Here is a 456,612-nt window from a genome sequence, read left to right as displayed (position 1 = left end):
GTCATGTCGGTGGTCGGCAAGCTCTCCGGCGGCAACCAACAGAAGGTCGTCCTGTCGAAGTGGCTCTTCACCGACCCGGACGTCCTCATCCTCGACGAGCCCACCCGCGGCATCGACGTCGGGGCGAAGTTCGAGATCTACACCATCATCAACCGGCTGGTCGCCGACGGCCGGGCCGTCATCCTCATCTCCAGCGAACTGCCCGAACTGCTCGGGATGTGCGACCGGATCTACACCCTCGCGGCCGGCCGGATCACCGGTGAGGTGCCGGTCGGCGAGGCCACCCAGGAGAACTTGATGGAGCTCATGACGAAGGACAGGGAAGTCGCCCGATGACCACCACCAAACCGTCGGCGACCCCGCAGCGCCCCTCGTCCGACGACACCCCCGCCGCCGCGCTGCACACCGGCACCAGCGATCCGCGGACGCTGATCCTGGGCAACCTGCGCCAGAGCGGCATCTACGTCGCCCTCGTCGTGATCGTCGCCCTCTTCGCGGTCCTCACCGACGGCGTCTCGCTGAGCCCCGGCAACATCACCAACATCGTGCTGCAGTACTCGTACATCCTGGTGCTCGCGATCGGCATGGTCATCGTGATCATCGGCGGTCACATCGACCTGTCGGTGGGGTCGGTGGTCGCGCTCACCGGCGCGGTCTCCGCCGTACTCGTCATCCGGCAGGGACAGCCGTGGTGGATCGGCGTCCTGGCCGCGCTGGCCGTCGGTATCGCGGTCGGCGCCTGGCACGGGTTCTGGGTGGCCTACGCGGGGATCCCGGCGTTCATCGTGACCCTGGCCGGCATGCTCCTGTTCCGGGGGCTCACCCTGCGGGTGCTCGACAACATCTCGCTCTCGCCGTTCCCGGCCGAGTACCAGCGCGTCGCGGCCGGCTTCCTCAACGGACTCATCGGCGGGCAGGGCTACGACGCCTTCACCCTGCTCATCGGCGCGGTGGCGGTGGCCGGCTACGCGGTCAGCGTCTTCCGGACCCGGCTCGCGCGCATCCGCTACCAGCAGCCCGTCGAGTCGTTCCCGCTCTTCGTGGCCCGCGTGCTGCTGGTCGGCGCGGTCATCATGTACTTCGCCTGGCAGTTGGCCCACGCCCGAGGACTCCCGATCGTGCTGATCATCCTCGCCGTGCTCGTGCTCGTCTACGGGCTGGTCACCCGACGTACCGTCTTCGGTCGGCGGGTCTACGCGATCGGTGGCAACCTCTCGGCCGCGACGTTGTCGGGGGTGAAGGTCCGCACCGTCAACTTCTGGATGTTCGTCAACATGGGCTTCCTCGCGGCGGTGGCGGGGGTCATCTACTCCTCCCGCTCCAACGGCGCCCAGCCGGCGGCCGGGAACATGTTCGAACTCGACGCGATCGCGGCCGCGTTCATCGGCGGCGCGGCGGTCACGGGCGGCGTGGGCACCGTCGTCGGCGCGATGGTCGGCGGCCTGATCATGGCCGTGATGAGCAACGGAATGCAGCTGATGGGCGTCGACCAGTCGACGCAGTCGGTGGTGAAGGGGCTCGTCCTGCTCGTCGCCGTCGCCTTCGACGTGTACAACAAGCGCCGGGCCGGACAGGCCCGCTGACCGACGATCCACGCCGGGCGACCCGGTGGTCGACCCGACGTCTCGCGCAGGCGATCCGTCGCGGAAAGCGGCCCGCGCCGACGTCAGGGAATCCGAGAGTCGATCACCGAGGTCGGCCGGTGTGGATCTCGTAAGTCCACTCCGGAGGGAGCGATGTTAGCGATAACATCGCTCCCTCCGCGTTAGCCGGACGCCTTCCCGGCACCCGCGACCGGCGGCCCCGCGGCCCGTCCGCGCCGCCGCGATCGACATTGCGCAGGCCGCCGCGTCGCAGCCGCCCGGTGGCACGGCGACGAGCGTACGGCGAACCGCCCTCCGGCGCTGCCGGCACCGCCGGGTCATCCCGGCGACTCGCGCCCCCGTGCCGCGGAAGCCCCCTCGCACCCGGTCGATCCCGGGTCCTCGCCGGCGCGCACACCGTGCGTTAACCCGTAGGCCCGGAACCGGAAACTGCTGGTAGGAGCACGGTTCACGCGATCCTCGAAGTCGACCGGACGGTGGAGCGTCACATCGTCGACAGAGCCGATTCGGTTGCGGTGCCAAGAGATCATCATGGCTGCGTCCGCTGTGGTGTCCCGCGGAGCACGTCGATCGAGGAGTGGGTGTCGTGAGTTCGAGCCTGGTGCTGGTCGTCATCGTGGCGTTGGTGGTGCTGCTGGTGGTCGTCGTGCTGGTCGCGACGGTGCGCGGTTACAACCGCCTGGTCCGCCTGCGAACGCAGGTGCAGGCCTCCTGGGCGCAGGTCGACGTGCAGCTCAAACGTCGGCACTCCCTGATCCCCAACCTGGTGGAGACGGTGCGGGGCTACGCGGCCCACGAACGGGAGACCCTCGACTCGGTGACCGCCGCCCGCGCCGCGGCCGCCGGCGCCCCCGGCGGCGCACCGGACCGGCTGGCCGCCGAGGCCGCCCTGACCCAGGCGCTGGGTCGACTGATCGCGATCACCGAGGCGTACCCGCAGCTGCGAGCCAGCGAGAACTTCACCGACCTGCAGCGGGAACTCGCCGGCACCGAAGACAAGATCGCCTACGCGCGGCAGTTCTACAACAGCGCCGTCCAGTCGCTGAACACCGCGGTGCAGACCGTGCCCACCAGCATCATCGCCGGGGTCGGCGGTTTCCGCGCCGAGCCGTACCTCGATGCCGTCGGCGAGGAGCGCGCCGACGTCTCCGTGCGCCTCTGAGCCCGCCCGATGACCGCCTACGACCTCGCCGTCGAACTCGGCCTGCCGGCGGCCTGCCTCGCCGCCTGGGCCGCCGCCTACTGCCTCGCCCGGCTGTCGAACCGCCCGGCCGGCGTCCCGGCGGCCGCCGCCGCGATGGAGCTACCCGGGCAGGAGCCGCCCGCGGTGGTCAGCCTCCTGACCAACCAGTGGCAGGTCACCGTCGACGCCGCCGAGTCCACTCTGCTCGACCTCGCCGCGCGCGGATACGTCGAGCTGCGGCCGGCCGACGCCGACCCGCAGCACACGACGGTCCACCTGACCGGCCGGTCGCCCGAGCACCTCACCCGGTATGAGCGCCTGGTCCACGACCGGGTCACCGAGCGCGCGGTCGACGGCGTGGTCCCGCTTACCGCGTTGAGCTTCGCCGACGCGGGGCGCGCCGCCTCCTGGTCGAAGCGGATGCGCCGGTACGTGATCGCCGACGCCCGACGACTCGGGCTCTCCCGCCGACGGTTCTCGAAGGTTCTGGTCACCGTGCTCAGCGTGCTCGGCGTGGTGGCCGCCGCGGGGGTCGCCGCCGGCGTCTGGCACCTCGTCCGTCGCACCGGCGACGACCAGTTCGGCAGCGTCGCCGCGTTCGTCGTCACGGCGGCGGTGCTCGTCGGCGTCGCCGGCCGGGACCTCGGCGAACGGGACACCCCGGCCGGGCGAGAGGCCGCCACCCGCTGGCTCGGGTTGCGCGCCTGGCTCGCCGACCACGAGTCGTTCGCCGAGCTGCCTCCCGCCGCGGTGGCGGTCTGGGACCGGTACCTCTCCTACGGCGCAGCCCTCGGCGTCACCCGGGTCGCCTCGCGGGTGATCCATCTCGGCGTGGCCGACCGCACTCGGCTCTGGTCGTCGTACGGCGGCGGCTGGCGCCAGGTGCCGGTCACCTACCCGGCGGGCATGCCCCGCTACGGTCAGGCCCTGGGCTGGATCGTCTTCCGGGCGGTCCTCGCCGGCATGATCGGCTGGACCCTCACGAGGATCGTCGGCGTGGCACTGCTCGACTCGGCCTCCGGCTCCGCCGCGTCGGCGGGCCCCGGGGCGCGGTGGACGTCGATCGACCCCGTCACGCTCGGCGTCATCACGCTCGGCCTGCTGCTGCTCGGCTACGCCGCCTACCTCGTCGTCCGGGTGGTGATCGATCTGGTCGCACCCGCCGACGTCACCGGTGAGGTGCTCTGGCACCAGGTCTGGCAGGTGCACTCCTCCGACAGTGACAGCAGCTCCACCCCGGTCAACCACTACCTCGTCGTCGACGACGGCCACGCCGACCAGCTGCGCGCCTGGGTCCTGCCGCAGGAGATCGCGGGCGAATGCCGGCTCGGCGACGTCGTCACCGTACGCGTCCGCCCCTGGACCCGCCGCGTCATCCGGGTCGCCGTGCAGCGGCCGGCACCCGAGATCGCCGAGCCGTACGACGACGCGGACGGCGAGGAGACCGGGTCCGCCGGGGCGGCCCCGGGTGGTCTCCATCCGGAGCGCCTGCTCAGCGCGGCGGAGGTCGGCGCCGCGCTCGGGATGCGGGTGTCGCTCGTCCGTCCCGAATCCGCCGCCGAGGCGCGGTGGGGCGCCCGGTTCGTCGACGGCCGGGGCTCGACCGTGCTCGTCGTCAACGTCGTGGCGGGCGGCAGGATGGCGCGGGCCGCGCTGCTGCTGAGCCGCAGCGTCGGCCAGGCGCTGCCCGGCGTCGGCGACGAGGCCTACGCCGCACGGGATCGGGTCGTTGGTCGGCGCGGCGACGTGGTCCTGCTCGTCCTGCACCCGCAGGAGGCGCCGGGCGGCGGCGCGGCGCTCGCCGGCCTGCTGGCGACCGCGCTGTCGCGTCTCCCGGCGGACGTGGCCGCTCCTCGGCCTTGAGCGGCTGACCCGGTGACCGCCGGCTGTGGACCGACGTTACCGCGACGCGGCCGGCCCCGCTCGGGCCGGCCGCGTCCCTCGTCCGCGATCAGTCGACGACCGGCGGAGCGGTCTTCGCCACCTTCGCCAACTCGGCCGCCGCGCCGGCGTACGGGTTGTAGGTGTACGTCCGGGACAGCCCGGCCGGGATGGTGAAGTACTCGACGGACAACTTCGCCGGGTCGCTGGCCAGCTCACCGCGGGCGGGCAGGTCGTTGCCGTCGTCCCAGCCCCACGGCGCGTTCGCCGAGTTCGCCGAGCAGCTCCAGGTGCCGGAGCCGCAGTCACCGGAGGTGTCACCGGCGAACGTGCCGAGCCCGGCGAAGAGGGTCGAGTCGGCCCGCTGCGCCCAGAGCCCGTCGGCGGCGAAGATGTCGATCAGCTTGTACCGCACGTCACGGTCGTTGCCGTCGCTCGGCGTCTCGGCGACGGTGGACGGGTAGTAGACCAGGCCGTCGCCGTTGATCGTGTACTGCGGGTACGCCTTCAGGCCGTGGCCCTGCGCCTCCTGCGCCGTCACCGGGTGCTGGAAGGAGTCGTGCGGCGACGCCTGGAACTGGAGCGTGCCGTCGACGGTCTCCCGGCCGCCGCTCCACGTGCTGCCCGTCGGCGTGTACGAGTAGAAGTCGCTGTGCGCGACGGTGACCGCGCCACGCAGGGCGCCGTAGGTGGAGCCGTCCCGCTCGACCGCGAGCAGTACACCCTCGCCGTCGTTCTCGTGCTCGGTCTCGAAGAACGGGTGGTCCGTCCAGTCCCGAGGGTGGAAGAAGAGGTACGTGAGGTACCAGTGGGTGCTGGTCTCCACCACCGAGTAGTACGCGTGCGCGGCGAGCGAGGTGCCGGCCTGGCCCGTCCGGTCCCAGTTGTTGCGACCGTTCAGGTCGCCGTCGAAGTCGACCTTGGCGATGTAGTCGGACTGACCGCCCAGCGCGTGGGCCCCGGTGGCGTCGACGTCCTGGTAGTGGATGGGGGCCCAGCGTAGGGCGAGCTCGGCCCGGCTGACGGCGGCGCTCGCCGGTGCGGGCGCTGCGAGCTGCGCCGCCGCCAGTGTCGCGGCGGCGCCCGCCGCCGTCAACGCCCGTACCATCCTGGACCGTCGACCTCTGCTGATCCTGTCGCGCATGTTCCGCTCCCGCGTCCGAACGAATAGATCATCGTGGATTATTCTGGGATCGGAGGCTGGACGGGTGTCCGCCGAGCGAAGATCAGATAGAGGAATCTCGACGGCTGAACGTTCCGCTACTCGCAAACCGTGCCGTCGCCGTCGCGGTCCTGGTACCAGTGGTACTCCGGATCCACCCCACGACGGTAGGGACCATAACCGGCCGCCTTCGCCTTGGCGCAGGTGGAGAAGCGCGGGTCGGTGTCGTCCCCGTCGCCGTTGTCACCGCCACCCGGGTCACCTCCGGCCGGCTCCCCGTCGTCGCCTCGGGCGCCCTCCGACTCGCAGGCAACGCCGTCGCCGTCGCGGTCGAGACCGGCGCGATAGCCCGGCTCTCCCGCCAGCAGCGGATCCCTGCCCGCGGCGCGCACGGCGTCGCAGTTGCGGTAGTGGACGGCGGTCGGCGCGGCCTTGCTCGGCGCCACCTTCGACGGCGACGGCTTCGCCGACGTGGCGGCCGTGGCGGGCGAGGTCGACGGCTCGGAGGGTGTCGGTGCGGCTGCGGCTGCGGCCCGGGCCGGTTCCGTGCCGGAGCTGGCGGTAGCGCTCGAGTCGGGTTCGGGTGAGTCTCCGGCGATGAACCCGCCCAGCGCACCGCCGCAGCAGAGCAGCAAGATGACCATCACGCTGATCAGAAAGGACTGCACGGCGGTCGACTGCCGCTTCCACCACGAGGGCGTGGCAGCGGCGGAGTGGTTCGCGGTGGGGTCGGACGGTGGTGGGTATGGTGCCTCGCCGCGCCGAGGGTCAGGAGGAGGATGATCAGTCACGACGGGCAGCATGGGTGATCCTGGCCAGGACACGTGTCCGGTACGAGACAGGCGCCCGAGAGGCTGACCGCTCGGACGAAGCGCCTGATCCGGACGACGACGCGAGCCGTCCTGTCGGATCCCTTCGGTAGCCTCACGGAGCAGTCCGATGGTCAGCGAACGGGGGTACGCGGTGCTCGACGTCTCCGACAGACTCGTCGACGAACTCCTGCCACCGGTCGCCGCCGCGATGCGGGCGCTCGGGGGCCTGATCCCGTCGGGCCCCGCGGCGCGGCTCGGGCGGTTGGGCACACCTGACGAGGCGCGACAGGAGAGGCGATCCACCCTCGGGCGCGCCGGCCACGGCCGGGTGGCGGTCCGATCGTTGCAAGCTCCCGTCGCCGCGCAGCGCAAATCGGCCGCGCCGGTCGGGCTGCGCCGCCTGGGCACGTTGAACCCTCAGGAGCTGCCCCGAGTGGCCCAGCGCCCCGACCCGACGCCGGCGGAACCAGCGACGACGGCCGCGCTACGCGGCCTGGGGCCGCTGCTCCCCGAACGACTGCTCGGCGCGTTGGAGCTGACCGTGGCCGGCGCGGAAGCAGCCGACGTGCCGGGCCTCGCGACGTACCTGCCGCCGCCACCCGCCGGCGGTCGCTTCGGGTTCGCCTCGACCGGCCAGGAGAGTGAGCCACTGACCGCGGCGCTGCTGGTGGAGGGGCTGCGACCCGGCCTCGCCGACCTGGTGCTCGCGCTGACCCGGCGGCTCGCGGCGCACCCGTCCGTCGCCCCGCTCCTGGCGGAGATGTCGGACGCCGGTGACGAGCCCGCCATCGCGGCGCAGCACGGCAAGACGCACCTGGCTCTCGCCGTGGCGGTGGCGCACACCGTCGTCGGCCCGGCGCAGGTGCCGCCCGTCGTCGACCGGGCCGCGGCCGTCGTGGGCATCGGGATCGGTGCGGCGGCCGTCGTGCTGCGGGAGACGCCGACGCCGCCCACGTACGCCCCGGCGCTGCTGGAGAAGGTCCGAGCCGAGTACCTGCTGCCCCGGCAGTCGTACGGCTCGGTGCCGGTGTCGGGCCACCGGTTCGGGTTGGTCGAGGGCGCGTTCCCCGACGCCGCCGACCTCCCCGACAACGCGCTGGTCACCGTGGTCGACGGCGGCGCGGTGATCCGGACCGGCCGGGCTGACGGCGCGGTGCGGGTCCACCTCACGGTGCTGGCCGAGGCGCCGCCCGAGGTGGCGGCCGGTTGGGAGGAGGTCGTCGAGGTCAGCTGGCGCGCGGCCGAAGGGCTCGCGTCGGTGCTCGGCCCCGACGGCACGAGCGAGCCGCAGCTACGCGCCCAGACCCCGCCCTGGCCCGGCGACTACCGCCTACGGGTGCACGCGCGCGGCCGCGCCGAGACCGAGGACCCGGACGCGGAGACGTACGAGCTGATGGTCTGGGCGGCCCCCGCCGCCGCGGAGGTCGTCCATCGGCGCGCCGACCGGCCGGGAGACCGCGTGCCGGGCGAGACCGCGCCGGTGCGCGCGCCCCGGCCGGAGCAGGCGTACCGGTGGATCCGCCGCAGCTCCCTGTCGGAGGCGGCGACCGTCACCGTGACGACCGGCGCCACCGTCGAGGAGGTGCTGAACGCCTTCGGCGCCGACCCGAAGCGGCCGGAGCCGATCCCTTCGATCGAGGAGGACCTGTTCGCCGGGGACGCGAACTTCCCCTGGGTCACGGTGCTCGACGCCGGGCCGGCGATCCTGGCCGTCGAGTTCAACGGCTTCCGCGGTTCGCGGGGACCGGTCCTGCGGCGCGCCTCCGCTGGTGGTCGGGCGGCCAGCATGTTCTGGAACGCCCACGCGCTCACCCGGCTCTCCTTCGCGGAGCACGGGCGACTGCTCGCCGCGTTCGAGCCCGGGACGGTCGGTGACCTCGACCCGAAGGTCGCCGCCGAGCCGGCGATCGCGGCGGCGCTCGCCGGGCTCGACCTCGACGACCACGTCGACCGCAGACAGAAGGGTCTGGTCGCGGTGGAGCGGTTCACCGGACACGGCATCACGGCGGCCGACCTCGACCGCATCACGGCGGCCGGGATCGGCTACCGGATCGTCCCCTAGCTCTGAGGCTGCCCGAGGTCGCCGACACCTCGGCGGATTGCAGACGGAGGAGGCCATGGCCCTGCGGTTCGAGCATCGGGGCACCGAGATCGACGTGAACCTCGTCGACCGCGTGTGGCGCACCCGCTCCGACGCGGAGGAGACGATGACGTCCACAGCACGCACCTGCTGGCATCTGATCCTCTCGCGGGCGCAGGGACGCTTCCTCGCCGGCCTACGCGGACCGGAGACGAGGGCGAGCACGGCACCGGTCCCGCCGGGCACCGAGTTCCTCGGGATCCGGTTCGCGTTCGGCGCGGTTCTTCGGCCGCATCCCGCCGCCGCGATCGTCGACGGGTACGTGCCGTTCCCGGTGACCGAATCAGGCAGGATCGTCATCGGCGGCGAGAGCTGGGAAGCGCCGACGTTCGACAACGTCGAGCACTTCGTCCGGCGGCTGCAGGACGCGGCTCTGCTGGTGCGATCGCCGCTCGGGAATGAGGGGCAGGTCGCCGCGCAGCCCGAAGCCAACCCGACCGAGCGCACCCTGCAACGCCGCTACCGAGCGGTCACCGGGCTGTCGCAGACCGCCGTTCGGCAGATCGACCGCGCGAACGCCGCAGCCACGATGCTGCGCGACGGCCTCGACTGGCGTGGAGTCGTCGAGACGTTGGGGTACTTCGACCAGGCCCACCTCGGGCACGCGCTGCGTCGCTACGTCGGGCGCACCGCACGCGAGCTGCGGGCGGGCCACCTCGCCCCGATGTCGTTCCTGTACAAGACGCACCCCGGGCCCGGCAGCTAACGTCCGTCTGCCGGCCGACCCCGGCCGGCTCTCCGCGACCCGAGTTCAGAGGACACCATGCTGCTCAGCGTCAACATCTTCGTGAGTCTCGACGGCGTCGTGCAAGGACCGGGCGCGCCCGACGAGGACCGCTCCGGCGGCTTCGACCGCGGCGGGTGGCTCGTTCCGTACGCCTCGACGCACACCAACGAGGTCGTCGAGAGCTGGTTCCGCGCGGCCGACGCGTTCCTCTTCGGCCGAACCAGCTACGGCCTGCTCGGCGGGTACTGGCCGAAGGTCACCGAACCCGACAACCTGATCTCCACCAAGCTCAACACGCTGCCGAAGTATGTCGTCAGCTCCACGCTGACCGACGACGAAGCCGACTGGAGCCCGACGACGGTCCTGCGCGGTGACCCGGCCGACGAGGTACGCCGCCTCAAGGAGCTTCCCGGCAGGGAACTCCAGGTGCACGGGAGCTGGAAGCTCGTGCAGACGCTGCATCAGGCGGGGCTCGTCGACGTCTACCGGCTGCTCCAGTACCCGGTCGTCGTCGGCACGGGCAAGCGCCTCTTCCCGGACGGATCGACGCCCACGACGTTCGCGACCGTCGAGGAGAGCACACGGGTACTGCCCGGCGGCGTCGTCTCGCTGACCCTCGACCCCAGGAGCTTCGGCGCGATCTCCGCGGGCGCGTACACGGTGGACGAGGGGCGCTCGACGACGGTCCTCGACTGACGTCGGCCTCCGCCCGGTTTCGAGACCTGAACTCCGGCCCGGGCCTGTGTCGACGTCGGCCACGGCCACTCGCCGACGTCGACACCCGCCCTGACTCGTGGTCAGAAGTCGTCGACGTTCACCGTCACGCGGTGCTCGCTCGACCTCCAGTTCGGCACGGTGATCAGGTCGAGCCCGCCGCCGCGCGGGTCGACGGCGATCGAGACGAGGCCGAGGTGCGCCGGCGCGGCCGGGATGAAGACGTCCATGCCGGTCATGAAGGTCTGGCTGAAGAACTCCGGCAGGGGAGCGGTCAGGTCGGTGACCCGGTCACTGCCGTCGTCGAAGGCGAAGATGCCGATCGTCCGCTTGGCGCGCGGCGAGTTCGCGGCGTTCAGCACCTCACGGCCGTTGATCCACAGCTTGTCGCCGGCGTCGCCCTGGTCGCCCCACCACTCCTTCTGCCGCTGGATGGTCAGCGCCGTGTGCCGGTCGCTGGTGTCGATCAGCGCGCTGAGCCCCTCGCCGGGCCGGCTGGTGAGCAGCCGCACGAACGCGTCGGAGCGCAGGAACGGCTGGAAGTAGAAGTGGTGCGTCGCCGCGCCCGTACGCACGATCGCGAACTCGTACCGCGCGGTGGCGAGCACCGGGATCGGACCGAACGAGCCGTCGCCGGTCAGCGGCAGCCGGTGTGCGGGGCGGTTGGTGAGCCGACGACCGGTCAGGGCGCTGACCGGGTAGATCTCCAGGGTCGCGCCGGTGACGCCGACGTTGCTCGGAAAGAGCACGGCGCGGCCGGAGACCCGAGCGGTGCCGAGCAGCTGCGGAACGATCCGGGTGGTACGCGGCTCCCGACCTCGGAAGAACCGGAAGATCTCGCGGAACGACTCCGCCGAGGAGACCGTCTGGGTGTGGGACTGGTCCGGGAGGTACACGTTGGTCGCACCGGCGATCGTTCTGGCCGGGTCGCCCTCACCCCAGATCGCGAGGGTGGGCACTCCGCCCGGCGGAGACGTCGCGGTGCGCCCGTCCAGGTTGACGTAGTGCGCGACCCGGTCGGCGCGCGCCGGCGAGCTGCTGAGGTACCCCTGCAGAACGAAGGTGCCGAGGGAGTGCGCGAGCAGGTCCACCTTGTCCGCGCCGCTGGCGGCGAGCAGGCGGCTGATCCGCGCGTCCAGCTCCGCGTAGATCTGCGGCAGGATCGCGGCGACGTTCGGTGAGTCGTACTCCTGCGCCTCGATCAGGTCGATCGGGTAGCCGTTGCTGGCCAGCCGCTTGGCCTGGGTCTGGAACTGCGACGCCGATCCGGCGCTGCCGTGCACGAAGACCACGGGACGGTACGAAGCCCCGGCGGCTGCCCCGGCGGCGGGTGGGCTGGTGGTGACGGTGAGCCCGGCCGCGACCGCGATCCCGGTGAGCAGGGCGAGCATCCGTCGGCGGAGAGTGTGCATCGATCCTCCATCGAGGGACGAGGTTTTTGCACTGCAAGCGCAAGTATCGTGCCAGACGGCGGCGGACCCGCCAACCCTTTCGTCGGGCGCGGCCGATGGCGGAGGATGACGGAGCAGGCGAGGCCGCGACGCCGTCCCGACCCGTGACGGCAGCCGGCCGCGATCCCTCCGGAGAGGACCAGCGCACGTGACCAGCCTCAACCCGCCCATCCCGCGCTTCCACCTGGCCATGCCCGTCGACGACCTCGACGCCGCCCGTCACTTCTACGGAAAGATCATCGGATGTGAGCAGGGGCGCAGCTCCGAAAGCTGGATCGACTGGAACCTGCGCGGCCACCAGTTCGTCACCCACCTCGCCCCCCGGCGCACGACGGCGGCGCACAACGAGGTCGACGGCCACGACGTGCCCATCCCGCACTTCGGCCTGCTGCTGAGCATCCCCGAATTCCACGACCTCGCCGAGCGGCTGCGCGCCGCCGGCACGACCTTCGTCATCGAGCCCTACCTGCGCTTCGCCGGACGCCCCGGCGAGCAGTGGACGATGTTCCTCCACGACCCCGCCGGCAACGCCCTGGAGTTCAAGGCGTTCGCCGACGACTCCCAGGTGTTCGCCTCCTGAACCGCCGCCCACCCGAACGCCACGGCCCGGACCGGCCGGTGCCGCGGTCCGTCTCAGCGGGGAGTCAGGACCAGGCTGACCGTCCGGTTGCGGGCCTCCCGCTCGAAGGGCCGCTCCGACTGCTCCGCGGACCTCATCGCGAACGCCGTCAACGGCAGCCCGCTCGCCGCGGCGAGTTCCCGTGCGGCGTCCTCGGCCCGGCTCAACGCCGTTCCGGAACCGCCGCTCGTCCGCCCACCCGGAACCGGCACGCTGTGTCCGACGACGGTGATCGACGCGTCGAGCCCGTCCAGCCGACGGCCGACCCTCTCGAGCAGCGCGGCCCCGTCGGCGGTCAGCCGAGTGTCCTCGATGAACAGGCCCTCCCGGAAGTAGACCTCGACGGCGCCCGGCCCGCGCTTCACGATGACCCCGGGCACGGTGAGCCGCCGGCTGATCACGTCGAGCCGAGCGGTCAGCCGCTCGGCGGCGGTGGAGCGCTCGGCCTCCACCTGCGCCAACCGGCGGGCCAGCTCCTCCGCGCGTCGCCGCTCCTCGTCGGCCGCGTCGGACGGCGACGCAGTGGCGGCAGCGGGTGCGGTCGCCACCGGCCGGGGCGGGTCGTCGCCGGCCACGGCGACGGCCGCGCCGGCCACGGCGGCCACGGCCAGCACCCCGCCCGCCACCGCCACCCGCGTGGGTTGGGCGACCGGCCGGGGCCGGAGCTGCCCGGCCGTGATCCCGGCGAGGACCCGCCGCCCCTCGGCGGCGCCGGCATGCTCCGGGTCGCCGGCCTGCACCCGCGCCCAGTACTCGTCGGCGTCGCGCCAGCGGCCCTGCTGCGCGCGGATCCGGGCGAGCAGGTCGAAGACCGCCACGTCCTCGGTCTCCAACCCGGCGAGCACCTCGGCGGCGGCGTCCAGTTCGCCACGGCGGGCCGCCGCCGCGGCCCGGCTCACCGCCAGGTCGGTGTCGATGGCCGGCCCGCTCATCGGAGAGTCAATCCGATGATCTTGTTCTGCTCGCCGTCCGGGAGCAGCCGGACCAGTCGGCTGTTGACCGCGTCGAGGGCCCGCTCGTCGTTGGCGGCCAGCGCCTCCCGACCCTCCTGCACCAGCCTCGCCGCCTCGCCGGCCGGCTGCATCCGGTGCTGCTGCTCGCCGAGCCAGTAGAAGACCTGTACCGACCAGCCGGGCTGGCGGCGCTGCAGGTCGATGAGGTAGCCGGTCACCCGGTCGATCTCCGCCCGGATCCGCGCCGAGCTGCCGCTGGCGATGGCGTCCTCCGCGCGCCGCTCCAACTCGGCGTGCTCCTGACGGTCGGCCTGCTGCCCCGCCCGGGCGGCCAGGTCGGCCGCCTCGGCGAGCAGCTCACGCAGCTCCTGGACCATCGCGGGCCGGTCGGCGGCCTCCTCGATGTCGTCCAGCTGCGCCTGCACCTCACGCAACCGGTCCTCAGCGGTCGCCGCGGCGCCGGTGTCCACGGCGGCGGCACGCACCTGTTCCCGCGCGGTGGTCAGAGTGCCCTCCGCCGAGAGCTGGTCCAGTCGGTCGCGCACCTCCGGGGTCTGCGCGGCGTGCGACTGGCGCAGGGTGTCCACCCGGCCCTCGACCTCGCCGAGGGTCTTCACGAGGTCGTCCGCCTTCGGCGCGCGTACGTCGTCGAGGTTGATCTCCGCGTCGAACTGGGTCTGGATGAGCGGCACGTCCGCCACGACGGTGATGAGGTTGGAGGCGTCCACCTCGAAGGTGACCTCGACCTCGGTGCCGGCCGGCAGGTCGATCCGCAGGTCCACCGGGCGGATCTCCAGCATGCCGACCTGCCGGTTGCGGTCGGCGCGGTTGCGCTCGCCCTGCACGACGGGGATGCGGACCAGGGCCTCGCCGTCCGACCGCCGCAGCGCGGCCGCGGTGCGGAACACCTCCCGCGCCCGCGCCGGCAGGGTCGCCCCCTTGCGCAGCAGCGGCGCGAAGGCCCGGTCGGCCAGCTGGATGCCGAGCGAGTGGGTGAGGCGGGCGCCGCCGAACTCCACCTCCCGGTGGGTGATCGTCAACGAGTCGGGGACCACCTTCCGCGGCACACCGGCCCGGTCGGTGAGCTCGATGCGGAAATGGGACACCTTGTGCTCGTCGATGTCGACCTCGGCCATGAACGCGCCCGCGGCGTTCACCGCGATCCGGCCGCTGCGGAACGGGGGCTGGCCGCCCGGATTGCTGAGAACGACACCGAAGCCCGTGAAGTCCACCTCCGAGGAGGCGTGCAACCGCCCGGCGACCGTCGGGGTCGTCGTGGTCACGCTCGGCTCGTAGGCGAGTTCGAGCCCGAACTCGTCCGCCGCCGGCTGGAACGACGGCGGGTCGGGGTGCCGGACCGTACTGGCGAAGATCGCGGCTCCGCGGGCGACCACGGTCGTCGGGTCGAGGCTGGTGTCCAGCGTGATGCCGAGGCCGTCCCGAGGATCTGCCAGCCGCTCACGGAGGCCGGGGGAGAGGGTCACGCCACCCACGAGTAGCAGCTTGTCGATGTCGTCCGGGCGCAGCCCGCCGTCGGCCAGCGCCTGCCGGCAGAGGTTGACGGCCCGCGCGTAGAACGGCTCGGCGATGCGGTCGAGCTCGCCGCGCCGCAGCGTGTACTCGAACGTCTCGGTCTCGCCGTCGCCCACCGTCAGCTCGACCATCAGCTCGACCGCGTCCCGGCGCGAGAGCTGGATCTTGCCGTCCTCGGCGGCGCCCTTCAGCTTGGCGAAGTTACCCCGCCACGCCGGGTTGTCCCGGCGGAAGTCGGTCAGCCCGAGGGCCTCCGCGGCCGCCGGTGCGAGGACCCGCTCGACAACCGCCCAGTCGATCAGCTTGCCGCCCAGGTAGGGGTCGCCGGCATGGTTGAGCACCCGCAGGTCGCCGTCGCGCTTGCTCACCACCGCGGCGTCGAAGGTCCCGCCGCCGAAGTCGAAGACCATCCAGTAGGCCCGATCGTCGGCGTCGTGGAAGCCGTACGCGAACGCGGCAGCGGTGGGCTCCTGCACCAGCGGGCACGCGGCGCTGAACCCCGCCAGGGTGGCCGCCTCCAGGGTCGCCTTGTTCTGGTTCAGCGAGAAGGCCGCCGGCACGGTGATCACCGCGGCGTCCGGCGGGCTGCCGGCGTGGTGCGCCGCGTCGGCCCGCAGCGACTTCAGCACCTCCGCGGAGAGCTGCGGCGGAGTGAGCCGCGACCCGCCCTTGACGAAGTCCTTGCCGGCGTCGGCCAGCCCCATCTCGAGCTTGAACTCCGAGGTCGCGTTGTCGGGGTCGCTCTCCACCCGCTCGCGCGCCTTCCGGCCGACGTGCACCGTGCCGGGCTTCGGAATCCACACCGCCGACGGCGTGATGTCCCAGCCGTCGTTGTTCTTGATGACCGCGACGGCGCCATCCTCTTCGACCATCGCGATCGCGCTGTTGGTGGTGCCGAGGTCTATGCCGAAGTCGATGGTGTCACGCATTGTCGTTCCCTCCGTCGGGGGATTGGCTGGGGGTACCGACGATCACCTGTCCCATCTGGACCAGGCGGCCGTGCAGGTAGACCGAGGGCCGCACCGTCTCGAGGACGGTCTCGGCGGTGAGGGCCGGGTTCTCCTGATAGACGAGCACCTCGAGCGCCCGGCCGGGGTTGAAGGCGTCACCGTCGTGATCCTGAAGGACCAGTCCCGCGTCGGCCAGCGCCTCCGAGCAGGTGCGCAGGTATCGCGCGGCCTGACGGTCGCGGGGGCTGGGGCGTTCACCCGGCGGGGTCAGCTTGCGCTCCGCCCGCCACAGGTTCGTCGCGGCCGTCGCGAGCGCCGTCTCGTCGGGCTGCGCGGGCGTGACCGCCACCGGCTCGTCGGGCGCGGCCTGCGCCACCGGATCCGGTGGCGGCGTCGGCGTGGCCGCCTGCGCCTGGGCCAGCAGCGCCTCGATCTGGCGGCACTGCTGCTCCGTCCAGACCGGCGCGGAGATCCGGAACGCCGGATGGTGCCGACGCTGACGCAGCTCCTCGCGCAGCCGAACCAGCCGGGTCACAACGTCACCCCCCGGCGCCACAGGGTAAGCATGGGCAGGTAACGCGCCCGGAGATCCGGTGACAAGTTCACCGCCTCCTCCATCAGGTCAGCGGCGCGATCGAGTTGCCCCGCGCGCCGGGACAGTTCCAGGGCCTCCTCGGCCAGTAGCCGGGCCCGTGCGCTCGGCGGAGGCGGCTCCACGACGCCGCCGTCCGGCTTCCCGGCCCGGTCGACGCGCTGCCGCCGCTTGCGCAGCTCGTCGGCGAGAACGCCCGCCGACGCGAGCCGATCACCCGTCGTCACCTCCAGCGTCGCCAGCACGATCCGGTCGAGCTCGGCGTCCACCCCCGGGTTGTAGCGGCTCGGCGGCAGCGGCCCGCGCGCGAACCGGCTCGGCGAGTACGAGGAGAGCGGGCCACCGTCGTCGTACGGCAGGCGGTTGGTGAGCAACAGGTAGGCGATCGTGCCGACGGACCAGACGTCGCTGGCCCGGGAGTACCCCTCCCGGCGCAGCACCTCCGGCGCCATGAAGGCGAACGTCCCCTGGGCGCTGGCGAGCATCGTGAACGGGTCGGCCCGCTTGGCGAGGCCGAAGTCGCTGACGCGCAGCCGCATGCCGCTGCCGTCGTACCCCACGAGGATGTTCGCCGGGGTGAGATCCCGGTGCAGGATCGGCGGGTCCTGCTCGTGCGCGGCGGTCAGGCCCGCGGCGATCTGCTCGACGACCTCGACGACGAGCTCGACGGGGGCGGTGGGGGAGTGCGCGCGGGCCAGCCGCTCCAAGCTGCCCCCGGCGACGTACTCCATCGTGAAGAAGCCACGGACGCCCCGTGCCGTGCGCACCGTCCCGGCGTCGAAGACGCGGACGATGTTCGGGTGGCCGAGCGTGGAGAGCAGCCGCGCCTCCTCCAGCAACGTGCGGGTCTCCTCCAGCGACGCGACCCGCTTGAAGACCTTCATCGCCTGCCAGCCCAGGTACTCGTGCCGTACCCGGTGCACCTCGGCGAACGCTCCCTCGCCGAGCATCCGGTCCACGACCAGCGTCTCCGTCACCCGGTCACCGTTGTCGAGCAGCGTCATCGGCCGTCTCCCGCCTCGTCGGCCGGGTGGACGTTGAGCCGGTAGCCGATGCCCGTGATGGTCTCCAGGAGGCGCGGCGCGGACGGGTCCGCCTCGATGCTGCGGCGCACCGCGCGCACCACGCCGGCCAGGTCGGCGCGGGTGTAGGAGCGGCTCGGCGGCCACTCCTCGGCCGAACCCCAGAGCGCGGTGATCAGCTCCTCGTGCCCGCACGCGACGGCGGCGCCGTTGCTGCTGCGCCCGACCATGTACCGCAGTAACTGGTGGCCCTGCGGACGCAGCCCACTCACCGCGGTCTCGCCGTCCGAGTCGCAGCGGTACGCCCGCGCCTCCACCCAGTCGTAGCGCAGGCTGGGGCCGCGTACGGGCACCGCCGGCGGTGGCTCGAACGGTGCGGGCTGGGTGGTGTGCGGGTCGAGCAGGGTCAGCTCCCAGTACAGCGGCTCACCCTCGGGTGACATGTCGCCGAGGACCAGCAGCGTGTCGCCGTGCCGTAGGCGGCGGCGCCCGACCAGACGTTCGGTGCGTCCGCCGAGCGTACGCAGCAGGGTGCCGTTGACGCTCGCGTTGTCGGTCACCGACCACCCGCCGTCGACCACGTCCAACGTGCAGTGCAGCCGCCCCACCCAGCGCTGCGGATCCGGTTCGAGATTCACGTCGGGGGTGTGGTCCGGCGCGGTACGGCCGACCGTGATCGGGCCGTCCGCCAGCTGCAGGCCCGTGACCCTGCCCTCGAGTGAGCGCACTCGCAACGTCACCCCACGGGTCGTCGGCGCGGCGCTCACTGCCAGATCCCACCGCTGAAGGGCTGGTAGTCCACCCGGTGGCCCAGGCAGGCCACGTAGTTCGGCGGAATCGGCTCGTCCCACCACGGCGGCCAGGCGGCGGTCACCATGTACCCGTCAGGCATCTGCGACGAGTTCGCCACACTGCTGCACGCGGCCTTCGCGCTCACCGCCACCGCGGCCTCGTCCGGCCACGGCCCGGTCACCGGCGGATAGCCGAGGATCTGCGCCCAGTGCGGCCGGTCGCAGGTCACGATCGGCATTTTCACATCCCACTGGCCGGACGGCTGTGCGAGCTCGATGCAGGCGCCGAGCGGAGGGTTCCCGAGACGGCCGTCCCGCGACGTCAGCGGCATCAGCGCGGCCAGTTGGGCGTCCGTCGAGCTCGCCGCGGCGACCTGGCCGTCCCACCGGGTGTCGTTGCTGCGGCGTGCCGCGCAGGTCGCGTAGTTCGCCTCCGGGTTCTGGGCCTCCCAGTCGGTCTGCTCGGGATAGATCACCTCGGGGTCGTAGGTGTGCGCGGGCAGGCTGAACTGCGCCAGCTTCTTCGCGCACAGGTACGTGGCCAGCTGGGACAGCGCCTCGACGCCCGGGTACTCCTCAGCCTCCACCGCCAGCGGCACATAGGCCACCACCTCGGCCCAGTGCTCCTGCGAGCAGTCCACGAGACCCACGGCGGAGTCGCCGTCGCGCCAGTCGTCCGCGTCGGCGACGCAGGCGACCGCCGTCGGGTTGTCGCTGATGCTCCGGCCGTGGACGTCGACCCGCCGGCCGTCGTCAGGGTTGTTGAGGAAGTGGTACAGCACGTAGATGACGAGCAGCAGCGCGCAGACGGCCACCGCGCGGAGGATCTTGCGACGCCGGCCCTGGCGCTCGTACGCGGGCCGCTGGGCGGGCCGGTAGCTGAACTCGCCGGCGTTGAGCTCCGCCAGCATCCCCCGGACCACGGTGGTCATGGCCTCGTCGTCCGACTGGCTGAGGATGTTGCGCAGGAACTGCAGGGCGGCGTACCGCCCGTGAGTCCGCTGCAGCAGGTAGACCCGGGCCCGGAACTCCTGGATCGCCCGCTCCTCGCCGAGGAAACCCTCGCGGTTCTCGTCGATCCTGCGGACCGTCTCCGGGTCGGTCGCGAGCGACTCCGCCTCGTCCAGCCACGTCTGCACGTCGCCCTCGTACCGCCCGACCTTGCCCTGCTTGGCGACCGCGCAGTTGTTCAGGGCAACCGCGATCCGGTTGCGCGCGGTGGAGGTACGGCGATGCCGATCGACCGGGGCGAGCCCTTCGAGGCGGGCGAGGGCGGGAAGGGCCTCCGCGTGCAGCCTCGCCACCGTGCCCTCGATGTCACCGGACTCGAGGAGCCGGTGCAGCTCACCCATGATCGTCTCGAGCTTCTCGTACTGCGGACCGGCGGCCTCCTCGATGAGCCGATCCCGGTCACGCTCCGGAACGGGCCAGTCCGCGAGGCTCTTTCGCAGCGGAGCGGGGTAGTCCGCGGTGGCGGCCAGCTGCAGCAGCGGCGCAACCAGCACACCCGGCAGCTCGGCACGCAGCGACTCCACCACCGAGGCGTCGAGCTGCCGGTCGTCGAGCCGCTCGACGCGGTGGTGCAGGTGGCGCCAGAACGTCGCCGACCGCAGGGTCTTCGTCCAGGCCGACGCCGCCGCGGCCCACCGGTCGTCCACCCGACCATCCATGGCCAGAGCCAGGACGTCAGCCGCAGCCATGTCGAGCACCTCGGCGTGGGCCTGCACCGCGCGATCGTGTTCGGCGTGTGTCGTGGACGGGCACTCGCAGCCGTTCGGCGCGCCCCAGGTGCCGAAGACCTCGTGCACCAGGCGACGTCGAGGGTCACCGAGCAGGACGTCGAACGCTCCCCGCAGCTGCTCCGGGCTGACCGACGAACCCAACCCGTCGACGTCCGCGCCGACCTTGAGCGCCGCCGCCAGCCGCTGCTGCCGGCGGCGGGCTGTGGGTCGGTCCACGTCGACCGGCAGGCCTGTCACCCGGAAGGCGTTACGCCGGTAGAGCTCCGGCCCGGCGACCTCACGCAGACCCGTCAGCACCGCCTCATCCACGTCGGCTCCCCAGGACGACATCACGCATGGCAAAGATCGGTTTACCCGATCCGAACGTAGCCCTCTCAGTGGACCTTGACGATGCTCGGCACGCCGACGGCGCCATGAACATTAGCCACAATGGACGGCTTCGGGAGCCCCGTCCGGGCGTGTCGTGCTCCGCCATCGCCCCGCTCGGTCCAGCGCCGGGGCGATGTACCGAGTCTGCCGGGAAGGGGTCGCTCCGAGCCACGGAAAACAGTTGGAATTCAGATGGGCGTCGCCGCGTCCGCCGGCCCGCCGCCGACCGGGGAGCCGGTCGACGGCGGGCCGGCGGGGGAGCGCCGGGAGGACCGGCTACGGCGTCGCCAGCCCGAGGCCGATGGTCCTGGTCAACGTGGCCTCGTCGTCGTCGCCGTCCAACGACCAGATCATCGCTCCGGCGAGACCGGAGCGGCGGATGTAGAGCATCTTCTGCAGGACGACCGCCGGATCGTCGTACGTCCAGAACGTCGTGCCGTCGAAGAGCCAGGCGTGCCCACCGCGAAGATCACGGTGCAGGGTGTAGCCGCTGCCCGGCAGGGTCTTGAGCCGCCGGTAATCCTCGAACCCCGCCTCGAAGGTCGCCGGCGCGGGCCCCGCCGCGGGCTGGAACAGACCGTCCCCGCCCCCGGTGACACCGGTCCAGCCCCGACCGAAGTACGGCACGCCCAGGACCAGCTTCCCGCGCGGCGCGCCCCGGGCGATCCAACCGTCGATCGCGACCTCCGCGGAGAAGTCCGGGTCGTCCGGCGCGCCTGTCGGCACGCGCAGCGCCGAGTGCTGGTTCGTCACCGGGTCCCATCCGCCGTGGAAGTCGTACCCCTGCACGGTGGCGAAGTCCAGGTAGCGGAAGATCTTGCGTCCCTCGTAACCGGCGTCCATCGTGGCGGGGTTGGCCGGCAGGAAGGCCGTCAGCTCGTGGTGCTTGCGGGTCGTCCGGCCGTAGGCGTCCAACTGCCGGCGGAACTCGGCGAGCAGCTTGGTGAAGTTCTCCCGGTCCTCCGGGCGGATGACGTTGCCCGGCTCGCCCGGCCAGTTCGGCCACTCCCAGTCCAGGTCGATTCCATCGAAGACGCCTGCGGCCGCACCCGGTCCGCCGCTGCCCCCGTCGAGGATCGGCAGGTTGCCCTTGAGGTAGAGGTCTATGCAGGAGGCCACGAACGCCTTGCGGGAGGCGTCGGTGCGAGCGGCGTTCGAGAAGTACGTCGACCAACTCCAGCCACCCAGCGAGATCAGCACCTTCAGGCCGGGGTGGCGGGCCTTCAGCTTCGCCAACTGGCCGAAGTTGCCGTTGAGCGGTTCACCCCAGGCGTCCGCCACGCCGTCGACGCTCTCCTCGGCCGGGACGGGGCGCTGGTAGTCGGCCCACGCGTCGCCCTCACCCGGCCCGCCGTCGACGTAGCAGCGGCCGTCCTCGCTCACGTTCCCGAAGGCGTAGTTGATGTGGGTCAGGCGGCTCGCGGCCCCCGAGGATTCGAGCTTGCCGACCGTGTAGCCCCGGTCGTAGATCCCCCACTGGGTGAAGTAACCCACCCGGAGGTAACCGGAACGGTCGTGGTTCTTTCCGCCCGCGCTCGCGGCGGTCGGTGGGCCGGCGGTGATCACCATGGTCGCCAGGGCGACGAGGGCGGTGAGACGGAATGTTCGCATGGCACTCCCAAAGGATTGCGCGAAATTAGTAAAGAGCCCTTCCTGATCGATGAAGTTAAACGGATCACACTCTGCGGTCAAGCATTGACACCGAGCACTCGCCGGCGATGCCGATCAGTGGCGGCGCCAGCGGATCGGCAGCCGCTTCACCCCACGCTGGAAGTTCGACCGCAGGTAGGCGGGCTCGCCCGCGTACGAGACGCCGGCCGTACGCGCCAGTAACGCCTCCAGCAGTGCGCGGAGCTGGCACCGGGCGAGCCGCGCGCCGAGACAGAAGTGCGGTCCGTGGCCGAACGCGAGATGCGGATTCGGGTGCCGCGTCACGTCGAGCCGGTCCGGCTCGGCGAACACCCGCTCGTCGCGGTTGGCGGAGGTGAACGAGACGACCACCTTCTCGCCGGCCCGCACCGGCGTGCCGGCGATGGTGGTGTCCACGGTGGCGGTACGCCGGAACACCATCACCGGCGTCCACCAGCGCAGCAGCTCGTCGACGGCGGTGTCGAAGAGCGCCGGCTCCCGACGCAGCCGCGCCAGCTGCGCGGGATGCTCCAGCAGGGCGATCATCGCCCCCGGCAGGCCGTTGCGGACCGTCTCGTTCCCGGCCACGGCGAAGAGCCAGAACATGTTCTCGAACTCCTCCGTCGAGAGCCGCTCCTCGCCCCGCTGCGCCAGCAGGACGGACATCACGTCCCGCCCCGGAGTGCGGCGCTTCGACTCGGCCAGCAGATGCGCGTACGCGTAGAGGTCGGCCATTCCGGCTCGGCTGCGCGGATCCGGCATCAGGCCGTCGGGGCCCGGCGCCGGCCGCTGCCGTAACGCCTCGCGCGCCGCCTCGGTGCCGGTCCGCGCGTCGAACGCGGCCGACACCGCGTAGTCCGGATCCTGGAACCCGATCACCCGGTTGGACCAGTCGTAGAGCAACCAGCGGTCGGCCTCGGGCACCCCGAGCACGTCCGCGAGCGTGAGCAGCGGCAGGTCGGCGGCGAGGTCACGGGCGAAGTCGAATACCCCCTCGTCCGCGTCGCCGAGCACGCGGTCGACGAGCATCGCCGCGTTCGCGCGGATCGACGCCTCCAGCGCGGCGACCGCGCGCGGAGTGAACGAACGGGCCACCGGCCGACGCAGCCGCCCGTGCTCCGGCGGGTCCAGGTTGAGCATCATCCGCCGGACGTAACCGAGGTCCTCCGCACTGGACGGATCACGGACCTGGGTGGCGCCGAGCCAGGACGAGAAGAGCTCCGGCTGCCGGAGCACGTCGGTCACGTCGGCGTGCCGGAGCACCAGCCAGAAGCCCGGTCCACCGGGCAGCCCGAGCAGTGGCGGCTCCTCGACCCACACCACCGGGCTGGTCGCGCGCAGCGCGGCGAGCAGTTCGTGCGGAACGCCGTCGACGTAGGTGCGGGGATCGACCAGCGGAGTCGGGTCGAGCCTCACCGTCCGAGGAAGTCCTCGACCACGGTGGCCAACCGCACCGGCGCCTCGTACATCGCGTAGTGCCCGGCGTCGGGGAGCACCTCGAGCCGGGCGTTGGGGTAGTGGCGCATCCAGGTCTCGCGCATGGTGTCGGCGCCGAGCGCCGGATCCTGCGCGCCGACGACGGCGAGCGCCGGCACCGGATTGCCCTTCACCTCGTCGGTGAAGTCGGTACGCGCCCAGGCGGTGAGGTAGGCGCCGAACGCCTCGCGGTCGGAGTTCTCGACGGAGAAGCGGACCATCTCGTCGAGCCACCGGCCGGAGAGCCGGTTGCCGGTGGTGAGGTCGATGATGGCGCGCCGGTTGTCCGGGTTGGCGGCCGCCCCGTCGAAGAGCGTCCAGCTCTGCAGGTCGAACGGCACCCCGCCGGCGGGGACCGGGCTGATGCCGACGAGGCGCTCCACCCGCCCCGGCGCGTCGGCGAGCACCCGCTGGGCCGCGCTGCCGCCCATGGAGTGCCCGACCACGGAGAAGCTGCTCCAGCCCAGTGAGTCGGCCAGGTCGATCGCGTCGCGGGAGATCTCGGCGATGCTGTGGTCACCGGCTACGTCGGTGCGGTCGCCGTACCCGCGGTAGTCCAGGAACGCCCAGGTGAAGCGGTCGCCGTCGATCAGCTCCGGCAGCCGGCCCCAGCCGCGGGCGGAGCCGAACCAGCCGTGCAGGGCGAGCACCCGCCGCGGCCCATGCCCGACGCTCATGTGGTTGATCGTCATGACGACCCCTTCCGCTGCTGCGGCGCTCCGACGGGACCCGGCGCACGTGGAAGCGACCGTAGTGCCCGCGGCAACCGAGCGGAAGGGAGCGGTCGCCGGCTGTACAGATTTCCGCTGTCGAGACGCCGGTGTGGACCCGGGCGGGCGGTCGCCGAGGTCCACACCGGTCCGGCCGGGATTGACCCGCCCGGGTGGCGGCTCATCCGTCGCGCGGCGGGCGCCGCGCGACGGCGAGGGTTACGCCTGGTTGGCGGCCGGGATCCGGACGGGGCCGAAGCTCTCCTGGATCCAGTTCGGGTACGCCGGCTGCGGACGGCTCACCGCGTCGAGCTCGGCGAGGTCCTGCTCGGTCAGCGTCAGGTCGGCGGCGGCCAGGTTGTCGGTGAGCTGGTCCAACCGGCGGGCGCCGATGATGACGCTGGTGATCGCCCGCTGGGCGAGCACCCACGCGACCGCGGCCCGGGCCGGGCTCACCTCGTGCCGGGCCGCGACGGCGCGCAGCACGTCGACGATCTGGTGGCCCTTCTCCTCGTCGAACTGGACGAAGTCACCACCGACCTGGCTGCGCCGGGAGATCTCCGCGCTGTCGGTGCTGCCCGGCTTGAACTTGCCGGAGAGGAAGCCACCGGCGAGCGGGCTCCACACCGTGAGGCTCACTCCCTCGTCCTCGGCCATCGGTACCAGGTCGCGTTCGGCGTCGCGGGAGACGAGCGAGTAGTGGATCTGGTTGGCGACGAACCGGGCCCGGTCCTGCCGCGCGGAGATGCCCAGGGCCTTGCTCACCTGCCAGGCCGCGAGGTTGGAGCTGGCGATGTAGCGGACCTTGCCCTGGCGTACCGCGTCGTCGAGGGCGGCGAGCGTCTCCTCCATCGGCGTCAGGTGGTCGTAGTTGTGGATGTGGTAGACGTCGATGTAGTCGGTCTGCAGCCGGCGCAGGCTGTCCTCCAGCGCCCGCATCACGTGCAGGCGGGTGAGGCCCTGGTCGTTGGGGCCGGGGCCGACCGGGGCGAGGAGCTTGGTGGCGAGCACGACGTCACGCCGGCGCTGCTTGATCGCCCGGCCGACCATCTCCTCGCTCTCGCCGTCGGCATAGACGTCGGCCGTGTCGATGAAGTTCACCCCGGCGTCGAGGGCCACGCCGAGCATCTTGTCGAGATCTTCCTGCCCGAGCGCGCCGATCTTGCCGAACACCGGGTGTCCGGCGCCGCCGAACGTCATCGTCCCGAGCGAGATCTCGGAGACCCAGACGCCCGTCCGCCCCAAAAGCCGATACTTCACCTATAGCTCCAATTGGTCGTATTCTGCCGCGCGGAGATGCCAGCATGCCGTGCGCCGGGCTGCGCGGACACAGTGTCGGACACCTTGTCCGGCAGAAATGCTACACGCGGTCGAAGCCGGCTTCCGAAACGGAAAAAAAGTCCGACACCATGGAAACTACCCGGATCTGGCCAAACCGGAGGGGCTGCCAGCAAGGCTTACGTTTCGAGCGACCGAGATGCCACCACCGCGTCACCTGCCGTTGGGTAGTTCTGTGCCGGGCAGTCGAGAGCGAGGCTCGGCCGGCAGATCCCCCACCGGGTCCACGCTGCGGCCCCCACACCCGGTCGGGGCCGCAGAGCGGCCCGCGGGGTTCCGGAGCCCGATCACAGGAGCCGCAGCGCGAGTACGGTCACCCAGGCCCAGTCGACGAGGATCATCGCCCGTTGGATCAGTCCCGTCGACCGATGGTCCACCTCCCACGCGGTGCCGAAGGCGACCAGCAGGCCCAGCCCGGCAACCCCGCTGAGCAGGTCGTACGCCGCCCAGCCCCGCCCGCCGGGCCGGCCGAGCGACCGCCGGGCGAGAACGACGCAGGCGAGCGGCACCGACAGGAACACCACCAGGCCGAGATTGTCGTGCAGGACGTGGTGCCGACTTTGATCGGTGCCGCCGCCGCGCGAGGTGCCGGGCGGATAGCCCCGCATCGGGTCCATCACGAACGTGCCCGACAACAGCAGGCCGAGTCCGAACACGGCGACGGCGACCGGACCCCACGTTCCGGCGGGGCCCGGATGCAACGCACGGCGCATACCGACGGCGAAGGCGAGCAACAGCAGTCCGGTCAGCACGAAGTTGACGATCTGGAGCCACCCGCGCTCGCCCAGGCTCAGTGCGCTCACCGGGTGGTACGTCGGGTCGTACCCGGCCCGGGTCGCACCGTCGAGCAGGAACACCAGGATGAACAGCGCGGGAGCGGCAGCCCCGCAGGCCAGCAGAGCCCGGGTCAGGCGGCGTGCTCGCACGATTCCACCAGGATCGGGGTCAGCAGGCCCGGCGCGGCCGACTCCGCGAAGGCGACCGCGGTGGCCGCGGGAACGTCGACCGCGGCGTACCAGCCGTGCCCGGCCGCGGTGGTCGCCGCCAGGGTGGCCAGCCCGAGGCGACGTTGCAGCACCGACTGACGCACCCGCCAGCCGATGACGGCGGGGCGGGCGACGGCCGTGGTGGTGCGGCTGAGCAGGCCCGAGCGAACCACCAGGTAGTCGCCGACGATGCCGTGCCCGAGCGATCGGTACGCGATCACGGCGGCGAGCACGGCCGGCGGGAGCAGGCCGAGGCCGGCCAGCCAGATCCAGTCGGACAGCGCCGGCAGCACCGCGCCCAGCCAGAGCAGGACGACCACGCAGGCCGTGGTCGTCAGGACCGCCCAGCCGATCCGGCGGCGCAGCGCGGCGGGCGGGTGCGGGCGCAGCGGCACCCGGAACGGGTTCTGCGCCTCGTCCAGCTCCAGCACCTCGGCGGCGACCGTACGGGCCACCCGGACCGGGCCGCGCGGCAGGATGGTGGTGGCCGGGTGCATGCTCCAGATCCGCAGGCCGGTGGAGACGACGTTCGTGTCCGCCGTTCCCATCCACCGCCAGAACAGCGGTTCGGAGATCTCGATGCCCCGCACCCGGTGCTCGTCCCGGTTCACCTCCCGGGTGTTCAACAGGCCCTGGGTGGTGCGCAGGACGCTGCCGCTCGCCGTCCGCACCCGGGCGAGACGGAACTCCCAGTTCTCCGCGACGAACGCGACGGCCATGCCGAGCACGCCGAGCGTGCCGACCAGCAGCCCGACGATCACGGCCGACCACCACGGGCCGAGAGCCCGCCAGTCGAGCAGCCCGCCGACGAACCCGGCCGCGTCGACCCCGAACGCGCCGGCCGTCGCGTAACCGCCCCAGAGCAGGCCGGCCGCGGTGACCAGCGACCAGAACCCGAGGACGTTGTGCGGCAGCCAGGACCAGCGGATCCGGGCCAGGATCCGGTCGCCGGCCGGCTCGTCCGCGGCGTCCGACGTGGGATCCGGATCGCGCGGCTCGTCCCCCACCGGGGCCAGCTCCGCGCCGCCGCCGATCGCCGCCGACGTACCGGCCAGCAACCTCCGGCGCAGCTCCTCGGCGGTCGCTCGCGACACCGCGTCGAGGTGCAGCGCCTCGGAGCCGGCCGCCCCCGGCTGGCCGGTGCCGACGTTGACGACCCGGACCCCGGCGAGCCGATGCCGCAACCGGGCGGTCGTGCTCACGCTGCGGATCCGGTCGATCGGCAGCGACCGCTCCTTCCGGACCAGCAGACCCGTGCGGATCTCCACCCGCTCGTCCGTCAGCCGATAGCGGGTCTTCCACCACCGCAGGCCGTCCCGGGCCGCGTCGAACACGCCCACCGCCGCCGCCACGAGCACCGGCAGCAGAACCGCCGCGCCGGGTTCGTCGAGAAGGAGCAGCGTCAGCCCGGTCGGTGCCAGGGACAGCGCGGCGTAGAGCCCGTCGATCCAGATGACGCGGGGGTCGAGGCGACGCCACTGCGAGTCGGTGGTCATGTCGCGTCCCCCCGGGTCCGCTGGACGATCTCTGTGAGCCGCCGGGCGGTCTCGTCAGCCACCTCCAGGTCGAGCCCGACGAGTACCACCGGACCGTGCGCGGAGGCGGTGGTCACCGTCACCGTGGCGAGCCCGAGCAGCCGCTGCACCGGCCCGCGCACCGTGTCGACGGTCTGAATCCGCGAGACCGGCGCGGCCCGCCACTCGCGGACGAACCAACCCGAGACCGCGTAGACCGCCTCCGGCGTCGTCTCCCAGCGGTGCACGGCGTAACGCAGGGGCGGCACGACGGCGACGTACGCGATCGCGATCGCCACCACGGCGACCAGCAGCGGCGTCGACCACGGCCGGGCCGCATCGAGCACGGCGCGCCCGGTCGCCACTGCGGCCACCAGCGGCGCCATCGCGAGGACGGCCCGGATCGTCCACCACCAGACGGCCCGCCGGTCGACCCGGTGTCGCAGCGACCGCAACCCGATCGATCGTGCTCCTTCCGCCGGGGCCGGCGCCACCGACCGTGCCTCCACCTGCTCCGGCCGGGCCGGCGGTGGCTGCACCGGTGCCGGCTCGACCCCAGGGCTCAGGCGATTCATGGCATCTCCTCGCCGCGCTCGTCAGTGACACGAACGGAGCGAACAAGCTTCACCCGCTCCCTTATGGGTAGACGGTGCGGCGTCGGACGACGTCGCCGCATCTGCCAGCCGACCAGCCCGGCCTGGCCGCCTGGCCAGGTCCCTCAGCCTTTGGACCAGGGCCCGGCGGCCGGCTCCGTTTGTACGCTGGCGGCATGGATCGGGCTCTGCGAATCGATCCGGCCGGTCGCCGGCTGTGGTCCCCGCGTACGCCGACCGGCCCGCGTCCCGAACTCCGGCGGCGGACCGCCCGGGACTGGTTCGTCGACGCCGTCCTGTTCGGCATCGCGGTCGCCCACTGGGCCTGGACCTGGCACACCACCCCGCTGCACCACGTCGACGGCATCCCCGGATGGATGCACACCATCGACCCCTGGGTCGGTGCGGTCGCCTGCCTGAGCCTGTGGTGGCGTCGCCGGTACCCGGTGGCTCTCGGCATCGCGATGTTCGTCGTGCTGATGCTGGCCGCGACGGGTCTCGGCGCCGCGCTGGTCGTCGTGCTCACCGTCGCCGTGCACCGCAACTGGTTGCCCGCGACCCTGATCACCGGCATCCAACTGCTGCCGTCCCTGGCGTTCGGCTACGAGAACCCGCCGCCGGGCGTCACCCGGTGGGCGTACGTGACGCTGATCTGCCTGATGTACCTCGTACCGCTCGGCTGGGGGATCGCGGTGCGGGCCCGCCGGCAGCTCATCGCGAACCTGCGCCGCGAGGTCGACCGGGAACGCCGCGACCAGCAGCAACGGCTGGACGGCGCCCGCCGCGCCGAACGCGAGCGCATCGCCCGGGAGATGCACGACGTCCTCGCCCACCGCATCTCGCTGATCTCGGTGCACGCCGGAGCGTTGGCGTACCGCACGGCGCAGGCCGACGCGGGCGCGGGCGCGGCGCTGAACGCCGCCGAGGTGGGCGGCGCGATCGAGGTCATCCGGGACAACGCCCGGCAGGCACTGACCGAGCTGGGGGACGTGCTGGCCGTGCTGCGGACCGGCGCCGAGGACGACACCGAGCCGGAGAGCAGCGATCTCCACCAGGACGGTCGCCGGCCCCAGCCCGACGAGGGCCGGGCCCAGCCGACCGGCCGCAACGCGCCGCAGCCCCGACTCGCCGACCTCGGCCGGCTGGTGAGCGAGGCGCAGGCGGCGGGGCAGCGGGTGCGGTTCGAGTTCGTCTGCGCACCCGGCGCCGCCGAGTCCTTGCAGCCCGCCTTGCAGCGCACCGTGTACCGCACCGTGCAGGAGGGACTCACCAACGCCCGCAAACACGCCGGTCAGGCCGAGGTGGCGGTGCGGGTGGAGGTCACCCCGGCCACCGGGATCGTCGCCACCGTCAGCAACCCGCTCCCACCCGAGAGCACCGCCGCCACGATCCCGGGCGCCGGCGCCGGTCTCACCGGACTCGCCGAACGGCTCGCCATCGACGGGGGCGTCATCGAACACGGGGTGACCGACGGAACATTTCGGCTGACGACTCGGCTACCGTGGCCGCTATGACCGGCGGCGTGACGATCCGGGTGCTGCTCGTTGACGACGACGCCCTGGTCCGGACCGGTCTGCGACTGATGTTCGGCGGAGCACCCGACATCCAGGTCGTCGGGGAGGCGGCCGACGGCGCGGACGTCGCCGACGCCGTCACCCGGCTGCGCCCGGACGTGGTCCTGATGGACGTACGCATGCCGGTGCTCGACGGCATCGCGGCGACCCGGGCGATCGCCGCCCGGACCGGACACCGCCCCGAAGTCATCGTGCTGACCACCTTCGACGCCGACGAGACGATCCTCGACGCGCTGCGCAACGGCGCGGCGGGCTTCCTGGTCAAGCACACCCCGCCCGAGCGGATCGTCGACGCGGTCCGCCGCGCCGCCGCCGGCGAGCCGGTCCTGTCACCGACCGCCGCCCGCACCCTGCTGCAGCACGTGGCCGGCGACGTCCGGCACCCGCCGGACGGCCGCCGCCAGCAGGCCCGGGAGCGGTTCGGTCGACTCTCCGAACGGGAGCGGGAGGTCGCCGCCGCCGTGGCGGAGGGGCTGACCAACGCCGAGATCGCCGACCGGTTGTTCATGTCGGTCGGCACCGTCAAGGCACACGTCTCCAGCGCCCTGACGAAACTGGACCTGGCCAACCGGATCCAGCTCGCGCTGCTCGCCCACGACGCGAGCGACGACGGGGGCCCGCAGTGGTGACCCGACGGCGACCCTGAGCGCGCCGCTGGCAGGATGCAGTGAGCAGCGCTTTCGCATCCCTGGAGGAACACGATGGCATCCTCGCCGGCCCGGATCTTCGCCGAGCTGAACGCGGTACGGCCACCGGATCAGGCACGTCCGGTCATGGGTACGGCCGTCGTGGTCGGTGGCAGCGTCGCCGGTCTGTTGGCCGCGCGGGTGTTGTCGGACTTCGCGGAGAGCGTCGTCATCATCGACCGCGACGACCTGCACGCGACGGGCGCGCGACCCGGCGTGCCGCAGGGGACCCAGCTGCACGCGCTGCTGCCCGGCGGATTCCTCCAGCTCGAACAGCTGTTCCCGGGTTTCCGCGACGAGGCCGTGCAGCGGGGCGCGATCGAGGCGCCGCCGGCGAGCAGGCGCAACTACCTCGACGGCCGCATGAAGGTCGTCGTACCCGACGACGCGGACAGCCTGGCCGGCACCCGACCGTTCCTGGAGGGGCTGATCCGCCGGCGGGTACTCCGGCTACCCAACGTCAAGACGGTGGCCGCCCGGGCCACGGGCCTCGTCTTCGACGCCGCCGCGGCCACCGGAGTCCAGGTGGACGTCGACGGCGTGCCCGGCATCGAGAACGCCGACCTCGTCGTGGACGCAATGGGACGTGCGAGCCGGCTCTCCGACTGGCTGGCGCAGGCGGGCTGGGAGCGGCCCGCCACCCGACGGATGACGGTCAACCTGAACTACGCGACGGCGATGTTCCGGCGACGCGAGGCGAACCCGGAGCCCGCTCTCGTCCTGGCCCTGCACAGCCCCCGCGTCTCCTCGGACGTGGCGGGCGCCGCGTACTTCGCCGTGGAGGGCGACCGGTGGATGGCCATGATGGCCGGCTACGGGGACAACCGCCCGGGACGCACCGCCGAGGACTTCGTCCGCCGGATGCGTGAACAGTTCCCGCCGGAGTTCGGCGCGGTCGCCGGGAACGAGCTGCTCGGCGACGTCCAGACGTACCACCACGCCGACAGCCGGCGGCGTGACTTCCGCGCGTTGACGCGCTTCCCCGCCCGGCTCGTCAGCGTCGGCGACGCCGTGGCGTCGTTCAACCCGGTGTACGGGCAGGGCATCACCGCCGCCACCCTGCACGCCGCCTGCCTGTCGACGTACCTGCGGTCGAAGCCCGACCTCAGCGAACCCGCGCGGGAGTTCTTCGCCCTGCAGGAGGTGGTGGTCGACGCCGCCTGGTCGACGTCGACCTCCGCCGATCTCGCGCTGCCGCACGTCCACGGCCCCTATCCGCGCGCCTACCGGCTCCGTAGCTGGGTCAGCGGGCAGATCGTCGCGGCAACCGTCACGGATGTGGCGGTCGCCCGGCGATTCAACAAGGTCGTCTCCATGCGGGAGCACCCGAACTCGCTGGTCACCCCGGGCGTGATCCTGGGTGCCCTGCGGGCCAACCGACGGGCTCGCTGAGCAGGTCAGCGCGGCGAGACGTACGCCAACGGCAGCGCCGTGGACTGTCCCTCCCACGATCCGGTCAGCCGGCTGCCGGGCAGGTCGAGGTGCTCCCCGACGCGCCGGAGCACCGCCAGCTCGACCGCTTCACCGACGATCCGGCTCGGGTCGCCCTCCTCCACCCGCAGGACCGGGTTGACCTCGGGTACGACGGCCGTCCGGGGACCCGCCACGGCGATCGTCATGCTCGGTGCCCGTACCTCGCGCACACCGTCCACCTCGAAGTACTCCTGCACCTGACCCGCTCCGGTCAGCACGGCCGTGGCGAGGGCCGCGGCGTAGACCGGGTCGCCGCAGGCGTCGTAGACCCAGCGTCGCCCGAGGACCGAGTGCTCACAGGTGCCGACGAGCCACTGCTGAGCCCCGTCCAGCGGTGCGCCGCGGTAGGTCAGCGGCACCTGGTGGACCGGCCCGGCTCCGGCGCGTACCAGCAGGGTCTCGATCCCGACCTCGCCCGCCGGATCGTCGAAGCGGTACGCGGCGACCCGCTCCACCTCGGCGCCCGGCTCCCCCTCGAACCAGGGGCGGTCGGGCAGCCAGGCGGCCAGGAGTTCGAGCTTCGTGGGGCGTACTTCCGCCCGGTGCAGCAATGCCATGTGCCGGATCATAGGGAGGCCCGCGCGGAGGGTGCCGCCCCGGGCAGGGCGGCGCGTGCCGCGCTCACCACTCCCGGGCGGCCTGCCGGATCGCGTCGCGGACCCGGGTCACCTCCGGGCGGAGTGTGGTGTTCGCCCGCTGGGCGATGAATCCGGTGTTGATGGGCGGGTCCTCCGGTTCGAGCAGGGCGACCAGGGCGCCCGTTGCCAGCTCGTCGGCGCAGAGGTAGCGCGGCAGCACCGTGACGCCCGCGCCCGCCACCGCCGCGGCCAGCACGGCGCGCAGGTCGGGCACCACGAGCGCGGGTTGCGTGGTCAGCCGCTGGCGGAACACGTGACGCCAGTAGCGGCGCAGGATCGGCACGTCCTCCGCGTAGCTGATCAGTGGTACGCCGTCGAGGGCGGCGGCGTCGTCCGGGCCGAGGGAGCCGACGCGTGCCCGCCACGCCGGCGCGCCGACCAGCACGAACTCCTCGTCCATCAGCGCGGCCGCCAGCACGGAGCGCCCGCGCGGCCGGATCGCGGAGAGCACGAGGTCGAAACGCCCGGCGCGCAGGCCGTCGAGCAGGTCGTCGGCGAGTCCCGGGGTGACCCGCAGTCGTACGCCGTCGGCGACGAGCGGCGCGAGGACCGGCAGGATCCGGATGGCCAGCATCTCGGCGGGGCCACCCAGGTGCACCGGCTCGGTGGGTGCCGCCGCGTCCCGGTCGGCCACCATGGCCAGTTCGTCCAGCGGGGCCGAGATCCGGGCGGCCAGGTCGGCGGCGACGGCGGTCGGGACGACCCCGCGGGGTAGCCGTTCGAACAGCTGGCGGTCCAGTTGCTGTTCGAGCGCACGGATCTGGCCCGTCACGGTGGGCTGCGCGAGCCCGAGACGGCGGGCGGCCTCGGTGAGGGAACCGGCCCGGTAGACGGTCAGGAAGGTGCGCAGCTGGGTGAGGTCCAGCTGCCTCGAACCATCGGAATTCTTGGGTACCACACCGGTAATCCTATTGGTTGGCTGAGCGCACACCGGCCTACCGTCGGGCCCGTGAACAGGCGCGATCACCCGCGCGCGCCGACAAGGTCTCCGGGTTCTGGACCCGGAACGAGCAGACGGAGCGAGTTGAAGTGGCAAAGATCTTGTTCGTCATGACGGGCGCCGACCACTGGACGCTGGCCGACGGTGAAGAGCATCCCACCGGCTTCTGGGCCGAGGAGTTCGCCGCCCCGTACCGCGCGCTCACCGAGGCCGGGCACGAGGTGACCGTCGCCACGCCCGGCGGGGTGGTCCCGACCGTCGACCGGGTCAGTCTGGCGCCCGAGTTCAACGGCGGCCAGCAGGGCGCCGAGGCGGTCGCCGGGGTGCTCGATGGCGCGGAGGCCCTGCGCCGACCGGTGGCGCTGGCCGACGTCGACCCCGCCGACTACGCGGCGGTCTTCTACCCCGGCGGACACGGCCCGATGGAGGACCTCTCCGGCGATCCCCGGTCCGCCCGGGTGATCACCGAGACGCTGGACTCCGGCCGGCCCCTGGCCCTGGTCTGCCACGGCGTGGCGGCCCTGCTGGCGACCGAGGGTCCGGACGGTGTCTCGCCGCTGCGTGGCTACCGGCTCACCGGGTTCACCAGGACCGAGGAGACCCAGACCGGGTTCGCCGACCGCGCCGAGTGGCTGCTCCAGGACCGGCTGGTCGCGCTCGGCGCGCACTTCACCGAGGCCCCGGCGTGGTCGTCGCACGTCGTGACCGACCGCAACCTCCTGACCGGCCAGAACCCCGGCTCCTCCGCCGAGCTGGCCACCGCTCTGCTCGGCCGGCTCGGCCCGGCCTGACCGTCGCACCCCGAAGGATTCGGAACACATGTCACTGATTTTGATCACCGGCGCCTCCGACGGGCTGGGTCGTGCCCTGGCCGAAGAGCTCGCGGCCGACGGTCGGCACCAGCTGCTGCTGCACGGGCGCGACGCCGACCGGCTCGCCGAGGTCGCGCGGACCACCGGCGGCGTTGCACTGCGGGCCGACTTCGCCGCGCTCGACGAGGTGAAGCGCCTCGCCGCGGAGGTCACGCGGGAGCACGGCCGGCTGGACGTCCTCGTCAACAACGCCGGTGTCGGCTTCCACGTGGACGGCACGACCCGTCACCTCTCCCGCGACGGGTACGAACTACGCCTCGCCGTCAACTACCTCGCACCCGTGCTGCTCACCCGGGAACTGCTCCCACTGCTGCACGGGAGCGCGGCGGGGCGGGTGGTGAACGTGGCCTCGATCGGCCAGCAGCCGATCGACTTCGACGATCCGCAGTTCGCCCGCGACTTCCACGAGCCGGCTGCCTACAGCCGCTCCAAGCTCGCGTTGATCTGCCACACCCTGGATCTCGCTGACGGGCTCGCCGGCAGTGGTGTCACCGCGAACAGCGTCCACCCGGCGGCGTACATGCCGACGAGCATGTCGAGGCGCTCCGGAATGGGGTTCGTCGACACCTTGGAGAAGGGGGTCTCCGCCGTGCGCCGCCTGGTCGACGGAGTTGAGCTGGCGGGGGTGACCGGCCGCTACTTCGACAGCGGGGAGGAGGCGCGCGCTGCGGCGGAGGCCTATGACCCGGCCTACCGGCGGCGGCTGCGGGCGTTGACCCACGACCTGCTGGTCAACTTCTGACCCGGCCGCCGCCGGTCGCACCGGTGGGCGGGATCTTGGACGTATCAGGCCCTTCCGGGGGCCCGATACGTCCAAGCTCCAGGGCCGGTTTGCTAATCCCGCAACTCGGTTTGCGATCGCCGCCGCGCTGACGCACCGTGGGGCGCATGAACGAGATCTCTTGGGATGTGGCGGTGATCGGCGGCGCGAGCGCGGGGCTGAGCGCCGCGCTGATGCTGGGCCGAGCCCGTCGCCGCGTAATCGTCATCGACGCCGCCGCGCCACGAAACAGATTCGCCGCGCACATGCACGGCCTCCTCGGCCACGACGGCCGGCCCCCGGCGGACCTGCTGGCCGACGGACGGCGCGAGGTCGAGTCCTACGGCGGCAGGATCATCACCGCGACGGCGACGCGGACGCGTCGAGACGGCGACGGGTTCGCCGTCGAGACCGCCGACGGTGAGGTGGTACGCGCCCGCAAACTCCTGGTGACGACCGGAGCCCGCGACGAGCTTCCCGACCTCGACGGCCTGGCCGAACGCTGGGGCCGAGGCGTCGCGGTCTGCCCCTACTGCGACGGATACGAGGTTCGGGACCAGCGGATCGGCATCCTCGCCACCGGTCCGGGCAGCGAGTTCCAGGCGCAGCTGCTGCGACAGTGGTCACCATCGATCAGCTACCTGGCGGACGCCGTCGGCGGACCCGGCGGCGAGACCCGAGACGCGTTCGACGCCCGAGGCATCCACGTCGAGGAGGGCCCGGTACGGCGCGTCGTCTCCCGGAACGACCGGATCGCCGGCGTGGAGATGGCCGACGGCCGCCTCATCGAACTGGACGCGATCTTCACCATTCCGCGCCTGGTGCCCCGGGACGAGCCATTGCGACAGCTCGGGGCGGAGCGGACGGAGCACCCGTGGGGTTCGTTCGTGACCGTCGACGAGAACGGACAGACCAGCGTCGACGGCGTCTGGGCGGCCGGAAACGTGGTGAACGCGATGGCGAACGTTGCCGTCTCGATCGGCGCGGGCGCGGTCGCCGCCGGAGCGATCAACCACGCGCTGGTCCTCGACGACGTCCGCCGCGCCGTCTCCGCCGTCGCGCCGGCCCCGGCCGAATCCGAGTAGCCGCGTCGCCCCGCAGCTTGTCGCCCCGAGGCGCGCCGCCACCGGAAACCCGGTGCCCACGGCCTGGAAGAGATCGCACCCAGGCTGCGTTCGCCCGGTGACCGGTCGGCGGATCCACCGCAGGGGCATCTCTGACCGAAAGGCAACGACCATGGACCTGTTCACACCAACCACCCTGGGCGTCCTGAACCTGAGGAATCGCCTGATCATGGCGCCGATGACCCGGCTTCGCGCCGACGCGGCGGGAGTGCCGACCGACCTCCAGGCCACGTACTACGCCCAGCGGGCCGGGTTCGGACTCGTCGTCACCGAGGGCACCTATCCCAGCCCCGAGTCACGCGCCTATCCACACCAGCCGGGCATCGTCACCGCACAGCAGCGCGACGGCTGGAGACACGTCGCCGACGCGGTCCACGCCAACGACGGCCGGATCGTCCTGCAACTCATGCACGCCGGACGCGTCTCCCACCCCGACGTCACCGGAACGGACCGGATCGTCGCACCCAGCGCCGTACCGCTCGGCGGGGACGGGCACACCGCTCACGGCAAACGGGCCTACCCCACGCCACACGCGCTCTCGCCGGCCGAGCTGGCGGTCGTACGCGACGAGTTCGTGGCCGCGGCCCAGCGAGCGATCGACGCCGGACTCGACGGTGTCGAGCTGCACGCCGGGAACGGGTACCTGCTGCACCAGTTCCTCGCACCCAGCGCGAACCACCGCACCGACGAGTACGGCGGCAGCCCGCGAGCGCGGGCACGCTTCGTGGTCGAGGTCGCCGCGGCCGTGGCCCAGCAGATCGGCGGATCGCGGGTCGGCATCCGGCTTACCCCCGCGGTCAACATCCAGGGAGCCCTGGAGACCGATCCCGCGGACCTACGCGCGACGTACGACGCGCTGGCCGACGGGCTCGCGCCGCTCGGCCTCGCCTACCTCAGCGTCGTGCACCCCGAGCCGGCGTCGGCACTCGTCCAGCGGCTGCGGGCCCGCGTCGGCGCGCCGCTCGTCGTGAACACCGGCTTCTCCACCACCAGCACCCAGGAACGGGCGGCGGCGACGGTCGCCGCCGACGTCGCCGAGGCGGTGGCCGTCGGCCGCCCGGCGATCGCGAACCCCGATCTCGTCGAGCGCTGGCGCAACGACCTGCCCGAGACCGAGCCGGACCCGGCGACGTTCTACGGCGGAGACGCCACCGGCTACACCGACTACCCGCCCTGCCGGACGGTGGTGCCGAGCTGAGGTCGGGGGCGGCCCCGGGTCCGGTGGCCGTATCCAGTCAGGGCCCGCCCGGTCTTGCGGCGGGCACCGGGATCACGGGCGGATCGGGCGGGTCGACCACTCGGCGGCGAGTTCCCGTGGATCGCCGGTCCGGAACTCGGGTGGCTCGTGCAGCAGGAAGTCCCGGTGGCTGATGTTCCAGGCGTACGCGCCGGCCATGCCGAAGACCAGCACGTCGCCGACGCCGATCAGGCCCGCCGAGGTGGACCGGGACAGCACGTCCTTCGGCGTGCAGAGCTGCCCGACGACGGTGACCGGACCACCGTCGGTGCGAGGGCCGGTCGCACCGCGCCGGCGGTGCACGGTGAACGGTTGCGGGTGTCCCTTCGCCGCCGGGGTACGCAGGTGGTGTGTTCCGCCCGCCACGACCACGAACCAAACGCCTTCCGACCGCTTCACGTCGATCACCTCGGTCAGGTACGCCCCGCAGTAGGCGGTCAACGACCGGCCCGGCTCGATCCGCAGCCGCACCCGCGGATGGGCGTCGAGGAGACCGGCCAGCGTCCGCCCGTACCCGGCCCAGTCGAACCGGCTGCTCGGGCGCAGATAGTCCACCGCCATGCCGCCGCCGACGTCGACCTCCGTCGCGCCGAGCTCGGTCACCGACCAGCGGAGCACGTCGGCGGCGACCGCGCCGGCGAGTGGGGCGTCGAGCCCGCTGGCGAGGTGGGCGTGCACCCCGAGCACCTCGACGCCGGCGGGCGGCCGGCGGGCGCACTCGACCGCGTCGGCCGGATCCATGCCGAACGGGCTGGGTCGCCCGCCCATCACCAGGCTCGCGCCGGGCGCCGCGACGGGCAGGTTGACCCGCAGCAGCACCCGCGCCGGTCGTCGCGCGGCCACGGCCAGCGCGCCGAGCCGTCGCAGCTCGGCCGGCGACTCGACGTGGATGCGGTGCACCCCGGCCGCGAGAGCGGCGGTGAGGTCCTCGTCCGTCTTGCCCGGCCCCGCGTACGCCGCCGCCCGCCGCTCGGGCAGCACCTCGGCCAGCCTGCGCAGCTCACCACGGCTGGCGGTCTCGAACCCGTCCACGAGCGGCGCCAGGGTACGCAGCACGTCCGGCTCCGGGTTCGCCTTGACCGCGTAGAGCAGCTCGACCCGGTGCGGCAACGCGTCCCGCAGCGACCGGACGTGCGCCGCCAGCGCGTCGAGGTCGTGGACGTAGACCGGCCGGGTCATCGTGCCCCGCCGAACGGGTTCGGCACCGGAACGAACGGGGCGGCCCGGTCGGCGTCGCGCCGCCACCGGACGAGCAGGTTCGCCTTCGCGGTCAACGGTTCTCCCCGCAGCAACCCGCGTAGCTCCGGTGGATCGCCGAGGTCGGCGGCGACGGCGGTGACGACGGCCCGCACCTCCCGCCACAGCTGGGGCTCGATCCCGGCCAGCCCGTCGGCGAGCGCGCCGCAGATCCCCGCCAGGTGGTTGACGAAGAGGCAGTAGACGACCCGTCGGCGGGCGGCCTGCGGGCCGTAGCCGGCCTGCGGCGGAACGCCGTCCGGCCAGACCGTCCACCGTTCGGTGTCCAGCTTCACGCCCTCCAGGTCCCGCAGCAGCATCCGCACCGGCCTGCGGTCCTGGTCGAGCAGCACTACGACGTTCTGCAGGTGCGCCTCGTGCACCACGCCGTGCGCGAGCCACGAGCGCAGCACCGCCGGGACGAGCAGCCGGACGTACGCCCGCCACCAGGCCACCGGCTCGGGCGGGGTCAGCGGTGCGGCGGCGAGCGCGGCCGCCAGCACGGGGGTCTCCCCGGACCGCAGGTGCGGGCGCAGCCCGGTGCGCAGGATCGATCCGTAGGCCTCGTCCGCGCCCGGCGCGTCGACGGTGCGGTAGGCGGGTTCGGTGAGCAGGGCGACGCCGGGCGGCAACGGTATCCGGGACAACAGGCCGGTCAGGGCGACCGCGCCGCTGAGCTCGTACCGCGCGTTCTTGCGCAGGCAGTTGGTGATGCGCACGTGCAGGCTGGTCTTGACGAACAGGTCGGCGGCGGGGGAATAGAGGGTGCGTACGCTCGCCGTGGGTCGCACCGGAACGCCGGCCGCGCCGAGCCGGCGCAGCGGGGCGGGCGGGGGGACCAGGCTCAGCTGCCACGGGTGTACGGGCAGCACCCGGTGCCCGGCCGGCGGTCGGGGCGGATCGAGGGCCGCCAGGAGCGGGTCGACGGGGCCGGCGTCGGCGACCAGCTCGTCCGGGACCGCGAGCCAGTGCAGCTGGAACGCGGTGCGTAGCTCCGGGGCGTAGCACCGCCAGGTCTCCGGGTCGCCGCTGCGCCACTTCGGGGCGGGATGGTGCGGGTGGCCGAAGACCAGCGACTGTTCGGAGTCCACGTAGCTGTCGACGGCGGCTTCACCGGTCGGGGTCGGGTCCTGCGCCGGCCGCTCGGCCAGCAGCCGTGCCACCGCGTCCCGGCTGGCCCGCACCTGATCGAGGAACTCCTCGTTGACCTGGCCGGTGCGCGCGGTCAGTTCCGCCGCGACGAGATCGGCCAACTGGATCGGGTCCAGCTTCTCCCACCGCTGCTCACCGACCTGCCGCTGCACCGGACCCGCGTACCGGTGCGCGCCGAGCGGCGAGCGGCGCGTGACGGCGCAGCGCAGCGTCACGTCGAGGTGCCGTAGCCGCAGCCGCGCCTCGCGGTCGGTCGCGGTCGCGTCGCCGTCGGGCAGCGCGAGCTCGCGCAGGACGCAGCCGAAGACGGCGTGCGCGGCGGAGAGGTCGGCCCGCCGGTCGGTGTCGAGGTGCCGCCGGGTGCGCAGTCGGGTGCCCGTCATCGCGTCTCCCGCAGGTAGTTCGGGCCGGTCCGCCGGTAGTACTTGTTGACGTCGGCACAGCCGAGGCGCTGCTTGGGCAGGAGGGTGCCGGCGGTGACCATCGCCTTGACCGGGAGCCGGGCGGCCCGCAACACCCGCTCGGTGAACATCCGCGACGTGGCCGCGGCCCCCCACCGGTCCCGGGCCGCGGCCAGCCGGGACGTCAACGCCTGCGCCGGCGTCGGGACCCGTACCCCCCGGGCGGCGAGCGCGATCAGCGGCGCGGCCGCGGCCAGGTGGAGTGTGATGGTGATGAACACGTCGGCGAGCTCCTGTGGATCACGTGCCCACATCCGTTCGTCGCGCAGCGTCAGCCGGTCGGGACCGCGGTGGCGGGGGTCCAGCCGCGCCCCGTCGTTGTCCTTGTAGAGCAGACCGACCGTCCCGTCGCCGTGCAGCAGGAGGTGGATGTTCTGCGGGTGCGCCTCGAGGGCCACCCCGTACCGTAGCCACAGGCAGACGTGCCAGTCGAGCAGCAGGTCCAGATAGGACGCGAGCAGCGCCTCGGGGTCACCCGGGCTGACCCGTTCGAGCACCGTGCCCGCGACGGGGTCCGGGGCGGCGAGCGCCGCGACCGGGACCACCCGCACGTCGGCCAGGTCGCGGGGGAAGCGGCGCAGCAGGAAGCTGCGCCGGTCGTCGTCGCCGACCCGCCCGTAGGTCCCCTCGTCGGCGTGCCGGATCCGGCCGGCGAAGGCCGGTTCGGCGGCGGCGGTCCGGTCGAGCAGACCAGCGATCGCGGCGCCGTCGGCGAGGGTGTCCGGGTGCAGCATCCGGCGGTTGCGCGCGCCGAGGGTCGCCGTCGGCAGCGGCAGCTTCAGATGCGTGTACGGATCGTCCGCGAGCGCCACGGTCCGCATGGAGAGGGTGGGCCGCACGTGCACGGGCGGCGGGTCGACCAGGGGCAGTGCGTTGCGGGCGGCGGTGAGCGGATGGACCGGCACCAGGATCGTCTCCGGGTGCGGGGAGCGCGGCCACCAGGCGGGAAGCTCACCGGTGAGCCGCAGCGCCGCCGCCGGAGTGGGACTCCAGCGCAGCGCGAAGCGGGGCGCGTGTTCGGGCGCGTAGCGGCGCAGCTCGTCGTCGCCGAGCCCGTGCCGGCAGCGGTCGGTGGGGTAGATCGGATGCCCGGCGTACGCGGCGAGCACCTCGTCGAGCATCGCGGCCGGCATCCCCGTGGGCGCGGCGGCCAGCTCGGCGGCGATCGAGGCGAACACCCGGGGCCGGGCGCGGGCGGCGAGCCGGCGTGCCCGCAGGTCCGCCCGGCACTCGTCGGTGAAGACCGCCCAGCCCGCCTCGGCCTCCGCGTCGTCCTGCGGCGCCAACAAGGTGAGCAGCCCGTCCACGGTGTCCACGCGGTACCCGTCGCCGCTGGCGGGCTCGACGTGCAGCACGGGAGCGGCGCTGCGGAGAAGCTGTTGGAAGCCGTCCGCGCGGACCGGGATCCGGAGCAGCCCGTCGCGGTGCGGAGCCTCCCACCACTGCCCGCCCCGCGGCCTGCCGTTGCTGGTCAGGCCGAGATGGTCCTCGCGTAGCAGCGCGTCGAGCACCCGGGAGAAGACCTCCCGCTCGCTGTCGTCGGTCATCCGTCGATCGTCCACCGCAGATCGCGTCGGAAGGCGGTCAGCGCGGCCCGGACCGCGTCCCGGTCGGGGCCGATGCCGTGCAGCACCGCGAGGTAGTCGCGGTTGGTGCCGGTGCGTTCGGCGACACCGCCGACCTCGCGCAGCGGCCGGCAGCCGAGCCGGACACCGTCGTGGACGGTGTCGATGCGGCCGGGGGCGGCGGCGAGCCGTCCCGACCGGTCGGCGCAGACGTACTCGACGCGGGCGTACCTGTCGACGGCGGCCGGGTCCGGCAGGGTGAGGGCGCTCAGGGGCTCACCGAGGTGCAGCCGGATGACGTGTTCGAACAAGGGCACGCCGAGCAGCTCGGCGAGGATCAGGTCCATCCGGTCGCCGATCAGACGGTAGTTCACCTCGATCAGCCGTACCCGGCCGTCCTGCACGACGTACTCGGTGTGGCAGGCGCCGAAGCCGACGCCGAGCGCGTCGAGCCGGGTGCGGAGCTGGGCGTGGTCGGTGTCCGGCGGGGGCGACCAGTCGAGGCTCAGCTCGGTGAAGGTCGGCGGCGGGCCGAGGCCGGTACGCCATCCGCCGAGGAGCGCCCGCCCGTTCGCGTCGCCGAGGGTGTCGTAGGTGCGCAGCTCCCCGTCGAGGTACTCCTCGACGACCAACGCGACCTCCGGCCGCCGGCTGCGGATCTCCGCGATCCGGGCGGTCAGCTCGTCGCGCTCCGCCACCAGGTAGACGTCCTCGCTGGCGACCCCGTCGCGGGGCTTCACCACGGCCGGGAACAGGTCGTCGGGTGTCGCGGGCAGCGCGCCCGGGTCGACGGGCACGGTGCGTACCACGTCGAGCCCCCGGTCGGCGATCACCTGGCGGGCGGCGGCCTTGTCCTTGCAGGTCCGGGCGGATCGGGGATCCTTGCCGGGCAGTCCGAGCGTGCCCGCGGCAATCGCGGTCGCCTCCTGGAGGTGGTCGCTGTTGGAGAGCAGGGCTAGCGCTCGGGTGGCTGCGGCGGCCACGGCCGCCGGGTCGCGGACCGCGCACCGCGCGACCGGCACCCCGGCGGGCCACTGGTCGGGACGGTCGGTCAGCACGGTGACCGGCAGCCCGAGCCGGGCGGCGGCGGGCAGGAACCCGTCCAGGACCGCGTCGGTGGGGTTCAACGCGGTGAGGTACAGCGGCATCCGGCCTCCGTCGATGCAACGAGTCGAGAACGTCTTCGCCTAGCGCGCCGGCCCGGCGGTGCGGGGCCGCGCGTCGAGGGCCGCACCGGTCTCGCGCTCCGGCCGGTGCTCTCGGCTGTCCGGCGGGGAGTGCCGGCGTTCGGCGCGGTGCAGCAGCCCCGCGGCGACCAGGCCGCCCACCAGGACGGCGACGGCCCCCACGCTCTGGCCGGTCTTCAGCGCGGCGCCGAAGGCGGCGACGACGGTCTCCCGGTGCGGCCCGTCGGCGGCGGCGAGGGCGGCCGGGAACGAGCCGGCGCCGGCCAGCGCGGCCGGCAGCAAGGCGGTGAACCGTGCGTTGAGCACGGCGCCGAGCACGGCGATGCCGAGGCTGCTGCCGACTTCCGTCATGGTGCCGTCGACGCCGGCGCCGGCGCCGGCCTTCTCCGCCGGGATGGCGCTCATCACCGCCTCTACGATCGCCGGGTTCGCCACGGCGCAACCCGTGCCCATCACGAGCAGACCGCAGAGCAGCGTCCCGTAGCCGTCGGGCGGGCCGTGGGTGACGAGGGCGAGGCCGCCCGCGAGCAGCGCCATGCCGAGCGCGATGGCCGCCGGACGGCCGAGCCGGCGGATCCACGCCGTGGCGACACCACTGACGTTGAGCACCACGATGGAGAGTGCGAACGGCGCCATCCGCAGACCCGCCTCCCAGGCGGGGTAGCCGCGGACGAACTGCAGGTGCTGGGTGAGCAGGAAGAGCGCGCCGGTCGCGCCGAAGGTGATGAGCACGACGCCGCAGACCGCGCCGACGAAGCGCTGGTCCCGGAAGAAGTGCATGTCCAGCATGGGTGCGCTGACCCGGCGTTCCCAGCCGACGAAGACCCCGAGCAGGAGCACTCCGCCGACGGCCGCACCGACCACCTCGGTCGAGGCCCAGCCCCGCTCGGGTCCGGCGATGATCGACCAGACGACCGCGGTGAGCCCGGCGATCGAGAGCGACGCCCCGACCAGGTCGGGGCGTCCGCCGGCCCGGTCGCGGGACGCGGGTACGAGGGCCCGCGCGGCGACCAGGCAGACCAGCACGACCGGCAGGTTCATCAGGAAGATGGCGTTCCACGGCAGGTGGGCCAGGACGGCCCCGCCGATCGGCGGTCCGGCGGCGAAGCCCAATGCGCTGGTGGCCGCCCAGATGCCGATCGCGCGGGGCCGTTCGGCCGCGTCGAAGACCTGCATCGCCACGGCGAGGGTGGCGGTGACCAGCAGGGCGCCGCCGACACCCATCCCGGCCCGGGCCGCGATCAGCTGCTCGCTGCTGCGGGCGAGCCCGGCGGCGAGTGAGCCGAGCCCGAACAGGAGGAGCCCGGCGAGCAGCATTCGCCGGCGTCCGTACCGGTCGGCGGCGCTGCCGGCGGTGAGCAGCAGCCCGGAGAGGACCAGGGCGTACGCGTTGATGATCCACTGAATGTCGGCGGTGCTCGCCCGCAGTTCGGCGGTGAGGACCGGCACCGCCACGGTCAGCACGGTGTTGTCCAGCACCACGACGAGTTGGGCGAGACAGAGCACGGCGAGGACCAGCCAGCGGCCGGCTGCCGGCCGCGTGACCGGTTCCGGGCCGGCGGTTCGGGCAACGCTCACGCGGCGGCCGTCGCGGCACCGGCCGGGCCGTGCACGTGTCGCGCTCGTCCGGGCCGGTGGTGGGCGCGGCGGGCGTCGGGGGCGTCCGTCACGTGGCTCTCCAGTAGCCGAGCGAGGTGAGTTGCCGTCGGTCGACGCCGAGGGCGCGCCGGATGTGCCGGCTGATGCTGCGGGTGCTGGCCGCCTCGCAGGCCACCCAGTAGTGGGCGGTGTCGCTGCCGGAGAGCGCGGCGCAGACGGTCTCCACCAGGTGCTGACCGCCGTCGCGGCGCGGCACCCAGGTCACGTCGTGGTGCAGACGGGCCCGAGGCGTGAGCGCCTGCTCGCCCTCGTGGGCGTACTCCAGCCAGATCGTCGCCGGGATGTCGGCGGCCGTGTCGAGCAGGCTGTTCACCGCCGGCAGGGAGGCGGCATCCCCGACCAGGTAGAGATGCTCCGGCGCGGGGTCCGGGAGTTCGAAGGCGCTGCCCTGCACGGTCGCGTCGATGGTGTCGCCGATCTTCGCGGTGGTCGCCCACCGGGCGGCGCAGCCGTCGTGCAGCGCGAACTCGAGACCGAACCGGCCGGTCGTGGGGTCCGGGTCGACCAGTGTGTACGCGCGCTGGTGCGCGCGGCCGCCGTCGTCGAACCAGAGGCGGATCCACATGGTGGGGTGCACGCCGCAGGTCTCCAGCAGCCCACCGTCGTCGACGATCAGTCGCTGGTAGTGCCCGTGGACGGACTCGGTGGCGCGCACGGTAAGCCGAAAGTCCCGGCCGCCCATGGCCCGGAGCACCACAGCTTCCCAGTTACGTTTCACGCGCCCTCCAGTTAAGGTCAGCCTTAGTTAGGTCAGGCTAACCTAATGCCGCGCCGGACGGAACGCCGGCCCACACCTCGGCGCCCGCGCGACGACGACCCGGGTCTCGCCCTCACGGACCACCCGAGCCGGCGTCGACCGCCGCTCAGCCGATCCACCTCACCTCACCCAAGGACAGGGCACCATGACCTACCAGGAGAAGATCCACGACCTCGGCGAGCTGTCACTCGTGACCGTGAACCCGGACGCGCACGCGGACCTGCTGCACGCCTGGGTCAGCCGACCCCGCAACTCGTTCTGGGGAATGGGCACGCACAGCGTCGAGCAGGTACGCGAGATCTACGAGTTCATCGACGGCCTGCCGACCCATCACGCGTACCTGATCACGATCGACGATGAGCCGGTCGGGCTGTTCCAGACCTACCAGCCCGACGCGGACCCGGTCGGCGAGCGGTACGACGTCCAGCCCGGCGACATCGGAATCCACCTGCTGCTCAGCCCCACCCGCCGCTACCTGCGGGGCCTCACCACCGCGATCGGTCCCGCCCTCGCCCGGTTCCTGTTCGCGGATCCGACCGCCCGGCGGATCGTCGTCGAACCCGACGTACGCAACCACCGGGCCCTGCACCGGCTGGAGATCGAAGGGTTCGTCCTCGGCCCCGAGATCGACCTGCCGGAGAAGCGCGCCCAGCTCGCCTTCCTCGACCGCGCCCGCTTCGAGGCGACGCAACGCGCGCACGCCGGATGACGTACGGGGACGTGGTGCACACCCCGCCGGTCGTGCACCACGTCCGCACGGTCAGCGCCGCGCCGCCCTTTGGGCGGCGTTGCTTTCTGAGTCATCAGCCGATCGGATGGCCGAAGGTGATGATCGGCTATTTCCATGTGCGACGGACACCCCGCGATCCTTAGAAAGGAGGCATGACCAACGAGGTGACCGTTCCCCTGCTGCCGTGCGCATCCATCGACGACATCGAAACCTTCTACGGAGTTCTCGGTTTCCGCACCACGTACAAGCAACGCAAGCCCAACGCGTGTGTGGCGGTGCAGCGGGAAGACCTGCATCTGCAATTCTTCGAGATCGCCGGATTCGACCCGGAGCAGTCCTATGGCTCCTGTCTCGTAATCACCGCGGACATCGAGGGACTACATCGGGCCTTCGCAGCCGGCATGCGCGCCGCGTACGGCAAGGTGCTGGTGTCCGGAACGCCGCGGATGACCCGGCCCAGGGCGCGGAAGAACGCTGACGGGTTGGGCGGATTCAGCGTCATCGACCCGGGCGGCAACTGGATCCGCGTCTTCCGGGACGCCGCGACCGCGCCCATGCCGGCCGCCACGCCTGCCGGGCGGCTGGCCAAGGCCCTGGCGAACGCGGTCGTGCAGGCCGATTCCAGGGGAAGCGTCGGACAGGCCGTTCGGATCCTCGACAGCGCGTTGGCCCGCCCACAAGCCGACGACGACCCGGTCGAGCAGGTAGAGATCCTGGTCTACCGCGCCGAACTGGCGATGGTGCTGCACGATCCGAAGACGGCGGCCGAGATGCTGGCCCGCGCCCACTCCGTCACGCTCACGGAAGACGAATCCGAAAGGGCGGCATCCGCGTTCGACAACGCCGCCGAACTCGCCGCAGCACTAAGGTGACTCACCGTACGAACGCCTCCCTCAGCTCGGCAGATCCGCGCACTGCCGTGCGGCAGCGCCCGGAGGACCGGACCGGCCAGCCCCGGCATGGGGACTGGGAGGTGCGGCGTGCCTTCCGGGCCGGGGGCGTCCGCCCCCGACTCGGCGAGGTGAGCTGACCGCTCAGGAGGGCCGGCCGCCGCTGCTGGCCCGGACCACGAGGGTCGGCTCCACGGGGGACGGGCGTGCGTCCCCCACCGAGCCGTTCAGCAGGTCCAGCAGCGCGGCCACGCACCTGCGCCCCACCTCGTCGAAGTCCTGACGCACGGTGGTCAGGGGTGGGGTGAAGTACTCGGCCTCGGGGATGTCGTCGAAGCCGACCACGCTGACGTCCTCCGGCACCCGTACCCTGCGCTGGTGCAGGGCGCGGAGCAGGCCGAGCGCCTGGTGGTCGTTGGCGCAGAAGACCGCGCTGACGTCCCGTCGCTCGGCGAGCGACTGGCCGATCTCATAGCCCGCCCGCGGGCTCCAGTCGCCGGTGATGACCGGGGGAACCCGTCGTCCGGCGGTCTCCAGGGCCAACCGCCACCCCTCCAGGCGGTCGCGGGCCTCCAGCCAGTCCCGGGGACCGGCGATGTGCACGACCGTCTCGTGCCCGAGGGCGAGGAGGTGCTCGACGGCCAGGCGGGCGCCGGCCACCTGATCGACCGAGACGCTCGGCAGTTCGCCGTCGACGCCCGGCTCGACCAGCACGGCCGGTACGCCGGTGGGCAGGCCGTGCACGGCCACGGCGGCGCTGACCATCGGAGCGATGAGTACCACCCCGGCCACCGACTGCTCGCTGAGGGCGTCGATCGCGGCGGCCACGCCGGAGCGGTCCAACCGTTCCAGGGTGACGATGTTGATCCCGTAGCCGGCAGCGCGGGCGGCGCGCTCGATGCCGAGCAGGGTGGCGGCAGGACCGTAGAGGATGGTGTCGAAGCTGATCACGCCGATGACCTTCGACCGCCGGGCCGCCAGCCCCCGGGCGAGCGCGTTGGGCCGGTAGTTGAGCTGGTGCACGGCGCGCAGCACCCGCTCGCGGGTCTCCTGACGGACGCTCGGGTGGTTGTTCAGGACCCGGGACACGGTCTGGTGCGAGACGCCGGCGAGCCGTGCGACATCGCTCATGACCGCGGCACGAGCGGCCGGCTGGTGTTGCATCGTCATGTCCCCCTCATGGTCATCGTAGCCCCGCCCCCGGCGACGGAATCGGCCTCCTGCCAGGGGCGGAACCGCCGGTGCGCCCCCGTGACGGGGGCGCACCGACTGTCGATCGACGGCAGCGGATCCGCTCAGAAACCCTTGGCCAGCCGGTAGTAGGCCTGGTTCCAGCGGATCTCGTTCGCCAGCTGTCGAGGGGTCGTCCCCGCGTCGATGACGAGCAGTTCGGTGCCGGTCATCTCAGCGAGGTCGTGCAGCTCCTCGGTACCGACGGCCTGGGAGAGGACCGTGTGGTGCGGCGCGCCGGCGGTGAGCCACGCCTCCGCCGAGGTGGCGAGATCCGGACGGGGCCGCCACACCGCACGGGCGACCGGCAGCTTCGGCAGCGGCTGCGTGGGGGCCACGACGTCGATCTCGTTGGCGACCAGTCGGAACCGGTCGCCCATGTCGGCCAGCCCCAGCACGACACCCGGACCCGGCTGGGCGTCGAAGACCAGCCGCACCGGGTCCTCGCGTCCGCCGATGCCCAGCGGGTGGATCTCCACGTTCGGCGTGCCGGCGGCGATGCTCGGGCAGACCTCGAGCATGTGCGCGCCGAGCACGACCTCCTGCCCGGGGGTGAGGTCGTAGGTGTAGTCCTCCATGAACGAGGTGCCGGCTGCCGCGCCCGCGGACATGGCCTTGAGCGTGTGCACGAGCACCGAGGTCTTCCAGTCACCCTCGCCGCCGAACCCGTAGCCGTCGGCCATCAGCCGCTGCACCGCGATGCCGGGCAACTGACGCAGCCCGCCGAGGTCCTCGAAGTTCGTGGTGAAGGCCCCGAAGCCGCCGTCGGTGAGGAACTGCCGCATTCCGGCCTCGATGCGGGCCGCGTAGCGGAGCGAGTCGTGCCGGTCGCCGCCGGGCCGCAGTACGGCGTCGAGACGGTAGCTGTCCTCGTACTCCTTCACCAGCTCGTCGATCCGGGCGTCGGCGACCGCGTCGACGGCGGCGACCAGGTCGTTCACCCCGTACGTGTTGACCGAGACCCCGAAGCGCAGCTCCGCCTCGACCTTGTCGCCCTCCGTGACCGCCACGTCGCGCATGTTGTCGCCGAAGCGGGCCAGCCGCAGCGACCGCATGGCGGTGTACCCGACGGCGGCCCGGGTCCACGCCGCGATCCGCGAGACGACCTGCGGGTTGCTGACGTGCCCGGCGACCGTCTTGCGGGCGACCCCGAGCCGGGTCTGCACGAACCCGAACTCACGGTCGCCGTGGGCGGCCTGGTTCAGGTTCATGAAGTCCATGTCGATCTCGGACCAGGGCAGCGCCACGTTCGCCTGGGTGTGCAGGTGCAGCAGGGGCGTGCGCAGGGCGTCCAGACCGGAGATCCACATCTTCGCCGGCGAGAAGGTGTGCATCCAGGCGATCACCCCGACGGCGCCCTGGACGGCCGCGTCGCGGCAGACGGCCAGGATCTCCGCGCTGGAGGTCAGTACGGGCTTCCAGACCACCCGGGCCGGGATGGCCGGGTCGGCGTCGAGCTGCGCGGCGATCTGCTGGGACTGGGCGGCCACCTGCTGCAGCGTCTCCGGGCCGTAGAGCCCCTGGCTGCCGGTGAGGAACCAGACCTCGGGGGCCGGTGATGGGCGAGTCATGCGGTTTGCCTTCCGATCAGCGAGTGGAGAACGACTTCTTGCGGAAGCCGAGGAGCCGTTGGAGCACGATGAACGCGAACAGCAACCCGCCGATCACGATCTTGGTCCACCAGGAGTTCAGGGTGCCGTCGAAGGTGATCAGCGTCTGGATCACGCCGAGTACCAGCACACCGAGCATGGTGCCCAGGACGTAGCCGGCGCCGCCGGTGAGCAGGGTGCCGCCGATGACCACGGCGGCGATCGCGTCCAGCTCCATGCCGACGGCGATCAGCGGAGCGCCGGAGAGGGTGTAGAACGACAGCAGGATGCCGCCGATGGCCGAGCAGAGGCCGCTGATGGTGTAGACGGCGATCCGGGTACGGCCCACCGGCAGGCCCATCAGCAGCGCCGACTGCGGGTTGCCGCCGATCGCGTACACGTTGCGGCCCAACCGGGTGTACGCCAGCGTGTACGCGGCCACCGCGACCACCACGACCGTGATCAGAACGCCGACGGTCAGGAAGTTGTCGCCGATCCGAATGCGTTCCTGGGCCGCGCTGGTCCAGAAGCCGTCGGTGATCGGGATCGACGACGAGCTGATCCAGGTGCAGAGGCCGCGGGCGAAGAACATCCCGGCCAGCGTGACGATGAAGGGCTGGATCTCGAAGAAGTGGATGATGCAGCCCATCACGAAGCCGAGCGTCGGCCCGATCAGCAGCGCGATCAGCAGGACGAGCGCGGGCGGCAGGCCGTCGCGCAGCAGCGCGGCCGACACCATCGCGGTCATCGCCACCACCGAGCCGACCGACAGGTCGATGCCGCCGGTCAGGATCACGAAGGTCATGCCGACCGCGACGACGAGCAGGAACCCGTTGTCGATGAAGACGTTGAAGACGACCTGGATGTTGGAGAAGGCCTGGTACTGCGAGACGCCGATGCCGTACATGACCAGCAGCAGGGCGAGGCTGACCAGTACCGGCAGCTGCCGGCGTGGCAGCCGCCACCGGGTCGTCCGGTTCAGTCGTTCGGCCAGTTGGCTGGTGCTCATGCCGCCACCTGCTCCTTCCGCTGCTCGCCGGTCGGGGCCGCCGGCCCCGCTGTCATGGCCCGCCGGCGCCGGAACTTGGCGCGGAAGGCGGGTGCCTGGACGAGGCAGACCGCGATCACCACCATCGCCTTGAACAGCAGGGCGGTCTGCGGGTCGATGTTCATGGCGTAGACGGAGGTGGTGAGGGTCTGGATGAGCAGCGCGCCGACGACCGTGCCGCCGAGGTAGAACCGGCCGCCGGCCAGCGAGGTGCCGCCGATGACGACGGCGAGGATCGCGTCGAGCTCGACCCAGAGGCCAGCCGCGTTGCCGTCGGCGCTGGACACGTTCGCGGTCATCATGAAACCCGCCACCGCGGCGCACGCGGCACTCACCACGTAGGCGAGGAGCTTGATCCGCCGTGCGCGGATCCCCGCCAGCCGGCTGGCCTCCGCGTTCCCGCCGACCGCCTCGACGATCATCCCGAGGGCGGTGCGGCGGGTCAGCACGGCCACGAGCAACGTCACCGCCAGGGCGAGGACGATCGCGAACGGCAGGGTCAGCACGTGCCCGACCCCGATCATCCGGTACGGGTCGCTGTTGATGGTGATGATCTGCCCCGAGGTGATCAGCTGCGCCAGGCCCCGCCCCGCCACCATCAGGATCAGCGTGGCGATGATCGGTTGGATGCCGATCACGGCGACGAGTGTGCCGTTCCAGAGGCCGAGGAGCAGGGATACGCCGAAGGCCATGGCCAGCGCGACCAGCACACTGCCGAGGCTGTTCTGGTCCGGCTGCTGGCTGATGTGCAGGCAGGCCACCGCGCCGCTGACGGCGACGACGGAGCCGACGGAGAGGTCGATCCCGCCGGTGGCGATCACGAGTGTCATGCCCAGCGCGACCAGGATGAGCGGCGCGCTGAGCCGCACGATGTCGACGAGGCTGCCGTAGAGGTGTCCGTTCTTCATCTCGACGGCCAGGAAGCTCGGCCGGTAGATCGCGTTCGCCGCCAGCAGCAGGATGAGAACCACGACCGGCCAGAAGAGCCGGTGGCCGGTGACGGCGGGCAGGCGCGTTCGCCAGCTGCTCATGCTCGTACCTCCTTGCGCGCCATGCCGTCCGGCGGTGTCGACGCGGCCGGCGCCACCGCGCGTGCGCTGCGTTCACTCATGCCTCGTCCCGTCCTTCTGCTCCGCTCCGCCGGCGATGACGCGCATGACGCGATCGGCGTCGAGGTCGTCGTCGTTGGCGAGCTCGGTGACCAGCTGTCGGTCCCGCATCACGGCGACCTTGTGACTGAGCCGCAGCACCTCGTCTAGCTCGGCGGAGATGAACAGCACCGCCATCCCGCCGTCGGAGAGCTGCACCACCAGGCGTTGGATCTCCGCCTTCGCGCCGACGTCGATGCCCCGCGTCGGCTCGTCGAGGATCAGCAGGCGCGGCTCCGTGATCAGCCATCGGGCGAGCACGACCTTCTGCTGGTTGCCCCCGGAGAGGTTGCGTACCGGCATCTCCGGATCGTTCGGGCGGATGCTGAGCGCGTCGATGTAGCGCCGGACCAGCTCGTCCTGCCGCCGGCGAGGCACCGGCCGCAGCCAGCCGCGAGCGGCCTGCAGCGCCAGGATGATGTTCTCCCGCACCGACAGCTCACCGACCAGGCCCTCGGTACGTCGGTTCTCCGAGCAGAACGCGATGTCGTGCTCGATGGCCGCGACCGGACCCCGGATGGTGACGGGGCGTCCGTCCACCGCCAGCTGACCGCGGTCGGCGCGGTCGGCGCCGAAGAAGAGGCGGGCGGCCTCGGTACGTCCCGAGCCGAGCAGCCCGGCCATCCCGACCACCTCGCCGCGGTGGATGGTCAGGCTGAACGGCTCGACCGACCCGGACTTGCCGAGGTCGGTCGCCTCGACCACGGGGGTGCCCGCCTCGACGGCGGCCAGGTCCCGCCCGGCCGCCTCGTCGAGGCGCTCCAACGCGTCGAGCTCCTTGCCGATCATCTTCTCGACGAGGGCGAGCTGGGGCAGCTCCGCGGTCGGGTACTCGCCGACGAGACGCCCGTTGCGCAGCACCGTGATCCGGTCGGCGATCTCGTAGACCTGGTCGAGGAAGTGCGTGACGAAGACGATGGCGATGCCCTCGTCTCGCAGCTGGCGCATGATGCGCATCAGCTGCTTGACCTCGTCGGCGTCCAGGCTGGAGGTGGGCTCGTCGAGGATCAGCACGCGGGCCTGCACGTCGACGGCCCGGGCGATCGCCACCATCTGCTGCACGGCGAGCGACTGACTTCCGAGCAGTTCGCCGACGTCGAGGTCCAGGTTGAGGCGGGCGAGCACCGCCGACGCGCGGCGGCGCATGTCGCGCCAGCGCACCGCGCCGAGCCGCCGTGGCTGACGCCCGATGAAGATGTTCTCCGCCACCGACAGGTTCGGGCAGAGGTTCACCTCCTGGTAGACGGTGCTCACGCCGGCCTCGGTGGCCTGCATCGGGCCGGAGAAGGCGACCGGCTCGCCGTCGAGGGTGATGCTGCCGGCATCGTGGCCGTACACACCGGTCAGCACCTTGATCAGGGTGGACTTGCCGGCGCCGTTCTCGCCCATCAGGGCGTGCACCTCGCCGGGGAAGAGGCGCAGGTCGACGCCGTCGAGAGCCCGCACCCCGGGGAAGAACTTGCTGATCGCGGTCATCGTCAGGACCGGATTCGGATCCGACATCCCACCAGACCTTTCGTGATTGTCGTCGGGTGCGCGGCCGTCGGGGCCGCGCGGCGCTCCCGCAGCGGGGGTGCGGGGGAGGAGGAGTGGCCGGGCCGGCGGTGCTGTCGACACCGCCGGCCCGCTCCCTCGCGTCGGGCGACCGCTCGCCGCGAGGCACGACACTGCCCGAGGGCTCCGGCCCGTCAGTACTTACGGGTGGGCAGGGCCTCCTTGGCCGTCTGCTGGGTGAAGGTGGTCTCCTCGGTCTCGATGCGCGCGGGGACCTCCTCGCCGGCGTGCACCTTCTTGGCGAGCTCCATCAGCTGCGGGCCGAGCAGCGGGCTGCACTCCGCGATGAAGTTGAACTTGCCGTCGGCCAGCGCCTGCATGCCGTCCTTGACCGCGTCGATCGTGATGATCTTGATGTCCTTGCCGGGCACCTTGCCGGCGGCGGTGATCGCTTCGAGCGCGCCCAGGCCCATGTCGTCGTTGTGCGCGAAGAGCACGTCGATCTTCGGGTTGGCCTTGAGGAACTGCTCCATGACGGCCTTGCCGCCGGCCCGGGTGAAGTCGCCGCTCTGCGAGGCGATGATCTTCAGGTTGGGGTTGGCGGCGATCGCCTCCGCGAAGCCCTTCTTCCGGTCGTTGGCCGGCGCCGAGCCGGTGGTGCCCTGCAGCTCCACGATGTTCACCGGACCGGTCGCGGACTTCGTCTCCTCGATCAGCCACTCCGCGGAGAGCCGACCTTCCTTAACGAAGTCCGAGCCGAGGAAGGTCTTGTAGAGCGTCTTGTCGGCCGAGTCGACGGCCCGGTCGGTCAGGATGACCGGGATCTGCGCGTCCTTGGCCTCCTTGAGCACGGTGTCCCAGCCCGACTCCACCACCGGCGAGAAGGCGATCACGTCGACCTTCTGCTGGATGAAGTTGCGGATCGCCCGGATCTGGTTCTCCTGCTTCTGCTGGGCGTCGTCGAACTTCAGCTCGATCCCAGCCTCGGTCGCGGCCTCCTTGACGGAGGTGGTGTTCGCGGTACGCCAGCCGCTCTCCGCGCCGACCTGCGAGAACCCGAGGACGATCTTGTCGTCGCCGGCCGTGCCACCGGCGTTGTCACCGGTGTCGCTGTTGGCGCACGCGGTCAGCCCGGTCGCGAGCAGCCCGGCGGCCAGGATGGCGCCGAAGCCGCGGCGGGTGAGGGTGTTGCCCGTGATTCGCATGTGCGGACTCCTTGTTGGGGGTGAGATGGGCCTTCCTTGCGGTGCCTGCCCGGCGGCGCGCCGCCGGGCAGGCGATCGTGGTACGGCACAGAGGTGCGTTCGACCAGCCGACGCCTGGGGGAGCGAGCCGGCCGGGGTACCGGTGGCGCTACCGGCGGGGCGACGGGACGGTGGGCTGCCCGTAGACGTTCTGGTAGCGCGCGTACAGCGAGTCGACGGCCTCGGCGGCGATCGGCAGCGGCTCGCCGAGCGTCCGCGCCAGGTGGGCGGTGCGGGCGACGTCCTCGCACATCACCGCCGCCTTCACCGCGGCCTTCGCGTTCGGGCCGATGGTGAAGACGCCGTGGTTGCGCATCAGCACCGCCGGCGAGCGGTGCCCGGAGAGGGTCGCCACGATGCCCTTGCCGATGTCGTCGCCGCCGATGAGGGCGAACGGTCCGACCGGGATCTCACCGCCGAACTCGTCGGCCTGCGCGGTGAGATAGCAGGGGATCGACTCGCCGCAGGCGGCCCAGGCCGTCGCGTAGCCGCTGTGGGTGTGCACGACCCCGCCGACGTCGGGCATCGCCCGGTAGACGTAGGCGTGCGCGTCGGTGTCGCTCGACGGCGACAGGTCGCCCTCCACCACCGTCCCGTCGAGGTCGCAGACGACCATGTTGTCGGGCCGGAGGTCGTCGTACGACACCCCACTCGGTTTGATCACCATCAGGTCGTGACCCGGTACCCGCGCCGACACGTTGCCGGAGGTCCAGGCGACGAGGTTGTTTCGGACCAGCTCGGCGTGCAGGGCGGCGACCGTCTCGCGCAGCCGCGCCACCGCATCGTCCCGGCTGAGCTGCTCGCTCATGCCATCACCTCCAGGGGGAGCGCCACTTCGCCGGCCGGCGCGGGTACGGCCGCCGACCGGGCGGCGTTACGGATGGAGCGCAGGCGCAGCAGCACGTCGTCGCCGCCCCTGCCGAAGTGGTCGTGCAGCCGCCGGTACTCGGCGTACAGCGCGTCGTAGGCGCGCACCCGCTCCGGATCCGGCAGGTACGCGTCGCGGGTGACCCGACCCATCGCGGCGGCGGCCGTCGGCACGTCGGCGTGGACTCCGGCGGCGACCGCGGCGTGGATCGCCGAACCCAACGCCGGCCCCTGCGCCGAGCCGATGATGCTCAGCGGCCGGTTGGTGACGTCGGCGTAGATCTGCATCAGCAGCCGGTTGCCGGTCAGTCCGCCCGCGACGACCAGCTCGTCCACCGGCACACCCGCCTCGGCGAACGCCTCGATGATCATGCGGGTGCCGTACGCGGTGGACTCCAGCAGCGCCCGATAGACGTCCGGTGGGCGGGTGGCCAGGGTGAGTCCCACGATCACCCCGCTCAGGTCGTGGTTGACCAGCAGCGACCGGTTGCCGTTCCACCAGTCCAGCGCCACCAGCCCGTGTGCGCCCACGGGTTGCTCGGCGGCCTGCTCGGTCAGCGTCTCGTGGGAGGCGTAGCCGTCGGGGGCGGCCTGCTCGACGTACCAGCCGAAGATGTCGCCCACCCCGCTCTGGCCGGCCTCGTAGCCCCAGTGGCCCGCGCTGATGCCGCCGTCGACCACACCGCACATGCCGGCCACCTCGGCCAGTTCGGTGCCGTTGACCACGTGACAGGTGGAGGTGCCCATGATGGCGACCAGCCGGCCGGGCTCGAGCGCCTGCGCGGCCGCGGCGGTGACGTGGGCGTCCACATTGCCGACCGCCACGGCGATGCCGGCCGGCAACCCGGTCCACGCCGCGGCCTCCGCGGTCAGCCCGCCGGCCCGCTCGCCGAGCGCGACCAGCGGACCGTCGATCTTCTCGACGAAGCCGGCGAAGTCCGGGTTCAGCGCGGCGAGGTAGTCCCGGGACGGATACTGCCCGTCCTGACGGATGCCCTTGTAGCCGGCCGTGCACACGTTGCGGGTCTCGGCGCCGCACAGCTGCCAGACGATCCAGTCGGCGGCCTCGATCCACCGCTCCGCGCGGGTGTAGATCTCGGGATCCTCCTCGAGCAGCTGCAGGGCCTTCGCGTACTGCCACTCGGCGGAGATCTTGCCGCCGTAGCGACCGATCCACGGTTCGCCCCGTTCGTGCGCGAGGGCGTTGATCCGGTCGGCCTGCTGCTGGGCGGCGTGGTGCTTCCAGAGCTTGACGTAGGCGTGCGGGCGGGTGCGCAGGTCGGGCAGCTCGCACAGCGGGGTGCCGTCGGCCCGGGTGGGCAGCACGGTGCAGGCGGTGAAGTCGATCCCGATGCCGACGACCTGCTCGGCGTCGACGCCGCTGGCCGCGAGCGCCGCGGGCACGGCCTGCCGCAGCACCTCGCGGTAGTCGTCCGGGTCCTGCAGTGCCCAGTCGGCCGGCAGCGGTTGCCCGTCGGCGGCCAGCGCCGAGTCCATCACCCCGCTGCGGTAGGCGTGCACCGCAGTGCCCAACTCGGCGCCGTCACGGACGCGTACCACCAGGGCCCGCCCGGACAACGTTCCGAAGTCGACGCCGATGACGAACCGGTCGTCCGGCTCCGCCGAAACGTTCATGACATCCTCCGCTCGCATCCTGGCCATAGTGTTAGCGCTCACATAAACATCCGTCAAGGCCTCGCCGGAAACATGCGGGTAACGGTCTGGCCCACACCCGTGACCGACCACGATGACCTGTCGCATGGGCACGCTCGCGGTGCGGACGGCCCCGCGCCCGCGGCCGAGTCGGCCCAGCTCCGGTCGCCGCACTCCCGGGGGTAACTCCTGTTAGCGCTCACAGCCGCGCCGCCCCGAGCCGGGGCGGCGCGACAGTGGCCACGGGGCGCGCGACGGCGGCCCGGTCGTCGACCGGACCGCCGCCCGCGCGTGGAGCCGTCGTGCCGTCAGCTACACCTGCTCCGGCCTACGGTTCGAGCTCCCGGTTCGCCCGGGCCGCGCCCGAGACCACCCGAGCCAGCTCCACCGGAGTGAAGACGCCCGCCCGGCGGAACGACTCGGCGAGGAGCGTCACGGTCGTCACGAAGTGACCGTGGTTGGCGAAGGGCGCCCGGTCCCACACCAGGTCGAGGAAGGTCGGGCCGTCGGTGCCGGGCGAGGTGATCCCCTCCACGGGCACGTTGTAGTTGGGCAGGCCCTCGTTGCGCTTGCGGTTCGGCACCTCCGTGTCGACGTCCCCGAAGACGATCGTCGGCTCGACCCGACGGAAGTACGACGAGACCGGTTGGGTGTCGCTGATGTAGTACGGACGCAGGGTGAGATCGTGCGTGGTGAAGAGCGGGTCTCCCGCCGCCGTGGTGCTCGCGTGCGTGATGGCCGAGCGCGCGTAGTCGCCGTCCCGCTTGAGCTGGCTGTAGAGGGAGAGCTCGCGGTAGGCCCCGTTCCCGGGGTTGCCGAGGATCTGGAGCAGGACCGGCCCCCAGAAGATCGACTGGGTGTCGGGACGGTCGATCGCCCGCTCGATCCGGATGCTGAACGGCATCCGGATGTCGATCGTGTCGCCGCGCCGCCAGGTACGGCTCAACGTCAGGTAACGTCCGGGTTTGGCGTCGACCTTCTGCGCCTTGCCGTTGATCGAGACGAAGAAGCCCTTCTCCACCCAGCCCGGTACCCGCAGCTTGATGTCGAGCCGACCGCTGCCGTTCACGGTCAGGCGGGTGCGATCCTCCCGCGGGTAGTTCGTCTCCTGGACGACGGTGAAGCCCTTCTCCGCCCAGGTCAGCGTCGAGGCCGCGTAGAGGTTGACCCAGAGCGTCTTACCGTCGTCGGACTTGAAGTAGATCGTCTCCTGGTACTTGGTGTGGTTCTCCAGGCCGGTGCCGCCGCAGCAGGTTCCGGTGTTGCCGTAGCTGCGGTTCGCGCCCGGCGTCAGCGGCTGGAAGTAGGTGACCTGCGGGTTGCTGACGCTCGTGCTGTCGGCGCGGGAGCCGGTGATCATGTTGAGCAGACCACGCTCGTAGTAGTCCATGTACGCGGGGTCGTGCTCGTGCAGGAACAGGTTCCGGGCGAGCTTGATGAGGTTGTACGTGGTGCAGGTCTCCGCGCCGCCCTGCGCCATCGCGTTCGCGATGTTGCCCCGGTTCTGGAACATCTCGATGTTGTTGTTCGAACCGGGGTAGTTGCCGCCCGTGCCGCCGTGGGCGAACATGCGGTGCGGCACGACCATCCCGAAGAAGTTCTTCGCCGCCTGGAAGTACTCCCGGTCACCGGTGTGCTCGAAGACCCGCATGTACCCGATGAACTGCGGGACGTGGGTGTTGGCGTGCAGCCGGTCCGGACGACGCCGGCCGGGCCGGGTCTCCGGCGTCACCACGAGGATGTCGCGGTTCTGCACGCAGGCGTCGAAGAGCGACTCGCGATTGTCGAAGCACTTGGCGGTCTCCAGGTGCTTCGCCTCCCCGGTGAGCGCGTAGACCTCGGGGAAGATCTCGTTCGCACCGCCGGACTCGCCGGCGATGTAGAGGTCCCACATGTAGTTCAGGTTGTCCCTGGTGATGGGGCCGGTGTAGTCGGGGTGGTTCTTGTCCCCGACGGTCAGCGCGAGATGGGCCCAGTTGGCCATCTTCACCACCACGTCGAGCGCCTTCTGGTTGTCCGTGTGGTAGTAGGCGTCGAGCAGGCCACGCATGATCTTGTGCTGCGTGTACCAGGGGGCCCAGGTGTTGGTGTCCTTGTTGCCGCCGTAGACCGCCCACCTGGGCGGGCCGAGGCGGAGCACCGCGTCCTCCGGGATGGCGCCCACGTAGCCGGGGTGGGTCGGGATCCACAGCTCGGTCTCGCTCTGGTTCGCCACGACACCCGCGTCCCGGCCGTTGGGGGAGGCGTCCTTGAGGGTGGAGCCGCCCTCCTCGTCGAAGCGGTACCAGGCGATCGTGCCGCCGCCGGTGCTGCCCGCCGCCGAGTCCAGCAGGGACTGCACCTCCGGCTGGCTCAGCGCCCGGTCGAAGATGTGGAACTCGTCGATGGTCGCGTCCAGGAACGCGTCGCCGTACTGGGACCGACCGATCCACCTGTTGCCGGGGTTGCCGAGGTGGGACGGGTTGAGGGTCATGTTCGAGTTTGTGCCGGCCGCCCGGCCGTTCACGTAGAGCGTGCCGGTGTTCTGCGTCAGCGTGACGGCCAGGTGCACCCACTCGTTGGTCGGCAACGCCACGTCGCCGTTGATCTGCTGCTCTCCGCCGGAGCCGCTCGTCGTGATGGCGAACCGCGGCACGTTGCCGGTGACGCCCGCGCGGGCGGTCAGGAACATGTTGACCGTGGTGTTCTGGCCGAAGTCCCAGACCCGGCTCCAGTTCTGGGCGGACGCGAGGTTCACCCAGGTGGCGATCGTGAAGTCGCTGAGCTGGCTGATCGCCTCCTGGGGGAGGGTCACGTGCTGCGCCGCGCTGGGTCCGTTCAGCCGGAGCCCGCTGCCGAACTTGCCCGGCGTACGGCCGATCTGCGGCTCCTCGGGATCGCCGCCGCCCGGGCCGCCGCCGCTGCCCATCCGGGCCGTGATGGCGTCCTGGCAGGCGGCGATCTCGTCGACCATCCAGTCGAGCTTGGTCTTGAAGATCGGCTCGCCCTGGTCGGCGTACGCCTGCGCCAGGCCGGTCATGAAGTGCCCGGCCCAGTGGCCGCTGAGCAGCCCGCCGTCCTCCCAGCCGCCGGGCACCGCGACGCCCGCGGGGTTCGGGCGGCCGGCCTGGTTGTTGAAGAGCACCAGGAAGCGCCGCTCGTCGTACTGCCGGAGGTAGTTCTTCGTGCGGTCGCGCTTCTCCTGGAGCAGGCCGTTGCCCAGCTTCACGTCGCGCAGCTGGAAGGGCCGGACCGGGGCGGTGCCGCCGGGGCCGGGGTCGGGCGCGGCCGGGCGGAGTACCTCCGCGCCGGCCGCCGGTGCGGTCTCCGGTGCCGCGGCGGCTGCCGTCGGGACCGCGCTGACGCCGGCCACCGCGGCCGCGCCGACCGCCGATGCCTGGAGTAGCTGACGTCGATTGACGGAGAGCTTGTCGGGTTGGGCCACTGAGGATCGTCCTTCCGCGTTCGGTGGCTGGGCAGACCGTCTGGGCAGCGATCTGCGCGGTGTCTGGATCTGCGGAACCGGTTGGTCTCTGCGCGCGTTCGGGCCGGCGGCCGCCGGCCGGGGAACGAATCGGTTTCGGTCAGCGCCATGGCGATCGCCCGCAGTGACACCGGCGCGAGCGGCGGGATCGGCACGAGGTCCGTGGCCGGTAGCGGACACCCCGCTGCGCGTCTGTTGCGGGCGACCAGCGGCCGCCCGTCGGTTGAGTTCTCTGGTGCACCGTCAGCCCATCGGGGCTCCTCCATCCGGGGCGTTGGCGAGATCCGTGGAAGCCGGCGTCGCGGGTGGCCTCGTCCGCGGCGGCGCGCTGCCGCGGACGAGACCACCGTTGCCAGGGAGTGTGAACGTTCACTTACGCGACCGTCAATCCCTGACCGCAAGTAAGTTCGATGTTTGACACGGTCCAGAAACGTATCTATGTTAACGCTCAACTGGCCGGATGCGGGCGGCCCGAAGGTGGTGTCCACACTGCTCCGGCCGACCGGCAGGCCGCGACGCCCGCGCGGGCGTCGCGGCCGCGAACACCGGATGGATGCTCGGATCGAGGAGGCAGCGTGGCCGCCGGTTTCGACGTGTCGCAGCTGTGGGATCCGGAGGTCCGCCGAGACCCGCACCGCTTCTACGACCGGGTACGCGACGCCGGACGCCCGATCCTCCAGATCGACCCGGCCGGCAACCGCCTCTGGGTCGTGGCCGGACACGCGGACGTGCTGGCGGGCCTGCGCCACCCGGCGATCGGGCACGAGGTGCACCGGCACTGCCCCGTCGCGCACCAACCCGACCGGCACCAGGCCGACGAGGTGGCCAGGATCGAGGCCCGACAGCTGATCAGCCTGGACCCGCCGGACCACACCCGGCTACGAGGGCTGGTCAGCGCCGGCTTCACGGCACGCGCGGTGGCGCGGCTGGAGCCCTGGATCAACACCCTGGCCGATCGGCTCGTCGAGGACGCGCTGCGGCGCGGCCGGATCGACGGGGTGGCGGACCTCGCGGACCCGGTGCCGGTGAACGTCATCGCCGAGCTGGTCGGCGTCCCGGAGCCGGACCGGTGGCAGTTCCGCGCCTGGTCCGCCGCGATCGTCTCGGCCAGCCCCGACGGTCCGAGGGCCACCGTCGAGTTCGCCGCCTACCTCGACGAACTCGCGGCGCGGCGACGCGCCGACCCGACCGACGACCTGATCTCCGAGCTGGTGGCGATCGAGGAGCAGGCGGACCGCCTCGACCGGGACGAGCTCGTGGCCCTCGTCCAGCTCCTGCTCATCGCCGGGCAGGAGACGACCGTCGACCTGATCGTGAACGGCATCCGGCTCCTGCTCACCCACCCGCCACAGTGGCAGGCCCTGCGAGACGACCCGGCGCGGGCGGAGCTGGTGGTCGAGGAGACCCTCAGGTTCCGGGGGCCGGTCGAGATCGTGCCGCCCCGCTTCGCCTTCCGCGACGTCGAACTGGGCGGGGGAGTGATACCGGCCTTCGACCGGGTGGGACTCTCGCTGTGGGGCGCCAACCGCGACCCGGCGGTCTTCGAACGCCCGCACGAGTTCGACATCCACCGGCCGGACGTCCGCAAACACGTCGCGTTCGGGTACGGCATCCACTTCTGCCTCGGCGCCCACCTGGCGCGGCTGGAGAGCCGGATCATGTTCGAGCGGATCGCCCAGCGGCTGCCCGACCTGCGACTCGCCGTGGATCCCCGCGACGTCGACGCGTTCCGCCTGCACCGCAACGAACTGCCGCTGCTGGTCTGAGCCGTACGGGCGGGCGCGGCCCGGTCAGCCTCGGGGCCGTCCGGAGCTGTCCCGCCGGACCAACTCGGGTGCGAGCAGCATGTGCTCCGGCAGCTGACCGGTCGAGTCGATCTTGCGCAGCAGCATGTCGATGCTCCGGCGGCCCAGCTCGGCGAAGTCCTGACGGACGGTGGTCAGCGGCGGCAGGAAGTACTCCGAGTCGGGCATGCCGTCGAAGCCGACCACGCTGACGTCCTCGGGCACCCGCCGCCCCGCCTCGTGCAGCGCCCGCAGCACACCCAACGCGATCTGGTCGTTGGCGCAGAAGATCGCGGTCACGCTCGGATCGGCGGCGAGCTGCCGGCCCTGTTCGTACCCCGATCGGGCGCTCCACTCCTGCGGCCGCACCGGTGGCACGACCGCGCCTGCGGCGTAGAGGGTGTCGCGCCAACCGTCGAGCCGCTCCACCGCCTCCGGCCAGTCGACCGGACCGGCGACGTGATGCACCGTGGCGTGGCCGAGGTCCAGCAGGTGGCGGGTGGCCAACGCCGCGCCGACCCGATTGTCGACCCGGACCGTGGGCACGCCGTCGTCGTCCGCGCCACCGCCCACACCGACGCACGCCAGCACCGGCGACACCTGCACGAGCGCGTGGGTGACGGCCTGCTTCGGCGCGATCGCGATGATGCCCTCCACCGACTGCTGGGCCAGTCGGTCGACGGCGTCGAGCACCGACTGCCGGTCCAGGCTGCGCACCGTGGCCACGCTGACGAAGTATCCGGCGGCGCGGGCGGCGTCCTCGATCGCGTAGAGCATCGACGCCGGACCGAACAGGGTGCTCTCGAAGCCGACGATGCCGAGCGCCCCGGAGCGTCGGGTGACCAACGTGCGCGCGGCCAGGTTACGCCGGTAGTTGAGCGCCTCCATGGCCTGGACGACGCGGTCCCTGGTCTCCTGCCGGACGTTCGGATGGTTGTTCAGCACCCGGGAGACGGTCTGGTGCGACACCCCGGCGAGCCGCGCGACGTCCCGCATGACAGTGGCGCGGGGCCGACCCACACTGCTGGTCCCCGCCTGACTCGGTGAGCCTCCCCGTGGCACCTGGTCCCACCTTCTGCTCGATGACACCGATCACTCTAACGCTGCGTGGTGGGCGCCTCGTCGGCGTGCCGCCCAGTAGCGACGGCGAGTCGGGCCGGGGCCGTGACGCGCCGCGACGCCGCCGACCGTCTCACGACTGCGCCCCGGGTGAGTCCCCCGCCGGCGGGCGTCGTTGGACCGGCGGCGTCTTGGCTGGGCCCGGTGTGCGTCCGTCTTCGGCGGGCGTCGTTGCGGCGGCGGTTTCACAGCTCCGTCCGGGGTGCGTCGGCTGACGGGGGCCGTCGTTGGACCGGTGGCGTCTTGGCTGGGCCCGGTGTGCGTCCGTCTTCGGCGGGCGTCGTTGCGGCGGCGGCTTCACGGCTCCGCCCGCTGTGCGTCGGCCGGCGGGGGCCGTCGTTGGACCGGCGGTGCCGCGGGGCCGGTGGACTCGCGGACGACCAGGCGACAGGCCTGCCGGAGGACGCCACGCGACGGCGTGCCGTCGAGCGCGGAGAAGAGGTGCATGACCGCGCTCGCCCCGAGCTGCTCCAGGTTGACGTCGACGGTGGTCAGCGGCGGCCGGGAGTCGGTGGCGAAGTCCTCCCAGTTGTCGTAGCCGACGATGGCGACGTCCTCGGGAATGCGACGGCCGAGATCGAGCAGGGTCTGCGCGACACCTGTCGCGATCTGGTCGTTGCCGCAGAAGACGGCGTCGATGTCGGGGTCGGCGGTGAGCAGCAGGTGGGCGGCGTGTCGGCCCCATCGTTGTGACCACTCGCCGTACAACGGCTCCCGTCCGGCCAGCGGCAGCCCGTGCTCGGCCAGGACGGCGCGCAGTCCGGTCACCCGGTCGCGGGCGGCCCGGTAGCTGTGCGGCCCGGTGACGTGCGCGATCCGGCGTCTACCCAGCGCGACGAGGTGCTCGGCGGCGAGTCGGGCGCCACCCTCGTCGTCGGCCAGCAGGGAGACGTCGTCCGGGTCGGTGGACTCGCCGTAGACGTAGACGACGGGAACCGGGATGTCGCGGGTCAGCGACGGCCGGACGTCGTTGCTGTCGCCCACCAGGATGAACCCGTCCACCCGGCGGGCGAGCAGCGTACGGATGTAGTGCTGGCGGCGGATGGCGTCGCCGCGAGCGTCGCAGAGCAGCACCGACATCTGCTCGTTGCCGAGGGCGTTCTCCGCGCCCAGCAGGATCGGCATGGAGAAGCGCCCCCCGAGCTCGTCGGTGAGCAGGCCGATGGTGCGGGTGCGGCCGGAGATCAGCCCTCGGGCGAGGGCGTTCGGCTGGAAGGACAGCTCGCTCGCCGCCCTGAGCACGCGTTCCCGCGTCGCCGGCGCGACCTCACCGCGGTCGTTGAGCGCCTTCGAGGCGGTGGCGACGGAGACGCCGGCTCGACGCGCGACGTCGCTCAACGTCACCGCCTGCGTGCGATGCCTTGCCATCGAAACCCTTTCGACGTGCTGTTTCGGAACTAACCCAGAGCTTAACGATCCACAGTACGCCTTCCAGGTGGCTTGGTTGCTACCCGACAGGCCACTTGTCGAAAAGGTTTTCGTGCCGCAGGGTAGGTGGTCTTCCCGCCCGCCCCACGGGCTGAGGGTGTGTGGTTCGACGCCCCGATCCGGTGACAGGGTGCAATGGCCCGATGCGACGCCGACCGAACGCAGGAGCCGATCGAGGGCAGGATCAGCGCGGCGGACGGTCCGGGCGCCGGGCCGGTCGGCGAGGATGATCCGAGGTCACCACAGGGCCGGCATCGTCCGGATGGTCGCGAGCACCGAGTTCTCCGCGAGGTCGAGGTGCTCGAGCAGGTGGCTCCCCAGGCCGTCGAGCGCCGCGACGAGTTCGGCCCGGACGGCGGCATCGTCGTCGACGCCGCCCCCGCCGAGCTCGCCGGCCAGCGACTCGACCCGGCCGAGCAGCTCGGCGACCCTGCGATGGTCGGACTCCAACCGGTCCACGGCGGGGCCCAGCTCCGGATCGGCGCGCCGGAGCGCGGGGAAGAGCATCGCGCTCTCCAGCGAGTGGTGGTGATGAACGAACTCGCAGAAGTGCAGGCAGTTGACCTTCAACTGGAAGAGCGGCCCGCGAGTCCGCAGGTCGGCGATGGCGGCGCGGACCCGCTCGCCGCTCACCCCCTCCGCGACCTCCCGGCTCAGGCCCTGCACCGTCTCGAGGTCGCGGCGGATCAGGTCGTGGACCCACAGCAGGTCGCGAGCCAACTGGAGTCCCTGCGGGGTGGGGCGGGTCACGCGGGGAAAGCTAGCAAACAATTGGCGCACCACGAACGACTCGGACGGTGCTCCGCGTCACCCGGCCGATTCGTCCTCGGCCCGCATCCCGTGCAGGTCGTAGCTGTGCGCGCCGGCCGCCAGCCGGGCCCGCAGCCCGGACTCCCGTTCGATCCGGGCGGTCGCCGCAGCGGCCACGTCGGCCACCCGGTCCCGCGCCACGACCACCGGCGAGACCGACCTCGGCGCACCGGTACGCCAGGTCGAGGTCGTCGATCCGGCGCGCCATCACGTCGGGGGCCACGTGCACGTGCGTGTCGTACGCGCCAGCGACCAGGGCGCGGGCGCGTGCCGACGGGGTGGGGTGATCAGACATCCGGTTCCTTCGAGGGTTCGCCACCGGCGCCGGCGGGGGAGGGGCGGATGGCGCCGGGCGGACCGAACCGGTCAGGCCGGGTGGTCGGGATCGATTCCGCGGGGCCGAGGAGCTGACGCACTGCAGCAAGGATTCCCGCCCCGATATCCATTGTCCACGATGCCCGGGTCGACGGAAATCGTTGCGCCATAAGGGATCTGAGCCGCCCTGCGGATCGACTCGGTGGCAGCCGCGCTCCGCATCATCTACGATCCTCAATCAATCAGAGCGCCGTGAAGCGGCTCCCTCCGGCACCAGCCGGCGCGGAGAGCCCGCGTCCCGTCGACGCGTCGAAGCTGGAGGCTCCACATGACCATGCGCATTCGCGCGCTGGCGGCGGCCCTGCTGGCCACGGCGCTCGTCGCGACCGGCTGCAGCGACTCCGACGGCGGCAGCGGCGACCCGGCGGGCGGAGAGAGCGACAAGGTCTCCTACATCACCGCCTTCGGCGCCGTGGGCCGGGACGCCTTCGCCTGGGTGGCGAAGGAGAAGGGCTACTTCGCCGAGGTCGGCGTCGAGGTCGATATCAAGGAGGGCGCCGGCAACCAGCAGAATCTCACCGCGCTCAAGGCCGGTCAGGTCCAGTTCGCGGCGCTCGACTTCACCGGCGCGGTGATCCAGGCCGGCAGGGGCGAGTTCACCGATTGGCGGGCGGTCGCCGCCGTGCACCAGCAGACCCTGATCTCGGTGATGACCACCACGGACACCGGCATCACCACCCCGAAGGACCTGCGGGGCAAGACGATGGCCACCGGCGCCGGCTCGGTGACCGAGCTGCTTTTTCCGGCGTACGCCCAACTGGCCGGAGTCGACCCGAAGACGGTGAAGATCGAGGGGGTGCAGGCCACCGCGCTCAACGGGCTGATGGCGAGCCGGAAGGTCGACGCGCTCGGCACCTTTCTGCTCAGTCGCGGCGCACTCGAGACGGCCTCCCGGAAGGAGGTCGTCGTCCTGCCGTACAGCGATTACCTGAAGGACCTCTTCGGCAACGCCGTCATCACCACCCCGTCGCTCATCGCGAAGGACCCCGACCTGGTGCGGCGGTTCACCACCGCGTTGCTCAAGGGGCTCGCGTACAGCATCGAGCACCCGGACGAGGCGGCGACGATCCTCAACAAGGTGAAGCCGACCTACACGGTGGCGGCGGGCCGGAGCGAGATCGAGGCGATGACTCCGCACGTCCGACCCGCCGACGGCGCCCCGATCGGATTCCTGGACGAGACCCGGGTGAGCCGCACCATCGAGGTTCTCCAGAACGCCGGTCTGATCCGGCCGGGGCTCACCCCGTCGCACGTGGTCGACTCCAGCTTCGTGACGAAGCCCTGACGATTCGGCGGAGTCGACGTGACCGACAACCTGCCGCCACCGCGGCGATGGCGAAGCGTCGGCCTGCCCGCCCTGGGCGCCGTCCTGGCGATAGCCCTCTGGTGGCTGGTGACCTGGGCCTTCGACATCGATCCCTTCTTCCTGCCCGCGCCCCCGGACGTGGTCGACGCGTTCATCCGGCTCCCCGGTTACCTCGCCGAGCAGGCCTGGGTGACCCTGCTGGAGACGCTCATCGGCTTCGGCATCGCCGCGGCCGGTGGATTGCTCCTCGCCGTCCTGCTCGCCGCCTCGCGGACGGTCGAGCGGATGGCTCTCCCCTTCATCGCCGGGATCAACGCCGTGCCGAAGGTGGCCCTCGCACCCCTGCTGCTGGTCTGGATCGGCTTCGGGTACGAGACCAAGGTCGTGATGGTCGTCCTGCTCTGCTTCTTCCCGATCCTGGTCTCGACCATGGCCGGGCTGACCTCGACCCCCAGCGACCTCGGCGAACTCGCCCGCTCCCTCTCCGCCTCCTGGTGGCAGACCTTCCTGAAGGTTCGCCTTCCATGGGCCCTGCCGCAGCTCTTCGTCGGGCTGAAGGTGGCGAGCTCACTGGCGATCATCGGCGCGATCATCGGCGAGGTGATCAACCCTGAGGCCGGGCTCGGCTCGGTGATCGCCAGCTCCGGGCAGTCCGCCGACACCCCCCTCGCCTTCGCCGCGCTGACCCTGCTCGCCATCATGGGCACCACCCTCTTCTACCTGATGGTCGGCCTTGAGCGGCTTCTCGCGCCCTGGGCGAAGGCCATCTCGTCCTGATCCGCCCCCCTCCGACAGTCCCGTCCCTGTGGCGGCGCCGGCCCGGACCGCCGAGCGACGACCCCGGGATCGGGTGGGCGGGCCCCGGCACCGGGCGGGCCACGCGGCAGGACAAAGATGGGAGCATGACCGACTCCGCTTCCGCACTTCCCCGGCGCGTCGTCGTCACCGGCGCCACCGGCAAGCTCGGGCGTGCCGTGGTGGCGCGGCTGCGCGACGTGGGCCTCGACGTGCTCGCCGTCGACCGCGCCGCCGGCCGGGACCCGCGCGACGTCGACGGCGAGTTCCTCCTCGCCGACCTGACCGACTACGGGCAGGTGCTGGAGGCTCTGCTCGGCGGTGTCGACGAACACGCCGGCCGCGTCGACGCGGTCGTGCACCTCGCCGCGATCCCGGCCCCCGGGCTGCTGCCCAACGCGACGACCTTCGCGAACAACTCGGCCGCCACGTACAACGTCTTCGCCGCCGCCCGCGCGGCGGGCATCAAGCGAGTGGTGTACGCCTCCAGCGAGACGGTGCTCGGCCTGCCGTTCGACACCCCGCCGCCGTACGCGCCCGTCGACGAGGAGTACGCGCCGCGCCCCGAGTCCACGTACTCGCTGAACAAGGCGCTCGAGGAGGAGATGGCGCGGCACTTCTGCCGCTGGGACCCCGAGCTGACCCTGCTGGGCCTGCGTTTCTCCAACGTCATGGACGTCGAGGACTACGCCCGGTTCCCGTCCTTCGACGCCGACCCTCGGCTGCGCCGGTGGAACCTCTGGGGCTACATCGACGCGCGCGACGGCGCCCAGGCCGTCGAACGGGCACTGGCGTACGACCGGCCCGGGGCCGAGGTGTTCGTCATCGCCAACGCCGACACCGTCATGAGCAGGTCCAGCGCCGACCTCATGAGCGAGGTGTACCCGCAGGTCGAGATCCGCAAGGAACTCGGCGAGCACGAGACGCTGCTCAGCATCGACAAGGCGCGCCGGATGCTCGGCTACGAGCCCCGGCACACGTGGCGCGACCACGTGAGCTGACGGCTGCGCGGGCGGGAGTCGCACGCGGCCGGTGAGAGGACGCCGGACTCGGGATGAGGGCCGGCGTCCTCCACCCGGGTGTCACACCCCGGGTACCGGGTGGGTCAGAGGTTGGTCTGGTTCGGGCACCACACGCCGGAGCCGTAGTCGTTCAGCAGGTCGTCGCGGATCCAGCCGCCGGCCTTCGTCTGAACGTTGACGACGTAGGTCCAGGTGTCGACGCCGTTGATGTCGAGGGCGTAGCAGTGGTAGTCGAGCGACTGGCTGGCGTACGAGATGCCGCTGATCGCGCAACGGGTGCTGGATCCCACCCGCATGTTGGCGGCCTCGAGGGTGTGGTGGCCACCGCTGGTGTCGAGGTCGGGCGGGGCTGCCCTTCCGCAGCTCCAGTGGGCCGAGGCGGGTGAGGGGGCGGCGATCGCGCCGGCGGCGACGAGTGCGATCGATGCCGCGGCGACGGTCAGGGGACGGCGGATTCTGCCCACTGCCTCTCCTTCGAGATAGCTCGGGTGACTCGGTTCCTTCCAGCCAAGTACACATCGATGAACCGATAGTTATCGATGCATTACGATGCGGCAGCAAGTCACTGTCAGGAAGCGGACCGTGACGACTGGTGGACCGGGCGCCGACCCGAGTTCACACCTCGGGCAACCCCACGTAGTTCTCCGCCAGGCTCGTGGCGTAGGCAGGGGAAGAGACGGCGTAGCGCAGCGTCGCCGCCTGCAGCTTCGTCTCGTACGGGTCGTCCTTCTCCAGCCGGTGCAGCATCGAGGTCATCCACCAGGAGAAGTGCTGCGCCCGCCAGACCCGGCGCAGCGCGGTGGTCGAATAGTTCTCCAGCAGGTCGGCCCGCTGCTGGCCGTACCACGCGGCGAAGGCGTCGCCGAGCAGCGCCACGTCGGCGAGCGCGAGGTTCATGCCCTTCGCCCCGGTCGGCGGGACGATGTGGACGGCGTCCCCGGCCAGGAAGAGCCGCTGCCACTGCATCGGCTCGACCACGAAGCTGCGCATCGGGGTGATCGACTTTTCGAGGACGGGTCCCTCGTTGAGCGACCAGCCGGGCACGGTCTCCAGCCGCGTACGCAGCTCCGCCCAGATCCGTTCGTCCGGCCACGCGGCGATCTCCTCGTCCGGGTCGACCTGGAGATAGAGACGGGAGATCTCGGGCGACCGGAGGCTGTAGAGGGCGAAACCCCGCTCGTGGTTGGCGTAGACGAGTTCGTCCACCGCCGGGGGAGCGGCGGCGAGCACGCCCAGCCAGGCGAACGGGTACGTCCGCTCGTAGGTCCGGAGCACGCCGTCCGGGACGGCGCCGCGGCTGACGCCGTGGAATCCGTCGCAGCCGGCCACGAAGTCGCAGTGCAGCTCCTCGTCCCGTCCGTCGCGGCGGAAGTGGATGACCGGTGAATCCGAGTCGAGGCCGTCGAGGCGTACGGCGTCGGCCTCGAAGAGGACCGATCCGCCGGCGGCGAGCCGGGCGGCGATCAGGTCCTTCACCACCTCCTGCTGCCCGTAGACGGTGATCGCCCGCCCGGTCAGCTCGGTCATCGGCACCCGGTGCGACTCCCCGTCGAAGCGCAGCTCGATGCCCTCGTGCCGCATCCCCTCGCGCAGGAGCCGGTCGGCGAGGCCGGTGCGGTGGAGCAGGTCGACTGAGCCCTGCTCCAGCACTCCGGCGCGGACCCGCTGCTCGACGTACTCCCGGCTGCGGCACTCCAGCACCACCGACTCGATGCCGTGCAGGTGCAGCAGGTGCGACAGCATGAGTCCCGCCGGTCCCGCTCCCACGATGCCGACCTGGGTACGCATCCTCGCCTCCTCCTCGTTCGTTCCGTTCCTGGTCATGTCACCCGTCGGGCTCACACCTGGCGGTCGCGTCCCGCGCCGAGGACGGCCACCGCCATTGCCGCCACCGCGACGCAGAGGGCGGTGAGCGGAAACGTCCACCCGCCGGAGCCGTCGTGCAGCACGCCGACGAGCACCGGCCCGGTGGCCCCCAGCAGATAACCGACGGACTGAACCGTGCCCGACAGGTCGCGTGCCGACTCCGGAGTACGGGCCCGCAGCACGAGCAGCGTCAGCGCCAGGCCGATCCCGGCGCCCTGGGCGAGCCCGCCGATCGTGGCCCAGACCAGGTACCACGAGGGCGCCGCGAGCAGCCCGAGCAGGCAGGCAGCCCAGGTGAGGCAGACCAGCAGACCGAGCCCGCGCTGGTCGCCGCGCCGGGCCGCGAGCGTCGGCGTGAGCACCGCCGTCGCGATGCCGAGCAGGTTGAACAGGGCGAGCGCCCACCCGGCGTCGGCAGCGGAGACACCTCCGTCGCGTAACAGCGTGGGCAACCAGGCGAGCATCGCGTAGTAGGTCAGCGACTGCATCCCCATGAACGCCGCGAGCGCCCAGGTGACCGGAGAGCGCAGCACCGCCGCGCCACCCAACCGAACGGGCGGCGCGACGTGCCTGCGGTGCAGCTGCGGCAGCCAGACGACCGCCGCGACCGCCGCCGGCGCGCCGACCACGAGCAGGGCGCCCCGCCAACCCAGGCCGGTGTGCGCCAGCGGGGCGGTGACGGCGGCCGCGAGGGCCGCGCCTCCGGTCAGCGCGGCGGTGGTCAGCGCGGTCACCGCACCCTGCCGCTGCGGGAAGTCCTGCTTGACGGCGCTGGGGACCAGCACGTTCCCGACCGTGATGCCGGCCCCGATGAGCACGGTGCCGGCGAGCAGCCACCAGATTCCGGGTGCCGCCCGAACCAGACTCCCGGCGAGGATGACGAGCATCGCCATCAGCAGCGACCGCTGCACGCCGATCCGGCGTCCGAGTAGCGCGGCGAACGGGGAGATCAGCCCGAAGCAGAGCACCGGCAGCGTCGTGAGCAGCCCGGCCGTGCCGCTGCCGAGGCCGAGCTCGAGCCGGACGTCCGGCAGCAGCGGAGCGAGCCCGGCGATCGCGGCCCGCAGGTTGAGCGCCAGCAGCACGACGCCGAGCAGGGTGAGCGGCCCGGCCGGCGGACCCGCTGGGCGGGCCCCGGCCGGGTGTTCGCCCACACTCGACTGGCTGCGCGTCATCGTCGGGCGCTCGCCCCGGCCAACACGATCATGCTCCGTCCTCCGACGTCAGAACGGGTAGCGGGTGATCTCGCCCTGCACAGTCAGCCACTGCGTCTCGGTGAACGCTTCGATGTTCGCCGCCGCCCCGCCGAACCGGGAGCCGGTGCCGGACGCCCTGACGCCGCCGAACGGCGCCACCGCCTCGTCGCTCACCGTCTGGTCGTTGATGTGCACGATGCCGCTGGGGATCCGTTCGGCCAGCGCCATCGCCTTCATCACGTCGCGGCTGAGGATGCCGAGCGACAGCCCGTACTCGGTCTGCCCGGCCAGCGCCGCGACCTCGTCCAGGTCGGAGAAGGCGATCACCGGCGCGACCGGGCCGAAGACCTCCTGGGCGTACGCCGGTGAGTCGGGGGCGACGTCGGCGAGCACGGTGGGGCGGTAGAAGAGTCCCTCGTACGTGCCGCCCGCAGCGAGGCGCGCGCCCCCGTCCACGCTCGCCCGGACCAGCGAGTGGATCTTGTCGCGTTGCCGTTCGTCGATGACCGGCCCGAGCGCCACCTGTTCCTTGGCCGGGTCACCGACCGGCAGGTGATCCGCCTTCTCGGCCAACTGCTCGACGTACTTCTCGGCCAGGCTCTCGTGCACCAGGTGCCGCCCGGTGGTCATGCAGATCTGTCCCTGATGCAGGAACGACCCCCAGGCCCCCGCCGAGACGGCCAGGCCCAGGTCGGCGTCGTCGAGCACGATCAGCGCCGAGTTGCCGCCCAGCTCCAGGTGTGCCCGCTTCAGGTGACGGGCGGCCACCGCACCGACCCGGCGCCCGGCGGCGGTCGAACCGGTGAAACTCACCACCCGCACGTGCGGGTCCGCCACCAGCGCCTCACCCGCGTCGACCTCGCCGGGCAGGACGTGCAGTAACCCCTCGGGCAGGCCCGCCTCCTCGAAGATCCGGCCGATCGAGACGCCTCCGGAGACGGCGGTGCGGGCATCCGGCTTGAGCACCACGGCATTGCCCAGGGCCAGCGCCGGGGCGACGGAACGGATCGCCAGGACGAGGGGGAAGTTGAACGGCGCGATGACGCCGACCACGCCGACCGGCAACCGGCGCGCCAGGCTCAGCCGCGGCTGCGCGCTCGGGATGATCTCGCCCAGTGGTTGCGACGCGAGCGCGGCCGCCTCGTAGCACTCCTGCGCGGCGGTGTCGGTCTCGACGCCGGCCTTCGGCGGAATGGATCCCGCCTCGCGCACGAGCCAGTCGCCGATCGCGGCGGCGTGCTGCGTGAACAACTGCCCGGCCCGGCGCAGCACGGCGGCGCGCTCCAGGTAGCTGGTCGCGGCCCAGCCGCGCTGCGCCTCGGCGGCCCGCGCGCAAGCGCGCGCCACGTCGTCGGCGTTCGCCACGCCGATCTGGCCGATCTCCTCCCGACTGGCGGGGGAGCAGACGGCCCTGCTGCCGCCGGTCGCCGCCACCCAGCCGTCGCTGTAGAGCATGCCCTGCCACGTCGCCGTGTCCAGCAGTGTCATGGCGGTCCTTTCGGAGTTGGCGCGGGGCCGCGCCGAAGGGGTCAGGGTTCGAAGCCTTGTTCGGTACGGACCGGCACGTCGAGCAGGAGCGGCTCGGTCCGGTCGGCGAGGGTGGGGACGACCTCGTCGAGGATCGCGACGAGATCCGGATGGTCGGTCACCCTTCGGGCGGGGCAGCCCAGGGCGCTTGCCAGGCCGTGCACCGACACGTCCTCGAAGGCGGGCCAGGGGGCCTTGCCGCCGACCCGGTCGGCGAGCCGGTCCATCACCGCGTACCGGCCGTTGGAGAGCACCACGAAGAGCGCGCCGCAGCCGTACCGCGCGGCGCTCCACAGCCCCTGGATGCCGTAGAGCGACGACCCGTCGCCGAGCACGGCGACGACGGGCCGGGTCGGGTCACCCAGGCGCAGGCCCGCCGCGGCCGGCAGCCCGAAACCCAGGCCGCCCATGGCCGCGCTCACGAACCCGCGCGGCTGCCGGGCGGGCAGCAGCCGGTGCAGCTCCGGCCGGGTCGACGGGGTCTCCTCGACCAGCACGACGTTCCGGGGGAGCCGCTCGGCGAGCGCGGCGAACACGTGTCGGGCGCGCATCCGCTCGCCGGGAGCGGGCGGGTCGACCCGCTCGGGGCGTACCGCCGCCACCGCCTCGCCCGCCGGCCGGGGGGTGATCCGGTCGGCGACAGCGGCGCAGAGGGTCGCCGGATCGGCGAGTACGGCGAGGTCCGCCCGGCTGTGGTGCAGCTCGTCCGGGTCGGCGGAGACCACCGCGACGGTGAGGGCGTCCGGCGTCAGTGGGCCCGGCTCGTACGGGTACTGCCGGAACGCGCCGGTGCCGACGACGAGCGCCACGTCGTGCCCGGCGAGCACGGAGCGCAGCCGTGACCGGCCGGCGGGCAGGTGCCCCGCGAAGTGCGGATGGTCCTGGGGGAAGCCGGCCCGAGCGCCGAACGCCTCCTGCCAGACCGGCGCGCCGAGCCGCTCCACCAGCGACACCAGCGCGTCCCACGTACGGTCCTCGTCGGCTCCGGCGCCGACCACCACCACCGGATTCGCGGCGTCGTCGAGCAGGCTCGTCACCTCGTCGACGGCCGGTCCGGGCGCCCACCCGGCGCGCCGGACGGTCCTCGGCGCGGCGAGCCCGAGCGCCGGGTCGATCAGCGCCGACCAGTCGTCCATCGGCACCACGACGATCGCCGGGCCACGATGCTGGACCGCCTCGTGCCAGGCCCGCCGCACCGCCGCGGGCACGTCCTGCGCCAGGACCGGCTGGTTCACCCAGACCGGGTACGGCCCGGCGAGCCCGTCGAGGTGGCCGGCGAGGAACGGTTCCAGCGCCAGGTGGCGACGGTCCTGCTGACCCACCACGACGACCAGCGGCGCCCGGTTGACCCGGGCGGTGGCGAGGGCGCCGACGGCGTTGCCGAGCCCGGCGGTGGTGTGCAGGTTGACGAAGGCCGGCCGGCCGGTCGCGATCGCGTGGCCGGTGGCCATGCCGACCACCGAGCCCTCGTGCAGGGCGAGGACGAACTCCAGGTCGTCCGGCAGGTCGGCGAGGAAGGCCACCTCGGTGGAGCCCGGGTTGGCGAAGATGCGGTGCATCCCGCACTGTCGCAGGACGTCGAGGGTGGCCTCGCGGACGCTGGTCATTCGACCACCGACGCCCCGCTGTGCTTCTTCGCCCGCTGGATCTGCGCGAAGACGTGCCCGCGCAGCTCGGTGAAGCGGGCCGACGAGCGCGTGGTGAGCTGGTCCCGCTGCGCCGGCAGGTCGACGGCGACGTCGTCGAGCACCACCGTCGGCGACGAGGAGAGCACCAGCACCCGCTGGCCCAGGTAGACCGCCTCGTCGATGTCGTGCGTGACGAAGAGCGTGGTGACGCCGAGTCGCTGCCAGAGCGACCGGACGAGGTCCTCCAGATCCGCCCGGGTCTGCGCGTCGACGGCGGCGAACGGCTCGTCCATCAACAGGATGTGCGGCTCGTAGGCGATGGCCCGCGCGATGGCGACCCGCTGCTGCATGCCGCCGGAGAGCTGCCACGGGTACGCGCCGTGCACGTCGCCGAGGCCGACGGCGTCCAGCGCCTGACCGACCAGCTCCGCCCGCCGCGCCTTCGGCAGCTTCTTCTGCTTGAGCGGCAGCTCCACGTTCTTCCGGACCGTCATCCAGGGGAAGAGGCTGCGACCGTACTCCTGGAACACCACCGCCATGCCCGGCGGCGGACCGTCGACCGACTCACCTTCGAGGACCACCTCGCCGGAGGTCGGCGCCAGCAGACCGGCGATGCACTTGAGCAGTGTGGTCTTGCCGGCGCCGGAGGGGCCGACCACGCAGACGAGGTCGCCCCGGGCGACGGCGAAGGTCAGGTCGCGTACGGCCTCCACCGAGCGGCCGCGTCCCTCGTACACCTTGCGCACGGCGCGAACGTCGAGCAGCACCTCGGTCCGCGGGCCGGCCTCGGTCTGGGTCTGGCTCATGGCACTCATCGACTCCCACCTCGCTGCGCCTGGCGCAGACCGAAATACCAGTTGAGGACGCGCCGCTCGAACAGCCGCATGAGCGTGGCGAGCAGGAATCCGAGCAGGCCGAGCAGCAGGATGCCGGTCCACATCTCGGTGACCGCGAAGGTGCGCTGGAACTGGATGATGCTGAACCCGAGCCCGTTGCTCGCGGCGAACATCTCACTGATGACCATGAGGATGATCCCGATGGAGAGGCCCTGCCGCATGCCGGTGACGATCTGCGGGCTCGCCGACCGGACGACCAGGTGCCACAGCCGGGCCGGACCACGTACGCCGTAGCACCGCGCGGTCTCCACGAGCACCTCGTCGACGGCGCGTACGCCCTCGACGGTGTTCAGCAGGATCGGCCAGAGGCAACCGGAGAGGATCACCAGCACCTTCATGGTGTCGCCGATCCCGGCGAAGAGCATCAGCACCGGCACCAGCACCGGCGGTGGGATCGCCCGCAGGAACTCCAGCACCGGCTCGCAGAACGCCCGCAGCCGCCGGGACGACCCGATGGCCACGCCGAGGGAGACGCCGAGCAGCACGGCCAGCAGGAAGCCGCCGGAGAGGCGCAAAAGGCTCGGCAGGACGTCGGCGCTCAGCCGGTCGGAGCGCAGCCAGACGTCGTCGAGGCCGGCGAGGATCTCCGACAGCGGTGGCAGGTAGTAGCTCTCGCTGTCGGCGGTGAGGATCCACCAGAGAGCGAGCAGCGCGACGGGCAGCGCGAGGGCCGCCACGACCGTACGAGTGACGCGGACGGCGAGTCTCATGCCGCCACCTCCCGCCGCAGCGATGGGTGCCAGGAGAGCAGCCACTTCTCCAGCCGTCGGGCCAGCACGTTGACCGCGACGCCGAGCAGCCCGGTCACGACGACGAGCGCGTACATCCGGGCGACGGCGCCGCCGGACTGCGCCACGCCGATCTCGTTGCCCAGACCGGGCGCGCCGATGACGAGTTCGGCGGTGATGGCGAGGATCAGGGCGACGGCGGCGGCGAGACGGACTCCGGTGAGGAGGTACGGCAGGGCGGTCGGCCAGGTGACGTGCCGGATTCGGGCCCAGCGCCCCAGCCCGAAGGTGCGGGCGGTCTCCGCGGCGACGGGGTCGACGTCCTGCACGCCGTAGAGCACCTGGACCAGGACCTGCCAGAACGACGCGTACACCACCAGCAGCAGCACGGAGCGCAGGTCGGTGCCGAAGACCAGGACCGCGAGCGGGATGAGCGCGACCGACGGGATGGGCCGGAGGAACTCGATGGTCGAGGCGGTGACCTCGCGCAGCACGGGGACCGTGCCGACGACGAACCCGACGGCGATCCCGAGGACGACCGCGATGAGCAGACCGGTGGACCAACCGCGGACGGTGTCGCCGAGAGCCGTCCAGAATCCGGCCTCGCCGACGAGCTCCACGAGGGCCGCGCCGATGCGGCTGGCCGGCGGCAGGTAGTCGGGGGAGACGAGACCGAGGCGCGGCACCGCTTCCAGCGACGCGAGGAAGGCGGCGAAGCCGAGGACGCCCAGCAGGGCGTTCGCCCCGGTCAGCCGACCGGCCCCGCCGGCCCGGGAACTGCGGACCGGCGCGGCGCGGGTGGGCGCCGACGTCACGGAAGCAGCTCCGCCACGTCGACCTTCTCGGTGACCAGGCCGTCGGTGAGCATCAGGTCGGCGAGCGTCTGGACGGACTCCCGGTTGATCTGTCCCGACCAGGCAGGGAGGGTCATCTTCTCGGCGACCGCGGGGTCGATCTTCGTGTACGTCAGCAGCACCTTGCGCGCCTCGTCCGGGTGCTCCTGGGCGTACGTCAGGGACTTCTCGATCGCGGCGGTGAAGCGCTCGGTGAGGTCCGCCTTCTGCTGGATGGTCCGCTCGGTGGTGAAGTAGGCGGCGATCGTCAGGTTCGGCGCGGCGTCGACGAAGTTGGACGCGACGACCCGGGCGCCCTGGTCCTGGGCCACGGTGAAGAACGGCTCGACGATCCAGGCGGCGTCGACGCGCTTCGCGGAGACGGCGGCCGGCATGTCCGGGAACGGCAGCTCGACGAACTTGACCGACGACGGGTCACCGCCGGCCTTGCGGATCGAGGCGCGGACGGTCGTGTCGCCGATGTTCTTGAGGTTGTTGACGGCGACGGTCTTGCCGGCGAGTTGAGCCGCGGTCGTGATGGGGCTCTCCTTCGGCACCACGATCCCGCCGAAGTCCTTGCCCTGCTGGCCCGTCGAGGAGTTGCCCTCCGCGATCGCCTTGAGCGGCAGCTTCTGCGAGCGGGCGACGATGAGTGACACCACGTTGCCGAAGGCGAAGTCGAACTCCCCGCTGACGACGCCCGGCACCGCGGCGGCCCCGCCGGTGGTGTTGACCACCTCGACCTCGATCCGCTGCTCGGCGAAGAAACCCTTCTCGATGCCGAGGTGCAGGGGTGCCACGTCCACGATCGGGATGGCCCCGACCTTGACCTTGGTGGTGCCCCCGGCCTGTCCGCCGGCTTCGCCGGCGTCGTCGGAGGAGCCGCAGCCGGCGGTGGTCGCGAGCAGTGCCGCGACGGTGATGGCGCTGATGACAAGACGGCGCATGCAGGTACTCCCGCGTCCGGCGGTCCACCGGGGACCGAGGGGTGGTGGGCCTCCGTTTTCGGGGAGACCCCCGAGGGGATGTTCGCTAGCCGAACGGCTGTTCTCATTTAGAACGTTGGCACGTGACCTGGCTCACGTCAACGGGTCGCGGAAACATTTCTACGTACGAGCCGGACGGCCCCGGTCGCACGAGGACGGTCGTCGTTGACGGAAGACGTCGGCGGGCATTACGTTCGATATAAGTACGGCAGTCCGCATAGCGAACAGCCGACGGTTTCCGGACCTGCGGGAGGCGGTGAGGCCAATGGCGAAGCTCGTTGCGCTCTCCGACGGCGTGGCGGACCTGGTCCACGACGGCGACGTGGTGGCCCTGGAAGGATTCACACACCTCATCCCGTTCGCCGCCGGACACGAGATCATCCGTCAGGGACGGCGCGACCTGACCCTGGTACGGATGACCCCGGACGTCATCTACGACCAACTCATCGGCGCCGGCTGCGCCCGTCGCCTGATCTTCTCCTGGGGCGGAAATCCCGGCGTCGGATCGCTGCACCGCTTCCGGGACGCGGTGCAGAACTCCTGGCCCGGACCGCTCGAACTGGAGGAGCACAGCCACGCCGGCATGGCGAACCGCTACGTGGCCGGAGCGTCCGGACTGCCGTTCGCCGTCCTGCGTGGCTACACCGGCACCGATCTGCCCCGGCACACCGCCAACATCCGGACCATCACCTGCCCGTTCACCGCGGAGACCCTCACCGCGGTTCCCGCACTTCGCCCCGACGTGACAGTCGTGCACGCGCAGCGCGCCGACCGCGCCGGCAACGTGCAGATGTGGGGCATCACCGGAGTCCAGAAGGAAGCCGTGCTCGCCGCGCGCCGGTCACTGGTGACCGTCGAGGAGATCGTCGACGAGCTCGACCCCGTACCCGGGCAGGTCGTCCTGCCCGGCTGGGCGGTCACCGCGGTGGCCGAGGCGCCCGGCGGCTCCCACCCCTCCTACGCCCAGGGCTACTCCGTCCGCGACAACGCCTTCTACGTCGGCTGGGACGCGATCAGCCGGGACCGCGACGCCTTCCGCGACTGGATCGAGCGGCACGTGCTGAAGGTCGAGGTGCAGGCGTGAACGCGGATTACACCGCCGACGAGATGATGACCGTCGCGGCCGCCCGGCAGCTGCGCGACGGCACGGCCTGCTTCGTCGGGATCGGACTGCCCAGCACCGCCGCGAACCTCGCCCGCGCCACCCACGCCCCGAACCTCGTCCTCATCTACGAATCCGGCTGCCTCGGCGCGAAACCGGACCGGTTGCCGCTCTCCATCGGCGACGGCATCCTCGCCGACACCGCCGACGCCGTGGTCTCCGTGCCCGAGGTGTTCAACTACTGGTTGCAACCCGGACGGATCGACGTCGGGTTCCTCGGCGCCGCGCAGCTCGACCGGTACGGCAACATCAACACCACGGTCATCGGCGGCGACTACGACGACCCGTCGGTCCGGCTGCCCGGCGCCGGCGGCGCCCCGGAGATCGCCGCCTCCTGCGGTGAGGTCGTCGTGATCGTCCGGCAGAACCTGCGGACCTTCGTCGAGCGCGTCGACTTCGTCACCTCCGTCGGGTACGGCGCGGGCCCCGGCGACCGCGAGCGGCTCGGGCTGCGCGGCGGGGGCCCGCGCGTCGTCATCACCGACCTCGGCGTACTCGAACCCGATCCGGTCAGCTGCGAGCTGACCCTGACCCGGCTGCACCCCGGCGTGACCACGGACCAGGCGCGGGCGGCCACCGATTGGGACCTCGCCGTCGCCGAGCGGTTGACCACCGGCGACCCGCCGACCCGGCACGAACTCACCAGGATGCGGGCCCTGACGGCGACCACGCGGGAAAACGGAAGAGGAGGAACATGACCCAGGAGACCGTCGACCAGACCGGCAGCGGCCTGGTCCTGCCGCAGTACCGGCGCGACGACGCCGACGCGCACCCGCCCCTGCTCAGCCCCGGCTACAAGTCGACGGTCCAACGCGCGCCGCAACGCCCGCTGACCTACCTGCCCCAGCGGCTGACCGAGGTCACCGGCCCGCTGCTCGGCGAGGGGCGCCTCGGCGAGCTCGACCACGACCTCACCCGCCAGCACGACGGCGAGCCGCAGGGCCAGCGGATCATCGTGCACGGCCGGATCCTCGACGGCGACGGTCGTCCGGTGCCGCACACGCTCGTCGAGATCTGGCAGACGAACGCCGCCGGGCGCTACCGCCACGCGGTGGACAACTGGTCGGCGCCGCTCGACCCCCACTTCGAAGGGGTGGGGCGGGCCCTCACCGACGACCGGGGCCGCTACCGCTTCGTCACCGTGCAACCCGGCGCGTACCCGTGGCGCAACCACGACAACGCCTGGCGGCCGGCCCACATCCACTTCTCCCTCTTCGGCCGGGCGTTCACCCAACGACTGGTGACCCAGATGTACTTCCCGGGCGACCCGCTCTTCTTCCAGGACCCGATCTTCAACTCGGTCCGTGATCCGTCGGCCCGGGACCGGATGATCGCCCGGTACGACCACGCCACCACGGTGCCCGAGTGGGCGCTGGCGTACGAGTTCGACATCGTGCTGCGCGGCCGGGAGAGCATCCCCTTCGAGGACGAGGACGACGATGAGTGAACGGCTGGGTGTCACGCCCGCGCAGACCGTCGGACCGTTCCTGCACCTCGGACTGCGCTGGCCGGACGGCCCGTACGTCGTGCCCGAGGGCACGTCGGGCGCGTTCTGGATCCGCGGTCGCGTCCTCGACGGCACCGGAGCGCCGGTGGTCGACGCGCTGGTGGAGACCTGGCAGGCCGATCCGGACGGCCGCTTCGACCACCCCGACGACCCCCGTGGCGCCCGGCAGCCGGCGATTCCCGGCTTCCGCGGCTTCGGACGCAGCGAGACCGACGCGCAGGGAGGGTACGCGCTGCTGACGGTCAAGCCGGGTCCGCTGCCCGACCCGGACGGCGGCACCGAGGCGCCGCACCTGACCCTCTCCCTCTTCGCCCGCGGACTTCTGCACCGCCTCGTGACCCGGCTCTACTTCCCGCACGAGCCGGCGAACGCCGCCGACCCGGTGCTGTCCGGTGTCGACGCCGAACGCCGCGCCACGCTCGTCGCGGCCGCCGCGCCGGACGGATTCCGGTTCGACATCCACCTGCAGGGCGAGCATGAGACCGTCTTCTTCGCCGTCTGACGGGCTGCTCGGCGGGCTCTCCGGGGTCCCGGACGTGGACGCGGAGCTCACCGACCGGTCCCTGCTGCAGGCGATGCTCGACGCGGAGGCCGCGCTCGCCCGAGCCGCCGCCGAGTACGGCGTGCTGCCCGCGTCAGCCGCCGAGGCGATCGCCGCCCACTGCCGCGCCGAGCGGTACGACCCGGTGTCACTGGGCCGGGCCGCCGACGCTACGGGCAACCCGGTGGTGCCGCTCGTACGCGAGCTGACCGCCGCCGTGCCGGAGCACGCCCGGGCGTGGGTGCACGTCGGGGCGACCAGTCAGGACATCCTGGACACCGCGCTGGTCCTGGTGACGGTGCGGGCGACCGAGCCGCTGCTGCGCCACCTCGACATCGCCGCCGACGCCGCGGCCCGACTCGCCGACACCCACCGCGGGACCGTGCTGGTCGCCCGGACACTCGGGCAGCAGGCGGCGCCCACCACGTTCGGCCTCAAGGCCGCCGGCTGGCTGGTCGGTCTGGTCGAGGCGCGGGCCAGGTTGGTCTCCGCGCGGGCGCTCCTGCCCGCGCAGCTCGGTGGCGCGGTCGGCACGTTGGCCGCGCTCGGGCCGGCCGGCCTGGCGGTGAGCGACCGGTACGCGGAGCGCCTCGGTCTCGCCACGAGCCCGTTGCCCTGGCACACCCGCCGCCAGCCCCTGATCGACCTGGCCGCCGCCCTCGGTGGCCTGCTCGCGGCGACCGGCAAGGCCGCGGTGGACGTCGGCCTGCTCGCCCAGACCGAGGTCGGCGAGGTGACCGAGGGCGGTGCCGGACGGGGTGGCTCGTCGGCGCTGCCGCAGAAGCGCAACCCGGTCGACTCGGTCCTCGTCACCGCCGCGGCGCGGCGCGGCACGGGCCTGGTGGCGACCCTCTTCGCCACCGCCGTCCAGGAGCACGAGCGGGCGGCCGGCGCCTGGCACGCCGAGTGGGAGCCGCTGCTCGACCTGCTGCACGTCGCCGGCGGCGCCGCCGCGCGGTCCGCCCGCATGCTGAGCGGGCTCCAGGTGCGTCCGGAGCGGATGCGAGCCAACCTCGACGAGACCGGCGGGCTGGTGCTGGCCGAGGCCGTCGCCGCGCGCCTGGCGCCACTGCTCGGTCGGGGCGCGGCGCACGACCTCGTCAGCCGGGCCGCGTCCCGCCCGCCGTTGCGGGCCGCGCTGCTCGCCGACCCCGAGATCCGCGCCCACCTCTCCGAGCAGGAGATCGACGAGGCCCTCGACCCGCACGGCTGGCTCGGATCGGCAGACCGGTTCGTCGAGCGGGCCCTGGCCGCCCATCGGGGGACGCGGTCGTGAGAAGCCGCCTGCACGTCACGGTGGACGGCGCGGCCGACGCACCCGTGCTGCTGCTCGGCGGCTCCCTCGGCACCACCGGCGCCATGTGGGCCCCGCAGGTGCCCGCCCTCGCCGAACGCTTCCGGGTCCTCCGGTACGACCACCTCGGCCACGGTCGCTCGGCGCTGCCGGCCGGGCCGTACACGGTGGACCTGCTCGGCCGGGAGGTGCTGCGACTCCTCGACGACCTCGACGTGCCGGTCGTCCACTACGCGGGCCTCTCCCTCGGCGGCATGGTCGGCATGTGGCTCGCCGCGCACGCGCCCGAGCGGGTGCGGCGGTTGGCGCTGCTCTGCACCTCCGCTTCGCTCGGCCCGGCGCAGGGCTGGCGGGACCGGGCCGCGAAGGTACGCGCCGGCGGTGTCGGGACGGTCGCCGACGTGGTGGTCGCCCGCTGGTTCACCCCGGCCTTCGCCGCGACCCAGCCGTCCGTGGTGGCCCGGTACCGGGTCGCGCTGAACGCGACACCCGCCGCCGGTTACGCCGCCTGCTGCGAGGCGATCGCCAGGATGGACCTCCGCGGCGACCTGCACACGATCGCCGCGCCGACGTTGGTGCTTGCGGGGGCGGACGATCCGGCCACCCCGGTGGAGCACGCCCACGCGATCGTCGAGCGGATCCCGCGGGCGCGGCTGACCGTGGTGGATCGGGCGGCACACCTGGCCAACGTCGAACAACCCGAGCAGGTGACCCGGCTGCTGCTGGAGCACTTCGACGAGGAACAGGGTGAAGCGTGAACGACCGCGAACGGCACGAGGCAGGCATGACGGTACGCCGGCAGGTGCTCGGCGACGCGCACGTCGACCGCGCGATCGCCGGCACCGACGAGTTCACCGCCGACTTCCAGGACTTCATCACCCGCTACGCGTGGGGGGAGATCTGGACCCGGCCCGGTCTCGACCGCCGCACCCGCAGCTGCGTCACCCTCGCCGTGCTCGCGACCCTGCACCACGACGAGGAGCTCGCCATGCACGTGCGGGCCGCGCTGCGTAACGGCCTCACCCCGCAGGAGGTCAGTGAGATTCTGCTCCAGGTCGGCGTCTACGCTGGCGTACCGGCGGCCAACCGGGCGTTCAAGGTGGCTCGGGAGACCCTGCGGCAGGAGGAGCAGTGACCGAGGAGACGACACGATCTCCGGAGTTCGTCCAGTCGCTGGAACGAGGGCTCGCCGTCATCCGGGCCTTCGACGCCGAACACCCGCAGCTCACCCTCAGCGACGTGGCGCGGATGACCGGGCTGACCCGGGCCGCCGCGCGCCGGTTCCTGCTCACCCTCGTCGAGCTGGGGTACGTGCACACCGACGGCCGGCTCTTCTCGTTGCGGCCCCGGATCCTCCAACTCGGCTACGCCTACCTGTCCAGCCTGAGCCTTCCCGAGGTCGCGCAGCCGCACATGGAGGCACTGGTCGCGCAGGTCCACGAATCCTGCTCGGTCTCCGTGCTCGACGGCCCCGAGGTGGTCTACGTCGCCCGCGTCCCCACGAAGCGGATCATGACGGTGGGGATCAGCGTCGGTACGAGGTTCCCCGCCTACGCCACGTCGATGGGGCGCGTGCTGCTCGCCGCACAGCCGGCCGAGTGGCTGGACGACTACCTCGCCAGGGCGGACCTGCGGCCGCTGACCCGCCGCACGGTCACCGACCCGGGGAAGCTGCGCTCCGCCCTGAAGAAGATCGCCACGCAGGGGTACGCGATCGTCGACCAGGAGCTCGAGGAGGGCCTTCGGTCCCTCGCCGCGCCGATCCGCGGTGACAACGGCTCGGTGATCGCCGCGGTGAACGTCTCGGCGCACGCCAGCCGCGGCTCCTCGGAGACGATCCGCAAGGAACTGCTGCCGCCGCTGCTCGCCACCGCCGGGCGCATCGAGGAGGACCTGCGCGCCGGCCTCAACCGGTAGCGGCCGGAATTCTTCACGCCGGCGGCTGCTACGTGGTCAGGTACGCGGTCAGGGCCGTCCGGTCGTCCGGCAGCCCGTACTCCTCGACGAGCATGGCCACGTTGCCGAACTCCTGCCCGTCGATGAGCCAGGGCTCGGGGGAGCGGCTCAGCACCTCGGCGAGTCGCCGTTGCCGGGGCGTCAACCCCGCTCCCGGTGTACCCGACGGCAGGGGCCCGTCGGGGAACGCCATCCGGAGCGCCTCGCCCAGCACGGTCAGCGACTGGTCTCCACTGACCGTGGGCAGCCGGCCGGTCAGCGCGTCGAAGGCGCGGTCCGCGTGCCGGGGACCGAGCTGCCGCAGGGCGAGACCCGCGTACCCGCTCAGGTCACCACCGAGGAACGGCACCCAGCCGCCGTCCGTCGGGTCGTCCGCGCCGGTGGGCGGGGCGGCGGCCCAGGCCAGCAGCTCCTCGACCGCCTCGGGGTCGGTCTCCGGGCCCCGCACCCGGGCACGTCCGATCGCGGCGCCGCAGCGGACCACCGGGTGTGGGGCGGCGAGCGACCGGTGGTCCGGTGCGGCGCCGAGCAGCCCGGAGGCGATGAGCAGGGTGGCGACCTCGACCGCCCCCGCGCCGGTCACCGGTGCGGTCTGAGTCGCGCGGGCCAGCGCGGGCAGGCTGCCGGCAGCCTCCTCGGGAAACCAGGCGAGCGCGTACGCCGACCCGACGCGCACCCACGGATCGGAGTCGTCCAGCAGGTCGCGCAAGAGCGGGACTCCGGCGAGCGCGGCGTCGTAGACCGCCACGTCGATGTACGCCCACAGCCGATCCCGCTCGGCCGCGTCGAGGGACTCGACGTACGCGTACTCGACGTACTCCTTGGCGGTTTCGTCCACACCGGTCCACGGTGCGGGTTTGGCGGCGAGCAGCTCCCGCCCGCCCTCGGCGGTTCGGCGGTATGCCCCGATCGGGAACCCGTCGGGCAGGACGGCCTCGTCGGGGCCGATCGCCAGCGAGGTGACCAGGGCGAGGAGCGCGGGCCGGTCCGGGGTGGCCGGGTCGGCGAGGAGTTCGAGCAGGAACGGCACCGCGTACGCGCTGGCCTGGTACCGGCTGCCCTGGTGGTACACCGTGGTGTAGAGGGTGCCGAGGGCGTCGTCGCGGGTCGCCGGGTCGGGCGAGCGCAGGGCGCGGATCAGGTCGGGCACGTCGTCGGCCGCCCCGTAGGCGTGGCCGAGTCGCCGCCACTCGATGTCGTCGAGTCCGTCGAGCATGATCCATGTTCTCCCACCGCCGCCGGTCGGGCGGCAGCGGGACGGGCCGAGCCGGGACCGATCTTCTGGACTTGCCGGTCCAATTTTGCCGAGCCACAGTGTGCTCCGGCGGACCGTTGCGGCCGCCGACGAATCTGGCGGACAAGGCGACTGGAGTACCAGACGATGCACTACTACCTGCTCGGCCGCTCCGGGCTGCGGGTCAGCCGGCTCGCGCTCGGCACGATGAACTTCGGCACCGCGGGCTTCCACGCCGCGTACGGCAAGACCGAGGCGGAGGCCGAACCGATCTTCCGGCGTTACCTGGAGGCGGGCGGCAACTTCATCGACACGGCCGACTTCTACACCGCCGGGGAGAGCGAGCGGATCCTCGGCCGGTTGATCACTTCCGCCGGTGTCCGGGACCGGCTGGTGCTGACCAGTAAGTTCACCAACAGCACCGACCCCGGGGACCCCAACGCCAGCGGCAACGGCCGCAAACACCTGATCCGCGCGCTGGAGGCGTCGCTGAGCAGGCTCGGCACCGACTACCTCGACCTCTACCTGCTGCACACCTGGGACCGGATCACCCCGGTCGAGGAGGTCGTGCGCACCTTCGACGACCTGGTACGCGCCGGCAAGATCCGCTACGCCGGGCTCTCCGACGTACCGGCCTGGTACGCCGCCCGGGCCCAGAGTTACGCCGAGGCGCACGGCCTGACCCCGATGATCAACCTGCAACTGCCGTACTCCCTGATCGCGCGCGGGATCGAGCCGGAATACCTGCCGATGGCGCAGTCCCTGGGCATGGGCCTCACGGCGTGGAGTCCGATCGCCGGCGGGCTGCTCAGCGGCAAGTACCGCCGGACGGCGGACGGCCTGGCGGGTACGGGACGACTCGACGGCGGCGACAGTGCGAACGGGCGTCCGGTCAGCGACCGTGACTGGCGGGTGATCGACGCGCTCGACGGCGTCGCCACCGAGCTGGGTCGGAGCATGGCCCAGGTGGCGATCAACTGGGTGGCCACCCAGCCCGCCGTCGGCTCCGTGATCATCGGCGCGAGCAGCCCGGAGCAGGTCGACGGCAACCTGGCCGCGCTCGACTTCGAGATCCCGGGCGAGCTGCGGGCCCGGCTCGAGGAGGCCAGCGCCGAGCCGCTGCCCGGCCACTACTCGATGTTCACGCCGCAGTACCAGTCCTGGATCGTCAACCCAGGGCTGGAGATCGGCGACAAGCCGGCCGGGTACGCGCCGCCGGTCTTCAACGGCGCCGCCCGGCCGGCCGCCTGACGGCTGTTGCGCGGCGGGGCGACCGGACGTTTCGGCCGCCCCGCCGCCGGCGCCCGTTGTGACCTACCGTTGACCTGCACATCCCCGAGGAGGCCGCATGGCGCGTTCGCTGACCAGCAAGGGCGAGGCGACCCGCGCCCGGATCGTCGCCGGCGCGGCCGCCGAGGTACGCGAGCGCGGCGTCGACGAGGTCCGCCTCGAGGACGTGATGGCCCGCACCGCCGTCAGCAAGAGCCAGCTCTTCCACTACTTCCCGGATGGCAAGGAGGAGCTGCTCTTCGCGGTGGCCGAGCACGAGGCCGACCAGGTGCTCTGCGACCAGCAACCGATGCTCGGCAACCTCACCTCCTGGGCCGCGTGGCAGGCGTGGCGGGACCGGTTGATCTCGCGCTACCAGGAGCAGGGCGACACCTGCCCGCTCAACGGCCTGCTCGGCCAGACGGGCCGCCGGGCACCGGGCGCCCGGGCCGTGATCGTGGGGCTGATGCGGCGCTGGGAGGACGCGATCGTCGTCGGCATCCGGCACATGCAGTCGACAGGTGAGATGACCGCCGAGGTGGACGCCGAACGGGCGGCGGCGGCCCTGCTGGCCGGTATCCAGGGTGGCGTGCTCCTGCTGCTCTCGACCGGGCGGATCGACCACCTCCAGGCCGCCCTCGACCTCACCATCGACGGGCTGCGGCCGCCGCGCCCTGGCTCCTGACGGGCTCGGGCGCCGCTCGGGGTCGATGCGGCCCCGCCCCGTTCCGGGGGCGCGGCGTGACGGGCCCGGGCTCAGCCGACCGGCGGTCGCGCCGAGGCGATGGCCGGCCACAGCACCGCCACCACGCGTTCAGGGAGTCGTTCCTTCGGCTCTCCGGCGTAGAAGGCGGCGAAGTAGCTGCCGAAGCACATCATGGCGATGACGCGGGTGTCGAGGTCGGCCCTGATTGCGGCACGCTCCCGTAGCTGCTTCAGCACCTCCTCGACGAGGGCGACGCGGGGTTCGACTGCATGCCGTCGCAGGATCTCGAGCAGTTCGGGCGTGCGGCGCGCCTCGCCGGCGAAGTTGCCCATCAGCACCATGGCGTCCGGGTTGAAGTAGGCCGGGTCGAGCCGGCGGACCGCCTCGACGAGCGCATTACGCGGCGTTAGCTCCGAGAGGTCGACCACGTACATCTCGCGCTGTCGGCGGAATCCGTAGTCCAGCGCGTCGACCACCAGGTCGAACTTGTTCCTCCAGCGACGGTAGAGCGTGGGTCTGGTGACCTTGGCGTCGGCGACGATGTCACCGATCGTCATCTTCGCGTAGCCGTCGCGCACCAGACGCTCGCGGGTGGCCAGGATGATCGCCTCGTCGATGGCGGCGTCCCGGGGTCGGCCGCCGGGGTGCGCGGCTTCGCCGCCGCCGGGTCCACCGTCCCGGACCGGTTCGCCCGGTGGTCGTCTTCGAGCCATGGTTCACCTCGGGACAGCGACGGTCAGCGCGGGGCGCGGGATTCGTTACAGCCAGTGACTGTAACACGGAACACCGGTCCGGCAGGCCGGCCGGACTGGGCGACCGAGGCCCGACTAGTTACAGTCATTTGCTGTAACGAAACAACCGCGAGCCCTCGACCCGCCGGCCGACCGACTCGCGAAGGCAAGGGAGCCGACGTGGAACCGAGCGTTTCCGTCCTGCATTGGTTCGACTTCATCTGCCCGTTCTGCTACGTCGGGCAGCAGCGCGACGACATCCTCGAACGGCGCGGCCTGGACGTCGTGCACCTGCCGTTCCAGATCCACCCCGAGATCCCCGACGGCGGCGTCGAAGCCGGGCCGCGGAACGGACCGATGTACGCGGCCCTCGAGCGCGAAGCGGCCGCAGCCGGCCTCGCCCTGAACTGGCCCGAGCGACTGCCCAACACACGCCGGGCGCTGGCCGCCGCGGAATGGATCCGTCTCCACCAGCCGGCCGTCTCCGGCGACTTCAACAAGGCGCTGTTCGCCGCGCGCTTCGTGCACGGCGAGGAGATCGGCGACCGGGCGGTCGTCGAGCAGCACGCCGGCCGGGTCGGCGTCGACCTCGAGGCCCTCCGCGCCGCGTTGGACGACGGCACCGCGCTGGCCGCCCTCGCCGAGTCCGAGTCGCTCGGCGTCCGCCTCGGCGTACGGGCGACGCCGACCTGGCTCATCGGGGGTGAAGTGGTGTCGGGTCTCCTGCCACAAGCGGAGTTCGAACGGCTCGCCGAGAAGGCGATCAGCCGTGCGTGACGCCGGCCGGTCACCTCGACGGGTGCAGGTGCCCGCTACGGGAGAGGAGATGTCGATGGAGGTGAGCAACGCCCCCGAAGTGCGGGTGGTGCCCCCCGGCGGCGGCGAGTCCGTCGACATTCCGGGGTTCGGCGCCGTCTTCAAGCTCCACAGCCGCGACAACGGCGGTCAGGTGGCGATCGTCGAGCATCCGTTCGCCGTCGGCACGATCACCATGCCGCACCGCCACAGCCGCGAGGACGAGCACTCCATCGTGTTGGCCGGCGAGATCGGGTTCCGGTCCGACGCCGACGAGGTCGTCCTCGGCCCTGGTGGATACATCACCAAACCACGCGGTCAGATGCACGCGATGTGGAACGCGGGCACAGTGCCCGGCCGCATCATCGAGGTGATCACGCCCGGTGGTTTCGAGAACTACTTCCGGGAGCTCAGCGAGCTCTTCACCGCCGTCGAGCCGCCGGCCGGTGTGAGCATGCGCGACACCACCGAGTTCGGCGAACTCGCCGCGAGGTACGGCCTGACCTACGGCACGCCCGACTGGCTCGACGACGTCGTGGCGCGGCACGGACTGCGCCATCCGCGGGCGACGGCGGACTGACCCGCCTCACTGCGGTCCGGCGTCCACCGTGGCCCAGACGGTCTTGCCGTCGGCGAAGGTGAGGAAGCCCCAGCTCGCGGTGAGTGCCTGAATGATCGGCAGGCCCCGGCCGCGCTCGCCGAGAACCCCCTCGGCAGTTGCCGCCGCCGCGAGCGGAGGATGCGCCGTCCGGTCCCGGACGCTCAGCCGCAGCACACCGTCGACGTGGGCGACGGTGAGATCGAGGTCGCTGCCCGCGTGCTGGACCGCGTTGCTGACCAGCTCGGAGACGACCACCGACGCCTGGTCGGCGATCGCGTCGAGCCCCCAGGAGCGGCAGCAGTCGGTGACGAGGCGGCGGCCTGCAGCCGGTGAGCGCCGGTCGTTGGTCAGGTAGCGGTGCGCCCGGCCCGAGGTGGCAAGAGCCCGGGTCGCCGTGGCCGGCTGCGCGGAGAGGATGGCCTGCCGGCCCAGCAGAGCCGACAGGAGCCGCCCGGCGGGAGTGTCCGGGCCGACCGCCAGCAGCAGCTCCGGTCCGGCCCGGCGCGCCGCGGCCCAGCCGGCCAGCAGCGAGGAGACCGTCTCGAGGGCACTCTCCGGTACCTCCGCGAAGTCGACGATCAGGCTCAGCGGGGCGTCGAGGTCGGCGTCGTCCAGCAGCGCGATCAGTCCCTGATCAGGCCGGCCCGCTCCGGGGCGGACGGTGGTCGAACCGGCGGTGAAGTCCCGCCGCACCGACCAGGCGAGCGCGACCTCGGTCATGTGCGCGACTGCGTTCGGTGCTCACTGGCCCCTGGCGAGGACGCCGTGGCGATGGAGCCGGACACCGTGCCTCCCGATCGAATTCGCGACATGCTGCGAGCGAACGATGCCCGTACGATACCTGTACCCGTGCAGGTAACCGGGGAGCGAGGGTGCGGCTCAACAGCCGCCCGCGCCAACCGCTTCCTCCGTGCAGCGTTCCCACTGCTGCCACCACTGCCGCTCGGTCGGCTCCCCGGCCGCGACGACCAACGCCTCGACCAGCTCGGCGAGGTTGGCGGCCGCGGTGGTCTGCGGGCTGTTCACCAGCTCGCGGATCTGCTCGGTGCGCCGCCGCATCACCTCACCCACGAGCTCCTTTCCGCTCGCGGTCAGACCCAGCCAGGAGACCCGCCGGTCGGCCTCGCTGTGGTGTCGGGCCACGAGGCCACGGCGTACCAGCCGGTCGCAGGTGCGGGTCGCGGTCGACGGGTGCACGTGCAGGGCCGCGGCGAGATCGACGGTCCGTAACGGCCCTTGCGACGCGAGCACCACGATCGCCCGGTACTGGGAGAGCGTGAGGTCCACGTCCAGCGAGGCGAGGCTGCGGGTGGTGATGCCGACGAGCGCCCGACTCAACGCGGCCAGGCTCTCAACCAGCCCGGTCTCGGGGCCCGTGGACGTACTCGCGGGGAGCACGGTCGACGCCATGGTCGCAATGATTGCACGGCAGCAAGAAACGGGATGACGGGGATTCGCCGGTCGGTAACACCCCGCCGGCCGACACCGTCGGGCGTTGCCGACGGGCTGCCCGGTGTGCCGCGGAGGAACCGGGGTACGAAGCCGCGTCGGCAGCGAGCAGCGGGGAGGACACCATGGCAGGCGCGGCTTCCGAGCAACCCGGCCGCGGCGACCGGACGGGCAACCCCGCCGGGCGCTTCGCGGAGGAGATCACCGAGGTCGTCCGCGAGGAGATGAACGCGGTCCGCCACCAGCTCACCCAGGCCGCGCGACCGGCCGGCGCCGGCATCGTCCTGCTCGCGGCGGCCGGCGGTTGCCTCATGCTGGGTGTCGGCGCGGCGTCGACCACCGTGCTGCGCGCGCTGGAGACCTTCCTGCCCCGTCGGCTCGCCGTGGCCGGCCTGGCCTCCGGCTACCTCACCGCGGCCGTGGTCCTGGGCCGGCTCGGACTGCAGCAGCTGAGCGCGGCCGGCGACAGCTCGGGGCGGGTGGCCGACGAGATGCGCGAGGCCGTGTCGGCGACGGCCGGTGCGGTGGTGCCCGCCGGCTCGGCGGCCGCCCGCCAGGCCCTGGGCGGCGCTCGCGGCGCCGGGGCCGACGGACGGAACGAGGCCTGAACATGGCGGACAAGCACGAACAGGCAGAGGAGATGCGCGACGACGTGCCGTCGACGATCGCCCGTTCGGACGACAAGGCGGTGCGCACCTACAAGAAGACGCTGGAGTCGGCCGAGGAGACCTACGGCGACGGCGAGCGGGCGCACCGGACGGCGTACGCGTCGCTGAAGCACACCCACGAGAAGGTGGGCGACCACTGGGAGCCCAAGGAGCGGCCCGGCCCCTCCGATCCGCAGGCCGAGCAGGGCACGCCGGCGTCGCGCGACCGCACCCGCCCCACCGCCCAGGGGGTGGACGCCAACGCGAGCCGGGACCACCTCGAGGACGTGGCCCGCCGGGTGGGCGTCGAGGATCCGCAGCGCTTGGGGAAGGGCGACCTGGTCCGGGCGATCGAGAAGGCCAACGCTCGGGCCACCGCACGCGCCCGCCGGCGCTGAACACGGCCGTCCCGGCCTGCGCAGCGCCGGTCGGCACCGTGCCTCGACCGCGGGGCGGTCGGCCCCTGCGGCGGCAGCGGAGGCGGTGATCCGGAGGCCGCCGGGCCAGCGCTCCGACGTTCGTCAGTAGCCGGTCACCCGGCGTACCCTTGGCCCCCACGAATACGTGCATCCTTGCATGTTTCGGTCTCGGGGGAGGGGTGGGGAGCCGTGACGGCAAGCGCTGCCCGCTGGGCGCGGCGAGGACTGGTGGCCCTCGCCATGATCATCGTGACTCTCGTCGGCGTGACCGGCGGCACCATGCTCGGCGGCCGGGTCACCGGGGACGTCGGTCCGCTCCGAGTGGAGTTCCGGCTCAGTCCGTCGACCGACGGCGGCAGCGAGATCGCCGTCCCACCGCTGGGCTCGCTCTTCCTGGACAGCCACTCCGGACCGGCCCGGCTCACCGCCCGCCTCGACTCCCTCGACCAGAAGCGCGCCGAGGCGCTGATCCACGAACCGGGCGGGCTGGCCGCGGCCGGAGCCTCCGCGCCGAGCGACATCCGCGACGCCCTGCTCCGGCTGGGCCTGCGCACCGTCGCCGCGTCCGTGCTGGGCACCATGCTGCTCGCCGCGCTGACCTTCCGCTCCACCCGCCGGACGGCCTGGGCGGGAACCCTCGCCCTCGCCGTCACCGGCGGCGCCCTGGGCGCCGCGGCGCTCACCGTACGACCCGCCGCGGTCGCCGAGCCACGCTACGAAGGGCTCCTGGTCAACGCGCCGGCACTGGTCGGCGACGCTCGCCGGATCGCCGACGACTACACCCGGTACGCCGACCAGCTGCAACGGCTCGTCGGCAACGTCAGCAAGCTCTACGGCACCATGTCGAGCCTGCCCGTCTACGAGGCGTCCGCCGACACCACCCGGATCCTGCACGTCTCCGACCTGCACCTCAACCCGGCCGTCTGGCCGGTGATCAAGACCGTGGTCGAGCAGTTCGACATCGACCTCGTCATCGACACCGGCGACATCACCGACTGGGGCAGCGAACCGGAGACCTCCTACGTGTCGATGATCGGCCAGCTCAAGGTGCCCTACGTCTACATCCGCGGCAACCACGACTCGCCCCGTACCGCCCAGGCCGTCGCCGGGCAGCCGAACGCCGTCGTGCTGGACAACTCGATCACCAGCGTGTCGAGCGTGCGCATCGCCGGGATCGGCGACCCGCGGTTCACCCCGGACAAGCAGGAGCAGGAGGGTGGCCCGTGGGACGAGGGGCCGACGAGTCTCCCGGGCTCCGGCCAGCGGCTCGCCGACACCATCCGCGCCGCCGGCGCCCCGGTCGACATCGCCCTCGTGCACGACCCGGCCTCCGCCGACCCGCTCGCCGGGACCGCGCCGCTGATCCTCGCCGGACACACCCACCAGCGGGAGGTCCGGATGCTGCCCGGGCCCGAGGGCGAGCCCGGTAGTCGGCTCGCCGTGCAGGGCTCCACCGGCGGGGCGGGCCTGCGCGGGCTGCAGGGGGAGGAGCCCACCCCGTTGGCCATGTCCGTCCTCTACCTCGGTCCGAACCACCGCCTCGAGGCGTACGACGACATCCGGGTGGGCGGCACCGGCCTGGCTCAGGTGAGTCTGGACCGGCAGGTGATCGATCCGGAGGTTCCGGCGGACGTCGCCGGGGCCGGGGCCGGCGGTGCGGCACCCGAGACGCCCGTGCCGGCTGCGACGACGCCCCAGCCCGCCGGCGCCCGATCGGACTGACCGCCCGCCTCCGGACAGCCGATCCGTGCCGGCGCCCGGCGCGCCTCGTGGACGTCCATCAGCGCCGGAAAAACGGGTGGTCCGCAGCTGTGGCCTCACCGATGATGCGGGCATGGCCACCACTCGACGCGCCGACATGTTCACCGCCGACGGCAAGCCCTCCGACGACGACCCACGGGAGAACGGACCGACGTTGGGCGACGAGCGCACCACGCTGGTCGAGACCCTCCGCTTCGCGCGGCTCACGTTGGAGATGAAGTGCGAGGGTCTCGACGCGGAGGCGATGGCCCGGCGATCCGTGCCGCCGTCGACGATGTCGTTGCTGGGGTTGGTGCGGCACCTCGCCGAGGTGGAGCGGGCGACGTTCCGGGTGCTGATGGCGGGTCAGGACGTGCCGAAGTTGTACTGCTCCGACACCGACCGGGACGGTGACTTCGACGGCGCCGTCGCCGATCCGCGGGTGGTCGCCGAGGCGTGGGACGCGTGGCGGGCGGAGGTGGACTTCGCGAACCGGTTCGTGGCCGAGGCGCCCAGTCTCGACATCACCGCCGAGGACCCCCTGAACCAGCACGGCAGCGGTGGCGGGGCGACGTCGCTGCGCGAGATGCTCGTCGGAATGGTCTGGGAGTACGGTCGCCACATGGGCCACGTCGACCTGCTGCGCGAGCGGATCGACGGACGTATCGGCCAGTAGCCGAGCGGCCCTGCGCGGGGCCCGCCCGGTGGCCGGACGGGCCCCGGCGTCCGCACGTCCCGATTCACCTGCCGTCAGGCCGGTGCGGAGTGGAGGGTGTCCGCGACCGGACGCCGGGCGGTGAGCACGGCGGGGATCGCGGTGAGCACGGCGACGGCGAGCAGGACCGCGAGCGCCACGCCGAGCATCCAGGAGGCGGGCGCGTACCGGATCTCCCCCGCGGAGACGGTCAGGAACAGCCCGATGCCGGCCGGGATCCCGAGGGCGACGCCGGGTGTCGCGGGAAGGAGCTGCGCCACCGCCATGCCCACGGTGACCTCCCCGGGGGTGGCGCCGAGCGCGCGGGCGACGGCCAGGGGGTGGCGGGCGTCGAGGACCGCGGTCCAGGTGCTCACGATCGCGTTGATGAGCGCGAGGAGGCAGAGCACGCCGACGACGAGGAGCATCGCCTGGAGGGTGCGGGTGTCCTGGGGGTCGGCCAGCTCCGATTCGCCGAGCTTGACCTGCCGGTCCTGTGCCAGGCCCATGAGCAGGGCGGCGAGCGCGGTCGTGGTGATCAGGGTGTTCACCATGACGAGCCGGGCGCGGCGGGGGCGGCGGGCGTTGACGCGTACCCCGAGAAGCAGAGCGGTGGGCATCCGGCGGGACAGCCAGACGCGCCACCCGCGGCGACGCGGTGGGGTGGCGGCGTCGGCCAGCGCGTCGACGGTGTCGGTGGTCGCGGCGCGCAGTACGGGCGTCAGCGTCGCCGCGGCGGCGATGGCGAGCGCGAGGGCGGTGACCGTGACCACCGTACGCAGTGCGGGTGGGTGAACGCCGGTGGAGCCGAGGAGTCCGGCGCCAGGGTTGGTCAGCGCGGGGGCGGCGAGCCAACCGGCGGCCAAACCGACGCCGGCGGCGGCGAGCCCGATCATCAGGTACTCGGCGAGATGGACGGCCGCGATCATCGCTGGTCCGGCGCCGACGGCTTTGAGTAGCCCCACCCGGCGACGTTGCTCGACGATGCGGCCGGCGACGATGCTGGCGACGCTGGCCACCGCGAGCATGGTGAGCAGCCAGCTGCCGAGGAGCAAGGCCGTGTGCGCCTTGCGGACGAGCTTGCCGTCCGCCTCGGCGATCGCCTTCCAGCTGCGGTATTCGACCCCGCCTCTGATCTTGTTGCGGAAGGAGGTGCTGGCGTGCGGGTCGGCCAGTTTGAGATTCATGGTGTAGGACAGTCGCTGGCCACCGGCGAGCGCGCCGATCTGGCTACTGTCGACCCAGACGAGACCGGAGCTCTGGATCAGGATGCTGCCCGGGAAGCGCCAGTCGGCGCGCGGGTAGACGGCTCGGGCGGCGGTGACCGCGGTCCCCACCACCTTCAGCGGGTGACCGTTGACCTCGACGGTGTCGCCGGTGTGCAGGCCGAGGGCGTTGGCGAAGGTGGGTTCGACGACCACGCCACCGGGGCGTACCCAGGTTCCGCTGGTCACGGCCGGCCGGTCGAGCGCCGCCGGGGAGGTGTCCCGCCCCTGGACGACCGTCTGCACGGTTCTGCCGTGGGCGGTCATCATCAGATAGGCCATCGGGTACGGCCCGCTCCGTGCGGTGACGCCGGGGGCGGTGGCCAGCGGCGTGAGAGCGGCCAGCGCCCCCGGGCCCGTCGTGACCGGCGTCGCCACCACGTCGGGGCCCGCGGTCGCGGCCCGGGTCCGCTCGTACGGCTCGGCGAGCGCGTTGTCCAGGGCGAGACCGAGGGTGAGCGTCGCGGTCGCGGCGCTGATCGCGAGCAGCAGCAGCACGGTCTCGGCGCGGCGCCGACGCAGGTCCCGTACCAGCAGCCGGCACACGAGCAGCAGACGTCCGCCCACCTCAGCGCCCTCCGCCGTAGATCGTGCCGGTGCCGGCGAGCCAGCTGTCGTCGGCGAACGATCCGTCCCGCATGGAGATCACCCGGTCGGCGACGGCGGCGATGCGCGCGTCGTGGGTGACCACCACCAACGTCTGCCCCGCGACCCGCAGCTCCTCGAACAACCGCAACACCTCGACGGTGGCCGCGCTGTCGAGGTTCCCGGTGGGCTCGTCGGCGAGTACGACCAGCGGCTCGTTGCTCAGCGCCCGGGCGATGGCGACCCGTTGGCGCTGCCCGCCGGACAACGCCGAGGGCAGGTGCGTCGCCCGGTCGGCGAGCCCGACGCGGTCCAGCAGCTCCAGGGCCCGCCGACGGGCCCGGCGGGGTGACTGACCGGCCAGCAACGCGGCCAACTCGACGTTCTCCACCGCGGTGAGCTCGTCCATGAGGTGGAAGGACTGGAAGACGAAGCCGACGCTGTCGCGCCGCAGCCGGGCCAGCGCGCCTTCGCTCAGGGTGTCGATCCGGCGGCCCGCCAGCCACACCTCGCCGTCGCTCGGGCGTTGCAGCCCGCCGAGCAGATGCAGCAGGCTCGACTTGCCGCAACCGCTGGGCCCCATGATCGCGACGGCCTGCCCAGCCGGCACGTCCAGGTCGACCTCGTCGACCGCGCGCACCAGCCCGCTGTCCCGTCCGTACCATTTGTTCAGTCCGCGTGCTGCCAGCACCGTCGATCCGGTCACGCCCCCGCCTTCCGTTCGGTCCGATCACGCCCGGTCCACATGCGCTCGCACGCCTCCAGCCACTCCAGGTCGGCGCGGAGCCGGAGCACGACCCCCTCCAGCAACAGCCCGGCGACCGGGTCCACCGAACGCGCCAGCGCGGCCCGCTGGGCGTCCCGCAACCGGCGCAGCACCTCGCGCCGCTGCGCGTCGACCAGCGCCACCGGATCGGCCAGCCGTGCGGCAGCGGCAGCCACCAGCTTCAGGTGGAACTCGGTGAGGTCCGGCTTCGGCCAGCTCACCTCGGTCAGCCAGGCGGTGACCCGCTGCTGCCCGGCCGGTGTCAGCGCGTAGACGCGGCGGGCCGGACGATCCGGCAGGCCGTCGGCGAGCTGCGAGGTCACCAGGCCCGCCTTCGTCAGCCGGGTCAGCGTCACGTAGATCTGCCCGTCGTTCATCGCCTCGCCGAGCGGCCCGAGCGCGCCCCGCATCCGGCTGCGCAGCTCGTACCCGTACGCCGGCTCCTTCGCCAGCATGGCCAGTACCACGTCCTGCACGCGGGCACCCCTCTGTAGATCAACAATAGATAACCGCTAGCCATGGCGCTGTCAACCTCCGGCGGCGGGGCGCGCGGGATGGCGATGGCGATCGGCGGAGGAGTTCGGCACACCGGACGTGCGGCGGAGACGGACGAATCCGCACGACACCCGCCCTGCCGGCGCTCCTTGCCGGCAGGGCGGGTGTCGAAGGTCAGGCCGTCGGGCCGGGTTACCTCAGCGGACGAAAGTGGTGCCGCACCGCGTAGCGGAAGACGGCTTCACCGAGCGCCGCGCCGTCGACGTCGGCGCTGCGGAAGTGGACGCCGCCCCAGACGCGGGCGCCGATGAGTTCGTCGAGCGCCTCGGAGAAGCTCCCGAAGTGCCGCGTCGTGCCGGAGTCCGCGCTGGAGCCGCTGAACGCCACGTCGTCCCGGCCGAAGAAGTGCCGGTACAGCGACATCCGCGCGCCGGTGCCGCAGGCGTGGCCGGACGGGTACTCGGGGAAGGGCGGCGTGACGAGCAGCGGCGTCCAGCCCGGATCCGCCGCCGTCGCGGGGTTGCCGTCGGCGTCGGCCTGCTGGATGGCGGTGACCGGCCGCCAGTAGCTCCAGTGCTCCTTCTGGCTGAAGCAGGCCACCCCTGAGTCGGCCACGACGAGGTCGGTCATCGCGAAGAAGCGGGCGGTCTGTAGGGCGTTCAGCCGCTGGGTGGTGGCGAGTTGACGCTTGATCTCCCAGTTGGCCGACCGTCGGTCGTGCCACCAGAGCGCCGCCTCGGTCTGGTCCTGGGTGCGTACCGTGCTCGACGCTGAGCCGACCTCGGCGACCTCGGCGACGTCGCGGGCGTACGCCCAGCTGGTCAGCGGCGGCGGGCCCGGCGTGCGGAACAGCGACGCGCGGGGGAGCAGGAACGGGCGCATGTGCCCAGTCCAGGCGCCCTGGGACAGGAAGAGCGGCGGCGTGGGACGCCACTGGCCCGGCTCGGTCCCGTTCGTCCACTGCTGGTCGCCGAACGCGCCGTCGTCCTGCCGCGCGGCGACCATCGCGTCCGCTGCCCGGGCCCCGACCCGGACGCCGCCGCGCTTCGACGGCCCGTCGGGGATCGCGGCGAGCGCCTCGTCGTACTGCGTCCGGAGCCGCTCCTGCTGGGCGGGGAAGAGGGCGCTGAGCACGCCGTGCGCGGCGGTGGCGACGGCGGCCTGTATCGACTCGGTGCCCCGGGCCGCGGGCGCGAGCAGGTACGGCTGGTAGGGCGTGCCCGCGATCGCGTTGACCGCGTCGTAGACGGCGCCGTTCACCATCGCGAAGCTGCGTACCTGCTCGTTCGGCTGCTGCGCCGCGACGTCCCAGATCGCCGTCTGGGCGTTGGCGTCCCAGACGACGACCGGGTTGGTCGTGCCGGTGCCGGCGGCTCCGGTCGAGGCGGTGGCCGCCGGTCCGGACGCGGTGGACGCGATCAGCGTGCCGAGCGCGACGGAGGCGGGGAGGAGGCGGGACCAGAGGCTCCGGCGCGTCGGGCGGCTCGACATGGGGCGCTCCCAGGGTCGGTGCTGCGGTCGGGGTGGCCGTCGACGGCAAGGCATCGACGGATGTCGACTTTATCACCAGGATCTACTGTGGTCAGCCGGCCGTGGCCTGCTCCTTGACCGGGCCGCGGCTGATGACCGCCTGCTGGACCGAGGTGTTCCGCAGCAGCCCGGCGTAGAAGACGACCGCCAGGCCGAAGTTCACCACCACCGCGTACGCCGTCTCGCCGACGTGGAAGGCACCCTCCGCCTCGACGGCGACCAGCCACGCCTCGAGGAAGGTCTTCACCGCCGACACGAGCAGCAGGACGAGTCCTTTGCGGAAGGCCGACCAGGAGGTGCGCATGAAGAGAGCGGCGACCAGCGGTAGCAGGAAGGTGACCGCCAACGACAGGACGCCGGCGAGGTTGGGAGCGAAGAGGTAGGTGGGCAGCTCGGGCAGGATGACGGAGTCCATCTTTCCTCCCTGGGGTGGAGAGGCCGTGTAACCGATGGTCCTCGGCCGCCGTCTCTGTGGCGTCACCACGCCGTCGCACCGTGGCGGGACGGCCCGCCGCGATCAGCGCGGCGATCGTGGCCGAAGAGGCCGGGACCGTCGGACGGGCGCTGAGTCGCGCGGCGGCGGCTCCGGCCGTTCGACCCGGGTGGGGTTGCCGCGCACCAGCTCGTCGTGGATCCGCCACCGGTCGGTGGCGACGTCGCGTCGGGCCGCCTCGTCGCCGTCCTCGAGGCGCTGCCGTAGCCGCTGCATGGCGATCCGGCGGTTCAGGCTGAACTGCCGCTCGGTGTCGACCACGACCACGGTGCCCGTCGGGCGGTGGGTGGCCCGCACGGCCGTGCTGGCCTTGTTCCGATGCTGGCCACCCGGCCCACCGGTACGACAGGCGACGACGTCGACGTCGTCCTCGGAGAAGCCCGTGGTCGGCCCGTCGAGCCGACAGGGACGGGCCACGACGTACCAGTTCTTGCGCCCGGTTCCCGCCCGGTACGGGCTGGGGGCCTGCCAGCAGAGCGTGCCGGTCCACGAGGCGGCGAAGACCTCGGTGTCGACTCCGTCGATCCGGATCAACGCGGAGCGGAGGGTGTCGGGCCGCTCACCGGGCACGGTCCGGACCCGCCGGATCGTCAGGCCCTGCCGGGTGGCGTCGGCCTCGAGGCGGCTCAGCAGGTGGGTGAGCGCCCAGGCGCACTCCTGCGGGCCGCGGCCGGCGGAGAGGAGCAGGTGCACGGTCATGCGCGCCTGCGTCCACGACGGCCGTCCCGGCGGTCGGCGGTACCGGCCTCGGGCGTCTTGTAGGTGACCAGGGGAATGGTGGTGGCCACGGGAGTGGCCAGCTCGTGGTCGACGAGGTCGGCGACGACCCGCTCGATGCGCTTGTAGGCCGAGGGCGCCTCCTCGAAGAGCAGTTGCCGCTCACCGCAGACCACCACCGAACCGACCGGGGTGCGGCGCAGCTCCTCGACCGTGTGCTTGGCCCGGCCGCGACGCAGGGCGTCGGCGCGGGACATCTTGCGACCTGCGCCGTGGGCCACCGAGAAGTTGGCGGCCGGACCGGCGTGCGCGGCCACCAGGTAGGACGGGGTGCCGCGGGTCCCGGCGATCAGCACGTCGCGGCCGTCACCCGGCGCTGCTCCCTTGCGGTGCAGGTAGCGCCCGTCGCGGACCTCGACCAGGTTGTGGCACTGGTCGACGACCGGCTCGGTGGGCTCCGCGCCGAGGGCGAGGGCGACCCGCGCGGCGAGCAGCCGCCGGTTGAGCGATCCCCACCGTACGGCCTCGTCGTGCGCGGTCAGGTAGGCGGCGACGTCGGGCGCGGGGCCGGCGCCGTGGACCTCGGTGTGCGTACGCAGGATCTGCTCGCCGAGCCCACGGGAGCCGCTGTGCACGACGAGCACCAGGTCTGCGGTCTCCAGCCCGAGGCGGGCGGCGTGGCCCGGCTCGAAGACCGTGCCGATGCGGGCCAGCTCCACGAAGTGGTTGCCCCGGCCGACCGTCCCGAGCCCGTCGACGTGGCCGGCGGGAAGGTCGCCCTCGACGACGGCCCAGGCGGGGTCGTCGGCGTCCCGCTCGGGGTCCAGCGGCCGGTCGAGGTCGGGGAACCGGGCGGCGAGCTTCTCGGGCACGGCGCGCTTGAGCCGGATCGGGAACACGGCGATGCCGCAACCGATGTCGGAGCCGACCAGGAACGGATACAGCACGGTGGCGGACATGGCGGCGCCGATCGGCGCGCCTTTGCCCGGATGCAGGTCCGGCATGGCGGCGACGTGGACCATCCCGTCGAGGGCGGCCACCTGCTGGCACTGCCGGAGGGCGTCCGACTCGATCCAGCTCTCGGCCGAGGCGAAGACGGTGACGGTGGCGGGGGTGGCGTGCGGGTGGAACTCCGAAGGGGAGGCGTGCAGAGACAAGGAGGCTCACTTTTCGCGGAGGAAAGAGGGCGGACGACAGCGCGGCGCCGGTCGATGTCACGACGCCTCGGGAAACGTGGGTGGTGTCCGTCAGAACCTCATGCGCACCACCCTCGTGGAACCCGTGGCGTCCGGCAACCGAATTTCAGCCGGCGCGGTGGACGACGCCGGGGCCGTACACCGAATCGCCGTGCACCGGACGGCGTGGTGTCACTCCGGATTCCGGGTCGCAAAGCCCGCCGTTCATCGACGTTCTCGAAAGTGCTCGCCATGACAAGGCTGAGCCGTCGCATATTCGTCCTCGGTGGACTGACCGCCGCGGGCGCCGCGCTGACGCCCCTGCAGGGTGCCCGAGCCGCAGCGCCGTACCCCTTCAAACTCGGTGTCGCCTCCGGCGACCCGGCGCCCGACAGTGTCGTGCTCTGGACCCGGCTGGCGCCGTCGCCGCTGAACGCCGACGGGCAGGGTGGCATGGCCAACGCGGACGTGACCGTCGAGTGGCAGGTGTCGACGAACGCGAGCTTCTCCTCGCTGGTCGCCTCCGGCTCCGTCGCCGCCCGCTACGCCGACGCGCACTCCGTGCACGTCATCGCCGGTGGCCTCGCGGCCGACTCCGACTACTACTACCGTTTCCGCGCGCAGGGCCACATCTCCCCGGTCGGCCGGACGCGGACCGCCCCGGCGCCGGGCACCTTCGGCCGCGACCTGGTGATGGCGTTCGCCTCCTGCGCCCACTACGAGTCGGGTTACTACACGGCCTACCGGCGGATGGCCGAGGACAATCCGGGCCTCGTCCTGCACCTCGGCGACTACATCTACGAAGGTGGCACCAACACCTCGGCGGTACGGCAGCACGTCGGCGCCGAGATCGTGTCGCTGGCGGACTACCGCCGCCGGTACGCCCTGTACAAGTCCGACCCGGACCTGCAGGCGGCGCACGCGGCGGCGCCCTGGCTGGTGGTGCCGGACGACCACGAGGTGGAGAACAACTACGCCAACATGGTTCGCGCGGACAGCAGCCCGGCGCTGACGACCGCGCAGTGGACCGCCCGGCGCACCGCGGCGTACCGGGCCTACTACGAGAACATGCCGCTGCGGCCGACCTCGGCGCCGGCCGGCAACAGCATCCCGCTGTACCGGCGCGTCCGGTGGGGGCAGCTCGCCACCTTCCACATGCTCGACACCCGGCAGTTCCGGGACGACCAGGCGTGCGGCGACGGGTGGAAGGTCTGCTCCGACGCCGACCTGGCCACCCGGTCGCTCACCGGCGCGGCGCAGGAGACGTGGCTGCTCGACGGGCTGGCTCAGCACTACGGCACCTGGGACATCCTCGGGCAGCAGGTCTTCTTCGCCCGCCAGCTCGACGCGAACGGGGCCGCGAACATGGACGCCTGGGACGGCTACCGGGCCTCTCGCGCCCGGATCCAGACCGGCTGGCAGCAGCGTGGGGTCCGCAACCCGATCGTCCTCACCGGCGACGTGCACAACTCCTGGGCCAACGAGCTCAAGGCCGACTACGCGAACCCCGCCTCGGCGACGATCGGCACCGAGCTGGTCTGCACCTCGATCACCTCGGGCGGTAACGGCAGCGCCACCACCACCATCCCGAACGCGGCGACCAATCCGCACCTGAAGTTCTACTCGAACCGGCGCGGCTACGTCCGCACCACGATCAGCCGCAGCCAGATCCGGGCGGACTTCCGCTCGGTGAACACGGTGACCGAGCACGGCGCGGCCGTCTCCACGGCCCGCTCGTTCGTCATCCTCGACGGCCGGCCCGGGCTGCAGGCCGGTTAGGAGAGAGAAGATGTCGATGTCACTACTGACCGCACTGCTCGTCGCGCCCGTCCTGGCGGTACCGGGCGCCGTCCCCGCCGCCGCGCCGACCGCGATGACCGCCGAGGCCGTCACCTGGACCACGGCGAACAGCGCCTCCGCCGGCGACCAGGACCTGTCGGCCGTCGCCATGAACCGCAACGGCCAGGTGGCGGTCGTCTGGGAGGACGACCGGGACAGCACCAACCCGGCGGACGACACGCACAGCGAGATCTTCCTGCGGCTGTTCCGCGACGGCGTGCCGGCGTACGAGGTGAAGCTCTCCGGCAGCGGAACCAGCGGGGCCGCCTGGCGGCACATCAGCCCGGACGTCGGGCTCGACGACCGGGGCAACGCGGTGGTGGTCTGGGCCGCCGACGGCGACGGCAACGGCGTCTACAACATCCAGTACCGGGTGGTGTCGCCGGCCGGGGCGGTGCTCGGCTCCGGCCAGGTCAACGCGAGCGACGCCGGGCAGCAGATCTGGCCGAAGGTCGCAGTGGACCCGGACGGCGCGCCCAACAACGCCGCCGCGGTCGGGTTCGCCGTGGTCTGGGAGGACATCCAGGGAACCGCCCCCGCCACCGTCCGGGCCGCCGGTTACACCGCCGCCACCAGCAAGGCGTACGAGGTGACCGCCTCCCAGACCACGGGCGCGCACCACCGCCCCGACGTGGCGGTCTCCGCCTCAGGCGAGGCCCTCGTGGTCTGGGACGAGGACGCCAACGCGAACGGCTTCTACAACATCGGCCTCGCCCGGCTGGCGCGATCCAACGGATCGGTGGTGCTGTCGCGGCGGACGGCCAACGCGCAGAGCGACGGGCAGCAGCAGCGCGCCTCGGTCGCGGCGAACTTCGCCGGTGACTTCACCGTGGCGTGGGAATCCGATCACACGGGCACCCGCGGTGTCTGGGAGCGCTCGTTCGGTGCCGCCGGCGCCGCCCGGCACGCCGAGGTCCAGGTCTCCGGCGGCGCCGGCGCCACCGCGCCCGGCGTCGGCATCGACGACCAGGGCAACGTCGTCGTGGGGTGGACGGTCGTCGGCGCCGACTCGGACGTCTGGGCGCGGGGCCTCAACCCGGACGGTACGGCCGGCGGCCGGCTGCCGGCCCAGGCGTTGAGCCAGACCACGACCGGTCGTCAGGACCAGATGGCCGTGGCAGCCTCGCCATGGGGTGAGGTGACCGTCTGCTACACCGACGACAACGACGGGAACACGTTCGACCAGGTGCTCCTCGGCCTGGGTACGACCAACTCCACCTGGCAGGTCTCGGCGCAGGAGCTGCGCCGGATGAAGGCCCGAGCCGCGAACCGGGCAGGCTGACCGGTACGGATATCCCAGTGGGAGGGGCTCGGTTGACCTCGGTGCCGTGACGAGGTCACCGAGCCCGCCACGGACCGCGCGGGGCTCTTGCGGGCCGATCGGCCGCTGCCCCGGGCGGGGGAGATCCTGGTGCGGTAGCTCCGCCCGTACGAGCAGCGGCGCCGGCGGGCGTTAGAGTCTGAGCCGCGTGTGGCGTCACCCGGGCCGCTCCGGCCGGCAGGGTCGCCTGAGCGCGGGCCGGAACTCCGGCTTCCCGGCGTCGATCCTGCCCGGAAGAGAGAACCTCATGGCGTCCTTCGATGCGTCGGAACTGCGCGAAGGCTCGCGTCGGCGAGCCGCCGCACGTCCCCGGGGGCCCGCGCTGGCCCGCGTGGCGGACGTCGAGGGGCCGAACGGCCTGCGGCTGCGCCACTACCGCCCGTCCGAGCAGGCGCGGCCGCGGGTGGTGTTCGCACACGGAGGCGGCTTCGTCCTGGGTGACCTGGACACCCACGACCGGATCTGCCGGCGGCTCGCCGACGCCTGCGACGTCGAGGTGCTCGCCGTCGACTACCGGCGCGCGCCCGAACACCCGTACCCGGCGGCCGTCGACGACGTGGTGGCGGTCCTGCGCTGGGCTCGGCCGGTGGCGGTGGCCGGGGACAGCGCCGGCGGCTACCTGGCCACCATGGCCTGCCTGCGCCTGCGCGACGCGGGCGAGGAGCTTCCCGCCGGGCAGGTCCTGATGTTCCCCAACACGGACCTGACGCTCTCGCAGCCGAGCATCGTGGACGAGGGGTCCGGTCACGCGTTGGACACCGACTTCCTCGTCTGGGCGGTCGAGCAGTGGACGCCGCGGGCGGCCGACCGGGCTCCCGCCAGCCCGCTGCTGACGACGGACCTGCGTGGCATGCCGGCCACCGTCCTCGTGACCGCCGAGCACGATGCGCTGCGCGACGAGGGCAACGCCTACGCCCGCCGGCTGGCCGAGGCCGGGGTGCGGGTGCTGCACCGTCAGGAGCCCGGCCTGGAGCACAACTTCATCCAGCAGGAGGCGACCTCCCCGGCGGCCGCCGCGGCCGACGACCGGCTGTTCGCGGACGTCCGGACCCTGCTGAACGGCTGAGCGGGCGGTCCCGGCCGGACCGGTTCCCCGGCGGCTCGCCGCAGGGGAAGCACGCCCGCGCCGCGGAGCGCGCCTCCGGCGACGGCTGCTCTCTGCGTGACCCGCCGCCGGAGGCGGCGTTGTGCCGGTAATGTGCCGATATGCCGACGTCGGGCATCCGGTGCCCTGGGCGTTCAGCCGGTGCCGTCGCCGGCTACAGGGGGGATGGCCGTGACCGAGCGCCAGCAGCCGGGCGCGCCCGAGGCCGGACCGGCGTCGCGTCCGCTGGGGGCCAGCAGTTCGATCGCCCGTGACAGCGCCCGACTCGCGCTGGTCATCGGCGCGTTGGGCGTCGTCTTCGGCGACATCGGCACCAGCCCGATCTACGCGATGCAGACCGTGTTCAATCCGAGCGACCCGCATCCCGTGCCGGTCAGCACGGAGAACGTCTTCGGCGTGGTGTCACTGGTGTTCTGGACGGTGATGATCATCGTGACCGTCACCTACGTGCTGCTGGCGCTGCGCGCCGACAACGACGGTGAGGGCGGCATCATGGCCCTCATCACCCTGCTGCGGCGCAACGTACGCCGCGGCGGGCGAGCCGTGCCGGTGCTCGTGTTGTTCGGCATCTTCGGTGCGGCGCTCTTCTTCGGCGACAGCATGATCACCCCGGCGATCTCGGTGCTCTCCGCCGTCGAGGGGCTCAAGGTCGTCGAACCCTCACTCGGAAATCTCGTCGTCCCCATCACCGTCGTGATCATCGCGTTGCTCTTCGTCGCCCAGCGCCGGGGGAGCGCCGCGGTCGGCCGCCTCTTCGGGCCCATCATGATCGTCTGGTTCCTCATCGTCGCGGTCTGCGGGGTGCGGGGCATTACCGCGCATCCGGACATCCTCAAGGCGTTGTCGCCGACCTATGCGCTGGGGTTCCTGGCCGGCCGCTTCGAGGTCGCGTTCTTCGCCCTCGCCGCCGTCGTGCTCGCCGTCACCGGGGCCGAGGCGCTCTACGCCGACCTGGGGCACTTCGGTCGCCGATCGATCACCCGCGCCTGGCTCGTACTGGTGTTTCCCGCGTTGACGTTGAGCTACTTCGGCCAGGGCGCGTTGATCCTCAAGGATCCGAGCAACATCAGCAGCCCGTTCTTCCTGCTCGCGCCGGACTGGGGTCGACTGCCGCTGACCCTGCTCGCCACCGCCGCGACGGTCATCGCCTCCCAATCCGTGATCACCGGCGCCTTCTCGGTGGCCTCACAGGCGGCGGAGCTCGGCTACCTGCCTCGGCTGCGGATCCTGCACACCTCGGAGTCCACCATCGGCCAGGTCTACGTTCCGTGGGTCAACTGGCTGCTGATGGTCGCGGTGCTCACCCTCGTCCTCGCGTACGGCAGCTCGACCGGGCTGGCCTTCGCGTACGGCATGGCGGTCACCGCGACGATCACGATCAGCACCTTCCTGCTGTTCTACCTCGGCCGGTGGAAGTGGAAGGTGCCGCTCTGGCTGCTCGCCCTGGGCGCGATACCGCTGCTGGTGTGGGACCTGCTGCTGCTGGGCGCCAACGCGACCAAGCTGCTGCACGGCGCGTGGGTGCCGTTGCTGATCGGCCTCGCCGCCTTCACGATCATGACGACGTGGAAACGCGGACGCGAGATCGTCACCAGCGAGCGACAGCAGCACGAGGGCTCGCTGCGTGACTTCGTCGAGGAGCTGCGCGCGGACGGCAAGCTCGCCCGCCGGGTGCCCGGCACGGCCATCTTCCTCAACCGGGGAAAGCAGACCGTGCCGCTCGCGATGCGCGCCAACGTGGAGCACAACCACGTACGCCACGAGCACGTGGTGATCCTCTCGATCGAGACCAAGCCGGTGCCCCGGATCGCCGCGGACCAGCGGATCGCCGTCGACGACCTCGGCTACTCCGACGACGGCATCACCCACGTGAGCGCCTACTTCGGGTACATGGAGAGCCCGGACGTGCCCGAGACGCTCCGCAGGCTCAACGCGGGTGACGTCGAGGGGCGGGTGCAGGCCGAGGAGGCCTCCTACTTCCTCTCGAAGATCGAGCTGCGCGCCGGGAGCCGGCCGACCATGCCGCGCTGGCGCAAGCGGCTCTTCATCACGACCTCGTTCATCACCGCCGACGCCGCCGAGCACTTCTGCCTGCCGCGCGATCGCACGGTCATCATGGGCTCGTACATCGAGGTGTGAACGCCGGGTCCGGCAGCGGACTTCCGCTCATCGGGAAAGCTGGTTAGGGTAGCCTAACCTTCAACCGGCGCCGCCCGACCCAGAGAGGCACCATGACCGAGACCCTGCCTATCGCGCCCTGGCGCGTCTTCACCGTCGAGGTCCGGGCCATCCACCGGCTGAGCCCCTCGTTCCTGCGGGCCACCTTCACCGGCCCCGACCTCGACCGGTTCGCCGACAACGGCTGGGACCAGCGCATCAAGCTCGCGCTGCCGCTCCCCGGCCAGCAGGGGGTACGGCTGCCGGACGGCCCCGACTGGTACGCGCAGTGGCGGGCCCTGCCCGAGGAGCAGCGCAACCCCATCCGCACCTACACCGTGCGGGCCGTCCGTCCGCACCTCGCCGAGGTCGACATCGACCTGGTCCTGCACGGCGACGGCGGCCCGGCCACCCGATGGGCGCGGCGGGCCCGGATCGGTGACGAGATCGCCCTCGTCGGCCCGGACGCCGGCTACCCCGGTGACCACGGCGGCATCGAGTTCCGGTTGCCGTCGACGGGGCAGCTGCTGCTCGCCGGGGACGAGACCGCCGCGCCGGCGATCGCCGCCATCCTGGAGCGTCTGCCGCTGGACGCGTCCGGCCGGGCGCTGATCGAGGTCCCGGAGGCCGGCGACGCGCTCCCGCTGGTGACGCCACCCGGGGTCGAGCTGACCTGGCTCCCCCGGGGCGCCGGCGAGTACGGAAGCCTCCTCGTCCCGGCCGTCGCCGCGGCGGCCGGGGACCTGATCGCCGCCCGCACCGAGCCCGCCACCGGTCCGGTCACCGACAACGACGTGGACGTGGACACCGAGATCCTCTGGGAGGTGCCCGCCGAGACCGAGACCGCCGCGTCACCGCTGCACGCGTGGCTGGCGGGGGAGGCGGGCGTCATCCGCGCGCTGCGCCGGCACCTGGTGGGGGAGCGGGGCCTCGACCGGCACGCCGTCGCGTTCATGGGTTACTGGCGGCTCGGGCGCGCCGACGTCGCCTGACACCCCGGGTGTCCCGCCGTCGCCGGCACGGGCGGGACACCCGAGGTGCCGTACTCCCCGGTCCGCGCGGACGTTCAGGCCCGTACCGCGGGCGTGTCGACGAGATGCTCGGCGACGAACCAGGCCTGTAGCTCGTTGGTGCGGATCAGATCCGACACCAGCACGTCGTTGCTGCCGTCGTCACCGCCCTCGGCGACCCGGGCCGCCGCGTCGTGCGCGTCGATCAGGATCGTCTCGTGCGCCTCCAGTAGGCGCGACAGCATCCCGGGAACCTCCTCGACACCGTTCGGCGGGCGGGGGATCCGGGTCAGCTCGGCGACGTGGCGCGGATCGCCGACCGCGACCCCACCGAGGGTCTGCACCCGCTCGGCGAGCGTGTCGACCAACGCCAACTGCTCGTCGGCGTGCTTGTCGAGCAGGAGATGCAACTGGTAGAACGTGTGCCCTCGCATGAGCCAGTGGTATTTCTTGTACAGCGAGTGCAGGATGCGGGTGTCGGCGAGGATCCGGTTCAACCGCTCGCACGAGTACAACCGAGCCTCGTACGCCAGAGCGACCGGCAACTGGCGGACACTGCCGAAGGCCTGAATCTCCCGGCCGTGCTGATGAAGGCGGGGTTGGCTGTCCGCGGTGTTCGGCTCTCCGGTCACGTCGTCTCCTCGCTCCTCATCGGCCTGCCCGTACGTCGCGCCGGGCCGGCCTCGGCACGGAAGCGATGGGCGATCCGCTACGCGGGGCGCCGGCGATGGACGGCTGACGCAGGGCAGACATGACGCTCCGCCCACCCTCTCCCGGTTCGCCCCGTGCCGGGGCGCCGCTTCGCCGCTGTCACTCGTCCGGGCTGCCGGTGAGCGACCAGCGACTAGAGGTCGGCGCATCCGGTCTCGTCGGGCAGCAGCGGGCGTGCGGCCACCTGCCACACCCGGCCCGCGCTGCTCCACCGCGCGTCGCCGTCGGTGGCTTCGATCGCGCGCCGGGCGGCGTCCAGCTCCGCGCTCCGCAGCACGAGGCAGGTGGAACCGGCCGACGTGCCGCCCAGCGGCTCGCCGGTCAGGGTCGGCAACGGCCAGGGCCGGGCAGGTTCGGCGGGGTCGGCGGGCGTGGCGACGATCGCGACGGCCGGGGGCTCGTACGGTGCCGGCGGACCGCCGGAGTGCCGGGCTAGATCGGCCCGTAGCCGGGTGGCCGCCGCGTCGTCGCGGGCCAGGGTGACGCCGCGTCGACCGCCGGACGTGCCGACGACCACCTGCACGACGGGCCCGTCCGGGGCCGCCGTTCCCGGTTCGTCCGGGAGCGCGGCGGCCGTACGGAACAGCTCGCGCAGGTCCTCGGTCGAAACGGTGTCCACGCGCAGTTGTGGCCACCCCCCGGTGGGCCCGGACGCGGCGCTGATCAGCCGACCGTCACCGAAGAGGGAGTGGCGCGGAGCGACGGTGGCCACGCCGCCGGGCGGCAGCAGGCCGGGCAGTTCGCTCAGCCGCAGCACCAGCGTCGTTGCGCCCGTCGGTGGCTCGGGCTCGCTGCGGTCGCCGCCCGCGCAGGCCGCCACGGTCACCGTCGAGGCCAGCACGGCCGGCACAGCGAGCAGGGCCAGCAGTCGGTGCATCTGTCGCCTCCCGCGTCAGGTTACGTCGGTCGGACGTGCCGGTGTGCCCGGCGGTTCCGTGCAATTCGGGACGGATCGTTCGCGGGTCCGCGAAGAGCGGTCCGGGAGCGCCGCGACGGGCGCTCCCGGACCGGTCAGGAGGTGGACGGTCAGGACCGGGTGAGGGTGTAGTTGCCGGAGCCGGCCTTGTTGACCACGACGACGCCGTACCAGCCGGAGAGGGCCGGGGTGAAGGTGATCGTCTCGGTCGCCCCGGCGCCACCGCCGGTGGCGGCGGCCGCCGCACCCGAGCGGGGACGGATCCAGGTGGCCGCGTTCGCGTCGCTGCTCATCAGGAACAGCTCAGCGTCCTGACCGACGTTGGTGGCCGCCGCCGAGATGGTGACCGGCACCCCGGCGGTGAGGTACGTGTCCCGGACGGCGACCACGTTGTTCGTACCCATCGTGATCGTGCTGCTGCCGCCGTTGAGCACGCTGGCGCCCTGGGCGAGCTCGACGCGGTAGCCACCGCCGCCGGACCAGTTCGTCACCCGCGGGTAGTAGTCACCCAGCGCCCGGCGGTTGGAGTCCACGGCGACGAAGTCGACGGTGGTGCCGCCGGCGGCGCTGCCGCTGAGGTAGACGCCCTGCGCCCGGTCGTCGTAGAGCTGCAGGTCCAGGTCACCGGAGTTGGGCTTGAGCGCGACCACCGACCAGTAGACCGACGAGGTCGAGTATCCGAAGTTGTGCGGCGGCGTCGGTGTCGGGCGGGTCAGCGGGGCGTAGCTGCCCAGCGGGTCCCGGAACTGGTAGTCGATCGTGTTCTGGTACACCGAGGCGCGGGCCCCGGAGTCGGCCACGTTGAAGCCGTCGGCGGTGCGGTGCGCCCAGAAGTTCGCGAAGGTGGTCGAGTTGTGCAGCCGCGAGGTCATCCAGATGTTCCACGGCCCCTCGCCGTACCGGTCCCAGGTCGCCTCGTTCGCGGAGTCGGTGATGTCGATCAGCGCGGCGGCGACCCGACCCTCGGTGGTGTCGCCCTCGCCCCAGCCGTTGCCCCAGCTCGCGTTCTCCAGGTTGAGGGAGGCGCCGTTGGGCCAGCGGAAGAACGGGTCGTTGTAGACGGTGGCCGGGAACCACTCCGCCCAGCCCTCGGTCCAGGCGCAGCCGGCCGAGCTGGTGCCGGTGACGCTGTGCGGGTTGCAGTTCGGCGCGGCGGGGAAGTTGTCGTTGTACAGGTCGTCCATCACCGCGTGGCCGATCTCGTGCACCACGGTGACCGGGGCGTTCGGGTCGTCGGCGGCCAGGTGCACCTGGTTGCTGCCCAGGTTGTAGTACGTGCCGTCGGTCGAGTCCGGCGCCCAGTTGATGACCACCTGGCGGCAGCTCGCGTCGTCCTGGTCCCAGCACAGGTTGTTCGGCTTCGGCACCCACAGCCACGCGTCGTTCGCGGAGTCGTACGCGTGCAGACCGCGCTGCAGCGCGCCGTCGGCGGCGGTGAGCGAACCGAGGTTCAAGGTGCTGCCGGTGGGCACGTCGTTGGTCGTCCCGGTCTGGAAGGAGAGCGGGTTGCCACCGCGCTGCACCCGCCACTGGGAGTTCGACGTGATGAAGCGGACGTAGATGTCGGCGTTCCCGCTGTCCGGGAAGCCCTCGACCTTCGAGTCGAAGCAGATGTTGTAGTTGCCGGCGCCGTCGGTCACGCCGGTGGCGAGCAGCGAGTCACCGAAGACGTCGTCGTCCCAGACCTGCACCTGCATGTTCATCTGGTTGTGCCAGGTGCCGTTCTGGTCCTGGAAGCTCCAGTTCCCGGCGACCCGGGTGTCACACGGCGCCTGCGGGGCGATCACCTTGAGCCCCTTGGCCCGCGCCTCGGCCTGTGCCTCGCCGGTCACACTCTGCGCGCCGACGCTCTTCGGCTTCTGGCCGGACGGCCGCGCCGCCCGCTCGGTCGTGGGTACCCGCTTCGTGGAGCTGTCGCCCGCGGGGACCGCGTGTCCGAGCCGGGACGCTCCCGCCTTCTCCGCGATGGTCAGGAAGACGTCGTCCTGACCGGCCTGGACGTCCCGGCCGTACGGCGCGGTCGCCCGGGCCTGGATCTGCACCTGACCCGCCTTGACCGCCCGGACCACACCGCTGAACCCGACGCTGTCGCCCGAGCGCAGCGCCTGGGTCGTCCGCGCCACGGAGATGGAGCCGGCCCGCTCGGGCTGGATGCTGCTGCGCTTCTGCACGCCCAGTTCGGCCGGCGCCTGCACCCACTCCAGCTCGGCCGGGAGGGCGACACTGATCTCGCTCGGTCCGATCTTCCCCGCGGCGCGGACGGTGACCCGCAGCGTCGCCTGCTCTCCCACCGCCGGCGTCCGGTCGAGCTTCGCCTCGACACCGAGGCAGCTCAGCTGCTCGTCCTTCGCGCTCTTGCCGGCCGACGGCCGCAGCCCGCACTCCTCGCCCTTGGCCAGTTGATAGGCCGGCGTGGTGCGAGCCTTCGCGTCCTCGCCCGGGTCCGCGGCGTACGCGGGACCAACCCCTCCCGCGAGCGTCACCAGAACAGCCGGCACGATCACGGCGAGCGCCGTTCTCGCGGGTCTGGTGGCCTTCCTACCGAACATCGATGCTCCTCCCCCCACGGGCGGACCGTATTCGGTCCGGTGGACTGGGCCGCGATTTTGGGCCCGAAGAGAGCATGGGTATTCCTGGCCGTTCGGCAAAGCGTTTGACCGGTTAGCGACAAGCAGACGAAACTAAATTGACCGAGCGACACGAACAGGGGATCCGGGCGGCCTGAAAGGCGACGCGTGTCGTCCGATCATCCAATTCAGTGAGCCATGCCGGGGCGATCGTGTCGGATGTCAAATCTCCGACGACGCATCGTCGCATCGATGGCTGCCGCATGTAGTCGCTGCTAGCGGTGCTGCAGGTGGATGTCGTGCGACCGGATTGTCGTCGCTGGGATTCGCGCGGCGCCGATTTTGCGGCGCAACGGGATTTGCGCCGGAAAACGAATGGACCGTAGCTGCGGAAGTGAACGGAATTGACAGGAAGCCGACCTGCGGGAAACCGCGTTCGTCGTTCGGCTTCGGTCGGAGCAGATTCGGGAGGCGTGCTGGCACGGCATCCCCGACGCTGCGAGGCGACTCGTCAACCAGTGCACATGCGGCTCCATCCGTTCGGGTGGTTTGCCGAGATCCGACCTCGGCGCGGAGTCCAGAACGGTAGGACGCAGGTGATGGGGGACGAACAGCCAGGCGGCCTACTCAGGGCGCCCCGGGAACGGCAGCCGGTGGGGCTCCTTGAGCTCTTCTTCGACCTGGCGTTCGTCTTCGCCTTCACCCAGCTCTCCCGAAAGCTGATCTCGGAGCTGACCTGGACGGGGGTGTACCAGACCCTCGTGCTGCTCCTCTCGATGTGGTGGGTCTGGAGCCTTACGGCGTGGCTGACGAACCGGTTGGACCCTCGCCGCCCCACGGTCCAGGCGGTGGTCCTGGGCACCATGATCGCCAGTATCGCGATGGCAGCCGTTCTGGCCGACGCCTTCGACGGGCGCAGCGTTGTATTCGCGAGCGTTTACGCCGTACTCCAGATCGCGATGGCGCTCTTCTTCGCCGTCGCCCTGCCCCAACCGGAAAGACGTACCGGCTGGCGACTCCTCATCTGGTCCACCGGCACCGGCGTGCTCTGGATAGTGGGCAGTGTCACCGGCGATGCCGCACGCGCCGTGCTCTGGACCCTCGGCGCGGCGATCAACTACGCCGGGTTCACCCTCCGGTTTCCCACCCCACCGCTCGGGCGGATAACCGCACCCGAGTGGCCCGTCGCCGCCGAGCATATGGCGGAGCGGCACCGCCAACTCTTCATCATCGCCCTCGGCGAACTGATCCTCGTCACGGGGCTCACCTTCACCCGGACGGACTACACCGCCGATCGCACCGGCGCCTTCGCTGCCTCGGTCCTCACCACCGTGCTCCTCTGGAGGATCTACGTCTTCCGCGCCGGAGAACTGCTTGCCGAAGCCATCGACGTCGCGGCCGATCCGATACGGCTGGCCCGCCCCATGGCGCTCGCCCACCTGACAATGGTGGCCGGCGTGGTCGTCACTGCGGTCGGCGACGAACTCGTCATCACCCAACCGCTCGGTCGCAGCGACCCGGCGTGGGTCGCCGTCCTCGTCGGCGGACCCGCGCTGTTCATCGTGGGACGGGCCCTCCTGGAACACACGGTCTTCGGTCGGGTTTCGCCAGACCGACCGATCGCCCTGCTCATCCTGCTCGGGCTGGCGGCGCCGCTGCTGTTCGCCCCACCGCTGCTGGCCGCTGTCGCCGTCGCCGCGGTCCTCGCCGCCATCGTCCTCTCGGATGCGCGGGACGCGCGGAAGCACCCGCCAGCCGCACCACGGGACAGACGGCCGTAGCGGGACCCGGACCCCGCGTGACAGGCCCCCGGGTCCGGATGATCCGCCTGCAATCGCTGACCCTCGGCCATCAACGTTCAATGATTCGGCGCTAAGCTGCCTCCGTGGAGCAAGAAGACCGGATTGCCCTTTTCCTCGACTACGAGAACCTCGCCCTGGGGTTCCGTGACCACCTCGGCGGGACGGCCTTCGACTTCCGTCCCATCGCCGACGCCCTCGCCGAGCGGGGACGCGTGGTGGTACGCCGGGCGTACGCCGACTGGTCGTACTTCGACGAGGACCGGCGGATGCTCACCCGCAGCCACGTCGAACTCATCGAGATTCCCCAGCGGATGGGGGCCTCCCGCAAGAACGCGGCCGACATCAAGATGGCGGTCGACGCCGTGGAGCTGGCCTTCGAGCGGGACTACATCTCGACCTTCGTGATCTGCACCGGCGACAGCGACTTCACGCCGCTGGTCCACAAGCTCCGCGAGCTCAACAAGCGGGTCGTCGGCGTCGGGGTCGAGAAGTCCACCTCGGCGCTGCTGCCCCCCGCCTGCGACGAGTTCCTCTTCTACGACCGCCTCGAGGGCGTGGAGGTCCCGCCCGCCCGGTCCCGCCGTACCCGTCCCGCCGCCCCCCTGCCGAGTCAGGGGCCCCAGCAGGCCGTGCAGGAGAACGAGTCCCAGCCCGCCGTCGAGGAACCCGTACGTGACGTCGAGGCGCTCGCCGCGCTCGTGGCGCAGACGGTCGCGGGCCTGCAGGGCAGCTCCGGCGGAGAGGTGACCGCCTCCCGGCTGAAGCGGACCCTGCTGCGCAAGGATCCCACCTTCACCGAGTCCGACTACGGGTTCCGCACCTTCGGGGAGCTTCTGCGGCACCTCGCCGAGCACAACGTCGTCGAGTTGGCCGAGGGCCCCGCGAAGGGTGACCCCGAGGTGTCCCTGCCCGAGCACGGCGACCGGGAGTCGGCGTTCGGGCTGCTCCGAACCGTGGTCGCCGACGTGGCGGGCGAGGGCGGTGCGGTGGCACTCTCCGGCCTGAAGGACCAGCTCCGCCGGGCCCGGCCCGACTTCAGCGAGAAGAAGCTCGGCTACCGCAGCTTCCTGCAGTTCTGCAAGGCGGCCGCCACTGCCGGCGCCGTTCAGCTGCGGTGGAATCCCGACGCCGACGACTATCTGCTCACCCCGCAGGCGCCGTGACCGGCGCGACGCGTCCACGGGCGCCGTCGCGGCGGTGAGAGTCCACACTCGACGCCGGGGCTGAGCGGCTTCGGCGCGGCACGCCCACGGCCGGGAAAGAAGGATCGACTTCGCCCAGTCGCTGCGGCGCCGCCGACTCTGTTCACGGCTCGTTCCGGTGGGTGTCACGTCTGACGGCTGGGATGAGGGGCGCAAGGACCCCTGCCCGGAAGGCGACCCTCCACATGACGCACTCCCCGCTGCCGCGCCGCCGCTTCCTCGCCCTCGGCGGTGTCGCCGCCGGTGCGGCGATCTTCGCCGCCGACCCGGCGTCGGCGACGTCCGCCGCCTCGAACGACCGGATCACCCTGCCCGGCTACGCGTTCACCCTCGGTGTCGCGTCCGGCGACCCGACCCCCGACGGAGTCGTGCTCTGGACCCGCCTGGCGCCTGACCCGCTGGCGGGCGACGGGCTCGGCGGCATGCCTCACCGCGTTGTGAACGTGCGGTGGGAGGTGGCGGAGGACGAGCGGTTCCGCCACGTCGTGCGCCGTGGCGTGCACCGCGCGACTCCCGACTGGGCGCACTCGGTGCACGCCGAGGTGCACGGCCTGCGACCGGACCGCGTCTACTGGTACCGGTTCCGCGTCGCGGACCAGGTCAGCCCGGTGGGCCGGACCCGCACCGCGCCGCGCCCCGGCGCCGCCCTGCAGTCGTTGACGTTCGCCTACGCGAGCTGCCAGGCCTACACCGACGGTTACTTCACTGCGTACGAGCACATGGCCCGCGAGGACCTCGACCTCGTGGTGCACCTCGGCGACTACATCTACGAGGGCGGGGGAGCCGGCACCATCGGTCGCGCGCACCTCCCGGCGACGGAGACGTTCTCCCTGACGGACTACCGGATCCGGTACGCGCAGTACAAGCTCGACCCCGCGCTCCAGGCGGCGCACGCCGCCGCGCCCTGGGTGGTCGCCCCCGACGACCACGACGTCGAGAACAACTGGGCCGGTGACCATTCGCAGCCCGACACCGAGCCCGACCAGGACCCGGCCGTGTTCCGGCTCCGCCGGGCCGCCGCCTACCAGGCGTACTACGAGAACCTGCCGCTGCGCGCCGCGTCGATGCCGCGCGGCCCGGAGATGCAGGTCTACCGGCGGCTGCGCTTCGGCGACCTGCTGCAGCTCGACGTGCTCGACACCCGCCGGTTCCGCGACCAGCAGCTCACCGACCAGTCGCTGCGCTGGGACCCGAAGCGGCAGATGCTCGGCGCGAAGCAGGAGACGTGGCTGCTGGCCGGGCTGGGGGCCTCCACCGCCCGCTGGAACGTGCTCGGCAACCAGATCTTCGCCATGGAGGCCGACCACACCGACGGCGAGCCCGAGACGTTCGGCATGGACACCTGGGACGGGTACGCCGCCGCGCGTCAGCGGCTCTTCGACGGCGTGGCCCGCCGCCACGTCGAGAACTTCATCATCATCACCGGCGACGCCCATCGGAGCGTGGCCGCCGACCTCAAGCTGGACTTCTCCGAACCGCGCTCGCGCACGATCGGCACCGAGTTCCTCGGCACGTCGATCAGCTCGGGCGGCAACGGGACCGACATGGACGCGCTCGGCGTGACGTGGCTCGCCGAGAACCCGCACATGCGATTCCACAACTCCCAGCGGGGCTATCAGGTCTGCCACCTCGGCCGCCGCGAGATGTACACGGACTACCGGGTGGTGCCCTTCGTCAACGCGCCGAACGCCCCGGTCAGCACCCGGGCCCGCGTCCACGTGCAGAGCGGGCGACCCGGCGTGGCCCACGTCTCCGCCTAGAGCGTGTGTCAGAGTCCCTGGCCCGCCGCGGGCCGGCCGGGACTCTGACACCGGTCCTCACCGGCGCGGTCGTCTCCGCGTCCGGCCGATCCGGCCGGACGCGGAGGGCGGCCGACCGTATTTCCTTCTCGTGCGAGTGGAACCTGAACGCCCTGGGCGGTGTCATGGGGGGTGACCGAACCGGAGGTTCCACTGGACGACGACGAGTTCGTCACGCGCGCGCAGGGCGGTGACCTGGAGGCCTACGAACTCCTGGTCGCCCGGCACACCGCGTCCGCCTACCGGACCGCGGTCCTGCTCGGCGCGGGCCCCGATGCGGAGGACGTCGTGCAGGAGGCGTTCGTGAAGGGGTACCGCAAGCTCGCCCGCTACCGGGGAGAGGCGTCCTTCCGGTCGTGGCTGCTGGCCATCGTGGCCAACGAGACCCGCAACCTGCACCGTTCCCGCACCCGCCGCGACGGCCTCGTCCTGCGGGCGGCGGCCGCCGACCCCGACTCGGAGGTCACCGGGGACAGCGCCGTGAGCGCCGTGCTCGCCGCGGAGCGCCGGGCGATGCTGGTGGAGGCGCTGCGCCGGCTGCCGGCGAAGGACCGCGAGGTGATCGTCTGCCGCTTCTTCCTCGATCTCAACGAGGAGGAGACGGTGACCACGCTCGGTTGGCCGCGCGGCACGGTGAAGTCTCGGACGTCGCGGGCGCTCGCGAAGCTACGCGCCATGCTCGACCTCCAGGAGGTTCGCCATGGATGACCTGGAGAGGGAGCTGCGCGACCTGTCACCGTGGCTGCGTACCCCGGACGCGCCGGAGCTGACCGGTCGCGTGCGGGCCCGGATCGCCGCGCCCGCACCGTGGTGGCGGAGGTGGCGCTACTACCTCGCCCCCGTGCTCGTCGTCCTGCTCGTCGCGCTGCTGCCGCCGGGGCGGGCCGCGCTCGCGGACGCCGTGGCGGGGGTGCTGCGCTTCGCCGGCGTCGACATCGCCACGGTGCCCGGATCGCCACCGTCCGCCGACGCCCCTTCGCCGTTGCCGTCCCAGCTGTCACTCTCGCTGGCGGAGGCCCAACGTCAGGTGCGCTTTCCGTTGCGCGTACCGGCCGGGCTGGGCCCGCTCGACGAGGTGCTGGTGGCCGACCCCGACAACACCGGCGCATGCCGGGTGGCGACGCTCGTCTTCCAAGGCGGAGCGGTGCGTCTGGACACCTTCGACGGTCGGATCGACCCGGTCTACCTGAAGCGGGTCACCGAGCCGGGGACCGAGTGGGTGCGGGTCGACGGCGCGTTCGCCGTCTGGGTCGTGGGCCCGCACGACCTGACCTACGTGGACCGCACCGGCGTGACGCGGGTGCAGACCGCTCGGCTCGCCGCGTCGACCCTGATCTGGGAGGAGGCCGGGGTGACCTACCGGTTGGAGGGCGACCTGCCCAAGGCGGAGGCGATCGGGATCGCCTCCGCGCTCTGGTAGGAGCGCCGGTGCTCGCCGTCGAGAGCGGGCGCGGCGACGGAACCGCGGGCGCGTTCCCGGTGTCTGGACAGTGGCGGGCAGTTGCCGAGCCACCGGCGGGTCGGGCGTTCGACGGGAGGGCGAGATGGGTCCGTGGAAGAGGTTCCTGCTACCGGTGTCGGTGATCCTGCTGGCCGGGTGCACCACGACGGGTGGGCCGACCAGCGCCGCCTCCCCGCCGGTGCCGACAGCCGCTGGAAGCGGCGCGGCCGGCTGCGGCTCGCGGGTTGAGACCGGGCCGCTGCCCGAGTGGGCCCGTACGGGCTTCAGCGGCGACGCCCGGATGCCGCACGTCATGGGGGAGAACGGCGACATCGTGGCGGCGCTCTTCAGCCATCCGCTGCGGGTGACCCGCGAGGACGGGTCGAGTAACAAGATCCTCTGGGTCTCGCGTGCTGCCGGCACGTCGCCCGATCCGGCGTCCTCGCCGGCCCTGGAGATCACCGCGACGCTGGACGGCACCGAGACGCGGGTCTCCCGGGAGGTAGCCGGTGGTCCGGGGCCGTCGATCATCGACCTGCCGCAGGCGGGCTGCTGGCACCTCGAACTCCGTTGGTCCGGGCGGACCGACACGATGGATCTGGTGTACGCGCCGGAGTAGGCCGGACACCGTGGACGCCCCGGTCGGCGGCCGGGGCGTCCACGAGGTGCGCCGGGCGGTTTCCAGCGCGCGACGGTCACGAGCGGGCGAAGCCGCCCTTCGGCGCGATGAGCTCCAGGTTCGTGCCGTCGGGATCGTTGAAGTACGCGACCTCGGTGCCGAGCGCCTCCACCGGGTACACCTCGCCCTCGGCGAACGTGTACGGGCGGCCGAGGAACTCGAATCCGGCGTCGCGCATGCGGTCGTAGACGGCGGAGACGTCGTCGACCTTGAAGCAGAGGTGCATCGAGCCCGGGCGGTTGGCGGCCGGCTCCGAGCGGTCGTCGATCGGGTCCTGGAACTGGATCAGGTCGATGCCGAGGTTGTCCAGGTTGAAGGTGGCGTAACGCAGCTTCGTCGTCGGCAGCCCCTGCGACTGGGCGAACCCGGGGCCGTGCATGTTCTCGTCCCGGACCACCGGTTCGACGCCGAGAAGCGCCTGGTAGAACGCGACCGATCGGTCGAGATCGCTGACCGCGATCCCCACGTGGGCGGCCTCCCGCAGGCCGATGGACACCGTCGAGGGGTTTGGCGTGCTGGTCACTTCGGGATCTCCTCAAGGGGTACGTTCGCGCGGCCGGCAATTCGCCGCGTCTGGGGTCGTACCCAGGAGCTCCTGGCCTATACCCATGCCTCGGAACGACCCGTACATTTCCCGCCGCCTTGATCAGATGTTCGGCTGGCGGGCAGCGCTGCGCGGCGGAGGTGACGTCGTGTGATCGGTTGATTGCCATACGTGTTTTCGGGTGACATCGTGCGGCCATGAACGCCTCCGGCCCGGAACTCGCTGTCGAGCTGCGTCACCCCTTCCACACCGATGCCGACGGCGTCCTCCGCCCTCGGGGACCCGAGAAGCACCCCTACTACGCCCGGTTCGCCGCCGCCGGCCCGCCGGTGGTGCCGGTGGTCCGCCAGGTGGCCGGCGAGCCGCTCCCGGCACTGCTGATCTGCCGGTACGCCGACGTCCGGGAGGTGCTGCGCAGGCAGGACGTCTTCTCCCGCGCCGCTGCCGTTCCCGACGACCAGGTCGACGTGACGGGGACGATGCTCGGCATGGACGGCCCACAGCACGCCCGGGTCCGCGGCACCGTCAAGGACGCCTTCACCGCGACCGCGGTGTCCCGGCTGAGCGCCGCCGTGCGGGCCGGCGCCGAGGCACACCTGACCACGCTGACCGCCGGTGAACGCCCCGCCGACCTGGTCCGGGACTTCGCCGTCCCGTTCACCCTGGACGTGATCTGCGATCTGCTCGGCCTGCCCCGCGACGACCGGATCCAGTTCCGGCGGTGGGGCGACATGTTCCTCGGATCCGGCGACCTCAGCCGCGAGGACGCCGCCCGGTCGGCCACCGAGATGGGCGGCTACCTGTGGGACCAGTTGGAGCAGCGCCGGTCCTGCCCCGCCGGCGACCTGATGAGCCGGATCGCCGCCGGCGCGGCCGACCAGCCGATGGACGTCCAGATCAAGCTGCCGATCTCGCTGGTGGTGGGGGGCTGGGAGACCGCCGCCAGCTCGATCGCCACCTTCGTGTACGTGCTGCACACCCGCCCCTACCGCGACGGCCGGACGGGCTGGGAGCACCTGATCGCGCATCCGGAGCAGGTGGACGCCGCCGTCACCGAGCTGGAGCGGCTCTACTCCACCGCCAACGGCGACGACATGCCGCGCCGGGTGCTCGCCGACGTGCGGTTGCCCAGCGGCGTGCGGCTGGCCGAGGGAGACCTCGTCATCCCGTCGCACGACGCGGCGAACCGTGATCCGGAGGTCTTCCCCGACCCGGAGCGGATGGACTTCGACCGGCACCCGAACCCGCACCTCTCCTTCGGGTACGGCCCGCACTACTGCATCGGAGCGCACCTGGGCGCGCTCGAGGTGCGCACCGCCGTGGCGTTGCTGCTGGCCGAACTTCCCCGGCTGCGGCTCGCGGTCGCGCCGGACGAGGTGCCGTGGAAGGCCGGACACGCCATCCTGGGTCCGGCCGCGCTGCCGGTGACCTGGTGAACCGGTGACCTCCCGCCGCACGTCGGCGGGCCGGCCGCGCCGGCGCGACGTCGACGCGCGCCCGAGCGTCGACCGTCAGAGGGCCAGCAGGACGGTCATCCCGACGTAGGTGGCCAGGAGCATCACTCCCTCGAACCCCAGGCGGCCCCACCCACAGGTCTGCCGGATGAGCAGACCGCCGAGCAGCGTCGCGGTCATGAAGAGGCTGGTGGTGGTGGCGAGCAGCTCCGCGGGGCCGGCGCTGTGGTAGATCGAGCCCTCCTGGTAGGCGATGTCGCCGGCGACGAGGGTCAGCACGTCGAGGATGTTCCCGCCGAGCACGGCGGCGATGGCCAGGGTCACCGCGCCTCGGCGTACCGCGGCCACGGCGGTGACGGTCTCCGGCAGCGCGTTCACGATGCCCATCAGGACGCCGCCGACGAACCCCGAGCTGAGCCCCGTGACGTTGACGATGCTCTCGGCGGCGAGGGCGACCAGCCAGCCGCCCGCGGCGACGAGCAGGCCGACGGCGGCGAAGCGGGTCCACAGCCAGCGCGGTGAGTGCCGGTTGAGCGGGTTCTCGTTGTGCGGGACGTCGGGCTGCGTCTCGGAGGTGGCGATCGCCTGCCACATGGGTGCCGCGCCGGCGCGCCGGATGAGGACCAGCCCACCGACGTACACGCCGACGATGACGGCGGACATGGGGTCGACGCCCACGACGCTCGCCTCCGGCACGTAGCTGGCCAGCAGGGCGAGGGCGAGCAGCGCGATGAGCAGGCAACCGGAGAGCAGGTTCGACACGGAGGCGGCCGCGTGCTCCAGATTGGCGCGGCGGTGGAACGCGTCGGCGACGGCGACGGCGGTGGTCTGGGCGGCGATCCCGCCGACGGCGTTGCTGTAGCCGAGGCTGGCCTCGCCGCTGGCGGCGGTGACGATCGTCATGATGATGCCGGACAGGCCGGTGACGATGCCGAAGAAGACCACCCCGAAGAGCGCCTCGCCCCAGCCGGTGCGGTCGGCGAGCGCGTCACCGAGGCCGGCCAGGCGGATGCTGCCGGCGACCGTGATCGCCCCGGCGATGAGGAACACCGCGGCGCTGAACGGCAGCGGCCAGGGGAGGGCGGTCGGGTCCGGCACCGGCCGGTTCTTCCCCGAAGCGCGGCGATGATGCCTCGATGGCTCCGATGTCCGGCTGCGCCCGGGATGCGGCGAGCGCTCGCGGTGGACGGCGGCGACCAGCGCGGTCATCACACTGCGCCGGGCGGACAAATCATCTATTGTCAGAATTGCTCACGTTCATCCGTACACGGTCCGCGCACCCGGACCGACGGCAGGCCCGGCCGACCGCACCGCGCCGCCGCCACCGGTGGCGCCGTCGACCGACCGCCTGCCCGACGTCACCGAAGTGGTGAAACGCGGGACCTGCTCCGCCGGGCAAAGGCCCGGGGAGCGGACCCAGTCGGATCCGGCACCGGGGCGACCGGACAGCGCGCTCGTCAGGGGCCGATTCGACCGGCGCCGCGAGCCGGAGACATGCGCGGGCGGCGGAAGCCGCCGGCCCATGAGCCGACACACGGGGGAGCGGTCATGGCCCACTCAAGTCCGCAGAGCACCAGACCGACGAAAGGCCGCTGGGGCCTCGTCGCCGCCGCGGTGCTCGTCCAGCTCGCACTCGGCGCGGTGTACGCGTGGAGCGTCTTCAACGAGCCGCTGCAGCAGCAGTTCGGCTGGAGCAAGACACAGGTGGTGCTGCCGTTCACGGTGGCGATCGGCACGATCTTCATCGGCAGCCTGATCGGCGGCCGCATCCAGGACCGGCGCGGACCGAGACCGGTCGCGCTGGGCGGCGGTGTCCTCTACGGCGTCGGGAACATCCTGGCCTCGCTCACCTCCTCCAGCGACCAGCTCTGGCTGCTCGTGGTCACCTACGGTGTGCTCGGCGGAATCGGCCTCGGCGCCGTCTACATCACGCCGATCGCCATGCTCTCGAAGTGGTTCCCGGACCGGCGGGGCCTGATCACCGGCATCGCCGTCGCCGGGTTCGGCTTCGGCGCCGTGATCGTCGCCCCGGTCGCCAAGGCGCTGCTGGGCGGCACCGACGACAAGACCAGCGTGTTCCTGCCACTGGGTATCGCGTACCTCATCGCCGTCCTGCTCGGGGCGTCCACCTTCCGGAACCCGCCCCCGGGCTATCACGTGCCCGGCTTCGTCCCGAAGACCGGCGGCCGTGCGGTGGCCGGCACCCGGGTCTACACCCTCGGCGAGGCGCTCCGCACGCGGCAGTGGTACCTGCTCACCGGGATCCTGACCCTCAACGTCACCTGCGGTATCGCGCTGATCTCGCAGGCGGCCGACGCCGCGCAGACGATCACCGGGGTGACCGCCGCGACCGCCGCGACGATGGTCGGCATCCTCGGCCTCTTCAACGGCGCCGGCCGGGTGGCCTGGGCCTGGCTGTCCGACCGGATCGGCCGGATGACGGCGTTCCTCGGGATGCTGGTGCTGCAGGCGATCTGCTTCTTCATCCTGCCGCACGCGGGGGCGTTCGCGGTCTTCGCCGTCCTCGCCGCGCTGGTCTACCTCGCCTACGGCGGCGGCTTCGGCACGATGCCGGCGACGGCGGCCGACTACTTCGGCACCCCGAACGCGGGCGCCGTCTACGGCGCGATGATCATCGCGTGGAGCATCGGCGGCGTGGTCGGCCCGCTGATCCTCTCCGGGCTGTTCGAGGCGAGCGGCGAGAGCTACACGCTCCCGTTCACGGTCATCGCGATCATCGCGCTGGTGGCCCTGGTCCTGCCGCCGATCACCAAGCTGCCGACCCCGCCCAGCGGACCGCGACCGCACAGCGAGGTCACCGGCCCCTGACGGCGCGACAGGCGTCGACAGCCCGCCGGCCCGTGGCGTCCCCACGGGCCGGCGAGGCCGTCAGTAGCGCAGCGCCCGCAGGTTGGCGTAGCTGTCGCAGGCCGACGAGACGCCGTCCGGACGGGGGCTGTCGTTCTCGGTCAGGTAGTACTCGACGCCGGCCACCCCGCTGTAGGCGAAGATCCGGGCGAAGTCGATGGTCCCCTCGCCCACGTCGGCGAACGAGCCGTCGGCGGCCAGGTCCTTGACGTGGAAGAGTGAGAACCGGCCCGGGTACTGCTGGATCAGCTGCACCGGATCCACCCCGACGCTGGCCGCCCAGTACAGGTCCAGCTCCATCGCCACCAGCCGCGGGTCGGTCTCCCGGACCAGCACGTCGTAGCCGCGTACGCCGTCCTGCTCGGTGAACTCGAACCCGTGGTTGTGGTACGCCACCGTGATGCCCGCCTGCTTCAGCCGGGCGCCGACGGTGTTGAGCGTCGCCGCGACGCGGGAGTAGTCGGCGAGGCCCCACGATCCCGAACCCGAGATCCGCACGTACTTCGCGCCGAACGCGCGGGCGTCGGCGATGACGCCGTCGAGGTTGTTCTCCAGGTCGCCGAGACCGATGCCGAGGGACGGCACGGTGAGACCGGCCCCGGCCACCAGCGGCGCGAGCTGCGCGGCGGTCTTTCCGTAGAAGTTGTTCACCGCGCCGGAGGGCTCGGCGTTGCGGTAACCGCAGCCGGCGAGCGCGGCCAGGGTGGTCTCCGGCGCGGTCGGCATGGTGGCGCGGACCGTGTAGAGGACGAGGCCGATCCGCCGGTCGGGTACGGCGCGGGTGTGGGTGACCCACTGTCGCTTGCCGACGTCGGAGCGGGCGGCGGCCAGCAGGATGCGCAGCTGCTCCGTCGAGGAGATGACACCGTCCCGCCTGGCCGAGGTGGTGAGCCGGGTGACGGTCAGCAGGAAGGTGCCGTGGCTGGCGAAGGGCGCCTCGGCCCAGACGGCGTCCATGATCGTGCAGCCGTCACCGAGTTCACGGTTCGGCACGCCCGAATCGGCCCGATCTCGGCCGAAGAAGACCGTGCCCGCCGAGGTGTAGCCCCACGGGCAGGCGTCCGCGGTCTGTTCCTGGACGGCGGGCGTGCGCCCGCTCTGGGCGGCGGACGCCGCGGGTGGCGCGAGCGGCAGCAGCGCCGCGGCGATCGACGCGGCGAGCAGGGGCCGTACGAGTCGTGTTCGAAACGGACGGGCGGCGGTTCGGTCCATGCTCTCTCCCAGGGTGGTGGACGCGGAGTTGGACATCGGGGGCGGGCGGCGGGCCTGCCGGCGCGGTCGGGGCGGCGGGACAGCGGGAGCGCGGCGGTGCCGGGCCGGTGGTGGCGGGGCGAGGGCCCGTCCCGCCACCACCGGACACTCAGTTCACCGTGACGACGACGGTCGAGGCCATCGTCGCCCCGAGGCTGTCGGTGACGGTCAGCCGCGCGGTGTAGGTGCCGGCCCGGGCGTACGTGTGGTCGGCCGAGGCGGCGTGCACGACGGGGGTGTTGTCGCCGAAGTCCCAGACGTGGTCGACGATGGTGCGTCCGGCGGCCGGGGACGCGGAGCCGCTGAACGTCACCGGCAACGGAGCCGTTCCCGCCGTGGGCGTAGCCGTGGCCGAGAGGGTGGCGTCGGTCTGCTCGCGTACGCCGGCGCCGTTGAAACGCAGCCAGTCCAGCGCCATCAGGTCGGGGGTGCCCCCGGTCTGGTTCGGGTTGACGAAGACCAGGTGCAGGGTGGTCGTCCGGCCCGGGTCGGTCAGCTCGACCGTGGGCGAGACGAGGTTGTCCCACCCGCCGGTGCCGCCGATGGTGGCCCGGCCGAGCAGCTCACCGGTGGGGGAGTCGGCCCGGAACTCGACGTCGCCGCCGCTGCTTCCCGAGGCGACGCCGAGGGTGACCGAATCGATTCCGCGCAGGTTGACCGGGCCGAAGCTGATCCACTCCCCGGTGTCGATGTCGCCGACCCGCTTGCCGGCGCTGGCCGTGGGACGGTCGAGCACCTGGATGCCGCTCTGGCCGTCGAAGTGCTCGGCCTCCTTGCTCCTGATCTGCAGCTCCGCCTTCGTCGAGCCGACCAGCTCCGGCGCGCCCGCGGCACCACCGTCGGTGTACTGCGCGGTGAGCACCGTGTAGAGGTTCTGCCCCGGCCCGTGCCCGTCACCGCCGTTGGTCTCGGTCACGGCCACTCCGCTGCAGCCGATGTAGTTGTCCATCGGGTGGGTGTGCGAGTCGTGCCCGAGCTGGGTCTGCACGACCACCTTCGAGCAGTCGACGGCGCCGTCCTCCGGGTCGTCGACCGTCACCGTGTAGGGGATCCGGTCACCGAACTCGAAGAACGCCCCGTCCGGCACGCTGAGCGTCACCGTGGGGCGGGTGTTACCGGCGGTGATCTCCTGCACCGCCACGGCGGTCTGCCCGTTCGTGGCGGTGACGGTGAGCCGGGCGGTGAAACGACCGGGCGTGCTGTACGTGTGGCTCGCGTTCGCGGCGGTGGAGTCCGTAGTGCCGTTCCCGTCGAAGTCCCACGCGTACTCGATCGCCGTGCCGTCCGGGCCGGCGGAGCCCTCGCTGGAGAAGGCGACGGTCAGCGGCGCGGGCCCACTGTCCTGGTCGACGGCGAGCCGGGCGACCGGGGGTCGGCTGTGCGCGACGTAGTCGATGCGGTAGATGCCGGCGCCCTCGTTGCTGCCGCCTCGGCCGCTGCCGCTGCCCTCGCCGAAGTCGATGACGTACAGGGAGCCGTCGGGCCCGAACTCCGCGTCGAAGGGTTGGATCCACGACATGTCGCCGAGCACGCCGTTGATCGACTGCAGGTCACCCGGCCTGGTCGGGCCGAAGCGGGGGTCGCGGAAGCGCTGCGAGGTCTCGTGGATCGACACCGTCTTGAACCACTTGCGGGTCAGTTCGTAGACGAACCACTTCTCCTCGAAGTGCTGCGGGAACTTCGTCACCCGGGGGTTGGCCGGGTCGTAGTCGTACACCGGGCCGCTCATCGGCCCACCGCCGCCCGTGCCGAGCTCCGGGAACTCCGCCGAGGCCGAGTAGGCGTACCAGATCAGCGCCGGCTTCGCCGCCGGGAGCCGGGTCAGGCCGGTGTTGTTGGGGGAGTCGTTGACCAGGGCGGCGCAGTCGAAGACCGGCCGTGAGGTGCTGGTGGCGAAGTCGTAGTCGTTGAACGGCGTGTTGTCGCCGACGCAGTACGGCCAGCCGTAGTTCCCGGCCCGGGTGATCCGGTTGTACTCGACGGTCCCCTCGGGCCCGCGGCTCGGGTTGGCCGACCTGGCGTCCGGTCCGTAGTCGGCGACCAGCAGCGCGCCGCTGTTCGGGTCGACGGTGATGCGGAACGGGTTCCGCATGCCCATCGCGTACACCTCGGCCCGGGTGCGCGGGGTGCCCGGCTTGAACAGGTTGCCCTTCGGGATGGCGTACGTGCCGTTGGGCCGGGGCGTGATCCGCAGGATCTTGCCGCGCAGGTCGTTGGTGTTGCCGGCGGTGGCCTGCGCGTCGAACGCGCGGCGGCCGTCCCGCTCGTCGATCGGGGTGAAGCCGCCGGACTCGAAGGGGTCGGTGTTGTCGCCGATCGCCGCGTACAGGTTGCCCTGCCGGTCCATCGTCAGCGAGCCGCCCATGTGCGAGTTGGCGCGGGCCTCACCGCGCCAGGTCGGGATGGTGAGCAGCCGCTTCTCCGAGTCGAGGCTGATGCTGTCGCCGTCGACGGTGAACCGGGACAGGTTGAGCTGCTTCTCCACCTTGTCGGACCAGAGCAGGTAGAGCCAGTTGGTCCGGGCGAAGTTGCGGTCCAGCGTGAGACCGAGCAGGCCGTCGGACTGGCTGGTCTGCTCCGGGGTGTACGCGAAGTCGATGAGCGTGGTGACGGCGAGGCTCTCCTGGTCGACGACCTTCAGGGCCCCGGTGCGCTCGATGTAGAAGACCCGGCGGTCCGGCGCGACGGCGAGCTCGAACGGGTCGGAGAGGTCCTGGTTGACCAGGGGGATCCGCTCGAAGTTGTCGGTCCGGCTTGCGCCGCAGTCACCCGGGACGGCGCCGGCCGCCCAGCGGATGCCACCGAGCAGGTGCTTGAGGAAGGCCTGCTCGCCGAAGGACGAGGAGGCGTGCCCACCGGCGGTGTACCAGGAGCGGCCGCCGTCGTAGTTCTGGCACCACGAGTACGGGTGATCGACCCCTTCGTCGAGGCCGGGAATGCCGTCGCGCACCTTGATCTGCGCGAGGGTGTGCACCTGGCCCGTCGGGTTGGTCCGCCAGTTGTACCACTCCTCGCTGCGCTCCCAGAGCTCCGGCAGATCCCTGGTGGAGGGGTGGGCATGGTCGAGCACCTTGATCCGGCCGGGGAAGGTGCCGCCGGTGGCGGAGAAGTCCGGATGGTTGTCGAAGACGGCCCCCACCAGGCCCCCGTACCAGTCCCAGTCGCGTTCGCCCGCCGACGCGGCGTGCAGGCCGACCCAGCCGCCGCCGCCGCGGACGTACCGCTGCAACGCGGCCCGCTGGTCGGCGTCGAGCAGGTCGCCGGAGTCCGGTGTGGAGCTGGTGTTGTTGAAGACCAGGGTGTCGAACCGCGCCAGGTTGGCGTCGGTGAGGGCGGCGGCGTCGTCGGTCGCCTCGACCGCGAAGCCGTGTCGTGCGCCGAGCTTGCGGATGGCGGCGATGCCGGCGGGGATCGAGTCGTGGCGCTGGTCCGTGGCCTTGGAGAAGACCAGTACGCGGAACGAGGCGCCGGTGGTGGCTGCCGCGTTCGCGGTGCTGGTCACGGCGCTCGTCACCAGCAGGGTGACGGCCGTGAACAGGGCGAGGACCAGCTGGCGTTGGCGTCTCATGCACGCGCTCCTAAACGGGACGGGAGTCGGAAAGCGCTTTCCAGCCGGTGTACAACACTAGAAGACTCATTCCGATCGGTCAATGCGCACGCAGGCCTGTCTCGGCGAGGTGCCGGACGTGCTCGAATCGCGTACGCATTGGCATCGGTCTTAGCCCCAAGGAGCCGGGGAGCCGTTGACGGAGCTGCCGGGTGTCGTTACGGTCGAGTGAATCAACTCGGGAAAGCCCTTTCCGCGACGTCAGACGGGCCGCCCGTAGGCCCCCCGCTGTCGTCCGACATCGAGCAGGAGTGCCCGTGCCACAGCGAGCGGCCGACCGCAGCGCCGACCCGGTCACGGACGATCAGCCCGGGGCCGCACCGGCGGCGGCGCTCTCGACCGGCGGCTCATCGGCCGGCGACGGCTCCCGGCCCGTTGCGGGCCTCGGCACCCGGCTGGCACGCCTGCTCGACGCGCTCTGGCGACCCGCGCTGCTGCTCGCCGCGCTCTTCGCCGGCTGGTGGTTCGTCGCCGAGCGCGAGTACATGCCGAACTACCTGGTGCCCACCCCCGGCCAGGTCTGGGAGACCATGACCGAGGACTGGTCGTTCCTGATGCGCAACACCTACGTGACCTTGTACGAGACCGTCCTCGGCTTCGTCCTCGCCGCCCTGCTCGGTCTCGGCACCGCCATCCTGATCGTCTACTCCCGCACCATGGAGAAGGCCGTCTACCCGGTCGTCCTCTTCGCACAGGTCATTCCGAAGATCGCGATCGCGCCGCTGCTCGTCGCGTGGTTCGGGGTGGGGCTCACGCCGAAGATCGTGCTGGCCGTGCTCATCGCGTTCTTCCCGGTCGTCATCTCCGGTGTGGCCGGGCTGCGCTCCACCGACCCCGAGCTGCTCGACCTCTCGGCGACGATGGGTGCCGGGCCGTGGAAGACGTTCCGCAAGATCCGGTTCCCCAATGCGTTGCCGCACCTGATGTCCGGGCTCAAGGTCGCCGTGACCCTCGCCGTCGTCGGCGCGGTCGTCGGGGAGTTCGTCGGCGCCGAGGAGGGCCTCGGCTACGTGCTGCTGGTGGCGAACGGCAACCTGGACGCCGCGCTGCTCTTCGCCGACCTGTTCCTGATGTCGCTGATCGGCATCGTGCTCTTCGCCGTCGTCGAGATCGCCGAGGCGCTGCTCATCCCGTGGCACGCCAGCCGACGCGGCGGCGTTCCGCTCGCCACGTCCTGAACCGCGTACCCACCCGCCCCCGCCGGATGCTCCAGGAGGCAACACCCATGAGACGTCTCGCAACCACGGCCGTCGCGCTCCTGCTGCTGGGATCGGTCGCCGCGTGTGGCAACGACGGCGAGCGACCGACGACCGCCGACGGCAAGAAGAAAGTGACCCTGACCCTCAACTGGGTGCCCTACGGCGAACACGCCCCCTTCTACTACGGACTGCAGAAGGGCTACTACGACGCCGAGGGCATCGAGCTCACCATCAGCGCCGGCGGCGGCTCCGGCAAGACCATCCAGGCGGTGGCGCAGGAGCAGACCGACTTCGGGTGGGCGGACACGCCGCCGCTGCTCAAGGGGATCGCCAGCGGCATGAAGGTCAAGAGCGTCGGGGTCTTCCTGCAGAAGGGCCCCGCGTCGATCGAGTTCCTCGCCGACAAGGGCATCAAGTCGCCCGCCGACCTCAAGGGCAAGACGGTGGGCGGCACACCGGGCGACGCCATCTACGCGACCTTCCCCGCCTGGCTCAAGGCCAACGGCCTGGCCGAGTCGGACGTCAAGGTGGTCAACCTCGACGCCGCCGGCAAGATCGCCGCGCTCGCCGAGGGTCGCGTCGACGCGATCCAGGGCTTCTTCCACGACCAGGCGCCCACCATCGAGGCGCGCACCGGCAAGGACGTCGACTACCTGCTCTACGCCGACTGGGGAATGAACATGCTCGGCACCGGGCTCGTCGTGCACGAGCAGACCCTGAGCGAGGACCCGAACCTCGTCCGGGCCTTCACCCGCGCCACCCAGCGCTCCTGGGCGGAGGCCGCCAAGGACGTCCCCGCCGCCACCGACGCCATGGCGGAGCTGGCCGAGAACGAGCCCGACAAGCCGGTGCTCGTCGAGCAGTTGACGCTCGCCGTCCCGCTGCTCGACCTCGACGCCGGCGGCGCGCCCGGGGTCAACGCGGAGGCGAAGTGGAGCGAGACCATCGGCCTGATGAGCCGGTACGCGGGGCTCGAGAACGCGGGCGACCCGTCGACGTACTGGGACGGCTCCTACGGTGAGCAGGGGTGACGCCGGCATGTCCACCGCCACCCCGACGCTCACCGACGCCGCCGTCGACATCACCGACCTGACGGTCCGGTTCGAGTCCAAGCGGTCCCGGACCACCGCCGTGACGAACGTCAGCCTGCGGGCCGAGCCCGGCGAATTCGTCACCATCGTCGGCCCCTCCGGCTGCGGGAAGTCCACCCTGCTCAAGGTCGTCGCCGGGCTGGTGCCACCCACCGGCGGCGCCGTCAGCCTCCTCGGCCGGGCCGTCCGCCGCCCCCAGCAGGACATCGGCTTCGTGTTCCAGCGACCGGCCCTGCTCGAGTGGCGCAGCGTACGCAAGAACATCCTGCTCCAGGCCGAGATGCGCGGCCTGGACCGGTCGGCGGCCGCCCGCCGGGCCGACGAGCTGATCGAGCTCACCGGCCTGACCGGCTTCGAGAAGGCACTGCCGCACGAGCTCTCGGGCGGCATGCAGCAACGGGTGGCGCTCTGCCGCGCCCTGCTGCACCAGCCGCCCGTGCTGCTCATGGACGAGCCGTTCGGCGCGCTCGACGCGTTGACCCGCGAACAGCTCAACACCGAGCTGAACCGCATCTGGCGCGACACGGGCACCACCGTCCTGCTGGTCACCCACTCCATCGCCGAGGCGGTCTTCCTCGGCACCCGCGTCGAGGTGATGAGCCCCCGGCCGGGCCGGATCGTCCGCACCTTCCCGGTCGACATCCCACCGGAGCGTGACTACGCGCAGGTCATGTCGGACGAGCGGTTCGACCGCCTCGCCACGCAGATCCGCGGACTGCTCGGCGCGGGCGCCAACCACTGACCGATCCGAAAGGCGAGCCGATGACCGGTCACCGCGCCGCGCCGTCCGCACCCCTGCCCGGCGGGGTCGGCGTGTCCCGACTCTGCGTCTACGACACCGTCGCGCCCGACGGCGAGATCGGCGGCACACCGCACCTGCACCTCTGCTGCGCCGAGGCGTACGTGGTGGTGGCCGGCGCCGGGCTGGTGCAGACCCTCACCCTCGACGGGTACCGCGAGACCCCGCTGCGCCCGGGCGCGGTCGTCTGGTTCGACCCGGGCACCATCCACCGGCTCGTCAACCACGGCAACCTGCAGATCGTGGTCCTCATGCAGAACAGTGGCCTGCCGGAGGCGGGGGACGCGGTGCTGACCCTTCCACCGGAGCACCTCACCGACCCGGCCGGCTACGCGGCGGCCACCGCGCTGCCCGGCGGGGGAGCACCCGGCACCGACCTGGCCGCGGCGCACGCCCGCCGTGATCTCGCCGTACGCGGATTCCACCGACTGCGGTCCGCCGCGAGCAACGGCGACCTCGCTCCGCTGCGCGAGTTCCACTCCGCCGCCGTCCGTCTGGTGCGTCCCTTCGTCGACACCTGGCGGGAGCGGTGGTTGCGCGGCGCGCTGGGCACGGCCACCGGGACCGGCCGGCAGCTCGACGCGTTGGCCCGCGGCGAGGCGCCGCACCTGGCCGACGCGGCGGTCCATGAGTTCGCCGGGCCGCACGAGCGGGGCCGACACGGCATGTGCGGGCTGCTCGACACCTACCCGGCGGGCTGACCCGCGCCGACCCGACCCGCCCGCGCCGGTCGAGCCGGTGCGCGGCGACTGTCCGACCGGGCCGCTACTGTCCTGGATCATGAGCGACACTCATGGTGAGTCCCTGGCCGACTCCGCGCTGGATCCCTCCGCCGCCCGGATCCGCGAGATGGGCACGGCGGCTGTGGAGTGGGCCGCCGCCTACCACGAGTCGATCCGTGACCTGCCCATCGCGCCCCGGGTCTCCGCCGCCGAACTCAACCGGCGGCTGGCCGAGCCGCTGCCGGTCGACGGCCGAGACTTCGCCGACCTGCTCGACGTCTTCCGGGACGTGATCGTGCCGGGCAGCCGGCACAACGGTCATCCGCGCTTCTTCGGCTATGTGTCGGCGCCGGGCACCGCGGTCGCCGCCGTCGCGGACCTGCTCGCGTCGACCTTGAACGCGAACCTGCCCGCGTGGCGCTCGGCGCCGGCGCCCACCGAGCTGGAACACGTCACGATCGGCTGGATCGGGGAGGCGCTCGGCTGTGACCCGGGCGCCGGTGGTCTCTTCACCAGCGGTGGGTCGATGGCCAACCTCACGGCGCTCGCCGCCGCCCGGCACCGGCACTGCGGCGACGCGGTCGCCATCCATGGCGCGGGCGCGCACCCCGCGCCGCTACGCGTCTACGCCTCCACCGAGACCCACCACTCGGTGCACAAGGCGGCGGCGCTGCTCGGCATCGGGCGCGCCAACGTGCGGGAGATCCCGGTCGACGCCGGCCTCCGGATGGACGTCGACGCGCTCGTGGCGGCCGTCGAGCAGGACCGGGCGGCGGGCCTGGAGCCGTTCTGCGTGGTGGCGAACGCGGGGACCGTCGTCACCGGCGCCGTCGACCCGCTGCGTGAGGTCGCGGCCGTCGCCCGTCGCTACGGGCTCTGGATGCACGTCGACGCCGCCTACGGCGGATTCGCCCGGCTGGCCCCGTCGGCCCGTCCGCTCTTCGACGGCCTGGCGGAGGCCGACTCGATAGCCCTCGACCCGCACAAGTGGCTCTACCTGCCCGCCGACTGCGGCTGTCTCATCTATCGTGATCCCGAGGCCGCGCGGGCCGCCTTCCGGCTGGACGCCGACTACACCCGGGTCACCCAGACCGAGCCGGCCGAGGCCTTCGCGTTCTGGGACTACGGCCCCGACCTGTCGCGGCGGTTCCGGGCGCTCAAGGTCTGGATGCTGCTGGCCCACGCCGGTTCGCGGGCGCTCGGCGAGGCGATCGAGAGCAACCTCGACTGCGCTCGCCACCTGGGCGAACTCGTCGACGCGAGTGACGAGTTCGAGCTGCTGGCCCCGGTCGGGCTCTCCATCGTCTGCTTCCGCTACCTGCCGCGCACGATGCGGGACGAGCCACGGTCCGATGCGGACGAGCAGCGACTGGACCGCCTCAACGAGCGGATCATGGTCGCGCTGCAACAGGGTGGCAGCTCCTACCTCTCCAACGCCTCCGTCGACGGCCGCTTCGCGCTGCGCGGCTGCGTGCTGAACTACCGGACGACCCGTCAGGACATGGAGATCCTGCTCGACGACGTCCGGCGGGCCGCGAAACAGGTACTCGACGCCGAGGAGTGAGCCGGCCGGCCCACCCGTTTTGGTGCGGATTTGCCGGGCACGCTCAGTGGTCGGACAGCCATCGAGGAAGGTCTTGCGCGGACTTCGTATACAACATACGCTCCCCGAATCGCCCACGTGAGGAGCTCTCAAATGACGAACCTCCCCTTCCGCGAACCGAGCCTGCCCAGGCTCCGTCCACTCCGGGCCGCACTGGCGGCGGTCGTCGTGGCGTGCACCGTCGCGGCCTGCTCGCCGGTGTCGGAGAGTGGAAGCGACCCGGGCTCGGACGCGAACCAGTCCGCGGGCCAGGACTCCTTCGGCTCACCGGCGGACCCCAACGCGGTGCGCGACGGCGGCAACCTGGTCATCGCCCTCTCGGCGGAGCCGGACGCGCTCGACCCGACCCTGTCGCGCAGCCTCTACTCCCGCTACGTCTTCCAGGCCATGTGCCAGAAGCTCTACGACGTGGACGAGAAGGCCCAGGTCGTACCCCAGCTCGCCACCGCTCTGCCCACCACCAGCAGCGACGGGAAGAGCGTGACCATTCCGCTGCGCGAGAACGTGCGCTTCGCGGACGGCACGCAGTTCGACGCCGCGGCCGTGAAGGCCACCATCGAGCGGCACATGAGCAACGCCCGCTCGGCCCGCAAGAGCGAACTCGGCCCGATCGAGGCCGTCGACACCCCGGACGCCCACACGGTGGTCATCCGCCTGGCGCAGCCGTTCGCGCCGCTGGTCGGCGCGCTCGCCGACCGCGCCGGCATGATCATGAGCCCGAAGGCGCTGCAGAGCCTCGGCGACGACTTCGCCTCCGCGCCGGTCTGCGTCGGCCCCTTCAAGTTCGGCAAGCGGGTACCCCAGAACTCCATCGAGGTCGTGCGGGACCCGAACTTCTACGACGCCGCGAAGGTCCACCTCGACGGCATCACGTGGCGCATCCTCAGCGACGCGAGCATCCGCGCCGCCAACCTGCGCTCCGGTGACGCCCAGGTCGCCGACAGCGTCTCCACCCAGGACGTCGCGGCGCTGCAGGGGGAGTCCTCACTGACCGTGCTGCAGTCCCAGTCCCTCGGCTACCAGGGACTCACGTTCAACATCGGCAACGTCGACGGCCTCGGCACCGCGCCCAAGCCCATCAACCGGCCCATCGCGCAGAACGCGAAGGTCCGGCAGGCCTTTGAGCACGCGCTGGACCGGAAGGCGCTGGTCCAGGCGGTCTTCAACGGCATCCACGCCGAAGCCTGCTCACCCATCTCGCCCGCGAGCCCGTTCTCGTCCCCCGAGGCGCAGAACTGCCCCGCGCACGACCCCGCCAAGGCGAAGCAGCTGCTCGCCGAGGCCGGCGTGCAGACCCCGTACCCGGTGACGATGCTCGCGTCGAACACGCCCGACACGCTGCGCCTCGCGCAGGCCCTGCAGTCGATGGTCAAGGAGGGCGGCTTCGACCTGAAGATCAACCCGGTGGAGTACTCCTCCCTCCTCGACGAGCAGGACCGCGGCAACTTCGAGCTGCTGCAGCTGGGTTGGAGCGGACGCATCGACCCGGACGCCAACATCACCAACTTCGTCGGCACCCGGGCCAGCCAGAACGTCGCCGGCTACAGCAACCCCCAGCTCGACGGCCTGCTGACCCAGGCCCGCCAGGCCAGCGACATCGAGGAGCGCAAGAAGCTGTACGGGCAGGCGGTGACGCTCCTCCAGCAGGACGACGCGCTGATCTACATGTACCGGCAGCGCAACCTCACCGCCTTCTCCAACAAGATCCAGGGACTGCAGGTCTTCCCCGACGGCGTGATCCGCGCGGCCTTCGCCGGATTCACCAAGTAGGTCGACCATGGCCCGGTATCTGATCACGCGCGCCTGGCAGTCCGCGCTGACCCTGCTCCTGTCGACGGTCGTGGTGTTCTTCGGCGTGCGCGCCCTCCCCGGCGACCCGGCGCTCGCGCTGGCCGGGGAGGACCGCTCACCCGAGGCGCTGGAGGCGATCCGGCACCACTACGGGCTGGACCAGCCGCTGCCGCTCCAGTTCGCCCAGTACGTGGGGCGCATGGCCCAGGGTGACTTCGGGGAGTCGATCCGGACCGGGATACCGGTGTCCTCGATGCTCACCACCGCCCTGCCCGTGACGGCCGAACTCGCCGTCCTCGCCATCCTCATCGCCGCCGCGCTCGGTGTCGGCGCCGGGGTGCTCGCGGCCGTGCGCCGCGGGCACCCCGCGGAGTGGCTGGCCAACGGACTGGCTCTGATCGGGCTGTCGGTGCCGCACTTCTGGCTCGGACTGCTCGCGATCCTCTACCTCTCCGTGGCGACGGGGCTCTTCCCCGCCTCCGGATTCGTGCCGCTGCTCGACGACCCGGTGGACAACCTGCACCACCTCATCCTGCCCGCCGTCATCCTCGGCACCGGCCTCGCCGCCATCATCATGCGGCAGACCAGGTCGGCGATGCTGGACTCGCTCTCGTCCGACTACGTGCGTACGGCGAAGGCGAAGGGTCTGCGGCCGCGCGCCGTGATCACGCGGCACGCCCTGCGCAACAGCCTCATCGTGGTCGTGACGATCGTGGGCCTCCAGCTCGGCGGGCTCATCTCGGGCGCGGTCGTCACCGAGCAGATCTTCGGGCTTCCGGGCTTCGGCAAGATGACGATCGACGCGGTGTTCCAGCGGGACTACCCGGTGATCCAGGCCGTCGTCCTGCTCACCGCGACCGCCTACATCCTCATCAACTTCCTCGTCGACCTGCTCTACTCCGTCATCGATCCCCGAATCCGAGTGACGGGGGACCCGGCATGACCGTACTGACCGTTCCGACCGCCGACGCCGTCCCGGTGGGCCTCAGCCGCCGGACCCGGATCCTCCGCCGGCTGCGGCGCAACCCGCTCGCCGTCGTGAGCTTCGTCGTCCTCGCGCTCGCCGCCGTCGCCGCCCTGCTCTCGCCCTGGCTCGCCCCGTACGCGGTCGAGCAGACCGATTTCGCCCGCACGTTCGCACCACCGGGAACACCCGGGCACCTGCTGGGGACCGACGACCTCGGCCGCGACGTCCTGTCCCGCATCATGCTGGGGGCGCGCGCCTCGCTCCAGGTGGCGATCCTGGCGGTGGCCACGTCACTGGTGATCGGCGTGCCCCTCGGGCTCGCCGCCGGATACTTCCGGGCGTGGGACGCGGTCATCTCGCGCTTCACCGACCTGCTCCTCGCCTTTCCGTTCCTGATCATGGCGGTGGGGTTGGCGGCGATCCGCGGCGCCAGCCTCACCAACGCGGCCGTGGCGGTCGGGATCGCGCAGATCCCGGGCGTGATCCGGGTGGTGCGCTCGGACACGCTGCGGCTCAAGTCGCTGGACTTCGTCGCCGCCGCCGTGGTGGACGGCGCCAGCGACCTGTGGGTGCTCGCCCGGCACATCCTGCCCAACGCGACGTCCGTGATCCTGGTGCAGGCCACGGTGGCGATCCCCGCCGCGATCCTCGGCGAGGCCGTGCTCTCGTTCCTCGGTCTCGGCATCCAGCCACCGGATCCCAGCCTCGGCACCATGCTCGCCACCGCCCAGCAGTTCGCCGCCCGCGCACCGTGGGCCGCCGTCCTGCCGGGTGTGGTGATCATGGGTCTGGCGCTGGCGTTCAACGTCTTCGGTGACGCCCTGCGGGACGCCCTCGACCCGAAGGGGGACCGGCGATGACCACTACCGGACAGCTCGGTGACCCACCCGCGCCGGGGGCACCGGCGCTGGAGCTGCGCGACCTGTCGGTCACCTTCCGCACCGAGGGCGGGATCGTCTCGGCGGTCGACCGGGTGAGCCTGGACCTCGCCCCAGGGGAGATCGTCGGCATGGTGGGCGAATCGGGGTGCGGAAAGAGCGTCACGGCGATGAGCATCGCCGGCCTGCTCCCCGAGAGCGCCCGGATCAGCGGCTCGATCCGGCTGCAGGGCACCGAGCTCGTCGGGGCCCGCGACTCCGTGCTGCGTCGGGTACGTGGCAAGGAGATCGCGTACATCTTCCAGGAGCCGATGAGCTCGTTGAACCCCGTGCTGACCGTGGGTCGGCAGATCACCGAGGTCCTCCAGGTCCACGAACGGATGTCCCGCCGCGCCGCCCGGGCCCGCGCCGTCGAGCTGCTGACCCTGGTCGGCATCCCGTCGCCGGCGACCCGGGTCGACAACTACCCGCACCAACTCTCCGGCGGGATGCGCCAACGCGTGATGATCGCGATGGCGGTGGCCTGCGGCCCGAAGGTGCTGGTGGCCGACGAGCCCACCACCGCGCTCGACGTCACCGTGCAGGCCGGCATCCTCCAGGTGCTGCGGGACCTGCGTGACCGGCTCGGCACGAGCATCCTCATCATCACGCACGACCTCGGGGTGATCGCCGACGTCGCGGACCGCGTCGTCGTCATGTACGCGGGCCGGGTGGTGGAGCGGGCACAGGTCACCGACCTGTTCGCGCATCCCCACCACCGCTACACGGCGGGACTCCTGTCGGCGTCGCCGACGCCCGGTGTGCACGCCGGCACCCAACGCCTGCAGGAGATCCCCGGCCTGGTCCCCGTCCTGTCGACCCAGCCCGACGCCTGCACCTTCGCCGACCGCTGCCCGGCGGCGGACGCGCGGTGCCGCGACGCCGCACCGCCCCTCGACGCGGTCGCCGCGGCCACGGACCACCTCGCGGCGTGCTGGCACCCCTGCCCGATACCGCGGACACAGCCGGAGGAGGCGAGCGCATGACGCCGCAACCGAACGCCCTCGAGCTGGACGACCTCGTCATGCACTTCGGCCCCGTACGCGCGGTGGACGGCGTGTCGCTGCGCATTCCGCGCGGCCGGGTCACGGCGCTGGTGGGGGAGAGCGGATCCGGGAAGTCGACGGTGGGCCGCTGTGTGGTGCGGCTCGTGGAGCCGACGGCGGGCACGGTGCGGATCGCCGGAACGGACGTCACCCACCTGACCCGGCGGCAGCTGCGCCGGCACCGCAGCGACGTGTCGATCGTCTTCCAGGATCCCGCCGGATCGCTGGACCCACGGATGCTGGTCGGCGACATCGTGGCCGAGCCGCTGCGGCTCTCCGGTCGGCGGCTGTCGGGACGAGACCGGCAGGCCCGCGTCGCCGCCGAGCTGGGCCGGGTGGGCCTGCGCGCCGAGGTGGCCCGCCGGTACCCGCACGAGCTCTCCGGCGGCCAACGCCAGCGGGTCAGCATCGCCCGGGCGTTGATCTCCGAGCCGAACCTGCTCATCGCGGACGAACCCACGAGCGCGCTCGACGTCTCCGTGCAGGCGTCCGTGCTCAACCTCCTCGCCGATCTGCAGCGGGACATCGGCTTCGCCTGCCTCTTCATCACCCACGACCTCTCCGCCGTCGAGTACCTCGCGGACGACATCGCCGTCATGTACCTCGGCCAGCTCGTCGAGCAGGGCTCCCGCGAGCAGATCTTCACCCGACCCGCCCACCCGTACACCCAGGCACTGCTGGCCGCCGCCCCGCTGGCCGATCCGGTGCGTCAGCGGCAGCGCCAGCCGGTGCTGCTCGGTGACGACCTGCCGTCCGCGCTGGATCCGCCCTCCGGCTGCCGCTTCCGCACCCGGTGCCCGCTAGCGTTCGACCGGTGCGCGAGCGAGACGCCCGCGCAGGTCGAGTACGGCGGCGGCATGGCCGCGTGCCACCTGGTCCAACCGGACGGCACCCGACCAGACGTCCGCGCCGCAGATTCGAGTGAGGTCCTGTCATGACGTTCACCACCAGACCCACGCTGCAGGGGACCTTCGGGATGGTCTCCTCGACGCACTGGCTCGCCAGCCAGGCGGCCATGGGAATCCTCGAACGCGGCGGCAACGCCTTCGACGCCGCGGTCACCGCCGGGTTCGTCCTGCACCTCGTGGAACCCCACCTGAACGGGCCGGGCGGCGAGGTGCCCGCCATCGTGGCGACGGCCCAGGACCCCACGCCGAAGGTGCTGTGCGGGCAGGGGCCCGCCCCGGCCGGCGCGACCATCGCGCACTTCCGGTCCCTGGGGATGGAGCTCATCCCCGGCTCCGGCCCGCTCGCCGCGGCCGTGCCCGGCGCCGTGGACGCCTGGCTCCTGCTGCTGCGTGACCACGGCACGCTCCCGCTGGCGGAGGTGCTGGACCCGGCGATCGGCTACGCCACCGCCGGCCACCCGCTCGTCGCCCGGGTCGGCGACACCGTGGCGGCCGTGCGGAAGCTCTTCGAGGAGCACTGGCCCACCTCCGCGCAGCTCTGGCTGCGGGAGGGCCGGCCGCCGGCCGCGGGCGAGCTCTTCACCAACCCGGCGTACGCCCGGACGCTGCGCGGGCTGCTCGACGCCGCCGCGGCGGCCGGCTCGGACCGGGAGGCGCAGATCGAGGCCGCGCGCCGGGCCTGGCGGGAGGGATTCGTCGCCGAAGCCGTCGACGCCTTCAGCCGGCAGCCGTTCCAGGACTCCAGCGGCGCTCCCCACGCCGGTCTGGTGACCGGGGCGGACCTGGCCGCGTACTCGGCGACCTGGGAGGAGCCGGTCACCCTCGACTGGCACGGCCACACGGTGGCGAAGACCGGCTTCTGGGGCCAGGGCCCGGTCCTGCTGCAGACCCTGTCGATCCTCGACGCGCTCGACGAACCGCAGGCGTACGACCCGTCGACCGCGGCCGGCATCCACGCCCAGGCGGAGGCGCTCAAGCTCGCCTTCGCCGACCGGGAGGCGTGGTACGGCGACAGCGGCGACGTGCCCGCGAAGACGCTCCTGTCCCGGGAGTACGCCCGGGAGCGGGCCGCCCTGATCGGGCAGCGCGCGTCGACCGAGCTGCGGCCGGGACGTCCGGACGGGGCCGAGCCGCGGCTGTCGGGTCACGCCCGACGGGGTGCCGGGCCGCTGGTGGACGCGACCGACGCCACGACGGGTGAGCCGACGGTCAAGTCGGACGGTGTCACCCGGGGCGACACCTGCCACGTCGACGTGGTCGACCGCTGGGGCAACATGATCTCCGCGACGCCGAGCGGTGGTTGGTTGCAGAGCTCACCGACCATTCCGGAGCTCGGCTTCCCCCTCGGCAGCCGCCTCCAGATGTTCTGGCTCGAGGAGGGGCTCGCCTCGTCGCTCGCTCCGGGACGCCGTCCGCGTACCACGTTGAGCCCGACCCTCGTGTACCGCGACGGCGCGCCGGTCATGGCGTGCGGCACGCCCGGCGGGGACCAGCAGGACCAGTGGCAGCTGCTCTTCCTGCTGCGTCACCTCGCCGGCGGTGCGTCGCTGCAGGAGGCGATCGACGCGCCCGCCTGGCACACGACGAGCATTCCCGCGTCGTTCTATCCGCGCGGAACCGAGCCCGGCGTGCTGGTGGTGGAGGACCGCCTCGACGAGGAGACGCTGGCGACGCTGCGGGGGTACGGGCACGAGGTGCGGCTCTCCGACCCGTGGAGCCTGGGGCGGCTCTGCGCGGTGACCCGTGACCCGGACACCGGCGTCCTCGCGGCGGGCGCGAACCCGCGCGGCATGCAGGGCTACGCCTGCGGGCGGTGATGGTCAGCGGGCCTGGTAGCCGCCCTCGGCGTTCTCGTGCGCCGCCACGTAGGCGGCGCCGAGGTGGGCGAGGGCGGCCAGCTCGGCCCGATCCCCGTCGCCGGACTCGATCGCGTCGACCAGCTGGATGTGCTCGGCCCACGAGTGCGGGGCCCGCTCCGCGGCACCCAGCCGGAAGACCCACTGCACATGGAGGTACAGCGCCTTGGTGATCGACGACAGCCAGGGGTTGCCGCTGATCTGGAGGATCCGCAGGTGCAGGGCGCTGTTCAACTCGGCGACCCGGCGCAGGTCGTGCCGTTCGGTCGCCTCGTGGCCCTGGTCGAGCAGCTCCCGGAGGGCGGCCACGTCCGCCGCGGTGGCCCGTTCGGCCGCCAGCCGGGCGGCCAGCGCCTCCAGGCGCTCGCGGACGGCGAACATGTCCGCGACCGTCCCGCTGCTGGGGGAGGCGACCACCGCCCCGCGTCGGGGCAGGATCACGACGAACCCCTCGGCCTCCGCGACGCGCAACGCCTCCCGGACCGGGTTGCGGGAGACGCCGAAGTCCTCGGCCAACCGGTCCTCGGTGAGCCGTTCACCGGGAAGGTAGTCGCCGTTGATGATCGCGGTCCGCAGGGCGACGAGGACCTGGTCGCGTAGCGGCAGGTGTTGAGCACCGAGCTTGCCCCGCAGGTCTCCAGTCAAGCCGACCGCCTCTCATCAACGTCACGGCGAGTGTATACGAAGAACAATCTGTGAAGGGCGGCCGACAGTGTCGAGAACAGAGCAAGACGTCAACGGCTCCCGCGTCGCCACCGCGGCGCCCGGGGACCTCCTGCGGCGACGGCACGCCCTCGTCGTCGTACTCACCTTCCTGACCGGCAGCGCCGACGCCGTCGGCTTCCTCTCCCTCGGCGGCGCGTTCTCCAGCGTCATGACCGGCAACATGGTGCTGCTGGGCCTCTCGGCCGGCCGGGGCGACGCCGAACTCGCCGTCACCTCCGGCTGCGCCATTCTGAGCTTCATCGTCGGCGTCCTCGCGGGCGCCCGCCTCGCCGGCTCGGCCCAACCAGACGACCCGGTCTGGCCACGACAGGTCAACCGGGCGCTCACCCTCGAACTACTGGTCTTCGTCGTCTTCGTCGTCGTCTGGGAGCTCAACCTCCCCGAGCACTCGGAGCGCGTCGACCTCGTGCTGCTGATGCTGTCGGCGGCGGCGCTCGGCGTGCAGAGCAGCGCCATCCAGCGGTTCGGCGTACCCGGTCTCTCCTCCACGTACCTCACCGGCACCCTGACCAGCCTGATCGGCGGTGTCGCCGCGCGCAGCCCGTGGCACACGCTGCGGCCGAAGGCGCAGGTCCTGCTGGCCCTCATGGCCGGCGCTGCCGTCGGAGCGCTCGCCGCCCTGCACCTGACCGCGTTCGCGCCGGCGCTGCTGATCGTCCCGCTCCTGCTCGTCATCGCCGTCTCCGCGCGTCTCCCGCGCTAGGGCATGTGTCAAAGTCCCTGGCCGGCCTGCGGCGGGCCCAGACGACGACCGGCGGCGTCGGCGCTTCGTCCGGATACAACACCGGTATCCGAACGAATCCCCGCCTTGCCGGACCGCCGCCTGGACTCCGCCTCGGCTCGACCGAGGACTTCGACACACGCCCCGGGCGAGCGGCGTCACCGCCAGGCGAACGCCGACGACGCTGCCCGGCCCACCGCCGCGGCCCGCGCCACCGTGCAGAACTGCTGGATCAGGGTCCGGACAGGTTCGGTCTCCCGCCCGAGAACCTTGTAGCTCAGCCCAGCGTCGTTCGGCAGCAGGCTGACCCCCGCGACGATCGGGAGGTCGTCGTCCCAGGTGGGTGGCGTCTGATCCGCGACGCGGCGGGCCCGCTCGGGCGAGGTCAGCAACAGGACGTTGCCGAAGACGTGGAAGGAGTCGAGCACGCCCCGGCGGTCGACGCCGAACCGGGCCGGCTCGATCACATACTTCTCCACGAAGAGGTTCCGTCCACCCGGGCGGGCGGCCCGGACGGCGCAGGAGAAGAGGTCGTACTGGAAGATCTCCCCGTCCCGGTGGTGCTTGCGGCCGGGCAGCAGGATCTCCGCGTAGAGCACGGTCGCGGATTGCGGCAGCGTGACTGCCGTGTCCGAGACGAACCGGCTGTGCCGGTACGGGATCGTCGGCTCCGGCAGGTACTCCAGGTACGCGTCCTCGGCGAGGCTGATCCGCTGGAACTGGGTGGCGTAGTTCGCGTCCATCTCCTGGATCTTGTTCGCCGCCTGGGTGGTCAGGTGGGCCCGCGCGCCCTCGCCGAGCGAGACGTCGATCCGGTACCGGTCACCCTGAAGGATCCCGCCGGAGGTGGAGATGATGAACAGGCAGGCCATCTCGGGCATCGCCGCGTCCCAGTAGAGCGCGCGCTGCGCGAGCAGAGGCGCCTGACGGAACAGGTCGGTCAGGACGGTTCGCTCGGCACGCCGCTCGAACGCGAGCCGGAGCAGGCCGACCTTGCCCGGCGCGCCGCCGGGTAGCTGGGCCGGCTCGTCGCGGTACGGGGCCAGCTCCGGCGCGCCGTCCAGGTCGGTCACGCCGGCACCCGCCGCGCCTCCTCCTGACCACCGGCGAGCGGCTCGCCGGGACCGGCCGGCTGCGACAGGTCGAACAGGGCGTGGTACCGGATGAGCGAGATCAGCTCGTCAATCCCCGCGCCGGTCTTGCAGTTGGTGAAGACGAACGGTTTACCGCCGCGCATCCGGGTGGCGTCGGCCGACATCACGTCGAGGTCGGCGTCGACGTACGGAGCCAGATCGATCTTGTTGATGACCAGGATGTCCGACTGTGAGATCCCCGGACCGTTCTTGCGCGGGATCTTGTCGCCGGCCGCCACGTCGATCACGTAGATGAAGTAGTCGACCAGGGCGGGGCTGAAGGTGAGGGTCAGGTTGTCCCCACCGCTCTCGATCAGCACCAGATCGCTGTCGGGGAACCGGGCCTCCATGTCCTCCACCGCGGCGAGGTTCATGCTCGGGTCCTCGCGTACCGCCGTGTGCGGGCAGGCGCCGGTCTCCACGCCGACGATCCGCTCCTCCACCAGCACCCCGGTCAGCGCCCGCCGGACATGCTTGGCGTCCTCCGTGGTGACCACGTCGTTGGTGACCACGAGCACCCGCAGCCCGCTCTCCACCAGCCGGGGCACCACCGCTTCGATGATCGCCGTCTTGCCGCTGCCCACCGGGCCGCCGACGCCGATGCGACTGACTGTCTTCATAGCCACTCCCGAAACCGTGTTGTCAGTTCATGAACATGCGGACGTGTGCGTGGACGTGGGCCGCGGCCAGCACGTCGACCATCGGCGCGAAGGCGGCCATGTCGTCCAGATCGGCGATCGTCACCCGTTGGTACTCCTCGGCGGCCGTCCCGTTCACCTCGTAGAGGATCGCCTGGGTGTCCAGGTGACCGATCCGCATCAGCCGCAGCGCGGCGCCGAGCAGCGTGGCCGCGACGCCGTACTGGTGAACGGCGAAGGCCTCCTCCTCGCCGAGCCCGAGGCCGGCGAAGAGCGCCCCGAGCGCGACCGGATAGGTGACCGGGACGCCGTCCGGCTCGGCGTCCCGGAACCGCTTGTCCAGCATCGAGTCGCCGACGACCCGCCCCGACGCCTCGGCCAGCTTCCGTCCCATCCGCAGGCTCATCGTCCGAGCCTCCTCGGAGAGCTTGCGGAGGTGGACGGCCTCGTCGGCCCGGCGTATCCGGTCCAGGTCGCCGGCGACGGCGCCGCGATGCCCGTGCAGCAGCGCCACCCCGTCCCCGGTGGCCGCCACGTGGGTCACGGTCCGGACGAACTCCGCCAGCTCGGCCCGGTCGCGGACCACCCCCGCCTGCACCGCCATCTCCAGTCCACTGGAGAACGCGAACGCGCCGACCGGGAACATCGAGTCCCCGAACTGCAGCAGCCGCAGCGCGGCCGGGATCGTCGGTAGCGACCGGGTCATCAGTCGACGGGCTGGGGCAGGTGCGAATGCGGCGTCGAGTCGGCGCCGCCGAAGAGCCGGCGGGACTCGTGCGGCGCGAGGTACGCGATGACTTCGGTGCCGGGCACGAAGCTGTGGGAGATCCCGCTCAGGTCGTGCGTTCGCATCACCGAATCCATCACCTTGCGGTCGACGGTGAGTGGGACGTACATCCGGGTGCCCTTCACCACCGCCGGCCAGTGCTGGTTGCCGATGGCGTGCCCGAGCTCGACCGCCGACCGCAGACCCACCTCGACCGGCTCCTTCGCCAGCCGGGACAGGTCCACGACCATCACCTCACCCAGCTGCACCTGCGCCACGATCGCCCGGGTCGAACGCTCGTCCCAGTACAGGACATCGCCGTCGCGCAGCCGGTTCCCCCGACCCAGCGACAGCGCCACCTCGACACCGTCGCGGGTGTGCTTGCGCAGCCGGTTCTTCTGCGCCTCCCACTGATCGAGCAGCAGGCGATCCACCTCGGCCGCGTCGAGCCGGGCCGCCCAGGTCGGCTCGTCCACGTTGCCGAGTACCGATTCGACAAGCATCTCGTCGTCCTTCGCTCCGGATTGCTGGTTGGTGGGGTGGTGGGGCCGCCGAGGGGGGGGGCGGTCAGCTGAAGAAGTAGAGCTGGGCCAGGGGAAGGGTTCTGGCCGGCGGCACGGTGGCGTGCACGCCGTCGACCTTCACCGCGAAGGTCTCCGGATCGACCTCGATGTGCGGCAACACGTCGTTGCGCACCATGTGGCGCTTGGTCAGCCCCCGGGTCCCGCGTACCGGCAGGACCCGCCGGCGCAGGCCCAGCTTCTCCGCGACACCGGCGGCGCAGCCGGCCTGCGACATGAAGGTCACGCAGCTCTCACTCAGCGCCGTGCCATGCGCGCCGAACATCGGCCGGTAGAGCACCGGTTGCGGGGTGGGTACGGACGCGTTCGGGTCGCCCATGATCGACCAGAGGATCATGCCGTTCTTGATCACCATCTTGGGTTTGGCCCCGAAGAAGGCCGGCTCCCAGAGCACCAGGTCGGCCAGCTTGCCCGGCTCGACCGAGCCGAGCAGATGGGAGATGCCCTGGGTGATCGCGGGGTTGATGGTTATCTTCGCGATGTAGCGCAGCACCCGGAAGTTGTCGTTGCCGGCGGCGTCCTCGGGCAGGCTGCCCCGGGCCGCCTTCATCACGCTGGCCAGCTGCATCACCCGGATCCAGTTCTCGCCGATCCGGCCCATCGCCTGCGAGTCGCTCGACATCATCGAGATGACGCCGAGATCGTGCAGGACGTCCTCGGCCGCGATGGTCTCCGCGCGGACCCGGCTCTCCACGAATGCCACGTCCGACGGCACCTTCGGACTGAAGTTGTGCGCCACCATGATCATGTCGAACAGCTCGGCCTGGCTGTTGACCCCGTACGGATTGGTGGGTGTGGTGGAGCTCGGCAGGCAGTTGATCTCGCCGGCCACCTTGATGATGTCTGGCGCGTGGCCGCCACCCGAGCCCTCGGTGTGGTACGTGTGGATGGTGCGGCCCTCGAACGCGGCGATGCTGTCCTCGATGTAGCCGCTCTCGTTGAGCGTGTCGGTGTGCACCGCCACCTGGATGTCGTACCGCTCCGCCGCGGTCAGCACCGACCGGATCGCCTGTGGCGTCGCGCCCCAGTCCTCGTGCAGCTTGAACCCCGCCGCTCCGGCGAGCGCCTGCTCCTCCAGGGGGCCGAGCCCCGAGCTGTTGCCCTTCGCGATTAGTCCGATGTTGATCGGGATGCCCTCGAAGGCGCGCATCATGGCGTGCAGGTTCCACGGTCCCGGGGTGCTGTTCACCCCGTTGGAGCTGTCGCTCGGGCCGGTGCCACCGCCCCAGATGGTGGTGATGCCGTTGCTCAACGCCGCGTACGCCTGCTGTGGTGCGACCAGGTGCACGTGCGTGTCGATGCCACCAGCGGTCAGGATGAGGTGCTCGCCGGAGATCGCGTCGGTGCCCGGACCGACCACCAACTCCGGGGTGACTCCCGCCATCGTGTCCGGGTTGCCGGCCTTGCCGACGCCGGCGATCCGACCGTCCTTGATCCCCACGTCGGCCTTCACCACGCCCAGCAGCGCGTCCAGGATGGTCACGTTGGTGATGACCAGGTCGACGACGCCGTTCGCGCTGGTGAACTCGGCGCTGGCCCCCATCCCGTCGCGCAGGGTCTTCCCGCCGCCGTAGAGCGCCTCGTCGCCGAGGGTCCGCAGGTCGCGCTCGATCTCGATGTAGAGCTCCGTGTCGCCCAGCCGGATCTTGTCGCCGGTGGTCGGGCCGTACAGTCCGGCATACTCCTGCCGGGAAATCTGACTCATACTCTGCTCCCGGCCGCGATCGGCGGCCCCGTGGTCCGGTTGGGTCTACGTGGCGGTGCGATCGTCCGAGGTGGAGCGGAAGCCTCGGCTGCGGGCTCGCTGGAAGGCCTCCGGCCGGTCCGGCTGGTAGCCCGGGGTGGGTCCGGTACCGGTCCACCCGTTGACCAGGCCGTTGAATCCGTACACCCGCTGCCGGCCGGCGTACGGCACGAGCTGGACCGTCTTGCGGTCGCCCGGCTCGAAGCGGATCGAGGTGGCTGCCGGGATGTCCAGCCGCCAACCGAAGGTCGCCTCCCGATCGAACTCCAGGCTCCGGTTCGCCTCGAAGAAGTGGAAGTGCGAGCCGACCTGGATCGGCCGATCTCCGGTGTTGCTTACCTCGATCCGGAGCGTCGGCCGGCCGGCGTTCAACTCCAGCGGCTCGTCCGCCAGGATGTAGCCGCCGATGGGCCACCGGTGCTTGGCTGTCGGCCCGGGGTGCCGGCTGAAGTCCTTCGTCATCCGCTGCCTCGCCCTCCTCTCGCTGACCCGTGCCGGTGGCTACTGGATCGGTGCGTGCACGGTGACGAGCCGACTGCCGTCGGTGAAGACCGCCTCGACCTGGACCATCGGCACCATCTCCGCGACCCCGTCCATCACGTCGCCCCGGGTGAGGACATGACTCGCGTCATGCATCACCTCCTCGACCGACTTCCCCTCCCGCGCCCCCTCCAGCGCGGTCGCGGAGACCACGGCCACCGCCTCGGGATAGTTCAGCTTGATCCCGCGGTCCTTGCGCGCCGCGGCGATCTGGGCCAGGGAGAGGATGAGCAGCTTCTCCATCTCTCTCGGCGTGAGATGCATGGTCTCGTCCCCTGACGTCGCCCGAACTCGATGAGAGGCGGACGCGTCCGGCGTCCGCAGCCCACGATAGGCGGACGGAAGCTATTTTTTGGACATACCAACTAAAGAGGGCGCAACGGGCATCCGTGCCGGCGGGTCAGGCGCCGGCCAGGCCCTGCGGGCTGTTGTAGGGGATCGCCGCGCTGGTCAACTCCTCGAGTGACCCGTCCGGCTGGACGGCGTATCCCATGAGCTTGGAGGCGTTCCCGTAGATCTGGTAGAGGTACGCCCCGTCCGGGGTCAGCCAGCTGCAACTCGGGCCGCTGCTGACCGTGCCGTTGAGTGCTCTGAAGCTGCCGTCTCCCGGGACCCTCGGACAGGCGGGATCCTGGGCCACCACCGGCTCCGGCCCGTCGACGCGGAAACTGCTGATGCCGCTGTATCCGAAGTTCGTGGCGAACGCCCACCGGTCATCGGGGGAGATCGACAACCAGCACAGCTCGGAGGGCTTGCCGGCGCTCGTGTCGATCTGCACGGGCCGGCCGATGTCGACCCGGCCGTCGCCGTCGATGGTGCCCTTCGCGATGCCGTCGCCCACCGCGTACCCGATGACGAAGGTGTCCGGCTGGTTGTGCAGGAAGACGATGAAGAACGGGGAGCCGCCGTTCGCGTCGTAGAACGACGGCCGGCCGAGGGTGGCGTCCGGCGACACGGGGAAGACGATGAGACCGTCGGGATCGGGCTCGTTCGACGCGATCGACTTCGGCTTGCCGTCGGGCCCGGGAACCCAGAGAATCGCCGACCCGTCCGGGTTCGCGGTGGGCGGCTGGTCGAACGTGGTGCCGACGAAGAGGAACCGCTGATCCGGCGAGAGCGTCGCCATGGTGGCGACCCGGTTCGGCTTGTCCGGTGTGTTCACCGTGTACCGGTCCAGCCGCAGGGTGAGTTTTCCGGCACCGTCGACCGACATCAGGCGCACGTGGTCCGGCCCGAACGAGTGCAGCACGATGAGCGTGCCGATCGACGGCGCGTACGCCAGGGACTTGGCCGTGCCGCTCCGGCCGGTGACCGGGTTTCCGGTCGGCGTGAGATCCACCAGCGTGAGCCGGCCGTCGCTGCCGACGCTGAAGCTGGAGACGGTGTTGTCGCCACCGTTCGTGGTGAAGAGGAATCGCCGATCCGGCGTGAGCAGGACGCTACCGGCGCCCTCGAACGCGTTCGGCGCGCTCTCCTGGCCACTGATCGGCTTGAAGGTGCCGGAGCCGGCGCCGCCCGTGGGGACACGCTCCACCTCGGTGATCATGCCGTCCGCGGAGCGTAGGTAGTGGATGATGGCGTTGCGCGTCTCGTTCGTCTGCATGTAGACGTGTCCGCCGTGCCGGATACCCTGCGCCGCCTCGGTCGCTCCGGCGTGTTTGTGCCCCATGTCGACGCCCCCGTGTCCCGCTCCTGTGACAACCCGGATCTCACCGATGCTCGGCAGGCGGCCGGGCCGCCGCGAAGGTGACGGCAGCGGGCGGGAGCCCGCGGCCGGCCCAATCCGAAACTACTGGAGCGAGCCGGGCCGCGCGGTCGCTAACTGGAACTCCACCGGTCGGTCGCCGAGACCGTGCGGCGGTGCTGATCAGGGCAGGGGCTGCGGCGCCTGCGGCCCCACGTACCGCGAGTCCGGCCGAATGATCTTCGAGTCCTCCGCCTGCTCCAGCACGTTCGCGCACCACCCGATGACCCGGCTGGTCGCGAAGGTCGGCGTGAACATCTCCCGGGGCAACCCGCACAGGTGCATGACGACACCCGCGTAGTACTCGACGTTGGTGTGCAGCTCCCGGCCGGGCTTGAGTTCGGCCAGCAGCGACAGCACCCGCTCCTCGACGGCCACCGCGAAGTCCACCAGTTCCCCGCCGAGGTCCCGGGCGATCCCCTTCAGCATGCGTGACCGGGGGTCCTCCGTGCGGTAGATCGGGTGCCCGAACCCCATGATCCGCTCGCCGCCGAGGATGCGGGCGCGCAGCCAGGCGTCGGCTCGATCGACGGAGCCGATGGCGTCGAGGGTGTCGAGGGCCCGGCTGGGGGCGCCACCGTGCAGGGGGCCGGAGAGCGCGCCGAGGGCGCCGCCGATGCAGGCGTAGAGGTCGGCGCCGGTGGAGGCGATCACGCGAGCCGTGAACGTCGACGCGTTGAAGCCGTGGTCCACGGTCGCGATGAGGTAACGCTCGATGGCGCGCGCCTGCGGCTCGGACGGCTCCTCACCCGTGATCATGTACAGGTAGTTGGCCGCGTGCGGCAGGTCGTCGCGGGGCGCGAGCGGCTCCAGGCCGGCCCGCAGCCGGTACAGCGCCGCGAGCAGGCTGGGGGTGAGCGCGCAGAGCGCCATGGCCTGCGCCCGGCGGTCGGCCGGCGAGGTGTCGTAGAGCGGGCGGGCGCCGGCGGTGAGCCCGGCGACCGCCAGCGCGGCACGCAACCCACCCATGGGGTCCGGCGACGAGGAGGCCGCGGCGATGCCGGGCAGCGCGGCGGCGACCGCCGGCGGTATGTGGCGCAGCGGTGCGATCTCCCGATGCAGGGCCTTCGGTTCGGTCGGCAGGGCGCCGTCGATCAGCAGCGCCCAGACGTCCTCGAGCGTGCGGCGCTCGGCGAGGTCGATCGCCGAGTACTGCCGGTAGTGGTAGAAGCCCTCGCGGCCACGGACGCGGCCGATCGTGGTGTCGGTGACGACGACGCCGGCGAGGCCCCGGGGAACTGTGGTGGTGTCAGCCATGCGGGCAGCCTCACGTTCGCCGGACAGCCTGGTCAACATTGATCCAGTCAACATGAGAGCATGGCCACATGTCCGAGGAGCAGCTGCTGACGACCGCCGAGGTGGCCCACCGGCTGCGCATCAAACCCGAGACCGTCTACGCGTACGTCAGCCGAGGGCTGCTCGCCCGGGTCAAGGTTCCCGGCGAGCGGACCAGCCGCTTCCGACTGGCCGACGTCGAACGGTTGGCCGCCCGTACCCAGGGGACGCGGCCGGAGCGGGACACCGCCGCGACGATGCGGACCGCCACCACACTGATCGCCTACGGGCGGCTGCACTACCGGGGACTCGACGCCGCGAAGCTCGCCCCGGTCACCCCCTTCGAAGAGGTCGCCCGATGGCTCTGGACGGGGCAGCGGCGGGCGGAGCGCTTCGCGGGCCCCGCCGAGACCGTCGACGGGGCGAGACGAGCCGCCGCCCACCTGCCGGCCCACGCCCGAACCTTCGACCGGCTTCCGGTGGTCGTCGCCCTCGCGGCCGCGCTCGATCCGCTCCGCTTCGACCTGGCGCCGGCCACCGTGGTCGCGATCGGGCCCGTCCTGCTGGCCACCATGGTCGACGCGCTGCCCCTTGCGGGGAGCGCGATCGCCGACGACCACAGCCTGGCGGCCCGCCTCTGGCCCCGGCTGACCCGCGAGCCGGCGACCGTGGAGGGTCTGCGGGCACTCAACGCCGCCCTCGTCCTGCTCGCCGACCACGACCTGGCCGCCTCGACCATCGCGGTACGGGTCGCGGCATCGACCCGGGCGAACCCGTACGCCGCGGTACTGGCCGGTCTGGGCGCGCTCGACGGGCCGATGCACGGCGCCGTCGGCGGCACGGTCCACCGGATGATCGAGTCCGCCGTGCGGGACGGGACGGCGGCCGCGATCGCCGAATCGCTGCGCGGCGGTGGCCTGCCCGGATTCGGGCATCCGCGCTACCCGGACGGCGACCCCCGCGCGGCCGCCCTCCTCGACCTGGTCGCGCCGCTCCCGCTGCCCGACGGGTTGCGTCGCACCGTGGACGAGCTGATCGCGACGGCGCTGCGGCGGGGCAGCCGGCCCAACATCGACTTCGCCGTGGCCGTGCTGGCACACGCGAGCGGCATGGGACCCGGCGCGGCCGAGGTGATCTTCGCCATCGCGCGTACCGCGGGCTGGGTCGCACACGTCGTCGAGGAGTACGCCCAGCCGAGCAACCGGTTCCGCTGGAGCAGTGGCTACACCGGGCCGACTCCGCAATCGGCGTGAAGTCCGACGCCGAAGCACGGAACCGGCAGCCGGACTGGCGGTGCGGCCCGGAAGCGCGAGCCGCCGGTCGGGTCACCAGGGCCGGACGAGACACATCCCGCCGAAGCCGGGTCCGTCCATGGTGGTCAGCGCCTCGGGCACCTCGTCGAGGCCGATGGTGCGGGTGACCAGGTCGGCGGGGCGCAGCACCCCGGCCTCGACCATCCGCAGCAGCTCCGGATAGGCGTGCGCCGCCATGCCGTGACTGCCGCGCAGCTCCAGCTCGTACGCGATCACCAGCTCCATCGGCACCGCCGGACGCCCCTGCGCGGCCGGCAGGAGACCGACCTGCACGTGCCGCCCGCGCCGCCGGAGGCCCTCGATCGAGGCGACGCAGGTCGCCTGAGCGCCCAGCGCGTCCAGCGAGAGATGAGCGCCGCCGCCGGTCGCCTCGCGGACGGCCGCGGCCACCTCGCCCGGGCCGGTGAAGGCGCTCGCGTCCACGCCGACCGCGGCCCCGAAGCGGCGGGCCGACTCCAGCGCGGCGGGGGAGACGTCCACGGCCACCACCCGAGCGCCGCACGCCGCCGCGATCATCACCGCGGAGAGACCGACGCCGCCGCAGCCGTGCACGGCCACCCACTCGCCGGTGGCGACCCGCCCCTGGGCGACCACCGCCCGGAACGCGGTGGCGAAGCGGCAACCCAGCGCCGCCGCGGCCGGGTAACCCAGGTCGTCGGGGAGCCGGACCAGGTTGACGTTCGCGTGGTGCACCGCCACGTACTCGGCGAACGACCCCCAGTGCGTGAAGCCCGGCTGGGTCTGCCGCTCGCACACCTGCTGGTCACCGGCGAGGCAGGCCGGGCACTGCCCGCACGCGCAGACGAACGGCGCGGTGACCCGGTCGCCGCGCCGCCACCCGCGTACCCCCTCGCCGACGGCCGCGACGACGCCGGCGAATTCGTGGCCGGGCACGTGCGGCGCGCGGATGTCGGGGTCGTGCCCCTGCCAGCCGTGCCAGTCGCTGCGGCACAGCCCGGTCGCCTCGACCCGGATGACCACGCCCCCGGGCGGCGGCGTCGGGTCGGGAACCTCGCGGACCTCGGGCCGGGCACCGAACTCGTCGAAGATCACCGCACGCATGCGCGGATCCTCACATGCCCGGGTCGCCGTGCACACCCCGCCCCCGGTGGCCGTGGCGGCGCACTCCGTAGGCGGCGTCCTCGTCAGGGCCGATCGGACTTCGATCGGTTGCTCCGGCGTCGCCACGGGATCACCACGAGGGCGAGGGTCAGGACGAAGACCCCGCCGAGACCGAGCCCGACGGGCAGCAGCAGCGAGGTGCTCTCGGCCGCCTCCTCCTCGCGCTCACCCTTGACCGGCACCACGGGCTGGTCGTACTTCTTCTCCTCGGGTGCCACGAGGTGACCGACGGAGGCGCCGCGCGCAAGTGCGAACCCCCAGTTGAGCAGCGCCGCCGACTCGCCCAGACTGCCCAGCGGGGCGGTCTCCGCGCCGAGCAGGGTGACCGCGAGCCGCCGGCCGTCGCGTTCGGCCACCCCGACGTACGTCTGCCGGGCCAGGTCGGTGAAGCCGGTCTTGCCTCCGAGCGTGCCCGGGTAGTTGCCGAGCAGGGTGTTGTCGTGCGTGATCTCGAACGCCGGGCTGCCGGGGCGGGCCGGTATCCGCGCCACCGGGGTCGCCACGTAGCGGCGGAAGTCGTCGCGGGCGAAGGTGGCCCGCGCGATCAACGCGAGGTCGTACGCGCTGGTGTACTGGCCGGGGCCGTCGAGGCCCGAGGGCGTCACCGCGTGGGTCTGGTACGCCCGCAGCCGCCGGGCCTCCTCGTTCATCGCGTCGACGCCGCCCTGCCGGCCGGTGCTGCCGCCGCCGAGGCGGGCGAGCACGTTGGCTGCGTCGTTGCCCGAGCAGAGCAGCAGCCCCAGCCACAGGTCCTCGACCGCGTACCGGCCGCCGGCCCGTACCCCCATCAGCGAGCTCTCCGGATCGAGGTCGCGCAGGTCCGACCGCGCCACCTCCACCTCCTGGCTCGGGTCGAGCCGGGGCATCAGCGCGGCGGCCAGCAGCAGTTTCTGCACGCTGGCCGGCGTCCGGTGCTCGTGCGGCCCGCAGCCGCCCAGCACCTCGCCGGTCTTCAGGTCCGCCACGAGCCACGAGGTGGCGGTCACCGCGGGCGGCTTCGGCGCGCCGGGCGCGATCGCGAGCCCGGCCGTCGCGAGGGCCGCACCGCCGACCGCTCGCCGCGCGGGGTCAACCGGCGGCGGAGACGGGAGAGCCGGCGCCGGTGTCGGTGGCTTCACCGCCGGACAGGGCACGGGCGGTGCGGCGGTCGTCCGCGCCGGTGGCGCGATCGCGACGGCGGGCAGGGCCAGAATGGCGCCGAGCGCCACGGAGGTAACCCGAATGGTGGTCACGCTTACGTACGGTAATCGCCTGTTCGCCGGACACGGGGCGAATGGAGGAAGTAGTGCGGGCTGGCGTGGTTACTTCGCGCTCTTCTCGGCCGCGGCCGACCGGATTCGGCCGGCCGGCGGTCGCATCATGGCGCGCGCCACCTGGCTCGGCCTCATGGGTGGCTGAGTCAGCGGATGGGCGCGTTCCGGACGGATGCTGTCGAGGAAGAGCTCCGCGTTGCGCCGCCACGCGCCCGGTGCGACCGTTCGGGTGACCTCGGCGACCCGGCTGTTGGACAGCGTGATGAAGATGAGGTCCTCGACGGTGAAGTCCGGGCGGACGGCCCCCTCCTCCCGAGCCCGGTCGAAGAGCTCCTCGATGCGTCGCTGGATCTGCCCACGCAGCTCCACCAGCCGGGGGGAGCCGTCGAAGCGCGTGGTCATGAGGTTGAGGTAGCCGCCGCGCTCCGCCTCCAGCGCGCACGTGGCCATGACGAACTCCGCGACCCCCGCCCATCGGTCCGGGTTTCCGAGCGCCCGTTCGACCAGCTCCAGCGCGGCGTGCAGTGGCTGGTCGAGGACCGCCTCCCAGAGTTGGACGCGGGACGGGAAGTGCCGGTAGAGCGTGCCGGGAGAGACGCCCGCCGCGGTGACGATCTTGTCGATCGGCGCGTCGAGGCCCTCGCCGGTGAAGAGCGCCTCTGCCGCGCTGATGATCCGCTCGCGATTGCGGATGCTGTCCCGGCGTTCGGCGCGCGGACGCCGTCCCTCGTCGCGTTCGCTCGTCGTCTGCTCCACGGGGACATGGTACCCGGAATACCGGAGACAGATCTCCGTTATACCGTGTACCGGAGATTGCTCTCCGGAACAGGGAGGGTCCCTCCGCCCTGCCGTACCGCTGCCCCCTGGAGTCACGAATGTTCGTCGCCACCCTTGTTGTCAGCATCGCCTTCGCGGCCCTGCTGGCGGTGTCCGCCGCCGGAAAGCTGAAGCGAGACCCGCAACAGATGAAGACCCTGGAACGGGTCGGGGCCACGCGGCTGCGCCCGCTGCTCGCCTTCCTCGAACTCGCGGGCGCTGCGGGGCTGCTTGTCGGTCTCGCGTGGTGGCCGCTCGGCGTCGCGGCCGGCATCGGCCTGGTGCTCTACTTCGCCGGAGCAATCGCCGCGCACCTTCGCGTCGGCGACCGGGCGGTCCTCCCGCCCGCCCTGCTGCTCGTCGTCTCGCTCGCCGCCACCGCACTGCGTCTGGCCTCCGCCGTGTCCTGATCCGCAGGACCGAGGGTGGATCCGCCCGGAGCGGGGGATCCACCCTCGTGCGACGGCAACCGATGGCGCGGGGACGGTCCGGCATTCGAGCCGTCGATGCCGCAGAGCACGTGAACCGTTCGAAACCTCCTCAGACAGCAAGCCGAAGGAACGCATCGATGACCGGAAACAGCACCGGCGGACCCCTGCCGGGACGGCTTCAGACCGAGCGGAGCGAGTTCGAAGGATGGCCGGTGCACACGGTGCGCCCCGCTACGGGCGACGCCCGCGGGCACGTCCTCTACCTGCACGGCGGCGGCTACGTCAGTCCGCTACAGCCGGCGCACTGGGATCTGATCGCCCGGCTGGCCGCCCGCACCGGACGCGCCTTCGTCGTGCCGGACTTCCCGCTCGCACCCGGGCACACGCATCACGACGTCTTCCCGACCCTCCGGCGGCTCTACGACCAGTTGAGCGACGGGACGGACCCGGACACGTTCGCGGTGATGGGTGACTCCACCGGCGCGACCATGGGTCTCGCGCTGGTCCAGTCCCTCCCGCCGGGACAGCCGCGGCCGAGGGACCTCGTCCTCATGTCGCCGTGGCTCGACGCGACACTGACCAACCCCGAGATCAGGGCGCTCGAACCCCACGATCCGATCTCCTCGACCGAGAACCTCAGCCGGTTCGCGCGGTGGTGGGCCGGCCGCGCCGACGTCGCCACGCCACTGCTGAGCCCCATCAACGGGCCGCTGGAGAACCTCGGCCGTGTCGCGATCTTCGCCGGGACCAACGACATCCTCACCCCGGACGCACGTCGCCTGGCCCAGCTCGCCGCCGAGGCGACCGGCACGGAGATGACCCTGCACGAGTACCCGGACATGATCCACGCCTTCATGCTGCTGCGCCCTGGCGCGGAGACCGACGCCGTGCTGGCCGAGATCACCCGACGTCTCGACGCTGACCCCGGCGCGGTGGAGCGCTGAGTCACCCGGGCAGCGCGGCGAGCCGGTCACGAAGCGCGTCCGCGTCCGGGTGGGTGAGCTCGTCGAGGATGGCCAGCGCCTGCTCCCAGGTCCGGCGGGCGAGGGCCGGATCACCGGCGGTCAGGTGCAGCTCGCCGAGCCGGGTCAGCGTCCTCGTCTCGTAGTAGCGGCTGCTCACCGCGCGGTAGCGGGCGAGTGCCTGCCCGTACAGCGCGACGGCCCGGTCGTGCTGACCGAGGTGGTGGTGTATGAAGCCGAGGCTGTCCAGCGCCACGGCCTCGTCGTGGGTGTTCTCGCCGGTCTCGTGGTGCAGGTCCAGCGCCTGACCGCAGTAGGCGAGCGCCTCCTCGTACCGGCCCGCCTGGGCGTGCCACCAGCCGATGTTGTTGAGGGCGTTCGCCTGGCCGGTGCGGTGACCGGTCGTCCGCCAGAGCGCCAGGGCCTGCTCGGCGTGGTGCAGGCCCAGCTCCGGCTGTCCCAGCCGCCCGTGCACCCAGACCAGTCCCATGTGGGTGTCGGCCTGATAGTTCGAGTCGCCCAGCTCGCGGAACCGGTCGAGGGCGTACTCCAGATGGGCCTGGGCGTCGTCGTCGCGGCCCAGCGCGGCGATCGCGACGGCGAGGCTGCGGTGCAGGTGCGCCCTGCCCGCCGGGTCGGTGATCCGGCTCGCCGCCGTCACCACCGTCTGCTGGGTGGCGGCCATCGTGTGCCAGAGACCGAACCGGTGGAAGAACGTGGTGAGGATGCCGGCGAGCTGCCAGGCGTGCCGGTCGAAGCCGTGCTCGGCCGCGTGGTTGATCACACCGAGCAGGACCCGCTGCTCGCTCGCGAACCACGCGACCGCCTGCGGCGGCGCGGCGAGGTCGGCCACCGCGACCCCGGGGCGGGGTGGGGAGAGCGACATCAACTGCCGGCCCGGGTAGAGCAGCCGGTTGGCGAGGTCGGCGGTGTGCAGGTAGTGGTCGAAGAGCCGGCCCTGCGCCTGCGTGCGTTCGGCGGTAGCCTCGTGCGCGGACGCCAACTCCGCGGCGTACGCCCGCAGCAGGTCGTGAAACCCGTACCGGCCGGGACTCTGCTCGAAGAGCAGGTGCGCCCCGGTCAACGCGGCCAGCAGCGGACGGACCGCGCGGACCGGCACGCCGGCGAGGCTCGCGGCGGCCGGCGCGGCGATGTCCGGTCCCGGGTGCAGGCTGAGCAGGCGGAACAACCGTGCCGCAGGTGGGTCGAGAGCCCGGTACGACCACGAGAAGACCGCCCGGACGCCGGTGAACGTCTCGTCACCGTCGAACGCGTCCAGCCCGCCGCGCGCCGCGCGCAGCTCGCTGGCGATGGCGGCGAGCGGGAATCCGGGGTTTGCGGCCGCGCGGGCGGCGACGACGGCCAGGGCGAGCGGCAGCCGGCTGCAGTGCGAGACGATCTCGGCGACCGCGTCGGGCTCCGCGGCCACCCGGTGGCCGCCGAGCCGGTCCAGCAGCAGCTTGCGTGCCTCCCCGGCGGTGAGCAGGTCGACGTGCATCGGGTGGGCGCCCTCGATCACCAGGAGGCTGCTGAGCCGGTTCCGGCTGGTGATCACGACCATCGAGCCCGCCGTGCCGGGCAGCAGCGGCCGGACCTGATCGGCGTCGCGGGCATTGTCCAGCACGATCAGCATCCGCCGCTCGGCGAGCAGACTGCGGTAGAGGCTGCTCTGCGCGGCCGGCATCGCCGGGATCCGCTGCGCCGGCACCTGCAAGGCGTGCAGGAAGGCGTGCAGCACCTCCGACGGCCCGACCGAGGCCGCTTCGGCGTCGAACCCCCGCAGGTCCATGTAGAGCTGTCCGTCGGGGAACGCGCGGCGAGCCTGGTGCGCCCAACGCAACGCCAACGACGTCTTGCCGACCCCGGCCGTGCCGGTGATCGTGACGATCGTCGGATCGTGGCGTTCGTCGGATTCGTCCGGGCGCAGCGCGTCCAGCCGGGACAGGTACGCCGTACGACCGACGAACGCCGCCACCCCGGCCGGTAGCTGCGCCGGCACCACGGCCACCGGTGGCGCCGGCAGCTCCGTGACAGCGCCGGCCGCACCGGCCCCGGACGTCGTGCCCCGCCCGGCGCCGGGGATCGTGCTGGCCGCCGCACCGGCCGCACCGGCTACGGCGGAGCCGAGGCCGGGGTCGTCCCCGATGATCGCCGCCTCGAGCTCACGCAGGGACGGGCCCGGCTCCAGGCCGAGCTCCGCGACGAGCAGCCGACGGGCGTGCCGGTACGCGGCCAGGGCGTCCGCCCGCCGGCCACTGCGGTAGAGGGCCAGCATCAGTTGACCGTGCAGACGCTCCTGCAGGGGATGGTCGACGACGAGTTCGCTGAGCTGAGACACGAGTTCGGCGTGCCGGCCGGCGGAGAGGTCGGCGTCGATCCGGTCCAGCAGCGCCGTGAGACGGGACTCCTCGATGCCGCCGCAGAGCCGCTCCCGGAGGGTGCCGGTGGTCGCGTCGGCCAGCGCCGGCCCACGCCACAGATCGAGCGCGGCGGCGAGCTGCGCGGATCGCCGTCGCGGGTCGGTGATGGCCCGAGCGCCCTCCACCATCCGCTGGAAGCGGTGCAGGTCCACCGAATCGGCCGGTACGGAGAGCCGGTAGCCTTCGCCCAGAGCCAGCAGGCGCGCCCGCCCGTCGGCATCCGCCCCGGCGGCGACGTGCACCGCCTTGCGGACCCGCGACATCAGCGCCTGCAGTGTCGCCCTGGCGGTCGCCGGCGGCGTCTGTCCCCAGAGCACGCTCACCAGCCGCTCGGCGCTGACCACCCGGTCGGGGTCGAGCAGCAGCACCGCGAGCGTCAGCCGCTCCTGACGCCGCCGGAGAGGGACCAGCTGCCCGCCGTCGGTGTACAGCTCCACCGCACCCAGCAGCCGGATTTCCATTCGGGGAATCCTAGAGGCACCGGATCCGCGCGTCGGAGCGCCGGTGGCGAGCCGGTGGCAAGGCGGTGGCAAGGACCGGATGCCAGGGTCGCCGGGATCCACAGCCGATTCCGGTAGTGCCCCGTCGTCGCGGCGGGCGGGAAGGTCTCCTCTTGTCACAGCCACCCACGCCGTACCAGCCGTACGGTGGCTCCGCCTACGAACCTCCACGGTCCGCGCCGATCCCGCCGGCTCCGCCGGTTCCACAAGTCGCGCCGGCAGCACCGTTCGCGCAGCCGGTCCCACCGGCAGCGCCGTTCGCGCAGCCCGCGCAGCCGGTCCCGCCCTCCGCGCAGCAGCCCCCGCCGGTCCCGCCCTACGCGCACCCGGCCGCCGCGCCGCCCGCCGGCCCGGTGGGCGTTCCGCAGCCGTCACCCGCTGACACCGGTCGGCCGCGCGGCCGCAAGCGGCGCGTCTTCGGCATCCTCGCCACCATCTCCGCCGTGGTGCCCCTGGTGCTCGCCGGGGGGCTGACGTACGCGGCGATCAAGAACCACCGGATCCAGACCGGCAACGACGCGTTCGCCGCGGTCGCCTGGCACAACCTGCGCACCGAGGAGGTGTTCCCGGACTTCCTCAGAGACCCCTACCTGACGGGGGAGCAGCCGCAGGGGTGGGCCCGGCAGGGCCTCGCCGAACAGAAGGACTGCCGCGGGGTGCTCGCCGACAAGCTCACCGAAGCGGTGATCGCGCAGGGGTGCGTGAGCGTGCTGCGGGCGACGTACGTGCACGTCGGGGGAGACATGGCTGCGACCGTGGCGCTCGCCGTGGTCGGTTCTTACCAGCAGGCGACGGAGATCGCGGAGGAGCTCGGCTCCGAGCGGGTACCGATGGTCGTCCCGATGGCGGTGCCCGGCACCGCGGCCGCCGGCTGGAGCCGCAAGCTCGCGTACGCCGGTCGGGCGAGATCCGTCGGGCTCGCCACCAACTCGCCGCCGTACGTCGCCGCCATCACCGTCGGTCCCCTGGACCCCCGCCGCCAGTACGGGAAGCTCCCCGGGGACTGGGCCATCAGCGGCCGCAGCGAGCAGAAGCTCTACCAGGGCGTCGCCGACGAACTCGTCGGCGGGTACGCGCGCACCTTCGACCACCTGGCGAACGGCCGATGAGGGCGCGGGCGTTCCGGGCGGTGTCCCGCACCGCCGTCGCGCTCTGCGTCGCCGGGGCCCTCGTCGCGGCGGCCGCCCCGGCCCACGCGGCGGGCAAGGGCTGGGAGCTCGACGCCCTGTCGGTGCCGGCGGCGCACGACCTCAGCGAGGGTGACGGGATCACCGTCGCGGTGATCGACACCGGGATCCGGACGAACCACCCGGTTCTCGCCGGCCGCGCCACCGAGGGGCCCGACTTCCTGAGCGAGAACGACAAGAAGGAGTCCTGGTACGGCGGGCACGGCACGTCGATGGCCTCCAACGTCCTCGACGTCGCGCCGAAGGCGAAGGTGCTCGGCCTGCGGGCGATCCGCGACCGCGAGGACCCCGACTACCAGACCTGGGAGCAGAGCCTGGCGAACCCGAACCCGCAGTCGGCGCACGCGCTGCGCAACGCCATCCGGTACGCGGCCGACAGCGGCGCCCGGGTCATCTCGCTCTCGCTGGGTACGGAGAACGCGTTCACCCCGTACGACGAGGAGGAGGCGAAGGCCATCCAGTACGCCCTCGCCAAGGGCGTGGTGGTGATCGCGTCGGCCGGCAACGACGGCGACGGGGAGAACCTGGTCGCCTACCCGGTCGGCTATCCCGGTGTGATCGGCGTGGCCGCCAGCACCCCGTCGGGCGGGCGGGCCGACTTCTCGACCGTGCACTCCTACGTGGACGTGGCCGCTCCCGGCGTCGACATCTGGGGCGCCGACGCCAAGTCGAAGGGGCGGGTCTCCGCGCAGGGCTCCTCGCAGGCGGGCGCGCTCACCGCGGGGGTCGCCGCGCTGATCCTGGCCAAGTACCCGAAGCTCGCCCCCCGGCAGGTCGGCGACCTGCTCCAGCGCACCGCGTCGCATCCGCAGCGGCATGACCCGAAGACCGGCTACGGGGTCGTCGACGCGGCCAAGGCGCTGCGCGCCGCCGGAAAGGTCAAACCAGCGCCGTACATGATGCCGGTGAACGCGAAGGGCGCCGGCGCGCACTTCGGTCCCGGTGACGACGGGACACCCCGTCGTGTCGGCCAGCCGCTCGACGTGCTCCTGCTGGTGTTCGCGGGGGTCTTCGGCCTCTTCGCGGTCGGCATGATCATCGGCGGGTTGCTGCTGGTGCGCAGTGGCCGGCGCGCCCGCCGGCGTGTGGCGAGCCCGCCCGTGGCCGGAATGCCCCCGCCGCAGTGGTGAATTCGCCCGGAGGCGGTGTCCCTGAACCGGTCGGTTGAGGGGCACCGCGCCGGCGTCGGCCATCGGCGTGGTCGGTGCGTGCCGCCGGAGTTGCGCGCCTGCGGACCACCCGCGACGCCCCCACCGAGGACGGAGCAGCAGGTCGGATACGGTGGCAGACGTGACCGAGACAGGTGCGGGGGATCCCGCGGCGCACGTGACCTGGCACGGACACAGCACCGTGTGGATCGAGGACTCCGGCACCCGCCTGCTGACCGACCCGCTGCTGCGGGACCGGCTCGCGCACCTGCGCCGCCGCCGCGGCCCCACCCCACAGCTGCCGGGCGCGCCGGACGCCGTACTCGTGTCGCACCTGCACGCCGACCACCTGGACTTCGCGTCACTGCGCCGGCTGCCAGGAGACCCCACCCTGGTGGTGCCGGCCGGCGCGACGCGGCTGGTCCGCCGGGCGCTGGGCGCCGCCGACCGCTGCGTCGAGCTCGCCGTCGGTGAGACGACCACCGTCGGCCGGGTCCGGGTCACCGCGGTGCCGGCGGCCCACGACACCCGGCGCGGCCCCTGGTCCCGGCACCACGCCGCCGCCGTGGGCTACCTGCTGCAGGGCGCGGCCCGCACCTGGTTCGCCGGCGACACCGGCCTCTTCGACGAGATGGGCAAGCTGGGCCCGCTCGACCTGGCGCTCGTCCCCGTCGCCGGATGGGGGCCGACCCTCGGCCCCGGTCACCTCGATCCGGCCCGCGCGGCCGAGGCGGTACGGCGGGCGGCGGCGGCCTGGGCGGTGCCGATCCACTACGGCACGTTCTGGCCGGTGGGCTTCGACCGGGTCCGACCCGACCGGTTCCTCCCACCGGGGCAGGAGTTCGCCCGGCACGCCGGCGCCCTCTCGCCCGGTACCCGGGTGCGCGTGCTGCGTCCCGGCGAGTCCTGCGCGATCACCCGCTCATGACGGCGACGCTCGGGGCGCTGGGCTGGCTGATCCTGGTGGTGCTCTTCGGCTCCCTCGTTCCGGTGGTGCCGACCGGTGCGGCGGTCAGCGGCGCGGCCGCGCTCGCCGCCCACCAGCAACCGCTGACCGTGGTCTTCGTGGTGGCCGCCGGTGCGCTCGGCGCGTACGTCGGTGATCTGGCCACCTACCTGGTGCTCCTCTGGGGCGGCGAGCGGATCGCCCGACGCCTGCGGCTGCTGCGGGAGCCGCAGCGGTTCGACCGGCTGGCCGCCCGGGTCCGCGAGGGACGCGTCTCGCTGCTCCTGGTGTCCCGGCTGATCCCCGGTGGGCGGGTGCCGGTGCTGCTCGCCGGTGCGGTGGCGGGGTTGACCTGGCGGCGCTTCGCCGTCGCCAACGCGCCGGCGAGCCTCGCCTGGTCCGTGCTCTACGCGGCGATCGGGGTCGTCGGCCGGGCGATCTTCCCGGAGCCGTGGCAGAGCGTGGTCGCGGCGATCCTGCTCGTCGTCCTGGTCAGTCAGGGGCTCAGCTGGCTGGGCCGACGCCGGACGGCGCCGGAACCTCCGCCGGCACGACCCTGACGGGCAGCGGCACGCCGGGCTGCTCGGGGACGATCGGCCGGTCGGCGCCGGCCGGAGGATCATCGTGTCGGGCCGGGGCGTCGTCGGCAGGGCGACGCAGTCCCAGCTGCTCCAGCCACCCGAGCAGCTGCCGGTGCACGGCGTCCGGGCCGACCAGCTCGCCCTCCTGGGACCAGCCGGCCGGGTGGACGAGCAGCGCCTCGGTCTGCCAGCCGCCCAGCCCGCCGTGGCAGCCCACCAGCTCCTCGAAAGCCGCCACCTCCTCCAGGCTGGGATCGACCGCGCTGATCACCACCAGATCGCCGACGTGCTCCATCGTCTGGTGCCGCAGCAGGTCCCGCCGGGCCCGCGCCCCGTACGGCGCCAGCGGGTCGTCGCCCTCGACGTGCCCGTCGCGCAGCCGGTGCCGGCCACGGGGGCCGATCGCCAGCGGCCCGGCGGCCGAGTCGACGACGACCAGCCCGACGCCGGGGTGTGCGGCCAGCCCGTCGATCAGCTCCGGCGCGACGGCGTCGATGCGTTCGCGGGTCAGCCGCCCCGGGTGCTGGGCGAGGTAGATCATGGCTAGGTTGCCGGAGGCCACCACCACGGTCTCCGGGTCGGTGCGGGTGGCCGCCTCCTCGCGGTCCGCCGGCCCGAGGCTCACCTCCCCGTCCGGGCCGGAGCGCACGGCGGCGCGGGTCGCCGCGGCGGTGACCCCGCCGCGCCCCGCCACCTCGGTGAGCAGCGTGTTGACCCGCCCCCACTGCTCCACCCGGCCGGCCGCCTCGACGCTCGTCCCGGCGGGCCCCGGGCGGCCGTCGCCGGGCGAGGGGGCCGGCTTCGTCGCGAGCCGGGCCACCACCTGGCTGAGGGACTCGCCGTACCGCTGGCGGAAGGTGGCGCCCTGGCTCTGGCCGTGGTCGCTGAGCACGACGATGTGGTAGTTGCGGGCCGCCTCGGCGGCCAGCCGTTCCAGGATGCCGAGCGTGTGGTCGAGCGCCTCGAGCGCCGCCATCGCCTCCGGCCGGGCCGGGCCGGCATGGTGGGCCACCTCGTCGTAGTCGACGAAGTCGGAGAAGATCACCGGCGCGCCACGGGCCATCTGCTCGGCGATGAGCGAGACGTTCAAATCGTTGAGCAGGCTGGCCAGGGGGCGTAGCGCCAGGTACGAGCCGCGCCGCTCACCGCGCGGCTGCACACCGCGCACCCGCTGACGGCGTGCCTCGTGCAGTTCGCGCAGCACCTGCCCGGCGCTGAGCACGACGGCGCGGGCGAAGCCGTACGGGCTGGTCATGAACGCCGCGTAGCCCGGGGTGGAGCGCCCGGGCAGCCCGGCCCGGCTGACGGTGAGCAGGCTGGTCGACGCGTCGCCGGAGAAGGCGGTGCTGATGCTCACCCCACCGTCGCGCAGCAGGCCGCCGCCGGTGGAGAGGCGTCGTTCGATCTCGGCGGCGTCCCGGGGCCGGCTGGTCACCACGAGACGCCCGGGCGCGCCGTCGCCTGTCGCCTTCTCGTACCACCGGTAGGCCGGCACGTGCCGGACGTCTCCGTGGAGCAGCCCGGCCTGGGCCGCCGGGGTGGTGGCCGGCAGCCCGGTGTGCCAGCGGGTCATCCGGTGGCTGCGCGAGCGCAACCAGCGGCCGATCGTCGGCAGGTTGCCGGCGCGTACGGCCCACTGCACCAGGGGCGCGGCCACGCCGTCGAGCTGGATGATGAGCAGCCCGTCAGCCGCGTGCCCGTCCGTCGGCGGCTCCGGGGGGCTTCGTCGCCACCAGCGCCGGGTGGGGTGCTGCCGACGGCCCGCCGCCCGGCGTACCCGGGTCATCAGCCGCAGCGTCTCGCTGACGAAGGTGTCGTCCGTGCCGGCGTCGGCGAGCCAGTTCACGATCGCGGCCAGCGCCACGGCGACCCACGCGGCGACGAACGCGACCGCGAAACCGGCCACGTGTGCCTCGGGATCGAGCCGCAGCGCCACGTACATGACGACCGCCTGTACGCCCACGCCGATGGCGAGCGCGCCGAGCCCGCCCAGCGCGGTGGCCAGGGCGAGCAGCAGCGGGCGCAGCACCGCCCCGACGGCCGTCACGAGCGCGACCAGCCAGAGCATCGCGACCAGGCCGCTCGCGGTGACTCCGGGCAGCAGCCAGAGCGTGGTGCCGAGCACCACGAACGAGGTCGCCATGCTGCGCACCAGCGCGCGCACCCGCGCGACGGTCGGCCGGTAGCCGCGGAGCACCCGCAGGGCTACCCGGACGGGTTCGGGCAGCCGATGGCGCTTACCGGCATCCACCTGCGGCTTCATCCTGGCCACGATGCCACATCTGAGCTATCAAGATCCTCCGGTGCGGAGTGGGTCACAACGCGTACGAGTGTCAGCCGTGCCCGGCGCTACCTGACACACCCGCCGTGCGTCGGCGGGCCGACAGGTTCAACGCTCGAGGTGGCCGTCCACCATCCCGAGCAGGGTGCTCGCCGCCGCGCTCACCCGCCGTCCGGTGGCCGTCGCCGCGTGCAGCGCCCACTCGAGCGACTGGTCGGTGACCGGCAGTGCCTTCACCTCGGGCCCCGGCGGCACGTTGCGCACGGGCAGGATCGCCACCCCCAGCCCGTGCCGGACGAACTCGGCGGCGACGGTGACGTCCGCCACCTCCATGGCGATGTGGCGCTCCAGGCCGGCCGCGCCGAACGCGAGGTCGTTGGTCGTCCGGTTGGCGTAGCCGACGGGGTAGTCGATGAACGACTCCTCGGCCACGTCCGCCAGCACGACGCTGTCCCGCTCGGCCAGCCGGTGCCCGGCGGGGACCACGAGCACCTGAGGTACCGGCACCAGCATCCGCGTCTCGAGGTTCGGGAAGGGCCGGGGGCTCACCCCGAGGAACGCCACGTCGATCTCACCGTCGACCAGCGACCGGGCCAGCCCGGCCGAGCCGTTCCAGGTCGCCGCCCGCAGGTGCAGCGCGACCCGCGGGTGACGGGTGTGGAAATCGCCGAAGAGGCCCGCGAAGTCGATCCCGCCGACGCCGGTCAGGCACCCGACGACCACCGTCCCGCGCAGCTCCTGGCCGACCTCGTGCACCGCGTCCCGGGCGGCCTGCGCCGCGTCGAGGGTGGCGCGCGCCTGCGGCAGCAGGGCCTCACCGGCGTCGGTCAGCTCCACCCGCTGGGCGCTGCGTTCGAACAGCGGCGCGCCCAGCTCCCGCTCCAGCGCGGAGATCGCGGCGGAGACCGCCGACTGCACGACGTGCAGCCGCTTCGCCGCCCGGGTGAAGCTGCGCTCCGTCGCGACCGCGACGAAGTACTCCAGATGCCTGAGTTCCACGCCGCCCAGGATCACACACGCCGGCGGCCGGGCCTGCCGCCGCAGCTGGTCTTGCGCGCCGCGCCGCACCACGACCGGTCCGCCCGGCGCATGGACTCCAGGCAGGCCGGAACGCCGGTGCCGGGGTGAACTTGACCTTGACGTACGGGTCAATGTCTACCGTCGGGTGCCATGACGGGTTCCCAGTTCGACGGCAAGACAGTGATCGTCACCGGCGCAGGCACCGGCATCGGACGGGCGACGGCCCGTGCCTTCGCCACCCAGGGCGCCCAGGTGCTCGTCGTGGGTCGCACCGCGTCCCGGCTCGCCGAGACGGCGCAGGGGCTGCCGGGGGTACGCGCACTCGTCGCCGACGTCGCCGCCCCGGGCGCCGCCGAGAAGATCGTCGGTTCGGCCCTGGAGCACTTCGGTCGGGTCGACGTGCTGGTGAACAACGCCGCCGTCGTCCGGGAGACGCCGGGTGACGATGCGAGCGGTCGGCACGCCGCCGGGCAGATGGTCGCCACGAACCTGCTCGCCCCGATGTACCTCGCCCAGGCGGCCCTGCCGCAGCTGGCCACGCAGCACGGTGTGGTGGTCAACGTGAGCACGGCCATCGGTCAGCGCGGGTGGCCGATGCCGGGCGGCGGGCTGTACGTGGCGTTGAAGGCCGCGTTGGAGACGCTCACCCGCACCTGGGCCGTCCAGTTCGCGCCGCACGGAGTCCGCGTCGCGGCGGTCGCGCCCGGCCCCATCGCCACGCCGATCGCGCAACACCAGGGTCTGGACGCCGGGCAGGCGGAGGCGCTGCGAAAGGCCCTGATCGCACACGTCCCGCTCGGGCGTATCGGTCAGCCGGAGGAGGTCGCCTTCTGGGTCACCCAGTTGGCCCGGCCGGAGGCGGCCTACACGACCGGCGTGGTCATTACCGTCGACGGCGGAGCGGTCGTCGCCTGACCGCCCGGGTAGCGTCACGCCCGTGCGGATCGGCGAACTGGCCCGGGTCAGCGGGGTGTCGACCAGGACCCTGCGGTTCTACGAGGGCCTGGAGTTGCTGCAGTCCCGGCGCGCGTCCAACGGCTACCGCGAGTACGGCCCGGAGGCGGTGGTGCGGGTGCGCAACATCCGTCATCTGCTCGCCACCGGGCTGACCCTGGACGACGTCGCGCATTTCCGCCGTTGCCTGGACGGCGACCTGCGCACCGCCGCGCCTGCGCCGGCCATGGTCGCGCTCGCCCGGCGCAGGCTCGCCGTGCTCGACGAGCGGATCCGCGTGCTCAGCGCGGCCCGGGACAATCTCGCGCGCGGTCTGCGGGACGCGGTCGGCGACAGCACTCCGTCGTGCTGATCACGACGTGTCCCCGCCGGGTTTGACCCTCGAGCCGGTCGAGCCCGCACGATCTCGATCACCGAGCGAGGTGAGGGCGTGGGCGATGGATCTGGACAATCGGGTGTTGCGGCTCTGCCAGGACGGCATGCGCGCCGAGGCCGAGGGGCGTCCGGCGGACGCGCGTACGCTCTTCCGGCGGGCGTGGGAGGCGAGCGGTGACGACTACGAGGCCTGCGTGGCGGCGCACTACCTGGCCCGCCAGCAGGACGACCCCGAGGAGATCCTGCGCTGGAACCGGGAGGCACTCGCCCGCGCCGACAAGGTCGGTGACGAGCGGGTGGCGACCTTCTACCCGTCGCTGCACGTCGGCGTGGCGCTCGCGTACGAGCGGCTCGGTGATCCCGACCGCGCGCGGGAGGCATTCGCACGGGCCCGCGAACACCTGCCCGTCCTGCCGTCCGGCGAGTACGGCGACCTGCTGCGCGCCGCCGTAACCGAGGGCCTCGCCCGGCTGGGCGGGCCGCAGCGGTGAGCGCGGTGCGACGTGGGCCGCCACCGGAAGCCCGGCGACGGCCCACGGCGTACGGATCAGTTCAGGTTGTCGGCGTGGGTCACGGTCTCCCAGGCGACGAAGAGGTTGTTGGTGCCGGCGGGGCGCTGCTGCAGCGTGAGGGTCTGGGTGTTGGTCATCGCGTTGCCCAGGCGGTTGGCCAGAGCGTTGTAGCCCACCTCGGTGATCGGGCCGAGCCCGCGGGTGAGGCTGCCGTCGCAGAGCCAGGACGGCGGCGCCTCGCCGAGCTGGTAGCGCGAGTGGAAGCCGAGGGCGTGCCGGAGCCGCTCACCGACCTGCGGGTAGAGGTCCTGGCCCTGGATCCGGGAGGTCTCCGCGACGTGCGAGATCGCCGAGATGCCGTACCCGGTGTGGGTGAAGTCGCGGCAGGTCTCCTGGGCGAGGCCGGCCACGAAGGTGGACTGGTCGTGCCAGTAGCCGATGATCTCGGCGGGGGTGTCCAGGCCGCTGCCCGGGACGGTGTACGGCAGCGGGCCGTCGCTGGGCAGGTAGATGAAGGCGCGGGTCCGGTTGAGGAACCGGGTGACCGCCGCGTTGTAGGCGGACCGGTCCTCCAGGAAGACCGAGATGCCGACCGCGGCCTCCATCATGGTCAGCTCCCAGTTCCCGTTGCTGCCGGAGCCGTTGCGGACCACCGGCAGGTAGACGTTGCGCAGCATGGTGGAGAAGCGGTTCACGTTGGGCCAGCTGCTGTACGTGTACCTGATGATCTCCGCGGCGCGCGGCCAGACCGAGCCGGCCCAGCCGGTCTGCAGCGGGGCGTTGCTGCCGGTGTGTGAGGTGATCGTCGCGGACCAGGCGTCCATGATCTGGATGGCCTTCTGCGCGTATCGGCTGTCGCCGGTGATGTACCAGGCGAGCGCGTCGGTGTATGCGGCGATCGCGTCCTCGCGCTCGTCTGTGCAGCCGTTGTTCGGGTTCGAGTAGGAGCCGCACTCGACGACCGGGCGCGGTGCCGGGGTACGGGAGAGCGAGGCGTAGCGGCTGCTCATCATCTGGTTGAACGCCGAGGTCCAGGGCTGCGCGCCGGCCTGTACCCGGCCCCGGACGAAGTCGAGTTGCCCGCGACTGACCATGACGCCCGGGTGGGTGAAGTCCCCGGAGGGGGGCGGGGTCGTGCCGCCGCCGGGCAGCGTCCAGCTCTGGTTCGCGGCGCCGGTGCAGGTCCAGATCTGCACCGGTGTGCCGTCGGCGGAGCTGGGCCCGGTCGCGTCCGCGCACTTGCCCGAGCCGGCGTTGACCAGCTGCGTGCCGTTGGCGGACCAGAGCTGCGCACCGGTGCCGTTGCAGTCGTAGATCTGCACCTTGGTGCCGTTGGCGGTGCCCGCGGCGGCGACGTCGAGGCACTTGCCGAGCGCCCGGATGGTGCCGTCGTCCGCGACGGTCCACTGTTGCGCGGCGCTGCCGTTGCAGCTCCAGAGCTGCACCTGGGTGCCGTTGGCGGAGGCGGCGCCGGCCACGTCGAGGCACTTGCCGCCGTATCCGGTGATGGAACCGACGGTGGCCGCGGAGGCCGCTGGTGTGCCGACCGTCAGGCCCGCCGGCACCGCGAGCGTCACCGCGGCGAGCGCGGCGGCCAACCGGGTGCGGAGCCGACGGGGTGGAGCCTCGGCTGATCGTCGCGCCATGTCATGATCCTTCCCACCGCGATGCGGCACATCCGGGGCAAATCCGCCGTTGGCCGGCGCGCTGGAAACCGGATGGTGGCGTGGGGATTGACCGGCCCGGTCGGTGGCAGGCGCGCGGCCGGAACGGCCGATCGAACTGTTAACTGTGTTAATCATTACATGTGAACTTATCGATATCAATGCCGTTGTCCGGAGTGCCGGGCGTCGATGGCGTCCTGCGGGGTTACGACGAGGTGCGCCCGCTGCCACCTGCGGAAGCACTCACCGCCGCTCGCGGCGAGGGTGGCTGCGTCCCCAGCGGTCTTCGCGGGGAGTGATGCGCGCACCCCGTACGTGAAGCTGCCTGAAACAGGCAGCGTCAGCCGCCACCGACCCGTGGTCGCCGGTGGTCGGTCAGCCGGAGGCCGACGCCGCGTACCGCGTCGATGGTGACCCCGGTGCCCAGCTCGCCGAGCTTGCGCCGCAGTCGCTTGACCAGTGACTGCACGTCCGCTCGCCGCTCCAGCCCCTCGTCGCGCCAGACCGACCGGTGCAGCTCGGCGTAGCTCCACACCCGGACCGGCTCGGCTTTGAGGCAGGTCAGCAGATCGTGCTCAAGCCGGGTGAGGGCGACCTCCCGGTCGCCGTAGCGCGCGGTGGACCGGGCCGAGTCGATGAGCAACGCGTCGTCGGCCGGATCGGGCGGATCGGCCGGCGCCGGGCCGGGCAGTTGACCCGGGATCGCGATCAACCGACGCAGTTCGTCGACATCGGCCACCAGCAGCAGTGGTGCGATGCCGTCGAGGCGCTCGGCGAGCCGCAGCCGCTCGGCAGGCGACGGCGCCACCGCGATGACCAGCGGATAAAGCTCCTCGGCCGGATCAGGCCCGTCCGGCACAGCACTCTCGTCGACCTCGGCCACCGCACCCATCCGGGGACTGGCGGGCAGTCTCTGCCCACATCGATCTTGATCGTGACAATTATCGGCAGGCATCAAACCCTGGTCAGCAAGCTCTTAGTGACAACTTGCTCACCGCATGTGCTTGATCGTCCGTTCATCTCGATCATAGTGTCCAACCGGGCAACCGGCGTGACCCGCGCGGTGCATGGGGGGGCTTGGAGGGGATCGTCCGAACCGGTATCCAACGGGAGACGATCGCCTGCACCTTCACCATGGCCCATTCAACCCCCTGGGTCGTCCTGAAGGAGGCAGCACCGAATGTTTAGACGTCCACATTGGACGAGCGTCGCCAGATCCCTGGTGAGTGCGGGCGCGGCGACGGTTCTCGTCGCGACCGCCCTCGCCGCCACGGGATCGGGCGCCCAGGCCGCATCAGGCGGCTTCGGCGCCGGCGCGCCCTCCCCGGCGGACAAGATCCGTCCGGAACTCTCGAAGCAGCTCGAGGGCAAGGCCGAGAGCGACTTCTGGATCCGTTTCAAGAACCGGGCGGACCTGAGCCAGGCCAGCAAGAACAAGGACTGGAACAAGCGGGGCGCCGAGGTGGTGGCCGCGCTCAAGAAGACCGCCGAGGAGAGCCAGTCCAAGGTCAAGGCCGAGCTCAACAGCACGGGCGCGAAGTACCAGACCTTCTGGGCCACCAACGCGATCCGGGTCAGCGGCGGCTCGCTCGGGCTGGCGCAGAAGATGGCCGCGCACTCCGAGGTCGAAGCCCTCTACGCTCCGGTCGCCTACGAGATCCCCAAGACCACCAAGGGCGACAGCGAGAAGGCTGTCAACGCCATCGAGTGGGGCATCGCCAACATCAACGCCGACGACGTCTGGTCCCAGTACGGCGTCACCGGTGAGGGCATCACGATCGCCAACATCGACACCGGCGTCCAGTTCGACCACCCGGCGCTGGTGGGCTCCTACCGGGGCAACAACGGCGACGGCACCTTCGACCACAACTACAACTGGTTCGACGCGGCCGGCACCTGCGGCGCCGCCCCCTGCGACGGCGACGGCCACGGCAGCCACACCATGGGCACGATGGCCGGCTCCGACGGCGGGGCGAACCAGATCGGTGTCGCCCCCGGCGTCAAGTGGATCGCGGCCAACGGCTGCTGCCCCAGCGACGCCGCGCTGGTCAACTCCGGCCAGTGGATGCTCGAGCCGACCGACCTGAACGGCGAGAACGGCGACATCACCAAGCGGCCGAACATCGTCAACAACTCCTGGGGCACGATCCTTCCGTCGAACGACCCGTTCATGGAGGACGTGACGCTGGCCTGGACGGCGTCGGGCATCTTCGGCGTCTTCTCCAACGGCAACAGCGGCCCCAGCTGTCAGAGCAGCGGCTCCCCGGGCAGCCTGGAGAGCAACTACTCGGCCGGCGCGTACGACATCAACAACAACATCGCCGGCTTCTCGGCGCGTGGTCCGGGGCAGAACGGCGGGATCAAGCCGAACATCTCGGCTCCCGGCGTGAACGTCCGGTCCAGCGTGCCGGGCAACGGCTACGCGAGCATCAGCGGCACCTCGATGGCGGCCCCGCACCTCGCGGGCGCGATCGCGCTGCTCTGGTCGGCGGCGCCCGGGCTGGTCGGTGAGGTCGACGCGACCCGCGGACTGCTCGACAACACCGCCGTCGACACCAACGACGCGCAGTGCGGTGGCACCGCGGACGACAACAACGTCTGGGGTGAGGGCCGTCTCGACGCGCTCGCGCTGCTCGGCAACGCGCCGATCGGCGACACCGGCACCGTCACCGGCACCGTCACCGACGCCGGCAGCGGTGCTCCGCTCGCGGGCGCCTCGGTCGTCCTGAGCGGCCCGGCCGACCGGCAGCTTACCACCGGCGCGGACGGGAAGTTCTCGTCGCTGCTCCCGGTCGGTGACTACCAGGCCGTCGTCTCGGCGTTCGGCTACGGCCAGAAGACGGTCCCGGCGACGATCACCCCGAACGCGACCACCACGCTCAACGTCGCGCTCGACGCCGTGCCCAGCGTCAACATCAGCGGTACCGTCACCGACGGCTCGGGCCACGGCTGGCCGCTCTACGCCAAGGTGACGGTCGTGGGTCCGTCGGGTCTCTCCGACTACACCGCGCCCGCCAACGGCCGCTACAGCCTCAAGGTCCCGGCCGGGTCGACCTACAGCCTGAAGGTCGAGTCGGTGTACCCGGGCTACGAGACGGTGACGAAGGAGGTCGTCGTCGCCGCGCGCAACGTCACCGCCAACGTCGCCGTGCCGGCGAAGTCGGACGCGTGCGAGACCGCGCCCGGCTACACCTACGGCTCCGACGGTGAGTTCGAGACCTTCACCGGCACGGGCACGCCGAGCGGCTGGGAGGTCGTGGACCACCTGGGCAACGGCCAGGTCTGGTCCTTCGCCGACGAGGCCAACCGGGGCAACCTGACCGGTGGCACCGGCGGCTTCGCCATCGTCGACAGCGACCGCTTCGGCGGTGGCGGGCAGCAGGACACCTCCCTGGTCAGCCCGGTCGTCGACCTGAGCGACGTGGCCGCTCCGGTGATCCGGTTCAACCAGGACTTCAACTGGCTCGGGCCGGAGACCGCCGACGTCGACCTCAGCGTCGACGGCGGTACGACCTGGACGAACGTGCTCAAGCAGAAGGCGGACTTCTCCGGGCCGCGGTTGACCGAGGTCGCGATCCCGCAGGCCGCGGGTCAGTCGCAGGTCCGTGTGCGGTTCCACTACTACGACGCCTCGTACGAGTGGTGGTGGCAGGTCGACAACGTGCTGATCGGCAGCGAGGTCACCTGTGAGCCGGTCGACGGCGCGCTGGTCTTCGGCCACGTGCGTGACAAGAACACCAGCGGCTACGTCAACGGCGCCACGGTCACCAGCGTCGACAAGCCGGCGGAGAAGGCCACCACGGTGGCGACTCCGGACGACACCGGTCTCGAGGACGGCTTCTACTGGATGTTCTCCTCGCTGACCGGCACCCACAAGTTCACCGCGACGGCCGGCAACTACGTCAGCCAGAGCAAGAACGTCGACGTCCAGGCCGACTGGGCGACCGCCGCGAACTTCCAGCTCAAGGCCGGTCAGCTCGCCGTCACCCCGGGCACGCTGAGCGCTGACGTCCAGATGCCCAGCGGCAAGGCCAGCAAGACGTTCACCGTGACCAACACCGGCGAGGCGCCGGTGGAGGTCGGGTTCGGTGAGCGTGACGCCGGCTTCGAGCTGCTCAAGGCCGACGGGTCGCGGGTGAGCCAGCAGCAGGTGCTCGGCGCCGAGGGTGCGCCCGAGCAGCGGCTGAAGGTGGCGACCTCGTTCGCCGCCGCCGCCTCCGGCAAGTCGTCGACGGCGGCCACCTCGGCCGGCCCCCAGGCCGACCCGTGGACGAACCTGCCCGCCTACCCGGCCAACATCATGGACAACCGGGTGGTGAACCTCGACGGCAAGGTCTACTCGATCGGTGGTGGTGACGGCTCCGCGTCCACCACGAAGAACTACGCGTACGACCCGATCGCGCAGGCCTGGTCGGCGATCGCCGACCTTCCCGAGGCGCGCAACGCCATGACGGTGGGCGTCCTCGACGGGAAGATCATCGCGACCGGCGGCTGGGCGGCTGCCGGCCCGTCCGGCACCACCTGGGCGTACGACCCGGGCGCCGACGCCTGGGCCCAGCTGGCCGACAACCCGGCGCCGCGTGCCGGGGCCGCTCAGGCCATCGTCGACGGCAAGCTCTACGCCATCGGCGGCTGCACGACCTCGGCCTGCACGCCGATGTCGAGCAGCGTCGTCCGGTACGACCCGGGCGGCGACAGCTGGGAGACCCTGCCCGAGTACCCGAAGTCGGTGGCGTTCGCCTCCTGCGGCGGGATCGACGGCGTGATCTACTGCACCGGCGGCAACGACGGTGCCAGCGCCTACAAGACCAGCTACGCCTTCGACCCGGGCGCCAACACCTGGAGCCCGATCGCTGACGCGCCGGCCGACCAGTGGGCCAGCTCGTTCGCCGTCGCCAACGGCAAGCTGCTGGTCGTCGGTGGTGTCCAGGGCGGCGCCGTCACCAACGCCGGTTTCGCCTACGACCCGAGCACCGAGTCGTGGTCGAACCTGCCGAACGCCAACGCTCCGCGGTACCGCGGTGGTGCGGCGTGCGGCTTCTACAAGGTCGGTGGCTCCTCCGGTGGCTTCACCTCCACCCGGGAGAGCGAGGTGCTCCCCGGCTTCGAGGAGTGCGCCGTCGGCGGCGCCGACGTCAGCTGGCTGACGATCGACAAGTCCGAGGTCACCCTGGCGCCGGGCGAGAAGGTGACGGTCACCGTCGGAATGACGGCGAACGTCGACCAGCCGGGCACCTACACCGGTCAGGTCACCATCAAGGAGAACACCCCGTACACGGTGGCTCCGGTGACCGTGGCGATGAACGCGAAGGCCCCGAAGACCTGGGGCAAGCTGATGGGTACGGTCACCGGGAACAGCTGCCAGGGCGGCGGTTCTCCGCTGAACGGCGTGACTGTCCAGGTCGACTCTTGGGCGAGCTCGCTCACCCTCTCCACGAACGCCGAGGGTAAGTACGCCTACTGGCTCGACAAGCGGAACAACCCGCTGACCATGATCGTCGCGAAGGACGGCTGGAAGCCCCAGACCCGTGCTACGAAGATCAACCCCACCACCCCCACGGTGGAGGACTTCGCACTGTCTCCCACCAAGTGCTGACGCCTGAGCGCTGACGCACGACGTCCGGCCCGCCTGGTTCACCAGGCGGGCCGGACCCTTCTTCGTCGGGCGACGCGGCCGTACGGGGGCCGCCGTGGATCGGCGTGGGCCGACGGCTCGGTTCTCAGCTGTCGCCGCGTCCCTCCGGCCCCAGGGCCGAAGCCACCGCGCCCGCCACCCACCGGGCAGGCTGCGCCCGCCGACCCCGCCGACCCCGCCGACCCCGCCGACCCCGCCGACCCCGCCGACCCCGCCGACCCCGCCGACCCCGCCCGGGCCCGCCGCGCCCGCCGACCCACCGGGCCCGCCGATCCCGCCGGATCCGGCGGGATCGGCCGGTCGGGTCAGGCGGACGCGAGCCGGAAGCCCACCCCGCGGACGGAGTCGATCGTCGCCGAGGCGTCCAGGGTGGCGAGCTTGCGTCGTATCCTGCGCACCACCGAATGCATGTCGGAGCCGCGCCCGAGGTGCTTGTTGCCCCAGACCTTCAGATGCAGCCGCTCGTAGGTCCAGACCCGTCCGGGCGCGCCCATCAGGCAGAGCAGCAGGTCGTGCTCCAGCCGCGTCAGCTCGATCTCGCGATCCAGCCAACGGGCCACCCGTCGATCCGAGTCGATGACCAGGGCCGGCGTCGCCGGCGACGCCACCGTCGCGGGTGCGACGTCTACTGTCATGGTTTGCATCGTTTCAACGGTCGTCTCGGCGGTCGGCGTCTCGGCCGCGCCGAGAAACTCCCTCGCCTGATCGACGCTCGAGACGATCAGGAACGCCTCGGTGCCGCCGAGCAGTTGTGCGAGTTGCCGACGCGCGGCCGGCGAGGAAGCAATACCTATGACCATGGATGCAACCGGGATCCCCCGCATTTCCGCACCTCTTCCGGTTCCCCACTGATACCCGGATGGTTTCTGTTTGACGCAGATCAATCTGCGCAGTGACCCTAGCCGGGCTTTATCTCGGTTCGGTTAAGAATATTTGCACGTCGGCATCCATAAATTGATGGTCAGGGCCCGCGAACTCGGCATTGTCATGTTCATGACACGGTGACCGGGTTTTGACAGGAACCCTTTTCCCTTTATGGCCTGGTTCCGTCTGGTCTGGGGGCGTCGGGTAGGGCTACCTGCCAGTACGTCAGCTTCACGCCATCGCCTGAAGGCCGAATTTCCAGGATCGGGCGCATTCGCATTCTCCACCCTGGCGTCGGCCATCGGCTCAGCCGCCGGGTTAATAATCGGTTGAACTCGGACGAAGGCCAGCGTCCTCCAGTTCGCGGGGATCCGCACCGGCCCGGCGCGTCTCCATTTCTGGGGTCCCTGGATAGGACCGGTGATTGATTGAGGTATTGACGCTGTCGAACTGATCGCCGCGGGTATGTTCGTCGCGCTCGACGGTGTCGTGGAGGCGCCCGACCAGTGGCACTTCCCCTACTACAACGACGAGATGGGTGCGGCCGTCGGCACCACGCTCGCCGGCGCGGACACCATGCTCCTCGGCCGCAAGACGTACGACAGCTTCGCGGGCGCCTGGCCGCAGCGCGAGGCGGCCGGCGGAGAGGACGCCGACTTCGCCAAGACTCGCGGTGACCTCCGCAAGGTCGTGGTGTCGAACCGGCGACTCGACTTCGCCTGGCGCAACTCGGAGCAGCTCGCCGGTGGACTCGTCGAGGCGGTCACCGCGTTGAAGTAGTCGCCCGGGAGCGGGCACATCGGCATGAGCGGCTCGGTCTCCGTCGTCCGTCCGATCCTCGCCGCCGGCCTCCTGGACGAACAGCACCTGCTGGCAACCCGATCGCCGTACGCAAGGGGATGCGGCTCTTCGACGAGGGCGAACCCTCGATCCAGCTCGCGCTGCTCACGTCGCAGGCCTTCAGCACCGGAGTGCTGAACCTCGTCTACGCGCCGTCCGCCCCGACCGCGCCGGCCGGCTACGAAGAGGCCAAGCGTCAGCTGGCCCGGGCACGGCAGGGCTCCGCCCACTGACGACGGCGCGCGGAGCCCGCACCCCTGCCCGGTTCAGCTACGCGCCGGCGACCAGCCGTCGGCGATCAGCCGCCCGGCGTCGCCGCCCTCACCCTGGAGCAGCAGCCCGTCCCGGTCCGCCGCGACGATCCGGTCGACGTAGACGCCTCGGCCCTGGCTCGAGACGTCGGTGCTGCTGCTCCAGCGAAGGTGGGTGGCGCGCTCGGTTAGCTCGGCCGTCACCTGCCACCACACCCGGCCGCCGTAGCCGGTAACGGTGCCGTCGCTGCTCCAGCGTCTCCCACCCTGGCTGAACAGCAGCCGCAGCGGATTCCAGGTGGCGCCGCCGTCGGTGGAGACCTCCACCCGTGCGCTGTCGAAGCGCGGCTCGGTGTCGTACCAGAACGAGAAACTCGCCGTGCCGCCGCGCGCCGGCCGGCGCAGCGGCGCGGTCAGCGTGACGGTCGCGGCGTCCCGTGGATCCGCGCGCCACGCCTCGCGGGAACGGGGCCGCACCGGCATCGCCTCCGCGAGGTCCCGCGCGACGGCGCGCCGGGCCACGTTGTTGCTGCCCCAGCCGCGGTCGGGGTGCACCCGGTTGCTCAGCAGGATCACGAAGGAGTGGGAGAGCGGATCCACCACCAGCGAGGTGCCGGTGAAGCCGGTGTGCCCGAACGTGACGGGGGAGGAGAGGCCCATCATGTACCAGTGCTTGTTCAGCTCGAAGCCGAGCCCGCGGTCGCTCTCGGGATACGCCGTCTCGAGCCCGGCGTTGTAGTTGACCAGCATGGTGCGGACCGTCTCCGGTCGTAGGATCCGCCGGCCCCGGTACTCGCCGCCGTTGAGCAGCGCCTGGCAGAGCACCGCCAGGTCCGCCGCGGTCGAGAAGACCCCGGCGTGGCCGGCCACCCCGCCGAGCGACCAGGCGTTCTCGTCGTGCACCTCACCCCAGACCATGCCGCGTCCGGCGTACGGCTGGTACTCGGTCGCCGCGATCCGGGTGCGCAGTCGCGGCGCCGGGTTGTAGCCCGTGTCGGTCATGCCCAGCGGTGCGGTGACACCGTCGCGGACCAGGTCGGCCAGGGGTCGGCCGGTGACCCGTTCGGCCAGCACGCCCAGCGCGATCAGCCCGAGGTCGGAGTAGACGTACCGGCTGCCGGGGGTCGCGCCCGCGGCGAGGGGCGTGGCGAGGGCGGCGGCGAGCCGCTCGGCCGGCGTCGGGTAGCTGCTCCACAGCGGCACGAACGCGGGCAGCCCGGAGGTATGGGTGAGCAGCATCCGGACGGTCACCTCGGCCTTGCCACCGGCCGCGAACTCGGGGACGTAGCGGGCGACCGGGGCGTCCAGCACGACCCGTCCCCGTTCCACCTGCCGCATCACCACGATCGTGGTGAAGAGCTTCGACACCGACGCCAGGTCGAAGATCGTGTCCTCGCGCATCGGGATCTGCTGGTCGGCGGGGAGCTCCACGCCGGGCAGGTCCGGCGGCGCGCCCACCGCGCCGTACCCGACCGCGGTGCCCACCGCCGCGTGCTGCACGATCACGCCGTCCTTCGCCGCCAGCGCGACGGCGCCGGCGTAGGCGGGATGCCCCGGATGATCCGGCGTCGGTTCCAGGTACGCGGCGAGGTCGGCGGGGATCCGCGCCACCTGCTCGGGCAGCAGCCCGACCTCGCGCGCGCCGCCGCGGCGCAGCCGGTCCTGCCGGAACCGGATGTCAGCCGGTGTCACGGTCGGCGGCTCCGAGCCGACCGGTGGCCGGACGAGGGCGGAGCCACCGTCGGGTCCGACCATCGCTGCGTCGGCGGTGCTCGGCGCGGCGATGGCGGCGTGCGACGGCAGGGCCGCCGCCACGACGGCCGCGGTCAGCCCGAGCGTGACCGCCCGCAGCCGGGCGGCTCGCGATCTGCTGTGCGACATGGCCCCTCCTACCAGCTCAGCCCGTGGCCGTACGGGTGCAGGACGCTCGACCCGTCGGCCGTCGGGATCGTGACGGGCAGCCGTCCGCGTGGGGACAGCTCGCCGTGCAGCGCGCGGACCAGCGCGTCCATCGCCGCCCGGGTGTACGAGTACGTGGCCAGGTAGGTGTCGACGCCCGGCAGGTACGCCACGTCGTACGGGTCCCGGACGGCCACCACGATCACCGGTCTGCCCGTCGCGAGCAGCGCCGCGACGAGTCGCTGCTGACTGCCCCGCGGATCGGTGACCGTGGTGTCCCACGCCTTGTTCACCAGCACGACGGTGAGGTCGTGCCCGGCCGCCTCGGCTGCCGTCGCGGCGATCACCGCGTCCGACGGCAGGGTCGCGGGCCGTGCGGTGGCCCGGGCTCCGCGAGCGGCGAACCCGGCGGCGACGGTCTCGATCGGCGCGAACGCGGCGGTGTTCCAGCCGGTGACCAGCACCGATCGGTCGGCTCGACGCAGCGGCAGCAGCCCCGCGTCGTTGCGCACCGCCGTGAGGCTCGGGTCGGTGACGCGGGTGACGGCGGCGAGGTGCGCAGGCGCGCCGACGGTGCGTACCGCCTTCTCCACGTCGACCAGGGGGGAGTGCGCGAGTCCCTGCCGGTACTTCAGGGTGAGGATGCGGCGGACCGACTCGTCGACGCGCCGCTCGGTGAGTTCGCCGGTGGCGACCGCGCTCAGCACCGCGTCCCGGGCCAGCCGCAGGTCCGGCGGCATGAGCAGTTGGTCCGCACCGGCCTTGAGCGCGAGCACCGGGACCCGCTCGTCGCCGTAGCGTTCCCGGACGGCCGCCATGTTGAGCGCGTCGGTGACGACGACGCCGCGGAAGCCGAGCTCGCCCCGGAGTACGCCGGTGAGGATGCGCGGCGAGAGCGTGGCCGGGTCACCGGAGGGGTCGAGCGCGGGGACCACGATGTGCGCCGTCATGATCGACTCGACGCCCTCCCTGATTGCTCGCCGGAACGGCGGCGCGTCGATCCGATCCCACTCCGCACGGGTGTGGTTGATCACGGGCAGGCCGGTGTGGCTGTCGGTGGCGGTGTCGCCGTGGCCGGGGAAGTGCTTCGCGACCGCGGTCACCCCGGCGTCGTCCTGGAATCCGGTGACCTGCGCCCCGGTGAGCTCGGCCACCAGCCCGGCGTCGGAGCCGAAGGAGCGGACGCCGATCACCGGGTTCGCCGGGTTGACGTTGACGTCGGCGATCGGCGCGTACGGCTGGCGGATGCCGACCGCGCGCAGCTCCCGCCCGGTGATCTCGGCTGCGGTGCGCGCGGCCTGTGGCGACCGGGTCGCGCCCAGGGCCATCGCGCCGGGGAACTGCGCGGCGGGCGCGGGCATTCGCAGCACCACGCCCTGCTCCTGGTCGGTGGAGATGAGCAACGGCACCCGGCCCTTGCGCCCGTCGCCGAGCGCGGCCCGTTGCAGGCCGTTGGAGAGCGTGGCGATCTGGCGCGGACTGTCCAGGTTGTGCGACCAGGAGAAGTAGCAGACGCCGCCCAGGTCGAACCTCTCGACCACCTCGGCCGGGGTTTCGACCCCGAAGGCGGCGAGGTTGGCGGCCCGGTCGGCGGCGCTGGGCTCGACGGCGTCGCCGCCGTAGACGTAGGTGGCGAAGAGTTGGCCGACCTTCTGCTCGAGGCTCATGTGCCGCAGCGTCGAGGTGACCCAGCCGTGCTCCCCGGCGGGCGCCGACGCTGGTGGGGCGGCGGCGAGACCGGGCAGCGGGGCGGCGGTGGCACCCAGGACGGCGACCACGACGGAAGCGATGGCGAGACGGGTCTTCATCGACGACGACCTCTCAGTCCGGATGGCCGAAACTTAGCTACACGTCGATGAATCGTCAAGAAGGTTTGCTACATGCGGGGACGGCGTGCGGACCCCTCGCGGATCACCGCCGGTACCACTAGAGTCGACGGCAGCAATTCCCGTGGATCGATTCCTGCCACCCGCCACGGCGAGGAGCGCACCATGCAGCTGCCCGAAGGTGTCGAGGTCACCGGCCCCTGGCACGACCGCTACGACCAGATCCTCACCCCGCCCGCGCTCGCCTTCCTGGCCGAGCTGCACCGGGCGTTCGACCCCCGCCGTCGCGAGCTGCTCGCCGCACGCGCCGCACGCGTCGCCGCCCTGGCCGACGGTGGGCTGCTGGGCTTCCTGCCCGAGACCCGCGAGGTCCGCGACGGCGACTGGCGGGTCGCCCCGCCCGCGCCCGGCCTCGTCGACCGCCGGGTGGAGATCACCGGGCCCACCGATCCGAAGATGACCATCAACGCCCTGAACTCGGGTGCGAAGGTGTGGCTCGCCGACCTGGAGGACGCGAACACACCACTGTGGGAGAACGTGATCGGTGGCCAGCTCAACCTGCGCGACGCGATCGACGGCACACTCACCCACACCGGTCCGGACGGCCGGCGCTACGCCCTGCACGACGGCGAGTTGGCCACCATCGTGGTCCGGCCGCGCGGCTGGCACCTGAGCGAGAAGCACCTCCTCGTCGACGGCGAACGCAGCTCGGCCAGCCTCGTCGACTTCGGCCTCTACCTCTTCCACTGCGCGCGTCGGCAACTCGACCGGGGCAGCGGGCCCTACTTCTACCTGCCCAAGATGGAGAGCCACCTGGAGGCGCGGCTCTGGAACGACGTCTTCCTGCTCGCCCAGGAACGGCTCGACCTGCCCCGCGGCACCATCCGAGCCACCGTGCTCATCGAGACCTACCCGGCGGCGTTCGAGATGGACGAGATCCTCTACGAACTGCGCGAACACTCCGCGGGCCTCAACGCCGGCCGCTGGGACTTCATGTTCAGCGTCATCAAGACCTTCCGCACCCGGGGCCGGGACTTCCTGCTGCCCGACCGCAACGCGGTGACGATGACGGCCCCGTTCATGCGCGCCTACACCGAACTGCTGGTGCGTACCTGTCACCGGCGCGGCGCGCACGCCGTCGGGGGCATGGCCGCGTTCATTCCGAGCCGCCGCGACCCGCAGGTCAACGAGACGGCGCTGGCGAAGGTACGCGAGGACAAGACCCGCGAGGCGGGCGACGGGTTCGACGGCTCCTGGGTGGCCCACCCCGACCTCGTGCCGATCTGCCGTGAGGTCTTCGACGCCGTACTGGGCGACCGGCCGAACCAGCGCGACCGCACCCGCGAGGACGTCCAGGTCAGCGCCGCCCAACTCCTCGACGTGGCCGGCACCCCCGGTCGGCAGACCGAGGCGGGGCTGCGCAACGCGATAAGCGTCGGCGTGCAGTACCTCGCGAGCTGGCTGCGCGGCACCGGCGCGGTGGCCATCTTCCACCTCATGGAGGACGCCGCCACCGCCGAGATCTCCCGCTCCCAGGTCTGGCAGTGGCTGCACAACGGCATCACCCTCGACGACACCGGCGAGAAGGTCGACCGCGAGCTGATCGACCGGCTCGCCGACGAGGAACTGGCGAAACTCCCCGGCGACCCGGCCGACTGGGCGGCGGCCCGGGACCTGTTCCTGGAGGTCGCCGTGGCCGACGACTTCACGGACTTCCTCACTCTGCCCGCGTACGAGCGAATGCCCTGACCCCTGCGGCCGTGACGGGAGTTCGGCGATGACCACGACGGACATCAGCACCCTCGCCACGGCGCTACGACCCGTGCTCGGCGACGCCCAGGTCATCAGCGATCGGCAGGAGCTGCGCACCTACGAGTGCGACGGGCTCGCCCAGTACCGGGTGGTCCCCGCCCTCGTGGCGCTGCCGCGCACCGCCGCCGAGTGCGCGGCGACGGTCCGCGCCTGCGTCGACGCCGGCGTGCCGTTCGTGGCCCGCGGCTCGGGCACCGGCCTCTCCGGCGGGGCGCTGCCACACGCCGAGGGGGTGCTCATCGTCACCTCCCAGATGCGCGCGATCCGGGCCGTTCGGCCCGAGGACGAGCGGGCCGTCGTCGAACCCGGCGTCATCAACCTCCACGTCAGCCGGGCGGCCGCGCCGTTCGGCTACTACTACGCACCGGACCCGTCGAGCCAGCAGGTCTGCTCGATCGGCGGCAACGTGGCGGAGAACTCCGGCGGGGCGCACTGCCTGAAGTACGGCTTCACCACCAACCACGTCACCGGCCTGGAGGTGGTCACCCCCGACGGCGACCTGGTCCGGCTCGGCGGCCCGGCTCCCGATGCGCCCGGCTACGACCTGCTCGGCGCCTTCGTCGGCTCGGAGGGAACGCTCGGCATCACCACCGAGGTCACCGTGCGGCTCACCCGCTCGCCGGAGTCGGTGCGTACGTTGCTGGCCGGCTTCGCCGGCACCGACCAGGCCGGCGCGGCGACCTCGGCGATCATCGCGGCCGGCGTGCTGCCGGCGGCCATCGAGATGATGGACGCGCTCGCCATCGAGGCCGCCGAGGCGGCGGTGCGCTGCGGCTACCCGGCCGGTGCCGGCGCCGTGCTCATCGTCGAGCTGGACGGCCCGGCCGCCGAGGTCGACGCGCACTTCACCGACGTGGAGCGGCTCTGCCGCGAGCACGGCGCGGGGGAGATCCGGGTCGCGGCCGACGACGCCGAACGGGCGCTGATCTGGAAGGGCCGCAAGTCCGCCTTCGCGGCGGTCGGCCGGATCAGCCCGGACTACATCGTCCAGGACGGGGTCATTCCGCGTACCGCGCTGCCCGAGGTGTTGCGCCGCATCGCGGAGATCTCCGCGCAGCGCGGCGTCCGAGTCGCGAACGTCTTCCACGCCGGCGACGGCAACCTGCACCCGCTGGTCCTCTTCGACGACGCCGTGCCGGGCCAGGCCGAGCAGGCCGAGGAGGTCTCCGGCGCGATCCTCGACATCTGCATCGCGCACGGCGGCTCCATCACCGGCGAGCACGGCGTCGGCATGGACAAGGTCGGCCACATGCCGCGCATGTACAGCGCGGACGACCTCGACACGATGCAGCTGCTGCGCTGCGCCTTCGACCCGCGTGGCCTCGCCAACCCGGGCAAGGTCTTTCCCACCCCCCGGCTCTGCGGCGAGGTGCCCGGCCGGCGCAGGGGCGCCCACCCGCTGCAGGAGGCCGGTCTCGCGGAGGTGTTCTGATGCCCGACGACGTCCTCGCCGACCTCGCGGCGGCGACCGACGGTGACGCGGTGCGTCCCGCCGGGGACGGTGACGCAGTGGCCGGCGTCGCGCCCCGGTACGTCGCGGCCCCCGGCTCCACCGAGGAGGCGGCCGCGCTGCTGCGGGTGGCCGCCGCCCGGAACCTGGCCGTGGTCGTGCGCGGCGCCGGCACCAAACAGGACTGGGGCGGCCCACCGCGCCGCCTGGACCTGCTGCTGCAAACCCGCCGGCTCACCGGCGTCGTGGAACACGCGGCCGGGGACCTCATCGTCGTCGTCCGGGCCGGCACCCCGGTGGCGGAACTCCAGGCGAAGCTGGCCCCCGCCGGCCAGCAACTCGCCCTCGACACGCCGCTGCCGCCCGGCGCGGCGGCAACCGTCGGCGGCGTGGTCGCCACGAACACCAGCGGACCCCGCCGGATGCGCTACGGCACGGTCCGCGACCTGCTGATCGGGATCACCGTGGTGCGGCCGGACGGGGTGCTGGCCCGCGCCGGCGGCAAGGTGGTGAAGAACGTGGCCGGCTACGACCTCGGCAAGCTCTTCACCGGGGCGTACGGGACGCTCGGCCTGGTCACCGAGTGCGCCTTCCGGCTGCACCCGCTGCCGACCGCGCGGGCCTTCCTGAGCTGCCGGAGCAGCGACGCCGCCGAAGCCGGCAGCCGCGTCGCCGCCGTCCTCGCGTCGCAGTTGGCGCCGAGCGCCCTGGAGGTGGACGCGGCGCCCGGCGGCGGCACCGAGACGGCCGTTCTGCTCGAAGGCACGGCCCGGGGTGTCCGGGAGCGGGCCACCGCCGCCCGGGCGCTGCTCGGCGGGGCCACCGTCACCGAGCAGCCGCCCCCGTGGTGGTCGTCCTACCCGTGGCGATCCGGAGACGTCGGTCTGAAGCTCACCGCCGCCCTCTCCGGCGTTCCACGGCTGCTCGCGGCCGCCGCCGACGCGGCCCGCCGGCACCGGGCGCCGCTGACCGTCCGCGGCTCGGCCGGCACCGGCGTGCTCTACGGCGCGCTGCCCGCCGCCACCGCGCCCGAGGCGGTGGCGGCGATCGTCACCGAGCTGCGGGCCGAAACGGCGGCGGTCGGCGGGCACGTCGTGGTGCTGACCGCGCCGCTCGCCGTGGGGGAGCGGGTCGACAGGTGGGGACCCGTCGAGGGGCTCGACCTGATGCGCCGGGTCAAGGCGCAGTTCGATCCGGAGGCCCGCTTCGCGCCCGGACGCTTCGTGGGAGGGATCTGACGATGAGCGACGTTCCCGCCCAGCGTGGCCTACCGCACGGCGTGCCCCGCGACGTGTTGGGGCCGGTCGCCCCCGCACCGGGCGAGGCGGCCTTCGACGACGACCACCCACCCCGGCGGGACCTGGTCGACGACTGCGTGCACTGCGGCTTCTGCCTGCCCACCTGCCCCACCTACGTGCTGTGGGGGGAGGAGATGGACTCCCCGCGCGGACGCATCCACCTGATGAAGCAGGGACTCGACGGCGAGCCGCTGACCCCGTCCATGGTCGCCCACGTCGACCGCTGCCTGGGCTGCATGGCCTGCGTCACCGCCTGTCCGTCCGGGGTGCGCTACGACCGGCTCATCGAGGACACCCGCCAGCAGGTGGAGCGGCGGCACCGCCGGCCCCGCCGCGAACGGGTGCTACGCGCCGCCGTCTTCGCGCTCTTCCCCTACCCGCGGCGGCTGCGCCTGCTGCGTGGCCCGCTGCGGGCGTACCAGGCCAGCGGCCTGCGCCGGCTCGTCGGCCGCACCGGCCTACTGCCGCGCCTGGCCCCGCAGCTCGCCGCCCTGGACTCGCTGGCCCCCCGGATCGGAGCGGCCGGCCGCCTGCCGGAGCGGATCGCCGCGCGGGGACCGCGCCGGGCCACGGTCGGCATGCTCACCGGCTGCGTGCAGCACACCTTCTTCCCGGAGGTGAACGCCGCCACCGCCCGGGTGCTCGCCGCCGAGGGGTGCGACGTGCTGATCCTCCCCGAGCGGCAGGGCTGCTGCGGCGCACTCAGCGTCCACAACGGCCGGCGCGCCGAGGCGCAGCGCTTCGCCCGGGCGCTGGTCGACGCCTTCGACTCCGCCGGAATCGACTACTTCGTGGTCAACGCGGCGGGCTGCGGCTCCGCCTTGAAGGAGTACGGCGAGCTGCTCGCCGACGACCCGGCGTACGCCGAGCGGGCCGCATCGTTCGCCGGTGCGGTGCGTGACCTCTGCGAGCTGCTCGTGGAGCTGGGATCGGTGGCCCCGCGCCACCCGCTGCCGGTGACGGTGGCCTACCACGATGCCTGCCACCTGGCGCACGCGCAGGGCGTGCGGGCGCAGCCGCGCGAACTGCTGCGCGCCGTGCCGGGGCTCGCGCTGCGCGAGATCGCCGATCCGGAGATCTGCTGCGGGTCGGCCGGGGTGTGGAACGTGCTCAACCCGGAGCCGGCCGGGCAGCTGGGCGAACGCAAGGCCCGCGACGTGCTCGCCACCGGCGCGGAGCTGCTCGTCACCGCGAATCCCGGCTGCCTCATGCAGATCGCCGCCGCGGTGCGGCGGCAGGGCGGTGACCTCGCCGTGGCGCACACCGCCCAGGTCCTGGACGCCTCGATCCGCGCCCGCCCGGTCGATGATCTGTTGCGGTGAACGGGTCCCTCGCTCATCGCGGAAGCGATGAGCGAGGGACCCTTCTCCAGACTCCGACCGGTCCGCCGATCAGAAGGTGACGAGCGGATCTCCGAGGAAGTCGGCGATGAAGTTGACGAAGAAGAACCCGAAGAAGATCACATTAATGATCAACAATACGTAATGCCAGATCCGGGGACGTGCGGCGCGCGGCAGCCGGCGGTTCAGGTAGATCAGCATGAACGGGAAGATCAGCGCCCCGAGATTCGACATGTTCGCCGACCACTGCACCAGGCTGACCGGCAGCGCCAGGTGCAGGACGACCGCGATGATCACCAGCAGCAGGAGCATGAACGGGTAGTAGAACCGGCGTGGATCGCCCTCGATCAGCCGTCGCAGCCGGGGGCTGGTGGCGTGGGCGGCGTCCGTGGTCACCCGCACCATGCCCTCGAAGATCCCGAGCTGCGTGCTGAACAGGATCAGCACGCCGATCACCAGCATGAAGTAGAACATGCCCCGGCCGTACTCCGGCTCGAGCGCGCTCGCCACGAACGTCGGCACGGTCGCCGTGGTGGGCGCCTCACCGGAGAGCTGCACCGCCTGGGCCATCAGGATGGTGGGCAGCAGCATGCCGAGCATGGCGCCGACGAAGAAGATGCCCCACATGTCGGTGAGCAGCAGCCGGTACCACCGCTTCCAGCGGGCGGCGTTCGCCGGGTCGTCGGGGAAGGTGACGCCGCTGGCGAGCAGCTGCCGCCCGTCACCGCGCAGCCCCGAGATGTAGCCGGTGTGGTAGCCCATGCCGTAGCCCTTGTCCCGGTAGTGGCCCATCACGTACCAGTTCAGACCCGAGGCCAGGGCGGTGAAACCGGCGAGCCCGCCCAGCTGCGTCGCCGTGATGCCCTCCGGCGGAGCGGCGGGGGTGAAGAACCCGCGGACGCCCTCCCACCACAGGCTGCCGGGCACCACGAGCAGCGCGATGAAGAGCAGCGCCACCAGGATGGTCCCCACCATCACCCAGTTGGCCAGCTCCAGGGTGCGGCTGATCCGCCGGGCCGCCGCGGTCATCAGGAAGACCACCACGAGCAGAGCGATCGCCCACAGTCGGGGCTCCTCTGCCCCGGCCGGCGGTATCTCGCCGTGCACCAGCGCGTAGAGACCCTGACCGGCGGAGGCGGCCCAGCCGCCCGCGATGAACGCGAAGATGACCAGGAACACCCCCACCGGCACCCAGAGCAGGTAGCCGGGCGGAACCCGGCCCCAGCCGACGACCGGCGCCTCACCCGTGGCCATCACGTACCGGGACGATTCGACGTTGTAGAACGTCTGGAGGACGGCGGAGATGAGGATGACCCAGCCGACGCCGACGAAACCGAACTGCCCCACCGCCTGCGGGCCGAGCAGCCATTCGCCGCTGCCGATCGAGATTCCGAGCGCGATCAGGCTCGGGCCCAGCGCGTACTTGAACAACTGGGGAAGACCGAGCTTGCGTACGCCGAAAACCTGCTCCGGTTCGGGAAGATCGGCGATGGCGAGCGGTGGACGACTCTTTCCCAACGGATAGCTGCGGACGTCCGGGGCCTCAGTCACTTCGGTCATGAAGAACCTCCTTTGGGAAGGGCCCCCCTGACCGTCAATCGTCATGCCTCATTAATGCGTTGGCAATAACCTTTCGACCCCGACGGCGCGGGTCAACGGTCGACAGTGCCGGCCGGCGCCATCACCCGCAGCGCGTTCGCGGCCAACCCGATCCGGATCGGCGTACGGCCGAGTAGCTCACCGTCGACCTCGACCGCCGCGGGTCGATCGGTCTCCAGCCACAGCTCCCCGACGGCGAGGAACGGCTCGTCGTGCAGGGTGCGGCGGTGTCCGGTCGTGGCGTTGCGGACGGTGTCCCGCAGCAGCCCACGCCGACTCTCATCGCCCACCGGGTACGCCACCAGCAGCCGATCGTCGGCGTCCGCGTCCGCGGTGATCGGCCGTCCCGCGTGGAACCCGCCGTTGGCCACGTACAGCTGGCGGGTGACGTACGTGCGCTCGCCCCCGGCCGCCCGGATGGTGGCCCGCAGCGGCCGATGCCGGGTGAGCAGGGCCAGGGCGGTGAGCGGATACGCGACCCGACCGGTGAGTCGCTTCAGCCGCGGTGGCGTGGTGAGCATGATGTCGGCGGAGAGTCCGACGCCGACGTGGTTGGTGAACGGGGTGCCGTCGGCGATACCGAGGTCGACGTCGACCACCGTCCCGCCGACGAGCACGTTGACGGCCTGGTCGAGCCGGAGCGGGATGCCCAACGTCCGGGCGAAGTTGTTGGTGGTGCCCAGCGGCAACAACCCGAGCGCGATGTCGCGGTGCGCGAGCAGACGCGCCGCGGCGCTGAGGGTGCCGTCGCCGCCACCGGCGATGAGCAGGTCCGGTTCGAGCTCCGCGACCTCGGCGAGAGTCGACTCGAGCCGGCCGACCTGCTCCACCGGGTGGTTGGCGAGCAGGTGGAAACCGGCCGCCGCGAGCAGGCCGCAGGCCCGTTCGTACTGGTGGCGGCCTCGACGGGAGTGGGCGTTGACGACGAGCGCCGCCCGACGGTCGCGCCGGATGGCCTCGCCCAGCTCGCTCTTGGTCCGCATCAGGCCCCGAGAATATCCGCAGTGGACCGTCGTCGTCGCCGAAAGCACGGGCATCGGCCGGCGGCGGGACGGGGTCGTGGGTCAGCGCGAACGGGCTCCTGAACCGCCCCTATCATGACCCGATGCGCCGCCCGCTCGTCTTCGATCTCTTCCACACGCTGCTCGATGGCGCCGACGACGAGCGCGATCGGATGATCGGCGAGATGGCCGTCGCGATCGAGGTGCCGCCGCTCGCCCTCGTCGCCGCGTACCACGCCAGCTGGCGGGAGCGGTTGGTCGGCTGGGGTGTCGAGGAGACGATCCGGGTCCTCGCCCGACGACTCGGCCACGACCCGACCGATGCGCAGGTGTCGCGGGCGGCGACCCTCCGTCGGTCGTTCGCGCGCCGCACTCTCGACACGGCCACGGACGCCACGCTCACCGTGCTCGACAGGCTGCGCGCCGAGGGTCACCGGCTGGCTCTGCTCAGCAACGCCACCGCCGAGAGCGCGGCGGCCTGGCCGCGGAGCCGGTTGGCGTCGCGCTTCGACGTCGTGGTCTTCTCCTGCGAGGTCGGGCTCGCCAAACCCGATCCCGAAATCTACCGGCGCACCGCCGCCCGGCTCGGCGTAGAGCCCGCGGCGTGCGTCTTCGTCGGCGACGGGGCGGACGGCGAACTGGACGGTGCGGAGGCGGCGGGCATGACGGCGCTGCGGACCACCGAGCACAAGGACACCGATCCGAGTTGGCGCGGCCCCGTCATCGGCGGCCTCGGTGACCTGCCCGCCCTGCTGGGCGGGGCGGGCGTGGGCCGGCCCGGCAACTCGGTGAGCGGCGCGAGCCGCTGACCGGCGCGAGCCGCCGTGGTGCCGCCCTCGGGCTCGGGCGGTGCGCCACGGTCGCCGGTCAGCGCCGTCGCCAACCCCATCGGCGTCGCTCGCCGTCGGCCGCCTCCGGCTGTCGCAACTGCACCATGTCGGCCGCCACCCGCAGCTTCGCGACGATCTCCACCCCGGCCGGGCCGAGAAGGTTCGCCAGCTCCGTACCCAACTGCAGCACCGTCCGGGCTCGATCGAAGTCGCCGATGAGCGCCAGGCACTGCGCGTAGACCGCGTACGTGTTCGCCAGCTCCCACATGCTCAGGGGGCGGCTCGGGTCGGCGAGAGCCTGGCGCAGCTCGGCGGCCCGGGACGCGGCGAGCGCCGCCTCCCGCGCGTCGTCGCCGGTCGGATCGCCGGTGAGGGCGCGGTGCACCAGCGCGTTCGCGTGATTGTGGTAGGCGGTGCCCATCGCCTCGCGGGTCTTCGGTCCCGCTCCGGGCGGTGGGCCGGCCGTGTGCAGTCCCACCTCCAGCGCCCGACCGATCAGGGCGAGGCGGGTCGCGGGCTGGCCGGCGGCGAAGGCGCTCTCTCCGAGATCCAGCAGGGCGACGATCATCTCCGCGAGGGCCTCATCCCGGCGCGGGCCGGTCGCACTCGGCTCCTCTCGCCGCACCGCGTCGTGGACCTCGGCGAAGGCGACGACGGCCTCCTGGCCGAGCGTCGTGCTCGCGGTCAGGTCTCCCCGGGCGGCGGCCAGCATGCCGCGTCGCCACAGCGCCCGGGCCAGCTGCTGCTGGTCGCGGCGGTTCACCGGCCCGGAGCTCCGCAGCGCGGCCCGGTAGGCGTCGATCACCTCGCCCCACACCCGATCCGCCTCGGCCCAGGTGTGCTGCTGCTGCGACAGGGTCCGCGCCCGTTCGAACAACGCGGTCAGCTCGTCCGGCTGCATGGCCCGCACCGCCTTCGCCGTGGCACCCGCGGCCCGGCGCCGCGAATGATCAGCGTCGATTCTAGGTCCGCGCGTGCGTCTGGCGGCGACCCGACGCGTCGCCAATTCACCACCAACGGCGGGTCGCGGGCGGCGGGCGCAGCCTCGGCGTTCCCGCCATCACCGCAGGTCACCGCCCGTACGCTGCCGGGGGAGGTGTGCGAAATGGCGCAGACGCAGCGGGTGGCCGTACTCGGACTGGGCGGAATGGGCCGGCTGATGGCCACCCGGATCCTCCACGCCGGCCTGCCCACCACCGTCTGGAACCGTAGCCCGGAGCCGGCCCGGGCCCTCGGCGGGCAGGGGGCGCAGGTCGCCGACACTCCGCCGGACGCGGTCCGGGACGCGGACATCGTGGTCACGATGGTCACCGACACGGACGCGGTGCTCTCGATCGCCACCGACCGGGGCATGCTCGCGGCGCTGCCGGACGGCGCGATCTGGGCGCAGATGAGCACCATCGGGGTGGCGGGCACCGAACGGATCGCCGCCCTGGTGGCCGAGGAACGTCCCGGGGTCGTCCTCCTGGACGCCCCGGTGTCCGGCAGCCGGGGCCCGGCCGAGCAGGGAAAGCTGGCCGTGTTCGCCTCCGGCCCCGAGGAGGTCCGGGACCGGGTCGCCCCGGTCTTCGACGCGGTGGGGCAGCGTACCGTCTGGCTCGGGCCGGTCGGCGCGGGTTCGCGGATGAAGCTGGTGACCAACCTGCTGCTCGCCTTCGTCAACGAGGGCATCGCCGAGTCGCTCGCGCTCGGCCGGGCGTTCGGGCTGGACCGGGCGGTGTTGATCGACGCGCTCCGCGGTAATCCCGTCGTCGCCCCGTGGGCGAGCGAGAAGCTGGAGCGGATCGGCCGCGACGACTACTCGCCGCAGTACCCGCTCCGGCTGGCGCTCAAGGACGTGCGGCTCGCGTTGGCCGACGTCGACGAGGTGGCGCGGCTGACCGTGGCCGAACGCCTGGCCGCCTGGTGGCAGCAGGTGGTGGAGCAGGGTCTCGGCGATGAGGATCTCACGGTGGTCACCCGCGCGATCGAGCGCTGAACCGGCGCCGCCGACCCGGGGGCCGCCCCGCTTGGTCGAGGTATTCGAACTGATTTCAGGCGGTAGGTCAGATCCGTAGGGTTAAGGTGATTTTGCGCAGGTTCGAAGCGGCCCGTTGTCCCTGGCCCTAACCGCAGCACCCGCGGCGCGGGCCACCGCAGACCGTGAAGTGCGGTGGACGAGCGTCGCAGCACGACCCACGCCGACGGCCACCCCGTCGGCCGGTGCGCCAGACGGTGTCGCCGCGGAGTCGCGTGCCCGGACGGAGAGATGATGTCCCTGCTTGACGATGTCAACGAGCCCGCAGACCTCGACCGGCTCACCGGCGACCAGCTCCGGCTGCTCGCCACCGAGATCCGGGCGTTCCTCGTGGACGCGGTCTGCCGGCGGGGCGGTCACCTCGGACCCAACCTCGGCGTGGTCGAGCTGACCCTGGCCCTGCACCGGGTCTTCCGCTCCCCGCGCGACCGGATCATCTTCGACACCGGACACCAGTCCTACGTCCACAAGCTGGTCACCGGCCGACGGGACCGCTTCACCGGACTGCGCGGTCGCGGCGGCCTCTCCGGCTACCCCCGGCGCGCCGAATCCCCGCACGACCTGGTGGAGAACTCACACGCCTCGACCGCCCTCTCGTACGCCGAAGGGCTGGCCCGCGCGTACGCCCTCGACCGCACCGAACGGGCCGTGGTGGCCGTCATCGGCGACGGCGCCCTCACCGGCGGACTCGCCTGGGAGGCGCTGAACAACCTCGCCACGTCGCCGGGCCGGGTGGTGGTCGTACTCAACGACAACGGCCGCTCGTACGCCCCGACCGTCGGCGGTCTCGCCGACCACCTCGGCGGACGACACGGAGGCGAGGCCGGACCGGGCCTGTTCGAGTCGCTCGGCCTCAGCTACCTCGGCCCGATCGACGGCCACGACGTGCACCAGGTCGAAGCCGCCCTGCAGAAGGCCCGCGCCGCCGACCAGTCGGTCGTGGTCCACTGCGTCACCCGCAAGGGGTACGGGCACCGACCCAGCGAGACCGACGAGGCCGACCGCCTGCACTCCGTCGGAGTGATCGACCCGCTCACCGGCCGACCGGCGAGCACGCCGGGCCGCACCTGGACCGACGCCCTCTCCGACGAACTCGTCGCCATCGGCGCGAGCAACCCCGACGTGGTCGCCGTCTCCGCGGCGATGCTCGGCCCCACCGGGCTGGCCGCCTTCGGCGAGCGCTACCCCGACCGCACCGTCGACGTCGGAATCGCCGAGCAGCACGCCGTCACCTCGGCGGCCGGGCTCGCCTTCGGCGGCAAGCACCCCGTCGTGGCGATCTACGCCACCTTCCTCAACCGCGCCGTCGACCAGGTCCTGCTCGACGTGGCCCTGCACCGGCTGCCGGTCACCCTGGTGCTCGACCGGGCGGGCATCACCGGCCCGGACGGCCCCAGCCACCACGGCATGTGGGACCTCGCGCTGCTCGGCGCCGTGCCGGGGCTGCGGGTCGCCGCACCCCGCGACGAGACGACGCTGCGTGAGGAGCTGCGGGAGGCCGTCGCCCACCAGGACGGACCCACCCTGCTGCGCTTCCCGAAGGCCCGCGTAGACGACGAGATCCCCGCCCTCTACCGCAGCGGCGGAGTGGACGTGCTGCGCACCGCCACCGCCGCGCCCGTCCTGCTGGTCGCCGTCGGAGCGATGGCCGCGTCCACCCTGCGCGCCGCCGACCTGCTCGCCGAGGCGGGCGTCGAGTGCACGGTGGTGGACCCCCGCTGGGTGCGCCCGGTGAACGCGGCCTTGACCGCCCTCGCCGACGAGCACGCGCTGGTCGTCACCGTCGAGGACGGAATCCGGGACGGCGGCGTCGGCAGCAGCGTCGCGCTGGCCCTGGCCGACGCGGGGGTCGGCGCCCCGGTACGGGCCCTCGGCCTGCCGACGTCCTTCATTCCCCACGGCGAGCGCGCCGGGCTGCTCGCCGAGCACGGCCTCGACCCGTCCGGCATCTGCGCCGCCGTCCTGCACCAGATCTCGACCCTGCCCGCCGGCCTCGACCCGCGGGACCGGTCGCAGTCGTCGCTGACCGCACTGCACGGATGACCCGCCACCGCCGGACCCCCGCCCGAGAGAGAGGAGACCAGGGATGAGTCAGCAGGTCGTCGTGCCCGCCGTGCACCGGCTCGCCCAGGCCCGGGCGGAGGAGAACTTCCCGGTCGCGCTGCGGGTGCTGCCGGACCGGTACCGCCGCCACCTGCTGGCCGTCTACGGGTACGCCCGCCACGTCGACGACCTCGGCGACGAGCCGCAGGCGCCGGGGGTGGACCCGACCGCCGAACTGGACCGGATCGAGGCAGAGCTGCGCGCCCTGGACACCGGCCGGGCGGTGAACCACCCGGTGGTACGCGCCCTCGCGCCCACCATCACCGGCTGCCGGCTGCCCGTCGACGCTTTGATCCGGCTCATCGAGGCGAACCGGGTCGACCAGCGGGTCACCCGGTACGCCACGTTCGCGCAGCTCGTCGAGTACTGCACGCTCTCCGCCAACCCGGTGGGGGAGCTGGTGCTGCACGTGTTCGGGCAGGCCGGGCGGGCGCAACGCGAACTCTCCGACCGGGTCTGCACCGCCCTGCAGATCGTCGAGCACCTTCAGGACGTCGCCGAGGACCACCGGCGCGGCCGCGTGTACCTGCCGGGGGAGGACATGGAGCGCTTCGGTGTGACCGAGGAGGACCTCACCCGTCCGGCCGCGAGCCGGCCGCTCCGCGAGCTTGTCGCCTTCGAGGCGGAGCGGGCCCGCGCCTGGCTCGACGCCGGCGCCCCACTGGTGTCCGCGCTGCACGGCTGGGCCCGCCTCGCCGTCGGCGGGTACCTGGCCGGCGGCCGGGCCACCCTCGACGCGCTCGCGGCCGCCGACCACGACCCGCTGCGCGACGCGGTCCGCCCGCACCGCCGGCGGGTGCTGCGCCGCTGGCTGGCCGCCACCGTACGGAGCGCCGGATGACCGCGACGACCAGCGCCGTCGAGGACGCCTACCGTCGCTGCGAGGAGATCACCCGCAGCCAGGCGGCCAACTTCGCGTACGGCATCCGGCTGCTGCCCCCGGTGAAGCGTCGGGCGCTCTCCGCCATCTACGCCGCCGCCCGGCGCATCGACGACCTCGGCGACGGTGACCTGCCCCGGGACGAGAAGCTCTACCAGCTGGCGGAGACCCGGGCCGCGCTGCGCCGGCTCCCCACCGACCGCGGCGGAGACCCGGTGCTCACCGCGCTCGGGCACGCCGCGACCCGCATGCCGATCCCCCTCGCCGCCTTCGACGAGCTGATCGACGGATGCGTGGCGGACGTCGTCGGCCGCCGGTACGACACCTTCGACGGTCTGGTCTGGTACTGCCGCTGCGTGGCCGGCTCGATCGGCCGGCTGTCGCTCGGCGTCTTCGGCGCCGCCCAGCCGGAGCCGGCGGCCCGACTGGCCGACGCGCTCGGCGTCGCCCTTCAGTTGACCAACATCCTGCGCGACCTGGTGGAGGACCGCGCCCACGGGCGGATCTACCTGCCTGCCGAGGACCTGCGCCGGTTCGGCTGCACGCTGGAGCTGGGCGGCACCGGGTTCACCGACCCGCCGGAGCGACTGGCGGAGCTGGTCCGCTTCGAGGCGGCCCGCGCCGCCCGCTGGTACGACGACGGGCTGCGGCTCCTGCCGCTGCTCGACCGGCGCAGCGCCGCCTGCACCGCGGCCATGGCCGGCATCTACCGTCGCCTGCTCGCCCGGATCGCCGCCGACCCGCTCGCGGTCACCCGTACCCGGGTGTCGCTGCCCGGTCGGGAGAAGGCGTGGGTGGCCGCGCGCGCACTCGTCGGGCGCACCGGATGACCGGGCAGCTCGGGACGCCGCCGGAGAGCGGCGGGGTGTGCGTCGTCGGCGGTGGGCTGGCCGGAATCACCGCGGCGATCCGCCTCGCCGACCTCGGCCTGCCGGTGACCCTGCTGGAGAGCCGCGCCGAACTCGGCGGCGCCACCTACTCGTTCCGCCGCGAGGGGCTGACCGTCGATACCGGCCAGCATGTCTTCCTGCGCTGCTACCACGCCTACCGGGATCTGCTGGAACGGCTCGGCACCACCGCCGGCACCCAGCTGCAGCGCCGGTTCGAGGTGCCGGTGCTGCTGCCGGGACACGCGCCGCACGTGCTGTCCCGGCGCAACCTGCCCGCGCCCGCGCACCTGCTGCCCGCCCTGGCCGGCTACCGGCTGCTCAGCCCCGCCGAACGGCTCGCCGCCGTACGGGCCTGCGCCGCGCTGCGCCACGTCGATCCGGACTCGCCGGGCACCGACCGGCACAGCTTCGGCGACTGGCTCGCCGCCCACGGCCAGACACCACGGCTGGCGCGCCGGCTCTGGGACCTGATCACCGTGGCCGCCCTCAACGTGCCCAGCACGCAGGCGTCGCTGGCGCTCGCCGCCCGGGTCTTCCGCACCGGCCTGCTGGAGACCGCCGACGCCGGTGACATCGGCCGCCCCCTGGTTCCCCTGACCGAGCTGCACTCCGTCGCCGCCCGGCGGGTCCTGGACGGGCTCGGCGCCCGGGTACGCCTACGTTCCCGGGTGCGGTGGATCCACCCGGAGCCGGCCGGGTTCCGGCTCGGCGTGGACGGCGGCGAGCTCGCCGTCGACGGCGTCGTGCTCGCCGTGCCGCACCACATCGCCGCCGCGTTGGTCCCACCGGCCGCCGCCCCGGCCGCCGCCGAGTGGAACCGTCTCGGCGCCGCGCCCATCGTCAACGTGCACCTGCGCTACGCGCACCGGGTGACCCGGCTGACCATGGCCGCCGCAGTGGAGTCGCCGGCACAGTGGATCTTCGACCGGTCGAGCCCGGACGCCGGCGACGAGCAGCACCTCGTGGTCTCACTCTCGGCCGCCGACGCCGAGATCGACCGCCCCTCCGCCGAGCTGGTGGCCGCCCAACGCGAGGCGCTCGCCGAACTCCTCCCCGCCGCGCGGCGCACCCCGGTACGCGACGCGTTCGTCACCCGGGAACCGCGAGCCACCTTCCGGCAGACTCCCGGCACCCGCGCGTACCGGCCCGCGGCGGACACCCGCCTGCCCGGACTGGTACTGGCGGGCGCATGGACCGACACCGGATGGCCGGACACGATGGAGGGCGCGGTGCGCAGCGGCGAGACGGCCGCCGACATCCTCGCCCGACAGCTCGCGTCCCGGCCCCGACACCATACGGAGGCCGCACGATGACCGTTGTACGCAGCCGCAGCACCGACCAGATCCAGACGTACGTGGAGCCGGCGATCCGGGCGCTGCTGGACCGTCTGGACCCGGGCAGCCGGCTGGTCGCCGGCTACCAGCTCGGTTACTGGGACGCCGACGGGTCGCCGGCGGCCAGCCAGGGCAAGGGCCTGCGTCCGGCGCTGGCGCTGGTGTCGGCGCGGGCCGCGGGGGCCACCCCGGAGGCGGGTGTGCCGGCGGCCGCGGCGGTCGAGCTCGCGCACAACTTCTCGCTGCTGCACGACGACGTGATGGACGGCGACACCGAACGCCGCCACCGGCCCACCGCCTGGACGGTCTTCGGCGTCGGCCCGGCGATCCTCGCCGGGGACGCGCTCATCGGGCTGGCCTACGAGGCGCTGATCGAGGTGGCCGGAGGTGAGCCCGCCGCGCGGCGGCTCGCCCGGGACGTCCGCGCGCTGATCGCCGGACAGATGGCCGACCTCAGCTTCGAACGGCGCGACGACATCACCCTCGACGAGTGCCTGACCATGGTCGGCGACAAGACCGCCTCCCTGCTGGCCGGGTCGTGCGCGCTCGGGGCGCTGCTCTGCGGCGGCCCGCCCGGACTGGTCGACGGGCTGTCCCGGTTCGGTTTCCACCTCGGTCTCGCCTTCCAGCTCGTGGACGACGTGCTCGGCATCTGGGGCGACCCGCGCCGCACCGGCAAGCCGGTCGGCTCGGACCTGCGCGCCCGCAAGCGCAGCGTCCCGGTCGTCCGGGCGCTCTCCGGCGGCGACCCCGCCGCGCTGGCCCTCGCCGACCTGTACCGCTCGCCGGCGGCGCTCACCGACGCGGACGTCGCCCGGGCCACGGAGCTGGTCGAGGCGACCGGCGCCCGCGAGTGGACCCAGCAGCGGGCCTGGCAGGAGACCGAGGCGGCCCGCGCCGAACTCGACGCCCTGTCGCTGCCCGAGGACGTACGGGCCGAGCTGACCGAGGTGGCCGACTTCATCACCGGACGGGACCACTGATGACCGAGCTGCTCTCCGCGAAGACCGCCACCGTCGACCCGGGGCCACCCGCCGGCCCCGACCCGCTCGACGCTGCCCGGGAGGCGCTGCGCCGCGCCCGGGAGCACCTGCTCGGACTCCAGGACGACGAGGGCTGGTGGAAGGGCGACCTCGCCACCAACGTCACCATGGATGCCGAGGATCTGATGCTGCGGCAGTTCCTCGGCATCCGTACCGCGGAGCAGACCGACGAGACGGCCCGCTGGATCCGTTCCCAGCAGCTTCCCGACGGCTCCTGGGCGACCTTCCACGGCGGTCCGGGTGACCTCTCCACGACGATCGAGGCGTACGTGGCGCTGCGCCTCGCGGGGGACACGGTGGAGGCGTCGCACATGGCGGCGGCCGCCGCGTTCGTCCGGGCCCACGGCGGGCTGGCGGCCAGCCGCGTCTTCACCCGCTTCTGGCTCGCCATGTTCGGTCACTGGCCGTGGTCGCGGCTGCCGGCCGTCCCACCGGAGCTGGTGCTGCTGCCGTCCTGGATGCCATTCAACGTCTACGACTTCGCCTGCTGGGCGCGGCAGACGATCGTTCCGCTCTCCATCGTCCGGGCCCTGCGTCCGGTGCGCTCGCTCGGCTTCGGCGTGGACGAGCTGCGTACCTCGGCCCCGCCCCCGCGACCGCCCCGACTCGGCACCCGCCCCGGACTGCTGCACCGGCTGGACCGTCTCGCCGGCTCCTACGAGCGGATCGCCCGCGGGCCGGTGCGCCGGCACGCCCTGCGCCGGGCCGCCGAGTGGATCGTGGCGCGGCAGGAGGCCGACGGCTCGTGGGGCGGCATCCAACCGCCCTGGGTCTACTCGCTGATGGCGTTGAACCTGCTCGGCTACCCGCTGGACCACCCGGTGCTGCGCGCCGGACTGGAGGGTCTGGAGCGGTTCACGATCCGCACCCGCACCCCGGACGGGCCGGTGCGCTGGCTGGAGGCCTGCCAGTCGCCGGTGTGGGACACCGCGCTCGCCGTCACGGCGCTGGCCGACGCCGGCCTGCCCGCCGGGCATCCCGCGCTGGAGCGGGCCGGCCGGTGGATGCTGGACGAGGAGATCCGGGTACGCGGCGACTGGGCGGTACGCCGGCCGAACACCCCGCCCGGCGGGTGGGCCTTCGAGTTCCACAACGACGGGTACGCCGACACCGACGACACCGCTGAAGTGATCATGGCGCTGCGGCGTACCGGCGTGCCGGTCGAGCCCGCTGTGCTGCGCGCGACCCGATGGATGCTCGGCATGCAGTGCCGCGACGGCGGCTGGGCCGCCTTCGACGCGGACAACACCCGCAAGCTCCTCGCCGACCTGCCGTTCTGCGACTTCGGTGAGGTCACCGACCCGCCCAGCGCGGACGTGACCGCGCACGTCGTCGAGGCGCTCGTCGCCGAGAACTACGCCGGCACCCTGCCGGTGCGCCGCGGCGTGCACTGGCTGCTGCGCGCCCAGGAGCCGGACGGGTCCTGGTTCGGGCGGTGGGGCGCCAACCACGTGTACGGCACCGGCGCGGTGGTGCCCGCCCTGGTGGCCGCCGGGGTGCCGCGCCGGCACCCGGCGATCCGGCGAGCGGTGGACTGGCTGCTGGCGCACCAGGGCGCCGACGGCGGCTGGGGCGAGGACCTGCGCTCCTACCGGGACCCGTCCTGGGTCGGTCGGGGCGAGTCCACCGCGTCGCAGACCGCCTGGGCGCTGCTGGCGTTGCACGCCGCCGGCCACGGCACCGGCGAGCCGGCGCTGCGCGCGGTGCGCTGGCTGGTGCAGACGCAGCGACCCGACGGGGGCTGGGACGAGCCGCACTTCACCGGCACCGGCTTCCCCGGCGACTTCTACATCAACTACGGGCTGTACCGGCTGGTCTTCCCGATCAGCGCGCTCGGCCGGATCCTGGACACCGGGGCCGGCGACCTCGAGGCCACGGTGACCCGGTGATCCGCCCCAGCGTCCCGGACGCTCCCACGTGGACGCTCTACGCGCCCATGCGACCGGAGCTGTCGGCGCTGCGGCGTGGGCTGGGTGACCGCGACCCGCTGGACCGGCTCACGCTCCGCCGCACCGGCATCGGGCCGCGCCGCGCCCGGTCCGTCGCGGCCCGCCGTCCGGCCGGGACGGCCCCCGTCGCCGTCGCCGGGATCGGTGGGGCGCTCTCCCCGGACCTCGCCACCGGCGACGTGGTGGTGGCCGACGTGGTACGCGCCGACCCGCTGGCCGTCGACGCCCCGGCGGGGGAGGTGCGGATGCCCGACGCCGACCTGCTCGCCGCCGCGCTGCGCCGGCACGGGCTGCGGGTGCACGTCGGTCCGGTGGTCAGCACCGACCGGCTGGTCGACGGGGCCGCCCGGGAGCGGCTGGCCGCGACCGGCGCGCTCGTGGCCGATCTCGAGTCGGCGTGGCTGCTGGCCGGCTGCACGGGCCGCCCGACGGCCTGCGTGCGGGTGGTCGCCGACACGGCGGCCGGTTCGCTCTACCGCCCGGCGGTGCTGCGTCGGGTCCGTGCCGCGCTGCGGGTGCTGCCCGTGGTGGCCACCGGCCTCACCGAGTGGGCCGTGGCCGCCGGCAGCATGCACGAGCTGCTGCTGGCCTCGCCCCGGTCTTTCTGCGCCGGGGTGGAGCGCGCGATCGCGGTGGTGGAGCAGGCGCTGCGCCGGCACGGCCCACCCGTCTACGTCCGCAAGCAGATCGTGCACAACGCCCGGGTGGTGGCCGACCTGCGTGCCCAGGGGGCGATCTTCGTCGAGGAGCTCGACGAGGTGCCCGACGGGGCGCTCACCGTCTTCTCCGCGCACGGCGTGGCACCCGCCGTACGGCAGGAGGCCGTCGACCGGCGGCTGCCGGTGATCGACGCGACGTGTCCGCTGGTGACCAAGGTGCACGCCGAGGCCCGCCGGTTCGCCGGACGGGGTGACACGGTGCTGCTGATCGGGCACGACGGCCACGAGGAGACCGACGGCACGCTGGGGGAGGCGCCCGACCGGATCCGGCTGGTGCCGGATCCGGCCGCGGCCGAGACGGTGCAGGTAGACGACCCGCAGCGGGTGTCCTACCTGGTGCAGACCACCCTCGCGGTGGACGAGGCGGCGGGCATCATCGACGCGCTGCGGCGGCGTTTTCCGGCGCTCGTCGGTCCGGGCTCCGACGACATCTGCTACGCCACCACGAACCGGCAACAGGCCATCACCGCCGTGGCGGCCCGGGCCGACCTGGTGCTCGTGGTCGGCTCGACGAACTCCTCGAACTCCCGCCGCCTGGTGGAGGTCGCCGAACGCGCCGGCGCTCGGGCCCACCTGGTGGACGACGTGAGCGACGTCGACCTGCGCTGGCTCGCCGGCGCGCGGACCGTCGGCGTCACGGCCGGCGCGTCGGCGCCGCCCGGACTGGTCGACGAGGTCGTCGCCGCGCTCACCGCACTCGGGGCGAGGGAGGTGAGCGAACACACCGCAGCCGTGGAGGACGTGGTTTTCACCCTGCCGAAGGAGGTACGCCAGCCGTGAGTATGCCGTTGCGTCAGAGCCTGCGTATCGCGCGATACCTGGCCGAACAGAAGATTCGCCGGCGCGAGCGGTTCCCGTTGCTGTTGGAACTGGAGCCGCTGTTCGCCTGCAACCTGAAGTGCGCGGGCTGCGGCAAGATCCAACAGCCGGCGAGCCTGCTCAAGCGCCGGATGCCGGTGGAGCAGGCGCTCGCCGCGGTGGAGGAGTGCGGCGCGCCGATGATCTCCATCGCCGGCGGGGAGCCGCTCATGCACCCGGAGATCGACAAGCTGGTCGCCGAGCTGGTGCGCCGGAAGAAGTTCGTCTTCCTCTGCACCAACGCGATGCTGCTGCCCAAGAAGATCGAGAAGTTCACGCCGTCGCCCTACTTCGCGTTCACCGTGCACATCGACGGGCTGCGCGAACGGCACGACGCGGCGGTGTGCAAGGACGGTGTCTTCGACGTCGCGGTGGAGGCGGTCCGCGACGCCAAACGTCGTGGCTTCCGGGTCACCACGAACACCACCATCTTCAACACCGACACGCCGCAGACCGTCATCGAGGTGCTCGACTACCTCAACGACGACCTGAAGGTCGACGAGATGATGCTCGCCCCGGCGTACGCGTACGAGAAGGCGCCCGACCAGGAGCACTTCCTCGGGGTCACGGAGACCCGGGAGCTGTTCCGCAAGGCCTTCGCCGCTGGTCGTCGCGCCCGTTGGCGACTCAACCACTCGCCACTCTTCCTGGACTTCCTGGAGGGGAAGGTGGACTTCCCGTGCACGGCGTGGGCGATCCCGTCGTACTCGCTGTTGGGCTGGCAGCGGCCCTGCTACCTGCTCTCCGACGGGTACGCCGAGAGCTACCAGGAGCTGCTGGAGACGACCGACTGGGACAGCTACGGCCGGGGCCGCGACTCGCGCTGCGCGAACTGCATGGCGCACTGCGGATACGAGCCGACGGCCGTGCTGGCCACCATGTCGTCGCTGAAGGAGTCGATCCGGGCGGTCAAGTCGACCACCTGAGCCGGCGCTCGCCGCGACGGGCACGGCGGGGACCACCCGCCCCTGCTCGCGGCGGCGCCGGCGGGACCGTTCAGCCGAAGCGGGTCGCGAGCCGGCGGTACAGCGCCGGCAGCAGTCCGCGGATCGCGACCGGCAGGCGAAGCCAGCCCGGCACGTAGACCTCGGCCCGGTCCTTGGCGATCGCCTCGGTGAGGGCGGCGGCGACCCGGTCCGGCGGCAGCGGGCGGGGCCGGCGTCGCCGGTACGGCTGTCCCCGGCGTACGAAGAACGGGGTGTCCACGACCCCGGGGACCACCGTGCTCACCGCGACCCGGCGACAGGCGAGCTCCATCCGCAGGCTGGCCGCGAAGGCGTCCAGCCCGGCCTTGGTGGCCGCGTAGACGGCCTCCCCGTTCACCCCGAGCCGACCGGCGATCGAGCCGACGAAGACCAGGTGTCCGCCGCGGTGGCACATGCCGGGCAGCAAGGCCCGGGTCAGCTCCATCGGCGCCCGCAGGTTCACCGCGAGCAGCTCGTCGGCGAGCGAGTCGGCCATTCCGTTGAAGGGCCCCGCCCAGCCGACGCCGGCGTTGTTGACGAGAACATCCACCCGGGTGAACCGGGCCAGGGCCCGCTCGGCCAGCTCCCGACCGGCGTTCGGGCGACTCAGGTCGGCCACGAGGGGAGTGGCGCCGGTCTCCGCGGCGAGCCGGTCCAGCCGCTCGGGGTCACGACCGGCCGCGACGACCTGACTTCCGGCCTGGCTGAGTTGACGCACCACCGCCGACCCGATCCCCGACGACGCGCCGGTCACCAGCACCACCGCGCCGTTCAGGCGCATCGTGGCACTCCGGGTGGGCCGGCTCCCGACACCGTCCGGTCGACCCGGCCACCCGTCGCCGGGCCGCTCGCCTCGTCGCTTCGGATCGTCTCGCGCCAGCCCCGCTCCGCCCCGGAGCCCCCGACGGGGACCTCGTGCGCCGCCGCGCCGTCACCGGCCCGAGCGCCGCCGGTCGACCCGGCATCCGCGTCGGCGAGCAGCTCGGCGAGGCCGCGCCGCAGGGCCGCGACGGTGGCGTCGCCGACCTCGACGAAGGCGGCGTTGAGGATCACCCCGACCTCGAAGCTCGCGCCGCTGCGCAGCACGGCGATGCCGATGTGTACGTCCTCGGCGAGCGCGACGACGGGAGCCGCGGCTCGTACCGGGGCCTCGGCCATCACCTTCAGCGGGAAGGAGGTCGGCATGTAGGAGACGACCACGTTGAGGCGACGGCTGGTGTAGAAGCGCCGGGCCAGGGCCGCGTGCACCGGTGCGGGCAGCGCGCCCATCATCCGCATCACCATGCCCGCGGCCTCCGCTTCGCCGCTGTTCAGCGCGGCGCGCAGGGTCCGGCGTACCGCGGCGACCCGCTGCGGCGCCGGCATCGGGCCCAACGGGAGGTCGAGGCCGACCGCCCCGGTCCAGTTGCCCTGGGTGGGCGCGCGCCGCCGCGCGTCGCGGGAGACGGCGAACATCACCCGCAGCCGTGCCGGCACCGGGGCCGGGTGCGCCGCCCCGAGCGCACCGGCGGCGAGCGCCAGCATCAGTTCGCTCGGATGGGCGCCGCAGGCGCGGGCGGCCCGCAGCACGTCGGCGGCGGGCAGGCTCAGGTTGATGAGGCGCCGTCGCGGCGAGTCGATCCGACGGTTGAGCGGGGTGCGCGGCGCGGCCCCCCGGGTGGCGAGCCGGGCCAGGCCGCGTGCGGTCCGGCCGAGGCGGCGGGCCGCCTCCCGCGCCTGGTCGAACCCGACCGGGGCCTGCCTCGCGGCGGCGACCCGGGGTGCGGCGGGCGGCGCGTTGCGGCGGAAGCGGCTCGGTGGCGCCTCCACGGTGTCCAGCAGCCGCCGCACCACGGCGATCACGGAGATGCCGTCGCCGAGGCAGTGGTGCAGCTTGACGGCGAGTCGCGTGTGTCCGTCCGGCAGGCCGCTGACCAGCAGCATCCGCCAGGGTGGCCGGTCGGTGGGTAGCGGCTCGGACCAGAAGCGGTCCACGGCCGCCTGCCCGTCGTCGCCGGCCGCCACGTGTACCTCGTCCAGGTGCGCGGCCGGGTCGACGAAACGGTCGATCACCCAGCCGGGACGGCGCCATCGGCCCCGCTCCACCGGTCGGCGGCGCAGGGTCGGGATCGCCGGCAGCCGCCGGGCCACCAGCGCGGTCAACTGCTCCCGGGTGACGGGTTGCCCTTCGGCGCGGGGCCCCAGCTCCAGCACCGTCCCGATCTGTTGGGCCTCGCTGGCGGTCTGGACGTGCAGGAAGAAGGCGTCCTGCGGGCGCAGGGGCCAACTCGGCCGGCGTGCGGTCGCCGGCTGGCCGTGGTGGACCTGCGGGGCGTCCCCGTCCGGCCCGGTCGGGCGCGTGTCCCGCGCGGCGCCGGGGTCGCCCGTGCCGCCGGCCGGCGCGGAGCCGACGCCCGGGGAACCTCCTTCGTCGGCCCCGGAGACGAGGGCGAACTCCCCGTCGAGAGCCGCGGCGGGGACGCGTACCGGGCCCGGTGACTCGGCGACCGCCGGCAGGCCGAGGTCCGGCAGCCGACCGTCGGGTGGGACCTCGATCGGGCGCGGCGGCTGGCGGAGCCGGGTGCGGACCCCGGCGACGAGCGTCTGCGGGGTGTGCGCGGTCTCCGCGAGTCCGGCGGCCGCCATCAGCGCCGCGTTCGCGGCCCCGTGCGCGGCGATCGGCCGGTACATCACGATCGGGGTTCCGGTGGCCAGCGCCTCGAGCGCGGTGGCCCCGCCGGCGTTGGTCACCAGCAGCCGGGCGGCCTGCAACAGCGTCGGCATGTCGTCGACCCAGCGCCGCACCACCAGCCGACCCGCCGGGACGTTCAACGCCTCGAGCCGGGCGGCGAGCCGCTCGTTGCGTCCGCAGACGGCGACCACCTGGATCGGATCACCGACGCCGACCAGCGCCTGGATGGCCTCCTCGACCGCGCCGAAGCCGTACGACCCGCAGGCGACCACGACCGCGGCCCGGTCCGGGTCGAGGTCGCAGCGGCGGGCGGCCTCCACCCGGTCGCCGGGGCGGAACGAGTCGAGCACCGGTGGCGCGCAGACCCCCAACGTGGTGCCCGACGCGGAGACCGCGGCGAACGGCACCGCCGCCCGATGCACCACCAGGTTCAGGTCGAGCTCGGGGTAGACCCAGAAGGGGTGGGGCGCGAAGTCGGAGATCCACGCGCCGATCGGGACGCCGAGCCCGCGGTGGCGACGCAGCCACGCCAGTCCGGCGCTGCCCAGCGGGTACGTGGAGACGATCAGGTCCGGATCGAAGGCGTCGACGACCGGGGCGAGCCGGCGCCCGGCCCACGAACCGGTGAACCACTTGGCGGTGCCGGCGAACCAGTGGAAACGCCACAGCGAGGCCCAGAAGAACTCGTACAACCAGGGCGTCACGCCCACATTCGTCACGTAGATGCGCCGGAAGCTGCGACCCACGCCGGCGCCCATGACGTCGAGGGTGTCCACCCAGCTGACCCGGCTGCCCGGCCAGATCGCCTGGATCCGCTCCTCCAGCGCTCGCCCGGTGGCGTCGTGCCCGCCGCCGATGTCGGCCGAGACGACGAGGACGCGCCGGGCGGCCGGGCCGCCCGCGGCACTCACGCCGCACCCGCCGCGCTCGGCGTGCGATACCTGCGCGAAGACGGGTATGCGCAGGTACCTTCGCCGGCCCCGTCCGGCGCCGTCGAGACCGGGATCGTGACATGGCTCTGGGCTTCCTGCTGGCGATCATCGCCGCGTTGTGCAGTGCCACGGCTGCGATCGTGCAGTCGGTCGGGGCCCGCCGGCTGGCCGCCACCGCGCACGTCGACCCGCGACTGCTGTTCAGGTTGGTGCGCAACGGCCCGTACGCGGCGGGTCTGGTGCTGGACGGGGCGTCCTCCCTGCTGACCTTCACCGCCCTGCGGATCCTGCCGGTCTTCGCGGTGCAGGCGGTGGGGGCCGCCAACCTCGGCATGGTGGCGATCATCGCCATGCTCGTGCTGCGTCTGCACCTGACGGTGCGGGACTGGCTGGCGATCCTCGGTGTGATCGCCGGGCTCGTGCTGCTCGTGCTCTCCGCGAAGGCGGGGCCGCCGGGCACGGTGCCCGGCGCGGCCGGCTGGTGGCTGCTCGCCCTGGTGATCGTGCTGGGGGGCGTGGCGTACCTGGGCAGCCCGAAGATGTGCGGTCCCGCGGTGCCCGGCCTGTTGGCCGGGCTCTCCTTCGGGTCGGCGGCGCTCGGTGCGCGCCTGCTCGCGAAGGTCGAGAGCGTCGGCGACGTGGTCGGCAATCCCGCGTCGTACGCCGTGGTGCTCGCCGGTCTGACCGGTGTGCTGCTCTACGCGACCGCGCTGCAACGTGGCTCGGTGACGGTCGCCTCGGCGTCGTCCGTCGTCGGGCAGACGGTGGCGCCGGCGGTGACCGGCTGGCTGCTGCTCGGCGATCGGGTCCGGCCCGGCTTCACGCCGGTGGCGATCCTGGGTTTCGTGCTCGCGGTCGCCGGCGCGGTCGCGCTGGCCCGCCACGCCCAGCCGCAGATCGAGCCGGACGACTGCGGGCCGGAGCGGAGCGAGACGCCCGGTCGCTGACATGTCGGATGCTCCCAGCGGTACGCGACGGAGGGGCGCGATGGCGCCCCTTCGGAACAATCATCAGCTTAATCGCCATTTGCGTACTCTTAGGGCGATTACCGAGCACTGCCGGGGTGGCCACCCGGGCGGAGGCCACAGCCGTTTATCTCCGACCGCCCCGGGAACCCGCGCCGGGCCACCGTCGGCGCTCCGAGTCCCACCGGGTCGAGGCGCCGCCCGGAGAGATCCGGCCTTCGACGGTGGTGACGGGAAGCGGAGGACCGCCCTGGGGGAGGCACATGTGACCGGCCCGGTTGGCGTGCGGTGAACGCTACGACGGAGATGCTGGTGGGCGTGCCCATCGCTCTGGCCGCCGCCGCGGCCTTCGGGGCCTCGGGCGTGCTGCAGTTCCGCGCCGGACGGCAGGTGCCGGAGGAGCCGGCCGGACGCCCCACCCTCCTGGTCCATCTGGTCCGGCTGCCCAGCTGGCGCTGGTCGGTGGTGCTCGCGGTGCTGGCGTTCGCCCTCCAGGTGGCCGCGCTCAGCCTGATCCCGCTGATCCTGGTGCAGCCGCTGCTGGTCACCGGGCTCGTCTGGTACGTCCTGCTCTTCGCGGCGTTCCAACACGACCGCCCCGACCGGACGATCCTGCTGGAGTCCACCCTCTGCCTGTTCGGGCTCGCGGCCTTCCTGGTGATCGCCGAACCCGGCCGGGGCCAGGGGCGCGGGCTGGACTCGTTCTGGTCAGCGCTGCTGCTCGGGGTGGCCGTCGTGGTCTCGATCGGGCTCTGCCTGCTGGCCGCGGTGCGGCTCGAGCGACGCTGGCGACCGATGCCCCTGGCGATCGCGGCGGGCATCTGTTACGGCGTCACCGCCGGCCTCGTCAGCAGCCTCGCCTTCCACCTGCAGGAGAGCCCGCTACAGGTGTTCACGCAGTGGCAGGCGTACGCCGTCGCCGTGCTCGGGCCGTTCGGGGTGCTGCTCAGCCAGAACGCCTACCAGGCCGGTCCGCTGGGCGCGCCGGCGCTGGCCGCGATCACCGTCACCGACCCGCTGGTGGCCATCCTCGTCGGGTTGATCTGGCTGGACGAGTCGATCCGGGGCGGCGTGCAGGCGGCCCTCGGGCAGGCGCTCGCGCTCGTCGTGGTGATCCTGGCGGTCGTCATGCTGGCCCGACGCGCGCCGCACGTGAAGGGGGGTTAGCCCGCCGGTGCGCGGCGCGTCAGTTCGCCCGGTCGGCGTCGTAGGCCACGCGGGCCGCGAAGACGTCGTCGAGCCGACCCTCCACCCACCGGGTCAGCGTCCACACCTGGTCGGCGACCTCCCGCCCCATCGGAGTCAGCGAGTAGTCGACCCGGGGTGGGATGACCGGTTGGGCGTCGCGGTGCACGAAGCCGTCGCGCTGGAGGGTCTGGAGCGTCTGCGCGAGCATCTTCTCGCTCACCCCGCCCACCCGGCGGCGCAGCTCGCTGAACCGGTAGGAGCGTTCGCGCAAGGACGCCAGCACCAGCACGCCCCATCGGCTGGTGACGTGCTCGAGCACCGCGCGGGAGGGGCAGCCGGCCCGGTGCACGTCCGGCGACGACGGGGCGGAGCCGCGCAGGGTCACTTCCTCGTCCAGTACGAAACCGGCACTTTCGTCCATGTCAGTACCTTACTCGAAGGTGGGTACTTACGAAAGCGGCAGTACCAGTCGTAGCGTTAGCGCCGGCCGTCTGGCCGTCACCCATCCACCTGGAAGAAGAGTGCAATGAGCATCGCCATCACCGGCGCCACCGGACAGCTGGGCCGGCTGGTCATCGCCGACCTGCTCGCCGCCGGCGTGCCGGCCGACCAGATCACCGCCGTGGCCCGCAGCGCGGAGAGGGCGGCCGACCTGGTCGCCCGGGGCGTCCGGCTGCACGTGGCCGACTACGACCGGCCCGAGACCTTCGCGGGCGCGTTCCAGCCCGGGGACCGGGTGCTGTTGATCTCCGCCAGCGAGGTCGGCAGGCGCGCCGCGCAGCACGCGGCGGTCGTCGACGCCGCGGCCGCGGCCGGCGTCGCCCAGCTGGCGTACGTCGGCGTGTTCGGTGGGCCCGAGGCGGACTTTCTGCTCGCCGCGGAGCACCGAGCGACCGAGGAGCTGATCCTCGCCACCGGCCTGCCGTACACCTTCCTGCGCAACAACTGGTACAGCGACGCCCCGATGTTCACCGGTGACCTGGCCGGCATCCTGGCCCGGGGCGCGATCGTCAACAGCGTCCACGGGGAGAGCCGCATCGCCACCGCGTCGCGCGGCGACTACGCCGCCGCCGCGGCCGCCGTGCTGACCTCGGACGGTCACCTGAACGCGGCGTACGAGCTGAGCGGCGACCACGCCTGGACGTTCGGCGAGTTCGCGGAGGTGATCACCCGGCTGAGCGGCACCAAGGTCGTGCACAGCTACGTCCCGCCGCAGGAGCAGAAGGCGATGATGACCGGCGCCGGTCTGCCCGACGCGCTCGCCGAGATCTTCGTCGACGTGGACGAGGCCATCAACCGGGGCGCGCTGGCCGGTACGCCCGGAGACCTGTCCCGGCTCATCGGCCGCCCGACGACGCCGATGGCCGAGACGGTCGCGGCGGCGCTGGCCGACGTCCCGTCCTGAACCGACCGGTCCCCAGGTCCGGGGCAGCTCGAACGCAGGCCGCCCGGCCGGATCTCCGGCCGGGCGGCGTCGAGAGTGCCGCAGCCCCGCAGTTTCACCCGGCCGTCACCGGCGGTCGCGCGACTGCCGGCGGCGTGCCGATCAGCGCAGCAGGGTGACCCGGCCGTTGTCGAGGTCGTAGCGGGCGCCCACCACCGCCAGCGCACCCTCGTGCACCTTCTCGGCGAGGATCGGGCTGCGGTCGAGCAGCGACCGCACCTGCGCCTTCACGTTCGCCCGGACCCCGTTCTCCACCGGGTCGCCGGGGAGGTCGAGCACCGGCTCCACCACCGGGCGGAGACTGTCGACGATCGTGCCGATGTGACCGGGCGCCGTGCCGCCCGAGCGGATCGTGTCGATGGTGGCGGTGATCGCCCCGCACCGCTCGTGGCCCAGGACGACGACGAGCGGGCTGCCGAACTCCTCGACCGCGAACTCGACGCTGCCCAGTAGCAGGTCGTCGACGATGTTCCCGGCGACCCGGTTGTCGAACAGGTCGCCTAGCCCCTGGTCGAAGAGGAGCTCGGGGGCGACTCGGGAGTCCGCGCAGCCGATGGTGACGGCGAAGGGATGCTGCCCCGCGGCCAGTTCGTGCAGGTCGTCGAGGCTCTGGTGCGGGTGCCGGCTGTGCCCGGTCACGAATCGCTGGTTGCCCCGCAGCAGGCGACGTAGCGCCTCGGTCGGAGTGGGTGGAGTCGGTTCGGTGGGGGCGGCGACGGCCGGCTGGGCGGCGGCCCCCGCACCGAGGGCGACGACGGCGGCTCCGCCGGTCGCCAGGAGCGACCGGCGGGACAGGGAGGAACGCGTCACGATGATCTCCTGTGTCGAGGTTCGCCTATTTCCTATCATCGAATCGTCCACTGTGGCCGTCGGTGTGACGCTCGGCGCTGTCGCGGTTCCGACCCGCGAGGCGGGCCGGGCGGCTAGCGTCGGGCGTGTGGTGCGACTGCTCTCCTCAACGGCGTTCGGTAAGGTCCGCGGATCGTGACCCAGCCACCTCCGCCGCCGCCGCGGATCGTGCAACTGCTCGCCTCGCCCGTGCACCGGTACGTCGGCCGGCCCGCCGACGGTCCGGCCCCCGCTGTGGAGGGTGAGCTGGTCGAGGAGGTGCGCCTCCGGGCCGGTCTGGGAATCGTGGGGGACCGGTACTTCGGCCGCCCCGCGCACCGGGAGGCGAGCGTGACCCTGATCGCGCAGGAGTCGCTGCCGGCCGGCGCCGACCTGCGGCAGGTCCGCCGCAACGTGCTCACCGCCGGCATCGCCGTCGACGAGCTCGTCGGGGCGGTGCTGGTGCTGGACTCCGGCGCCGGCCCGGTCCGGTTGCGGGTCAACCGGCCGGCGAACCCGTGCGCGTGGATGGACGTGACGATCGGCCCGGGCGCCTGGAAGGCGTTGCGCCGTCGGGGCGGCGTGCGGTGCACGCCGCTCACCGACGGCGTCCTGCGGGTCGGCCCGGTGCAGGTGACGATCGAGACGCCGTCGGTCAGCGCCCCTGAAGCGTCCTGACGTTGTCGCCGAACGTCCAGCCCTTGCTGCCGTCCCAGTTCAGCGACCAGGTCATCAGGCCCTTGAGCGCGCCGCCGTAGGTGTTCCACGCCTGGGCCACCGCGGCCGGCGCCAGGTGGCCGCCGCCCGCACCCGGCTGGGCCGGCAGCCCGGGGACCTGCTTGTCGTACGGAACGCGGATGGTGGTGCCCTGCACGACCAGCCCGGTGTTGAGGCAGTCGGTCTGCTTGGTGAAGCCCTCCACGGTGCCCGCCGGGTACGAGTCGCCGGCGCAGCCGTACATGCTGCCGTTGTAGTACTGCATGTTCAGCCACCAGAGCCGCCCGTTGTCGGCGTACCGCTTGACGATCGGCAGGTACGCGCCCCAGATCGACCCGTAGACGACGCTGCCGCCGGTGACGTACGCGGTCTCCGGCGCCATGGTCAGGCCGAAGTTGGCCGGCATCTGGGCGAGCACCCCGTCGATGATGCGGATCAGGTTCGCCTGCGAGGTGGAGAGCTGGTTGATGTTGCCGCTGCCGGTCAGCCCGGTCTCGATGTCGATGTCGATGCCGTCGAAGTTGTACCGCTTCAGAATCGGCACGATGGTGGCGACGAACCGGTCGGCGACGACGCTGGAGCTGAGGTCGATGCCGGCGGTGGCGCCGCCGATCGACATCAGGATGGTCAGCCCGGCGGCCTTGGCCTGGCACATCTCGGCGGGCGTCGCCACCTTCACGGTGGCGTCCATGCCGTCCTCCCAGAGCACCGTGCCGTCGGGGCGGATCACCGGGAACGCCGCGTTGATCACGTTGTAGCCGTGGGTACGGATCCGCGAGTCGGTGATCGGGATCCAGCCCAGCGGCGGGTGGACTCCGTTGGCGGCCCCGTCCCAGTTCTCCCAGTACCCCTGGAGCACCTTGCCGGCCGGCTTCGACTTCACTGCGCAGGTGGTCGAACCCGGCGGAACGGTCGACGTCGGGGTGGGTGTGGGCGGCACGGTCGGCGGCGGCGAGGGAGTGCCGTCACAGGCGCCCAGGTCCGTCCAGAGTGCCGGGGTGCCGGCGGGGTTCCAACCGGCGCCCGCCGGCGGGGTGTGGGTGACCAGAGCCTGGTACGTCCGGCTCGTGTAGGTGACCCGGCTGCCCGCCGGGTAGTTCATCGCCTCCGCCCACTGCGGCGCCGAGCAGGCCGCGGCCGCGGTCTGCGTGGTGGTGGCGAATCCGTTGGTGGCCGGCAGCGCCGCGATGGCGGCGACCAGCGCCGCGCCGGCCAGCAGCGCGGGCACCCTGCGTCGAAGTCGCATGACATGCCTCCTCATCGATTGACGGGAGGCTATCAATTAACTTTGTTAAATGTAAATGTGTCAGTGCCCTGCGGGTGGCGCCACCGAGAGCCTGGGACACTTTCGGTATGAGAGCACGGCGAACGATCCTCCTCCCGCTGGCCGTTCTCGCCTCGCTCACGGCCTGCACCGACGTGCCCGCGCCCGCCCCACCGTCCGGCTCGCCCGGTGGGCCGTCCGCGTCGGTCACCGCGCCGTCCGGGTCCGCTCCGGCGGCGACCCGCTCGCCCGCCCGGTTCGACAAGGCGCTGCACGACGAGTTGATCGGCATGTTCCGGCGCGACCAGGCCGAGCGAAACGGGGAGCCGGTCGCCGAGAGCGACCAGACTCGCACCGCCCGGCTGAAGGAGATCATCGCCGAGCACGGCTGGCCGACCATCGACCTGGTCGGTGAGGACGGCGAGGACGCCGCCTGGACCATCGCCCAGCACTCCGACCTCGACCCCGCCTTCCAGCAGCAGGCCGTCGAGCTGCTCCGCAGCGCCGTCGCCGTGGGTCAGGCCTCGCCCGGCAACCTGGCGTACCTCGAAGACCGGGTCGCGGCGGCCAAGGGCGAGCCACAGACGTACGGCACGCAGGTCCGCTGCGGTCCGGACGGTCCGGTGCCGGCGACGCCGATCCGCGACGAACCGGGCCTCGACGCCCGGCGCGCGACCGCCGGCCTTCCCCCGTTCGCCACCTACCTCGCCGAGATGGCCGCGGTCTGCGCCGAGGACGACGGCTGAGCGGAGCAGTGGCGCCGGTCGCGCCGTCGGCGGTCGCCCGCCGCCCGTGCACGGCGGCCTGGGACACTCGTGCCATGCAGTTCACCGTGACCGACGTGCCCGAGCGTGACCGCTTCGAGGCGCGGAACGAGACCGGCGACCTCGCCGGCGTCGTCACCTACCAGTTGACCGGCACGATCATCGCGTACACCCACACCGAGGTCGACCCCGAGTTCGAGGGGCAGGGCGTCGGCTCGACGCTCGCCCGGGCCGTGATGGACGACGCCCGGGCCAAGGGGCGCACCGTCGTGCCGATCTGCCCGTTCATCGCCAAGTGGCTGACCCGGCACCCGGAGTACGAGCAGATCGTGGTCCGCACCACCCGCAAAATCAAGTAGCTCTGCCGGGCCCGCACCCGATGGGCGCCGCCCGACTCCGGTCGATCCCCGTCGATCGGGTCAGATAGCCGGATGGACACGGACGTTCGACGCTACCTCGACGACCTGCTGGCGGTGGCCCGCTCGGTGCTGGGCGACAACCTGATCGGCGCGTACGCCGCCGGTTCGGTCGGGCTCGACGCGTACCAGCCCGGCCGCAGCGACATCGACGTGGCGCTGCTCTGCGCCGACCCGCTGGCCGAGCAGACCAAGCGCGCGCTGGTCACCGGCCTGCGGCACGAGGCGCTGCCCTGCCCGGCGCGCGGGCTGGAACTGGTCACGTACCGCCGGTCGGTCGCCGCGTCCGGCACCCCGGAGCCCGGCTTCGAAGTGGAGCTGAACACCGGGGCGCGGATGCCGTTCCGGGCCACCTACGCCCCGGCGGATCGACCGGTCGCGGACGGGCACTTCTGGTACGCGCTGGACCGCAGCATCCTGCGCCAGTGCGGCTACCCGCTGCTCGGCGCCCCGGCGGCCGAGGTGTTCGCCGACGTGAGCCCCGCCGACCTGCGGCGCCTGCTCGTCGACGCGCTCGGCTGGTGGCTGGCCCTGCCGACCCCGCCCGGTGACGAGCCGGCGCCCGGCGCCGAGGACGCCGTGCTCGGCGCCTGCCGCTCCCTGGTGCGCGTCCGGCACGGCCGGTGGCTGGCGAAGTCCGAGGCCGGGCAGCGGCTGATCGCCGACGGGGACGAGGCGACGCCGGTGATCGAGCGCTCCATCGCGGCGCGGCGCGGCGGCCCGCCGCCGAGCGGCCCGCAGGCCCGCGCCTTCCAGCAACGGGTCCTCGACGAGATCACCCAAACCCCCTAACCCCCACCCCCGCCGCGGTGATCATGAGCTTCTCGGCGTCCGGCACGGCGTGTCCCACCGGGCAACGTCATGATCACCGGGTGCCGGCGGGGGAGGGGCGGGAGGGGTGGGGGGTGGTCAGGCGACGGTTAGGCGGATCGGGGTTTCGTCGGGGGTGCCGGGTAGGCGGATGGTTACTCGACCGTCGGCGGTGTGCACGGTGCCGCGGCTGACGGTCACCGGGCGGTCGGTGGCGAGCACCACCTCGTCGTCGCCCTGGGTGGGGCGCAGCAGTACGGAGTCCCCGTCTCGGCCGACCAGCTCGCACGTCGTCTCCAGCAGCGTGGCGGCGCCGACCCGAAGCCCGTGCGGCAGGATGAGGCCGGTGCGGGCGGGCACCCGCAGCCGACGCCCGCCCAGCAGCGCCGCACCGTGCCACCCGAGCGAGACGGTGACGGCCGACGGGGCCACGTTGATCAGGTGCAGCAGCCGCTGCCCGGCCCGGTCCACGGTTGAGGTGAGCACCAGCCCGGGCCCGTCGGCGTCCGGGGCGAGGCGGGGGCGGGCACCGAGCCGCTCCACCGCCGTACGCCAGAAGTCCAGGTCGCAGGGGATGTCGGCGGCGATCACCAGAGCCCGGCCCGCGCCGACCGTCACCTCCACCGCGCACGGCTCGCCGGAGGCCACCTCGGTGAGGACCGGCTGGGCCGCCTCCCCGGCCAGCCGCTGGGCGTAGCCGACCCGCGCCTCGGCCCGGCCCGCCGCCCAGCCCTGCCCGACCACCGACGGGAAGGAGTGCGGCCCGTCGTCGACGCGCCCGGTGACGGTCAGGCCGAGCGCGTCGGCGAGCACGGTGCAGGGGTCGCCGTCGTGGTCCCGCTCCGGCAGCACGCCGTGCAGCAGCAGGCGACCGCCGGCGTGCAGGTGCTCGACCAGCCGCTGCTGCACCTCCCGGCCGAGCGTGGCGGCGCTGGCCAGCGCGATCACCGGCGGCGTACCCGTGGGCAGCGGCGACTGGAGGTCGACGGCGGGGAAGGAGTAGCCGGCGAGCAGCAGCGCCCGGGCCAGCACGTCGCAGGGCCCGAGGCCCCGGAAGCGTTCCAGGTCGGCGATCTGCGCGGCGCGTGACGCCGACGCCGGGTGGTGGTACTCGGTCAGGTAGTGGTCGGGCACGAACCCCAGCGCCAGCCCGTCGTTCTCCTCGTCGGAGTCGGCGAGCAGGTCGGCGACCCCGCCTACGGCGTGCAGGGCGCGCCGGGCCGCCGCGTAGGTGGGGTTGAGCCGTCCCTCGGGGTCGACCGGCGCGGCGAAGCCGTGCCGTTCCCCGGTGAACGCGATCCGGTCGTTGCCGTCACCGACCGGCTCGGCCAGGGGCGGGTTGTAGCCACCGGCGAAGAGGTAGAGGTTGAGCAGCCGGTTGCCCTGCGCCACGCAGAGCCGGGCCTTCAGCTCGATCGCCTCGGGCGGGTAGAGCGTGGAGAGGTCCTGGCCGTAGTCGCCGTTGCCGGCCTCGAACTCCAGCGACGTCGGCGGCTGGTCGGCGTCATGCACCGCGGCCAGGAACGCGTTGCCCGCGTACAGGTCGGCGACGTTGGTGACGGTGAGGTCACCGAGGTAGTAGTCGGAGCCGGAGGTGAGCTGCGGCTGCCCCCGGTACGCCTCGAAGAGCTGGCTGATGCCGATCGGGAAGGTGCGGCCCCGCCCGCCGCCGGTGCCGTGCACGTTGATCAGGAACGGCACCCCGGTCACGCCGTGCCGTTCGGCGGACTCGCGCAACGCGACCACGTACCGCCGGTACCGGTCGCGCATGTAGCGGCCCAGGTCGTCGTGGAGCGTCAACGAGCTCGCCTCGGCCGGGCTGCGCAGCGCCGCCGCCCACGCCTGCGGGTCGCCCGGGTCGGCGCCGACGCGCTGCGCCGCGGTCTCCTTGCCGTACCGCTCGACCGCCCAGCGCCGCAGGTCCTCGCAGACGACGTCGGTGAGGTCGGGGGAGTTGGTGACCCAGGAGAGCATCCCGATCTCGTTGTCGAGCTGGACGCCGATCACCGGCCCGCCGCGGTCGGCGAGCCGCTCGGCGATCACCGGCATCACCTCGGCGTACCACCCCTCGGCGGCGGCCAGGAACTCCGGGGCGAGGTAGTCGACGGTGCGGGTGGTGATGGACCGGCCCTCCCAGGTGGTGGGCAGCAGGTGCGGGTGCTCGTCGTACACCCGGTAGGGGATCCCCTCGTTCTTGATCTCGGCCATGATGAACGGCCCGGGGCGGACCACCGCGTAGAGGCCCCGTTCGTGGGCCAGGTCCAGGAAGCCGGCGAGGTCCCGTTGTTCGTGGGTACGCCCCGTGAGGTCCACCTCGCCGTCGGGCAGCTCGTGCCAGAGCCACGGCACGTAGGTGGCGACGGTGTCGCCGCCGCACTCGCGGAGCCGGTCGAGCCGGTCCGCCCACGCCGCCCGGGGCAGTCGGAAGTAGTGCACCTCCCCGGCGAGGAGCAGGCGGGGTCGACCGTCGACGACGATCCTGCGGTCGTGGAGAAGAACTCGCGGCATGCGGTCTGACTCTTCCTCTCGGCGGATCTTCAGGCGGCCCTCTTGTGCTCCGGCGGGCGCCTGCTTATGGTGCCTGAAACCGGTTTCTGTTAACCGCACGTTACGGATCGAGGGAGACATGGGCAATAGTCGGGTCACGGTTCGGGAGATCGCCCGGCTGGCCGGAGTCTCGGTCGCCACGGTTTCCCGGGTCTCCAACGGCACCGGCCAGGTGTCGGAGGAGATGCGCCGGCGCGTCCTCGAGGCGATCGAGAAGTACGGCTACCGGCCGGACCACCTCGGCCGGGCGCTCGCCGCGCGCCGGCACGGTGCGCTGGGCCTGGTCTTCCCCGGTCTCTCCGGTCCCTACTTCACCGAGCTGATCCAGGGCTTCGAGTCGGAGGCCGTGCCGGCCCGGGCCAGCGTGCACATCCTCTGCACCCACCTGCGCGAGGACTCCGACGACCAGGCGCTGGAGATGGCCCGACGGGTCGACGGCATCGCGGTCGTCGGCGGCACCATCACCGAACCGGCGCTGCTGCGCCTCGCCGAGCTGGTCCCGGTCGTCGTGCTTGCCGGCCGGGGACCGGAGACGGTGCCCTCGGTCGGCGTCGACAACGCCCCCGCCATGACGATGCTGACCCGGCACCTGCTGGTCGACCACGGCCTGCGGGACCTCGTCTTCGTGGGCAACCCGGACGGCTCGCCGGACGTCAGCCAGCGATGGGCCGGCTTCCAGGCGGCGTACCGGGAGCTGGACCTCGCGCCGCCGACGGAGCCGCTGCGCCTCGCCATGCAGCAGCACGACGGCGTGCTCGCCACCGAGCGGCTGCTCGGCGGCGGCACCCCGGCCCCGCAGGCCGTCGTCTGCGCCAACGACGAGCTCGCGCTCGGCGTCCTCGTCGGGGCGCTGGGCCGGGGCCTGCGAGTGCCGGAAGACCTCGTCATCACCGGCTTCGACGACGCGCCGATGGCCGCGCTCGTCTCGCCGCCGCTCACCACCGTGCGGCAGCCGGTCCGGGAACTGGCCGCCGAGGCCGCCCGGCTGATCCTCAACGCCGTCGATGCCCCCGGCGCGGCGTTCGACAGCGTCGTCCTCCCCACCGAGTTCGTCGTGCGCCGCAGCTGCGGCTGCCCGGCGGAGCCCCCCACTGGAGGTACCGGCAAGTGAAACGATCGAGACTCGCCCGGATCGCCGCGGTCGCGGCCGCCGTCGTCCTGACCGCCGCCGGCTGCACCGGCACCGAACAGCAGTCCGGGCCCGGCACCGAGGGCCGTATCGCGTACCTCGACTACGGCGACTTCGGCGGCGGCAGCAACCCGCAGGCCAACTACAACCCGTACCTCGACGCCAGCCGGCTCGGCGCCACCGAGTACCTCTTCGAGCAGCTCGTCGCGTACGACAACTACGGCTGTCAGGCGAAGCCCTGGCTGGCCACCGAGTGGAGCTGGACCGACCCGCAGACCTTGGTGTGGAAGCTGCGCGACGGTGTGCAGTGGAACGACGGCAAGCCGTTCACCGCCGACGACGTGACCTTCACCTACGACCTGCTCAAGCAGCACAAGGCGCTCGACGTCAAGGGTGTCTGGCGCTACCTGAGTGCCGTCGAGTCGACCGACCCGCACACCGTCACCATGCGGTTCGTGCAGCCCGGCGCCGCGGCGTTCACGCTCTTCAGCGAGATCAAGATCGTGCCGAAGCACGTCTGGTCCACCGTGGCCGACCCGGTCACCTTCACCAACGCCGAGAAGCCCGTCGGCACCGGACCGTTCACCGTCAAGGCGTTCAACCCCCAGCAGCTCACGCTCGGCCGCAATGCCGACTACTGGCAGGCCGACAAGATCATGGTCGACGAGCTGCGGTTCCACAAGGCCGACGGTGGCGGCCAGATCGACCAGCTCAAGCTCAGCCGCGGCGAGTACGACACCAACGCGATGTTCGTGCCGGACATCAAGAAGGCGTACGTCGACCGAGATCCGGCGCACAACAAGTACTGGTACCCCTCCGGTGGCTCGATCAGCGTCTACATGAACCTCACCAAGGCGCCGTTCGACGACACCGCCTTCCGCAAGGCCCTGCTGCCCGGGTTCAACCGGCAGGAGATCGTCGACAAGGCGCAGCTCGGCTACGTCAAGCCGGCCAGCCAGACCGGACTGGTGGTGCCCGGCCAGGCCGACTGGCTGCCGAAGGACCTCGCCGACCAGGGCGTCATCGGCTACGACCAGGCGAAGGCCGACGCCGACCTGACCGCCGCCGGCTACCCCCGCAACGGCGACGGCAAGCGCGTCGGCAAGGACGGCAAGCCGATCACGTTCAGCTTCCGGGTGCCCGGCTCCTGGACCGACTGGGTGCAGGCGCAGCGGATCATCGTGTCGAACCTGACCGCGCTCGGCTTCACCGTCCGGGCGGAGACCCCCACCCCCGAGGCGTACGAGAACGATCGCGCGATCGGCAACTACGACATGGTGCTCGGTGTGCACGGCGGAAGCTGCAACATGTTCCGCAACTTCCAGGAGCCGCTGGCCAGCGACCAGTCCGCGCCGATCGGCAAGAAGGCGGTCAGCAACTTCGTCCGCTGGAACGACCCGCACACCGACCAGCTGATCGACACGCTGCGCACCGCCACCGACGACGCGGCGCAGAAGGCCGCCGTCGCCGACCTGGCGAAGGTCATGGTGGAGCAGGTGCCGGTGATCCCGCTCTGGTACGGCGCCAAGTGGTTCCAGTACCGCACGGCCAAGGCGGTCGGCTGGCCGAGCGAGGAGAACGCGTACGCCGCGCCCAGCGACAACCTGCTGATCATCACGAACCTCAAGCCCACCGGGGCCGACGCCAAGTAGTCGACCGCCGGCCGGCGCATCCGCGGCGCCGGCCGGCCCGTCGGCGGAGAAGGGACCGGTACTCGTGGCCTACTTCCTCAGACGCTTCGTCTTCTTCCTCGGCACCCTGTGGGCGGCCGTCACGCTGAACTTCCTGATCCCGCGCCTGCAGCCCGGGGACCCCGCCGAGGCGATCGTGTCCCGGCTGGCCGGGCAGAGCGAGAGCGTCGACCCGGCCCAGGTGCAGGCCATCCGGGTCATGCTCGGCACCCCCGACGGGAACCTCTTCGACCAGTACGTGCAGTACCTCGGCGCGGTGCTGCACGGCGACTTCGGAATCTCGTACACCTACTTCCCGTACAGCGTGACGCACATGATCGGCCAGGCGCTGCCGTGGACGGTGATCCTCGTCGGGGTCACCCAGATCATCTCGTTCGTCGTCGGCACGCTGCTCGGCACCTGGGCCGCGTACCGGCGCAACAGCCGGGTCGACTCGGTCATCACCCTCGGCTCGACCTTCCTCGGCACGCTGCCGTTCTTCTGGCTAGCCCTGCTGCTCGTCTACGTCTTCGCCATCACCCTGCACTGGTTCCCCGAGCGGGGCGGCTACGGCGGTGGCAGCTCACCGGGCTGGAGCTGGCTGTTCATCTCCGACGCCTTCCAGCACAGCGTGCTGCCGGCGGTCGCGCTGCTGATCACCGGTCCGATCGGCTGGATCATCGGAATGCGCAACAACATGGTGCAGAGCCTCGGTGAGGACCACACCCGGCTGGCCGTGGCCCGCGGCCTGCCCCGGCGTCGCATCGCCCTCACCTACGGGGCGCGCATCGCGATCCTGCCCAACGTCACCGGCTTCGCCATCGCGCTCGGCGGCATCCTCGGCGGCACCGTGCTGGTGGAGACGGTCTTCAACTACCCCGGCATGGGTCGGCTGCTGCTCGAGTCGGTCTCCAGCCGCGACTACCCGCTGATGCAGGCCATCTTCCTGTTCACCACGATCGGCGTGCTGGTGGCGAACTTCCTGGCCGACCTGCTCTACGGGTTCCTCGACCCCCGGGTGCGAAAGGTGGAATCGGCATGAGAATCGGCCTCGACGAGCGGGGTGAGGCCGCGTGAGCACCCCCGCCCCCGCCGTGCCGGCGCCCGGCACGGACACCGAAGGCGTCCAGGCCGCCGCCACCGCGGTCGCCCGGACCACCCGCCTGCCCGGCTGGTTCGTCATCCTCTGGCGCAACCGCAAGTGCCGTATCGGCCTGCTGATGCTCGCCGCGTTCGTGCTGCTCGCGGTCTTCGCGCCGCTTCTCGCCCCGTACGACCCCCACGAGGACGCCTTTCCCACCTCGCTCGGGCCCACCGGCAGCCACTGGCTGGGCACCACGGCCCAGGGCGAGGACGTCCTGTCCCAACTGGTCGTCGGGGCCCGCACCTCCATGCTCGTCGGCCTCGCGGCCGGGGTGCTCTCCACCCTGATCGGGCTGGTCATCGGCCTGACCGCGGGGTTCGTCGGCGGTTGGGTCGACGAGGTGCTCTCCTTCCTCATCAACCTGGGCCTGGTCGTGCCCGCGTTGCCGCTGATGGTGACGCTCGCCGCGTACGCCCCGGTGCGCGGAATCTGGCTGATCATCGTGGTGATCAGCGTGACCGGCTGGGCGTACGGCGCCCGCATCAAACGCTCGCAGGTCATCACGCTGCGCACCCGCGACTACGTGACCGCCGCCCGGTTCGCCGGCGACGGCACCGCCCGGATCATCGCCCGGGAGATCGTGCCGAACATGACCTCGCTCATCGTGCTCGGCTTCATGGGCGCGGCGCTCGCCGCCATCGGCGGCGAGGCGGGCCTGGCCTTCCTCGGCCTCGGCGATCCGCTGACCGTCAGCTGGGGCGCGATGCTCAACCAGGCCAGCCTCGGCGGCGCGATGCTCACCGGCCAGTGGGCCTGGCTGATCGCCCCCGGCCTCGCGCTCTCGCTGCTGATCACCTCCTTCACGCTGATCAACTTCGGGATCGACGCGCTCAGCAACCCCCACCTCCGGGAGGACTGACATGGCTCTGCTCGAGGTGGACCACCTCTCCGTCACCTACACCCCCCGCGACCAGCCGGCCAACCGCGCGGTGCACGACGTCTCCTTCCGCATCGCCGACGGCGAGTTCGTCGGCCTGCTCGGCGAGTCCGGCTGCGGCAAGTCGACGCTCGGCAACGCCGTGCTGCGCCTGCTCAGCCCGCCCGCGCACATCACCGGCGGCCGGGTCAGCTTCGACGGCGTCGACCTGACCGAGGCCGACGAGGAACGGCTGCGCGAGCTGCGCTGGGTGGACCTCTCCACCGTCTTCCAGAGCAGCATGAACTCGCTCAACCCGGTCATCCGGGTGGAGGCCCAGTTCGCCGACACCTTCGCCGCGCACAAGGTGCCCGGCGACGTCACCGCCCGCGCCACCGAGCTGCTCGAACTGGTCGCGCTCGACCGGCGGGTGCTGCGGGCGTACCCGCACGAGCTCTCCGGCGGCATGAAGCAGCGGGTCGCCCTCGCCCTCGCGCTCGCCCTCCGTCCCAAGCTGGTCCTGCTCGACGAGCCCACCACCGGTCTCGACGTGGTGGTGCAGCGCAGCATCCTCACCCGCCTCGCCGAGCTGCGGCGCGAGCTCGGCTTCGCCGTCCTCTTCGTCAGCCACGACCTGGGCACCGTCCTGGAGATGGCCGACCGGGTGATGGTGATGTACGGCGGCGAGATCGTCGAGGACCGCCCCGCGGGCGAGGTGCTCCGCGAGCCCCGCCACCCGTACACTCGCGGGCTGCTCGGCTCGTACGCCGACCCGCGGTTGCCCGAGGTGCGGGTCAGCTACATCCCGGGCCGGCCGCCGGACCTGTCCCGCACCCACACCGGCTGCCTCTTCACCGCCCGCTGCCCGCACGCCGAGGACGCCTGCCGCACCACCCACCCGGACCTGCTGCCGGACCGGGGCGGGCTGGTCCGTTGCCTGGTGGCGCAGGAGGACCGGCTGCCCGTCGTCACCCTCGGCACCGCCGAGGCCCACACCGCGCTCGGCAGTCACTTCCCGGCGACCGCCGGCCTCGACCGGCCCGCCGACCCGGCCGACGCCGCGCCGGTGCTCACCGTCGAACGGGTGACCAAGCGGTACACCAGCCGGCGTGGGCTGCGCACGAGCAGCGTCGAGGCGGTCCGGGACGCCTCCTTCACGCTGCGCCGCGGCACGGTCACCGCGCTGGTGGGGCAGAGCGGCAGCGGCAAGTCGACGCTCGCGCGGCTGATCACCGGGGTGGAACGGCCGAGCACCGGCGAGGTCCGGTTCACCGGTGGCGACGGCCCGGACCTTCGGGTCGACCGGCTGCGCGGCCGGGCCCTGCGCGACTACCGGCGGCACGTACAGATGATCTTCCAGGATCCGTTCAGCGCGCTGAACCCGACGCGCACCATCGCGTACGCCCTCTCCCGACCGCTGGCCAACTTCGCCGGCCTCGGTGGCGCGGCCGCCCGGGAGCGCGCCGCGCAGCTGCTGGAGAGCGTCGGTCTCGCGCCGGCGGGGCAGTTCCTGGACAAGTTGCCGCACCAGCTCTCCGGCGGGCAACGGCAACGCGTGGTGACCGCTCGGGCGCTCGCGCCCGAACCGCGGGTGCTGATCGCCGACGAGCCGATCTCCATGCTGGACGTCTCGATCCGCGCCGAGATCCTCGAACTGCTCGGCGACCTGGTCCGGGAACACCGGCTGGCGATGCTCTACATCACCCACGACCTGCTCAGCGCCCGGCTCCTCGCCGACGAGGTGTTGGTCCTCAACCAGGGGACAGTGGTCGAGAGCGGACCGACGCGGGAGGTGATCGGAGCGGCCCGCGACGACTACACGCGGCTGCTGCTCGACTCGATCCCCAACCCGTTCGCGAAGGCCACTGGCCGCGCGGCGTCGCCGTCGGCCTGAGTCCGGCGGCGCGCGGCCGAGGAGTCGGCGTCGGGCGGCCGGGGGCCTGACGCCGGTTCCCCGGCCCGACGTGCGCAGCGGGCCCACCCCGACCCGATCGGGGTGGGCCCGCTCGTCACGCCAGCCAGGCGGTCGACCGGGCGGGGAGCTTCTCCTCCGCCGCCGGTGCGCTGGCCAGCAGCAGCCGCCTTCCGTACGGGCGCCAGTCGACCGGCGCGTCGCCGAGGTTGACCAGGCAGGTCGGGCCGTGCTGCCCGCGCCGGAAGGCCAGGCACTCGGCCGGCGCGTCCCGCCAGGTCAGCTCGGCCGGCCGGCCCCGCCACCAGACGTCGCGCAGCGGCAGCGCCGTCCGGGTCAGCGCCAACGTCGAGCTCCGGTCGTCGCGCTGCCCGTCCACCGCGTACCTGCCCCAGTCGGCGGGCTGCGGCAGCCACGGCGTCGACCCGGCCGGCCCGAAACCGTACGGCGCGCCGCCGGCGGTCCACGGCAGCGGGATCCGGGCGCCGTCGCGGCCCCGGTCGGCGCCACCGGACCGGCGGAACACCGGATCCCGGATCGCCTCGTCGGCGAGCGTCACCTCCGGCAGGCCGAGCTCGTCCCCGGCGTACAGGTACACCGCGCCGGGCAGCGCCAGCATCAGCAGCAGCACCGCCCGGGCGCCGTGCGGCCCCCACCGTTCGGCGGCCCGCCGGACGTCGTGGCTGCCGTGCACCCAGGTCGGCAACCGGCCGTGCCGGCCGGTGGCGGCGAGCAGGGCGTCGACGCCGTCGCGCCACAGCTGCGCCCGCAGTGGCCAGTAGAGCGGGTCCATGGCGAAGGCCTGCCCCAGCTCGTCGGGGCGCAGGTACGGGGCGAGCAGCTCCGGCCCGCCCCACGTCTCCGCCACCCCGAGCCGGTCGCCCGGGTACGAGGCCAGCTCCCGCGCCCACCGGCGGTAGATCTCGTGCACCTCTTCCCGGTCGCTGAACGGGGCCGGGTCGCCCGGCCGCCAACCGTCCGGCAGGTCGGGGTACGCCGGATCCTTCGACAGCGAGCCGGCGGCGTCGAACCGCACCCCGTCCACCCCGCGGTCCAGCCAGAACCGGAGCGTGGCGAGCGTGTCGGCGGCGACGTCCGGGTGGTCGTGCCGCAGATCCGGCTGCTCGGCGTCGAACAGGTGCAGGTACCACTCGCCGTCGCCGAACGGCGTCCACGCCGGACCACCGAAGATCGAGGGCCAGTTCGTCGGCGGCTGCGCGCCCTCCGGTCCGCGCCCGGCCCGTACGTGGAACCGGGCGCGCTCCGCCGAGCCGGGCCCGGCGGCACGGGCGGCGACGAACCACGGATGCGCGCTGGAGACGTGGTTGAGCACCAGGTCGACCAGCACCCGCAGGTCGAGCCGGTGGGCGTCGGCGATCAGGCCGTCGACGTCGGCGAGGGTGCCGAGTCGCGGGTCCACGTCGCGGTGGTCGCTGACGTCGTAACCGGCGTCGGAATCGGGGCTGGGGTAGAAGGGCGTCACCCAGACCGCGTCCACGCCGAGCCCGGCCAGGTACGGCAGGCGCGAGCGTACGCCCGGCAGGTCACCGAGCCCGTCGCCGTCGGAGTCGGTGAACGAGCGTACGTACACCTCGTAGGTGACGGCCTCGCGCCACCAGGGTCCGGTCATCGGGGAGTCAACTCCAGCAGGGAGAGCGATGGCATGGGCAGGGTCGACGACAGCGTCAGCCGGCCGTCGTCCGGGGTGACGGTCACCGGCGGCGACGCGTCGGCGAGCGTGTCCGCGGCGCGCAGCGCCCGCCACTGCTCCTCGGTGGGCCAACCGTCGACGCCGAGCCGGCGCGCGGTGGCGGTCAGATTCGACGTCTCGTCGTCCACCCTGCGGTGGCGCAGCAGGTACGCTCCGCGCCCCAGCCCGCCGAGCCGGATCCGAACGGTCCGCTCCAGCCGGCGGCGCTGCTCCGGCCGGCCGAGTACGCCCTGGTCGAGGGTGCCGTTCCAGACCACGACGGCCACCCGGCCGGTCTCCGGGTCGATCGACGGCCAGGCCCGCACGAGGGTGTCGGCGCCGTCTCCGGTGATCCGTGCGGGCAGCTCCGCCGCACCGAGCTGCTCCAGCATCCACAGCGCCCAGAAGCGGGGCTTGGCGAGGTTGCCGACGGAGAGCAGCCCGAACCCGCCGTGCACCAGCGCGGGTGGTCGGCCCAGCTCCTCGAAGTGGTCGCTCGCCACCCAGCAGGCGAGCGCGTCCACCCGACCGGCCGCCGCCCGCATCCCGGTCGCCAGGAACGCGGCCGAGAGCACCGAGTCGTTGACCGGCGCGAAGTGGGTGGGGGAGGGGCCCCACTCGGTCCAGAGCAGCGGCGTGCCGTCGCGTCCGTGCCGTTCGAGTGCCGGGCGCAGGTCCAGCGGCGGGCTGCCGTAGACGTGGGTGGAGAGGAAGTCCAGCGGCGCGCCGGAGGCGTCGACGTGGTCGAGGAACGGTTCGATCCACTTCGTGGCCGCGGTCGCCGGCCCGCCGACCGGAAGGCCCGGGCAGGCTTCGCGTACCGCCCGGGCGGTCACGTCGTACATCCGCAGGTACTCCTCGCGGGTACCGGTCCAGAAGCACTCCAGGTCCGGTTCGTTCCACACCTCGACCGCCCATCGGCGCAGCTCGGCGTCGCCGACCCGGGCCCGCAGGTGCCGGACCAGGTCGCCGACGAGCCTCGCCCACCGGTCCCAGTCCCTCGGCGGGCTGGACACGCCGGCCGCGGTGACGACCCGCGACGGGTCGCGGGCCAGCGCCCGGGGCACGAACGACAGCTCCAGCACTGGCCGCAGGCCGGTCGGGGCGAGCGAGTCCAGCACCGCGTCGACGCCGCTGAAGTCGTGCACCGGGCGTCCGTCCTCCTCGCGGTAGACGCCCAGGTCGTCGCCGAGGATGCCGTGCGCGCGTACCCGCCGTACGCCCAGCTCGCGGTGCACCCGCGACAGCGCCGCCGCCAGCCCGGCACCCATCGGCTCGCCGCCCACCCGGTCGGTGCCGAGCAGCAGGCTCAGGTGCTCGGAGCCGATCATGTCCCGCCACGGCCGGTGCACCGGCCCAGCCGCTCGGGCGACGTCCACCGCGACCTCGACCACGGCGTCGCCGTCGTCACGCGCCGCGACCGGTGCCGACTCCCGCCCGAGCGGCGCCTCGTCGGGACGGTCCGGGTCGTATACCGGACGCACCGCGTACCGCACGGTCCGTCCCGGCTCGACGGTGGTGTCGGCGTACGGCGGGCCGGGAACCGCGAGCAGGTCACCGCCTCGATGGTCGACCACCCGGTACGGGCCGTCACCGTCGGCGCGGTGCACCAGGTATCCGGCGGCGCCGGGCGCGGCATCCCAGTCGACGTCGACCTGTCCGCGCCCGGCGTGCACCCGGATCCCGCCGCCCCGGCTGATCGTCCGGGCGGCCGCTCCGGCCGCGCGTGGGTCGGCCGGATCGCTCTCCGGGGCCGTGGCCGACTCCGCGCGCTCCCCGCCGGCTCCGGCGGCGGTGGCCGGCGGCCGAGCAGTGCTCGCCATCGGTCAGCCTCCGGCGACCTCGATCAGGACCGCGCCCGGCTGCGGAAGGTGCAGCTCCAGCACCGCCGCGCCGCCCTCGGTGCCGGACTCGACCTTCTCCGTCGCCAGCTCGTCGACGGCGCGCAGCGCGTCCCACTGCTCGTCGGCGGGCCAATCGGTGATGCCGAGCCGCCCGGCGAGGGTGGTGATGTCGCCGTGCTCCCGGTCGAGGCGGGTGACGGTGACCGTCCGGCCGGCCGCGCCCTCCACGACGAGGCGGAGTCGTCGGGCCAGGGCGGCGTCGCCGTCCCGCTTGGACTGGTCGAGGGTGTGCGCCCAGACGAGGATCGCGAGACCGCCGTCGGCGCGCCGGCTGGCCCAGCTCTGCACCAGCCCCTCCGCGCCGTCGCCGCCGGCCCGCACCGGCAGCTCGGTCTCGCCGAGCCGGCTCAGCATCCGCAGCGCGTGGTAGCGGGGCTTGGCGATGCCGCCGACGGTGATCAGACCGAAGCCGCCGTGCAGCAGCCGTGGCGGGCGACCCAGCTCCTCGAAGTGGTCGCTGGCCACCCAGTACGACAGGGCGTCGACCCGACCGGCGGCCGAGCGCATGCCGGAGAGCAGGAACGTCGCCGCGGAGGTGCCGTCGTTGACCGGGTGGAAGTGGGTGGGGGTGACGCCCCACTCGGTCCAGAGGATCCGGGCCTCCGGGAAGCCGAACCGCGCCAGGGTGGGGCGCAGGTCCAGCGGCGGGCTGCCGTAGGTGTGGGTGGAGACGAAGTCGACGGGCGCGCCCGAGCGGCGGGCGTGGCCGAGCAGCGCGTCCACCCATCCGGCGGCGGCCGAGGAGGGCCCGCCGACCGGGATGCGCGGGTCGACGTCCTTGACCGCCCGGGCGGTCACGTCGTACAACCGCATCCACTCGTCGCGGGTGCCCGACCAGAACACCTCGAGGTTGGCCTCGTTCCACACCTCGAAGTCCCAGCCCAGCACCTCCTCGCCGTACCGGTCGAGCAGGTGCGCGACCAGGGCGCGGACCAGCTCGGCCCAGCGGTCCCAGTCCTTCGGCGGGGAGATGACGCCGCGGTACTGGAAGACGGTCCGCTCGGGATCGCTGGCCAGGTCGCGGGGCATGAAGCCGATCTCCACCACCGGCCGCAGGCCGGTGGCGAGCAGCAGGTCGTAGACCCGGTCGACGCCGGTGAAGTCGAGCACCGGTACGCCGTCGACCTCGCGGTAGACGCCCAGATCGTCGTGGAGGATCGAGTGCGCCCGCACCGTCTCGACGCCGACCTCGTCCCGGATCCGGCGCAGCGCGGCCAGCAGCTCGGCGCCGATCTCCCGCCCGCCCGAGGTGTCGGTGCAGAGCAGTTGGGAGAGCCGCTCGCTGCCGATCATCGGCTGCCACGGGCGCGGCAGCGACGCCCCGGTCGCGGCGGCGTCGACGGCCAGCTCCACGGTCGGGGCGCTGTCGGTGAGGGGCAGCGACGCGCAGGTCACCGGCGTGCAGAGCGGGCCGGTGACGGTGACCTCGGGTACGGCGGCCACCGCGTACGCGTACGGCCGGCCCAGCTCGCCCGTGGTGTCGACGTACCAGGTGTCCGGCACGGAGAGGACGTCGCCGCCGAGGTGGTCGACCGGGGTCAGCTCGCCGGAGACGACGCCGTCGGCGACGGGTGCCCGGTGTACGAGGTATCCGACCGCGCCGGGCACCGGCGACCAGGCGAGGCGGACGTGGCCGACCCCGGCGAGGGCGGTCAGCCCCGGCGGTGGGGCGAGGACGGGTGTGCCGTCCGTGGTGCCGGTCTCGTCGCTGCGCAGGGCGATTCGCGCCTCCCAGTCGGATCGGGCATCGGCCGGTGGGTGGTCGCTGGTGCTCGTCACCGGGGCACCTCCTGGTGTGTCGGGTATTCCGGTCCGAGCACTGTAACCGGTTTCTGTGGCGGTCGCGCCCCCGCACCAGGCACTTTTTCCCGAGCGCTGATCGGGTTCGGTCGCCGCCGTGGGTCGGTCCCTCGACGGGCTGGCGCCGCATTGATCCCTTCCGGACGGCGGGCCGGGTTTCAGTCCGGCAGGCGAGGCATCTGCGGGTCGTCGTCCCGGCCGAGCAGCACCGCCCGGGTGAGCGCCGCCGCGCCGAACCGGTCCCGGACCGCGTCCACGGCCGCGTCGAGGTCCGCGCCCGGATCGCGGTCGAACGGCAGCGGCGGCTGGACCGGGGCGTCGTCCAGGTTGCCCACGGCGACGCCCACCAGCGTGACGCCACGGCGCGCGATCTCCGGCAGCGCCGCCCGCAGCAGGGCTCGAACGGCGTCGAGCACCACCCGGGTGTCGTCTGTCGCCTTCGCGAGGGTGTGCGACCGGGTCGCCCGGGTGTAGTCGCCGAAGCGCAGCCGCAGCACGACCGTCCGACCGCTGCGCCGGGCCGCGCGCATCCGCCGGGTGACCCGGTCGACCAGCCCCGCGACGATGGCCTCCAGCTCCTGCGGCGCGTGCGCTCCCCGCCCCAGCGCGTGCTGCGCACCCATCGAGCCCCGCCGACGACCCACCTGCACCGGACGCGGGTCACGGTTGTGGGCGAGCGCGTGCAGGTGCCGCCCGGCGCCGGCGCCGAGCAGGGAGACCAGCGCCGCCTCGCCGAGCCGGGCCACCTCGCCGACCGTGCGGACCCGCCGTTCGCGCAGCTTCGCCGCGGTGACCGGTCCCACCCCCCACAGCCGCTCCACCGGCAGCGGGTGCAGGAACGCCAGCTCCCCGTCCGGCGGCACGACGAGCAGGCCGTCGGGCTTGGCCACCCCGCTGGCGACCTTGGCGAGGAACTTCGTCCGCGCCACGCCCACCGTGATGGGCAGGCCGACGCCGTCGCGGACCTCCCGGCGCAGCCGCGTCGCGATCTCGGCCGGCGCTCCGACCAGCCGTCGCAGACCGCCGACGTCGAGGAACGCCTCGTCGACCGAGAGCCCCTCCACCAGCGGCGTGGTCCGCCGGAAGATCTCGAACACCGCCCGGCTGGCCGCCGTGTACGCCGCCATCCGGGGCGGCACGACGACGGCGTCCGGGCAGAGCCGGCGGGCCTGCCGCCCGGCCATGGCGCTGCGGACGCCACGCGCCTTCGCCTCGTAGCTGGCGGCGAGCACCACCCCGCCGCCGACGATCACCGGTCGACCCCGCAGCCGTGGGTCGTCCCGCTGCTCGACGGAGGCGTAGAACGCGTCCAGGTCGGCGTGCAGGATCGTGGCCCCGGATGACACGAACACATGTTCGCACGGCCGTCGCGACCCCGTCACTGACCTGCGGTTACGGCTTCCCGCCGACCCGGTGTGGCGACAGTCGTGACGGGCGATCCGGCGCCGCGACGGGGGCGTCGCGGGTCGGAGTCGGAGCCTGTTCCGGCCGGCTCGCCCGAGCGGACCGCCGCCCGGGGCCGGCGCGGCGGGGCGCGCTCGCCCGAAACCTCGGCTAACCGAGCAGGTCGTCGATCGTGATGGGCAGGGAGCGGATCCGCTTCCCGGTCGCGTGGTAGACGGCGTTCGCGACCGCCGCGGCCGTGCCCGGCAGGCCGACCTCGCCGACCCCCTTGGTGCCGAGCGGTGTCAGCTGATCCGGCTCGCCGACGAAGGTGACGTCGATCTCGCCGATGTCCGCGTTCACGGCCACCAGGTAGTCGCCGAGGTTGGCGTTCGCGATGCGGCCGGTCCGGGGGTCGGTGACGGTCTCCTCGAGGATCGCCTGGCCGACGCCGCCGACCGTGGCGCCGATGATCTGGCTGCGGGCCAGCTTCTCGTTGAGGATCCGGCCGCCGTCGACGACGGAGACGATCCGCGGCACCCGCAGCAGGCCGAGGTCCGGGTCGACGTGCACCTCGACGAACTTCGCCGCGAACGCGCCGGCCGGCGCCATGCCGACCTCCTGCGGGTCCGGTGGGTCGCTGACGCCGTCGGCGGTCAACTCGTCCAGCCCGTGCCGGGCCAGGATGGCCACGAAGCTCTCGCCCAGCTTGCCGTCGGCCCGGTGGTGGATCCGTCCGCCGCTCACGGCGACGTCGTCGATGGTGCAGCCCCGCAGCGGCGACGCCGAGTCGTTCACGACGGTCCTCAGGAACGTCCTGATGAGTTCCCGGCAGGCGGCGTGCACGGCGTTCCCCAGTGCCCCGGTCAGCCCGGACCCGCCGGCCTGCGGCGACCAGGGCAGGTTCGAGTCGCCGAGGTCGAAGCGGACCTGGTCCAGCTCGAGCCCGAGCAGCTCGGCCGAGAGCTGCCGCATCACGGTGTACGTGCCGGTGCCGATGTCCGTGGCGGCGCTGCGGACGTAGCCCGTGCCGTCGCTGCCGATCGTCGCGCGGGCCTCGCAGTGCACCTGCCACCACAGGTAGCTCACCCCGGCCATGCCGTAGCCGACGAGCCACCGACCGTCCCGCATCGCCCCGATCCGCCGGTCGCGGCGGGACCAGCCGAACCGCTCCGCGCCCACCTGGTAGCACTCCCGCAGGGCCTTGCTCGACCAGGGCAGACCGAACTGGGGCTGCACCTGCGCGTAGTTGCGCAGCCGCAGGTCGAGCGGGTCCATGTCGAGCAGGTAGGAGAGCTCGTCGATCGCCGACTCCAGCGCGAAGTTGGCCTGCGCCTCGCCGGGCGCCCGCATCGACCCGGGGCAGGGGATGTTGAGCCGCCGCTGCCGGTCGCGGGTGGCCACGTTCGGGCAGGCGTACGCGCTGGCGCTGGAGGCGGCGACCGGCTCCAGGTTCTCGTCGTCCATGGCGACGGTCTGGAGGGCCTCGTGCTCGATCGCCACGAAGCCGCCGTCGCGGGCGGCGCCGATCCGGAGCTGCTGCACCGTGTTCGGCCGGTGCCCGATGCCGGTGAACATCTCCGGGCGAGAGAGCACCAGCTTCACCGGCCGACCGACCGTGCGCGCGGCCAGCACCGCGAGGACCACGTGCGGCCACACCCGGAGTCCGGAACCGAACGCCCCGCCGACGTACTTCGCGTAGACGCGCACCGCCGACTCGGGCACCTCGAACATCTGGGCGAGGGTCTGGCAGGTGTTCGAGGTCCACTGGGTGGCGTCGTGCACGGTGAGGCGGCCACCGCTCCACTGCGCCACCGTCGCGAAGAGCCCGAGCGGATTGTTGGTGTTCTCCGCGGTGACGTACGTGGCCTCGTGCACGACCTCGGCGGCGGCCAGCGCACCGGCGGCGTCGCCCCGCGTCGCGTCCATCCCGAACGGGTCGGTCCGCAGCTCCCCGGCCGGGTCCTCGATCCTCAACACGGGCTCGGTGCGCTCGTACTCGACGGTGACGGCGCGGGCCGCCGCGGCCGCCTGGTACGGCTTCTCGGCGACCACCGCCGCCAGGTACTGGCCGTGGTGCCGGATCCGATCGTCCTGCAGCGGCGGTGGCGGCGTCGGTCCCAGGTTGTTCGTCGGCCCGGCGGCCAGCCGGGGCGCGTTGTGGTGGGAGAGGACGGCCAGCACGCCGGGCAGCTGCTCGGCCGCGCCGGTGTCGAGCCGGGTGATCCGCCCGGCGGCGATCGTGCTGCGGACCAGTGCGACGTGCACCATGCCGGGAAGGGTGATGTCCGAGGAGTACGCGGCGGCGCCCGCCACCTTGAGCGGCCCGTCGACCCGGTCCACGCCGGCGCCGACGACCACAGGACGGGTCAGGGTCACGTCCGGTCACCTCCCAGCTCCTCCAGGGCGCGCACGATCGTCCGTCGGGCCAGCTCGGGTTTGAACGCCGTCCCCGGCACCGTGAAGGGGGCGCGCAGCTCCGCCTCCGCCGCTGCCCGGTAGGTCTCGACGGTCGCCGGCGCGCCGGTGAGGACCTGCTCGGCCGCCCGGGCGCGCCAGGGGATCGTGCCGACCCCGCCGAGGCCGAGCCGCGCCTCGGTGATGGTCCCGTCCTCGACGGTCAGCGCGGCGGCGACCGAGACGAGGGCGAACTCGTAGGAGGCCCGGTCCCGCACCTTGAGGTAGCCGGAACGGATGGCCGCCGGCGGCAGCGGGATCTCGATCGCGGTGACGAGGTCACCGTGGCGCAGCACGGTCTCGAGGTCCGGACGGTCGCCGGGGAGGAGGTAGAACTCGGTCAGCGGTATCCGGCGTTCGCCGTCGGTCCCGCGTACCCGCACCACCGTGTCGAGCGCCACGAGCGGTACGCACAGGTCGGAGGCGTGCAGCGCGATGCAGGTCTCGCCGGCGCCGAGGATGGCGTGCATGCGTGCGCCCGCGCCCGTGATGGCGGCGCAGCCCGACGACGGGGTGCGCTTGTTGCAGTCCGGCACGCCCGGGTCCCGGAAGTAGCGGCAGCGGGTACGTTGCAGCAGGTTCCCGCCGATGGTGGCCATGTTGCGCAGCTGGGTCGACGCTCCCGCCAGCAGGGCGGTCCGGGCGAACGGCAGCCGTTCGGCGACGGTGGGGTCGGCGGCCAGCTCCTCCATGGTGGTCAGCGCGCCGACCCGGAGGGTCCGGTCGTCGGCGGTGATCCCGCGTAGCGGCAACCGGGTGATGTCGACGACCCGCTCGGGTTCGAGGATGCCGTCCTTGAGCATCAGGTCCACCTGCGTGGTCCCGCCGGCGAGGTACTGGGCGGCCGGGTCGCCGCTCACCAGCGCCACGGCCGCGCCGATGTCGTCCGCCCGCACGTACTCGAAGGCCCGCACGCCTACCGCGCTCCCTGCCGGGCGACCTCACGGATCGCCGCGACGATGTTCGGGTACGCCCCGCAGCGGCAGATGTTGCCGCTCATGAACTCGCGGATCTCGTCGTCGGAGCCGGTCCGTCCCTCGTGTAGCAGGGCGACGGCCGACATGATCTGCCCCGGCGTGCAGTAGCCGCACTGGAACCCGTCGTGGCGCAGGAACGCCTCCTGGAGCGGGTGGAGTCGCCCGTCCGACGAGAGTCCTTCGATGGTGGCCACCTGCCGTCGGTCGCACTGGGCGGCCAGGGTCAGGCAGGACAGCACCCGTCGTCCGTCGACGAGTACGGTGCATGCGCCGCAGGCGCCCTGGTCGCACCCCTTCTTGGTGCCGGTCAACGCGAGTTCGTCGCGCAGCGCGTCGAGCAGCGTGACGCGGCTGTCGATCAGCAGCTCGTGGTCGGCTCCGTTCACGGTCAGCGTCACCCGAACGGTGCCGGCGTCACCGGCCGCGGGCTGCGCCGCCCGCGCGTTCCGGGAGTCCTGGCTCATCAGCCCTCCGTCCCCAGCCTTCCGCCGGTCGCCCTGTTTCGGCCATCTTCTCCGGTTTGCCGGGGCGGGGAGGCAGGGATCCACCAAGTCCGTTGGGGATGAGCCGGGGTGCTCGGCGACGAGCGCCGGCACCCGCCCACCGGATCGTGGAGCGGACGGCGGGGTGCGCCGCGTCGGTCAGGCGACCCGGGGCGCCGGTGCGATCGGCAGCACGCCGCGCTGCGCCGCGCCGGTCGTTCCACGGGTCTGCTCGACGATCGCGGTGCGCTCCACCGGTGGGGTCCGGGGGTCCGTCCGGTCGGGCAGGGTTCCGGCCGGCGGTGTGCCGCCCGCGACGACCCCACCCAACAGCGCCAGCAGGCGCGGCAGGTCGCCGGCGGGCATCCGGAACGAGGCCCGGCAGACCCCGCCGCTCCACAGTGAGAGCACCACGGCCTCCCGCTCCGGGTGATAGCTGACCCGCATCGTCCGGTCCTCGCCCCGCGTGTCGGCGAACAGGTCACCGAGGCTGGGCATCGGCAATACCTCTCCCATGGCAACCAGAATGCAACACTCTCGTCACCCAGCGGTAGATCAGAGCGGGACGGAACGATTCGAGATGCCGGCAGGGCGGTCAGCTCACCGCGGTCGGCGACGGCGGGGCGCTGCCGCCCTGCGGGGCCTCGCCGGACATCAGGCGGACGAGCTCCGCCCGGTCGTCGGCAGAGGGGAGCCCCCATCCCGGCTGGTATCCGTAGACCTCGTGCAGCGGGGTGGAGCCGGTGCGGCCGTCCAGGAACTCCACCGAGTCGGTGCCGATCAGCCCGGGATGCTCCACTCCGCACGCCTCGGCCACCTTCATCAGGTCGCGGCGCAGGGTCCGGAGGTAGTTCGCGGCCCGTACCGACTTGCGTGCCGGGTCCAGGCCGCGGGCCAGCCACGCGTTCTGGGTGGCGACGCCGGTCGGGCAGGTGTCGGTGTGGCACTTCTGCGCCTGGATGCAGCCGATCGCCAGCATCGCCTCCCGGCCGACGTTCACCAGGTCGCAGCCGAGCGCGAACGCGACCACCGCGTTGTCGGGCAGGCCGAGCTTGCCCGCGCCGACGAAGACCACCTGCTCGTGCAGCCCCCGCTCGGCGAAGAGGGAGTAGACCCGGGAGAAGCCCTGCTGGAAGGGGAGCGAGACGGAGTCGGTGAAGATCAGTGGCGCGGCGCCCGTGCCGCCCTCGCCACCGTCGACGGTCACGAAGTCGACGCCCCGGCCGGTGTCCCGCATCAGGTCGGTCAGCTCGTGCCAGAAACCCAGGTCACCGACGGCGGACTTGATACCGACCGGCAGCCCGGTCTCGGCGGCGAGCAGCTCCACCCAGTCCAGCAGACTGTCGCAGTCGGAGAACTCCGCGTGCCGGGACGGGCTCACGCAGTCCCGCCCCACGGGTACTCCCCGGGTGGCGGCGATCTCCGCGGAGACCTTGGCGCCCGGCAGCAACCCGCCGAGGCTCGGCTTCGCCCCCTGGCTGAGCTTGATCTCCAGCGCCCGCACGGGCGCTGCGGCGACCAGGTCCCGCAGCCGCGCCAGGCTGAACCGCCCGCGCTCGTCCCGGCAGCCGAAGTAGGCCGTGCCGATCTGGAAAACCAGTTCACCGCCGTTGCGGTGGTACGGCGACAGACCGCCCTCGCCGGTGTTCTGCAGGCAACCGGCCAGGGCCGCACCCCGGTTCAACGCCGCGACCGCGTTGCCGGAGAGCGATCCGAAGCTCATCCCGGAGATGTTCACGACCGACCCGGGCCGGAACGCGCCGCTGCGGCCACGCGCCGCGCCGAGCACCTTGGCGCAGGGCAGCCGCACGTCGTGCCCGGCGTTCGGCGCGGACGGGGGGACCGCTCGACCGAAGGTCCGATGCTTGATGATCGGATAGCCGGGGGTGTACTCGATGTCGTTGTCCGTGCCGAAGCCGAAGTAGTTGTTCTGCTGCTTCGCCGACGCGTACACCCAGCGGCGCTGGTCGCGGGTGAAGGGCCGCTCCTCGTTGTTGCCGGCCACGATGTACTGGCGTAGCTCGGGCCCGATCGCCTCCAGCAGGTACCGGGCCCGACCCAGCACCGGGAAGTTACGCAGCAGCGCGTGATCGCGTTGGGTGAGGTCCCGGGCGGCGAGGGCCGCGATCGCGGCGGCCGCCGCCGCGGGTACGACTCGGCGTGCCCACGTCATGCCCGCACTCTTTCCGGGATCGGGCCCACGCAAACCGCCGGGCCGCCACCGTCGCCACGCGCCACCGTCGCCGGGCGACAGCCGAGGCGGGGAGTCAGCCCTGCTTCGGCATGATGTCCACCATCCACTGGATGCCGAAGCGGTCGACGCACATGCCGAACTCGTCGCCCCACATCTGCTTCTCCAGCGGCATCGCCACCACGCCGCCCTCGCTGAGCCGCTCCCAGTAGCCGCGCAGCTCGTCGGCGTCGTCGCCGCTGAGGCTCACGCTGATGTTGTTCCCCGGCTCGTGTTGCATGCCGGGTGGGAGGTCCGACACCATCAGCGTGAAGCCCCGATCGGTGTCCAACATGGCGTGCATGATCTGGTCCTCGGTGCCCGGCGCGGCGTTGCCGAACTCGCCGAACGTGCTCACGTACAGCGAGCCGCCGAAGACCTGTCGGTAGAACTCAATGGCCTCGCGGGCGTTGCCCGGGAAGTTGAGGTACGGGTTGAGTCGAGACGCCACAGCACCCTCCTTGGTCGTGACCTGCGTCATCGTCGCAGCTCACGAGGGGCGGGACAACGAGGCGCGGCCGCGTTTCGCGCCAGGCGGGGGAGCGGTCGGGTGCCGACCGCCCCCCACCGGAGCGACGGCCGGACTCAGTGGTGCTTGAAGGACTGTCGCACCACGCCGCCGACGATGGCGCACCAGGTGCTGACGTCCACCTTGCCGTTGCGCGGCAGCCCGTGCACGCCCTGTAGGTCCTGCACCGCCTTGCGGGTCGCGAAGTCGTACTCGCCGGTCACCGTGACGTCGGCGTACCCCTTGACGTTCAAGATGAACTGCACGGCGCTGACCGGAAGACCGCTGGCGTGCTTGTCCAGCTCTGGGACGAGGGTCTCCCAGGTCTGCGGGGTGAGCGTGGCGTCGACGTCCACCGGGATGCCGTTGCGGTACTGCCAGTCCTGCACGGCCGCCACCGTCGCCGCGTCGAAGACGCTGTTGATCGGGACGGCGTAGCCGCGGTGGGCGAGCAGGTACTGCACCACCTGCACCGACGGCGAGCCGACGAAGCGCCACAGGTCCGGCCAGCGGCGGGCCGGCACGTCGGCGAGGCGGGTGTCGAGCTCGGCGAAGACCCGGCGCCGCAGCATCGGGAACTGCCGGTAGAACGCCGCTCCCGGGCACTGCGTGTTGCGGAAGTCCCAGTGGCCGAAGATGTCGTGCGCCTGCAGGCCGTACTGCCGGCAGATGGTGGCGCAGAGCTTGACCAGCGAGTCGAGCAGCGCCTGCGGCGGCGTCTCGGTGACGTAGGTGCCCTCGTTCTCGATCCCGATGGCCCGACCGTTCTCACCGGGGCAGTGCGCGGCGATCATCTGCCGGTCGCCGGCCTGGAGGCGCTCCAGGCTTCCGGTGCGGCCCTCCAGCACGTACCCGCCGCGGCTCACCGTGAAGTGCTGTCCGGTGTCGGACCAGCCGTTGCCGTCCATGTGCAGGTCCTGGCAGTCCTTCGCCAGCTTGACGGCCTGCGCCTGCGAGTAGTCGGTGACGTTGGGGAAGGCCATGTGGTGCACGATGATCTTGTTGGTCGCGGTGGCGCTGATCGACAGCGGGTCGGCCGGTGGGCGCGCCCCCCACTCGGCGCAGCCGATGATCCAGTCGAGGTCCGTGCCCGCGCCCGGGGTCGCCCGCGCCGCGGCGGGGAAGGCGAGCTCGCTCCCGACGACCGCGACCGTGGCGGCGCCGAGGCCGGCCCGCAGCAGCGTACGGCGGTCCAGTTCGGAATGGTTGACGTGCATGACAGCTCCTCTGCGGCCGGGCCCGGGGGTTGTGAAAAGTAGCTCCAACGGCCGCGCGTCATGTGGAGGATATTGCCGCACCCGGCGCTGCGCTAGGGGTCGGGCCGAGGCGGCTGCCCGCAGCCGAGGCTCACTCCTCGATCGCCCCGCCGACGCGACGCAGGTGGCGTCGGAACGTGTACGCCGGATCGACAACCCGGCGCGCCAGGTACTCGTCGAAGCCGGTCTGCCGGCGCAGCGTCTCACCCGCCCGGATCCGCGCCGCCTGCTCCCGCTCGACCTGCCGGATCCGCGCCGCGGCCGCGAGCACCTTCTCGGCGCGGTCGGCGGCCACGAAGAGCACCCCGTCGTCGTCACCGAAGACCAGGTCGCCCCGACCCACCTCGTGCGCGCCGACGCGGGCGCTCGTCAACGCCGCCGGCTCCCGCTCGTCCACCCGGACCGGGCCCGCCGGAGAGCTGCCGTAGCTGAACACCGGCAGCCCGATCTCGGCCAGCTCCGCGGTGTCCCGGTGCAGCCCCCACACCACCAGGCCGGCCACCTCCGCCGTGACGGCCTCCAGCACCGTCAGGTCGCCGACGCACGCCTCGTCCGTACGGCCGCCGTTGTCGACCACGAGCACGTCCCCGGTCGCCGCGTGGCCGTACGCCTCCAGGAAGACGTCCACACTGCCGTAGTGCCGCGCGGGCAACACCCGCCCGGCGACCCGCTGGCCGGCGAGCAGCGGCCGGACACCGGCCGGGGCGACCCGCAGCGGCACCCCCAGGCGTACGCACGCATCCGCCAGCAGCGGTGTGGACAGGTCGGCGAAGTGCTCCAGCATGACGTCCTCCGGACGGCTCGGCGGGGACGCCATCGTAGGGAGACCGAACCGCGGCGCAGCGAGATCCAATTCCGAGCGCGCGGCCCGCCCTGACGATCGCCCCCGCGCCCGCCCGAACGCCGCCGCCGGCGGGGGCTTGCCGCCGCTGCGCCGGGGTTGGCAGGACTGACGGCCGCGACAGTGGGTACGCGCGGGTTCCGCGACGTGCGGACGGTTCGGGATTCGGAGGTGCCGTGGGAGCCGGTGTGGTGATCGCCGTGGTCATCGTGGTCGTGGTGGTGCTGATCGTGCTGGCGCTCAGCCTCCGGATGGTCCAGCAGTACCAGCGCGGCATCGTCTTCCGCTTCGGCCGGGTGCTGGAGCAGGTCCGGCAGCCCGGCCTGCACCTGATCATCCCGATCGCCGACCGGATGGTGCGGGTCAGCATGCAGACCACCGTGATCGGCGTGCCGCCGCAGGGCGCGATCACCCGGGACAACGTCACGCTCACCGTGGACGCCGTCGTCTACTACCGGGTGGTCGACCCGGTCAAGGCGCTGGTCAACATCCGCGACTACCCCGCGGCCGTGCTCCAGGTCGCGCAGACCGCGATGCGTTCGGTGATCGGCAAGGCCGACCTCGACACGCTGCTCGGCGACCGGGACCGGATCAACGCCGAGCTGAAGTCGGTCATCGACGCGCCGACGGAGAAGCCGTGGGGGCTGCTCATCGAACGCGTCGAGGTCAAGGACGTCTCGCTGCCGGAGGGCATGAAGCGCTCGATGTCCCGGCAGGCGGAGGCGGAGCGGGAGCGGCGTGCCCGGGTCATCGCCGCCGACGGCGAATTCCAGGCCTCGCGCCGGCTCGCCGACGCGTCCCGGGCGATGGCGGCGACGCCCGGCGCCTACCAACTGCGGCTGTTGCAGACCGTGGTGGACGTCGCGGCCGAGAAGAACAGCACGCTCGTGATGCCGTTCCCGGTCGAGTTGCTGCGCTTCTTCGACAAGTTCACCGGATCGCCGGGCGGACCGGCCTCCGCGATGCCGCCGCTCGGCGCGCCTTCCGAGCGGGCGGACCTCGGGCCGCTCACCGAGAACGTGGCCGGCGCCGCCGAGGACGACGGCCACAGCGGGCGGCCCTGACCCGGCAACCACGCTCGGCTCGATCGACAGGTCGCAACGGCGATCCGATCCACTTCGGATGGATCGCCGGACCCGACGTGGCACGTTTGACGCGGGGCGGCCGCCGGGTAGGTGGGGACGGAACGTCTCGACCTACCCGCGTGGAGGACCTCGGATGAGAGACAACGTCGGCGACGCGGTGGGCGACGCCTTCCGCTCGGTGATGCTGTTCGTGCCCAAGGCGGTCGCCTTCCTGGCGATCCTGGTGGTCGGCTGGTTCGTCGCCAAGGCCGCCTTGAAGATCGTGAACCGGATCCTCGAACGGGTCGGCTTCGACCGTGCCGTCGAACGCGGCGGCCTGCGGCGCGTGCTGGACCGATCCCGCTACGACGCCAGCGACATCGTCGCGAAACTCGTCCAGTACGGGCTGCTGCTGGTCACCCTCCAGCTGGCCTTCGGCATCTGGGGACCGAACCCCGTCTCGGACCTGATCGCCGGGGTGATCGCCTGGCTGCCGCGCGCCTTCGTGGCCATCGTCATCGTGGTGGTCGCCGCCGCGATCGCCAGCGCCGTCAAGGACATCGTCGGCAGCGCCCTCGGCGGCCTCTCCTACGGCCGGGTGCTGGCCACCATCGCGTACGTCTTCCTCCTCGGCCTGGGCGCCATCGCGGCGCTCAACCAGATCGGCGTGGCCACCACGGTCACCACCCCCGTGCTCGTCGCCGTGCTGGCCACCGTCGGCGGGATCCTCGTCGTGGGCGTCGGTGGCGGCCTGGTCCGCCCGATGCAGAGCCGCTGGGAGGCGTGGCTGACCCGCGCGGAGCAGGAGTCCCACTCGATCGCCACGCACGCCCGCGCCTACCGGGCCGACCGGCGCTCCGCCGCGGCGGCCGAGCCGCCGAGCCCGGCCGTGGCGGACGAGTCGCCGAGCCCGGCCGGCGCGGCTCCGGACGCCACCGGGGCGACCCGACCCGCCGACCCCGACGCCACCCAGGTGGTCACCCGACCCGCCGACCCCGACGCCACCCAGGTGGTCAGCCGGCCGGCGGATCCGGACGCCACCCAGGTCGTGCCGCGCGCCGACGACCCGGACGCCACCCAGCCGACCCCGCCCGGCGGCACCCCGATTCCCGGGCAGCGGAGCACGGACGAGAGCGAGACCACCATGGTCATCCCACCCGCGCCACCCCGGCCGGACCAGCACTGACCCGTCGACGCGGAAGGGGTGGGGCCGTGCGGCCCCACCCCTTCGCGGTGCCCGGCCCGCCGGAGGCCGCCCGCCCCGCGCCGCGCTCCGATCGAGCGCAGGGCCACCGCGCGCCACCCGGATGCCGCGAACCCTGGCCCGGTGGGGGCGACGCCCACTAGCATCGCGGGCATGACCTGGCGACATTGATGCACCGCTGACGGCCGTAGCCGTGGGCCGCCGCGGACGCCGCACCTCAGGCGTCCGCTCCGCTCCCACGGGAAGGCCTCCATGACCGTCACCTCCACGCGCGTGCCCGACCGCGCGGTCCGCCGCCTGACGGCGACCCTCTACGGGTACGCGTTCCTCACCGACCTGGTCCTGCTGTATCCGCTCTACGCGCTGCTCTTCACCGACACCGGGCTCTCGGTAGGGCAGATCTCCTCGCTCTTCGTCGTCTGGTCGGCCAGCGCCATCCTGCTGGAGGTGCCCTCGGGCGCCCTGGCCGACGCGCACTCCCGCCGACTGCTGCTCTGCCTCGCCCCGCTGGTCACCGCGGGCGGCTACGCGCTCTGGGTGGTGCTGCCCTCGTACCCGGCGTTCGCGCTCGGCTTCCTGCTCTGGGGCGCCGGTGCGGCGCTCAGCTCCGGGGCGCTGGAGGCGCTGGTCTACACCGAGCTGGACCGGTGTGGCGCGGCCGGCCGGTACGCCCGGATCACCGGCCGGGCCAAGACCGCCGGGGTGCTCGGTGCGCTCGCCGCGAGCCTGCTGGCCGGGCCGGTGCTGATCGTCGGCGGATACCTGGCCGTCGGCGCGGCCAGCATCCTCGCCTGCCTGCTCGCCGCCGCCGTCGCCACCCGCTTCCCGGAGCACCGTGACCGCTCCGGGCGACCCGACGCGCAGCCGGCCGGCGCCGACGCGGCCGAGCCGGACGCCGAGCTGGGCTGGACGGCGAGCCTGCGCGCAGGGCTGGCCGAGGCGCGGGCGGTGCCCACCGTGCGGCGCGCCCTGCTGCTGGTGGCGGCGGTGGCCGCCGGGTGGGGGGCACTCGACGAGTACACCCCGCTGCTGGCCCGGGACACCGGCGTCGGCGTCGCGACGGTGCCGCTGCTGCTCCTGCTGATCTGGATCGGGATGACCGTCGGCGGGCTCCTCGCGCCGGCCGGTGAGCGGCTCGGCGCCCGCGGGTACGCGGCCCTGCTGGGCATCGCCGCGCTGGCCCTGGCCGGCGGCGCGCTGACCGCGCATCCGGCCGGGTTCGTCCTGGTCGCGGCCGCGTTCGGCGCGTTCCAACTCGCCACCGTGCTGGCCGACGCCCGGCTGCAGGCCCGCATCGCCGGCCCGAGCCGGGCCACCGTCACCTCGCTCGCCGGCATGGCCACCGACGTCACGATCATCGCGGTGTACGTCGGGTACGGTCTCGTCGCCACGGCGGCCGGCAACGCGGTCGCGTTCGCGGTGGCCGCGTCGCCATATCTGGCGTTGGCGCTGCTGATGGGTGCCGCCGGCCGGGGCCGGCATACGGGCCGGCGCGGGCAGCCGATGATCGAGCCGGTCGGCCGGAGCGGGCCCTGAGCGGGCGTGGGCCGGCCGGCCCACGCCGGCCCTGCTCGGTCAACCGGCCACGTGCACGAACGACCACTGGTGGCCGTCGAGGTCGCGGAAACCACGCATGTAGAGCTGACCGGTCTCCCGACCCGGGCCGAGGACGTTGCCGCCGGCCGCCGCGGCCCGGTCGACCAGCTCGTCGACCTGCTCGTGGCTCTCCGCGGCGAGCCCGACGATCACCTCCCGGCTGGTCTCGGTGTCGGTGATCCCCACCTCGGTGTACTCGGCGAAGGCGGAGTCGATGTGCAGGATCAGCTGGGTCGTCTCGTTGAGGCTCAGCATGATGCTGGTGCGGTCGGGCGAGGGCTGGGCGCCGGTGAAGCCGATCGAGCGGAAGAACTCGGCGGACGTGGCCAGGTCCCGTACCGGCAGGTTGATGAAGGTCGTGATGGTCACCGTGCGTCTCCGTCCGCCTCGAGGAGCTGCTTCAGCGTGCCGAGTCGGTCCCGCCAGTACGCCTTGAACTCCGTCGCCTGCTCCGCACCGGTCAGTTTCTCGTGTTGCAGGGCCACGCGTGACCGGGTCTCGCCGATCGCCTCGAAACCGGCCACGATCCGGGTGGGGCCCCCGGCCCAGTCCGCCCGGAACGTCCTCGGTGCCGTCGCCGTACGCAGCCGCACCTCGGCGTCGGGCAGCCAGCGGGCGCGCAGGGTCGGGTCGGCGAACGCCGCGAAGAGCCGGTCCACCGGCACGGCGACGGTACGGGTGGCGCCCGCCGTGTAGGTGCCGTCGCGCCCCTGCCCGGGCGCCCGCAGCCCCCGGGCCTGCTCGTAGCCGACGGTCACGGTCTGCGCCCACCAGCCGGGCATCTCGTGGGCGCCGACCAACCAGCGGGCGATCTCGGTGTGGGTAAGGGTGGTGGCCTCCGCCGCGTCGAGCAGCGCGAACCACTCGTCCCAACCGCGGCCGGTGCGGTCGCGCAGCAGCGCGTCGGCGATCCGCTCGGTCTGTGCCGCCGCGCCCGGCACAGCGCCAGCGGGCTCCGCGCCCGCAGCGGGCGGGTCGACGGGCTCGGGATCAACGCCGCGCGAGCGGGCGAGCAGCTGCCGGCGGGCAATGGTGTAGCTCTCGCCGGTCTTGTCCATCCGAGTGCGGATCCGGGACTTGAAGGATTTCTGGCTGGTCATCACATGCTCCCTGGCAACGGCGTGACCGCAGGGACCCACGCTCCCGCCGGCCCCGCCACAGTGGGGCATGTGTCGCGTCCCGAGGGCTCGGAGCCCCCTTTGCCTCCGCGAGGCCGGTGGCGTGAGCACCGGGAGGGAGGTGGGGCGCAGGACTACGCCGCGCTCATACTAGCGCGACGAAGGGGGTATGCCGGCGCTTCGCGCCGGGTCAGTCCTGCTCGGCGTCGAGGTAGACCCAGCGGCCGTCGGCTCGGACGAAGCGGCTGCGCTCGGCCAGCACCGCGGTCTGCCCGCCGCTGCGGTGGTAGGCGCGGAACTCGACGGTGCCGGTGTTGTCGAGCAGCCCACCCCGGTCGGTGTCGACGATCTCCAGCCGGAGCCACCGCTGGCCGGGGTCGAGGTCGAGTCGGGCCGGCCGGGTGCGCTCGTCCCAGCTGTGCAGCAGGTAGCCGGCCTCGCCGACGGCGAAGGCGCTGAACCGGGAGCGCATCAGCGTCTCGGCGGTCGGCGCGTCGGCCTCGCCGCGGTGCAGGGGGCGGCAGCATCGTGCGTACGACCGGCCGGACCCGCAGGGGCAGGTCAGCTCGCCGTCGTCCGCCGCGCGTCGGCGGTTTCCACGCTTCGCCACCGGACCATCCTGCCCTACCCGCCGCCGGCGCCGACGGGGTGCCGCCGGGTGAGCGCCGGGACGCCGCCGGGGCTCAGTCCAGCTCGACCGGCAGCGGCACCGGGCGCTTGGCCAGCCGCCCCTCGCCGGACGAGCTGCCGCGCAGGTGCCGGGCCAGCCAGGGCAGCAGGTGCCGACGCGTCCAGGTCAGCTCGGCGCGGATCACCTCGTGCTGCGGACGCCGCGGAGCGGCGACCAGCGGATGTGACCACGAATCGTCGCTGCCCGGCAGCCCCGCGGTGTACGCCAGCGCCGCCGCGATCCGTTCATGCCCGGCGCTGTTGGCGTGCAGCCGGTCGTCGCTCCACAGCCGTGGGTCGGAGGAGACCGGATGGGCGCCGAGGTCCAGCAGGGTGGCCCCGGTTTCCGCGGTGACCTTGCGCAGCGCCGCGTTCAGGGCGCCCACCCGGCCACGCAGCGGCCGCGCGGCCGGCATCACCGGCACCGGGTCGGGCAGGGTGAAGGTGAGCACCGTGGCGCCCTGCTCGACCAGCGCCTGCTGCATGGCGCCGACGTCCTCGGCGACCCGTTCGACGTCGAACGACGGGCGCAGGACGTCGTTCATCCCGGCCACCACGGTCGCCAGGTCCGGGGCGAGTTCGAGCGCCGTGGGCAGCTGCTCGGCCCGGATCCGCGCCGTGGTCCGCCCCCGGATCGCCAGGTTGGCGTACTCCAGCCCGCCCTGCGCCCGGGCCACCGCTAGCGCGAAGCGGTCGGCCCAGCCCCGATAGCCGCCCGCGCCGTCCGGGTCGTCCAGGCCTTCGGTGGTGCTGTCGCCGATCGCGACGTACCGGTGCCACATCACATCGGCGAGGCTAGCGGCGCGAGCGCACGGCGGCTGCGCCGCCCCACCGCCGGACCGCGGCTGCGCCGCCAATACCGCCACCCGGCGGCTGCGCTGCCGATACCGCCGCGCCCCGGCGGCATGCGCGCGTTGACCAAGCCTTCTAGGCTCGCGCGCATGGCGCACCCTCCCGCAGTTCCGCTCGCCCCCGGCCTGTGGCGGATACCCACGGCCGGCCGCGCGTTGGTCAACTCCTACGCCCTGGTTGACGACGACGGCAGCGTCACGCTCGTCGACTGCGGGTTGAAGCGGGCGCCGGCCCGGATCGTGCGCGGCCTGGCGGCGATCGGTAAGACCCCCGGCGACGTCACCCGGATCGTGCTCACCCACGCCCACCCGGACCACGCCGGCGGCGCCGCCGAGCTGGCCCGCCGCACCGACGCGCCGGTCGTCGTGCACGCCGCCGACGTCGAGTACGCCCAGGCGGGTCACGCCCCGCCCCGGGACCCGCGGGTGACCGGTGGCCGGCTCTTCTCCCGGTTCGGCGGGGGCAGCTTCCCCGCCGTCGACGTGGCCCAGCCCCTCGCGGACGGCGACGTGCTGCCGGTCGGCGGGGGCCTGCGCGTCGTGCACACGCCGGGGCACTCCCCGGGGCACGTCTCCCTGCTGCACGAGCCCACCGGGGTGCTGATCACCGGCGACGCGCTCTTCAACGTGGTCGGCCTCCGGTGGCCGATCAAGGTCCTCTGCACCGACTTCCGGATGACCCAGGAGACCGCGCACGTCCTCGCCGAGCTGGAGTACGACGTGGCGGCGTTCACGCACGGCGCGGAGCTCACCGACAATCCCCGCGAGCGGATCCGCGCCTTCCTGCGGCAGCGGTGAGGCGGGGTACCGCCCTCAGAGCCAGCCGGAACGTCGGAAGAGGCGGTACAGGGTCAGCGCGGCGAGCGCCATCGCGCCGAGCACGCCCCAGTACCCGTAGCGCCAGCCGAGCTCCGGCATGTGGGTGAAGTTCATCCCGTAGATCCCGGCGATGCCGGTCTGCGCGGCGGCGATGGCCGCCCAGGCGGCGATCTTGCGCATGTCGTTGTTCTGCTCGACCGCCAGCTGCGCGAGCCGGGACTGCACGATCGAGGTGAGCAGGTCGTCGTAGGTGGCGACCCGGTCCACCGCCCGGGCGAGGCGGCCGTCGACGTCGAGGAACCAGCGGTGCAGGCCGCGCGGCGGGTTGGCCGGGTCGTCCTCGAGCAGGGTGCGCAGTGGCGCCTGCAGCGGCAGTACCGCCCGCTTGAACTCGACCACCTCCCGCTTGAGCTGGTAGAGGTTCTGGATGTTCGCGGCGCGGTCCCGGGCGAAGAGGCTCTCCTCCGCCCGCTCCAGGTCCCGTTCGAGGTGTCCGGCGATCTCCAGGTACAGCTCCACCATCCGGGAGCAGACCGCGTAGGCCACCGCCCACGGTCCCTCCGCGAGCAGCGCCGGCCGCCGCTCGATCTCGGCCCGTACGGGAGCCAGCGCGCCGGTCGCCCCGTGCCGGACCGTGATGGCGAACCGGTCACCGAGGAACACCATGACGTCCCCGGTGTCGATCACCTCGGAGTCCTCGGTCAACTCGGCGTGCTCGACGTAACCGGCGGTGCGCAGCACCAGCAGCACCACGTCGCCGTGCCGCTGCACCGCGGGTCGGTGCCCGTCGGCGAGTGCCTGCGCGACGGTCAGCTCGTCCAGGCCGAAGACCCGGCCGACCGCCGTCATCACCTCCGCGTCGGGCTCGTGCAGTCCCAGCCAGACGAACGCGTCGCGGTCGCGCCGGCAGCGGTCGTACGCGTCGGTGTAGTGGGGGCGGCCCGGGCGGCGTTCACCGTTGACGTAGATCGCACAGTCGACCACGGCATCGGGGTTGACGCGCGAGGCCGGGTCGAGGAGTTCGGCGGGCTGCCGGCGCAGCAGCCGTCGCAGCAGGGTGGAGAGTCCCGAACCGGACCGGAGCCGCACCGGGTCCACCGCTCACCTCCGCATCGCCGAACGCCGGCCTACGGTACGCGAACGTGGATCGGGGGTGACTGTGGCTCGGCGTCAGCCGGTGCGGGTCGCGAACACGACGACGTTGTCGACGTACTCGCCGGTCTGCTCGTCGAACCGTCCGCCGCAGGTGAGCAGGCGGAGTCCGGACGACTCGGCCGGGCCGTAGACCTGGTCGGTGGGGAAGCTGTCCTTGGCGTAGTTGCTGACCCGGTCGACGGTGAACGTCGCCACGCGCGCGTCGGCCCGGCTGACCCGGACGGTGTCACCGGGCCGTAGCCGGCCGAGGTGGAAGAAGACCGCGGGGCCGGTGGGGGAGTCGACGTGCCCGACGAGCACGGCGTTGCCGGCCTCGCCGGGGCTGACTCCGTGGCGGTACCAGCCGGCCAGAGCGGGCCGGTCCAGGGGCGGCACCTCCAGCACGCCGGTGGCGTCCGCGCCGATCGGAACGATCTCGGCGCGGACGCCGATCGCGGGGATCCGTACGAGCGTGGGCGCGGACTGCGGCAGCGGAGGCAGGACCGGCGCCGGTCGGCTCGCCACCGGCGCGGCGATGTCCGGCTGCGGCGGCCGGGGCGGTGGGGCGGTCAGCCCGGCGGTGACCAGGCCGACGCCGGTGACGCCGAGCAGGGCCACGACGGCGACGGTGGAGACGGTGGCCAGACCGGGCCACCCGCGGCGTCCACGCGATCCGGTGGGCGCGGTGGGCGTGCCGGACGGTCCGGATGTTCCTCGACGCCACACGTGGTCACCTCCGTGCCTGATCCTCGCCGGGCCCGTCCCGGCTCGTCGCCGGCACGGGCCCCGCAACAGGGATGGTGCGTCAGGTCAGGCCAGAGTGGACGCGGCGCGCCGGCGGCGCAGCAGCAGGACGGTGCCGACCGCGGCCGCGCCGAGCAGTGTGCCGCCCGCGGCGAGCGCGCCGGTGCCGTCGCCACGGCCCCCGGAGCCGGCGGGTGCGCCGCCGATCGGGGTGACGGTGAACTGCGTGCTGCTCTGCACGGTGCCGTCGCCGCAGGTGGCGGTGACCGTGTAGGTGCCGAGGGTGAACCCGGCGGTGAACAGTTCGGCGCTCAGACCGCCGCCCGGGGCGACCGTGGTGGAGCGCACGTTCTCGTCGCGGTTCGGGCCGGTGACGCGGAAGAGCGCGTCACCGGAGTTCGGGTCGCAGGTCGTCGCGGTGAGCACGACCGTGCCACCCACCGGAGTGGTGGCCGGTGACACGACGGTGTCCGCGAGCGCCAAGCCCGGCAGCAGCAGTACGCCGAGACCGAGGCCGGCCACCGCCGACAGGATGACTTTCTTCGGTTTCATACGCGTCTTCCCTCACTCTTCGTCCGCTGAGCAGGTGGCGGGACGTCGTTCGGGTGGCCAACTCCGCGACTAGCACCGGTGTCCCCACACTAGGGCGGTTGGCCCCTCGATCCGGTGAAAATGAGAAATCCCCGTTACCGTCACGTGTCCACCCGAGAGCGGGGTGAGCTGCGGAAACGTCGGGCACGCCCGGGTGGGCGCCCGACGCTCCGCCTGGGTCGAAGGCGAGGTCTCGCCCGGTCGGCGGCCCGCGCCGAGCCGGGCAGGCGGTCCCGGCCGGTCCCGGCCGAGCCCGCCGTGTGCTCAGCCGGCCCGGGTCGGCTCCGGGAGGGGCCGGCCCGTCTCCAGCAGCGTCTTGAGGCCGGCCAGCAGCTCCGGCCAGCCGCCGCTGCCGTCGAGCTGCCCGCTGATCGCCCGGTGCATCTCACTGTCGGGGGAGAAGTCGTCGTGGATCACGGTCAGCCGCACCGCAGCGCCGTGCGGCTCGATCTCGAAGGTGACCCGCGACCGGCGCTCGCCGAGCCGGGCGGCCAGCTCCGCCGCGGACCAGCCGAAGTGCTCGGCGTGCTCCGGTTGGAAGCCGTGCCAGCTGTACGACAGCCGCCGGTGCGGCTCGGCGACCAGCACCCGCTGGCCGAGGTCGCGGAGCTCCTCGCCCGGCGCGTCCTGCCAGAGCACCGGGGAGCCGACCTGCCAGTCGGACTGCAGGGCGACGCCACCCCAGTAGCGGCGGGTGAAGGCCGGTTCCGTGAGCGCGGCCCAGAGCCGTTCCGGGGTGGCGTCGATGTAGGTGGTGTAGACGAAGGTGGGACTCTCCACGGGCGAAGCCTCCAATGCTGTGCGCAGGTCGGCGAGCGCCTCGGCCCGCTGACGGTCGTAGCGGCTGATCCACCGGTCCGCGATCGCGGTTATCGGTGCCGCGTTGAGGCGGTGCAGCTTCTCTCGCCCTCGCCGGACGCTGGTGACCAGTTCGGCGGCCTCGAGCACCGCGAGGTGCTTGCTCACCGACTGTCGGGTCATGTCCAGCCCCGCGCAGAGTTCGCGCAGGGTCTGCCCGTTGCGGGCGTTGAGGCTGTCGAGCAGCCGCCGGCGGCTCGCGTCGGCGAGCGCTCGGAACACCGCGTCCACCGCACCTCCAAGGGCAGCCGTACGGTTGCCAATCAGATTAGGCAACCGTACGGCTGCCTGTCAACAAGGTCGACCCCGAGCCCGGCCGGCGGCCGCCACCCCGACCACACCCGACGTCCGCGCCGGCGTGATGTGACAGCGTGGACCGATGCACTCCGCACCGGCCGACGTGGACCTCGCCCTGCTCGGCGGCGGTGGCGCGGCCTCCCTCGTCCTCGCCGCCCTCGACCGGCACGGCGTACGGGGCCTGCGGGTGACCGTCATCGACCCGGTGCACCGGCGCGGCCAGGACCGGACGTGGGCGTTCTGGGACCGGCCGGACGGCGACCTCGACCCGCTGCTGAGCGCGAGCTGGCGGCAGGTCGAGGTGGTCACGCCCGCCGCGCGCCGGGTGCTAGACCTCGCCCCGCTGCGGTACGCGATGCTCCGCTCCGCCGCCGTCTACGAACGGGCCGCCACCGCGGAACACCGACTCGGCGTCACCCGGGTGGTCGCCCCCGTGCAGACCGTGCACGACGACGGAGAGCGGGTCCTGGTCCGCACCGCCGATGACGGGCCGGCCGTTCGGGCCCGCTGGGTGCTCGACTCCCGGCCGAGACCACCCGCACGCCCCGGCCGTACGACCTGGTTGCAGCACTTCCGCGGCTGGTGGCTGGCGGCGCAGCACCCGGTCTTCGACCCGGACCGGGCGGTGCTGATGGACTTCCGCACCCGGCAACCCGCCCGCGGCGTCTCCTTCGGCTACCTGCTGCCGGTCAGCGACCGGTACGCCCTCGTCGAGTACACCGAGTTCTCACCCACCCAGCTCACCGGCGCCGGCTACGACGCCGCCCTCGACGGCTACCGGGACCTGCTCGGCCTCGACCCGGGCCGGCTGACCGTGCGGGAGGTGGAGAACGGGGTGATCCCCATGACCGACGCCCCGTTCGACGCCCGTCCGTCGCCCCGGGTCGTCCGGCTCGGCACCGCCGGCGGCGCCACCCGACCCTCCACCGGCTTCACCTTCGCCGCGATGCGCCGCCAGGCGGAGCAGGTGGCCCGGGCCCTCGCCGAGGGCCGGCCGCCGGTGCCGCGGCCCGCGTACCCCCGCCGGCACCGCTGGATGGACGCGGTCGCGCTGCGCGCCCTGGACCGCGGTTCGGTGGGCGGCGCCGAGTTCTTCGCCCGGCTCTTCGACCGCAACCCGGCCGAGCGGGTGCTGCGATTCCTCGACGGCACCACCACCCCGGCCGAGGAGATCGCCCTGATGGCCTCCACCCGGCTGCTGCCGATGATCAGCGCCACCGCCGGGGATTCCACCCACCGGCTACGCGACCGGCTCCGACCGCCCCGACCCGGGCCGCCCGTGCCACCCCCGGTGACCGAGAGCGTGCGCCGACCCGAGCCCTGATCGCGACGGCGGGGACACCGGCCCGGCCCCGCCGCCGCTATCCTCGCCCGGATGGAACTCGACGATCTTCCCCGGGCCGAGTTCGCGTTCCCCGGCCCACTGCGCGACCAGCTGGTGGCGGCGATCCTCGCCGGGGCCAAGACCTCGACCACCGGCCTGCTCCTCGGCTACGAGCGCGAGGGCGAGCCGCTGCCCCGCGCCGGCCAGCGGTCAGTCGTGATCGACTCGGCCGAGCGGCCGGTCGCGGTGATCGAGCTGACCGAGGTCCGGGTGGTGCGGCTCGCGGACGTCGACCTGCAACACGCGCTCGACGAGGGCGAGGGCGACGAGTCGGTGGCCGAGTGGCGGGCCGGGCACGAGCAGTTCTGGCACAGCCCCGAGGTGCGCGCCGAACTCGGCGACCCCGACTTCACCGTCGACGACGACACGCTGGTCGTCGCCGAACGATTCCGGCTGGTGAGCACCGTCGACTCCGCCTCCGGCGCCGAGACACCCGTCGACAGCTGACGCCCCGGCGCGGGTCGCGGCTCGGTACGCCCGGTAGGTTGCCGGCATGGTGGAAAGCGGCAGAGTGGTGCAGATCTGGACCGACGGCGCGTGCAGCGGTAACCCGGGACCGGGCGGCTGGGGTGCCGTGCTGCGCTACGGCGAGCACGAGCGGGAGCTCTGCGGCGGCGAGGCGACCCCCACCACCAACAACCGGATGGAGCTGATGGCCGCCATCCAGGCGTTGGAGAGCCTGACCCGGCCGTCCGCCGTCGAGCTGAACACCGACAGCACCTACGTACGCAACGGCATCACCAGCTGGCTCGCCTCCTGGAAGCGCAACGGCTGGAAGACCGCGGCGAAGCAGCCGGTCAAGAACGCCGACCTGTGGCAGCGGCTGGAGGCGGCCTGCGCCCGGCACCAGATCACCTGGCTGTGGGTGAAGGGGCACAACGGCCACCCGGAGAACGAGCGCGCCGACGCGCTGGCCAACCGGGGCATGACCGAGGCCCGCGCGGCGGTGCCCGCCCGGTAGCCCGCCCTCGTCGCGGAACGGGGCCGTGGGCGGTCAGCGGGCCGCGTCCGGGTGCCCCGGCATGTTCGACCCGCCGCTGCTGCTGCCGGAGGAGCCGCCGGCCACCCCCGAGCCGTCGTCCTCGGTGACCACGTCCGGCCGTACGTCGGTGTCGTCCGGGGCCGGGACCTCGGTGTCCGCCTCGACCTGGACCAGTGGCGTCTGGCCGGCCTCGTCCTCGGCGTGCTCCGGATCGACCGGCTGCTCACTTTGGCGGCTTCTGAAGCCCACGGTCGCCTCCCGTCGGTACCGTCCTCCGATCAGCTGTGGCTACCCGAGCGCAATTGGGCGAAACGTCGCTCGCCTCGGCGTCACGCGAGCACCGGGGCGGGCGCCTTGCGCCGCCCCCGCCCTCCTGTCAGGCGCCGACGGCGGCCGTACCGCCCTCCTGTGGGGCGGCGGTATCGGACGGGGCCGTGCATGGCCCGCCGGCTCGATCAGCGGCGACCGCGCCGGGCGGGTCGGGCCGGCCGGGGCGTACGCGGCAGCGGCGTGACCGCGAGAGCCGTCCAGTGCGCCGGCCGCACCAGCCCCGCCGGCAGCCGGGTACGGGTGTCGCCGCGCGCGGCGTCGAGCTGGGACTGGTGCAGGAAGAGCACCTCGGTCAGATCACTGCCCCGTACGTCCGCGCCGCGCAGATCGGCCCCGGTCAGGTCGGCCAGGTGCAGGTCCACCCCACGCAGGTCGGCGCCGATCAGCAGCGCCCCGCGGAGGTTGGCGCGGCGCAGGTCGACGCCGCGCAGGTCCGCCCCGAACAGCTGCGCGCCCCGGCGGTCCGCGCCGGGGCGCCCGCCCCGGGACCGGGCGGCGTCGCCGGCCCGGGACAGCAGCACGTTGACCCGGTCGCGGTGCGCGCCGACGTCCAGGGCCAGCAGCTCCTGGGGGCTGCCCTCGGTGAGCCCGACGGTCTCGGTGCGGGCCCGGTCGAGCTCCGCGCGCAGCCCGGCCGGCGGCTGCAGGGCCAGCGCCTCCGTCAGATACCAGAGCAGCTCGTGCAGCGGACGCATCACCGCGAACGTGTCGAACATAAGCTGCGCGGAGTCCGGCTCCGCCCGCCAGTCCCGCCCGCCGAAGGTCACCTGGGCGACCTGCTGCCCGGCGCCGAAGCAGTCGAAGACGGTGCAGCCGGGGAAGCCCCGACCCCGCAGGTCGGTGTGGATCCCGCAGCGGTGGTCCGGACGCAGGTTGGGGCAGGGCTGACCGGCCGGCTTGTCGATGGCGAAGTCGGCCGACGCGGCGAAGGCCGGAACGACGCAGCAGAGGCCGAAGCAGCGGGTGCAGTCGGCGCGCAGCGCCTCCCGCCCCGTATCCGCCGACCGTGGGTTCTCCGCCACGCTGACCGTTCTCCTGCCGCTTCGACCGGTTCGCGCCGACGCGGGCCGCGCGGACGCGTACCCATTGTCCCGCCGGGCGGCGTCCGGTCACCGGCCGGGTCGCCCGCCACTCCGGCGGCCACCGCGCGCGCCGGGCCGCAGCGGGGTGCGGCGCGCCCGCACGGGTGCGGGTGACGGTCGCACCGGTGGGGGAGGGGAGGACCGCCGGGCTACTGCGGGGCGAGGCGCAGGATCGTGCGCTCGGCCCGGGCCGGCCCGTACTTCTCGTCGAAGCGTCGGGTCACCGGGGCGCGTTCCTCGTCCACCGGCTCCACCAGCGTGAACACCCGAGGCGTCGACCCGGGCGTACGCGGCGGCATCGGCACCCGGGCGGTGAGCGACAGGTTCGGTCGCGACCGTTCGCAGTCGATGTAGTGCTCGCCGTCGACCTCCACGTACGCCATCTCCGCCCGGAGGTAGTCGGAGCTCTCGTCGCCCAGCGTCACCGTCAGCCGGTCGTACCGCTCCAGCGGCACGGTCGCCTGGTCGTGGTCCCACAGCTCCTCGAACCGGGCGTGTACGAAACCACCCAACGGGCTGCCCATGTCGACCTCGAGCTGGGGAACGTTGAACGACAGCTTGCCGACGGGGAAGAACGAGATCAGGGAGCGCCCGTCCCACTGGTAGAGCTGGATCGACGGCGACGCGTCGTAGACGCGCACCTGGAACCGTTCGTTCTCGCCGAGCTTGCGGCGCAGGGCCATCAGGTGTCGAAGGTTGGCCCGGATGTGGCCGGGGACGTCGACGCCCTGCCGCTCCAACTCCTCGGAGCGTTGCTGCGCCGCCGTGCAGTCCGGGTCGAGCAGGAGCAGGTTCACCTCCGCGCCGTTACGCAGCGCCGCCTCGACCGCGGCCAGGGTCGCCTGCCGGTGCTGATCGTCCAGCAGGATCGTCCAGGTGTCGAGGATCCGCACCCGCCGACACCTGTCCAGGCGCGCCACGAACGCTTCCTGGTCGAAGCTCAGGTGCTCCTGCACCCGGGCCTTGCGGGCCTCCTCGAAGAGCGGATCGAAGATGACGTAGGAGATCGCCGCGAGCACCACGCTGGCCCCGAGGTTGAGCAACAGGTCGCTGAGGAAACCGCTGCTCCGCCAGGCGGCCAGCAGCATCACCACGGCGGTGGCCAACAGCCCGCCGCCGACCACGAAGGCCCGCCGCTGCCGAGGCGTACGCCCTGACCGCCAGCCGCCCGCCCGGCGCATCCGGCCTCCTTCCGGGCCGGTCGCCGCCGTGGCGTCCGGCGATCACTTCGGGACGACGGCAGGATACGTGCGCGCTCTGCCGGCCGCTGTCCCCTTCGGATCCGCCGCATTCGCCGATGAGTGCGGTCCCGGAACTCATATCGTGACGATGCCCGGCTGGTCAATCACGGACGGTGAGGCGGCATGGACGACAAGGAACGTGAGCAGGCGCTGCTCACCGCCCTCACCACCGAGCACTTCGTGCTGCAGACCTCGCGCAGCGCGACCGTCACCGAGTCCGTCGGCCGGGCCACGATCTTCCTGTCGCTGCTCTCCGCCGCGCTGATCGGACTCGGCTTCGTCTCCGGCAACGACGCGTTGATCCCTCCGTACCTCGGGGCGGTGCTCCCCACCCTCGTGATCACCGGGCTGCTCACGTTCCTGCGGCTCGTGCAGAACATGGTCGAGAACGAGGTGGACCTCGAACGGATGCAGCGCATCCGGGCGTATTACCACGAGCGGTTCGCCGGCGGGCACGACTTCTTCCTCGACGCGGTCTCCGGTGGCGGTGCGGCGCGGGCCACCTGGGCGGCGGTCGGCAACCGGCCGGGCCGGGCCCAGCTGCTGCTCACCACGGCGCTGCTGGTGGGCGCGGTGAACGCGCTGCTGGCGGGGCTGGGGGTGACCTTGCTGACCGGGCTCGCGGGGCTCTCCACCGGGCCCGCCATCGGAGTCGGCGCCGGGGTGGCGCTGCTGGCCTTCGCCGCCCAGTTCGGTCACGTCGAGCGCTCCTCCACGGCGCAGGTCTAGCCCGCTCAGGCCGGGTCCACCCGTCGCCAGTCGTGCGAGGTGAGCGCGTTCGCCTGTGGGCCCATCATCAGCATTCCGCCGTCGACCGGCCAGGACGCGCCGGTGACGTAGGCGGCGGCGGGGGAGGCGAGCAGCGCGACCACGGCGGCGACCTCCCGCGCGTCGCCCGGCCGGCCCACCGGCACGCCCGGGCGATCCTGGGTGAACGGGTCGACGTCCTCCTGCCCGGTCATCGGGGTGGAGATCTCACCCGGCGCGACCGCGTTGACGGTGATGCCGTCGGGCGCCAACTCCTGCGCCATCACCTTGGTGAGCAGCCCCAACCCGCCCTTCGCCGCGCAGTACGCGGCCGAGCCGACCCGCGGCGCGTGTTCGTGCACGCTGGTGATGTTGATGATCCGTCCCCCGGCGCCGGCGGCGCGCATCCGCCGGGCGGCCCGCTGCCCGCAGAGGAAGGGGCCGTCCAGGTCGACCGCGAGCACCTCCCGCCACTGCTGCCAGCCGGTCTCGACGAACGGCACCGACGCCCCGGTGCCGGCGTTGTTGACCAGTACCCCGATGCCGCCCAGCCGGTCGGCCAGCTCGTCGACGACGCCGGCCGCCTCCGGCAGCCGCGTCAGGTCCAGCTCCGCGACCTCGCAGACGCGTCCGGCGTCGCGCACCTCGGCGGCGGTACGCGACGCGCCGTCCGGGTCGCCGTACCAGGTGATGCCGAGGTCGAAACCGGCCTCGGCGAGCGCCACCGCGCAGGCCTTGCCGATGCCGGAGTCCGCGCCGGTGACGATCGCGATGCGGGGGTACTCCTCGAAACGTGCGGGCATGGCGGCTCACTACCCGGACCGGTGCGGACGCAACCGCGCCCCGGTCATCCGCCGGTTCCGGCGGCGCCGCCCGCTGCTCGGCCGTACGTGTAGGGCCGGCGACGGCGGGTAGGCGCGTCGAATGCAGGTGGTGCAGGAGTCGCCGTACCGGTTCCGGATCGACCGGCAGGATCCGATGCGGGTGCCGGGCGTGGTCTTCGCGAGCCCGTCGCTGCTGCCCGACGCCGGTGCGGACAAGGCACTCGAACAGGTGGCGAACGTGGCCACCCTGCCCGGCATCGTCGAGGCCTCGTACGCCATGCCGGACGTGCACTGGGGCTACGGGTTCCCGATCGGCGGCGTGGCCGCGACGGACGTGGAGCACGGCGGCGTGGTCTCCCCCGGCGGGGTGGGCTTCGACATCTCCTGCGGTGTGCGGCTGCTCGCCGCCGACCTCGACCGCGCGGAGCTCGGGCCGCGCCTGGACGCCCTCATGGACGGGCTCTCCGCGTCGACGCCGCGAGGAATGGGCAAGGGCGCGGTCTGGCACCTCACGGACCGCGCGGAGCTCGACGGCGTGCTGCGCGGCGGTTCCCGGTACGCCGTCGAGCGCGGCTTCGGCGTCGAGCGGGACCTGGCGCGCTGCGAGGACTACGGCGCCGTCGACGACGCGAACCCGCAGCAGGTCAGTGAGCGGGCGGTGGAGCGGGGCGCCCGCCAGGTCGGCAGCCTCGGCTCCGGCAACCACTTCCTCGAGGTGCAGGCGGTCGAGGAGGTGTACGACGACCGGGTGGCCGCCGCCTTCGGCCTGCACAAAGGGCAGCTCTGCGTGATGATCCACTGCGGATCGCGGGGGCTGGGCCACCAGATCTGCACCGATTACGTCCGGGGCATGGAGAAGGTGATGACCCGGTACGGCATCGAGGTGCCGGACCGGCAGCTGGCCTGCGCCCCGGTCTCGTCGCACGAGGGGCGCGCCTACCTGGGCGCGATGGCGGCCGCGGCCAACTACGCCCGCGCCAACCGGCAGCTGCTCACCGACGCCGCCCGCCAGGTCTTCGCCCAGCAGACCGGCCGGAACCTGGACCTCGTCTACGACATCTCGCACAACCTGGCGAAGATCGAGAACCACGAGGTCGACGGGGTGCGGCGCAGCCTCTGCGTACACCGCAAGGGCGCGACGCGGGCGCTGCCGCCCGGCCACGAGGACCTCCCCGCCGACCTGCGCGACGTCGGCCAGCCGGTGTTGATCCCCGGTTCGATGGGCACCGGCTCGTACGTGCTGACCGGGGTTCCCGGCTCGCCGGCCTTCGCCTCCACCTGCCACGGTGCGGGGCGGGTGCAGAGCCGCAAACAGGCGGTCAAGGCCGAGCGCGGGTCGGACCCCCGCCGGCAGTTGGAGGAGCAGGACATCGCGGTACGCGGCGCGTCCCGTCGCGGGCTGGCCGAGGAGATGCCCGCGGCGTACAAGGACATCACGGCGGTCATCGAGGCCGCCGAGGGCGCGGGGCTGTGCCGGAAGGTCGCCCGGCTGGTGCCGATCGGCGTGGTCAAGGGCTGAGCGCCCCGGCGGTCACACGTCGAGGGTCACCGCGCAGGACCAGCCCGCGTCGTCGGGGCCGAACCGCAGCTCGTGCAGGGAGACCGCCTTCGGGACCGCGCCGATCAGCTCGACCGCGTCGGTAGGCGTCACCCGCCAGCGCACCCGCAGGCCGCCGCGGCCGTCGTCGGTCACCTCGGTGGTCAGCGGCAGCTCGTCCGCCGTCTCCATCCGGAAGATCACCTCGTCGAGGACGCTCACCAGCAGGTCCTCGTCGTGCGCGGGCGCTGCCTCGTACTCCCGATCCGGGCCGGGCCGCGCCCCGGCGGTGTCGGTGAAGGTCTCGACCAGCGCCGTGACCGCCTCGGCCACGCACTCCTCCCGGTTGCGCGCCCACGCCTCGAGCCGGACGTCGGCGGTGTGCGGCACGCACCGGTGCCCGCGCTGCGCTGGCTGCTCCATGCCCCCGATCATCCGTCGCCACCGTTGATCACCAGCCCGAATCTCCTCATGGTCAACTCGGTTTCCTTGATGTCGGGGCATCCGCGCGACCCGGACACCCCGATACCAAGGACCCCGAGTCGATCAACCGCTGCGACCGGCCGCGTTCGCGCGCACCTGCCCGGCGGAGGCGGGGGTTACCGTCGCCGGATGCGGATCACCAAGTACACCCACTCCTGCGTGCGGCTGGAGCACGACGGCGGCGTGCTGGTCGTAGACCCCGGCACGTGGAGTGAACCGCGCGCCCTGGCCGGCGCGGACGCCGTCCTCGTGACCCACGAACACAGCGACCACGTCGACGTGCTCCGCCTGGCCGGCCTCGGCGTGCCGGTGTACGCCCCGGAGGGCGCCCACCTGCCCGACCTGGCCCCGCTGCCGGTGATCCCGGTCCGGGCCGGGCAGCGGTTCGTCGCCGCCGGCTTCCCGGTGACCGCGGTCGGTGGCCGGCACGCCGTGATCCACGACAGGCAGCCGGACTGCGTCAACCTCGGCTACCTGGTCGACGACGACGTCTACCACCCGGGGGACTCGCTGCACGTGCCGCAGGAGCCGGTGCGCACGCTGCTGATCCCTGGGCAGGCGTCGTGGCTGCGGCTGGGCGAGGCGATCGCGTTCGCGCAGGCGGTCGGCGCGCGGCACACGTACACCATCCACGACGCGCAGCTCAACGAGCGCGGCCTGGCCAGTGTCACCGGCTGGCTGGCCGAGACCGTTCCCGGCTACCGCCACCTGGCGCCGGAGGAGACCGCCTGACTTCCTGGGGCGGCAGCGCGACCGACGGAACCTCGAACGCCGGTCGGGCCCCGGTCAGCAGGGCGTGGGCGGCCGGCGGCGACCAGAGTACGGCCACCTCCGTCCGCAGCGTGTCGAGCAGATCGGTGACATCGGCGTCGGCCGTGCTGTGCAGCCCCTCCACGACGACGAGCACGCGAGACGTCTCCGCCCGCACCGCCGACCAGCCGCTCTGCCGGTTGGTCCACCGGCGCGCGTGGGCCCGTCCCGCCGCGTCGGCGAAGACGATCTCGCCGGGCTCCGGCCGCTCGACACCGCCGGCGAACGTCAGGTACTCCTCGTCGCCGTGCGCGTGCCGCACGGTCAGGTCCCCGGTGATGCGGTCCAGGTCCAGTGCCGCGACCGGGACGGCGTACGCCACCGAGACCGCGTTGCAGAGGTCCACCAGCGGATGCAGCCGGGGCAGGTTCCCGTCGATCCGCAGCCGTCGCAGCAACGCCTCGGCGGCGCACCGGTACTGCGTGGGCCGAACGCCCGCCGCCACGCCTGGATCTCGGGGAAACCGGCCTCGGAGCCGGCCGACAGCCGGGTCCGGGCCTGGCCGGTGAACGCCGCCACCCGGGGCCCCGCGGACACGTCCGGGGTGATGCCGGTGGCGACCAGGACGCCCGCGACGAGCCCCGGGAAGGCCGCCCGTACCGGCGCGGAGTGCTCGAACCGCACGGGTTCCTCCTACCGGTCGCCGAGGAAGAGGGAGACGCCGAGCGCCACGAACGTGCCGGCGACGGCGCGGCGCAGCCAGGCGGTGACCCGGGGCCGGGACAGCACCCGGTCGCGCACCGCGGCGGCAGCTGTCCCGTAGCCGGCGAACACCACGAGCGTGAGCAGCATGAAGACCCCGCCGGCCGCGAGCATGCCCCGCGTGGCCGCTGGGCCCGTCGGGTCGACGAACTGCGGCAGGAACGCGACGAAGAAGAGCGTCGGCTTGGGGTTGAGCAGGTTCACGAGCACGGCGGTGACGATCACCCGCAGCGCCGATCGGGGCGTCGGCTCCGCCGCCGGGGTGAAAGCGTCCCGGTCGCGGAGGGTCGCCCAGGCGACGTAGAGCAGGTACGCCACGCCGACGTACTTCACGGCGTGGAAGGCCGTGGCGCTGGCCGACAGCAGCGCGGCGAGCCCGGTGACGGCGGCGAGCAGGTGCGGCACCGTGCCCAGGGTGCAGCCGACCGCGGCGACCAGGCCGGCTCGAGCGCCCCGGGAGAGGCCGGCCGAGACCGTGTAGATCACCCCGGTGCCCGGTGTGACGACCACGACGAGCGTGGTGAGCAGGAAAGCGACGTTCACGACGATCCCTCCGTGCGCGGATACGCGGCGACCCCGTGGCCGCCACCCCTCACAGTGCTGCCACGATGGACCGATGGGCAGGGCCAAACCGCAGCCGTCCGAGGGGTCCATAACCGCGGGGTCGGACTTCCTGCACCTGGACGTCACCGAGGCGCCGTCGGGCGGGCGCGCGGCCTGGCTCGCCGAGCGGCTGCGCGCCGCGATCGCCGACGGGCGGATCGCCGTCGGCGCCCGGCTCCCCGCGTCGCGGGTGCTCGCCGCCGACCTCGGCGTGTCCCGGGGGGTGGTGACCGAGGCGTACCAGCGGCTGGGGGAGGAGGGCCGGGTAGCCGGCTATGGGCGGGCCGGCACCGTGGTCGTGGCCGCGCCGCCGCCGCTGCCGCCCGCTCGGCCGGCCCCGGCCGCCGCGCCGGTCCCGGCCACGCTCTTCCCGCCCGATCCGGGCAGCGACATCTTCGACGCGGTACGCACGGCACCGGCGCGCATCGACCTGACCCCGGGCGTACCCGATCTGGCCGCCTTTCCCCGCGCGGACTGGCTGCGCGCCGAGCGGACCGTGCTGCGGCGGCTCGCCGCGTCCGACTTCGGCTACGGCGACCCGTGCGGCGCGCCGGCGCTGCGCGCCGCGGTCGCCACCTGGCTGGCGCGCAACCGGGGCATCGCCGTCGAACCGGCCGAGGTGATCGTCACCGCCGGCGTCTCCCAGGCGCTCGGTCTGCTCGCCCAGGCGCTGCGCCGCGACGGCGTCGACCGGATCGCCGTGGAGGAGCCGGGGTCGCTGGGGGTCCGGCAGCATCTGAACAACTGGGGCATGGCCACTCCGCCGGTCACCGTCGACGCGGCCGGGCTGCGGGTCGACGAGCTGGTCGCCACCGGCGCCCGCGCCGTGATGCTCACCCCGGCCCACCAGTTCCCCACCGGCGTGGTGCTCGACGGCGAGCGGCGTCGCCGGCTCATCGCCTGGGCGCGCGACGGCGGCCTGATCGTCGAGGACGACTACGACGCCGAGCACCGCTACGACCGCCCGCCGGTGCCGGCGCTACGCGGCTTGCTGCCGGAGCACGTCGGCTACGCCGGCAGCGTCTCCAAGCTGCTCGCCCCCGCGCTGCGGGTGGGCTGGCTGCTCGTCCCCGCCCGGCACCGGGACGCCGTGGTCGCGGCCAAGCGCAACGCGGATCTCGGCACCTCGGTGCTGCCGCAGCTGGTGCTCGCCGAACTGATGAACTCCGGCGCGCTGGAGCGGCAGCTGCGGCTGCTCCGGCGTCGCCACGTCCGCCGCCGCGACGCGATGGTCGCCGCCATCGGCCGGCACCTGCCCGGCGCGACCGTGCACGGGGCATCCGCCGGCCTGCACCTGCTGGTCACCCTGGACGGTGACGTCACGGACACGTCGTTGGCGGTCGCCGCCCTCGAACGCGGGGTGAAGGTGCAGCCGCTGTCGTGGCACTGCCAGCGGGCGAGCCGGCCGGGCCTCGTGCTCGGCTACGCCGCCAACACCGCGAGCGACATCGAGGAGGGCATCGCCACGATCGCCGCCGCGCTGCGTCGACCGCGCACCTCCTGAGACCGCGACGGCAGCGCCCGGACACCGGCACCGGACCGCCGGGGGCTCCGTCAGGTCGGCCTCGCCGACCGGCCCGCCTGTCCCCGCGCGTGTGCCCGCAGCCTCTGCCGGGTAGACCGGCGCGAGGATCCCGGACGAGTCGGACAGGAGAGGCACATGATTCGCACCACCCGCGATGTCGTGCTGGACCACCTGCGCCGTCGCATGCGGGGAGACCTCGAGGGCGACCTCCGGGAGAACTACCACCCCGCCGTCCGCCTGCTCTCGGCCGAGGGCGTCCACCATGGCCACGACGGCGTACGGCATCTCGCCGCCATCCTGCGCACCTACGTCCAGGACGGGGATTACCAGTACCGGCAGGTGCTCGTCGACGGCGACGTGGGGATGCTCGTCTGGTCCGGCCGGTGCTCCGCCGGCGACATCGCCCTGCACGACGGGGTGGACACCTACGTCGTCCGGGACGGGCTGCTGGTGGCGCAGACGATCCACTACTCGTCCGGCGCCATCGTCGACCATCCCGACGCCTGAACGCGCCCGGCCCGACGGCCGTCGGCGGCCGTGGGGGCCGGAGCCACCCTCCGACTGATCCGCCGGGGCGTCGGCGAGGAGCACGCGCGAAACCAGTACTCGTAATTTACGAAATATTATTGACACGTCTTCGCAACCGGATGGAGGATCTCGGGGCGTCCGTCCACCCCCGGGAGCAAAGGAATCCGATGTGAAACGACACGCCCTCACGGGCCTGCTCGCCCTCGCGGCGGGCCTGCTGGTCGTACCCGCGCCCGCCCAGGCCGCCCCGGCCACCGGCGCGCGGCCGGCACCCCAGCAGGTGCTGAGCCCCACCCCCTACCAGGGCTGGAACACCTACTTCGGACTCGGCGGCAACTTCTCCGAGCAGTCGGTACGCGAAGTCGCCGACGCCCTGGTCGCCCGCGGCATGGCCAAGGCCGGCTACGACATCGTCTGGCTCGACGGCGGCTGGCAGGACCCGGAGCCGCGCACCGCCGCCGGTGACCTCCAAGCCGACCGGACCCGCTTCCCCAACGGTCTGAAGCCCCTGGTCGACTACATCCACTCCAAGGGTCTGCGGGCCGGCATCTACACCGACGCCGGGCCGTACATCCCGGGCAAGTGCGGGCTCGGCAGCGGCGGCGGCTACTACCAGCGCGACGCCGACCACTTCGCCGCCCTGGAGTTCGACGCGGTCAAGGTGGACTTCCTCTGCGGCATCGCCGCCGACCTGGACCCGAAGACCGCCTACACCGAGTTCGCCCGGGCGCTGCGGAACAACGCCAGCGGTCGTCCGATCATCTTCAACCTCTGCAACCCGGTGACCTCGCCCGACTGGGGCAACTACCCGGAGGAGCAGCAGTCCACGTACTCGTGGACGTACGCCCCGGAGATCGCGCAGTCCTGGCGGACGTACACCGACGTCGGCTTCGTCGGCGACATCAAGTTCAAGGACGTGCTGCGCAACTACGACGCGAACGCGCGGCACCCCGAGGTCGCCGGGCCGGGCCGCTTCAACGACCCGGACTACCTCGCCCCCGAGCTCGGCATGAGCGACGAGGAGTTCCGCACCCAGATGTCGCTCTGGTCGGTGGCCGCCGCGCCGCTGATCGTCGGCAGCGACATCCGTAAGCTCGGCCAGACCTCCGTCGACATCCTCACCGACGCCGACGCGCTCGCCATCAACCAGGACCCGGCGGCCGTGCAGGCCGTCCGCGTCGGCCCCGCCGGCACCACCGAGACGTGGGTGAAGCGCCTCGCCAACGGTGACCGGGCCGTGCTGCTGCTCAACCGCGGCGAGAGCTCGAAGACCCTCACCGCGAAGGCGTCGGCCGTCGGCCTGAGCGGGAGCCGGTTCACCCTCAGGAACGCCTGGACCGACCAGGTCACCGAGAGCGCCGGCACCATCAGCGCGGCCGTCCCCGCCCACGGCGCGGCGCTGTTCCGCGTCGCGAAGGCGCACGGCCTGCCGGGCGTCCCGCACGTCACCGCCGGGCTTCCGCAGGTGACGAGGGTCGGCGGCGACGCGCTGCCCGAGGGCACCGCACCGGTGCTCGCCGGCGGGGATGAGGCGACAGTCCAGGTCGCCGTCCGCAACGACGGCCTGCTGCCCGTCTTCACCCCGCAGGTCACGCTGAGCACGCCGGACGGCTGGCAGGTCCGGGCGCTCGGCCGGGCGCCGAAGCTGCTGATCCCCGGTGGCAGCGCCACGCTCGGCTTCGCGGTGACCCTGCCGGCCACGGCGAGCCCCGGCACCGCCACGCTGACCGCCACCACCTCGTACGACGTGCTCGGCCACGGCCGGCTGCGGCAGCGTACGGCCGCGACCCTGGTGGTCGCGCCGGTGCCGCCCGACGGCGAGGCCCTGCTGTCGCACCACACCTGGATCAGCGCCACCAGCGGCTGGATGAGCCCGACCGTCGACCAGAGCGTCGGCGGCGGATCGCCGATCAAGATGCTCGGCCAGGTCTACCCGACCGGCCTCGGTGTCGCCTCCCCGTCCACGGTCCGCTACTACGTCGGTGACCAGTGCGGCCGGCTCGCCGCCGTCGTCGGCATCGACGACGCGGTCAACAACGTCGGCCCGGACGGTGGCACCGCCACCTTCCAGGTCGTCGGCGACGGCAAGGTGCTGTACGACAGCGGCGTGGTGACCCGGGACGCGGTGCACCAGGTCGACGTCGACCTGACCGGCGTCCGGGTGCTCGACCTGGTGGTCGGTGACGCCGGCGACGGCGGTTACAACGACCGCGCCGACTGGGCGGGCCTGACCGTCACCTGCTGAGGCGGATGCCGGCGCACCCGGGTGACGTAATCATCCGGGTGCGCCGCCGTCCTCCGTTCGGCCTCGTCACGGGGGCCGACGTGAGGGAAAGCCGCGTGGATCAGCGATCGCCCGACGGGCCGCTGCCGACGTCGGCGATGATCCGGGCGAGCTCGGCCGGGTGCGACAGGTGCGGGAAGTGGCTCCCGCCGGGCAGGACGTCGATGATCACGTTGGGCAGCACCGACTCCAACCACTGCCGGTACGGCGGCGGCGGCTCACTGCCCGCCACGTAGTGGTACGGAACGCCGAGCGACCGGATCCGCTCCAGCTCCCGTACCCGCTGCGCGGTGAACGCCTCGTCCGCCGTCACCAGGATCTCGCCCCAGTACCCGAGCAGCAGCTCCTGGCGGGGAGTGGTGGCCGTACGGACCATCTCCTGCGCGGCCGGCGGCAACTGGTCGATCCCCATCCCGGCCAGCAGCGACTCCCAGAGCCGCAGGTACTCGGGGCTGCGCAGCAGCGGCTCGTTGCGGCGCAGCAGCTCACCGAAGGGGCCCAGCAGCAGCGGCTGGTCCACGTTCACCACCCCGCGGGTCGGGTGGCGGGCGGCGTAGATCGTGGCCAACGCCCCGCCGAGCGAGTGGCCCACCAGCACCGGCCGGTCCAGGCCGGCCTCGGTCACCGCCGCATGCACCACGTCCGCGACGTCAGCGGTCTGGTACGACTCGCGTCCCGGGGACTCACCGTGTCCGGGCAGGTCGAGCACGAGCACCCGCCGGCCCGGATCGAGCGCGGCCAGTTCGCGCAGGGTCGGCCCCCACTGGGTCCGGTCGTACGTCAGGCCGTGCACCAGCACCAACGGCGGGCGGCCGCCGTCGGCCCCGTGGCTGTCGGCGGCGAGGCCACCGAACCGCCGCTGCGCGTCGCCCATCTCATCTCCCATCTCGCCGCCGGGGTCGCCAAGCCCCCGCCGAGCCGAAGTCACAAATCGTTCGATCCTATCCAGATCCAGACCGATCAACCCCCGCGCGGCCCGCCACGACGACGATCATCAAAGTCGCCGCCACCCCCCGCTCGGCTCGGCGCGGTGCACTTTCAGAGAAAGTGTTGCCTCGGCGCGTGTTGAGACAGCACTTTCTCTGAAAGCGCGCAGCTCTTGGCGGGGCGGGGCGGGGCGGGCGCGGCGGGGCGGGGCGGGTGGTGGGTCAGGATTCGTGGACGGGGCTGTTCAGACGGGCATCGGCGGCCGTCTGACCGGCGGTGTCCCCGACCGCCTCGCAGATCCCCACCGCGTCGACCCAGTGCCGGCGGGCCTCGTCCGGATCGTCCAGGGCCGCCGCCGCGTCGCCGAGGTAGAGCAGGGTGCGGCCCAGCCCGGCGGTCAGCCGGCTGCCCTCGCGTAGCCGGCGGCTCTCGGCCAGCCAGTCGTACGCCTGACGGGCCTGCCCCGGAGCTGCGGTCAGCAGCGCAGCGCCGGCGTTGAGCAGCGCCGCGGCCCGACCGGTCGGGTCGTTGACCGAGTCGTACTCGCGCAGCGCCGCACGCCACGCCTGCGCCGCGTCCAGGTGCTCACCGAGGCCGGCGTGCACCAGCACCAGGTTGGTCAACGCGGCCGCGTAGCCGCGTGCGTCGCCGAGCGCGCTGAACGTGTTCGCCGCCCGGACCAGGTGGCGGTGCGCGCCGTCCCACTCACCCCGGGCCAGCCGGGCGGCGCCCAGCGCCAGGTCGGTCAGCGCGAGTCCGGCCCGGTCCGAGCCGGAGCGGTGCCGCCGCGATCGGGCCAGGTGGTCCACCGCGTCGTCGAGCTGCCCCAGGTCGAGCAGGGCGATCCCGAGGTTCATCCGGGCCTGGGCGGTGGCCCGCCGGCCGCGCTCGGTGACCGCCAGGTGCAGCACGGCGACGGCGCCGTGCGGATCGTGCCGACGCCGGTGCAGCGCGCCCAACTCGTTGTGTGCCCAGCCGGAGACCTCGGGCCGGTCCTCGGCGGTGGGCGTGGCCAGCACCGTGGTGCAGACCTGCTCCCACTCGTCGAGCCGCTCGGCGTGCGCCAGCCAGCCGCAGAGCGCCACGGCGAGCCGGAACCACCAGCGGCGGACCCGGCGCGGCAGCGTCTCGGCCGCGCCGGCAGGCACCCGCACCACCGCCAGCAGCAGCTCCTGGTGCAGGTCGAACCAGCCGTACGGGTCCTCGTCCAGCGGCAGCGTCCACTCCCGGTCCGGCGGTGACCCGAGCGCGGCGAGGCCGGCGGCGTGCCGCTCGGCGTGCTTCGCCAGGTGCCGGGTGAGCCGGGCCTGCGCGGCGACGCGCCGGCGGAGCGGTTCACCGTCGCGCAGATGCAGCCGGGCGTACCCGGCCAGCGGCGGGCGGATCTCATAGCGGTCGCCGTCGCGGCCCCGGACGAACGCGGTGGCGGTCAGCTCGTCCAGGAGCGTGGCCACCTGCTCGGGGCGGCGGGCGGCCAGCGCCGCGATCGTCGCCCGATCCACCGGGGCCGGGGTGAGCGACATCAGCCGGTAGAGCCGGCGGGCCTCGGCGGAGAGCGCCCGGTACGCGGCGTCGGCCTCGGTGAGCAGCCGGGCGGCCGGGGCGAGTGCGATGCGCTGGTGCGGCGGTGTCCGTACCGCCCGCTGCAGCGCGTCGAGCACGTCCGCGTGCCGCCAGCTGTGCTGCGCCGCCCGGTAGCCCAGCGCGCGTACCGCCCGGGGTTGCCGTCCGCAGATCTCCACGATGTCCCGCACGAGCGGGTCGGTGCGCGGGTCGACGCGACGGTTGCGGGCGGCGGGGGCGGCCGCGCCCCCCGCCGCGAAGATCTCGACGGCGTCGTCGACGTCGGGCTCGTTGATCCAGCGCTCCGCCACACCCTGGAGACCGATCAGCGCCGGCCCGCCGGCGAGCAGCAGCCGGCAGGTGCGGGTGGTCGGCGGCAGCAGCGGACGCACCTGCTCGGGGCGGTCGACGTTGTCGAGCACCACCAGGATCCGCCGGCCGTCGAGGTGCCGGCGCAGCGCGTCGGCCGCTTCGGCGAGCGCCTGCGCGCGGCCGGAGGTCGGCGGCGGTGTGCCCAGGATGCGGGCCAGCGCGGTGAGCACCTGCCTTGCCGAGCGGGGCCGCCCACCGGGGCGCAGGTCGAGGTAGTACTGCCCGTCCGGAAAGTCGCCGCGGCAGCGGTTGGCGGCCTGGATCGCGCACGCCGACGTGCCCACAGCCCGCCGCCCCCGTACGGCCACTGCCTGCTCGCGCCCGAGCAGCTCGGTGACGTCGTCCACAGCGGCGTCCCAACCGGGCATTCGTCCCGGCGACGGCCAACCGTTCATCCGCTCCGGCGGCAGGGTCGGCGCGCCGCTCGGGGCCGAGACGGCCTCCCCGGACTCCGGCCGGTCGAGCCGCCCGGCCCGGCGGCGGCGTACGTCGAACACCACCCAGCCGAGCCCGCCGCTGATCACCAGGGCGAGGCTCGCCGGGCCGAGGATGCCGGCGGCCAGCTCGGAGAGGAGGTTGCTGGCCAGGTTGACGATCACGCCGCCGACCACCGTGCTGACCGCCACCAGGAACGGCCAGCGGGGCGGTCGTCCGCCCTCGCGACCGGTCGGGCCGGTCACCGGACACCACCGGAGACGAGGCCGGCGACGAGATGCCGCCGGGCGAGCACGACCAGCAGCACCGGCAGCGTCGAGGCGAGCACCGAGCCGGCCGCCAGCGCGCCGCTGTTGGCCACGAAACCGCGAGTCTGCCCGGCCAGGAACAGCCCGAGCGGAGCCGAGTCCGGGCCGCTGAAGAGCAGCCCGACCACCAGGTCGTTCCAGACCTGCACGAACTCCAGCACCGACACCGCGACGATCGCCGGGCGGCAGTGCCGGGCCAGCCGGCGCAGCGTGCCCCACCAGTGCCGGCCACCCAGCTGGGCGGCGCGCATCCGACCGGTCGGCAGGTCCGCGAACGCGTTGCGCAGCACCAGCACCGCGAACGGCACCCCCAGCGCCACGTGCACCAGCACCAGACCACGGGCGGTGCCGGAGGAGAGCGCCACCCCGAGCACCTCGTTGACCGGCCCGGCGATCACCTGCACCGGCACGACGACGGCGATCATCAGCAGCAGGCCGGTCACCTGCGCGGCCGGCCCGGTCAGCCCGGCCAGCGGGTACGCGGCGAGCAGCGCGACGACCAGCACCGTGGCGGTGACCCCGGCGGCCAGCAGCAACGTGAAGCCCAGCGACCGCCACAGCTCCGAACCGGTGAGCACCTCGCGGTAGGAGGCGAGGCTCGGCGGCGCCGACCACCAGCTGCGCGCCGCGGCGTCCACCGGCCCGTGCAGCGACGTCGCCACCAGGGCCGCGAGCGGTACCAGCCAGGCCGCGGCGGCGCCGGCGGCGAGCAGCCGGAACAGCCGTGGCGGCGGAGCCGCCACCGGGTCCGGTTCGGCGGCCCGCGGGGGCGGCCACGCCTGCCGGATGAAGAGCGCCGCCACCAGCATGCCGGCGGCGACCGCCGCCAGCCAGATCACGCCGAGCGCCGCGCCCTCGCCGGTGGTGGTGCCGCCGGAGGTCTGCCAGACCCGCAGGGCGAGCACCGCCGCCTCGTCCCGCACCGACCCGGGCGCCATCACCAGGATCAGGTCGAAGGTACGGCTGGTGCCGAGCGCCACGAGGGCGAAGACCACCGCGACCGTACGCAGCAGCAGCGGACGCCACTGCGCGTCCCAGAGCACGTGCCGGCGGGTTCCGCCGTACGCGCGGACCGCGTCGGCGAGGCTCGACGGCAGCCGGTCCAGGGCGGCCCGGAACACCAGCATCGCCAGGCCCACCCACGCCCACACGAAGGCGGACATCAGCGCCACGGTGACCAGGCCCGGACCGAGCAGCTGCGGCACGTCGTCGCCGCCGCGCCCGGTCAGCCGCGCGGCGACCAGGGTGGCCAGTCCCCGGGACGGGTCCGGGTCGTACATCAGGCGGAACGTCACGCCGGTGACCACGAGCGGCAGCGCGGTCGGCACCACCAGGATCAGCCGGACCAGCCGGCCCTCCTCGGAGCGGCGGGAGGCGACGGCGAGCAGGTAACCGAGCCCGGTCACCACGGCCGGCACGAGCAGCGCCCACAGCACTGTACGACCGACCACCGCGCCGGTGCCGGGCGCGGCCAGCACGGCCTTGAAGTGCGCGGCGCCGACCCAACGGCCGTCGCTGGTGACGCTGGCGTGCAGGGTCCGCAGCACCGGCCAGAGCACCAGGCCGCCGAGGAGCAGCGCGGCGGGTAGCAGCAGGGCGGTGGAGGCGCGCGCCGCCGGGTACGCCCGACCGCGGCGGGGCGGCCCGACGTCGTCGAGCACGACCGGTTCGCCGAGCACGGGCAGCCCGCTCATCGGCCACCACCGGCGCCGCGCGCCGCCGCGGAGAGCAGCTTGGTGCTCCGCCGGATCGCCTCGGCGGCCGGTACGCCGTCGGTCACGTCGGAGAAGAAGTCCTGCATGATCCGCCAGATGCCGACCCCGTCGGTGCCGGTGAACGGGCCGGGCAGGCGGTCGGAGAGGTCGAACCGTACGGTTCCGGCGGTACGCATCTCCCGGGCCAGTCGCTCACGCAGCGGGTCGGCGTAGTCGGCGAGGGGCACGGCGACGTCCGGTGACAGGTAGCCGCCCGCGCGCAGCCAGGGCCGGAAGACGGTGGCGTCGGTGAGCCAGCGGACCAGCTCGACTCCGCTCTGGGCGCCGGCGAACGCGACGGCGGCGTCACCACCGACGATGAGGGGGCCCTCGCCGGGCCGGGTGCCGGGGAAGCGGAAGGTCGACGGCTCCTCCGCCCCGCGCCGGAAGCGTCGGGCCACACCGTCGGCGAAGTCACCCTCGAAGACCGTCACCGCCCGGCGGGTGTGCACCACCTGGATGACCGACTCCTCGTACTGGGTGAGCAGCGCCCGGCGACCGCCACCGGGGAACGCGCCGTCGATGCTCCAGATCTCGGCGAGCCGGTCCAACGCGTCGCGCACCGGCCGGCCCTGCCAGTCGCCCCGCGGCCCCGCGAGCGCGTCGTACCCGTCGGGCGCCACGTCGGCGAGCACGTTCTCGAACCAGTCGGTGAGGACCCAGCCGTCGGCGGCGCCGACCGCCAGCGGGGCCGGGCCGTCGCCGCTTCGGGCCCGGGTGGCGAGCCGACGGGTGAGCGCGACCAGCTCGTCCCAGGTGGCCGGTGGCTGCGGCAGCACCGAGGGCAGGCACCAGAAGAGAGACTTGTGCGCGGCCTTCACCCAGACGCCGTAGGGCCGCCCGTCAGCGTGGAGCAGCCTGGTGAGGCCGTCGGGCACCGTGTGCCCGGGCGCCGGGGTCAGTGGGCTGAGCCAGCCCCGCCGGGCGTACTCGGTGACCAGGCCCGGGCGGGGCAGGATCGCCACGTCGGGGCTGGTGCCCGCGAGCTGCCGGGCCCGCAGGAACGCGTCGATGTCGTTGCCGGCGCTGACCACGTGCACCGGGTCGTGGTACCCGGCCACCACGGCGCGGAAGGGCGCGAGCTCCCCGCCGCTCCAGACCACCGCCACCTGCACGGCCCGACCACCGTCGGAGCAACCCGTCGCGATCGTCGCGGCGCCGGCCGCGGTGGCCCGCAGCAGCGTGCGACGGCTCGTCCGCCCCGACGCCGTCACCGTCGGCCCGCCTCGGGGTCGAGCCGTACCCGGGTGGGGATCTGCGCCAACGTGGCCGGGTCGGTGGTGCAGACGAGCACGGACACGCCGGGCGCGTCCGCCGGGGAGAGCCGGGGGAGCAGGTCGTCGAGGCGACCGCCGTCTGCCAGCCCGGACGGCAGGTCGATGACGAGCACCTCGGGCAGGCAGGCGGCGGCCCGCGCCAACGCCACGCGGAACCGCTGGGCGTCGGAGAGCACGTGCGGCAGCAGGGCGAGGGTGGGTGCCAGCTCCAGGCGTTCGACGACGGTCGCCGTCCAGTCGTCGGCCATCTCCCGGACCCGTTCCCGCTTGCGCTGCCCGTACTCGATGTTGCGGCGTACGGTCAGCTGCGGCAGCAGCGCCCCGCCGGCCGGCACGTAGCCGATCTGCCGGCGTGGCGGCGGTAGGTCGGTGACGTCCCGCTCGCCCACCAGGATCCGCCCGTCCCGGGGCGGCGCGAGCCCGGCGAGCACGCGGGCGACCGCGGTGCCGAGGCGGGGCGGCGCCACCAGGGCGGCCGTACGGCCCGCCGGCACCTCGAGGGTCACCGGCCCGGTGTCCGGTACGGGAATCAGCGCGCGTAGCCGTAGCGTGACTCTCACCTCCGGTGACGTCGTCGTCCCTCTCCCAGGGTGGCACATCACGCCGGTGATCGATGTCCGCCGCCACGCTCCATGCTGGAGTCGTGATCAGGTCGGCTGGTAGATCCGGGCCAGTTCCGAGGCGGTGGCGGCCAGCCGGTCGCGCAGCTCCGCCGGCGCGAGCACCTCCACCTCGGCGCCGAGGCGCAGCAGGTCGCCGTGCGCGTGGGTGAGCGATTCGATCGGCAGTACGGCGGTCGTCCAGCCGTTCCCGTCCGGTGGCCCCGCGCTGGCATCCACCGCGGCGACCACCACGTCGTTGGCGATCTCGCCCAGCCGCTTCCGGCCGGCGGGGGAGAGCCGCACGGTCGCCTCGTCCCGGTGCAGCCGGGCCCGGAACTCGCGTACGTGCGTGCGCCACCAGGCCGGCAGGTCGAAGTCGGCGGGCCGGTCGAACCCCTCGTCGAGCGGGGTCAGCGCGAGGATCTGGTTGACCCGGTAGGTGGCCGGGGTGGCGCGCTCCGGCCGGCCGGCCACCACGTACCAGCGGCCGGCTTTCAGGACCAGCCCGTACGGCTCCAGGACGCGGGTCACCTCGCCGTTCCAGCTGCGGTAGCGGACCTCGACGCGTCGCTGCCGCCAGACCGCGTCGGCGGTGGACGTCAGGTGTGGTGACGCGTCACCGTCGGCGTACCAGCCGTGGGTGTCGAGGTGGAATCGCTGCTGGAGCAGGGTGGCCCGCTCACGCAGCGGGGGCGGCAGCGCGGCGTGCAGCTTGAGTTGGAGCGCGGCCACCACCGCGCCGTCGCCCAGCTCGTCGGCCGGTCCGGGCAGTCCGGTCAGGAAGAGCCGGTCCGCCTCCTCGGCGGTCAGCCCGGTCAACCTGGTCCGCCATCCGTCGACCAGCTGGTAGCCGCCGGCGTGCCCGGCCTCGCCGTAGAGCGGAACGCCGGCGGCGTGCAGCGACTCCACGTCCCGGTAGATGGTCCGGACGGAGACCTCCAGCCGCTCGGCGAGCTGAGTGGCGGTCAGCCGGCCGCGCGCCTGCAACAGCAACAGCAGGGAGACGAGTCGACTGGCCCGCATTCCACTGACACTAGTTGTCAGGAGAGTGCTTCTACCGTCCCGGCATGGCATTTCGCGACAAGAACCTTCAGGTGCCGGGGCCGATCACGGTCGCCGGCCGGCAGCTCAAGCGCTACCACGTCGACCAACCCGAGCGACCGATCGAGCCGGAGGTGGAGAAGGCCGCGTACGAGGTGCTGCCGACCCTGCTGCCGGAGCCGGACGGCACCCCGCCCGCCGGCTGGGTGGTGCTGCACCGGGGCGCGGACACCGGCGCCTACCTGCTGGCGTACTGCTGGACCTGGGACAACGTGATCGAGGTGCGCAGCGCCGTGGCCGGCCAGCCGGTGCTGGGCTGCCCGGACGAGGACCCGACCCACTTCGTCCCGCTGAACCGACCGGCGATGGGCTGCGTCTGGGAGCTCGGCGTGCTGGAGCACGAGCGGGCCGCGTGGATCCGGCACGTGCTCGCGCCGCAGCGACCGGACGTCGAGGCGTACCTGACCGACACGCGCGCCGAGGGGCCGGTGGGCGTCCGATGAACGACTTCGACTTCCTCGTCGGCACCTGGGACATCGTCAACCGGCGGCTGACCAAGCGGCACGTCGGCTCCGACGAGTGGGACGAGTTCCCGAGCGTGAAGGTGGCTCGCCGGTTCTTCGACGGCGCCGGCAGCTTCGACGAGATCACCTTCCCCACCAAGGACTTCTCCGGCGCGACGGTACGGACGTTCAACCCGGCCAGCGGTGAGTGGTCCATCTACTGGATGAACAGCGCCAAAGGAGTGGTGGAGACGCCGCCGTTGGTCGGCCGGTTCGTCGACGGCGTCGGCACCTTCTACGCCGACGACGTCGACGAGGGCCGGCCGATCCGGTGCCGGTTCATCTGGTCGGAGATCACCGCGACCTCCGCCCGCTGGGAGCAGGCGTTCTCCACCGACGGCGGGCGCACCTGGGAGACCAACTGGATCATGGAGTTCACCCGAGCGTCGCTCGACTAGTCTCTCGGCCGTGCGGAGATGGATCCGGATGGACCCGTGGCGGGGGCGGCAGGTGGTCACCAGCCTGTTCCTTCTGGTCGGGACCGTGTTCGCTGTGCTGCTTCTGGTAAACGGCGGGGAAGCGCTGGCCGGTGGAGTCGACGTGGTCACCGCGCTGGGCATAGCGGGCGCGATGGCTCTCATGGGCGTCTGGCTGACGTTCGCGGCCCGGCTGCATCAGGCCGGGGTGTACGTCGGTGAGCGCGGCGTCCGGCTGCGGCACGTCTTTCGCACCCGGACGCTGCCGTGGGAGAAGGTGACGGGGTTCGTGGCCCGTCGCGCGTTACTCCTCGGCGAGCCGACGATCCGCCAGGCGGTTTGGGTGCTGACCGTCGACGGTGCGTTCGAGACACCGGTCCAGCGCCGGTCCCGGGCGATGGGGTGGCGCAAGGAGGTCGGACCGGTGCTCTCCGAGTCGGACTTCGAGCGGTTGCTGAACCGCCTCGACGCCGAGCTGGCCGACGTTCGCGGCCGCGTCCCGGCTCAGGCGGACGGCGGAGTGGTGCTGCGGTAGATCGCGGAGAGCCAGACGTCGAGCAGTACGTCGACCACGTCCGCCTCGGCCACGGCCGGCCCGTCTCCGGCGAGCGTCGCGTAGGTGACCCGCTCGTTCATCGAGTTCAGCGCGACTGCGAGGTCCCGGGCGGGCAGCCCGTCCGGGGCCGCGCCGCGCCGCCGCTCGGCCTCGATCGCCGTCTCGGTGCACCGTACCCAGCGCTCCAGCACCGCCGCCCAGAGTTCGCGTACCTCGGGGTTGGTGGTGCGCGCCTGCGCGCAGGCCAGCACGACGGCCCGGTGGGCGCGGAACGTGTCGTGGAACCGGCTGATCAGCTCCCGCCAGCGCGTTCGCGGGTCCTCGGCGACCCGGTCCAGCACGGTGCCGGCCGCCGCGTCGGCCTCTTCGGTGACCCGGTCGAGCAGGGTCAGCAGCACGGCGTCCTTGGACGGGAAGTAGAAGTAGAAGGCGGGGCGGGAGATGCCGGCGCCGCGAGCCAGGTCGTCGATGGAGATCTCGGCGAACGGCCGGCCGGTCATCAGCCGCTCCGCGGTGGCGAGGATCGCCAGCTCACGCTGGTCGCCGGAGCGACGGCCGACCCGTCGGCCGCGCGTGCTGGCGGTCCCGGCGGCGGCGCGGGCGGTCGTCATGGTCGTCGATGCTAGCGGGTTTCGACAGGGTGTCGAGATTGTTGACAGGGTGTTGACCGGCGTCGACGCCGATGGATAGGGTCCGGTCCACCGCCCCGGGGAGCTGCCATGGCCTGCGATCACGTCGACGTGCTCATCGTCGGCGCCGGGCTGTCCGGTGTGGGCGCCGCCTGCCAGCTGCGACGCGACTGTCCCGACAAGACGTACGCGGTGCTGGAGGCCCGCGACGCCATCGGCGGCACCTGGGACCTGTTCCGCTATCCGGGCGTCCGGTCCGACTCGGACATGTTCACCCTCGGCTACTCCTTCAAACCCTGGACGAACCCGAAGGCGATCGCCGACGGCGACTCGATCCGCGAGTACGTCCGCGACACCGCCCGCGAGTACGACGTCGAGCGCCACATCCGGTTCCGGCACCGGGTGGTCAGCGCCGAATGGGACAGCGTCACGGCGCGTTGGACGGTACACGTCCAGCGCGACGACACCGCCGAGACGACGGTGCTGACCTGTGGGTTCCTGCACGTCTGCGCCGGCTACTACCGCTACGACGCCGGCTACACCCCGCAGCTGCCCGGCGTCGAGCGCTACGCGGGACGGCTGGTCCACCCGCAACAGTGGCCGGCCGACCTCGACCACACCGGCCGGCGCGTCGTCGTGATCGGCAGCGGCGCCACCGCGGTCACCCTGGTGCCGGCGATGGCCGACCGGGCAGAGCACGTGACCATGCTCCAGCGCTCACCGACCTACATCGTCGCGCTGCCCTCCCGGGACCGGCTCGCCGACGCGCTACGGCGCTGGTTGCCCGCCAGGGCCGTCTATCCGGTGGTCCGCTGGAAGAACGTCCTGCTCGCCACCGCCAACTTCCAGCTCAGCCGGCGAGCGCCCGCCCTCATGCGGAGGGTGCTGCGGCGGGCCGCCCGCGGTCACCTACCGCCCGGCTACGACGTCGACCGGCACTTCTCGCCCCGCTACGACCCGTGGGACCAGCGGCTCTGCGTCGTGCCCGACGGGGACCTCTTCGCCGCCGTCCGCTCCGGCCGGGCCTCGGTGGTCACCGACACCGTCGACACGTTCACCGAGCGCGGGATCCGGTTGTCCTCCGGCGAGGAGCTGCCCGCCGACATCGTGGTCACCGCCACCGGCCTGAACCTGCTCGCCCTCGGCGGCCTGACGCTGCGGGTGGACGGCACCGCTGTCGACCTCGCGAGGACCGTCGCCTACAAGGGCATGATGCTCTCCGGGGTGCCGAACCTCGTCATGACGATCGGCTACACCAACGCCTCCTGGACGCTGAAGGCCGACCTGGTGGCCACCTACCTCTGCCGGCTGCTGCGGCACCTGGACCGCACCGGGCAGCAGATCGTCACCCCGCAGCCGCCGCCGGACGACGACCGGGTGCCGCTGATCGACCTCCGCTCGGGGTACGTGCTGCGTAGCCTGGACGCGTTGCCCAAGCAGGGCCGCTCCGCGCCCTGGCGGCTGTACCAGAACTACCCCCGGGACGTGCTGCTGCTGCGGCACGGCCGGCTCGACGACGAGGGCGTGCGGTTCTCCCGCGCGGGCAGTCCGGAGAGGAGCGTGACGCGTGCGTAGCTTCGACTTCGCCGCCGGTACGGCCGTGCTCACCGGCGCCGCGAGCGGTATCGGCGCGGCGCTGGCTGACGGGCTGGCCCGACGCGGCAGCCACCTCGTCCTGCTCGACCGGGACGCCGAACGTCTCGACGCCGTGGCCGCCGCCCTCCACGCCGCCCACCCCGACCTGGAGATCGACACCCATGTCGTCGACTTGGCCGACGCCGCGGCCACGGACCGGGTCGCCGCCGAGATCCGGCGACGGCACCCCCGCGTCCGGCTGCTGATCAACAACGCCGGGGTCGCCCTCGGCGGCCGCTTCGACCAGGTGACCCTCGAGGAGTTCAGCTGGGTCGTCGACATCAACTTCCGGGCGGTGGTGCGGCTGACCCACCGACTGCTGCCCGCGCTCAAGGCCGAGCCCGGCGCGCACCTGGTGAACGTCTCCAGCCTCTTCGGCCTGATCGCCCCCGCCGGGCAGGCCGCGTACGCGGCGAGCAAGTTCGCCGTCCGCGGCTTCACCGAGGCGCTGCGTCACGAGCTCGTCGACGACGGCATCGGCGTCACCTCGGTTCACCCGGGCGGGATCAACACCCGCATCGCCGCCAACGCCCGAGTCGGCAGCGGCGTCGACGTCACCGAGCACGAGCGCGGCCTGCGTCAGTTCGAGAAGCTGCTCACCATCGCGCCGGCCACCGCCGCCGAGGTGATCCTGCGCGCCGTGGCGCGCCGGCGCGGCCGGGTGCTGATCGGCTGGTCCGCGAAGCTGCCCGACCTGCTGGCCCGGCTCGCGCCCGCCTCGTACGGCCGGGTCCTCGCCCTCGGTCTGCGCCGGGTCGCCGCGCCGGCCCGGTCGGGCGAGTCGCCGCCTCCCACGTCACCGGCGTCTGGTGTGCCCGCCCAGCGCCGGGTCGACCAACCCGCGGGCGAGAACACGAGGGAGGCGACATGACCACGGCAGAGCGGCCGCGGCACGTCACCGTCGCCGGCCGGCGGGTACGGCACCGGATCGACGGCGTCGGCGAACCGGTGGTGCTGCTGCACGGCATCGGCCGGAGCATGCGCGACTTCGCCGCGCAGCACGAGCTGCTCGCCGAGCGGTTCCGGGTGCACAGCGTCGACCTTCCCGGCTACGGCGGGTCACTCCCGATGGTCGACCCCTACAACCTGCCGTCGCTGGCCCGGTTCGTCGGTCGGTACCTCGACGCGGTGGGCGTGCACCGGCCGGCGCACCTCGTCGGCAGCTCGCTCGGCGGGGCGATCGCCATGCAGCTGGCCGTCACCGAACGTCACCGGGTCGGGAGCCTCGCGCTGGTCGGCAGCGCCGGTTTCGGCCGGGAGGTGTCCCTCGCGCTGCGGCTGCTCACGCTGCGGCCGCTCGGCCGGGCGATGCTGGTGCCGAGTCGGGCGGCCGCCCGCCGGACGGAGCTGGCGCTCTTCCACGACCCGGCGTTCGCCACCGCGGAGCGGATCACGTACGCCCTGGAGGCCGCGCGCCTGCCCTACACCGCCCGGGTGCTGCTGGCGACCGCCCGCAGCCTCGGCCAGTACCAGGGCGTCCGCCAGCAGTGGCGGCAGGACCTGCTCGCCCGGATGGCCGAGCTGGACGTGCCCACTCTGGTGGTCTGGGGTGAGCGGGACCGGGTCCTGCCGGCGGCCCACATCGAGGCCGCCCGCGCCGCGCTGCCGAAGGCGCGCACCCATCTCTTCCCCGACTGCGGGCACCTGCCGCAGATCGAGCGGGCCGAGGAGTTCCACCGGCTTCTGCTCGACTTCTGGGGCGTCTCCGTGCCCACCGGCGGCCGGCCGACGACCACCACCGGGCCCGCCCCCGACGCGGGCAGCTGAACGGTCAGCTGGTGTTCGAGGAGGCTCGCCCGGCGCAGTAGGGCATGGCCTTCTCAAGCACCCGCTCAGGGCGCGGTGCTGCCCCGCTTCTCCTCCTGGGCCAGCACCGCGTCCCGGTGCTCCGGCTCGTTGCGGCAGGCCAGCTCCGCGGCGAGCCGGGGGTCGTCGACCAGCCGAGCCCGGTTGCGGTGCAGGAACATCTCGAACCCGCCGCTGTACGGGCAGGCCAGGTCACCGAGCGCCCGCTCCGGCGAGTAGCGGCACCCGACGCAGTAGTCGCTGATCTCGTCGATGTACGTGCCGTCCACCGCGTACGGACGGGTCTCCACCGGCGGCGACTCGGCGTGGTGGCTCATTCCGAGCACCGTCGCGTTCATCACCCAGTCCGCACCGTCGACGAACGAGCGCTGGAACCAGTCGACCAGCTCGGCCGGCCGCCAGCCGCGTTGCAGCGCGTAGTTGCCGAGCACCAGCAGCCGCGGCACGTGGTGGGTGAACGCCGTGTCCCGCACCGTGGCCAGCACGTCGGCGAGGCAGCGCGCCTCGACCGCGTCCGCGTCCAGCTCGGCGAACCACTGCGGCATCGGCTCGGTGGCGGCCAGCCAACCTTCGCCCAGAGGTCGGGGCTCGACGTACCAGTAGAGCTGCCAGAGGAACTCCCGCCAGCCGAGCAGGCCACGAATGAACGACTCCACCGCCGCCCGCGGGGCCAGCCGATCGTGCCACGCCTGTTCCGCCGCCCGGACGGCCGGTCGCGGGTCCAGCAGACCGAGGTTGAACGACGAGGAGAGGCCACTGTGCGCCAGCAGCGGGTCGTGCGCGCTCATCACCTCGGCGTACCGGTCGTACTCGGGGAGCCGGTGGCGCAGGAAGTGCGCGAGCCTCGCCTGCGCCTCGGTGTTCGTGGCCGGGAAGCGGCGCGGGCCGTCCCGGCCCATGAACCGGACCCCGTCGGCCGCCCACCGGTCGAGGTCGTGGCGCACCTGCGCGTCGATCTCGTCCTCGACGACCGGCGGTGGCGGCGGCACCGGCCGGGTCGCGTCGGTCGAGCGGGGTGGACGGTGGGTCGACGCACTCTCGGCCGGGGCGGAGAGCACCTCGTGGCGGCGCAGGGCGTGCCGGTGGAAATCGTCCAGCCGCAGCGGGCCACGCTGCCGCTCGGCCCAGGCCGCGAACTCCGTCGGGCTGGTGATGAACCCGCGGGCCGGCAGTATCGCCAGGCCGGGCACGGATCGTGCGAAGCGCATCGCCGCCCGCGAGTGTGGATGGCAGACCTCGACCGGCTCGGCGAGCTGGTCGAACGCCTCCCGGAACGTGCCGGTACGCAGCAGGAGCCCGCGGTCGCCCAGTTCGGCGGCGCGGTGCCGCAGCGCGGAGAGGATCAGGTGAGCCTTCTGCCGGTGCATCGGTCGCCGCCGGAACAGCTCCCGCGCCTCGATGAGCAGCACCGGTTGGTCGGAGTCGTCGAGGAAGTGGGGCCCGAGCTGGTCGGCGAGCAGCCATCGACGGCAAGACATGAGCCAATTCTGCCTACTTGAGCGCGGCTGTGTCCCATACCGGATGCGTACGGGTCGTCGCGTTCGGCTGACCGACTCACCCGTGAACGCCGGCCGGACCGGCGGCGGCGTCCGGGGCGGTGCTCTCCGGCGCCGTGCTCAGCCGCCGGACCAGCACGGTGACCACCACCAGGCAGAAGAGCAGGACCGCCACGAAGTGCGCCGGTGCCGGCCCGAGCGGGGTGAGCAGCACCAGGGCGGCCGTCGCCAGGAAGGTGGCGGTCAGCCAGCGGTGCTGTCGGCGGCGCACGTGCAGTGCCCAGAGGGTCATCACGTAGACCGCCACCGGCATGGCCACCGCGTACCCGGCGGTCAGCTGGGAGATGTGCGGATTGTCGCTTTCGTGGTCCACCTCCACCGCCAGGCCGGCGCCGACCGCGGCGACCGAGGCGAAGATCAGGTAGTGGCCGTATCCCCAGAACAGTGCCTGGCGCAGTTGGTCCGGCATCTCCACCGGCCGGTCGAAGTAGAGCCACCAGAGCGCGAACACGATCACCGTGCCGGCTGCGGCGAGGGACCAGAGTTGATGTTCGCCGGCGTCGATCCCGGTCTGGATCGCCACGGAGGTCACCAGCACCACCTCGCCGAGCACGATCAGGGTGAACAGGCCGTACCGCTCGACGATGTGCCGCGGATGCCAGGGGGTCATTCCCGGCCGCTCCGCCAACGCCGGCACCAGCAGTTCGGCGATGACCAGCACCAGGAAGGCGGCGATCTGCCAGCTGTCGGGCAGCATCAGCCGCAGCAGCCAGCCGAGCTGCACCACGAACACGCCGCCGGCGTACCGGAGGGCGGCGGGACGGTGCGCCGGGTCGCCGGCCGCGGCCCGGGACCAGTGCACGATCGTGGCGAGCCGCATCACCACGTATCCGAACGTGATGGTGGCGAAGTCGCCCTCGGTGAACGCCCGCGGCACCCCCGACGCCAGGATCAACGCGCCGGCGATCTCCACCAACGTCGTGATCCGGTAGACGTCGTCGTCGGTGTCGTACGCGGAGGCGAACCAGGTGAAGTTCATCCACGCCCACCAGATGGCGAAGAAGACCATGAAGTAGTGCCCGGCCGCGAGGCCGATGTGCCCCTCCGACAGGGCGTGGTGCAGGTTGTCGGCGGCCTGCGCCACCGCCACCACGAAGCAGAGGTCGAAGAAGAGCTCCAGCGGCGTCGAGGTGCGGTGCGGCTCGTCCCGTCGCCGCCCCGTCATCCGCCGGTACCACGGGCGTGCGGAGCGGGTCTGGGTCACACGCGCTCCTCGGGCCGGCCGTCGTCCACACGATAGCGAGCAGTCCCGTCGGCGCGGGCCAGGTTCGCGTCCCTGCCGCGCCGGCGACGACACGCTCCGCCGGCTCGGCGGTGACGTGCTGACCGGCCGTGGCGTGGACCCGATTATGCCTCGCCCGGCTCGGCCGGACCGGAGGTGGTGCGAAGTGGACCTCGACGGGCTGCCGCACCGCACCGGCCTGCCCGGGTGGAACCGATTTCGGCTGATTGATGGTCATCGACGGGAGCGCCGACCGTACCTAGCATGGGGGTGAATGGATCTTCGGCATCCACCCCTGGCCGAACCCGGCCGTCAGCCCGACCGAAGGAGACGCGAGTGCGTCGATCTCCCCATTTACTGCTACTCGGCGTCGGCGTGTCCGGCGCGCTGCTCCTGAGCGCCGCCCCGGCGAGCGCCGCGGCGCGGCCCACCACCCCGCCGCCCGGCATCGTCGTCAGTGACGGCATGACCCAGCCCGTCTTCTCGCTCGCCGACGCGATCGAGGAGCGGGTGTACGTGCAGACCCCGGTCGACACCGACCACGACGGGCACCGCGACCGGGTGGCGATCGACATCTCCCGGCCCCGGGAGACCGCCACCCAGGGGATGAAGGTCCCGGTCATCTTCGAGCACAGCCCGTACCGTAAGGACACCTGGGGCGACGTGCCGTACCCGAGCGTGCTCGTCGACGACCTGCCGCAGAACGGCCAGACCCACCGCTCCGGCCTGCGTGCGCTCGACCTGGGCGTCCAGCGCGCGGAGGCGAAGGCGAACCTGCCCGGCTCGCTCGACGACTACTACGTGCCCCGTGGCTACGCCGTCGTGCTCGGCCAGAGCGTCGGCACCGCCGACTCCGACGGTTGCCCGACCAGCGGCGACCAGGCCGAGACGCTCGGCACCAAGGCGGTCATCGACTGGCTGAACGGACGGGCCAAGGGGTACGACGCGAGCGGCGCCCCGGTCACCGCCGGTTGGACCACCGGCGCGGTCGGCATGACCGGCGTCTCCTACAACGGCACCCTGCCCAACCAGGTCGCCACGACCGGGGTCAAGGGCCTCAAGACCATCGTGCCGGTCTCCGCCATCAGCAGCTGGTACGACTACTACCGGGCCAACGGCCTGGTCGTCGCGCCCGGCACCTACCAGGGCGAGGACACCGACATCCTCGCCCAGTTCACGGCCGGGCAGACCCGCGCCGAGGGACAGTGCGCCGACGAGATCGCGAAGCTCACCGAGGAGCAGGACCGGGTAACCGGCGACTACACCAAGTTCTGGTCGGACCGCGACTACCTCGACGCGCGCAACGTGCAGGCCAGCGTCTTCGTCGTGCACGGGCTCAACGACTGGAACGTGAAGACCGAGCACTTCGCCGGCTGGTGGGACCAGCTGGCCAAGCGCGACGTCCCGCGCAAGATCTGGCTGCACCAGGGCGGGCACGGCGGCCCCGGCAGCAACGCGTCGGTGACCCTGCCCGACGGCCGCACCTGGACGTACAAGCAGACCGAGAACCGCTGGTTCGACTACTGGCTGTGGAACGTCCGCAACGGGATCATGGACGAGCCGACCGCGGTGTTGCAGCGGGAGGACCGGGTCTACACCACGTACGCCAACTGGCCCGACCCGGCCGCCCGCGAGGTCGCGGTGAAGCTCGCCGCCACCGACGCCACCGCGCCCGGCACGCTCACCACGGGCAGGCAGCCGAAGGGCAAGGTCGAGCAGCGCTTCGTCGACGAGGGCCGCACCATTCACCCGGACACCCTGGTGGCCGGTCCGGACACCGCGAGCCCGAACCGCCTCGCGTACCTCTCCCCGGCGCTCGATGAGGATGTCCGCATCTCCGGCCGACCGGAGATGCGGCTGCGGATGGCGATCGACAACAAGCCGGACGCGAACCTCACCACCTACCTGGTCGACTACGGTCCGGCCGGCTCGACCGCCGCGCCGACCGTGGTGACCCGGGGCTGGATGGACCCGCAGAACCGCAAGAGCGCGGCCCGCACCGAGCCGCTCAAGCAGGGCAAGCTGTACGACCTCCGGTGGACCCTGGAGCCGAAGGACTACATCTTCCCGGCGGGTCACCGCATCGGCGTGGTCGTCTTCTCCAGCGACCAGGAGTACACCCTGCTGCCGAATGGCGGCACGAAGCTGCGGGTCGCGCCGAACGACAGCGAACTGCGGCTGCCCGTCGTCGGCGGGCGGGGCGTGCTCGGCTTCTGAGCCGACCGGCGGCCGGACGACGATCCGGCGACCGGAGGTACCGACCAGGGTGGGGCAGTCCGTCACGGGCTGCCCCACCCGCATCTCCGGATCGTTTCCACCACACCGGGCGACCGCGGTCCGGGACGGCCGGTGGTGCACGCCACGTTGCCGCCGACCGGGCCCGGGCAGGCCCGGAGCCCGGCCGAGGATGGGCACATGAAGTGTCCCTCCGCCGAGCCGCACCTCGCCGAGCGGACCCGGGAGCGCCGCGCCGGCACCGCGGCCGACGGCGCCCGTTGGGCTTCCGGACACCGACGGGCCGCCCCGGCCACCGACGTCGACCCGGCCGCCGTGCCGCGGACACCGCGGTGAGCGCCGCCGTTCCCGCCCGCCGCCGGACGGCCGTACTGGTCTGGGGCGTGGCCCTCGCCGCGTACGTCGCCGCGGTCTTCCACCGCAGCTCCCTCGGCGTCACCGGGGTCGACGCCGCCCACCGCTTCGACATCAACGCCTCCGCGTTGGCGACCTTCTCCGTCGCCCAACTCGCCGTCTACGCCGCGATGCAGGTTCCGGTCGGGGTCCTCCTCGACCGCTTCGGCTCACGCAAGCTGCTGGTCACCGGCGGCGCGCTGATGGTCGCCGGGCAGCTCTGCTTCGCCCTCGCCACCGACGTACGCCTCGCCGTGGCCGCCCGGGTCCTCGTCGGCCTCGGCGACGCCATGACGTTCATCAGCGTGCTGCGCCTGGTGACCTTCTGGTTCCCCGGCCGCACCAACCCGCTCATCGTGCAGCTCACCGGCACCTTCGGGCAGCTCGGCGCCGTCCTCGGCGCCGTGCCGCTGGTGGCGCTGCTGCACCACTTCGGCTGGACCCCGGCCTTCCTCGTCGCCGCGGCGCTCGGCACCAGCGTCGTGTTCCTGGTGCTCGTCGCCGTACGGGACACGCCGCACCGGGACAGCCTCGCCGGTCCGCCGCCCCGACTCGCCGACGTCCGCCGGGAGCTCGCCGCCGCCTGGGCCCAGCCCGGCACCCGGCTCGGACTCTGGACGCACTTCGTCACCCAGTTCTCCGGCTCGGTCTTCGCGCTGCTCTGGGGCTACCCGTTCCTGGTTCAGGGGCAGGGCCTGACACCCACCACGGCGGCCTCTCTGCTCACCCTGATGACGGTGGCCGGCCTGCTGGTCGGGCCGGTGCTCGCGCAGCTGTGCGCCCGGCACCCGTACCGTCGCTCGGTGCTGGTCTTCGCCGTCGTGGGCGCGACCGCGACGGCCTGGGCCGTGGTGCTCGCCTGGCCCGGGCCGGCGCCGCACTGGCTGCTGGTGGCGCTGGTGCTGGTGCTGGCGCTCAACGGTCCCGCCTCGATCATCGGCTTCGACTACGCGCGCACGTTCAATCCGGTCAGCCGCATCGGCAGCGCCACCGGCATCGTCAACGTCGGCGGCTTCGTCGCGTCGATCGTGCTGGTGCTCGCCGTCGGAGTGGTGCTCGACCTCGCCACCCCGGCCGGGCTCGACAGCCCCGACCTCACGGCGTTCCGGTGGGCCTTCGCGCTGCAGTACCTGCTCTGGTCGTTCGGCGCGGTACAGGTGTTCCGGCACCGCAACGCGACCCGCCGTCGACTCGCCACCGAAGCGGCCGCGCGTCGCGACCCCGCCGTGGCGGTCGCGGCGGGGGAGTGACCGGTCCCTGTCCTCGCGGTCCGACGGGAGCCGCGGCGGGAGTCCTCAGCGGCCCAGCCTCTTGCGATGAGTGAGGTCGTCGAGGACGAGGGTCAGGCCCGCACCGACCAGCCAGAAATCCTTGGCGATCGGCGTGCCGGCCTCGGTGGGACGCATGCTGCCCGGCTGCCGTAGCCCGGGTGTCTTCAGGTAGAGCTGCACGAGCCCGGCGCCGAAGGCGGCGAGCCCGAGCCCGACCAGCGCCGACGGGACGAACGGGGCGAGCAGTGCGGTCCCCAGCGTCGCCTCGCTGTACGAGAGCAGCTTCGCGAACCGGTTCGGCGGAATCTGCCGCAGTTGCGGAATGGCGCCGACGGCCATGGCATGCGTCGCCTGCGCCGCCTCTCCCTCCATGCCCCGCTTCGTCAGCCCCGAGTTGAGCATGAACACGCCGATCGCGGCGCGTAGCGGCAAGTGAACCAGCTTCATGATCACTCCTGCGGTGAGGGCCGGATCGTGCCACCGCCTACCCTGCGATCGGGCGGGCTAACCTGACGGCCTCGTCCGGCGGCGCGGTCGATCCCACCCCGTCCGGCGGCGAGGGTCCCGAACCGCCGGCACACCCGCCGCGCCCGCCGGGCTGAACGGCCGCCCGGTACGCCCGGGTACGACCCCTAGGCCGAACGGGAAGACCGCGATAGGTTCACCGGGTATCGACCGCCGGTGCCCCCGCAGACCGGCCGCGGTGCGTGCCGGGCCGGGAGCCGGGCCCGTCCACCGTGTCGCGCTCTGCGGCCCCCACCACCGCCGCGACCAGGAGGAAGAGCGTGAGCCAGGAGGTCCGGGGAGTCATCTCCCGCAGCAAGGGCGCGCCGGTCGAGGTCACCACGATCGTGGTGCCGGACCCGGGGCCCGGTGAGGCGATCGTCCGGATCCAGTCCTGCGGGGTCTGCCACACCGACCTGCACTACCGCGAGGGCGGCATCAACGACGACTACCCGTTCCTGCTCGGGCACGAGGCGGCCGGCATCGTCGAGGAGGTCGGCGAGGGCGTCACCGGAGTCGAGCCCGGTGACTTCGTCATCCTGAACTGGCGCGCGGTCTGCGGTGTCTGCCGCGCCTGCCGCCGCGGCCGCCCCTGGTACTGCTTCGCCACCCACAACGCGTCGCAGAAGATGACCCTCACCGATGGCACCGTGCTCAGCCCGGCCCTGGGCATCGGCGCGTTCGCGGAGAAGACGTTGGTGCACGCCGGACAGTGCACCAAGGTCGACCCGGCAGCGCGTCCGGCCGCCGTGGGACTGCTCGGCTGTGGGGTCATGGCCGGCCTCGGCGCGGCCATGAACACCGGCGGGGTCACCCGGGGCGACGCGGTGGCGGTGATCGGCTGCGGCGGCGTCGGCGACGCTGCGGTCGCCGGCGCGGCGCTGGCCGGCGCGACGACGATCATCGCCATCGACACCGACGCCCGCAAGCTCGACTGGGCACGCAAGTTCGGCGCCACGCACACCGTCGACGCCAGCGCGCAGGACCCGGTCGAGGCGATCCGCGCTGCCACCGGCGGCTTCGGCGCCGACGTGGTGATCGACGCGGTGGGCCGCCCGGAGACCTGGAAGCAGGCGTTCTACGGTCGCGACCTCGCCGGCACGGTGGTGCTGGTCGGCGTACCGACCCCGGAGATGACCCTCGAGGTGCCGCTGCTCGACGTCTTCGGCCGGGGCGGCGCGCTCAAGTCCAGCTGGTACGGCGACTGCCTGCCCAGCCGCGACTTCCCCATGCTGACCGAGCTCTACCTGCAGGGGCGCCTCGACCTCGACGCGTTCGTCACCGAGGAGATCGCCCTAGACCAGGTGGAGCAGGCGTTCGAGCGGATGCACCACGGTGACGTGCTGCGCTCGGTGGTGGTCCTGCCGTGACGGCCCGGCTCGATCACACGGTCACCACCGGCACGTTCACCTTGGACGGGCAGACGTTCGACGTGGACAACAACGTGTGGGTGCTCGGGGACGACACCGAGTGCGTCGTGCTGGACGCGCCGCACGACGTGGAGGCGATCCTGCGGCTGGTGGGGGAGCGTCGGGTTCGGGCGATCCTCGCCACCCACGCCCACGACGACCACGTCCGGGTCGCTCCGGCACTGGCCCGGGCCACCGGCGCGCCGGTGTTGCTGCACCCCGACGACCGGGTCCTCTGGGACCTGACCCACCCGGATCTGCCGCCCGGTGGCGAACTGCGGCACGGAGAGCGCATCGAGGTGGGTGGTGCCGCGCTGACGGTGCTGCACACTCCGGGGCACAGTCCGGGCGCGTGCAGTTTCCACGCACCCGAACTGGGTGCGGTCTTCACCGGCGACACGCTCTTCGCCGGTGGGCCGGGTGCCACCGGCCGCTCCTACAGCGACTTCGACCTCATCATCGAGTCGATCCGGACTCGGCTGCTCACCCTGCCGCCGGAGACGGTGGTGCACACCGGACATGGCGCCGACACGACTGTCGGCGCCGAGGCGCCGCACCTCGACGAGTGGATCGCCCGGGGCCACTGACCGCCGGCCCCGCCGAGAGGCACCGCGCGGACCCTGTCGCGCCGGGCGGCCGCTGACGATCAGGTCGAGCGGGCGCCGTAGCTCCGGGGCGGTGACCGAACCCGCGTCCCCGGGCCGACCTCGTGCACCCGGGGTGACCTTGCGTCCCCGGCGCGGCTTGCGTCCGCGGGCCGATCTCGCCTCTCCGGGTTGACCTTGCGTCCGCGGGCCGACCTCGTGCACCCGGGGCCCGGCCGCGCGGTCGGCGCCCGCGTGGCGCGTATCCCCGCGAACGTCGCCTGTGAGCGGTCCAGCGCCGCCCTGCCCGAGCACACCGCGAGGCGTCCCGATCACCGCGGCCGTGGTGATCGCGGTCGCTGGATCGATCTCGCCCCCGCGCGCCGTCCGTCCGTCGACCGAGCGGGCTGTCGGTATTCCGCGGGGTGACGAGTTCCGCAGCCACCCTCGGCAGGGGCGTATCCGGAATGACCGACACGCCAACCTGGTTGTGTCCCCCGTACCGCCCGAGCCGAAACCACTTCCGGTGCGGACATCCCCCAAGGAGTGCTCACCCCGGAGCGCTTCGCATGATCGAAAGGGCAACCATCGTGAAGTTCGACTTCACTCGATGGCTCCCGGCCATCGCGAAGGACTCTCATCAGAAGGCCGCGCTGAGCGTGGCAGGCATCGCCGTCCTCGGCGGCCTCGCGGTCGGGCCGACCGCGGTCGCCGCCCCCGTCACCATCGGGCCCCACGAGGCTGCCATCGCCGCCATCGACTACGCCACCGGCACGAACGGCACGGATGGGCACGGCGGCACCGAGTCCGGCCTGACCACCGGCTCCCGCGACGGCAGGCTGCCCGCCGGGCACCCGAGCCGCGACGAGCTGGTGCCGTACGGCGTCCAGGGCGCTCAGTCGCGTATCCCCCTGGACGACGCGCAGCTCGACAACGCCAAGGCGATCATCAAGGCCGCCAAGAAGAGCGGTGTCGGTGAGCGTGGTGCGGTGATCGGCGTCGCGACATCGCTGCAGGAGTCGAAGCTGTACAACCTCGGCCACCTCGGCGCGTACAACGACCACGACTCGCAGGGCCTGTTCCAGCAGCGCCCGTCGTCCGGTTGGGGCACCCCCGACCAGATCACCGACCCGGACTACGCGGCGACGGCGTTCTTCACCGCGCTGAAGAACGTGGACGGGTGGCAGAACCTGCCGCTGACCCAGGCCGCGCAGACCGTCCAGGTCTCGGCCTACCCGTTCGCGTACGCGCAGTGGGAGGACCAGGCGGCGGACATCGTCCAGCAGTACGGCTGAGTGTGAAATCGCAGACCGGCCGGTCCCTTTAGGGGCCGGCCGGTCTCGTCTATCCGGGCCGGCCCCTCTTCGGAGGTTGGTCGACTCGGCTTCCGTGATGGCGGGCTGTCCGGCGTGCGTGGATGCGGCGACTTCATGGACCTTGAGTGGACCTTGGGCGGGTCTCGCCGGTGGCCGGGGAGTCTCCGGGGCGACGTCGCGCCTCCGTCGTGTGCGTTCGCGGTTGATCGACTCGGTTTCCTTGATGGCGGGGTGTCCCGGCTGGTGGATGCCGCGACTTCATGGAGCTCGTGTGGATCACCGCTCTGGGTGGGGTGAATCGGGCCGGTTGTCCGATTTATGGGAGGCCGGGTCGGGGTGTGGTTGTGGGCTGGTGGGTGGTTTGGGTGGGTATGGGGTGTGACCGGTGGCACCCTGGGGGCGGAATCGTGGCGGGGTCGGGGGCGTTGAGTATCCGCGACGGCCGAGGTAGCAGGCTGGCAGCTCATCTGAGCGGGCCGGTGCGGCACGGCTCCCGGGAATGATGGCGGGCCGCCGGTCGTTGAATGCGGTTCCGGCGCGGTGAGGTCCCCCGACCTTTGTCCTGGTCGCCGGTTCCCCTCCCGGTTCCACGACCCCCGAGTGTTGTGGTCGGGTCAGAGACTTTTTCCCCTTGTCTGGCGAAGCGCCGGTTGTGGCGCTGGCCTGTGCGTGCCGTCCCCCCCTTGTGCGCGCGTGGGTCACACCCCCGAAGGAGCTTTGGTCATGAACATGTTGATGCGTAAGGGTGTGCTTGGTCTTGCTGGTCTGGCGTTCGCTGGTGGTGTGGTCGGTGGTCCGATCGCGGCGCACCACGCTCATTCGGTGGATGCGCGGCCGGTTGCGGTGGTCCAGTCCTCGGGTGTGGATTCGGCGAAGCTGATTCCGCACGGTACGCAGGGTGTGCAGTCGCGCATCGACCTGGATGATGAGCAGGTCGCGAACGTGAAGGCGATCATCGCTGCGACGAAGAAGTCGAACATGGACGAGCGGGCCGCGGTCATCTCGATCGCGACGAGCCTGCAGGAGTCGAAGTTGGAGAACCTGGGTCATCTGGGTGACGCCAATGATCATGACTCGTTGGGTCTGTTCCAGCAGCGTCCGAGTTCGGGTTGGGGTACGCCGGAGCAGATCACGGATCCGGAGTACTCGACGATGGCGTTCTTGAAGGGTTTGAAGCAGGTTGACGGGTGGCAGGACATGCCGTTGACCGAGGCCGCGCAGACGGTGCAGGTGTCGGCGTTCCCGGATGCGTACGCGCAGTGGGAGCAGCAGGCCGCCGATCTGGTGGGCCAGTACTGGAACAGCTGACGCCCCACCACACAACCGCAGAGCAGGATCTGACCGCTGGCCGGTACCCACCCACGGGTGCCGGCCAGCGGCGTCCCCGCGACCGCCCCGGGGACCGGCCTCCGAAGGCCGTCCGGTTCACTGGGCGCGTGACCGCACACCCCGCCCCGCACGCCTTCGCGGCCGACGGCTCTTCCGCGACCGGCTCCTCGCCGGAGAGCGGCGACTCCTCGCTGGAGAGCGGCCTTCCTCCGACCGACGCCGCCCCGGCCGATGCCGCCCCGATCAAGGCCGCCCTGGCCGACGCCGCCCTGGCCGACGCCGCCCCGGCCGACGCCGCCCCGGCCGATGCCGCCCTGGCCGACGCCGCCCCGATCAAGGCCGCCCCGGCCGATACCGCCCCGGTCGACGCCGCCCTGACAGACGCCGCCCCGGTCGACGCCGCCGCGGCGGGTGACGGCCGGGTCTGGGCCACGGCGCGGGCCTTCCGCCTCTGGCTGGACGCTGCGAACGGCACCGGGGACGCCGAACTCACCTGCCGCGTCCTCAAGCTCACCGAGGAGGCCGGTGAGGTGGCGGGCGCGTGGATCGGGCTGCTCGGGCAGAACCCACGCAAGGGCGTGACCCACACCCGCGACGACGTCGCCGCGGAACTCGCCGACGTCGCCTTCACCGCGCTGGTCGCCATCGAGAGCCTCGGCCTGGATGCGCGTACGGTGCTCGACGGCTGCGCCGACAAGGTGCACGCCCGGATCGCCCCCGCCGACCGGCTGCCGTCCTGACCCCTCGCCGGCCACGGCTCGAGACCCACGGCGCCGCGGGCACCCCGCCAGCCGCGGCGGCCAGACTGCCGAGCAGTCGGTCGCGAACCGAGCCGGAGAGCAGGCTTCTCGACGGCTCCGGCCCGGGCAGAACCCGAACGGGTCAATGTCGGTGACGCCGGTTGAGCAGGACGTCGATCAGCGCGGCGATCAGCCCGAGCGCGATGATCACGGTGGCGACCAGGAGCGAGTGTTCGAACGCGGTGGTGAAGTCGCCGTGGTTGCTGGCCAGCGAGGCGAAGAACGCCGAGCCGACCGCCGCGATACCGGCGGCCGACCCGATCCGCTGCCCGGTCTGGAGCATGCCCGCTCCACTGCCGGCCTGGGGCACGGGCACCTGGGCGAGGGTGAGCGTCTGGTTGGGAGCGATCACCAGACCGCTGCCGATCCCGGCGAGCAGTAGCGGCGGCGCGGTCACCCAGGGCGCCGGCAGGTCCGGGAAGAGGCGCAGCGCCAGCCACGTCCCGGCGAGGCCGAGCACGACGCCGAGCAGCCCGACGGCGACCAACGGCCGGCCCACCCGGTTGACGAACCGGCCGCCGGCGGCCGAGGCCGCCGCCGAGCCGAGCGCGAACGGGGTGACGGCCAGGCCCGAGATGAGGGCGCTGTACCCGCGCCCGTTCTGCAGGAAGAGCGTGAAGATGAAGAAGATCGCGGTGAACCCACCGAAGTAGATCAGGGCGATCAGCGAGCCGAGGGTGTACGACCGGAACCGGAACAGCCGCAGATCGAAGAGCGGTTGCCGGGTCCGGGCGTAGCGGTGCTCCCAGAGCGCGAAGACGAGCAGGATCAGCAGGCCGGCGGGGATCAGCACCCACTTCCACGGCGTCCGCCACTGCTGCTCCTGCACCAGCGGCAGGAGCACCAGCAGCACTCCGACGCCGAGCAGGATCACCCCGACCGGATCGAGCCGGTGCCGGTCCACGTGCTCCTTCGGCCGGCTGGGCAGCAGCCGCCAGCCCAGGATCACGGCGACGATGCCGACCGGCACGTTCACGAAGAAGACGTACCGCCAGCCGTGACTTTCGCCGCCGAGCGCGATGAGCAGACCGCCGAGCAGCGGCCCGACGGCGGTGGAGATCCCGATGGTCGCGCCGAGCAACCCGAACGGGCGGGCCCGTTCGGGCCCGTGGAACATCTCCTGGATGACGCCGGTGACCTGCGGGTTGACGATGCCGGCGGCGGCGCCCTGGAGGAGTCGGGCGATGACCAGCCAGGTAGGGGAGGGGGCGAGCCCGGCGAGCGCGCTGGTGATGGTGAACAACGCGATGCCGAAGACGAACGCGTTGCGTCGACCCCGGGCGTCGCCGAAGCGGCCGGCCGGCACGAGCGCGAGCCCGAAGGTGAGCGCGTACCCGGAGAGCACCCACTGCAGATCGCTGGGGGAGGCGTGCAGCGCCCGGTCCAGCGAGGGTACGGCCACGTTGACGATGCTGACGTCGAGCAGCGTCATGAAGGCGGCGACGAGGCCGACTCCGAGAGCCCGCCAGCGTCGCCGGTTCTCCGCCGGGTCGAGGTCGGCCGGCTTGTTACCCGCCGCGCTCATCGTGCCCTCCGTTGACCGTCGATCATGCACTCCTGACCGCTACCCCGGCCACCGCAGGACAAATCGTCGCGCGACGCGCTTCCTCACGCCATTTGGCGCGCGCAGAACCTTGGGCCGAAGTCCAGCCCGGCCATCGGCGAGTCCTCCCGGTGCAGCAGCCCCTTCTCGGTGAGCAGGTGCAGCGGAGCGTTCAGCTCCTCAGCGCTCAGCCCGGCTTCCTCGCCGATCAGATCGGGGTACGGTACCTGGCCACGGGCCTCCAGCGCGGTGACCGCCTGGTACACCCGCTGCTCGACGTCCGACAGTTGCACCCGCTGCATCGCTTCCTCCTCGTGCTCGCGTCCGCCTCCGTGCAGGCGGTTGCGCTGCGCCGGTTACCCCCTGGCCGCGTGAAGATGCCCACCCGATCGGGGGTTGACCCCCGTTCGGCCCAGCCCGGCGCGGCGTGGCCCCGACGCGACCCGCGCAGCCCGATCCGCGCGGCCCGACCCGACGAGCCGCCCCATGGCGAAGATGGCTCGGCGGGACCCGCGCGGCCCGGCCTGGACGCGACCCGGCCCGGCCCGGCCCGGACCGACCGGGCTTGGCGCGGCCCGACCCGGCGCGGCCTCCGGGCCGGATCGCCGACGCGTGCCCTAGGCTGCTCCCGTGATCGTCTGGGATCTCGCCGTGGTCGGCGCCGGCCCCGCGGGGCTCTCCGCCGCGTACGCCGCCGCCCGCGCGGGCGTACGGACCCTGGTTCTCGAGCGGGCGGCGCACCCGCGTTACAAGACCTGTGGTGGTGGCCTCATCGGCACGTCGTTGGCGGCCGTGCGGGACCGGATCGAGGTGCCCGCGCACGACCGGGTGGACCGGGTGACGTTCACCTGGGACGGGCGGCGCGGCTTCACCCGCCGGCACCGGGCGCCCCTGGTGACGATGGTGCGCCGTGAGGAGTTCGACGACCGGCTGCGCGCGGCCGCCGTGGCCGCCGGGGCGGAGGTCCGCGAACGCGCACCGGTCCGCGCCGTCGAACAGGACCCGGACGGTGTGAGCCTGCGGCTGGCCGACGGTACGACCGTGCGGGCCCGGACGGTGATCGGGGCGGACGGCTCCTCCGGGGTGACCGCCCGGCACGTCGGGGTCCGGTACCGGCAGGTGGACCTGGGGCTGGAGGTGGAGCTGGAGGTGCCGCCGGAGCAGCAGGAGCGCTGGCGCGGGCAGGTCCTGCTCGACTGGGGCCCGCTGCCCGGGTCGTACGCCTGGGTCTTCCCGAAGGACGACCGGCTCACGGTCGGGGTGATCGCGGCCCGGGGCGAGGGGGAGCGGACCCGGGAGTACCTGCGTCGTTTCGTCGACCGGCTCGGTCTGGCCGACGCCCCGGCGGCGCACGACTCCGGGCACCTGACCCGCTGCCGGGCGGACGATTCTCCGCTGCGCCAGGGCCGGGTGCTGGTCGTCGGGGACGCCGCCGGTCTGCTCGAACCGTGGAGCCGGGAGGGGATCAGCTACGCGCTGCGCTCGGGCGAGTTCGCCGGCGCGGCGGTCGCCGAGGGGGATCTGGCCGGCTACGAGCGGGCGGTCGGGGAGCGGTTGGTGCCGTCGATGCGCGCCGGTTACCGGCTGCTCGACCTCTTCTCGCGCCGGCCGGAGCTCTTCCACGGGCTGGTGGCGACACCTCCGGGCTGGCGGATGTTCGTGCGGTTCTGCCAGGGCCGGGCGAGCTTCGACGAGACGCTGGCCCGGCGCGAGGTGCGGGCGTTGCTGGCCGTGCTGGACCGGATCCCGGCCTCCCGCCGCCGCGTGCCGACTTCCTGACGGCCCGCCGGGTGCGACCCCTCCGGCGCCGCCTGCGGGCGTCCTGACCGCGTGTCGGGTGCGCCCCGACGCTTACGTCCAGGACGGCCGGTGAGCCGAGGGCGAAAGCCGGGCCCGATGCCGGTCGAGGTGCTGCTGGGTGCACCGTCCTTTCTCACCACCCAGGATCCTAGGATGCCCTACGCGATGTGACGCCGGTATCGGCACACAGGGGCGGCAGGCCGGCGGACTCCGGACGGATGGCCGAACCCCGTCGGCGGGGAGCAGGGCGAGAATGGGCCTAGCCAAGGAGGTGGCCGAATGAGCGACACCAACGAGGAGCCGCGGTTCACCGACGACGAGTGCGCCTTCCTCCGACACGCGCGCTTCGGCGAGCTGCCGCCGGCGGTCCGTCCCGAGGATCGGATCGAGCTGACCGAGACCGACCCGGCACGAGGCGCGCCGGAGAACGCCCCCGAGCGCTGGGACCTGCGCCACGGCTGAACCGCCCCGACCCGTTGGCCGGGGGAGCGTGATCCGGCGTCGCGCCGCGGCTCAGGAGCGGAAGACGCGGACGGGCCGCAGGCGAAGATCGCCCGCGGCCCGTCGGCACGGTTCCGGTCAGAACACCGGCACGCCCTCGCGCACGAGGCGCCAGTTCGGCTGGAAGAAGTCGGCCGGGTCGATCGTCCCCTTCGCCTGTGCCCAGTCGATGAGCAGCTGGCGGATCTCCTGCTGCTCGTTGTAGACCTGGGTTTTGACGATGCCGGGGAAGTTCCCGCCGCCGCTGCGCCGGTAGTTGTTCACCGCCACGACGAACTGGGCGTCGTCGGCCACCGGGGTGTCCGTGCCGGCCAGCACCAGTCGGGTGATCCGCTGGCCCACCGGCTTGGCGATGTCGATGTCGTAGTCGACGCCGGAGAGCGCGTCGTAGTTGTAGTCCGGCACCGACGGGTCGCTGATCTGCTCGGGGTCGACCGGGGCGCCGGGTGCGAGGGTGACGAAGTACTTCGCCGAGTACTCCAGGTACGCGCGCACCTCCGCGCCGGTGAGCACGACCGCCTCGAGGGTGTTGTCGAAGACGTAGAGCCCCGCCACGTCGCGGATCTTCACGTCGCCGGCCGGGAAGACCGCGGTGCGGCTGAACGGCGAGGCCTGGGAGAGCACCGGCAGGTCGGCGTACTGCGTGCCGGCCAGCGCCGTGGTGACCGTCTCGGCCTGGACGTGGTTGATGAAGTCGAGGATCGGGGTGTCCTTGTACCGCGACTCCACGGTGGACATCTCCACCGTGGCCCGCGCCACGACCTGGTTGACGTACGCCACGGTCTTCTTGTGCTGCGCCCGCACGGCGGCGAGGACCTTCGGGTCCTCCACGACCGTGTTGGTGTTCAGCATCGTGGCGGAGGAGCGGGTGATCGCCCAGCGGCCGTGCTCGCGGGCCAGGGTGAAGTCCATCCGGGTGAGGCGCTGGCCCCACTTGGAGGGCTCGGAGAGCAGGACCTGCCGGCCGGTCTGCTTGTTGGTCACGAAGCGCTGGACGACCTCGTTGTGTGCGTGTCCGAAGAGGATCGCGTCGATGCCGGGCACCTGCTCGGCGATGAGGGCGACCGGGTTCTCGTTCGGCAGCTCCGGCCCGTAGCTGGAGGTGCCGCTGTCACCGCCGTGCGCCGAGATCAGGATGATGTCGGCGCCGCGCTGGCGCATGATCGGCACGTACTTCGCCGCCGTGGCGATCATGTCGTCGAAGCGCAGCTTCCCCTCGACGTTGCCCCGGTCCCAGATCGCCACGCCGGGGTTGGTCAGGCCGAGGATGCCGACCCGCAGCGTCGGCGCCGCGAAGCCCAGGGAGACCTTCTTGATGACGTACGGCGTGAAGGCCGGCTTGCCGGTCCGCGCGTTGACGGCGTTGGCGGCCAGCGCCGGGAAGCCGAGCTGGCGGATCCACAGGTCCAGCAACGGCAGGCCGTAGTTGAACTCGTGGTTGCCGAGCGTCACGGCGTCGTAGTCGATGATGTTCATCGCCCGCGCCATCGGGTGCTTCTCGCCGGTGCTGGTGATCGGCTCCTGCTTGGCGTAGAAGGTGGCGAGGGGAGTGCCCTGGATGGTGTCGCCGGCGTCGAGCACGAGGGTGGCCTTGCCGCGCCGCTCGGCCCGGATCTGGTTGATCAGGGTGGCGAGCTTCGCGACGCCGATGTCGTTCTGCTTGCTGTCGTCGTACTCGGCGTCGCGGTAGTAGTCCCAGTTGTAGACGTTGCCGTGGGTGTCCGACGTGCCCAGGAGAGTGAGGTCCCAGGTGCGCGGGTGGTGCGCGCCGGTGGCCCGGGCGGGCGTGGCCGCGATCAGCGGGGCGGCGGCCGCCGCGGCCGCGACCGCGAGCACCTGCCGGCGCGAGGGGCCGGAGGGAGAGGTCATGACATGCCTTTCCATCGGAGGGGGCGCGCATGATCGGCGCCGAGCGCACCATAACCAGAGCTGGTCACTCCTGTCACAACCGCCCCGGGCGTCGCGGCCCGGGACCGTTTCCGCCCCGACGCCGGGGGTAGGGGTGCCGGGGACCGGTTCCGATCAGGTACGCGAGGAGACGACGGTGAGTGACGACCAGTACACCCGGCAGGACCCGACCAGCCGGTACGGGCAGCGGTCGGGGCAGCCGAAGCAGCAGCAGTCGCCACCGGGCTCCACCGCCGGGATGGTTCCCCGCCCGGACCACGGCGAGCAGTCGTACCGGGGCAGCGACCGGCTCGCCGGCAAGCGGGCCCTCATCACCGGCGGCGACTCGGGCATCGGCCGGGCGGTTGCGATCGCGTTCGCCCGCGAGGGCGCCGACGTGCTGATCGGGTACCTCGGTACGGAGGAGGACGCGGACGCGCGGGACACGGTCGCCCTGATCGAGGAGACGGGACGCCGGGGGCTGGCCGTCCGGGGCGACCTCACCGAGGAGCGGCACTGCCGGGAACTGGTGGATCGGGCGGTGGCCGAGCTCGGCGGCCTGGACCTGCTGGTGAACGTGGCGGGTTACCAGATGTCCCAGGACAAGGGCATCCTCGGGATCAGCACCGAGCAGTTCGACCGGGTGATGAAGACGAACCTCTACGCGATGTTCTGGCTCTGCAAGGCGGCGGTTCCGCACCTGCCGGAGGGGTCGGCGATCATCAACACGTCGTCGATCCAGGCCGCCGAGCCGTCGCCGCAGCTGCTGGACTACGCGACGACCAAGGCGGGGATCGCGAACTTCACCAAGGCGCTCGCCGCGGATCTGGCCGACCGGGGGATCCGGGTGAACGCGGTCGCGCCGGGCGCGGTCTGGACGCCGCTGATCCCGGCCACCATGCCGCAGGAGGCGGTGGAGTCGTTCGGCCAGAACTCGCCGCTCGGGCGACCGGGGCAGCCCGCGGAGCTGGCCCCCGCGTACGTCTTCCTCGCCTCCCAGGAGTCGAGCTTCGTCACCGGGGAGGTCCTCGGCGTCACCGGTGGTCGCCCGATCACCTGAGGTTCAGAGACTGTCGGGAAACCCTGCGGCGGCTGCGGCGGGCCCAGCCGACGACGGGCGGCGTTGGAGATTCGTCCGGATACAACACCGGTATCCGGACGAATCTCCGCCTTGCCGGATCGGCGCCTGGACTCCGCCTCGCTCGCCCCGGGGTTTCCCGACAGTCTCTCAGCGGGGCCAGGCGCGGAGCCGGTCGCGGACCCGGGCGACCGCGGTGGCGTCCAGTCCGTAGCGGGCGAAGCGCTGTTCGGGGATGCGGTCCAGGTAGCGGCCGGCGGCGCGGACGTCCTCCGGGTCCAGCGCCGGGTCGACCTGCCGGGCGAGTTCGAGCAGCTCGGTCACGCCGTAGTGCTCGAGGGCGGCGGAGACGTCGATGTAGTCGCGGACCTCCCGCCGGTTGACCAACGCCGCGATCTTGTTGGCCATCAGGTCGTGGACGTCCATCACCGGGCCGAGGTCCATGACCACCGGGCTGCGGTGGCGGTCGAGCCGGGCCAGGCTCAGCCGGATCTGCCGGCCGTCGCGGCTCACCACGAAGTCCTTCAGGTCCCGGTCGTAGCCGTCGAAGAGGTCGGCGAGGTCGCTGTCCGGGTCGGCGTCGTCGACGGCGAAGCCGGCCTCCTCGAGGGCGGTACGCACACCGGCGGCGGCGGCCGCGGCGGCGCCCTCGACGTCGGCGAACAGATCCACGTCCTCGGTGGGGCGGGTGACGAGCCCGTGGGCGGCCCAGGCCACCCCGCCACCGAGGACGAACCGGTGCGGGCCCGCCGCGGTGAGCGCCACCCGGGCCACCTCGCGGTAGAAGTCGTGCAGGTGCGCGGTGGTCACGCCGTGCGCAGCGTCTGGTGGCGGCTCTCCCAGGCCTGGCGTACGGCGCGGGGGAGGTTGAGCAGGCGCCACACCCGGCGCAGCGTGCGGCCGTTGACGAGCCGGCGGAGGTCTTCGGCTCGGGTCGTCTCGCGCAGCACGTTCTCGTAGAGCCAGAGCAGCTGGTCGGGGTCGCCGAGGTCGAAGGTGCGTTCGGCGTTCCACATCAGCCGTACCGGCAGTTCGACGAGGCCACGGGTGGGGCCGGTCAACTCGGTGAGGGTGCGGGTGACCACGGCAGGGCGGCCCGGGCGGGTCAGGTGGACCACGCCGGTCGCGGTGGGGGAGGCGCCCTGCATGCTGTCAGGGTAACCCGACCGGCGTCGGGGGCCACCTCTCCACCACGGAGTTCGGTGGTGGAGAGGACCTTCTCGGGCGGTTCGTACCCGGTTCCGCGCGGGGGTTCTCCGCCGACTCGGGTCGCGCGGGCGCGTCGGCTGGCCTAGTGTTCATGGAGTCGGCCTCGGCGTTCGGAAGGGGGTGTCGCAGTGGGTATCCGGACCTTCATCGAGGGTTGGCCGGTCTACCGGCAGCTCACCGGCACCGACCCGTTGGGCCGAGGCGCGGCCGCGCAATCGCCCCGCACGGCGGAGCTGACCGCCCGTACGGAGACGGCCGACAGCATGGCCCGTTCGGTCTGCCCCTACTGCGCCGTCGGCTGCGGTCAGCGGGTCTACGTCAAGGACGGGCAGGTCACCCAGATCGAGGGCGACGAGGACAGCCCGATCTCCCGGGGCCGGCTCTGCCCCAAGGGCGCCGCCAGCAAGAGTCTGGTGACCAGCCCGCTGCGGCAGACGAAGGTCCGTTACCGCCGGCCGTACGCGACGGAGTGGGAAGACCTGGAGCTCGACGTCGCGCTCGACATGATCGCCGACCGGGTGCTCGCCGCGCGCGAGGAGACCTGGGAGGACGTCGACAGCGAGGGCCGGCCACTCAACCGCACGCTGGGCATCTCCAGCCTCGGCGGGGCGACGCTGGACAACGAGGAGAACTACCTCATCAAGAAGCTGTTCACGGCGATGGGGGCGCTCCAGATCGAGAACCAGGCGCGGATTTGACACTCCGCCACCGTCCCCGGTCTGGGGACCAGCTTCGGTCGCGGTGGCGCGACGGACTTCCAGCAGAACCTCGCCAACGCTGACGTCATCGTCATCCAGGGCTCGAACATGGCCGAGGCCCACCCGGTGGGCTTCCAGTGGGTGATGGAGGCGAAGCGGCGGGGGGCCAAGGTCTTCCACGTCGACCCGCGGTTCACGCGCACCAGCGCGCTCGCCGACACGTACCTGCCGATCCGGGCGGGCACCGACATCGCGCTGCTCGGTGGCGTCGTGCGCTACATCCTGGAGAACGGGCTGGACTTCCGGGAGTACGTGCTGTCGTACACCAACGCGGCGACGATCATCAGTGAGGAGTTCGTCGACGCCGAGGAGGGCGACGGCCTCTTCTCCGGGTTCAACCCGGAGACCGGCGCGTACGACCAGACCAGCTGGCAGTACGCGGGGCAGGAGGGCGAGTCCGGCTCGATGGACACCAGCGACGAGCGGGACACCGCGGCGGGGCTGCGTCACGAGTCGCACGGCATGCCGATCCCGGGGCAGGTGCTGCGGGACGAGTCGTTGCAGCATCCACGCTGCGTCTACCAGATCCTGAAGCGGCACTACGCCCGCTACACGCCGGAGATGGTGGAGCGGGTCTGCGGCATCCCGCAGGAGAAGTTCCTCGAACTGGCCCGCGCCTGGACGGAGAACTCGGGGCGGGAACGCACCGGGGCGTTGGTCTACTCGGTGGGGTGGACGCAGCACAGCGTCGGTGTGCAGTACATCCGCACGGGCGCGATCATCCAGACGTTGCTGGGCAACATCGGCCGTCCCGGTGGCGGTGTGATGGCGCTGCGCGGGCACGCGAGCATCCAGGGCTCGACCGACATCCCGACGCTGTTCAACCTGCTGCCGGGTTATCTGCCGATGCCGCACCACGCCAAGCACCCGACGTTCGACGAGTGGGCGGACAGCATCCACCACCCGGGGCAGAAGGGCTTCTGGGGCAACGCGCGGGCGTACTGCGCCAGCCTGTTGAAGGCCTACTGGGGGGACGCGGCGACGCCGGAGAACGACTTCTGCTATGGCTACATGCCGCGGATGACCGGCGACCACGGCACCTACCAGCAGGTGCTGAACATGATCGACGGCAAGGTGAAGGGCTACTTCCTGCTCGGGCAGAACCCGGCCGTCGGGTCGGCGCACGGGCGGGCGCAGCGGCTCGGCATGGCCAACCTGGACTGGCTCGTGGTCCGCGACCTGTTCATGATCGAGAGCGCCACGTTCTGGCGTAACGGCCCGGAGGTGGAGACCGGCGAGATCACGCCGGAGCAGTGCCGCACCGAGGTCTTCTTCCTGCCCGCCGCGTCCCACGTGGAGAAGGAGGGCACCTTCACCCAGACGCAGCGGATGCTCCAGTGGCGCGAGAAGGCCGTGGAGCCGCCGGGCGACGCCCGCTCCGAGCTGTGGTTCTTCTACCACCTGGGGCGGAAGCTGCGGGAGAAGCTGGCCAGGTCGGAGAAGCGCCGCGACCGCGCGCTGCTCGACCTGGCCTGGGACTACCCGACGCAGGGCCCGCTCGCGGAGCCGAGCGCCGAGGCGGTGCTGCGTGAAATCAACGGGTTCGACGTGGCCACCGGCCGCCCCCTGGGCGGCTTCACCGAGGCGCGCGCCGACGGCTCCACCGCGGTGGGCTGCTGGATCTACAGCGGCGTCTACGCCGACGGGGTGAACCAGGCCGCCCGCCGCAAGTCCCGGCACGAGCAGAACTGGGTGGCCGGCGAGTGGGGCTGGGCGTGGCCGTCGAACCGGCGCACCCTCTACAACCGCGCCTCGGCCGACCCTGACGGGCGCCCGTGGAGCGAGCGGAAGAAGTACATCTGGTGGGACGAGGAGAAGGGCGAGTGGACCGGCTACGACGTGCCGGACTTCGAGAAGACGAAGCCGCCGTCGTACCGGCCGAAGGCGGGCACGTCCGGCCCCGAGGGGATCGCCGGTGACGACCCGTTCGTCATGCAGGCCGACGGCAAGGCCTGGCTCTACGCGCCCAGCGGGGTCGTCGACGGGCCCTTGCCGACGCACTACGAGCCGGCGGAGTCGCCGATGCGCAACCCGCTCTACCGGCAGCAGGCGAACCCGAGCCGCAAGGTGTACCCGGATGCGATCAACTCGGTGAACCCGAGCCCGCCCGAGGAACAGGCCCAGATCTTCCCGTACGTGTTCACGGTCAGCCGGCTCACCGAGCACCACACCGCGGGTGGGATGAGCCGGATGGTGCGTCCGCTCGCGGAGTTGCAGCCGGAGATGTTCGTGGAGGTCTCGCCGGAGCTGGCCGCCGAGGTGGGGCTGACGCATCTGGGCTGGGCGCACCTGATCACGGGCCGCGCGGCCATCGAGGCGAAGGTGCTGGTCACCGACCGGCTCACGCCACTGCGCGTGGAGGGACGGGTGATCCACCAGGTGTGGCTGCCGTACCACTTCGGCTACGAGGGGCTGGTCACCGGTGACTCGGCCAACGACCTGATCGGGATCACCCTCGATCCGAACGTGCTGATCCAGGAGAGCAAGGTGGGCACCTGTGACGTCCGGCCCGGCCGCCGGCCCACCGGCCGGGCCCTGCGTGAGATGGTCGAGGACTATCAGCGGCGGGCCTTCATGAGCCCGGACCGGCATGCGCCGGTGGTCACTCCGCCCGACCCGGGGACGTCTGATGCTTCCTGATCCGAACAGTCTCGCCGGTCCGCTCGACCCGGCGCCGGAGGCCGGTTGGTCCGACGCGCCGCCCCGGATGGGCTTCTTCACCGACACCAGCGTCTGCATCGGCTGCAAGGCGTGCGAGGTGGCGTGCAAGGAGTGGAACGACGTGCCCACCTCGGGCCTGGACCTGCTCGGCATGTCGTACGACAACACCGGTGCGTTGACCGCCAATTCGTGGCGGCACGTCGCGTTCGTCGAGCAGCCCCGACCGGCCGGGCACCGTACGCCGCCGTTCGCCGGTAACCCGACCGACGGCAGCACCAGCCCGTCGTCGGCGGCGGTCGGCGCGACCACCGGCAACCCGGTCGGCACGGAGCCCGGAGAGCCGACCGGTTCGCCGGAGGCGGCGGCCCGGATGGCGGCCGGCCCCGAGTTCCTCGGCATGCCCGGTACGCAGCCGCCGGGTCGGGCCACCGGGCCGGAGAACCGCTCCGACTTCCGCTGGCTGATGATGTCCGACGTGTGCAAGCACTGCACGCACGCCGCCTGCCTGGACGTCTGCCCGACCGGCTCGCTGTTCCGTACCGAGTTCGGCACCGTGGTGGTGCAGGAGGACATCTGCAACGGCTGCGGCTACTGCATCTCCGCCTGCCCGTACGGCGTGATCGACCGGCGCAAGGACGACGGGCGCGCGTGGAAGTGCACGCTCTGCTATGACCGGATCGGCGTCGGGAAGACCCCGGCGTGCGCGCAGGCCTGCCCGACGGAGTCGATCCAGTACGGGCCGCTGGAGGAGCTGCGCGAGCGGGCCGCGGCCCGGGTCGCCACCCTGCACGAGCGGGGTGTGCCGGAGGCGCGGCTCTACGGTCACGACCCGGCCGACGGGGTCGGCGGCGACGGCGCGTTCTTCCTGCTGCTCGACGAGCCGGAGGTGTACGGGTTGCCGCCGGATCCGGTGGTCACCACCCGGGACCTGCCGAAGATGTGGAAGAAGGCCGGCCTGGCGGCGCTGGCCGTGGCGGCGGCCGCCGTGGCCGCGTTCGTCGGAGGTTCCTCGTGAGTTCGGAGCACCAGCCGGTCGGCGACCGGTTCCGCCGGTTCCGTGATCGGCTCGACGGGGGCCGCTCCGGCGCGCCCGGAGGGCAGCTCTCCGGCCAGAGCGACGCCGGTCTCACGGCCGCTTCGGGTCGCCGCGGCGGGCGCCGCCGTGGCGGCGGGGAGGAGCTGCGGGTTCCCGAGGCCGAGTTCACCTCGTACTACGGCCGGCCGGTGCTCAAGCCGCCGGTCTGGGACTGGGCCATCGCCGCGTACCTGTTCACCGGCGGGTTGGCGGCCGGTGCGTCGTTGCTCGCGGCGGGCGGCCAGCTCACCGACCGGCCGGCGCTGCGCCGGGCGGGCCGGGTCACCGCGCTCGCCGCGGTCGCGGCCAGCACCGGTTTCCTGATCGAGGACCTGGGACGTCCGGCCCGGTTCCACCACATGCTGCGGGTGGCGAAGCTGACCTCGCCGATGTCGGTGGGCACCTGGATCCTCGCCGCGTTCGGTCCGGCCGCCGGCGCAGCCGCGGTCGCGGAGGCGGCGCCGCTGCTGCCCGAGCGGGGGGTGTCCGGGCTGGCCCGGCGGGTGCTGCCGCCGGTCGGGCAGGTGGCGGGGCTGGCTGCGGCGGCGACCGCGCCGGCGCTGGCCACCTACACCGCCGTGCTGCTCTCCGACACCGCGGTGCCGTCGTGGCACGAGGCGTACCGGGAGTTGCCGTTCCTCTTCGCGGGCAGCGCGCTGGCCAGCGGTGCCGCGGTGGGGCTGATCGGCGCGCCGCCGGAGCAGGCCGCTCCGGCCCGCCGGATGGCGGTGGTCGGCGCGGCCCTCGAACTCGCCGCGGCGCACCGGGTGGAGACCGGGCTCGGCCTGCTCTCCGAGCCGTACCGTAGCGGCCGGCCGGGCCGGTTGATGAGCGCCGCCCGTGCGCTCACGGTGGCGGGTGCCGCCGGCGCGCTGGTGGGCCGCCGCAGCCGGCTGGTCTCGGCGATCTCCGGCGCCGCGCTGCTGGCCGCCTCGCTCGCCACCCGCTTCGGTGTCTTCCACGCCGGCGTCGCCTCGTCCCGCGACGCCAGGTACACGGTGGTGCCGCAGCGGGAGCGGCTGGAACGTCGGCGGCAGGCCGCCGCCGGGACCGGCGACTGAGAAGACTTTTCGACCTCCGCGCACGGCGGCGTGGCCCTTGTGGTCAAATGCTCCGTGGAGGCGTTCAGGCGGCTGGTGCCCCTCCCGGTCTTCAAAACCGGTGTGGTCCGGGACCCGGGCCAGGCGGGTTCGATTCCCGTCCGCTTCCGCCAACCACTGTGGGGGATGACGTGATGCGCGACGGGCAGACCGACCCGCGCCGCCGCGTACCCCGCACCGACGTGCTGCTCGCCGACCCCGGGCTGGTCGCCGCGACGGCCGTGCTCGGCCGCGATCGGGTGAAGGCCGCGGTGACCGCCGCGCAGGACCGTGCCCGGCGGGGGGAGATCCGCCCCGACGAGGTGCGCGACGTGGCCGTCGCGGCGTTGCCGGCGCCGACGCCCCGGGCGGTGCTCAACGCCACCGGGGTGGTGCTGCACACCAATCTGGGCCGGGCGGCGCTGTCCCGGCCGGCCGTCGACGCGCTGGTCGCCGCGGCCGGGCACACCGACGTCGAGCTGGATCTGGCGACCGGCCGGCGGGCCCGCCGGGGCCGGGACGCGCTGGCCGCGCTGGCCGCCGCGGTGCCCGCGGCTGCCGCCGTGCACGTGGTGAACAACGGCGCCGCCGCGCTCGTGCTCGCGGCGACCGCGCTCGCCGCCGACCGGGAGATCGTGGTCAGCCGGGGCGAGCTGGTCGAGATCGGCGATGGGTTCCGCCTGCCGGACCTGCTGGTCAGCACGGGTGCCCGTCTGCGCGAGGTGGGCACCACGAACCGCACCACCCTCGCCGACTACGCCGCCGTGGTCGGCCCGCGCACCGGGTTCGTGCTCAAGGTGCACCCGTCGAACTTCCGGGTCACCGGCTTCACCTCCGCGGTCGGCGTACGTGAGCTGGTGGGCCTCGGTGCGCCGGTGGTCGCCGACATCGGTTCCGGGTTGCTGGTCCCGGACCCGCTGCTGCCGGACGAGCCGGACGCCGCCAGCACGCTGCGCGCCGGCGCGCACCTGGTGACCGCGAGCGGTGACAAGCTGCTCGGCGGGCCGCAGGCCGGGCTACTGCTCGGCGATGTCGAGCTGGTCGAGCGGCTGCGCCGGCATCCGCTGGCCCGGGCGTTGCGGGTGGACAAGCTGACCCTGGCGGCGCTGGCAGCCACCCTGCACCGGATCGACACGCCGACCCGGGCCGCCCTGCACGCCGATCCCGGTGCGCTGCGGGCGCGGGTCGAGCGGCTGCGGGAGTGGCTCGGCGTGGAGGGCCGCAAGGCCGAGGTGGTGCCGTCGGTGGCGGTGGTCGGCGGCGGGGGCGCGCCCGGCGTGGAGTTGGAGTCGTGGGCGTTGAGCCTGCCCGAGTGGTATGCGGTGCCGCTGCGTACGGGCGAGCCGCCGGTGCTCGGCCGGGTGGTGCGGGGACGGCTGCTGCTGGATCTGCGCTGCGTGCCGCCGGAGGCCGACGAGGCGGTACGCGCGGCGGTGCTGGCCGTGCCGGAGGACGACTGACGTGTGGGTGGTGGCCACCGCGGGGCACGTCGACCACGGCAAGTCCACGCTGGTCCGGGCGTTGACGGGGATGGAGCCCGACCGGTGGGCGGAGGAACTCCGTCGGGGCATGACCATCGACCTGGGGTTCGCCTGGACGACGTTGCCCTCCGGCGGCACCGTCGCGTTCGTCGACGTGCCCGGGCATGAGCGGTTCGTGCCGAACATGCTCGCCGGGGTGGGGCCGGCGCCGGCGGCGCTGATGGTGGTCGCCGCCGACGAGGGGTGGATGCCCCAGTCCGCGGAGCACCTGGCGGCGTTGCACGCCCTCGGCGTGCCGTACGGCCTGCTGGCGGTGACCCGCGCGGACCTGGCCGATCCGGGTCCGGCGATGGCCCAGGCCCGCGCGGAGATCGCCGCGACCTCGCTGGGGGCGGTGGAGGCGGTCGCGGTCAGCGGCCTGACCGGGGCGGGCCTGCCGCAGCTGCGGGCGGCTCTGGATCGGCTCACCGCGCGGCTACCGGCCCCGGGCGACGGCGGCCCGGTGCGGCTCTGGGTGGATCGCAGCTTCACGATCCGGGGCAGCGGCACCGTGGTCACTGGCACGCTGGGCGCGGGCCGGCTGCGTGTCGGTGACGAGTTGGAGCTCGCCGGAACCGGCGAGACGGTGCGGGTCCGCGGCCTGCAGATGCTCGGGGCGCCCGCCACCGAGGTCACCGCGGTGGCCCGGGTGGCGGTGAACCTGCGCGGCACCGCGCGGGACCGGTTGACGCGCGGCGACGCCCTGCTCAGTCCGGGCCGGTTCCACCGCACCGAGGTGGTGGACGTCCGGGTCGCCGGCGACGAGGCCGCGCAGTTGCCGAGCACCCTCACCCTGCACGTCGGCTCGGCCGCGGTGCCGGTGCGGGTCCGGCCGCTCGGTGCGGACACCGTCCGGCTGCGGCTGGCCCGGCCGCTGCCGCTGCTCATCGGTGATCGGGCGCTGCTGCGCGACCCGGGCCGCCACCACGTGGCGGGCGGGGTGACCGTGCTCGACGTGGCGCCCCCGCCGCTGGTCCGCCGGGGCGCGGCCGTGGCTCGCGCGGCCGTCCTGGCCGGACTGGACGGCCGGGCCGACCTCGCGGGGGAGCTGCGGCGACGCCTGCTGGCCCGGGCCGCCGACCTGACCCGGATGGGGGTGCCGGTCGACGTGCCCCTGGTCGCTGGTGACTGGCTGGCCGACCCGGAGCACTGGCGGGGCCTCGGCGTCCGGCTGGTGCAGGAGGTGGCGCGGCACGGCCGGGAACACCCGTTGGAGCCGGGCGCGCCCGTGGAGGTGCTGCGGCAGCGGCTCGCCCTGCCGGATCGGGCGTTGGTGGAGGCGCTGGTCCGGCCGCCGCTGCGGTTGGTGGGCGGGCGGGTCACCGCGGCGGCCGTCGACGTGCTGCCCGCGCCGGTGGCCCGGGCGGTGCAGCGCATCCGCGCCGAGTACGGCCACCGCCCGTTCCAGGCGCCGGAGGCCGACCGCCTGGCCGATCTGGGGTTGGGGCCCCGGGAGATCGGGGCGGCGGTCCGCGCCGGCGCGCTGCTGCGCCTGGCGGAGAACGTGGTGCTGCTGCCCGATGTGCTCGACGACGCGGTACGGGTGCTGGCCGGTCTGCCCCAGCCGTTCACTCTCTCCGCGGCGCGGCAGGCGCTGGAGACGACCCGGCGGGTCGCGGTGCCGCTGCTGGAGCTGCTGGATCGCCGGGGTGCCACCCGGCGGTTGCCCGACGACGCCCGGATCGTCGTGGGCTGAGCCGGTCATCCGGCCGTGCGGGTGTCCGCCCGTCACCTACGGTGACGCCATGGACCCTTCCGCGGTCTGGCGGGACAAGCAGCACAAGTGGCGGATCGAGGCGTATCGGGCGCCGGATCTGCGGTTCGCCATCTTCGCGACCAACGGCACCACCGAGTCCGCGCCGCTGTGGTTGTTCGGGATGTCGGCGTTGGCGCGGTGGCTGATGACCCACGCGATCTCGCTGGACGACCTGGAGAGCGACTGAGCCGGCGTCCTGTTCCGGAGAACCCGTCCCTATCTCACGGCTGCCCGTCGGAACGGGTCAGCGGATGAGGGCGCGGGTGAGGAGGTGCCGCAGTCCGTCCTGCTCTTCGGTGGCCAGCGGCGCCAGCGGGGAGTCCTTGGAGAGCAACTCGACGAGGCGTCCGCGGAGTTCGGAGCCCTCGGGGGTCAGGAGGAGTTGCTTGGCACGGCGGTCGTCGGGGTGTGGATGCCGTTCCAGGTAGCCCTGCCCTTCGAGGCGATCGGCGACGAAGGTGATGTTGGAAGGCTCGCAGCTCATCCTGTCGGCGAGTTCGCGCAGGGTCATGGGGTGGGTCAGCTCGCACAGCGCGGTGGCCTGTGTCGGGGTCAGACCGAGGGTGGCCGCTCGGGTCCGCAGGTGGGCCTCGATCTGGCTGGCCAGATCTCTGACCAGTCCGCACAGCTGGCGGTCAGCTTGGGGGCGGGTCTCGCGCTCGTCGGCCATGTGACGAGTTTACTACAACTCAAATAGTTGCAGCTATAGTTGTTCTAGCTTTAACGTTTGGCTCCTGTCGCCGGCTGGCGGCACCTCATCGAACACGAGGTAGGGCCATATGACCGCAACATCCGAATTCGACCGGGCACGGCTGACGAGCGCACCGCGCGTCCGTTCGCTCCAGCTGGGCGAACTGAAGATCACCTACGTTCCGGACGGGCTGGCCCTGTGCAAGCCGCACGGCTGGCTGCCCGACGCCACCGCCGCCGACTGGTCGGCCAATCCCGATCATCTCGACGACGGCGGCTTCCTGCCCGCAGCCGTCGGTGGACTGCTGGTTGAGCAGGGTGACCGGGCGTTGCTCATCGACACCGGCTTCGGACCCGAGTCCCACCCCGACGACCCGGCCAACCCCATGCTGGGCGGCATCCACGGCGGCGAGCTGCTGAACGGTCTGCGGCGGCTGGGCCGTGAGCCGCGCGACATCGAGGCCGTCGCCATCACCCACCTGCACCTCGACCACCTCGGCTGGGCGTGGAGCAACGAGCCCGGCAGCGATGCGCCGCCGTTCGCGCACGCCCCGCACTTCGTCGCGGCACCCGAGTGGGAGCGGCGCGACCTGGCCGCCGGGGCCGGGGCGACTGAGGAACGCCTGGCCGCCTTCGCACCCTTCGTCCGTACGGTCGAGGACGGCGAGGAGATCTTCCCCGGCGTACGGGCCTCGTTCTCGATCGGTCACACCGTCGGCCACACCACCTACACCATCACCGGCGGCGGCCGGCGGCTCATCGCGTTCGGCGACGCGATGCACGCGCCGGTCCAGGTCACCCACCCCGAATGGGGCTGTGGGATCGACCACGACACGGCCGATGCGGCCGAGTACCGCCACCGCCTGGTCGAGGAGCTGAGCCGCCCCGACACCATCGGCTACGGCAACCACTTCGCCGACGTGGTCTTCGGCCGCGCCGAGCGGCGCCCCGACGGCCGGTTCACCTGGATTCCCGTCGCCTGACGGTTCCACCCGCTGCGGCCACGACCATCGGACCGCAAGTCGCTCGAATTCCTAGTAACGGAGAACTGCCATGAAACACATAAAGCTGGGGGACCTGGACGTCTCCCGTATCGGTCTGGGCCTGGTGTCGATGTCCTACGCCTACACCGGAGCCGGCACCGACGACGCCGAGTCGATCCGCGCCATCCACCGGGCCCTGGAGCTGGGCGCCACCTTCCTGGACACCGCCGAGGTCTACGGCCCGTACCTCAACGAGGAGCTCCTCGGAAAGGCGCTCAAGGGCCGCCGGGAGCAGGCCGTGGTGGCGACGAAGTTCGGCATGATCTCGCACACGGGCGGCGAGCCGGGTCAGCTCGACAGCAGCCCGGCCAACATCCGCACCGCCGTCGACGGCTCGCTCAAGCGGCTGGGCACCGACTACATCGACCTGTACTACCAGCACCGAGTCGACCCGAACACGCCCATCGAGGACACCATCGGGGCGCTGGCCGAGCTGATCGCCGAAGGCAAGATCCGCCACATCGGCCTGTCCGAGGCCGGACCGGAGACGATTCGCCGGGCCCACGCCGTGCATCCGATCGCCGCCGTGCAGTCGGAGTACTCCCTGTGGACCCGGCACCCGGAGGCGACGGTGCTGCCCCTGCTGCGCGAGCTGAACATCGGTTTCGTGCCCTACTCGCCGCTGGGGCGTGGATTCCTCACCGGGCAGATCCGCTCGACCAGTGGCTTCGACGAGACCGACCTGCGTAAGAAGAACCCGCGCTTCACCGGCGAGAACTTCCAGCGCAACCTGCGCCTCGTGGACGAGGTCGAAGCGATCGCCGCCGAAGCGGGTGCCACCCCGGCGCAGATCGCACTGGCCTGGCTGCTGACCAGGGGCGACGACATCGCCCCCATCCCCGGCACCAAGCGCGTGGCACGCGTGGAGGAGAACAGCGCCGCCGACGCCGTGGAGCTGACCGCCGAGCAGATCGAGAAGCTCGACAACCTTCCGCCCGCTGTCGGCGAAACTCACGACGAAGCCGCCCTGCGCCTGCTGGAGCGCTGACCCCAGCCGGCGCTGACCGCAACTGACCGGCGCGCCCTTGTTGCTCGCACACGATCGGAACCCTGTCAGAAGCTCTGAACGACAATGTTCCTAGCCTGTCGAGCCGGGCGAAGACCTCGTCGAGCGGTCCGGTGCGCAGCGTGCAGATACGCGATCGCGCCTGCACGCTGCGCACCACCGGCCCGAGGCCGCCAAATCTTGGCGTGCCAGTGCTGAGCAGATGTGGCAGGGCGTGTCCGGGCCAGCACCGCGTGCCGGATCACGTCGGTCGGGGCATCGAAGACGAGGTCGAGAGTATTGGATGCGCTCCGTCAGCTCCGTGGCTGAGCACCTCATTCACCTGGAAGGCAGAATTGTTCGTCATGTCAACTGATCCTCGCTGCGCCGTCCTCGACGACTACCAGGGGGTGGCACTCGGGCTGGCGGACTGGGCCCGGGTCCGGACGACCAGCTTCCGCGAGCCGTTCACCAGCACCGACGAGCTCGTGGCGGCCATCTACGACTACGAGATCGTGGTCGCCATGAGGGAACGCACGCCGTTCCCCGCCGAGGTGTTCGACCAGCTGCCCAACCTGCGGCTGCTCGTCACGACCGGCATGAGCAACGCCGCCATCGACCTGGAGGCGGCCCGGGCACACGGCGTCACGGTGTGCGGCACAGGCGGCGGCTGGACCTCGACGGTCGAGTTGACGTGGGCGCTGTTGCTCGGCCTGGCCCGCCAGCTGGTGCCCGAGGCGACCGCGCTGCGCGCTGACGGGCCCTGGCAGCACACCGTCGGCACCGACCTGCACGGACGTACCCTCGGGCTGCTCGGCCTGGGCAGGATCGGGTCGCAGGTGGCCGCGGTCGGGCGGGCGTTCGGCATGGACGTGCTGGCCTGGAGCCAGAACCTGACGCGGGAGCGAGCCGAAACGGCCGGCGCGCGGTTGGCCCCCGGCCTGGACGGCCTGCTCGCCGATTCCGACGTGATCTCCGTTCACCTCGTGCTCGGCGACCGCACGCGCGGGCTCGTCGGCGCGCGGGAGCTGGCCCTGATGAAGCCCACCGCTTACCTGATCAACACCTCGCGGGCCGCCATCGTCGACCAGTCCGCCCTGGCGGCCGCGCTGCGCGAGGGGCGCATCGCGGGGGCCGGCCTCGACGTGTTCGACAAGGAGCCGCTGCCCGTCGGCCACGAGTTCCGTACGCTGCCGAACGTGCTCGCCACGCCGCACCTCGGCTACGTCAGCGATCGGAACTACGCGATGTTCTTCCGTGAGGCGGTGGACGACATCGGCGCCTTCCTCGACGGCAGTCCGATCCGAGTGTTGGCCTGACTCACTCCGGCAGTGGCTCAGCCATGCCCCGGCCACTGTCGCCGGACCTGGCTGAGCCACTAAAGATCGAACTGGCCTCAAGTGCCGCACCCCCCGAACGGGGGAATGACGTACGGTTTCGCCTCCGGCCGGCGCCGGTCGTCCGTATCGTCCGACTTGTGAAGGACCGAGGGTTGCGGACGTTTGTGACCGTGCTCGCGGGGCTCGCGGTGATCTACTTCGGCACCTCGGGCCGGGACCCGGAGGAGGGCCGCGGGCTCACCGGCGGGCTGGTGCTGCTCGCCCTGCTCGCCTCGCTGCTGGTGTGGCACCTGACCAAGCCGAAACCGGCCGCCAAGTAGGACGGGTCACCGGGCGCGCGCCGCCCGGTTGACCTCGTCGGCGGAGTCCTTGTCGAGCGCCACCCGCACCAGGGCCGAGGCGAGCCGGCCGAAGTCGGGGCCGCGGACCAGCCCGGCAAGCTTCTCCGCCGAGGTGGGCAGCCCGACGCGCTTCGCCCCGGCGAGTGCCCGCCGGTCGGCGAAGGGGCGCAGATCGCCCCAGACCGCCTGCGCCTCACGCAGGAAGATGTCCGCCCCGGTGGGTCCGATCCCGGGAAACTCGGTGAGCAGCCGGCGCAGCGCGGCCGGCTCGCCGTTCGCCTCGCCGCGCAGCCGCCGCAGGTCGCCGCGCCACCGGTCCAGGCAGAGCTGCGCGCCGTTGCCGAGCATGGTGGCGGTCCGCTCGTCGTAGCGGCGGTAGTGGCCCCGGCCGAGCGCGTCGACGCGCTGCTGCCAGCTCGCCCGCTCCATCGCCTGCGGGGTGCGATAGCCGGCCGCGAAGAGTTCCCGGGCGGCGGCCACCGCCACCGAGGCCCGGATACGGGTGCTCAGCAGGGTGGCGAGCACGAGCAACTGGTACAGCGGCGCCGGCCGGTCGGCGAGCGGGATGCCGGCCTCCTCGGCGTAGGTGCGTCCGCTTCGGTCCAGCAGGACCCGGGTCGTCTTCCGTTCGTCGCCCACGGTGCGGTGTACCCGCTGCGCCGGCCGACTAGCACCCGCGACCGCCCGCCGTTCGGTCGGCGAATGCCGCTGGCGGCGGCGGGTAACCCAACGCGGAGGCGGTCGACGCCGTGAGCCGTCCAGCCGGAAGGAGAGACCGGTGGTCAATCCACAGCAGCAGGAGTTCCGCCGCAACGCCAGGGGCGCGACGAGCCAGGACAACAAGGGCCCGCAGCCGACCGGCCACCCCCTCAACCGTGGATCGTCGCGGGGCGACGAGGGGCGGCCGGTGCCGAAGGGGCAGGCCTCGCCGTATGGCCCGAGCGGTGAGCTGGCCGAGGACGAGAGCGACGCCAAGGGCTGACAACCCGACCTACGTGGGCGGTCGCAGCCGGTTCCAGGTGGCTGCGGCCGCCAGTCCGTACGCCAGGTGCGGAACGATGTCGGCGAGCCAGTCGGAGCGCCGCCAGGTGCGGGGGTCGGACACTTTCAGGACGGTGATCGACCCGTCCGTCATGGCCATCACGCCGGCGCCGAGCAGGCCGCTGGCCCAGGTGACAGGGGTGCGGCGCCCGCGCGTCACCAGCGCGAAGCCGACGCCGGCGGCCACGCCCGTCGCGTAGCCGAGCAGCGGCCCGAGCCCGGCGCGGCGGTTCGCCGCCAGGTCCTGCGAGCCCAGGCTGAGGTGGGTGGCGCCCACCACCCGGTCCACCACCTGCTCCGGCGTGCTGCTCGCCGGGCGGCCGCGCAGCGCCATGTCGAGGTAGGTCACCACGTTCAGGACGGTGCTGCCGACGGCGCCGGCGATGGCGCCGTCGGTCAGCTCGCTCGTCCTCACTTCGGGTCGCCCGGCTCGCGTTCGCCCTTGGGCCCGTAGACCCGTTCGCCGCGGATCACGCCCCGCTGCCCCCGGTCCTCCTGGAGGATCCGGTTCGCGACCTCGTCCGCGCGACCGTCGGACGTGCGCCGCCCGGAGTTGTCGATCGCGTTGCGGATCCGCGCGCGCTGCTTGTCGTACGCGTTACTGCCGGGCCGTGGTCCTGGCATCGCTGCCTCCTCCGGTCGCTGTCGCCGATGGCTCCGCGACGCTTACCCGTTGCCGTGGCCGGCAACCGTGCTTCAGTGCGGGGCGCGTACCACGGCGACGGGGCAGTCCGCGTGGTGCAGCACCGACTGACTCACCGATCCCAGCAGCAACCCGGTGAACTCACCGCGCCCCTGCCCACCCACCACGACCAGCTGGGCGTTTCGGGAGGCGTCGGTGAGGGCCCGGCCCGGACGGGCACGTACCGCCCGCCGGGTGATGCGCAGCCCCGGGTACCGCTCGGTGAGACCGGCGACCGAATCGGCGAGCACCTGCTCCTGCTCGCTGTGCAGCAGCCCCTGGTCGTACACGAGGGGCTGCATGTCGCCGGGGCCGCTGGAGGTGGGGTGCCGGTAGGCGTGCAGCGCCAGCAGGTCGGTCCGCCGGGCGTCGGCGGCGTCGGCGGCGAAGTCGAGCGCGAGGGTGGAGAGCTCGGAACCGTCCACTCCGACCACCACAGGCCCGACGGAGCGCGGCGCGCCGCGGGCCACCAGCACCGGACAGTCGGCGTACGAGGCGACCTGGATCGCCACCGAGCCCACCACCAGGGCGGAGAACCCGCCGAGCCCGCGGTCGCCGAGGACGATCATCGCGGCGGTGGTCGTCTCACCGAGCAGCACCGCGGCGGCCTCGCCGTCGATGATCTCGCCGGAGACGCGGACGTCCGGTGCGGTCGTCTCGGCCTCGGCGACCGCCGCCGCGACGATCTGCTTCGCCTGGTCGCGCAGTCCGCCGCCGGGTGGGGCGCCGGCCGGCGCGTTGAGTGGTACGTGCAGCAGGGGCCAGATGAACCCGTGGACCACCCGCAGCGGTCGTTGCCGGCGGGCGGCCTCGGCGGCGGCGAGGCGCACGGCGTGCAGCGCCGGCTCGGAACCGTCCACGCCGACGACGACCGCCGCGCCGTCCGACGAGTTCACCATGCACCTCCCGCCCCCTGCCGGTCAGTATTCCGGCCGGCGTGGTGGTGGCGGAGCGATACCGCGCAGGACGCCCGATCGGTACGCTGGCGACGACCGCGGGAGGGAGCGTCATCGATGGTTGAACCCGATCAGCCGAGCACCGGGCGCATGATCGACTTCTGGCTCGGCGGGGACCACCACTTCCCGGTCGACGTGGCCGCGGCCGGCGCCTTCGAGCAGGCGTACGGGCCGTGCGCGCAGATCTTCCGCGAGCTGCGGGCCTTCCTCGGCCGGTCCGTGCGGGCGATCGCCGCGCGCGGCGTGGACGGCTTCCTGGTCTTCGGGGCCGGGGTGCCGACCATGGGCAACGTGCACGAGGTGGCGGCGGAGGCGACGGTCCTCTACACCGACGTCGACCCGGTCACCATCCGGTTGGGGCAGCGCATCCTCGCCGGCAGCGACCGGGCCGGCTACGGGTACGGCGACGCCACCGACATCGGCACGATCGATCCGGCCCAGCTGCACCGGTTCGTGCCGGGGTGGGGTAGGAGACCGGTGGGGGTGGTGTTCCTCGGCCTCGCCGCGTTCCTCGACGACGAGACGTTGGCCCGGACGCTCGACGAGCTCTACGCGGCGGCGGCACCGGGCAGCTGCCTCGCCGTCGACTTCGACAGCGAGGAGCTGGCCGGCCACCCCGAGGCGCTGGCGATGATGGGCCCGGCGTTCCGGATGCGTCCGCCCGCCGACTTCCCCGCGTTGCTCGGCCGCTGGACGCCCACCGAGGACGGCGTCGTCGCGGTCAGCGACTGGCGGCCCGAGGGCACGCCGGCGTCGGTTCCCGACGCCTTCTACGGCGCCGTCGCGGTACGCGGGGACCACTGAGGACGTTCCCTCCGCCGGGACGGGCCACCGGGCCGCCCGGCTGCTGTGGGCTCTCCGTATGATGCTTGCCCCATAGCAAATTTTCCGGAGGAACAACCATGGTGGACGGCCCCGATCCGGTGTCACGCGCCCTGCGGGCGGCCCCGCCGGACCAGCTGGTGGAGGCCGCCGACCAAGCGATCCGCGCCGTGCTGGGCGCCAGCCGCACCGAGGTGCTCATCGCCGACTACCGGATCAACGGTCTCTGGCCGGTGCTCGACCAGGAGCTCGGCTCCTCCGTGGCCGGCGAGGCGGCGGCGCAGCGCTGCTTCAGCAGTCAGCGGCCGGTCCTCGCCGCCGACGAGGGCGGGTGCCGGGTGTTCCTGCCGATGTCGGTGTGGGGGGACCGGGTGGGCGTGCTCGTGATCGAGCTGCCCGGCGCGCCCGGCCCGGAGGTCGAGGAGCGGGCCGTCGACATCGCCGGCGCGCTGGCGGTGGCGCTGCGCGCCGCCGACCGGGAGACGGACCGCTACCGCCGGGCACGCCGACGCGAACGGCTGAGCATGGCGGCGGAGCTGCAGTGGGAGCTGCTTCCCGGGCGCAGCGTCACGCACCCCGCGTTCCACCTCGCCGGTCAGCTCGAGCCCGCGTACACCGTGGGGGGTGACCACTTCGACTGGTCCCTGGACGGTGATCGGTTGACCGTCACGGTGCTCAACGGCGACGGCACCGGGCTGGCCGCGTCGCTGATGACCGTGACCACTGTCAACGCGATGCGCAACGCCCGCCGCTCGGGTGGCGGCCTGGCGGAGCAGGCCGAGCTCGCCTCGGACACGCTGCACTACCAGCACCGCGGACGGCGGTACGTCTCGACCCTCCTGCTCGAACTCGACGCGGCCACGGGGGAGGTGCGGGCGGTGGATGCCGGATCGCCGCACGTACTGCGGTTGCGGGGCGGCACGGTGGAGCCGATCGCGCTGGACCAGCAGCTGCCGCTGGGCATGTTCGCCGAGGCCCGCTACGACCTGCAGGAGTTCGCGCTGCTCCCTGGTGACCGCCTCTTCGTGGTCAGCGACGGTGTCTGGGCGGCCCGCCCGACTGGCGGCGAACCGTACGGCGAGCGCGCGATGGCGCGGGCGATGCGCTCCACACGGTTGCAGCCGGCGACCGAGGCAGTTGGTACGGTGATGCGCGAACTGCACGCCTACCACGCGGACAGCGATCTGCGCGACGACGCCGTCGTGGTCTGCCTGGACTGGCACGGTGTCCGCGGCCGGGACGCCGGATGAGGCACCGTCGCGGCCGGGCCGCGAGCGGGACGATGGCAGGGGACATCGGATGGAGCGACCTCCGAATCTCGCCGCGGCGATCGACGCGGCCGCCGAAGCGCTCGTCGACGTGCTGGACACCGCCGCCTCCCGGCACCGGCTCTCGGTCTCCCCGACGCAGCTGCGCGTGCTGTCGCTGATCTGCGCCAGGTCGGAGACGAACGTCAACCGCCTGGCCGAGCTGCTGGACGTGGTGCCGTCGTCGGCGAGTCGGCTCTGTGACCGGTTGGAGGCGACCGGACTGCTCCGCCGGGCGGCGGACCCCCGGGACCGCCGCGAGGTGCGTCTGCTGCCCGCCGCCGCGGGAGAGGAGGTGCTGCGCGAGCTGACCGAGCGGCGGCACCGGGCGGTGCAGGCCGTGCTCGACCGGATGCCGGTGCGGGCCCAGAGCGAGCTGCTGCTCGGCCTGCTGGCCTTCGAGCAGGCGGCGGTGCTCCAGGCGGGCGAGCAGCAGAAGGATGCGACGGTACGGACGGCCTGAGCCGCGTCGGCGCGGGCGGTGCGGCGACCGAACGGGTGCCCGATCTACCCCTAGTGTCCTAGGATGCCTTACGGGTGGTGGCACGCGCCACACCGAAACGAACCGAAGCGCCGACGGTCACGGCGGTCGGACCGGGCGAGCAGCCCGATATAGTGGCAGCGCAGTTCACTCGGCCCGCGATCACCGATCGCGGGCCGACTTCAGGCGAAGGTCCCGTTCGACGGGGCCGGCAGAGGGCGCCGGCGGTGGCCGGCCCGACAACGCGCACGTCCTCCGCAGCGCCCGACCTCGGCCGGGTGCCGGGGCGTGTCGTCAAGGAGGTTCGGTGTCGCGTCGGCCGGCTGAGGCAGGGCAACCAGGAGCCTCCGGCGGCACGGCCACCGGACGAGTGCTCACCGTGCCCAACCTGATCAGTTTCCTGCGGCTGATCGGCGTGCCCGTCTTCCTCTACCTGCTGCTCGGCGCGCACGCCGACGTCGCCGCGCTCGTGGTCCTCGCGGTCGGCGGCACCACCGACTGGGTCGACGGCTGGGTGGCCCGCCGGTTGGGCCAGGTGAGCCGGCTGGGGGAGTTGCTCGACCCGCTCGCCGACCGGCTCTACATCCTCGCCACACTGGCCGGGTTCACCGCCCGCGAGGTGGTGCCGTGGCAGTTCACCGCCGCGTTGCTCGCGCGGGAGCTGCTGCTGCTCGGTTCGCTGGGGGTGTTGCGCCGGTTCGGGTACGGCCCCCCGCCGGTGCACTACGTCGGTAAGACCGCCACCTTCATCCTGCTCGCCGCGTTCCCGACCCTGCTGCTCGCCGCCGCCGTCCCCGGGGCCGCCGACGTGGCCGGTGCCCTCGGCTGGGGGCTGGCGTGGTGGGGCCTGGCGCTGTATTGGGTGGCCGGCGCCATGTACGTGATCCAGGCCGCCCGGCTGGTCCGCGCGGCGCGCGGCGCGGGAGCGGCGGCGTGAGCGTGCGCCGGGACGAACGGGAACGCCCGTCCCGCGTCTACGCGCCGGACTTCCTGACCGAGCTGTTCCGTAATCCGTTGGAGCCGGGGTACGCGGCCGCGGCGCAGCGCCGTCAGGTCGATCCGCCGTCGAGGTGGCACAGCCGATCGGCCCGGACGGTGACCGTGGTGGTGCTGGTGGTGCTCGGCTTTCTGCTGGCGGTGGCGTACCGGCAGACGATGGAGGACGAGCCGGGGCGCAGCCAGGCGCGTTCGGGTCTGGTGACGCAGGTCAAGGAGCGGGAGCGGGAGACCGACGAGTTGTCCGCGCGCGCCGACGAGCTGCGCGAGGAGGTCGGCCGGCAGCGGGACGCGGCGCTGAGCGGTTCGGCCGCGGCGCGGCTGCGTGACCTGGAGGCGGGTACCGGGTTGGGTCGGGTTCGTGGTGACGGGGTGGTGGTCCGGTTGGCGGACGCGCCTGGTGACGCGGACGCGGTGACCGGTGCGGGCGCGGGTCCGCCGCGGGTGCTCTACAGCGATCTGCAGGGGGTGGCGAACGCCCTGTGGAGCGCGGGCGCGGAGGCGATCTCGATCAACGGGCAGCGGTTGACGGCGACGTCGACGATCCGTTCGGCGGGGGAGGCGATCCTGGTCGACTTCCGTCCGGTGACCGGGCCGTACGAGGTGTCGGCGATCGGGCCGGGGTCGATGAAGCGCCGTTTCGAGCAGAGCCGCAACGCCGCGTTGATGCGGGAGGTGGCCGAGAAGACGGGGCTGTCGTTCGGGGTCCGCGAGGCCGACGACCTCACTCTGCCGGCCGCTCCTGAGCCGCAGCTACGCTACGCGGAACCATCGGACAACCCGAGCGCCTCGCCGTCGGGTGACCGGTCCGCCGGTCCCGGGTCGACCGACTCAGGGACGTCTCCCAGCCCCTCCGGAGGTGGTCGATGATCGCGGTGCTGGCGTTGCTCGCCGGTGTGGTTCTCGGGGTGTGGCTCGACCCCAGTGTGCCCGCGGCGTTGCAGCCGTACCTGCCGATCGCGGTGGTGGCCGCGTTGGACGCGGTCTTCGGTGGGGTGCGGGCGAAGCTCGACCGGATCTTCGATGACAAGCAGTTCGTGGTGTCGTTCATCTCGAACGTGTTGGTGGCGGCCTTGATCGTGTATCTGGGTGACCAGTTGGGCGTGGGTGGTCAGTTGTCGACTGGTGTGGTGGTCGTGCTCGGGGTGCGAATTTTCGGGAACGTGGCGGCGATCCGTCGGCACCTGTTCCGGGCGTAGGTTCTAAGCGATGAGCGAGGAGCAGACCGAGACGGGTACGGGTTGGCCGAAGCCGGCGGATCCGGAGCGTCCGGCGGGGCCGGGTGGTGAGCCGGATCCGCGGCCGGACGCGCCGGATCCGGACGAGTTGAGTCCGCTGGTTCCGCGTACGGAGCCGGCTGAGGACGGGGCCGGGGCGGAGCCCGCTGAGGGCGCGGCGGCGGTGTCGTCGGGTGACGGTGCGGCGGCTCCGGCCGGTGGGGGCCGGTCGCGGGTGTCGACGGCGAGTGTGATGATCGCCGCGTTGTTGGCGTTGCTGGGGTTCACCCTGGTGGTGCAGTTGCGGACGACGTCGACGGATCCGACGGCGGGTGTGACGCGTCAGGAGGACCTGGTGCGGATCCTGTCGGATCTGGACGCGCGGGAGAACCGGTTGCGGCAGGACATCGCCGGGCTGGAGGAGAGTCAGCGGCAGTTGCGCTCGGGTGAGCAGGGTCGGCAGGCGGCGTTGGACGAGGCGACGCGGCGGGCGGACGAGCTGGGGATCCTGGCGGGTACGTTGCCGGCGACGGGTCCTGGTCTGGCGGTGCGGTTCGAGTCGGGTGCGAAGCCGATCTCCGCGACGCGGGTGTTGGACGCGGTGCAGGAGTTGCGGGGCGCCGGCGGGGAGGCGATGCAGATCTCCGGTGGGGATCGGGCCTCGGTGCGGATCATCGCGTCGACGTACTTCCTGGACGGGGAGAACGGTTCGTTGGTGGTGGACGGGCGGCGGTTGACGGGTCCGTTCACGATCACGGTGATCGGTGATCCGGCGACGATGCGTACGGCGTTGAACATTCCTGGTGGGGTGGTCGCGTCGGTCCAGGGTGACGGCGGTAACGTGATCGTTGAGGATCGTGAGGCTGCCGAGGTTTCGGCGCTGCACGCGCCGATCAAGCTGGAACACGCCCGTCCGGTTTCCTGACCGGGCGTGGCCGCTGCGGGCGGGTGCCCGTGGCGCGATGGATGAAGGACGCGTCTGTGATTCCTGATGACCTGCGATACACCGCCGAGCACGAGTGGGTGGCGGGTGACGGCACCGGAGTGGTCCGGGTCGGCATCACGCACTTCGCGCAGGACGCGCTCGGTGACATCGTGTTCGTTCAGCTGCCTGATCCGGGGGCGGTGGTGGCGGCCGGTGAGTCGCTGGGTGAGATCGAGTCGACGAAGAGCGTGTCGGAGATCTACTCCCCGGTGAGCGGTACGGTGGCCGCGCGCAACGAGGCGCTCGGCGACACCCCGGAGGTGATCAACACTGACCCGTACGGTGCGGGTTGGTTGGTGGAGATCACGCCGGATGATCCGACTGCGGTGGACGGGCTGCTTACTGCGGGCGCGTACCGCGAGTTGACCGAGAGCTGAGTGAGCTTGATCCGGTGCGCTTGTTGAGTCCGCGCGTCCGGTTGCCCTGCTTTTCGGCGCTGGCTAGGCTCGCCCAGTCGACCGAGAACCCAATAGTTGAGCGTTGCGGAATTGCCTTCCCGGGCACGGGGAGCCAGCCGCCGGGTGTGCGACTGCCCGGCGGCCAGACCCGCCATTACCCGACGCCGACCGAACAGATCCGTGAGGTGGTCCCATGACGCGCCCAGACGACGAGTTCCCCCCGCTCGACGTCACTTCGACGCTCAATCTCGGTTCGCTCGACGAAGTGCTGGAGGGGCCGGACACCGATGTGGTGCCGAGCCGGATGTCCGGTTCGTTGCCGCCCGGGATGGCGCTGCTGGTGGTCCGTCGTGGTCCGAACGCCGGGGCCCGGTTCCTGTTGGATCACGATGTGACGACCAGCGGCCGGCACCCTGACAGTGACATCTTCCTCGACGACGTGACGGTGTCGCGGCGGCACGCGGAGTTCCACCGGGATGGTGGGACGTTCACGGTTCGTGATGTGGGGAGCCTGAACGGCACCTACGTGAACCGGGAGCGGGTCGAGGCGGCCACGTTGAGCAATGGTGACGAGGTTCAGATCGGGAAGTTCCGGGTGGTGTTCATCGCCGGTCCGCGTCCGGAGGAGGAGGCCGGCCGGGGGTGAACGAGCCTGCGGCCTCCACGTCACCGGGGGCGGCCCGGTCCCAGCCGCTGATGAGCATCGGTGAGGTGCTGGGTCAGTTGCGGGTGGATTTCCCCGACGTCACGATTTCGAAGTTGCGTTTCCTCGAGGCTGAGGGGCTGGTCGAGCCGCAGCGTACGGCGGCTGGTTACCGGAAGTTCAGCTGGGACGATGTGGCGCGGTTGCGGTTCGTGTTGACCGCGCAGCGGGATCAGTATCTGCCGTTGCGGGTGATTCGGGAGCAGCTGGCCGAGTGGGATGCCGGTGGTGCGGTGCCGGGTCGGTCGCGGCCGACGTTGGTGGCGGTCGGCCCGGGTGGTGAGGTGCCGGGTCGGGAGGCGGATGAGCCGGTCGAGTCGTCGGAGGTGCGGCTCGGCCGGTCGGATCTGCTGGCTCGTAGTGGGTTGGACGAGTCGACGCTGGCGGAGTTGGAGCGGCTCGGTGTGGTGGTGTCTGATCCGCCGGGTTGGTACGACGGGGACGCGTTGATCATCGCTGGGGCGGTGGCGGGTCTGGCGGCGTACGGCTTGGAGCCGCGGCATCTGCGGGGTTATCGGACGGCGGCGGACCGGGAGGTCGGTTTGTTCGCGCAGTTGGTGGCGCCGTTGGTGCGGCAGAGTGATCCGGCGGCGCGGGCGCGGGCTGCGGAGACGGCGCGGGAGTTGGTGGCGTTGTCGCAGCAGTTGCATGCGGCGTTGGTGCGGGTCGGGTTGCGTTCGACGTTGGGCCGGTGATGCCGGTTGTCGGGGCGGTGTGCGGAAAGATCTCTCTCGGGAAGCGTGTCGTAGGCTTGCTGGGGTAACCCCTTTCTGGCGCGGGCGTGGTGCGGGTAGCGCGTGGGACGGCCGTGTCGCGGTCCGTGTACCGTGCAGGGAAGGGCGCGGTGCGGCGTAGGTGACAACGACACGGAGGCGGCGGTGCGCGAGCTGAGCGTGGTCGGGGTTCGGGTGGAGCTGCCCAGTAACCAGCCGATCGTCCTGCTCAGGGAGGTCGAGGGGGACCGCTATCTGCCGATTTGGATCGGCGCGGTCGAGGCGACGGCGATCGCTTACGAGCAGCAGGGTGTGAAGCCGGCTCGACCGTTGACGCATGATCTTCTGCGGGATGTGTTGGCGGCGCTTGAGGCGCCGTTGCGTGCGGTGGAGATCACTGAGTTGAAGGACAACGTGTTCTTCGCCGATCTGTTGATCGGGGACGGGGTGCGGGTGTCGGCCCGGCCGAGCGATTCCATTGCGTTGGCGTTGCGGGTGGGGGCTCCCATTCGTTGTGCCGAGCAGGTCCTCAGTGAGGCGGGGATCGTGATCCCGGATGAGCAGGAGGACGAGGTGGAGAAGTTCCGCGAGTTCCTGGAGCAGGTGCGTCCGGAGGATTTCGCGGGCTGAGTGGTTGGCGGGCGGTTGTGGCTCGCCGGCTGCGGACGTCACGGTGGGTGACGTCACGCTTCGTGTGGTGATCTTCTATCTGGCTGCGCGGCGTGTCGCGACGGTTTCTGCGCGGTGACCCCGGATTGTCGCTATAGGGTTTCCGTGTCGAGGGGTCGCGTCCCGGAAACGACGCGGCACCGCACGGGCGGGGAGGTTGTCCGGATGCACGAGCCGCGGAATTCTGATCCGGGTACGGAGCTGGACGAGCCGGGTGTGGCGTCGCCGTGGTCGGCGACGGATAGTGACGGTTCGGTGGGTTATCGGGGTGTGACGGCCTGCCACGCGGTGGGTATCAGTTACCGGCAGTTGGATTACTGGGCGCGTACGGGTCTGGTGGTGCCGAGTGTTCGGGACGCGTCGGGCTCCGGTACGCAGCGGTTGTACTCGTTCCGCGACCTGGTGGTGTTGAAGGTCGTGAAGCGGCTGTTGGATGCCGGGGTGTCGTTGCAGAACATCCGTAAGGCGATCGAGGCGCTGCGTTCGCGGGGTGTCGAGGACCTGGCGGGGATCACGTTGATCTCGGACGGTACGACGGTCTATGAGTGCCGGTCCCCGGAAGAGGTGGTCGACCTGTTGCAGGGTGGCCAGGGGGTGTTCGGCATCGCGATCGGTGGTGCGTTCAAGGAGATCCAGGGTTCGCTGTCGCATCTGCCGGCGGAGCCGGCCGCAGAGGCTGCGGAGGCCGGTGAGCCGGCGGTGGCGCCGGAGTCGGTGGGGGACGAGTTGGCGGCTCGGCGGGCGCGTCGACAGGCGGGCTGAGCGGGTTCTGCTGCGGGTTCGTGGCGGGTGCGTCGGGTGACGCGCCCGCCTTTTTCGTGTCCGCCGGGGCTGGGCGGGTGGGGTCTGTGACGTTGGGTGTGTGCGACGCGCCGATGGTTGTTGCAATTTTCATGGTGACTCTGCGTATAGATGGGTGTGGGCGGGGTCGGGTGGTCGGCCGTTCGGCGGGGTTGGTCGTACGGGCGGTGGAGCCCGTTGTGGCGGGATGGATGATCCTGGTCAGGCGATCGGGCAGCTGCCGTCTGCGGTGGTCAGCAGGGGTAAAGCGGCTGTGGGGGGCGGGTTTGTCGGCGGGTTCTGTTGTGGACGGCCGGCGCATGTCGGTCACGGAGGGTGCTGTCACAGTCGCCTCTGGTTGATCATGAGGTGGCGGTTTTCGTCACTGCCCGTGGTGGACAGTGTCAGGAATTTGATAGGGGGGCCATGACCGGAACGGCTTGACGCGCTATGGTCCCTGACGCGGTTGGCCCGGATACGGGTGTCGCCCCACCGGGCGTCACCCGTCGCGCCGGCGGACCGCCTGCCCCTCGCGCCACCCCTCCACTTCGGAAGGAAAGACCGTGACGGTTACGTCAGAGACCACCCCCGTCTCGCACTACCAGCGGATCGGCGGTGCCAGCTCGGTGAAGGCCGCTGTCGAGCTGTTCTACGACCGGGTCCTCGCCGACCCGGAGCTCGCCGGCTACTTCACCGACGTGGACATGACCGGCCAGCGCCGGCACCTGGCGCTGATGCTGACCGTGGTCCTCGGCGGTCCGAACGAGTACACCGGCCGCGGCCTGGCCGAGGCGCACCAGCCGATGAACATCCCCGTCGCGCACTACGCGAAGGTGGGTGCCCACCTGACCGAGGTGCTGACGCAGCTCGGGGTGCCGGCCGACGTGCTGGCGCACGTGCGTACGGTGCTCGGTGAGGTGCAGGACCAGGTGGTGGCCACCGGGAACCGTCCGGGCGCCTGAACGTGGACGTCGCACGGCTCAAGCAGAGCTGGTCCCTGGTCGCCGCGCACGGCGACCAGGTGCCGCTCTACTTCTACTCGGCGTTGTTCCTGAACCATCCCGAGACCCGGCAGATGTTCCCCACGAACATGGCCGGTCAGCGGGATCGGCTGGTCACCGCGTTGGCGCACATCGTGACCAACGTCGACCAGGTCGACCGGCTCGTCGGGTTCCTGCAGGACCTCGGCGCCGACCACCGGAAGTTCGCGGTGCGCCCCGAGCACTACCCGGCCGTCGGTGAGGCGCTGCTGGCCACGTTGCAGCACTTCCTGGGCGAGCAGTGGACCGACGAGCTGGCCCAGGACTGGGCGGGCGCGTACGGGCTGGTGTCGCAGGTGATGATCGACGCCGCGCAGGCGGCGGAGGCGGTGGCCCCGCCGTGGTGGGTGGCCGAGGTCGTGGCGCACGAGCGGCGGGCGTTCGACGTGGCGGTGCTGACGTTGCGTCCGCAGTACCTGCTGCCGTTCATGCCCGGGCAGTCGATCGGGGTGTCGCACCCGGCGGTGCGGTCGTGGCGGTACTACTCGCCGGCGAACGCGCCGCGGCAGGACGGCACGTTGGAGCTGCACGTGCGGGCCGCGCCCGGCGGTGTGGTCTCGTCCCGCCTGGTGTACGGGTTGGCGGTGGGTGACCAGCTGCACCTGGCCTCGCCGGTGGGCGACCAGCTGACGTTGCGCTCGGCCGGGGCCAGTGACCTGCTGCTGCTGGCCGGCGGCACCGGCTGGGCGCCGGTGAAGTCGATCGTGGAGCAGGTCGCCGCGGAGGGCTCCGGCCGCCGGGTCGACCTGTACGTGGGGGCCCGGTCGCGGCTGGAGTTCTACGACACGGATGCGATCGAGAAGCTGGCCGCGTCGTTCCCGTGGTTGACGGTGACGTACGTGGTCGGTGCGGACCCGCAGCGGCCTGGCGAGTTCGTGCACGCGGCGGATCGGGCGCTGGCCGACGGTGACTGGCGGTCCCGGCACGTGTACGTGTGCGGTTCCGACGAGATGGTCGGTCACTCCGTTCAGACGTTGAGCCGGGCCGGCTACCACGCGGGGCAGCTGCACCACGAGGGGCTCGGCATGCACTGGTACGGGCCGGCGTGGCGGACGGCGCTGGATGCGTCCGCGCCTGACAACTCCCGAGGTGCCCGGTGAGCGCGAGGAGTCGACTCGTGCCGGCCGTGGCCGCTAACGAAAGGTCAGTGCGGTGAGCGCGACCCCGATCAGCAGGTACGACGGGATGCAGCAGGTGTCCGGCGGTGTCCAGGTGCGGATGACTGCCGACCGGGTGCGCCGCTGGGAGTTCTCCTCGGCGTCGTTCACCCGCCGCGGCTACGACAACACCGACGTGGACCGGTTCCGGATGCAGGTCGCCGACGAGCTCGACCTGTTGTCGGCGCAGCTCGCGACCCTTCGTGCGGAGAACGAGCGGCTCAACGACCGGGTGGAGTTGCACCGGCACGGGGTGATCCCGAGCAAGAACACGGCGACTCCGATGCCGGCGGCGAAGGAGGTGAACCTCCTCTCCGCGGCGCAGCGGGAGGCGGAGCAGATCATCGCGCAGGCGCACGACTACGCGCGTCGGGTCGCCGAGTACGCCCGTACCCAGTACGAGAGCTACATGCAGGCCGCGGTGGAGGAGGCGAGGCAGGAGGCGGAGCGGGCCGTGAACGAGTACCGCAGCAACGCCGGGCCGAGCTTCGACGACTCCGTGGCGACGCGAGAGGCGCTGCGGATCTTCGGCGAGATGATGATCTCGCACATGCAGGCGGCGGCGCGGCACCTCGACGACGGCAGTGAGCAGTTGGCGCGTACTGTCGACCGGCTGGTCGGGCAGGCGGTGGCGGCCGGGGCGCAGCAGACCGCGTTGCCGCGCCACCACCAGCGTTGAGCGGCGGTGTCGCCGGTCAGCCTGCGGTCACCGCCTCGGCGATCGGGGTGTCGCCGGCGACGAGTTCCAGGATCGTCCCGGCGGTGGCCGGGGTGTGCAGCAGCGCGACCAGAACGCCGGCGACGTCGGCGCGGGTGACCGCGCCGGAGGGCACCCGCCGCGCCAGGGTGACCCGCCCGGTGGGCCGCTCGTCGGTGAGTCGGCCGGGTCGCAGCACCGTCCAGTCCAGGTCTCGGGCGGTGAGGTCGTCCTCGGCGGCTTTCTTGGCCCGCAGGTAGGCGGCGAAGACCGCGTCGGTGCCGGGCCGCGGCTCACCTTCCACGCCCATCGAGGAGACCAGTAGGTAGCGGCGGACGCCGGCCTGCTGCGCGGCGTCGGCGAGCAGGACGGCGGCGGCCCGGTCGACGGTGTCCTTGCGGGCGGCGCCGCTGCCCGGCCCGGCGCCGGCGGCGAACACCACCGCGTCGGCGTCGGCGAGGTGAGCGGCGACCTCGGTGACGTCCGCGTGTTCCAGGTCGCAGATGATCGGCTGGGCGCCGGCCGCGGTCAGCGCGGCGGACTGGGCGGGGTCGCGGATCAGACCGGCGGTGTGGTCGCCGCGGTCGGTGAGTTCCCGTTCCAGCAGGCGGGCGATCTTCCCGTGTCCTCCGGCGATGACGACGCGCATGCCTTCCAACCTAGCCGCCGGTGGGCGCGGCGGTGGACGCTGAGGCAGCATGGAGGCGTGACGGAGATGATCGACGCGCTGGTCGAGCGGGTCAGCGGCGGCGGTGTCGTGGTGTTGAGTGGGGCGGGGCTGTCGACCGAGTCGGGGATCCCGGACTACCGGGGGCCCAGCGGGGCGGCGCGCCGGCACACCCCGATGACGTATCAGACGTTCACGGGGGATCCGCTGGCGCGGCGCCGCTACTGGGCGCGCAGCCACGTGGGGTGGCGGCTGATGGCCCGCGCGTGGCCGAACGACGGGCATCGGGCGGTGGCCCGGTTGCAGCACGGCGGCCTGGTCGACGCGGTGATCACTCAGAACGTGGACGGGTTGCACACGGCGGCGGGCAGCCGCGAGGTGGTAGAGCTGCACGGTCGTCTGGACGTGGTGGTCTGCCTGGACTGCGGCAACCGGGTCTCCCGGGAGGAGCTGGACCGGCGGCTGCGGGAGGCGAATCCGGATTTCGCGGCGCGGGTCGCGGCGGTGAACCCCGACGGTGACGTGGAGCTCGACGACGCGCAGGAGGCCGGGTTCCACGTGGTGGACTGCACGGTCTGCGGCGGGGGGACGTTGAAGCCGGACGTGGTGTTCTTCGGGGAGACGGTGCCGGCGCCGCGGGTGGCGAGCTGCTTCGCCCTGGTGGAGCGGGCCCGGCTGCTGCTGGTGCTGGGTTCGTCGCTGACGGTGATGTCGGGGCGGCGGTTCGTGCTGCGGGCGGCGAAGCTCGGCATCCCCGTGGTGATCGTCAACCAGGGGGCCACCCGCGGGGACGCGTACGCGTCGTTGACCGTGGACGCGGCGTTGGGTCGCGTGCTGCCCGCGCTGGCCGATCGGGCGGTCGACGCGGCGGCGGTGACGCCGGTCACGCCGGTGGCCGCCGGCTGAGGCCCGCCCGCGCGGGACGGCACCGGCCGGACCCGCGCGCAAGATCACGTGGCCGGGGTACGAAATCTGGCGGAAACCCGAGCGCTGGTAGCGTTGACCATGCCGGTAACACCCACGGGGGAGAGACCGCCCAGCTGTACCCGGGCGGCGCCGAAGGGGCAAATCCTCCCCGGAACCTCTCAGGCAAAAGGACCTCGTGGGCAGGCACTGTGGAGCGCTGCACGGGGCGCGACAGAGGGGGAGGCCGACCTGTTCGACCTCGCCCCCCGGGAGCGCAGCCCATGACCGCAGAGTTCGCCACCCGTCACATCGGCCCCGGCCCGGACGACGAGCGCCGGATGTTGGAGACCGTCGGCCACAGCTCCATCGACGAGTTGATGGACGCGGCGATCCCCGAGGTGATCCGCTGGCACGGCACCCTGGACCTGCCGGACCCGGCGACCGAGGCAGAGGCGCTCGCCGAGCTGCGGGCGCTCGCCTCCCGCAACACCGTCGCCGTTTCCATGATCGGTCTGGGGTACCACGGCACGCACACCCCGGGTGTGATCCGCCGTAACGTGCTGGAGGATCCGGCCTGGTACACGGCGTACACGCCGTACCAGCCGGAGATCAGCCAGGGCCGGCTGGAGGCGCTGCTGAACTTCCAGACCATGGTCACCGACCTGACCGGGCTGGCCACCGCGAACGCGTCGATGCTCGACGAGGGCACCGCCGCGGCCGAGGCGATGACCTTGGCGCGGCGCGCGTCGAAGAGCAAGAGCAACGTGTACGTGGTCGACGCCGACGCGCTGCCGCAGACCATCGCGGTGATCAGCAGCCGGGCGGAGCCGCTCGGCCTCGAGGTGCGGGTGCTGGACCTGGCGACCGAACCCCTGCCGGGTGAGCTGTTCGGCCTGCACCTGCAGTACCCGGGGGCGTCCGGTGCGGTGCGCGACCACGCGGGCCTGGTCGACGCGGCGCACGCCGCCGGGGCGGTGGTGACCGTCGCCGCGGACCTGCTGGCGTTGACGCTGCTGTGCGCGCCGGGGGAGATCGGCGCGGACATCGCCGCGGGCACCACCCAGCGTTTCGGTGTGCCGATGGGCTTCGGTGGCCCGCACGCCGGTTACCTGGCGGTGCGTTCGGGGTTGGAGCGGATGCTGCCGGGCCGGCTGGTCGGCGTGTCGAAGGACGCGGACGGCAACCGGGCGTACCGGCTGGCGTTGCAGACCCGGGAGCAGCACATCCGGCGGGAGAAGGCGACCAGCAACATCTGCACCGCGCAGGTGCTGCTCGCCGTGATGGCCGGCATGTACGCCGTGTACCACGGCCCGGACGGGCTGCGGGCCATCGCCCGGCGTACCCACGAGATGGCGGCCCGGCTCGCGGCCGGCCTGCGCGCCGGCGGGGTGGACGTCGCGGACGTCGCGTTCTTCGACACCGTCACCGCGACGGTGCCCGGCCGGGCCGCCGAGGTCGTCGCCGCGGCCGCCGAGCGGGGGGTGAACCTGCGGCTGGTCGACGCCGACCGGGTCGGGGTCTCCTGCGACGAGACGACCACCGGCGCGCACGTGGCGGCGGTGTGGGCGGCGTTCGGGGTGGCCGGGGTCGACGGGGACGTCGACGCCGCGCTGCCGGCGGCGCTGGCCCGCACCTCGGAGTTCCTGACCCACCCGGTGTTCAACAGCCACCACTCGGAGACGGCGATGCTGCGCTACCTGCGCCGGCTGGCCGACTTCGACTACGCCCTGGACCGGGGCATGATCCCGCTGGGGTCGTGCACGATGAAGCTGAACGCGACCACCGAGATGGAGCCGGTCAGCTGGGCCGAGTTCGCGCACATCCACCCGTTCGCGCCGGCGGAGCAGACCACCGGCTACCGGGAGATGATCAGCCAGCTGGAGGGGTGGCTGGCCGAGGTGACCGGCTACGACGCGGTCAGCGTGCAGCCCAACGCCGGTTCGCAGGGGGAGCTGGCGGGGCTACTGGCGATCCGCGCGTACCACCGGGCCCGGGGTGAGGGGCACCGGGACGTGTGTCTGATCCCGTCGTCGGCGCACGGCACCAACGCGGCCAGCGCCGTGATGGCCGGGATGCGGGTGGTCGTGGTGGCCTGCGACGAGGACGGCAACGTCGACCTGGTCGACCTCGACGCGAAGATCGACAAGCATCGGGAGACGCTCGCCGCGATCATGGTGACGTACCCGTCGACGCACGGGGTGTACGAGACGGGCATCGCGCAGCTCTGCGCGAAGGTCCACGACGCGGGCGGTCAGGTGTACGTCGACGGGGCGAACCTCAACGCCCTGGTCGGGTTCGCGAAGCCGGGGAAGTTCGGGGCGGACGTGTCGCACCTGAACCTGCACAAGACGTTCTGCATCCCGCACGGCGGCGGCGGCCCGGGGGTGGGTCCGGTGGCGGTGCGCGCGCACCTGGCCCCGTACCTGCCGGGTGACCCGGCGGGGGAGCGGGCCGACGGCTCGCCGGCGATCTCGGCGGCCCGGTACGGGTCGGCGGGGATCCTGCCGATTCCGTGGGCGTACCTGCGGATGATGGGCGCGGAGGGGCTGTCGCGGGCCACCGGGGTGGCGGTGCTGGCCGCGAACTACGTGGCGGCGCGGCTGCGTAACCACTACCCGGTGCTGTACTCCGGCAACAAGGGCCTGGTGGCCCACGAGTGCATCCTCGACCTGCGTCCGTTGACGAAGGCGACCGGGGTAAGCGTCGACGACGTGGCGAAGCGGCTGATCGACTACGGCTTCCACGCGCCCACGATGTCGTTCCCGGTGGCCGGGACGCTCATGGTGGAGCCCACCGAGAGCGAGGACCTGGGTGAGCTGGACCGGTTCTGCGACGCGATGATCGCCATCCGGGCGGAGATCGACGAGGTGGCTGCCGGGCGGTGGCCGGCGGGGGACAACCCGCTGTCCAACGCGCCGCACACCGCGGCGATGGTCACCGGTGACGAGTGGCCGCACCCGTACCCGCGGTCGGTGGGCGCGTACCCGGCCGGGGTGGACCGGGCCGGTAAGTACTGGCCGCCGGTGCGGCGCATCGACGGCGCGTACGGCGACCGGAACCTGGTCTGCTCGTGCCCGTCGCCGGAGGCGTTCGAGGACTGATCGCGGCGAGCCGGGGCGGTCGGATCGCACCGCCCCGGCGTCGTCGACCCGGCCGCGGCGGCCCCGGATCGGGGCTAGCCTGGTCGACGGACGTGCGGTGACGCTGTGTGGTCGCTCAGGCGACGAGGGCGTGTCGGGCGGGGCCGCGGTGCGGGGCGATGCAGCTGCCGTCGGGGAGCAGTTCGCCGGTGTCCTCGAAGACGATCACGCCGTTGCAGAGCAGGCTCCAGCCCTGCTCATGGAAGCAGGCGAGGACCCGGGCGGCTTCCCGATCAACGGCGTCGGCGGAGGGGCAGGTGGGTTGGTGCTGGCACATCGGGTTCTCCGGACTGTGGGGGCACTGTGTCATGGTTCACATGACCAGTGACGCACAGTACCAAGCAAAAGTGGTCCGCATCGAGCAGGTCCACGCGGGCGAGTCGGGAAATCCGCTGAACGGACGAGGAAGAATGGGCCAGTCGGCGTGGACACGCTTTCAGTAGCAGCGATCGATGTTCCGGCGGCGCCCGCCGGCTGCCGCCGTACCCTGGTCGAACGGGCGCGCTGGCAGTGGCGCCCCAGCGACGGCGGTGACCCCGCCGCCGACGTGCAGGAGTTCCTCGCCGCGCACGGCCTGCCGCTGGACGACCTGGCCCGCCCCGCCCCCGACCACGACCCGGACGGTCCCTGCGGCGCCGCCCTCTACGTCTCGGCCGCGGCGGGCGCGCTGATCGGCGGCGCGCCGGCCGGTGCGCCGACCCCCTCGCCGGCGCTGCCGGAGATCGCCGTGGTGGTGTACGGACACACCGACGCACCGCCACCACCACCGCCGCCGGCCGCCGGACCCTGGCGGCTCGGCGACTGGCGGGAGAGCTGGACCCCGACGCAGCACGCCGAAGCCGTCGAGGCGGTCCGCCAGGCCATCGGCCGCGGCGACGTCTACCAGGTCAACGTGGTCGGGCACGCCGCCGCCCGCTACACCGGCGATCCGCTGCCGGCCCTCACCCGGCTCGGCGCGCTACCCGGCGCCCGCTACGGCGGCACGCTGACCGGCGCGGGCTGGGCGATCGGCTGCGCCTCCCCGGAGACGCTCATCGAACTCACCGACGGCCGGCTGGTCACCCGACCCATCAAGGGCACCCGCCCGGCCACCGCCGCCGGCGCGCGGGAGCTGCGGGCCAGCGCGAAGGAACGCGCCGAACACGTGATGATCGTCGACCTGGAACGCAACGACCTGGCCCGCGTCGCCCGCACCGGCACCGTGCGGGTGGACCAGCTCTTCGCGGTACGCCGCTGGTGCGACCTGTGGCAGGCCGAGTCGACGATCTCCGCGGTCGTCGCCGACGGGCTGGGCCTGGCCGACCTGCTGCGCGCGGTCTGCCCCGGCGGCTCGGTCACCGGGGCGCCGAAACGCGCCGCCCTGGAACAGATCGCCGCCCTGGAACCCGTCGGCCGCGGCGCCGGCATGGGCGCGCTCGGCTGGGTGGCCCCCGGCCGGATCGACCTGGGGCTGACCATCCGCACCGCCGCCGCCGACGGCCAGCGGCTGCACGTGTGGGCCGGGGGCGGCATCACCTGGGACAGCGACCCGCAGGCGGAGGTCGCCGAGGCCGCCGCGAAGAGCCTCCCGGTGCGCGCCGCCCTCGCCGGCTGACCCGGCACGCCCTCCCTGCGTTCCCGGGCGATCAGGTCGGCCTTGCGGAGCAGCGCGAGCCGCTCCTGCGTCGACCGCCGCGCGCGGTCGCGGTGTCGAGCGTGGGTTGCTCAGCGGGCGAAGTCGTCCAGCGCGGCGACGACCCGCTCGCCGATGCCGCGTCCGGCGCCGTGACCGGCGGCCTCGACCAGCTCCAGGCGCGCATCCGGCCAGGCCTGCGCCAGCTGCCACGCGATGACCGGCGGGCTGCTGATGTCCAGCCGGCCGTGCAGCAGCACCCCGGGCACCCCGGCCAGCAGGTGCGCGTCGCGCTGCAGCTGCCCGTCGGGCAAAAACGCGGCGTTGCGCCAGTAGTGGGTGACCAGCCGGGCCGAACGCATCCGGAACTCGGGATCCTCGAAGCGGGGGTCCGGACCGGCGCCGGGGACCGTGCGCACATGGGTGTCGTCCCAGGCGCACCAGTCGCGGGCGGCCCGCTCCCCGACGGCCGGGTCCGGGTCGGCCAGCAGCCGGGCGTACGCGTCGGCCAGGTCACCGTCGCGGTCGGCCGCCGGCACGCCGTCGCGGAAACGGGCCCACTCGGCGGGGAAGATCCGGCCCATCTCCCGCGTGATCCACTCGACCTCACCGGGGCTGGTGGTGACCACGCTGAACAGCACCATCGCGCTGACCCGATCCGGGTGACGCTGGGCGTACGCCAGGGCGAGGGTGGAGCCCCACGACGCGCCGAGCACCAGCCACCGGTCCACGTCGAGGTGCTCGCGCAGCCGTTCGATGTCGGCGATCAGGTGAGCGGTGGTGTTGACGGAGAGGTCGACGTGCGGGTCGGCGGCGTCCGGGCGGCTGCGTCCGCAGCCCCGCTGGTCGAACAGGAGCACCCGGTAGCGGGCCGGGTCGAAGTAGCGCCGCCAGCCGGGCGTGGCCCCGGAGCCGGGACCGCCGTGCAGCACCACCGCCGGTACGCCCTGCGGGTTGCCGCAGGTCTCCCAGTAGAGGTGCTGGCCGTCGCCGACGTCGAGCATGCCGTGGGCGTACGGCTCCACCAGTGGATACATCCGGCCCTCCCCAGAGACGACAGCGCCGTTACGTTAGCGGTGTGAACTCCGTTCCGGTCATTGCGGCGGCCACCATGGCCACCCTGGCCGCCGTCGCGCGCCGACCGCCGCGCCCCCACAGACCGCCGACCCCGGCGCCGTACGGCGTACGTCCGGGCGGCGGTAGAGTCACCGGACGTGACCACGGAGTACAGCGGCACCGGTGACCCCGCGCGCAGCCTCGCCCTGCTCTGGCGAACCCGCGAACCCGCCAGCCGCAAGGGCCGCGCCGACCTGAGCGTCGAGCGGATCATCCGCGCCGCCATCGACCTGGCCGACGCCGAAGGGCTCGGCGCGCTGTCCATGCGCCGCGTCGCCGAACGCCTCGCCGTCGGCACCATGTCGCTCTACACGCACGTACCCGGCAAGGGCGAACTGCTCGACCTGATGCTCGACACCGCCTACGGCGAGACCCTCACCGGTGAGCCCACCGGCGACACCTGGCGCGACCGGCTGGAAGACCTCGCCCAGCAGACCTGGGCGCTGTACCTGCGCCACCCGTGGCTGCTGCAGGTCGCCACCAGCCGCCCACCCCTGGGCCCCAACCTGATCGCCCGCTACGAACGCGAGCTGCGCGCCGTGGACGGCATCGGCCTCACCGACCTCGAGATGGACGCCGTGCTCACCCTCGTCGGCGGGTTCGTCCACGGCGCCGTCCGCGGCGCCGTCGAACAGGCCCAGGCCGCCGAACGCACCGGCCTGACCGAACAACAGTGGTGGCACGCCCACGCCCCCTACCTGGAGAAGGCGATGGACCCCCACCGCTTCCCCCTCGCCGCCCGGGTCGGCGCGGCCGCCGGCCAGGAGTACCAGGCCGCCGGCGACCCCGTACGGGCGTTCGAGTTCGGCCTGGCGCGCATCCTCGACGGCATCGAGGTGCTCATCCGCGGCCGCCGCACCGCCGGATAATCTTGCCGACATGACCATGCGCCCCATCCGGATCATCGGCGACCCCGTGCTGCGCACCTCGTGCGCGCCGGTGACCAGCTTCGACGCCGAACTACGCGCCCTCGTCGGCGACCTGATGGACACCCTGCTCGGCGAACCCGGACGCGCCGGTGTCGCCGCCCCGCAGATCGGCGTCGACGCCCAGGTGTTCGTCTACGACGCCGACGGGCACCGCGGCCACCTGGTCAACCCGACGATCGAACTCTCCGAGGAGACCGAGGTCGACGACGAGGGCTGCCTCTCCATCCCCGGCCTGTACTTCCCGACCCGCCGCGCCCTGCACGCCACCGCCCACGGCTTCGACCAGCACGGCGAGCCGCTGACCATCTCCGGCAGCGGATTCCTCGCCCGCGCCCTGCAACACGAGACCGACCACCTCGCCGGCCGGCTCTACGTCGACACCCTCAGCGGCGACACCCGGCGGCGGGCCCTGCGGGAGATCCGCGCCGGCCGCTTCGACTCGCCGCGCCGCCGCGGCTGAACCCCCGCTGACCGCCCGCCGCCACCGGCTCAGCGCCGGGCGGTCAGCGTGTACTCGCCGTAGTCCGCGACCCGGGTGAACCCCAACCGCTCGTACAGCCGCACCGCCGCCACGTTGTCGGCCCGAACGTTCAACGTGACGTGCGCGACGCTGTCGCACAGCCGCCGGCAGAGCGCGGACACCACCGCCGCGCCCAGACCACGACCCCGCAGCAGAGGATCAGTGGTGACATTGCCCAACGCCGCCACCCCGTACGCCGGCGACCAGACGTGCACCCCGGCCACGGCGACCAGCGCGCCACCGTCACGGATCCCCACGTACTGCCCGGTCTCCACCATCCGCGGATCGAACCAGTTACCCGGATACGCCCGTGCGTAGAGAGCCCGCAGCTGCGGCAGGTCCGCCGCGCCCAGCGGCACCCCGGCCGGGGTGACCCGGGCCAGGCGCGCCGGATCGGTCAACGCCATCTTCAGGTGGGCGGCCGGCCCGTCCAGGTCGAACGCGGGCGCCAGCGCCGCCGCCGCACCGGGGGAGAGGTGCGCGTACAACCGGGCCGGCAGCAGCGGGGCCAGCTCGGCGAGCAGCGCCGCCAACCCGGCGGCGTGCTCCGGCCCGGCGAACGCGAGCAGCGTCGGCGGCTCCACCCCGTGATACAGCAGCGCCACCTGGTCGCCGCGGCGGAACCACGACGTGTACGGCCAGAAGAAGTCGTCCAGGTCACCGAGCTGATACGCGTGCAGCACCGGATCCCGGCCGAGCAGCCCGGCCAGCACCACCCGGTCGTGTTCGGCGCGTACCGGCACCTCAGCCGGCCAGCCACTGGTCGTAGCCGAGCTTGCCGACCAGCGCCAACACCACCACCAGCAACACGATCCGCACGAACCCGGCCCCACGACGCAACGCCATCCGCGCGCCCACCGCCGCGCCGACGACGTTGCACACCGCCATCCCCGCCCCCAGCAGCCACCACACGTGCCCGGTCGCCGCGAACACCACCAGCGCGCCCAGGTTCGTGCCCGCGTTGACCACCTTCGCCATCGCCGACCCGTGCACGAAATCCGCCCCGACCAGCGCCGTGAACGCCAACACCAGGAACGTGCCCGTACCCGGACCGATCAGCCCGTCGTAGAGAGCGATGCCGACACCGGCGAGCACCACCGCCGCGGCCACCCGGGCCGGGGTACGCCGGTGCGGAAGCGACACCACCCCCAACCGGGGCCGCAGCACCACGAACAACGCCACCGACAACAGCACCACGAGCACCACCGGCCGGTACGCCGACGCCGGCACCGCACCGGCCAGCACCGCACCCACCCCGGAGCTGAGCACCGCCAACCCGGCAGCGGGCCCCGTCACCGTCCAGTCAATCTTGGTGCGCCGCGCGTACGTCGCCGCCGCCGTCGCCGTACCGGCGATCGCCGCGAGCTTGTTCGTACCCAGCGCCGTGGCCACCGGCAGCCCCGGCGCGACCACCAGCAACGCCGGCAACAGGAGCAGCCCACCACCGCCCACCACGGCATCCACCCAGCCGGCCATCGCGGCCGCGGACAGCAAGGTGATCAACGATGAGGGCTCCACGGCCGCCATTGTTTCCAGCCACCCACCACCGACGCCCACGCCTGTGTCCAGCCTCACCCACACCCGGCGCGCCGCAGCCACCCCACACCGAGGAGGTCAAAGACCACGGCGGCGACGCACCCACAACCCCAGCGCCCCCACCGCCACGAACACCAACATCGAACACAGCAAACCCTTGACCACCCGGCAAGACTGCCACGGCGTCGTAGGGTGCAGGAGTGCGCCTGGCCACGTTCAACCTGCTACACGGTCGATCACTGACCGACGGGCTCGTCGACCCCGACCGGCTCACCGCCGCCGTCACCGCCCTCGACGCCGACGTGCTCGCCCTGCAGGAAGTCGACCGGGACCAGAGCCGCAGCGGAAACCTCGACCTCACCGCCATCGCCGCCCGCGCACTCGACGCACCCCACCACCGCTTCGCCGGCGCCCTCGTCGGCACCCCCGGCGAAGGCTTCCGCCCCCTCACCGGCGACGACGACGGACACGGCGAACCCTGCTACGGCATCGGACTGATCAGCCGCTACCCCGTCCGCAAATGGCGCGTCACCCGCCTCACCCCCGCGCCCGTACGCTCACCCGTGCACGTCCCCGGCCCCGGCCGCGGCCCCGGCCTCGTCCTGCTCCGCGACGAACCCCGCGTCGTGCTCGCCGCCGTCCTCGACACCCCGTACGGGCCACTCACCGCCGCCGCCACGCACCTGTCCTTCGTGCCCGGCTGGAACCTGCGCCAACTCCGCCAGGTCGTCCGCGCGCTACGCGCCCTACCCGCCCCCCGGATCCTGCTCGGCGACCTCAACCTGCCCGCGGGCGTCGTCCGCGTCGTCTCCGGCTGGCGACCACTGGGCCGCCGCCCCACCTACCCGGCCGGCGAACCCCGCGTACAGCTCGACCACGTCCTCGGTGACCGGCACGCCCTGCGCCGACTCCCGCCGGTCACCGCCGTCACCACCCCGCTGTCCACCATCTCCGACCACCGCCCGCTCCTGGTCGACCTCGGCTGACCAACCGTCAGCGCCAGCAGGGGAGCGGGCCCCTTACCGCACATCGAGACGCAAGATTCCCTCAAGATCGTTGATTCGAGAATCCATGACGATCATGCTGGTCCAAACCCAGACACGGTCAACCAGTACATCGCCATGGAGGCCATGTGAGACGCCACCGCGCTGTTCTCATCGCACTGTCCACACTCCTCACCGCCAGCCTCATCACCATCGCCGGGCCGGCCAACGCCGCCGAACCCAACCAGGTCACCGACCTCACCATCCGCCAGGCCGACGGCTACACCACCCTCGCCTGGCAGCCCGTCGACGGAGCCACCGACTACCAGATCGAACGCACCCCCGTCGACAGCGCCGACAACCCCACCGGCACCCCCACCATCGTCGGGATCTGGCGCCCCAACCGGCAGATCAACCAGGAGTCACCCACCTTCGCCGACGCCGGCTTCAACCCCGGCGACCGGTTCCAGTGGCGGGTACGCGCCCGCATCGACACCACCGAACTGCCCTACTCCGAAGCGGTCGTCGGCACCACCACCGCCCCCTGGGGCAACCCCGACACCCCCGGCGAGCGGCTGCGCACCCAGTGGGAGACCACCCACGGCGCCCAGTACACCAGCGACACCGACGAGTACGCCTACACCGCCGCCATCGACGAACTCAGCGACCGGGTCCGCGTCGTCGAGATCGGCCGCACCATCCAGAACCGGCCGATCAACATGTTCGTCATCGGCTACCCGGCCCCCGCGGCCACCCCGGAAGCCGTCGCCGCCACCTCACCCGCGGCCATCAACTGCAACGTCCACGGCAACGAGCCCGGCGACCGCGAAGCCTGCCTCATCATGGCCCGGCAACTCGCCTTCAGCACCGACCCGCGCGTCACCGACCTGCTCAGCCACACCACCGTCCTGATCGTCCCCACCATCAACGGTGACGGCCGCGCCGCCAACACCCGCGGCAACTCCACCGGCCAGGACCTCAACCGCGACTACTCGCTCATCCGCCAGCCGGAGACCGCCGCGTACGTCAAGATGGTCCGCGACTACCGGCCCGTCGCCGGCTACGACGGCCACGAGTACGGCAACTCCCGCGCCGGCGACCTGCCCATGCTGCCCCCGCGCCACCAGAACGTCGCCCAGCCCATCTTCGACGAGTCCATGGACATGATCGAAGGCCACATGTACCGCGAAGGCGCCGAAGCCGGCTGGTGGCCCTGCCCCTACGGCTGCGACGGCGGCGGCAACGTCGGCCTCGGCGAGGAAACCATCCTCCGCAACACCCTCGGCCTCAAGAACGTCGTCAACTCGCTGCTCGAACTGCGCAGCTCCGGCGGACAGACCCGCCCCGACGAGGGCAACGCGGCCAACAACCGCCGCCGCAAGACCTTCTCCGCCCTCTGGACCTTCCAGCAGTTCCTCGACTACCACCGCGCCAAGCTGACCGACATCACCCAGGCCCGCGCCGACGCCATCACCTTCCAGGCCGCCAACACCGGCCGCCTCGTCTTCCGCGGCTCCCGACCCATCGCCGCCCACCCGGCCCCGCACCCCGGCAGCAGCCCGCCGCCGATCGACGCCCCGCCGGCCGACCTCATCCTCGACAACGCCCCCTGCGCCTACAAGCTCACCGAGGAGCAGTACCACGGCCCCCGCACCGACGGCCCCACCGGCGCCGTCACCACCGCCGCCGAGCGCATCGCCGACCACGGCTGGAAGGTCGTCAAGGCCGCCGACGGCTACTACGTCCCCCTCAACCAGCCCGAACGAGGCCTGATCCCGCTCCTGCTCGACGCAGTCGGCGTGGAGAACCTCGTCGACGGCGAGCGCGTCTACCCGACCCGCACCGGCCGCCACACCGGGCCGCTCACGATCACCGGCTTCGCCTGCCTGGACGACGCCACCGTCACCGGCCCCGTCACCGTCCGCCCCGGCGCGACGCTCGTCGCCACCGACACCACCATCACCGGACCGGTCAACGCCACCAGCGCCGCCGGCGTCCTGCTCGCCAACAGCAAGATCACCGGCCCGCTCCGGGTCACCGGCACCACCGACGCGATCTCCCTGATCGACCTCAACGTCACCGGCCCGGTCGACCTCTCCGCCAACCGCACCACCAACCAGCCGCTGCTCGCCGGCACCCGGGTCACCGGCCCGCTGGCCTGCGCCGGCAACACCACCGCACCGACCAACCTCAACATCCGCAACACCGTGACCGGCCCCCGCGCCGGCCAGTGCGCCACCCTGTGACACCCACCCGATGAACGTGCCGGCAGGGCGGACGCGCCACCGCCCTGCCGGCACACCACCCCCCACACCCGAGGAGCCAACGTGTCGAACCCCCGCACCCGCACCCCGCGGCGAGCCGGCGCCCTCCTCGCCGCAGCCCTGCTGCTCGCCACCACCGCCTGCACCGACCACTCCGAACCGGCACCCGCCACCGCCGCCGTCGCCGTCACCGGACCACTCTGCGCGGCCCTGCCCACCGGCACCGAACCCGGCAACCCCACGGCCCTCGCCGGCCTCCCCGTCGAGCAGGCCCTGACCTGGATGCCCACCCTCACCACCTTCGAGGCCGCCCTACGCACCAGCGGACTGCTCACCGACCTCGACCAGGACGGCCTCACCCTGCTCGCCCCCACCGACGACGCCTTCGTCAAGAAGTTCTCCGACGACACCTGGGACACCCTGATGACCCAGGACCACGACAAGCTGCGCACCCTGCTCAAGGCGCATCTCATCGCCGGCACCCACAGCCTCGACGAGCTCGCCGCCGCCGGCACCACCACCACCGTCGACGGCACCGCCCTCACCGTCACCCGCGCCGACGCCACCACCCGCTTCGGCGACACCGCCGACGCCGTCTGCGCCGACTACCTGGCCGCCGGCGCCCGCATCCACCTCGTCAACGCCGTCCTCGGCCCGCTACCCACCACCGCCGACGGCAGCGGACACCGCGCCCACTGACTCACCCAGCAGACCGGCCAACGCCCGGTTCGTACGGTTGGACCGCACCGCCGCCCGCTGCTGACCCGCAGTCACCTCGATGTACGTCTGCGACGCCGTCAACGACGCGTGCCCCAATAACCGCATGATCTCCGCGGCGCCCGCCCCGTCCTCCGCCAACCGCGTCGCGAAGGTGTGCCGCAACGCGTGCAGCCGCGCCCCGCGCGGAACCCGGTCGGTGATGCCCGCCCGCCGATAACACGACTCCACCAGATACTGCAGCCCACCCCGACGCAGCGGCTCACCCCGCCGATCCACCAGCAGCGGCGAATCCGGCCGCGCGGTGCGCGCCCCGAACCGACGTCGGCGACTCTCCACATAGTCGGCGAGCACCCGGTCCACGGCGTCCTCGATCGGCACCGTGCGCGGCCGCCCGCCCTTGCCCGCCACCTCGACGCGCCGCTCGCCGTCGCGACCGGTCACCGACGCCACGCGCAGCGCGAGCAGCTCCGACAGGCGCAGCCCGGCGCAGAGCGCCAACGCGAGCACCGCCAGATCCCGCTGTGGCCACGGGTCGCGCTGCCGCCCCGCCTCCGCGGCGACGGCGGCCAGCAGCTCCTCCGGGGTCTGTTCGCCCCGCAGTGGCTTCGGCTGGGGGAGCGGCGCGCGCGGGCGCCCGACCGCCGGCATCGGGTTGCCCGGTACGACCCCCTCGGCGACCAGGAACGCGAAGAAGTTGTTCCAGGTGGACCAGGCGCGGTGGACGGAGGCGGGGGCACGCGGGGCGGCGAACTTGGCGAACGCGGCCCGCATGAGCCGAGGGGAGAGGGCGTCGATCGACAGGTCGTCGAGGGGGAGGGGAGGGGTGAGGGTCTCCCCGGCGAGGTCCGCGACGCTGCGCAGATCCCGCCGGTAGGCCGCCAGGGTGTGGGGGGAGGGCTTGCGGGTCGCGCGCGCCGTCAGGAACTCCTCGATCCAGGACTGTACCGATTCATCCCGCTTGTCATGCATAAGGCATATTATGCATGAATTTCGCATTACCGGACAACCCAGGGGAGGGAACCATGCGGCGATACGTGCTCACCGGCGCGCCCGGAGCGGGCAAGACCAGCATCGCGCGCGCCCTGCGGCAGCGCGGTTATCCGGTCGTCGACGAGGCGGCCACCGACGTGATCGCCGCGGAGCAGGCCCGCGGGGTGGCGCAACCGTGGACCGAGCCGGAATTCGTCGCGGCCGTCGTCCGGCTGCAGCGCCGACGCCGCAGCGCCGAGACGCGAGGCCCGGTGCAGGTGCACGATCGCTCGCCGCTGTGCACGCTGGCCCTGGCCGAGCATCTGGGGCACCCGGTCGGCCGGGAGCTGGCCGCGGAGATCGCCCGTGCCGAACGGGAACGGATCTACCAGCGCACGGTGTTCCTGGTCGGGTCGCTCGGCTTCGTCACGCGTACGGCCGCCCGGCGGATCAGCCTGCCCGAAGCGCTGGCGTTCGGCCGGCTGCACGCCCGCGTCTACGCCGAGCACGGCTACGAACCGGTCGAGGTGCCACCGGGGCCGGTGGCACAGCGCGCCGCCTTCGTCGCGGCGCACCTCGACCCCTGCTGAGGGAGGGTCGAATTCCGACTACTTGACATAATGTGCATTATCGAATCGGACGATCAAGTCCGGGCCGGGACCTGATCGCGCCTCCGGAGCGGCGAGTGGACGGTTGTTGTTGCCCTTCTCATTCATCCTGAGCCATCTCCTGAGTCTTCTCACTTACCTGAGCCACGGCGGAGACCCGCGGGCTGCTCGGGGACCCTATTCCCTACGCTCCGTGTCGGGCATGGATTGTCTGTCCTCCCCCTCGGCTGATCGGTACTCCTGATTGGAGAGCAGCCGCACTCTCGCCTGCCCACGCGCGAGGTCAAAATCCCCGCCCCCGAGCGGCGCCGGATGCACGTTCGCGGTGGGCACCGGCGGCGTCACCTGTGACGCTCGAGGGTCGGAGACGTTCCAGTTGAACCGCGACACGTCCACACTCATGTTCACCGGCCCCATCGATATGCCGCTGCGCGCAAAATCGGACGGGGGCGGACACCCTGGCGATGGCAAACGAGCGTCAATGGACCGAAGTCTGCCGACGACACGGGGAGAATCGATGTCGAGCCTGACGCTGCTGAGTCGCTCGCGTTCTGACCGGCACCTCTCCCGGGCCCTTACCCTCTTGCTGCTCGTGGGGGCGGCGGCCGCGTCGGTGTCACCCAGCCCGGCGTCGGCTCAAGCGCCGACTCAGACGGCACCGCGGGCTTCCCCGCAGGAGTCCCGCGGACCCGGGTTTGTCAACTACGACGTGCGGCTGACCGCGGACGACACAGGAGGCAGTTGGCACGGCGGCATGAGCGTGCGGTTCGTCAACACCACCGGCGTGGTGCTGGACACGATCTGGCTTCGCCTGTGGGGCAACGGGGAAGACGGCTGCGCGGCGCCGGCGGTGCGCGTCACCCGTCTGTCCGGCGGCACGGCGGGCGATCCGGCCGTAGGGTGCACGGCCCTGCCGGTGCGGATGGCACACCCGCTGCGGCCCGGGCAGCCCGCACTCGTGCGCTTCGACCTCCATATCGCGGTACCCGATCGGGATGCCCGCTTCGGCCACAACGGACCGTACTATCTGCTCGGTCACGCGTTGCCGGTCCTGGCCGTCCACGACGGCAAAGGCTGGCACCTCGACTCGTACAGCACCGGCGGGGAAAGCAACTTCTCGCTGACCGCCGACTGGACCGTGCGCCTCGACCACCCGCGCGCGCTCGCGATCCCGGCGACAGGTTCCGCGGTCGCCAGGCCCGCGAGACCCGGCCGCACCCTCACCACGATCGCCGCGAAGCGCGTCCGGGACTTCGCATTCGCCGCCGGCCCGTTCGGCAAGCGGGAAGCGTTGACCCGCCACGGTGTCCTGGTCCGGCTGTGGTTCGCCGACGACGTGAGCGCGGCGGAGGTGGACGACACGCTCTCCGGAGCGGTCGAATACATGGACACCTTCGCCGGCTGGTTCGGTCGCTACCCGTACCCGGAAGTCGACCTCGTCTCGTCACACTTCGACTGGGGGAGCATGGAGTACCCCACGTACGTGGCGACCTATCCGGCCCGCACTGCGGTCGCGCACGAGTTGGCGCACCAATGGTGGTACGGGCTCGTCGGCAACGACCAGTACGCCGACCCGTGGCTGGACGAGGCGATCGCCGAGTACGCGAAACAACGGGCGACCGGCGACGAGAACCCGCTGTGCGCTGATCCCTTCTGGCCGTCGCCGGACGCGAAGGTGACGAGCGGGATGGACTACTTCAACGCCAACGGCGGCTACAGCCTGGTCGTCTACCTTCTCGGGTCGTGTCTGATGCACGACCTGGAGCGGACGATGGGTCCGGACAGGTGGCTGGCGTTCCTGCGCGACTACGCGACGGCCCACCGGTACGGCGTGTCGACGCCGGTCGCCTTCCGCGCCGAGGCGCAGGCGGCAAGCCCGGTCGACCTGGCGCCGGTGTTCCACCGCTGGAGGGCCAGCTGATCGCCGACACGCTGGTCGACCGCTCCCGACGCAACCGCTCATCGGCAGAGCCGGTTGTTCGCGGCGCCGATCGCGGAAAATCTGCGGTCGCTGGTCAGTTGACGCTTACGACGACCTTTCCAAGGGCGCGTCCCTCACCCACGTGGGCCAGCGCCTCGGGCGTCTCGTCGAGCGTGAAGGCCCGGTCGATGTGGATGACGAGGTCACCCGCCACGCAGAGATCGGCCACCGGTTCGAAGTGGGTCGGCCCTTCCCGGACGGCGAGCACGCCCAGCCGACGGTGGGTGAGCCGGCCGGCCACCGAGCCGATCGTCAGGACGCGCAGCAGCGCCGGGACCGATCCGCCGACGCACCGGTAGCGGCCGCCGGGGGCCAGTGCCCGGCGGTAGGCGAACACCGATCGGTGCGCGACCAGATCGAGGATGAGATCGTACGGGCCGCTGCGGGTGAAGTCCCGGCTGCGGTAGTCGATCACCTCGTCCGCGCCGACCGACCGCATGAAGTCGAGCTTGCCCGCGTTGTCGACGCCGGTCACCTGGGCGCCGAGTCGTTTGGCCAGCTGGATCGCGAATGCGCCGGATCCTCCCCCGGCGCCGTTGATCAGGACCCGGTTGCCGGCTGCGGCGCCCGCGGTGCCCTGTTGTGCGATCACGCCCGCCTGTGGGATCGCCGACGCCTCGGCGAAGGTCAGGGCGGCGGGCTTGCGGGCCAGGACCGATTCGGGCGCGATCGCGTACTCGGCGAAACCGCCCTTGAGCATGAGGTTGTCGCCGTACACCTCGTCACCGGGTCGGAACCGAGTGACGGCGGAGCCTACCGCGTCGACCCATCCGGCGATGTCCGAGCCGAGGGTCCGGCGTGCCGGGGAGCGCAGCCCACCGATGCGCGAATACAGTGGCGAACCTTGCAGAGTCTCCCAATCGCTCAAATTGACGGAGGTCGCCGCAATCTTGACGAGCACCTGTCGGGCCGCGGGGACGGGCTTGGGGAGATTCTCGATCCGCAACCCGTCCGGGGGCCCGTACCGGTCGTACACGACTGCTCTCACCTGGTACCACCAGCCCTTCGGAAAGTCGGCCAGCCGCAGTACCCGATGCGTACAGGGCCAAAAGCCTACGTCTCGGAGTTAGCACGGCGGGGCAAGCGGCTGGTCGACAAGGAGGCGACGCGACCCCGTCGCCCGCCGCCTACCAGGTGGGACAGACTCGGATCGATGGAGTCGGCCGTGCCGCAGGGCGGGCGGGATTTGCTTCCCGGCCTCCGTTGAGCACCTCTCCCCCGCGTTCGCTGCCCGGAGGTGGCCTTTCAGTTGCCGGGGGGGGCGACGGTTGGAGGCGGGCTCGCTCCCGCGGAGCCGTCTTCGAAGATCGCGAGTTCGGCTGGCTACGCTGGATTCGGGAGTTGGAGGAGGCTGCGAGCTGCATGGACGACTGGCACGGGCCCGGACGGCCGAAGCAGGCGGACCCGCTCGGAGGCGAGTGGGAGCGGCACCGTCCGGCGGTCTTCGGGGTGGCCTACCGGCTGCTGGGTAGTGTCGCCGACGCCGAGGACGTGACCCAGGACGTGTGGCTGCGGGCGGCCGGGGCGGATCTCGGGGCGGTCGGTGATCTGCGGGCCTGGTTGGTGACGGTGGCCGCGCGACGGTCGTACGACATCCTGAAGAGTGCGCGGGTGCGCCGGGAGAGCTATGTCGGGCCGTGGTTGCCGGAGCCGCTGCTGACTGGGCCGGACGCGTCGCAGCCGGTACTGGTCGACGAGTCCGTCAGTTCGGCGATGCTGCTGATCATGGAGGAGCTGAGCCCGCCGGAGCGGGTGGCCTTCGTCCTGCACGATGTCTTCGGTCTGGAGTTCGGCCGGATCGCCGAGGTGCTGGGCGTCTCCGTGCCGGGTGCCCGGCAGCTCGCCTCCCGGGCCCGGCGGCGGGTGGCGAGCGCGAAGCAGTCCACGCCGCGGGCGTCGAAGGCGGAACGTGAACGCGTTCTGCGGGTCTTCCGGGCCGCCTACGAGGCCGGGGATCTGGCCGGGCTGGTCCGGCTCCTGCATCCGGATGCCGTCTATGTCACCGACGGCGGTGGTAAGGCGTCCGCGGCGCGCAAGCTGATCCGCGGCGGGGTGCGCGTTGCGGAGGTGATGGTGCGTACGGGACGCCTGTGGCGCCCGGATCGGATCGAGTTCGCCGAGGTCGGTGGGGAGCTCGCCCTCGTGTTCCATCGGGACGGCCGGGTCCTGTCCGTGGACACGGTGCAGATCACGGACGGTTTGATCAGCGCGTACCGCCGGGTGATGAACCCGGACAAACTCGCGCGCGTCTGAGCTGTCACACCCGGAGGGGCTACCTCGTCTCCCTGATGAGAACGCAATCGGGCGACGAAGGAATACGCGCGAGCCGGCCAGGCGCTCGGGTCGCCCCTCCCATTAAGGACCTGTATGCACGCCACCACTGTGCGAGGCCGGTACGCCGGTGTCGCCGCCGGTCTGCTGGCTGTCGCCGCGCTGACCACGGCCACCGCCTGCTCGGCCTCTGACCCGCCCGCCCGTGCCGGAGGACCGACCACGACTGCGGCATCGGCGTCAGCGCGCCCTGCCGAATCCCTGAAACCGCTGCTCCAGCAGGCTCTTCCGGGGGTGGAGGGCAAGACGTTCACCTCGGCGGTCGTCGAACTTCCGCCGAACGCGAGCGCGGCGCCGCACCGGCACGGCGACGCGTTCGTCTACGCGTACGTCCTGGAAGGCACGGTGCGCAGCAAGCTCGACGACGAGCCCGTGACCACCTACCAGCAGGGTGAGAACTGGTTCGAGCGGCCGGGCGCGCACCACGTCCTCACCGAGAACGCCAGCCGGACCGAGCCGGCCAAGCTCCTGGTCGTCTTCGTCTCCGACACCGGGGACAAGCTCAAGGTCGAGGACTCGAAGCCATAGCGCGGGGCACGCAGCGGGCGGCGTCACGTCGCACAAGCCGCGTTCTGGGCCACCAAGAGGCGCCCGAGCGGCGCTGATCACTCGAACGGATCGAAGGAATCATGACCGAAATGCAGCGTGTCAATATCGGCGAGCAGCACCCGGCGGCCTACAAGGCCCTCATCGCTCTGTCGTCGGAGGTGGACGAGGCCGCCGCCGCGGCAGGCCTCGACCCGCTCCTGGTGGAGTTGCTGAGACTGCGCACCTCCCAGATCAACGGTTGCGCGTTCTGCCTGCGCATGCACACCCGTGCCGCTTTGAAGAAGGGTGAGAGCCCTGACCGGATCGCGGTGCTGCCGGCGTGGGCGGAGACCGACTACTTCTCCGAGACCGACCGGGCCGCTCTGCGTCTGGCCGAGGCGATCACCCTCGTGCCGCAGGGCCATGTCAGCGACGACGATTTCAACGCGGCTGCGGCCGTACTCACCGCGGACCAGGTCTCGGCTGTCGCCTGGCTGGTGACCGTGATGAACGCCTTCAACCGGGTCGCGATCACCAGCCGGTACCGCGTCGGCAACTGACGTCGGCGGTGGGTGACAGCATGCGCTCACCCCGGGTCACTCCGCGCGACCTGGGATGAGCGCGCGCTGTCGCGCCCGTTCTGCGTACCGGGATGGTGGCTTCTCCCCCACGTCGGCGGGTCGGGGAACCGACAGGTGCAACCAGATGCCGGCTCCGGGTGTGTCAACGGCATGTCCACAACGGGCAACCGACCCACACGGGGAGACAGAATGAACAGGATCGCTCGACGTACTCTCGTTGCCGGCGCCGCCGCCGGTCTGCTGGCCGCCTCGGTCGCCGGCGCCACGCCTGCCGCAGCCGCGTCCCACGGGGCCACCGCGCTCTGCGGCATCAGCGCGCTGCCGTACCCCGCCGACGCTTCCCGGGCCACGGCGGACGCGATCGACCCGACCGGCCGGTTCATCGCCGGTTCCGGGCTGCGGGTCTCCGACACCGGCAGTCAGCCGCTGCTGCTGATCTGGATGCGGGGCGAGCTCACCACGGTGGAGTCCCCGATCGTCGACACCGTTGCCGACGTCAACGCCCGTGGTGTGGTGATCGGCAACGGCTACGGCGACGGCACCGGTCTGCCGTGGCGGTATCGCGGTGGGAAGGTCGAGCCGCTGCCGCTGCCCTCGACGGGCGGTGCCCGGGTCAGCGCGATCAACCGGGCGGGCGACATCGTCGGCACCGGCCAGGACCCGCAGACGGGAGGGACCGTCGCGTTGCTGTGGCCGGCGGCCCGGCCTGGCACCGTGGAGGTGCTCGATGCACCCGCCGATGCGGTGGCGGAGGGAATCAACGACGACGGCACCGTCGTGGGCACTGCGGGGGCCTTCGACGAGTGGACCACCTGGCTCCGGCGGCCCGATGGCACGGTCGAGCCGCTGACCGTGCCGGGTGCCCGGATCGCGTTCGCCGCCGCTGCCGCGGGTCAGTGGGCTGTCGGGCAGGCCGACCTTGGCGGCATGAGCCCGGCCAATATCCGATGGAACCTCCGGGACGGGTCGTACAGCGAACTCTCGGCGGAGTTGCCGTGGCTTGAGGATGTGAACGCCCGCGGGGTGGCCGTCGGCAGCGACCGCGTCAGCGTGGGCGCCACCTCCCGGGTGTTGCCGGGCAGCGGGGAGAGGACGAGCGTCGGCACCCGGGCGATCGCGGACAACGGGTCCATCGTCGGCTTCCGCAACTCCTACGGTCAGGTCACGCCGGTCCGCTGGACCGGCTGCTGAGCGTTCAGGGAGCCGTAGGTCGCCAGCCAGCGGCTTAAGCGGAAAGGTGCGCCGGGCGTCCGGCACGCTCGGCGCACCATCGTCACCGACGAGGGCGGCCCCCGGGCGAGCGGTGCGGCCTGACGCGATGCTCCTGGTTGCGTCCGAGATCCGACAGTCGGCTACCGGCGCGTGGGGTGGGCCTCTGGTGGGAGCATCGGGCCCACCCCTGGACTCTGGAGGATCGATGCCTCGTTTCGTCGAACGCGCTCGGCTGGCGGCTGGTGTCGCCGGTCTACTCGCCGCTGTGTCCGTCGCGTCGGCGTCCCCGGCCGGCGCCTTCGGCCGTCCGACCCTGCCCTGCACGATCCAGTCGCTGCCGGTGCCAGCCGATTTGGTGCGCACCGAGGCGTACGCGGTGGACCGCAGCGGCCGGTACGTCGCCGGTGGGGGTCTGCGGGCGACAGCGGAGGGCACCGAGTCGGTCGTGCTGGTCTGGGACCGGGGCCGGTTGAGCGCGGTCACGTCCCCGTTCGGTGAGGGTGTCGTGGACGTGAACTCCCGCGGCCTGGTCGTCGGCAACGGGCAGGAGGAGGGCCGGAGCCAGCCGTGGACGTACCGGAACGGGGTCTTCACCCGGCTGCCGACGTTGCCGGGCGGGGTCTTCGTTACCGCGGTGAACGCGCGGGGCGACGTGGTGGGTTACGGCTATGACAGCGCCACGGAGGCGACGTTCGCGGTGCGGTGGCCGGTGGCGCGGCCGGGGACGATCGAGCGGCTGGACGCGCCGGCGGGAGCGATGGCGGCGGGGATCACCGGCAACGGCAGCATCGTCGGTACGGCGGGCGGCCCGGTCGACTGGACGGGTTGGGTGCGGCGTCCCGGGGGCGGCTACGGCGCGTTGAGTGTGCCGCAGGCCCGTTCGGTGCAGGTGGACGCGGCCGAGGGGCGGTGGGCGGTCGGCCGGGTGGACCTGGTCGACGGTGACCAGTTCGCGGTGCGGTGGGACCTGCGTACGGGCACGTACACGGCGCTGGCCCGGCAGGTTCTGCTGCTCGACGACGTCAACGCGCGGGGGGTGGCGGTCGGCGCGGGTTGGGTGGTGCGGGGCACTGCGGCCCGGGAGTTGCCGCGGGACGGGGCGCGCGGGGTGGGTGCGCGGGCGATCGCCGACGACGGCACGGTGGTGGGTTTCCGCAACGACGGGCGGGTCACCGCGGTGCGATGGACGGGCTGCTGAGCGAGTGTGCTGGGCGGCCCCCGGGCCGGTGGGCCTGGGGGCCGCCCGTCGTTGCGGCGGTGGGTGGGGTCAGGACCAGGTCACCTGCGGGGACGGGTAGTAGTTGACCTGTTGCAGGCGCCAGCGGGGGGCCTGTTCGCCGAGTCGGGCGCGGAAGGACTCCCAGTCGTGGCTCGCGGCGGTCGACCAGCCGAGTTCGGCGATGGCGGGTAGCCGCGGGAAGGCCATGTACTCGATGTCGTCGATGCTGCGCAGGGTCTCCGACCACAGTGGCGCTTCGACGCCGAGGAGGGCGTCCTCACCGACGCCGGTGACGCGTTGGGCGGGGTCCCAGTCGTAGGCGTCGCGTACCTCGATGTAGGCGGCCCAGGAGAGGCCGAGCGGGGTGTTGCGGTCGTACTTCATGTCGAGGTAGGCCTTGTTGGCGGGTGACATGACGACCTTGTTGCCGCGGGCGACGGCCTCGGCGAGGTCGGCGTTGGTGGTGCCGGTGCCCCAGTACTGGGCGATGACGTCGCTGGCCGGGTCGACCTGCATGACCTCGTTCCAGCCGTAGGCGCGTTTGCCGTACTTGTTGACGAGGGGCAGTACGCGCCGCATGAAGGTGGCGTACTCCTCGTCGGTGGTGGCGTGGGCCTCGTCGCCGCCGACGTGCAGGTACGGGCCGGGGGTGATCTCGGCGAGTTCGCGGATGACGTCTTCGACGAAGCGGTAGGTGAGTTCGTCGTCGATGCAGAGTGAGCTGTAGCCGACGGCGATGTCGGTGCGGGGTGGCGGTGCGACGCCGTCGCAGTTCAGTTCGGCGTAGGTGGACTGGGCGGCGTTGGTGTGCCCGGGCATGTCGATCTCGGGGACGATGGTGATCTGCCGGGCGGCGGCGTAGGCGGTGACGGCTTTGTAGTCGTCCTTGGTGAGGTAGCCGGGGCCGACGCCGTCGACGCCGGTGCCAGGGCCGCCGCCGACCGTGGTGAGTCTCGGCCAGGAGTCGATCTGGATGCGCCAGCCCTGGTCGTCGCTGAGGTGCAGGTGCAGGTAGTTGATTTTGTACTGGCTGAGCAGGTCGATGTAGGTCTTGATCTCGGGGACGGTGTGGAAGTGCCGGGCGAGGTCGAGCATGGCGCCGCGGTAGGCGAAGCGGGGGTAGTCGATGATGCGTCCGCCGGGTACGGCCCAGGTGGTGCGTTGCCGCTGGGCGGCCTCGATCTGGGCGGGGAGCAGTTGGCGCAGGGTCTGGGTGCCGGCGAAGAGGCCGGCGGGGGTGTTGGCGCGGATGGTCACCCGGTGGCGGGTGACGTCGAGTTGGTAGCCCTCCTGGCCGACGCGGCTGCCGGCACCGCCGATGAGCAGGGCGATTTCGGGCAGCGGGGTGGCGGGGACAGGCAGGACGGGCAGCGGGTAGCCGGTGGCGGGGCGCAGGGTGTCGGCGAGTTGTCTGCCGATCTGACGGGCGGCGGCCGAGTGGGGTGTGGTGCGGATGACGGTCAGCGGGCTGAGGGTGAAGGTGCCTCGGGGGTCGGGGCGGGTTTCGACGGGTGCGGGGATCACGTCGTCGAGTTGGCGGCTGGGTGTCGCGGTGGGTGCGGCGGCTGCGGGGGTTGCGGGCAGGGCCAGTGGTAGGGCGAGGGCGGTTGCGGCGAGGAGCCGGGTGAGGGTGTGGCGGTGGCGCACGGACACCTCCTGGTGCTCGTCGTGATCGGTGGTCATCGATCGGATTCGCACGCTACCGGGGTCCGCCGTGGACTGTAAACCTTCCTTATCGTGTGTTGCTCCCCCGCTGTTCCGGCGGGCTCGGTGGTGTCGCGGGGGTGGCGTCGTGGGGACGGCGGGCCAGTACCAGGCTGGTGCGTAGCCGCAGGACGATGCGACCGCCGAAGCCGTCCACGAGGGAGCGCACGGCGGTGAGCGCTCGCTCCTGCTGGTCGACGGGGTGCTGGCGGAACGGACCGAAGGTTCGCACCAGGTCCAGGTAGCGGTCGGTGGAGAGGGCCAGGTCCCGGTCGACGGTGTCGGATCGTACGTCGGTGAAGAGGCCGCTGGCGGTGATGTCGAGGTGGAACCAGCCGGCGGGCCGGTCCTTGACGTCGGGGTCGATGGCGTGCAGGGCGGCGTCGATGGCGCGGGACTGGACGGGGTCGGCGTAGCCGTACTTGTGGGCGAAGACGGCGAGCGTGCCGCCGGGGGTGAGCGCGTCGTGCGCTCGCCGGTTGCGGGTGGCGGGGTCGAGCCAGTGCCAGGCGAGGGCGGCGGCGATCAGCGGCACGCCGCCGTCGGGTGCTCTCCACTGTTCGAACGTCTCGGCGCGGACGGTCACCTCGGGCCGGTTCGCGGTGAGCAGGGCGGCCATTCGCGGGTCGGGTTCGAGGCAGGTGACCGGCGCGCCGAGGCGGAGCAGGACGCGGGTGCCCTTGCCGGTGCCGGCGCCGACCTCGACGATGCGCCGCGGGACGCCGCCGTGGTAGTCGCGGATCACCTCGGCGATGCCGTCGGGGTATTCCGGGCGTACGTCGTCGTAGGTGTCGGCGACCTGACCGAAGAGCATGCTCACGCTCGTCATCGTGGCACGGCTCGGGGCCGGGTGGACGGACGTGGAGTGAGGGTCGCCGGGGTGGCGGTGTCCGGTGTGTCGACCGTTCGGCTCACCGCAGCGACCGCCCGGCGATGATCGGTTTCCCGTGGACGGTGGTCGGGGGGATGAAGGGAAGCGATCTCATCTTCTTCCGAAGGGACGCTGCGGCATGCTCTCCGCACTCGATCGTCGGCACACCGTCGCGCCGCCGGGTTACAGCCGCTGGCTGATACCACCGGCGGCGCTGGCGATCCATCTCTGTATCGGGCAGGTCTACGCGACAAGCGTGTACAAGAACTCCCTCATCGCGCACTTCGACACCAGTCAGACCGCGATCGGGGTCATCTTCAGCATCGCGATCGTGATGCTGGGTCTGTCCGCCGCGGTGGCGGGCACGTGGGTGGAGGCGAACGGCCCCCGCAAGGCGATGTTCGTCTCGGCGTGCTTCTGGGCGGCCGGCTTCCTGGTCGGTTCGCTGGGGATCGCGACACGGCAGTTGTGGCTGCTGTACCTGGGGTACGGGCTGCTGGGCGGCATCGGTCTGGGCATCGGCTACATCTCCCCGGTCTCCACGCTGATCAAGTGGTTCCCGGACCGGCCGGGTCTGGCGACCGGTCTGGCGATCATGGGTTTCGGTGGCGGGGCGATGGTGGCCTCTCCCCTGTCCCGGCAGCTGCTGTCGTTCTACGACAGCGGTTACGACCCGTCGAACGCGGGGTCGACGGCGTCCGGGGCCGCGCTGGTGTGGCTCTTCGTCACGCTCGGCGTCGGCTACTTCCTGATCATGATGTTCGGGGTGTTCAACGTGCGGGTGCCGGCGCCGCAGTGGCGTCCGGCCGGGTTCGACCCGGCGAAGGTGGCGGCGAAGCCGCTGGTGACCACGGCGAACGTCTCCGCGGCGAACGCGGTGAAGACCAGGTCGTTCTGGCTGCTGTGGGTGGTGTTGTTCTGCAATGTGACCGCCGGGATCGGCATCCTCGAGCAGGCTAGCCCGATGATCCAGGACTTCTTCCGCGACGGCGGCGTCTCCTCGGTGTCGGTCGCCGCGGCGGGTGGCTTCGTGGGTCTGCTGTCGCTGTTCAACATGGCGGGTCGGTTCGTCTGGTCCTCCACGTCGGACGTGATCGGCCGCCGGCCGATCTACCTGCTGTACCTGGGGGTCGGCATGGTGCTGTACACGCTGCTGGCCGTGGTGGGGCACGCGGCGACGGCGCTGTTCGTGCTGCTGGCGTGCGTGATCCTGTCGTTCTACGGCGGTGGGTTCGCCACCGTGCCGGCGTACCTGCGTGACCTGTTCGGCACGTTCCAGGTGGGCGCCATCCACGGCCGGCTGTTGACGGCGTGGTCGGCGGCGGGCGTCGCCGGCCCGTTGATCGTCAACGGGTTCCTCGACGCGCAGGGCGAGCCGGGCACGTTGACGGCGGCGGCGTACCGGCCGGCGCTGTTCACGATGGTCGGGGTGCTGGCCGTCGGGTTCGTCGCGAACCTGCTGGTCCGGCCGGTGCCGGAGCGGTTCCACGAACGAGCGGACCCGGATGCGGGCCCGGACCAGGACGCGCAGGCGGTTGCGGAGAGGAGTGGCACGCGATGAACGAGGTCGGTGGGCACGGGCAGCGGGCCCGGCTGTGGATCTCCTGGCTGGTGGTGTCGGTGCTGCTCGGGTACGGGGTCGCGCAGACGGTGATCACCGCCGCGAAGTTGTTCACGAGTTGACCGCACGGGTGGTCCGGGGCCGGGCGGTCCCGGGCCACCCGTGGTGGCGGGCGAGGTCAGAGGCCGCCGGAGACCCGGATCACCGTGCCGGTGGTGTACGAGGCGTCGGGGCCGAGCAGCCAGGCGATGGCGGCGGCCACCTCGTCGGGTTCCCCCGCACGGCCCAGCGGGATCCGACCGGCGGCACGTTCGGCGCGGTCGGGCACCCCGGAGATGGTGTGGATGTCGGTGCGGATGATGCCGGGGGCGACGGCGTTGACCCGGATCCGGCGGGGGGCGAGCTCCTTGGCCAACCCGACGGTGAAGGTGTCGGTGGCGGCTTTGACCGCCGCGTAGTGGATGTACTCGTTCGGGCTGCCGAGGGTGGCCGCCGCGGAGGAGACGTTGACGACGGCGCCTCCGGGGCCCATCCGGCGGGCCGCCTGCTGGGCGCAGAGCACGTACCCGATGAGGTTGACGTCGACGACGCGCCGCAGGTCGGCGGGGTCGAGGTCGACGAAGGGGCCGATCGGGCTGGTCACACCGGCGTTGTTCACCAGCCCGCTGAGCTCACCGAGGGCGGCCGCGGCGTCGAAGAGCGCGGTGACCTGGTCGGCGTCGGTGGTGTCGGCGGGCACGGCGACGCCCCGCCGGCCGGCGGCCTCGATGTCGGCGAGGACGGCGGCCGCCGCGTCGTGGTCACGCCGGTAGGCGAAGGCGATGTCGTGACCGGCGAGGGCGAGGCGACGGGCGGTGGCGGCGCCGATACCGCGGCTGCCGCCGGTGATGACAGTGACCGGGTTCAACGTTCCTCCCCTGCCGGCAGTGGTGTCTGCGACGCTACCGTGGCCGGCGCGGGACGGTACGGAGGGGATGATCACATGGAACGGGCGCTGGTGCTGGGCGGCGGCGGGGTGACCGGGGTGGCCTGGGAGTGGGGGCTGCTGGCCGGGCTGGCGCAGCACGGGGTGCCGCTGTCGGAGGCGGATCTCGTGGTGGGCACGTCGGCGGGGTCGGTGGTCGGCGCGCAGCTGCGCTCGGGCCGGCCGGTGCAGGAGTCGTACGCGGCGCAGCTCGCCGCGGCGCGGGGTGAGGTGGCGGCGCGGTTCGGGCCGGCGGCGGTGCTGCGGCTGGCGTGGGCCGGCGCGCGTACCCGCGACGCGGTGCGGGCGCGGGCGCGGATCGGGGCGATGGCGCTGGCCGCGCGGGTCCCGTCGGAGGCGTCCCGGCGTGCGGTGATCGAGTCTCGGCTGCCGGTGCGGGAGTGGCCGTCGCGGCGGCTGCTGGTGACGGCGGTGGACGCCGGCTCGGGTGCGTTCGTGGTCTTCGACGCCGACTCCGGGGTGTCGCTGGTGGACGCGGTGGGTGCCAGCTGCGCGGTGCCCGGGGTGTGGCCCGCGGTGACGATCGGCGACCGGCGCTATGTCGACGGTGGGATGCGGTCACCGGTGAACGCGGACCTGGCGGTGGGGGCGCGGCGGGTGGTGGTGCTGGCGCCGACGACGGCGGCGTTCGGTCCGATGCCGCGCCTGGCGGCGCAGGTGGCGGCGCTGCGGGCGCAGGGCGCGCGGGTGGCCGTGGTGTCGCCGGACGCGGCGGCGCGGGCCGCGATCGGACGTAACGTGCTGGATCCGGCGCGCCGGGCCGGGGCGGCGCGGGCCGGCCGGGCTCAGGCCGACGCGGTGGCCGGTGAGGTGGCGGCCGTCTGGCGGGACTGACCCGCCCGCGACCGGACGGGCTCGGGCGAGCGCGGCGCGCCTCGGCGCGACGTGCGGTGACGCCACCGACGGCGGGTCTCGGCGGGGACGGCGGGCCCGCGAAGCGGGCGGATCATCATGGTCCACAGTGGAGGCGACCCGGGCGGGTGGGTCCCCTCTGTTCGCGCTGTCAGAGCGGGCTGGTATCAAGGCAGGAATCAAACAGGTGTACGGGAGAGGTTGCTGATGGGTGCCGCTGACCAGGGGTTGTCCGAAGACGACGTACGCGCCTTCCGGGAGGCGTTGGCGGCGGGCCGTAAGCCGAAGGTGGTGTTCACCGCCGCGGCGGGGCAGATCGCCGGGCAGGTCGGTCAGGTGGTGGAGCTGACCGATCCGGCCGAGTCGGACGAGTTCGTCGTCGTCCGGTTCGGCCGCGACGAGCTGCCCTTCTCCCCCGCCGACGTGGCGGTGGCGCCGCGCGGCGCGGGGCGCAAGACGGTCGAGCCGCAGCCGGAACCGCAGCCGGAACCGGAGCCGGCCGCCGCGCCGGCGGAGCCGGAGTTCGTGTTGGACCGGGTGCCGGCGCCGCGACCGGCGCCACGTGAGGAGTCGAGGGTGGAGACGGTCGAGGCGGCCAAGCCGGCACGGCGGGCGACGAAGGTGGCGAAGCCGAAGGGGCCGGCCGGGTTGACGGTGACGCTCGCCTACGCCGACGGCGAGTGGACGGTGGCGGCGCAGCAGGGCAGCAAGGCGCTGGCCAAGCCGTACGTGGTGAAGCCGGCGGAGGCGTTGCGGATGGTGGCGCTGGTCGACGTGCCGGGGGTGCACGAGGCGGTCGAGCAGATCCTCGCGGCCGAGCGCGCCGAGGCGGAGCAGCAGGCGGAGAAGCTGCGCGCCGAGCTGGCGGAGATCGAGGCCCGGTTGGCGGACCTGCGCGAGGCGAACTGAGCGACGTGGTCGGCGCGGCCGCGGGTGCCCGGGGAGTGTCCTCCCGGGTACACCCGCAGCTGCGCGCGACGGTCAGGCCCAGAAGCGGGTGACCTCGGCGGCGTAGTCCCGGCCGACCGCCCGTCCGGCCCGCGCGGCGGGGCGCCGGGTGGCCGGGGAGAGCAGGTTCGTGCCGAACGCCGTGAGCGACGGCTCGTCGGCGTACAAGACCAGTACCTGCGCCGGGTTCAGCCGCTCGATCTCGGCGGTGAGGCTGCCCCGAAGTTGCGGTGCGTCGGGCAGCGTCGGGGTGAGCACCAGCACCCGGTCGCAGCCGGCCGCGAGGTCGGCGTTGCTGCCGGAACGGACACTGCCGTCGACGTACCGGCGTCCGTTGATCGTGGCGGGTGGCCACACTCCCGGCACGGCACAGCTCGCGGTGACCGCGTCGACCAGGTCCACGCCGGACTCACGGGTGAAGAGCGACACGTCGCCGGTCTCGGCGTCGACGGCCGGTACCAGCACCGGTCGGTCGGGCCAGACGTGCGACGGCAGTTGGCCCGCGATGGCCGCCCGGCGCACCGGTTCGTCGATGGTCGGCGTGGCCAGGGCCAGCGCGCCGATCCGCCGGCGGGCCTCCGGCGCCGAGTTGGCCCCGGCCGTCGCCGACGCGAACCGCGCGAGCAGCTCCGTGAGGTCGACGTCCACCGCGACCTCGCTGGACGTCTCGCTGTGCTGACGGTCGTAGAGCGCCGCGAGATCGACGCCGCTGGTGATCTGTGCCGCGACGGTGGACCCGGCGGAGGTGCCCACGATGACGTCTGCGGCCAGCAGGTCCGGATCCAGCCTGGGCGCCTCGTCCCGAACGCCGAGCAGTACGCCGAGCTCCCAGGCGATGGCCGCGACTCCGCCACCGGCAAGCACGAGTGCCCGTCGCATCGCCGTCGTCCCCTCTCCTGGGTCGACACCGGATCAGCGGACAGGGCGGCGGTCTCCAGCGCCGGGGCGGCCGTGACCCGCCGGGCGCCTGCGTCTGTCAGAGGAGATCTTCGAGGGTGATCGGCAGCTCGCGTACCCGGCGACCGGTGGCGTGGTACACGGCGTTGGCGATCGCCGCGGCGGCACCGACGATGCCGATCTCCCCCACGCCCTTGACGCCGAGGGGGTTGACCACCGTGTCGGTCACCTCGACGGTGTCCACGACGACGTCGGGCGCGTCGGCGTTGACCGGCACCAGATAGTCGTTGAAGCTGGGGTTGGCCCAGCGGCCGAGACGCGGATCCATGTGCGTCGCCTCAAGCAACGCCTGGCTGAGCCCCCAGAGCATCCCGCCCATCAGCTGGCTGTGCGCGGTCTTGCGGTTGAGGACCCGGCCAGGAGCGAAGACCCCGACCATGCGGCGCACCCGGACAAGACCGAGGTCGGCGTCCACGGAGACCTCGGCGAACTGCGCACCGAAAGTGTGCATGCCGTATCCGGGGTCCGGCGGCGGCGGCATCCAGACGCCGATCGCCTCCGTATCGGGCGTGAACGTGCGGCCCAGTATCTCGGCGTAGCTCTCGCCGACGTCGGGGCGGTCGCGCAGCCGCATCCGGCCGTCCTCGACCGTGACCGCGTCAGGATGCGCCCCGTGCAACGGGGACTTCTCGTCGCCGACCGCCTGGGCGATGAGCTGGTCGCGCAGCGTCGTGGCGGCGAGGTGGACCGCGGCACTGACGGCACCGGCGCCGGCCGACCCCACCGCGGCAGCGATGTTGGGCATCTCGCTGCTGCCGCCCACGAACCGAACCCGGTCCACCGGCAGCCCGAGGCCGTCGGCGCCGACCTGCGTCATCGCGGTGATCACGCCGGTGCCGAACTCGGAGACACCCGCCTCGATCAACGCACTGCCGTCGCTGTAGAGCCGGGCCCGGGCGCGTTGCGGGCTGGGCGGCGCCACGTGGGGGTACGCGGCGGCGGCCATTCCGGTGCCGATCAGCAGGTGGCCGTCGCGCCGGGTACCCGGGGCGTGGTCTCGTCGTGACCAGCCGAACAGTTCTGCGCCGCGCTGGTAGCACTCCCGCAGCCCGTTGCTCGACCAGGGGTGGCCGGTGGACGGGTCGACGTCGGCGAGGTTGCGCAGGCGCAGCTCGAGCGGGTCGATCCCGAGCTGCTGGGCGAGTTCGTCCATCGCGCTCTCCAGCGCGAACATTCCGGTCGCCTCGCCGGGGCCGCGCACGAAGGTCGGTGTGATGGTGTTGCCTCGGGCCAGCCGGTAGATGCCCTCGTAGTTCGGGATCGGATAGAGGATCGCGGGCGATTCCAGCGACGTCTCGGCCCAGTCGTCGAAGGGCGAGGTGATGGCCAGTTTGTGGTGACGCAACGCGAGCAGCCGCCCGTCCGACCGGGCACCGAGGGTGATCCGCTGCTCCTGCTCCTCCCGGTGGCCGCAGGAATGGAACATCTGCTCCCGGTTGAGCGCGAGCCGTACCGGCCGGCCGATCTGACGGGCGGCCATCGCCGCCAGCGTGGCGTGCGGCCAGACCATCGCCTTGGATCCGAAACTGCCGCCGACGAACTCGCTGATCACCTTGATCTCGGTCGGGGACAGGCCCAGCAGCGTGGCGACGGTGAGCTGGGTGGCGGTCGGCCCCTGGGTCGAGTCGTAGAGTGTCACCCGCCCGACGTCGTCCCACACGGCGGTCGTGGCCGACGCCTCTATCGGGTTCTGGTGGTTGGCGGCGAAGCGGTAGGTCTGGTCGATCTGGACATCCGCCTCGCGGAGCCCCGCCGCGACGTCGCCGCGGGTGTTCCGGCCGGGGACCAGCCCGCCGAAGATTTTTTCCGGCTCGTACGCCTGCTCCCGCACCTGGTCGAGCACGGTGCTGGCCGGCGTCTCCGCGTAGTCGATGCGGAGCAGGCTGGCCGCGTGCTCGGCGCGTTCGACCGTGTTTGCGAGGACGATGGCGACCGGCTGCCCCGCGTAGTGGACCGCGTCGTCCTGCATCGGGAAGAAGCTCTCTCCCGGCGCCGCCAGCCCGAACAGCGACGGCAACAGCCTCGGCTGCGTCGCGACCTTGGGCAGGTCGAGGTGCGTCAGCACGGCGATCACGCCGGCGGCCCCGACAGCCGCGTCGGTGTCGATCCGGGTGACCCGTCCGTTGGCGATCCGGGCCCCGACCAGCACAGCGTGCGCGAGTCCGGGCAGTGAGATCTCCGCGGTGTAGCGCGCCGAACCGCTGACCTTGGCCCGACCGTCGACCCGGTTGAGCGTGGCACCGATCGCCGGACTCATCCCGCCCTCCCTCTCCCGCGCCGACCTGGCCGCCGATGTGGCCGGGCCGCTGCAAACCCGTCCTCGGTGACGGTCTCCAGCGCCCGAACGATCGTTCGGCGGGCCAGCTTGATCTTGAATGCGTTCGTCCCGTGCGAGACGGCGGGCTGCAACTGCTCGCGGGCGGGCAGTCGCAAACGCCTCTCTGCTCACCGGCTGGTTGTGCCCAGATCATCCCTGTCAACTCCGTGACACCCAGCGTAGGTGAGAACGGGTATATATCGGGTGATAACGTCGCGGCTGCCGTGCGGCAAGCGACGGATCAGCCGCCGAACGGCTGGAGGGCGGCAGGAGGGTCGGGATTCGCCGGCCGCAGACCCGCGCGGGCGGAGGGCGGGCGGGTCAGAGCGCGGCGGTGAGGCGGTCGATCACGTCGGCCGCGGGGCCGGTGGTGGCGCTGCGGTAGCCGGTGCCGGCCCACAGGTGCACCCGGTCCGGCTGTCCCGCGGCGGCGGCCGCCGCGCGCAGGCCCCGGGTGAGGTGGTGCAGTTCGGGGTAGCCGAGCGGCGCGGCCGCCTCGTACCGGTCGATGAACGTGTTGCGCAGCCCTCGGGCGGGCCGGCCGGTGAAGGCGCGGGTGACGACGGTGCTGGTGCGGGCCGGGTCGGCGAGGGCGTCGCGGTGGGTCCGGTTCGCGCCGCTCTCGTCGGTGCGCAGCAGCAGGGTCCCCACGACCACGGCGCTGGCGCCCGCTTCGATCAGGTCGCGGACGTCGTCCGGGCCGGCCACCCCGCCGGCCGCGAGGACCGGCAGACCGGTGGCGGCGACCACGTCGGCGACCAGCGGCCGGGTGGAGGTCGACGCGGCCGGCCGGCGGGGGTCGTGGACGCCGCTGTGCCCGCCGGCCTCGGTGCCCTGCGCGATGAGCCCGTCGACGTCGAGGTCGCGGGCGGCGCGCGCCTCGGCCACGGAGGTGACGGTGACCAGCGTCCGGGTGCCGGCGCGACGCAGCGCGGCCAGCGCAGCCGGGTCGGGCAGCCCGAACGTGAAGCTGACCACCGGCACCGGCTGCCGCACCAGTAGGTCGATCTTGTCGGACCAGTGGTCGTCGTCGTGGATGAGCGGCGCGTCGGCGAGGTCGAGGCCGTACGGCTCACCTTCGGCGGCGATGCGCCGGGCGTACTCGCGGAAGGCGGTCTCGTCGATCTCGGGTGGCCCGGGCACGAAGAGGTTCACCCCGCACGGTGTGTCGGTGGCCGCCAGGTCGGCGGCGAGCGCCTCGGTGGTCTTGTAGCCGGCCGGGAGGAAACCGAAGCCGCCGGCCGCGGTGACGGCCCGGATCAGGGCGGGGGTGCTGGCTCCGCCGGCCATCGGCGCGCCGACGATCGGCGACGCGCTTTCGAGCAGGCGGGTCCAGGGCTCACCGGTCACCGGCTCACCTTAGTGCGGTGTCCAGGAACGTTCACCGGGCCGCGCCGGGCCCAGACGACGACCGGCCGCGTTGGAGCCTGACCTGGATACAACACCGGTATCCAGGTCAGGCTCCGCCTTGCCGGACCGCCGCCTGGACCTCGCCGCGACACCGCCAACGTTCCTGGACACCGCACTGGCTGCAGGAACCGCCGGCCCGCCCCGGGGAACGGGCGGGCCGGCGGTGGTCAGTGCTGCGGGATGTGCGCCACGCCGATGCGCTTGCGGAACACCCAGTACGTCCAGCCCTGGTAGGCCATCACGATCGGGGTGAAGACCACCGCGATCCAGCTCATGATCTTCAGGGTGTAGGGGGTGGAGGCGGCGTTGGTGGCGGTCAGCGTGCCGGCCGCGTCCAGGGTGGAGGGCAGCACGTTCGGGAAGAGCGCCGCGAAGAGGGTCGCCACGGCCAGGCCGATCGCCGCCGCGGTGCCGGCGAACGCCCAGCCCTCCCGCCGTGCCCGGGCGGCGGCGAGCCCGCCGAGCAGCGCGAGCGCCGCGGCGGCGGCGAGCGCGACGGCGGTGGTGCTGGAGCGGATGTTCAGCGTCCAGGCCAGGAACGCCACCGCCAGCACGGCCGCGCCGACGCCCACCCGCACGGCGAGCTTCCCGGCGCGTTCGCGGATGTCGCCGACGGTCTTCAGCGCGACGAAGACCGCCCCGTGGGTGAGGAAGAGCGCGGCGGTGGTCACGCCGCCGAGCAGGGCGTACGGGTTGAGCAGGTCGAGCAGACCGCCGACGTACTCGTGGTCGGCCGAGAGCGGTACGCCGCGCAGGATGTTGGCGAACGCCACCCCCCACAGCAGCGCCGGCACCAGTGAGCCGAAGAAGATCGCCGCGTCCCAGCGGCGCTTCCAGGACGGCTCGGGGCGCTTGTGCCGGTACTCGAAGGCGACGCCGCGGGCGATCAGGGCGAGCAGGATCAGCAGCAGCGGCAGGTAGAAGCCGGAGAACATGGTGGCGTACCACTCGGGGAAGGCGGCGAACATGGCGCCGCCGGCGGTGATCAGCCAGACCTCGTTGCCGTCCCAGACCGGGCCGATGGTGTTGATCAGCACGCGGCGTTCCCGGTCGTCGCGGCCGAGGACGGGCAGCAGCATGCCGACGCCGAAGTCGAAGCCCTCCAGGATGAAGTAGCCGGTGAAGAGCACGGCGATGAGCAGGAACCAGATGGTGGTGAGTTCCATGGTGCGCTCCCCGGGTCAGTAGGCGAACGCGAGCGGGCGCTCGGCGTCGTCGTGGCTGTCGTCGTTCTCGGGTTGCTCGGTGAGGTCGGGGACGCCGGCCTTGGCGTAGCGCACGAGTAGTCGGAACTCGACCACGGCGAGGGTGGCGTAGATCAGGGTGAACGCGGTGAACGAGGTGAGCACCTCGGTCAGTGACACGCTTCGGGACACCCCGTCGCGGGTGAGCATCTCGCCGAAGACGATCCACGGCTGGCGGCCCATCTCCGTGAAGATCCAGCCGAAGGCGTTCGCGGCCAGTGGCAGCAGCGGCATGAGCAGTCCGGCGCGCAGCAGCCACTTGCTGCGCGGGGCGCGGCCCTTGCGGTGGGTCCAGAGCACCAGCAGGGCGATCGCGGCCGCCGTCATCCCGAAGGCGATCATGAAGCGGAAGCTCCAGTAGGTGACCGGGATGATGGGCGCGTAGTTGCCGGGGCCGTACTGGCTGGCGTACTGGGCCTGCAGGTCGTCGATGCCGTGCACGGTGCCGTTGAGGTCGCCGGTGCCGAGGTAGGAGAGCAGGTACGGGATCTTGATGGCGAAGAGTTCGCGGCTGCCGTCGAGGCTGCCGACGGTGAGTACGGAGAACGAGGCGGGGCTCTCGGTGCTGTAGAGGCCCTCGGCGGCGGCCATCTTCATCGGCTGCACCTCGGTCATGATCTTGCCTTGGGTGTCGCCGGTGATGAGCACGCCGGCGGCGGCGATCAGGGTGACCCAGGAGCCGAACTTGGCGGCGAAGCGGTAGGTGGGGGTGTCGGTCGTGTCCCGGTTGCGGATGAGGTGCCACAGGGCCACGGCGACGATGAGTGAGCCGGCCACCAGGAACGCGCCGGCGATGGTGTGTGGGTAGGTGACCAGCGCGACCTTGTTGGTGAGCATCGCGACGAAGTCGGTTAGCTCGGCACGGCCGGTGTCGGGGTTGATCCGGTAGCCGACCGGGTTCTGCATGAACGAGTTCGCGGCGAGGATGAAGTACGCGGACAGGTTGCTGCCGATCGCCGCGGCCCAGATGGCGCCCAGGTGCAGGCGCTTGGGCAGCCGGTCCCAGCCGAAGATCCACAGCCCGAGGAAGGTGGACTCGAGGAAGAAGGCGACCAGCGCCTCGATGGCGAGGGGGGCGCCGAAGACGTCGCCGACGAAGCGGGAGTAGTCGCTCCAGTTCATGCCGAACTGGAACTCCTGCACGATGCCGGTGACCACACCCATCGCGAAGTTGATCAGGAAGAGCTTGCCGTAGAACTTGGTGAGCTTGAGGTACCGCTCCTTGCCGGTACGGACCCACATGGTCTGGAGGATGGCGACCAGCACGGACAGGCCGATCGTCAACGGTACGAAGAGGAAGTGGTAGACGGTGGTGACACCGAACTGCCAGCGGGCGACGTCCAACGCGTCCACCGGGAACCTCCAGCTGTCGGTACTACGGGACGTAGTAAATACTACTTCCCGTCGTAGATGATTCGGCGGCGACCCGGCCCCCGATTCGCCGCGCGACCGATGACCCTGGTCACCCTCGCCGGGCCGCAGGAGGCCATTGTCGATCAAGGCGGGCTCGCCGTCGCCCGGCGGGTGACGTGGCGACCTCCACCCCACCGACACCCCGGCGCGTGGGAGCATTCACCGCTGATGGACACCGCCCGCACCACCTGGCAGCCCCCCGCGCTCTGGCGCGCCGCCCAGCTGCTCGCCCGGGGCGTCGTCGCCCCCCTGGCCCGCCTCGAGGTCAGCGGGACGGTGCCCGAGGCGCTGCGGCGGGGGCCGCTGATCCTGGCCGCGAACCACCTCAGCCCCTTCGACCCGATCGTGCTCACCGCCGCCTGCCGGGCCCGCGGGGTCGCCCCCCGGATCATGGCCACCGGCGGACTCTTCCGCGCGCCGGTGATCGGCGCCCTGATGCGCCGCGCCGGACACCTCCGTGTCGACCGCGGCACCGCCGCCGTCGGCCGGGCGCTCGATGCCGCCGCCGCGGCGGTCGCCGCCGGCTCGGTGATCCTGGTCTACCCGGAGGGGCGCATCGGCCTGGATCCGGGTCTCTGGCCCGAGCGCGGCAAGACCGGGGCCGCCCGCCTCGCCTTCGCCTGCGGCGCCCCTGTCGTTCCGGTGGCCCAGTGGGGTTCGCACGAGGTGCTGCCCTACCGGGCGCCGAGAGGGTTGCTGAAAGGCGTGGCTCGGGCCCTGCTGCGCCGCCCGGTGATCCGGGTGCACTTCGGTGAGCCCGTCGACCTCGCCGGGCTGAGCCCGGGGACACCCGGTGCGGCCCGGCGCGCCACCGACCGGATCATCGACGCCATCACCGACGCGCTGGTCCCGCTGCGCCCGGACGAGCCCGACCGGCCCCGGCACGTCGACCCCGGTAGACCCGTCGACACCAGCCGCGCGCACCGCCGCAGGCGGCAAGGGTGAGACTGCCGCGCCGTCTCACCCTTGTCGTCCTGGCGCTGCTCGTCCTCGGCGGGGCCGGGTACGCCGGGCTACGTACCGCGTACCACCGGGCCAAGGACGAGCGTGACCTGATCGACTTGACCCGGCAGTCGCCATGGCCGCGGGAGCAGCTGCTGATCCCCGACGCGGTGGCCCGTCCCGGCAAGCGCAACGTCGCCTGGCTGCACCGTGGCGGCTTGGAGATCGCCTACGATCTCGACGTCGGCCACGGCCGTACCGTGCCGGTGGTGTGGGGGCTGCACGTCCCGCAACCCGGCACCGGGCTGCCCGAGGGAGTCGACTGCGGCTCGCCACTGTTGCGCACCTGCACCGACCTGGGTGGCGGCGAGACGCTGATCGTGACCCGCCGGACCGACAACAGCGACCCCTCCACCGGGCTCTACCGCACCGATGCGAACCGATCGCGGGCGGTCGAGGTGCAGGGGCCCGACCCGGTCGAGGTCGACGTGCTCCGCGCTGCGCTGGACCGGGTGCACCGGCCCACCGACGCCGAACTGCTGGAGCTGCTACGCCACGACGGTTACCAGACCGACTGGAGCTGATGCCGTCGAATCGCCGCAGCGCCCGCTTCGACGGTCAGCGGGCGGCGAGCCGGGCGTCGAGCGCGGCCAGGTCGGGCACGAACCAGACCTGGCCGTGCCGGTTGGACTCGGCCACCAGGGCGCGCAGCGCGCCGCTGGCCGCGAGGTGGGCGGGGATGTCGCCGACGACCGCGAGCCGCAGCCGGTAGTTGACGAACTTCTGCATGATCTCCCCGGCGAAGCGGGTGCCGAGGGAGAAGAAACTCGGGTCGAGTCGGGCCGCCGGCACGGCCACCAACTCCGCGCCGCCGAAGCCCGCGGTGCCGATCAGGTCGAGGGCCGCCTCGGTGGTGGCCAGGACCGGGCCGTCGGGGTCGCAGACCAGGACGGCCACGCCGTTTCGCTCCTGCAGTACGTCAGGCATCGGTGGCCTCCCCCGCGGAGAGGAAGTTGTCGCCGTGCAGCACGGCGTCGACCAGGCGCAGCAGGTCGGCGGTGCCGGCGGCATCGCCCAGAATCACGATCTTCAACCGGTGGCGCTCCTCGTCGTGAACGGTCTGCACCCGCAGCGGGCGGGCCGGGTCGTGGTGGGTGTTGACGCCGGCCAGCACGAAGGTGCCCAGCCGGTCGGCCGCCGCCCGGTCGACACCGTCGACCTGCACGATGCTGGACACCTCCAGCGTCGGCGCGCCGGCCGGCGACCCCGGTGCGGGCCGGCCGGTCAACGCGTCGAGGTCGGCGCGGGAGATCCGGTACTGCTTGCCGATCCGCGTCGCACGCAGACGGCCGGTGCGGATGTAGCCGCGCACGGTGCGTACGTGCAGGCCGAGCAGCTCAGCAACCTGCTCGACCGAGTACATGTCATCACTCATCGTTCCCGATAGTAGCCACGATAGGGAGCGATAGGGAAGTTCGTTGAAGGGATGCCGTCCGGTCACCCGAACGCCACCCGCGCCCGGCATACTGCCGATCGTGCACCTGCGTCATCCCTACCTCGACGCGCCCGCTCCCCTGGCGTTCGCGCACCGCGGCGGCGCGGCCGACGGGACCGAGAACACCGTCGAGGCGTTCGCCCGCGCCATCGGGCTCGGCTACCGGTACGTGGAGACGGATGTGCACGCCACCGCCGACGGTGTGCCGGTGATCTTCCACGACCCGACGCTGCGCCGGGTGACCGGCGAGCCGGGCCGCATCGCCGACCTGCGCTGGGCCGACCTCGCCTCGGTACGCGTCGGTGGCGCCGCGGTGGTACCCCGCCTCGACGAGGTCCTCGCCGGCTGGCCGGAGGTCCGGTTCAACGTCGACGTCAAGGCCGACGGCGGGGTCGTGCCGACCGTCGACACGGTCACCCGCACCGGGGCCGGCGACCGGGTGCTGCTCGCCTCGTTCAGCGACGCCCGGCTGACCCGGCTGCGCGCCCTGGCCGGGCCGAAGGTCGCCAGCAGCCTCGGCATGCGCGGAGTCGCCCGGCTGCGGATGGCCTCGCTGCACGGGCGGCCGCTGCGGCTGCCCCCGGCAGTGGTCGCGGCGCAGGTCCCCGTCCGGTACGGCCGCATCCCGGTGGTCGATCGGCGATTCCTCGCCTACTGCCACCGGATCGGGTTGCAGGTGCACGTCTGGACGATCGACGAACCCGCCGAGATGCACGACTTACTTGATCTTGGTGTGGATGGCATCATGACCGATCACGTCGGCGTGCTGCGCGACGTATACCGCAGCCGCGGCCACTGGGCCGCCTGACCCGGCGAGAGGACCCGATGGCCGACACCGTGACCCCCACGGCGCGCGACATCCCGCCCCCGGCGAGCACCCGCCGCGAACGCACCGGCTGGTACGCCTACGACTGGGCCAACTCGGCCTTCCAGACCACGGTCATCACGGTCTTCCTCGGTCCGTTCCTCACCACCGTCACCGAGCTGGCCGCCGGCTGCGAGCTCGGCGCGGACAGCTGCGACGGCTACGTGCATCCGCTCGGTATCCGGGTCGCCGCCGGCTCGTACTACCCGTACCTCATCTCGCTGTCGGTCTTCCTCACCGTCTTCGTGCTGCCGGTGATGGGCGCCATCGCCGACCGGTCGATGCACAAGAAGCGGCTGCTCGCCGGCGCGGCCTTCACCGGCGCCGGCGCGACCATCGCGATGGGCTTCGTCACCGGCGACCGGTACCTGCTCGGCGGGGCGCTCTTCCTGATCGCCAACATCAGCTTCGGTGCCGCGATCGTGGTCTACAACTCCTTCCTGCCGCAGCTCGGCGGCCCCGACGAGCGCGACGGCATCTCCAGCCGCGGCTGGGCGCTGGGCTACCTCGGCGGCGGCCTGCTGCTGGCGCTCAACCTGGTCGCGGTCACGATGTTCAGCCAGGACGACAATCCGCAACGCACCCTGGACCTGGCCCGCTGGTCGATCGTCTCCGCCGGCGTGTGGTGGGCCGTGTTCACCCTGGTGCCGCTGCGCTGGCTGCGTGAACACCCCACCGCGGCGGCCATCGCGGCCCGGGGCGGCAATGTGCTCACCGACGGGTTCCGGCAGCTCGGCCGCACCCTTCGGGAGATCAAGGCGTACCCGCTGACCCTCTTCTTCCTGCTCGCCTTCCTGGTCTACAACGACGGCATCCAGACCGTCATCACCCTCGCCAGCCAGTACGGCACCGAGGAGCTGCGGCTGGAGCAGGACACCCTGATCGTCACCATCCTGCTGGTGCAGTTCCTCGCCTTCGGCGGGGCGCTGTCGCTCGGCGCGCTCGCGCGGCGCGTCGGCGCGTGGAAGACGGTGCTGCTCAGCCTGGTGCTCTGGACGGCGGTGATCATCGCCGCGTTCCGGCTGCCCGCCGAGGCGCCGCTGCCGTTCATGATCCTCGGCGCCGCGATCGGCCTGGTCCTCGGCGGCAGCCAGGCCCTGAGCCGATCACTGTTCAGCCAGCTCATCCCCACCGGCAAGGAGGGCGAGTACTACGGCTTCTACGAGATCAGCGACAAGGGCACCAGCTGGCTCGGGCCGCTCGCGTTCGGCCTGGTCTTCCAGCTGACGTCCTCGTACCGGGTGGGGCTGGTCTCACTGCTGATCTTCTTCGTGGTCGGGTTCCTGCTGCTGCTGTCCGTGCCGATCCGCCGGGCCATCGTGGCCGCCGGGAACACGCCGCCCCGGGTCCTGTAGCACGCCCGCCCGCGCGGTTCATGATCGTCCGGCCGGATGCAGGCCGGTCGATGGGTTAGGCTGCCCGACCGTGACTGACGACGCCGCTGCCGCACCCACCTGCCTGGCCCGCCCCTTCACCGGCCCGGACGACGCCCCCGCCGGGTGCGCGGTGGCGCGCGGCATGAACGGTCGCCCGCTGCACGCCGCGGCGCTCAAGTTCTTCTGGGGACCCATGGACTGCGGCAAGTCCACGATGGCGCTGCAGATGAACTACAACCACGCCCGGCAGGGGCGCCGGGGCCTCGTCACCACCCGCATCGACAGGTCCATGGGTGCGCAGGTCACCACCCGCATCGGCCTGGCACACTCCGCCATCGAGGTCACCGACGACCTCGACCTGCGGGCCCTGGTACGCGGCCGCTGGGACGAAGGCGTCCGCGTCGACTACCTCATCTGCGACGAGGCCAGCTTCTACACCGTCGAGCACGTCGAGCAGATGGCCGAACTGGTCGACAGCTACGACGTCGACGTGTACGCGTTCGGGCTGGCCACCGACTTCCGCTCCCACCTCTTCCCCGCCGCCCAGCGGCTCTTCGAACTCGCCGACGAGGTGGCGCGCATCCAGGTCGAGGTGCTCTGCTGGTGCGGACGGGAAGGGCTGCTCAACGCGCGGGTGGTCGACGGCCGGGTGGCCCGCGAGGGCGCGCAGGTCGTCATCGGCGACACCGTGGAGACCGCCGAGGTGCGCTACCAGGTGCTGTGCCGGCGGCACTACCGCAGCGGGGACCTCGGCCCCCGGCCCTGACCGGCCCTCCGGTCCGCCCCCCGGTCGGCGATGATCACCGCGACCGTGCTCAGCAGCGCCACCACCTCACCGACCGCGACCGGCAGCCGCAGGGCCACCGTCACCGGCGCCGCCGCCAGCAGCACCAGCACCGCCCCGAGCCGGCCGGCCCACCCGCGTCGCAACAGCACCAGCTGGTACGCGGCGTGCCCGGCGAGGAACAACGCCGGCCCCCCGAACACGACCAGCGCCGTACCGGCGTCCAGCAGCCCACCGGGGTCGCGCAGCAGCCGCTCGTCGCCGACCGCGCTGACGATGATGCCGGCCACCATCACCGGATGCAGGTAGTTGAAGGCGACGCGGCTGAGCCGACCGGCCCGCTCACCCGCGTGGGTCAGCACCGCCGTCACCGCCTGCGCCGTCCGGTCGAAGTACACCCACCACAGGGCCACCGAGCCGGCGAAGGCCAGCAGGAACGCGCCGATCGCCGCCCGACCGGTGTTCCCGGCCAGGATTCCCCCGGTGACCAGGATCGACTCGCCCAGCGCGATCAGGATGAACGCCTGGCACCGCTCGGCCAGGTGCCCGCCCTCCACGTCCCACTGCTCCGGGCGGGTGCGGCTGCGCCTGGGCAGGGGGAACCCGGTCGCGAGGACGAGCACGTCGATGACGATGACCGCCGTCCAGATGATCTCGCGGTTCGGCGAGCCGACCAGCCCGCCCGCCACGACCAGCAAGGAGGTGCCGGTTCTCCACGGCAGTGACCGCCGCAGCCCGGGCTCCAACCCGGGATGGCCGTGCGCCGCCCACAGCGCGAATCCGGTCCGCCCCACCTGAACGGCGGCGTAGGCCGCAGCGAAGAGCAGACCGCTGCCGGCGAACGCGGCCGGGATCGCCGCGGACAGCAGGAGGCTGCCCAACATCACCGCGAGCAGCATGGCCCGTACCGGGCTGCGGTCCGGGCGCAGCGAGTTGGTCGTCCAGGCGGTGTAGATCCAGATCAGCCAGATCAGGCCCAGCAGTATGACGGTCCGTAACGCCCCCAGCGGATCCGGATGCAGGATCAGGAACTGGGCCAGCTGCGTGACCGTGAAGATGTAGACCAGGTCGAAGAAGAGCTCCGTCGACGTGGTCGGCTCGACGCCGCGGTGCTCACGGATCAGGTCGGGACGTACGGGTCCTCGCGGCACGGTGTCAGAGCGGGTCACCGCAGACCCGCCAGCCACCGTCCTCCTGCACCACCGGCAGCTCACGCTGCTCACTCAGACCGCTCGCGCGGGTCAACTCGATGACCACCTTGCCGAGCGGGCGGCCACCCTCGGTGGTCACCGACACGTCCACGATCTCGTAGTCCCGGACCTCCGGCGGGGTGCGCACCCAGCTCTCGAAGCCGCCCTCGCTCCACTTCTTGCGGGCGTCGGCGCAGAGCCGGCCGTAGGCGCGGCCGGTGTCACCGAGGACGACCTCGCGCAGGAACTCGTCGGCGGTCTCCCGCACCGGACCGGCCGCCTGGGTGACCACCTGGAGGTTGCGCACCCCGAGGCCGGCCACCCCGATGCAGCACAGGACGACACCGACACCGGCGAACACCAGCCCGGCACGCATCGGACGGCTTCGCCGGGCCGGCCTGCTCCACGACTGCCCAGCGCCCACGCCCCGACGGTAGAGAACCGCAACGGGTCCGCGGGCGGCATTCGCCTCTGTCGCCGGCGCCACCGCATCGTCTACCGTCGGGCCACCACCCCCCGCCCGTGCCAGGAGCGCGCATGACCCGCTACGTGCAGCCGGTACCCGCCCCCGACGATCCGTACGGCAGCGACACGCTGCTGCGTTCCTGGCTGGAACGGCAGCTCGGCGCCGCGGGGCACGCCGCCGCCAAGGACCGGCTCGCCGACCTGGCCGCCGACGTGACCGGGCCGCTGCGCGCCGCGCACGCCGACGCCGAGGCGCACCCGCCGACGCTGGTCCGTTACGACCCGTGGGGGGCGCGCGTCGACCGGATCGACACGTCCCCCGGCTGGCAGGCGCAGCGCGCCGCCGCCGCCCGGCACGCCGTGGTGGCGCTGCCCCACCTGGGATCGGCGCGGGGCACCTGGGGTGCCGCCGCACGCGTCGTCCAGCACGCCCTGCTGCACCTGTACGGGCCGGAGTCGGCCACCTTCTCCTGCCCGGTGGCCATGGCCGACGGCGCGGCGGCGCTGCTCAGCCTCCCGGAGGTCGACCCGGCGGTCCGCGACGCCTGGCTGCCCCGGCTGCTCTCCACCGACCCGGAGACGGCGATCACCAGCGGGCAGTGGATGACCGAGTCGCAGGGCGGCTCCGACCTGGGCCGGTCCAGCACCATCGGCCGCCCCGCCGCCGACGGCTCGTGGCGGCTGACCGGGGAGAAGTGGTTCTGCTCGGCCGCCGACTCGGCGATGGCGGTGGCGTTGGCCCGGCCGGAGGGGGCCGGGCGGGGCAGCCGGGTGCTCGCCCCGTTCCTGGTGCCCCGCTACGCCGCCGACTCGCCGCTGGCCGGTCCCGCCGCGCCGCTCGCCCCGGCGCCGGGGGTCAGCGTGCACCGGCTGAAGGAGAAGCTCGGTACGCGGGCGCTGCCGACCGCCGAGATCGGGCTGCGCGACGCGTACGCCCTGCCGTTGGGTGACCCGACCCGGCCCGGCCTGGTCCGGGCGATGACCCTGGTGGTGGTGACCCGGGTGCACAACGCGGCCGCCGCCGCCGGTGGGATGCGCCGCGGGCTGGCCTACGCGCGGGCGTACGCCTCGGCGCGGCACGTGGCCGGCGGAACGCTCGCTACGTCCCCGCTGCACCGGGCCACCCTCGGCGCCCTCGCGCTCGACGCGGCCGGCGCGTTCGTCCTCGCCGGGCACGCGTTCGCGCTGCTCGGCCGGGTGGAGGTGGGCGCCGACCCGGCCGCCGCCGCCGAGCTGCGCATCGTGGCGCCGCTGGCGAAGCTGGCCACCGGCCGGCTGGCGGTGAGCTCGGCCGGCGAGTACGTGGAGAGCTTCGGCGGAGCCGGCTACGTGGAGGACACCGGCGTACCCCGGCTGCTGCGCGACGCGCAGGTGCTGCCGATCTGGGAGGGCACCACCAACGTGCTCGCCCTGGACGTGCTGCGCGCGGTCAGCCGCGAGGACGCCGGCCCGCCGCTGCTGCGCCGCCTCGACGCCGCCGCCGACCTGGCCCGGCCGCTCTCCCCCGTGCTGGCCGACACGCTCGCCGCCGTCACCGCCGAGCTGCGCGAACGCCTCGCCGCGGTCGCCGCCGACCCGCAGGCCGCAGCGGCGGTCGCCGGGGCGCGTGACCTGGCGCTGCGCCTCGCCCACGCGCTCACCACGGCGCTGCTGGTGGAGCACGCGGCGTGGGGCGACGAGCAGGCCGAGGTCGCCGCCCGGCTGTGGGCCCGCCGCCGGCTGCGGCACGAGGAGATCGCCGCCGACGCCCACCACCACCTGGAGCTGCTCGGCTGACGGCCGCTTCGGGTCTTTCGCAGCGACGGGGATGGTGCCGGTGGAGTCCGTCATCGAGTTGGGCGCGGAGCGGGGCGCCCCGCAGACCGAGCGGCGCACGTCGCCGACGTCTCGCTGGTGGCCGGTGAGCGCACTGCTGCTGCTCTGCGCGCTGCTGGGCGGCGCGGCCCCGCCAGCGGGGCTGACGGCCGTGGCTGGACCGATGCTGCCCGAACGCTCCGTGGTGCTCGGCGGAGGCGCGTCGCTGCTCGTCGTCGAGCCCGGCGCCGACCGGCCCTCGATGACCGCGTACGACCCGGCGACGCCGAACGGGCCACCGCGGTGGCGGGTGAGCGTGCCACCGGCGGCCGGCTGGTCCGCCGAGCCCGCCGGTGGCCTCCTGCTCGTCACCGAACGGGACGCGACGCGGCGGGCGGTCGGCACCACCGCCCGCTCCGCGGAGACCGGCGCACCGCGTTGGCGTCGGACGGATCGGGTGTACCCGGCCGGCGACGGTGCCGTGGCGGTGACCGAGGTGCGTAGCGTCAGCGACCCGGGGCGGCGGATCGAGGGCGCGGTGCGTGGGGTCGACCCGGCCACCGGGGCGACCCGCTGGACGGTGCCGTTGCCGTCCACCGCCGTGCTGGCGGTGCTGCCCGGCACGCCCGGCGCGGTGCTGGTGGTCCGCGACGACGGCCTGGCCCGGGTGTACGACGTCCGCGACGCGACGGTGCGCGGCGAGGGGCGGCTGCCGCCCGCCGACTACGCGCCCGGCAATCCGCAGGTGGTCGGGGACCGTCTGGTGCTGCGTCACCCCACGGCCGGCGGCGGCGAACTGGTCGGCTACGACCTGCCGGGGCTGACCGCACGCTGGCGGGCGCCGATCGACGGCGGGGAGGTGACGACCCGCGCCTGTCAGGGGCTGCTCTGCGCGCAGGACGGGCGCGACCGGTGGGCGCTCGACCCGGTCACCGGGGAGCGGGTGTGGACGTGGCCGGGCGGCGCCGCCTGGACGGTGGTGCCCGGCGGACGGGACGACAGCGGCCCGCCACTGCTGCTGCGGCCCATCGAGGACGGCCGGCGCGAACTGGTCGCCCGGGCGGGCCGGGACGGACCGGTCGTGGTCGGGGTGCTGCCGGTGGGCGTACGGGACTGCCGGGCGGTCGCCGGCGCGCTGGCGTGTCGCACGCCGGGCGGGCGGCTCACGGTCTGGGCCGTCTACGGTTCGATCAGACCGGCCCGGATCGCGTAGCGGGTCAGTTCGAGCCGGTCGCGCAGGCCGAGCTTCTGCAGCAGGTTCGCCCGGTGCCGCTCGACCGTCTTGACGCTGATGAAGAGCAGCCGGGCGATCTCCTTCGAGGAGTGGCCCTCGGCGACCAGCTTGAGGATCTCCTCCTCGCGCTCGGTTATCGCGCGGGCCGGGGCGTCCGCACCCTGCGCGCTGCGCTCCAGGTAGTTGCGGATCAACGCGTTGACCGCGCCGGGGTAGAGGAACGGCTCGTCGCGCATGGCGGCCCGGCAGGCCTCCACCAGATCCCGGTCGGCGACGGACTTGAGCACGTACCCGTTCGCGCCGGCCTTGAGCGCCTCGAAGAAGTACTGCTCGTTGTCGTACATGGTGAGGATCAGGATGCGCAGCTCCGGCTGCTGCCGGGCCAACTCCCGAGCGGCCTGCAGGCCGGTCATCCGAGGCATGGCGATGTCGAGGATGACCAGGTCGGGGCGTTCGGCGGCGGCGAGGCTGACCGCCTCCGCGCCGTCGCCCGCCTCCGCCACCACGGTCAGGTCGGGTTCGCTGTCGAGGATGAGCCGCACGCCACGGCGGACCAGGGCGTGGTCGTCGGCGAGCAGGATGCGGGTGGTCACGGGCGGTCGACCGCCCCGTCGACGGGTACGGTCAGCCGCACCTCGGTGCCCCCTGCGGGCGCCGGGCCGACGCTGAGGTGCGCGCCGATCAGCAGGGCCCTTTCCCGCATGCCGCGGATGCCGGCCCCCTCGGGCGCGCCGCCGATGCCCCGCCCGTTGTCGCGCACGCGCAGCCGGACGGACCCGCCGGGGTGCTCCAGGGACAGCTCGACAGCGGTGGCCTTGCCGTGCCGCACGGTGTTGGTCAGCGCCTCCTGGGCGACCCGGTAGATGACCAGCTCGGCCTCGTTGCCGAGGGCTGGCAGGTCCGTGGTGAGGTGCTGCTCGACGCCCAGGTCGCTGTGCCCGGTGACCTCGCTGGTGAGCGCCTTCAGGGCGCTGACCAGCCCCAGCTCCTCCAGCACCCCGGGGCGCAGGCGCCGGGCGATGCGCCGGATCTCGTCGAGGCTGTCGCGGGTGGTCTCCTGCACCCCGGCGAGTTGGGCGCGGATCGGTTCCGGGGCGTGCCGGGCCACCTGCTTGAGTTCGAGCAGCATCGCCGTGAGCGTCTGGCCCACCTCGTCGTGCAGCTCCTGGGAGACGCGGCGGCGTTCGGCCTCCTGGGCGGAGAGCGCGGCCGCCGCGCTGGCGGCGCGCTCCGCCTCCAGCCGGTCGATCATGGCGTTGAACGCGCGGATCAGCTCGGCGGTGCCGCCGTGACCGACGGCGACCAGGCGCGGCTCGGGCTGGAGCAGGTCGATGGTGGTCATGGCCCGCGCCAGCCGCCGCAGCGGGGCCAGGCCGACCCGCAGCAGCGCGGCGTTGGCGACCAGCATCGCCGCGAGACCGACCGTGAGGACGATCGCCTCGGTGAGCAGCACCGGGGTGGAGACGGTGACCGGGCCGAGCAGCAGCAGTGTCGCGGTGATCAGCACGGCGGCGTTGAGCAGGAAGATCCGCCAGAACAGCGACACCAGTAGGTCTCCTTCCCCCGCCGGCCGTCGGCCGGGCCGCGCTCGCGCTCCGGCACCATCCCGGTCAACCCTCCCGGCGCCGGGGGCCGGTGTAAATGCGTGTCGACACCCATTCGCCCGTGCCGGCGAATTCAATGCGGCGGGCGGGGCACGCGCGGCGGCGAGCCCGGTTCGCCGTACGCGACCGGCACCGCCAGCATGGCACGACCTGCGGCGGGCAGCGGACGGGGCCGTCACCCGGGCGCCGCGCCGCGTGGCCTCGCCGAATGCGGATCTGCAGGTCAACACCGGCGGCAAATGGGTGTCAGACCCGATGTCGGGCGGCGGCCCGGCCGGATGAACTTGCACCAGGAGGCCGGGCGTGACGCCCGGTCCGTAACCCGCCGCCACCCCGACGGCCCTCCCCGGTGGTCCCGAGCCCGCCGGGGAGGGCCCTGGTGGTCCGACCCCACCGGAGGTCCCCGTGATCGCAGTATCGAAACGACAGGTACCGGCGGCGCGTCCGCCCGCAGCCGCGCAGACGCGTCCCGGCGCCGAGCACGGTCCCCCGGGTCGGCGCCCGTGAGTACCTGGCCCGCAATCGCCGCCACCGTGATCTTCGCGGTGGCGTTCCTGTTCATCGCCACCGAGAAGATCAATCGGGTGGCGGTGGTGCTGGGTGCCGCCGGCCTGATGGCCCTGCTCGGCCGGGTGCCGGGCTCGGAGGTCTTCTACTCCCATCACGCCGGGATCGACTGGGACGTCATCTTCCTGCTCCTCGGCATGATGATCATCGTTGGGGTGATCAAACAAACCGGCGTCTTCGAGTTCCTCGCGATCTGGGCGGCGCAACGCTCGCAGGGCCGGCCCTACCGGCTGATGGTGCTGCTCGTGACGATCACCGGGCTCGCCTCACCGGTCCTGGACAACGTCACGACGGTCATGCTGGTCGCGCCGATCACCATCTCGGTCTGCCGCCGGCTCGGCATCTCCGCCGTCCCGTACCTGATCGCCGAGGTGCTGGCGTCGAACATCGCGGGCGCCTCCACCCTCATCGGTGACCCGCCGAACATCATCATCGGCAGCCGCGCCGGGCTGAGCTTCAACGACTTCCTGCTGCACATGGCCCCGGTCGCCCTGCTCATGTTCCTGGCGTTCCTCGTACTGGCGCGGTTCATGTTCCGCCGGTCGTTCGAGTACCACCCGGAGCGGTTCGCGGCCGTACGCGACATGGACGCCCGCGCCGCGATCACCGACCCGGCGATGCTGACCCGCAGCCTGGTCGTGCTGGTGCTGGTGATGGCCGCCTTCGCGCTGCACACCGTGATCGGTGTCGACGTGGCGATCATCGCCCTGGTCGGCGCCGGCGTGATGGTCCTCGTCACCCGCGCCGACACCGCGAAGTACGTGGCGGAGGTCGAGTGGCCGACCCTCGTGTTCTTCCTCGGCCTGTTCGTCATGGTCGCCGGTCTCACCGAGACCGGGGTGATCGAGCAGATCGGGCGGTGGGCGACCGACGCCGTCGGCGAGAGCTGGTTCGCCGGAGCGACAAGCCTCATCTTCGGTTCGGCGGTGCTCGGCGCGTTCTTCGACAACATTCCGTACACGGCGACGATGGCACCGATCGTGGAGAACATCGTCGCCGGGGCGGACCCGCAGACCGGGCAGGCGCTGTGGTGGTCCTTCGCCCTCGGCGCCGACCTGAGCGGCAACGGCACCGCCGTCGCGGCCAGCGCGAACATCGTGGTGCTGGGCATCGCCGCCCGCGCCGGCCAACCGATCAGCTTCTGGCAGTTCACCCGGTACGGCATCGTCACCACGGTGCTGACCACGCTGATCGCCTGGGGATACGTGTGGCTGCGCTACTTCGCCTGAGGACGCCGGAGGCGCAAGGGAGGCCACGGTGACGCTGACCGAGCTGTACGTGGTGCTGGCCGTCGGCACCGGCGTCGTCCTGGTCAGCGTCACCGCGGCGCGGCTCGCCACCCGGCTGGGCATGCCGGTGCTGCTGGCGTACCTCGGGGTGGGTCTGCTGCTGGGCCAGGACGGGCTCGGCCTGCCGTTCGACGACGCCGCCCTGGCCCAGGCGCTGGGCCTCGCCGCGCTCGCGGTCATCCTGGTCGAGGGGGGTCTGACCACCGACGTCAAGCACGTCCGGCCGGTCCTGGCGCCGGCGACCGTGCTGGCCACCCTGGGCGTCCTGGTCAGCGTGGCGCTCACCGCGGTCGCGGCGTACCTGCTGCTGGACATCGGCTGGCAGACGGCGCTGCTGCTCGGCGCGATCGTCTCCTCCACCGACGCCGCGGCGGTCTTCTCGGTGCTGCGGTCGGTACCGCTACCCAAGCGGCTGACCAGCCTCGTCGAGGCCGAGTCGGGCCTCAACGACGCCCCGACGTTCATCCTGGTGCTCACCTTCAGCGCGACCGGGCTGGAGGCGATCGAGCCGCTGCCGCTGCTCGCCGCCATGATCTTCCAACTCGCCGCCGGTGGGGCGATCGGGCTGGCCGTCGGCGCGGCCGGGGTGTGGCTGCTGCGCCGCCTCACGCTGCCCACCTCCGGGCTGCACCCGATCGCGATCGTGGGCTGCGGGGTGCTCGCCTACGCCGTCGCCGGGCTGACGCAGACCAGCGGCTTCCTCGCCGCCTACCTGGCCGGTCTCGTCCTGGGCAACGCGGGCCTGCCGCACCGGCGCGCCACCCGGTCGGTCGCCGAGGGGCTCGGCTGGATCGCCCAGATCGGGCTCTTCGTGATGCTCGGGCTGCTGGTCACGCCGAGCGAGCTCGCCTCGAGCGTGGTCCCGGCGCTGGTGGTCGGCGCGGCCCTGCTCCTGTTCGCGCGGCCCGCGTCGGTGCTGCTGTCGCTGGCGGCGTTCCGCGTGCCGCTGCGGGAGCAGGTCTTCCTCTCCTGGGCGGGGCTGCGGGGCGCCGTGCCGATCGTGCTGGCCACCATTCCGGTCGTCGCCGGCTCGCCCGGCAGCGACCGGGTGTTCAACATCGTGTTCCTGCTCGTCGTCGTCTTCACCGTCATCCAGGCGCCGGCGCTGCCCTGGCTGGCGCGGCGGCTGCGGCTCACCCCGCACGACGTGGGGCCCGACCTGCAGGTCGAGCTGGCGCCGCTGGACGCGATGGACGCCGACCTGATCCACGTCACCGTCGAGCCCGGATCCCGTTTGCAGGGCGTGTACCTGCCGGAGCTGCGGCTGCCCCCGCCGGCCGCGACCACCCTCGTGGTGCGCGGTCCGGACACGTTCGTGCCCGACGAGCACACCCGGCTCCGGGTCGGGGACCAGCTCGTCGTGCTCACCACCCCGAGGGTGCGGGAGGCCACCGAGCGGCGGCTGCGGGCCGTCGCCCGCGGCGGCCGGCTGGCCGGCTGGTTCGGCGAGACCGGTGACCCCGAGCCCACCAGCCCGACCGGCAGGAGGCGACAGTGCACATCGAACGCGTGATGCTGCCCGGCATCGGCGTCGGCTACACCCTGCGCACGGCACAGGGGCAGTTCGTCGGCGTCGTACGTCACCGTGGCGGACGCCGGGACCTCCTCCTCTACGCGGCCGGCGACCCGGACACCGTGGAGCGGTCGCTCGCGCTCACCGACGCGGAGGCCCGGGAGCTGGGCGAGCTGCTGCACCCGGTGGCCACCGTCGAGCACGTACCCGAACTGGAGCGCGGAGCAGGGTCGCTGACGGTGGCCGCCGTGCCGGTCACCGCCGCGTCGCCGTACGTCGGCCGCCCGCTGGGCGAGGTGGCCGCGCGCGTCCGCGGCGTCACCGTGGTCGCCGTGCTCTCCGCGGGCCGGACGACCACCGCGCCCGGCGCGGAGCACCGCATCACCAACGGCGACGCCCTGGTCGTCGCGGGCACCGCGGAGGGAGTCGGCGCGCTGAGCCGCCGACTCACCCCGGAAGTTCCGTGACCCTCTTCCGCAGGTACCTGACAGGAGATGTCAGGTACCTGCGGCAGGCTGCCGAACATGACAGTGAAAGCCGACCTCGCGATGGTCAACCTCGACAGCTCCGACCCGGCCGCGCACGCCGCCTTCTACCACCGGGTGCTGGGTTGGGAGATCACGCACAGCCAGCCGGAGTACGCGATGATCAGCGGCGGTGGCGTGGCCATCGGCTTCGGGCTCGTCGAGGCGTACCAGCCGCCATCCTGGCCGGACACCACCAGCGGCAAGCGCTACCACCTCGACGTCTACGTCGACGACCTCGCCCAGGCCGAGAAGGAGTTCGTCACCGCGGGCGCCACGAAGCCGCAGTTCCAGCCCGGCGACGGGCGGTGGGTGGTGCTCGTCGACCCGATCGGGCAGCCGTTCTGCATCTGCCCCCGACCCCAGGGCTGACCGCCGCGGGCGCGGCTCACCCGGTCGCGATGCCGGGTCAGCCGCGCCGCCGGGACCGGGCGGCCCAGATGACGTACGCCGGATCGCGGTCGAGGTTGTGCCGGTCCCGGTCGTAGCGACGGGTGGTACGCGGATCCGCGTGCCCCATCGCGTCCTGCACGTCCTCCAGCGGCACCCCCTCGGCGCGGGCCGTGGTGGCGAAGGCGTGCCGCAGCGAGTGCGGGGAGAGCTTCGCCCACGCCGGGATGCCGGCCGCGCGGGCCAGCCGGCGCACGAGCCGGAACACCGCGTGCCGGTCCAGCCGGCCACCGGAGCCGGTGACCAGCAGCGGCCCGGTCAGCTCCGTCACCGGCACGCCGGTCGCCGCGGCGCGCTGCGCCAGGTAGTCGTCCACCGCATAGGAGGTGCCCGGGGTCAGCGCGCGGCGGCGCTGCCGGCCGCCCTTGCCGGTGAACCGCACGCTGCGGTGTCCCCGCTCCGCGCCTAGGTCGGTGACGTCGAGCGAGACGAGTTCGCCCACCCGCAGGCCGAGATCGGCCAGCAGCGCCACGGCGGCCCGGTTGCGGGACGCCGTGGGGCCGGTCTCCGCCTCCGCGGCGGCCAGCAGGGCGTCGACCTCCTCGGGGGTGAGCCCGACCGTCGCCGAGTGGTCCCGGTCGACGCGGGGACGGTCAGCGCCGGCCACCGGGTTCGCGTCGACCGCGCGCAGCTTCGCCAGGAAGTCGTACCAGCTGGAGAGGGCGGAGAGCTTGCGGGCCACGCTGGCCGGGGTCAGCGGCCGACCGGTGCGCGCGTTGCGGGTGTTCTCCAGGTCCCGGGCGTACTCGTTGACGTGCAGGAAGCTCGCCCGCAGCGGATTGAGTTCCCGCTCCGTGCACCAGCCGAGCCAGCCGGCGATGTCCCGCCGGTACGCCTCGCGGGTGTGCGCCGAGAGTCGACGGTTGTGCAGCCAGGCCTCGGTGAACTCCGTGGGACCGGCGGGCAGGGCGGGGTTGGTCGACGGTCGGGCCAGCGCCGGGGCCTCGGGGAGAACCATGTGAAAAAGGTTCTCAGATTCGGGTGGGTGAGCCGGTGAGGCGCGCCCGAACAAGATTGTCGGGGACGGCGGATACCGTCGGACGGTGCGTGCGAGCCGGCTTGTGTCCCTGCTGCTGTTCCTGCAGACCCGGGGCCGGATGACGGCGCAGGAGCTGGCCGACGCGCTGGAGGTGTCGGTGCGGACCGTCTACCGGGACGTGGAGGCGCTCGGCGCGTCCGGGGTGCCGGTCTACGCCGAGCGCGGGCCGGCCGGCGGTTACCGGCTGCTCGACGGCTACCGCACCCGGCTGACCGGGATGACCCCGGCCGAGGTCGAGGCCCTCTTCCTGGCGGGCATGCCCGGTCCCGCGGCCGAGCTGGGGCTGGGGTCGGTGCTCGCCGCCGCCGAGCTGAAGATGCGGGCCGCCCTGCCCGCCGAACTCTCCGACCGGGGTGGGCGGATCCGGCAGCGCTTCCACCTGGACGCGCCGACCTGGTTCCGCGAGCCGGAGCCCACCCCGCACCTGCCCGCGCTGGCCGAGGCGGTCTGGTCGGACCGCCGGGTCCGGGTGCGCTACCGGCGGTGGCGGGCGCCGCGAGAGGTGAGTCGCGTCCTCGACCCGTTCGGACTGGTGCTCAAGGCCGGCCGGTGGTATCTGGTCGCCGCCGTCGACGGCGCGGTACGGACCTACCGCGTCGGGGCGATCCTTGAGCTGGTCACGCTCGACGAGCCGGTGCACCGGCCGGACGGATTCGACCTGGCCCGCTGCTGGCGGGAGCACGCCGACCGCTACGAACAGGGCGTCTACCGGGCACAGGCCCGCGTCCGGATGACCGCAGCGGCGCTGGAGCTGATGCCGTTCGTCTTCCCGCCGGCGATGAGCCGGGCCGCCCGGTCGGCGGCCGGCGAACCGGACGCCGCCGGATGGCTGCTCACCACCGTGCCGATCGAGTCGGTCAAGCACGGCCACATCGAGCTGCTCAAGCTCGGCGCCGAGGTGGAGGTGATCGACCCACCGGAGCTGCGCGAGCGGTTCACCGCCACGGCGCACCGGCTCGCCGCGCTCTACCCGGCGCCGCCGCAGTGACGGCACCAGGCCCGGTGGAACCAGCCGATCGAGCCTCCCACATCCTGCGGCTCGCAACCGTCTGACCGGCACGCGCGCGGGCCGACCCGCTGGTCAGCGTCGAACGGGCACGGCCGACACCCGGCGGTGGCCGCGTTCGTCACCGCGATCCGCGGCGCAACCGAGGAGTTCCTGGCGAGTTGAACTCCGGATGCTCGGCGCCGGGAGGCGGGGAACTGCGGAGGCGGGACGCCCGAACCGGACGCCCCGCCCCCGCGTTGTGTCAGGCGTTGATCTGCTTGTGTCCGTCCCCGCGCGAGACCACGGGCACCCGCCGCGGCTTGGCCCGCTCCGCCACCGGAATCCGCAGCGTGAGCACGCCGTTCTCGTAGCCCGCCTCGAGCTGGTCGGCGTCGAGGGTGTCGCCGAGGAAGAGTTGCCGGGTGAAGAGCCCCATCGGCCGCTCGGCGGCGACGAGCTCCACCTTGTCGTCGGTGGGGCGGCGCCGCTCGGCGCGGACGGTCAACACGTTGCGCTCCACCGTGCAGTCGATGCTCTCCGGGTCGACACCGGGCAGGTCGAACGCCGCGTAGAAGAAGTCGCCGTCGCGGTAGGCGTCCATGTGCATCACCGCCGGGCGGGCGGTGGTGCCGAGGAACTGCTCGGCGAGCCGGTCTATCTCACGGAACGGGTCGGTGCGCATCAGCATGTCGGTCTCCTCGGTCTCCAGTCCGAAGGGTTCAGGTTGAGCCTGCCTGACTCAACTTCCGCCTTCTTTGATACCGCGATCCGTCCACACCGTCAACCGCTGCGCCAGCAGAGGGTTGCACGGCCCGCACCATCACCGCTCAGGGTCGGTGGTAGACGCCCTGCTGCCGGGTGAGCAGCAGCTCGTCCACCAGGTAGCGGCGCAGCGTGACATGGTCGGAGCCGCCGTCGGCGCACCACGGGCGCAGGGCATCGTTCACCGCGCTCTCCGGGTACGGGGTGTCCGTCGCGAACGACCGCTGCGCGATGTGTTCCAGCACGATTCGTCGCCGGGCCCGCTGCGCCGGCAGGCCCACCAGCACCCCGTCGCGGACGAAGGTCCGCAGCACCGTCTCCTCGGGACCGCCCGCGGGGCGGCTCGGCTGTGGCGTGCGGGCCAGTTCACGCAGTCGCGCCTCGTCGACCGTGACCACGCCACCGACGTCGACGACCAGGCCCGCCGCGGCGAGCCGGCGGAGCGCGGTCACCGCCTCCCGCGCGCGCACGCCGGCGCGCTCGGCGATCTGGGCCGTGCCGGTCGCGCCCAACGCGATCGCCGCGAAGACGCGTCGGCGTACGTCATCGGCGAGAGCGCCGGCGAGAACATGTGCCGTCATGCCGGTCACCCTGCCAGCGGTGGCCGGTGACCCGCCACACGATTTCCGGCGCGCCGGTCAGTCGGCCGGCTGCTCGGCGGCGAGCAGGACGCGGCGCAGCAGGTCGGAGAGGAGGCGTCGCTCGCCCGGGTCGAGCACGCCGAGCAGCCGCTGCTCCTCGGCGCCTCGGACGTCCAGCGCGCCCCGCCAGGCGGCGCGCCCGGCGTCGGTGAGCGCCACGTCCACCCGCCGCCGATCGGTGCTGGAGGGGATCCGTTCGACGAAGCCCCGCCGCACCAGCGAGTCCACGCGAGCGGTGATCGAGGCCGGTGCGACGCCGAGGTCCTCGGCGAGCTCGGAGGGGGCGGCCCGACCCTGGCGACCGGCGAGCGCGTGCAGGGTGTCGTACTCGTGCGCCGGCAGGTCCACATCGGCGAGCGCCCGCTCCTTCACGGCGCGCAGGTGCCGGGTGAGCAGCTGCATCCGCGTCACCGCGGCCTCCACGTCCGGATCGAGGTCGGGCAGTACGGGCAGCCAGCGTCGCACGTGCCGGTCGGCGCGGTCGGGCATCGTCACAGCGCGATAGTACTGCGGTAACAAAATATTCATTGCCGAAATATTCGGTGTCGAAGTATCTTGCCTCGGTGACCCACCCCCTGCGCCTACGCGCCTTCCGGCTGCTCTTCCTCGGCCGTACCGTCTCCGCCGTCGGCGACGCCGTGGTCCCCGCCGCGCTCGCCCTCGCCGTGCTGCGCGCCACCGGCTCGACCAGCGCGCTGGCCCTCGTCCTCGCGGCGGCGATGCTCCCCCGGCTCCTCCTGCTCCCCGTCGGCGGCGTCGCAGCCGACCGGTTCGACGCCCGTCGGGTCGCCGTCCTCGCCGACCTCACCCGGTGCGCCACCCAGCTCGTGGTCGGCGTCGAGCTGCTCGGCGGCGACCCGTCGCTGACCCACCTCGCCGTCGCGTCCGCGGTCGGCGGCACCGCCGCCGCGTTCGCCCTGCCCACCGCGTCGCCGCTGGTCGCCGGAGTCGTCGACGCGGCACACCGGCAGCGGGCGAACGCCCTGCTCGGCGCGAGCGCCAACGCCAGCCGGCTCGCCGGCCCGGCACTGGCCGGCGCCCTCATCTGGGCTGCGGGCCCCGGCTGGGCGTTCGTCCTCGACGCGGCCTCCTTCGCGGTCAGCGCCACCCTGCTCGCGGTCATCGCGGTGCGCCACGTCCCGCCGCCGCAGCGCCGCTCGCTCACCGCCGACCTGCTGCACGGCTGGCGTGAGGTCCGCGCCCGGACCTGGTTCTGGAGCAGCCTGCTCGGCCACGGAACGTGGAACGGCGCCGCCGCGGTGCTGATCACCCTCGGCCCGGCCGTCGCCGTCGACCGCCTCGGTGGCGAAGGAGTCTGGCTGCTGATGCTCCAGGCCGGCGCGGTCGGCATGGTCGCCGGAGCGCTGATCGCCGGCCGGTTCCGGCCCCGCCGCCCCGTCCTGACGGCCAATCTGGCCCTGGCCAGCTACGCCGCGCCGCTGATCCTGCTCGCCGTCGCCGCACCGGCCGCCACCGTCGTCGTCGCGTACGGCGTCGCGCTGGCCGCCCTCGGATTCCTCAACCCGGTCTGGGAGACCGTGGTGCAGGGCCAGTTCCCACCGCAGGTACTGGCCCGCGTCACCTCGTACGACTGGCTGGTGTCGCTCGGCGCAACCCCACTCGGCTACCTCCTCGCGCCGCTGGCCGCGCGCCACTGGGGTGAGCCGCTGCCCCTGGCCGTCGCCGGTGTGCTGGTCCTGGTGGCCTGCGCCGGCACCGCGCTGGTCCCCGACGTACGCCGGCTGAACTGGCCCGCGCCGATGCCACCGGAACCCGCTCCCGCCACCGCGCCCGCTCGGTGATGCCGTCCCGTGGCCGTTCCGTTACGACACGCACGGCCACCGGGACAGCACACGACAGGCGTGGACCGCCATGATATGGACGTGGCCGAATCCGTCAGCGAGCTGAGCCGTTCGCGCGGCGACGACTCCACCCAGTCCGGCGCTCCGCCCGCCCCCGGCCCGCGCGCCCGCGGGCCCTGGTTCGTCGCCGCCGCGGTGACCGTGGTGCTGCTGCTCCTCGCCAACCGCTACGGCTACCACCGCGACGAGCTCTACTTCCTGCTGTGCGGACGTCACCTCGACTGGGGATACGTCGACCAGGGCCCACTGGTTCCGGCTCTGGCCCGACTGATCGACACGGTCGCGCCGGGCAACCTGGTGGCGTTGCGTACCCCGTCCGCGCTGATCGGCGGCGGCTGCGTCCTGCTCGTCGCCGCCATCGCCCGCGAGTTCGGCGCCGGACGGGGCGCCCAGACGTTCGCGGCGTTGCTCGCCGGCACCTCCGGGCTGGTGCTCGCCACCGGGCATCTGCTCAGCACCACCACCGTCGACATGCTCGTCTGGCTGGTCGTGGCCCTGTTCGCCGTGCGGGTGCTGCGCACCGGAGACCCCCGCTGGACCCTCGGCATCGGGCTGGCCCTCGGCGTCGGCATGCTCAACAAGCTGCTGCCCGCGCTGCTCGCGGTCGGGCTCGTCGCCGGGCTGGCCATCGCCGGGCCGCGCCGGCTGCTGCGCGACCGGTGGGTGCTCGCCGCCGCCGGCCTCGCCGTGCTGCTCGCTGCGCCCACGCTGATCTGGCAGGCCGCGCACGGCTTCCCGCAGCTCTCCGTGGCCGCCGCCATCGCCGGCGGGGACAGCTCCTACAGCGGGCGCATCGACGCGTTCACCCTCCAGTTCGTCATCATCAGCCCTTACGCCGTGCCGATCTGGATCGCCGGGCTCGTCGCCCTGCTGCGCCGGCCGGCGTGGCGGGCCTACCAGGCGCTGGCCTGGGCCTGGCTGGTGGTGGTCGCCGTCGTGCTGCTCGCCGGAGGCAAGGGCTACTACGACGCCCCGCTGCTGCTGGTCCTCACCGCCGCCGGGGCGGTACTCACCGTCGCCTGGGCCCGCCGCGGCGCGACCACGCCGAAGCGTGCGCTGCTGATCGTCGGTGCGCTGCTGTTCGTCGCCCCCAACGGGGTGCTGCTGCTGCCCACCCTGCCCGCCGACCGGCTGCCCGGCTTCGTGACCGCCGTCAACTACGACGCCGGCGAGACGATCGGCTGGCCCGAGTTCGCCGACTCCGTCGCCGCCGTACACCGCGCGTTGCCCGACCCACAGCGCCAGCGCGCGGTCATCCTGACCGCGAACTACGGCGAGGCGGGCGCGATCGCCCGGTACGGCCCATCCCGGGGACTGCCGCCGGCCTACTCCGGCCACAACAGCATGGCCGACTTCGACCGTCCCCCCACCGACGCCGACGTGGTGATCGCCGTCGGCTGGGAACGCCCCGACCGGCTGCGCGCCTGGTTCACCAACGTGACGCTCGCCGGCCGGGTCGACCAACGGGTCGACGTCGACAACGACGAGAACGGCGGCCCGATCTGGCTCTGCACCGGGCTGCGGCGGCCGTGGGCCCAGATCTGGGAGACTGAGGTACGCCACGCCGGCTGACTGGATACACCACCGAGCCCCGACGGCCGGCGGAATCCCGGAACCGGGGACGACCCCGCGCGGCCGCATCGATAATTCCTCCCAGGATGCGGCCGCGCCGCCGTGCGGCTGCCGTGCGCCCGGCGGCGCCGGGAGTTCCGCGATCCGGGCGCGACGGGGCGGGAGGCCGGAATGACGACCGGAGGCGCCACCAGCCTGGTGCGCCGGCCGGACGCGTCGAACCGCGCCACGCTGCTGGAGCTGCTCTTCGACGTGGTCTTCGTGGCCGCCATCGCGCTCGTCTCGATGACCATCGCCGAGGGCGAGTCCTGGGCCACCACCGGACACGCGCTCCTGCTGTTCATGGCCATCTGGTGGACCTGGTCGGTCACCGCGATCACCACGGACTTCTACGACCCGGAGCAGCGACCCCTCCAGGCCATCCTCATGGTGACCGCGTTCGGTGCCGTCGGAACGGCCGCAACGGTGCCGAGAGCCGTCGACGGGCACCCACTGCTCTTCGCCCTGGCGTATGTCACACCGCACGTGGTTCGCGGCATCATCCTGGTCGGCATCCTGCACCGGCACCGGCACAAGGCCCAGGAGCGCGCCACCCGGTTCTTCTTCTGGTTCAGCGTCTCCGGAATCCTGTGGATCATCGGGGCGCTGCTGCCCAACCAGCCGCACTGGCCGCTCTGGGCCGCCGCCCTGACCATCGAGTACGTGGCGACGGCGGCACGCTATCCGACGCCGTTCCTGGGGCGGGTGCCACTCGACCAGTACGAGAAGGTGACCGAGCACCTGGGCGAGCGGTACCAGCAGTTCGTCATCCTGGCGCTCGGCGACATCATCCTCGTGCCCACCCTGAAGATCAGCTCTTCGGACTTCGCCCCGCCCCGGCTGGGCGGCTTCCTGATCGCCTTCGTGACGATGCTGCTGCTCTGGCAGCTCTACGTGTACCGGTCGGGTTCGATCCTGGAGATGACCAAGCGCCGCCGGGGTCGAGCCGCCCGGCTGGCGCCGTACACCCACCTGGTGACGCTGGTCGGAGTGGTCCTCGTCGCCGCCGGCGCGGACCGGGTCGTCCACCAGCCGACCGGGACGACGCCGCTGCACGCGGTCGTGCTGATGCTCGGCGGCCCGGTGCTGTTCATCGCCGGACGGACCCTCTTCACCTACCTGGTCCAGGAGGGTCCGTCCGCGCGCCGGCTGGTCTGGATCCCGGTGCTGGGTGCCATGATGCCGTTCGCCCCGGCCTGGCCCCCGCTGCTGGTCGCCGGCGCGGCCGTGGTGGTGCTGGCGGGCGTGGTCGTCACCGACCTCGTGATCGCACGGTGGCGGCGACGCCACGATCCCGAGGCCGAGCACTCCCGGCCCGGCCCCGGGCTGTGAAACGGCCGGCTCAGCCGGTCGGCAGGTCCCGGCCGCGCTGCTGCACGCCCGGCAGACCGTACGGGTAGTCGCCGACCGGCGGGGCGCTCGCCTCGTCCAACAGGCGCATCTGCTCCGGGTCGAGGAGCAGATCCGCGGCGGTGAGGTTGTCGTCCAGCTGCTCGGTGGTGCGCGCTCCGAGGATCACCGAGGTGACCGCCGGCCGGGCCGCCAACCAGGCCAGCGCCACTGCCGACATGGACACGCCCCGGTCGTCGGCGATTCGCCGCACCGCGTCGAGCACCCGCCAGGTGCGTTCCTCGGCGTTGCGTCCCGCGTACGCCTCGACGCCGCGCTCGGGGTTCTCGCCGAGCCGGGTGGCGCCCGTCGGCGGGGTGTCCCGGCGGTACTTGCCGGTCAGCCACCCGCCGCCGAGCGGGGACCACGGCAGGATGCCGATGCCCTCGTTCTCGCAGACCGGCACCAACTCGAACTCGATCTCCCGGGCCAGCAGGTTGTACTGCGGCTGCAGGGTCACGATCGGGTTGAGGTTGAGGTGCTGGGTGAGCAGCGCCGCCTTCTGCAGTTGCCAGCCGGTGAAGTTGCTGACCCCGGCGTAACGGATCTTGCCGGCGCGGATCGCGTCGTCGAAGAAGCGCAGCGTCTCCGGCAGCGGAGTCAGCGGATCCCAGGCGTGCGCCTGGTAGAGGTCGACGGCCTCCACCCCGAGCCGCCGCAGGCTCGCGTCCAGGGCGCGGGTCAGGTGCACCCGGGACAGGCCGGCGTCGTTGGCTCCCGTACCCATCGGGAACCGGCCCTTGGTGGCCAGCACCACCCGGTCGCGCACGCCGGGCCGCGCCCGCAACCACCGACCGACGATCTCCTCCGAGATCCCGGCGGAGTAGACGTCGGCGGTGTCGATGAACGTGCCGCCGGCCTCGACGAACCGGTCCAGCTGGGCGAAACTGCCCGCCTCGTCGGTCTCCGAGCCGAAGGTCATCGTGCCGAGGCAGAGGGTCGACACCACCGTGCCGGTGGCGCCCAGGGTCCGGTAGCGCATTGCTCTCCTTCCGGTCGAGGAACAGCGCCGATCTTCGCACCGGAGTTCGCGCGCCCACCCTCCGGGGCGTACGACCCGTTCCCGCGGCCTCGCCGGGTCGGCGCGGTGAACTCCGGGCGCGAAACGTCGCGTGTGGCCGGTCGGGACCTCCCCGCCCTGGTCGGCGGCGCGAACCGCTCCGAGGGAGCTGCCCGAGCGAGCTGAGCGCATCGACGCGGCCGTGCGCTCCGGCTCGGCATCAGGCAGAGTGGCGCGGAGGTGTGCGACGGCGGGACGGGAAGGAGCGACCGTGGAGGGTCCGACCGGGGTGGTCTTTCCCGTGACCGGGGGCAAGCGCAGCACCACCGCGCTCGGCCGGGCGGTCGTCGCGGACGCGCTGCGCGCGGTCGACCCGGTCGGCGCCCGATCCGCCGAGCACGAGACTGACTGGCGGCACGGCTACCTCGGCCACTTCCGCCGGCTCGTGGAGGCGGGGCTGCTCTCCGCCGACGCCGCGCTCACCATCGCCCGCGCCGGGTTGGCTTCCCTGCACGGCCGCATGACGGTCATCGACGACGACGGCCGCGAGGCGGGGCTCGGTGAGGTCTTCTCGGCCTCCGGCGACCAGCCGGCGTTGGGTACGGCCACCGTCACCGGCGCCGGCCCGGTCGAGCGGGAGCTCTCGCTGCCGTACCGCGGCCAGCGGCTGCGCGGCGACGACCTGCGCCGCCGGCTCGACGCCTGGGTGACGGCGGGTGTCGTCGAACCCTCGTGCGCCGAGGCGGTGGCCACGGTGATCGCGAACCCCGACTGGTTGGACCTACGTGACCAGCGGATCGTCGTGCTCGGCGCGGGCGCCGAGATGGGTCCCCTGACGTCGGTGTTGCGGTGGGGCGGCGAGGTCGTGGCGATCGACCTGCCCCGGCCGGAGATCTGGCGGCGCCTGGTGCAGACGGCCCGCCGCCACGGCGGCCGACTCCACCTGCCGTTGCGTCCCGGCAGCGCCGCCGACGGCGACGACCGGACGCTCGCCGCGCAGGCGGGCGCCGACCTGCTGCACCGGCTGCCGCAGGTGGCCCAGTGGCTGCGACAGTTCGACGGCCGACTCGTGCTCGGCAACTACGTCTACGCCGACGGGGCCACGAACGTCCGGGTCGCGGTGGCCGTCGACGCGCTCACCCGGCACCTCCAGGAGCACCGCCCGGACACGGCTCTGGCGTTCCTCGCCACCCCCACCGACGTCTTCGCCGTCCCCGCCGACGCGGTAAGCCACGCCGACCAGGGGTACGCGAAGCGCGGAAACATCCACCGCGCGTTGCGGATGCTCTCCGCCGGCCGGCTGCTACGGCGTAGCTATCCGCCGGGCGCCGATCCCGGCGTCAACGACAGTCTGGTAGCGCAGCAGGGACCCAACTACGCGCTGGCCAAACGGTTGCAGCGGTGGCGGGCCACCGTCGCACGGGAGGCGGGCGCGACCGTGTCGTTCACCGTCGCACCGCCCACCCGGACCCGTTCGGTGCTGCGCAACCGGGCACTCGCCGCCGCGTACGCCGGGGCGCACCGGTTCGGCATCGAGGTGTTCGACCCGGCGACCAGCAACACCCTGATGGCCGCGCTGCTCGTGCACAACCTGCGCACCGGCGGCCCGGCGTTCGCCCAACCCTGGCAGGACGAGGCGTACGCCGCGGCGCACGGCGGGTTGTGGCGGGTCCCGTACGCCCCGCGCAGCGCCCTCGGGCTCGCCGTGCTGCTCGGGCTCGGCGGCGCCCGCACCTGAGTTCGGCGCGGACCGGCCGCCCTGCCGGACCTCGACCGTGCCGAGGCGGGTCCGGGTCAGAAGTGCTGGACGCCGCTCTCGGCCATGGGCGATCGCCGAACACCAGCCGCGCGCTGCCCGCGATGCCCCGCTCGACGTACCCGTTCACCTTGGCCGCGCCGAACGATGAGGGGTGAAGGAGTCGCTCGTCCTGTTCTAGGAGGGAGCCAGGCGTTCGAGGCGGCGGCGGGTCTCCTCGGCCGCGGGGTCGCCCACGTCCTCGTAGATCCGTACGGCCTGGCGCCAGGCGGCGGCAGCAGCGGTCTGGTCGCCCATCCCTTCCCGGGTGTCCCCGAGCCGGATGAGGGTCTCCGCCTCGTGATACCGATCGGCGGAGTCGCGGAAGAGTTGGATCGCTCGCTCGTAGCAGTCGGCCGCGCGGTCGCGTTCGCCGAGGCGGTCATAGGCGAAGCCGAGGCTGTCCAGCGTCGCGGCCTGGCCGTTGCGGTCGCCGCTCTGTTCTTGCTGGGCGAGTGCTTCGGTGCAGCTCTCGATGGCCTGCGCATAGTCGCCGGTAGTAGCCAACAGCCAACCGATCGCGTTGAGTGTCCGGGCTTCCCCCGAGCGGTTACCGGCCAGCCGGTAGAGCCGCAGCGCCTCACGACCGTGCGCGAGCGCCTCGTCGAGCCTGCCGTCCAGGTAGCAGAGTTCACAGTAGTTGTGCAGGATCTGGGCCTGACCAGTCGGATCGCCGAGGCGTTCGTGCAGCTCGAGTGCCCGCTTCAGCCGGTGCTCGGCGGCGTCGTGGTCACCGAGTCGGGTCAGTGCGCGGGAGAGCAGCCGGTTGGCGGCGGCCTGGCCGGCGAGGTCGTCGATTCTCTCTGCGGCGGCCAGCGCGACCCGTTGGGTGGCGAGCTGATCCTGCCACAGGCCGCGCGGCGCCGTGAAGGTGTTCAATGACCAGGCGATCTGCCAGGCGTACGCCTCGAAGCTGTTCTCGGCGGCCTGCCGAACCACCCGAACCAGGGCCTGATGCTCGGCTGTGAACCAGGCGAGCGCGTCGTCGTGATCGGTCACCGGCCGCCGGGCGGGTACGGGCAGCGGCGGCACCGGATCGATCGGGGGCCACTGCGGCTGGAGCAGCCGCGCGGCCCGATAGGCGGCGTGCAGGTAGTGGTCGTACAGGCGCTGCCGGGCGGCCGCGCGTTCGTCGGCGTGCTCCGACGACTCCGCGAGCTCGGCCGCGTAGGCGCGCAGGAGGTCGTGGAAGGCGTACCGGCCGGGCGTGTGCTCGTTCAGCAGGTGGAGCCGGGTCAACTCGCGCAGTCGCGGCGTGACGGCCGCAGTGGACACGCCGGCGAGCGCCGCGGCCGCGGCGGCGGTCAGGTCCGGGCCCGGATGCAGCCCCAACAGGGTGAACAGCCGGGCCGCGTCCTGCCCCAGCGCCAGGTACGACCAGGAGAAGACGCGCCGGACGTCGCCGTCGGCCAGCGCGTCCAGCCTTGCCTCGGCCGAGTGCAGTTCGGCCGCGATGGCGCCGAGCGGAAACGTGGGATGAGTGGCGGCGCGGGCCGCCACTATCGACAGCGCCAGTGGGAGACGGCCGGCGGCCTCGACGATGTCGGTCACCGCCGTCGGCTCGGAGGCCAGGCGGCCGGTGCCGAGCCGGCTGGCGAGCAGACTCATCGACTCCTCCGCCGTGAGTACGCCGAGTGTCAACGGCGTGGCGCACTCGGCGGCGATCAGGCCGCCGAGCCGGTCGCGGCTCGTGACCACGACCATGCAGCCACCGCCACCGGGCAGCAGGGCGCGAACCTGGGCGGAGTCGCGAGCGTTGTCGAGCACCACGAGCATCCGGCGGGAGGCCAGCAGGCTGCGGTAGAGCCCGGTCCGGGCCTCCATGCCGGAGGGTATCCGGGCGTGGGGCACGCCGAGCGCTTCGAGGAAGCCGGACAGGGCGTCGGGCGGGGACACCGCACCGGCCTCGTCATAGCCGCGAAGGTTCACATAGAGCTGGCCGTCGGGGAAGCGGTCGGCCACCCGGTGCGCCCAGTGCAACGTCAGGGCGGTCTTGCCGACTCCGGCCATGCCGGACACCGCGGCTATGACCACGGTCGTCGGCCTCCGCGCCCCGTCGTCCAGGAGGGCGTCGAGGCTGGTCAACTCGGCGCTGCGACCAACGAACTCCGGCACCCCACGCGGTAGCTGTTCGGGGTACTGGACGAGCGGCGCCGGCGCCGGTGCCGTGACCGGCGTCGGCCCGTCCCCGCCTGTTGGTGGTTTCGCTGCCAGTTCCGGGCGGTGATGCAGGATGTCGTCGTACAACCTGGTGAGTTCCGGCGCGGGATCGAGGCCAGTCTCCTCCGCGAGCGCATGCCGCGCCTGCCGGAAGGCCTCCAGGGCACCGGCCACGTCGCCGATGCGGTACAGGCCCACCATCAGCTGGCCCCACGCCCGCTGCCGCAGCGGATGCCGGTCGAGCAGGCCCCGCAGCCGGTGCACCACCTCGGCCGGCGCGCCGAGGGCCAGCACCGCCTCGGCGTAGTCTTCCTCGGCGAGCAGCCGGCGCTCCTCCACCTGCGCCACCCGCCGCGCCAGCGCCGAACGCAAGGGCAGGTCGGAGAGCGGGGCCCCACGCCACAGGCCCACCGCGGCGGAGAGTTCGGCCTCGGCGCGGTCGACATCCGATACGGCGAGAGCGTCACGGCCCCGCGCCGCCGCCGCGTCGAACAGGTCCAGGTCCCGCTCGCCCGGCCCCACCCGAAGCAGGTAGCCGCCGGCCGCAGCGGTTATCCCATCCCAGGGCGCCCCGCCACCCAACGACTGCCGCAGCCCCCGCACGTAGGTGCGCAGGTTCGCCGCGGCGGACGCCGGCTGTTCGTCGCCCCACAGCATCGCGGCCAACTCGTTGGAGCCGACCACCTCATTCGGGCGCAGCAGCAGGGTGGCCAAGAGGAGACGCTGTTTCACCGAGCCCAGCGGAACCGGCCGGCCTTCGCGGTACACCCGGAGCGGGCCGAGGAGGTCGAAACGCACAGGCACCTCACGTGTGGCGCTGCGATCTGTCATCGGGTGCGCCATACCCAGATGACAGGACCGGGTAGCTGGTCTGTACGCCGATTGTGCGGCGATTGTACGGGCCCCACCGTACCGTTCGACCGTCCACACTGCTCGATTCGACAGCACCCCCGGTGAGGCCACCGAGCGGCCGCTGCGCCCAGTTTGTCCCTTGTCATCGTTCCGCCCCGAGTGATTCTCAACGAAGGAGATGCATGTCTTCACTCCACTCCACCCGCCGCGTGCTCCGTAAGGCTGCTGTCCCGGTAGTCGGCGCGCTGTTGGCCATCGGCATCAACGTCGCCACCGCCACGCCGGCCGCGGCCAGTGGCTCCTACTCCGGCCGGGCGTACGTCTACGGCAGCGGCGTGGTACCCGACGACTTCGATGACGAGGGCGTCGTCAACGTCACCACGCACCGCAACTCGAACGTCGCCTGTCTGTGGCAGACCATTCTCTGGGCGAATGGTTACCTGCCCTCGTCCGGGATCGACGGCGTCTTCGGCGACCAGACCGATGCCGCAACGAGGAATTTCCAGCGCGACAAGAGCCTCGTCGCAGACGGCTCCGCCGGCCGGAACAGCTGGACGAAGGCTGGCGACAAGCTCGTGCAGCGCGACAACCAGAACGGATGGTTGTACGTGGTGTACCAGGGGGCACGGGGCTCCAGGAGCACGTACAGCTCACACGAGTTCGTGTTGCAGCGTTCGCCCGACGGGAACTACAGGTTCTACCCGCCCCAGGGCGGCGGCCCCTACTGGGCCACCTACAACTCCCGCACCTGCTGATCTCGCCATGACGACGTCCGGTCGCCCGCTACGAACGAGGGGCGGCCGGACGTCCGCCTCTCCCCCGCCCGACACCTCCATGATCAATCCGCCGCCGGAAGGCCGCGACAGGTTCGACGAGATGGCGAGGATGTCGATACCCGGGCAACCACTGCACGTTGGCCAACCACACCGCTTCATGTCCGTGGACCAGCCGGCAGTCCCAACCGAGATCCGCGCAGGCCCGCACGGTGGCCTCGAATCCCACCGCGTCGCGCGGCTTGACTTGGGACGCAGGGCGGCAGTCGACCACGACGCCCGTTCCGTCCGCCTTGCGTGCAACGAAGTTGACCCATGTCGGGCAACATCCCTGTCGCCGAACGGAATCAATCTCCGTACCAGTGGAGCACCAGGCCGGGCTCGTCGCGCCACCGCGTCAGCAATGCCCGTAGCGCCGCCACCAGCTCACACTCCACGTCGTTATCCGCCGCCGCCTCCAGACGGTCGACTTCGACGTCTAGCCGCGGCAGATCCTCACGGCTGAGTACGCCATCCGACCATGGGTCCAGCTGGCCCAAGATCGGAAGTCGATTCCCCGGCCGCGTTCATCAACGGCAGCAGCTCCTCCACCGACACGTCAAGCAGCAACCCGCGTTCCTCGGCCGTAGCCCACTCTTCGGCGTGAGCGCGGTGGCGCTCACGCCGCTGCGTCCGGGTAGCACGACGCAGGCTCTTCGAACGCGGCTGTGGAGGGCGAAGCGCCAACAGCAGACCCACCCCGGCGACGCTACGGCATCACTTTCACTGAGCCAGGACGACAGCCTCACGGAAGCGAGCACGCGCGCGGATTCCTCGCCGCACATAACAGTCATTATGATGTAGCTACGTTATGTCCAAATAGTCCGCATCATTTGTCGCATTGGCATTACCGGTAATCCGATAATGAGCGCCGACCGCGCCGAGACGCGCCGGGCGGACCCGAGTTCCGCCTACGGCCTGAAGGTCAGCTCAGGTCGGCAACGACCGGTCGGGAAGCAACGACGTCTGGTCCACGCGCCCCGGTCAAAGCCGGAGCCAGCGATCGAACCAGGCGCAAGTCCGGTGCAGGACGTCGAGTTGGTGTTGGCGCTCCCGGATCGGGTGACCCTCTCTCGGGTAGATCACGAACTCGTGCTCGACGTCGAAGTGGCGCAGCGCCCGGTGCAGGTACACGGCCTGTCCGAGGGGAACGTTGGTGTCCTCAGCCCCATGAAGGATGAGCACCGGAGTGCGGATCTGGCTGGCGAAGGAGATCGGGCTGACCGCGTCGTGCGGATGCGGGCCGATGCCGGACCAGCCGGTGCTGCCACCGAGGGCGGCTTCGAACTGGCCGTTCTCCCCGGTCGCGGCGAGCATGCCCCAGTCGGTGACACCGGCGCCGACCAGCGCGGCGCGGAAACGGTCGGTCTGGCCGACGGCCCAGGCGGACATGAAGCCGCCGTGGCTCCAGCCGGCGATGCCCAGCCGGTCCGGATCGGCGATGCCCTCGGCGATCAGCAGGTCGATGCCGGTAAGGATGTCCGTCCACTCCTGCTGTCCGACCCGACCGGCGACGCTGGCGGCGAAGTGCTGGCCGTGGCCCTGACCGCCGCGCGGGTTGGGCAGAAACACCGCGTAGCCGGCGGCGGCCAGCCACTGCGCGCTGGGAGACCAGGACAACTGGAGACGATCGGCGTAGCGATCGTACGGGCCTCCGTGCACGATCGTGACCAGCGGGAACGGGCCCTCGGACGCGCTTCTCCCGACCGGCAGTACGAGCAGGCCGTCCAGCTCGAGGCCGTCGGCGGCGTGGTAGGCCAACGGTTGTTGCGTGCCGAGCGCGATGCCGTCCAGCTCCGGGCGGGTGTTGGTGATTCTGCGCAGCGGCCCGGTCGGCGGCCCGAGATGGACGTTCGCGGGTTGGTAGCGGGTGCCGGTGAGTACCGCGATCTCCTCGCCACCAGGGGTAGCGGTCAGGTTGTCGAGGCGTCCGGGGTGATGCGACAGAGGCATGAGGTCGGTGGGGCCGAGCCGGGCCAGGGTCGCGTTCAGCCCGTCGGCGAAGACCACCAGTGGGGCGGCATCGGTCTGGCAGAGTTCGGTGGGGCACATCGGGAGACCAGCGGTGCGGTTGCGCAGAACGCGGTTCTCTACCGCCAGGTCGATCAGGGCGGTGCCGGCCTGCAGCATCGGCGGGGTGAGCGCGAGGTAACCGAGGTGCCAACCGTCCTCGCCCGGCCACCAGGCCAGAGATCGCGCGTCGGCGGCGACCGGTCCGAGGTTCTCCGCAGCCCCGGTCGTCGGGTCGAAAAGGTGCAGTTGGCCGGTGCGTGGGCCGTAGTCGTTGTCGGCGCTGGCAGCGGTCAGCACGGCGAGTGGTCCGCCGTCGGGACGTTGCCGCAGCTCCACGACGTGCCGGTCACCGAAGGCATCCGGGGTGGTGACCCGGCCGGTGCGCAGGTCGAGCAGGCGCAACCGGACCCGCGGTTCACTCTCGCCGACCACGATCGCGTCGTCGCGGTCCCGGGCGCGTTGGGCGTCCTGCTCGGTGGGTTCGTCCTCGGCGAGCAGCGCGACCAGGTTGGGATCGGTGAGCGGCAGGTGGTCGATGATGCCGCCGTGCCAGCTGGTCAACGTGGTCGTCGTGCCGTCGGCGAGGGTGAGCCCGTGCAGCTGCGGGGTGCCGCGGTCGGCACGGTCGGAGAGGAAGAAGAGCGTCTGCGAGTCGACCGACCAGCGGGGCCGGGATTCGGTTGCGGTGTCAGCGGTCGCCCGGCGCGATGCGACGACACCATCGGTGTCGACGAGCCAGAGTTCGGTGTCGAGGTGGTCACCGGTCCGGGTGGCGGGAGCGAGGACGTAGCAGAGCAGGCGCCCGTCCGGGGCGAGCGCCGGGGTCCGCGGGTCACGACCATCGACCACGAGCTCGGCGGTCAGGCCTGTCATGGGATAAGTCTGCCAGCAGTCAACAGAGCAACACGCGACCGATCCAGTGCTGGAACAGTGCACTGGCGAGTTCTCATTGAAGTGCCGAGGATCGACTGGCTCGTACGAGCAAACGTCCGCTCGGGTCTGCAGTAGGCGGAGAGGATCCTCGCCGAACAGATCGCCGCCGGCTGCGGCGTGGCGGGCACGCGCGGCGGTGGAATCACCGTCGCACCTGCGCGATCACAGCGTGGAGGTAACCCGCCGCTGCTGGCCGGCATGGGAGCAGTCACACCGCGAGAAGTCCTGGTCGAACTCTCAGGATGGCACTCCGTAGCGGGCGGCGACCGCGGCAGCGCGGTTGCGCAGGGACGTCCGCAACCACTGCGGGCCCAGGGCTTCCGCGTTCGTGGCGAGCTGCCACAGCGCCCATTCGGCGTGTCTCGGATCTTGGAAGGTCACCTCCAGCCGCAGTAAGCCGTCTGCGTCGGTTTCCTCGGCGCGGACGGCCAGCGCGGTGCCCACCAGGTCCTCCCGCCTCGCCGGGTTCATCCGTACCAGCACGGTGACTTGTTCGCCGCCAGTCCGAAACTGCGTGCTGCGTTCCTGCCAGGCTCGGTCCAGATCGACCCGGTCTGGTCGCTGTGCCGGTTCCGGGAGTTCCTCGGCGGCCAAAATCCGGGACAGCCGGTAGGTACGGTCCACGCCGGCCCTCATGGCCAGCAGGTAGCCCTGCTCGCGTACCGTGACCAGGCCGATTGGGTCCACGGTGCGCCAGTTCGGGGTCTGGTGCACAGCCGCGTAATGGATGCGCAGCTTGTGTCCGGCGAACACCGCGCGCCGGACCTCCGCCACTACGGCCTCGGGCGCCTCGTCAGCGACCAGCCGGCGCGAGAGGAGGTCGGTCTCCGGGTCGATGAGCAAGCGCTGGACCGCGCCTGCCGCAGTGGCCCGATAGCTTTCGGGCAGCGCGTCAACCACCTTGCGCATGGCCGAAGCGAGCGCCGAGCCGAGGCCGAATGCTCGCGCGCCGCGCCGCGATCCGGCGACCAGCAGGGCGAGCGCTTCGTCGTGGTTCAGTCCGGTGAGCTCGGTCCGGAAACCGGGCAACAGTGCGAAACCGCCGTGCCGACCGCGCTCGGCGTGGACCGGGACGCCCGCTGCGGACAGCGCCTCGATGTCGCGCAGCACCGTGCGGGTCGACACCTCCAGCTCGCGAGCCAGCGTGGCCGCGGACAGCCGACCGCGCTGGCGCAGCAGCAGCACCAGCGAGACCAACCGGTCGGCGCGCATCGGAAAACCCTACAGCAATACACGACACAGGATGTCGTGTTTCGTTGCCAGGCTTATCAACGTGACGTCGGCGACCGTGGCTATCGAGCCCGTGGACGTGCGCACTCCCGATGAATCGAATGGAGCTGATGTGGCAGTGGATCGAACGGCAGTCAACCCGGTGACGTGGTCGCTGGAGATGGGATTCAACCAGGGGGAGATCGTTTCCGGGCAGGCCCGGACCCTGTACTGCTCCGGACAAACCGCGATGAGCGGTGACGGCAAGCCGCAGCATGACGGCGACATGGCCGCACAGTTGGCGCTGAGCCTCGACAACCTGGAGGCCGTGCTCGGCGAGGCTGGCATGTCCCTCGCGAATCTCGTCCGACTCAACGTCTACACCATCGACGTTGAGCTGCTGTTCCCGCACTACGGCGTGCTGGCGTCGCGGTTGGGTGCCGCCAGGGTGGCGCCGACCACCACGATGCTCGAGGTGACACGGCTGGCGATCCCTGGCCAGATGGTCGAACTCGAGGGAACCGCCGTCGCGTGACGCGACCTCGCGGCCGCTGCTGCTCGTGCCGGTTCAACCGGCACGAGCAGCAGGTACAGGGGTGATCTCCGGTGCTCAGAATGGTGACGATCGGCGTCTACGGCTTCGACGGCGAGTCCTTCCCGAAACGACTGCGGCACGCAGACGTCCGCCTGCTGCTCGACGTACGCCAGCGCCGCGGTGTCCGCGGACCCGAGTACGCCTGGGCGAACTCACTCCGGCTGCAGGCGGCCCTCGCCTCGGCCCGGATCGCCTACGAGCGCCACCCCGAGCTTGCCCAAACCACCGAACTACGCCAACTCCAGGATCAGACCGTCGACCGTGATCGGGGCCAGCCCGGCCGCCACCGGATCCGCCCAACGACCACACCGGCCTCGGTCAGAATCGGCTCGGCCGTGAGGCGTGATCACGTGGCGCGTAAAGAACTGGACGGGATGATGCTCGGCTTGTAACTTCCAGTTGCCCGTGACTTCGCCCGAGGAGGTGAGACCCATGAACGTTGCAGCGATGTGGGTGCTCCCCCTACCCGTCACGGTCGGGCGATTGACGTAGGTGTCGCCGGGAGCGCCTCGCCGACAAGGCACTCCCGAAAGGCAACACCTCATGTACTCTCTGCCATTCACCGCCGAGCCGTCGTCGACCGACACGGTCGAGCACGACTGCACCGCGGGCGACGTCTCCGGTCTCCCCTCGCCCGCCTCCGGCGCCCATCGCGCGCCCGGTGACTTCGACGTGATCATTGCCGGTTGCGGGCCGACCGGCGCGATGCTCGCCGCCGAACTGCGGCTGCACGAGGTGCGGGTACTCGTCCTGGAGAAGGAGACCGAGCCCGTGTCGTTCGTCCGCATCGTCGGACTGCACATTCGCAGCATCGAGTTGATGGCGATGCGCGGGCTGCTGGAGCGCATCCGCGAACGCGCACGGCAGCGCCCGGCCGGCGCCTACTTCGCCGGCATCGACAAGCCCGCTCCCGCGGACCTGGACTCGACGTACGCCTACCTGCTGGGCATCCCGCAGCCGGTCATCGTCCAGCTGCTCGAAGAGCACGCGATCGAACTGGGTGCGCAGATCCGGCGCGGCTGCGCGGTGACCGGCTTCGTCCAGGACGACGACGGTGTCACCGTCGAGCTGGCCGACGGGGAACAGCTACGTACCCGCTATCTCGTCGGTTGCGACGGCGGGCGCAGCACGGTACGCAAGCTGCTCGGTGTCGGCTTCCCCGGCGAGCCCGCGCGGACCGAGACGCTGATGGGCGAGATGAGCGTGGGTGTGCCGCAGGAGGAGGTGGCCGCCAAGCTGGCCGAGGTCGGCGAGACCAACAGGCAGTTCCAACTCAGGCCGTTCGGCGCAGGGGTGTACAGCGTGGTGGTCCCCGCCGCAGGAGTCAGCGATCGCGCGGAACCGCCCACCCTCGAGGACTTCGCACAACAGTTGCGCGCCATCGCCGGAACCGATTTCGGCGTGCACTCCCCACGCTGGCTGTCCCGCTTCGGCGACGCCACCCGGCTGGCCGAACGGTATCGGGTCGGGCGGGTGCTGCTGGCCGGCGACGCGGCACACATCCATCCACCAGCCGGCGGGCAGGGCCTCAACCTGGGCGTTCAGGACGCCGTCAACCTCGGCTGGAAGCTGGCCGCGCAGATCCGCGGTTGGGCGCCGGAGACACTGCTCGACACGTACCAGGCCGAGCGTCATCCGGTCGCCGAGGGGGTGCTGGACCACACCCGCGCCCAGATGGAGTTGTTCTCCACCGAACCGGGCCCGCGGGCCGTGCGCCGGCTGCTGACCGAGCTGATGAACTTCGACGAGGTGAACCGTTACCTGATCGAGAAGGTCACCGCGATCGGCATCCGCTACGACTTCGGCGAGGGCTCCGACCTGCTGGGCCGCCGCCTGCACGACATCGACGTGAAGCAGGGAAACCTCTACGGTCTGCTGCATCGCGGCCGGGGGCTGCTGCTGGACCGCACCGAACGCCTGACCGTCGGCGGTTGGGCGGACCGGGTCGACCACCTGGCGGATCCCACTGCGGCGCTGGACCTCCCGGGCGTACTGCTCCGCCCCGACGGCCACGTCGCCTGGGTCGGCGACGACCAGCAGGACCTGGACGACCACCTCTACCGCTGGTTCGGCAGGCCCAACTAGTTCGGGAAACCGTTCGAGGTGCGGCCGGGCGGGCCACTCGGCCCGCCCGGCCGCCTCCCGGCTAGTCGCCGGCCAGCACGGTGAAGGTGAATCCGGCGCTGGTACGACGACGCAGACCGACGTCGCACTTGATCCGGCGCAGCACCTCGTTCCTGCTGAGGCCGAGCCCGTGGGCGATGAGCCGTTCCGGGCGCACCGGTACCGGATCGTCGAAGGCGACCTCCACCCGGACCGGCCACGCCTCGTCGAGCCAGGCCGACGGGGTGTCCAGCCGCCAGGCCCCCGTCCAGTCGAGGTTGAAGCGGCTGCGGTGGGCGAGCAGCGGGTCCAAGAGCGTGCACGCCACCAGTTGTGGATCGTTGACGTAGTAGCCGTGGAGCTCGGCCGGATCGAAGGAGCTGGCCGGCTTGCGCTCATGCACGGTGAGCTTGCTCGTCCGGTCGCAGGACACGCAGCGGACCAGCAGCCACACGTCCAGCAGCTTGCCGTTGGCGTTGACGCGGAACCTGCCGCCGCCGGTGGTCGCCGACTCCGACCGGCAGTCCACGCACCGCAACGACAGCAGCGGCAGCCTGGTCCGGCGAACGACCCAGGGCAGCACGATATGAGGTTGTGAAGACATGATCTCTAGACCTGATCTCTAGACCTGACGCGAGGCCGATCACGCGCGGCCTCGAACGCTGGATGACCGGGCGCACGAGGGCAGCCCGGCGTAGCCGACGGGAGCGTCGGCTACAGGTGAGCGATGAAAGCTGTCAGGTCTAGAGAGCAGGCGGGGTCATGCGATGTCGTCCTCTGTCCTCACTGCGACGGGCCGCCAGCAACGTATTTCACGGCCGAAGGAGGGCTCAACCAGTTTTCCCGACCGGACGTTCGTCGGTGCTACCGGAAGCTCAACGGGTGCCGTCGAGGCGGATGCGGCCGTGACCGCTGTCCCCGTCGATCGAATTGGGAGAGGCGGGCAGCCGCTCTCTCCATGATCAGAATATCGCGCACAGGGCGGCTTGCGGCAAGACCCCGGGGATGCCGCAGAATCGACCACCCAGCCCAGGAACACGAGGCCAGGCCGCTGCTACCGACCCCGACCTGATCCTTACCCATCTCCCCTTTTGCGAGGACGAGCCGCCCTTACCGAGGCTGGCCTGCGTCGATCACTGCCACTGACCACCGGACCGGGCCGCGCCAGGCCGAGCCCGGAAATCTCACGAGATGGGGCTCACCACATGCGTGTGCTGTTGATGGCCTACGGGTCGCGCGGAGACGTCGAACCGCTGGTCGCGGTCGCGATGCAGCTGCGGGAGCTTGGAGCGGACGTACGGATGTGCACTCCTCCGGACTTCGCGGAGCTGTTCGACTCCGTCGGCCTTCCGCTGGTGCCGATCGGCGAGCCGGTGCGCCCGTTCGTGAAGGCGGTGCTCACCGGGAAGACGAACGCTCCCGCGGAGGGGCTGCCCGCACGCGCGGCCGCGATGACCGCCACGACCTATGAGGCGGTCATCGCGGCCGCCGAGGGGTGCGACGTGATCCTGGCGACCGGTCTACTGCCGGCCGCGGCCGGCGCGAGGACGGCCGCCGAGCACCGGGGCATTCCTTACGTCTTCGTCTCCTACTTCCCCGCCTACCTGCCCTCGCCGCATCACCCGCCGTTCGAGCGGCCAGGCCGGCCGTTCCCGCCGAGCGTGACCGACAACCGGGCGCTGTGGGACCTGGACGCCGAAACCATGAACGTGCTGTTCGGGACCGGTCTCAACAGCCACCGGGCGGCCATCGGCCTGCCGCCGGTGGAGCACTTCCGCGAACACGTCCTCACCGACCGCCCCTGGCTGGCCACCGATCCGGTCCTGAGCCCGTGGCAGGAGCCGGCCGACCTCGACGTGATGCAGACCGGCGCGTGGTTCCGGACGGACGACCGTCCGCTGCCGCCCGACGTGGAGGCGTTCCTCCAAGCCGGCGAACCGCCGGTGTACGTGGGGTTCGGCAGCATCCCGATGCGTGACGCGGACGGCGTGGCCCGGGCCGCCGTCGAGGCGGTCCGCGCGCAGGGTCACCGTGTGCTCCTCTCCCGCGGCTGGGCCGACCTGGCCATGACCGACGGCCAGGTCGACTGCCTCGCCGTCGGCGAGCTCAACCACCACGCCCTGTTCCCACGTGTCGCTGCCGTCGTCCATCACGGCGGGGCGGGCACCACGACCACGGCCGCCCGGGCCGGCGCGCCCCAGGTGGTCGTACCCCAGATGGCGGACCAGCCGTACTGGGCCCGCCGCGTGGCCGACCTCGGCATCGGCGCGGCTCACGACGGCCCGAACCCGACCTTCGAGTCCCTGAACGCGCTACTCGGTGTCGCACTTTCTCCCGAGACCCGAGCCCGGGCGACCGCCGTGGCCGGCACTGTCCGCACCGACGGCGCGACGGTGGCTGCGAAGCTGCTGCGCGACATGGTCGGCTGACACCGGGAGCCGCCGCACGCCACCTCCGGAAAATCCGGGTGACGGCCCCGCGTCACGCTCCGCCCGGGTACGGAGCTTCGGCTCGGGCGGCGCGCATGGCCTTCGCCCACCAGTCGAGCTGCACCAGCAGGGTCTTGGCGTAGCTCTCCGCCGCGGCGTCGAGAGGTGACCCGTCCTGCCAGGCGGTGAAGTAGTTCGGGAAGGCCAGCGCGTCGCGGATGGTGACCGCGTGCAGCTCGGTGAGGACGTTCTGCAGGTGAAGCACGGCGTGCCGGCCGCCGCCCGCGCCGCCGTAGCTGACGAACGCGACCGGCTTGGCGGTCCACTGGGTGAAGTGCCAGTCGATGAGCGCCTTGAGCGAAGCCGGGTAGCTGTGGTTGTACTCGGGCGTGACGATGACGAAGGCGTCCGCGGCGGCCAGCTTCGCGGTGACGTCCCGCATCCCTTCGGGCCGGGGGTAGTTCTCGCCGGCGAACTTCGGCGGGGCGGCCGGCAGCGTCAGCGGGAGGTCCGCGTCGGCCAGGTCGACGACGTCGACCTCGAAGTCGCTCTGCGTCCGGGCCTGCTCCGCCACCCACGCGGCGACGACCGGCCCGAACCTGCCCTCGCGGACGCTGCCGACGATGATCACGAGCTTGTTCTTGGGGTTCATGCCGTAAACGGTCGGCGGTTCGTGGCTTCCTAGCCAGGCCGGTCGCAGGCTGGCCCCCGCACGGCCACCCTACGCCCGGTCCGCCCGGCTGTTCAGGTCGTACGCTCGGAGGATGGGTACGCCGTTGGGGAACTTCGTCCGGGCCAAGCGCGACAGCACGCGGCCGGAGGATCTGGGGCTCCCGGCGCACGAGCGGCGACGCGCTCCGGGGCTACGGCGTTCGGAGCTGGCCACCCGAGCCGGCATCAGCGTCGAGTACCTCACCCGGATCGAGCAGGGCCGCGACCGTAACCCGTCCGACCCCATCGTCAAGGCCCTCGCAGACGGGCTCAACCTCGACGCGGCCGAACGCACCCACCTGCGCTACCTTGCCAAGATCAGCAGCGGGCTCTGCGTCGACCGCTCGCGGCCGGCGCCACCGCAGCGGACCGTACGGCCCAACGTCCGCCGGATCCTCGAACTGATCGAGCCGGGCGTCGCCTTCGTCACCAACCGGCTCGGCGACGTGCTCGCCCACACCGACGGCTTCGGCACCGTGATGCGCGCCACCGGCCTGCTGGACGCCGAGGAACCCAACCTCACGCGGTACGTCTTCACGCACCCCCAGGCCCGGACCGTCCTCGCGGACTGGGACCAGATCGCGGACGAGCAGGTCTTCAACCTGTGGCTCGGGCCCTCGACCGAGAGCTTCGAGTGGTTCACGGCCGAGTTCGCGCCGGTCGCCGGCGCCGAGTTCACCCGGCGACTGCACCACCATCTGCCCCCGCCCCGGGTGCCGCTCACCCTCAACCACCCGCACACCGACCCGCTGCACTGGGATCGGGAGACGCTCGAACTCCCCACCCCGGACGCCCAGCAGTTGGTCGTCTGGCTACCCGCCGACGAGGCGACCGCCGCGGCGGTCGATCGACTGCGCCACCGGCCGCGACGCGCCGCCCTCCGCGTGGTGTGAGGGGAACGCGACAGGCCCGCTACCCGTGCTCTGTGCGCGGCGCGGCGGTGGCACCCGGCGTCGCCTCGGTCTTCGTGTAGAGGATCTCGCGGGCCTGCTCCGCGGCGCGGGTGAGGCTCTCGGTGACGAAGTCGACGAAGCGGGCGATGTTCTCCAGGCGGGCGGCGGCCGGGGTGTCGGGGCCGAGGATCCGGACGCCCTGCCGTGCGGTCTCGGCGAGCTGGATGTTGGATCGGGCGGCGGCGATCATCCCCTGGTACCAGACGTCGTCGTCGACGACGTAGCGCTCGCGGCGGCGTTCGTCGCGTTCCCGCCGGATGAGGCCCTGGTTCGCCAGGAACGTGATCGCTTTGGAGATCGACGCCGGGCTGACCTGGAGGCGCTGCACGAGTTCCGAGGCGGTGAGACTGCCCGCGTCGGTGGTGTAGAGGCAGGTCAACACCCGGGACATCATCTTGGGCAGGCCCTGCTGCGTCAGCAGGGTGGTGAACACCTCCTCGTACTCGCGTACGACGTCGGCGTCGCGTCCGTCCGCCTGTGGGGCCGCGCCCGGGCCTCGGGCGGCGACCTGCCGGTGCCGGCGGGCCCGGTGCCCGGTGGCCCGGTGGGCCAGGTCGGCACGGTAGGCGGTGGGGCCGCCGTTGCGCATCACCTCACGGGTGATGGTCGAGGTGGGGCGGTCGAGACGTCTGGCGATCTCCGCGTAGGCGAGCCCGTCGGTCAGCCCCAGCGCGATCTGCTGGCGTTCCTGCTGGGTGAGCCTGCCGCCCGGCATCCCGATCTCCCTCCACCGCTTCCCGAACGCACCGAGCATAGCGTTCACTTCTACTCCATTGCAACGTCCGACGTCACAAACGTTGCGTTGAAACTACACCTGTTGCAACGATTATCGAGGTCTGAGCTGGGTAGATGCCGGTAATACGCAACAGACTTGTTGCCTCGGCCATGAACGCAACGTAGCGTTTCCGATGTCAGAAACAACAAGCGCAAGAGGAGAGCACGATGCTGAAGTTCGACACCCCCGCCCCGATCACCGCCGTCCTGGACATCCCCGCCGGGCGGGTGCAGTTCATCGCCGCCGACCGGGTGGACACCACGGTCGAGGTCCTGCCCACGGACGCCTCGAAGAGCCGCGACGTGAAGGTGGCGGAGCAGACCGAGGTCGAATACCGCGACGGCGTCCTGCGGATCCGCACCGCCGCGTCCAACAAGCTCCTCGGACCCTCCGGATCCCTGGAGGTCACCGTCCAGCTCCCGGCCGGCTCCCGCATCGAGGCCAAGACCGCCGCCGCCGAGCTGCGCGGCGTAGGCCGCCTCGGCGACGTCGCGTTCGACGGCGCGTACCGCCAGATCAAGCTCGACGAGGCGGCGAGCCTGCGCCTCACCGCGATCGACGGCGACGTCGAGGTCGGCCGGCTCACCGGCCCCGCGGAGATCAGCACCGCGAGGGGCGACATCCGGATCGCCGAGGCCGTGCGCGGCACGGTCGTGCTCAACACCCAGTCCGGCGACATCTCGGTCGTCGCCGCCGCCGGCGTCTCGGCAGCCCTGGACGCCGGCACCGGACACGGCCGCATCAACAACGCCCTCAAGAACAACGGCAGCACCGAGCTCGACATCCGCGCCACCACCACCCACGGCGACATCGTCGCCCGCAGCCTCTGAGCAGCCCCGCTGCTCCAGAAGTCACACCGTGACCCGAGCAATGGTCACGCCCGAGGGCGGCGTACTCCGGCACCCTGCCGACGTACGCCGCCTCGGCGTTTCCGGTCATCGCCGGGCCCGGCCCACGGCGGCGACGGTGGGAAGTCCCGGCGCCCACCGGCGCGGGGCGACCGCGGACGGAAGGACCGGCGCCCGGTGAGGCGGTGTGGTCTCAGGCGGAGGGGGTCAGCCGCCCGGCGGCCGCCAACCGGCCGACGGCGGCCTCGTGCGGTACGGCATGGCTGGTGCGACCACCCACTCCCCTGGTGGTCGTCGCGGCGAAGAGCGAGTTGAGCAGAGCCTCCTCGACCGAGTCCAGGACGGCGGCGAAGACCGAGGTGATCTGCGCGTCGGGGATCGTCGGCTGGTCCGGCTCGGCGGTGCTGAAGGCGATCGCGTAGTCGCCGCTGCCGTTGCTGTACGACGCGCCGACCCGCGCCATGGCGAAGATGGCCCGGCGGGCCAGCCGGCCCAACTGCCGCGCGTCCAGAGGCGCGTCGGTGGCCACCACGATCATGCACGAGTTGCCGGGCGATTCGGTCGAGTCGGCCTCCGGGATCAGCTCCTCCACCGGCAGCGGTACGCCCAGGGCCGTCAGCACCCCGCCGAAGTTGGACTGCGTGAGCGCGCCGACGGTCGCCGGACTGTCGAAACCATGCACCACCCTGGACGCGGTGCCGATTCCCGCCTTGTACCCCAGCGCCGTGGTGCCGGTTCCCGCGCCGACGCAGCCCTCGGCCGGCAACCCGCCGGTCGCCCCGGCGATCGCGGCCAGCACGTGCTCCTCGGTGATCGGGCGTCGCCGGATGTCCGACAGGTGCCCGTCGTTGGTCTCCCCCACCAGCGGGTTGAACGACACTCCGTCCGGCCGGTGGTGCATCAGGTAGGTCAGGAGCGCGTCCGCGGCCCGGAAGACCGACAGGGTGGCGGTCAGCACGATCGGTGACTCCAGGACGCCGAGTTCGTCCACCTGGGTCGAGCCCACCAGCTTCCCGTGGCCGTTGCCGGTGTACACGGCGGCCGGCAGCGTCCACCGCCCCGGGCCGAGCTGGCTCGGCACGACCGCCGTGACACCCGTGTGCAGGTCCCGGCCGTCGTCGACGGTGGTGTGCCCGACCAGCACCCCCGGCACGTCGGTGATGGCGTTGTGTCGGCCGGTGGGCAGGGACCCGACCCTGATGCCGAGGTCACGGGCGCGGAGGTGGTGGGCTGGCTGGCTCATACGGCTCCAGGTTGGTCAATCGTGGCGGCCGCGAATTCGGTGGTCCGGGCTCGGCGGGCGGGGCACGATCTGCGGGATGGTGACCCCAGAGATCATGGATTACTACCGGCAGGGCGGCGAACGGGACCGCCTGGCCGCGGGCGCGGGCAGGCTGGAGTTCCTGCGTACGTGGGACGTCCTGAACCGGATGCTGCCCGAGGCGCCCGCCGACGTCCTGGACGTCGGCGGGGCCACCGGCGTGTACGCGGGACCGCTGGCCCGGGCCGGTTACCGGGTCCGCGTCGTCGACCCGGTGCCCGAGCATGTGGCGCAGGCGGCGACCCGACCGGGAGTGACCGCGGTACGCGGGGACGCGCGGATGCTCCCCGTCGCCGATCACGGTGTCGACGCCGTCCTGCTGCTCGGGCCGCTGTACCACCTGCCGATCCGGGCCGAGCGCGTCGCCACGTGGCGGGAGGCGGCCCGCGTCGTACGGCCCGGCGGCGTGGTCGTCGCTGCGACCATCAGCCGGTTCGCGTCGCTGCTCGACGGCTTCGTGTGGGACTACTTCACCGACGCGCGGTTCCGGCCGTTGGTCGAGCGCGCGTTGACCGACGGGGTGCACCGCAACATCGACGCCGACCGCCGGTGGTTCACCAGCGCCTACTTCCACCACCCCGACGAGCTGACGGCCGAGGTGGCGGAGTCGGGCCTGCTTCTGCGGCGGCGCGTCGCCGTGGAGGGTCCGTTGTGGATGACCGGTGCCCGGCTGCCGGAGATCCTGGCCGATCCGGACCTGACCGACCTGATGCTGGAGATGCTGCGCGGGGTGGAGGAGGAGCCGAGCCTGCTCGGCGCGAGCAGTCACCTGCTCACCATCGCTTCCGCCCCACCGGGCTGACCGCGCGCGGTCCCGGTCTCGGGTGTCGTCCCCGAGAAAGACGGGCAGACGCCGCCGCTCCGGGTGGACCGGCGGCGTCTGCCCACCGCGTCAGCCCATCGCGTCGAGCAGCGGCACGAGCTGCTCCTCCTCGTACGCCAGGTGGCGCTCAAGCTCCTCGATGAGCTGATCCACCTGCCGCCGTACCTCCGCCGGGTCGACGTTCTGGTCACCCAGCACCGCCTGGAGCCGGTCGACGAGGCCCGCCACCTGGACGTGTTCGGCGCGCAGCCGCTCCAGGGTCGGCGCGAGCTGCGGGTGCTGCGCGGCGAGCCCGACGAACATCCCGCCGTCCTCCTGCGTGTGGTGGTGGTGCAGCCCCTGGCAGACGGCGAGGCAGTTCACCCGCAGCTGGGCACCGAGTCGAGGGCCTGTCGTCGCCGCCTCGCGGCGGATCAGGGCCAGTTCCCGGCGGAACGCGTCGTGGATCCGGATGAGGGCCGCACCCCAGGAGGGCGCCTCGGGCGGGCCACCGCCGGTGCGTTCGAGCGCCACCACCGGAAGCGTGCGGCTGGTCTTCGCCTGGTACGCCGCCCAGCCCGGGTCGGCCTCGGTCGCGCGCGCGAACACCTCGTCCCGCTCCGCCCCGGCGAGGACGGTGGCCCGGGCCGGGTAGGTGAAGATGCCGTCCTCGACGGTGACCTGCGGGTCGGCGAGGACGTTGTGGAACCAGTCCGGGTGCCGGGGGGCGCCGCCGGCCGAGGCGATGACGAGGATCCGGCCACCGACCTCCGGCAGGTAGCCCAGGGGTGTGGTGTGCGGCGCGCCGGAGCGCGAACCGGTCGTGGTGAGCAGGATCAGCCGTCCGCCCTCGAACGGGCCGCCGACCCGGCCCCCGTTCGCACGGAACTCGGCGATGATCTGGGTGTTGAAATCGTTGGGCAATGCTCCGCTTTCTTCCATTTCGGGTACACGAAGACGCGCGGGACGCAGGCAGCGGCGTTCCGCGACGCAGAAGTTCGGGAAAGGCGACCGACCCGGCCGCGTGATGCAGGTGGGAGGTGGGTGCGCGCAGGGCGTGGGATCGGCGGGCCGCGGGCCCGCCACGCGGTCACTGCGCGGCCGGGTGCCTCACTCGCTCGTGGCCCAAGGCCGACCCGGCAGTCACGCGTACGACCCTAGCCCCGCCACCACGGGCGGGCAACGCCGCCCGCCCGATCAGGTGAATAGTTCCCAGCACGGCCCGGGTCACCGTCCATGGCGGGTCCGGTCGACGTACAGTGCGGCGATGGACGTCCCCGGCGGCCGGATGCCGGACCGGTACGCGCAGAGCGACCAGGCCCGGCCCGGTCTGGCACCCGGTGCTCGTGGGCCGGTCGGCACCCTCTTCGCCGCGCTGCACGGCGAGCTGACGCCGCACCCGTGGCGGCACACCGATCGGGACGCGTACTCGTTCTTCTCCGACAGGTCGCTCGCCATGGGCTGGCTGGACGACCTCGGCGGGGTGCTCCGGCAGACCGCCGACGGTGTCGAGGAGACGCGTACCGGGGCGGCGGGTCTGTGGGGAATGAACGACGCGGGGCAGCAGCACCCGCTCGCCGTACCGGAGTCGTCGCTGGTCGCCTGGTTCCAGGTGGGGGTCGAGGCGGTCGCCGCCGACCGGCCGCTTCCGGTGCAGCCGTTCCTGCGCTGCGCCGGCGACGCGACGGCGCGGCTCGGCGCGCTGCGGCTGGACGCGGTGCAGGTGTTGCTTCCCGTGCAGGGCCTCGACGTCGCGGCCCGCCCGGCGTACGCGCCGGTTCCGTCGCTGCGCGCCGCCGGTTGGTTCGTCGACGCCGACCCGCGGTCGAGGACACGGGTACGGGTCACCCTGGACAGCGGCCAGGACCCGTCGGCCCCGGCGGTGGCCGCCGCGATGCGCGAGTCGATGCGACGGCTGGCGCAGGACGTGTTCGCGTGCGAGTCGCACTCGCTGACCGATCACGATCCGCTGGCGACGCATCCACCCTTCGGCGACCGCTCCTGGCTCGGCCCGCCGCTGCACCGGGTGACCTTCCACGGCACGCTCGCCGAGTGGTCCCTGGACGCGCTGGGCTGGCTGGGCGGCTTCCTCGCCGACCTGGCCGCGGCGCAGGGCGTCAGGACCCCGCTGCTGCTCACCGCCGGTCCGTCGTAGGTCCTCGACCGGTCGGCGGTGCTTGACGTTGACACTGTGACAAGGTCTTTCCTGGGTGCTGGAGGTGGTCCCCATCAACCCGACACCCGGACATTTTCCGCACCCGCGCCTGCGCGACGCGTTGAGCGCCGGGAATCCGTCGACGCGACTCCAGGCGGCGCTGGCGGTCGGCACCGACGCCGACGCCGGCCTCGTCGACGCGCTCGTGGCACGCTGCGCGATCGAGCCGGACTTCTTCGTCCGCGACATGCTCACCTGGGCGTTGACCCGCCTGCCGCCGGAGCTCACGGTGCCCAGGCTCCGCCGGGAGCTGCGTGCCGAGCGCGCCCAGGCCCGAAGCCAGGCGTTGCACACGCTCTCGAAGATCGGTGACCGCAGGGCGTACCCCGCGATCACCCGGTCGTTGCTGAACGACGCCGACGACGAGGTCGCGCGGAGCGCCTGGCGTGCCGCCGTCGTCCTCGTACCCGACGGGGAAGAGGAAGCACTCGCTGCGGAGCTGGCTGCGCAGCTCGGCCGGGGTGACCGGAACCTGCAGTTGAGCCTCAGCCGCGCGCTCGTCGCGCTCGGAGACGTGATCGAGCCGGCCCTGCGGGCGGCAACGGCGAGCCACGACCCGACGGTCAACGCCCACGCCCGCGCCACGGCGCTGCTCCTGCGCGACCCGGACATCGGGTTCGACGCGGCCGTCGATGAGGCGATCCGGGTCAGGGCGCTCGGCCCGCAACGGGTTGAGGGGACCGCGTGCTGATCAGCGAGGTGGCCCGCCGCTCCGGGGTGAGCACCCGGATGCTCCGGCACTACGACTCCCTCGGGCTGGTGCGGCCGACCGGTCGCACCAGCAGCGGTTACCGCGAGTACTCCGCCGAGGACATCCGGCGGATCTTCCAGGTGGAGAGTCTGCGGTCCCTGGGATTGTCGCTGCGCCAGATCGGACGCGTTCTGCAGGACCCCGCCTTCTCACCGTCCGCGCTCGTCGGCGACCTCATCCGGCGGACCGAGGAGCGGCTGAGGCGGGAGCAGGAGCTACTCGATCGGCTCCGCGCCGTCGACGCCTCGGCACCCGCGGGCTGGCAGGGCGTTCTGCGCATCGTCGAGCTCCTGCGCGGGCTCAACTCGCCCAGCGCCGCACGCCGGCAGCAGGCCGTCCTGGCCCCGGCCGAGGGCGGGCCGCTCCCCGCTGAGCTGCTCGCCAGGGCGATCCTCGCCGAATCCGACCCGAACGTCGCCGGCGCCCTGCGGTGGGCGCTCGCGCGGGCCGGCGGTGACGGTGTGACGAGTGTGGCGGCCGGCGTGCGCTCGGCGAACGTCGACGTCCGGCGGCGCGCGGTCCTGGCGATCGCCGAGATCTCCGGCGACGAGTCGACCGCGGTGCTCACGGACGCGCTCGGGGACTCCGACCCAACGGTGCGCGGGCACGCCGCTCTGGCGCTCGGTACGCGTGGCGTGACCGAAGCGGTGCCCACCCTCGTCGAGATGGTGGTGGCGGGCAGGAACGACGTCGAAGCCTCCGAGGCGCTGGGGGCGTTGTCGCTGGACCCCGAGTGCGTGGACCGGATCGTGAACGCGCTGGTCGCCGAGCTCGCCGCACACGCCGCGAACACCGCGGAGCGGATCCGTCTGACCCAGGCCCTCGCCGAGCTGCCGGCGGCCGTCGCGCTGGGCCCCTTGCGACAACTGGCCCGCGACGACGATCGGACCGTCGCCCTTCTCGCCTCGACCCTGGTGCGGGTCTCCGACGAGCGCTCCGACGGCGGCCGGTCCTGCGGGTAGCACCAGCCTCCGCCCGCTCCCGCGCGACCCGCGGCGTGTGCCAACGCCCTCGTTCCGTGCGAAGGTCGGGGCGTGGCGGATCTGAACGGGAGTGATGTCGTGCGGGCGGCCGGCGAGATGGTCCGGGTCCTCGGGCCGTACCCGGAGCTGGACTGGGGTGTGCCGGCCGGCGGCCTGACGTGGAGTTGCTGGACGACCGCCGCGCACGTCGCCCACGACCTGCTGGCCTACGCCGGGCAGGTCAGCGGGCGGCCCGCGGACGGCTACCTGCCGTTCGACCTGCGGGTCTCCCCCGCCGCGAGCCCCCGCGAGGTGCTGACGGTGGTCACCGCCTGCGCCGGTCTGCTCGCCGCGGCCGTCGACACCGCCGAGCCGGGCACCCGCGCCTGGCATTACGGGCCGTGCGACCCGGGTGGGTTCGCGGCGATGGGTGTGGCCGAGACGCTGCTGCACACCGGGGACATCACCGCCGGTCTCGGAGTGCCGTGGGAGCCGCCCGCCGATCTGAGCGCCGCCGTCATCGACCGGCTCTTCCCGGACGCGCCCAGCGGCCCGCCGCCGCAGGTGCTGCGCTGGTTGACCGGCCGGGGCGAGCTGCCCGGCCGGGCCCGGCGCACCTCCTGGAGCTGGCGGGCCGCCCTCGACTGACCGGCGCGCGGCCCTGAGGACCGGCTGCGCGGGGCACGTCTGACCGCCGCACGCGGCACATCAACCGGCGCGCGGCACGTCGACCGGCGGGAACTCGCGGGTCGTCGCCGAGCGGGATCGACGCCGACCGGCGCGGCCGGGACCGGGCTGCCCGGCGGTCAGGCGTGCTCGGGCGGGCCGGTCTCCTGCAACCGGCCGTCGTCGAGCCGCAGCCAGCGGTCCACCGCGATCTCGTGCAGGAACCGCTCGTCGTGGCTGACCACCACGAACGCGCCCCGGTACGCGCCGAGCGCGTTCTCCAGCTGGGCGACGCTGACCAGGTCGAGGTTGTTGGTGGGCTCGTCGAGCAGCAGCAGCTGCGGCGCCGGGGAGGTGAACAGCACACACGCCAGGGTGGCGCGTAGCCGCTCACCGCCGGAGAGCGCCTCCACGGGCAGGTGCGCGCGGGGACCGCGGAACAGGAACCGCGCCAGCAGGTGCATCCGCTGCGCCTCGGGCAGGGCGGGGGCGAACGCGGCCAGGTTCTCCAGCACGGTGCGCTCCAGGTCCAGCAGGTCCAGCCGCTGCGACAGGTACGCGACGCGCCCCTCGGCGTGCCGGATCCGCCCGCCCTCCGGCGTCAGGTCGCCGTTCATGAGCCGCAGCAGGGTCGACTTGCCGACGCCGTTGCGCCCGGACAGGGCGATCCGTTCCGGGCCGCGGATGGTCAGGTCGACGCCGTCGTCGCCGAAGACCGCCCGGTCGCCGAGGCGGACCCGCATGCCCTCGCCCTCGAAGACCGTACGGCCGGCTGGGACGGTGGTCTCCGGCAGCTCGATGGTGATCTTCTGTTCCTCGCGCAGGGCGCGACTGGCCTCGTCGAGCCGGGCGCGGGCGTCGCTGACCCGGGAGGCGTGCACCTCGTTGGAGCGGCCGGCGGATTCCTGGGCGCTGCGTTTCAGCCCACCGGCGACGATCCGGGCCAGCCCGGCATTGCCGAGGTTGCGGTTGGCGTTGCTGGCCCGGCGGGCGGCCCGCTCCCGGGCCTGCTGCATCTCCCGCTTCTCCCGTTTGACCTCCTGCTCGGCGTTGCGGACGTTCTTCTCGGCGACCTCCTGGGCCGCCTGCACGGCCTCGGAGTACGCGGTGAAGTTGCCCCCGTACAGACGCAGCTCGCCCCCGTCGAGTTCGGCGATGCGGTCCATCCGGTCCAGCAGCGCCCGGTCGTGGCTGACCAGCAGCAGCGTGCCGCGCCACTCCTCGAGCACGTCGTAGAGGCGCCGCCGGGCGTCGACGTCGAGGTTGTTGGTGGGCTCGTCGAGCAGCAGCACGTCGGGGCGCTTCAGCAGTTCGGCGGCGAGGCCGAGGGAGACCACCTGCCCGCCGCTGAGGGTGTGCAGGCGGCGGGTGAGCGCCACGTCCCCGAGGCCGAGCCGGTCGAGTTCGGCGCGGCTGCGCTCCTCGACGTCCCAGTCGTTGCCGATGGTGGTGAAGTGCTCCTCGGCGGTGTCGCCGGCTTCGATGGCGTGCAGGGCCGCGATCAGCGGGGCGACGCCGAGCACCTCGGCGACGGTCAGGTCGGCGGCGAGCGGCAGGGTCTGCGGCAGGTAGCCGAGCACCCCGTCGACGGTGACGCTGCCGCCGGTGGGCTGGTACTCGCCGGCGATCAGTTTGAGCAGGGTGCTCTTGCCGGCCCCGTTGGGCGCGACCAGACCGGTTCGGCCCTCGCCGACGGTGAAGGAGAGTTCCGCGAAGACCGGGGTGTCGTCCGGCCACGAGAAGGAGAGGTTCGAGCAGACGATGGACGCACTGGACATGAGTGGACCTCGGAAGGCTGGCGGGCGCGCCGCGGGCGCAGCTCGGAAGGCTGGCGGGCGCAGCCCGGAAGGCGAATCAGGAGACGACGTCGCGGCCACGGCGTCGGCGCTGACTCGCGCCGGTGGCCGCTCACTGCCCGGTATCACCCGGATATGTCGTCTTCACCCGCCATGTTCTACCCCTGTTCCTGATCACTCGCCGGGTCAACGGTAACAGCCGTCGGTTCGACGGCGATTCGTTTTTTCATGCTCTGATCGCGGGAGTGCCGCGCTCGGTCGAGGTGGCGTGGCGTACGTGCCGGTGCCCGTCGCGCGGGAACGGCGGCCGGGCCGGCAGCACCTCGACGAACTCGAAGCCGGCCTTCTCGGCGACCCGGCACGAGGCCGGGTTGTCGATCTGGTGCATCAGGTCCAGCCGGGTCAGCTCGGCGAAGCGGGCGAACGCCCAGCGGCTCACCGCGTCCACGGCCCGGCCGGCCACGCCGCGTCCACGCGCCGCCGCGGCCGTCCAGTACCCGACCTCGGCATCCGGCCGGCCCGGCGCGAGGTTCTTGAGCACCACGTTCGCCACCGGCCGGTGACCGCCGTACGGGTTCGGCTCGCAGACGGCGAAGGTCAGCCAGTCGCCGGCCTGCCAGCCCTCACCTGCCCGCGCCAACCAGCGGTCCGCCTCGGCGGCGGTGGTGAGCGGGTTGCGGGTCCAGCTACGCAGCACCGGGTCCTGGTGCGCCGCGATCAGCGCGTCCCGGTCGTCGTCCCGCCACGGGCGCAGGAGCAGTTCCGGCGCGGAGGCGGTCGCCGGGGCACGCAGGATGATCGACACGAGGGCATTCTGCCGGGGCGGCCGGCGTCCCGGGAAGGTCGGTCAGGCGGCGGAGCGGCGACGCCACGGCCACCAGGCCCGCCGGGGCGACCGGTCGACGGCCACGGCGGTGGGCGGTGCGGGCGACGCCACGGCGCTGCGGCGCTCGTCGCGCCAGCGACGGAGCACGGCGTCGACGTTGACCGGGCGCACCACGACCCGCGGGCCGGTCGGCAGGCGCAGCCAGGCCATGATCTCGGTGTTGAGCAGGGCGCAGTGCTCGCGTACGGCCTGCTCGGTGGGGAGCTCGCGCACCTCGTCGGGCACCCGCTCGACCCGGCGGCGCAGCTGCAGCGGCGTGGGGAGCAGCAGTTCGCTGGGGAGCTTCTCCCGCTCCATGAAGCTCTTGATCCACCACGACTCGTCGTACGGCAGGTTCCGCCCGGGGATCGGCTTGCCCGCGCCCGGCAGGTTGTCGAACTCGCCGCGCTCCTGGGCGGAGCGGATCTGCGCCTCGACGGCGGCTTCCCACATGTTCGTCATCCGGCACCTCCCCCGGCTCACCGTAACGCGCCGCGGTGCGGCGTCGGCCCGGCAACCACAGCGTCGTGCCGGCGCCGCGCATTCCCCGGCTGCCGCCCGGGAAGAGCAGGCCACGGTCGCCGCGGTGGCCCTCCCGGGCCGGGTCCCGGTGCCCGTAGCGTCAGGGTGTTGATCAACGAGGGAGGCTGCGGTCACATGGTGGAGGCGGGCGCACTGCTGGGGATGGCGCTGGTGGCGGTCGGCATAGTGCTGACGCCGGGGCCGAACATGGTCTACCTGGTGTCCCGTTCGGTGACCCAGGGCCGACGGGCGGGGTTCATCTCGCTGCTCGGCGTCGCCGCCGGGTTCGGCGTCTACCTGACGGCCGCGGTCGCCGGGCTGGCCACCGTCTTCGTGCTGGTGCCGGTGCTGTACACGGCCGTGAAGCTGGCCGGCGCGGCGTACCTGCTCTGGCTGGCCTGGCGGACGCTGCGTCCCGGCGGCGGCTCCCCGTTCACGCCGGCGCCTATGCCGCCGGAACGGCCGCGACGGCTGTTCACCATGGGGCTGGTGACCAACCTGCTCAACCCCAAGATCGCGATCCTGTACGTGTCGCTGCTGCCGCAGTTCGTGCAGCCGCAGCGCGGGAACGTGGCGATGCAGAGCCTGCTGCTCGGCCTGACCCAGATCAGCATCGCCGTGCTGGTCAACGGCCTGATCGTGCTCACCGCCGGCGCGCTGGCCGGCTTCTTCGCCCGCCGCCCGTCGTGGCTGCGGGTGCAGCGTTGGGTGATGGGCAGCGTGCTGGGCGCCCTGGCCGTACGCATCGCCGCCGACCGGTCCCGGGCGGCCGTGGCCACGCCGTGAGTCGTCGGCGGGGTTCCGGCCGGCGGGGCGGGCCCCACTAGACTTCGCCCTCGATGGACGCCCAGCCCACCGCCGACCTCCGCCCCTGCGCCCACTGTGGACGCCCGGTGCCGCAACGAGCCGGCGCCGGCCGGCCGTTCCGGTACTGCCGCGACAACGACGGCGCCTGCCTGCGCGCCTCCCGCAACAGCCGCATGCGGCACCGCAACGCCCCCGGTCTGCCCGGTCAGGTGGCCCGGACCTGGGAGGCGGTGGACCGCCTCGACCAGATCGTGGAGACGCTGACCGAGGCGCTGCACGCCGAGCTCTCGCCCGTGGGGGTGGAGCGGCAGCTCGCCCAGGCCCGCGCCGACGCGGCCGCCGAGATCGCCGCGGCGCAGACCGAGCGGGACGAGGCACTGCGCGCGGCCGAGGACGCCACCGCGGCCGCCGTACAGGCCCGTGAGCAGGCGCGGGCCGCCCTCGCCGAACGCGACACCGCCCGCACCGACGCCGAGCGCGCCGCCGAGCAGGCCGGCCGGGACGCCGAGCGGGCCCGGCAGGCCGAAGCGGACCGGGACGAGGCCCGTGGGGCGGCCACCGCCGCGCGGGCGCTGCGGGTGCAGGCCGAACGGGACCGGGACGCGGCGCGGCAGGAGCTGCGTACCGTGCGCGCGGAACGCGACACCGAACGGGGCCGGGTCGCCGACCTCACCGCGGAGCGCGACGCCGCCCGCGCCGACGCCGACCGGGCCACCCGCGACGCCGGTGCGGCACGCGAGAACGCGCAGCGGTGGCAGACCGAGGTCGAGGACGTCCGCCGGCAGGCCGAGCAGGCCCGCACCGACGCCACCCGGGCCCGCGCCGGCGCCGCCGACGCCGTCCGGGCCCGCGAGGAGGCCGACCGGGCGCGGGACCGGGCCGAGACCGCCGCCCGGCAGGCCGACACCGCCCGCCTGGAGGCCGACACCGTCGCCGGTCACCTGCGCGCCGAGCTGACCGCCGCCGCCACGGGCCGCGAGGCGCTCGCGGACGAGCTGGCCACCGCCCGGCGGGTCGCCGCGACCGCCGAGGGCCGGCTCACCGAGCTGACCGTACGGTTGCAGGCCGCCGAGGCCGACCGGGACGCCGCCCAGCAGCGGGTGGCGCAGCTCGCCGGTCAGGTCAGCGACCTGGCCGCGGCGCTGGCCCGGCTCGGCTCGGCCGCCGCCGCGGCGGACACCCCGGCCGGCTGAGGCCAGCCGGACGGGCTCCGGTCGACGATCCGCACGCTGGGACGCCGGACGGCGGGGCGGCACCGGATTGCGGCGGCGTGCGACGCTCCCCGGGTGGGAAAGACGTATGAGCGCATCGAGGGGCGGCTGCGGTCGTTCATCGAAACCCAGCCGATGTTCTTCACCGCCACCGCGCCGCTGGCCGGCGACGGCACCATCAACCTCTCCCCGAAGGGGCTGCGCGGCTCCTGGGCGGTGCTCGACGAGCAGACCGTCGCGTACCTGGACTTCGCCGGCAGCAACGCCGAGACGGTCGCGCACCTGCGGGAGAACGGCCGGATCACGCTCATGTGGTGCGCGTTCCAGGGTCCACCGAACATCGTGCGGGTGCACGGGCGCGGCGAGCCGGTGTTCCGCGACGACCCGCGGTGGCGGGAGCTGATCGGCCACTTCCCCGACATCGACCCGAGCACCCACGGTCTGCGCGCGATCATCGTGGTGCACGCCGAGTTGATCAGGGACACCTGCGGCTACGCGGTGCCGTTCATGACCTACGACGAGGACCGTGACCTGCACGGCAAACGGTTCGCCCGGGAGGACGACGCGTCGTTGAGCGACTACTTCGCCGGCAAGCCGCACGTGGCCCGCAGCATCGACGGGCTGCCCGGCCTGCCGTTGCCGTTGCCGCTGCCGCCGGCGGCCTGACCGGGCTTGCGCCCACCGGACGGCGCGGGTTGCGGCGGCCGGCGCAACCTGCGGGCCGTCGCGGCGGTTAACATCGCCGGGACAGTCGACACCGCTTCACCATCGCGGCCCGGCCGGGGGCGACCCCGGTGGGCCACTGTGCCGGCCGGGCTACCCTTGTCGAGGCCCGGCCGTGGGCGCTGTGCGCCCTTACGGCGGGAATGGCCTGGCGGGCACGGACCGTTACACAAGAAGACCAGCACCACGAACGAGGGGAAGTCGATCATGGGCGAGCGTATGCTGCGCGGAAGCCGCCTTGGCGCGGTGAGCTACGAGTCCGACCGCAACACGGAGCTCGCGCCACGGCAGACCCGCGAGTACCTGTGCGCCAAGGGCCACCAGTTCGAGGTGCCGTTCGCCGTCGACGCCGAGGTCCCGACGACCTGGGAGTGCAAGTTCGACGGCAGCGTCGCCCGGCTGGTCGACGGCAGCGAGCCGGAGCAGAAGAAGGCCAAGCCGCCGCGTACCCACTGGGACATGCTGCTGGAGCGGCGCTCGATCGCCGAGCTGGAGGACATCCTCGCCGAGCGGCTCCAGGAGGTCCGGACCCGACGCGGCCGGGCCTGACAAGCAACGAACCACCGCAAAAAGGGCGGCGCCCCCGGGAAGATTCCCGGGGGCGCCGCCCTTTTAGCGTGCTCAACGCTCCACGATCTCGCCCTCGATCGCCCGGCCCTCGTCGACGACCACCGGCTGCTCCGCGGCCGGACCGGGCGGCGACTCCGGTTGCGGCGCGCCTCGACGCACCCGCACCCGACGCGGCCCGAACAGGTCACCGGCGACCATCGACGACACCCGCCGCTCCGCGCCCCGCTGCACCCCGGCGCGGGCCAACGCCCGCACCGGCGGTATCAGCAGCAGCAGACCGGCGACCCCGGTGACCAGCCCCGGAACCGCGAGCAACAGCGACCCCAGCAGCCCCACCAGCCCGTCGGTCACCTGCCGGCCCGGCGGCTGCCCGGCCTGCGCGGCGGCCCGGAAGCCCCGCCAGGCGCGCATCCCCTCCCGGCGCAGCAGCACCAACCCCAGCAGCGACACCGCGAAGACCAGCAGCACCGCCACCCCGAACCCGACGGCCCGCCCCACCAGGACGAACACCGCCAGCTCCACCGCCACCGCGCCCAGCAGGGCCAGTGGTACGAACCTCACACCTCGGCGCATCTCACCCCATCGGTCGTCCCGTGGCGCCCCCGGGCGCCGGCACCGCGCCCATCCAGCATGACACGCGGGCGCCCCCCGTCACGACGCCCGACCCGCGCCGCGCAACAGCGCCCGCCCCCGGTCCTGCACCGCCCAGGCGGTGATCCGCCACAACGCCTCGGCCACGATCAACGGGCTCATCTTGCTGCTGCCGTGCTCCCGCTCGGCGAACGTGATCGGCACCTCGACGATCCGCATACCCGCGCGGTGCGCCAGCCGGGAGAGCTCCACCTGGAACGAGTAGCCCTGCGAACACACCGACGCCAGATCCATCGCGTCCAACGCGCCCCGCCGGTACACCCGGTAACCGCCCGTCGCGTCCGAGACCGGCATCCCCAGCGCCAGGCGTGCGTACAGGTTGCCGCAGCGGGACAACGCGAGGCGCCTCATCGGCCAGTTCACCACCCGCGCGCCCCGGGTCCACCGTGATCCGATCACCACGTCGGCGGCCCGGGCGGCGTCCAGCAGCGCCGGCAGGTCCTCGGGGGCGTGCGACCCGTCGGCGTCCATCTCCACCACCGCGTCGTAGCCGCGTTCCCGCGCCCACGCGAAACCGGCCAGGTAGGCCGCCCCGAGGCCCTGTTTACCCTCCCGGTGCAGCACGTGCACCTGCGGGTCGGTGTCGGCGAGCGCGTCCGCGATCAGGCCGGTGCCGTCGGGGCTGTTGTCGTCGGCGACGAGAACCTCCACCGCGGGGGTCTCCCGGCGTACCCGGCCCACGATGTCGCTGACGTTGTCGGCCTCGTTGTAGGTGGGGATCACCACCAGCACCCGGCCGACGCCGTCGACGCCCGCGCGACGTGTCGGGTCGGTCGCCTCGTCCACGGTCCCCCCTCCGTTCGCGCCGGCGAACCGGCTGGACCTATCCGGGCCCGACGCGCCGTCGGCGACGTAGCACCGCCGCGCCGGCCAGGGCGGCCACGGCCAACCCGGCCAGCGCCACCTCCGGCCACAGACCCACCCGGGTGGCCGGTGTGCGCCCGTCGGCCAGGCGCAGTTGCCGCACCACCACCTCACGGGTGTTGAACCCGGTGGCGTCGCTTACCCGCCCGTCGGGGCCCACGAACCCGGACACCCCGACCGTGGAGGCCATCAACGCCGGACGGCCGTGCTCCACCGCCCGCAGCCGCACCATGGCCAACTGCTGGCGGGCCTCGGCCTCGTCGAAGGTGGCGTTGTTGGTCTGCACCACGAGCAGCTGCGCGCCCCCGGTGACGGTGTCCCGGACCACCTCGTCGTACGCCACCTCGAAACAGATCACGTCGCCGAGCAGCACCGGGCCGGCGCGCACCACGCCCGGGGTACTGCCGGCCACGAAATCGGCCCGCACCCGGTCGACCTGCTTGCTGACCATCCGGGCGATGTTCCGCAGCGGCACGTACTCGGCGAACGGCACCGGATGCCGCTTGACGTACAGCTGCTCCAGGTCGGCGCCGCTGCCGGGCCGCCACAGGATGCCGGCGTTGCGGACCTGCCCGGCGTCGGGACCGAGCAGCACCGCGCCGACGAGGATCGGCGCGCCGATCGTGTCGGCGGCCTGGGAGATTCGCGCCCCGGCGGTCGGGTTGCGCAGCGGATCGATGTCGCTGGCGTTCTCCGGCCACACCACCAGGTCGGGGCGCGGCTGCTCACCGGCGGCGACCCGGCCGGCCAACTCCAACGTCGCGTCGACGTGGTTGTTGAGCACCGCCTGCCGCTGGGCGTTGAAGTCCAGACCCAGGCGCGGCACGTTGCCCTGCACGATCGCCACGGTGACCGTCGCGCCGCCCCCGGCGCGTCCCACCGGCACCAGCAGACCCGCCGCGCACAGCAGCACCGCCCCGGCGGTCAGCCCGCCGACCGGCAGCCACCAACGGGCCCGCCGCAACCCGCCGACGCTCCACCGTCGCCATCCGGCGGTCAGCAGCAGCCCACCGGCCACGGCGACGGCGAACGTCACCAGCGGGGCGCCGCCGAGCGCGGCCACCCGCAGCAGCGGCGAGTCGCCCTGACTGAACGCCAGCCGACCCCACGGGAACCCACCGAACGGGGTCCGGTCCCGCAGCGCCTCCTGCCCCACCCACAGCAGGCCGGTCAGCGGCGCCCAGCACCAGCGGGCCCGGTCGACCAGCGGTGACACCCAGGCGGTGGCGACGCCGAGCAGCGCCAGGTACCCGGCCTGCAGCAGCGACAGCAGCACCCACGGCAGCGCACCGGTGTGCAGGTTCGTCCACGCCAGCAGCGGCGCGAAGAACGCCACCCCGGTCAGGAAACCCAGCCCGGCGCCGGCCCGCAGCCGCCGCCGGTGCGCCGCGGCGGCCAGCAACGCCACCCCGACCGGCGCCAGCGGCCACACCCCGTACGGGGGGAACGCCGCCAGCAGCGCCAGCCCCGCCGCGACCGCCACCGGCACGGCGACGGCGAGCGGCAGCGGACGCGCCGCGGCGTCCGGGCGCGGCGGCGCCGCGTCGGTTCGCTTCTCGTCCGGGTCGACGGTCGTCACGGGCGCCTCAGCACGATCACGGTCGTGAAGGCTACCCGGCCGGGCAGCCGGTCACGAACGGCGGCGGGCCACGAGAACGGCGTCGTGGACGGTGCTCTCCCGCCCCTGCGGGTCCACGGCGGGGCGGGGCCGCGCCTCGGCCCGCACCTCCCACACCGTGGGGTCGAGCGCCGCCGCGAGCTCCTCGGGGGTGTACATCATCTCCGGCAGGTGCATCCGGTGCACGCTGGTACGCAGGTCCCACGGGTGGTGCCCGACGATCAGCAGGGTGCCGCCGGCGGCGACGGCGGCGGCCAGCCGGGCGAACAGGACGGCACGCTCCTCGCCGGGCAGGTGCATGAACTGGGCGCTCACCAGGTCGTACGTCGCCTCGGCGGGCGGCTGCTCCCGCACGTCGGCGTGGACCCAGTCGACCCGGTCGGCGATCTCGGGGCCGGCGTCGGCGGCGTGCGCGGCGGCCCGCTGCAGCGCGGTGCGGGAGATGTCCACGGCGGTGACCCGCCAGCCCCGCCGGGCGAGCCACACCGCGTCGGCGCCCTCGCCGCTGCCCACGTCCAACGCCCGGCCCGGGGTCAGGTCGGTGGCCTCGGCCACCAGCTGCGGATTGGGGCGTCCGCTCCACACCGCCGCCCGGGAGGAGTAGCGCTGCTCCCACGCCTGCTCGGTGAACATGGTGGCGACCTGGTGGCGGCGTTCGCGTACGGCCTCGCGGGTCTCCTCGGCCACCAGGTCGGCGTTGATCGCCGCCGCGGCCGTCAACCCACCGCCGGCGGCGGTGATGACCTGGGCGCGTACGTCGGCGACGTTGCCGGCCACCCACACCCCGGGCACCGTGGTCGCGCCGCCCGCGTCGGCGGGGATCTGCGCGCCGAGCACCTGCCCGCCCAGCTCCACCTCGACGGGGGTGAGGCCGAGGTCGGCGAGCAGGCCGGCGCGGGCGGTGAACCGGGGCGCCACCACCAGCGTGTCCAGCTCGACGACGCCGCCGTCGGCCAGCCGCACCCCGGTGAGGGCGTCCCCGGCCAGCAGGAGCTCCTCGACGGGGCCGTCCACGACGGTGATCTCCCGGGCGGCGAGCTGTTCGAGCTCGTCGCCGGTGGGCTGCGGCGCGCCGTGGACCAGCAGCAGCACGCGGTCGCTCCACTGTCGCCACAGCAGCGCCTGCGCAACGCCGGTCGGGCCGGTGGCGAGCACGCCGATCCGCCGGTCGCGGGTCTCCCATCCGTGGCAGTACGGGCAGTGCAGCACGTCCCGGCCCCACCGCTTCGCCAGGCCGGGCACGTCGGGCAGCTCGTCGACCAGCCCGGTGGTGACCAGCAGCCGCCGCGCCCGCACCACGCTCGCGTCGGCGAGGGTCAGGGTGAACCCGGCGTCGTCGCGGGCGGCGGCCTCCACCCGGCCGGTGACGACCTGCCCGCCGTAGCCGGTGACCTCGGCCCGTCCGGCGGCCAGCAGCTCGCCCGGCGGAGTGCCCTCCCGGGTCAGGTAGTTGTGCACTCCGTCGGCGGGGGCGTTGCGCGGCTCACCGGCGTCCACCACCAGCACCGAGCGGCGGGCCCGGGCCAGGGCGAGCGCTCCGGCGAGTCCGGCCGCGCCGCCGCCGACCACCACCACGTCGTATCTCTCGCTCACCTGACACCTCCGGGTCGTGTTCGGCTTCCCGTCCACGCTGCACCCACCACCGCCGCAACGACAAGGAAAGTTGCTGGATCGGCAAACGGCGGGGCGCCGGGCTCGACCCCCGACCGCTGCGGTGATCAACCATTTCGGCCCGCGGAGGGCAACGCCGACACGCACAAGCCCCGACCCCGCGGGGAGGTGCGGGCATGAAAATCGGGGCGCGGCCAACGCCGCGCCCCGATGCTCCCAGGCCCTTCCCGGCCGGTGGGGCGAGAATGCGGCACGCCGACCTTCGGACCGACCAGACGCGGACTGGCTGTCCCCGCCGGGCCGTTGTCTACTGGCCGTGCGCCTCACTTCGCCCGTACACCGGTTACCGCGGCCGGTTCGCGCCGCCCCGCCGACCCCCGCCCGCTGGACCTGGCCGCCGCGACAACGTGTCGCTCGGCCAGCGGACGGAGGGACGAAGCGAACAACAGCCGCTTCCCGTAGTAGGACTCAAAGACGGTACGTGCTGCCCCCCGGGGCCTGTCAACCCGCCCCCGGCCTGTCGCCGTGTCGCAACCCGGCGTGTCGCGCCGGGTTGCGTCAGCCCACGCCCAGATGCCCACTCAGCAACTCGCCCGCCACCTGCGGATGCTCCGCCGCGAGCAACCCACCGGCGGCCAACACGTACTCCACGTCCACCACCGGTCGCGCCGCCCGCGGCAGCGGCCACCCGCCCGCGTGATCGGCCAAGACCGCGGTGAGCACCTGCACCGCCTGCCCGGCCGGGGCGTGCCGCAACACACCCCCGGAACCCACCACCAGCCGCACGTCGCGCAGGTCCCGCCCGCCCCGCTCACCGGCGGCCCCACCCCGGGCGTGCCGGCGCAACGCCACCGTCGCCGCCAACTGCGCGATCCGCCACTCCAGCGCCTGCTGCGCCGCGTCGGCGGGCAGGAAACCCGGCTCGGCCGCCCGCACCGCCGCAGCCGCGGTCAGCTGCTCCTGCTCCCCGTCGGCGAGCAGCCGCTCCTCCACGGCCGCCCGCACCACCCCGGGCGCGCTCCACCGCATACCCAGGTCACCCTCCACGGTGCGGGCCCGCCACAGCGAACCGGCCACCTCCCGACCCGGCCCGGTGGCCCGCTCGTCCGGGGTGAGCACCGAGTACACGTCGGTGGTGGCCCCACCGACGTCCACCACCGCCAGGTCCCCGCCCAGCCGGTCGGCGAGCACCTCCACCCCGGTCAGCACCGCGTCCGGCGTCGCCGCGCGCACCAGCCGCCCGAACCGGGCACCCCGCGACAGCCGCTTCCCGCCGATCACATGCCGCAGGAACACCTCCCGGATCGCCGAGCGCGCCGACGCGGGCGCCAGCACCCCGATGCGGGGCAGCACATTGTCGGCCACCGTCACCGGCACCCCGGCCGCGGCCAACCCGGCCGCCAACTCCGCACGCACGTCGACGTTGCCGGCCAGCACCACCGGCACCCGCCAGCGGGCCCGCGCCAGCCGGGTCGCGTTGTGCGTCAACACCTCGGCGTCCCCGCCGTCGGTGCCGCCCACCAGCAGCACCACATCGGGGCGGGCCGCCCGCAACGCACTCAGCTCCGCCGCACCCAACCGGCCGGCGGCCACATGCACCACGTTCGCCCCCGCCGACAGGCCCACCCGCCGGCCCGCCTGCGCCGTCACCAACTGCTCGTAGCCGACCACCGCCAACCGCAGCCCACCACCGGCCGACGAACACACGTACCACGCCGGATCCCGGGCACCCAACCCGGCGGTCGCCGCCGCGACGGCCGCGTCCAGGCCGTGCAGCACGTCCGTACCGACCGTCGTCGCCGCCGCGGCCGCCCCGACCAGCCGCGCGTCGTCGAGGTCGACCACCGCCACCTTCGTGTACGTCGACCCGACGTCGGCGCAGACCGCGACGTTCACGCCGCCGGCGGCACGACCACCGTGCCGGTCGCGGTGACCGCCACGATCGGCGGGTCGAGGACCTCCGCCGCCGACTCACCTCGCTCCGGGCGGCCCCGGCACACCACCACGCAGCTCAACTCCAGCGTCCGGCTGCGGGTGCCCACCCGGCTGACCTGCGCGGTCACCTCCACCACGTCACCGGCCCGGATCGGGGCGGTGAACCGCACGTCGGCGTAGCCGGCGAACAGCCCCTCGTCGCCGTCGGTGCGGATGCACACCTCCGTGGCGACATCCCCGAACAAACCCAACGCGTACGCCCCGTCGACCAGGTTCCCCGCGTAGTGGGCGTGCGAGTACGGCACATACCGGCGGTGCGTCACCGTCAACCCCAGCCGCGGATCCTGCCCCGTCATGCCGCCGCCCTCCTGCTCGTGATCAACGCGTGCGCCAGGTAACTGGCCACCTCACCCGGGGTGGTGCCCCGACCGAAGATCCGATCCACACCCAACTCCTCGGCCATCGTCTCGTCGAACCGCGGCCCACCGACGATCAGCAACGGACGCCGGCCCGCCGGCATCGCCTCCCGGAACGCCGCCGACATCTCCCGCGTGTTGTGCAGATGCGCGTCCCGCTGCGTCACCACCTGGGAGACCAGCACCGCGTCCGCCTTCTCCACTCGGGCGGCCTCCACCAACTCCGGCACGCTCACCTGCGCACCCAGGTTCGTGACCTTCAACTCCCGGTAGTACTCCAGGCCCTTCTCCCCCGCGATTCCCTTCACGTTCAGGATCGCGTCGATGCCGACCGTGTGCGCGTCCGTGCCGATGCACGCCCCCACCACCGACAACTTCCGCCGCAACCGCTGCTTCACCAAGGCGTTGATCTCCTTGGCCGACAGCAGCGGGAAGTCCCGCTCGACCACCTGCACCGCGGAGACGTCCACCAGATGGTTCACCCGCCCGTACACGACGAAGAACGTGTACCCGTCGCCCATCTGCTTCGCGTGCACCAGCATCGCCGGGTCGATGCCCATCTTCCCGGCCAGCTGCACGGCCGCGCCCTCGCCCCGCTTGTCGTGCGGCACCGGCAGCGTGAACGACACCTGCACCATTCCGTCGCCGGTGGTGTCCCCGTACGGGCGCACGATCTTCTTGTCCACGCCGTCCACGCTCACGACCGCACCGCCGTCGGCTCCGCGCCCGTCGGTTGCGCCTCGAGGATCTCCGTGGCCGGATTCCAGTAGTCCGCCTCGTGCCGCGCCACCCCGTCCAGGCCCTTACCCCGATCCGGCGGACGCTTCATGATGCCGAACGTGCCCTCGGCGATCGCCGTCAACAACGACTGCTCACCGATGCGCTCCAACAGCCGCACCGCCTCCCCCAGCACCTGCCGCGCCCGCTGCTGGATGAACCCGCCCGGCGCCGGCACGAAGTCCTCGTGCAGCCCACCCGCGGCACCCAACACGTACCGCACGTTCTGCAACGCGATGTCCCGGTCCGACAACCACGGCGTCACCACCGCCTCGGTCATCATCCCCACCAGCAGGATGCCCTGCCCGGTCAGCGTGCCCGCCAGGTTGAAGAACCCGTCGAGCAGGTTGCCGCGGAACACGTCCCCGGTCATGTGCTTCGTCGGCGGCATCCACTTCAACGGCGCGTCCGGGAACAACTCCCGCGCCAGCAACGCGTGCGCCAACTCCAACCGGAACGACTCCGGCACATCCGGATTGATCTCGAACGCGTGCCCCAGCCCCAACTGCCAGTCCGCCAACCCCGCCTCGTGCGCGAAGAACTCGTTCAGCAGCTGCGACACCGTCACCGTGTGCGCCTCCTCCACCGCGTCGGCGGTGGTGAGGTAGTTGTCCTCCCCGGTGTTGATGATGATCCCGGCCCGCGCGTGCACCTGCCGCGAGAACCGCTGATCCACGAACGTCCGGATCGGATTGATGTCCCGGAACAGGATCCCGTACATCGAGTCGTTCAACATCATGTCCAGCCGCTCCAGGCCGGCCAGGGTCGCCATCTCCGGCATGCACAACCCGGACGCGTAGTTCGTCAACCGCACGTACCGGCCCAGCTCCTTCGACGACACGTCCAACGCCGCCCGCATCAGCCGGAAGTTCTCCTGCGTCGCGTACGTGCCGGCGAACCCCTCCCGCGTCGCGCCCTCCGGCACGTAGTCCAGCAGCGACTGCCCCGTCGACCGGATCACCGCGATCACATCCGCGCCCGCCCGCGCCGCCGCCTGCGCCTGCGGAATGTCCTCATAGATGTCACCGGTCGCCACGATCAGGTAGATCCACGGCCGCTGCTTCGGGTCCCCGTACCGCTTGACCAGACGATCCCGCTCGGCCCGCCGACGGTCGATCTGCCGCACCCCCGCGGCCGCCGCCTTCCGCGCCGCCCGACGCGCGGCCGTGGCCGCCCGCCCGGTGGGCTGGGTGAACCGCACCGACCCGGCGGCGGCCTTCTGCGCCAGCAACGTCACATCGGTCAGATCCTCCCGGGCCAGCGCGTCGAAGACCGACGCCGCCACCCCGTGCCCCAGCCCGACGTCGGCCACCACCGCGTCCACCAGCCGGTTCACCCACGGAATACCGTCCGGGTCCGCGCCGGTCACCCCGGCCAGCCGCAACACCGCCCGCTCCACCGACACCGTCGTATGACTACGGGCCAGGTCCACCACCGGCTGCCCCGCGCGGCGCGCCAACTCCCGCGCCCGCGCCACCAGCACCGGATCAAGATCGAGTTTCGGTCTCACGCCGTCGCTCCGCTCCGCCGCGCGGCCGCCCCGCTGACACACCCGATGGTTCGCTCGCTCACGCAGACCCTTCCTCATAAATCACGTCACCACGCAGCACCGTCCGCCGACACACCGGCAACGGCGTCGGATCCTGCGGCCCCCGCAACTCCGGGTCCTCGGCCAACAGCACCGGCAGATTCCGATCCACCCCAGCCGGCGTGTCCCACACCGCGAACGTCGCCGGCGCACCCAACGCGAGAACCCCCTCGTTGTCCAGGTGCACCGCCCGCCACCCGCCGCGCGTGTGCGCCGCGAACGCCGCCCGCACACTCATCCGCTGCGCCGGGCTGTGATGCGCCGCCGCCGCCCGCACCGACCCCCACGGATCCACCGGCGTCACCGGCGAATCCGACCCGAACGCCAACGCCACCCCGACCCCGTGCATCGCACCCATCGGATTCGACGCCAACGACCGGGCCAACCCCAACCGCGACTCGTACATCCGACCCGCGCCACCCCACAACCGGTCGAACGCCGGCTGCATACTCGCCACGATCCCGTACTCCACGAACCCGGCGATCAACCGCTTGTCCATGATCTCCGCGTGCTCGATGCGGTGCCGCGCCGCGCGCACCCGCTCCACACCCAACTGCCGCACCGCCCCCGCGAACCCCTCCAGGACCGTGCCGATCGCCGCGTCACCGATCGCATGGAACCCGCCCTGCAACCCGTGCGCCGCGCAGTCCAGCAGATGCTCCCGCACCTGCTCCGCCGACAGGTAGCCGTGCCCAGCGCCGTCCCCGTCCAGATACGGCTGCGACAGGTGCGCCGTCCGCGAACCCAACGCACCGTCCGCGAACAGATCACCACCGGCGCCCACCGCACCCAACTCCCGAGCCCGCGCGGCACCACCCAACTCACCCCAGTACCCGTACACCTCCGGCACACCCGCACCCGAGATGCCCAGCAGACCCGTGAAATCCTCCTCGTCGGAGATCTCCGGCCCACCACACTCGTGCACCGCCGCGACCCCCAGCGACGCCGCGTGCGCCAACGCCACCCGCTGCGCCGCCACCCGCTGCCCCCGCGTCACCGACGCGAACGCCGCCGCCCGCACCACGTGGTGCGCGTCACGCCGCAACCACCCCGACTCGTCGTAACCCGCCGCGGCCACCACCTCCGGCACCGCCGCCGACATCGCCCGCGACACCAACGCCGAATGGATCGACGCCTGCGACAGGTACACCCGCCGACCACCGGCCGCTCGCTCCAACGCGTCCGCGTCCGGCAACGGTGACGCACCCCACGTCGACTCGTCCCAGCCGTGACCCAACACCACCGCATCCGCCGGCAGACCCGCCGCGAACCCGGCCACCGCGTCCAGCAACTCCCCCGCCGAACGCACCCCCGACAGATCCAACCCCGACAACGCCAACCCGGTGTCCGTCGCGTGCACGTGCGCGTCCACGAACGCCGGCGTCACCAACGCCCCGTCCAGATCCACCACCCGGTCGGCGGCGGGCGCGTCCGCGTCCACCCCCAGCCAGGTGATCCGCCCACCGGAGACCAGCAGCGCGGTCGCGTTCGGGTCGGCGGGGCAGAGCAGCACGCCGCCGCGGTACAACGTCGAGGGGTTCGTCATGACCTCAGTCTGCCGCCAACCGGGACTCGAAGAGCCGACGGACCCCCGGCTCCGAGCGCAGCAACCCCAACGCCAGATCCGCGTGCCCCGGCACGTACCCGTTACCCACCAGCATCGTCACGTCCGCCGCCAGACCCTCGGCGCCCAATGCCGCCCCGGCGAAACTCGTCGCCATCGAGAAGAAGATCACGGTGCCGCCGTCCGCCGTGCCCAGCACCGCCCCGTGCTCGCACCCCGGCACGTCCACGCAGACCACCGTCACATCCGCCGGCACACCCAGCGCCGTGGTCACCGCCGTCGACACCGCCACCGGATCCCGCGCATCGGCCAACGCCACCGCGTCGGCCAACCCCGCCGCCGTCAGCGCGTCCCGCTCCGCCGCCACCGGCACCACCCCGACCGTACGACCGGCGCCCGCCCGCCGCGCCGCCGCCAGCGACAGCGAACCGCTCTTGCCCGCGCCACCGATCACCGCCACCGTCACCGGCCGGGCATCCCCCTCACGCGCCCGGTCGGCCACATAACGCGACACCACCCGCGCCGTCAACGCCGGCGCCCCGCACACGTCCAGCACCGCCAGGGACAGCTGCGGATCCTCCTCCGCCGGCAGCACCGCGGCGATCGACCGGGCGAACAGAATCGCCCACCCGTCACACGGCACCTGCTCGCTGCGCCCGTCCCACCGCGCCAACCCGTCGGTGATCACCAGCGGCGTCAACGTCAACGACACCAGCGTCGCCACCCGGTCGCCAGGCCGCAGCCCCAGCGGCGACCGCCGACCCGCCTCCTCGACCGTGCCGATCAGCATCCCGCCCGAACCGGTCACCGGGTTCTGCATCTTCCCCCGGCTGGTGACGATCTCCAGCACCTCGGCGCGCACCGCGTCCCCGTCACCGCCGTGCTTCTCCCACAGCTGCCGGAAACTCGCCGCGTCCAGGTTCAGCCGCTCCACCCGGATCCGCACCTCGTTCGCCGCGATCTCCGGACTCGCGTCCAGCCGCCAGGCCGCCTGCGGCAGCACCCCCGCCGGTTCCACGACGCGGTGCAGACCCACCGGTGACGTCACGCCGACCTCCCCCTGTCAACCGCCCGAAGCCCCGGTCAAGGCTCGCATCGCGGGAAAACTTCCGGCAGACTAATTTCTAGGCCGGAGATTTTCCAGTAGCCTTCGACCGGCTGATCAACCGCACCACACGAGGAGGGGCCGTGACCCAGACCCAACCGGTGGAGACCATCCCCGCAGCCCGCCCCATCCCGACCGTGGTGCCCACCACCGGCCAGCCCTACGAATACCGGCGCGCACCACTCGTCGAACCCGACTGGACCCGCTTCCCCGGCTGGCGCCACGTCACCCGGGAACAGTGGGAATCCGCCCAGTGGCAACGCGTCAACTGCGTCAAGAACATCAAGCAGCTCCGCACCGTCCTCGGCGACCTCGTCGACGAAGCCTTCTACGCCGACCTCGAAGCCGACCAGAAGGCCCTGGCCACCATGTCGATGCTGGTGCCACCCCAGATGCTCAACACCATGGTGCCGTTCGCCCCCATGACCACCGAGGCGCTCCTCGCCGACCCGGTACGGCGCTACATGATCCCCGTCGCCTCCGACCGGCGCAGCGACTGGCCCTCACACCCCTACGCCAGCCGCGACTCCCTCCACGAACACGACATGTGGGTCGCCGAAGGCCTCACCCACCGCTACCCCACCAAAGTCCTCGCCGAGCTGCTCTCCACCTGCCCGCAGTACTGCGGCCACTGCACCCGGATGGACCTCGTCGGCAACTCCACCCCCGCCGTCGACAAGCTCAAACTCACCCTCAAGCCCGTCGACCGCTACGACGCCCACATCGCCTACCTCAAGGCCCACCCCGGCGTCCGCGACGTCGTCGTCTCCGGCGGCGACGTCGCCAACGTGCCCTGGCGCAACCTCGAGAACTACCTGATGCGGCTGCTCGAGATCGAAACCATCCGCGACATCCGGCTCGCCACCAAGGCCCTCATGGGCCTACCGCAGCACTGGCTCCAGCCCGACGTCGTCGAAGGCCTCGAACGGGTCGCCCGCACCGCCGCCCGCCGCGGCGTCAACCTCGCCATCCACACCCACGTCAACCACGCCCAGTCGCTCACCCCACTGGTCGCCCGCGCCGCCCAGACCGCCCTCGACGTCGGCGTACGCGACGTCCGCAACCAGGGCGTCCTCATGCGCGGCGTCAACGCCACCAGCCGCGACCTGCTCGACCTCTGCTTCGCACTCCAGGGCGAAGCGGGCATCCTGCCGTACTACTTCTACATGTGCGACATGATCCCCAACGCCGAGCACTGGCGCGTCCCGGTCTGGCACGCCCAGCAGCTCCAGCACGACATCATGGGCTACCTGCCCGGCTACGCCACCCCACGGATCGTCTGCGACGTCCCCTTCGTCGGCAAGCGCTGGGTGCACATGCTCACCGAGTACGACCGCGAGCGCGGCATCTCCTACTGGACCAAGAACTACCGCACCTCGATCGAGTCCGCCGACCTCGAAGCCCTCGACCGTCGCTACGCCTACTACGACCCGATCGACACCCTGCCCACGGCCGGCCAGGCCTGGTGGACCGAACACCGCGACGACTGACGACGCCCACCCGTCACCCCCGCCACGGGGGTGACGGGAAACCGGCCGACACCCGCCACCCGCGACCGGCCGACTACCCTGCACCCACATGACCCCCGCGCGGCGCGACACCGACCCGGAAACCGCCGACCGCGCCACCCCCGTCGAGGTCTTCTTCGACCTGGTCTTCGTGCTCACCATCACCCAGCTCGTCGCCCTGCTCGAGGAACACCTCAACTGGATCGGGCTGGCCCGCGTCATCCTGATCTTCGGCCTGCTCTGGTACCTCTACTCCGGCTACGCCTGGCTCACCAACCACGTGCCGCCCCGCACCGCGACCCGCAAACTTCTGATCTTCGCCGGCATGGCCGGATTCCTGCTCACCGCCGTCGCCATCCCCGACGCCTTCACCGGCAGCGGCCTGCTCTTCGGAATCGGCTACCTGATCGTCGTCACCGTCCACCTCGGCCTGTTCAGCCAGAGCACCGCCCGCGCAGCCGTCCGGCGCCTCGCCCCGTACAACCTCGGCGCCGCACTGCTGATCCTCGCCGCCGGCCTGGTCACCGGACCCGCCGTACCCGCCCTCTGGGCCGCCGCCGTCTTCACCCAGACCGCCCTGCCGTACCTGCTACCCGGCCACTCCTGGCTGAGCGCGGCCGCCAGCTTCCACATCCGTGCCCCGCACTTCGTCGAACGGCACAGCCTGCTCGTCATCGTCACGTTCGGCGAAACCGTGGTCGCCATCGGCATGGGCGCGCCCCGCGACCACCTCGGTCTCGGCACCGCCCTCGCCGTCGTGATGGCCCTCGCCCTGCCCGCCGCCCTCTGGTGGACCTACTTCACCGACACCGGGCCGAACGAAGCCGCTCTCCACGCCGCGGACCACGGCACCCGCAGCCGGTTCGCCGCCCGCGTCTTCATCGTCGCGCACTTCGTGCTGCTGCTCGGCGTCATCGCCGCCGCCACCGGCCTGCACGCCGTCGTCAGCCACCCCGGCGACGCCAGCGGCTGGGCCAACTCCTTCGCCCTCTCCGGCGGCGTCGCCCTGTTCCTGCTCGCCATCGCCGACGCCCGCCGGGTCCTCGGCACCGGACGGCGCCCCGGCCGACTGATCACCACCGCCCTGGTGCTCGCCACCATTCCGCTCGGCGCCGTCGTCGGCGCCGCGCTGCACCTCGCCGTGGTGATCGTCCTCCTGACCGGGATGCTGCTGATCGACGGTCACCCCCGCGTGCGCCCGGTCAGCGTGGCGCGTACATGATCACCGCGACTCCGAAGAGGCAGATGACGGCGCCGGTGACGTCCCACCGGTCCGGGCGGAAGCCGTCCACCAGCACCCCCCAGACGAGCGACCCGGCCACGAACACGCCACCGTACGCGGCGAGGATCCGGCCGAAGTGCGCGTCGGGCTGGAACGTCGCCACGAAACCGTAGATCCCGAGCGCGACCACACCGGCGGCGACGAACCACAACCCGCGATGTTCGCGCCACCCCTGCCAGACGAGCCACGCCCCGCCGATCTCGGCGAGCGCGGCCAGGGCGAAGAGCAGCAACGAACGCAGCACGGTCACGCCCCGAGGGTAGTGCGACGGCCTGCGGCGAATACGCGGCGGCGGCCCAGGGATCACCCCTGGGCCGCCGCCGCGCACTGCGTCACCGGAAGGCGTCGCGTGCGTTCTTGCCGGCCTCCTTGGCGCCCTGACCGGCCTGCTTGACCCGCGCCTCGCTCTGCTGCGTGGCGCCCTCCGCCCGCATGCTCTCGTTGTCGGTCATATCGCCGATCCGCTCCTTCGCGGCACCGGTCATCTGCTCCATCTTGTTCTTGGCCTTGTCGGTGAAGCTCATCTCGCCTCCTTGCTCAGTTGCGGCGGTCGCCTCGTGCGTGCCCGGTGCGGCTTGGCGCAAACGAGGTGTGCCGGCACACCTCGCGTACGGCATCCTAGGAAGATAGTTTTATGGGTCGGTCGAGGGCTCGGTCGCGACCGACCGGGATAAACGACTGTCCCCGGAAGCCCCGGTGCGGCGATCATGGGCCGGAAGCGGACCCGACACCGATGAGGAACCGATGCCCGTACCACCCGACCCGACGATCGTCCATCCGATGCCGGAACAGCCGCGGGTGGTGCTCCTCAGGCCGCTGGTGACGTCCCCGCTGATCGAGGTCGGGGAGTACTCCTACTACGACGACCCGGACGATCCGACCGCGTTCGAGACCCGCAACGTGCTCTACCACTACGGGCCGGAGAAGCTGGTCATCGGCAGATTCTGCGCGCTGGGGACGGGCGTCCGGTTCATCATGAACGGCGCCAACCACCGGATGGACGGCCCCTCGACCTTCCCCTTCCCCACCATGGGCGGCTCCTGGTCCGAACACTTCGACCTGCTCACCGGCCTGCCCAACCGGGGAGACACCGTCGTCGGCAACGACGTGTGGTTCGGCTACGGCGCGACGGTCATGCCCGGGGTACGGATCGGAGACGGCGCGATCATCGGCGCCGGCGCCGTGGTCACCCGCGACGTGCCCGACTACGGCATCGTCGGCGGCAACCCGGCCCGCCTCCTGCGCACCCGCTTCGACGAGCCGGACATCGCCCGGTTGCTGGCGGTCGCCTGGTGGAACTGGCCCGCGGAGCACATCACCGCGCACGTCCGCACCGTCATGTCGGGCAGCGTAAGCGACCTGGAGGCCGCCGCCCGGGAGGTGCCGCGCGAGTGACGCGGAGGCGGGGCGCCCCCACCCGACCGGCGCCCCGCGAACCTCCGCTCACCAGGGCAGCGGGCCGGCGGCGTCGAAGTAGCCCCCGGTCGGGCCGTCCCGCTCCACCTGGGCCATCCTGACGATGATCTCGACGCCCTCCTCGACGGTCTGCGTGCCCGTCCGGCCGTTCAGGTCCGTCGCGGTGAAGCCCGGCTCCACCGCGTTGATCCGCATCTCGGGAAAGGCCTTCGCGTACTGAACCGTCACCACGTTGACCGCCGCCTTCGACGCCGGATAGGCCACCCCGGGATAGCCGTACGCCGGCGCGGCCGGGTCGGCCAACCGGCTCACCGACGCCAGCCCGCTGCTCACGTTCACCACCACCGGGTCGGTGGAACGTCGCAGCAGCGGCAGGAACGCGTGGGTGACCCGGACCAGTCCGAAGACGTTCGTCTCGAACATCGTCCGCATCTCCTCGCCGGTCACCTCCGCGGCGGTCACCACCCCGTTGTCCGGTTTACGCGCCTCGATGCCGGCGTTGTTGACCAGCACGTCCAGGCCCCCCGCCGCCTCGACGGTCCGTACCGCCGCCGCGACCGACGCGTCGTCGGTGACGTCGAGCAGCACGAACCGGGCGCCCAGGCGCTCGGCCGCGGCCCGGCCGCGATCCGCGTCCCGGCTGCCGACCCAGACGGTGTGCCCCGCGGCGAGCAGCCGCCGAGCGGTCTCGAAGCCGAGACCCTTGTTCGCTCCAGTGATCAGTGTCGTCGTCATGCCCGCAACGGTGCGCCGGGACCGCGCGGCCGGCCAGGCACCCGGTTTTCCTGGGAACGCCAGGGCCACCCTGGGCACCGGCCGGCGGGGCAGACTGGGGGCATGACCACGGCGGAGTTCGGGCGGGCGGTGCGCCGCTGGCGCGACCGGGTGCCACCCGAGGCCGCGGGGCTGCCCGCCGGCCGAGCCCGGCGCGCGGCCGGGCTGCGCCGCGAGGAGCTGGCGCTGCTCGCCGGCATCTCCGTCGACTACCTCACCCGCCTCGAACAGGGCCGGGCCTCCCACCCCTCGGCGCAGGTCGTCGCCGCCCTGGCCCGGGCGCTGCGGCTCACCGACCCGGAGCGCGCGCACCTGCACCGGCTGGCCGGGCTGGCGCAGCCGGGCCCGGAGACGATGCCCACCACGATCAACCCCAGCGTGCAGCGGCTGCTCGACCGGCTGGCCGGCATTCCGGTCGCGGTCCACGACGCCGCCTGGACGCTGCTGGTGGCGAATCCGCCGTACGCGGCGCTGATGGGCGACCCGTCGGGCTGGCAGGGCGACGAACGCAACGGCGTGTGGCGGCACTTCCTCGGCCCCGGCTCCCGGGTCCGGCTCAACACACAGGAGCGGCGCGGGCTCGAGGCCGCCCTCGTCGCCGACCTGCGCGTCGCCGCCGGGCGCTACCCGGCCGATCCGCGCCTGCGCCGGCTGATCGGGCAGCTGCGGGCCGGCAGCGCCCGGTTCGCCGAGCTGTGGGACGCCGGCGCCGTCGGCCGGCACGAGGCCGCCCGCAAGACCGTCGAGCATCCCCGGGTCGGCGCGCTGACCCTGGACTGCGATGTGCTCACCGTCGCCGGCAGCGACCTGCGGATCATGGTCTACACCGCCGCGCCCGGCACCGAGGACGCCGAACGACTCGCCCTGCTCACCGTCCTCGGCACCCAGTCCGTGGCCGGCTAGTCCCCGCCCACCAGCCGCGCCCGGCCCTCCCCCGGCTCGTGGTTGACTGGGCGTATGGGAGAGCTCCTGCTGATCCGGCACGGCGAGACGACCTGGAGCGCCAGCCGCCGGCACACCTCGTACACCGACCTGGAGCTCACCGCCGACGGAGAGCGGCAGGCCCGCACCCTCGCCGCGTTCCTCGCCGGTCGGCGCTTCGCGAGGGTGCTGGCGAGCCCCCGGGTCCGGGCGCTGCGCACCGCCCAACTCGCCGGTCTCACCGTCGACGCGGTCGACGAGGACCTCGCCGAGTGGAACTACGGCGACTACGAGGGACGCACCACCGTCGACATCCACGAGGACGACCCTCACTGGAACATCTGGACCGACGGTTGCCCGGGCGGCGAGACCCCCGGGCAGGTCGGCGAGCGGCTGGACCGGATCCTCGACCGGGTCGCTCCCCTGCTGGACCAGGGCACCGTCGCGCTGGTCGGGCACGCGCACAGCCTGCGCGTGCTCGGCGCCCGCTGGATCGGCCTACCGCCGTCCGCCGGTGGGCTCCTGCGGCTGGACACCGCCACGGTGAGCGTGCTCGGTCACGAGCACGGGCGGCGGGTCATCCTGCGCTGGAATCAGCCCGCTCCTCCGGCGCCCGGGACCGCGCCCGACTCGACGGTCCCGCGCTGATCTTCGGCGGCCGGTTCTCGTACGGGGTGGAGAGCACCACCGTCGTCCGGGTGGTGACGTTCGCCGCGGTACGGATCTCCTGCAGCAGCCGTTCCAGGTCCGCGGGGCCGGCCACCCGCACCAGCAGCATGTAGAAGTCCTCGCCCGCCACCGAGTAGCACGAGTCGATCTCGGGCAGGTGCGCCAACCGCTCCGGCGCGTCGTCCGGCTGCGACGGGTCGAACGGCCGGATCGCCACGAACGCGGTGAGCGGCAGCTCCAGCGCCTCGAAGGCGACCCGCGCCGCGTACCCCTTGATGACGCCCCGCTGTTCCAGCCGGCGCACCCGCTGGTGCACTGCGGACACCGACAGGCCCACCTTCTCGGCCAGATCCGTGTACGAAAGCCGGCCGTCAGCGGTCAGCGCGGCGATGATGGCGCGGTCGGTCTCCTCCACGGCGTGCAAACTACCGGGAAAAACGTCCGACGGCGACGAGGCGACGCCGGCCGGCGCGCGGTGATCGACACAACGCGCCGGCCCGGGCACACCGGGTCGCCTCAGCCCCTCGCCAGCGCCCGCGAGATGACCAGCCGCTGGATCTGGTTGGTGCCCTCGACGATCTGGAGCACCTTCGCCTCCCGCATGTACCGCTCCACCGGGTGGTCGACGACGTAGCCCGCCCCGCCGAGCACCTGCACCGCGTCGGTGGTCACCCGCATCGCCACGTCGGAAGCGAAGAGCTTCGCCTTGGCCGCCTCCACCGCGTACGGCCGCCCGGCGTCGCGCAGCCGCGCGGCCGCCAGCAGCAGGGCGCGGGCCGCGGAGACCTGGGTCGCGTGCTCGGCCAGCATGAACCCGAGCCCCTGGAAGTCGATGACGGCCCGGCCGAACTGCTGCCGCTGCTTGGCGTACCCGACCGCGTAGTCCAGCGCCGCCTGGGCCAACCCCACCGCGCAGGCGGCGATGCCGAGCCGTCCCGAGTCCAGTGCGGACATCGCGATGGTGAAGCCCGCCCCCTCCCCGCCGACCAGCCGCTCGGCCGGCACCCGGGCGCCGTCGAAGGCGATCTGGGCCACGGGTGAGGAGTGCAGACCCATGGTGCGCTCGGGGGCCTGCGGTTGGATGCCGGGGGTGTTCCGGTCGGCGACGAGGCAGGAGATGCCCGCCGTGCCCGGCCCGCCGGTACGGCAGAAGATGTTGTAGAAGTCCGCCGACCGGGCGTGGGTGATCCACGCCTTGGTGCCGGTCACGACGTACGCGTCGCCGTCGCGCACCGCCTTCGTGGTGAGCGACGCGGCGTCCGAACCGCCCTGCGGCTCGGTGAGGCAGTACGCGCCGAGCAGTTCGCCGCCGATCATGTCGGGCAGCAGTTTGCGCTGCTCCGCCGTGCCGAACTGGGCCACCGGGTAGCAGGAGAGGGTGTGCACGCTGACCGCCTCGGCGACCGCGAGCCAGCGGCTGGCGAGGATCTCCAGCACCTGCACGTAGACCTCGTACGGCTGGGCGGCCCCGCCGTACTCCTCCGGGTAGGGCAGGCCGAGCAGCCCGGCCCGGCCCAGGGTGCGCAGCACCTCGCGGGGGAACTCGCCGCGCTCCTCGTACCCGGTGACCTTGGGCGCGAGCTCCCGGTCGGCGATCTCGGTGGCGAGGTCCAGCAGGTCGCGGGCCTCGTCGCTGGGGAGGATCCGGTCGACAGTCATAGCGCGATGAGCTCCGTGGGGGTGGTGTTGAGCCGCTGCACGCCGTCCGTCGTGCAGACCACGATGTCCTCGATCCGGGCGCCGTGCCGCCCCGCGAGGTAGATGCCGGGTTCGATCGAGAACGCCATGCCGGGTTCCAGCTCTCGGGGGTTGCCGGCCACCACGTACGGCTCCTCGTGGCCGTCGAGGCCGATGCCGTGCCCGGTGCGGTGCAGGAACGCCGGGCCGAAGCCGGCGCCGGTGATGACGTCGCGGGCCGCCGCGTCGACCGCCTCGGCGCTCGTTCCGGGGCGGACCGCCGCGACCGCGGCGCGCTGCGCCTCCCACAGCACGGCGTAGTAGTCGGTGAACTCGGCCGGCGCCGGGCCGCCGGTGACGTAGGTGCGGGTGCAGTCGGAGCGGTAGCCCGACCCCATGGTGCCGCCGATGTCCACCACGACCGGCTCGCCGGCGCCGATCGGCCGGTCGGAGGTGTCGTGGTGCGGGCTCGCGCCGTTGGGACCGGCGGCGACGATGACGAAGTCGACGGTGACGTGGCCGGCCTCCCGGATCGCGGCCGCGATGTCGGCGGCCACCTCCGTCTCGGTGCGCCCGGGGCGCAGCCACTCGCCCATTCGGCGGTGCACGGCGTCGATCGCCGCGCCGGCCTCGGCGAGCGCCGTCACCTCGGCCGGCGACTTGCGGATGCGCAGGTCGCGCAGCACCTCTCCGGCGAGGCGCTGCTGCGCGCCGGGCAGCGCCGTGCGCAGGGCGAGGACCTGTTCGGCCCACATCCGGTCGGCGAGCCCGACCGCGGTCACCGGCCGGCCGAGGGCCGCGGCGACCAGCGGGTAGGGGTCGGTGCCGTCGCTGTGGTCGACGATGCGGACCCCGGTGGCCGGGGCGGGGGACGCCTCGGCGGCGGGTCGTTCCAGGGCGGGGACGATGAGGGTTGGCGCTCCCTCGGCGGGCAGCACGAGGCAGGTCAGGCGCTCGCCGGCCCGCGCGTGGTAGCCGGTCAGGTAGCGCAGGTCGGCTCCGGGGGTGAGCAGGAGCGCGTCGAGTCCGGCCGCGGCGGTGGCGCGGCGCGCGGCGACCAGCCGTTCCGGCGGGTACAGGTCGTCGATTTCCACGGCGTCAGCTTAACGGTCGTTCGGGGGTCGACCTAGCCGACGGGCACGCCGGCAAGCGCTTCCCCATTCATTGAAAGACATCATTGACTCAGACAGTTAACACTCTTTAAGATTTGGCTGCCTCGAGGAAGCGCCCCTGTCCAACCCGTACCCCCCGGTAGCTGACCGGGGAGCACGCCCGCAACCCGTCCACGGGAAGGCCCTCGATGTCCACGACACGACCCCGCCGCTCGGCCCTCGCGGCCGGCCTGCTCGCGCTCGCCACGGTCGGCGCGACCCTCGCCCTCTCCCCCGCCACCGCCGAGGCGGCGGTGCTGCCGAACAACTTCAAGAGCGTCGGCTACATGCCGTCCTGGAGCGGCAACGTCACCAGCGTCCAGTACAGCAAGCTCACCCACATCAACTACGCCTTCGTGCTGCCGAACAACAACGGCACCCTGCGGGCGGTGGAGAACCCGAGCAAGCTCTCCCAGCTGGTGTCGCTCAGCCACGCCAACAACGTGAAGGTGTCGATCGCGATCGGCGGCTGGAACGACGGCGACGACTCCGCTTTCGAGGCGCTCGCCGCGAACTCCGGCAGCCGCACCACCTTCGTCAACAGCGTGGTCAGCTTCGTCAACCAGTACAACCTGGACGGCGTCGACATGGACTGGGAGTACCCGGACCCGGGCGCCTCCGCCAACAACTACAGCCTGCTGATGCAGCAGCTCAGCAACGCGCTGCGGCCCCAGGGCAAGCTGCTCACCGCCGCCGTCGTCTCCGAGGGCTACTACGTCCAGGGCGTCCCGACGGCCGTCTTCGGCTACGTCGACTGGCTCAACATCATGGCGTACGACGGCGGCAGCCCGCACGCCAACTACGACTGGTCGATCAACAGCCTGAACGGCTGGAAGGCGCGCGGCCTGCCGGCCGGCAAGGCGGTGCTCGGCGTGCCCTTCTACAGCCGACCCGGCTACTACACCTACACCGCGCTGGTGGGCATGGACCCGGCCAACGCCAACCGGGACTGCACCACGGTCAGCGGCGTCCAGCAGTGCTACAACGGCGTGCCGACGGTCAAGCGGAAGACCCAGTGGGCGATGGCCAACGCCGGCGGAATGATGAACTGGGAGCTGTCGCAGGACCGCAACGACTCGACCTCCCTGGTGAGCGCGATCTACGACACCGTCATGGGCGGTGGCGGCAACCCGCCGCCGACCGGCCGCACCGGCCAGATCACCGGAATCGGCGGCAAGTGCGTCGACGTGGCCGCGGCCAACCCCGCCAACGGCACGGCGGTCCAGCTCTACGGGTGCAACGGCAGCAACGCCCAGCGCTGGACGGTGGGCAGCGACGGCACCCTGCGCGCGCTGGGCAAGTGCGCCGACGTCACCAGCGCCGGCACGACGAACGGCACCAAGATCCAGCTGTGGGACTGCAACGGCAGCGGCGCCCAGGTCTGGCAGGCCCAGTCCAACGGCACGGTGCGCAACCCGCAGTCGAACAAGTGCCTCGACGCGACCGACAACAGCTCCGCCGACGGCACCCGGCTGCAGATCTGGGACTGCTTCGCCGGCGCCAACCAGCGGTGGGTCCTGCCCTGATCCGCGCCGCGCGAGCGGCTCAGGCCGGCCGGCTCCGGTGGACGAGGTTGAGCATCTCGTCCACCGAGCCGGCCGGGTCCGTCACCGGGAACTGAACGGCACGGACCACGGCGGCCGCGTCGACGAGCAGCGTCAGCCGCTTCAGCCGCGCGACGCCGCCGGCCCGGAAGGTCGGCAGTAGCAGCCCCGCGGCCAGGCGACCGTCCTGGTCGGACAGGAGCGGGAACGGCAGCCGGGTGTACGCGACGAAATCGGCGAGCTGGTCCGGGCGCTGGGTGCTGACGCCGCGCACCTGCGCTCCGGCGGCCCGGAAGTCCGCGTACCGGTCGGCGTAGGTCGTCGACTCGACGGTGCAGCCCCGGGCACCCGGGATCTCCCCCCAGCCCGGCGGATAGCCACCCGCGGCGCCCGGCGCGTACGCCCCCGGAAAGAAGTAGAGCACCGTCCACTCACCGGCGGCGGCCGGCGCCACCGGCAGCCCGTCCGGTCCGGACAGTCTCACCTCGGGCAGCCGCCGACCGACCAGATCGTGCGCCCGCCGCGCCTCGGCCGAGCCGGCCTCGGCCGTCGCGGTCAGCTCCCCGTCGCCCATCACGTGCCGCGTGCCCCAGTCCTGCAACGCGAGCAGCACCGGCAGCAGCGCCTCCCCCTTGCGGGTCAGCAGGTAGTCGTAGCGGGGCGGGTGCTGCGAGTACGGCCGGCGCTCCAGCACCCCGTGCTCGACCAGCGCGCCGAGCCGCTCGGTCAGCGCTCGCCGACTCACGCCGAGCTCCCGCTGGAGCGCGTCGAAGCGGGTGGTCCCGCCAGCGACGTCGCGCACGATGAGGAACGTCCACCAGTCCTCCAGGACGCCGAGCGCCTGCGCTATGCCGCAGTCCGCGTCCGCGAGGTCGGCCCGTCGCACATCCCACCTCCGCTGCTCAGATCCGCCTCGACCATACTCCGTTTCAAACTGGAACCATCCGGGTCGAGGCCGGCCGATCAGACGGCCGGGACCTCCCCGGGATCCCGGCGATCCGAGCAGATTCGGCCGGCCGGCGCCGCATCCCCGTTCCGGGCCTACGCCGGCCGCACCGTCGATAGCCTGAGGCGAGGTGCCCGCCCGGGCGCCGGGACCGGAAGGACCGACGGTGACAGGCAACGTGCCCGGTCGTCACGCCGTACGTCGGCGACGGCAGCTCTGGAGCGGCGTGCTCGCGCTGATCGGCCTGGTGCTCCTGATCATCGGGCTGACCATCGCGGACGGCGTGGCCGCCTGGGTCGAGGTCATCGTGGCGGTCGTGCTGCTGGTCGTGGCCTACCTGGTCCAGGCGGTCGCCCGCCGGGACACCGTCTACCGCCGCGACGACGGGCGCTGACCGCCGCGACCGGCGCGGCGCTGTCGTTCGTCACAGGCCTGTGCCAGGCTGTCCGGCGTGGCACACCGACCCCCGATCCTGCTGATCGACTCCGCGAGCCTCTACTTCCGGGCCTACTTCGGCGTCCCCGAGTCCGCGGCCCGAGCCGAGGACGGCACCCCGGTCAACGCCGTACGCGGCTTCCTCGACATGCTCGCGACGCTGATCCGCACCCGCCGGCCCGACCGGATGGTCTGCGCCCTCGACCACGACTGGCGCCCCGACTGGCGGGTGGCGCTGCTGCCGTCGTACAAGGCGCACCGGCTGGCGCCCGAGGGCGGCGAGGTGGTGCCGGACACACTCACCCCGCAGGTGCCGGTGATCCTCGACGTGCTCGCCGCGATCGGCATCACGACCGTGGGCGCGGCCGGCTACGAGGCCGACGACGTGCTCGGCACCCTCTCGGTCACCCAGCCGGCCCCGGTCGAGGTCGTCTCCGGCGACCGGGACCTGTTCCAGCTCGTCGACGACGCCCGGCCCGTACGGCTGCTCTACATCGGGCGCGGCGTGGCCAAGCTGGAGGACTGCGACGACGCCGCCGTCCAGGCCCGCTACGGGGTGCCCGCCGCGCGTTACGCCGACTTCGCCGCGCTGCGCGGCGACCCCAGCGACGGCCTGCCGGGGGTGCCCGGCGTAGGCGAGAAGACCGCCGCCCGGCTGCTCGAACGCCACGGCGACCTCCCCGGCATCCTCACCGCGCTCGACGACCCCCGCTCCGGGTTCGCGCCCGGCCTGCGGACGAAGCTCGACGCGGCCCGGGACTACCTGGCGGTGGCCCCGAAGGTGGTCCGGGTGGCGCTCGACGTGCCGCTGCCCGAACTGCCCACTGCGCTGCCGAGCGCGCCCGCCGACCCGGACGGCCTGCTGGAGCTGGCCCGCCGGTGGAACCTCGCCGGCTCCACCCGGCGTCTCGTGGACGCGCTCGCCGACCGCGCCTGAGCCCGCCCTGACCGGCCCGGCCCCCGCCGCGAGGTGGGTCGGGCCGGTCAGGCGGCGTGGTAGGCCAGCACGCCTCGGTTGATCGCGGCGATCGCCTGCCGGGCGGTCGAGCGCAGCTCGACCGACGCGCCACCGGAGTCCTTGAGCTGGCCGAGCAGGTCGACCACCTGCCGTGCCCAGCGGACGAAGTCACCGGCCGGCATCTCGCCGTCGAACTCGTGCCCGCTGGCGAGCACCTTGGCGAGCGCCTCCCCGCGCGCCCACCGGTAGATCGGCCAGGCGAAGCCGAGGTCCGGTTCCCGGGTCACCGACAGGCCCCGCCCCGACTCGTCGGCCTCGATGTCGCCCCACAGCTTCAACGTCTCGTCCACCGCGTCCACGACCGGGCCGCGTGGCAGCGACGCCCGCTCGTCCACGTCGCGGCGCGCCTCGAACACCACCACGGAGACCGCGGCGGCCAGCTCGGCCGGGGAGAGCCCGTCCCACACGCCCCGCCGCAGGCACTCGGCGACCAGCAGGTCCGCTTCGCTCCAGATCCGGCCGAGGGTACGGCCCGCGTCCGTGACCTCGCCCGTGCTGCCCAGGTAGCCGCGGGCGGTGAGCAGGGCGACGATCCGGTCGAAGGTACGGGCGAGGGAGCCGGTGCGCCCGGCCACCCGCTGCCGCAGCTCCTCGGTGTCCCGTTCCAGCCGGCGGCGCCGCTCCGCCCAACGGGCGTGCTCCTCCCGCTCCGGGCAGGCATGGCAGGGGTGCCGGCGCAGCTCGGTGCGGAGCTGACTGAGTCGGTGGTCATCGCCGACCGGCTGCCGGGACCGGCCGCCCCGGCGGCCGCCGTGCCGGTCGAGCCCGGTGGCGGCCACGGCCGCCGCCAGGTCCCGTCGGGCTCCCGGCGAGCGGTGGTTGAAGTTCTTCGGCACCCGGACCCGGGCGAGCACCTCGGCCGGGGTGGTGAAGTCCCCGGGACCGACGCGACCCGCCCAGCGGTCCTGGGTGAGCACCAGCGGGCGGGGCTCGCCGAACCCGCCGGCCGCCGGGTCCAGCACCACCGCCAAGCCGGCACGGCGGCCGGAGGGCACCCGGATCACGTCGCCGACCCGCAGCCGCTCCAGCGAGGTGACCGCGGCCGCCTTGCGCTGGCTCTGCCCCTGCCGGGCGAGCGCCCGCTCCCGGTCGCCGATCGCCACCCGCAGGGCGAAGTACTCGTCGAAGTCGCCGTGGTGGCAGGCGGCCTCCACGCCGTACGCCTCGATGGTCTCGGTGTTGCGCTGCACCTGCCGGGCCAGGCCGACCACCGACCGGTCGGCCTGGAACTGGGCGAACGAGGACTCCAGCAGGGCCCGGGCGGGCTCGGCGCCGACCGAGCCGACCAGGTTGACGGCCATGTTGTAGGAGGGCCGGAAGCTGGAGCGCAGCGGGTACGTGCGGGTGGAGGCGAGGCCCGCCACGTGACGCGGATCGGTCTCCGGGGACCAGACCACCACCGCGTGCCCCTCGACGTCGATGCCCCGGCGACCGGCCCGCCCGGTGAGCTGCGTGTACTCGCCGGGGGTCAGGTCGACGTGCGCCTCTCCGTTGTACTTGACCAGCCGCTCGAGCACGACACAGCGGGCCGGCATGTTGATGCCCAGCGCGAGGGTCTCGGTGGCGAAGACCGCCTTCACCAGACCCCGGACGAAGAGCTCCTCGACGACCTCCTTGAACGCCGGCAGCATTCCGGCGTGGTGCGCGGCGAGGCCGCGTTCGAGGCCGTCGAGCCACTCCCAGTAGCCGAGCACGGAGAGGTCCTCGCCGGGGATGGCGGTCACCCGCGACTCGACGACCTCGCGGATCTCCGCCCGCTCCTCGGGCGTGGTGAGCCGCAGGCCGGCGGCGAGGCACTGCTGCACGGCCGCGTCGCACCCGGCCCGGCTGAAGATGAAGAGGATCGCCGGCAGCAGGCCCTCCCGGTCGAGCCGGTCGACGATGTCCGGGCGCATCGGCCCGCGCCAGCGCGGCCCGCGCCGCCCACCACCCGGGCCGGCGCTGCGCCCCTCACCCAGCTCCAGGCGGCGCGCCGTCTCGCGCGTGTAGCGCAGCAGCTCCGGATGCACGTCGTGCTTGCGGGCGGCGTCGGCGTCGTGGAACAGGTCGAACATCCGCTTGCCGACCAGCATGTGCTGCCACAGCGGCACCGGCCGGTGTTCGCTGACCACCACGGAGGTCTCGCCGCGCACGGTGACCAGCCAGTCCGCGAACTCCTCGGCGTTGGAGACGGTCGCCGACAGGGAGACGAGGGTGACCGAGGCGGGCAGATGGATGATCACCTCTTCCCAGACGCCGCCGCGGAACCGGTCGGCCAGGTAGTGCACCTCGTCCATCACCACGTAGGCGAGCCCGTCGAGGGTGCTCGAACCGGCGTAGAGCATGTTGCGCAGCACCTCGGTGGTCATCACCACCACCGGCGCGTCCCCGTTGATCGCGTTGTCACCGGTGAGCAGACCGACCTGCTCGGCGCCGTAGCGGGCCACCAGGTCGTGGTACTTCTGGTTCGACAACGCCTTGATCGGAGTGGTGTAGAAGCACTTGCGGCGCGGACCCTGCTCGCCGTCGGACGCCGACGTGCCGCCGCGCAGCGCCAGGTGCACGGCGAACTCGCCGACCACGGTCTTGCCGGCGCCGGTCGGCGCGCAGACCAGGACGCCGCTGCCCCGCTCCAACGACTGGCACGCCTCGCGCTGGAAGTCGTCGAGATCGAACCCCAGGTCAAGGGCGAACTCGTCCAACGCGGGGAACATGGAGGACTGCGCGGCCCGGCGGCGCGCCGCGGCGTACCGCTCGGCGGGACTCGACATGACATCAAGATTAATGCGTGCCGGGAGGCGCCACCGGACAAGGCCGACCGGATGGGCCGTCGGAGGCGGTCGGTAGGGTGCACTCGTGCCGGAGCAACCCGAACCGTCCCAGACTCCCCCCGCGGGCGGCGCCGATGCGGTCGCCCCCCGAACCCGGCCGTCGCGCCGACCAGTGAAAGCGGTGCTCTTCGACTTCCACGGCACGCTCGCCCAGGTGGAGGAGCCCCTGGACTGGGTGGTCAAGGCCGCGGCGGCCTGCGGGGCCACCCTGGACCGGGTCAAGGCCACGATCCTGGCGGACCGGCTGCTCACCGCGGGTCGCGCCGGTGGACCGCTGCCCGCCCGGGTGCCGCCCCGGCTGGCCGAGCACTGGGCCACGCGGGACCTCTACCCGCACGCCCACCGGGCGGCCTACACCGGCCTCGCCGAGACCGTGGACGCCGGCATCGAAGGGCTCGCCGAGGCGCTCTACGAGCGGCTGCTGGCCGCCGAGGGCTGGGTTCCCTACCCCGACACCGCCCCGACCATCGCCGCGCTGCGCGAGGCGGGAATCCGGGTGGCCGTGGTGAGCAACATCGGCTTCGACCTGCGCGCGCACTTCGACGCGTGGCAGCTCACCGAGCTGGTCGACGCGTTCGTGCTCTCGTACGAGGTGGGGCGCTGCAAGCCCGACCCCGGCATCTTCCTGCGCGCCTGCGGCATGCTCGGTGTCGACCCGGAGGAGACGTTGATGGTCGGGGACAGCCCGGCCGACGCGGGCGCCGCCGCGGCCGGCTGCGCCGTGCTGGTGCTGCCGGCTGCCGACCCGGGCCGGGAGAACGGGCTCGGCGCGGTGCTCGACATCGCCCTGCCGGCCTGACCCCGCCCGGGCCGCGCGCGCCCGGCCGCGACCGCCGTCCCCGGCGGGCGGGGAGCCCACCAGCACGCGGCGGCGTACGCCGGAACGAGGGCTGGCTCACCTCCGCGGAGGCGGCGTCCGCCCAGCTCAGGGGTGGCCCCTAGCGTCACGGGCATGACCGAGACGCTGATCGCCGACCGGCTGGCGCCGGGGGCGCCACCGGCGCGCCGCACGAGCGCGGGCGCGGTCGGTCTGGTGCTCGGCGGGGCGTTGTCGGTGCAGTTCGGCTCCGCGGTGGCGTCGACGATCTTCCCCC

General features: G+C 72.7%; 415 protein-coding genes, 1 tRNA gene, 1 pseudogene and 1 riboswitch (2 of these 418 only partly in view). Of the genes and pseudogenes, 220 read left to right on the top strand and 197 right to left on the bottom strand.

Features of this window, described 5'->3' with window-relative positions:
- The 4 genes from mmsA to D7044_RS02575 form a co-directional block, all read left to right on the top strand.
- On the top strand, positions 1-336 hold the final stretch of the coding sequence (gene mmsA / locus D7044_RS02590) for a multiple monosaccharide ABC transporter ATP-binding protein (protein ID WP_120687829.1). It extends 1,203 nt beyond the left edge of the window; 336 of the gene's 1,539 nt are visible here — the last part of the coding sequence; the start codon falls outside the window, past its left edge; its stop codon occupies positions 334-336.
- Entirely contained in the window at positions 333-1,583 is a 1,251-nt protein-coding gene (gene mmsB, locus D7044_RS02585) for a multiple monosaccharide ABC transporter permease (RefSeq protein WP_120676002.1), read from the top strand. The genes mmsA and mmsB overlap by 4 nt, the downstream gene beginning before the upstream one ends.
- A gap of 607 nt (positions 1,584-2,190) precedes the next feature.
- Positions 2,191-2,766 (top strand): LemA family protein, encoded by a 576-nt coding sequence (locus D7044_RS02580; RefSeq protein WP_233564841.1) that lies wholly within the window; start codon positions 2,191-2,193, stop codon positions 2,764-2,766.
- Positions 2,767-2,775: 9 nt separating this feature from the next.
- Complete coding sequence (locus D7044_RS02575; protein ID WP_120687828.1) at positions 2,776-4,650, top strand: DUF2207 family protein; 1,875 nt, start codon at positions 2,776-2,778, stop codon at positions 4,648-4,650.
- A gap of 88 nt (positions 4,651-4,738) precedes the next feature.
- Here D7044_RS02575 and D7044_RS02570 read toward each other — a convergent pair whose 3' ends face one another.
- Both D7044_RS02570 and D7044_RS02565 read right to left on the bottom strand, forming a co-directional pair.
- Positions 4,739-5,812, bottom strand: a complete 1,074-nt coding sequence (locus D7044_RS02570) for a hypothetical protein (RefSeq protein ID WP_120676006.1) — start codon at positions 5,810-5,812, stop codon at positions 4,739-4,741.
- A 116-nt stretch (positions 5,813-5,928) separates the two neighbouring features.
- On the bottom strand, positions 5,929-6,474 hold the full coding sequence (locus D7044_RS02565) for an excalibur calcium-binding domain-containing protein (protein ID WP_233564840.1): 546 nt from the start codon (positions 6,472-6,474) through the stop codon (positions 5,929-5,931).
- Positions 6,475-6,769: 295 nt separating this feature from the next.
- Between D7044_RS02565 and D7044_RS02560 the strand changes: the two genes are divergently transcribed.
- From D7044_RS02560 to D7044_RS02550, 3 genes are read left to right on the top strand one after another with little or no spacing between them, the layout of a single operon-like run.
- Positions 6,770-8,704, top strand: a complete 1,935-nt coding sequence (locus D7044_RS02560; RefSeq protein ID WP_120687826.1) for a DUF6461 domain-containing protein — start codon at positions 6,770-6,772, stop codon at positions 8,702-8,704.
- A gap of 55 nt (positions 8,705-8,759) precedes the next feature.
- Positions 8,760-9,488 carry an AraC family transcriptional regulator gene (locus D7044_RS02555; RefSeq protein WP_120687825.1) on the top strand — a complete coding sequence of 243 codons (729 nt, stop codon included), beginning with the start codon at positions 8,760-8,762 and terminating at the stop codon, positions 9,486-9,488.
- A gap of 57 nt (positions 9,489-9,545) precedes the next feature.
- On the top strand, positions 9,546-10,205 hold the full coding sequence (locus D7044_RS02550) for a dihydrofolate reductase family protein (RefSeq protein WP_120687824.1): 660 nt from the start codon (positions 9,546-9,548) through the stop codon (positions 10,203-10,205).
- Between the two features lie 101 nt (positions 10,206-10,306).
- On the opposite strand, the gene D7044_RS02545 is transcribed toward D7044_RS02550, so the two are convergent.
- Positions 10,307-11,635 carry an alpha/beta hydrolase gene (locus D7044_RS02545; RefSeq protein ID WP_120687823.1) on the bottom strand — a complete coding sequence of 443 codons (1,329 nt, stop codon included), beginning with the start codon at positions 11,633-11,635 and terminating at the stop codon, positions 10,307-10,309.
- Between the two features lie 187 nt (positions 11,636-11,822).
- On the opposite strand from D7044_RS02545, the gene D7044_RS02540 reads away from it, so the two are divergent.
- On the top strand, positions 11,823-12,254 hold the full coding sequence (locus D7044_RS02540; RefSeq protein WP_120687822.1) for a VOC family protein: 432 nt from the start codon (positions 11,823-11,825) through the stop codon (positions 12,252-12,254).
- 53 nt (positions 12,255-12,307) lie between these two features.
- Here the strand turns inward: D7044_RS02540 and D7044_RS02535 are convergent, their stop codons facing one another.
- The 13 genes from D7044_RS02535 to D7044_RS02475 form a co-directional block, all read right to left on the bottom strand.
- On the bottom strand, positions 12,308-13,225 hold the full coding sequence (locus tag D7044_RS02535; protein WP_120687821.1) for a hypothetical protein: 918 nt from the start codon (positions 13,223-13,225) through the stop codon (positions 12,308-12,310).
- Positions 13,222-15,708 carry an Hsp70 family protein gene (locus tag D7044_RS02530; protein ID WP_120687820.1) on the bottom strand — a complete coding sequence of 829 codons (2,487 nt, stop codon included), beginning with the start codon at positions 15,706-15,708 and terminating at the stop codon, positions 13,222-13,224. Before D7044_RS02530 ends, D7044_RS02535 begins: the two co-directional genes overlap by 4 nt.
- Positions 15,701-16,264 carry a hypothetical protein gene (locus D7044_RS02525; protein WP_120687819.1) on the bottom strand — a complete coding sequence of 188 codons (564 nt, stop codon included), beginning with the start codon at positions 16,262-16,264 and terminating at the stop codon, positions 15,701-15,703. The genes D7044_RS02530 and D7044_RS02525 overlap by 8 nt, the downstream gene beginning before the upstream one ends.
- Positions 16,261-17,325 (bottom strand): serine/threonine-protein kinase, encoded by a 1,065-nt coding sequence (locus tag D7044_RS02520; RefSeq protein ID WP_120676025.1) that lies wholly within the window; start codon positions 17,323-17,325, stop codon positions 16,261-16,263. The genes D7044_RS02525 and D7044_RS02520 overlap by 4 nt, the downstream gene beginning before the upstream one ends.
- Positions 17,322-18,110 carry an FHA domain-containing protein gene (locus D7044_RS02515; protein ID WP_147434566.1) on the bottom strand — a complete coding sequence of 263 codons (789 nt, stop codon included), beginning with the start codon at positions 18,108-18,110 and terminating at the stop codon, positions 17,322-17,324. The genes D7044_RS02520 and D7044_RS02515 overlap by 4 nt, the downstream gene beginning before the upstream one ends.
- Entirely contained in the window at positions 18,107-20,185 is a 2,079-nt protein-coding gene (locus D7044_RS02510; RefSeq protein ID WP_147434565.1) for a septum formation family protein, read from the bottom strand. The genes D7044_RS02515 and D7044_RS02510 overlap by 4 nt, the downstream gene beginning before the upstream one ends.
- A 336-nt stretch (positions 20,186-20,521) precedes the next feature.
- On the bottom strand, positions 20,522-21,856 hold the full coding sequence (locus tag D7044_RS02505) for a glycoside hydrolase family 18 protein (protein ID WP_120687816.1): 1,335 nt from the start codon (positions 21,854-21,856) through the stop codon (positions 20,522-20,524).
- A gap of 114 nt (positions 21,857-21,970) precedes the next feature.
- Positions 21,971-23,290 carry a cytochrome P450 gene (locus D7044_RS02500; RefSeq protein WP_233564839.1) on the bottom strand — a complete coding sequence of 440 codons (1,320 nt, stop codon included), beginning with the start codon at positions 23,288-23,290 and terminating at the stop codon, positions 21,971-21,973.
- Complete coding sequence (locus D7044_RS02495; RefSeq protein WP_120687815.1) at positions 23,287-24,042, bottom strand: alpha/beta fold hydrolase; 756 nt, start codon at positions 24,040-24,042, stop codon at positions 23,287-23,289. Before D7044_RS02495 ends, D7044_RS02500 begins: the two co-directional genes overlap by 4 nt.
- Before the next feature lie 237 nt (positions 24,043-24,279).
- Positions 24,280-25,320: an aldo/keto reductase gene (locus D7044_RS02490; protein WP_120687814.1), complete on the bottom strand. Its 1,041-nt coding sequence runs from the start codon at positions 25,318-25,320 to the stop codon at positions 24,280-24,282.
- Between the two features lie 365 nt (positions 25,321-25,685).
- Positions 25,686-26,324 (bottom strand): DUF998 domain-containing protein, encoded by a 639-nt coding sequence (locus D7044_RS02485; protein ID WP_120687813.1) that lies wholly within the window; start codon positions 26,322-26,324, stop codon positions 25,686-25,688.
- Entirely contained in the window at positions 26,306-27,880 is a 1,575-nt protein-coding gene (locus D7044_RS02480; RefSeq protein WP_120687812.1) for a PH domain-containing protein, read from the bottom strand. The genes D7044_RS02485 and D7044_RS02480 overlap by 19 nt, the downstream gene beginning before the upstream one ends.
- A complete protein-coding gene (locus D7044_RS02475; protein ID WP_120687811.1) occupies positions 27,877-28,473 on the bottom strand; it encodes a PH domain-containing protein in 597 nt (198 codons plus the stop codon). The genes D7044_RS02480 and D7044_RS02475 overlap by 4 nt, the downstream gene beginning before the upstream one ends.
- Before the next feature lie 194 nt (positions 28,474-28,667).
- On the opposite strand from D7044_RS02475, the gene D7044_RS02470 reads away from it, so the two are divergent.
- The 3 genes from D7044_RS02470 (at position 28,668) to D7044_RS02460 (ending at position 32,143) form a co-directional block, all read left to right on the top strand.
- On the top strand, positions 28,668-30,005 hold the full coding sequence (locus D7044_RS02470) for a sensor histidine kinase (protein ID WP_120687810.1): 1,338 nt from the start codon (positions 28,668-28,670) through the stop codon (positions 30,003-30,005).
- On the top strand, positions 30,002-30,694 hold the full coding sequence (locus D7044_RS02465) for a response regulator (RefSeq protein ID WP_120687809.1): 693 nt from the start codon (positions 30,002-30,004) through the stop codon (positions 30,692-30,694). Before D7044_RS02470 ends, D7044_RS02465 begins: the two co-directional genes overlap by 4 nt.
- 72 nt (positions 30,695-30,766) lie before the next feature.
- On the top strand, positions 30,767-32,143 hold the full coding sequence (locus D7044_RS02460; protein WP_120687808.1) for an FAD-dependent oxidoreductase: 1,377 nt from the start codon (positions 30,767-30,769) through the stop codon (positions 32,141-32,143).
- 5 nt (positions 32,144-32,148) lie between these two features.
- On the opposite strand, the gene D7044_RS02455 is transcribed toward D7044_RS02460, so the two are convergent.
- Positions 32,149-32,781 carry a CG0192-related protein gene (locus D7044_RS02455; protein WP_120687807.1) on the bottom strand — a complete coding sequence of 211 codons (633 nt, stop codon included), beginning with the start codon at positions 32,779-32,781 and terminating at the stop codon, positions 32,149-32,151.
- Positions 32,782-32,845: 64 nt separating this feature from the next.
- The gene (locus tag D7044_RS02450) at positions 32,846-33,760 is read right to left on the bottom strand and encodes a LysR family transcriptional regulator (protein WP_120687806.1); all 915 of its coding nucleotides are present in this window, start codon (positions 33,758-33,760) and stop codon (positions 32,846-32,848) included.
- A gap of 131 nt (positions 33,761-33,891) precedes the next feature.
- Between D7044_RS02450 and D7044_RS02445 the strand changes: the two genes are divergently transcribed.
- The 4 genes from D7044_RS02445 (at position 33,892) to D7044_RS02430 (ending at position 37,756) form a co-directional block, all read left to right on the top strand.
- Positions 33,892-34,593, top strand: a complete 702-nt coding sequence (locus D7044_RS02445; RefSeq protein ID WP_120687805.1) for a type 1 glutamine amidotransferase domain-containing protein — start codon at positions 33,892-33,894, stop codon at positions 34,591-34,593.
- Positions 34,594-34,621: 28 nt separating this feature from the next.
- Positions 34,622-35,416 carry an SDR family NAD(P)-dependent oxidoreductase gene (locus D7044_RS02440; protein ID WP_120687804.1) on the top strand — a complete coding sequence of 265 codons (795 nt, stop codon included), beginning with the start codon at positions 34,622-34,624 and terminating at the stop codon, positions 35,414-35,416.
- A gap of 146 nt (positions 35,417-35,562) precedes the next feature.
- Complete coding sequence (locus D7044_RS02435; RefSeq protein WP_120687803.1) at positions 35,563-36,519, top strand: NAD(P)/FAD-dependent oxidoreductase; 957 nt, start codon at positions 35,563-35,565, stop codon at positions 36,517-36,519.
- Positions 36,520-36,670: 151 nt separating this feature from the next.
- Positions 36,671-37,756, top strand: coding sequence for an alkene reductase (locus D7044_RS02430; RefSeq protein ID WP_120687802.1), 1,086 nt, complete (start codon positions 36,671-36,673; stop codon positions 37,754-37,756).
- A 72-nt stretch (positions 37,757-37,828) separates the two neighbouring features.
- On the opposite strand, the gene D7044_RS02425 is transcribed toward D7044_RS02430, so the two are convergent.
- The 6 genes from D7044_RS02425 to D7044_RS02400 all read right to left on the bottom strand — a co-directional run bounded on the left by D7044_RS02425 (position 37,829) and on the right by D7044_RS02400 (position 45,773).
- A complete protein-coding gene (locus D7044_RS02425) occupies positions 37,829-38,974 on the bottom strand; it encodes an alanine racemase (protein ID WP_120687801.1) in 1,146 nt (381 codons plus the stop codon).
- Positions 38,971-40,566, bottom strand: coding sequence for an IucA/IucC family protein (locus D7044_RS02420; RefSeq protein WP_120687800.1), 1,596 nt, complete (start codon positions 40,564-40,566; stop codon positions 38,971-38,973). Before D7044_RS02420 ends, D7044_RS02425 begins: the two co-directional genes overlap by 4 nt.
- Positions 40,563-42,191 carry an IucA/IucC family protein gene (locus D7044_RS02415; RefSeq protein WP_120687799.1) on the bottom strand — a complete coding sequence of 543 codons (1,629 nt, stop codon included), beginning with the start codon at positions 42,189-42,191 and terminating at the stop codon, positions 40,563-40,565. The genes D7044_RS02420 and D7044_RS02415 overlap by 4 nt, the downstream gene beginning before the upstream one ends.
- Entirely contained in the window at positions 42,188-43,357 is a 1,170-nt protein-coding gene (locus D7044_RS02410) for an ATP-grasp domain-containing protein (protein WP_120687798.1), read from the bottom strand. The genes D7044_RS02415 and D7044_RS02410 overlap by 4 nt, the downstream gene beginning before the upstream one ends.
- A gap of 39 nt (positions 43,358-43,396) precedes the next feature.
- Positions 43,397-44,974, bottom strand: coding sequence for an MFS transporter (locus tag D7044_RS02405; RefSeq protein ID WP_120687797.1), 1,578 nt, complete (start codon positions 44,972-44,974; stop codon positions 43,397-43,399).
- An 88-nt stretch (positions 44,975-45,062) separates the two neighbouring features.
- Positions 45,063-45,773, bottom strand: coding sequence for a siderophore-interacting protein (locus tag D7044_RS02400; RefSeq protein WP_120687796.1), 711 nt, complete (start codon positions 45,771-45,773; stop codon positions 45,063-45,065).
- A 184-nt stretch (positions 45,774-45,957) separates the two neighbouring features.
- Between D7044_RS02400 and D7044_RS02395 the strand changes: the two genes are divergently transcribed.
- The gene (locus tag D7044_RS02395; RefSeq protein ID WP_120687795.1) at positions 45,958-46,521 is read left to right on the top strand and encodes a GNAT family N-acetyltransferase; all 564 of its coding nucleotides are present in this window, start codon (positions 45,958-45,960) and stop codon (positions 46,519-46,521) included.
- A gap of 173 nt (positions 46,522-46,694) precedes the next feature.
- Complete coding sequence (locus D7044_RS02390) at positions 46,695-47,414, top strand: VOC family protein (RefSeq protein ID WP_120687794.1); 720 nt, start codon at positions 46,695-46,697, stop codon at positions 47,412-47,414.
- Between the two features lie 162 nt (positions 47,415-47,576).
- On the opposite strand, the gene D7044_RS02385 is transcribed toward D7044_RS02390, so the two are convergent.
- From D7044_RS02385 to D7044_RS02345, 9 genes are all read right to left on the bottom strand, one after another.
- Positions 47,577-48,602: a LacI family DNA-binding transcriptional regulator gene (locus tag D7044_RS02385; protein WP_233563063.1), complete on the bottom strand. Its 1,026-nt coding sequence runs from the start codon at positions 48,600-48,602 to the stop codon at positions 47,577-47,579.
- Between the two features lie 125 nt (positions 48,603-48,727).
- Positions 48,728-50,233: an L-arabinose isomerase gene (gene araA / locus D7044_RS02380; protein WP_120676076.1), complete on the bottom strand. Its 1,506-nt coding sequence runs from the start codon at positions 50,231-50,233 to the stop codon at positions 48,728-48,730.
- A 16-nt stretch (positions 50,234-50,249) separates the two neighbouring features.
- Positions 50,250-51,260, bottom strand: coding sequence for a galactofuranose ABC transporter, permease protein YjfF (gene yjfF, locus D7044_RS02375; protein WP_120676078.1), 1,011 nt, complete (start codon positions 51,258-51,260; stop codon positions 50,250-50,252).
- Complete coding sequence (locus tag D7044_RS02370) at positions 51,257-52,330, bottom strand: ABC transporter permease (RefSeq protein ID WP_120676080.1); 1,074 nt, start codon at positions 52,328-52,330, stop codon at positions 51,257-51,259. The genes yjfF and D7044_RS02370 overlap by 4 nt, the downstream gene beginning before the upstream one ends.
- A 72-nt stretch (positions 52,331-52,402) precedes the next feature.
- Positions 52,403-53,950: a sugar ABC transporter ATP-binding protein gene (locus D7044_RS02365; RefSeq protein ID WP_120676082.1), complete on the bottom strand. Its 1,548-nt coding sequence runs from the start codon at positions 53,948-53,950 to the stop codon at positions 52,403-52,405.
- Positions 53,951-54,135: 185 nt separating this feature from the next.
- Positions 54,136-55,146, bottom strand: a complete 1,011-nt coding sequence (locus D7044_RS02360) for an ABC transporter substrate-binding protein (protein WP_120687793.1) — start codon at positions 55,144-55,146, stop codon at positions 54,136-54,138.
- A gap of 148 nt (positions 55,147-55,294) precedes the next feature.
- Entirely contained in the window at positions 55,295-55,993 is a 699-nt protein-coding gene (locus tag D7044_RS02355; protein WP_120676086.1) for an L-ribulose-5-phosphate 4-epimerase, read from the bottom strand.
- Positions 55,990-57,687, bottom strand: coding sequence for a ribulokinase (gene araB, locus D7044_RS02350; protein WP_120687792.1), 1,698 nt, complete (start codon positions 57,685-57,687; stop codon positions 55,990-55,992). The genes D7044_RS02355 and araB overlap by 4 nt, the downstream gene beginning before the upstream one ends.
- A 346-nt stretch (positions 57,688-58,033) precedes the next feature.
- A complete protein-coding gene (locus D7044_RS02345) occupies positions 58,034-61,129 on the bottom strand; it encodes a beta-L-arabinofuranosidase domain-containing protein (protein ID WP_233564838.1) in 3,096 nt (1,031 codons plus the stop codon).
- A 614-nt stretch (positions 61,130-61,743) separates the two neighbouring features.
- On the opposite strand from D7044_RS02345, the gene D7044_RS02340 reads away from it, so the two are divergent.
- Positions 61,744-62,934, top strand: a complete 1,191-nt coding sequence (locus D7044_RS02340; RefSeq protein WP_120687791.1) for a cytochrome P450 family protein — start codon at positions 61,744-61,746, stop codon at positions 62,932-62,934.
- A gap of 24 nt (positions 62,935-62,958) precedes the next feature.
- On the opposite strand, the gene D7044_RS02335 is transcribed toward D7044_RS02340, so the two are convergent.
- From D7044_RS02335 to D7044_RS32225, 4 genes are all read right to left on the bottom strand, one after another.
- Positions 62,959-63,948 (bottom strand): LacI family DNA-binding transcriptional regulator, encoded by a 990-nt coding sequence (locus D7044_RS02335; RefSeq protein WP_120687790.1) that lies wholly within the window; start codon positions 63,946-63,948, stop codon positions 62,959-62,961.
- Positions 63,949-64,368: 420 nt separating this feature from the next.
- Entirely contained in the window at positions 64,369-65,439 is a 1,071-nt protein-coding gene (locus D7044_RS02330) for a LacI family DNA-binding transcriptional regulator (RefSeq protein ID WP_120687789.1), read from the bottom strand.
- Positions 65,440-65,736: 297 nt separating this feature from the next.
- Positions 65,737-66,249 carry a hemerythrin domain-containing protein gene (locus D7044_RS02325; RefSeq protein ID WP_158609948.1) on the bottom strand — a complete coding sequence of 171 codons (513 nt, stop codon included), beginning with the start codon at positions 66,247-66,249 and terminating at the stop codon, positions 65,737-65,739.
- A gap of 57 nt (positions 66,250-66,306) precedes the next feature.
- Positions 66,307-66,456, bottom strand: a complete 150-nt coding sequence (locus D7044_RS32225) for a hypothetical protein (RefSeq protein ID WP_158609947.1) — start codon at positions 66,454-66,456, stop codon at positions 66,307-66,309.
- Between the two features lie 496 nt (positions 66,457-66,952).
- On the opposite strand from D7044_RS32225, the gene D7044_RS02315 reads away from it, so the two are divergent.
- The 3 genes from D7044_RS02315 to D7044_RS02305 all read left to right on the top strand — a co-directional run bounded on the left by D7044_RS02315 (position 66,953) and on the right by D7044_RS02305 (position 69,786).
- Complete coding sequence (locus D7044_RS02315; protein ID WP_120687787.1) at positions 66,953-67,969, top strand: ABC transporter substrate-binding protein; 1,017 nt, start codon at positions 66,953-66,955, stop codon at positions 67,967-67,969.
- Positions 67,970-67,987: 18 nt separating this feature from the next.
- On the top strand, positions 67,988-68,767 hold the full coding sequence (locus D7044_RS02310) for an ABC transporter permease (RefSeq protein WP_233563065.1): 780 nt from the start codon (positions 67,988-67,990) through the stop codon (positions 68,765-68,767).
- Positions 68,768-68,892: 125 nt separating this feature from the next.
- Positions 68,893-69,786 (top strand): NAD-dependent epimerase/dehydratase family protein, encoded by an 894-nt coding sequence (locus D7044_RS02305; RefSeq protein WP_120687786.1) that lies wholly within the window; start codon positions 68,893-68,895, stop codon positions 69,784-69,786.
- A gap of 104 nt (positions 69,787-69,890) precedes the next feature.
- Here D7044_RS02305 and D7044_RS02300 read toward each other — a convergent pair whose 3' ends face one another.
- From D7044_RS02300 to D7044_RS02260, 9 genes are all read right to left on the bottom strand, one after another.
- A complete protein-coding gene (locus D7044_RS02300; RefSeq protein ID WP_233563066.1) occupies positions 69,891-70,271 on the bottom strand; it encodes a hypothetical protein in 381 nt (126 codons plus the stop codon).
- Between the two features lie 151 nt (positions 70,272-70,422).
- Entirely contained in the window at positions 70,423-71,595 is a 1,173-nt protein-coding gene (locus tag D7044_RS02295; protein WP_120687785.1) for a 4-hydroxybenzoate 3-monooxygenase, read from the bottom strand.
- 50 nt (positions 71,596-71,645) lie between these two features.
- Positions 71,646-72,848: an MFS transporter gene (locus D7044_RS02290; protein ID WP_120687784.1), complete on the bottom strand. Its 1,203-nt coding sequence runs from the start codon at positions 72,846-72,848 to the stop codon at positions 71,646-71,648.
- 48 nt (positions 72,849-72,896) lie between these two features.
- Complete coding sequence (locus tag D7044_RS02285; protein ID WP_120687783.1) at positions 72,897-74,357, bottom strand: benzaldehyde dehydrogenase; 1,461 nt, start codon at positions 74,355-74,357, stop codon at positions 72,897-72,899.
- Positions 74,358-74,398: 41 nt separating this feature from the next.
- Positions 74,399-76,003 carry a thiamine pyrophosphate-dependent enzyme gene (locus D7044_RS02280; protein ID WP_120687782.1) on the bottom strand — a complete coding sequence of 535 codons (1,605 nt, stop codon included), beginning with the start codon at positions 76,001-76,003 and terminating at the stop codon, positions 74,399-74,401.
- Complete coding sequence (locus D7044_RS02275) at positions 76,000-76,839, bottom strand: ABC transporter ATP-binding protein (RefSeq protein WP_233563067.1); 840 nt, start codon at positions 76,837-76,839, stop codon at positions 76,000-76,002. The genes D7044_RS02280 and D7044_RS02275 overlap by 4 nt, the downstream gene beginning before the upstream one ends.
- Entirely contained in the window at positions 76,836-77,630 is a 795-nt protein-coding gene (locus D7044_RS02270; protein ID WP_120687781.1) for an ABC transporter permease, read from the bottom strand. Before D7044_RS02270 ends, D7044_RS02275 begins: the two co-directional genes overlap by 4 nt.
- Positions 77,627-78,463: an ABC transporter permease gene (locus tag D7044_RS02265; protein ID WP_233563068.1), complete on the bottom strand. Its 837-nt coding sequence runs from the start codon at positions 78,461-78,463 to the stop codon at positions 77,627-77,629. The genes D7044_RS02270 and D7044_RS02265 overlap by 4 nt, the downstream gene beginning before the upstream one ends.
- Complete coding sequence (locus D7044_RS02260) at positions 78,460-79,428, bottom strand: ABC transporter substrate-binding protein (protein WP_120676117.1); 969 nt, start codon at positions 79,426-79,428, stop codon at positions 78,460-78,462. The genes D7044_RS02265 and D7044_RS02260 overlap by 4 nt, the downstream gene beginning before the upstream one ends.
- A gap of 304 nt (positions 79,429-79,732) precedes the next feature.
- On the opposite strand from D7044_RS02260, the gene D7044_RS02255 reads away from it, so the two are divergent.
- The 8 genes from D7044_RS02255 to D7044_RS02220 are packed head-to-tail and all read left to right on the top strand — an operon-like array spanning position 79,733 to position 85,888.
- Complete coding sequence (locus D7044_RS02255; protein WP_120676119.1) at positions 79,733-80,551, top strand: CoA transferase subunit A; 819 nt, start codon at positions 79,733-79,735, stop codon at positions 80,549-80,551.
- Entirely contained in the window at positions 80,548-81,327 is a 780-nt protein-coding gene (locus D7044_RS02250) for a CoA-transferase subunit beta (RefSeq protein WP_233564837.1), read from the top strand. The genes D7044_RS02255 and D7044_RS02250 overlap by 4 nt, the downstream gene beginning before the upstream one ends.
- Positions 81,324-82,076: a protocatechuate 3,4-dioxygenase subunit beta gene (gene pcaH, locus D7044_RS02245; protein ID WP_120687780.1), complete on the top strand. Its 753-nt coding sequence runs from the start codon at positions 81,324-81,326 to the stop codon at positions 82,074-82,076. Before D7044_RS02250 ends, pcaH begins: the two co-directional genes overlap by 4 nt.
- On the top strand, positions 82,069-82,638 hold the full coding sequence (gene pcaG / locus D7044_RS02240) for a protocatechuate 3,4-dioxygenase subunit alpha (protein ID WP_120676123.1): 570 nt from the start codon (positions 82,069-82,071) through the stop codon (positions 82,636-82,638). Before pcaH ends, pcaG begins: the two co-directional genes overlap by 8 nt.
- Positions 82,613-83,953, top strand: coding sequence for a 3-carboxy-cis,cis-muconate cycloisomerase (gene pcaB, locus D7044_RS02235; protein ID WP_120687779.1), 1,341 nt, complete (start codon positions 82,613-82,615; stop codon positions 83,951-83,953). The genes pcaG and pcaB overlap by 26 nt, the downstream gene beginning before the upstream one ends.
- Positions 83,950-84,729, top strand: coding sequence for a 3-oxoadipate enol-lactonase (pcaD, locus tag D7044_RS02230; protein ID WP_120676127.1), 780 nt, complete (start codon positions 83,950-83,952; stop codon positions 84,727-84,729). Before pcaB ends, pcaD begins: the two co-directional genes overlap by 4 nt.
- Positions 84,726-85,106 carry a 4-carboxymuconolactone decarboxylase gene (gene pcaC / locus D7044_RS02225; protein WP_120676129.1) on the top strand — a complete coding sequence of 127 codons (381 nt, stop codon included), beginning with the start codon at positions 84,726-84,728 and terminating at the stop codon, positions 85,104-85,106. Before pcaD ends, pcaC begins: the two co-directional genes overlap by 4 nt.
- Entirely contained in the window at positions 85,103-85,888 is a 786-nt protein-coding gene (locus D7044_RS02220) for an IclR family transcriptional regulator (protein ID WP_120687778.1), read from the top strand. The genes pcaC and D7044_RS02220 overlap by 4 nt, the downstream gene beginning before the upstream one ends.
- Before the next feature lie 28 nt (positions 85,889-85,916).
- Here D7044_RS02220 and D7044_RS02215 read toward each other — a convergent pair whose 3' ends face one another.
- Positions 85,917-87,143, bottom strand: coding sequence for a hypothetical protein (locus D7044_RS02215; protein WP_120687777.1), 1,227 nt, complete (start codon positions 87,141-87,143; stop codon positions 85,917-85,919).
- 165 nt (positions 87,144-87,308) lie between these two features.
- Between D7044_RS02215 and D7044_RS02210 the strand changes: the two genes are divergently transcribed.
- Both D7044_RS02210 and D7044_RS02205 read left to right on the top strand, forming a co-directional pair.
- Positions 87,309-88,412: an aldo/keto reductase gene (locus D7044_RS02210; RefSeq protein WP_120676135.1), complete on the top strand. Its 1,104-nt coding sequence runs from the start codon at positions 87,309-87,311 to the stop codon at positions 88,410-88,412.
- A gap of 97 nt (positions 88,413-88,509) precedes the next feature.
- Positions 88,510-89,115, top strand: a complete 606-nt coding sequence (locus D7044_RS02205) for a TetR/AcrR family transcriptional regulator (protein ID WP_120676137.1) — start codon at positions 88,510-88,512, stop codon at positions 89,113-89,115.
- A gap of 71 nt (positions 89,116-89,186) precedes the next feature.
- Here the strand turns inward: D7044_RS02205 and D7044_RS02200 are convergent, their stop codons facing one another.
- Positions 89,187-89,849, bottom strand: a complete 663-nt coding sequence (locus D7044_RS02200; protein ID WP_120676139.1) for a TetR/AcrR family transcriptional regulator — start codon at positions 89,847-89,849, stop codon at positions 89,187-89,189.
- Between the two features lie 198 nt (positions 89,850-90,047).
- Between D7044_RS02200 and D7044_RS02195 the strand changes: the two genes are divergently transcribed.
- Together D7044_RS02195 and D7044_RS02190 are read left to right on the top strand one after the other, a co-directional pair.
- On the top strand, positions 90,048-90,644 hold the full coding sequence (locus D7044_RS02195; RefSeq protein WP_158609336.1) for a DsbA family oxidoreductase: 597 nt from the start codon (positions 90,048-90,050) through the stop codon (positions 90,642-90,644).
- 55 nt (positions 90,645-90,699) lie between these two features.
- Positions 90,700-91,242, top strand: a complete 543-nt coding sequence (locus D7044_RS02190; RefSeq protein WP_120687776.1) for a cupin domain-containing protein — start codon at positions 90,700-90,702, stop codon at positions 91,240-91,242.
- Between the two features lie 6 nt (positions 91,243-91,248).
- On the opposite strand, the gene D7044_RS02185 is transcribed toward D7044_RS02190, so the two are convergent.
- Positions 91,249-91,983: an ATP-binding protein gene (locus D7044_RS02185; RefSeq protein ID WP_120687775.1), complete on the bottom strand. Its 735-nt coding sequence runs from the start codon at positions 91,981-91,983 to the stop codon at positions 91,249-91,251.
- Positions 91,984-92,142: 159 nt separating this feature from the next.
- On the bottom strand, positions 92,143-92,673 hold the full coding sequence (locus D7044_RS02180; RefSeq protein ID WP_120676143.1) for a MarR family winged helix-turn-helix transcriptional regulator: 531 nt from the start codon (positions 92,671-92,673) through the stop codon (positions 92,143-92,145).
- 164 nt (positions 92,674-92,837) lie between these two features.
- Between D7044_RS02180 and D7044_RS02175 the strand changes: the two genes are divergently transcribed.
- The 4 genes from D7044_RS02175 to D7044_RS02160 all read left to right on the top strand — a co-directional run bounded on the left by D7044_RS02175 (position 92,838) and on the right by D7044_RS02160 (position 96,194).
- Positions 92,838-93,320, top strand: a complete 483-nt coding sequence (locus D7044_RS02175) for a phage holin family protein (RefSeq protein ID WP_120687774.1) — start codon at positions 92,838-92,840, stop codon at positions 93,318-93,320.
- Between the two features lie 2 nt (positions 93,321-93,322).
- The gene (locus D7044_RS02170; RefSeq protein WP_233563070.1) at positions 93,323-93,757 is read left to right on the top strand and encodes a ChaB family protein; all 435 of its coding nucleotides are present in this window, start codon (positions 93,323-93,325) and stop codon (positions 93,755-93,757) included.
- Positions 93,758-93,919: 162 nt separating this feature from the next.
- Complete coding sequence (locus D7044_RS02165; RefSeq protein WP_411710960.1) at positions 93,920-95,500, top strand: metallophosphoesterase family protein; 1,581 nt, start codon at positions 93,920-93,922, stop codon at positions 95,498-95,500.
- A gap of 112 nt (positions 95,501-95,612) precedes the next feature.
- Positions 95,613-96,194, top strand: coding sequence for a DinB family protein (locus D7044_RS02160; RefSeq protein WP_120676147.1), 582 nt, complete (start codon positions 95,613-95,615; stop codon positions 96,192-96,194).
- A gap of 74 nt (positions 96,195-96,268) precedes the next feature.
- Here the strand turns inward: D7044_RS02160 and D7044_RS02155 are convergent, their stop codons facing one another.
- The 7 genes from D7044_RS02155 to D7044_RS02125 all read right to left on the bottom strand — a co-directional run bounded on the left by D7044_RS02155 (position 96,269) and on the right by D7044_RS02125 (position 103,220).
- A complete protein-coding gene (locus D7044_RS02155; protein WP_120687773.1) occupies positions 96,269-98,044 on the bottom strand; it encodes an ABC transporter permease in 1,776 nt (591 codons plus the stop codon).
- 1 nt (position 98,045) lies between these two features.
- Positions 98,046-98,768 carry an ABC transporter ATP-binding protein gene (locus D7044_RS02150; RefSeq protein WP_199716415.1) on the bottom strand — a complete coding sequence of 241 codons (723 nt, stop codon included), beginning with the start codon at positions 98,766-98,768 and terminating at the stop codon, positions 98,046-98,048.
- Positions 98,765-99,304 carry a PadR family transcriptional regulator gene (locus D7044_RS02145; protein WP_120676151.1) on the bottom strand — a complete coding sequence of 180 codons (540 nt, stop codon included), beginning with the start codon at positions 99,302-99,304 and terminating at the stop codon, positions 98,765-98,767. The genes D7044_RS02150 and D7044_RS02145 overlap by 4 nt, the downstream gene beginning before the upstream one ends.
- Before the next feature lie 211 nt (positions 99,305-99,515).
- Positions 99,516-100,814 (bottom strand): vanadium-dependent haloperoxidase, encoded by a 1,299-nt coding sequence (locus D7044_RS02140; protein WP_120676153.1) that lies wholly within the window; start codon positions 100,812-100,814, stop codon positions 99,516-99,518.
- Between the two features lie 91 nt (positions 100,815-100,905).
- Entirely contained in the window at positions 100,906-101,268 is a 363-nt protein-coding gene (locus D7044_RS02135; protein ID WP_120676155.1) for a hypothetical protein, read from the bottom strand.
- Positions 101,269-101,370: 102 nt separating this feature from the next.
- Complete coding sequence (gene prfH, locus D7044_RS02130) at positions 101,371-102,045, bottom strand: peptide chain release factor H (protein WP_120687772.1); 675 nt, start codon at positions 102,043-102,045, stop codon at positions 101,371-101,373.
- On the bottom strand, positions 102,042-103,220 hold the full coding sequence (locus D7044_RS02125) for an RNA ligase RtcB family protein (RefSeq protein ID WP_120687771.1): 1,179 nt from the start codon (positions 103,218-103,220) through the stop codon (positions 102,042-102,044). Before D7044_RS02125 ends, prfH begins: the two co-directional genes overlap by 4 nt.
- 270 nt (positions 103,221-103,490) lie before the next feature.
- Between D7044_RS02125 and D7044_RS02120 the strand changes: the two genes are divergently transcribed.
- The 5 genes from D7044_RS02120 to D7044_RS02100 all read left to right on the top strand — a co-directional run bounded on the left by D7044_RS02120 (position 103,491) and on the right by D7044_RS02100 (position 110,652).
- A complete protein-coding gene (locus D7044_RS02120; protein ID WP_120687906.1) occupies positions 103,491-105,017 on the top strand; it encodes an alkaline phosphatase D family protein in 1,527 nt (508 codons plus the stop codon).
- A gap of 10 nt (positions 105,018-105,027) precedes the next feature.
- On the top strand, positions 105,028-106,359 hold the full coding sequence (locus D7044_RS02115; RefSeq protein WP_233564836.1) for a hypothetical protein: 1,332 nt from the start codon (positions 105,028-105,030) through the stop codon (positions 106,357-106,359).
- 286 nt (positions 106,360-106,645) lie between these two features.
- Positions 106,646-107,464, top strand: coding sequence for an alpha/beta hydrolase (locus tag D7044_RS02110; protein WP_120687770.1), 819 nt, complete (start codon positions 106,646-106,648; stop codon positions 107,462-107,464).
- Between the two features lie 210 nt (positions 107,465-107,674).
- Positions 107,675-109,642: a potassium transporter Kup gene (locus tag D7044_RS02105; protein ID WP_233564835.1), complete on the top strand. Its 1,968-nt coding sequence runs from the start codon at positions 107,675-107,677 to the stop codon at positions 109,640-109,642.
- A 92-nt stretch (positions 109,643-109,734) separates the two neighbouring features.
- Positions 109,735-110,652, top strand: coding sequence for a siderophore-interacting protein (locus tag D7044_RS02100; protein ID WP_120687768.1), 918 nt, complete (start codon positions 109,735-109,737; stop codon positions 110,650-110,652).
- A 74-nt stretch (positions 110,653-110,726) separates the two neighbouring features.
- Here D7044_RS02100 and D7044_RS02095 read toward each other — a convergent pair whose 3' ends face one another.
- From D7044_RS02095 to D7044_RS02085, 3 genes are all read right to left on the bottom strand, one after another.
- On the bottom strand, positions 110,727-111,302 hold the full coding sequence (locus tag D7044_RS02095) for a Dps family protein (RefSeq protein ID WP_120687767.1): 576 nt from the start codon (positions 111,300-111,302) through the stop codon (positions 110,727-110,729).
- A 212-nt stretch (positions 111,303-111,514) separates the two neighbouring features.
- Positions 111,515-112,258: a hypothetical protein gene (locus tag D7044_RS02090; protein WP_120687766.1), complete on the bottom strand. Its 744-nt coding sequence runs from the start codon at positions 112,256-112,258 to the stop codon at positions 111,515-111,517.
- Between the two features lie 149 nt (positions 112,259-112,407).
- Positions 112,408-114,846 carry a hypothetical protein gene (locus D7044_RS02085; protein WP_147434564.1) on the bottom strand — a complete coding sequence of 813 codons (2,439 nt, stop codon included), beginning with the start codon at positions 114,844-114,846 and terminating at the stop codon, positions 112,408-112,410.
- A gap of 671 nt (positions 114,847-115,517) precedes the next feature.
- Here D7044_RS02085 and D7044_RS02080 point away from each other — a divergent pair.
- From D7044_RS02080 to D7044_RS02055, 6 genes are all read left to right on the top strand, one after another.
- Positions 115,518-116,645 (top strand): low temperature requirement protein A, encoded by a 1,128-nt coding sequence (locus D7044_RS02080; protein WP_158609946.1) that lies wholly within the window; start codon positions 115,518-115,520, stop codon positions 116,643-116,645.
- A 104-nt stretch (positions 116,646-116,749) separates the two neighbouring features.
- Complete coding sequence (locus D7044_RS02075; RefSeq protein WP_120676174.1) at positions 116,750-117,829, top strand: NYN domain-containing protein; 1,080 nt, start codon at positions 116,750-116,752, stop codon at positions 117,827-117,829.
- A gap of 224 nt (positions 117,830-118,053) precedes the next feature.
- Positions 118,054-119,628 carry an alkaline phosphatase D family protein gene (locus tag D7044_RS02070; RefSeq protein WP_120687763.1) on the top strand — a complete coding sequence of 525 codons (1,575 nt, stop codon included), beginning with the start codon at positions 118,054-118,056 and terminating at the stop codon, positions 119,626-119,628.
- A gap of 171 nt (positions 119,629-119,799) precedes the next feature.
- Positions 119,800-120,375, top strand: a complete 576-nt coding sequence (locus D7044_RS02065) for an RNA polymerase sigma factor (RefSeq protein ID WP_233564834.1) — start codon at positions 119,800-119,802, stop codon at positions 120,373-120,375.
- A complete protein-coding gene (locus D7044_RS02060; RefSeq protein ID WP_120676178.1) occupies positions 120,368-121,087 on the top strand; it encodes a hypothetical protein in 720 nt (239 codons plus the stop codon). Before D7044_RS02065 ends, D7044_RS02060 begins: the two co-directional genes overlap by 8 nt.
- A 124-nt stretch (positions 121,088-121,211) precedes the next feature.
- On the top strand, positions 121,212-121,727 hold the full coding sequence (locus D7044_RS02055; RefSeq protein WP_120687762.1) for a hypothetical protein: 516 nt from the start codon (positions 121,212-121,214) through the stop codon (positions 121,725-121,727).
- Positions 121,728-121,803: 76 nt separating this feature from the next.
- On the opposite strand, the gene D7044_RS02050 is transcribed toward D7044_RS02055, so the two are convergent.
- Complete coding sequence (locus tag D7044_RS02050; RefSeq protein ID WP_120687761.1) at positions 121,804-122,310, bottom strand: VOC family protein; 507 nt, start codon at positions 122,308-122,310, stop codon at positions 121,804-121,806.
- A gap of 218 nt (positions 122,311-122,528) precedes the next feature.
- On the opposite strand from D7044_RS02050, the gene D7044_RS02045 reads away from it, so the two are divergent.
- Positions 122,529-123,767 carry a cytochrome P450 gene (locus D7044_RS02045; protein WP_120687760.1) on the top strand — a complete coding sequence of 413 codons (1,239 nt, stop codon included), beginning with the start codon at positions 122,529-122,531 and terminating at the stop codon, positions 123,765-123,767.
- A 75-nt stretch (positions 123,768-123,842) separates the two neighbouring features.
- Here D7044_RS02045 and D7044_RS02040 read toward each other — a convergent pair whose 3' ends face one another.
- Positions 123,843-124,883 (bottom strand): sodium:calcium antiporter, encoded by a 1,041-nt coding sequence (locus D7044_RS02040; protein ID WP_120687759.1) that lies wholly within the window; start codon positions 124,881-124,883, stop codon positions 123,843-123,845.
- Between the two features lie 450 nt (positions 124,884-125,333).
- On the opposite strand from D7044_RS02040, the gene D7044_RS02035 reads away from it, so the two are divergent.
- The gene (locus tag D7044_RS02035) at positions 125,334-126,614 is read left to right on the top strand and encodes an L-lactate MFS transporter (RefSeq protein ID WP_120687758.1); all 1,281 of its coding nucleotides are present in this window, start codon (positions 125,334-125,336) and stop codon (positions 126,612-126,614) included.
- 60 nt (positions 126,615-126,674) lie between these two features.
- Here the strand turns inward: D7044_RS02035 and D7044_RS02030 are convergent, their stop codons facing one another.
- Positions 126,675-127,865 carry a sugar phosphate isomerase/epimerase family protein gene (locus D7044_RS02030; protein WP_120687903.1) on the bottom strand — a complete coding sequence of 397 codons (1,191 nt, stop codon included), beginning with the start codon at positions 127,863-127,865 and terminating at the stop codon, positions 126,675-126,677.
- A gap of 148 nt (positions 127,866-128,013) precedes the next feature.
- Positions 128,014-131,472, bottom strand: coding sequence for a ThuA domain-containing protein (locus D7044_RS02025; protein WP_120687757.1), 3,459 nt, complete (start codon positions 131,470-131,472; stop codon positions 128,014-128,016).
- A 296-nt stretch (positions 131,473-131,768) separates the two neighbouring features.
- On the opposite strand from D7044_RS02025, the gene D7044_RS02020 reads away from it, so the two are divergent.
- From D7044_RS02020 to D7044_RS01970, 11 genes are all read left to right on the top strand, one after another.
- Positions 131,769-132,689: an ABC transporter permease gene (locus D7044_RS02020; RefSeq protein ID WP_120687902.1), complete on the top strand. Its 921-nt coding sequence runs from the start codon at positions 131,769-131,771 to the stop codon at positions 132,687-132,689.
- 47 nt (positions 132,690-132,736) lie between these two features.
- Positions 132,737-133,741 carry an ABC transporter substrate-binding protein gene (locus D7044_RS02015; protein WP_120687756.1) on the top strand — a complete coding sequence of 335 codons (1,005 nt, stop codon included), beginning with the start codon at positions 132,737-132,739 and terminating at the stop codon, positions 133,739-133,741.
- A complete protein-coding gene (locus D7044_RS02010) occupies positions 133,728-134,543 on the top strand; it encodes an ABC transporter ATP-binding protein (RefSeq protein ID WP_411710957.1) in 816 nt (271 codons plus the stop codon). The genes D7044_RS02015 and D7044_RS02010 overlap by 14 nt, the downstream gene beginning before the upstream one ends.
- Before the next feature lie 20 nt (positions 134,544-134,563).
- Positions 134,564-135,301 (top strand): cupin domain-containing protein, encoded by a 738-nt coding sequence (locus D7044_RS02005; RefSeq protein WP_120687755.1) that lies wholly within the window; start codon positions 134,564-134,566, stop codon positions 135,299-135,301.
- A 79-nt stretch (positions 135,302-135,380) separates the two neighbouring features.
- The gene (locus D7044_RS02000) at positions 135,381-136,886 is read left to right on the top strand and encodes a pyridoxal phosphate-dependent decarboxylase family protein (protein ID WP_158609945.1); all 1,506 of its coding nucleotides are present in this window, start codon (positions 135,381-135,383) and stop codon (positions 136,884-136,886) included.
- A 132-nt stretch (positions 136,887-137,018) separates the two neighbouring features.
- Complete coding sequence (locus tag D7044_RS01995) at positions 137,019-138,695, top strand: ABC transporter substrate-binding protein (protein ID WP_120687753.1); 1,677 nt, start codon at positions 137,019-137,021, stop codon at positions 138,693-138,695.
- Between the two features lie 7 nt (positions 138,696-138,702).
- Positions 138,703-139,659: an ABC transporter permease gene (locus tag D7044_RS01990; RefSeq protein WP_120676202.1), complete on the top strand. Its 957-nt coding sequence runs from the start codon at positions 138,703-138,705 to the stop codon at positions 139,657-139,659.
- Entirely contained in the window at positions 139,656-140,543 is an 888-nt protein-coding gene (locus D7044_RS01985; RefSeq protein ID WP_120687752.1) for an ABC transporter permease, read from the top strand. Before D7044_RS01990 ends, D7044_RS01985 begins: the two co-directional genes overlap by 4 nt.
- Positions 140,540-141,586 carry an ABC transporter ATP-binding protein gene (locus D7044_RS01980; RefSeq protein WP_120687751.1) on the top strand — a complete coding sequence of 349 codons (1,047 nt, stop codon included), beginning with the start codon at positions 140,540-140,542 and terminating at the stop codon, positions 141,584-141,586. The genes D7044_RS01985 and D7044_RS01980 overlap by 4 nt, the downstream gene beginning before the upstream one ends.
- Positions 141,583-142,584 carry an ABC transporter ATP-binding protein gene (locus D7044_RS01975; protein ID WP_120676209.1) on the top strand — a complete coding sequence of 334 codons (1,002 nt, stop codon included), beginning with the start codon at positions 141,583-141,585 and terminating at the stop codon, positions 142,582-142,584. Before D7044_RS01980 ends, D7044_RS01975 begins: the two co-directional genes overlap by 4 nt.
- Positions 142,581-144,371, top strand: a complete 1,791-nt coding sequence (locus D7044_RS01970) for a gamma-glutamyltransferase family protein (protein ID WP_120687750.1) — start codon at positions 142,581-142,583, stop codon at positions 144,369-144,371. The genes D7044_RS01975 and D7044_RS01970 overlap by 4 nt, the downstream gene beginning before the upstream one ends.
- 3 nt (positions 144,372-144,374) lie before the next feature.
- Here D7044_RS01970 and D7044_RS01965 read toward each other — a convergent pair whose 3' ends face one another.
- A complete protein-coding gene (locus D7044_RS01965) occupies positions 144,375-145,055 on the bottom strand; it encodes a GntR family transcriptional regulator (RefSeq protein WP_120676213.1) in 681 nt (226 codons plus the stop codon).
- Between the two features lie 67 nt (positions 145,056-145,122).
- On the opposite strand from D7044_RS01965, the gene D7044_RS01960 reads away from it, so the two are divergent.
- A complete protein-coding gene (locus tag D7044_RS01960) occupies positions 145,123-145,839 on the top strand; it encodes a YoaK family protein (protein ID WP_158609944.1) in 717 nt (238 codons plus the stop codon).
- Positions 145,840-146,015: 176 nt separating this feature from the next.
- Here the strand turns inward: D7044_RS01960 and D7044_RS01955 are convergent, their stop codons facing one another.
- From D7044_RS01955 to D7044_RS01915, 9 genes are all read right to left on the bottom strand, one after another.
- On the bottom strand, positions 146,016-146,930 hold the full coding sequence (locus tag D7044_RS01955; RefSeq protein ID WP_120687748.1) for an urease accessory protein UreD: 915 nt from the start codon (positions 146,928-146,930) through the stop codon (positions 146,016-146,018).
- Positions 146,927-147,610 carry an urease accessory protein UreG gene (gene ureG, locus D7044_RS01950; protein ID WP_120687747.1) on the bottom strand — a complete coding sequence of 228 codons (684 nt, stop codon included), beginning with the start codon at positions 147,608-147,610 and terminating at the stop codon, positions 146,927-146,929. Before ureG ends, D7044_RS01955 begins: the two co-directional genes overlap by 4 nt.
- Before the next feature lie 22 nt (positions 147,611-147,632).
- Positions 147,633-148,334 carry an urease accessory protein UreF gene (locus D7044_RS01945; RefSeq protein ID WP_120687746.1) on the bottom strand — a complete coding sequence of 234 codons (702 nt, stop codon included), beginning with the start codon at positions 148,332-148,334 and terminating at the stop codon, positions 147,633-147,635.
- The gene (locus D7044_RS01940) at positions 148,334-148,897 is read right to left on the bottom strand and encodes an urease accessory protein UreE (protein WP_120687745.1); all 564 of its coding nucleotides are present in this window, start codon (positions 148,895-148,897) and stop codon (positions 148,334-148,336) included. The genes D7044_RS01945 and D7044_RS01940 overlap by 1 nt, the downstream gene beginning before the upstream one ends.
- A 64-nt stretch (positions 148,898-148,961) precedes the next feature.
- Positions 148,962-150,680 (bottom strand): urease subunit alpha, encoded by a 1,719-nt coding sequence (locus D7044_RS01935; protein ID WP_120687744.1) that lies wholly within the window; start codon positions 150,678-150,680, stop codon positions 148,962-148,964.
- A 45-nt stretch (positions 150,681-150,725) separates the two neighbouring features.
- Positions 150,726-151,181 (bottom strand): urease subunit beta, encoded by a 456-nt coding sequence (locus D7044_RS01930; RefSeq protein ID WP_120676224.1) that lies wholly within the window; start codon positions 151,179-151,181, stop codon positions 150,726-150,728.
- 39 nt (positions 151,182-151,220) lie between these two features.
- Positions 151,221-151,523: an urease subunit gamma gene (locus D7044_RS01925; protein ID WP_120676226.1), complete on the bottom strand. Its 303-nt coding sequence runs from the start codon at positions 151,521-151,523 to the stop codon at positions 151,221-151,223.
- A gap of 136 nt (positions 151,524-151,659) precedes the next feature.
- On the bottom strand, positions 151,660-152,928 hold the full coding sequence (locus D7044_RS01920; RefSeq protein ID WP_120687743.1) for a beta-propeller fold lactonase family protein: 1,269 nt from the start codon (positions 152,926-152,928) through the stop codon (positions 151,660-151,662).
- A gap of 198 nt (positions 152,929-153,126) precedes the next feature.
- The gene (locus D7044_RS01915) at positions 153,127-154,260 is read right to left on the bottom strand and encodes a citrate/2-methylcitrate synthase (protein WP_120676230.1); all 1,134 of its coding nucleotides are present in this window, start codon (positions 154,258-154,260) and stop codon (positions 153,127-153,129) included.
- 68 nt (positions 154,261-154,328) lie between these two features.
- Between D7044_RS01915 and D7044_RS01910 the strand changes: the two genes are divergently transcribed.
- Positions 154,329-155,531: a citrate synthase gene (locus D7044_RS01910; protein ID WP_120687742.1), complete on the top strand. Its 1,203-nt coding sequence runs from the start codon at positions 154,329-154,331 to the stop codon at positions 155,529-155,531.
- A gap of 72 nt (positions 155,532-155,603) precedes the next feature.
- Here D7044_RS01910 and D7044_RS01905 read toward each other — a convergent pair whose 3' ends face one another.
- The 3 genes from D7044_RS01905 to D7044_RS01895 all read right to left on the bottom strand — a co-directional run bounded on the left by D7044_RS01905 (position 155,604) and on the right by D7044_RS01895 (position 158,722).
- Positions 155,604-156,653: a zinc-dependent alcohol dehydrogenase family protein gene (locus D7044_RS01905; protein WP_120687741.1), complete on the bottom strand. Its 1,050-nt coding sequence runs from the start codon at positions 156,651-156,653 to the stop codon at positions 155,604-155,606.
- A gap of 83 nt (positions 156,654-156,736) precedes the next feature.
- Entirely contained in the window at positions 156,737-157,945 is a 1,209-nt protein-coding gene (locus D7044_RS01900; protein ID WP_407663328.1) for a D-alanyl-D-alanine carboxypeptidase family protein, read from the bottom strand.
- 69 nt (positions 157,946-158,014) lie between these two features.
- Positions 158,015-158,722 (bottom strand): TetR/AcrR family transcriptional regulator, encoded by a 708-nt coding sequence (locus tag D7044_RS01895; protein WP_158609943.1) that lies wholly within the window; start codon positions 158,720-158,722, stop codon positions 158,015-158,017.
- A 119-nt stretch (positions 158,723-158,841) separates the two neighbouring features.
- Here D7044_RS01895 and D7044_RS01890 point away from each other — a divergent pair, with 119 nt between their 5' ends.
- Both D7044_RS01890 and D7044_RS01885 read left to right on the top strand, forming a co-directional pair.
- Entirely contained in the window at positions 158,842-159,192 is a 351-nt protein-coding gene (locus tag D7044_RS01890; RefSeq protein ID WP_120676240.1) for a DoxX family protein, read from the top strand.
- A gap of 158 nt (positions 159,193-159,350) precedes the next feature.
- Positions 159,351-160,157, top strand: coding sequence for an alpha/beta hydrolase fold domain-containing protein (locus tag D7044_RS01885; RefSeq protein WP_158609942.1), 807 nt, complete (start codon positions 159,351-159,353; stop codon positions 160,155-160,157).
- Position 160,158: 1 nt separating this feature from the next.
- Here the strand turns inward: D7044_RS01885 and D7044_RS01880 are convergent, their stop codons facing one another.
- The gene (locus tag D7044_RS01880) at positions 160,159-163,056 is read right to left on the bottom strand and encodes an AfsR/SARP family transcriptional regulator (protein WP_120687738.1); all 2,898 of its coding nucleotides are present in this window, start codon (positions 163,054-163,056) and stop codon (positions 160,159-160,161) included.
- A 152-nt stretch (positions 163,057-163,208) separates the two neighbouring features.
- Between D7044_RS01880 and D7044_RS01875 the strand changes: the two genes are divergently transcribed.
- The 4 genes from D7044_RS01875 to D7044_RS01860 all read left to right on the top strand — a co-directional run bounded on the left by D7044_RS01875 (position 163,209) and on the right by D7044_RS01860 (position 166,936).
- A complete protein-coding gene (locus D7044_RS01875; RefSeq protein WP_120687737.1) occupies positions 163,209-164,204 on the top strand; it encodes a hypothetical protein in 996 nt (331 codons plus the stop codon).
- The gene (locus D7044_RS01870; protein ID WP_147434562.1) at positions 164,201-165,412 is read left to right on the top strand and encodes a S8 family peptidase; all 1,212 of its coding nucleotides are present in this window, start codon (positions 164,201-164,203) and stop codon (positions 165,410-165,412) included. The genes D7044_RS01875 and D7044_RS01870 overlap by 4 nt, the downstream gene beginning before the upstream one ends.
- Positions 165,413-165,572: 160 nt before the next feature.
- Positions 165,573-166,358 carry an MBL fold metallo-hydrolase gene (locus D7044_RS01865; RefSeq protein ID WP_120687735.1) on the top strand — a complete coding sequence of 262 codons (786 nt, stop codon included), beginning with the start codon at positions 165,573-165,575 and terminating at the stop codon, positions 166,356-166,358.
- A complete protein-coding gene (locus D7044_RS01860) occupies positions 166,355-166,936 on the top strand; it encodes a DedA family protein (RefSeq protein ID WP_120676250.1) in 582 nt (193 codons plus the stop codon). The genes D7044_RS01865 and D7044_RS01860 overlap by 4 nt, the downstream gene beginning before the upstream one ends.
- Here D7044_RS01860 and D7044_RS01855 read toward each other — a convergent pair.
- Positions 166,881-169,220 (bottom strand): alkaline phosphatase family protein, encoded by a 2,340-nt coding sequence (locus D7044_RS01855; protein ID WP_120687734.1) that lies wholly within the window; start codon positions 169,218-169,220, stop codon positions 166,881-166,883. The genes D7044_RS01860 and D7044_RS01855 overlap by 56 nt on opposite strands.
- A 126-nt stretch (positions 169,221-169,346) precedes the next feature.
- Positions 169,347-170,237, bottom strand: coding sequence for a LysR family transcriptional regulator (locus D7044_RS01850; RefSeq protein WP_120687900.1), 891 nt, complete (start codon positions 170,235-170,237; stop codon positions 169,347-169,349).
- A 171-nt stretch (positions 170,238-170,408) separates the two neighbouring features.
- Here D7044_RS01850 and D7044_RS01845 point away from each other — a divergent pair, with 171 nt between their 5' ends.
- From D7044_RS01845 to D7044_RS01835, 3 genes are all read left to right on the top strand, one after another.
- Positions 170,409-171,173 (top strand): SDR family NAD(P)-dependent oxidoreductase, encoded by a 765-nt coding sequence (locus D7044_RS01845; protein WP_120687733.1) that lies wholly within the window; start codon positions 170,409-170,411, stop codon positions 171,171-171,173.
- Positions 171,174-171,195: 22 nt separating this feature from the next.
- Positions 171,196-171,564, top strand: coding sequence for a MerR family transcriptional regulator (locus D7044_RS01840; RefSeq protein ID WP_120687732.1), 369 nt, complete (start codon positions 171,196-171,198; stop codon positions 171,562-171,564).
- A gap of 85 nt (positions 171,565-171,649) precedes the next feature.
- Entirely contained in the window at positions 171,650-172,078 is a 429-nt protein-coding gene (locus D7044_RS01835; RefSeq protein ID WP_120687731.1) for a hypothetical protein, read from the top strand.
- 56 nt (positions 172,079-172,134) lie between these two features.
- On the opposite strand, the gene D7044_RS01830 is transcribed toward D7044_RS01835, so the two are convergent.
- Together D7044_RS01830 and D7044_RS01825 are read right to left on the bottom strand one after the other, a co-directional pair.
- Complete coding sequence (locus D7044_RS01830; protein WP_158609941.1) at positions 172,135-173,745, bottom strand: ricin-type beta-trefoil lectin domain protein; 1,611 nt, start codon at positions 173,743-173,745, stop codon at positions 172,135-172,137.
- Between the two features lie 358 nt (positions 173,746-174,103).
- Positions 174,104-174,655: a winged helix-turn-helix domain-containing protein gene (locus tag D7044_RS01825; protein ID WP_120676259.1), complete on the bottom strand. Its 552-nt coding sequence runs from the start codon at positions 174,653-174,655 to the stop codon at positions 174,104-174,106.
- 330 nt (positions 174,656-174,985) lie between these two features.
- Between D7044_RS01825 and D7044_RS01820 the strand changes: the two genes are divergently transcribed.
- Positions 174,986-179,359, top strand: a complete 4,374-nt coding sequence (locus tag D7044_RS01820) for a S8 family serine peptidase (RefSeq protein WP_233564833.1) — start codon at positions 174,986-174,988, stop codon at positions 179,357-179,359.
- Between the two features lie 344 nt (positions 179,360-179,703).
- On the opposite strand, the gene D7044_RS01815 is transcribed toward D7044_RS01820, so the two are convergent.
- Positions 179,704-180,222: a winged helix-turn-helix domain-containing protein gene (locus D7044_RS01815; protein ID WP_120676263.1), complete on the bottom strand. Its 519-nt coding sequence runs from the start codon at positions 180,220-180,222 to the stop codon at positions 179,704-179,706.
- Between the two features lie 505 nt (positions 180,223-180,727).
- Here D7044_RS01815 and D7044_RS33370 point away from each other — a divergent pair.
- Together D7044_RS33370 and D7044_RS33365 are read left to right on the top strand one after the other, a co-directional pair.
- Positions 180,728-181,042: a dihydrofolate reductase family protein gene (locus D7044_RS33370; protein WP_325050644.1), complete on the top strand. Its 315-nt coding sequence runs from the start codon at positions 180,728-180,730 to the stop codon at positions 181,040-181,042.
- A 119-nt stretch (positions 181,043-181,161) separates the two neighbouring features.
- On the top strand, positions 181,162-181,335 hold the full coding sequence (locus D7044_RS33365; protein ID WP_325050880.1) for a hypothetical protein: 174 nt from the start codon (positions 181,162-181,164) through the stop codon (positions 181,333-181,335).
- 33 nt (positions 181,336-181,368) lie between these two features.
- Here the strand turns inward: D7044_RS33365 and D7044_RS01805 are convergent, their stop codons facing one another.
- Positions 181,369-183,234 carry a serine hydrolase domain-containing protein gene (locus D7044_RS01805; RefSeq protein ID WP_120687728.1) on the bottom strand — a complete coding sequence of 622 codons (1,866 nt, stop codon included), beginning with the start codon at positions 183,232-183,234 and terminating at the stop codon, positions 181,369-181,371.
- An 8-nt stretch (positions 183,235-183,242) separates the two neighbouring features.
- Entirely contained in the window at positions 183,243-185,060 is a 1,818-nt protein-coding gene (locus tag D7044_RS01800) for a glycoside hydrolase family 3 protein (RefSeq protein WP_120687727.1), read from the bottom strand.
- Positions 185,061-185,243: 183 nt separating this feature from the next.
- On the opposite strand from D7044_RS01800, the gene aceB reads away from it, so the two are divergent.
- From aceB to D7044_RS01780, 4 genes are read left to right on the top strand one after another with little or no spacing between them, the layout of a single operon-like run.
- Positions 185,244-186,827 (top strand): malate synthase A, encoded by a 1,584-nt coding sequence (gene aceB, locus D7044_RS01795; RefSeq protein ID WP_120687726.1) that lies wholly within the window; start codon positions 185,244-185,246, stop codon positions 186,825-186,827.
- Positions 186,828-186,855: 28 nt separating this feature from the next.
- Positions 186,856-188,322, top strand: coding sequence for an FAD-linked oxidase C-terminal domain-containing protein (locus D7044_RS01790; protein ID WP_120687725.1), 1,467 nt, complete (start codon positions 186,856-186,858; stop codon positions 188,320-188,322).
- Positions 188,322-189,578, top strand: coding sequence for an FAD-binding oxidoreductase (locus D7044_RS01785; RefSeq protein WP_120687724.1), 1,257 nt, complete (start codon positions 188,322-188,324; stop codon positions 189,576-189,578). The genes D7044_RS01790 and D7044_RS01785 overlap by 1 nt, the downstream gene beginning before the upstream one ends.
- 2 nt (positions 189,579-189,580) lie before the next feature.
- Positions 189,581-190,960, top strand: coding sequence for a (Fe-S)-binding protein (locus D7044_RS01780; RefSeq protein WP_120687723.1), 1,380 nt, complete (start codon positions 189,581-189,583; stop codon positions 190,958-190,960).
- 69 nt (positions 190,961-191,029) lie between these two features.
- On the opposite strand, the gene D7044_RS01775 is transcribed toward D7044_RS01780, so the two are convergent.
- Positions 191,030-192,538 (bottom strand): Nramp family divalent metal transporter, encoded by a 1,509-nt coding sequence (locus D7044_RS01775; protein WP_120687722.1) that lies wholly within the window; start codon positions 192,536-192,538, stop codon positions 191,030-191,032.
- A 92-nt stretch (positions 192,539-192,630) separates the two neighbouring features.
- On the bottom strand, positions 192,631-193,560 hold the full coding sequence (locus D7044_RS01770; protein ID WP_120687721.1) for a diacylglycerol/lipid kinase family protein: 930 nt from the start codon (positions 193,558-193,560) through the stop codon (positions 192,631-192,633).
- Positions 193,561-193,682: 122 nt separating this feature from the next.
- Between D7044_RS01770 and D7044_RS01765 the strand changes: the two genes are divergently transcribed.
- Complete coding sequence (locus D7044_RS01765; protein WP_120687720.1) at positions 193,683-194,387, top strand: HAD family hydrolase; 705 nt, start codon at positions 193,683-193,685, stop codon at positions 194,385-194,387.
- Between the two features lie 58 nt (positions 194,388-194,445).
- Here D7044_RS01765 and D7044_RS01760 read toward each other — a convergent pair whose 3' ends face one another.
- Positions 194,446-195,309: a hypothetical protein gene (locus D7044_RS01760; RefSeq protein WP_120687719.1), complete on the bottom strand. Its 864-nt coding sequence runs from the start codon at positions 195,307-195,309 to the stop codon at positions 194,446-194,448.
- A gap of 204 nt (positions 195,310-195,513) precedes the next feature.
- Between D7044_RS01760 and D7044_RS01755 the strand changes: the two genes are divergently transcribed.
- The 10 genes and pseudogenes from D7044_RS01755 to hpnH all read left to right on the top strand — a co-directional run bounded on the left by D7044_RS01755 (position 195,514) and on the right by hpnH (position 207,127).
- Positions 195,514-196,386, top strand: a complete 873-nt coding sequence (locus D7044_RS01755) for an NAD(P)-dependent oxidoreductase (RefSeq protein WP_158609940.1) — start codon at positions 195,514-195,516, stop codon at positions 196,384-196,386.
- 273 nt (positions 196,387-196,659) lie between these two features.
- Complete coding sequence (locus tag D7044_RS01750; protein WP_120687717.1) at positions 196,660-198,468, top strand: 1-deoxy-D-xylulose-5-phosphate synthase; 1,809 nt, start codon at positions 196,660-196,662, stop codon at positions 198,466-198,468.
- A gap of 43 nt (positions 198,469-198,511) precedes the next feature.
- On the top strand, positions 198,512-199,369 hold the full coding sequence (gene hpnC, locus D7044_RS01745) for a squalene synthase HpnC (protein ID WP_120687716.1): 858 nt from the start codon (positions 198,512-198,514) through the stop codon (positions 199,367-199,369).
- Complete coding sequence (hpnD, locus tag D7044_RS01740) at positions 199,366-200,238, top strand: presqualene diphosphate synthase HpnD (protein ID WP_120676288.1); 873 nt, start codon at positions 199,366-199,368, stop codon at positions 200,236-200,238. Before hpnC ends, hpnD begins: the two co-directional genes overlap by 4 nt.
- The gene (gene hpnE, locus D7044_RS01735) at positions 200,235-201,611 is read left to right on the top strand and encodes a hydroxysqualene dehydroxylase HpnE (protein ID WP_120687899.1); all 1,377 of its coding nucleotides are present in this window, start codon (positions 200,235-200,237) and stop codon (positions 201,609-201,611) included. Before hpnD ends, hpnE begins: the two co-directional genes overlap by 4 nt.
- Complete coding sequence (locus tag D7044_RS01730; RefSeq protein ID WP_120687715.1) at positions 201,608-202,615, top strand: polyprenyl synthetase family protein; 1,008 nt, start codon at positions 201,608-201,610, stop codon at positions 202,613-202,615. The genes hpnE and D7044_RS01730 overlap by 4 nt, the downstream gene beginning before the upstream one ends.
- A complete protein-coding gene (gene shc, locus D7044_RS01725; protein WP_120687714.1) occupies positions 202,615-204,564 on the top strand; it encodes a squalene--hopene cyclase in 1,950 nt (649 codons plus the stop codon). The genes D7044_RS01730 and shc overlap by 1 nt, the downstream gene beginning before the upstream one ends.
- Positions 204,565-204,611: 47 nt before the next feature.
- Positions 204,612-205,082: pseudogene (locus D7044_RS32805) on the top strand (phosphorylase family protein); the annotation flags it as partial.
- A 111-nt stretch (positions 205,083-205,193) separates the two neighbouring features.
- Positions 205,194-206,123 carry a 4-hydroxy-3-methylbut-2-enyl diphosphate reductase gene (gene ispH, locus D7044_RS32800; RefSeq protein WP_233564856.1) on the top strand — a complete coding sequence of 310 codons (930 nt, stop codon included), beginning with the start codon at positions 205,194-205,196 and terminating at the stop codon, positions 206,121-206,123.
- A 2-nt stretch (positions 206,124-206,125) separates the two neighbouring features.
- Positions 206,126-207,127: an adenosyl-hopene transferase HpnH gene (gene hpnH / locus D7044_RS01715; RefSeq protein WP_233563099.1), complete on the top strand. Its 1,002-nt coding sequence runs from the start codon at positions 206,126-206,128 to the stop codon at positions 207,125-207,127.
- 70 nt (positions 207,128-207,197) lie between these two features.
- On the opposite strand, the gene D7044_RS01710 is transcribed toward hpnH, so the two are convergent.
- The gene (locus D7044_RS01710) at positions 207,198-207,947 is read right to left on the bottom strand and encodes an SDR family NAD(P)-dependent oxidoreductase (RefSeq protein ID WP_120687712.1); all 750 of its coding nucleotides are present in this window, start codon (positions 207,945-207,947) and stop codon (positions 207,198-207,200) included.
- Complete coding sequence (locus tag D7044_RS01705) at positions 207,938-210,748, bottom strand: wax ester/triacylglycerol synthase domain-containing protein (RefSeq protein ID WP_120687711.1); 2,811 nt, start codon at positions 210,746-210,748, stop codon at positions 207,938-207,940. The genes D7044_RS01710 and D7044_RS01705 overlap by 10 nt, the downstream gene beginning before the upstream one ends.
- A 101-nt stretch (positions 210,749-210,849) precedes the next feature.
- On the opposite strand from D7044_RS01705, the gene D7044_RS01700 reads away from it, so the two are divergent.
- Together D7044_RS01700 and D7044_RS01695 are read left to right on the top strand one after the other, a co-directional pair.
- Complete coding sequence (locus tag D7044_RS01700; RefSeq protein WP_120676302.1) at positions 210,850-211,716, top strand: DMT family protein; 867 nt, start codon at positions 210,850-210,852, stop codon at positions 211,714-211,716.
- Positions 211,717-212,046: 330 nt separating this feature from the next.
- Positions 212,047-212,901, top strand: coding sequence for a DMT family transporter (locus tag D7044_RS01695; RefSeq protein ID WP_147434561.1), 855 nt, complete (start codon positions 212,047-212,049; stop codon positions 212,899-212,901).
- Positions 212,902-212,920: 19 nt separating this feature from the next.
- Here D7044_RS01695 and D7044_RS01690 read toward each other — a convergent pair whose 3' ends face one another.
- The gene (locus D7044_RS01690; RefSeq protein ID WP_120687710.1) at positions 212,921-213,343 is read right to left on the bottom strand and encodes a winged helix-turn-helix transcriptional regulator; all 423 of its coding nucleotides are present in this window, start codon (positions 213,341-213,343) and stop codon (positions 212,921-212,923) included.
- Positions 213,344-213,448: 105 nt separating this feature from the next.
- On the opposite strand from D7044_RS01690, the gene D7044_RS01685 reads away from it, so the two are divergent.
- Positions 213,449-214,327 (top strand): NAD(P)H-binding protein, encoded by an 879-nt coding sequence (locus D7044_RS01685; RefSeq protein ID WP_120687709.1) that lies wholly within the window; start codon positions 213,449-213,451, stop codon positions 214,325-214,327.
- A gap of 141 nt (positions 214,328-214,468) precedes the next feature.
- Here D7044_RS01685 and D7044_RS01680 read toward each other — a convergent pair whose 3' ends face one another.
- Positions 214,469-215,176, bottom strand: coding sequence for a carbonic anhydrase (locus D7044_RS01680; protein ID WP_120687708.1), 708 nt, complete (start codon positions 215,174-215,176; stop codon positions 214,469-214,471).
- 174 nt (positions 215,177-215,350) lie between these two features.
- Here D7044_RS01680 and D7044_RS01675 point away from each other — a divergent pair, with 174 nt between their 5' ends.
- Positions 215,351-215,872, top strand: a complete 522-nt coding sequence (locus D7044_RS01675; protein ID WP_120687707.1) for a molybdenum cofactor biosysynthesis protein — start codon at positions 215,351-215,353, stop codon at positions 215,870-215,872.
- Here D7044_RS01675 and D7044_RS01670 read toward each other — a convergent pair.
- Entirely contained in the window at positions 215,850-217,157 is a 1,308-nt protein-coding gene (locus tag D7044_RS01670) for a glycosyl hydrolase family 18 protein (protein WP_120687706.1), read from the bottom strand. The two genes, D7044_RS01675 and D7044_RS01670, sit on opposite strands and share 23 nt — an antisense overlap.
- A gap of 107 nt (positions 217,158-217,264) precedes the next feature.
- Here D7044_RS01670 and D7044_RS01665 point away from each other — a divergent pair, with 107 nt between their 5' ends.
- The 3 genes from D7044_RS01665 (at position 217,265) to D7044_RS01655 (ending at position 219,147) form a co-directional block, all read left to right on the top strand.
- The gene (locus D7044_RS01665) at positions 217,265-217,921 is read left to right on the top strand and encodes a DUF6624 domain-containing protein (protein WP_120687705.1); all 657 of its coding nucleotides are present in this window, start codon (positions 217,265-217,267) and stop codon (positions 217,919-217,921) included.
- Between the two features lie 74 nt (positions 217,922-217,995).
- Positions 217,996-218,298 carry a GNAT family N-acetyltransferase gene (locus D7044_RS01660; protein WP_120687898.1) on the top strand — a complete coding sequence of 101 codons (303 nt, stop codon included), beginning with the start codon at positions 217,996-217,998 and terminating at the stop codon, positions 218,296-218,298.
- Positions 218,299-218,370: 72 nt separating this feature from the next.
- On the top strand, positions 218,371-219,147 hold the full coding sequence (locus tag D7044_RS01655) for a nucleotidyltransferase domain-containing protein (RefSeq protein ID WP_120687704.1): 777 nt from the start codon (positions 218,371-218,373) through the stop codon (positions 219,145-219,147).
- Positions 219,148-219,264: 117 nt separating this feature from the next.
- Here the strand turns inward: D7044_RS01655 and D7044_RS01650 are convergent, their stop codons facing one another.
- A complete protein-coding gene (locus tag D7044_RS01650) occupies positions 219,265-221,673 on the bottom strand; it encodes a beta-galactosidase (protein WP_158609939.1) in 2,409 nt (802 codons plus the stop codon).
- 118 nt (positions 221,674-221,791) lie between these two features.
- On the opposite strand from D7044_RS01650, the gene D7044_RS01645 reads away from it, so the two are divergent.
- From D7044_RS01645 to D7044_RS01625, 5 genes are all read left to right on the top strand, one after another.
- Positions 221,792-222,823, top strand: coding sequence for a LacI family DNA-binding transcriptional regulator (locus tag D7044_RS01645; protein WP_120687702.1), 1,032 nt, complete (start codon positions 221,792-221,794; stop codon positions 222,821-222,823).
- Positions 222,820-224,493: an ABC transporter substrate-binding protein gene (locus D7044_RS01640; RefSeq protein WP_120676321.1), complete on the top strand. Its 1,674-nt coding sequence runs from the start codon at positions 222,820-222,822 to the stop codon at positions 224,491-224,493. Before D7044_RS01645 ends, D7044_RS01640 begins: the two co-directional genes overlap by 4 nt.
- A gap of 64 nt (positions 224,494-224,557) precedes the next feature.
- The gene (locus D7044_RS01635) at positions 224,558-225,553 is read left to right on the top strand and encodes an ABC transporter permease (RefSeq protein WP_120676323.1); all 996 of its coding nucleotides are present in this window, start codon (positions 224,558-224,560) and stop codon (positions 225,551-225,553) included.
- 31 nt (positions 225,554-225,584) lie between these two features.
- A complete protein-coding gene (locus D7044_RS01630; protein ID WP_120687701.1) occupies positions 225,585-226,514 on the top strand; it encodes an ABC transporter permease in 930 nt (309 codons plus the stop codon).
- A 1-nt stretch (position 226,515) separates the two neighbouring features.
- Positions 226,516-228,405 carry an ABC transporter ATP-binding protein gene (locus tag D7044_RS01625; protein WP_120687700.1) on the top strand — a complete coding sequence of 630 codons (1,890 nt, stop codon included), beginning with the start codon at positions 226,516-226,518 and terminating at the stop codon, positions 228,403-228,405.
- Positions 228,406-228,520: 115 nt separating this feature from the next.
- Here D7044_RS01625 and D7044_RS01620 read toward each other — a convergent pair whose 3' ends face one another.
- The 12 genes from D7044_RS01620 to D7044_RS01565 all read right to left on the bottom strand — a co-directional run bounded on the left by D7044_RS01620 (position 228,521) and on the right by D7044_RS01565 (position 243,894).
- Positions 228,521-230,053, bottom strand: coding sequence for an alpha-amylase family glycosyl hydrolase (locus D7044_RS01620; protein WP_120687699.1), 1,533 nt, complete (start codon positions 230,051-230,053; stop codon positions 228,521-228,523).
- Positions 230,050-231,936, bottom strand: a complete 1,887-nt coding sequence (locus tag D7044_RS01615) for a GH39 family glycosyl hydrolase (protein ID WP_120687698.1) — start codon at positions 231,934-231,936, stop codon at positions 230,050-230,052. The genes D7044_RS01620 and D7044_RS01615 overlap by 4 nt, the downstream gene beginning before the upstream one ends.
- A gap of 3 nt (positions 231,937-231,939) precedes the next feature.
- Positions 231,940-233,796 carry a GH39 family glycosyl hydrolase gene (locus tag D7044_RS01610; RefSeq protein WP_120687697.1) on the bottom strand — a complete coding sequence of 619 codons (1,857 nt, stop codon included), beginning with the start codon at positions 233,794-233,796 and terminating at the stop codon, positions 231,940-231,942.
- Between the two features lie 179 nt (positions 233,797-233,975).
- Complete coding sequence (dinB, locus tag D7044_RS01605) at positions 233,976-235,163, bottom strand: DNA polymerase IV (RefSeq protein WP_120687897.1); 1,188 nt, start codon at positions 235,161-235,163, stop codon at positions 233,976-233,978.
- A gap of 208 nt (positions 235,164-235,371) precedes the next feature.
- On the bottom strand, positions 235,372-237,579 hold the full coding sequence (locus D7044_RS01600) for a xanthine dehydrogenase family protein molybdopterin-binding subunit (protein WP_120687696.1): 2,208 nt from the start codon (positions 237,577-237,579) through the stop codon (positions 235,372-235,374).
- Positions 237,576-238,571 (bottom strand): FAD binding domain-containing protein, encoded by a 996-nt coding sequence (locus tag D7044_RS01595; RefSeq protein WP_120687695.1) that lies wholly within the window; start codon positions 238,569-238,571, stop codon positions 237,576-237,578. Before D7044_RS01595 ends, D7044_RS01600 begins: the two co-directional genes overlap by 4 nt.
- A gap of 2 nt (positions 238,572-238,573) precedes the next feature.
- On the bottom strand, positions 238,574-239,098 hold the full coding sequence (locus D7044_RS01590) for a (2Fe-2S)-binding protein (RefSeq protein ID WP_120687694.1): 525 nt from the start codon (positions 239,096-239,098) through the stop codon (positions 238,574-238,576).
- Positions 239,099-239,275: 177 nt separating this feature from the next.
- Positions 239,276-239,632, bottom strand: a complete 357-nt coding sequence (locus D7044_RS01585) for a hypothetical protein (protein ID WP_147434560.1) — start codon at positions 239,630-239,632, stop codon at positions 239,276-239,278.
- Between the two features lie 79 nt (positions 239,633-239,711).
- Entirely contained in the window at positions 239,712-241,289 is a 1,578-nt protein-coding gene (locus tag D7044_RS01580; protein WP_120676343.1) for an FMN-binding glutamate synthase family protein, read from the bottom strand.
- A 94-nt stretch (positions 241,290-241,383) separates the two neighbouring features.
- On the bottom strand, positions 241,384-241,797 hold the full coding sequence (locus tag D7044_RS01575) for a VOC family protein (protein WP_120676345.1): 414 nt from the start codon (positions 241,795-241,797) through the stop codon (positions 241,384-241,386).
- Positions 241,798-241,931: 134 nt separating this feature from the next.
- Positions 241,932-243,071 (bottom strand): peptidoglycan recognition protein family protein, encoded by a 1,140-nt coding sequence (locus D7044_RS01570; protein ID WP_120676347.1) that lies wholly within the window; start codon positions 243,069-243,071, stop codon positions 241,932-241,934.
- A gap of 130 nt (positions 243,072-243,201) precedes the next feature.
- Entirely contained in the window at positions 243,202-243,894 is a 693-nt protein-coding gene (locus D7044_RS01565; protein ID WP_120687692.1) for an RraA family protein, read from the bottom strand.
- A 233-nt stretch (positions 243,895-244,127) separates the two neighbouring features.
- On the opposite strand from D7044_RS01565, the gene D7044_RS01560 reads away from it, so the two are divergent.
- The 3 genes from D7044_RS01560 to D7044_RS01550 all read left to right on the top strand — a co-directional run bounded on the left by D7044_RS01560 (position 244,128) and on the right by D7044_RS01550 (position 247,755).
- Positions 244,128-245,015, top strand: coding sequence for a slipin family protein (locus tag D7044_RS01560; RefSeq protein ID WP_120676349.1), 888 nt, complete (start codon positions 244,128-244,130; stop codon positions 245,013-245,015).
- A 154-nt stretch (positions 245,016-245,169) separates the two neighbouring features.
- Positions 245,170-246,201 (top strand): mechanosensitive ion channel family protein, encoded by a 1,032-nt coding sequence (locus D7044_RS01555; protein WP_120676351.1) that lies wholly within the window; start codon positions 245,170-245,172, stop codon positions 246,199-246,201.
- 270 nt (positions 246,202-246,471) lie between these two features.
- Positions 246,472-247,755 carry an MFS transporter gene (locus D7044_RS01550; RefSeq protein ID WP_120676353.1) on the top strand — a complete coding sequence of 428 codons (1,284 nt, stop codon included), beginning with the start codon at positions 246,472-246,474 and terminating at the stop codon, positions 247,753-247,755.
- A 39-nt stretch (positions 247,756-247,794) separates the two neighbouring features.
- Here the strand turns inward: D7044_RS01550 and D7044_RS01545 are convergent, their stop codons facing one another.
- The 4 genes from D7044_RS01545 to D7044_RS01530 all read right to left on the bottom strand — a co-directional run bounded on the left by D7044_RS01545 (position 247,795) and on the right by D7044_RS01530 (position 250,384).
- Complete coding sequence (locus D7044_RS01545; RefSeq protein WP_120676355.1) at positions 247,795-248,184, bottom strand: VOC family protein; 390 nt, start codon at positions 248,182-248,184, stop codon at positions 247,795-247,797.
- On the bottom strand, positions 248,181-248,915 hold the full coding sequence (locus D7044_RS01540) for a DUF4287 domain-containing protein (protein WP_233564832.1): 735 nt from the start codon (positions 248,913-248,915) through the stop codon (positions 248,181-248,183). Before D7044_RS01540 ends, D7044_RS01545 begins: the two co-directional genes overlap by 4 nt.
- Positions 248,916-249,123: 208 nt before the next feature.
- Positions 249,124-249,543 carry a YchJ family protein gene (locus D7044_RS01535; protein WP_199716412.1) on the bottom strand — a complete coding sequence of 140 codons (420 nt, stop codon included), beginning with the start codon at positions 249,541-249,543 and terminating at the stop codon, positions 249,124-249,126.
- A gap of 73 nt (positions 249,544-249,616) precedes the next feature.
- Positions 249,617-250,384: an SGNH/GDSL hydrolase family protein gene (locus tag D7044_RS01530; protein ID WP_120687690.1), complete on the bottom strand. Its 768-nt coding sequence runs from the start codon at positions 250,382-250,384 to the stop codon at positions 249,617-249,619.
- A gap of 159 nt (positions 250,385-250,543) precedes the next feature.
- Between D7044_RS01530 and D7044_RS01525 the strand changes: the two genes are divergently transcribed.
- On the top strand, positions 250,544-251,251 hold the full coding sequence (locus D7044_RS01525; RefSeq protein ID WP_120676361.1) for an MBL fold metallo-hydrolase: 708 nt from the start codon (positions 250,544-250,546) through the stop codon (positions 251,249-251,251).
- A gap of 15 nt (positions 251,252-251,266) precedes the next feature.
- On the opposite strand, the gene D7044_RS01520 is transcribed toward D7044_RS01525, so the two are convergent.
- The 4 genes from D7044_RS01520 to D7044_RS01505 form a co-directional block, all read right to left on the bottom strand.
- A complete protein-coding gene (locus tag D7044_RS01520; RefSeq protein ID WP_233564831.1) occupies positions 251,267-252,370 on the bottom strand; it encodes a magnesium and cobalt transport protein CorA in 1,104 nt (367 codons plus the stop codon).
- A gap of 72 nt (positions 252,371-252,442) precedes the next feature.
- On the bottom strand, positions 252,443-253,024 hold the full coding sequence (locus D7044_RS01515) for a class F sortase (protein ID WP_233564830.1): 582 nt from the start codon (positions 253,022-253,024) through the stop codon (positions 252,443-252,445).
- Positions 253,025-253,216: 192 nt separating this feature from the next.
- The gene (locus D7044_RS01510; protein WP_120676363.1) at positions 253,217-253,702 is read right to left on the bottom strand and encodes a hypothetical protein; all 486 of its coding nucleotides are present in this window, start codon (positions 253,700-253,702) and stop codon (positions 253,217-253,219) included.
- Between the two features lie 303 nt (positions 253,703-254,005).
- The gene (locus D7044_RS01505; protein WP_120687689.1) at positions 254,006-254,830 is read right to left on the bottom strand and encodes an ArsR/SmtB family transcription factor; all 825 of its coding nucleotides are present in this window, start codon (positions 254,828-254,830) and stop codon (positions 254,006-254,008) included.
- A gap of 148 nt (positions 254,831-254,978) precedes the next feature.
- Here D7044_RS01505 and D7044_RS01500 point away from each other — a divergent pair, with 148 nt between their 5' ends.
- From D7044_RS01500 to rnhA, 3 genes are read left to right on the top strand one after another with little or no spacing between them, the layout of a single operon-like run.
- Positions 254,979-256,220 carry a lycopene cyclase family protein gene (locus tag D7044_RS01500; RefSeq protein WP_120687688.1) on the top strand — a complete coding sequence of 414 codons (1,242 nt, stop codon included), beginning with the start codon at positions 254,979-254,981 and terminating at the stop codon, positions 256,218-256,220.
- A 51-nt stretch (positions 256,221-256,271) separates the two neighbouring features.
- Complete coding sequence (locus D7044_RS01495; RefSeq protein ID WP_120687687.1) at positions 256,272-256,727, top strand: ASCH domain-containing protein; 456 nt, start codon at positions 256,272-256,274, stop codon at positions 256,725-256,727.
- A gap of 46 nt (positions 256,728-256,773) precedes the next feature.
- The gene (gene rnhA / locus D7044_RS01490) at positions 256,774-257,241 is read left to right on the top strand and encodes a ribonuclease HI (RefSeq protein ID WP_120676381.1); all 468 of its coding nucleotides are present in this window, start codon (positions 256,774-256,776) and stop codon (positions 257,239-257,241) included.
- Between the two features lie 33 nt (positions 257,242-257,274).
- Here the strand turns inward: rnhA and D7044_RS01485 are convergent, their stop codons facing one another.
- From D7044_RS01485 to D7044_RS01475, 3 genes are all read right to left on the bottom strand, one after another.
- Positions 257,275-257,511 carry a preprotein translocase YidC gene (locus D7044_RS01485; RefSeq protein ID WP_120676383.1) on the bottom strand — a complete coding sequence of 79 codons (237 nt, stop codon included), beginning with the start codon at positions 257,509-257,511 and terminating at the stop codon, positions 257,275-257,277.
- Positions 257,512-257,717: 206 nt separating this feature from the next.
- Complete coding sequence (locus tag D7044_RS01480; RefSeq protein ID WP_120676385.1) at positions 257,718-258,614, bottom strand: pentapeptide repeat-containing protein; 897 nt, start codon at positions 258,612-258,614, stop codon at positions 257,718-257,720.
- Positions 258,615-258,823: 209 nt separating this feature from the next.
- On the bottom strand, positions 258,824-259,855 hold the full coding sequence (locus D7044_RS01475) for a DUF5919 domain-containing protein (protein ID WP_120687686.1): 1,032 nt from the start codon (positions 259,853-259,855) through the stop codon (positions 258,824-258,826).
- A 183-nt stretch (positions 259,856-260,038) separates the two neighbouring features.
- Here D7044_RS01475 and D7044_RS01470 point away from each other — a divergent pair, with 183 nt between their 5' ends.
- On the top strand, positions 260,039-260,644 hold the full coding sequence (locus D7044_RS01470) for a hypothetical protein (protein ID WP_120676389.1): 606 nt from the start codon (positions 260,039-260,041) through the stop codon (positions 260,642-260,644).
- A 5-nt stretch (positions 260,645-260,649) separates the two neighbouring features.
- On the opposite strand, the gene D7044_RS01465 is transcribed toward D7044_RS01470, so the two are convergent.
- Complete coding sequence (locus D7044_RS01465) at positions 260,650-261,465, bottom strand: SDR family oxidoreductase (RefSeq protein WP_120676391.1); 816 nt, start codon at positions 261,463-261,465, stop codon at positions 260,650-260,652.
- 121 nt (positions 261,466-261,586) lie between these two features.
- On the opposite strand from D7044_RS01465, the gene D7044_RS01460 reads away from it, so the two are divergent.
- Entirely contained in the window at positions 261,587-263,005 is a 1,419-nt protein-coding gene (locus tag D7044_RS01460; RefSeq protein ID WP_120687685.1) for an RtcB family protein, read from the top strand.
- A gap of 12 nt (positions 263,006-263,017) precedes the next feature.
- On the opposite strand, the gene D7044_RS01455 is transcribed toward D7044_RS01460, so the two are convergent.
- Positions 263,018-263,446 carry an archease gene (locus D7044_RS01455; RefSeq protein ID WP_120676786.1) on the bottom strand — a complete coding sequence of 143 codons (429 nt, stop codon included), beginning with the start codon at positions 263,444-263,446 and terminating at the stop codon, positions 263,018-263,020.
- A 189-nt stretch (positions 263,447-263,635) separates the two neighbouring features.
- Between D7044_RS01455 and D7044_RS01450 the strand changes: the two genes are divergently transcribed.
- Positions 263,636-264,238 (top strand): MBL fold metallo-hydrolase, encoded by a 603-nt coding sequence (locus D7044_RS01450; protein ID WP_120676395.1) that lies wholly within the window; start codon positions 263,636-263,638, stop codon positions 264,236-264,238.
- Here D7044_RS01450 and D7044_RS01445 read toward each other — a convergent pair.
- On the bottom strand, positions 264,174-264,761 hold the full coding sequence (locus tag D7044_RS01445; protein WP_233564829.1) for a B3/B4 domain-containing protein: 588 nt from the start codon (positions 264,759-264,761) through the stop codon (positions 264,174-264,176). The genes D7044_RS01450 and D7044_RS01445 overlap by 65 nt on opposite strands.
- A gap of 188 nt (positions 264,762-264,949) precedes the next feature.
- Complete coding sequence (locus D7044_RS01440) at positions 264,950-265,561, bottom strand: LysE family translocator (protein ID WP_120676399.1); 612 nt, start codon at positions 265,559-265,561, stop codon at positions 264,950-264,952.
- Positions 265,562-265,634: 73 nt separating this feature from the next.
- Between D7044_RS01440 and pdxR the strand changes: the two genes are divergently transcribed.
- From pdxR to D7044_RS01425, 3 genes are all read left to right on the top strand, one after another.
- A complete protein-coding gene (gene pdxR / locus D7044_RS01435; RefSeq protein WP_120676401.1) occupies positions 265,635-267,125 on the top strand; it encodes a MocR-like pyridoxine biosynthesis transcription factor PdxR in 1,491 nt (496 codons plus the stop codon).
- Between the two features lie 156 nt (positions 267,126-267,281).
- Complete coding sequence (locus tag D7044_RS01430) at positions 267,282-267,653, top strand: nuclear transport factor 2 family protein (protein ID WP_120676403.1); 372 nt, start codon at positions 267,282-267,284, stop codon at positions 267,651-267,653.
- A gap of 190 nt (positions 267,654-267,843) precedes the next feature.
- On the top strand, positions 267,844-269,919 hold the full coding sequence (locus tag D7044_RS01425; protein ID WP_120676406.1) for an NPCBM/NEW2 domain-containing protein: 2,076 nt from the start codon (positions 267,844-267,846) through the stop codon (positions 269,917-269,919).
- A 100-nt stretch (positions 269,920-270,019) separates the two neighbouring features.
- On the opposite strand, the gene D7044_RS01420 is transcribed toward D7044_RS01425, so the two are convergent.
- The 6 genes from D7044_RS01420 to D7044_RS01395 form a co-directional block, all read right to left on the bottom strand.
- On the bottom strand, positions 270,020-270,832 hold the full coding sequence (locus D7044_RS01420) for an alpha/beta fold hydrolase (protein WP_120676408.1): 813 nt from the start codon (positions 270,830-270,832) through the stop codon (positions 270,020-270,022).
- Between the two features lie 274 nt (positions 270,833-271,106).
- Complete coding sequence (locus D7044_RS01415; protein ID WP_120676410.1) at positions 271,107-273,500, bottom strand: tetratricopeptide repeat protein; 2,394 nt, start codon at positions 273,498-273,500, stop codon at positions 271,107-271,109.
- Complete coding sequence (locus tag D7044_RS01410) at positions 273,497-275,257, bottom strand: ABC transporter permease (protein WP_120676412.1); 1,761 nt, start codon at positions 275,255-275,257, stop codon at positions 273,497-273,499. The genes D7044_RS01415 and D7044_RS01410 overlap by 4 nt, the downstream gene beginning before the upstream one ends.
- Complete coding sequence (locus D7044_RS01405; RefSeq protein WP_158609343.1) at positions 275,254-276,531, bottom strand: ABC transporter substrate-binding protein; 1,278 nt, start codon at positions 276,529-276,531, stop codon at positions 275,254-275,256. The genes D7044_RS01410 and D7044_RS01405 overlap by 4 nt, the downstream gene beginning before the upstream one ends.
- The gene (locus D7044_RS32220; RefSeq protein ID WP_158609344.1) at positions 276,528-277,154 is read right to left on the bottom strand and encodes an ATP-binding cassette domain-containing protein; all 627 of its coding nucleotides are present in this window, start codon (positions 277,152-277,154) and stop codon (positions 276,528-276,530) included. The genes D7044_RS01405 and D7044_RS32220 overlap by 4 nt, the downstream gene beginning before the upstream one ends.
- Positions 277,155-277,241: 87 nt before the next feature.
- Positions 277,242-278,219, bottom strand: a complete 978-nt coding sequence (locus tag D7044_RS01395) for a helix-turn-helix transcriptional regulator (RefSeq protein ID WP_120676416.1) — start codon at positions 278,217-278,219, stop codon at positions 277,242-277,244.
- Between the two features lie 44 nt (positions 278,220-278,263).
- On the opposite strand from D7044_RS01395, the gene D7044_RS01390 reads away from it, so the two are divergent.
- Genes D7044_RS01390 through D7044_RS01380 form a run of 3 tightly spaced genes read left to right on the top strand, consistent with a single transcriptional unit; the run spans position 278,264 to position 279,751 of the window.
- Positions 278,264-278,740: a hypothetical protein gene (locus D7044_RS01390; RefSeq protein WP_120676418.1), complete on the top strand. Its 477-nt coding sequence runs from the start codon at positions 278,264-278,266 to the stop codon at positions 278,738-278,740.
- Complete coding sequence (locus tag D7044_RS01385) at positions 278,737-279,198, top strand: hypothetical protein (protein WP_120676420.1); 462 nt, start codon at positions 278,737-278,739, stop codon at positions 279,196-279,198. Before D7044_RS01390 ends, D7044_RS01385 begins: the two co-directional genes overlap by 4 nt.
- Positions 279,199-279,208: 10 nt before the next feature.
- The gene (locus D7044_RS01380) at positions 279,209-279,751 is read left to right on the top strand and encodes a PH domain-containing protein (RefSeq protein WP_147434558.1); all 543 of its coding nucleotides are present in this window, start codon (positions 279,209-279,211) and stop codon (positions 279,749-279,751) included.
- Here D7044_RS01380 and D7044_RS01375 read toward each other — a convergent pair.
- Positions 279,721-280,383 carry a TetR/AcrR family transcriptional regulator gene (locus D7044_RS01375; protein WP_120676424.1) on the bottom strand — a complete coding sequence of 221 codons (663 nt, stop codon included), beginning with the start codon at positions 280,381-280,383 and terminating at the stop codon, positions 279,721-279,723. The two genes, D7044_RS01380 and D7044_RS01375, sit on opposite strands and share 31 nt — an antisense overlap.
- Before the next feature lie 108 nt (positions 280,384-280,491).
- On the opposite strand from D7044_RS01375, the gene D7044_RS01370 reads away from it, so the two are divergent.
- Genes D7044_RS01370 through D7044_RS01360 form a run of 3 tightly spaced genes read left to right on the top strand, consistent with a single transcriptional unit; the run spans position 280,492 to position 283,803 of the window.
- Complete coding sequence (locus D7044_RS01370; RefSeq protein WP_120676426.1) at positions 280,492-281,976, top strand: flavin-containing monooxygenase; 1,485 nt, start codon at positions 280,492-280,494, stop codon at positions 281,974-281,976.
- The gene (locus tag D7044_RS01365) at positions 281,969-282,907 is read left to right on the top strand and encodes an SDR family NAD(P)-dependent oxidoreductase (protein ID WP_120687684.1); all 939 of its coding nucleotides are present in this window, start codon (positions 281,969-281,971) and stop codon (positions 282,905-282,907) included. The genes D7044_RS01370 and D7044_RS01365 overlap by 8 nt, the downstream gene beginning before the upstream one ends.
- Positions 282,904-283,803: an alpha/beta fold hydrolase gene (locus tag D7044_RS01360; RefSeq protein ID WP_120676430.1), complete on the top strand. Its 900-nt coding sequence runs from the start codon at positions 282,904-282,906 to the stop codon at positions 283,801-283,803. The genes D7044_RS01365 and D7044_RS01360 overlap by 4 nt, the downstream gene beginning before the upstream one ends.
- Positions 283,804-283,868: 65 nt before the next feature.
- On the opposite strand, the gene D7044_RS01355 is transcribed toward D7044_RS01360, so the two are convergent.
- Positions 283,869-285,320, bottom strand: coding sequence for a cryptochrome/photolyase family protein (locus D7044_RS01355; protein WP_120676432.1), 1,452 nt, complete (start codon positions 285,318-285,320; stop codon positions 283,869-283,871).
- Between the two features lie 76 nt (positions 285,321-285,396).
- Positions 285,397-286,602, bottom strand: a complete 1,206-nt coding sequence (locus tag D7044_RS01350) for a low temperature requirement protein A (protein ID WP_120676434.1) — start codon at positions 286,600-286,602, stop codon at positions 285,397-285,399.
- Positions 286,603-286,995: 393 nt separating this feature from the next.
- Here D7044_RS01350 and D7044_RS01345 point away from each other — a divergent pair, with 393 nt between their 5' ends.
- From D7044_RS01345 to D7044_RS01340, 3 genes are all read left to right on the top strand, one after another.
- On the top strand, positions 286,996-288,837 hold the full coding sequence (locus D7044_RS01345; protein ID WP_233564828.1) for a Xaa-Pro dipeptidyl-peptidase: 1,842 nt from the start codon (positions 286,996-286,998) through the stop codon (positions 288,835-288,837).
- 198 nt (positions 288,838-289,035) lie between these two features.
- Positions 289,036-289,191 carry a hypothetical protein gene (locus tag D7044_RS32215; RefSeq protein WP_158609345.1) on the top strand — a complete coding sequence of 52 codons (156 nt, stop codon included), beginning with the start codon at positions 289,036-289,038 and terminating at the stop codon, positions 289,189-289,191.
- Entirely contained in the window at positions 289,188-290,498 is a 1,311-nt protein-coding gene (locus D7044_RS01340; RefSeq protein WP_120676438.1) for an MFS transporter, read from the top strand. Before D7044_RS32215 ends, D7044_RS01340 begins: the two co-directional genes overlap by 4 nt.
- 45 nt (positions 290,499-290,543) lie before the next feature.
- On the opposite strand, the gene D7044_RS01335 is transcribed toward D7044_RS01340, so the two are convergent.
- Complete coding sequence (locus tag D7044_RS01335) at positions 290,544-290,966, bottom strand: hypothetical protein (RefSeq protein ID WP_120676790.1); 423 nt, start codon at positions 290,964-290,966, stop codon at positions 290,544-290,546.
- Between the two features lie 338 nt (positions 290,967-291,304).
- Here D7044_RS01335 and D7044_RS01330 point away from each other — a divergent pair, with 338 nt between their 5' ends.
- The 5 genes from D7044_RS01330 to D7044_RS33485 all read left to right on the top strand — a co-directional run bounded on the left by D7044_RS01330 (position 291,305) and on the right by D7044_RS33485 (position 296,401).
- The gene (locus D7044_RS01330; RefSeq protein ID WP_120676440.1) at positions 291,305-292,393 is read left to right on the top strand and encodes an S-(hydroxymethyl)mycothiol dehydrogenase; all 1,089 of its coding nucleotides are present in this window, start codon (positions 291,305-291,307) and stop codon (positions 292,391-292,393) included.
- A complete protein-coding gene (locus tag D7044_RS01325) occupies positions 292,390-293,019 on the top strand; it encodes an MBL fold metallo-hydrolase (RefSeq protein WP_120676442.1) in 630 nt (209 codons plus the stop codon). Before D7044_RS01330 ends, D7044_RS01325 begins: the two co-directional genes overlap by 4 nt.
- 587 nt (positions 293,020-293,606) lie before the next feature.
- Positions 293,607-294,311: a hypothetical protein gene (locus D7044_RS01320; protein ID WP_120676444.1), complete on the top strand. Its 705-nt coding sequence runs from the start codon at positions 293,607-293,609 to the stop codon at positions 294,309-294,311.
- A 744-nt stretch (positions 294,312-295,055) separates the two neighbouring features.
- Positions 295,056-295,640, top strand: a complete 585-nt coding sequence (locus tag D7044_RS01315; protein WP_120676446.1) for a hypothetical protein — start codon at positions 295,056-295,058, stop codon at positions 295,638-295,640.
- 128 nt (positions 295,641-295,768) lie between these two features.
- Positions 295,769-296,401 (top strand): MazG-like family protein, encoded by a 633-nt coding sequence (locus D7044_RS33485; protein ID WP_233564827.1) that lies wholly within the window; start codon positions 295,769-295,771, stop codon positions 296,399-296,401.
- Between the two features lie 142 nt (positions 296,402-296,543).
- On the opposite strand, the gene D7044_RS01305 is transcribed toward D7044_RS33485, so the two are convergent.
- Together D7044_RS01305 and D7044_RS01300 are read right to left on the bottom strand one after the other, a co-directional pair.
- A complete protein-coding gene (locus D7044_RS01305; RefSeq protein WP_120687683.1) occupies positions 296,544-297,986 on the bottom strand; it encodes an MFS transporter in 1,443 nt (480 codons plus the stop codon).
- An 83-nt stretch (positions 297,987-298,069) separates the two neighbouring features.
- Positions 298,070-298,306 carry a hypothetical protein gene (locus D7044_RS01300; protein ID WP_120676450.1) on the bottom strand — a complete coding sequence of 79 codons (237 nt, stop codon included), beginning with the start codon at positions 298,304-298,306 and terminating at the stop codon, positions 298,070-298,072.
- 328 nt (positions 298,307-298,634) lie between these two features.
- Here D7044_RS01300 and D7044_RS01295 point away from each other — a divergent pair, with 328 nt between their 5' ends.
- Positions 298,635-299,783, top strand: coding sequence for a geranylgeranyl reductase family protein (locus D7044_RS01295; RefSeq protein WP_120687682.1), 1,149 nt, complete (start codon positions 298,635-298,637; stop codon positions 299,781-299,783).
- Between the two features lie 300 nt (positions 299,784-300,083).
- Positions 300,084-300,266 (top strand): hypothetical protein, encoded by a 183-nt coding sequence (locus D7044_RS01290; protein ID WP_120676454.1) that lies wholly within the window; start codon positions 300,084-300,086, stop codon positions 300,264-300,266.
- 117 nt (positions 300,267-300,383) lie between these two features.
- Here the strand turns inward: D7044_RS01290 and D7044_RS01285 are convergent, their stop codons facing one another.
- Positions 300,384-302,174, bottom strand: a complete 1,791-nt coding sequence (locus tag D7044_RS01285; RefSeq protein ID WP_120687681.1) for a bifunctional metallophosphatase/5'-nucleotidase — start codon at positions 302,172-302,174, stop codon at positions 300,384-300,386.
- Between the two features lie 175 nt (positions 302,175-302,349).
- Here D7044_RS01285 and D7044_RS01280 point away from each other — a divergent pair, with 175 nt between their 5' ends.
- The gene (locus D7044_RS01280; protein WP_120687893.1) at positions 302,350-303,252 is read left to right on the top strand and encodes a glucose 1-dehydrogenase; all 903 of its coding nucleotides are present in this window, start codon (positions 302,350-302,352) and stop codon (positions 303,250-303,252) included.
- Between the two features lie 168 nt (positions 303,253-303,420).
- Here the strand turns inward: D7044_RS01280 and D7044_RS01275 are convergent, their stop codons facing one another.
- A complete protein-coding gene (locus D7044_RS01275; RefSeq protein ID WP_233564826.1) occupies positions 303,421-304,080 on the bottom strand; it encodes a nucleotidyl transferase AbiEii/AbiGii toxin family protein in 660 nt (219 codons plus the stop codon).
- Positions 304,077-304,418, bottom strand: a complete 342-nt coding sequence (locus tag D7044_RS01270; protein ID WP_120676458.1) for a hypothetical protein — start codon at positions 304,416-304,418, stop codon at positions 304,077-304,079. Before D7044_RS01270 ends, D7044_RS01275 begins: the two co-directional genes overlap by 4 nt.
- Positions 304,419-304,607: 189 nt before the next feature.
- On the opposite strand from D7044_RS01270, the gene fdh reads away from it, so the two are divergent.
- The 7 genes from fdh (at position 304,608) to D7044_RS01235 (ending at position 313,515) form a co-directional block, all read left to right on the top strand.
- Positions 304,608-307,877, top strand: a complete 3,270-nt coding sequence (gene fdh / locus D7044_RS01260) for a formate dehydrogenase (protein WP_147434557.1) — start codon at positions 304,608-304,610, stop codon at positions 307,875-307,877.
- The gene (locus tag D7044_RS01255) at positions 307,867-308,913 is read left to right on the top strand and encodes a 4Fe-4S dicluster domain-containing protein (protein ID WP_120687891.1); all 1,047 of its coding nucleotides are present in this window, start codon (positions 307,867-307,869) and stop codon (positions 308,911-308,913) included. Before fdh ends, D7044_RS01255 begins: the two co-directional genes overlap by 11 nt.
- Entirely contained in the window at positions 308,910-310,034 is a 1,125-nt protein-coding gene (gene nrfD, locus D7044_RS01250; RefSeq protein ID WP_120676466.1) for an NrfD/PsrC family molybdoenzyme membrane anchor subunit, read from the top strand. The genes D7044_RS01255 and nrfD overlap by 4 nt, the downstream gene beginning before the upstream one ends.
- A gap of 56 nt (positions 310,035-310,090) precedes the next feature.
- Positions 310,091-310,186: transfer RNA gene (locus D7044_RS32210), tRNA-Sec, on the top strand.
- 21 nt (positions 310,187-310,207) lie between these two features.
- The gene (gene selA, locus D7044_RS01245) at positions 310,208-311,512 is read left to right on the top strand and encodes an L-seryl-tRNA(Sec) selenium transferase (protein ID WP_120687680.1); all 1,305 of its coding nucleotides are present in this window, start codon (positions 310,208-310,210) and stop codon (positions 311,510-311,512) included.
- A 1-nt stretch (position 311,513) separates the two neighbouring features.
- Positions 311,514-313,268 carry a selenocysteine-specific translation elongation factor gene (gene selB, locus D7044_RS01240; RefSeq protein WP_120687679.1) on the top strand — a complete coding sequence of 585 codons (1,755 nt, stop codon included), beginning with the start codon at positions 311,514-311,516 and terminating at the stop codon, positions 313,266-313,268.
- 49 nt (positions 313,269-313,317) lie between these two features.
- Entirely contained in the window at positions 313,318-313,515 is a 198-nt protein-coding gene (locus tag D7044_RS01235; RefSeq protein ID WP_120331337.1) for a hypothetical protein, read from the top strand.
- Positions 313,516-313,572: 57 nt separating this feature from the next.
- Here D7044_RS01235 and D7044_RS01230 read toward each other — a convergent pair whose 3' ends face one another.
- On the bottom strand, positions 313,573-313,998 hold the full coding sequence (locus D7044_RS01230; RefSeq protein WP_120676471.1) for a MarR family winged helix-turn-helix transcriptional regulator: 426 nt from the start codon (positions 313,996-313,998) through the stop codon (positions 313,573-313,575).
- A gap of 109 nt (positions 313,999-314,107) precedes the next feature.
- On the opposite strand from D7044_RS01230, the gene D7044_RS01225 reads away from it, so the two are divergent.
- From D7044_RS01225 to D7044_RS01210, 4 genes are all read left to right on the top strand, one after another.
- Entirely contained in the window at positions 314,108-315,001 is an 894-nt protein-coding gene (locus tag D7044_RS01225; protein ID WP_120687678.1) for an MBL fold metallo-hydrolase, read from the top strand.
- A 70-nt stretch (positions 315,002-315,071) separates the two neighbouring features.
- Positions 315,072-316,049 (top strand): aldo/keto reductase, encoded by a 978-nt coding sequence (locus D7044_RS01220; RefSeq protein WP_120676475.1) that lies wholly within the window; start codon positions 315,072-315,074, stop codon positions 316,047-316,049.
- A 362-nt stretch (positions 316,050-316,411) separates the two neighbouring features.
- Positions 316,412-317,365, top strand: a complete 954-nt coding sequence (locus D7044_RS01215; RefSeq protein ID WP_120676477.1) for a D-2-hydroxyacid dehydrogenase family protein — start codon at positions 316,412-316,414, stop codon at positions 317,363-317,365.
- A gap of 173 nt (positions 317,366-317,538) precedes the next feature.
- The gene (locus D7044_RS01210; RefSeq protein WP_187398980.1) at positions 317,539-317,706 is read left to right on the top strand and encodes an amidophosphoribosyltransferase; all 168 of its coding nucleotides are present in this window, start codon (positions 317,539-317,541) and stop codon (positions 317,704-317,706) included.
- 6 nt (positions 317,707-317,712) lie between these two features.
- Here D7044_RS01210 and D7044_RS01205 read toward each other — a convergent pair whose 3' ends face one another.
- The gene (locus D7044_RS01205; RefSeq protein WP_120676797.1) at positions 317,713-318,366 is read right to left on the bottom strand and encodes a hypothetical protein; all 654 of its coding nucleotides are present in this window, start codon (positions 318,364-318,366) and stop codon (positions 317,713-317,715) included.
- Positions 318,367-318,505: 139 nt separating this feature from the next.
- Between D7044_RS01205 and D7044_RS01200 the strand changes: the two genes are divergently transcribed.
- A complete protein-coding gene (locus D7044_RS01200) occupies positions 318,506-318,709 on the top strand; it encodes a hypothetical protein (protein ID WP_120676481.1) in 204 nt (67 codons plus the stop codon).
- A gap of 9 nt (positions 318,710-318,718) precedes the next feature.
- Here D7044_RS01200 and D7044_RS01195 read toward each other — a convergent pair whose 3' ends face one another.
- The 3 genes from D7044_RS01195 to D7044_RS01185 form a co-directional block, all read right to left on the bottom strand.
- A complete protein-coding gene (locus D7044_RS01195) occupies positions 318,719-319,183 on the bottom strand; it encodes a hypothetical protein (protein WP_120687677.1) in 465 nt (154 codons plus the stop codon).
- A complete protein-coding gene (locus D7044_RS01190; protein WP_120676485.1) occupies positions 319,180-319,392 on the bottom strand; it encodes a phosphatidylethanolamine-binding protein in 213 nt (70 codons plus the stop codon). Before D7044_RS01190 ends, D7044_RS01195 begins: the two co-directional genes overlap by 4 nt.
- A gap of 72 nt (positions 319,393-319,464) precedes the next feature.
- Positions 319,465-320,346 carry a universal stress protein gene (locus D7044_RS01185; RefSeq protein WP_120687890.1) on the bottom strand — a complete coding sequence of 294 codons (882 nt, stop codon included), beginning with the start codon at positions 320,344-320,346 and terminating at the stop codon, positions 319,465-319,467.
- 117 nt (positions 320,347-320,463) lie between these two features.
- On the opposite strand from D7044_RS01185, the gene D7044_RS01180 reads away from it, so the two are divergent.
- The 15 genes from D7044_RS01180 (at position 320,464) to D7044_RS01110 (ending at position 332,353) form a co-directional block, all read left to right on the top strand.
- A complete protein-coding gene (locus tag D7044_RS01180; protein ID WP_120687676.1) occupies positions 320,464-321,210 on the top strand; it encodes an SAM-dependent methyltransferase in 747 nt (248 codons plus the stop codon).
- 98 nt (positions 321,211-321,308) lie between these two features.
- Entirely contained in the window at positions 321,309-322,478 is a 1,170-nt protein-coding gene (locus D7044_RS01175) for a PP2C family protein-serine/threonine phosphatase (RefSeq protein ID WP_120676489.1), read from the top strand.
- Positions 322,479-322,527: 49 nt separating this feature from the next.
- Complete coding sequence (locus D7044_RS01170) at positions 322,528-322,998, top strand: MarR family transcriptional regulator (RefSeq protein WP_120687675.1); 471 nt, start codon at positions 322,528-322,530, stop codon at positions 322,996-322,998.
- Positions 322,999-323,323: 325 nt separating this feature from the next.
- The gene (locus tag D7044_RS01165; RefSeq protein ID WP_120676493.1) at positions 323,324-323,953 is read left to right on the top strand and encodes a CDP-alcohol phosphatidyltransferase family protein; all 630 of its coding nucleotides are present in this window, start codon (positions 323,324-323,326) and stop codon (positions 323,951-323,953) included.
- A complete protein-coding gene (locus tag D7044_RS01160; protein WP_120687674.1) occupies positions 323,950-324,882 on the top strand; it encodes a DUF881 domain-containing protein in 933 nt (310 codons plus the stop codon). Before D7044_RS01165 ends, D7044_RS01160 begins: the two co-directional genes overlap by 4 nt.
- Complete coding sequence (locus D7044_RS01155; protein WP_076471715.1) at positions 324,879-325,211, top strand: small basic family protein; 333 nt, start codon at positions 324,879-324,881, stop codon at positions 325,209-325,211. The genes D7044_RS01160 and D7044_RS01155 overlap by 4 nt, the downstream gene beginning before the upstream one ends.
- A 10-nt stretch (positions 325,212-325,221) precedes the next feature.
- The gene (locus D7044_RS01150; RefSeq protein ID WP_120687673.1) at positions 325,222-326,154 is read left to right on the top strand and encodes a DUF881 domain-containing protein; all 933 of its coding nucleotides are present in this window, start codon (positions 325,222-325,224) and stop codon (positions 326,152-326,154) included.
- A 56-nt stretch (positions 326,155-326,210) separates the two neighbouring features.
- The gene (gcvH, locus tag D7044_RS01145; RefSeq protein ID WP_120687672.1) at positions 326,211-326,591 is read left to right on the top strand and encodes a glycine cleavage system protein GcvH; all 381 of its coding nucleotides are present in this window, start codon (positions 326,211-326,213) and stop codon (positions 326,589-326,591) included.
- Positions 326,592-326,805: 214 nt separating this feature from the next.
- Positions 326,806-327,258 carry an oxoglutarate dehydrogenase inhibitor Odhl gene (gene odhI, locus D7044_RS01140; RefSeq protein WP_007071101.1) on the top strand — a complete coding sequence of 151 codons (453 nt, stop codon included), beginning with the start codon at positions 326,806-326,808 and terminating at the stop codon, positions 327,256-327,258.
- A gap of 50 nt (positions 327,259-327,308) precedes the next feature.
- Positions 327,309-328,010 (top strand): transcriptional regulator FtsR, encoded by a 702-nt coding sequence (ftsR, locus tag D7044_RS01135; RefSeq protein WP_199716433.1) that lies wholly within the window; start codon positions 327,309-327,311, stop codon positions 328,008-328,010.
- A gap of 183 nt (positions 328,011-328,193) precedes the next feature.
- Positions 328,194-328,658, top strand: a complete 465-nt coding sequence (locus D7044_RS01130) for a bifunctional nuclease family protein (RefSeq protein WP_120676503.1) — start codon at positions 328,194-328,196, stop codon at positions 328,656-328,658.
- A gap of 204 nt (positions 328,659-328,862) precedes the next feature.
- Positions 328,863-329,459 (top strand): MerR family transcriptional regulator, encoded by a 597-nt coding sequence (locus tag D7044_RS01125; RefSeq protein WP_120676505.1) that lies wholly within the window; start codon positions 328,863-328,865, stop codon positions 329,457-329,459.
- Between the two features lie 581 nt (positions 329,460-330,040).
- Complete coding sequence (locus D7044_RS01120; protein WP_120676507.1) at positions 330,041-330,439, top strand: group I truncated hemoglobin; 399 nt, start codon at positions 330,041-330,043, stop codon at positions 330,437-330,439.
- Positions 330,440-330,441: 2 nt separating this feature from the next.
- Positions 330,442-331,617, top strand: coding sequence for a globin domain-containing protein (locus D7044_RS01115; RefSeq protein WP_120687671.1), 1,176 nt, complete (start codon positions 330,442-330,444; stop codon positions 331,615-331,617).
- 52 nt (positions 331,618-331,669) lie between these two features.
- Positions 331,670-332,353, top strand: a complete 684-nt coding sequence (locus D7044_RS01110) for a DivIVA domain-containing protein (protein WP_120676511.1) — start codon at positions 331,670-331,672, stop codon at positions 332,351-332,353.
- A 16-nt stretch (positions 332,354-332,369) separates the two neighbouring features.
- Here D7044_RS01110 and D7044_RS01105 read toward each other — a convergent pair whose 3' ends face one another.
- On the bottom strand, positions 332,370-333,020 hold the full coding sequence (locus D7044_RS01105; RefSeq protein ID WP_120687670.1) for an NAD(P)H-binding protein: 651 nt from the start codon (positions 333,018-333,020) through the stop codon (positions 332,370-332,372).
- A gap of 66 nt (positions 333,021-333,086) precedes the next feature.
- Here D7044_RS01105 and D7044_RS01100 point away from each other — a divergent pair, with 66 nt between their 5' ends.
- Positions 333,087-333,944 carry an NAD-dependent protein deacetylase gene (locus D7044_RS01100; RefSeq protein WP_120687889.1) on the top strand — a complete coding sequence of 286 codons (858 nt, stop codon included), beginning with the start codon at positions 333,087-333,089 and terminating at the stop codon, positions 333,942-333,944.
- Between the two features lie 107 nt (positions 333,945-334,051).
- Positions 334,052-334,149, top strand: a riboswitch (glycine riboswitch).
- A 76-nt stretch (positions 334,150-334,225) separates the two neighbouring features.
- Positions 334,226-337,045 carry an aminomethyl-transferring glycine dehydrogenase gene (gene gcvP / locus D7044_RS01095; protein ID WP_120687669.1) on the top strand — a complete coding sequence of 940 codons (2,820 nt, stop codon included), beginning with the start codon at positions 334,226-334,228 and terminating at the stop codon, positions 337,043-337,045.
- Positions 337,046-337,160: 115 nt separating this feature from the next.
- On the opposite strand, the gene D7044_RS01090 is transcribed toward gcvP, so the two are convergent.
- On the bottom strand, positions 337,161-337,361 hold the full coding sequence (locus tag D7044_RS01090) for a DUF5999 family protein (RefSeq protein ID WP_120676517.1): 201 nt from the start codon (positions 337,359-337,361) through the stop codon (positions 337,161-337,163).
- 147 nt (positions 337,362-337,508) lie between these two features.
- Between D7044_RS01090 and D7044_RS01085 the strand changes: the two genes are divergently transcribed.
- Positions 337,509-338,678, top strand: a complete 1,170-nt coding sequence (locus D7044_RS01085) for a chorismate-binding protein (protein ID WP_120687668.1) — start codon at positions 337,509-337,511, stop codon at positions 338,676-338,678.
- Positions 338,679-338,788: 110 nt separating this feature from the next.
- Here the strand turns inward: D7044_RS01085 and pip are convergent, their stop codons facing one another.
- A complete protein-coding gene (pip, locus tag D7044_RS01080; protein WP_120687667.1) occupies positions 338,789-339,733 on the bottom strand; it encodes a prolyl aminopeptidase in 945 nt (314 codons plus the stop codon).
- A 177-nt stretch (positions 339,734-339,910) separates the two neighbouring features.
- Here pip and D7044_RS01075 point away from each other — a divergent pair, with 177 nt between their 5' ends.
- Positions 339,911-340,681 (top strand): TetR/AcrR family transcriptional regulator, encoded by a 771-nt coding sequence (locus tag D7044_RS01075; protein WP_120687666.1) that lies wholly within the window; start codon positions 339,911-339,913, stop codon positions 340,679-340,681.
- Positions 340,682-340,691: 10 nt separating this feature from the next.
- The gene (gene def / locus D7044_RS01070) at positions 340,692-341,201 is read left to right on the top strand and encodes a peptide deformylase (RefSeq protein WP_120676525.1); all 510 of its coding nucleotides are present in this window, start codon (positions 340,692-340,694) and stop codon (positions 341,199-341,201) included.
- Positions 341,202-341,230: 29 nt separating this feature from the next.
- Here the strand turns inward: def and D7044_RS01065 are convergent, their stop codons facing one another.
- Together D7044_RS01065 and D7044_RS01060 are read right to left on the bottom strand one after the other, a co-directional pair.
- Positions 341,231-342,004 (bottom strand): GNAT family N-acetyltransferase, encoded by a 774-nt coding sequence (locus tag D7044_RS01065; protein WP_120687665.1) that lies wholly within the window; start codon positions 342,002-342,004, stop codon positions 341,231-341,233.
- Between the two features lies 1 nt (position 342,005).
- The gene (locus D7044_RS01060) at positions 342,006-342,779 is read right to left on the bottom strand and encodes a sulfite exporter TauE/SafE family protein (RefSeq protein WP_267900759.1); all 774 of its coding nucleotides are present in this window, start codon (positions 342,777-342,779) and stop codon (positions 342,006-342,008) included.
- 218 nt (positions 342,780-342,997) lie between these two features.
- Between D7044_RS01060 and D7044_RS01055 the strand changes: the two genes are divergently transcribed.
- The 3 genes from D7044_RS01055 to D7044_RS01045 all read left to right on the top strand — a co-directional run bounded on the left by D7044_RS01055 (position 342,998) and on the right by D7044_RS01045 (position 346,743).
- Entirely contained in the window at positions 342,998-343,783 is a 786-nt protein-coding gene (locus D7044_RS01055; protein ID WP_120687664.1) for an endonuclease/exonuclease/phosphatase family protein, read from the top strand.
- A 146-nt stretch (positions 343,784-343,929) separates the two neighbouring features.
- Positions 343,930-346,026 (top strand): M14 family zinc carboxypeptidase, encoded by a 2,097-nt coding sequence (locus D7044_RS01050; protein WP_120676530.1) that lies wholly within the window; start codon positions 343,930-343,932, stop codon positions 346,024-346,026.
- Positions 346,027-346,107: 81 nt separating this feature from the next.
- Positions 346,108-346,743, top strand: coding sequence for a fasciclin domain-containing protein (locus D7044_RS01045; protein WP_120676532.1), 636 nt, complete (start codon positions 346,108-346,110; stop codon positions 346,741-346,743).
- On the opposite strand, the gene D7044_RS01040 is transcribed toward D7044_RS01045, so the two are convergent.
- Complete coding sequence (locus D7044_RS01040; protein WP_120687663.1) at positions 346,702-347,733, bottom strand: tyrosine-type recombinase/integrase; 1,032 nt, start codon at positions 347,731-347,733, stop codon at positions 346,702-346,704. The genes D7044_RS01045 and D7044_RS01040 overlap by 42 nt on opposite strands.
- Before the next feature lie 53 nt (positions 347,734-347,786).
- Between D7044_RS01040 and D7044_RS01035 the strand changes: the two genes are divergently transcribed.
- Positions 347,787-348,323, top strand: coding sequence for an AAA family ATPase (locus D7044_RS01035; protein WP_120687662.1), 537 nt, complete (start codon positions 347,787-347,789; stop codon positions 348,321-348,323).
- Positions 348,324-348,717: 394 nt separating this feature from the next.
- Positions 348,718-350,262 (top strand): M1 family metallopeptidase, encoded by a 1,545-nt coding sequence (locus D7044_RS01030; RefSeq protein ID WP_147434556.1) that lies wholly within the window; start codon positions 348,718-348,720, stop codon positions 350,260-350,262.
- Positions 350,263-350,356: 94 nt separating this feature from the next.
- On the opposite strand, the gene D7044_RS01025 is transcribed toward D7044_RS01030, so the two are convergent.
- A complete protein-coding gene (locus D7044_RS01025; RefSeq protein WP_120687660.1) occupies positions 350,357-351,310 on the bottom strand; it encodes an NAD(P)-dependent alcohol dehydrogenase in 954 nt (317 codons plus the stop codon).
- A gap of 374 nt (positions 351,311-351,684) precedes the next feature.
- Here D7044_RS01025 and sigJ point away from each other — a divergent pair, with 374 nt between their 5' ends.
- The 5 genes from sigJ to D7044_RS01000 all read left to right on the top strand — a co-directional run bounded on the left by sigJ (position 351,685) and on the right by D7044_RS01000 (position 356,172).
- Positions 351,685-352,575, top strand: a complete 891-nt coding sequence (gene sigJ, locus D7044_RS01020; RefSeq protein ID WP_120687659.1) for an RNA polymerase sigma factor SigJ — start codon at positions 351,685-351,687, stop codon at positions 352,573-352,575.
- A gap of 114 nt (positions 352,576-352,689) precedes the next feature.
- The gene (locus D7044_RS01015; RefSeq protein WP_120687658.1) at positions 352,690-353,181 is read left to right on the top strand and encodes a cupin domain-containing protein; all 492 of its coding nucleotides are present in this window, start codon (positions 352,690-352,692) and stop codon (positions 353,179-353,181) included.
- A gap of 110 nt (positions 353,182-353,291) precedes the next feature.
- The gene (locus tag D7044_RS01010; protein WP_120676545.1) at positions 353,292-353,741 is read left to right on the top strand and encodes a carboxymuconolactone decarboxylase family protein; all 450 of its coding nucleotides are present in this window, start codon (positions 353,292-353,294) and stop codon (positions 353,739-353,741) included.
- Positions 353,742-353,951: 210 nt separating this feature from the next.
- On the top strand, positions 353,952-354,953 hold the full coding sequence (locus tag D7044_RS01005; protein WP_120687657.1) for a hypothetical protein: 1,002 nt from the start codon (positions 353,952-353,954) through the stop codon (positions 354,951-354,953).
- 361 nt (positions 354,954-355,314) lie between these two features.
- Positions 355,315-356,172: a hypothetical protein gene (locus D7044_RS01000; protein ID WP_147434555.1), complete on the top strand. Its 858-nt coding sequence runs from the start codon at positions 355,315-355,317 to the stop codon at positions 356,170-356,172.
- Positions 356,173-356,241: 69 nt separating this feature from the next.
- Here the strand turns inward: D7044_RS01000 and D7044_RS00995 are convergent, their stop codons facing one another.
- Positions 356,242-357,876: a beta-N-acetylhexosaminidase gene (locus D7044_RS00995; RefSeq protein ID WP_120687655.1), complete on the bottom strand. Its 1,635-nt coding sequence runs from the start codon at positions 357,874-357,876 to the stop codon at positions 356,242-356,244.
- 49 nt (positions 357,877-357,925) lie between these two features.
- Entirely contained in the window at positions 357,926-358,711 is a 786-nt protein-coding gene (locus D7044_RS00990; protein WP_233564855.1) for a class I SAM-dependent methyltransferase, read from the bottom strand.
- Between the two features lie 196 nt (positions 358,712-358,907).
- Between D7044_RS00990 and D7044_RS00985 the strand changes: the two genes are divergently transcribed.
- Both D7044_RS00985 and D7044_RS33210 read left to right on the top strand, forming a co-directional pair.
- On the top strand, positions 358,908-360,329 hold the full coding sequence (locus tag D7044_RS00985) for an OFA family MFS transporter (RefSeq protein WP_120676555.1): 1,422 nt from the start codon (positions 358,908-358,910) through the stop codon (positions 360,327-360,329).
- The gene (locus tag D7044_RS33210) at positions 360,326-360,451 is read left to right on the top strand and encodes an MFS transporter small subunit (RefSeq protein WP_267900760.1); all 126 of its coding nucleotides are present in this window, start codon (positions 360,326-360,328) and stop codon (positions 360,449-360,451) included. Before D7044_RS00985 ends, D7044_RS33210 begins: the two co-directional genes overlap by 4 nt.
- Positions 360,452-360,507: 56 nt before the next feature.
- On the opposite strand, the gene D7044_RS00980 is transcribed toward D7044_RS33210, so the two are convergent.
- Positions 360,508-361,236, bottom strand: a complete 729-nt coding sequence (locus D7044_RS00980; protein WP_120687653.1) for an SDR family oxidoreductase — start codon at positions 361,234-361,236, stop codon at positions 360,508-360,510.
- 75 nt (positions 361,237-361,311) lie between these two features.
- On the opposite strand from D7044_RS00980, the gene D7044_RS33205 reads away from it, so the two are divergent.
- Together D7044_RS33205 and D7044_RS00970 are read left to right on the top strand one after the other, a co-directional pair.
- Complete coding sequence (locus D7044_RS33205; RefSeq protein ID WP_120687652.1) at positions 361,312-362,148, top strand: patatin-like phospholipase family protein; 837 nt, start codon at positions 361,312-361,314, stop codon at positions 362,146-362,148.
- Positions 362,149-362,373: 225 nt separating this feature from the next.
- Entirely contained in the window at positions 362,374-363,075 is a 702-nt protein-coding gene (locus D7044_RS00970; RefSeq protein ID WP_120687651.1) for a hypothetical protein, read from the top strand.
- A 72-nt stretch (positions 363,076-363,147) separates the two neighbouring features.
- On the opposite strand, the gene D7044_RS00965 is transcribed toward D7044_RS00970, so the two are convergent.
- The 5 genes from D7044_RS00965 to D7044_RS00945 form a co-directional block, all read right to left on the bottom strand.
- A complete protein-coding gene (locus D7044_RS00965) occupies positions 363,148-363,993 on the bottom strand; it encodes a patatin-like phospholipase family protein (RefSeq protein WP_120676562.1) in 846 nt (281 codons plus the stop codon).
- A gap of 97 nt (positions 363,994-364,090) precedes the next feature.
- On the bottom strand, positions 364,091-366,328 hold the full coding sequence (locus D7044_RS00960; RefSeq protein WP_120676564.1) for a xanthine dehydrogenase family protein molybdopterin-binding subunit: 2,238 nt from the start codon (positions 366,326-366,328) through the stop codon (positions 364,091-364,093).
- A 381-nt stretch (positions 366,329-366,709) separates the two neighbouring features.
- On the bottom strand, positions 366,710-367,738 hold the full coding sequence (locus D7044_RS00955) for an NAD(P)H-dependent flavin oxidoreductase (RefSeq protein WP_233564825.1): 1,029 nt from the start codon (positions 367,736-367,738) through the stop codon (positions 366,710-366,712).
- A gap of 227 nt (positions 367,739-367,965) precedes the next feature.
- Positions 367,966-368,964, bottom strand: coding sequence for a cytochrome d ubiquinol oxidase subunit II (gene cydB / locus D7044_RS00950; RefSeq protein WP_120676566.1), 999 nt, complete (start codon positions 368,962-368,964; stop codon positions 367,966-367,968).
- A gap of 15 nt (positions 368,965-368,979) precedes the next feature.
- Entirely contained in the window at positions 368,980-370,395 is a 1,416-nt protein-coding gene (locus D7044_RS00945; protein ID WP_120676569.1) for a cytochrome ubiquinol oxidase subunit I, read from the bottom strand.
- 228 nt (positions 370,396-370,623) lie between these two features.
- Here D7044_RS00945 and D7044_RS00940 point away from each other — a divergent pair, with 228 nt between their 5' ends.
- The gene (locus D7044_RS00940; RefSeq protein ID WP_120676571.1) at positions 370,624-371,400 is read left to right on the top strand and encodes a lysophospholipid acyltransferase family protein; all 777 of its coding nucleotides are present in this window, start codon (positions 370,624-370,626) and stop codon (positions 371,398-371,400) included.
- Positions 371,397-371,981, top strand: a complete 585-nt coding sequence (locus D7044_RS00935) for a hypothetical protein (protein ID WP_120676573.1) — start codon at positions 371,397-371,399, stop codon at positions 371,979-371,981. Before D7044_RS00940 ends, D7044_RS00935 begins: the two co-directional genes overlap by 4 nt.
- A 34-nt stretch (positions 371,982-372,015) precedes the next feature.
- On the opposite strand, the gene D7044_RS00930 is transcribed toward D7044_RS00935, so the two are convergent.
- Together D7044_RS00930 and D7044_RS00925 are read right to left on the bottom strand one after the other, a co-directional pair.
- Positions 372,016-372,384 carry a DUF4180 domain-containing protein gene (locus D7044_RS00930; RefSeq protein WP_120687650.1) on the bottom strand — a complete coding sequence of 123 codons (369 nt, stop codon included), beginning with the start codon at positions 372,382-372,384 and terminating at the stop codon, positions 372,016-372,018.
- Positions 372,377-372,832: a helix-turn-helix domain-containing protein gene (locus tag D7044_RS00925; protein WP_233563084.1), complete on the bottom strand. Its 456-nt coding sequence runs from the start codon at positions 372,830-372,832 to the stop codon at positions 372,377-372,379. Before D7044_RS00925 ends, D7044_RS00930 begins: the two co-directional genes overlap by 8 nt.
- Before the next feature lie 100 nt (positions 372,833-372,932).
- Here D7044_RS00925 and D7044_RS00920 point away from each other — a divergent pair, with 100 nt between their 5' ends.
- From D7044_RS00920 to D7044_RS00910, 3 genes are all read left to right on the top strand, one after another.
- Positions 372,933-373,700, top strand: coding sequence for a glycerophosphodiester phosphodiesterase (locus D7044_RS00920; protein WP_120676579.1), 768 nt, complete (start codon positions 372,933-372,935; stop codon positions 373,698-373,700).
- Positions 373,701-373,717: 17 nt separating this feature from the next.
- A complete protein-coding gene (locus tag D7044_RS00915; RefSeq protein WP_120687649.1) occupies positions 373,718-375,112 on the top strand; it encodes an MFS transporter in 1,395 nt (464 codons plus the stop codon).
- Between the two features lie 70 nt (positions 375,113-375,182).
- Positions 375,183-375,899: a thymidine kinase gene (locus tag D7044_RS00910; protein ID WP_120676584.1), complete on the top strand. Its 717-nt coding sequence runs from the start codon at positions 375,183-375,185 to the stop codon at positions 375,897-375,899.
- Here D7044_RS00910 and D7044_RS00905 read toward each other — a convergent pair.
- Both D7044_RS00905 and D7044_RS00900 read right to left on the bottom strand, forming a co-directional pair.
- Entirely contained in the window at positions 375,866-377,086 is a 1,221-nt protein-coding gene (locus D7044_RS00905) for a low temperature requirement protein A (protein ID WP_158609937.1), read from the bottom strand. The two genes, D7044_RS00910 and D7044_RS00905, sit on opposite strands and share 34 nt — an antisense overlap.
- Positions 377,073-377,531 carry an Rv0361 family membrane protein gene (locus D7044_RS00900; protein ID WP_407663329.1) on the bottom strand — a complete coding sequence of 153 codons (459 nt, stop codon included), beginning with the start codon at positions 377,529-377,531 and terminating at the stop codon, positions 377,073-377,075. Before D7044_RS00900 ends, D7044_RS00905 begins: the two co-directional genes overlap by 14 nt.
- A 113-nt stretch (positions 377,532-377,644) precedes the next feature.
- Between D7044_RS00900 and D7044_RS00895 the strand changes: the two genes are divergently transcribed.
- Together D7044_RS00895 and D7044_RS00890 are read left to right on the top strand one after the other, a co-directional pair.
- A complete protein-coding gene (locus tag D7044_RS00895) occupies positions 377,645-379,348 on the top strand; it encodes an acyl-CoA dehydrogenase family protein (RefSeq protein WP_120687647.1) in 1,704 nt (567 codons plus the stop codon).
- 40 nt (positions 379,349-379,388) lie between these two features.
- Complete coding sequence (locus D7044_RS00890; protein WP_158609936.1) at positions 379,389-380,579, top strand: outer membrane protein assembly factor BamB family protein; 1,191 nt, start codon at positions 379,389-379,391, stop codon at positions 380,577-380,579.
- On the opposite strand, the gene D7044_RS00885 is transcribed toward D7044_RS00890, so the two are convergent.
- Positions 380,546-381,193, bottom strand: a complete 648-nt coding sequence (locus D7044_RS00885; protein WP_120676592.1) for a response regulator — start codon at positions 381,191-381,193, stop codon at positions 380,546-380,548. The genes D7044_RS00890 and D7044_RS00885 overlap by 34 nt on opposite strands.
- On the bottom strand, positions 381,190-382,146 hold the full coding sequence (locus D7044_RS00880; protein WP_120676594.1) for a HAMP domain-containing sensor histidine kinase: 957 nt from the start codon (positions 382,144-382,146) through the stop codon (positions 381,190-381,192). Before D7044_RS00880 ends, D7044_RS00885 begins: the two co-directional genes overlap by 4 nt.
- Before the next feature lie 561 nt (positions 382,147-382,707).
- On the opposite strand from D7044_RS00880, the gene D7044_RS00875 reads away from it, so the two are divergent.
- Genes D7044_RS00875 through D7044_RS00860 form a run of 4 tightly spaced genes read left to right on the top strand, consistent with a single transcriptional unit; the run spans position 382,708 to position 386,469 of the window.
- The gene (locus tag D7044_RS00875) at positions 382,708-384,000 is read left to right on the top strand and encodes an ArsB/NhaD family transporter (RefSeq protein WP_233564824.1); all 1,293 of its coding nucleotides are present in this window, start codon (positions 382,708-382,710) and stop codon (positions 383,998-384,000) included.
- A gap of 28 nt (positions 384,001-384,028) precedes the next feature.
- Positions 384,029-385,573, top strand: coding sequence for a potassium/proton antiporter (locus D7044_RS00870; RefSeq protein ID WP_120676598.1), 1,545 nt, complete (start codon positions 384,029-384,031; stop codon positions 385,571-385,573).
- A complete protein-coding gene (locus D7044_RS00865; RefSeq protein ID WP_120687644.1) occupies positions 385,555-386,040 on the top strand; it encodes a cation:proton antiporter regulatory subunit in 486 nt (161 codons plus the stop codon). Before D7044_RS00870 ends, D7044_RS00865 begins: the two co-directional genes overlap by 19 nt.
- 57 nt (positions 386,041-386,097) lie before the next feature.
- Positions 386,098-386,469 (top strand): VOC family protein, encoded by a 372-nt coding sequence (locus D7044_RS00860; RefSeq protein ID WP_120676602.1) that lies wholly within the window; start codon positions 386,098-386,100, stop codon positions 386,467-386,469.
- Between the two features lie 37 nt (positions 386,470-386,506).
- Here D7044_RS00860 and D7044_RS00855 read toward each other — a convergent pair whose 3' ends face one another.
- Complete coding sequence (locus tag D7044_RS00855) at positions 386,507-387,505, bottom strand: tyrosine-type recombinase/integrase (protein WP_120676604.1); 999 nt, start codon at positions 387,503-387,505, stop codon at positions 386,507-386,509.
- Between the two features lie 85 nt (positions 387,506-387,590).
- Here D7044_RS00855 and D7044_RS00850 point away from each other — a divergent pair, with 85 nt between their 5' ends.
- Positions 387,591-388,574 (top strand): helix-turn-helix transcriptional regulator, encoded by a 984-nt coding sequence (locus D7044_RS00850; RefSeq protein ID WP_120676606.1) that lies wholly within the window; start codon positions 387,591-387,593, stop codon positions 388,572-388,574.
- 262 nt (positions 388,575-388,836) lie between these two features.
- Here D7044_RS00850 and D7044_RS00845 read toward each other — a convergent pair whose 3' ends face one another.
- The 3 genes from D7044_RS00845 to D7044_RS00835 all read right to left on the bottom strand — a co-directional run bounded on the left by D7044_RS00845 (position 388,837) and on the right by D7044_RS00835 (position 390,466).
- Positions 388,837-389,262: an Hsp20/alpha crystallin family protein gene (locus D7044_RS00845; protein ID WP_120687643.1), complete on the bottom strand. Its 426-nt coding sequence runs from the start codon at positions 389,260-389,262 to the stop codon at positions 388,837-388,839.
- Positions 389,263-389,401: 139 nt separating this feature from the next.
- Complete coding sequence (locus D7044_RS00840; protein WP_120687887.1) at positions 389,402-389,917, bottom strand: DUF2087 domain-containing protein; 516 nt, start codon at positions 389,915-389,917, stop codon at positions 389,402-389,404.
- Between the two features lie 57 nt (positions 389,918-389,974).
- On the bottom strand, positions 389,975-390,466 hold the full coding sequence (locus tag D7044_RS00835; RefSeq protein ID WP_120676809.1) for a MarR family winged helix-turn-helix transcriptional regulator: 492 nt from the start codon (positions 390,464-390,466) through the stop codon (positions 389,975-389,977).
- A gap of 74 nt (positions 390,467-390,540) precedes the next feature.
- On the opposite strand from D7044_RS00835, the gene D7044_RS00830 reads away from it, so the two are divergent.
- The 3 genes from D7044_RS00830 (at position 390,541) to D7044_RS00820 (ending at position 394,782) form a co-directional block, all read left to right on the top strand.
- Positions 390,541-391,779: an MFS transporter gene (locus D7044_RS00830; RefSeq protein WP_120687642.1), complete on the top strand. Its 1,239-nt coding sequence runs from the start codon at positions 390,541-390,543 to the stop codon at positions 391,777-391,779.
- 81 nt (positions 391,780-391,860) lie between these two features.
- On the top strand, positions 391,861-393,411 hold the full coding sequence (locus D7044_RS00825; RefSeq protein ID WP_120687886.1) for an ArnT family glycosyltransferase: 1,551 nt from the start codon (positions 391,861-391,863) through the stop codon (positions 393,409-393,411).
- A 171-nt stretch (positions 393,412-393,582) separates the two neighbouring features.
- Entirely contained in the window at positions 393,583-394,782 is a 1,200-nt protein-coding gene (locus D7044_RS00820; protein WP_147434554.1) for a low temperature requirement protein A, read from the top strand.
- A gap of 10 nt (positions 394,783-394,792) precedes the next feature.
- Here the strand turns inward: D7044_RS00820 and D7044_RS00815 are convergent, their stop codons facing one another.
- Complete coding sequence (locus D7044_RS00815; protein ID WP_120676614.1) at positions 394,793-395,821, bottom strand: aldo/keto reductase; 1,029 nt, start codon at positions 395,819-395,821, stop codon at positions 394,793-394,795.
- 289 nt (positions 395,822-396,110) lie between these two features.
- Here D7044_RS00815 and D7044_RS00810 point away from each other — a divergent pair, with 289 nt between their 5' ends.
- The gene (locus tag D7044_RS00810; protein WP_120687640.1) at positions 396,111-397,577 is read left to right on the top strand and encodes a hypothetical protein; all 1,467 of its coding nucleotides are present in this window, start codon (positions 396,111-396,113) and stop codon (positions 397,575-397,577) included.
- Between the two features lie 195 nt (positions 397,578-397,772).
- Here D7044_RS00810 and D7044_RS00805 read toward each other — a convergent pair whose 3' ends face one another.
- Positions 397,773-400,526, bottom strand: coding sequence for an AfsR/SARP family transcriptional regulator (locus tag D7044_RS00805; protein WP_233564823.1), 2,754 nt, complete (start codon positions 400,524-400,526; stop codon positions 397,773-397,775).
- A gap of 302 nt (positions 400,527-400,828) precedes the next feature.
- Between D7044_RS00805 and D7044_RS00800 the strand changes: the two genes are divergently transcribed.
- Positions 400,829-401,401 carry a peptidoglycan-binding domain-containing protein gene (locus D7044_RS00800; RefSeq protein ID WP_120687638.1) on the top strand — a complete coding sequence of 191 codons (573 nt, stop codon included), beginning with the start codon at positions 400,829-400,831 and terminating at the stop codon, positions 401,399-401,401.
- A gap of 365 nt (positions 401,402-401,766) precedes the next feature.
- Here the strand turns inward: D7044_RS00800 and D7044_RS00790 are convergent, their stop codons facing one another.
- From D7044_RS00790 to D7044_RS00780, 3 genes are all read right to left on the bottom strand, one after another.
- Positions 401,767-401,958 (bottom strand): hypothetical protein, encoded by a 192-nt coding sequence (locus D7044_RS00790; RefSeq protein ID WP_120687637.1) that lies wholly within the window; start codon positions 401,956-401,958, stop codon positions 401,767-401,769.
- A gap of 484 nt (positions 401,959-402,442) precedes the next feature.
- Positions 402,443-404,344: a S9 family peptidase gene (locus D7044_RS00785; protein ID WP_120676629.1), complete on the bottom strand. Its 1,902-nt coding sequence runs from the start codon at positions 404,342-404,344 to the stop codon at positions 402,443-402,445.
- A gap of 297 nt (positions 404,345-404,641) precedes the next feature.
- A complete protein-coding gene (locus tag D7044_RS00780) occupies positions 404,642-405,616 on the bottom strand; it encodes a helix-turn-helix transcriptional regulator (protein WP_120687636.1) in 975 nt (324 codons plus the stop codon).
- A 61-nt stretch (positions 405,617-405,677) separates the two neighbouring features.
- Between D7044_RS00780 and D7044_RS00775 the strand changes: the two genes are divergently transcribed.
- The 3 genes from D7044_RS00775 to rox all read left to right on the top strand — a co-directional run bounded on the left by D7044_RS00775 (position 405,678) and on the right by rox (position 408,293).
- On the top strand, positions 405,678-406,148 hold the full coding sequence (locus D7044_RS00775; RefSeq protein WP_233563087.1) for a RidA family protein: 471 nt from the start codon (positions 405,678-405,680) through the stop codon (positions 406,146-406,148).
- 71 nt (positions 406,149-406,219) lie between these two features.
- The gene (locus D7044_RS32535; protein ID WP_199716406.1) at positions 406,220-406,600 is read left to right on the top strand and encodes a hypothetical protein; all 381 of its coding nucleotides are present in this window, start codon (positions 406,220-406,222) and stop codon (positions 406,598-406,600) included.
- A 151-nt stretch (positions 406,601-406,751) separates the two neighbouring features.
- Positions 406,752-408,293: a rifampin monooxygenase gene (gene rox, locus D7044_RS00765; protein WP_120687635.1), complete on the top strand. Its 1,542-nt coding sequence runs from the start codon at positions 406,752-406,754 to the stop codon at positions 408,291-408,293.
- A gap of 61 nt (positions 408,294-408,354) precedes the next feature.
- Here rox and D7044_RS00760 read toward each other — a convergent pair whose 3' ends face one another.
- Entirely contained in the window at positions 408,355-408,894 is a 540-nt protein-coding gene (locus tag D7044_RS00760; protein ID WP_233563379.1) for a DUF1062 domain-containing protein, read from the bottom strand.
- A 622-nt stretch (positions 408,895-409,516) separates the two neighbouring features.
- On the opposite strand from D7044_RS00760, the gene D7044_RS00755 reads away from it, so the two are divergent.
- The gene (locus D7044_RS00755; RefSeq protein WP_120687634.1) at positions 409,517-410,740 is read left to right on the top strand and encodes a glycosyltransferase; all 1,224 of its coding nucleotides are present in this window, start codon (positions 409,517-409,519) and stop codon (positions 410,738-410,740) included.
- A 52-nt stretch (positions 410,741-410,792) separates the two neighbouring features.
- Here D7044_RS00755 and D7044_RS00750 read toward each other — a convergent pair whose 3' ends face one another.
- The gene (locus tag D7044_RS00750) at positions 410,793-411,392 is read right to left on the bottom strand and encodes an NADPH-dependent FMN reductase (protein WP_120687633.1); all 600 of its coding nucleotides are present in this window, start codon (positions 411,390-411,392) and stop codon (positions 410,793-410,795) included.
- 112 nt (positions 411,393-411,504) lie between these two features.
- Here D7044_RS00750 and D7044_RS00745 point away from each other — a divergent pair, with 112 nt between their 5' ends.
- Positions 411,505-412,344, top strand: a complete 840-nt coding sequence (locus D7044_RS00745; RefSeq protein ID WP_120687632.1) for a helix-turn-helix domain-containing protein — start codon at positions 411,505-411,507, stop codon at positions 412,342-412,344.
- A 19-nt stretch (positions 412,345-412,363) separates the two neighbouring features.
- Here the strand turns inward: D7044_RS00745 and D7044_RS00740 are convergent, their stop codons facing one another.
- Positions 412,364-413,119: a GbsR/MarR family transcriptional regulator gene (locus D7044_RS00740; protein ID WP_120687885.1), complete on the bottom strand. Its 756-nt coding sequence runs from the start codon at positions 413,117-413,119 to the stop codon at positions 412,364-412,366.
- Between the two features lie 227 nt (positions 413,120-413,346).
- On the opposite strand from D7044_RS00740, the gene D7044_RS00735 reads away from it, so the two are divergent.
- Positions 413,347-414,009 carry a DUF4097 family beta strand repeat-containing protein gene (locus D7044_RS00735; protein ID WP_120687631.1) on the top strand — a complete coding sequence of 221 codons (663 nt, stop codon included), beginning with the start codon at positions 413,347-413,349 and terminating at the stop codon, positions 414,007-414,009.
- Between the two features lie 211 nt (positions 414,010-414,220).
- Here D7044_RS00735 and D7044_RS00730 read toward each other — a convergent pair whose 3' ends face one another.
- Positions 414,221-415,270, bottom strand: coding sequence for a P1 family peptidase (locus tag D7044_RS00730; RefSeq protein WP_120687630.1), 1,050 nt, complete (start codon positions 415,268-415,270; stop codon positions 414,221-414,223).
- A 76-nt stretch (positions 415,271-415,346) separates the two neighbouring features.
- Here D7044_RS00730 and D7044_RS00725 point away from each other — a divergent pair, with 76 nt between their 5' ends.
- A complete protein-coding gene (locus D7044_RS00725; protein ID WP_120687629.1) occupies positions 415,347-416,150 on the top strand; it encodes a class I SAM-dependent methyltransferase in 804 nt (267 codons plus the stop codon).
- A 90-nt stretch (positions 416,151-416,240) separates the two neighbouring features.
- Here the strand turns inward: D7044_RS00725 and D7044_RS00720 are convergent, their stop codons facing one another.
- On the bottom strand, positions 416,241-417,074 hold the full coding sequence (locus D7044_RS00720) for a nitroreductase/quinone reductase family protein (RefSeq protein ID WP_120687628.1): 834 nt from the start codon (positions 417,072-417,074) through the stop codon (positions 416,241-416,243).
- Positions 417,075-417,417: 343 nt separating this feature from the next.
- On the opposite strand from D7044_RS00720, the gene D7044_RS00715 reads away from it, so the two are divergent.
- The 4 genes from D7044_RS00715 (at position 417,418) to D7044_RS00700 (ending at position 420,726) form a co-directional block, all read left to right on the top strand.
- A complete protein-coding gene (locus tag D7044_RS00715) occupies positions 417,418-418,305 on the top strand; it encodes a hypothetical protein (protein WP_199716404.1) in 888 nt (295 codons plus the stop codon).
- Between the two features lie 73 nt (positions 418,306-418,378).
- On the top strand, positions 418,379-419,056 hold the full coding sequence (locus D7044_RS00710) for a HEAT repeat domain-containing protein (protein WP_411710959.1): 678 nt from the start codon (positions 418,379-418,381) through the stop codon (positions 419,054-419,056).
- On the top strand, positions 419,050-420,078 hold the full coding sequence (locus D7044_RS00705) for a MerR family transcriptional regulator (RefSeq protein ID WP_120687626.1): 1,029 nt from the start codon (positions 419,050-419,052) through the stop codon (positions 420,076-420,078). The genes D7044_RS00710 and D7044_RS00705 overlap by 7 nt, the downstream gene beginning before the upstream one ends.
- 81 nt (positions 420,079-420,159) lie before the next feature.
- Positions 420,160-420,726, top strand: coding sequence for a maleylpyruvate isomerase N-terminal domain-containing protein (locus D7044_RS00700; protein WP_120687883.1), 567 nt, complete (start codon positions 420,160-420,162; stop codon positions 420,724-420,726).
- A 158-nt stretch (positions 420,727-420,884) separates the two neighbouring features.
- Here D7044_RS00700 and abc-f read toward each other — a convergent pair whose 3' ends face one another.
- The 3 genes from abc-f to D7044_RS00685 form a co-directional block, all read right to left on the bottom strand.
- Positions 420,885-422,522, bottom strand: coding sequence for a ribosomal protection-like ABC-F family protein (gene abc-f, locus D7044_RS00695; RefSeq protein WP_120687625.1), 1,638 nt, complete (start codon positions 422,520-422,522; stop codon positions 420,885-420,887).
- A gap of 244 nt (positions 422,523-422,766) precedes the next feature.
- Positions 422,767-423,345 carry a GNAT family N-acetyltransferase gene (locus D7044_RS00690; protein ID WP_120687624.1) on the bottom strand — a complete coding sequence of 193 codons (579 nt, stop codon included), beginning with the start codon at positions 423,343-423,345 and terminating at the stop codon, positions 422,767-422,769.
- Positions 423,346-423,387: 42 nt separating this feature from the next.
- Positions 423,388-423,867, bottom strand: a complete 480-nt coding sequence (locus D7044_RS00685) for a DnaJ family domain-containing protein (protein ID WP_120687623.1) — start codon at positions 423,865-423,867, stop codon at positions 423,388-423,390.
- A gap of 195 nt (positions 423,868-424,062) precedes the next feature.
- On the opposite strand from D7044_RS00685, the gene D7044_RS00680 reads away from it, so the two are divergent.
- From D7044_RS00680 to D7044_RS00665, 4 genes are all read left to right on the top strand, one after another.
- Entirely contained in the window at positions 424,063-424,713 is a 651-nt protein-coding gene (locus D7044_RS00680; RefSeq protein WP_120687622.1) for a LysE family translocator, read from the top strand.
- 53 nt (positions 424,714-424,766) lie between these two features.
- Entirely contained in the window at positions 424,767-425,927 is a 1,161-nt protein-coding gene (locus tag D7044_RS00675) for a coiled-coil domain-containing protein (protein ID WP_120687621.1), read from the top strand.
- Positions 425,928-426,020: 93 nt separating this feature from the next.
- Positions 426,021-426,611 carry a pyridoxamine 5'-phosphate oxidase family protein gene (locus tag D7044_RS00670; protein WP_120687620.1) on the top strand — a complete coding sequence of 197 codons (591 nt, stop codon included), beginning with the start codon at positions 426,021-426,023 and terminating at the stop codon, positions 426,609-426,611.
- Between the two features lie 264 nt (positions 426,612-426,875).
- Positions 426,876-427,217: an RNA polymerase-binding protein RbpA gene (locus D7044_RS00665; RefSeq protein WP_046564157.1), complete on the top strand. Its 342-nt coding sequence runs from the start codon at positions 426,876-426,878 to the stop codon at positions 427,215-427,217.
- 72 nt (positions 427,218-427,289) lie between these two features.
- On the opposite strand, the gene D7044_RS00660 is transcribed toward D7044_RS00665, so the two are convergent.
- The 10 genes from D7044_RS00660 to kdd all read right to left on the bottom strand — a co-directional run bounded on the left by D7044_RS00660 (position 427,290) and on the right by kdd (position 439,310).
- Positions 427,290-427,811 carry an FxsA family protein gene (locus D7044_RS00660; protein WP_120687619.1) on the bottom strand — a complete coding sequence of 174 codons (522 nt, stop codon included), beginning with the start codon at positions 427,809-427,811 and terminating at the stop codon, positions 427,290-427,292.
- A gap of 78 nt (positions 427,812-427,889) precedes the next feature.
- The gene (locus tag D7044_RS00655) at positions 427,890-428,675 is read right to left on the bottom strand and encodes a polyprenol monophosphomannose synthase (protein WP_120687618.1); all 786 of its coding nucleotides are present in this window, start codon (positions 428,673-428,675) and stop codon (positions 427,890-427,892) included.
- Positions 428,676-428,712: 37 nt separating this feature from the next.
- Complete coding sequence (gene lnt / locus D7044_RS00650; protein WP_411710958.1) at positions 428,713-430,260, bottom strand: apolipoprotein N-acyltransferase; 1,548 nt, start codon at positions 430,258-430,260, stop codon at positions 428,713-428,715.
- A 123-nt stretch (positions 430,261-430,383) separates the two neighbouring features.
- Positions 430,384-431,964 carry an FAD-dependent oxidoreductase gene (locus D7044_RS00645; RefSeq protein WP_120687616.1) on the bottom strand — a complete coding sequence of 527 codons (1,581 nt, stop codon included), beginning with the start codon at positions 431,962-431,964 and terminating at the stop codon, positions 430,384-430,386.
- 576 nt (positions 431,965-432,540) lie between these two features.
- Positions 432,541-433,878: a glutamate mutase L gene (locus D7044_RS00640; protein ID WP_120687615.1), complete on the bottom strand. Its 1,338-nt coding sequence runs from the start codon at positions 433,876-433,878 to the stop codon at positions 432,541-432,543.
- Positions 433,875-434,273, bottom strand: coding sequence for a 3-aminobutyryl-CoA ammonia lyase (gene kal / locus D7044_RS00635; protein ID WP_120687614.1), 399 nt, complete (start codon positions 434,271-434,273; stop codon positions 433,875-433,877). Before kal ends, D7044_RS00640 begins: the two co-directional genes overlap by 4 nt.
- Positions 434,270-435,028 (bottom strand): lysine 5,6-aminomutase subunit beta, encoded by a 759-nt coding sequence (kamE, locus tag D7044_RS00630; protein ID WP_255510772.1) that lies wholly within the window; start codon positions 435,026-435,028, stop codon positions 434,270-434,272. The genes kal and kamE overlap by 4 nt, the downstream gene beginning before the upstream one ends.
- Positions 435,029-435,030: 2 nt before the next feature.
- On the bottom strand, positions 435,031-436,620 hold the full coding sequence (kamD, locus tag D7044_RS00625; protein ID WP_120687882.1) for a lysine 5,6-aminomutase subunit alpha: 1,590 nt from the start codon (positions 436,618-436,620) through the stop codon (positions 435,031-435,033).
- A gap of 58 nt (positions 436,621-436,678) precedes the next feature.
- Entirely contained in the window at positions 436,679-438,244 is a 1,566-nt protein-coding gene (locus D7044_RS00620; RefSeq protein ID WP_120687612.1) for an amidohydrolase, read from the bottom strand.
- A 4-nt stretch (positions 438,245-438,248) separates the two neighbouring features.
- Positions 438,249-439,310 (bottom strand): L-erythro-3,5-diaminohexanoate dehydrogenase, encoded by a 1,062-nt coding sequence (gene kdd, locus D7044_RS00615; protein ID WP_120681548.1) that lies wholly within the window; start codon positions 439,308-439,310, stop codon positions 438,249-438,251.
- Between the two features lie 140 nt (positions 439,311-439,450).
- Here kdd and D7044_RS00610 point away from each other — a divergent pair, with 140 nt between their 5' ends.
- Together D7044_RS00610 and D7044_RS00605 are read left to right on the top strand one after the other, a co-directional pair.
- Positions 439,451-440,857, top strand: a complete 1,407-nt coding sequence (locus D7044_RS00610) for a KamA family radical SAM protein (RefSeq protein WP_120681546.1) — start codon at positions 439,451-439,453, stop codon at positions 440,855-440,857.
- A gap of 88 nt (positions 440,858-440,945) precedes the next feature.
- The gene (locus tag D7044_RS00605) at positions 440,946-442,097 is read left to right on the top strand and encodes a low temperature requirement protein A (RefSeq protein ID WP_120681544.1); all 1,152 of its coding nucleotides are present in this window, start codon (positions 440,946-440,948) and stop codon (positions 442,095-442,097) included.
- Here the strand turns inward: D7044_RS00605 and D7044_RS00600 are convergent.
- Together D7044_RS00600 and D7044_RS00595 are read right to left on the bottom strand one after the other, a co-directional pair.
- Positions 442,078-442,407: a YnfA family protein gene (locus tag D7044_RS00600; protein ID WP_120681542.1), complete on the bottom strand. Its 330-nt coding sequence runs from the start codon at positions 442,405-442,407 to the stop codon at positions 442,078-442,080. The two genes, D7044_RS00605 and D7044_RS00600, sit on opposite strands and share 20 nt — an antisense overlap.
- Positions 442,408-442,489: 82 nt before the next feature.
- Positions 442,490-442,681, bottom strand: a complete 192-nt coding sequence (locus tag D7044_RS00595) for a CsbD family protein (RefSeq protein ID WP_120681540.1) — start codon at positions 442,679-442,681, stop codon at positions 442,490-442,492.
- A gap of 256 nt (positions 442,682-442,937) precedes the next feature.
- On the opposite strand from D7044_RS00595, the gene D7044_RS00590 reads away from it, so the two are divergent.
- Positions 442,938-443,552: a CatB-related O-acetyltransferase gene (locus D7044_RS00590; RefSeq protein ID WP_199716427.1), complete on the top strand. Its 615-nt coding sequence runs from the start codon at positions 442,938-442,940 to the stop codon at positions 443,550-443,552.
- A gap of 48 nt (positions 443,553-443,600) precedes the next feature.
- Here the strand turns inward: D7044_RS00590 and D7044_RS00585 are convergent, their stop codons facing one another.
- Positions 443,601-444,308, bottom strand: coding sequence for an SDR family NAD(P)-dependent oxidoreductase (locus D7044_RS00585; RefSeq protein WP_120681536.1), 708 nt, complete (start codon positions 444,306-444,308; stop codon positions 443,601-443,603).
- Between the two features lie 102 nt (positions 444,309-444,410).
- Between D7044_RS00585 and D7044_RS00580 the strand changes: the two genes are divergently transcribed.
- Together D7044_RS00580 and D7044_RS00575 are read left to right on the top strand one after the other, a co-directional pair.
- A complete protein-coding gene (locus tag D7044_RS00580) occupies positions 444,411-445,250 on the top strand; it encodes a helix-turn-helix transcriptional regulator (RefSeq protein ID WP_120681534.1) in 840 nt (279 codons plus the stop codon).
- A 54-nt stretch (positions 445,251-445,304) separates the two neighbouring features.
- Positions 445,305-445,916, top strand: coding sequence for a histidine phosphatase family protein (locus D7044_RS00575; RefSeq protein WP_120681532.1), 612 nt, complete (start codon positions 445,305-445,307; stop codon positions 445,914-445,916).
- Here D7044_RS00575 and D7044_RS00570 read toward each other — a convergent pair.
- The 3 genes from D7044_RS00570 to D7044_RS00560 form a co-directional block, all read right to left on the bottom strand.
- A complete protein-coding gene (locus D7044_RS00570) occupies positions 445,846-446,352 on the bottom strand; it encodes an Lrp/AsnC family transcriptional regulator (RefSeq protein WP_120681530.1) in 507 nt (168 codons plus the stop codon). The genes D7044_RS00575 and D7044_RS00570 overlap by 71 nt on opposite strands.
- Positions 446,353-446,453: 101 nt before the next feature.
- Positions 446,454-447,596, bottom strand: a complete 1,143-nt coding sequence (locus D7044_RS00565; protein WP_120681528.1) for an acyl-CoA dehydrogenase family protein — start codon at positions 447,594-447,596, stop codon at positions 446,454-446,456.
- A complete protein-coding gene (locus D7044_RS00560) occupies positions 447,593-448,708 on the bottom strand; it encodes a M24 family metallopeptidase (protein WP_120681526.1) in 1,116 nt (371 codons plus the stop codon). The genes D7044_RS00565 and D7044_RS00560 overlap by 4 nt, the downstream gene beginning before the upstream one ends.
- Before the next feature lie 206 nt (positions 448,709-448,914).
- Here D7044_RS00560 and D7044_RS00555 point away from each other — a divergent pair, with 206 nt between their 5' ends.
- Positions 448,915-450,291 carry a glycosyl hydrolase family 18 protein gene (locus D7044_RS00555; protein WP_120681524.1) on the top strand — a complete coding sequence of 459 codons (1,377 nt, stop codon included), beginning with the start codon at positions 448,915-448,917 and terminating at the stop codon, positions 450,289-450,291.
- A 19-nt stretch (positions 450,292-450,310) separates the two neighbouring features.
- Here D7044_RS00555 and D7044_RS00550 read toward each other — a convergent pair whose 3' ends face one another.
- Complete coding sequence (locus tag D7044_RS00550; protein WP_120687611.1) at positions 450,311-451,195, bottom strand: winged helix-turn-helix transcriptional regulator; 885 nt, start codon at positions 451,193-451,195, stop codon at positions 450,311-450,313.
- Between the two features lie 226 nt (positions 451,196-451,421).
- Here D7044_RS00550 and D7044_RS00545 point away from each other — a divergent pair, with 226 nt between their 5' ends.
- Positions 451,422-451,649, top strand: coding sequence for a hypothetical protein (locus D7044_RS00545; RefSeq protein ID WP_120681520.1), 228 nt, complete (start codon positions 451,422-451,424; stop codon positions 451,647-451,649).
- A 57-nt stretch (positions 451,650-451,706) separates the two neighbouring features.
- On the top strand, positions 451,707-452,627 hold the full coding sequence (locus D7044_RS00540) for a 5'-3' exonuclease (RefSeq protein ID WP_120681519.1): 921 nt from the start codon (positions 451,707-451,709) through the stop codon (positions 452,625-452,627).
- 47 nt (positions 452,628-452,674) lie between these two features.
- On the opposite strand, the gene D7044_RS00535 is transcribed toward D7044_RS00540, so the two are convergent.
- Positions 452,675-455,458 (bottom strand): DEAD/DEAH box helicase, encoded by a 2,784-nt coding sequence (locus D7044_RS00535; protein WP_120681517.1) that lies wholly within the window; start codon positions 455,456-455,458, stop codon positions 452,675-452,677.
- Positions 455,459-455,543: 85 nt separating this feature from the next.
- On the opposite strand from D7044_RS00535, the gene D7044_RS00530 reads away from it, so the two are divergent.
- Positions 455,544-456,317 carry an HAD family hydrolase gene (locus tag D7044_RS00530; protein ID WP_120681515.1) on the top strand — a complete coding sequence of 258 codons (774 nt, stop codon included), beginning with the start codon at positions 455,544-455,546 and terminating at the stop codon, positions 456,315-456,317.
- 153 nt (positions 456,318-456,470) lie between these two features.
- Positions 456,471-456,612 carry the beginning of an EamA family transporter gene (locus D7044_RS00525; RefSeq protein ID WP_120681513.1) on the top strand. Its footprint extends 770 nt past the window's final position, so 142 of the gene's 912 nt are visible here — the first part of the coding sequence; it begins with the start codon at positions 456,471-456,473; its stop codon lies off the right edge, out of view.

The organism is Micromonospora musae (assembly GCF_003626635.1).
GTDB lineage: Bacteria > Actinomycetota > Actinomycetes > Mycobacteriales > Micromonosporaceae > Micromonospora > Micromonospora musae.
Note: the sequence above shows the minus strand (reverse complement) of the source record. Positions and strands in the feature narration are given on the sequence as shown.

What these genes read in the sequence shown, in the direction of transcription:
- mmsB (WP_120676002.1), top strand. Translation starts at nt 333, where the DNA reads ATGACCACCACCAAACCGTCGGCGACCCCGCAGCGCCCCTCGTCCGAC.
- D7044_RS02575 (WP_120687828.1), top strand. Translation starts at nt 2,776, where the DNA reads ATGACCGCCTACGACCTCGCCGTCGAACTCGGCCTGCCGGCGGCCTGC.
- D7044_RS02570 (WP_120676006.1), bottom strand. Translation starts at nt 5,812, where the DNA reads ATGCGCGACAGGATCAGCAGAGGTCGACGGTCCAGGATGGTACGGGCG.
- D7044_RS02565 (WP_233564840.1), bottom strand. Translation starts at nt 6,474, where the DNA reads ATGGTCATCTTGCTGCTCTGCTGCGGCGGTGCGCTGGGCGGGTTCATC.
- D7044_RS02560 (WP_120687826.1), top strand. Translation starts at nt 6,770, where the DNA reads ATGGTCAGCGAACGGGGGTACGCGGTGCTCGACGTCTCCGACAGACTC.
- D7044_RS02555 (WP_120687825.1), top strand. Translation starts at nt 8,760, where the DNA reads ATGGCCCTGCGGTTCGAGCATCGGGGCACCGAGATCGACGTGAACCTC.
- D7044_RS02550 (WP_120687824.1), top strand. Translation starts at nt 9,546, where the DNA reads ATGCTGCTCAGCGTCAACATCTTCGTGAGTCTCGACGGCGTCGTGCAA.
- D7044_RS02545 (WP_120687823.1), bottom strand. Translation starts at nt 11,635, where the DNA reads ATGCACACTCTCCGCCGACGGATGCTCGCCCTGCTCACCGGGATCGCG.
- D7044_RS02535 (WP_120687821.1), bottom strand. Translation starts at nt 13,225, where the DNA reads ATGAGCGGGCCGGCCATCGACACCGACCTGGCGGTGAGCCGGGCCGCG.
- D7044_RS02530 (WP_120687820.1), bottom strand. Translation starts at nt 15,708, where the DNA reads ATGCGTGACACCATCGACTTCGGCATAGACCTCGGCACCACCAACAGC.
- D7044_RS02520 (WP_120676025.1), bottom strand. Translation starts at nt 17,325, where the DNA reads ATGACGCTGCTCGACAACGGTGACCGGGTGACGGAGACGCTGGTCGTG.
- D7044_RS02505 (WP_120687816.1), bottom strand. Translation starts at nt 21,856, where the DNA reads ATGCGAACATTCCGTCTCACCGCCCTCGTCGCCCTGGCGACCATGGTG.
- D7044_RS02495 (WP_120687815.1), bottom strand. Translation starts at nt 24,042, where the DNA reads ATGACGATCAACCACATGAGCGTCGGGCATGGGCCGCGGCGGGTGCTC.
- D7044_RS02480 (WP_120687812.1), bottom strand. Translation starts at nt 27,880, where the DNA reads ATGACCACCGACTCGCAGTGGCGTCGCCTCGACCCCCGCGTCATCTGG.
- D7044_RS02475 (WP_120687811.1), bottom strand. Translation starts at nt 28,473, where the DNA reads ATGAATCGCCTGAGCCCTGGGGTCGAGCCGGCACCGGTGCAGCCACCG.
- D7044_RS02470 (WP_120687810.1), top strand. Translation starts at nt 28,668, where the DNA reads ATGGATCGGGCTCTGCGAATCGATCCGGCCGGTCGCCGGCTGTGGTCC.
- D7044_RS02465 (WP_120687809.1), top strand. Translation starts at nt 30,002, where the DNA reads ATGACCGGCGGCGTGACGATCCGGGTGCTGCTCGTTGACGACGACGCC.
- D7044_RS02460 (WP_120687808.1), top strand. Translation starts at nt 30,767, where the DNA reads ATGGCATCCTCGCCGGCCCGGATCTTCGCCGAGCTGAACGCGGTACGG.
- D7044_RS02455 (WP_120687807.1), bottom strand. Translation starts at nt 32,781, where the DNA reads ATGGCATTGCTGCACCGGGCGGAAGTACGCCCCACGAAGCTCGAACTC.
- D7044_RS02440 (WP_120687804.1), top strand. Translation starts at nt 34,622, where the DNA reads ATGTCACTGATTTTGATCACCGGCGCCTCCGACGGGCTGGGTCGTGCC.
- D7044_RS02435 (WP_120687803.1), top strand. Translation starts at nt 35,563, where the DNA reads ATGAACGAGATCTCTTGGGATGTGGCGGTGATCGGCGGCGCGAGCGCG.
- D7044_RS02430 (WP_120687802.1), top strand. Translation starts at nt 36,671, where the DNA reads ATGGACCTGTTCACACCAACCACCCTGGGCGTCCTGAACCTGAGGAAT.
- D7044_RS02425 (WP_120687801.1), bottom strand. Translation starts at nt 38,974, where the DNA reads ATGACCCGGCCGGTCTACGTCCACGACCTCGACGCGCTGGCGGCGCAC.
- D7044_RS02420 (WP_120687800.1), bottom strand. Translation starts at nt 40,566, where the DNA reads ATGACGGGCACCCGACTGCGCACCCGGCGGCACCTCGACACCGACCGG.
- D7044_RS02415 (WP_120687799.1), bottom strand. Translation starts at nt 42,191, where the DNA reads ATGACCGACGACAGCGAGCGGGAGGTCTTCTCCCGGGTGCTCGACGCG.
- D7044_RS02410 (WP_120687798.1), bottom strand. Translation starts at nt 43,357, where the DNA reads ATGCCGCTGTACCTCACCGCGTTGAACCCCACCGACGCGGTCCTGGAC.
- D7044_RS02395 (WP_120687795.1), top strand. Translation starts at nt 45,958, where the DNA reads ATGACCTACCAGGAGAAGATCCACGACCTCGGCGAGCTGTCACTCGTG.
- D7044_RS02390 (WP_120687794.1), top strand. Translation starts at nt 46,695, where the DNA reads ATGACCAACGAGGTGACCGTTCCCCTGCTGCCGTGCGCATCCATCGAC.
- D7044_RS02385 (WP_233563063.1), bottom strand. Translation starts at nt 48,602, where the DNA reads ATGACGATGCAACACCAGCCGGCCGCTCGTGCCGCGGTCATGAGCGAT.
- araA (WP_120676076.1), bottom strand. Translation starts at nt 50,233, where the DNA reads ATGACTCGCCCATCACCGGCCCCCGAGGTCTGGTTCCTCACCGGCAGC.
- yjfF (WP_120676078.1), bottom strand. Translation starts at nt 51,260, where the DNA reads ATGAGCACCAGCCAACTGGCCGAACGACTGAACCGGACGACCCGGTGG.
- D7044_RS02370 (WP_120676080.1), bottom strand. Translation starts at nt 52,330, where the DNA reads ATGAGCAGCTGGCGAACGCGCCTGCCCGCCGTCACCGGCCACCGGCTC.
- D7044_RS02365 (WP_120676082.1), bottom strand. Translation starts at nt 53,950, where the DNA reads ATGTCGGATCCGAATCCGGTCCTGACGATGACCGCGATCAGCAAGTTC.
- D7044_RS02360 (WP_120687793.1), bottom strand. Translation starts at nt 55,146, where the DNA reads ATGCGAATCACGGGCAACACCCTCACCCGCCGCGGCTTCGGCGCCATC.
- D7044_RS02355 (WP_120676086.1), bottom strand. Translation starts at nt 55,993, where the DNA reads ATGAGCGAGCAGCTCAGCCGGGACGATGCGGTGGCGCGGCTGCGCGAG.
- araB (WP_120687792.1), bottom strand. Translation starts at nt 57,687, where the DNA reads ATGAACGTTTCGGCGGAGCCGGACGACCGGTTCGTCATCGGCGTCGAC.
- D7044_RS02335 (WP_120687790.1), bottom strand. Translation starts at nt 63,948, where the DNA reads ATGCGGGACGTCGCGCGGCTCGCCGGGGTGTCGCACCAGACCGTCTCC.
- D7044_RS02330 (WP_120687789.1), bottom strand. Translation starts at nt 65,439, where the DNA reads ATGGCAAGGCATCGCACGCAGGCGGTGACGTTGAGCGACGTCGCGCGT.
- D7044_RS02315 (WP_120687787.1), top strand. Translation starts at nt 66,953, where the DNA reads ATGACCATGCGCATTCGCGCGCTGGCGGCGGCCCTGCTGGCCACGGCG.
- D7044_RS02305 (WP_120687786.1), top strand. Translation starts at nt 68,893, where the DNA reads ATGACCGACTCCGCTTCCGCACTTCCCCGGCGCGTCGTCGTCACCGGC.
- D7044_RS02295 (WP_120687785.1), bottom strand. Translation starts at nt 71,595, where the DNA reads ATGCGTACCCAGGTCGGCATCGTGGGAGCGGGACCGGCGGGACTCATG.
- D7044_RS02290 (WP_120687784.1), bottom strand. Translation starts at nt 72,848, where the DNA reads ATGACGCGCAGCCAGTCGAGTGTGGGCGAACACCCGGCCGGGGCCCGC.
- D7044_RS02285 (WP_120687783.1), bottom strand. Translation starts at nt 74,357, where the DNA reads ATGACACTGCTGGACACGGCGACGTGGCAGGGCATGCTCTACAGCGAC.
- D7044_RS02280 (WP_120687782.1), bottom strand. Translation starts at nt 76,003, where the DNA reads ATGACCAGCGTCCGCGAGGCCACCCTCGACGTCCTGCGACAGTGCGGG.
- D7044_RS02275 (WP_233563067.1), bottom strand. Translation starts at nt 76,839, where the DNA reads ATGAGTGCCATGAGCCAGACCCAGACCGAGGCCGGCCCGCGGACCGAG.
- D7044_RS02270 (WP_120687781.1), bottom strand. Translation starts at nt 77,630, where the DNA reads ATGAGACTCGCCGTCCGCGTCACTCGTACGGTCGTGGCGGCCCTCGCG.
- D7044_RS02260 (WP_120676117.1), bottom strand. Translation starts at nt 79,428, where the DNA reads ATGCGCCGTCTTGTCATCAGCGCCATCACCGTCGCGGCACTGCTCGCG.
- D7044_RS02255 (WP_120676119.1), top strand. Translation starts at nt 79,733, where the DNA reads ATGGCGAAGCTCGTTGCGCTCTCCGACGGCGTGGCGGACCTGGTCCAC.
- pcaH (WP_120687780.1), top strand. Translation starts at nt 81,324, where the DNA reads ATGACCCAGGAGACCGTCGACCAGACCGGCAGCGGCCTGGTCCTGCCG.
- pcaG (WP_120676123.1), top strand. Translation starts at nt 82,069, where the DNA reads ATGAGTGAACGGCTGGGTGTCACGCCCGCGCAGACCGTCGGACCGTTC.
- pcaB (WP_120687779.1), top strand. Translation starts at nt 82,613, where the DNA reads ATGAGACCGTCTTCTTCGCCGTCTGACGGGCTGCTCGGCGGGCTCTCC.
- D7044_RS02215 (WP_120687777.1), bottom strand. Translation starts at nt 87,143, where the DNA reads ATGCTCGACGGACTCGACGACATCGAGTGGCGGCGACTCGGCCACGCC.
- D7044_RS02210 (WP_120676135.1), top strand. Translation starts at nt 87,309, where the DNA reads ATGCACTACTACCTGCTCGGCCGCTCCGGGCTGCGGGTCAGCCGGCTC.
- D7044_RS02205 (WP_120676137.1), top strand. Translation starts at nt 88,510, where the DNA reads ATGGCGCGTTCGCTGACCAGCAAGGGCGAGGCGACCCGCGCCCGGATC.
- D7044_RS02200 (WP_120676139.1), bottom strand. Translation starts at nt 89,849, where the DNA reads ATGGCTCGAAGACGACCACCGGGCGAACCGGTCCGGGACGGTGGACCC.
- D7044_RS02190 (WP_120687776.1), top strand. Translation starts at nt 90,700, where the DNA reads ATGGAGGTGAGCAACGCCCCCGAAGTGCGGGTGGTGCCCCCCGGCGGC.
- D7044_RS02185 (WP_120687775.1), bottom strand. Translation starts at nt 91,983, where the DNA reads ATGACCGAGGTCGCGCTCGCCTGGTCGGTGCGGCGGGACTTCACCGCC.
- D7044_RS02180 (WP_120676143.1), bottom strand. Translation starts at nt 92,673, where the DNA reads ATGGCGTCGACCGTGCTCCCCGCGAGTACGTCCACGGGCCCCGAGACC.
- D7044_RS02175 (WP_120687774.1), top strand. Translation starts at nt 92,838, where the DNA reads ATGGCAGGCGCGGCTTCCGAGCAACCCGGCCGCGGCGACCGGACGGGC.
- D7044_RS02170 (WP_233563070.1), top strand. Translation starts at nt 93,323, where the DNA reads ATGGCGGACAAGCACGAACAGGCAGAGGAGATGCGCGACGACGTGCCG.
- D7044_RS02160 (WP_120676147.1), top strand. Translation starts at nt 95,613, where the DNA reads ATGGCCACCACTCGACGCGCCGACATGTTCACCGCCGACGGCAAGCCC.
- D7044_RS02140 (WP_120676153.1), bottom strand. Translation starts at nt 100,814, where the DNA reads ATGTCGAGCCGCCCGACGCGCCGGAGCCTCTGGTCCCGCCTCCTCCCC.
- D7044_RS02135 (WP_120676155.1), bottom strand. Translation starts at nt 101,268, where the DNA reads ATGGACTCCGTCATCCTGCCCGAGCTGCCCACCTACCTCTTCGCTCCC.
- prfH (WP_120687772.1), bottom strand. Translation starts at nt 102,045, where the DNA reads ATGACCGTGCACCTGCTCCTCTCCGCCGGCCGCGGCCCGCAGGAGTGC.
- D7044_RS02120 (WP_120687906.1), top strand. Translation starts at nt 103,491, where the DNA reads ATGACAAGGCTGAGCCGTCGCATATTCGTCCTCGGTGGACTGACCGCC.
- D7044_RS02115 (WP_233564836.1), top strand. Translation starts at nt 105,028, where the DNA reads ATGTCGATGTCACTACTGACCGCACTGCTCGTCGCGCCCGTCCTGGCG.
- D7044_RS02110 (WP_120687770.1), top strand. Translation starts at nt 106,646, where the DNA reads ATGGCGTCCTTCGATGCGTCGGAACTGCGCGAAGGCTCGCGTCGGCGA.
- D7044_RS02100 (WP_120687768.1), top strand. Translation starts at nt 109,735, where the DNA reads ATGACCGAGACCCTGCCTATCGCGCCCTGGCGCGTCTTCACCGTCGAG.
- D7044_RS02090 (WP_120687766.1), bottom strand. Translation starts at nt 112,258, where the DNA reads ATGCACCGACTGCTGGCCCTGCTCGCTGTGCCGGCCGTGCTGGCCTCG.
- D7044_RS02085 (WP_147434564.1), bottom strand. Translation starts at nt 114,846, where the DNA reads ATGTTCGGTAGGAAGGCCACCAGACCCGCGAGAACGGCGCTCGCCGTG.
- D7044_RS02070 (WP_120687763.1), top strand. Translation starts at nt 118,054, where the DNA reads ATGACGCACTCCCCGCTGCCGCGCCGCCGCTTCCTCGCCCTCGGCGGT.
- D7044_RS02060 (WP_120676178.1), top strand. Translation starts at nt 120,368, where the DNA reads ATGGATGACCTGGAGAGGGAGCTGCGCGACCTGTCACCGTGGCTGCGT.
- D7044_RS02055 (WP_120687762.1), top strand. Translation starts at nt 121,212, where the DNA reads ATGGGTCCGTGGAAGAGGTTCCTGCTACCGGTGTCGGTGATCCTGCTG.
- D7044_RS02045 (WP_120687760.1), top strand. Translation starts at nt 122,529, where the DNA reads ATGAACGCCTCCGGCCCGGAACTCGCTGTCGAGCTGCGTCACCCCTTC.
- D7044_RS02035 (WP_120687758.1), top strand. Translation starts at nt 125,334, where the DNA reads ATGGCCCACTCAAGTCCGCAGAGCACCAGACCGACGAAAGGCCGCTGG.
- D7044_RS02030 (WP_120687903.1), bottom strand. Translation starts at nt 127,865, where the DNA reads ATGGACCGAACCGCCGCCCGTCCGTTTCGAACACGACTCGTACGGCCC.
- D7044_RS02025 (WP_120687757.1), bottom strand. Translation starts at nt 131,472, where the DNA reads ATGAGACGCCAACGCCAGCTGGTCCTCGCCCTGTTCACGGCCGTCACC.
- D7044_RS02015 (WP_120687756.1), top strand. Translation starts at nt 132,737, where the DNA reads ATGAGACGTCTCGCAACCACGGCCGTCGCGCTCCTGCTGCTGGGATCG.
- D7044_RS02005 (WP_120687755.1), top strand. Translation starts at nt 134,564, where the DNA reads ATGACCGGTCACCGCGCCGCGCCGTCCGCACCCCTGCCCGGCGGGGTC.
- D7044_RS02000 (WP_158609945.1), top strand. Translation starts at nt 135,381, where the DNA reads ATGAGCGACACTCATGGTGAGTCCCTGGCCGACTCCGCGCTGGATCCC.
- D7044_RS01995 (WP_120687753.1), top strand. Translation starts at nt 137,019, where the DNA reads ATGACGAACCTCCCCTTCCGCGAACCGAGCCTGCCCAGGCTCCGTCCA.
- D7044_RS01990 (WP_120676202.1), top strand. Translation starts at nt 138,703, where the DNA reads ATGGCCCGGTATCTGATCACGCGCGCCTGGCAGTCCGCGCTGACCCTG.
- D7044_RS01985 (WP_120687752.1), top strand. Translation starts at nt 139,656, where the DNA reads ATGACCGTACTGACCGTTCCGACCGCCGACGCCGTCCCGGTGGGCCTC.
- D7044_RS01980 (WP_120687751.1), top strand. Translation starts at nt 140,540, where the DNA reads ATGACCACTACCGGACAGCTCGGTGACCCACCCGCGCCGGGGGCACCG.
- D7044_RS01975 (WP_120676209.1), top strand. Translation starts at nt 141,583, where the DNA reads ATGACGCCGCAACCGAACGCCCTCGAGCTGGACGACCTCGTCATGCAC.
- D7044_RS01970 (WP_120687750.1), top strand. Translation starts at nt 142,581, where the DNA reads ATGACGTTCACCACCAGACCCACGCTGCAGGGGACCTTCGGGATGGTC.
- ureG (WP_120687747.1), bottom strand. Translation starts at nt 147,610, where the DNA reads ATGAAGACAGTCAGTCGCATCGGCGTCGGCGGCCCGGTGGGCAGCGGC.
- D7044_RS01945 (WP_120687746.1), bottom strand. Translation starts at nt 148,334, where the DNA reads ATGACCCGGTCGCTACCGACGATCCCGGCCGCGCTGCGGCTGCTGCAG.
- D7044_RS01940 (WP_120687745.1), bottom strand. Translation starts at nt 148,897, where the DNA reads ATGCTTGTCGAATCGGTACTCGGCAACGTGGACGAGCCGACCTGGGCG.
- D7044_RS01935 (WP_120687744.1), bottom strand. Translation starts at nt 150,680, where the DNA reads ATGAGTCAGATTTCCCGGCAGGAGTATGCCGGACTGTACGGCCCGACC.
- D7044_RS01930 (WP_120676224.1), bottom strand. Translation starts at nt 151,181, where the DNA reads ATGACGAAGGACTTCAGCCGGCACCCCGGGCCGACAGCCAAGCACCGG.
- D7044_RS01925 (WP_120676226.1), bottom strand. Translation starts at nt 151,523, where the DNA reads ATGCATCTCACGCCGAGAGAGATGGAGAAGCTGCTCATCCTCTCCCTG.
- D7044_RS01920 (WP_120687743.1), bottom strand. Translation starts at nt 152,928, where the DNA reads ATGGGGCACAAACACGCCGGAGCGACCGAGGCGGCGCAGGGTATCCGG.
- D7044_RS01915 (WP_120676230.1), bottom strand. Translation starts at nt 154,260, where the DNA reads ATGGCTGACACCACCACAGTTCCCCGGGGCCTCGCCGGCGTCGTCGTC.
- D7044_RS01910 (WP_120687742.1), top strand. Translation starts at nt 154,329, where the DNA reads ATGTCCGAGGAGCAGCTGCTGACGACCGCCGAGGTGGCCCACCGGCTG.
- D7044_RS01905 (WP_120687741.1), bottom strand. Translation starts at nt 156,653, where the DNA reads ATGCGTGCGGTGATCTTCGACGAGTTCGGTGCCCGGCCCGAGGTCCGC.
- D7044_RS01890 (WP_120676240.1), top strand. Translation starts at nt 158,842, where the DNA reads ATGTTCGTCGCCACCCTTGTTGTCAGCATCGCCTTCGCGGCCCTGCTG.
- D7044_RS01885 (WP_158609942.1), top strand. Translation starts at nt 159,351, where the DNA reads ATGACCGGAAACAGCACCGGCGGACCCCTGCCGGGACGGCTTCAGACC.
- D7044_RS01880 (WP_120687738.1), bottom strand. Translation starts at nt 163,056, where the DNA reads ATGGAAATCCGGCTGCTGGGTGCGGTGGAGCTGTACACCGACGGCGGG.
- D7044_RS01870 (WP_147434562.1), top strand. Translation starts at nt 164,201, where the DNA reads ATGAGGGCGCGGGCGTTCCGGGCGGTGTCCCGCACCGCCGTCGCGCTC.
- D7044_RS01860 (WP_120676250.1), top strand. Translation starts at nt 166,355, where the DNA reads ATGACGGCGACGCTCGGGGCGCTGGGCTGGCTGATCCTGGTGGTGCTC.
- D7044_RS01855 (WP_120687734.1), bottom strand. Translation starts at nt 169,220, where the DNA reads ATGAAGCCGCAGGTGGATGCCGGTAAGCGCCATCGGCTGCCCGAACCC.
- D7044_RS01845 (WP_120687733.1), top strand. Translation starts at nt 170,409, where the DNA reads ATGACGGGTTCCCAGTTCGACGGCAAGACAGTGATCGTCACCGGCGCA.
- D7044_RS01835 (WP_120687731.1), top strand. Translation starts at nt 171,650, where the DNA reads ATGGATCTGGACAATCGGGTGTTGCGGCTCTGCCAGGACGGCATGCGC.
- D7044_RS01830 (WP_158609941.1), bottom strand. Translation starts at nt 173,745, where the DNA reads ATGGCGCGACGATCAGCCGAGGCTCCACCCCGTCGGCTCCGCACCCGG.
- D7044_RS01825 (WP_120676259.1), bottom strand. Translation starts at nt 174,655, where the DNA reads ATGGGTGCGGTGGCCGAGGTCGACGAGAGTGCTGTGCCGGACGGGCCT.
- D7044_RS01815 (WP_120676263.1), bottom strand. Translation starts at nt 180,222, where the DNA reads ATGCGGGGGATCCCGGTTGCATCCATGGTCATAGGTATTGCTTCCTCG.
- D7044_RS33370 (WP_325050644.1), top strand. Translation starts at nt 180,728, where the DNA reads ATGTTCGTCGCGCTCGACGGTGTCGTGGAGGCGCCCGACCAGTGGCAC.
- D7044_RS33365 (WP_325050880.1), top strand. Translation starts at nt 181,162, where the DNA reads ATGCGGCTCTTCGACGAGGGCGAACCCTCGATCCAGCTCGCGCTGCTC.
- D7044_RS01805 (WP_120687728.1), bottom strand. Translation starts at nt 183,234, where the DNA reads ATGTCGCACAGCAGATCGCGAGCCGCCCGGCTGCGGGCGGTCACGCTC.
- D7044_RS01800 (WP_120687727.1), bottom strand. Translation starts at nt 185,060, where the DNA reads ATGAAGACCCGTCTCGCCATCGCTTCCGTCGTGGTCGCCGTCCTGGGT.
- aceB (WP_120687726.1), top strand. Translation starts at nt 185,244, where the DNA reads ATGCAGCTGCCCGAAGGTGTCGAGGTCACCGGCCCCTGGCACGACCGC.
- D7044_RS01790 (WP_120687725.1), top strand. Translation starts at nt 186,856, where the DNA reads ATGACCACGACGGACATCAGCACCCTCGCCACGGCGCTACGACCCGTG.
- D7044_RS01785 (WP_120687724.1), top strand. Translation starts at nt 188,322, where the DNA reads ATGCCCGACGACGTCCTCGCCGACCTCGCGGCGGCGACCGACGGTGAC.
- D7044_RS01780 (WP_120687723.1), top strand. Translation starts at nt 189,581, where the DNA reads ATGAGCGACGTTCCCGCCCAGCGTGGCCTACCGCACGGCGTGCCCCGC.
- D7044_RS01775 (WP_120687722.1), bottom strand. Translation starts at nt 192,538, where the DNA reads ATGACCGAAGTGACTGAGGCCCCGGACGTCCGCAGCTATCCGTTGGGA.
- D7044_RS01770 (WP_120687721.1), bottom strand. Translation starts at nt 193,560, where the DNA reads ATGCGGACCAAGAGCGAGCTGGGCGAGGCCATCCGGCGCGACCGTCGG.
- D7044_RS01765 (WP_120687720.1), top strand. Translation starts at nt 193,683, where the DNA reads ATGCGCCGCCCGCTCGTCTTCGATCTCTTCCACACGCTGCTCGATGGC.
- D7044_RS01760 (WP_120687719.1), bottom strand. Translation starts at nt 195,309, where the DNA reads ATGCAGCCGGACGAGCTGACCGCGTTGTTCGAACGGGCGCGGACCCTG.
- D7044_RS01755 (WP_158609940.1), top strand. Translation starts at nt 195,514, where the DNA reads ATGGCGCAGACGCAGCGGGTGGCCGTACTCGGACTGGGCGGAATGGGC.
- D7044_RS01750 (WP_120687717.1), top strand. Translation starts at nt 196,660, where the DNA reads ATGTCCCTGCTTGACGATGTCAACGAGCCCGCAGACCTCGACCGGCTC.
- hpnC (WP_120687716.1), top strand. Translation starts at nt 198,512, where the DNA reads ATGAGTCAGCAGGTCGTCGTGCCCGCCGTGCACCGGCTCGCCCAGGCC.
- hpnD (WP_120676288.1), top strand. Translation starts at nt 199,366, where the DNA reads ATGACCGCGACGACCAGCGCCGTCGAGGACGCCTACCGTCGCTGCGAG.
- hpnE (WP_120687899.1), top strand. Translation starts at nt 200,235, where the DNA reads ATGACCGGGCAGCTCGGGACGCCGCCGGAGAGCGGCGGGGTGTGCGTC.
- D7044_RS01730 (WP_120687715.1), top strand. Translation starts at nt 201,608, where the DNA reads ATGACCGTTGTACGCAGCCGCAGCACCGACCAGATCCAGACGTACGTG.
- shc (WP_120687714.1), top strand. Translation starts at nt 202,615, where the DNA reads ATGACCGAGCTGCTCTCCGCGAAGACCGCCACCGTCGACCCGGGGCCA.
- ispH (WP_233564856.1), top strand. Translation starts at nt 205,194, where the DNA reads ATGCACGAGCTGCTGCTGGCCTCGCCCCGGTCTTTCTGCGCCGGGGTG.
- hpnH (WP_233563099.1), top strand. Translation starts at nt 206,126, where the DNA reads ATGCCGTTGCGTCAGAGCCTGCGTATCGCGCGATACCTGGCCGAACAG.
- D7044_RS01710 (WP_120687712.1), bottom strand. Translation starts at nt 207,947, where the DNA reads ATGCGCCTGAACGGCGCGGTGGTGCTGGTGACCGGCGCGTCGTCGGGG.
- D7044_RS01700 (WP_120676302.1), top strand. Translation starts at nt 210,850, where the DNA reads ATGGCTCTGGGCTTCCTGCTGGCGATCATCGCCGCGTTGTGCAGTGCC.
- D7044_RS01690 (WP_120687710.1), bottom strand. Translation starts at nt 213,343, where the DNA reads ATGGACGAAAGTGCCGGTTTCGTACTGGACGAGGAAGTGACCCTGCGC.
- D7044_RS01685 (WP_120687709.1), top strand. Translation starts at nt 213,449, where the DNA reads ATGAGCATCGCCATCACCGGCGCCACCGGACAGCTGGGCCGGCTGGTC.
- D7044_RS01670 (WP_120687706.1), bottom strand. Translation starts at nt 217,157, where the DNA reads ATGCGACTTCGACGCAGGGTGCCCGCGCTGCTGGCCGGCGCGGCGCTG.
- D7044_RS01665 (WP_120687705.1), top strand. Translation starts at nt 217,265, where the DNA reads ATGAGAGCACGGCGAACGATCCTCCTCCCGCTGGCCGTTCTCGCCTCG.
- D7044_RS01660 (WP_120687898.1), top strand. Translation starts at nt 217,996, where the DNA reads ATGCAGTTCACCGTGACCGACGTGCCCGAGCGTGACCGCTTCGAGGCG.
- D7044_RS01655 (WP_120687704.1), top strand. Translation starts at nt 218,371, where the DNA reads ATGGACACGGACGTTCGACGCTACCTCGACGACCTGCTGGCGGTGGCC.
- D7044_RS01650 (WP_158609939.1), bottom strand. Translation starts at nt 221,673, where the DNA reads ATGCCGCGAGTTCTTCTCCACGACCGCAGGATCGTCGTCGACGGTCGA.
- D7044_RS01645 (WP_120687702.1), top strand. Translation starts at nt 221,792, where the DNA reads ATGGGCAATAGTCGGGTCACGGTTCGGGAGATCGCCCGGCTGGCCGGA.
- D7044_RS01625 (WP_120687700.1), top strand. Translation starts at nt 226,516, where the DNA reads ATGGCTCTGCTCGAGGTGGACCACCTCTCCGTCACCTACACCCCCCGC.
- D7044_RS01620 (WP_120687699.1), bottom strand. Translation starts at nt 230,053, where the DNA reads ATGACCGGACCCTGGTGGCGCGAGGCCGTCACCTACGAGGTGTACGTA.
- D7044_RS01615 (WP_120687698.1), bottom strand. Translation starts at nt 231,936, where the DNA reads ATGGCGAGCACTGCTCGGCCGCCGGCCACCGCCGCCGGAGCCGGCGGG.
- D7044_RS01590 (WP_120687694.1), bottom strand. Translation starts at nt 239,098, where the DNA reads ATGAGCCAGGACTCCCGGAACGCGCGGGCGGCGCAGCCCGCGGCCGGT.
- D7044_RS01585 (WP_147434560.1), bottom strand. Translation starts at nt 239,632, where the DNA reads ATGGGAGAGGTATTGCCGATGCCCAGCCTCGGTGACCTGTTCGCCGAC.
- D7044_RS01580 (WP_120676343.1), bottom strand. Translation starts at nt 241,289, where the DNA reads ATGACGTGGGCACGCCGAGTCGTACCCGCGGCGGCGGCCGCCGCGATC.
- D7044_RS01570 (WP_120676347.1), bottom strand. Translation starts at nt 243,071, where the DNA reads ATGCACGTCAACCATTCCGAACTGGACCGCCGTACGCTGCTGCGGGCC.
- D7044_RS01565 (WP_120687692.1), bottom strand. Translation starts at nt 243,894, where the DNA reads ATGCTGGAGCACTTCGCCGACCTGTCCACACCGCTGCTGGCGGATGCG.
- D7044_RS01555 (WP_120676351.1), top strand. Translation starts at nt 245,170, where the DNA reads ATGAGAGACAACGTCGGCGACGCGGTGGGCGACGCCTTCCGCTCGGTG.
- D7044_RS01550 (WP_120676353.1), top strand. Translation starts at nt 246,472, where the DNA reads ATGACCGTCACCTCCACGCGCGTGCCCGACCGCGCGGTCCGCCGCCTG.
- D7044_RS01540 (WP_233564832.1), bottom strand. Translation starts at nt 248,915, where the DNA reads ATGACCAGCCAGAAATCCTTCAAGTCCCGGATCCGCACTCGGATGGAC.
- D7044_RS01530 (WP_120687690.1), bottom strand. Translation starts at nt 250,384, where the DNA reads ATGTGGCACCGGTACGTCGCGATCGGCGACAGCACCACCGAAGGCCTG.
- D7044_RS01525 (WP_120676361.1), top strand. Translation starts at nt 250,544, where the DNA reads ATGGCGCACCCTCCCGCAGTTCCGCTCGCCCCCGGCCTGTGGCGGATA.
- D7044_RS01510 (WP_120676363.1), bottom strand. Translation starts at nt 253,702, where the DNA reads ATGAAACCGAAGAAAGTCATCCTGTCGGCGGTGGCCGGCCTCGGTCTC.
- D7044_RS01500 (WP_120687688.1), top strand. Translation starts at nt 254,979, where the DNA reads ATGCACTCCGCACCGGCCGACGTGGACCTCGCCCTGCTCGGCGGCGGT.
- D7044_RS01495 (WP_120687687.1), top strand. Translation starts at nt 256,272, where the DNA reads ATGGAACTCGACGATCTTCCCCGGGCCGAGTTCGCGTTCCCCGGCCCA.
- rnhA (WP_120676381.1), top strand. Translation starts at nt 256,774, where the DNA reads ATGGTGGAAAGCGGCAGAGTGGTGCAGATCTGGACCGACGGCGCGTGC.
- D7044_RS01475 (WP_120687686.1), bottom strand. Translation starts at nt 259,855, where the DNA reads ATGCGCCGGGCGGGCGGCTGGCGGTCAGGGCGTACGCCTCGGCAGCGG.
- D7044_RS01470 (WP_120676389.1), top strand. Translation starts at nt 260,039, where the DNA reads ATGGACGACAAGGAACGTGAGCAGGCGCTGCTCACCGCCCTCACCACC.
- D7044_RS01465 (WP_120676391.1), bottom strand. Translation starts at nt 261,465, where the DNA reads ATGCCCGCACGTTTCGAGGAGTACCCCCGCATCGCGATCGTCACCGGC.
- D7044_RS01460 (WP_120687685.1), top strand. Translation starts at nt 261,587, where the DNA reads ATGCAGGTGGTGCAGGAGTCGCCGTACCGGTTCCGGATCGACCGGCAG.
- D7044_RS01455 (WP_120676786.1), bottom strand. Translation starts at nt 263,446, where the DNA reads ATGGAGCAGCCAGCGCAGCGCGGGCACCGGTGCGTGCCGCACACCGCC.
- D7044_RS01450 (WP_120676395.1), top strand. Translation starts at nt 263,636, where the DNA reads ATGCGGATCACCAAGTACACCCACTCCTGCGTGCGGCTGGAGCACGAC.
- pdxR (WP_120676401.1), top strand. Translation starts at nt 265,635, where the DNA reads ATGGGCAGGGCCAAACCGCAGCCGTCCGAGGGGTCCATAACCGCGGGG.
- D7044_RS01430 (WP_120676403.1), top strand. Translation starts at nt 267,282, where the DNA reads ATGATTCGCACCACCCGCGATGTCGTGCTGGACCACCTGCGCCGTCGC.
- D7044_RS01420 (WP_120676408.1), bottom strand. Translation starts at nt 270,832, where the DNA reads ATGGGCGACGCGCAGCGGCGGTTCGGTGGCCTCGCCGCCGACAGCCAC.
- D7044_RS01410 (WP_120676412.1), bottom strand. Translation starts at nt 275,257, where the DNA reads ATGAGCGGGCTGCCCGTGCTCGGCGAACCGGTCGTGCTCGACGACGTC.
- D7044_RS01395 (WP_120676416.1), bottom strand. Translation starts at nt 278,219, where the DNA reads ATGCGGGCCAGTCGACTCGTCTCCCTGCTGTTGCTGTTGCAGGCGCGC.
- D7044_RS01390 (WP_120676418.1), top strand. Translation starts at nt 278,264, where the DNA reads ATGGCATTTCGCGACAAGAACCTTCAGGTGCCGGGGCCGATCACGGTC.
- D7044_RS01385 (WP_120676420.1), top strand. Translation starts at nt 278,737, where the DNA reads ATGAACGACTTCGACTTCCTCGTCGGCACCTGGGACATCGTCAACCGG.
- D7044_RS01375 (WP_120676424.1), bottom strand. Translation starts at nt 280,383, where the DNA reads ATGACGACCGCCCGCGCCGCCGCCGGGACCGCCAGCACGCGCGGCCGA.
- D7044_RS01370 (WP_120676426.1), top strand. Translation starts at nt 280,492, where the DNA reads ATGGCCTGCGATCACGTCGACGTGCTCATCGTCGGCGCCGGGCTGTCC.
- D7044_RS01360 (WP_120676430.1), top strand. Translation starts at nt 282,904, where the DNA reads ATGACCACGGCAGAGCGGCCGCGGCACGTCACCGTCGCCGGCCGGCGG.
- D7044_RS01355 (WP_120676432.1), bottom strand. Translation starts at nt 285,320, where the DNA reads ATGTCTTGCCGTCGATGGCTGCTCGCCGACCAGCTCGGGCCCCACTTC.
- D7044_RS32215 (WP_158609345.1), top strand. Translation starts at nt 289,036, where the DNA reads ATGAAGTGTCCCTCCGCCGAGCCGCACCTCGCCGAGCGGACCCGGGAG.
- D7044_RS01335 (WP_120676790.1), bottom strand. Translation starts at nt 290,966, where the DNA reads ATGAAGCTGGTTCACTTGCCGCTACGCGCCGCGATCGGCGTGTTCATG.
- D7044_RS01315 (WP_120676446.1), top strand. Translation starts at nt 295,056, where the DNA reads ATGAACATGTTGATGCGTAAGGGTGTGCTTGGTCTTGCTGGTCTGGCG.
- D7044_RS01305 (WP_120687683.1), bottom strand. Translation starts at nt 297,986, where the DNA reads ATGAGCGCGGCGGGTAACAAGCCGGCCGACCTCGACCCGGCGGAGAAC.
- D7044_RS01300 (WP_120676450.1), bottom strand. Translation starts at nt 298,306, where the DNA reads ATGCAGCGGGTGCAACTGTCGGACGTCGAGCAGCGGGTGTACCAGGCG.
- D7044_RS01290 (WP_120676454.1), top strand. Translation starts at nt 300,084, where the DNA reads ATGAGCGACACCAACGAGGAGCCGCGGTTCACCGACGACGAGTGCGCC.
- D7044_RS01285 (WP_120687681.1), bottom strand. Translation starts at nt 302,174, where the DNA reads ATGACCTCTCCCTCCGGCCCCTCGCGCCGGCAGGTGCTCGCGGTCGCG.
- D7044_RS01270 (WP_120676458.1), bottom strand. Translation starts at nt 304,418, where the DNA reads ATGCAGGGCGCCTCCCCCACCGCGACCGGCGTGGTCCACCTGACCCGC.
- D7044_RS01255 (WP_120687891.1), top strand. Translation starts at nt 307,867, where the DNA reads ATGCTTCCTGATCCGAACAGTCTCGCCGGTCCGCTCGACCCGGCGCCG.
- selA (WP_120687680.1), top strand. Translation starts at nt 310,208, where the DNA reads ATGCGCGACGGGCAGACCGACCCGCGCCGCCGCGTACCCCGCACCGAC.
- D7044_RS01235 (WP_120331337.1), top strand. Translation starts at nt 313,318, where the DNA reads ATGGACCCTTCCGCGGTCTGGCGGGACAAGCAGCACAAGTGGCGGATC.
- D7044_RS01230 (WP_120676471.1), bottom strand. Translation starts at nt 313,998, where the DNA reads ATGGCCGACGAGCGCGAGACCCGCCCCCAAGCTGACCGCCAGCTGTGC.
- D7044_RS01225 (WP_120687678.1), top strand. Translation starts at nt 314,108, where the DNA reads ATGACCGCAACATCCGAATTCGACCGGGCACGGCTGACGAGCGCACCG.
- D7044_RS01220 (WP_120676475.1), top strand. Translation starts at nt 315,072, where the DNA reads ATGAAACACATAAAGCTGGGGGACCTGGACGTCTCCCGTATCGGTCTG.
- D7044_RS01215 (WP_120676477.1), top strand. Translation starts at nt 316,412, where the DNA reads ATGTCAACTGATCCTCGCTGCGCCGTCCTCGACGACTACCAGGGGGTG.
- D7044_RS01190 (WP_120676485.1), bottom strand. Translation starts at nt 319,392, where the DNA reads ATGCCAGGACCACGGCCCGGCAGTAACGCGTACGACAAGCAGCGCGCG.
- D7044_RS01180 (WP_120687676.1), top strand. Translation starts at nt 320,464, where the DNA reads ATGGTTGAACCCGATCAGCCGAGCACCGGGCGCATGATCGACTTCTGG.
- D7044_RS01175 (WP_120676489.1), top strand. Translation starts at nt 321,309, where the DNA reads ATGGTGGACGGCCCCGATCCGGTGTCACGCGCCCTGCGGGCGGCCCCG.
- D7044_RS01170 (WP_120687675.1), top strand. Translation starts at nt 322,528, where the DNA reads ATGGAGCGACCTCCGAATCTCGCCGCGGCGATCGACGCGGCCGCCGAA.
- D7044_RS01155 (WP_076471715.1), top strand. Translation starts at nt 324,879, where the DNA reads ATGATCGCGGTGCTGGCGTTGCTCGCCGGTGTGGTTCTCGGGGTGTGG.
- D7044_RS01150 (WP_120687673.1), top strand. Translation starts at nt 325,222, where the DNA reads ATGAGCGAGGAGCAGACCGAGACGGGTACGGGTTGGCCGAAGCCGGCG.
- odhI (WP_007071101.1), top strand. Translation starts at nt 326,806, where the DNA reads ATGACGCGCCCAGACGACGAGTTCCCCCCGCTCGACGTCACTTCGACG.
- ftsR (WP_199716433.1), top strand. Translation starts at nt 327,309, where the DNA reads ATGAGCATCGGTGAGGTGCTGGGTCAGTTGCGGGTGGATTTCCCCGAC.
- D7044_RS01125 (WP_120676505.1), top strand. Translation starts at nt 328,863, where the DNA reads ATGCACGAGCCGCGGAATTCTGATCCGGGTACGGAGCTGGACGAGCCG.
- D7044_RS01105 (WP_120687670.1), bottom strand. Translation starts at nt 333,020, where the DNA reads ATGCGCGTCGTCATCGCCGGAGGACACGGGAAGATCGCCCGCCTGCTG.
- D7044_RS01100 (WP_120687889.1), top strand. Translation starts at nt 333,087, where the DNA reads ATGATCGACGCGCTGGTCGAGCGGGTCAGCGGCGGCGGTGTCGTGGTG.
- gcvP (WP_120687669.1), top strand. Translation starts at nt 334,226, where the DNA reads ATGACCGCAGAGTTCGCCACCCGTCACATCGGCCCCGGCCCGGACGAC.
- D7044_RS01090 (WP_120676517.1), bottom strand. Translation starts at nt 337,361, where the DNA reads ATGTGCCAGCACCAACCCACCTGCCCCTCCGCCGACGCCGTTGATCGG.
- pip (WP_120687667.1), bottom strand. Translation starts at nt 339,733, where the DNA reads ATGTATCCACTGGTGGAGCCGTACGCCCACGGCATGCTCGACGTCGGC.
- def (WP_120676525.1), top strand. Translation starts at nt 340,692, where the DNA reads ATGACCATGCGCCCCATCCGGATCATCGGCGACCCCGTGCTGCGCACC.
- D7044_RS01040 (WP_120687663.1), bottom strand. Translation starts at nt 347,733, where the DNA reads ATGCATGACAAGCGGGATGAATCGGTACAGTCCTGGATCGAGGAGTTC.
- D7044_RS01035 (WP_120687662.1), top strand. Translation starts at nt 347,787, where the DNA reads ATGCGGCGATACGTGCTCACCGGCGCGCCCGGAGCGGGCAAGACCAGC.
- sigJ (WP_120687659.1), top strand. Translation starts at nt 351,685, where the DNA reads ATGGACGACTGGCACGGGCCCGGACGGCCGAAGCAGGCGGACCCGCTC.
- D7044_RS01015 (WP_120687658.1), top strand. Translation starts at nt 352,690, where the DNA reads ATGCACGCCACCACTGTGCGAGGCCGGTACGCCGGTGTCGCCGCCGGT.
- D7044_RS01010 (WP_120676545.1), top strand. Translation starts at nt 353,292, where the DNA reads ATGCAGCGTGTCAATATCGGCGAGCAGCACCCGGCGGCCTACAAGGCC.
- D7044_RS01005 (WP_120687657.1), top strand. Translation starts at nt 353,952, where the DNA reads ATGAACAGGATCGCTCGACGTACTCTCGTTGCCGGCGCCGCCGCCGGT.
- D7044_RS00995 (WP_120687655.1), bottom strand. Translation starts at nt 357,876, where the DNA reads ATGACCACCGATCACGACGAGCACCAGGAGGTGTCCGTGCGCCACCGC.
- D7044_RS00990 (WP_233564855.1), bottom strand. Translation starts at nt 358,711, where the DNA reads ATGCTCTTCGGTCAGGTCGCCGACACCTACGACGACGTACGCCCGGAA.
- D7044_RS00985 (WP_120676555.1), top strand. Translation starts at nt 358,908, where the DNA reads ATGCTCTCCGCACTCGATCGTCGGCACACCGTCGCGCCGCCGGGTTAC.
- D7044_RS33210 (WP_267900760.1), top strand. Translation starts at nt 360,326, where the DNA reads ATGAACGAGGTCGGTGGGCACGGGCAGCGGGCCCGGCTGTGGATCTCC.
- D7044_RS33205 (WP_120687652.1), top strand. Translation starts at nt 361,312, where the DNA reads ATGGAACGGGCGCTGGTGCTGGGCGGCGGCGGGGTGACCGGGGTGGCC.
- D7044_RS00970 (WP_120687651.1), top strand. Translation starts at nt 362,374, where the DNA reads ATGGGTGCCGCTGACCAGGGGTTGTCCGAAGACGACGTACGCGCCTTC.
- D7044_RS00965 (WP_120676562.1), bottom strand. Translation starts at nt 363,993, where the DNA reads ATGCGACGGGCACTCGTGCTTGCCGGTGGCGGAGTCGCGGCCATCGCC.
- D7044_RS00960 (WP_120676564.1), bottom strand. Translation starts at nt 366,328, where the DNA reads ATGAGTCCGGCGATCGGTGCCACGCTCAACCGGGTCGACGGTCGGGCC.
- cydB (WP_120676566.1), bottom strand. Translation starts at nt 368,964, where the DNA reads ATGGAACTCACCACCATCTGGTTCCTGCTCATCGCCGTGCTCTTCACC.
- D7044_RS00940 (WP_120676571.1), top strand. Translation starts at nt 370,624, where the DNA reads ATGGACACCGCCCGCACCACCTGGCAGCCCCCCGCGCTCTGGCGCGCC.
- D7044_RS00930 (WP_120687650.1), bottom strand. Translation starts at nt 372,384, where the DNA reads ATGCCTGACGTACTGCAGGAGCGAAACGGCGTGGCCGTCCTGGTCTGC.
- D7044_RS00925 (WP_233563084.1), bottom strand. Translation starts at nt 372,832, where the DNA reads ATGAGTGATGACATGTACTCGGTCGAGCAGGTTGCTGAGCTGCTCGGC.
- D7044_RS00915 (WP_120687649.1), top strand. Translation starts at nt 373,718, where the DNA reads ATGGCCGACACCGTGACCCCCACGGCGCGCGACATCCCGCCCCCGGCG.
- D7044_RS00895 (WP_120687647.1), top strand. Translation starts at nt 377,645, where the DNA reads ATGACCCGCTACGTGCAGCCGGTACCCGCCCCCGACGATCCGTACGGC.
- D7044_RS00860 (WP_120676602.1), top strand. Translation starts at nt 386,098, where the DNA reads ATGACAGTGAAAGCCGACCTCGCGATGGTCAACCTCGACAGCTCCGAC.
- D7044_RS00855 (WP_120676604.1), bottom strand. Translation starts at nt 387,505, where the DNA reads ATGGTTCTCCCCGAGGCCCCGGCGCTGGCCCGACCGTCGACCAACCCC.
- D7044_RS00845 (WP_120687643.1), bottom strand. Translation starts at nt 389,262, where the DNA reads ATGCTGATGCGCACCGACCCGTTCCGTGAGATAGACCGGCTCGCCGAG.
- D7044_RS00840 (WP_120687887.1), bottom strand. Translation starts at nt 389,917, where the DNA reads ATGACGGCACATGTTCTCGCCGGCGCTCTCGCCGATGACGTACGCCGA.
- D7044_RS00835 (WP_120676809.1), bottom strand. Translation starts at nt 390,466, where the DNA reads ATGCCCGACCGCGCCGACCGGCACGTGCGACGCTGGCTGCCCGTACTG.
- D7044_RS00820 (WP_147434554.1), top strand. Translation starts at nt 393,583, where the DNA reads ATGACGACCGGAGGCGCCACCAGCCTGGTGCGCCGGCCGGACGCGTCG.
- D7044_RS00815 (WP_120676614.1), bottom strand. Translation starts at nt 395,821, where the DNA reads ATGCGCTACCGGACCCTGGGCGCCACCGGCACGGTGGTGTCGACCCTC.
- D7044_RS00800 (WP_120687638.1), top strand. Translation starts at nt 400,829, where the DNA reads ATGTCTTCACTCCACTCCACCCGCCGCGTGCTCCGTAAGGCTGCTGTC.
- D7044_RS00785 (WP_120676629.1), bottom strand. Translation starts at nt 404,344, where the DNA reads ATGACAGGCCTGACCGCCGAGCTCGTGGTCGATGGTCGTGACCCGCGG.
- D7044_RS00780 (WP_120687636.1), bottom strand. Translation starts at nt 405,616, where the DNA reads ATGCGCGCCGACCGGTTGGTCTCGCTGGTGCTGCTGCTGCGCCAGCGC.
- rox (WP_120687635.1), top strand. Translation starts at nt 406,752, where the DNA reads ATGTACTCTCTGCCATTCACCGCCGAGCCGTCGTCGACCGACACGGTC.
- D7044_RS00755 (WP_120687634.1), top strand. Translation starts at nt 409,517, where the DNA reads ATGCGTGTGCTGTTGATGGCCTACGGGTCGCGCGGAGACGTCGAACCG.
- D7044_RS00750 (WP_120687633.1), bottom strand. Translation starts at nt 411,392, where the DNA reads ATGAACCCCAAGAACAAGCTCGTGATCATCGTCGGCAGCGTCCGCGAG.
- D7044_RS00745 (WP_120687632.1), top strand. Translation starts at nt 411,505, where the DNA reads ATGGGTACGCCGTTGGGGAACTTCGTCCGGGCCAAGCGCGACAGCACG.
- D7044_RS00740 (WP_120687885.1), bottom strand. Translation starts at nt 413,119, where the DNA reads ATGCCGGGCGGCAGGCTCACCCAGCAGGAACGCCAGCAGATCGCGCTG.
- D7044_RS00735 (WP_120687631.1), top strand. Translation starts at nt 413,347, where the DNA reads ATGCTGAAGTTCGACACCCCCGCCCCGATCACCGCCGTCCTGGACATC.
- D7044_RS00730 (WP_120687630.1), bottom strand. Translation starts at nt 415,270, where the DNA reads ATGAGCCAGCCAGCCCACCACCTCCGCGCCCGTGACCTCGGCATCAGG.
- D7044_RS00725 (WP_120687629.1), top strand. Translation starts at nt 415,347, where the DNA reads ATGGTGACCCCAGAGATCATGGATTACTACCGGCAGGGCGGCGAACGG.
- D7044_RS00715 (WP_199716404.1), top strand. Translation starts at nt 417,418, where the DNA reads ATGGACGTCCCCGGCGGCCGGATGCCGGACCGGTACGCGCAGAGCGAC.
- abc-f (WP_120687625.1), bottom strand. Translation starts at nt 422,522, where the DNA reads ATGTCCAGTGCGTCCATCGTCTGCTCGAACCTCTCCTTCTCGTGGCCG.
- D7044_RS00685 (WP_120687623.1), bottom strand. Translation starts at nt 423,867, where the DNA reads ATGACGAACATGTGGGAAGCCGCCGTCGAGGCGCAGATCCGCTCCGCC.
- D7044_RS00680 (WP_120687622.1), top strand. Translation starts at nt 424,063, where the DNA reads ATGGTGGAGGCGGGCGCACTGCTGGGGATGGCGCTGGTGGCGGTCGGC.
- D7044_RS00675 (WP_120687621.1), top strand. Translation starts at nt 424,767, where the DNA reads ATGGACGCCCAGCCCACCGCCGACCTCCGCCCCTGCGCCCACTGTGGA.
- D7044_RS00665 (WP_046564157.1), top strand. Translation starts at nt 426,876, where the DNA reads ATGGGCGAGCGTATGCTGCGCGGAAGCCGCCTTGGCGCGGTGAGCTAC.
- D7044_RS00660 (WP_120687619.1), bottom strand. Translation starts at nt 427,811, where the DNA reads ATGCGCCGAGGTGTGAGGTTCGTACCACTGGCCCTGCTGGGCGCGGTG.
- kal (WP_120687614.1), bottom strand. Translation starts at nt 434,273, where the DNA reads ATGACGGGGCAGGATCCGCGGCTGGGGTTGACGGTGACGCACCGCCGG.
- D7044_RS00620 (WP_120687612.1), bottom strand. Translation starts at nt 438,244, where the DNA reads ATGACGAACCCCTCGACGTTGTACCGCGGCGGCGTGCTGCTCTGCCCC.
- D7044_RS00605 (WP_120681544.1), top strand. Translation starts at nt 440,946, where the DNA reads ATGACCCCCGCGCGGCGCGACACCGACCCGGAAACCGCCGACCGCGCC.
- D7044_RS00595 (WP_120681540.1), bottom strand. Translation starts at nt 442,681, where the DNA reads ATGAGCTTCACCGACAAGGCCAAGAACAAGATGGAGCAGATGACCGGT.
- D7044_RS00590 (WP_199716427.1), top strand. Translation starts at nt 442,938, where the DNA reads ATGCCGGAACAGCCGCGGGTGGTGCTCCTCAGGCCGCTGGTGACGTCC.
- D7044_RS00585 (WP_120681536.1), bottom strand. Translation starts at nt 444,308, where the DNA reads ATGACGACGACACTGATCACTGGAGCGAACAAGGGTCTCGGCTTCGAG.
- D7044_RS00580 (WP_120681534.1), top strand. Translation starts at nt 444,411, where the DNA reads ATGACCACGGCGGAGTTCGGGCGGGCGGTGCGCCGCTGGCGCGACCGG.
- D7044_RS00575 (WP_120681532.1), top strand. Translation starts at nt 445,305, where the DNA reads ATGGGAGAGCTCCTGCTGATCCGGCACGGCGAGACGACCTGGAGCGCC.
- D7044_RS00565 (WP_120681528.1), bottom strand. Translation starts at nt 447,596, where the DNA reads ATGACTGTCGACCGGATCCTCCCCAGCGACGAGGCCCGCGACCTGCTG.
- D7044_RS00555 (WP_120681524.1), top strand. Translation starts at nt 448,915, where the DNA reads ATGTCCACGACACGACCCCGCCGCTCGGCCCTCGCGGCCGGCCTGCTC.
- D7044_RS00535 (WP_120681517.1), bottom strand. Translation starts at nt 455,458, where the DNA reads ATGTCGAGTCCCGCCGAGCGGTACGCCGCGGCGCGCCGCCGGGCCGCG.